This is a genomic window from Nocardioides soli (assembly GCF_014191495.1).
Lineage (GTDB): Bacteria > Actinomycetota > Actinomycetes > Propionibacteriales > Nocardioidaceae > Nocardioides > Nocardioides soli.
The window spans coordinates 278,062-734,607 of record NZ_JACHWR010000002.1 but is presented as its reverse complement, the minus strand read 5'-3'; the positions used below and the strand labels follow the sequence as shown (position 1 = coordinate 734,607).

At 71.9% G+C, this 456,546-nt stretch carries 424 protein-coding genes, 5 tRNA genes, 2 pseudogenes and 1 riboswitch (2 of these 432 cut by a window edge); of the genes and pseudogenes, 135 read left to right on the top strand and 296 right to left on the bottom strand.

What is annotated here, in order from left to right; all coding sequences use genetic code 11:
• The 21 genes from fliG to FHU40_RS13880 form a co-directional block, all read left to right on the top strand.
• Window positions 1–640, top strand: the 3' portion of a protein-coding gene (gene fliG / locus FHU40_RS13980) for a flagellar motor switch protein FliG (RefSeq protein WP_183592911.1). Its footprint begins 368 nt before the window's first position; only the last 640 of its 1,008 coding nucleotides appear in the window; its start codon lies off the left edge, out of view; the stop codon is at window positions 638–640.
• Complete coding sequence (locus tag FHU40_RS13975) at window positions 633–1,340, top strand: FliH/SctL family protein (protein ID WP_183592910.1); 708 nt, start codon at window positions 633–635, stop codon at window positions 1,338–1,340. The genes fliG and FHU40_RS13975 overlap by 8 nt, the downstream gene beginning before the upstream one ends.
• Complete coding sequence (locus FHU40_RS13970) at window positions 1,337–2,647, top strand: FliI/YscN family ATPase (RefSeq protein WP_343057860.1); 1,311 nt, start codon at window positions 1,337–1,339, stop codon at window positions 2,645–2,647. The genes FHU40_RS13975 and FHU40_RS13970 overlap by 4 nt, the downstream gene beginning before the upstream one ends.
• Window positions 2,644–3,111 (top strand): flagellar export protein FliJ, encoded by a 468-nt coding sequence (gene fliJ / locus FHU40_RS13965; RefSeq protein WP_183592909.1) that lies wholly within the window; start codon window positions 2,644–2,646, stop codon window positions 3,109–3,111. Before FHU40_RS13970 ends, fliJ begins: the two co-directional genes overlap by 4 nt.
• Complete coding sequence (locus FHU40_RS13960; RefSeq protein WP_183592908.1) at window positions 3,108–4,073, top strand: transglycosylase SLT domain-containing protein; 966 nt, start codon at window positions 3,108–3,110, stop codon at window positions 4,071–4,073. The genes fliJ and FHU40_RS13960 overlap by 4 nt, the downstream gene beginning before the upstream one ends.
• Complete coding sequence (locus FHU40_RS13955) at window positions 4,070–5,344, top strand: flagellar hook-length control protein FliK (protein ID WP_183592907.1); 1,275 nt, start codon at window positions 4,070–4,072, stop codon at window positions 5,342–5,344. Before FHU40_RS13960 ends, FHU40_RS13955 begins: the two co-directional genes overlap by 4 nt.
• 8 nt (window positions 5,345–5,352) lie before the next feature.
• Window positions 5,353–5,835, top strand: coding sequence for a flagellar hook assembly protein FlgD (locus tag FHU40_RS13950; RefSeq protein WP_183592906.1), 483 nt, complete (start codon window positions 5,353–5,355; stop codon window positions 5,833–5,835).
• Between the two features lie 30 nt (window positions 5,836–5,865).
• Window positions 5,866–6,741 carry a flagellar hook-basal body complex protein gene (locus FHU40_RS13945; protein ID WP_183592905.1) on the top strand — a complete coding sequence of 292 codons (876 nt, stop codon included), beginning with the start codon at window positions 5,866–5,868 and terminating at the stop codon, window positions 6,739–6,741.
• 154 nt (window positions 6,742–6,895) lie between these two features.
• On the top strand, window positions 6,896–7,198 hold the full coding sequence (locus tag FHU40_RS13940) for a flagellar FlbD family protein (RefSeq protein ID WP_183592904.1): 303 nt from the start codon (window positions 6,896–6,898) through the stop codon (window positions 7,196–7,198).
• On the top strand, window positions 7,198–7,965 hold the full coding sequence (locus FHU40_RS13935; protein ID WP_183592903.1) for a motility protein A: 768 nt from the start codon (window positions 7,198–7,200) through the stop codon (window positions 7,963–7,965). The genes FHU40_RS13940 and FHU40_RS13935 overlap by 1 nt, the downstream gene beginning before the upstream one ends.
• The gene (locus FHU40_RS13930) at window positions 7,962–8,963 is read left to right on the top strand and encodes an OmpA/MotB family protein (RefSeq protein ID WP_183592902.1); all 1,002 of its coding nucleotides are present in this window, start codon (window positions 7,962–7,964) and stop codon (window positions 8,961–8,963) included. Before FHU40_RS13935 ends, FHU40_RS13930 begins: the two co-directional genes overlap by 4 nt.
• A complete protein-coding gene (locus FHU40_RS13925; protein WP_183592901.1) occupies window positions 8,960–9,394 on the top strand; it encodes a flagellar basal body-associated FliL family protein in 435 nt (144 codons plus the stop codon). The genes FHU40_RS13930 and FHU40_RS13925 overlap by 4 nt, the downstream gene beginning before the upstream one ends.
• 169 nt (window positions 9,395–9,563) lie before the next feature.
• Window positions 9,564–10,466 carry a flagellar motor switch protein FliM gene (locus tag FHU40_RS13920; RefSeq protein ID WP_252275067.1) on the top strand — a complete coding sequence of 301 codons (903 nt, stop codon included), beginning with the start codon at window positions 9,564–9,566 and terminating at the stop codon, window positions 10,464–10,466.
• Complete coding sequence (gene fliN / locus FHU40_RS29530; RefSeq protein WP_343057859.1) at window positions 10,463–11,260, top strand: flagellar motor switch protein FliN; 798 nt, start codon at window positions 10,463–10,465, stop codon at window positions 11,258–11,260. Before FHU40_RS13920 ends, fliN begins: the two co-directional genes overlap by 4 nt.
• Before the next feature lie 7 nt (window positions 11,261–11,267).
• Window positions 11,268–11,723, top strand: coding sequence for a flagellar biosynthetic protein FliO (locus FHU40_RS13910; RefSeq protein WP_183592899.1), 456 nt, complete (start codon window positions 11,268–11,270; stop codon window positions 11,721–11,723).
• Window positions 11,681–12,520, top strand: a complete 840-nt coding sequence (gene fliP, locus FHU40_RS13905) for a flagellar type III secretion system pore protein FliP (protein ID WP_252275063.1) — start codon at window positions 11,681–11,683, stop codon at window positions 12,518–12,520. Before FHU40_RS13910 ends, fliP begins: the two co-directional genes overlap by 43 nt.
• A gap of 7 nt (window positions 12,521–12,527) precedes the next feature.
• Window positions 12,528–12,797: a flagellar biosynthesis protein FliQ gene (gene fliQ / locus FHU40_RS13900; RefSeq protein ID WP_183592898.1), complete on the top strand. Its 270-nt coding sequence runs from the start codon at window positions 12,528–12,530 to the stop codon at window positions 12,795–12,797.
• A 19-nt stretch (window positions 12,798–12,816) separates the two neighbouring features.
• The gene (locus FHU40_RS13895; protein WP_183592897.1) at window positions 12,817–13,578 is read left to right on the top strand and encodes a flagellar biosynthetic protein FliR; all 762 of its coding nucleotides are present in this window, start codon (window positions 12,817–12,819) and stop codon (window positions 13,576–13,578) included.
• Window positions 13,578–14,723 carry an EscU/YscU/HrcU family type III secretion system export apparatus switch protein gene (locus tag FHU40_RS13890; protein WP_183592896.1) on the top strand — a complete coding sequence of 382 codons (1,146 nt, stop codon included), beginning with the start codon at window positions 13,578–13,580 and terminating at the stop codon, window positions 14,721–14,723. The genes FHU40_RS13895 and FHU40_RS13890 overlap by 1 nt, the downstream gene beginning before the upstream one ends.
• 123 nt (window positions 14,724–14,846) lie before the next feature.
• Window positions 14,847–16,889 (top strand): flagellar biosynthesis protein FlhA, encoded by a 2,043-nt coding sequence (flhA, locus tag FHU40_RS13885; RefSeq protein WP_221199984.1) that lies wholly within the window; start codon window positions 14,847–14,849, stop codon window positions 16,887–16,889.
• Window positions 16,890–16,917: 28 nt separating this feature from the next.
• Window positions 16,918–17,223, top strand: coding sequence for a hypothetical protein (locus FHU40_RS13880; protein WP_183592894.1), 306 nt, complete (start codon window positions 16,918–16,920; stop codon window positions 17,221–17,223).
• A gap of 312 nt (window positions 17,224–17,535) precedes the next feature.
• Here the strand turns inward: FHU40_RS13880 and FHU40_RS13875 are convergent, their stop codons facing one another.
• The 4 genes from FHU40_RS13875 to pdxH all read right to left on the bottom strand — a co-directional run bounded on the left by FHU40_RS13875 (window position 17,536) and on the right by pdxH (window position 22,663).
• Window positions 17,536–19,500 (bottom strand): ABC transporter ATP-binding protein, encoded by a 1,965-nt coding sequence (locus tag FHU40_RS13875; RefSeq protein WP_183592893.1) that lies wholly within the window; start codon window positions 19,498–19,500, stop codon window positions 17,536–17,538.
• 53 nt (window positions 19,501–19,553) lie between these two features.
• Window positions 19,554–21,290 (bottom strand): ABC transporter ATP-binding protein, encoded by a 1,737-nt coding sequence (locus FHU40_RS13870; protein WP_183592892.1) that lies wholly within the window; start codon window positions 21,288–21,290, stop codon window positions 19,554–19,556.
• The gene (locus FHU40_RS13865; RefSeq protein WP_343057857.1) at window positions 21,290–21,883 is read right to left on the bottom strand and encodes a TetR/AcrR family transcriptional regulator; all 594 of its coding nucleotides are present in this window, start codon (window positions 21,881–21,883) and stop codon (window positions 21,290–21,292) included. The genes FHU40_RS13870 and FHU40_RS13865 overlap by 1 nt, the downstream gene beginning before the upstream one ends.
• 141 nt (window positions 21,884–22,024) lie before the next feature.
• On the bottom strand, window positions 22,025–22,663 hold the full coding sequence (pdxH, locus tag FHU40_RS13860) for a pyridoxamine 5'-phosphate oxidase (RefSeq protein ID WP_183592891.1): 639 nt from the start codon (window positions 22,661–22,663) through the stop codon (window positions 22,025–22,027).
• Between the two features lie 38 nt (window positions 22,664–22,701).
• Between pdxH and FHU40_RS13855 the strand changes: the two genes are divergently transcribed.
• Window positions 22,702–23,805: a citrate synthase 2 gene (locus tag FHU40_RS13855; protein WP_183592890.1), complete on the top strand. Its 1,104-nt coding sequence runs from the start codon at window positions 22,702–22,704 to the stop codon at window positions 23,803–23,805.
• Here FHU40_RS13855 and FHU40_RS13850 read toward each other — a convergent pair.
• The 4 genes from FHU40_RS13850 to FHU40_RS29525 form a co-directional block, all read right to left on the bottom strand.
• On the bottom strand, window positions 23,739–24,392 hold the full coding sequence (locus tag FHU40_RS13850) for a hypothetical protein (protein ID WP_183592889.1): 654 nt from the start codon (window positions 24,390–24,392) through the stop codon (window positions 23,739–23,741). The genes FHU40_RS13855 and FHU40_RS13850 overlap by 67 nt on opposite strands.
• 47 nt (window positions 24,393–24,439) lie before the next feature.
• Window positions 24,440–25,684 (bottom strand): HNH endonuclease signature motif containing protein, encoded by a 1,245-nt coding sequence (locus tag FHU40_RS13845; RefSeq protein WP_183592888.1) that lies wholly within the window; start codon window positions 25,682–25,684, stop codon window positions 24,440–24,442.
• An 804-nt stretch (window positions 25,685–26,488) separates the two neighbouring features.
• Complete coding sequence (locus FHU40_RS13840; RefSeq protein WP_343057855.1) at window positions 26,489–27,157, bottom strand: response regulator; 669 nt, start codon at window positions 27,155–27,157, stop codon at window positions 26,489–26,491.
• Complete coding sequence (locus FHU40_RS29525; RefSeq protein ID WP_183592887.1) at window positions 27,154–28,227, bottom strand: histidine kinase; 1,074 nt, start codon at window positions 28,225–28,227, stop codon at window positions 27,154–27,156. The genes FHU40_RS13840 and FHU40_RS29525 overlap by 4 nt, the downstream gene beginning before the upstream one ends.
• 131 nt (window positions 28,228–28,358) lie before the next feature.
• On the opposite strand from FHU40_RS29525, the gene FHU40_RS13830 reads away from it, so the two are divergent.
• The gene (locus FHU40_RS13830; RefSeq protein ID WP_183592886.1) at window positions 28,359–29,294 is read left to right on the top strand and encodes an ABC transporter ATP-binding protein; all 936 of its coding nucleotides are present in this window, start codon (window positions 28,359–28,361) and stop codon (window positions 29,292–29,294) included.
• On the top strand, window positions 29,291–30,154 hold the full coding sequence (locus tag FHU40_RS13825) for an ABC transporter permease (protein ID WP_183592885.1): 864 nt from the start codon (window positions 29,291–29,293) through the stop codon (window positions 30,152–30,154). The genes FHU40_RS13830 and FHU40_RS13825 overlap by 4 nt, the downstream gene beginning before the upstream one ends.
• Here FHU40_RS13825 and FHU40_RS13820 read toward each other — a convergent pair.
• Complete coding sequence (locus FHU40_RS13820) at window positions 30,107–30,622, bottom strand: GNAT family N-acetyltransferase (protein WP_183592884.1); 516 nt, start codon at window positions 30,620–30,622, stop codon at window positions 30,107–30,109. The two genes, FHU40_RS13825 and FHU40_RS13820, sit on opposite strands and share 48 nt — an antisense overlap.
• Before the next feature lie 51 nt (window positions 30,623–30,673).
• Here FHU40_RS13820 and serC point away from each other — a divergent pair, with 51 nt between their 5' ends.
• Window positions 30,674–31,795, top strand: a complete 1,122-nt coding sequence (serC, locus tag FHU40_RS13815; protein ID WP_183592883.1) for a phosphoserine transaminase — start codon at window positions 30,674–30,676, stop codon at window positions 31,793–31,795.
• 32 nt (window positions 31,796–31,827) lie between these two features.
• Here serC and FHU40_RS13810 read toward each other — a convergent pair whose 3' ends face one another.
• The 8 genes from FHU40_RS13810 to FHU40_RS27730 are packed head-to-tail and all read right to left on the bottom strand — an operon-like array spanning window position 31,828 to window position 39,335.
• Window positions 31,828–32,574: an SDR family NAD(P)-dependent oxidoreductase gene (locus tag FHU40_RS13810; RefSeq protein ID WP_183592882.1), complete on the bottom strand. Its 747-nt coding sequence runs from the start codon at window positions 32,572–32,574 to the stop codon at window positions 31,828–31,830.
• Window positions 32,571–33,944 (bottom strand): NAD-dependent succinate-semialdehyde dehydrogenase, encoded by a 1,374-nt coding sequence (locus tag FHU40_RS13805; RefSeq protein ID WP_183592881.1) that lies wholly within the window; start codon window positions 33,942–33,944, stop codon window positions 32,571–32,573. The genes FHU40_RS13810 and FHU40_RS13805 overlap by 4 nt, the downstream gene beginning before the upstream one ends.
• A gap of 56 nt (window positions 33,945–34,000) precedes the next feature.
• Entirely contained in the window at window positions 34,001–34,951 is a 951-nt protein-coding gene (locus tag FHU40_RS13800) for a 3-hydroxyacyl-CoA dehydrogenase NAD-binding domain-containing protein (protein WP_183592880.1), read from the bottom strand.
• Complete coding sequence (gene kce / locus FHU40_RS13795) at window positions 34,938–35,864, bottom strand: 3,5-dioxohexanoate:acetyl-CoA acetone transferase (RefSeq protein ID WP_183592879.1); 927 nt, start codon at window positions 35,862–35,864, stop codon at window positions 34,938–34,940. The genes FHU40_RS13800 and kce overlap by 14 nt, the downstream gene beginning before the upstream one ends.
• On the bottom strand, window positions 35,861–37,009 hold the full coding sequence (locus FHU40_RS13790) for an aromatic ring-hydroxylating oxygenase subunit alpha (protein ID WP_183592878.1): 1,149 nt from the start codon (window positions 37,007–37,009) through the stop codon (window positions 35,861–35,863). The genes kce and FHU40_RS13790 overlap by 4 nt, the downstream gene beginning before the upstream one ends.
• A gap of 60 nt (window positions 37,010–37,069) precedes the next feature.
• Window positions 37,070–37,645 carry a TetR/AcrR family transcriptional regulator gene (locus tag FHU40_RS29520; protein WP_215526461.1) on the bottom strand — a complete coding sequence of 192 codons (576 nt, stop codon included), beginning with the start codon at window positions 37,643–37,645 and terminating at the stop codon, window positions 37,070–37,072.
• 29 nt (window positions 37,646–37,674) lie between these two features.
• On the bottom strand, window positions 37,675–38,919 hold the full coding sequence (locus FHU40_RS13780; protein WP_343057853.1) for an RNA polymerase sigma factor: 1,245 nt from the start codon (window positions 38,917–38,919) through the stop codon (window positions 37,675–37,677).
• Window positions 38,916–39,335, bottom strand: coding sequence for a YciI family protein (locus FHU40_RS27730; RefSeq protein WP_215526459.1), 420 nt, complete (start codon window positions 39,333–39,335; stop codon window positions 38,916–38,918). Before FHU40_RS27730 ends, FHU40_RS13780 begins: the two co-directional genes overlap by 4 nt.
• A 240-nt stretch (window positions 39,336–39,575) precedes the next feature.
• Here FHU40_RS27730 and FHU40_RS13775 point away from each other — a divergent pair, with 240 nt between their 5' ends.
• The gene (locus FHU40_RS13775; RefSeq protein WP_183592876.1) at window positions 39,576–40,016 is read left to right on the top strand and encodes a VOC family protein; all 441 of its coding nucleotides are present in this window, start codon (window positions 39,576–39,578) and stop codon (window positions 40,014–40,016) included.
• A 108-nt stretch (window positions 40,017–40,124) separates the two neighbouring features.
• Entirely contained in the window at window positions 40,125–41,246 is a 1,122-nt protein-coding gene (locus FHU40_RS13770) for a hypothetical protein (RefSeq protein WP_183592875.1), read from the top strand.
• Between the two features lie 6 nt (window positions 41,247–41,252).
• On the opposite strand, the gene FHU40_RS13765 is transcribed toward FHU40_RS13770, so the two are convergent.
• Entirely contained in the window at window positions 41,253–41,747 is a 495-nt protein-coding gene (locus FHU40_RS13765) for a macro domain-containing protein (protein WP_183592874.1), read from the bottom strand.
• Between the two features lie 51 nt (window positions 41,748–41,798).
• On the opposite strand from FHU40_RS13765, the gene FHU40_RS13760 reads away from it, so the two are divergent.
• Complete coding sequence (locus FHU40_RS13760) at window positions 41,799–42,014, top strand: KTSC domain-containing protein (RefSeq protein WP_183592873.1); 216 nt, start codon at window positions 41,799–41,801, stop codon at window positions 42,012–42,014.
• 12 nt (window positions 42,015–42,026) lie between these two features.
• Here FHU40_RS13760 and FHU40_RS13755 read toward each other — a convergent pair whose 3' ends face one another.
• The 7 genes from FHU40_RS13755 to FHU40_RS13725 all read right to left on the bottom strand — a co-directional run bounded on the left by FHU40_RS13755 (window position 42,027) and on the right by FHU40_RS13725 (window position 51,153).
• Window positions 42,027–43,031 carry a DNA topoisomerase IB gene (locus FHU40_RS13755; protein WP_183592872.1) on the bottom strand — a complete coding sequence of 335 codons (1,005 nt, stop codon included), beginning with the start codon at window positions 43,029–43,031 and terminating at the stop codon, window positions 42,027–42,029.
• Window positions 43,015–43,968 carry a hypothetical protein gene (locus FHU40_RS13750; RefSeq protein WP_183592871.1) on the bottom strand — a complete coding sequence of 318 codons (954 nt, stop codon included), beginning with the start codon at window positions 43,966–43,968 and terminating at the stop codon, window positions 43,015–43,017. The genes FHU40_RS13755 and FHU40_RS13750 overlap by 17 nt, the downstream gene beginning before the upstream one ends.
• The gene (locus tag FHU40_RS13745) at window positions 43,968–45,188 is read right to left on the bottom strand and encodes a class I SAM-dependent methyltransferase (RefSeq protein ID WP_183592870.1); all 1,221 of its coding nucleotides are present in this window, start codon (window positions 45,186–45,188) and stop codon (window positions 43,968–43,970) included. The genes FHU40_RS13750 and FHU40_RS13745 overlap by 1 nt, the downstream gene beginning before the upstream one ends.
• A gap of 82 nt (window positions 45,189–45,270) precedes the next feature.
• Window positions 45,271–47,967, bottom strand: a complete 2,697-nt coding sequence (locus FHU40_RS13740) for an FAD-binding and (Fe-S)-binding domain-containing protein (RefSeq protein ID WP_183592869.1) — start codon at window positions 47,965–47,967, stop codon at window positions 45,271–45,273.
• Entirely contained in the window at window positions 47,964–48,458 is a 495-nt protein-coding gene (locus FHU40_RS13735; RefSeq protein ID WP_183592868.1) for a DUF1648 domain-containing protein, read from the bottom strand. The genes FHU40_RS13740 and FHU40_RS13735 overlap by 4 nt, the downstream gene beginning before the upstream one ends.
• Before the next feature lie 43 nt (window positions 48,459–48,501).
• Window positions 48,502–49,758: a hydroxyacid-oxoacid transhydrogenase gene (locus FHU40_RS13730; protein ID WP_183592867.1), complete on the bottom strand. Its 1,257-nt coding sequence runs from the start codon at window positions 49,756–49,758 to the stop codon at window positions 48,502–48,504.
• A 48-nt stretch (window positions 49,759–49,806) separates the two neighbouring features.
• The gene (locus FHU40_RS13725; protein WP_221199835.1) at window positions 49,807–51,153 is read right to left on the bottom strand and encodes an HNH endonuclease; all 1,347 of its coding nucleotides are present in this window, start codon (window positions 51,151–51,153) and stop codon (window positions 49,807–49,809) included.
• 875 nt (window positions 51,154–52,028) lie between these two features.
• Here FHU40_RS13725 and FHU40_RS13720 point away from each other — a divergent pair.
• The 8 genes from FHU40_RS13720 to FHU40_RS13685 all read left to right on the top strand — a co-directional run bounded on the left by FHU40_RS13720 (window position 52,029) and on the right by FHU40_RS13685 (window position 61,900).
• Entirely contained in the window at window positions 52,029–53,192 is a 1,164-nt protein-coding gene (locus FHU40_RS13720) for a glycoside hydrolase family 5 protein (RefSeq protein WP_183592866.1), read from the top strand.
• Between the two features lie 125 nt (window positions 53,193–53,317).
• Window positions 53,318–53,563, top strand: coding sequence for a hypothetical protein (locus FHU40_RS13715; protein WP_183592865.1), 246 nt, complete (start codon window positions 53,318–53,320; stop codon window positions 53,561–53,563).
• A complete protein-coding gene (locus tag FHU40_RS13710) occupies window positions 53,560–55,689 on the top strand; it encodes a glycosyltransferase (RefSeq protein WP_183592864.1) in 2,130 nt (709 codons plus the stop codon). Before FHU40_RS13715 ends, FHU40_RS13710 begins: the two co-directional genes overlap by 4 nt.
• Complete coding sequence (locus FHU40_RS13705; RefSeq protein WP_183592863.1) at window positions 55,686–57,434, top strand: hypothetical protein; 1,749 nt, start codon at window positions 55,686–55,688, stop codon at window positions 57,432–57,434. The genes FHU40_RS13710 and FHU40_RS13705 overlap by 4 nt, the downstream gene beginning before the upstream one ends.
• Window positions 57,431–58,219, top strand: a complete 789-nt coding sequence (locus FHU40_RS13700) for a hypothetical protein (RefSeq protein WP_183592862.1) — start codon at window positions 57,431–57,433, stop codon at window positions 58,217–58,219. The genes FHU40_RS13705 and FHU40_RS13700 overlap by 4 nt, the downstream gene beginning before the upstream one ends.
• Window positions 58,216–59,385: a hypothetical protein gene (locus FHU40_RS13695; protein WP_183592861.1), complete on the top strand. Its 1,170-nt coding sequence runs from the start codon at window positions 58,216–58,218 to the stop codon at window positions 59,383–59,385. The genes FHU40_RS13700 and FHU40_RS13695 overlap by 4 nt, the downstream gene beginning before the upstream one ends.
• On the top strand, window positions 59,382–60,881 hold the full coding sequence (locus tag FHU40_RS13690) for a PstS family phosphate ABC transporter substrate-binding protein (RefSeq protein ID WP_183592860.1): 1,500 nt from the start codon (window positions 59,382–59,384) through the stop codon (window positions 60,879–60,881). The genes FHU40_RS13695 and FHU40_RS13690 overlap by 4 nt, the downstream gene beginning before the upstream one ends.
• On the top strand, window positions 60,878–61,900 hold the full coding sequence (locus tag FHU40_RS13685) for a hypothetical protein (RefSeq protein ID WP_183592859.1): 1,023 nt from the start codon (window positions 60,878–60,880) through the stop codon (window positions 61,898–61,900). Before FHU40_RS13690 ends, FHU40_RS13685 begins: the two co-directional genes overlap by 4 nt.
• On the opposite strand, the gene FHU40_RS13680 is transcribed toward FHU40_RS13685, so the two are convergent.
• The 27 genes from FHU40_RS13680 to FHU40_RS13550 all read right to left on the bottom strand — a co-directional run bounded on the left by FHU40_RS13680 (window position 61,863) and on the right by FHU40_RS13550 (window position 92,615).
• Window positions 61,863–62,762, bottom strand: a complete 900-nt coding sequence (locus FHU40_RS13680; protein ID WP_183592858.1) for an NUDIX domain-containing protein — start codon at window positions 62,760–62,762, stop codon at window positions 61,863–61,865. The two genes, FHU40_RS13685 and FHU40_RS13680, sit on opposite strands and share 38 nt — an antisense overlap.
• Before the next feature lies 1 nt (window position 62,763).
• Window positions 62,764–63,999: a geranylgeranyl reductase family protein gene (locus FHU40_RS13675; protein ID WP_183592857.1), complete on the bottom strand. Its 1,236-nt coding sequence runs from the start codon at window positions 63,997–63,999 to the stop codon at window positions 62,764–62,766.
• Window positions 64,000–64,337: 338 nt separating this feature from the next.
• A complete protein-coding gene (locus tag FHU40_RS13670; protein ID WP_183592856.1) occupies window positions 64,338–68,222 on the bottom strand; it encodes a DNA-directed RNA polymerase subunit beta' in 3,885 nt (1,294 codons plus the stop codon).
• A gap of 120 nt (window positions 68,223–68,342) precedes the next feature.
• Window positions 68,343–71,846: a DNA-directed RNA polymerase subunit beta gene (gene rpoB, locus FHU40_RS13665; RefSeq protein WP_215526444.1), complete on the bottom strand. Its 3,504-nt coding sequence runs from the start codon at window positions 71,844–71,846 to the stop codon at window positions 68,343–68,345.
• A gap of 298 nt (window positions 71,847–72,144) precedes the next feature.
• On the bottom strand, window positions 72,145–72,879 hold the full coding sequence (locus FHU40_RS13660) for a DnaJ domain-containing protein (protein WP_183592854.1): 735 nt from the start codon (window positions 72,877–72,879) through the stop codon (window positions 72,145–72,147).
• Window positions 72,876–73,478: a hypothetical protein gene (locus FHU40_RS13655; protein WP_183592853.1), complete on the bottom strand. Its 603-nt coding sequence runs from the start codon at window positions 73,476–73,478 to the stop codon at window positions 72,876–72,878. Before FHU40_RS13655 ends, FHU40_RS13660 begins: the two co-directional genes overlap by 4 nt.
• Complete coding sequence (locus FHU40_RS13650) at window positions 73,475–74,761, bottom strand: MCE family protein (RefSeq protein WP_183592852.1); 1,287 nt, start codon at window positions 74,759–74,761, stop codon at window positions 73,475–73,477. The genes FHU40_RS13655 and FHU40_RS13650 overlap by 4 nt, the downstream gene beginning before the upstream one ends.
• Entirely contained in the window at window positions 74,758–76,182 is a 1,425-nt protein-coding gene (locus FHU40_RS13645) for an MCE family protein (protein ID WP_183592851.1), read from the bottom strand. Before FHU40_RS13645 ends, FHU40_RS13650 begins: the two co-directional genes overlap by 4 nt.
• Window positions 76,179–77,303 carry an MCE family protein gene (locus tag FHU40_RS13640; protein ID WP_183592850.1) on the bottom strand — a complete coding sequence of 375 codons (1,125 nt, stop codon included), beginning with the start codon at window positions 77,301–77,303 and terminating at the stop codon, window positions 76,179–76,181. Before FHU40_RS13640 ends, FHU40_RS13645 begins: the two co-directional genes overlap by 4 nt.
• Window position 77,304: 1 nt before the next feature.
• Entirely contained in the window at window positions 77,305–78,297 is a 993-nt protein-coding gene (locus FHU40_RS13635; RefSeq protein WP_183592849.1) for an MCE family protein, read from the bottom strand.
• Complete coding sequence (locus FHU40_RS13630; RefSeq protein ID WP_183592848.1) at window positions 78,294–79,334, bottom strand: MCE family protein; 1,041 nt, start codon at window positions 79,332–79,334, stop codon at window positions 78,294–78,296. Before FHU40_RS13630 ends, FHU40_RS13635 begins: the two co-directional genes overlap by 4 nt.
• On the bottom strand, window positions 79,331–80,626 hold the full coding sequence (locus FHU40_RS13625) for an MCE family protein (RefSeq protein ID WP_183592847.1): 1,296 nt from the start codon (window positions 80,624–80,626) through the stop codon (window positions 79,331–79,333). Before FHU40_RS13625 ends, FHU40_RS13630 begins: the two co-directional genes overlap by 4 nt.
• Before the next feature lie 5 nt (window positions 80,627–80,631).
• Entirely contained in the window at window positions 80,632–81,459 is an 828-nt protein-coding gene (locus FHU40_RS13620) for an MlaE family ABC transporter permease (protein ID WP_183593800.1), read from the bottom strand.
• Window positions 81,460–81,474: 15 nt separating this feature from the next.
• On the bottom strand, window positions 81,475–82,260 hold the full coding sequence (locus FHU40_RS13615) for an MlaE family ABC transporter permease (RefSeq protein WP_183592846.1): 786 nt from the start codon (window positions 82,258–82,260) through the stop codon (window positions 81,475–81,477).
• 12 nt (window positions 82,261–82,272) lie between these two features.
• Window positions 82,273–83,226, bottom strand: a complete 954-nt coding sequence (locus FHU40_RS13610) for an ABC transporter ATP-binding protein (protein ID WP_183592845.1) — start codon at window positions 83,224–83,226, stop codon at window positions 82,273–82,275.
• Window positions 83,227–83,422: 196 nt separating this feature from the next.
• Window positions 83,423–83,818, bottom strand: a complete 396-nt coding sequence (gene rplL / locus FHU40_RS13605) for a 50S ribosomal protein L7/L12 (protein WP_183592844.1) — start codon at window positions 83,816–83,818, stop codon at window positions 83,423–83,425.
• 74 nt (window positions 83,819–83,892) lie between these two features.
• Window positions 83,893–84,546 (bottom strand): 50S ribosomal protein L10, encoded by a 654-nt coding sequence (rplJ, locus tag FHU40_RS13600; protein ID WP_183592843.1) that lies wholly within the window; start codon window positions 84,544–84,546, stop codon window positions 83,893–83,895.
• Between the two features lie 221 nt (window positions 84,547–84,767).
• Window positions 84,768–85,730 carry a D-2-hydroxyacid dehydrogenase family protein gene (locus tag FHU40_RS13595; protein ID WP_183592842.1) on the bottom strand — a complete coding sequence of 321 codons (963 nt, stop codon included), beginning with the start codon at window positions 85,728–85,730 and terminating at the stop codon, window positions 84,768–84,770.
• A gap of 98 nt (window positions 85,731–85,828) precedes the next feature.
• On the bottom strand, window positions 85,829–86,548 hold the full coding sequence (rplA, locus tag FHU40_RS13590; protein ID WP_183592841.1) for a 50S ribosomal protein L1: 720 nt from the start codon (window positions 86,546–86,548) through the stop codon (window positions 85,829–85,831).
• Between the two features lie 74 nt (window positions 86,549–86,622).
• The gene (rplK, locus tag FHU40_RS13585) at window positions 86,623–87,051 is read right to left on the bottom strand and encodes a 50S ribosomal protein L11 (protein ID WP_183592840.1); all 429 of its coding nucleotides are present in this window, start codon (window positions 87,049–87,051) and stop codon (window positions 86,623–86,625) included.
• 255 nt (window positions 87,052–87,306) lie between these two features.
• Complete coding sequence (gene nusG, locus FHU40_RS13580) at window positions 87,307–88,242, bottom strand: transcription termination/antitermination protein NusG (protein WP_221199834.1); 936 nt, start codon at window positions 88,240–88,242, stop codon at window positions 87,307–87,309.
• 40 nt (window positions 88,243–88,282) lie between these two features.
• Window positions 88,283–88,522, bottom strand: coding sequence for a preprotein translocase subunit SecE (gene secE / locus FHU40_RS13575; protein ID WP_183592838.1), 240 nt, complete (start codon window positions 88,520–88,522; stop codon window positions 88,283–88,285).
• Window positions 88,523–88,597: 75 nt separating this feature from the next.
• Window positions 88,598–88,670, bottom strand: a tRNA-Trp gene (locus FHU40_RS13570).
• A 124-nt stretch (window positions 88,671–88,794) separates the two neighbouring features.
• On the bottom strand, window positions 88,795–89,415 hold the full coding sequence (locus FHU40_RS13565; RefSeq protein WP_183592837.1) for a hypothetical protein: 621 nt from the start codon (window positions 89,413–89,415) through the stop codon (window positions 88,795–88,797).
• Window positions 89,412–89,915 (bottom strand): RNA polymerase sigma factor, encoded by a 504-nt coding sequence (locus tag FHU40_RS13560; RefSeq protein WP_281374729.1) that lies wholly within the window; start codon window positions 89,913–89,915, stop codon window positions 89,412–89,414. Before FHU40_RS13560 ends, FHU40_RS13565 begins: the two co-directional genes overlap by 4 nt.
• A gap of 100 nt (window positions 89,916–90,015) precedes the next feature.
• Window positions 90,016–90,483, bottom strand: a complete 468-nt coding sequence (locus FHU40_RS13555) for a hypothetical protein (protein WP_221199833.1) — start codon at window positions 90,481–90,483, stop codon at window positions 90,016–90,018.
• A gap of 47 nt (window positions 90,484–90,530) precedes the next feature.
• A complete protein-coding gene (locus FHU40_RS13550; RefSeq protein WP_183592835.1) occupies window positions 90,531–92,615 on the bottom strand; it encodes a hypothetical protein in 2,085 nt (694 codons plus the stop codon).
• A 208-nt stretch (window positions 92,616–92,823) separates the two neighbouring features.
• On the opposite strand from FHU40_RS13550, the gene FHU40_RS27725 reads away from it, so the two are divergent.
• From FHU40_RS27725 to FHU40_RS13525, 5 genes are all read left to right on the top strand, one after another.
• A complete protein-coding gene (locus FHU40_RS27725) occupies window positions 92,824–93,786 on the top strand; it encodes a helix-turn-helix transcriptional regulator (protein ID WP_221199832.1) in 963 nt (320 codons plus the stop codon).
• Between the two features lie 64 nt (window positions 93,787–93,850).
• Window positions 93,851–95,077 carry a TolB family protein gene (locus FHU40_RS13540; RefSeq protein ID WP_183592834.1) on the top strand — a complete coding sequence of 409 codons (1,227 nt, stop codon included), beginning with the start codon at window positions 93,851–93,853 and terminating at the stop codon, window positions 95,075–95,077.
• A 68-nt stretch (window positions 95,078–95,145) separates the two neighbouring features.
• Window positions 95,146–96,366: a pyridoxal phosphate-dependent aminotransferase gene (locus tag FHU40_RS13535; RefSeq protein WP_221199831.1), complete on the top strand. Its 1,221-nt coding sequence runs from the start codon at window positions 95,146–95,148 to the stop codon at window positions 96,364–96,366.
• A gap of 19 nt (window positions 96,367–96,385) precedes the next feature.
• Window positions 96,386–97,417, top strand: a complete 1,032-nt coding sequence (locus FHU40_RS13530) for an adenosine deaminase (protein WP_183592832.1) — start codon at window positions 96,386–96,388, stop codon at window positions 97,415–97,417.
• Entirely contained in the window at window positions 97,414–97,917 is a 504-nt protein-coding gene (locus FHU40_RS13525) for a DUF4190 domain-containing protein (RefSeq protein WP_183592831.1), read from the top strand. Before FHU40_RS13530 ends, FHU40_RS13525 begins: the two co-directional genes overlap by 4 nt.
• A gap of 3 nt (window positions 97,918–97,920) precedes the next feature.
• Here the strand turns inward: FHU40_RS13525 and FHU40_RS13520 are convergent, their stop codons facing one another.
• From FHU40_RS13520 to FHU40_RS13485, 8 genes are all read right to left on the bottom strand, one after another.
• On the bottom strand, window positions 97,921–98,958 hold the full coding sequence (locus tag FHU40_RS13520) for a UDP-N-acetylmuramate dehydrogenase (RefSeq protein WP_183592830.1): 1,038 nt from the start codon (window positions 98,956–98,958) through the stop codon (window positions 97,921–97,923).
• Window positions 98,951–99,349, bottom strand: coding sequence for a MaoC/PaaZ C-terminal domain-containing protein (locus FHU40_RS13515; protein ID WP_183592829.1), 399 nt, complete (start codon window positions 99,347–99,349; stop codon window positions 98,951–98,953). Before FHU40_RS13515 ends, FHU40_RS13520 begins: the two co-directional genes overlap by 8 nt.
• Window positions 99,349–99,750: an FAS1-like dehydratase domain-containing protein gene (locus FHU40_RS13510; protein ID WP_183592828.1), complete on the bottom strand. Its 402-nt coding sequence runs from the start codon at window positions 99,748–99,750 to the stop codon at window positions 99,349–99,351. Before FHU40_RS13510 ends, FHU40_RS13515 begins: the two co-directional genes overlap by 1 nt.
• Window positions 99,751–99,845: 95 nt before the next feature.
• A complete protein-coding gene (rpmG, locus tag FHU40_RS13505) occupies window positions 99,846–100,016 on the bottom strand; it encodes a 50S ribosomal protein L33 (protein WP_017932999.1) in 171 nt (56 codons plus the stop codon).
• 39 nt (window positions 100,017–100,055) lie between these two features.
• Window positions 100,056–100,132, bottom strand: a tRNA-Met gene (locus tag FHU40_RS13500).
• Window positions 100,133–100,188: 56 nt separating this feature from the next.
• Window positions 100,189–100,261: transfer RNA gene (locus tag FHU40_RS13495), tRNA-Thr, on the bottom strand.
• A 62-nt stretch (window positions 100,262–100,323) separates the two neighbouring features.
• Entirely contained in the window at window positions 100,324–101,748 is a 1,425-nt protein-coding gene (locus tag FHU40_RS13490) for an amidase (RefSeq protein ID WP_183592827.1), read from the bottom strand.
• Between the two features lie 16 nt (window positions 101,749–101,764).
• Window positions 101,765–102,994: an ROK family protein gene (locus FHU40_RS13485; protein ID WP_183592826.1), complete on the bottom strand. Its 1,230-nt coding sequence runs from the start codon at window positions 102,992–102,994 to the stop codon at window positions 101,765–101,767.
• Between the two features lie 84 nt (window positions 102,995–103,078).
• Between FHU40_RS13485 and zwf the strand changes: the two genes are divergently transcribed.
• From zwf to eda, 3 genes are read left to right on the top strand one after another with little or no spacing between them, the layout of a single operon-like run.
• Window positions 103,079–104,575: a glucose-6-phosphate dehydrogenase gene (zwf, locus tag FHU40_RS13480; protein ID WP_183592825.1), complete on the top strand. Its 1,497-nt coding sequence runs from the start codon at window positions 103,079–103,081 to the stop codon at window positions 104,573–104,575.
• Entirely contained in the window at window positions 104,572–106,443 is a 1,872-nt protein-coding gene (edd, locus tag FHU40_RS13475) for a phosphogluconate dehydratase (RefSeq protein ID WP_183592824.1), read from the top strand. Before zwf ends, edd begins: the two co-directional genes overlap by 4 nt.
• Complete coding sequence (gene eda / locus FHU40_RS13470) at window positions 106,427–107,047, top strand: bifunctional 4-hydroxy-2-oxoglutarate aldolase/2-dehydro-3-deoxy-phosphogluconate aldolase (protein WP_246390587.1); 621 nt, start codon at window positions 106,427–106,429, stop codon at window positions 107,045–107,047. The genes edd and eda overlap by 17 nt, the downstream gene beginning before the upstream one ends.
• Here eda and FHU40_RS13465 read toward each other — a convergent pair.
• The 6 genes from FHU40_RS13465 to FHU40_RS13440 form a co-directional block, all read right to left on the bottom strand.
• The gene (locus FHU40_RS13465) at window positions 107,044–107,943 is read right to left on the bottom strand and encodes a hypothetical protein (protein WP_221199830.1); all 900 of its coding nucleotides are present in this window, start codon (window positions 107,941–107,943) and stop codon (window positions 107,044–107,046) included. The genes eda and FHU40_RS13465 overlap by 4 nt on opposite strands.
• 189 nt (window positions 107,944–108,132) lie before the next feature.
• Complete coding sequence (locus FHU40_RS13460; protein ID WP_183592822.1) at window positions 108,133–108,708, bottom strand: DNA-3-methyladenine glycosylase I; 576 nt, start codon at window positions 108,706–108,708, stop codon at window positions 108,133–108,135.
• 38 nt (window positions 108,709–108,746) lie between these two features.
• Window positions 108,747–109,673, bottom strand: coding sequence for a methyl-accepting chemotaxis protein (locus tag FHU40_RS27720; protein WP_221199829.1), 927 nt, complete (start codon window positions 109,671–109,673; stop codon window positions 108,747–108,749).
• Window positions 109,670–110,176, bottom strand: coding sequence for a PAS domain-containing protein (locus tag FHU40_RS13450; protein ID WP_343057850.1), 507 nt, complete (start codon window positions 110,174–110,176; stop codon window positions 109,670–109,672). The genes FHU40_RS27720 and FHU40_RS13450 overlap by 4 nt, the downstream gene beginning before the upstream one ends.
• Window positions 110,177–110,328: 152 nt before the next feature.
• Entirely contained in the window at window positions 110,329–111,324 is a 996-nt protein-coding gene (locus FHU40_RS13445; protein ID WP_183592820.1) for a pirin family protein, read from the bottom strand.
• 21 nt (window positions 111,325–111,345) lie between these two features.
• On the bottom strand, window positions 111,346–113,631 hold the full coding sequence (locus FHU40_RS13440; RefSeq protein ID WP_183592819.1) for an FdhF/YdeP family oxidoreductase: 2,286 nt from the start codon (window positions 113,629–113,631) through the stop codon (window positions 111,346–111,348).
• A 176-nt stretch (window positions 113,632–113,807) separates the two neighbouring features.
• On the opposite strand from FHU40_RS13440, the gene FHU40_RS13435 reads away from it, so the two are divergent.
• The gene (locus FHU40_RS13435) at window positions 113,808–114,527 is read left to right on the top strand and encodes a hypothetical protein (RefSeq protein ID WP_183592818.1); all 720 of its coding nucleotides are present in this window, start codon (window positions 113,808–113,810) and stop codon (window positions 114,525–114,527) included.
• Between the two features lie 66 nt (window positions 114,528–114,593).
• Here FHU40_RS13435 and FHU40_RS13430 read toward each other — a convergent pair whose 3' ends face one another.
• Both FHU40_RS13430 and FHU40_RS13425 read right to left on the bottom strand, forming a co-directional pair.
• On the bottom strand, window positions 114,594–114,827 hold the full coding sequence (locus FHU40_RS13430) for a hypothetical protein (RefSeq protein WP_183592817.1): 234 nt from the start codon (window positions 114,825–114,827) through the stop codon (window positions 114,594–114,596).
• Window positions 114,828–114,904: 77 nt separating this feature from the next.
• Window positions 114,905–116,140 carry a homogentisate 1,2-dioxygenase gene (locus FHU40_RS13425; RefSeq protein WP_183592816.1) on the bottom strand — a complete coding sequence of 412 codons (1,236 nt, stop codon included), beginning with the start codon at window positions 116,138–116,140 and terminating at the stop codon, window positions 114,905–114,907.
• 70 nt (window positions 116,141–116,210) lie between these two features.
• Here FHU40_RS13425 and FHU40_RS13420 point away from each other — a divergent pair, with 70 nt between their 5' ends.
• Window positions 116,211–117,062, top strand: a complete 852-nt coding sequence (locus FHU40_RS13420) for a hypothetical protein (protein WP_246390585.1) — start codon at window positions 116,211–116,213, stop codon at window positions 117,060–117,062.
• Window positions 117,059–118,249 (top strand): fumarylacetoacetase, encoded by a 1,191-nt coding sequence (gene fahA, locus FHU40_RS13415; protein ID WP_343057848.1) that lies wholly within the window; start codon window positions 117,059–117,061, stop codon window positions 118,247–118,249. The genes FHU40_RS13420 and fahA overlap by 4 nt, the downstream gene beginning before the upstream one ends.
• 320 nt (window positions 118,250–118,569) lie before the next feature.
• Here the strand turns inward: fahA and FHU40_RS13410 are convergent, their stop codons facing one another.
• Window positions 118,570–120,663 (bottom strand): acyltransferase family protein, encoded by a 2,094-nt coding sequence (locus FHU40_RS13410; protein WP_183592814.1) that lies wholly within the window; start codon window positions 120,661–120,663, stop codon window positions 118,570–118,572.
• 80 nt (window positions 120,664–120,743) lie between these two features.
• On the opposite strand from FHU40_RS13410, the gene FHU40_RS13405 reads away from it, so the two are divergent.
• A complete protein-coding gene (locus tag FHU40_RS13405) occupies window positions 120,744–122,003 on the top strand; it encodes a GNAT family N-acetyltransferase (protein WP_183592813.1) in 1,260 nt (419 codons plus the stop codon).
• Window positions 122,004–122,021: 18 nt separating this feature from the next.
• On the opposite strand, the gene FHU40_RS13400 is transcribed toward FHU40_RS13405, so the two are convergent.
• Entirely contained in the window at window positions 122,022–122,603 is a 582-nt protein-coding gene (locus tag FHU40_RS13400; RefSeq protein ID WP_183592812.1) for a pentapeptide repeat-containing protein, read from the bottom strand.
• A gap of 52 nt (window positions 122,604–122,655) precedes the next feature.
• Between FHU40_RS13400 and FHU40_RS13395 the strand changes: the two genes are divergently transcribed.
• A complete protein-coding gene (locus tag FHU40_RS13395) occupies window positions 122,656–123,588 on the top strand; it encodes a metallophosphoesterase (RefSeq protein WP_183592811.1) in 933 nt (310 codons plus the stop codon).
• A 12-nt stretch (window positions 123,589–123,600) separates the two neighbouring features.
• Here FHU40_RS13395 and FHU40_RS13390 read toward each other — a convergent pair whose 3' ends face one another.
• Window positions 123,601–124,290 carry an acyltransferase gene (locus tag FHU40_RS13390; protein ID WP_183593794.1) on the bottom strand — a complete coding sequence of 230 codons (690 nt, stop codon included), beginning with the start codon at window positions 124,288–124,290 and terminating at the stop codon, window positions 123,601–123,603.
• Window positions 124,291–124,329: 39 nt separating this feature from the next.
• Here FHU40_RS13390 and FHU40_RS13385 point away from each other — a divergent pair, with 39 nt between their 5' ends.
• The 3 genes from FHU40_RS13385 (at window position 124,330) to FHU40_RS13375 (ending at window position 129,096) form a co-directional block, all read left to right on the top strand.
• Window positions 124,330–124,680, top strand: a complete 351-nt coding sequence (locus FHU40_RS13385) for an MmcQ/YjbR family DNA-binding protein (RefSeq protein ID WP_215526407.1) — start codon at window positions 124,330–124,332, stop codon at window positions 124,678–124,680.
• Between the two features lie 25 nt (window positions 124,681–124,705).
• On the top strand, window positions 124,706–125,866 hold the full coding sequence (locus tag FHU40_RS13380) for an alpha-hydroxy-acid oxidizing protein (RefSeq protein WP_183592810.1): 1,161 nt from the start codon (window positions 124,706–124,708) through the stop codon (window positions 125,864–125,866).
• 116 nt (window positions 125,867–125,982) lie between these two features.
• Window positions 125,983–129,096 (top strand): M14 family metallopeptidase, encoded by a 3,114-nt coding sequence (locus FHU40_RS13375; protein WP_183592809.1) that lies wholly within the window; start codon window positions 125,983–125,985, stop codon window positions 129,094–129,096.
• A 144-nt stretch (window positions 129,097–129,240) separates the two neighbouring features.
• Here FHU40_RS13375 and FHU40_RS28260 read toward each other — a convergent pair whose 3' ends face one another.
• The 15 genes and pseudogenes from FHU40_RS28260 to FHU40_RS29515 form a co-directional block, all read right to left on the bottom strand.
• Window positions 129,241–129,450: a hypothetical protein gene (locus tag FHU40_RS28260; RefSeq protein ID WP_246390582.1), complete on the bottom strand. Its 210-nt coding sequence runs from the start codon at window positions 129,448–129,450 to the stop codon at window positions 129,241–129,243.
• Window positions 129,451–129,555: 105 nt separating this feature from the next.
• Window positions 129,556–129,729 (bottom strand): annotated as a pseudogene (locus FHU40_RS29850) (double zinc ribbon domain-containing protein); the annotation flags it as partial.
• 98 nt (window positions 129,730–129,827) lie between these two features.
• Window positions 129,828–131,429: a GMC family oxidoreductase gene (locus FHU40_RS13365; RefSeq protein ID WP_183592807.1), complete on the bottom strand. Its 1,602-nt coding sequence runs from the start codon at window positions 131,427–131,429 to the stop codon at window positions 129,828–129,830.
• Between the two features lie 4 nt (window positions 131,430–131,433).
• A complete protein-coding gene (locus tag FHU40_RS13360; RefSeq protein WP_183592806.1) occupies window positions 131,434–132,459 on the bottom strand; it encodes a glycerate kinase family protein in 1,026 nt (341 codons plus the stop codon).
• Window positions 132,456–133,298 (bottom strand): sugar phosphate isomerase/epimerase family protein, encoded by an 843-nt coding sequence (locus FHU40_RS13355; RefSeq protein ID WP_183592805.1) that lies wholly within the window; start codon window positions 133,296–133,298, stop codon window positions 132,456–132,458. Before FHU40_RS13355 ends, FHU40_RS13360 begins: the two co-directional genes overlap by 4 nt.
• The gene (locus tag FHU40_RS13350) at window positions 133,295–134,500 is read right to left on the bottom strand and encodes a dihydrodipicolinate synthase family protein (protein ID WP_183592804.1); all 1,206 of its coding nucleotides are present in this window, start codon (window positions 134,498–134,500) and stop codon (window positions 133,295–133,297) included. Before FHU40_RS13350 ends, FHU40_RS13355 begins: the two co-directional genes overlap by 4 nt.
• Window positions 134,497–136,119 carry an acyl CoA:acetate/3-ketoacid CoA transferase gene (locus FHU40_RS13345; RefSeq protein ID WP_183592803.1) on the bottom strand — a complete coding sequence of 541 codons (1,623 nt, stop codon included), beginning with the start codon at window positions 136,117–136,119 and terminating at the stop codon, window positions 134,497–134,499. The genes FHU40_RS13350 and FHU40_RS13345 overlap by 4 nt, the downstream gene beginning before the upstream one ends.
• 37 nt (window positions 136,120–136,156) lie before the next feature.
• Entirely contained in the window at window positions 136,157–136,912 is a 756-nt protein-coding gene (locus FHU40_RS13340) for an SDR family NAD(P)-dependent oxidoreductase (RefSeq protein WP_183592802.1), read from the bottom strand.
• Entirely contained in the window at window positions 136,909–138,453 is a 1,545-nt protein-coding gene (locus FHU40_RS13335) for an aldehyde dehydrogenase family protein (RefSeq protein WP_183592801.1), read from the bottom strand. The genes FHU40_RS13340 and FHU40_RS13335 overlap by 4 nt, the downstream gene beginning before the upstream one ends.
• Window positions 138,450–139,244, bottom strand: a complete 795-nt coding sequence (locus tag FHU40_RS13330) for an enoyl-CoA hydratase/isomerase family protein (protein WP_183592800.1) — start codon at window positions 139,242–139,244, stop codon at window positions 138,450–138,452. The genes FHU40_RS13335 and FHU40_RS13330 overlap by 4 nt, the downstream gene beginning before the upstream one ends.
• Window positions 139,245–139,293: 49 nt before the next feature.
• Window positions 139,294–140,316 (bottom strand): ABC transporter permease, encoded by a 1,023-nt coding sequence (locus FHU40_RS13325; protein ID WP_183592799.1) that lies wholly within the window; start codon window positions 140,314–140,316, stop codon window positions 139,294–139,296.
• A 55-nt stretch (window positions 140,317–140,371) separates the two neighbouring features.
• Window positions 140,372–141,859, bottom strand: a complete 1,488-nt coding sequence (locus FHU40_RS13320; protein WP_183592798.1) for a sugar ABC transporter ATP-binding protein — start codon at window positions 141,857–141,859, stop codon at window positions 140,372–140,374.
• Window positions 141,860–141,898: 39 nt separating this feature from the next.
• Window positions 141,899–142,972, bottom strand: a complete 1,074-nt coding sequence (locus tag FHU40_RS13315) for a sugar ABC transporter substrate-binding protein (protein WP_183592797.1) — start codon at window positions 142,970–142,972, stop codon at window positions 141,899–141,901.
• 103 nt (window positions 142,973–143,075) lie between these two features.
• Complete coding sequence (locus FHU40_RS13310; protein WP_183592796.1) at window positions 143,076–144,164, bottom strand: LacI family DNA-binding transcriptional regulator; 1,089 nt, start codon at window positions 144,162–144,164, stop codon at window positions 143,076–143,078.
• A 175-nt stretch (window positions 144,165–144,339) separates the two neighbouring features.
• Window positions 144,340–145,800 (bottom strand): ROK family protein, encoded by a 1,461-nt coding sequence (locus FHU40_RS29515; protein ID WP_183592795.1) that lies wholly within the window; start codon window positions 145,798–145,800, stop codon window positions 144,340–144,342.
• A gap of 610 nt (window positions 145,801–146,410) precedes the next feature.
• On the opposite strand from FHU40_RS29515, the gene FHU40_RS13300 reads away from it, so the two are divergent.
• From FHU40_RS13300 to FHU40_RS13285, 4 genes are all read left to right on the top strand, one after another.
• Window positions 146,411–147,628, top strand: a complete 1,218-nt coding sequence (locus FHU40_RS13300; protein ID WP_221199827.1) for an SDR family oxidoreductase — start codon at window positions 146,411–146,413, stop codon at window positions 147,626–147,628.
• A gap of 62 nt (window positions 147,629–147,690) precedes the next feature.
• A complete protein-coding gene (locus FHU40_RS13295; RefSeq protein ID WP_183592794.1) occupies window positions 147,691–148,350 on the top strand; it encodes a uridine kinase family protein in 660 nt (219 codons plus the stop codon).
• On the top strand, window positions 148,347–149,945 hold the full coding sequence (locus FHU40_RS13290; protein WP_183592793.1) for a nucleotidyl cyclase domain-containing protein: 1,599 nt from the start codon (window positions 148,347–148,349) through the stop codon (window positions 149,943–149,945). Before FHU40_RS13295 ends, FHU40_RS13290 begins: the two co-directional genes overlap by 4 nt.
• 4 nt (window positions 149,946–149,949) lie before the next feature.
• Window positions 149,950–150,492, top strand: coding sequence for an NUDIX hydrolase (locus FHU40_RS13285; protein WP_183592792.1), 543 nt, complete (start codon window positions 149,950–149,952; stop codon window positions 150,490–150,492).
• Between the two features lie 99 nt (window positions 150,493–150,591).
• Here the strand turns inward: FHU40_RS13285 and FHU40_RS13280 are convergent, their stop codons facing one another.
• Both FHU40_RS13280 and FHU40_RS13275 read right to left on the bottom strand, forming a co-directional pair.
• A complete protein-coding gene (locus FHU40_RS13280; protein WP_183592791.1) occupies window positions 150,592–151,629 on the bottom strand; it encodes an FUSC family protein in 1,038 nt (345 codons plus the stop codon).
• 451 nt (window positions 151,630–152,080) lie between these two features.
• A complete protein-coding gene (locus FHU40_RS13275) occupies window positions 152,081–152,803 on the bottom strand; it encodes a TetR family transcriptional regulator (RefSeq protein WP_183592790.1) in 723 nt (240 codons plus the stop codon).
• 389 nt (window positions 152,804–153,192) lie between these two features.
• Between FHU40_RS13275 and FHU40_RS13270 the strand changes: the two genes are divergently transcribed.
• Entirely contained in the window at window positions 153,193–153,963 is a 771-nt protein-coding gene (locus FHU40_RS13270) for an SDR family NAD(P)-dependent oxidoreductase (RefSeq protein WP_183592789.1), read from the top strand.
• On the opposite strand, the gene FHU40_RS13265 is transcribed toward FHU40_RS13270, so the two are convergent.
• The 3 genes from FHU40_RS13265 to FHU40_RS13255 are packed head-to-tail and all read right to left on the bottom strand — an operon-like array spanning window position 153,950 to window position 158,513.
• The gene (locus tag FHU40_RS13265) at window positions 153,950–156,544 is read right to left on the bottom strand and encodes a bifunctional FO biosynthesis protein CofGH (protein ID WP_183592788.1); all 2,595 of its coding nucleotides are present in this window, start codon (window positions 156,542–156,544) and stop codon (window positions 153,950–153,952) included. The genes FHU40_RS13270 and FHU40_RS13265 overlap by 14 nt on opposite strands.
• 2 nt (window positions 156,545–156,546) lie before the next feature.
• The gene (locus FHU40_RS13260) at window positions 156,547–157,296 is read right to left on the bottom strand and encodes an SDR family oxidoreductase (RefSeq protein ID WP_183592787.1); all 750 of its coding nucleotides are present in this window, start codon (window positions 157,294–157,296) and stop codon (window positions 156,547–156,549) included.
• A complete protein-coding gene (locus tag FHU40_RS13255; RefSeq protein WP_183592786.1) occupies window positions 157,296–158,513 on the bottom strand; it encodes an acetyl-CoA C-acetyltransferase in 1,218 nt (405 codons plus the stop codon). The genes FHU40_RS13260 and FHU40_RS13255 overlap by 1 nt, the downstream gene beginning before the upstream one ends.
• A 119-nt stretch (window positions 158,514–158,632) precedes the next feature.
• On the opposite strand from FHU40_RS13255, the gene FHU40_RS13250 reads away from it, so the two are divergent.
• From FHU40_RS13250 to FHU40_RS13235, 4 genes are read left to right on the top strand one after another with little or no spacing between them, the layout of a single operon-like run.
• Window positions 158,633–159,781 (top strand): acyl-CoA dehydrogenase family protein, encoded by a 1,149-nt coding sequence (locus FHU40_RS13250; RefSeq protein WP_183592785.1) that lies wholly within the window; start codon window positions 158,633–158,635, stop codon window positions 159,779–159,781.
• A gap of 23 nt (window positions 159,782–159,804) precedes the next feature.
• Complete coding sequence (locus FHU40_RS13245) at window positions 159,805–160,542, top strand: SDR family oxidoreductase (RefSeq protein WP_183592784.1); 738 nt, start codon at window positions 159,805–159,807, stop codon at window positions 160,540–160,542.
• Between the two features lie 13 nt (window positions 160,543–160,555).
• Entirely contained in the window at window positions 160,556–161,008 is a 453-nt protein-coding gene (locus FHU40_RS13240; protein WP_183592783.1) for a MaoC/PaaZ C-terminal domain-containing protein, read from the top strand.
• 20 nt (window positions 161,009–161,028) lie between these two features.
• Window positions 161,029–161,979 (top strand): 2-phospho-L-lactate transferase CofD family protein, encoded by a 951-nt coding sequence (locus tag FHU40_RS13235; RefSeq protein ID WP_183592782.1) that lies wholly within the window; start codon window positions 161,029–161,031, stop codon window positions 161,977–161,979.
• On the opposite strand, the gene FHU40_RS13230 is transcribed toward FHU40_RS13235, so the two are convergent.
• The 11 genes from FHU40_RS13230 to FHU40_RS13180 are packed head-to-tail and all read right to left on the bottom strand — an operon-like array spanning window position 161,976 to window position 171,513.
• The gene (locus FHU40_RS13230; RefSeq protein ID WP_183592781.1) at window positions 161,976–162,674 is read right to left on the bottom strand and encodes a TetR/AcrR family transcriptional regulator; all 699 of its coding nucleotides are present in this window, start codon (window positions 162,672–162,674) and stop codon (window positions 161,976–161,978) included. The genes FHU40_RS13235 and FHU40_RS13230 overlap by 4 nt on opposite strands.
• 31 nt (window positions 162,675–162,705) lie before the next feature.
• Window positions 162,706–163,494, bottom strand: coding sequence for a 5'/3'-nucleotidase SurE (surE, locus tag FHU40_RS13225; protein ID WP_183592780.1), 789 nt, complete (start codon window positions 163,492–163,494; stop codon window positions 162,706–162,708).
• A gap of 26 nt (window positions 163,495–163,520) precedes the next feature.
• Window positions 163,521–164,309, bottom strand: a complete 789-nt coding sequence (locus tag FHU40_RS13220) for a hypothetical protein (RefSeq protein WP_183592779.1) — start codon at window positions 164,307–164,309, stop codon at window positions 163,521–163,523.
• Complete coding sequence (locus FHU40_RS13215; protein WP_183592778.1) at window positions 164,306–164,668, bottom strand: hypothetical protein; 363 nt, start codon at window positions 164,666–164,668, stop codon at window positions 164,306–164,308. The genes FHU40_RS13220 and FHU40_RS13215 overlap by 4 nt, the downstream gene beginning before the upstream one ends.
• A 31-nt stretch (window positions 164,669–164,699) precedes the next feature.
• On the bottom strand, window positions 164,700–165,482 hold the full coding sequence (locus FHU40_RS13210) for a nitroreductase family protein (RefSeq protein WP_183592777.1): 783 nt from the start codon (window positions 165,480–165,482) through the stop codon (window positions 164,700–164,702).
• Between the two features lie 47 nt (window positions 165,483–165,529).
• Window positions 165,530–166,723, bottom strand: coding sequence for a thiolase family protein (locus FHU40_RS13205; RefSeq protein ID WP_183592776.1), 1,194 nt, complete (start codon window positions 166,721–166,723; stop codon window positions 165,530–165,532).
• Window positions 166,720–168,291, bottom strand: coding sequence for an AMP-binding protein (locus FHU40_RS13200; protein ID WP_183592775.1), 1,572 nt, complete (start codon window positions 168,289–168,291; stop codon window positions 166,720–166,722). Before FHU40_RS13200 ends, FHU40_RS13205 begins: the two co-directional genes overlap by 4 nt.
• Window positions 168,292–168,295: 4 nt before the next feature.
• Entirely contained in the window at window positions 168,296–169,186 is an 891-nt protein-coding gene (locus FHU40_RS13195) for an SDR family NAD(P)-dependent oxidoreductase (protein WP_183592774.1), read from the bottom strand.
• A gap of 26 nt (window positions 169,187–169,212) precedes the next feature.
• Window positions 169,213–169,662: a hypothetical protein gene (locus tag FHU40_RS13190; protein WP_183592773.1), complete on the bottom strand. Its 450-nt coding sequence runs from the start codon at window positions 169,660–169,662 to the stop codon at window positions 169,213–169,215.
• A gap of 10 nt (window positions 169,663–169,672) precedes the next feature.
• Window positions 169,673–170,677 carry a phosphotransferase family protein gene (locus FHU40_RS13185; protein WP_183592772.1) on the bottom strand — a complete coding sequence of 335 codons (1,005 nt, stop codon included), beginning with the start codon at window positions 170,675–170,677 and terminating at the stop codon, window positions 169,673–169,675.
• Between the two features lie 8 nt (window positions 170,678–170,685).
• Window positions 170,686–171,513 (bottom strand): SDR family NAD(P)-dependent oxidoreductase, encoded by an 828-nt coding sequence (locus FHU40_RS13180; RefSeq protein ID WP_183592771.1) that lies wholly within the window; start codon window positions 171,511–171,513, stop codon window positions 170,686–170,688.
• 145 nt (window positions 171,514–171,658) lie between these two features.
• On the opposite strand from FHU40_RS13180, the gene FHU40_RS13175 reads away from it, so the two are divergent.
• Entirely contained in the window at window positions 171,659–172,975 is a 1,317-nt protein-coding gene (locus FHU40_RS13175; RefSeq protein ID WP_183592770.1) for a dihydrolipoamide acetyltransferase family protein, read from the top strand.
• Window positions 172,976–173,028: 53 nt separating this feature from the next.
• Here FHU40_RS13175 and FHU40_RS13170 read toward each other — a convergent pair whose 3' ends face one another.
• From FHU40_RS13170 to FHU40_RS13125, 10 genes are all read right to left on the bottom strand, one after another.
• On the bottom strand, window positions 173,029–173,403 hold the full coding sequence (locus FHU40_RS13170) for a hypothetical protein (RefSeq protein ID WP_183592769.1): 375 nt from the start codon (window positions 173,401–173,403) through the stop codon (window positions 173,029–173,031).
• A gap of 28 nt (window positions 173,404–173,431) precedes the next feature.
• Entirely contained in the window at window positions 173,432–174,421 is a 990-nt protein-coding gene (locus FHU40_RS13165) for an alpha-ketoacid dehydrogenase subunit beta (protein ID WP_183592768.1), read from the bottom strand.
• Window positions 174,418–175,401: a thiamine pyrophosphate-dependent dehydrogenase E1 component subunit alpha gene (locus tag FHU40_RS13160; RefSeq protein WP_183592767.1), complete on the bottom strand. Its 984-nt coding sequence runs from the start codon at window positions 175,399–175,401 to the stop codon at window positions 174,418–174,420. The genes FHU40_RS13165 and FHU40_RS13160 overlap by 4 nt, the downstream gene beginning before the upstream one ends.
• Window positions 175,398–176,381, bottom strand: coding sequence for a zinc-dependent alcohol dehydrogenase (locus FHU40_RS13155; RefSeq protein ID WP_183592766.1), 984 nt, complete (start codon window positions 176,379–176,381; stop codon window positions 175,398–175,400). The genes FHU40_RS13160 and FHU40_RS13155 overlap by 4 nt, the downstream gene beginning before the upstream one ends.
• The gene (locus FHU40_RS13150) at window positions 176,381–177,220 is read right to left on the bottom strand and encodes an SDR family oxidoreductase (RefSeq protein ID WP_183592765.1); all 840 of its coding nucleotides are present in this window, start codon (window positions 177,218–177,220) and stop codon (window positions 176,381–176,383) included. The genes FHU40_RS13155 and FHU40_RS13150 overlap by 1 nt, the downstream gene beginning before the upstream one ends.
• Entirely contained in the window at window positions 177,217–177,849 is a 633-nt protein-coding gene (locus FHU40_RS13145) for a hypothetical protein (RefSeq protein WP_183592764.1), read from the bottom strand. Before FHU40_RS13145 ends, FHU40_RS13150 begins: the two co-directional genes overlap by 4 nt.
• A gap of 4 nt (window positions 177,850–177,853) precedes the next feature.
• Entirely contained in the window at window positions 177,854–178,852 is a 999-nt protein-coding gene (locus FHU40_RS13140; protein WP_183592763.1) for an ABC transporter permease, read from the bottom strand.
• Window positions 178,849–180,408, bottom strand: coding sequence for a sugar ABC transporter ATP-binding protein (locus tag FHU40_RS13135; RefSeq protein WP_183592762.1), 1,560 nt, complete (start codon window positions 180,406–180,408; stop codon window positions 178,849–178,851). Before FHU40_RS13135 ends, FHU40_RS13140 begins: the two co-directional genes overlap by 4 nt.
• Window positions 180,409–180,448: 40 nt before the next feature.
• A complete protein-coding gene (locus tag FHU40_RS13130; protein WP_183592761.1) occupies window positions 180,449–181,528 on the bottom strand; it encodes a sugar ABC transporter substrate-binding protein in 1,080 nt (359 codons plus the stop codon).
• A gap of 780 nt (window positions 181,529–182,308) precedes the next feature.
• Window positions 182,309–182,394: transfer RNA gene (locus tag FHU40_RS13125), tRNA-Tyr, on the bottom strand.
• A gap of 111 nt (window positions 182,395–182,505) precedes the next feature.
• Here FHU40_RS13125 and FHU40_RS13120 point away from each other — a divergent pair.
• On the top strand, window positions 182,506–182,997 hold the full coding sequence (locus FHU40_RS13120) for a YajQ family cyclic di-GMP-binding protein (protein WP_183592760.1): 492 nt from the start codon (window positions 182,506–182,508) through the stop codon (window positions 182,995–182,997).
• 55 nt (window positions 182,998–183,052) lie between these two features.
• Here FHU40_RS13120 and FHU40_RS13115 read toward each other — a convergent pair whose 3' ends face one another.
• Genes FHU40_RS13115 through FHU40_RS13100 form a run of 4 tightly spaced genes read right to left on the bottom strand, consistent with a single transcriptional unit; the run spans window position 183,053 to window position 186,797 of the window.
• The gene (locus FHU40_RS13115; protein WP_183592759.1) at window positions 183,053–184,033 is read right to left on the bottom strand and encodes a sulfate/molybdate ABC transporter ATP-binding protein; all 981 of its coding nucleotides are present in this window, start codon (window positions 184,031–184,033) and stop codon (window positions 183,053–183,055) included.
• A gap of 49 nt (window positions 184,034–184,082) precedes the next feature.
• Window positions 184,083–184,889 carry a sulfate ABC transporter permease gene (locus tag FHU40_RS13110; protein ID WP_183592758.1) on the bottom strand — a complete coding sequence of 269 codons (807 nt, stop codon included), beginning with the start codon at window positions 184,887–184,889 and terminating at the stop codon, window positions 184,083–184,085.
• Window positions 184,882–185,763, bottom strand: a complete 882-nt coding sequence (gene cysT, locus FHU40_RS13105) for a sulfate ABC transporter permease subunit CysT (protein ID WP_183592757.1) — start codon at window positions 185,761–185,763, stop codon at window positions 184,882–184,884. The genes FHU40_RS13110 and cysT overlap by 8 nt, the downstream gene beginning before the upstream one ends.
• The gene (locus tag FHU40_RS13100) at window positions 185,760–186,797 is read right to left on the bottom strand and encodes a sulfate ABC transporter substrate-binding protein (RefSeq protein WP_183592756.1); all 1,038 of its coding nucleotides are present in this window, start codon (window positions 186,795–186,797) and stop codon (window positions 185,760–185,762) included. The genes cysT and FHU40_RS13100 overlap by 4 nt, the downstream gene beginning before the upstream one ends.
• A gap of 316 nt (window positions 186,798–187,113) precedes the next feature.
• Between FHU40_RS13100 and FHU40_RS13095 the strand changes: the two genes are divergently transcribed.
• From FHU40_RS13095 to rarD, 3 genes are read left to right on the top strand one after another with little or no spacing between them, the layout of a single operon-like run.
• Window positions 187,114–189,042, top strand: a complete 1,929-nt coding sequence (locus FHU40_RS13095) for a 2-oxoacid:acceptor oxidoreductase subunit alpha (protein ID WP_343057846.1) — start codon at window positions 187,114–187,116, stop codon at window positions 189,040–189,042.
• The gene (locus FHU40_RS13090; protein ID WP_183592754.1) at window positions 189,039–190,121 is read left to right on the top strand and encodes a 2-oxoacid:ferredoxin oxidoreductase subunit beta; all 1,083 of its coding nucleotides are present in this window, start codon (window positions 189,039–189,041) and stop codon (window positions 190,119–190,121) included. The genes FHU40_RS13095 and FHU40_RS13090 overlap by 4 nt, the downstream gene beginning before the upstream one ends.
• Window positions 190,122–190,136: 15 nt before the next feature.
• Window positions 190,137–191,045, top strand: coding sequence for an EamA family transporter RarD (rarD, locus tag FHU40_RS13085; RefSeq protein WP_343057845.1), 909 nt, complete (start codon window positions 190,137–190,139; stop codon window positions 191,043–191,045).
• Window positions 191,046–191,048: 3 nt separating this feature from the next.
• On the opposite strand, the gene FHU40_RS27715 is transcribed toward rarD, so the two are convergent.
• From FHU40_RS27715 to FHU40_RS13005, 17 genes are all read right to left on the bottom strand, one after another.
• Window positions 191,049–192,053 carry a polyprenyl synthetase family protein gene (locus FHU40_RS27715; protein ID WP_215526358.1) on the bottom strand — a complete coding sequence of 335 codons (1,005 nt, stop codon included), beginning with the start codon at window positions 192,051–192,053 and terminating at the stop codon, window positions 191,049–191,051.
• Window positions 192,050–193,648, bottom strand: coding sequence for an NADH-quinone oxidoreductase subunit NuoN (gene nuoN, locus FHU40_RS13080; protein WP_183592753.1), 1,599 nt, complete (start codon window positions 193,646–193,648; stop codon window positions 192,050–192,052). Before nuoN ends, FHU40_RS27715 begins: the two co-directional genes overlap by 4 nt.
• Before the next feature lie 159 nt (window positions 193,649–193,807).
• Window positions 193,808–195,334 carry an NADH-quinone oxidoreductase subunit M gene (locus FHU40_RS13075; protein ID WP_183592752.1) on the bottom strand — a complete coding sequence of 509 codons (1,527 nt, stop codon included), beginning with the start codon at window positions 195,332–195,334 and terminating at the stop codon, window positions 193,808–193,810.
• Window positions 195,331–197,262, bottom strand: a complete 1,932-nt coding sequence (nuoL, locus tag FHU40_RS13070) for an NADH-quinone oxidoreductase subunit L (RefSeq protein WP_183592751.1) — start codon at window positions 197,260–197,262, stop codon at window positions 195,331–195,333. The genes FHU40_RS13075 and nuoL overlap by 4 nt, the downstream gene beginning before the upstream one ends.
• Window positions 197,263–197,273: 11 nt before the next feature.
• On the bottom strand, window positions 197,274–197,567 hold the full coding sequence (gene nuoK, locus FHU40_RS13065; RefSeq protein WP_183593791.1) for an NADH-quinone oxidoreductase subunit NuoK: 294 nt from the start codon (window positions 197,565–197,567) through the stop codon (window positions 197,274–197,276).
• A gap of 5 nt (window positions 197,568–197,572) precedes the next feature.
• Complete coding sequence (locus tag FHU40_RS13060) at window positions 197,573–198,400, bottom strand: NADH-quinone oxidoreductase subunit J (protein ID WP_183592750.1); 828 nt, start codon at window positions 198,398–198,400, stop codon at window positions 197,573–197,575.
• Window positions 198,400–198,978 (bottom strand): NADH-quinone oxidoreductase subunit NuoI, encoded by a 579-nt coding sequence (gene nuoI / locus FHU40_RS13055; protein ID WP_183592749.1) that lies wholly within the window; start codon window positions 198,976–198,978, stop codon window positions 198,400–198,402. Before nuoI ends, FHU40_RS13060 begins: the two co-directional genes overlap by 1 nt.
• Window positions 198,978–200,255, bottom strand: a complete 1,278-nt coding sequence (nuoH, locus tag FHU40_RS13050; RefSeq protein ID WP_183593790.1) for an NADH-quinone oxidoreductase subunit NuoH — start codon at window positions 200,253–200,255, stop codon at window positions 198,978–198,980. The genes nuoI and nuoH overlap by 1 nt, the downstream gene beginning before the upstream one ends.
• A 17-nt stretch (window positions 200,256–200,272) precedes the next feature.
• On the bottom strand, window positions 200,273–202,705 hold the full coding sequence (locus tag FHU40_RS13045) for an NADH-quinone oxidoreductase subunit G (protein ID WP_183592748.1): 2,433 nt from the start codon (window positions 202,703–202,705) through the stop codon (window positions 200,273–200,275).
• Window positions 202,702–204,012: an NADH-quinone oxidoreductase subunit NuoF gene (gene nuoF, locus FHU40_RS13040; RefSeq protein WP_183592747.1), complete on the bottom strand. Its 1,311-nt coding sequence runs from the start codon at window positions 204,010–204,012 to the stop codon at window positions 202,702–202,704. Before nuoF ends, FHU40_RS13045 begins: the two co-directional genes overlap by 4 nt.
• On the bottom strand, window positions 204,009–204,668 hold the full coding sequence (gene nuoE, locus FHU40_RS13035) for an NADH-quinone oxidoreductase subunit NuoE (RefSeq protein WP_183592746.1): 660 nt from the start codon (window positions 204,666–204,668) through the stop codon (window positions 204,009–204,011). Before nuoE ends, nuoF begins: the two co-directional genes overlap by 4 nt.
• Window positions 204,665–206,008, bottom strand: a complete 1,344-nt coding sequence (locus FHU40_RS13030) for an NADH-quinone oxidoreductase subunit D (RefSeq protein ID WP_183592745.1) — start codon at window positions 206,006–206,008, stop codon at window positions 204,665–204,667. Before FHU40_RS13030 ends, nuoE begins: the two co-directional genes overlap by 4 nt.
• Window position 206,009: 1 nt before the next feature.
• Complete coding sequence (locus FHU40_RS29845; protein ID WP_425490177.1) at window positions 206,010–206,171, bottom strand: hypothetical protein; 162 nt, start codon at window positions 206,169–206,171, stop codon at window positions 206,010–206,012.
• Window positions 206,171–206,884, bottom strand: a complete 714-nt coding sequence (locus FHU40_RS13020) for an NADH-quinone oxidoreductase subunit C (protein ID WP_183592744.1) — start codon at window positions 206,882–206,884, stop codon at window positions 206,171–206,173. The genes FHU40_RS29845 and FHU40_RS13020 overlap by 1 nt, the downstream gene beginning before the upstream one ends.
• A complete protein-coding gene (locus FHU40_RS13015) occupies window positions 206,881–207,435 on the bottom strand; it encodes a NuoB/complex I 20 kDa subunit family protein (protein WP_183592743.1) in 555 nt (184 codons plus the stop codon). Before FHU40_RS13015 ends, FHU40_RS13020 begins: the two co-directional genes overlap by 4 nt.
• A 48-nt stretch (window positions 207,436–207,483) precedes the next feature.
• Window positions 207,484–207,843 carry an NADH-quinone oxidoreductase subunit A gene (locus FHU40_RS13010; protein ID WP_183592742.1) on the bottom strand — a complete coding sequence of 120 codons (360 nt, stop codon included), beginning with the start codon at window positions 207,841–207,843 and terminating at the stop codon, window positions 207,484–207,486.
• A gap of 370 nt (window positions 207,844–208,213) precedes the next feature.
• A complete protein-coding gene (locus tag FHU40_RS13005; RefSeq protein WP_183592741.1) occupies window positions 208,214–208,903 on the bottom strand; it encodes a demethylmenaquinone methyltransferase in 690 nt (229 codons plus the stop codon).
• A 145-nt stretch (window positions 208,904–209,048) separates the two neighbouring features.
• Here FHU40_RS13005 and FHU40_RS13000 point away from each other — a divergent pair, with 145 nt between their 5' ends.
• A complete protein-coding gene (locus FHU40_RS13000; protein ID WP_183592740.1) occupies window positions 209,049–209,888 on the top strand; it encodes a L,D-transpeptidase family protein in 840 nt (279 codons plus the stop codon).
• A 14-nt stretch (window positions 209,889–209,902) separates the two neighbouring features.
• Here FHU40_RS13000 and FHU40_RS12995 read toward each other — a convergent pair whose 3' ends face one another.
• The gene (locus FHU40_RS12995; RefSeq protein ID WP_183592739.1) at window positions 209,903–210,532 is read right to left on the bottom strand and encodes a hypothetical protein; all 630 of its coding nucleotides are present in this window, start codon (window positions 210,530–210,532) and stop codon (window positions 209,903–209,905) included.
• A 64-nt stretch (window positions 210,533–210,596) separates the two neighbouring features.
• Here FHU40_RS12995 and FHU40_RS12990 point away from each other — a divergent pair, with 64 nt between their 5' ends.
• Window positions 210,597–211,823: an isochorismate synthase gene (locus FHU40_RS12990; protein ID WP_183592738.1), complete on the top strand. Its 1,227-nt coding sequence runs from the start codon at window positions 210,597–210,599 to the stop codon at window positions 211,821–211,823.
• 177 nt (window positions 211,824–212,000) lie between these two features.
• On the opposite strand, the gene FHU40_RS12985 is transcribed toward FHU40_RS12990, so the two are convergent.
• Complete coding sequence (locus FHU40_RS12985; protein WP_183592737.1) at window positions 212,001–212,636, bottom strand: MBL fold metallo-hydrolase; 636 nt, start codon at window positions 212,634–212,636, stop codon at window positions 212,001–212,003.
• A 48-nt stretch (window positions 212,637–212,684) separates the two neighbouring features.
• Between FHU40_RS12985 and FHU40_RS12980 the strand changes: the two genes are divergently transcribed.
• Window positions 212,685–213,179, top strand: coding sequence for a GNAT family N-acetyltransferase (locus FHU40_RS12980; RefSeq protein ID WP_343057844.1), 495 nt, complete (start codon window positions 212,685–212,687; stop codon window positions 213,177–213,179).
• Window positions 213,176–214,348, top strand: coding sequence for a cytochrome P450 (locus FHU40_RS12975; RefSeq protein WP_183592736.1), 1,173 nt, complete (start codon window positions 213,176–213,178; stop codon window positions 214,346–214,348). The genes FHU40_RS12980 and FHU40_RS12975 overlap by 4 nt, the downstream gene beginning before the upstream one ends.
• Here FHU40_RS12975 and FHU40_RS12970 read toward each other — a convergent pair.
• Window positions 214,338–216,203, bottom strand: coding sequence for a Na+/H+ antiporter (locus FHU40_RS12970; RefSeq protein ID WP_183592735.1), 1,866 nt, complete (start codon window positions 216,201–216,203; stop codon window positions 214,338–214,340). The genes FHU40_RS12975 and FHU40_RS12970 overlap by 11 nt on opposite strands.
• 50 nt (window positions 216,204–216,253) lie before the next feature.
• On the opposite strand from FHU40_RS12970, the gene FHU40_RS12965 reads away from it, so the two are divergent.
• Window positions 216,254–216,910, top strand: coding sequence for a hypothetical protein (locus FHU40_RS12965; protein WP_183592734.1), 657 nt, complete (start codon window positions 216,254–216,256; stop codon window positions 216,908–216,910).
• A gap of 119 nt (window positions 216,911–217,029) precedes the next feature.
• Here FHU40_RS12965 and menD read toward each other — a convergent pair whose 3' ends face one another.
• The 3 genes from menD to FHU40_RS12950 are packed head-to-tail and all read right to left on the bottom strand — an operon-like array spanning window position 217,030 to window position 220,552.
• Window positions 217,030–218,595 (bottom strand): 2-succinyl-5-enolpyruvyl-6-hydroxy-3-cyclohexene-1-carboxylic-acid synthase, encoded by a 1,566-nt coding sequence (menD, locus tag FHU40_RS12960; RefSeq protein WP_183592733.1) that lies wholly within the window; start codon window positions 218,593–218,595, stop codon window positions 217,030–217,032.
• Window positions 218,592–219,572 carry an o-succinylbenzoate synthase gene (locus FHU40_RS12955; protein ID WP_183592732.1) on the bottom strand — a complete coding sequence of 327 codons (981 nt, stop codon included), beginning with the start codon at window positions 219,570–219,572 and terminating at the stop codon, window positions 218,592–218,594. The genes menD and FHU40_RS12955 overlap by 4 nt, the downstream gene beginning before the upstream one ends.
• Window positions 219,569–220,552: an AMP-binding protein gene (locus tag FHU40_RS12950; RefSeq protein ID WP_343057843.1), complete on the bottom strand. Its 984-nt coding sequence runs from the start codon at window positions 220,550–220,552 to the stop codon at window positions 219,569–219,571. Before FHU40_RS12950 ends, FHU40_RS12955 begins: the two co-directional genes overlap by 4 nt.
• A gap of 44 nt (window positions 220,553–220,596) precedes the next feature.
• Here FHU40_RS12950 and FHU40_RS12945 point away from each other — a divergent pair, with 44 nt between their 5' ends.
• Window positions 220,597–221,472, top strand: a complete 876-nt coding sequence (locus tag FHU40_RS12945; protein WP_183592730.1) for a 1,4-dihydroxy-2-naphthoate polyprenyltransferase — start codon at window positions 220,597–220,599, stop codon at window positions 221,470–221,472.
• A 19-nt stretch (window positions 221,473–221,491) separates the two neighbouring features.
• Here the strand turns inward: FHU40_RS12945 and FHU40_RS12940 are convergent, their stop codons facing one another.
• The gene (locus tag FHU40_RS12940; protein WP_183592729.1) at window positions 221,492–221,752 is read right to left on the bottom strand and encodes a DUF4229 domain-containing protein; all 261 of its coding nucleotides are present in this window, start codon (window positions 221,750–221,752) and stop codon (window positions 221,492–221,494) included.
• Window positions 221,753–221,795: 43 nt separating this feature from the next.
• Between FHU40_RS12940 and FHU40_RS12935 the strand changes: the two genes are divergently transcribed.
• Window positions 221,796–222,005 carry a hypothetical protein gene (locus tag FHU40_RS12935; RefSeq protein WP_215526334.1) on the top strand — a complete coding sequence of 70 codons (210 nt, stop codon included), beginning with the start codon at window positions 221,796–221,798 and terminating at the stop codon, window positions 222,003–222,005.
• A 14-nt stretch (window positions 222,006–222,019) separates the two neighbouring features.
• Here FHU40_RS12935 and ccsB read toward each other — a convergent pair whose 3' ends face one another.
• Genes ccsB through hemL form a run of 6 tightly spaced genes read right to left on the bottom strand, consistent with a single transcriptional unit; the run spans window position 222,020 to window position 227,951 of the window.
• Window positions 222,020–223,030 carry a c-type cytochrome biogenesis protein CcsB gene (gene ccsB / locus FHU40_RS12930; RefSeq protein ID WP_183592728.1) on the bottom strand — a complete coding sequence of 337 codons (1,011 nt, stop codon included), beginning with the start codon at window positions 223,028–223,030 and terminating at the stop codon, window positions 222,020–222,022.
• Window positions 223,027–224,601 (bottom strand): cytochrome c biogenesis ResB family protein, encoded by a 1,575-nt coding sequence (resB, locus tag FHU40_RS12925; protein ID WP_183592727.1) that lies wholly within the window; start codon window positions 224,599–224,601, stop codon window positions 223,027–223,029. Before resB ends, ccsB begins: the two co-directional genes overlap by 4 nt.
• Window positions 224,598–225,359, bottom strand: a complete 762-nt coding sequence (locus FHU40_RS12920) for a cytochrome c biogenesis CcdA family protein (RefSeq protein WP_183592726.1) — start codon at window positions 225,357–225,359, stop codon at window positions 224,598–224,600. Before FHU40_RS12920 ends, resB begins: the two co-directional genes overlap by 4 nt.
• A complete protein-coding gene (locus FHU40_RS12915; protein ID WP_183592725.1) occupies window positions 225,352–225,933 on the bottom strand; it encodes a TlpA disulfide reductase family protein in 582 nt (193 codons plus the stop codon). Before FHU40_RS12915 ends, FHU40_RS12920 begins: the two co-directional genes overlap by 8 nt.
• Complete coding sequence (locus tag FHU40_RS12910; protein WP_183592724.1) at window positions 225,930–226,613, bottom strand: histidine phosphatase family protein; 684 nt, start codon at window positions 226,611–226,613, stop codon at window positions 225,930–225,932. The genes FHU40_RS12915 and FHU40_RS12910 overlap by 4 nt, the downstream gene beginning before the upstream one ends.
• Window positions 226,614–226,625: 12 nt before the next feature.
• A complete protein-coding gene (gene hemL, locus FHU40_RS12905; RefSeq protein WP_183593787.1) occupies window positions 226,626–227,951 on the bottom strand; it encodes a glutamate-1-semialdehyde 2,1-aminomutase in 1,326 nt (441 codons plus the stop codon).
• A gap of 293 nt (window positions 227,952–228,244) precedes the next feature.
• Here hemL and FHU40_RS12900 point away from each other — a divergent pair, with 293 nt between their 5' ends.
• Window positions 228,245–229,507, top strand: coding sequence for a lytic transglycosylase domain-containing protein (locus FHU40_RS12900; RefSeq protein ID WP_183592723.1), 1,263 nt, complete (start codon window positions 228,245–228,247; stop codon window positions 229,505–229,507).
• A gap of 329 nt (window positions 229,508–229,836) precedes the next feature.
• On the opposite strand, the gene hemB is transcribed toward FHU40_RS12900, so the two are convergent.
• From hemB to FHU40_RS12865, 7 genes are all read right to left on the bottom strand, one after another.
• On the bottom strand, window positions 229,837–230,844 hold the full coding sequence (hemB, locus tag FHU40_RS12895) for a porphobilinogen synthase (protein WP_183592722.1): 1,008 nt from the start codon (window positions 230,842–230,844) through the stop codon (window positions 229,837–229,839).
• A 123-nt stretch (window positions 230,845–230,967) separates the two neighbouring features.
• The gene (locus FHU40_RS12890) at window positions 230,968–232,617 is read right to left on the bottom strand and encodes a uroporphyrinogen-III synthase (RefSeq protein WP_183592721.1); all 1,650 of its coding nucleotides are present in this window, start codon (window positions 232,615–232,617) and stop codon (window positions 230,968–230,970) included.
• A complete protein-coding gene (gene hemC / locus FHU40_RS12885) occupies window positions 232,614–233,600 on the bottom strand; it encodes a hydroxymethylbilane synthase (protein ID WP_183592720.1) in 987 nt (328 codons plus the stop codon). Before hemC ends, FHU40_RS12890 begins: the two co-directional genes overlap by 4 nt.
• The gene (locus tag FHU40_RS12880; RefSeq protein ID WP_183592719.1) at window positions 233,597–234,886 is read right to left on the bottom strand and encodes a glutamyl-tRNA reductase; all 1,290 of its coding nucleotides are present in this window, start codon (window positions 234,884–234,886) and stop codon (window positions 233,597–233,599) included. Before FHU40_RS12880 ends, hemC begins: the two co-directional genes overlap by 4 nt.
• A 76-nt stretch (window positions 234,887–234,962) precedes the next feature.
• Window positions 234,963–235,661, bottom strand: a complete 699-nt coding sequence (locus tag FHU40_RS12875; RefSeq protein WP_183592718.1) for a redox-sensing transcriptional repressor Rex — start codon at window positions 235,659–235,661, stop codon at window positions 234,963–234,965.
• Between the two features lie 186 nt (window positions 235,662–235,847).
• Window positions 235,848–236,096 carry a glutaredoxin family protein gene (locus FHU40_RS12870; protein WP_183592717.1) on the bottom strand — a complete coding sequence of 83 codons (249 nt, stop codon included), beginning with the start codon at window positions 236,094–236,096 and terminating at the stop codon, window positions 235,848–235,850.
• Window positions 236,093–237,622, bottom strand: coding sequence for an AMP-binding protein (locus FHU40_RS12865; protein ID WP_183592716.1), 1,530 nt, complete (start codon window positions 237,620–237,622; stop codon window positions 236,093–236,095). Before FHU40_RS12865 ends, FHU40_RS12870 begins: the two co-directional genes overlap by 4 nt.
• A 55-nt stretch (window positions 237,623–237,677) precedes the next feature.
• Here FHU40_RS12865 and FHU40_RS12860 point away from each other — a divergent pair, with 55 nt between their 5' ends.
• The 3 genes from FHU40_RS12860 (at window position 237,678) to FHU40_RS12850 (ending at window position 240,773) form a co-directional block, all read left to right on the top strand.
• On the top strand, window positions 237,678–238,562 hold the full coding sequence (locus FHU40_RS12860; protein WP_343057842.1) for an HAD family hydrolase: 885 nt from the start codon (window positions 237,678–237,680) through the stop codon (window positions 238,560–238,562).
• A 107-nt stretch (window positions 238,563–238,669) separates the two neighbouring features.
• Window positions 238,670–239,434 (top strand): sigma-70 family RNA polymerase sigma factor, encoded by a 765-nt coding sequence (locus FHU40_RS12855; protein WP_183592714.1) that lies wholly within the window; start codon window positions 238,670–238,672, stop codon window positions 239,432–239,434.
• Window positions 239,435–239,513: 79 nt separating this feature from the next.
• Complete coding sequence (locus tag FHU40_RS12850) at window positions 239,514–240,773, top strand: DUF5667 domain-containing protein (RefSeq protein WP_183592713.1); 1,260 nt, start codon at window positions 239,514–239,516, stop codon at window positions 240,771–240,773.
• 143 nt (window positions 240,774–240,916) lie between these two features.
• On the opposite strand, the gene FHU40_RS28975 is transcribed toward FHU40_RS12850, so the two are convergent.
• Window positions 240,917–242,257, bottom strand: coding sequence for an HNH endonuclease signature motif containing protein (locus FHU40_RS28975; protein WP_221199825.1), 1,341 nt, complete (start codon window positions 242,255–242,257; stop codon window positions 240,917–240,919).
• Between the two features lie 639 nt (window positions 242,258–242,896).
• On the opposite strand from FHU40_RS28975, the gene istA reads away from it, so the two are divergent.
• Window positions 242,897–244,441, top strand: coding sequence for an IS21 family transposase (istA, locus tag FHU40_RS12840; protein ID WP_064075337.1), 1,545 nt, complete (start codon window positions 242,897–242,899; stop codon window positions 244,439–244,441).
• On the top strand, window positions 244,438–245,232 hold the full coding sequence (gene istB / locus FHU40_RS12835; protein ID WP_183591811.1) for an IS21-like element helper ATPase IstB: 795 nt from the start codon (window positions 244,438–244,440) through the stop codon (window positions 245,230–245,232). Before istA ends, istB begins: the two co-directional genes overlap by 4 nt.
• 408 nt (window positions 245,233–245,640) lie before the next feature.
• Here the strand turns inward: istB and FHU40_RS12830 are convergent, their stop codons facing one another.
• From FHU40_RS12830 to FHU40_RS12810, 5 genes are all read right to left on the bottom strand, one after another.
• A complete protein-coding gene (locus FHU40_RS12830) occupies window positions 245,641–246,765 on the bottom strand; it encodes a 1-acyl-sn-glycerol-3-phosphate acyltransferase (RefSeq protein WP_183592712.1) in 1,125 nt (374 codons plus the stop codon).
• Window positions 246,758–247,804: an NAD-dependent epimerase/dehydratase family protein gene (locus FHU40_RS12825; RefSeq protein ID WP_183592711.1), complete on the bottom strand. Its 1,047-nt coding sequence runs from the start codon at window positions 247,802–247,804 to the stop codon at window positions 246,758–246,760. Before FHU40_RS12825 ends, FHU40_RS12830 begins: the two co-directional genes overlap by 8 nt.
• A 15-nt stretch (window positions 247,805–247,819) precedes the next feature.
• On the bottom strand, window positions 247,820–247,921 hold the full coding sequence (locus tag FHU40_RS12820; RefSeq protein WP_008356322.1) for a 30S ribosomal protein bS22: 102 nt from the start codon (window positions 247,919–247,921) through the stop codon (window positions 247,820–247,822).
• A 131-nt stretch (window positions 247,922–248,052) separates the two neighbouring features.
• Window positions 248,053–248,256 carry a helix-turn-helix domain-containing protein gene (locus FHU40_RS12815; RefSeq protein ID WP_183592710.1) on the bottom strand — a complete coding sequence of 68 codons (204 nt, stop codon included), beginning with the start codon at window positions 248,254–248,256 and terminating at the stop codon, window positions 248,053–248,055.
• A gap of 184 nt (window positions 248,257–248,440) precedes the next feature.
• A complete protein-coding gene (locus tag FHU40_RS12810; RefSeq protein ID WP_183592709.1) occupies window positions 248,441–249,628 on the bottom strand; it encodes an acetoin utilization protein AcuC in 1,188 nt (395 codons plus the stop codon).
• Window positions 249,629–249,812: 184 nt separating this feature from the next.
• Between FHU40_RS12810 and trpS the strand changes: the two genes are divergently transcribed.
• Window positions 249,813–250,781 (top strand): tryptophan--tRNA ligase, encoded by a 969-nt coding sequence (gene trpS / locus FHU40_RS12805; protein ID WP_183592708.1) that lies wholly within the window; start codon window positions 249,813–249,815, stop codon window positions 250,779–250,781.
• Here the strand turns inward: trpS and FHU40_RS12800 are convergent.
• Genes FHU40_RS12800 through FHU40_RS12765 form a run of 8 tightly spaced genes read right to left on the bottom strand, consistent with a single transcriptional unit; the run spans window position 250,778 to window position 257,033 of the window.
• Window positions 250,778–251,326: a TerD family protein gene (locus tag FHU40_RS12800; RefSeq protein ID WP_183592707.1), complete on the bottom strand. Its 549-nt coding sequence runs from the start codon at window positions 251,324–251,326 to the stop codon at window positions 250,778–250,780. The genes trpS and FHU40_RS12800 overlap by 4 nt on opposite strands.
• Window positions 251,327–251,344: 18 nt before the next feature.
• Complete coding sequence (gene proC, locus FHU40_RS12795; protein WP_183592706.1) at window positions 251,345–252,151, bottom strand: pyrroline-5-carboxylate reductase; 807 nt, start codon at window positions 252,149–252,151, stop codon at window positions 251,345–251,347.
• A 9-nt stretch (window positions 252,152–252,160) separates the two neighbouring features.
• Window positions 252,161–253,111, bottom strand: coding sequence for a proline dehydrogenase family protein (locus FHU40_RS12790; protein ID WP_215526320.1), 951 nt, complete (start codon window positions 253,109–253,111; stop codon window positions 252,161–252,163).
• A gap of 39 nt (window positions 253,112–253,150) precedes the next feature.
• Window positions 253,151–253,882 carry an ABC transporter permease gene (locus FHU40_RS12785; protein ID WP_183592705.1) on the bottom strand — a complete coding sequence of 244 codons (732 nt, stop codon included), beginning with the start codon at window positions 253,880–253,882 and terminating at the stop codon, window positions 253,151–253,153.
• Window positions 253,879–254,592: an ABC transporter ATP-binding protein gene (locus tag FHU40_RS12780; protein ID WP_183592704.1), complete on the bottom strand. Its 714-nt coding sequence runs from the start codon at window positions 254,590–254,592 to the stop codon at window positions 253,879–253,881. The genes FHU40_RS12785 and FHU40_RS12780 overlap by 4 nt, the downstream gene beginning before the upstream one ends.
• A gap of 58 nt (window positions 254,593–254,650) precedes the next feature.
• Window positions 254,651–255,259 (bottom strand): TetR/AcrR family transcriptional regulator, encoded by a 609-nt coding sequence (locus FHU40_RS12775; protein WP_183592703.1) that lies wholly within the window; start codon window positions 255,257–255,259, stop codon window positions 254,651–254,653.
• An 11-nt stretch (window positions 255,260–255,270) separates the two neighbouring features.
• Window positions 255,271–256,566, bottom strand: coding sequence for a cytosine permease (gene codB / locus FHU40_RS12770; RefSeq protein ID WP_183592702.1), 1,296 nt, complete (start codon window positions 256,564–256,566; stop codon window positions 255,271–255,273).
• Entirely contained in the window at window positions 256,563–257,033 is a 471-nt protein-coding gene (locus FHU40_RS12765) for a nucleoside deaminase (protein WP_343057840.1), read from the bottom strand. Before FHU40_RS12765 ends, codB begins: the two co-directional genes overlap by 4 nt.
• 150 nt (window positions 257,034–257,183) lie before the next feature.
• Between FHU40_RS12765 and FHU40_RS12760 the strand changes: the two genes are divergently transcribed.
• The gene (locus tag FHU40_RS12760; protein ID WP_183592700.1) at window positions 257,184–258,731 is read left to right on the top strand and encodes a PucR family transcriptional regulator; all 1,548 of its coding nucleotides are present in this window, start codon (window positions 257,184–257,186) and stop codon (window positions 258,729–258,731) included.
• On the opposite strand, the gene FHU40_RS12755 is transcribed toward FHU40_RS12760, so the two are convergent.
• Both FHU40_RS12755 and FHU40_RS12750 read right to left on the bottom strand, forming a co-directional pair.
• The gene (locus FHU40_RS12755; protein WP_183592699.1) at window positions 258,728–259,522 is read right to left on the bottom strand and encodes a sugar phosphate isomerase/epimerase family protein; all 795 of its coding nucleotides are present in this window, start codon (window positions 259,520–259,522) and stop codon (window positions 258,728–258,730) included. The genes FHU40_RS12760 and FHU40_RS12755 overlap by 4 nt on opposite strands.
• Window positions 259,522–260,460 (bottom strand): Ppx/GppA family phosphatase, encoded by a 939-nt coding sequence (locus FHU40_RS12750; protein WP_183592698.1) that lies wholly within the window; start codon window positions 260,458–260,460, stop codon window positions 259,522–259,524. The genes FHU40_RS12755 and FHU40_RS12750 overlap by 1 nt, the downstream gene beginning before the upstream one ends.
• A 49-nt stretch (window positions 260,461–260,509) precedes the next feature.
• On the opposite strand from FHU40_RS12750, the gene FHU40_RS12745 reads away from it, so the two are divergent.
• The 3 genes from FHU40_RS12745 (at window position 260,510) to FHU40_RS12735 (ending at window position 262,723) form a co-directional block, all read left to right on the top strand.
• On the top strand, window positions 260,510–261,289 hold the full coding sequence (locus FHU40_RS12745) for a DUF3109 family protein (RefSeq protein ID WP_183592697.1): 780 nt from the start codon (window positions 260,510–260,512) through the stop codon (window positions 261,287–261,289).
• Between the two features lie 92 nt (window positions 261,290–261,381).
• Window positions 261,382–262,020, top strand: a complete 639-nt coding sequence (locus FHU40_RS12740) for a VOC family protein (RefSeq protein WP_183592696.1) — start codon at window positions 261,382–261,384, stop codon at window positions 262,018–262,020.
• Between the two features lie 115 nt (window positions 262,021–262,135).
• On the top strand, window positions 262,136–262,723 hold the full coding sequence (locus FHU40_RS12735) for a class I SAM-dependent methyltransferase (protein WP_246390573.1): 588 nt from the start codon (window positions 262,136–262,138) through the stop codon (window positions 262,721–262,723).
• A 10-nt stretch (window positions 262,724–262,733) separates the two neighbouring features.
• Here FHU40_RS12735 and FHU40_RS12730 read toward each other — a convergent pair whose 3' ends face one another.
• Entirely contained in the window at window positions 262,734–263,846 is a 1,113-nt protein-coding gene (locus FHU40_RS12730; RefSeq protein ID WP_343057839.1) for a LacI family DNA-binding transcriptional regulator, read from the bottom strand.
• 123 nt (window positions 263,847–263,969) lie between these two features.
• On the opposite strand from FHU40_RS12730, the gene radA reads away from it, so the two are divergent.
• Window positions 263,970–265,382 carry a DNA repair protein RadA gene (gene radA, locus FHU40_RS12725; protein ID WP_183592695.1) on the top strand — a complete coding sequence of 471 codons (1,413 nt, stop codon included), beginning with the start codon at window positions 263,970–263,972 and terminating at the stop codon, window positions 265,380–265,382.
• A gap of 147 nt (window positions 265,383–265,529) precedes the next feature.
• Entirely contained in the window at window positions 265,530–266,612 is a 1,083-nt protein-coding gene (gene disA / locus FHU40_RS12720; protein ID WP_215526313.1) for a DNA integrity scanning diadenylate cyclase DisA, read from the top strand.
• An 8-nt stretch (window positions 266,613–266,620) separates the two neighbouring features.
• On the opposite strand, the gene FHU40_RS12715 is transcribed toward disA, so the two are convergent.
• Window positions 266,621–267,415 (bottom strand): hypothetical protein, encoded by a 795-nt coding sequence (locus FHU40_RS12715; RefSeq protein ID WP_183592694.1) that lies wholly within the window; start codon window positions 267,413–267,415, stop codon window positions 266,621–266,623.
• Between the two features lie 64 nt (window positions 267,416–267,479).
• Between FHU40_RS12715 and FHU40_RS12710 the strand changes: the two genes are divergently transcribed.
• Window positions 267,480–268,346 carry an HhH-GPD family protein gene (locus FHU40_RS12710; protein ID WP_183592693.1) on the top strand — a complete coding sequence of 289 codons (867 nt, stop codon included), beginning with the start codon at window positions 267,480–267,482 and terminating at the stop codon, window positions 268,344–268,346.
• Window positions 268,347–268,423: 77 nt separating this feature from the next.
• On the opposite strand, the gene FHU40_RS12705 is transcribed toward FHU40_RS12710, so the two are convergent.
• From FHU40_RS12705 to FHU40_RS12650, 12 genes are all read right to left on the bottom strand, one after another.
• Window positions 268,424–271,003, bottom strand: coding sequence for an ATP-dependent Clp protease ATP-binding subunit (locus FHU40_RS12705; RefSeq protein ID WP_183592692.1), 2,580 nt, complete (start codon window positions 271,001–271,003; stop codon window positions 268,424–268,426).
• Between the two features lie 160 nt (window positions 271,004–271,163).
• On the bottom strand, window positions 271,164–271,493 hold the full coding sequence (locus tag FHU40_RS12700) for a histone-like nucleoid-structuring protein Lsr2 (RefSeq protein ID WP_183592691.1): 330 nt from the start codon (window positions 271,491–271,493) through the stop codon (window positions 271,164–271,166).
• A 666-nt stretch (window positions 271,494–272,159) separates the two neighbouring features.
• Window positions 272,160–273,719 carry a glycosyltransferase family 2 protein gene (locus FHU40_RS12695; RefSeq protein WP_183593781.1) on the bottom strand — a complete coding sequence of 520 codons (1,560 nt, stop codon included), beginning with the start codon at window positions 273,717–273,719 and terminating at the stop codon, window positions 272,160–272,162.
• Between the two features lies 1 nt (window position 273,720).
• A complete protein-coding gene (locus FHU40_RS12690; protein WP_183592690.1) occupies window positions 273,721–274,806 on the bottom strand; it encodes a class I SAM-dependent methyltransferase in 1,086 nt (361 codons plus the stop codon).
• 114 nt (window positions 274,807–274,920) lie between these two features.
• Complete coding sequence (locus FHU40_RS12685) at window positions 274,921–275,697, bottom strand: type III pantothenate kinase (RefSeq protein WP_183592689.1); 777 nt, start codon at window positions 275,695–275,697, stop codon at window positions 274,921–274,923.
• Window positions 275,697–276,572 carry a carboxylating nicotinate-nucleotide diphosphorylase gene (gene nadC, locus FHU40_RS12680; RefSeq protein ID WP_183592688.1) on the bottom strand — a complete coding sequence of 292 codons (876 nt, stop codon included), beginning with the start codon at window positions 276,570–276,572 and terminating at the stop codon, window positions 275,697–275,699. Before nadC ends, FHU40_RS12685 begins: the two co-directional genes overlap by 1 nt.
• Window positions 276,572–278,230: an L-aspartate oxidase gene (locus FHU40_RS12675; RefSeq protein WP_252275028.1), complete on the bottom strand. Its 1,659-nt coding sequence runs from the start codon at window positions 278,228–278,230 to the stop codon at window positions 276,572–276,574. Before FHU40_RS12675 ends, nadC begins: the two co-directional genes overlap by 1 nt.
• A 9-nt stretch (window positions 278,231–278,239) precedes the next feature.
• The gene (gene panD / locus FHU40_RS12670) at window positions 278,240–278,659 is read right to left on the bottom strand and encodes an aspartate 1-decarboxylase (protein ID WP_183592687.1); all 420 of its coding nucleotides are present in this window, start codon (window positions 278,657–278,659) and stop codon (window positions 278,240–278,242) included.
• Window positions 278,659–279,561, bottom strand: a complete 903-nt coding sequence (gene panC / locus FHU40_RS12665) for a pantoate--beta-alanine ligase (protein WP_183592686.1) — start codon at window positions 279,559–279,561, stop codon at window positions 278,659–278,661. The genes panD and panC overlap by 1 nt, the downstream gene beginning before the upstream one ends.
• Window positions 279,558–280,475, bottom strand: coding sequence for a Rossmann-like and DUF2520 domain-containing protein (locus FHU40_RS12660; RefSeq protein ID WP_183592685.1), 918 nt, complete (start codon window positions 280,473–280,475; stop codon window positions 279,558–279,560). The genes panC and FHU40_RS12660 overlap by 4 nt, the downstream gene beginning before the upstream one ends.
• A gap of 176 nt (window positions 280,476–280,651) precedes the next feature.
• The gene (locus FHU40_RS12655) at window positions 280,652–282,334 is read right to left on the bottom strand and encodes a class I SAM-dependent methyltransferase (protein ID WP_183592684.1); all 1,683 of its coding nucleotides are present in this window, start codon (window positions 282,332–282,334) and stop codon (window positions 280,652–280,654) included.
• Window positions 282,327–283,442 carry a hypothetical protein gene (locus tag FHU40_RS12650; RefSeq protein ID WP_183592683.1) on the bottom strand — a complete coding sequence of 372 codons (1,116 nt, stop codon included), beginning with the start codon at window positions 283,440–283,442 and terminating at the stop codon, window positions 282,327–282,329. Before FHU40_RS12650 ends, FHU40_RS12655 begins: the two co-directional genes overlap by 8 nt.
• A gap of 135 nt (window positions 283,443–283,577) precedes the next feature.
• Here FHU40_RS12650 and FHU40_RS12645 point away from each other — a divergent pair, with 135 nt between their 5' ends.
• Together FHU40_RS12645 and FHU40_RS12640 are read left to right on the top strand one after the other, a co-directional pair.
• Window positions 283,578–285,005 carry a bifunctional cytidylyltransferase/SDR family oxidoreductase gene (locus FHU40_RS12645; RefSeq protein WP_183592682.1) on the top strand — a complete coding sequence of 476 codons (1,428 nt, stop codon included), beginning with the start codon at window positions 283,578–283,580 and terminating at the stop codon, window positions 285,003–285,005.
• Window positions 285,006–285,037: 32 nt separating this feature from the next.
• On the top strand, window positions 285,038–285,958 hold the full coding sequence (locus tag FHU40_RS12640; protein ID WP_183592681.1) for a sulfotransferase family protein: 921 nt from the start codon (window positions 285,038–285,040) through the stop codon (window positions 285,956–285,958).
• Window positions 285,959–286,362: 404 nt separating this feature from the next.
• Here the strand turns inward: FHU40_RS12640 and FHU40_RS12635 are convergent, their stop codons facing one another.
• From FHU40_RS12635 to FHU40_RS28245, 6 genes are all read right to left on the bottom strand, one after another.
• Window positions 286,363–287,418 carry a sulfotransferase family protein gene (locus FHU40_RS12635; RefSeq protein ID WP_183592680.1) on the bottom strand — a complete coding sequence of 352 codons (1,056 nt, stop codon included), beginning with the start codon at window positions 287,416–287,418 and terminating at the stop codon, window positions 286,363–286,365.
• The gene (locus FHU40_RS12630) at window positions 287,415–291,002 is read right to left on the bottom strand and encodes a CDP-glycerol glycerophosphotransferase family protein (protein ID WP_183592679.1); all 3,588 of its coding nucleotides are present in this window, start codon (window positions 291,000–291,002) and stop codon (window positions 287,415–287,417) included. The genes FHU40_RS12635 and FHU40_RS12630 overlap by 4 nt, the downstream gene beginning before the upstream one ends.
• Before the next feature lie 10 nt (window positions 291,003–291,012).
• On the bottom strand, window positions 291,013–293,898 hold the full coding sequence (locus tag FHU40_RS12625; RefSeq protein ID WP_183592678.1) for a CDP-glycerol glycerophosphotransferase family protein: 2,886 nt from the start codon (window positions 293,896–293,898) through the stop codon (window positions 291,013–291,015).
• Window positions 293,899–293,945: 47 nt separating this feature from the next.
• Complete coding sequence (locus tag FHU40_RS12620) at window positions 293,946–294,905, bottom strand: ABC transporter substrate-binding protein (RefSeq protein ID WP_183592677.1); 960 nt, start codon at window positions 294,903–294,905, stop codon at window positions 293,946–293,948.
• 78 nt (window positions 294,906–294,983) lie between these two features.
• Window positions 294,984–295,748, bottom strand: coding sequence for an ABC transporter permease (locus tag FHU40_RS12615; protein WP_183592676.1), 765 nt, complete (start codon window positions 295,746–295,748; stop codon window positions 294,984–294,986).
• The gene (locus FHU40_RS28245) at window positions 295,745–296,470 is read right to left on the bottom strand and encodes an ABC transporter permease subunit (RefSeq protein WP_183592675.1); all 726 of its coding nucleotides are present in this window, start codon (window positions 296,468–296,470) and stop codon (window positions 295,745–295,747) included. Before FHU40_RS28245 ends, FHU40_RS12615 begins: the two co-directional genes overlap by 4 nt.
• 3 nt (window positions 296,471–296,473) lie before the next feature.
• Here FHU40_RS28245 and FHU40_RS12605 point away from each other — a divergent pair, with 3 nt between their 5' ends.
• Window positions 296,474–297,484, top strand: coding sequence for an ABC transporter ATP-binding protein (locus FHU40_RS12605; protein ID WP_215526295.1), 1,011 nt, complete (start codon window positions 296,474–296,476; stop codon window positions 297,482–297,484).
• 19 nt (window positions 297,485–297,503) lie between these two features.
• On the opposite strand, the gene FHU40_RS29510 is transcribed toward FHU40_RS12605, so the two are convergent.
• The 12 genes from FHU40_RS29510 to dacB form a co-directional block, all read right to left on the bottom strand.
• Window positions 297,504–298,586 (bottom strand): GNAT family N-acetyltransferase, encoded by a 1,083-nt coding sequence (locus tag FHU40_RS29510; protein WP_183592674.1) that lies wholly within the window; start codon window positions 298,584–298,586, stop codon window positions 297,504–297,506.
• 79 nt (window positions 298,587–298,665) lie between these two features.
• Entirely contained in the window at window positions 298,666–299,313 is a 648-nt protein-coding gene (locus FHU40_RS12595; protein ID WP_183592673.1) for a hypothetical protein, read from the bottom strand.
• 9 nt (window positions 299,314–299,322) lie between these two features.
• Entirely contained in the window at window positions 299,323–299,811 is a 489-nt protein-coding gene (locus FHU40_RS12590) for a DUF3180 domain-containing protein (RefSeq protein ID WP_183592672.1), read from the bottom strand.
• A 19-nt stretch (window positions 299,812–299,830) separates the two neighbouring features.
• Window positions 299,831–300,400 (bottom strand): 2-amino-4-hydroxy-6-hydroxymethyldihydropteridine diphosphokinase, encoded by a 570-nt coding sequence (folK, locus tag FHU40_RS12585; protein WP_183592671.1) that lies wholly within the window; start codon window positions 300,398–300,400, stop codon window positions 299,831–299,833.
• Window positions 300,393–300,761: a dihydroneopterin aldolase gene (folB, locus tag FHU40_RS12580; protein ID WP_183592670.1), complete on the bottom strand. Its 369-nt coding sequence runs from the start codon at window positions 300,759–300,761 to the stop codon at window positions 300,393–300,395. Before folB ends, folK begins: the two co-directional genes overlap by 8 nt.
• Window positions 300,754–301,614, bottom strand: coding sequence for a dihydropteroate synthase (gene folP / locus FHU40_RS12575; protein ID WP_183592669.1), 861 nt, complete (start codon window positions 301,612–301,614; stop codon window positions 300,754–300,756). The genes folB and folP overlap by 8 nt, the downstream gene beginning before the upstream one ends.
• 162 nt (window positions 301,615–301,776) lie before the next feature.
• Complete coding sequence (gene folE, locus FHU40_RS12570; RefSeq protein ID WP_183592668.1) at window positions 301,777–302,391, bottom strand: GTP cyclohydrolase I FolE; 615 nt, start codon at window positions 302,389–302,391, stop codon at window positions 301,777–301,779.
• Window positions 302,392–302,398: 7 nt separating this feature from the next.
• Window positions 302,399–304,453 carry an ATP-dependent zinc metalloprotease FtsH gene (ftsH, locus tag FHU40_RS12565; RefSeq protein WP_183592667.1) on the bottom strand — a complete coding sequence of 685 codons (2,055 nt, stop codon included), beginning with the start codon at window positions 304,451–304,453 and terminating at the stop codon, window positions 302,399–302,401.
• Between the two features lie 314 nt (window positions 304,454–304,767).
• A complete protein-coding gene (gene hpt / locus FHU40_RS12560; protein WP_183592666.1) occupies window positions 304,768–305,319 on the bottom strand; it encodes a hypoxanthine phosphoribosyltransferase in 552 nt (183 codons plus the stop codon).
• Window positions 305,320–305,368: 49 nt separating this feature from the next.
• A complete protein-coding gene (gene tilS, locus FHU40_RS12555) occupies window positions 305,369–306,346 on the bottom strand; it encodes a tRNA lysidine(34) synthetase TilS (RefSeq protein WP_183592665.1) in 978 nt (325 codons plus the stop codon).
• On the bottom strand, window positions 306,343–307,410 hold the full coding sequence (locus FHU40_RS12550; RefSeq protein WP_246390569.1) for a zinc-dependent metalloprotease: 1,068 nt from the start codon (window positions 307,408–307,410) through the stop codon (window positions 306,343–306,345). The genes tilS and FHU40_RS12550 overlap by 4 nt, the downstream gene beginning before the upstream one ends.
• A gap of 60 nt (window positions 307,411–307,470) precedes the next feature.
• On the bottom strand, window positions 307,471–308,880 hold the full coding sequence (gene dacB, locus FHU40_RS12545; protein WP_183592664.1) for a D-alanyl-D-alanine carboxypeptidase/D-alanyl-D-alanine endopeptidase: 1,410 nt from the start codon (window positions 308,878–308,880) through the stop codon (window positions 307,471–307,473).
• A gap of 86 nt (window positions 308,881–308,966) precedes the next feature.
• Between dacB and FHU40_RS12540 the strand changes: the two genes are divergently transcribed.
• The gene (locus FHU40_RS12540; protein ID WP_183593777.1) at window positions 308,967–309,473 is read left to right on the top strand and encodes an inorganic diphosphatase; all 507 of its coding nucleotides are present in this window, start codon (window positions 308,967–308,969) and stop codon (window positions 309,471–309,473) included.
• Window positions 309,474–309,556: 83 nt separating this feature from the next.
• Here the strand turns inward: FHU40_RS12540 and FHU40_RS12535 are convergent, their stop codons facing one another.
• From FHU40_RS12535 to FHU40_RS12500, 8 genes are all read right to left on the bottom strand, one after another.
• Window positions 309,557–311,554 carry an acyl-CoA dehydrogenase family protein gene (locus tag FHU40_RS12535; protein ID WP_183592663.1) on the bottom strand — a complete coding sequence of 666 codons (1,998 nt, stop codon included), beginning with the start codon at window positions 311,552–311,554 and terminating at the stop codon, window positions 309,557–309,559.
• Window positions 311,555–311,585: 31 nt separating this feature from the next.
• Entirely contained in the window at window positions 311,586–312,926 is a 1,341-nt protein-coding gene (locus FHU40_RS29505; RefSeq protein ID WP_183592662.1) for an NlpC/P60 family protein, read from the bottom strand.
• A 247-nt stretch (window positions 312,927–313,173) separates the two neighbouring features.
• Window positions 313,174–314,208 (bottom strand): phosphatase PAP2 family protein, encoded by a 1,035-nt coding sequence (locus FHU40_RS12525; protein ID WP_252275022.1) that lies wholly within the window; start codon window positions 314,206–314,208, stop codon window positions 313,174–313,176.
• A 46-nt stretch (window positions 314,209–314,254) separates the two neighbouring features.
• Window positions 314,255–315,262: an ABC transporter ATP-binding protein gene (locus tag FHU40_RS12520; protein ID WP_183592660.1), complete on the bottom strand. Its 1,008-nt coding sequence runs from the start codon at window positions 315,260–315,262 to the stop codon at window positions 314,255–314,257.
• The gene (locus FHU40_RS12515) at window positions 315,262–316,896 is read right to left on the bottom strand and encodes an ABC transporter permease (protein WP_183592659.1); all 1,635 of its coding nucleotides are present in this window, start codon (window positions 316,894–316,896) and stop codon (window positions 315,262–315,264) included. Before FHU40_RS12515 ends, FHU40_RS12520 begins: the two co-directional genes overlap by 1 nt.
• A 7-nt stretch (window positions 316,897–316,903) precedes the next feature.
• Window positions 316,904–317,965 (bottom strand): thiamine ABC transporter substrate-binding protein, encoded by a 1,062-nt coding sequence (locus tag FHU40_RS12510; RefSeq protein ID WP_183592658.1) that lies wholly within the window; start codon window positions 317,963–317,965, stop codon window positions 316,904–316,906.
• A riboswitch (TPP riboswitch) is annotated at window positions 317,956–318,064 on the bottom strand. (Overlaps the previous gene by 10 nt.)
• A gap of 14 nt (window positions 318,065–318,078) precedes the next feature.
• The gene (locus FHU40_RS12505; RefSeq protein ID WP_183592657.1) at window positions 318,079–318,951 is read right to left on the bottom strand and encodes an RNA polymerase sigma-70 factor; all 873 of its coding nucleotides are present in this window, start codon (window positions 318,949–318,951) and stop codon (window positions 318,079–318,081) included.
• Entirely contained in the window at window positions 318,948–319,535 is a 588-nt protein-coding gene (locus FHU40_RS12500) for a carboxymuconolactone decarboxylase family protein (RefSeq protein ID WP_183592656.1), read from the bottom strand. The genes FHU40_RS12505 and FHU40_RS12500 overlap by 4 nt, the downstream gene beginning before the upstream one ends.
• 91 nt (window positions 319,536–319,626) lie before the next feature.
• Here FHU40_RS12500 and FHU40_RS12495 point away from each other — a divergent pair, with 91 nt between their 5' ends.
• Both FHU40_RS12495 and FHU40_RS12490 read left to right on the top strand, forming a co-directional pair.
• On the top strand, window positions 319,627–320,541 hold the full coding sequence (locus FHU40_RS12495) for an alpha/beta hydrolase (RefSeq protein ID WP_183592655.1): 915 nt from the start codon (window positions 319,627–319,629) through the stop codon (window positions 320,539–320,541).
• Window positions 320,538–320,978: a GNAT family N-acetyltransferase gene (locus FHU40_RS12490; protein ID WP_183592654.1), complete on the top strand. Its 441-nt coding sequence runs from the start codon at window positions 320,538–320,540 to the stop codon at window positions 320,976–320,978. Before FHU40_RS12495 ends, FHU40_RS12490 begins: the two co-directional genes overlap by 4 nt.
• Here FHU40_RS12490 and FHU40_RS12485 read toward each other — a convergent pair.
• The 6 genes from FHU40_RS12485 to FHU40_RS12460 form a co-directional block, all read right to left on the bottom strand.
• Window positions 320,968–322,038 (bottom strand): MBL fold metallo-hydrolase, encoded by a 1,071-nt coding sequence (locus FHU40_RS12485; RefSeq protein ID WP_286674295.1) that lies wholly within the window; start codon window positions 322,036–322,038, stop codon window positions 320,968–320,970. The two genes, FHU40_RS12490 and FHU40_RS12485, sit on opposite strands and share 11 nt — an antisense overlap.
• Window positions 322,039–322,048: 10 nt before the next feature.
• Window positions 322,049–322,852 (bottom strand): SDR family oxidoreductase, encoded by an 804-nt coding sequence (locus FHU40_RS12480; protein WP_183592653.1) that lies wholly within the window; start codon window positions 322,850–322,852, stop codon window positions 322,049–322,051.
• Window positions 322,853–322,874: 22 nt separating this feature from the next.
• A complete protein-coding gene (locus tag FHU40_RS29500) occupies window positions 322,875–324,113 on the bottom strand; it encodes an oxidoreductase (protein ID WP_343057838.1) in 1,239 nt (412 codons plus the stop codon).
• A 47-nt stretch (window positions 324,114–324,160) separates the two neighbouring features.
• On the bottom strand, window positions 324,161–324,577 hold the full coding sequence (locus FHU40_RS12470) for a hypothetical protein (RefSeq protein WP_183592652.1): 417 nt from the start codon (window positions 324,575–324,577) through the stop codon (window positions 324,161–324,163).
• A gap of 78 nt (window positions 324,578–324,655) precedes the next feature.
• Window positions 324,656–325,054, bottom strand: a complete 399-nt coding sequence (locus FHU40_RS12465; RefSeq protein ID WP_183592651.1) for a hypothetical protein — start codon at window positions 325,052–325,054, stop codon at window positions 324,656–324,658.
• Window positions 325,051–325,398 (bottom strand): hypothetical protein, encoded by a 348-nt coding sequence (locus tag FHU40_RS12460; RefSeq protein ID WP_343057837.1) that lies wholly within the window; start codon window positions 325,396–325,398, stop codon window positions 325,051–325,053. The genes FHU40_RS12465 and FHU40_RS12460 overlap by 4 nt, the downstream gene beginning before the upstream one ends.
• 25 nt (window positions 325,399–325,423) lie before the next feature.
• Between FHU40_RS12460 and FHU40_RS12455 the strand changes: the two genes are divergently transcribed.
• A complete protein-coding gene (locus tag FHU40_RS12455) occupies window positions 325,424–326,197 on the top strand; it encodes a putative protein N(5)-glutamine methyltransferase (RefSeq protein ID WP_246390567.1) in 774 nt (257 codons plus the stop codon).
• The gene (locus tag FHU40_RS12450; protein ID WP_183592649.1) at window positions 326,194–326,961 is read left to right on the top strand and encodes an MBL fold metallo-hydrolase; all 768 of its coding nucleotides are present in this window, start codon (window positions 326,194–326,196) and stop codon (window positions 326,959–326,961) included. Before FHU40_RS12455 ends, FHU40_RS12450 begins: the two co-directional genes overlap by 4 nt.
• Window positions 326,962–326,979: 18 nt before the next feature.
• Here FHU40_RS12450 and FHU40_RS12445 read toward each other — a convergent pair whose 3' ends face one another.
• Window positions 326,980–328,056, bottom strand: coding sequence for an exonuclease/endonuclease/phosphatase family protein (locus FHU40_RS12445; RefSeq protein ID WP_183592648.1), 1,077 nt, complete (start codon window positions 328,054–328,056; stop codon window positions 326,980–326,982).
• A gap of 137 nt (window positions 328,057–328,193) precedes the next feature.
• Between FHU40_RS12445 and FHU40_RS12440 the strand changes: the two genes are divergently transcribed.
• Both FHU40_RS12440 and FHU40_RS12435 read left to right on the top strand, forming a co-directional pair.
• Window positions 328,194–328,694, top strand: a complete 501-nt coding sequence (locus FHU40_RS12440) for a thioesterase family protein (protein WP_183592647.1) — start codon at window positions 328,194–328,196, stop codon at window positions 328,692–328,694.
• A 9-nt stretch (window positions 328,695–328,703) separates the two neighbouring features.
• Entirely contained in the window at window positions 328,704–329,114 is a 411-nt protein-coding gene (locus FHU40_RS12435; RefSeq protein WP_183592646.1) for a DUF6314 family protein, read from the top strand.
• Window positions 329,115–329,151: 37 nt separating this feature from the next.
• On the opposite strand, the gene FHU40_RS27705 is transcribed toward FHU40_RS12435, so the two are convergent.
• From FHU40_RS27705 to FHU40_RS12410, 5 genes are all read right to left on the bottom strand, one after another.
• A complete protein-coding gene (locus FHU40_RS27705) occupies window positions 329,152–329,637 on the bottom strand; it encodes a response regulator transcription factor (RefSeq protein ID WP_221199821.1) in 486 nt (161 codons plus the stop codon).
• Window positions 329,638–329,741: 104 nt separating this feature from the next.
• The gene (locus tag FHU40_RS12425) at window positions 329,742–330,014 is read right to left on the bottom strand and encodes a DUF7218 family protein (protein WP_183592645.1); all 273 of its coding nucleotides are present in this window, start codon (window positions 330,012–330,014) and stop codon (window positions 329,742–329,744) included.
• Window positions 330,015–330,082: 68 nt separating this feature from the next.
• Window positions 330,083–330,253: a hypothetical protein gene (locus tag FHU40_RS12420; RefSeq protein WP_183592644.1), complete on the bottom strand. Its 171-nt coding sequence runs from the start codon at window positions 330,251–330,253 to the stop codon at window positions 330,083–330,085.
• A gap of 485 nt (window positions 330,254–330,738) precedes the next feature.
• On the bottom strand, window positions 330,739–332,181 hold the full coding sequence (locus tag FHU40_RS12415; RefSeq protein ID WP_183592643.1) for an aldehyde dehydrogenase family protein: 1,443 nt from the start codon (window positions 332,179–332,181) through the stop codon (window positions 330,739–330,741).
• Between the two features lie 59 nt (window positions 332,182–332,240).
• Window positions 332,241–333,044: an IclR family transcriptional regulator gene (locus FHU40_RS12410; RefSeq protein ID WP_183592642.1), complete on the bottom strand. Its 804-nt coding sequence runs from the start codon at window positions 333,042–333,044 to the stop codon at window positions 332,241–332,243.
• 146 nt (window positions 333,045–333,190) lie between these two features.
• On the opposite strand from FHU40_RS12410, the gene FHU40_RS12405 reads away from it, so the two are divergent.
• A complete protein-coding gene (locus FHU40_RS12405) occupies window positions 333,191–334,561 on the top strand; it encodes an amidase (protein WP_183592641.1) in 1,371 nt (456 codons plus the stop codon).
• A 41-nt stretch (window positions 334,562–334,602) separates the two neighbouring features.
• Complete coding sequence (locus tag FHU40_RS12400) at window positions 334,603–335,097, top strand: nuclear transport factor 2 family protein (RefSeq protein WP_183592640.1); 495 nt, start codon at window positions 334,603–334,605, stop codon at window positions 335,095–335,097.
• Between the two features lie 14 nt (window positions 335,098–335,111).
• Here FHU40_RS12400 and FHU40_RS12395 read toward each other — a convergent pair whose 3' ends face one another.
• Window positions 335,112–336,548: an MFS transporter gene (locus tag FHU40_RS12395; protein WP_183592639.1), complete on the bottom strand. Its 1,437-nt coding sequence runs from the start codon at window positions 336,546–336,548 to the stop codon at window positions 335,112–335,114.
• Between the two features lie 149 nt (window positions 336,549–336,697).
• Between FHU40_RS12395 and FHU40_RS12390 the strand changes: the two genes are divergently transcribed.
• Both FHU40_RS12390 and FHU40_RS12385 read left to right on the top strand, forming a co-directional pair.
• Window positions 336,698–337,162, top strand: coding sequence for a MarR family winged helix-turn-helix transcriptional regulator (locus FHU40_RS12390; RefSeq protein WP_183592638.1), 465 nt, complete (start codon window positions 336,698–336,700; stop codon window positions 337,160–337,162).
• Between the two features lie 79 nt (window positions 337,163–337,241).
• The gene (locus FHU40_RS12385; protein ID WP_183592637.1) at window positions 337,242–337,709 is read left to right on the top strand and encodes a PTS sugar transporter subunit IIA; all 468 of its coding nucleotides are present in this window, start codon (window positions 337,242–337,244) and stop codon (window positions 337,707–337,709) included.
• Here FHU40_RS12385 and FHU40_RS12380 read toward each other — a convergent pair.
• From FHU40_RS12380 to FHU40_RS12315, 14 genes are all read right to left on the bottom strand, one after another.
• Window positions 337,636–338,898, bottom strand: a complete 1,263-nt coding sequence (locus FHU40_RS12380) for a PucR family transcriptional regulator (protein WP_183592636.1) — start codon at window positions 338,896–338,898, stop codon at window positions 337,636–337,638. The two genes, FHU40_RS12385 and FHU40_RS12380, sit on opposite strands and share 74 nt — an antisense overlap.
• Window positions 338,899–338,923: 25 nt before the next feature.
• Window positions 338,924–339,676: an SDR family NAD(P)-dependent oxidoreductase gene (locus FHU40_RS12375; RefSeq protein WP_183592635.1), complete on the bottom strand. Its 753-nt coding sequence runs from the start codon at window positions 339,674–339,676 to the stop codon at window positions 338,924–338,926.
• 1 nt (window position 339,677) lies between these two features.
• Complete coding sequence (locus FHU40_RS12370) at window positions 339,678–340,562, bottom strand: LLM class F420-dependent oxidoreductase (protein WP_183592634.1); 885 nt, start codon at window positions 340,560–340,562, stop codon at window positions 339,678–339,680.
• Complete coding sequence (locus FHU40_RS12365) at window positions 340,559–342,130, bottom strand: class I adenylate-forming enzyme family protein (protein WP_183592633.1); 1,572 nt, start codon at window positions 342,128–342,130, stop codon at window positions 340,559–340,561. Before FHU40_RS12365 ends, FHU40_RS12370 begins: the two co-directional genes overlap by 4 nt.
• Window positions 342,127–343,095 carry an amidohydrolase family protein gene (locus tag FHU40_RS12360; RefSeq protein ID WP_183592632.1) on the bottom strand — a complete coding sequence of 323 codons (969 nt, stop codon included), beginning with the start codon at window positions 343,093–343,095 and terminating at the stop codon, window positions 342,127–342,129. The genes FHU40_RS12365 and FHU40_RS12360 overlap by 4 nt, the downstream gene beginning before the upstream one ends.
• Window positions 343,096–343,099: 4 nt before the next feature.
• A complete protein-coding gene (locus FHU40_RS28960; protein WP_183592631.1) occupies window positions 343,100–344,281 on the bottom strand; it encodes a thiolase C-terminal domain-containing protein in 1,182 nt (393 codons plus the stop codon).
• Between the two features lie 10 nt (window positions 344,282–344,291).
• Window positions 344,292–345,101, bottom strand: coding sequence for an SDR family NAD(P)-dependent oxidoreductase (locus tag FHU40_RS12350; RefSeq protein WP_183592630.1), 810 nt, complete (start codon window positions 345,099–345,101; stop codon window positions 344,292–344,294).
• 1 nt (window position 345,102) lies between these two features.
• Window positions 345,103–346,272: an acyl-CoA dehydrogenase family protein gene (locus FHU40_RS12345; RefSeq protein ID WP_183592629.1), complete on the bottom strand. Its 1,170-nt coding sequence runs from the start codon at window positions 346,270–346,272 to the stop codon at window positions 345,103–345,105.
• An 88-nt stretch (window positions 346,273–346,360) separates the two neighbouring features.
• Complete coding sequence (locus FHU40_RS12340) at window positions 346,361–347,320, bottom strand: nuclear transport factor 2 family protein (protein WP_183592628.1); 960 nt, start codon at window positions 347,318–347,320, stop codon at window positions 346,361–346,363.
• A gap of 12 nt (window positions 347,321–347,332) precedes the next feature.
• On the bottom strand, window positions 347,333–348,256 hold the full coding sequence (locus tag FHU40_RS12335; RefSeq protein ID WP_183592627.1) for an SDR family NAD(P)-dependent oxidoreductase: 924 nt from the start codon (window positions 348,254–348,256) through the stop codon (window positions 347,333–347,335).
• A 49-nt stretch (window positions 348,257–348,305) separates the two neighbouring features.
• Window positions 348,306–348,971 (bottom strand): ABC transporter ATP-binding protein, encoded by a 666-nt coding sequence (locus FHU40_RS12330; RefSeq protein WP_252275012.1) that lies wholly within the window; start codon window positions 348,969–348,971, stop codon window positions 348,306–348,308.
• A complete protein-coding gene (locus FHU40_RS12325) occupies window positions 348,955–349,815 on the bottom strand; it encodes an ABC transporter ATP-binding protein (RefSeq protein ID WP_183592625.1) in 861 nt (286 codons plus the stop codon). The genes FHU40_RS12330 and FHU40_RS12325 overlap by 17 nt, the downstream gene beginning before the upstream one ends.
• Window positions 349,812–350,735: a branched-chain amino acid ABC transporter permease gene (locus FHU40_RS12320; protein WP_183592624.1), complete on the bottom strand. Its 924-nt coding sequence runs from the start codon at window positions 350,733–350,735 to the stop codon at window positions 349,812–349,814. Before FHU40_RS12320 ends, FHU40_RS12325 begins: the two co-directional genes overlap by 4 nt.
• A 19-nt stretch (window positions 350,736–350,754) precedes the next feature.
• Entirely contained in the window at window positions 350,755–351,642 is an 888-nt protein-coding gene (locus FHU40_RS12315) for a branched-chain amino acid ABC transporter permease (RefSeq protein ID WP_183592623.1), read from the bottom strand.
• A gap of 185 nt (window positions 351,643–351,827) precedes the next feature.
• Between FHU40_RS12315 and FHU40_RS12310 the strand changes: the two genes are divergently transcribed.
• The 4 genes from FHU40_RS12310 to FHU40_RS12295 are packed head-to-tail and all read left to right on the top strand — an operon-like array spanning window position 351,828 to window position 354,970.
• A complete protein-coding gene (locus FHU40_RS12310) occupies window positions 351,828–353,108 on the top strand; it encodes an acetyl-CoA hydrolase/transferase family protein (protein ID WP_183592622.1) in 1,281 nt (426 codons plus the stop codon).
• On the top strand, window positions 353,105–353,590 hold the full coding sequence (locus tag FHU40_RS12305) for a MaoC family dehydratase (protein WP_183592621.1): 486 nt from the start codon (window positions 353,105–353,107) through the stop codon (window positions 353,588–353,590). The genes FHU40_RS12310 and FHU40_RS12305 overlap by 4 nt, the downstream gene beginning before the upstream one ends.
• 13 nt (window positions 353,591–353,603) lie before the next feature.
• Window positions 353,604–354,089: a nuclear transport factor 2 family protein gene (locus FHU40_RS12300; protein WP_183592620.1), complete on the top strand. Its 486-nt coding sequence runs from the start codon at window positions 353,604–353,606 to the stop codon at window positions 354,087–354,089.
• A complete protein-coding gene (locus FHU40_RS12295; RefSeq protein WP_221199820.1) occupies window positions 354,086–354,970 on the top strand; it encodes a TIGR03620 family F420-dependent LLM class oxidoreductase in 885 nt (294 codons plus the stop codon). The genes FHU40_RS12300 and FHU40_RS12295 overlap by 4 nt, the downstream gene beginning before the upstream one ends.
• Before the next feature lie 163 nt (window positions 354,971–355,133).
• Here FHU40_RS12295 and FHU40_RS12290 read toward each other — a convergent pair whose 3' ends face one another.
• The 16 genes from FHU40_RS12290 to FHU40_RS12215 form a co-directional block, all read right to left on the bottom strand.
• On the bottom strand, window positions 355,134–356,378 hold the full coding sequence (locus tag FHU40_RS12290) for an HNH endonuclease signature motif containing protein (protein ID WP_183592619.1): 1,245 nt from the start codon (window positions 356,376–356,378) through the stop codon (window positions 355,134–355,136).
• 643 nt (window positions 356,379–357,021) lie between these two features.
• Window positions 357,022–358,215: an ABC transporter substrate-binding protein gene (locus FHU40_RS12285; RefSeq protein WP_183592618.1), complete on the bottom strand. Its 1,194-nt coding sequence runs from the start codon at window positions 358,213–358,215 to the stop codon at window positions 357,022–357,024.
• A 29-nt stretch (window positions 358,216–358,244) separates the two neighbouring features.
• Complete coding sequence (locus FHU40_RS12280) at window positions 358,245–359,399, bottom strand: thiolase C-terminal domain-containing protein (RefSeq protein ID WP_183592617.1); 1,155 nt, start codon at window positions 359,397–359,399, stop codon at window positions 358,245–358,247.
• Window positions 359,396–359,791 (bottom strand): Zn-ribbon domain-containing OB-fold protein, encoded by a 396-nt coding sequence (locus FHU40_RS29495; protein ID WP_183592616.1) that lies wholly within the window; start codon window positions 359,789–359,791, stop codon window positions 359,396–359,398. The genes FHU40_RS12280 and FHU40_RS29495 overlap by 4 nt, the downstream gene beginning before the upstream one ends.
• Window positions 359,788–361,350, bottom strand: a complete 1,563-nt coding sequence (locus tag FHU40_RS12270) for an AMP-binding protein (RefSeq protein ID WP_183592615.1) — start codon at window positions 361,348–361,350, stop codon at window positions 359,788–359,790. Before FHU40_RS12270 ends, FHU40_RS29495 begins: the two co-directional genes overlap by 4 nt.
• Window positions 361,347–362,375: an acyl-CoA dehydrogenase family protein gene (locus FHU40_RS12265; RefSeq protein WP_183592614.1), complete on the bottom strand. Its 1,029-nt coding sequence runs from the start codon at window positions 362,373–362,375 to the stop codon at window positions 361,347–361,349. Before FHU40_RS12265 ends, FHU40_RS12270 begins: the two co-directional genes overlap by 4 nt.
• Window positions 362,375–363,574 (bottom strand): acyl-CoA dehydrogenase family protein, encoded by a 1,200-nt coding sequence (locus FHU40_RS12260; RefSeq protein ID WP_246390747.1) that lies wholly within the window; start codon window positions 363,572–363,574, stop codon window positions 362,375–362,377. Before FHU40_RS12260 ends, FHU40_RS12265 begins: the two co-directional genes overlap by 1 nt.
• Before the next feature lie 2 nt (window positions 363,575–363,576).
• On the bottom strand, window positions 363,577–364,500 hold the full coding sequence (locus FHU40_RS12255; RefSeq protein ID WP_183592612.1) for an LLM class flavin-dependent oxidoreductase: 924 nt from the start codon (window positions 364,498–364,500) through the stop codon (window positions 363,577–363,579).
• Window position 364,501: 1 nt separating this feature from the next.
• Window positions 364,502–365,314, bottom strand: coding sequence for an LLM class flavin-dependent oxidoreductase (locus FHU40_RS12250; protein ID WP_183592611.1), 813 nt, complete (start codon window positions 365,312–365,314; stop codon window positions 364,502–364,504).
• A gap of 28 nt (window positions 365,315–365,342) precedes the next feature.
• Window positions 365,343–366,470 (bottom strand): ABC transporter substrate-binding protein, encoded by a 1,128-nt coding sequence (locus tag FHU40_RS12245; protein WP_183592610.1) that lies wholly within the window; start codon window positions 366,468–366,470, stop codon window positions 365,343–365,345.
• 566 nt (window positions 366,471–367,036) lie between these two features.
• Window positions 367,037–367,888, bottom strand: a complete 852-nt coding sequence (locus FHU40_RS12240) for a MaoC/PaaZ C-terminal domain-containing protein (protein WP_183592609.1) — start codon at window positions 367,886–367,888, stop codon at window positions 367,037–367,039.
• A gap of 38 nt (window positions 367,889–367,926) precedes the next feature.
• Window positions 367,927–368,838, bottom strand: a complete 912-nt coding sequence (locus FHU40_RS12235) for a hydroxymethylglutaryl-CoA lyase (protein WP_183592608.1) — start codon at window positions 368,836–368,838, stop codon at window positions 367,927–367,929.
• Window positions 368,838–369,938 carry an acyl-CoA dehydrogenase family protein gene (locus FHU40_RS12230; protein ID WP_183592607.1) on the bottom strand — a complete coding sequence of 367 codons (1,101 nt, stop codon included), beginning with the start codon at window positions 369,936–369,938 and terminating at the stop codon, window positions 368,838–368,840. Before FHU40_RS12230 ends, FHU40_RS12235 begins: the two co-directional genes overlap by 1 nt.
• Before the next feature lie 71 nt (window positions 369,939–370,009).
• Window positions 370,010–370,618 (bottom strand): TetR/AcrR family transcriptional regulator, encoded by a 609-nt coding sequence (locus FHU40_RS12225; protein ID WP_183592606.1) that lies wholly within the window; start codon window positions 370,616–370,618, stop codon window positions 370,010–370,012.
• 63 nt (window positions 370,619–370,681) lie between these two features.
• On the bottom strand, window positions 370,682–371,869 hold the full coding sequence (locus FHU40_RS12220; protein WP_183592605.1) for an acetyl-CoA acetyltransferase: 1,188 nt from the start codon (window positions 371,867–371,869) through the stop codon (window positions 370,682–370,684).
• Window positions 371,869–373,254 (bottom strand): zinc ribbon domain-containing protein, encoded by a 1,386-nt coding sequence (locus FHU40_RS12215; protein WP_183592604.1) that lies wholly within the window; start codon window positions 373,252–373,254, stop codon window positions 371,869–371,871. The genes FHU40_RS12220 and FHU40_RS12215 overlap by 1 nt, the downstream gene beginning before the upstream one ends.
• A gap of 104 nt (window positions 373,255–373,358) precedes the next feature.
• On the opposite strand from FHU40_RS12215, the gene FHU40_RS12210 reads away from it, so the two are divergent.
• From FHU40_RS12210 to FHU40_RS12195, 4 genes are all read left to right on the top strand, one after another.
• The gene (locus FHU40_RS12210) at window positions 373,359–374,552 is read left to right on the top strand and encodes an acyl-CoA dehydrogenase family protein (RefSeq protein ID WP_183592603.1); all 1,194 of its coding nucleotides are present in this window, start codon (window positions 373,359–373,361) and stop codon (window positions 374,550–374,552) included.
• Window positions 374,549–375,610 (top strand): TIGR03617 family F420-dependent LLM class oxidoreductase, encoded by a 1,062-nt coding sequence (locus tag FHU40_RS12205; RefSeq protein WP_183592602.1) that lies wholly within the window; start codon window positions 374,549–374,551, stop codon window positions 375,608–375,610. The genes FHU40_RS12210 and FHU40_RS12205 overlap by 4 nt, the downstream gene beginning before the upstream one ends.
• Entirely contained in the window at window positions 375,591–376,064 is a 474-nt protein-coding gene (locus FHU40_RS12200) for a nuclear transport factor 2 family protein (RefSeq protein WP_183592601.1), read from the top strand. Before FHU40_RS12205 ends, FHU40_RS12200 begins: the two co-directional genes overlap by 20 nt.
• Window positions 376,065–376,197: 133 nt before the next feature.
• Entirely contained in the window at window positions 376,198–377,895 is a 1,698-nt protein-coding gene (locus tag FHU40_RS12195; RefSeq protein WP_183592600.1) for a flavin-containing monooxygenase, read from the top strand.
• 4 nt (window positions 377,896–377,899) lie between these two features.
• On the opposite strand, the gene FHU40_RS12190 is transcribed toward FHU40_RS12195, so the two are convergent.
• Window positions 377,900–378,832: a LysR family transcriptional regulator gene (locus tag FHU40_RS12190; protein ID WP_183592599.1), complete on the bottom strand. Its 933-nt coding sequence runs from the start codon at window positions 378,830–378,832 to the stop codon at window positions 377,900–377,902.
• A 113-nt stretch (window positions 378,833–378,945) separates the two neighbouring features.
• Between FHU40_RS12190 and FHU40_RS12185 the strand changes: the two genes are divergently transcribed.
• Complete coding sequence (locus FHU40_RS12185; RefSeq protein WP_183592598.1) at window positions 378,946–379,449, top strand: DapH/DapD/GlmU-related protein; 504 nt, start codon at window positions 378,946–378,948, stop codon at window positions 379,447–379,449.
• A 155-nt stretch (window positions 379,450–379,604) separates the two neighbouring features.
• Here FHU40_RS12185 and FHU40_RS12180 read toward each other — a convergent pair whose 3' ends face one another.
• From FHU40_RS12180 to FHU40_RS12170, 3 genes are all read right to left on the bottom strand, one after another.
• The gene (locus FHU40_RS12180) at window positions 379,605–379,760 is read right to left on the bottom strand and encodes a hypothetical protein (protein WP_183592597.1); all 156 of its coding nucleotides are present in this window, start codon (window positions 379,758–379,760) and stop codon (window positions 379,605–379,607) included.
• 204 nt (window positions 379,761–379,964) lie between these two features.
• Window positions 379,965–380,417 (bottom strand): hypothetical protein, encoded by a 453-nt coding sequence (locus tag FHU40_RS12175; RefSeq protein WP_183592596.1) that lies wholly within the window; start codon window positions 380,415–380,417, stop codon window positions 379,965–379,967.
• Window positions 380,418–380,905: 488 nt separating this feature from the next.
• The gene (locus FHU40_RS12170; RefSeq protein WP_183592595.1) at window positions 380,906–381,781 is read right to left on the bottom strand and encodes a LysR family transcriptional regulator; all 876 of its coding nucleotides are present in this window, start codon (window positions 381,779–381,781) and stop codon (window positions 380,906–380,908) included.
• Window positions 381,782–381,872: 91 nt separating this feature from the next.
• Between FHU40_RS12170 and gabT the strand changes: the two genes are divergently transcribed.
• Both gabT and FHU40_RS12160 read left to right on the top strand, forming a co-directional pair.
• Window positions 381,873–383,228, top strand: a complete 1,356-nt coding sequence (gene gabT, locus FHU40_RS12165) for a 4-aminobutyrate--2-oxoglutarate transaminase (RefSeq protein WP_183592594.1) — start codon at window positions 381,873–381,875, stop codon at window positions 383,226–383,228.
• A 178-nt stretch (window positions 383,229–383,406) separates the two neighbouring features.
• Window positions 383,407–384,798: an NAD-dependent succinate-semialdehyde dehydrogenase gene (locus FHU40_RS12160; RefSeq protein ID WP_183592593.1), complete on the top strand. Its 1,392-nt coding sequence runs from the start codon at window positions 383,407–383,409 to the stop codon at window positions 384,796–384,798.
• A 169-nt stretch (window positions 384,799–384,967) separates the two neighbouring features.
• Here the strand turns inward: FHU40_RS12160 and FHU40_RS12155 are convergent, their stop codons facing one another.
• The 7 genes from FHU40_RS12155 to FHU40_RS12125 all read right to left on the bottom strand — a co-directional run bounded on the left by FHU40_RS12155 (window position 384,968) and on the right by FHU40_RS12125 (window position 391,360).
• Window positions 384,968–385,747, bottom strand: coding sequence for an IclR family transcriptional regulator (locus FHU40_RS12155; protein ID WP_215526240.1), 780 nt, complete (start codon window positions 385,745–385,747; stop codon window positions 384,968–384,970).
• A 1-nt stretch (window position 385,748) separates the two neighbouring features.
• Window positions 385,749–387,062, bottom strand: coding sequence for a zinc-binding metallopeptidase family protein (locus tag FHU40_RS12150; RefSeq protein ID WP_183592591.1), 1,314 nt, complete (start codon window positions 387,060–387,062; stop codon window positions 385,749–385,751).
• A complete protein-coding gene (locus FHU40_RS12145) occupies window positions 387,059–387,958 on the bottom strand; it encodes an alpha/beta fold hydrolase (RefSeq protein WP_183592590.1) in 900 nt (299 codons plus the stop codon). Before FHU40_RS12145 ends, FHU40_RS12150 begins: the two co-directional genes overlap by 4 nt.
• A 154-nt stretch (window positions 387,959–388,112) precedes the next feature.
• Complete coding sequence (locus tag FHU40_RS12140) at window positions 388,113–388,259, bottom strand: hypothetical protein (protein ID WP_183592589.1); 147 nt, start codon at window positions 388,257–388,259, stop codon at window positions 388,113–388,115.
• Between the two features lie 36 nt (window positions 388,260–388,295).
• Window positions 388,296–389,186, bottom strand: a complete 891-nt coding sequence (locus FHU40_RS12135; RefSeq protein WP_183592588.1) for an alpha/beta fold hydrolase — start codon at window positions 389,184–389,186, stop codon at window positions 388,296–388,298.
• A complete protein-coding gene (locus FHU40_RS12130) occupies window positions 389,183–390,130 on the bottom strand; it encodes a DODA-type extradiol aromatic ring-opening family dioxygenase (protein WP_183592587.1) in 948 nt (315 codons plus the stop codon). Before FHU40_RS12130 ends, FHU40_RS12135 begins: the two co-directional genes overlap by 4 nt.
• A 12-nt stretch (window positions 390,131–390,142) precedes the next feature.
• The gene (locus FHU40_RS12125) at window positions 390,143–391,360 is read right to left on the bottom strand and encodes an aromatic ring-hydroxylating oxygenase subunit alpha (protein WP_183592586.1); all 1,218 of its coding nucleotides are present in this window, start codon (window positions 391,358–391,360) and stop codon (window positions 390,143–390,145) included.
• 256 nt (window positions 391,361–391,616) lie between these two features.
• On the opposite strand from FHU40_RS12125, the gene FHU40_RS12120 reads away from it, so the two are divergent.
• The 7 genes and pseudogenes from FHU40_RS12120 to FHU40_RS12090 all read left to right on the top strand — a co-directional run bounded on the left by FHU40_RS12120 (window position 391,617) and on the right by FHU40_RS12090 (window position 398,359).
• Complete coding sequence (locus tag FHU40_RS12120; protein WP_183592585.1) at window positions 391,617–392,606, top strand: NAD(P)/FAD-dependent oxidoreductase; 990 nt, start codon at window positions 391,617–391,619, stop codon at window positions 392,604–392,606.
• Between the two features lie 32 nt (window positions 392,607–392,638).
• Window positions 392,639–392,980: a ferredoxin gene (fdxA, locus tag FHU40_RS12115; protein WP_183592584.1), complete on the top strand. Its 342-nt coding sequence runs from the start codon at window positions 392,639–392,641 to the stop codon at window positions 392,978–392,980.
• Between the two features lie 375 nt (window positions 392,981–393,355).
• The gene (locus FHU40_RS12110; protein ID WP_343057835.1) at window positions 393,356–393,691 is read left to right on the top strand and encodes an RNHCP domain-containing protein; all 336 of its coding nucleotides are present in this window, start codon (window positions 393,356–393,358) and stop codon (window positions 393,689–393,691) included.
• Between the two features lie 9 nt (window positions 393,692–393,700).
• A complete protein-coding gene (locus FHU40_RS12105) occupies window positions 393,701–394,105 on the top strand; it encodes an RNHCP domain-containing protein (RefSeq protein WP_183592583.1) in 405 nt (134 codons plus the stop codon).
• Window positions 394,106–394,282: 177 nt separating this feature from the next.
• Complete coding sequence (ppdK, locus tag FHU40_RS12100; protein WP_183592582.1) at window positions 394,283–396,946, top strand: pyruvate, phosphate dikinase; 2,664 nt, start codon at window positions 394,283–394,285, stop codon at window positions 396,944–396,946.
• An 85-nt stretch (window positions 396,947–397,031) separates the two neighbouring features.
• Window positions 397,032–397,947, top strand: a pseudogene (locus tag FHU40_RS12095) (IS5 family transposase).
• Between the two features lie 43 nt (window positions 397,948–397,990).
• Window positions 397,991–398,359, top strand: a complete 369-nt coding sequence (locus tag FHU40_RS12090) for a metallopeptidase family protein (protein WP_183592581.1) — start codon at window positions 397,991–397,993, stop codon at window positions 398,357–398,359.
• A gap of 138 nt (window positions 398,360–398,497) precedes the next feature.
• On the opposite strand, the gene FHU40_RS12085 is transcribed toward FHU40_RS12090, so the two are convergent.
• Together FHU40_RS12085 and FHU40_RS12080 are read right to left on the bottom strand one after the other, a co-directional pair.
• Window positions 398,498–398,570: transfer RNA gene (locus FHU40_RS12085), tRNA-Thr, on the bottom strand.
• Between the two features lie 206 nt (window positions 398,571–398,776).
• Window positions 398,777–398,959 carry a hypothetical protein gene (locus FHU40_RS12080; protein WP_183592580.1) on the bottom strand — a complete coding sequence of 61 codons (183 nt, stop codon included), beginning with the start codon at window positions 398,957–398,959 and terminating at the stop codon, window positions 398,777–398,779.
• Window positions 398,960–399,091: 132 nt separating this feature from the next.
• On the opposite strand from FHU40_RS12080, the gene FHU40_RS12075 reads away from it, so the two are divergent.
• Genes FHU40_RS12075 through FHU40_RS12065 form a run of 3 tightly spaced genes read left to right on the top strand, consistent with a single transcriptional unit; the run spans window position 399,092 to window position 402,602 of the window.
• On the top strand, window positions 399,092–400,009 hold the full coding sequence (locus tag FHU40_RS12075) for a LysR family transcriptional regulator (RefSeq protein WP_183592579.1): 918 nt from the start codon (window positions 399,092–399,094) through the stop codon (window positions 400,007–400,009).
• Between the two features lie 44 nt (window positions 400,010–400,053).
• Window positions 400,054–401,253: a peptidase C69 family protein gene (locus FHU40_RS29490; protein ID WP_183592578.1), complete on the top strand. Its 1,200-nt coding sequence runs from the start codon at window positions 400,054–400,056 to the stop codon at window positions 401,251–401,253.
• Complete coding sequence (locus tag FHU40_RS12065; protein ID WP_183592577.1) at window positions 401,250–402,602, top strand: FAD-dependent oxidoreductase; 1,353 nt, start codon at window positions 401,250–401,252, stop codon at window positions 402,600–402,602. The genes FHU40_RS29490 and FHU40_RS12065 overlap by 4 nt, the downstream gene beginning before the upstream one ends.
• Window positions 402,603–402,695: 93 nt before the next feature.
• On the opposite strand, the gene FHU40_RS12060 is transcribed toward FHU40_RS12065, so the two are convergent.
• The 6 genes from FHU40_RS12060 to FHU40_RS12035 form a co-directional block, all read right to left on the bottom strand.
• Window positions 402,696–405,026, bottom strand: a complete 2,331-nt coding sequence (locus FHU40_RS12060) for an arylsulfatase (RefSeq protein ID WP_183592576.1) — start codon at window positions 405,024–405,026, stop codon at window positions 402,696–402,698.
• Between the two features lie 123 nt (window positions 405,027–405,149).
• Entirely contained in the window at window positions 405,150–406,817 is a 1,668-nt protein-coding gene (locus FHU40_RS29485; RefSeq protein ID WP_183592575.1) for a dipeptide ABC transporter ATP-binding protein, read from the bottom strand.
• 13 nt (window positions 406,818–406,830) lie between these two features.
• Window positions 406,831–407,721 carry an ABC transporter permease gene (locus tag FHU40_RS12050; protein ID WP_343057833.1) on the bottom strand — a complete coding sequence of 297 codons (891 nt, stop codon included), beginning with the start codon at window positions 407,719–407,721 and terminating at the stop codon, window positions 406,831–406,833.
• Complete coding sequence (locus FHU40_RS12045; RefSeq protein WP_183592574.1) at window positions 407,718–408,677, bottom strand: ABC transporter permease; 960 nt, start codon at window positions 408,675–408,677, stop codon at window positions 407,718–407,720. Before FHU40_RS12045 ends, FHU40_RS12050 begins: the two co-directional genes overlap by 4 nt.
• A 12-nt stretch (window positions 408,678–408,689) precedes the next feature.
• Window positions 408,690–410,267: an ABC transporter substrate-binding protein gene (locus tag FHU40_RS12040; RefSeq protein ID WP_183592573.1), complete on the bottom strand. Its 1,578-nt coding sequence runs from the start codon at window positions 410,265–410,267 to the stop codon at window positions 408,690–408,692.
• 54 nt (window positions 410,268–410,321) lie between these two features.
• Entirely contained in the window at window positions 410,322–411,533 is a 1,212-nt protein-coding gene (locus tag FHU40_RS12035; protein WP_183592572.1) for an ROK family protein, read from the bottom strand.
• Between the two features lie 187 nt (window positions 411,534–411,720).
• Here FHU40_RS12035 and FHU40_RS12030 point away from each other — a divergent pair, with 187 nt between their 5' ends.
• Window positions 411,721–412,647 (top strand): TauD/TfdA dioxygenase family protein, encoded by a 927-nt coding sequence (locus tag FHU40_RS12030; protein WP_343057832.1) that lies wholly within the window; start codon window positions 411,721–411,723, stop codon window positions 412,645–412,647.
• 99 nt (window positions 412,648–412,746) lie between these two features.
• Here the strand turns inward: FHU40_RS12030 and FHU40_RS12025 are convergent, their stop codons facing one another.
• From FHU40_RS12025 to tmk, 4 genes are all read right to left on the bottom strand, one after another.
• A complete protein-coding gene (locus FHU40_RS12025) occupies window positions 412,747–414,027 on the bottom strand; it encodes an IS110 family RNA-guided transposase (RefSeq protein ID WP_183591276.1) in 1,281 nt (426 codons plus the stop codon).
• A gap of 553 nt (window positions 414,028–414,580) precedes the next feature.
• Window positions 414,581–416,134 carry an alpha/beta fold hydrolase gene (locus tag FHU40_RS12020; RefSeq protein ID WP_183592570.1) on the bottom strand — a complete coding sequence of 518 codons (1,554 nt, stop codon included), beginning with the start codon at window positions 416,132–416,134 and terminating at the stop codon, window positions 414,581–414,583.
• 7 nt (window positions 416,135–416,141) lie between these two features.
• Window positions 416,142–417,299, bottom strand: coding sequence for a DNA polymerase III subunit delta' (locus tag FHU40_RS12015; protein ID WP_183592569.1), 1,158 nt, complete (start codon window positions 417,297–417,299; stop codon window positions 416,142–416,144).
• 160 nt (window positions 417,300–417,459) lie between these two features.
• The gene (gene tmk, locus FHU40_RS12010; RefSeq protein ID WP_183592568.1) at window positions 417,460–418,113 is read right to left on the bottom strand and encodes a dTMP kinase; all 654 of its coding nucleotides are present in this window, start codon (window positions 418,111–418,113) and stop codon (window positions 417,460–417,462) included.
• 172 nt (window positions 418,114–418,285) lie between these two features.
• On the opposite strand from tmk, the gene FHU40_RS12005 reads away from it, so the two are divergent.
• The 3 genes from FHU40_RS12005 to npdG are packed head-to-tail and all read left to right on the top strand — an operon-like array spanning window position 418,286 to window position 420,785.
• Window positions 418,286–419,089, top strand: a complete 804-nt coding sequence (locus tag FHU40_RS12005) for an electron transfer flavoprotein subunit beta/FixA family protein (RefSeq protein ID WP_183592567.1) — start codon at window positions 418,286–418,288, stop codon at window positions 419,087–419,089.
• Window positions 419,090–419,123: 34 nt separating this feature from the next.
• Window positions 419,124–420,077: an electron transfer flavoprotein subunit alpha/FixB family protein gene (locus tag FHU40_RS12000; RefSeq protein ID WP_183592566.1), complete on the top strand. Its 954-nt coding sequence runs from the start codon at window positions 419,124–419,126 to the stop codon at window positions 420,075–420,077.
• A gap of 45 nt (window positions 420,078–420,122) precedes the next feature.
• Window positions 420,123–420,785 carry an NADPH-dependent F420 reductase gene (gene npdG, locus FHU40_RS11995; RefSeq protein WP_183592565.1) on the top strand — a complete coding sequence of 221 codons (663 nt, stop codon included), beginning with the start codon at window positions 420,123–420,125 and terminating at the stop codon, window positions 420,783–420,785.
• A gap of 113 nt (window positions 420,786–420,898) precedes the next feature.
• Here npdG and FHU40_RS11990 read toward each other — a convergent pair whose 3' ends face one another.
• From FHU40_RS11990 to FHU40_RS11955, 8 genes are all read right to left on the bottom strand, one after another.
• Window positions 420,899–421,879 carry an LLM class flavin-dependent oxidoreductase gene (locus tag FHU40_RS11990; protein WP_183592564.1) on the bottom strand — a complete coding sequence of 327 codons (981 nt, stop codon included), beginning with the start codon at window positions 421,877–421,879 and terminating at the stop codon, window positions 420,899–420,901.
• Entirely contained in the window at window positions 421,879–422,820 is a 942-nt protein-coding gene (locus FHU40_RS11985; protein WP_183592563.1) for an alpha/beta fold hydrolase, read from the bottom strand. The genes FHU40_RS11990 and FHU40_RS11985 overlap by 1 nt, the downstream gene beginning before the upstream one ends.
• Entirely contained in the window at window positions 422,817–424,235 is a 1,419-nt protein-coding gene (locus tag FHU40_RS11980) for an aldehyde dehydrogenase family protein (RefSeq protein WP_183592562.1), read from the bottom strand. The genes FHU40_RS11985 and FHU40_RS11980 overlap by 4 nt, the downstream gene beginning before the upstream one ends.
• Before the next feature lie 46 nt (window positions 424,236–424,281).
• Window positions 424,282–425,631 carry an MmgE/PrpD family protein gene (locus tag FHU40_RS11975; protein ID WP_183592561.1) on the bottom strand — a complete coding sequence of 450 codons (1,350 nt, stop codon included), beginning with the start codon at window positions 425,629–425,631 and terminating at the stop codon, window positions 424,282–424,284.
• 11 nt (window positions 425,632–425,642) lie between these two features.
• A complete protein-coding gene (locus FHU40_RS29480) occupies window positions 425,643–427,268 on the bottom strand; it encodes a thiamine pyrophosphate-dependent enzyme (protein ID WP_183592560.1) in 1,626 nt (541 codons plus the stop codon).
• Window positions 427,269–427,302: 34 nt separating this feature from the next.
• Window positions 427,303–428,691, bottom strand: a complete 1,389-nt coding sequence (locus FHU40_RS11965; RefSeq protein ID WP_183592559.1) for a dihydroorotase — start codon at window positions 428,689–428,691, stop codon at window positions 427,303–427,305.
• Between the two features lie 69 nt (window positions 428,692–428,760).
• The gene (gene tcuA / locus FHU40_RS11960; protein WP_183592558.1) at window positions 428,761–430,251 is read right to left on the bottom strand and encodes an FAD-dependent tricarballylate dehydrogenase TcuA; all 1,491 of its coding nucleotides are present in this window, start codon (window positions 430,249–430,251) and stop codon (window positions 428,761–428,763) included.
• Window positions 430,252–430,532: 281 nt separating this feature from the next.
• A complete protein-coding gene (locus tag FHU40_RS11955) occupies window positions 430,533–431,498 on the bottom strand; it encodes a zinc-binding dehydrogenase (RefSeq protein ID WP_183592557.1) in 966 nt (321 codons plus the stop codon).
• On the opposite strand from FHU40_RS11955, the gene FHU40_RS11950 reads away from it, so the two are divergent.
• Window positions 431,437–432,339: a GntR family transcriptional regulator gene (locus FHU40_RS11950; RefSeq protein WP_343057831.1), complete on the top strand. Its 903-nt coding sequence runs from the start codon at window positions 431,437–431,439 to the stop codon at window positions 432,337–432,339. The two genes, FHU40_RS11955 and FHU40_RS11950, sit on opposite strands and share 62 nt — an antisense overlap.
• Before the next feature lie 30 nt (window positions 432,340–432,369).
• Here the strand turns inward: FHU40_RS11950 and FHU40_RS11945 are convergent, their stop codons facing one another.
• Window positions 432,370–433,005, bottom strand: a complete 636-nt coding sequence (locus FHU40_RS11945; protein ID WP_183592555.1) for a GntR family transcriptional regulator — start codon at window positions 433,003–433,005, stop codon at window positions 432,370–432,372.
• A gap of 183 nt (window positions 433,006–433,188) precedes the next feature.
• Between FHU40_RS11945 and FHU40_RS11940 the strand changes: the two genes are divergently transcribed.
• The gene (locus FHU40_RS11940) at window positions 433,189–433,641 is read left to right on the top strand and encodes an SRPBCC family protein (RefSeq protein WP_183592554.1); all 453 of its coding nucleotides are present in this window, start codon (window positions 433,189–433,191) and stop codon (window positions 433,639–433,641) included.
• 76 nt (window positions 433,642–433,717) lie between these two features.
• Here FHU40_RS11940 and FHU40_RS11935 read toward each other — a convergent pair whose 3' ends face one another.
• Window positions 433,718–436,564, bottom strand: a complete 2,847-nt coding sequence (locus tag FHU40_RS11935; RefSeq protein WP_183592553.1) for a molybdopterin-dependent oxidoreductase — start codon at window positions 436,562–436,564, stop codon at window positions 433,718–433,720.
• A complete protein-coding gene (locus FHU40_RS11930) occupies window positions 436,557–437,360 on the bottom strand; it encodes an FAD binding domain-containing protein (RefSeq protein ID WP_183592552.1) in 804 nt (267 codons plus the stop codon). The genes FHU40_RS11935 and FHU40_RS11930 overlap by 8 nt, the downstream gene beginning before the upstream one ends.
• Before the next feature lie 206 nt (window positions 437,361–437,566).
• On the opposite strand from FHU40_RS11930, the gene FHU40_RS11925 reads away from it, so the two are divergent.
• Window positions 437,567–438,553, top strand: a complete 987-nt coding sequence (locus FHU40_RS11925; RefSeq protein ID WP_183592551.1) for a substrate-binding domain-containing protein — start codon at window positions 437,567–437,569, stop codon at window positions 438,551–438,553.
• The gene (locus FHU40_RS11920; protein ID WP_183592550.1) at window positions 438,550–439,842 is read left to right on the top strand and encodes an MFS transporter; all 1,293 of its coding nucleotides are present in this window, start codon (window positions 438,550–438,552) and stop codon (window positions 439,840–439,842) included. The genes FHU40_RS11925 and FHU40_RS11920 overlap by 4 nt, the downstream gene beginning before the upstream one ends.
• A gap of 45 nt (window positions 439,843–439,887) precedes the next feature.
• On the opposite strand, the gene FHU40_RS11915 is transcribed toward FHU40_RS11920, so the two are convergent.
• The 3 genes from FHU40_RS11915 to FHU40_RS11905 form a co-directional block, all read right to left on the bottom strand.
• Window positions 439,888–440,991 carry an ABC transporter ATP-binding protein gene (locus tag FHU40_RS11915; protein WP_183592549.1) on the bottom strand — a complete coding sequence of 368 codons (1,104 nt, stop codon included), beginning with the start codon at window positions 440,989–440,991 and terminating at the stop codon, window positions 439,888–439,890.
• A 42-nt stretch (window positions 440,992–441,033) separates the two neighbouring features.
• Complete coding sequence (locus FHU40_RS11910) at window positions 441,034–442,782, bottom strand: ABC transporter permease (RefSeq protein WP_183592548.1); 1,749 nt, start codon at window positions 442,780–442,782, stop codon at window positions 441,034–441,036.
• A gap of 90 nt (window positions 442,783–442,872) precedes the next feature.
• Window positions 442,873–444,042, bottom strand: coding sequence for an ABC transporter substrate-binding protein (locus tag FHU40_RS11905; protein ID WP_183592547.1), 1,170 nt, complete (start codon window positions 444,040–444,042; stop codon window positions 442,873–442,875).
• Window positions 444,043–444,318: 276 nt separating this feature from the next.
• On the opposite strand from FHU40_RS11905, the gene FHU40_RS11900 reads away from it, so the two are divergent.
• Together FHU40_RS11900 and FHU40_RS11895 are read left to right on the top strand one after the other, a co-directional pair.
• Window positions 444,319–445,044 carry a cysteine hydrolase family protein gene (locus FHU40_RS11900; RefSeq protein WP_183592546.1) on the top strand — a complete coding sequence of 242 codons (726 nt, stop codon included), beginning with the start codon at window positions 444,319–444,321 and terminating at the stop codon, window positions 445,042–445,044.
• A 28-nt stretch (window positions 445,045–445,072) separates the two neighbouring features.
• Window positions 445,073–445,531 carry a MarR family winged helix-turn-helix transcriptional regulator gene (locus FHU40_RS11895; RefSeq protein WP_183592545.1) on the top strand — a complete coding sequence of 153 codons (459 nt, stop codon included), beginning with the start codon at window positions 445,073–445,075 and terminating at the stop codon, window positions 445,529–445,531.
• A gap of 50 nt (window positions 445,532–445,581) precedes the next feature.
• Here FHU40_RS11895 and FHU40_RS11890 read toward each other — a convergent pair whose 3' ends face one another.
• Window positions 445,582–446,949: an MFS transporter gene (locus FHU40_RS11890; protein WP_183592544.1), complete on the bottom strand. Its 1,368-nt coding sequence runs from the start codon at window positions 446,947–446,949 to the stop codon at window positions 445,582–445,584.
• Between the two features lie 81 nt (window positions 446,950–447,030).
• Here FHU40_RS11890 and FHU40_RS11885 point away from each other — a divergent pair, with 81 nt between their 5' ends.
• The gene (locus tag FHU40_RS11885) at window positions 447,031–447,726 is read left to right on the top strand and encodes an isochorismatase family protein (RefSeq protein WP_183592543.1); all 696 of its coding nucleotides are present in this window, start codon (window positions 447,031–447,033) and stop codon (window positions 447,724–447,726) included.
• A 17-nt stretch (window positions 447,727–447,743) separates the two neighbouring features.
• Here FHU40_RS11885 and FHU40_RS11880 read toward each other — a convergent pair whose 3' ends face one another.
• From FHU40_RS11880 to topA, 6 genes are all read right to left on the bottom strand, one after another.
• Window positions 447,744–449,318, bottom strand: a complete 1,575-nt coding sequence (locus FHU40_RS11880) for an amidohydrolase family protein (protein WP_183592542.1) — start codon at window positions 449,316–449,318, stop codon at window positions 447,744–447,746.
• On the bottom strand, window positions 449,315–450,070 hold the full coding sequence (locus tag FHU40_RS11875; protein WP_183592541.1) for an ABC transporter permease: 756 nt from the start codon (window positions 450,068–450,070) through the stop codon (window positions 449,315–449,317). The genes FHU40_RS11880 and FHU40_RS11875 overlap by 4 nt, the downstream gene beginning before the upstream one ends.
• Complete coding sequence (locus tag FHU40_RS11870; RefSeq protein WP_183592540.1) at window positions 450,067–450,846, bottom strand: ABC transporter ATP-binding protein; 780 nt, start codon at window positions 450,844–450,846, stop codon at window positions 450,067–450,069. The genes FHU40_RS11875 and FHU40_RS11870 overlap by 4 nt, the downstream gene beginning before the upstream one ends.
• Before the next feature lie 17 nt (window positions 450,847–450,863).
• Window positions 450,864–451,595, bottom strand: coding sequence for an ABC transporter permease (locus FHU40_RS11865; protein ID WP_183592539.1), 732 nt, complete (start codon window positions 451,593–451,595; stop codon window positions 450,864–450,866).
• 94 nt (window positions 451,596–451,689) lie between these two features.
• Window positions 451,690–452,673 (bottom strand): ABC transporter substrate-binding protein, encoded by a 984-nt coding sequence (locus tag FHU40_RS11860; protein ID WP_183592538.1) that lies wholly within the window; start codon window positions 452,671–452,673, stop codon window positions 451,690–451,692.
• Window positions 452,674–452,988: 315 nt separating this feature from the next.
• Entirely contained in the window at window positions 452,989–455,685 is a 2,697-nt protein-coding gene (topA, locus tag FHU40_RS11855) for a type I DNA topoisomerase (RefSeq protein WP_183592537.1), read from the bottom strand.
• A gap of 203 nt (window positions 455,686–455,888) precedes the next feature.
• On the opposite strand from topA, the gene FHU40_RS11850 reads away from it, so the two are divergent.
• Complete coding sequence (locus FHU40_RS11850; RefSeq protein ID WP_183592536.1) at window positions 455,889–456,392, top strand: sigma-70 family RNA polymerase sigma factor; 504 nt, start codon at window positions 455,889–455,891, stop codon at window positions 456,390–456,392.
• Window positions 456,393–456,410: 18 nt separating this feature from the next.
• Window positions 456,411–456,546, top strand: partial view of a hypothetical protein gene (locus FHU40_RS11845; RefSeq protein WP_183592535.1) — the 5' end (the start) only. 536 nt of this gene lie beyond the right edge of the window; 136 of the gene's 672 nt are visible here — the first part of the coding sequence; its start codon is at window positions 456,411–456,413; its stop codon lies off the right edge, out of view.

Sequence of the window (456,546 nt, the reverse complement as noted above, 5' to 3'; positions counted from 1 at the left end):
CGACGAGCATCCCCAGGTGATCGCGCTGGTGCTCGCCCACATGACGCCCGACAAGGCGTCGATGGTGATGGCCGGCCTCCCCTCGCACCTGCAGGCGGAGATCGCGCACCGCATCGCGGTCATGGACCGGACCTCCCCGGAGATCATCCGGGCGGTCGAGGCCAACCTGGAGCGCAAGCTCTCGTCGGTGCTCCAGCCCTCGGACATGTCCCGCGTGGGTGGCGTCGACCCGTTGGTCAACATCATCAACCGGTCCGACCGGGTCACCGAGCGGCAGATCGTGGAGGGCCTCGAGGCGCTCGACGCCGAGCTGGCCGACGAGGTGCGTAGCCGGATGTTCATGTTCGAGGACATCGTGCACATCGAGGACCGGTCGGTGCAGCTGGTGCTGCGCCAGGTCAACGAGGCCGAGCTGGCCCTGGCGCTCAAGGGCGTCAGCGAGTCCGTGCGCAACAAGATCACCTCCAACCTCTCGTCCCGTGCCGCCGAGACCCTCATCGAGGAGGTCGACCTGCTCGGCGCCGTCCGGCTGACCCAGGTCGAGGAGGCGCAGCAGAGCGTGATCCGCAAGATCCGCCAACTCGAGGAGCAGGGCCAGATCATGGTGCACCGCGGCAGCGAGGAGGAGCTCGTTGTCTGAGGCACTCACGCACCCCGAGACCGCCGAGCCCGCCGACACCGGCCAACCGGTCGTCTGGCCCTCCGCCGAGCGTCCCGACCTGCGTCGCGGCGTCTGGACCCGCCTGGGCGACGGGCGGGTGCTCGGCGACGGGCCGACCGAGGCGATCCTCGGCGGCCTGGCCGAGCGCACCCGGACCGCCGCGCAGGCGCAGGGGTACGCCGTCGGCTGGGCGGCGGGCCAGCAGGCCGCGCTGCGGCGGGCGGCCGAGCGCGAGGCCGCCGCGACCGCCGAGGCCGAGCGGCGCGAGGCGGCCCGCGCCCGGGAGCACGCGCTGGCCGTCGTCGCGCTCGAGGAGGCGGCCGCGGCGCTGACGGCCGCGGCCACCGAGGTCACCGCCCGCATCGGCGAACAGGCGGCCGACCTGGCGTTCGAGCTGACCCGCACGCTGGTGGGACACGAGCTGTCCGTGACCGCCGACCCCGGCGCCGACGTGGTCGCGCGGGTGCTGGCGGTGCTGCCGAGCGGACCGGCCGTGACGGTGCGGCTGCACCCGCGGACGGCGGAGGGCGTCTCGCCCGACCCGCTGGGCGCGCACGGCGTCGAGGTCGTCGCCGACCCGGCGCTCGACCCGCACGACGCCGTCGTCGAGACCGACACCACCGCGATCGACCTGCGCATCTCCGAGGCCCTGGACCGGCTCCGCGAGGCCCTGTCGTGAGCGCCGGGACCCTGACCGCCGAGCGCCGGACAGCAGCCCTCGAGGCCGTGGTGCCGCCACGGCTGGGCCGGGTCGTCGGCCTGCTCGGCCTGCGGGTCACCGTCGCCGGCGTACCGGCCGCCCTCGGCGACCTGCTCGAGGTGCGGGGCGCCTCCGGCCGGGTGCCGGTCGAGGTCGTCGCCAGCGAGCACGGCGTCCTCACCTGCCTGCCGCTGGCCGACACCTTCGGCCTGCGTGTCGGCGACCACGTCGAGGCCAGCGGCCGCGGCCTGCGCATCGCGGTCGGCGAGCAGCTCCGCGGCCGCGTGCTCGACGGCCTCGGCCGCCCGATCGACGACGGGCCGTCGCTCACCCAGCTGCCGCAGGTCGTGGTGGACAACCAGACCCCGCACGCCCTGCTGCGGCCGCGGATCGACCAGCAGCTCAGTCTGGGCGTGCGCGCGATGGACGCGCTCACCGCCTGCGGACGCGGCCAGCGACTCGGCATCATGGCCGGCTCCGGCGTCGGCAAGTCCAGCCTGCTCTCGATGATCGCCCGCGGCACCGAGGCGGAGATCTCCGTGATCGCGCTGATCGGCGAGCGGGGCCGCGAGGTCCGGGAGTTCCTCGAGAACGACCTCGGCCCCGAGGGCCTGGCCCGCTCGGTCGTCGTCGTCGCGACCTCCGACGAGCCCCCCGTCGTCCGGCTGCGCGCGGCGTTCGTCGCCACCCGGATCGCGGAGTGGTTCCGCGACACCGGGCGGCACGTCGTGCTGATGATGGACAGCCTGACCCGCGTCGCGCTGGCCCAGCGGGAGATCGGGCTGTCTGCGGGCGAGCCGCCGGCCACCCGGGGCTTCCCGCCGAGCGTCTTCGCGATGCTCCCCAAGCTGCTCGAGCGCGCCGGCACCTCGCCCGCCGGCAGCATCACCGGCCTCTACACGGTGCTGGTCGAGGGCGACGACCTGCAGGACCCGATCGGCGACGCCGCCCGATCGATCCTCGACGGACACATCGTGCTGACCCGCGAGCTGGCCACCTCGGGCCACTTCCCCAGCATCGACGTGCTCGAGTCGATCTCCCGCGTCTCGGCGATCGTCCCGCCGACCGGCAGGCAGGACGCTCGACGGCTGCGGCGGCTGCTCGCCGCGCACCGCAACGTCAAGGAGCTCGTCGAGATCGGCGCCTACGTCGCCGGCACCGACCCCGACGCCGACACCGCGCTCGCGCTGATGCCGGCCATCGAGACGTTCCTGCGCCAGGACATGGACGACGTCACCCCCGCCGCCGACACCTGGTCCGCGCTGCGTGAGCTGGTGGCCCCGTGACCGCCCGGACGAGCGCCCGGCGCGGCGAGCTGAGCGGGCTGCTCCGCCTGCGCGGCGTGCGTGAGCGCGACAGCCGCATCGGCCTCGCCACGGCGCTGGGCGAGGAGCGCGAGGCGGCGGCGCGGCTCGCCGACCTGGAGCAGGTGCTCGCCACCCTGCCCACCCCCGAGAGCTGGGACGCCGCGGCGTTCCAGGGCCGCCAGCACACGCTCGAGCTGATCCGGATCGCGATGGGCACGGCGCGCGCCGAGCTCGAGACCGCCCGGCACGTCAGCGCCGCGGCGCGCGACCGCTGGAGCAGCGACCGCAGCCGCCTCAAGGCCGTGGAGTCGCTGATCGAGCGTCGGGCCGCCGCCGCCCGCGCGGAGCGCCTGCGACGCGAGAACCGCGAGCTCGACGAGGTCGCCGAGCAGCTCTGGCGGCGCCGCACCCCGGCGCCGGCCATCGACGGAGGTACCCCATGAGCATCGCCGAGGTCACCAGCCGGATCAGCCAGATCAAGGCGCAGCTGGCCCTGCTCAGCGGCCCGGTGGCCGCCACGGGCAGCAGCGGCGCCGCCTTCGCCGGCGCGCTGCAGGACGCCACCGCGCCCCCGACCGCGCGGATCACCGCGGGCACCGGCGGCGTCGGCGACCAGGTCGTCGCGAACGCCCGGAAGTATCTCGGCGTCCCCTACGTGTGGGGCGGCACCGACCCCGCGACGGGCCTGGACTGCTCCGGCCTCGTCCAGCAGGTCTACTCCGAGCTCGGCTACGACCTGCCCCGGGTCTCCTACCAGCAGGCACAGGCCGGGCGCCCGGTCGCAAGCCTCGCCGAGGCCCAGCCCGGCGACCTCGTCGCCTTCAACTCCCCGGTGAACCACATCGGCATCTACATCGGCGACAACCAGATGATCCATGCCCCGCGCCCGGGCAAGGACGTCGAGATCTCGCCGGTCTACGCCACCCCGAGCGCGATCCGCCGGATCGTGCCGGACGCACCCGCGGCCGGAGCGCTCGGCTCGATCGGGGCCATCGGGACCACCGCGCCCGGCCGGGTGGCCGCCGGCACGCCGTACGCCTCGCTGTTCGACGGCGCCGCGGCCCGGCACGGCGTCAGCGCCGCGCTGCTCTCGGCGGTCGCCAAGCAGGAGTCCGGATACGACCCGCGGGCCACCAGCCCCGCCGGGGCGCAGGGCTTGATGCAGCTGATGCCCGGCACCGCCCAGGGGCTCGGCGTCACCAACGCCTACGACCCCGCCCAGGCCGTCGACGGCGCGGCGCGACTGCTCAAGAGCCTGCTCGACCGCTTCGGCAGCACCGATCTCGCGCTGGCCGCCTACAACGCCGGTCCGGGCGCGGTGCTCAAGTACGACGGCATCCCGCCGTACGCCGAGACCCAGAACTACGTCACGTCCGTCCTGTCGACGCTGGAGGCAGCCGCATGAACCCGACGTCCCTGCTGAGCGGGCTCGGTGCCGCGATCGGCGCGAACCCCTCCCTCGGCGGCGCGAACGGCGGCCCCGACGGGTCGGCCCCGGGTACCGGCGACCTGTTCCTCTCGCTGGTGGCCGGGCTGCTCGGCGACCAGGCCCCGGACGCGGTCGCCGTGCCGGACGGCACCGCCGACGACGGCAGCGCGGCGGGATCCGCCCCGGGGCCGACGGGCCCTCCCGGCACGGGCCTGCCCGCCCCACCCGGCCTGCCGGTCCCCGGCGACCCGGCCGACCAGACCGACCCGACCGACCCGGCCGACCCGACCACACCGGCGGCCCCCGGGACCACCGCCGCGATCTCCGGCCCGGTGCCCGTGCTCGGCGCGGCACCCGCGCCGGTCTCGACGGGCCCGGCGCCGATGGGCCCGGCCTCGACGGGACCCGCCTCGACGGGCCCGTCCGACGCCGGCCGGCCGGCTGGCGGCGTCGGCGCGCCGGGTCCGAACCCGGCGTCCGCCGGCTCCACCCCGCCGACGGACGCCGATCCGAGCCCGGCCATCACCCCGGGGGCCGGCGACGACGCCGTGCGTCCCGCCGGCACCTCTTCGAGCACCGTCGCGAACGGCACCCCGAGCCCGAGCCAGACCACGGGCCCGACCGCGGCGGCGCTCGCACCGGCCGGCGCACCCCCGACGGTCTCCGCCCCGACGGCACCGTCCGCCCCGCCGGTGGACCCGCACCGGGTCACCGGCCAGGTCTTCCCGGAGGTGGTCCGGGTCGCCGGGACCACCGCGGACGGCGGCCCGCAGCGGCTCACCGTCAAGCTGAACCCGGAGACGCTCGGCGAGGTCCGCGTGGTCCTCACCCAGCGCCGCGGGGAGCTCGAGGTGCGCCTCGCCGGCGGCGAGGACGCACGGCGGGCCCTGACCGAGGGCGCACCCGAGCTGCGACGGCTGCTGGAGTCGGTCGGCCGCGGCGACTCGCGGATCGTGATCCGCGACCTCTCGGGCGGCACCGCCCCGACCCCTGCCCCGACCCCTGCGCCGGCCCCGGCGTCGGACGGCTCGGCGCTGCGCAGCGATGTCTCGACCGACCTCGGCGGCGACGCCTGGTCGGGCGCCGGCCGCCCGGGCGGCGAGCCGGCCGCGGACCGGGGAACCGCCCGGTACCGCGCCTCAGGAAGCACCAACGCCACGGATGGCACCTCGAGCGCGGCGGACCCGTCGCGTGTCAGCACGACGAACGCGCCCGGCCGCCCCGGCGGCCTGGACGTGTCGATCTAGGAGGAGCCATGTCCGTCCCGGCAACCGAGGCCGTGACCCCGAACGGGATGTACCGGTCACCGACCACGACGACCACGGGTTCGAACTCCGACAAGGAGATGTTCCTGAACCTCATGGTCGCCCAGCTGCGCTACCAGGACCCGCTCAACCCGGCCGACTCGGGTGAGTTCCTGGCGCAGAACGCGCAGTTCACCGCCCTGGAGAAGATGCAGGACGTCGCCGACCAGACCGCCGCCCTGCTCGCCGCGCAGATCTCGTTCGGCGCGGCGGGGATGGTGGGCAGGAACGTCACCTACCTCACCGAGGACGGCGGCACCGCGTCCGGCGTCGTGAGCTCGGTGACCTACGACGCCACCGGACCCCGCCTGACGGTCGGCGACCAGAGCGTCTCGCTCGGCCAGATCTCCTCCATCAGCGCCGCCGACCCGGCGACCGACCCGGCGACCGACCCGGCCTCCGAACCGTCCACCAGCACGGCGCCCGCCGTCTGATCGATCACCACCGCCTCCCAAGGAGAACCCATGCTTCGCTCGCTCTTCGCCGGCATCAGCGGCCTGCGCGTCAACCAGGTCATGCTCGATGTCACGGGCAACAACATCGCCAACGCCAACACGATCGGCTTCAAGTCCAGCCGCACCGTCTTCTCCGACACCCTGTCGCAGATGCTCACCGCCAGCACGGCACCTGGCAACGGACGCGGCGGCACCAACCCGATCCAGGTCGGCCTCGGCGTCCAGGTCGCCGCGACCACGACCAACTTCAACCAGGGGTCCAACCAGACCACCGGCGGCCTGACCGACATGATGATCCAGGGCGACGGGTTCTTCGTCGTCCGCAAGGGCGGCCAGGACGTCTACACCCGTGCCGGCGCGTTCACCTTCGACGAGCAGCGCAACCTGGTCGCCCCCGACGGCGGCCTGGTGCTGGGCTACACCGGCGCCAGCATCGACGCCACCGGCAACGTGATCAACCCGGCCGGCGCTACGCCGACGCCGATCAGCCTGCCCGCCGACGACGGCGCGGCCCCGCCCGCCGTCCCGAGCCCGCTGAAGTCCTACGAGATCGGCGCCGACGGCAAGATCACCGCCACCTTCGACAACGACGACCGCCGGGTGATCGCGCAGCTCGCCATCGCCGACTTCAACAACCCGGCCGGCCTGGAGAAGGTCGGCGCCACCAGTTTCCGCGCGAGCGCCAACTCCGGTGCCCCCCAGACCGACATCCCCGGCGCCGGCAGCCGCGGTCAGCTGGTCATCGGCTCGGTCGAGATGTCCAACGTCGATCTGGCCGCCGAGTTCACCAACCTGATCCTGGCCCAGCGCGGGTTCCAGGCCAGCTCGCGGGTGATCACCACCTCCGACCAGGTGCTCGAGGACCTCGTCAACATCAAGCGCTGATCCGGGCTCCTGAGGCAGCGGACGCACGGGTGCCGGTCTCCGGCGCCCGTGCGTCTTCGTCGGGCGACACCCCTCAGGTTCGGGTGTCCGCCGCCGATCAACCCATCGAGCCGCCACGGATGGCTGCTTATCGCAAGGCCCAAGGACGGTGCACATGATCACGCTCACGCGACTCTCGGGAACGGCGTTCGCGCTCAACTGCGACCTCATCGAACGCGTCGACGCCACGCCTGACACGGTGGTCACCCTCGTCGACGGCAAGAAGTACGTCGTGGCGGAGTCGCTCGCCGAGGTGCTGCGCCTGGTCCGGCTCTACCGCGGCGAGGTGCTCGCGCTCAGCACCTCCCTCGAGGTCGACCCCTGGGGCCACGACGAGCCCCGTCAGCCCCGTCTGGGCACGGTCTCCGAGCACCCGGCCGCCCGGCTCCGCCGCGCCGCCACCGAGACGGAGTCCTGATGGACCCGATCACCATCATCGGCGTCATCGGCGCCCTGGCCTTCATCGTTGCCGGCAACATGATGGAGGGCGGCAACCCGATGAGCCTGATGCTGCTCCCGCCGATCCTCATCGTCGTGGGCGGCACGATCATGGTCTCGCTCGCCGGCGGCACGCTCGGCGACGCCAAGCTCGCCGTACGCGGCATGGTGCACGCGTTCACCGGCAGCGCACCGAAGGTCAGCGCCGTGGTGCCGACCCTGGTCTCCCTGGCCGACAAGGCGCGCCGCGAGGGCCTGCTGGCGCTCGAGGACGCGCTCACCGACGTCGACGACCCGTTCCTGGCCAAGGGCCTCACGCTCGCGATCGACGGCACCGACCCCGAGGAGGTCCGCGACATCCTGGAGGCGGAGGTCGCGGCGGCCAAGGCGGACACCCGGCAGGCCGCGAGGTTCTTCAACCAGGCCGGCTCCTATGCGCCGACGATCGGCATCGTCGGCACCGTGATGGGCCTGGTGCACGTGCTGGAGAACCTCGCCCAGCCCGAGGAGCTCGGCCACCTGATCGCGGGCGCGTTCGTCGCCACCCTGTGGGGCGTGATGTCGGCGAACGTGTTCTTCCTGCCCGTCGGCGCCCGGATCACCCGCCTCGGCGAGCTGCGGGCCGCCCAGATGGACATCGTCATCGAGGGCGTCGCCGCGCTCCAGGCCGGCTCCAACCCGCGCGTGGTCGCCCAGCGCCTCCAGTCGCTGCTGCCCCCGGACCAGCGTGAGCCGGAGGCGGCATGAGCCCGCCGAGGCGCCGGCGCAAGAAGCCGGAGGATCCCGAGGAGCACGTCAACCACGAGCGCTGGCTGGTCACCTACGCCGACATGCTCACGCTGCTGATGGTGCTCTTCATCGTCATGTTCGCGATGAGCCAGGTCGACCAGAAGAAGTACAACGCGCTCAAGAACGGCCTTGCCGACGGCTTCGGCGCGACCAGCTCGTTCATGAAGGGCTCCGACTCGATCCTCGAGGGCCAGCTCACCGAGGGGTCCAACCCCAGCCTCGCGGGCTCCAAGATCTTCGAGCAGCTCTCCCCTGCCGAGCAGGCGGTGGTCTCCGAGGTGATCGCGCAGGAGGAGCTGCGGCGCCAGCGGTCGTCGTACGACGCCGCCGTGCTGGAGGTGGACCGGCTGCGCGCGGCCGAGCACAAGCTCAAGGCCGCCCTGGAGAAGCGCGGCCTCGCCGACGACGTGGCGACGACCATCGACAACCGCGGGCTGGTCGTCAGCCTGGTCTCCCGGCACGTGGTGTTCCAGCCGAACATCGCCCGCCTCAGCCCGCGCGGCCGCGAGGTCGTCGACACGCTGGCGCCCGTGCTCTCCGCGCTCGGCAACGACCTGGAGATCGACGGCCACACCAACCAGGCCGCCGGCCGGCCGAAGTACTACGCCACCGACTGGGACCTCTCCGCCGCCCGGGCGGTCGAGGTGCTGCGCCGGCTCAACGAGACGGCCGGGATCCCCGGCAGCCGGCTCTCGCTGGCGGCGTTCGGGCACGAGAAGCCGCTGATGGAGCCCTCGAAGCCGGGCTCGCAGGCGGTGAACAAGCGGGTCGACATCGTGGTCCTGCCCGACGTCAGCCCGGCCTCGCAGCAGCTGCTCGACGAGGTCGCGAAGGGGCGCTTCGGCGAGCGCGCGGCCGATCCGGCCGGCACCACCGGCAGCACGAACGAGACGTCGGCCGCCGGCGGCGACCGCGCCGCCGGCGCCGGCCACAGCACCGAGGGAGGACGCGGATGAGCACGACCGCCGAGAAGGCGCCCGAGACGACCGAGTCCGACGGGAGGAGGCTCGGCTGGAAGAAGCTGGTCCTCCTCGCCGTCGCACTGCTCCTCGTCGCCGGCGCGGCGTACTGGTTCCTGCTCAGGCCGAGCGACCCCACGGCGCCCCCCGAGCCGGGCGAGATCGTCAACCTGGACGCCACCCAGATCAACCTCGCCGACGGCCACTACCTCCGGCTCGGCCTGGCCCTGCAGCTGACCTCGACCGCCAAGGAGGCCAACGGCAGCAAGGCCCTGGACGCGGCGATCCAGCTGTTCAGCGGGAAGCGTCTGGAGCAGCTCGAGGGCGGCCGGCGCGACGTCCTGAAGCAGAAGCTGGCCGCGGAGCTCGAGCACCTCTACGAGGGCGACGTGATGGACGTCTACTTCACGGAGTTCGTCACGCAGTAGCCCCGTCCGCCGGGCAGGCTCCCGGCACCCGATCCACATCACTCCGACGCAATCCCTCAGGTCGTCGGGGCCGGCGCCGATGCCTGTACTCGTGGCGCCCTCAGACTCCCCTGTCGCAACTCCCCCTGCACCGACCCCCACTCCGGCCGCTGCACCGGCCGCGGACGGCGTGACCCGTCGTTCCTCCGCGGAGCCGGTCCTCTACGACTTCCGGCGTCCGATCCAGCTCTCGCGCGAGCACTCCCGGATGCTCCAGGTCGCGCTGGACGGGTTCTGCCGGCTGGCCACGACCGTCTTCACGTCGTCGCTGCGCACGGTCTGCTCGGTGAGCCTGACCGGCATCGAGCAGAGCACCTACTCCGAGTACGTCGACTCGCTCGACGCCACGACGTACCTCACGATCTTCTCGGCGGAGCCACTGCTCGGCAAGTGCGTGCTCGAGGTCCCGCTGCGCGCGGTGATGACCACGGTCGACTACATGCTCGGCGGCCCGGGCCGCGAGGACCAGCCCGAGCGGCCCCTCACCGAGATCGAGACCAGCGTGGTCCGCGGCCTGCTCGAGCGCCTCCTCGGCGAGCTCCGGTACTCGCTCGCGCCGATCGTGAGCTGCGAGCCGATCATCACCGGGGTCGAGTACAGCCCCCAGTTCGCGCAGGTCGCCGGCGCGGCCGACGTGATGGTCGCGATGCGGCTCGAGCTGCGCATCGGCGAGCGCGCGTTCGAGATGACGATGTGCATGCCGTTCTCCGGGCTGCTCCCCCACATGATCCGGGCCGCGGCCCCGGCCCCGGTCTCGGACCGCGAGCGGGCCCAGCGCGCGCAGTCGGCGGCGAAGCTCCGCGACCAGTTCCAGCGGGTCCCGGTCGACGTCTCGGTCCGGCTGCGCCCCACCACCCTGGCCCCGCCCGACCTCGCGGCCCTCCAGCCCGGCGACGCCATCCGGCTCAACCATCCCTCGTCGGCCCCGCTCGAGGTCGTGGTCGACGGCATCAACTTCGCACATGCGACCGCCGGGACCAGTGGCTTCCGGCTGGCCGCCCTGATCGTGGACACCCCCAAGGAGACCCAGTGAGCGACCCCGTGAGCACCGAGACCACCTTCACCGAGCTCGCCGGCGGTGCCGCTGCCGCGGGCGCCGCGGTGCTGCCGGCCACCGAGCAGCTCGGCGTCGGCGCCGTCGTCGCGGGCGACCCGGACGTCGCGGGCCCGTTCGCCGGCGCCGTCGTGGCCGACCTCGACGGTACGTCGGGCCGCGTCGCGCTGCTGGTCGGCCGGCAGCTCGTCGACGCGCTGGCGAGCAGCCCGTTGGGCGGCCTCGACCTCGCCGCGGCCCTCCAGCCCACCCTCGACGCGGTGGCGACGGCCCTGCACGGCCGGGTCGGCGCCGCCCGCGAGGTCGCGACCGATCTGGTCACCCGCGAGATCGCCGGGCCGTTCACGGTGGCCTTCCTGAACACGACCCTGAACACCAACTCCGTCGCGGCGGCGGTGCTGCTGCCCGACTCGGTGCTCGCCGCCGCCCAGGACGCCGCCGCAGCACCGGCAGCGAGCCCGGCAGCGGCGGCCGCGACCGGCGCGGTGCTGAGCTCGCTCGGCTCGAGCGACCTGCGCCCCCACCACCCGGGCATCGAGATGCTGCACGGGGTGGACATGGAGGTCACGGTCGAGATCGGCCGGACCCGGATGACCGTCCGCGACCTGCTGGAGCTCACCCCCGGCGCGGTGCTCGAGCTGGACCGCGCCGCGGGCAGCCCCGCCGACCTGCTCGTCAACGGCCGGCTGATCGCCCGCGGCGAGGTCGTCGTCATCGACGAGGACTTCGGGCTGCGGATCACCGAGATCGCCGTCGACGCGGCCGCGAGCTGACCCGCCGATGCTCGAGCTCGCCATCCGGCTGGTCTTCTCGCTGGCCGTCGTGCTGGGCCTGCTGGCCCTGCTCGCCAAGCTCGGCGCGCGCCGGTTCCGTGGCGGCAAGGACGCCATGGTCCGGGTACTGCACCGTCAGTCCATCTCCCGTGGCACCGCGGTCACCGTGGTCACCGTCGGCGGTCGGGTGCTCGTCCTCGGCACCACCGAGCACCAGGTGCGCGTGCTGACCGAGCTGGACCCCGAGGAGATCGCCGACCACCTGCCCGACGACGTCCCCGGGATGCCCGGCGAGGTGCTGGCGCTGGTCCCGACCTCCGAGTCCGGCGAGTCCACCGCCGCGACCCCCGTCGAGGTCCCCGCGGCGGCCGGTAACGCCGCCGGCGGTGCCCTGTCCGGCTCGGTCCTCAGCATCGACACGTGGCGCCAGGCCTTCGCCGCCGCCACCCGGCGGATGTCGTGACCACGCTGGTACGCCGCGCGGGCATCGTCCTGGGCCTGCTGGTCGTCACGGTCGTCGTACCGGCGATCGTGCTGCCGGCGGCCGCGGCACCCACCGGCCCCGACGGCCCGTCCGGGCCCGCCGGCGGCACGTCGGACGTCACGATCGGCCTCGACGGCCTCACGCAGAGCCCCAGCACGTCGGTGACCGTGCTCATCGGCCTCACCCTGATCTCGCTGCTGCCCGCGATCCTGCTCAGCTGCACGGCGTTCACCAAGATCTTCATCGTCCTCGGACTCACCCGGAACGCACTGGGCCTCCAGCAGACCCCGCCCAACCAGGTGCTCGCCGGCCTCGCGCTCTTCCTCAGCCTGTTCGTGATGGGCCCGGTGCTCGGCGAGATCAACGACATCGCGCTGCAGCCCTACCTCAACGGCGACCTGACCGCGTCGGCCGCCCTGGACTCCGGCCTCCAGCCGCTGCGCGACTTCATGCTCGCCAACACCGACGACAACGAGCTGGAGCTGCTGACCAACGTCGCGGGCCGCGAGATGCCCGCGAACGCGGAGGAGGTCTCGACGACCACCCTGATCCCCGCGTTCATCCTCACCGAGCTCAAGCAGGCCTTCATCATCGGGTTCGTCATCTTCATCCCGTTCCTGGTCATCGACCTGGTGGTCAGCGGCGCGCTGATGGCGCTCGGCATGATGATGATGCCGCCGGTGATGGTGTCGCTGCCCTTCAAGCTGCTGCTCTTCGTGATGGTCGACGGCTGGGCCCTGGTCATCAAGTCCCTCGTCTCCAGCTACGGAACCTAGGTGCACCATGTCCGACACCACCGTCATCCACCTCGCCCTGCAGACCATGCTCGTCGCGCTCAAGCTGTCGGCGCCGATCCTGGTCACCTCGCTCGTGATCGGCTTCACGATCTCGCTCTTCCAGTCGCTGACCCAGATCCAGGAGTTCACGCTCGCCTTCGTGCCCAAGCTCGTCGGCGTCGGCGTCGCGCTGCTGCTGTGCGGCAACTGGATGATGCACACGCTCGTGGCCTTCACCAACGACATCTTCGAGGGCCTCCCGGCCATGCTCGGCTGAGGCTGCGACCACTCCCACCATGACCCTCACCGTCTCGGGCGAGCCCCTGGTCGCCTACCTCCTGGCCTCCGTGCGGATCCTCGCCTGGCTGGCCGTCGTGCCGCCGTTCTCCGGACGCACGGTGCCGACGATGGCGAAGGTCGTGCTGGGCCTCGGGCTCTCCTTCGCGGTCGTCCCCGACGGGGACCTGATCCCCCTCGACACGATCAGCCTCCTGCTGAACGTCGCGACCCAGGTGCTCGTCGGCGTGGCGATGGGGTTCGTCTGCCACCTCCTGCTCGCCGCGATCGCCGCGGCCGGCAGCCTGGTCGACGTCTTCGGCGGCTTCTCCCTCGCACAGGGCTTCGACCCGCTGTCGATGAACGGGACCACGGTCTTCGGCAAGTTCCACCAGATGCTCGCCACCGTGCTGCTCTTCGTGACCGGCGGGCACCTGATCGTCATCGGCGGCCTGCTCAAGACCTTCCAGTTCCTCCCCCTCGGCGCGACCCCCGACTGGGGCAGCTTCCCCGACGTCCTGCTCACGGCGTTCGGGCTCTTCTTCACCACCGCCGTGCAGATCGCACTGCCGCTGATCGCCGTCCTCTTCCTCGCCGACCTGGGCCTGGCGCTGCTCACCAAGGTGGCCCCGCAGATGCAGGCGATGGCGGTGATGTTCCCGGTGAAGATCGGCCTCACGCTGCTGCTGGTCGGACTCTCCTTCCCGGTGCTGCCGCACGCCATCGACCGGATGGTCGACCTCTCCACCCAGGCGATGTCCGTGCTGTCGGGAGCCGGCTGATGAGCGAGGAGAAGACCGAGCAGCCCACCGCCCGGCGCCGCAAGGAGAACCGCAAGGAGGGCAAGGTCCCGCGCACCCAGGAGCTGGGGGCGTGGTCCGCGCTGGCGCTCTTCGCGCTGGCGCTGCCCAAGCTGATCGGACACGAGCTCTCCGCGCTCCAGGACATCATGACCAGGTGCCTGAGCATGGGCGGCGAGGCCGACGTCGCGCGGGCCCTGACGCTGCTCGGCGCCGGGCTCTGGCACGTGCTGGTGTCGCTGCTGATCCTCGGCTCCGCGGTCCTGCTCGTCGGCGTCGCCGGTGCGCTCGCGCAGGGCGGGTTCTACCTCGCCAAGAGCGCGGTGAAGCCGAAGCTCTCCAAGATCAACCCGCTCCAGGGAGCCAAGCGCCTCTTCGGCCTGCACATCCTCTGGGAGGGCGCGAAGATGCTGGTGCGCAGCGCGATCGTCGTCGTCCTGGTCTGGGGGGCGGTCCAGGCGGCGATCCCGATGATCGGCGGCCTGGTGCCGATGCAGGTGGTGATCGAGCAGACCGCCGCGAGCGCGCTCGGCCTGATCCGCAACATCGCGATCATCGGCGTCGTCCTCGGCGCCGCCGACTACCTCGTGCAGCGCAAGAAGATGGGCAAGCAGACCCGGATGACCAAGGACGAGGTCAAACAGGAGCACAAGCAGTCCGAGGGCGACCCGCTGCTCAAGGGCGCGATCCGCTCCCGCCAGCTCGCGGCCGCGCGCAACCGGATGATGGCCGACGTGCCGACCGCGGACGTCGTGCTGGTGAACCCGACGCACGTCGCGGTGGCGCTGCGCTACGACCCCGCGCGGGGCGCGCCGCGCGTGGTGGCGCGGGGGGCGGGCGCGATCGCGACCGCGATCCGGGAACGGGCCGGCGAGGCCCGGGTGCCCCTGGTCCGCGACGTACCGCTCGCCCGCGCGCTCTACACCTCCACCATCGTCGGCCAGGAGATCCCCGCCGAGCTCTTCGCCGCGGTGGCCCAGGTGCTCGCGTTCGTGATCAGCCGGCGCACCCGTGGCCAGTGGGGCGGCGAGCACCGCACCCCGCGGCACGACCCCGAAGTGCCGGCCGTGCTGCCGGCCGCACGGCGCCGCCGCAATCTCTCAGGTCCGATCCCGACCGGCCGATAGGCAGCACGGACCCCAGGACGGAGTCACCCCACCGGTGCCACGGACGGCGCTCAGCATCGGCCTCGGTCGAACCTCGCTCGATCTCGTTCGGAACCCTGGAGGACCCACGTGCCCGTGAAGCGGATGACCCAGCTCGGGGTGCCCGTCGGCATCGTGCTGATCGTCGTGATGCTGGTCGTCCCGCTGCCGGCAACGGTCCTCGACCTGCTGATCGCCCTCAACATCACCACCGCGCTGCTGGTGCTGATGGTGGCCATGTTCGTGCACCGACCGCTGGACTTCGCGGCCTTCCCGGCCGTGCTGCTGGTGATGACGCTCTTCCGGCTCGCGCTCAACGTCAGCGCCACCCGGCTGGTGCTGCTCGACGGCTTCGCCGGGAAGGTGATCGACACCTTCGGCCACTTCGTGGTCGGCGGTTCGCTGATCGTCGGCCTGATCGTCTTCGCGATCCTGCTGGTCATCCAGTTCGTGGTCATCACCAACGGCGCCGGCCGGGTCGCCGAGGTCGGTGCCCGCTTCACGCTCGACGCGATGCCCGGCAAGCAGATGGCGATCGACGCCGACCTGAACTCCGGGCTGATCGACGAGGACGAGGCCCGCCGGCGCCGCGCCGAGGTGCACGCCGAGGCCGACTTCTACGGCTCGATGGACGGCGCCTCGAAGTTCGTCAAGGGCGACGCGATCGCCGCGATCATCATCACGCTGGTCAACCTGATCGGCGGCTTCGCGGTCGGCGTCGGCCAGCTGGGCATGCCGTTCGGCGAGGCGGTCACGACGTACAGCCTGCTGTCGGTCGGCGACGGCCTGGTCTCACAGATCCCCGCGCTGCTGCTCTCGGTCGCGACCGGCCTGATCGTCACCCGCTCGGTGAACGACGCCGACATGGGGTCCGACATCGTCCGCCAGGTGATGGCCAACCAGATGCCGCTGCGGGTCGCCGGGTTCGGCGCCCTCGGTCTCTGCCTGATCCCCGGCCTGCCCAAGCTGCCGTTCGTCGTCGCCGGCGGGCTGATGCTGATCGCGTCCTCTCGGGCGGGTGCGGCCGCGAAGCAGGCCGAGGCCGCCGAGCAGGCCCAGCAGGCGGCACCGGCGCTGACCGCACCCGACACCCCGGAACTGCTCGCCGCCGAGATCCAGGTCGACCCGCTCGGCCTGGAGCTGTCCGCGGACCTCATCGACCTGGTCGACGCGAGCAGCGGCGGCGACCTGCTCGAACGGGTCAAGGCGCTGCGCCGCAAGATCGCGACCGACCTGGGCATCGTCGCCCCGCCGGTGCGCACCCGCGACAACCTGCAGCTGCCCAGCCAGACCTACGCGATCCTGCTCTTCGGCATCGAGGTAGCGCGCGGCGAGGCGCCCCCGGGCACGGTCCTCGCCATCGGCGACTACCTCGGCTCGCTTCCGGGCCAGCCCACCCAGGAGCCGGTCTTCGGCCTCGAGGCGAAGTGGATCCCGGTCGAGCTACGCAGCCAGGCCGAGCTCAGCGGCGCCACCGTCGTCGACCGGGCCTCGGTGATCACCACCCACCTCGCGGAGGTCGTCACCGAGCACGCCGGCCGGCTGCTGGGCCGCGAGGACGTGCGGATGCTCACCGACGTCGTCAAGCGCACCCACCCGGTGGTCGTCGAGGAGCTCACCCCGACCCAGCTCAGCCTCGGCGAGATCCAGCAGGTGCTGCAGGAGCTGCTCGACGAGGGCGTCTCGATCCGCGACCTGGTGCGGATCTTCGAGGCGCTGTCCCTGCGCGCCGCCCGCACCAAGGAGCTCGACCCGCTCGTGGAGGCGGCCCGGCAGGCGCTGGGACCGGCCATCGCCGCGCCGTACCTCGTGGACAAGACGCTGCACGTGCTGACCCTCGATCCGCAGCTCGAGCAGCAGATCCTCGAGTCCCTGCGCCCGGGCGAGCAGGGCCAGAGCATCGCACTCGACCCCGAGACCAGCCAGGCGCTGATGGGCAGTCTCGCCCAGCTGACCCAGGACGTCGAGAACCGCAACGTGCGACCGGTGCTGGTCTGCGCCCCGCAGCTGCGGGCACCGCTGCGCCGGCTGATCAACCAGATCGTGCCGCGCCTGGCGGTGCTGTCCTACCAGGAGCTGACCGGCGCCGACCAGATCCGCTCGGAGGGCGTCGTCATCGCCGACCAGCGCCTCGCCGTCGGCGCCTGACCCATCGTTCACCCACCCGGAGGTCCCCATGAGCCCGCTGTCCTGGCCGGTCCTGATCGGCACCCTGCTGATCGGCTCGCCGGCCCTGTACGCCGCGCAGGTCAGCGGCACGCTCTCCCCCGACGTCGCGGTCGTGCGACTGCTGATCTGCCTGGGCGTCGTGTGGGTGGGCTGCTCGCTCGTCGCCTCGCTCGTCGAGGGTGCGGTCGCGGCCAACCGGCGGGCCACCGCCGAGGCGGAGGCCGCCGCGGCCCGCAACACCGAGCCGACCGCCGAGTTCTCCGCCGACCCGACCGCCGAGTTCCCCGTGATGTCGCCCGAGGGCGCCGTCTGAGGGCGGCACCCGCCGGGTCCGGACATGCAGCGACCCGCAGGCGTCGGGCCCCTGAGGGGGCCCATCCCGGTGGACGTGATGACCGGAGCGCCTGCGGGTCGGGTGACTGCTTGGGATTCACCAGCAGCCGTCCCGGGGTGGCTCCACCCCGGGTGATGCTGATGGGCTGCTAGCGGGCAGCCACCTCACGCGTCCTGTAAGAACTCATTCTTCGGACCACCTCCTTTCCCGTGTGCCCTCACGCTAGGCGGGCCCGAGGCGACGTTCAAGGGATTAACGGGAGCCCCACCGTTGGGGCAGCTCCGACGCTTCTCACGCCCCGACCGCCGCCTCGTCGGCCGGCGCCCGGAACTGCGCGTTGTAGAGCCGGGCGTAGGCACCGTCGGCGACCAGCAGCGACTCGTGCGTCCCCTGCTCGACGATCGCGCCGTCCTCCATCACGAGGATCAGGTCGGCGTCGCGGATCGTCGAGAGCCGGTGGGCGATGACGAACGACGTCCGGTCGGTGCGCAGCGCCGCCATCGCGTGCTGGAGCAGCAGCTCGGTGCGCGTGTCCACGGACGACGTCGCCTCGTCGAGGATCAGCAGCGCCGGGTCGGTGAGGAACGCCCGCGCGATCGTGACGAGCTGTCGCTCGCCGGCGGAGAGGTTCGAGCCCTCCTCGTCGATCACCGTGTCGTAGCCGTCGGGCAGCGAGTGCACGAAGCGGTCCACGAACGTCGCCCGCGCGGCCTCCAGGATCTCCTCCTCGGTCGCGTCGGGTCGCCCATAGGCGATGTTGTCGCGGATCGTGCCCTCGAAGAGCCAGGTGTCCTGCAGCACCATGCCGATCTGCCCGCGCAGCGTCGACCGGGGCATGCCGGCGACGTCGACGCCGTCGAGGGTGATCCGCCCGGCGTCCACGTCGTAGAAGCGCATCACGAGGTTCACCAGGGTGGTCTTGCCGGCGCCGGTCGGCCCGACGATCGCGACCGTCTCGCCCGGCCGGGCGACCAGCGAGAGATCGGTGATCAGCGGCCGGTCCTCGTCGTAGCGGAACGACACGTGTTCGAAGGCGACCTCGCCGCGGCGTACCGCCGGGGTGGCGAGCGCCGGCGCGTCCTCGAGCTCCTCGTCGGCGTCGAGCAGCTCGAAGACCCGCTCGGCCGAGGCGACGCCCGACTGCAGCAGGTTGGTCATCGAGGCGACCGTGGTCAGCGGCTGGGTGAACTGGCGGGAGTACTGGATGAAGGCCTGCACCTCGCCCAGCGACAGCGACCCGTTGGCGACCCGGAGTCCGCCGACGACCGCGACCAGCACGTAGTTGAGGTTCCCGATGAACATCATCGACGGCATGATCAGCCCGCTCACGAACTGCGCGCCGAAGCTCACCTTGAACAGCTCGTCGTTCTCCTCCGCGAAGGTCCGCTCGACCTCGGCCTGCCGGCCGAAGACCTTGACCAGCGCGTGGCCGGAGTAGGCCTCCTCGATCTGGGCGTTGAGCCGGCCGGTACGCCGCCACTGCGCGACGAACTGCCCCTGCGAGCGCTTCATGATCTGCGCGGTCACGATCAGCGACAGCGGCACGGTCACGAGCGCGACCAGCGCCAGCAGCGGCGAGATCCAGACCATCATCGCGAGCACGGCGAGCACGGTCATCACCGAGGTCAGCAGCTGGCTCATCGTCTGCTGCAGCGTCTGGCTCACGTTGTCGATGTCGTTGGTGACGCGGGACAGCAGCTCACCGCGGGGCGAGCGGTCGAAGTAGTTCAGCGGCAGCCGGTTGATCTTGTCCTCGACGTCGGAGCGCATCTGCCGGATGGTGTTCTGCACGACCGTGTTGAGGATGAAGCCCTGGAGCCAGGCCAGCAGTGACGCCGCGGCGTACAGCGCGAGCACGATCAGCAGCACCCGCGCGACGGCGTCGAAGTCGACGCCCTCGCCGGGCACCACGTCCATGCCCTGCACCGCCGCGGGCAGCGCCGAGTCGGGCGTGCCGGCCGGGAACTTCGAGCCGATGAAGCCGTTGAAGACGAGGTCGGTGGCGTGGCCGAGGATCCGCGGCGCGATCGACATCAGCAGCACGCTCACGACGCCGAGGAGCACGACCGCGACCGCCTTGCCGCGGTCGGGACGCATCAGCGCGACGAGCCGCTTCGCGGACGGGCCGAAGTCCATCGCCTTCTGGCCGACCATGCCGCCGCCCATCGGGCCGCGGCCGGGGCCGCCCTGCGGCGCCTCGATGCGCTCGGTGGCCTGGAACTCCTGCTTCTTCGAGCCGGTGCTGGTCTCGCTCATGCTTTTCGGGGTCCCCGCGGAATCGGGAGCTTGCGAGCGATTCCGTGGGGTGTTCATGCTGCTTCCTCCGCGCTGAGCTGGGACTCGACGATCTCCTGGTACGTCGCACATGCGGCGAGCAGCTCGTCATGCCGGCCGCGGCCGACGACCCGGCCGTCCTCGAGCACGAGGATCAGGTCGGCGTCGCGGATCGTGGAGACCCGCTGGGCCACGATGACCACCGTCGCGTCCCGGGTCTCGGGCTTCAGCGCCGCGCGCAGCCGGGCGTCGGTCGCGAGGTCGAGCGCCGAGAAGGAGTCGTCGAAGAGGTAGATGCCCGGCTTCCGCACCAGGGCCCGGGCGATCGCCAGCCGCTGCCGTTGTCCACCGGAGAAGTTGGTCCCACCCTGGGTGACCGGCGCGTCGAGCCCCTCGGGCAGCGCCGCCACGAAGTCACGTCCCTGCGCGACGTCGAGCGCCGCCCACATCTCCTCCTCGGTGGCGTCGGGCTTGCCGTACTGCAGGTTGCTGCGGATCGTGCCGCTGAACAGGTACGCCTTCTGCGGCACCAACCCGATCTGCTGCCAGAGCAGATCCGGATCGAGGCGTCGTACGTCGTGACCGGCCACCCGGACCTCGCCCTCGGACGCGTCGAAGAGCCGCGGCACCAGGTTCACCAGCGTGCTCTTGCCCGCGCCGGTGGACCCGATCACCGCCACCGTCTGACCGGGCCGGGCCTCGAAGGAGACGTCGGCCAGGACCGGCTCGTCCGCGCCGGGGTAGGCGAACGTGACGTGGTCGAGGTCGAGGTGGCCGCGGCGCGCCGGGTCGGGGGCGACGGCGTCGTCCGGCACGGGCACGGAGGTGTGCGTGTCGAGCACCTCGGCGATCCGGTCGGCGCAGACCGAGGCCCGCGGGATCATCATCAGCATGAAGGTCGCCATCATCACCGACATCAGGATCTGCATCAGGTAGGAGAGGAAGGCCGTCAGCGCACCGACCTCCATCTGGCCGTTGTCGATGCGGTGCCCGCCGAACCAGATGACGGCGACGCTCGAGACGTTCACGACCAGCATCACCAGCGGGAACATCGTCGCCATCCACCGGCCGGCCGCGACCGCGACGTCGGTCAGGTCGTCGTTCGCGCGCCCGAACCGCCGCGTCTCGTACGGCTCCCGGACGAACGCCCGCACCACCCGGATGCCGGTGATCTGCTCGCGCAGCACCCGGTTGACCTCGTCGATCCGGCCCTGCATGAGACGGAAGTTTGGCACCATCCGGCTGACGACGAAGCCGACGCACACGAAGAGCGCGGGCACCACGACGGCCAGGATCCAGCCCAGCCCCATGTCCACGCGCAGCGCCATGATCACGCCGCCGACCATCATGATCGGCGAGGACACCGCGATCGTGCACGACATCAGCACCAGCATCTGCACCTGCTGCACGTCGTTGGTCGTGCGGGTGATCAGCGACGGGGCGCCGAACTCCTGCACCTCACGGGTCGAGAACGTGCCGACCCGGTGGAAGAGCGCGGCCCGCACGTCGCGGCCGAAGCTCATCGCCGTGCGGGCGCCGAAGCGGACCGCGACGACCGAGCAGACGATCTGGCCGAGCGACACCACCAGCATCACGGCGCCGACCCGCAGGATGTAGCCGGTGTCGTCCGCGGCGATGCCGTTGTCGATGATGTCGGCGTTCAGGGTCGGCAGGTAGAGCATCGCCAGCACGCCGACGAACTGGAAGAGGACCACGACACCCAGCCAGGGGCGGTACGGCGCGAGCCGGGCGCGCAGCAGTCGGAGCAGCATCAGGACCGGTCCTCCTCGGTGAGGACGCCGTGCAGGATCACGTCGACGATCTCCTCGGGGCTCAGGGGTTGCTGGTCGGAGATGTGCGGATGGCTGCCCGAGAAGGTCAGCAGCCGCACGATGTGGACGACCCGGTCGACGGGGACCGTGAACCGGTCGGCGTCGCCGGACAGCAGGGTGGCCAGGCCGCCGTCGGCGAGCCGGCGGCGTACCTCCGGGTCACCCAGCGCCGCCGGCGGCTTGCGCAGCCCCATCGCCGCCATCAGCGTGAAGATGCCGATGAAGCGCCGCTGCAGCAGCGTCGTGTACGCCACCAGCCGGTCCCGCAGCTCGAGCGTCGGGTCGATCCGGGCGATGTCGTCGAGGAAGGGCGACGGGTCGAACTCCGCCTCCATCACCGCGTCGAAGAGCTCCTCCTTGGTGGCGAACGCCCGGAAGACGGTGCCCTCCGCGATCCCCGCCGCCTCGGCGATCAGCTTCGTCGTCGTCGCCCGCCCGTGCTCGTAGAGCAGCGGCCGGGTCGCGGCGATGATCGCCTCCCGCCGCTCCTCGGGCGCCAGCGGCTTGGCTCGCCCGCGTCTGGTGGTGTCCACGACCGTCGAGCATAAATGAGTGAGCGCTCACTCACAAACGGTTTCCGGCGCCCCTGGCGATACCCAGTGACGATGTGGTCGTTCCCGAGCCCCGGGAACGACCACACTGCCGCTGGGTATCGCTCCGTCCCGGGCCGCCGATCAGGGTGCGAGTCGCTCGGTGACCCAGCCGTCGCCGGCCCGGCGGTAACGCAGTCGGTCGTGCATCCGGCCCGGGCGGCCCTGCCAGAACTCCACCGCCTCGGGGCGCACGACGTACCCGCCCCACTCCTCCGGCACCGGCACCGGACCATCGGACTCGGGCCAGCGCGCCTCGGCATCGGCGTACGCCGCGGCGAGCTGCTCGCGGGTCGCGACCCGCGACTGGGGAGAGGCGTGCGCGCCGAGCTGGGAGCCACGGGGCCGGACGGCGAAGTACGCCGCCACCGCCTCGCGCGAGACCGGCGCCGCGACGCCGTCGACCCGCACCTGGCGCTCCAGGGGGTGCCACGGGAAGAGCAGGGCGCAGCGCGGGTTGCCGGCGAGCTCGCCGCCCTTGCGGGAGCCGGTGTTGGTGTAGAAGACGAACCCGTCGGGCGAGACGCCCTTGAGCAGCACCATCCGCGACGACGGAGCCGAATCGGCGCCGACCGTCGAGACCACCATCGCGTTGGGATCGTGCAGGCCGGCGTCGACCGCGTCGCGCATCCAACGCTCGAACATCGTCACCGGGTCGGGGGCGAGATCGGCCTCGTCGAGTCCCGCCCGGCCGTACTCCTCACGCAGCCCCGCCAGGTCCATGCCTCGACCCTAGTGGTCACTCGGTGCACAATGCGCTGGTGACTGACGTACACCACGGATTGGAAGGCGTCGTCGCCTTCGAGACCCAGATCGCCGAGCCCGACAAGGAAGGCTCCGCGCTGCGCTACCGCGGCGTGGACATCGAGGAGATCGTCGGCCGGGTCCCCTTCGAGAACGTGTGGGGCCTGCTCATCGACGGCGCCTACACCCCCGGCCTGCCGCCCGCGGAGGCCTACAACATCCCCGTCCACACCGGCGACGTGCGCGTCGACGTGCAGGCGGCGATCGCGATGCTGGCGCCGGCGTTCGGCTTTCGGCAGACCTACGACATCAGCGCCGAGCAGGCTCGCGCCGACCTCTCGCGGGTGGCGGTGATGGTGCTGTCGTACGCCGCGCAGTCGGCCCGCGGGCTGCACCAGCCGGTGGTGCCGCAGGCGGAGGTCGACCGGGGCGCCACGCTCGCGGAGAAGTTCCTGATCCGCTGGAAGGGCGAGGCCGACCCCAAGCACGTGAAGGCGATCGACGCCTACTGGAGCTCGGCGGCCGAGCACGGCATGAACGCCTCGACGTTCACCGCCCGGGTGATCACCTCGACCGGGGCCGACGTGGCCGCGGCGTTCTCGGGCGCGATCGGCGCGATGAGCGGCCCGCTGCACGGTGGCGCCCCGTCACGGGTGCTCGGGATGATCGAGGAGGTCGAGCAGCGCGGCGACGCCCGCGGCTACGTCAAGGAGCTGCTCGACAAGGGCGAGCGGCTGATGGGCTTCGGCCACCGGGTCTACCGCGCGGAGGACCCGCGGGCGCGGGTGCTCCGGCGTACGGCGCGCGAGCTGGCCGCCCCGCGCTACGAGGTCGCCGAGGCGCTGGAGCAGGCGGCGCTCGCCGAGCTGCGCGAGCGGCGGCCGGACCGGGTGCTCGAGACCAACGTGGAGTTCTGGGCCGCGATCGTGCTCGACTTCGCCGAGGTGCCGGCACACATGTTCACCTCGATGTTCACCTGCGCGCGCACCGGCGGCTGGTCGGCGCACATCCTCGAGCAGAAGACGACGGGCCGGCTGATCCGGCCCTCGGCGGTCTACACCGGCCCGGCGTCGCGCCCGGCCTCGGACGTCGACGGCTGGCGACCCGCCTGGGGCGCGTGAGCTGACCGAGTGGTCCGGGCGAGGTAGGCCAGTCCCCGCGGCGAGACCTCGTAGCCGACGTCGAAGCTGCGGGTCAGCCCGAGGTTCTTCAGCTTGCGCACGTCGATCTTGAACGGATCGCGCTCGCGACCCATCTCCGCGGCGAGGTCCGGCGCTCGCGTGTGCGGGCGGCGCCGGATCACGTCGAGGGTCGCCATCGTCCACGGCCCGTGACTGCTGGCACGGTCGAGGCGCTCCAGCTTGGCGTCGATCGCGGCGACGTCGTCGTCGCTGAGGTCGGCGTTCTCACGCAGCTCGACGCGGGGGTCCGGTCCGGCCCAGCTCAGTCGCACGCGATACGTCGTGGCGACGCCCTCGACCTTGTCCAGCTGCTTGCGCAGCCGGGCGGCGTCCACCCAGCCCGCAGCCACCGCCTCCTCGTCGGTGAGCGCGTCGGCGTCGACGACCTCGACGTCGTCGACCCGCACGACGCCGGCGACGGTGCGGAACTCCGAGCCGATCCGCACGTCCGGCTTCCGCCAGCGGCGGAACGCAAGGGTCACCGACCCGTCGGCGACGCCGAGCGCGACCTTGGGTGGCAGCAGCATGTGCTCAAGATAGGCGCTCCGGTCCGTGTCGGCGCGCCGGCTGACTGTCACGTTCTTCGGTGGAACCGGATCTTGCCGGTGGGGAGATAGGTCGTCTGGTAGGTGGGGTCGTGGATGAGGGTGTGGTGCCAGGGGCAGAGGGATGCGCTGTCGGTGAGGTTGGTGTGGCCGCCGTCGACCCAGTGCTGTTGGTGGTGGGCGTGGAGTCCGGTGGTGCGGTCGCAGCCCTCGGCGCGGCAACCGCGGTCGCGCAGGAACATGGCGATCCGCTGATGCTCGCTGTGATACCGACTCCGCCTACCCAGGTCCAGGGGAACGCTGTTGCCGCCGAGGACGGCGGGGATGATCCCCGCCTCGCACGCCAACCGCCGCGCCATGCCGGGGCTGATCCGGTCACCGGTGTCCAGGACGCCGGCCTTCTCCAGGCGGCCGGTCAGGGTGTCCTCGTCGATCACCACCAACAGCGTGGCGTTCACCCCGCCGGTGGCCGGCAGCCGGTCGGTGGGGTAGCGCTCGATCAGCTCGCACAGCGCCCGCCCCAGCGCCTCGGGACCGGGCCGCCGCTCCACGCCGGGGCCGTGAGTGGCCGCGAGGTGCTTCGGGGCGGCGAGCGCCATCAGCATCTTCCGTAGGGCGGCGGCGTGGTAAGTCGGCAGCGTGAACCGGCCCCGGGTCTTCCCGTCACCGTCGTCGACCATCGTGACCGAGCAGGCCCGCAGCGCGGCCGCCTCCTGCCGTTGCAGGATCTGCGCTTCGTGGGCGTCGGCATCGTCGGGGGCGATGACCTCCCACAGCCGCCGCCCCAGCCGACCCAGTGCCTTGGCGTCGTGATGACGCGCCTCGGCCAGCAGATGCGCCTTCGCCTTCTCCCGGGTCTCGGGGCCGAGGTCGGCCGGGAGCCGGTCGACCCACCGAACCACCACCCGCGCCCGCTCGACGTCGATGTCCCCGGCCGCGAGCGCCTCCCGCGTCATGGGGTGCTGTTCGAGGTCGTGGCCGAGCCGCACCGCGCCGTACGCGGCCGCACGGGTGGTCTTCGTCTGGTGGGCCAGCCAGTTCGCCGCACTGGACGCACCCACCTCGGCGCCCACGTGAATCGTGTCGGCGTGCGCGGCCACCCGGGCCTGCAGCTCGCTGACCTGCGCCGCCAGCCGGGTCAGCTCGACCAGCGTCGCCCCCGCCTCGGCCGCGTCCATGGACCACACCGACGCATCGGCCACCGCGTCGACGAGGTCGCGCATCTGCGCGGTCGTCGTCGACACCCGGTGTCGCGGCGTGGCCTGTGCTGTCATGCCCACTACTCAAGCACCCGCCACCGACACTCAAAGGCCTGGATCCCCTTATTTCGCGGGGGTCTGGGTCACGAACAGGTCACGATCCGGCGTGCTCCTCCACACCCGGATCGGATGTCTTGTGGAGGGGTGGTTTCGAGACAGGCGCTAGCGCGCCTTCCTCAACCACCGTGACCCCCTGACGACGGTGGTTGAGGAGGTTGCGCTAGCAACCGTCTCGAAACCACCACGACCAACGCGGCCTAGTCCCGGCCACAGCTCGACGCCCCGACGGGTGGTTTCGAGACAGGCGCTAGCGCGCCTTCCTCAACCACCGGGCCCGACGAGGACGGTGGTTGAGGAGGTTGCGCTAGCAACCGTCTCGAAACCCCGCTGTGTCGGCGGATGCGGTGGGTCGGGTGCTGGAAGGTGGTTTCGAGACAGGCGCCAGCGCGCCTTCCTCAACCACCGTGACCCCCAACGACGGTGGTTGAGGAGGTTGCGCTAGCAACCGTCTCGAAACCCCGCTGCGTCGGCGGATGCGGTGGGTCGGGTGCTGGGTGCTGGTTTCGAGACAGGCGCCAGCGCGCCTTCCTCAACCACCGTGACCCCCGACGACGGTGGTTGAGGAGGTTGCGCCAGCAACCGTCTCGAAACCCCGCTGCGTCGGCGGATGTGGTGGGTCGGGTGCTGGAAGGTGGTTTCGAGACAGGCGCCAGCGCGCCTTCCTCAACCACCGTGATCCCGAGGACGGTGGTTGAGGAGGTTGCGCTAGCAACCGTCTCGAAACCACCGTGACGGCTCGGGCCTGGCGGCCCTCACACCTCAACCACCGTGAGCGCCCAGGCCCGATTCGATCGCGAAGACGACGAGCTGGGCGCGGTCGCGGGCGTGCAGCTTGACCATCGCCCGGCTGACGTGGGTGCGCACGGTGTCGGGGCTGACGACGAGCTCCTCGGCGATCTCGGCGTTGGAGCGGCCGGTGGCGACCCAGGTGAGGATCTCGCGCTCCCGGTCGGTCAGGTCGCCGAGGCGGGGATGCGCTCGGGCTCGCGGCCCGACCTGCCCGAACTGCTCGATCACCCGACGGGTCACCGAGGGCGCGAGGAGCGAGCCGCCGTCGGCGACCACGCGGATCGCGTCGAGCAGCCGCTCGGGGTCGGTGTCCTTGAGCAGGAAGCCGCTGGCGCCGTGGCGCAGCGCCTCGAAGACGTACTCGTCGAGCTCGAACGTCGTCAGCACCACGACCCTTACCCCGCCCAGGTCGGGATCGGCGGCGACCTCGGCGAGCAGTCCGAGCCCGTCGAGGACCGGCATCCGGATGTCGCAGAGCACGACGTCGGGGCGGGTCCGCCGGATCAGCGAGAGTCCGGCACGGCCGTTGGGCGCCTCACCGACCAGCGTCAGGTCGTCCTCGGACTCGATCAGCGTGGCCAGCCCCATCAGCACCAGCGGCTGGTCGTCCACGAGAGCGACCCGGATCGGGCCGGTCACGAGGCCACCGGGATCGTGGCCCGCACCCGGAACCCGGACGCCGCCGGTCCGGCCTCGAGCGTGCCGCCGAGGGCCTCCACACGCGATCGCATGCCGGCGATCCCCATGCCCCCATCCTGCCCGACGCGAGCGACGGCGCCGGCGCCGGCGTCGACCACCGTCACCACGAGCCCCGTCGCCGTTCGCTCCAACCCCACCGTCGCCCGGGCGGCCCGGGCATGGCGCAACACGTTGGTCAGCGACTCCTGGACCACGACGTACGCCGCATGGTCGGCCGGGCCCGGCACGTCGCCCGGGTCCCCGTGACGGTCCACGACCAGGCCGCCCGCACGGATCCGCTCGATCAGCGGGTCCAGGTCGGCGAGCCCCGGGGCGGTGCGCCGAGGCGCCTCGCCACCTGCCATCCGGGCGAGCTCGTCCCGCAGCGCCTCGAGCGACTCGCGGCTGGTGTCGCGGATCGCCTCCAGGCTGCGGCGCGCCGCCGCCGGGTCCTTCTCCAGCACGTGCAGCGCGACCCCGGCCTGCATCGCGATCACGGCGAGCCCGTGACCGACGCCGTCGTGCAGGTCCTGCGCCATCCGTAGCCGCTCCTCGGTCGCCGCCCGTCCGGCCTGCTCGGCCCGCATCCGGCCCCGGTCGACCAGCCACCACCCGCCGAACGCCGCCGCCAACGACATCGCGGCCACGCCGACGGACTGCCAGAACACCTGCGGCCCCGCGTCGTCGGTCGCGGCCCGCACCGCCAGCCCGACGACGGCGAGCGCGACGGCGACGATCCCGGCGGGCAGCAGCGCCCGCGGCCGGGACCGGAGCGACGCGACCAGCAGGGCCAGCGGCAGGGCCAGGAACATCGGGCCGTTGTCGAGCCCGGCGGCGAAGTAGCCACCGACCGCGACGCCCGACAGCAGCACCGCCAACCGACCGCGGTAGCAGGCGAGCACGATGACGGCCGCCGCGGCCACCGAGAGGACGACCACGGCCGGATACGAGTCCGACCCGCGGTTGGCGCCGAGCGAGCCGACGACCAGGAGCGCGGCCGGCACCAGCCAGGGCAGCGGAGATCTGAGCACGCTCCGAGGCTAGGCCGCGCCGAGCGCCAGGACGTACGACGGAGCGAGGCATCGGCGTACGCGGATCTGCGTACGCCGGTGCCGCTGCCGAGCGGACGCGCCGGGGCCGTCGGGCGGCGACGGTGGATGCCATGACGGAACTCATGGTGCAGACCGATGGGCTGACCAAGCGGTACGGCAGCGGCGACCACCGCCGGCTCGCCGTCGACTCGGTCAGCATGACCGTGCGACGCGGCGAGGTGTACGGCTTCCTCGGCCCCAACGGGGCGGGCAAGACGACCACGCTGCGGATGATGCTGGGGCTGGTCCGGCCGACTGCCGGAAGCGTCAGCGTCCTGGGCCGACCGGCGGGCCGGCCCGAGGTGACCGCGCGGGTCGGTGCGCTGGTCGAGGGTCCGGGCTTCTACCCCTTCCTGACCGGGCGCGACAACCTCCTGGTGATGGCCCGCTATCGCGGGCTCCCGGAGCGGGTCGTCGACGCCGCGCTGGAGCGGGTCGACCTGGCCGACCGGGGCGACGACCGCTTCAAGAGCTACTCGCTGGGCATGAAGCAGCGGCTCGGGGTCGCGTCCGCACTGATGGGCGACCCGAACCTGATCGTGCTGGACGAGCCCACCAACGGGCTCGACCCGGCCGGCATGGCCGACATGCGGGCGCTGATCGTCGCGCTCGCCCGCGGCGGCCAGACCGTGCTGCTCTCCAGCCACCTGCTGGCCGAGGTGCAGGAGATCTGCGACCGGGTCGGGGTGATCGACAACGGGCGGCTGCTGCGTGAGTCGACCGTCGCCGACCTGCGCGGCAGTGCGTCACTGCGGTTGCGGGCCGAGCCCGTCGACCGGGCGCTCGCGGTCGCGATGCGGGTCGCCGGGGACGACGGCGTACGCGTGCTCGGCGACGAGCTGGTGCTGGAGCTGCCCGCCACGGCGGCGCCGGGCCTGGTACGCGACCTGGTGGCCGCGAGGGTCGACGTTCACGAGGTGGCCAGCCGCGAGCGGACGCTCGAGGAGGTCTTCTTCGAGATGACCACCACGCACCGCAACGACGAGACCGAGGAGGCACTGCGATGAACGCGATCCTGACCGCGACGATGAGGAGCACCCGGGCCGAGCTGCTGCGGATGCGGCGCTGGCCGGCGGTGTGGGTGACGCTGGGCGCGTGGGCGGCGCTCGCCCTGATGTTCGGCTACGTGTTCGGCTATCTGGCCTACAAGACCGGTGACAACAGCTTCTCCAACGAGGGCGAGTCGATGTCGTCGGTGCTGCGCGACCTGATGCCGATCTCGGTGCCGGACGTGCTGCTGCAGGGCATGCCGATGTTCGGCGGCGCGCTGATGATGGTGCTCGGCGCGATCGTCGCCGGGAGCGGCTACGGCTGGGGCACCTGGAAGACCGTCTTCACCCAGGGGCCGTCGCGGTCGGCGGCCGTCGCCGGCTCGCTGGTCGCGACCACGGTGTACGTCGTCGGGACGGTGCTGTTCACGCTGGTGCTGTACGCCGGGGTCTCGCTGGCGATCGCGGTCAGCGAGGGCCAGCACGTCGTGTGGCCCTCGGCCGGCTCGGTGCTCGAGTCGGTGCTGGCCGGTGTGCTGGTGCTGGAGATGTGGGCGCTGGCCGGGTTCGCGCTCGGCACGCTCGCCCGCGGCCCCGCCCTGTCGGTCGGGCTCGGGTTGGTGTGGGCGCTGGTCGTGGAGAACCTCCTGCGCGGCGTCGGCAGCCTGCTCGGCGCGGTCGAGGCGCTCACCCACGTGCTGCCGGGCACCGCGGCCGGGTCACTGGTGGGCTCGCTGATCGGCGTCGACGCCGGCGGCGGCACTCCGGGCGTCGTCGATGCGATCTCCGGCACCCAGGCGGCCTGGACGGTGCTGGCGTACGTCGTCGCGCTACCGCTCCTGTCGATCGCCCTGGTGCGGCGGCGCGACGTCGCCTGAGCGCAGACGGCGGGCGTAGCAGCGGGAGAGCGGCGACTCCCGGTAGTGGCCGAACGGCGGCACCGGCACGTAGCCGCTCGACTCGTAGAGCCCGATCGCCTCGGGCTGGTTGATCCCGGTCTCCAGCACCAACGCCTCGAAGCCGTGCGCGGCGGCGCTCGTCTCCAGGGCCGTGAGCATCCGCCGCGCCAGGCCCCGGCCGCGGGCGGCGGGCACGACGTACGTCCGCTTGACCTCGGCAGTGCGATCGGTGCCGAACGCCCGGACGCCCGAGCGCCGCCAGGCACCGGTCGCGACCGGCTCGCCGTCGACGTACCCGACGAAGAAGCTGCCCTCGGGCGGCTCGAACATCAGCGGATCCAGGGGCGTCTCGTCGGGACCGCCGTACCGGGCGACGTACTCCGACTGCACCTCTTCGATCAGGCGGAGCGCGTCGGCGTGGCCGTAGCCGACGCGTCGGATGTTCATGATCTGTCGTGCTCCTCGGGCTCGGTGCCGCGGCTGACAGAATAGGGAAGCGTGAGCGACGCCCTGCAGATCCCCCGTGCCCTCCTCCCCACCGACGGACGCTTCGGTGCCGGGCCCTCCAAGATCCAGAACTCCCACCTCGACGCGCTCGCCGCGACCGGCACCACGCTGATGGGCACGTCGCACCGGCAGGCGCCGGTCCGCTCGCTCGTGGGCCGGGTCCGGGAGGGATTGGCCTCGCTCTTCTCGCTGCCCGAGGGCTACGAGGTGGTGCTCGGGAACGGCGGCGCCACGGCGTTCTGGGACGTCGCCACCTTCGGGCTGATCGAGCAGCGGAGCCAGCACCTGTCCTTCGGCGAGTTCTCGTCGAAGTTCGCCAAGGCCGCCGCGGCCGCGCCCTGGCTGGCCGCACCGACGGTCATCGAGTCCGAGCCGGGCTCGCGCCCGGAGCCGGTCGCCGAGGACGGCGTCGACGTCTACGCCTGGGCACACAACGAGACCTCGACGGCCGTGATGGCGCCGATCGTGCGGCCCGCCGGCGCCGCCCCGGACTCGCTCGTGCTGATCGACGCGACGTCGGGCGCGGGCGGCTTGCCCGTCGACGTGCGCGAGACCGATGTCTACTACTTCGCCCCCCAGAAGTGCTTCGCCTCCGACGGCGGGCTCTGGATCGCACTCTTCTCCCCCACGGCCCTCGACCGCGCGGCCGCGATCGCGGCGTCCGGGCGGCACATCCCGGCGTTCTTCGACCTGCCGACCGCGATCGACAACTCGCTGAAGAACCAGACCTACAACACCCCCGCGGTCGCCACGCTCTTCCTGATGGCCGAGCAGCTCGACTGGATGCACGCCAACGGCGGACTGGCCGGCATGGTCACCCGGACGACGGAGTCGTCGGACGCCCTCTACACGTGGGCCGAGAAGTCCCCCGTCGCCTTCCCGTACGTCGCCGACCCGGCGCACCGGTCGCTGGTGATCGGCACCATCGACTTCGAGCCCTCGGTCGACGCGGCCCGCCTGGCCGAGGTGCTCCGCGCCAACGGCATCGTCGACACCGAGCCCTACCGCAAGCTCGGCCGCAACCAGCTGCGGATCGCGATGTACCCGGCCGTCGACCCCGCCGACATCGAGGCACTCACCCGGTGCATCGACTGGGTCGTCGAGCGGCTCTGATCGAGCCGAGCACCTCGAGCCTGGGCCCGGGCTCACCCGAGCCCGGGTCGCAGCGGCGACGCGGCGGTCAGGCCGCCGTCGACGGTGAGGCACTGACCGGTGACGAACGACGCGTCGTCGGAGACCAGCCAGGCGACCATGGCCGCGACGTCGGCCGGGGTGCCCAGCCGGCCGGCCGGATGCCGGGCGACGGCGTCCCGCCGGGCGGCGTGCGGGTCCCGCGCGAGGGCGAAGGCGTCGTCGGCCATCGCGGTCTCGATCCAGCCGGGGAGGATCGCGTTGCAGCGCACCTGCGGCCCGTGGTCGACGGCGATCGAGCGGGTGAGGGCGTGCACGAAGGCCTTCGAGGCGTTGTAGAGCGCCATCGACGGGTCGGCCACGACGCCCGAGACCGAGCCGATGTTGACGATCGCCCCACCGCTCGCGGTCATGCCGGGCAGTGCGGCCCGGCACAGGTTGAACACGCCGCGGCAGTTCGCGCCGACCACCAGGTCCCAGTCGTCGTCGGTGCTCTCGAGCACGGTGCGCTCGACCTGGACGCCGGCGTTGTTGACCAGCACCGACACCGGGCCGAGCTCGGTCGCCGCCGCCACGATCCGGGCGGCGGCACCCGGGTCGGCGACGTCCGCCCGCACCCAGCGCACCTCGCTCGCCAGGTCGTCGGGACGCGGTCCGCGGCCGCAGGTGACGACCTGGGCACCGTCGGCGCGCAGCCGGTCGACGACCTCGCGCCCGATGCCCCGGCCCCCGCCCGTGACGACGGCGACCCGGCCGGTCATGAGCTCTTGACGTAGAACATCCGCTTGTTGACGAACTCGTCCATGCCGAGCGGCCCGAGCTCGCGGCCGAAGCCGCTGCGCTTCACCCCGCCGAACGGGATCTCCGCGCCCTCGCCGGCAGGCGTGTTGACGTTCGCCATGCCGACGTCGAGCCGTGCGGCCACCTTGGTCGCCCGGTCCACGTCGGAGCTGAACACCGCACCGCCGAGGCCGTAGTCGGTGTCGTTGGCCAGCTCCAGCGCCTCCTCGTCGGAGGAGACCTTGTAGACGACGGCCACCGGGCCGAAGAGCTCCTCGCGGTAGGCGCGCATCTGCGGCGTGACCCCGGTGAGGACGGCGGGCGAGTAGTACGCGCCCGGGCCGTCGCCGACCACACCGCCCGCGTGCAGCGTCGCCCCCTGGGCCACGGCGTCGTCCACGACCTCCTTGAGACGGTCCAGCGCGGTCCGCGACGACAGCGGCGAGTAGTCGCCGGGGTTGAGGCCGCCGGCGAGCTCGGTGAGCCTGGCGACGAACGGCTCGTAGACGTCGTCCATGACGATCATCCGCTTGTTGGAGTTGCAGGCCTGGCCAGTGTTGTAGATCCGGGTCTCCCAGGCCTGGGTGGCGGCCGCGGCCACGTCGTCGGCGTCGAGCACGACGTACGGGTCGGAGCCGCCGAGCTCGAGGACGCACTTCTTCAGGTGCTGGCCGGCGAGCGCCGCGATCCGCGAGCCGGCGCGCTCGGAACCCGTGAGCGAGACGCCCTGCACCCGCGGGTCGGCGATGATCTGCTCGACCTGGCCGAAGGTCGCGAAGACGTTCTGGTAGACGCCGGCGGGCACGCCCGCGTCGTCGAAGAGCCGCTGGATCGCCTCCGCGCACCGCGGCACCGACTCGGCGTGCTTGAGCAGCATGGTGTTGCCGAGCACCATGTTCGGCGCCGCGAAGCGCGCCACCTGGTAGTACGGGAAGTTCCACGGCATCACGCCGAGCAGCAGGCCGATCGGCCGCTTCTCGACGACCGCCTGGTCACCGGAGAACGACGTGATCGGCTGGTCGGCCGCGAGGTCCGGGCCGTGCTCGGCGTAGTAGTCGAAGATCGCCTGGCAGAACTCGACCTCCTCGACCGCCTCGCCCAGCGGCTTGCCCATCTCCTCGACGGCGATCCGAGCGAGCTCGTCGCACCGCTCCGCGAACAGCCCGCCGATGCGCTTGGCCAGGGCGGCGCGCTCCTGGACGGTGAGCGTGCGCCAGTCGAGGAACGCGCCGTGCCCCGCGGCCAGCGCCTCGCCGATCGCCGCATCGGTCGCGAAGTCGAAGGTGGCGGCCACCTCGCCGGTGGCGGGGTTGGTCGATGCGTAGGCGGGCTGAGCCGCGGTCTCGGTCATCTGCCATGTCCTCTCGTGGGTGTCCTGGGTCCACACTGCCGCATCCGCGGTGAATGTCACCCGTGCGTCGCCGCGACGACCGCCGTGAGCAGCGCGTCGCGGCGGGCCACGAGCTCCGCGTCGACGGCGCCCGCACCGAGCCCGTCGACGAGGCGCCGCGCCGTGGCGGCGTCCAGCCTCGGGTCGCCGAGGTCGGCCCACCAGCGGTTGAAGCTGTCGGCGTACCGCTCGCAGAACGTCGCGAGTCCGCCGTCGTCGCCGCCGAGGTGGAAGAGGAGGGTCGGACCCATCACCGCCCACCGCAGACCCGGCCCGGACGCGACCGCCTTGTCGACGTCCTCGACCGTGGCCACGCCCTCGTTGACGAGGTGGATCGCCTCGCGCCACAGCGCCGCCTGGAGGCGGTTCGCGACGTGGCCCGGCACCTCCCGCCGGACCTCGATGGTGACCTTGCCGACCGACTCGTAGAAGCGCCGGGCCGTGGCGACCACTCCGGGGGCGGTGCGCTCGTTGCCCATCACCTCGACCAGCGGGATCAGGTGGGGCGGGTTGAACGGGTGCCCGAGCACCAGGCGCGACGGGTCGCCCCAGCCGCCCTGCAGCTCGCTGAGCGTCAGCCCGGACGCCGAGGAGGCGACGACGGCCTGCGCGTCGAGCACCGGCTCCACCGCGGCGTACAGCTCGTGCTTGAGCGGCAGCCGCTCCGGGATGCTCTCCTGGACGAACGTCGCGCCGTCCACCGCGGCCCGCGGGTCGCGACAGATGTCGAGATCGCCGCGCGGCTCGCTGTCGTCGGTCAGGCCGAGCTCGCGCAGCACCGGCCAGGCGCTCTCGACCGTCTCCCGGACCCGGCGCTCGGTGGCCGGGTCGGGGTCGTAGACCGCCACCGATCGGCCGGCGGCCAGGAACAGCGCCGTCCAGCTGCGGCCGATCAGCCCGCCGCCGAGCGCGGCGACCCGGCCGCTGTGGGTGGCCCTGGGCTCGGGGGCCTCGTCAGAAGGTGACACGGTCGGCTCCCTTCAGGCCGAGGCGCTCGCGCGCCTGCGCCGGGGTCGCGACCTCGAGGCCGAGCGCCTCGACGATGCCGCGGATCTTGCGCACCTGGTGGGCGTTGGAGGGCGTGAGCTCGCCGGGCCCGATGAAGAGGCTGTCCTCCATGCCGACACGGAGGTTGCCGCCGAGCATCGCCGCCTGGGTGGCGAACGACATCTGGTGGCGGCCCGCGGCCAGCACCGACCACTCGTAGCTGTCGCCGAAGAGCTTCTGCGCGATCGTGTGCAGGTGCTGCAGGTTGTCGAGGTCGGCGCCGACGCCGCCGAGCACGCCGAAGACCATCTGCACGAAGAACGGCGGCTCCAGCCAGCCCTGGTCGATCAGCCAGGCCAGGTTGTAGAGGTGGCCGAGGTCGTAGCACTCGAACTCGAACCTCGTGCCGTGCCCCTGGCCCAGCTCCTTCACGATGTACTCGAGGTCGGCGAAGGTGTTGCGGAAGATGAAGTCGCGCGTCATCTCCAGGAACTCCGGCTCCCACGGGTGCTTCCACTCGGCGTACTTCTCCAGCATCGGGAAGATGCCGAAGTTCAGCGAGCCGACGTTGAGCGAGGCCATCTCCGGCGACGTCGCCACGGCCGCGCGCAGCCGCTCCTCGCGGGTCATGCCCAGGCCGCCGCCGGTCGAGACGTTGAGCACGGCGTCGCACGAGGCGGCGATCTGCGGCATGAACTCGAGGAAGAGCTCGGGCCGCGGGTCCGGCTGACCGGTCTCCGGGTTGCGCGCGTGCAGGTGGATGATCGCGGCCCCGGCCTCCGCGGCCTCGATCGACGCGGCCGCGATCTCGTCGGGCGTGACGGGCAGGTGCGGTGACATCGTCGGCGTGTGGATGCCGCCGGTCGGGGCGCAGGTGATGATCACGGGCCTCATCGGCCACCCACCCAGGCGCGGTAGGCGTCGAGCACCAGCCCGTGGAAGTGGTGGACGCCGTGCTCGGACAGCCCGGAGCCGGAGCGGTCGGGATCGAACACGATGCGCCCCTGGTCGAACGCCGGCGTGCGCATCCCCCGCTGGACGCTCTCGACCAGTGCGATGTCCTGCTGCTGGAGCACGTCGTCGATGTAGCGGACCGACTGCTCCTCGCCCTCGGTGAGCTCGGTGGTCTCGAGGAAGAAGTCCCAGGTCTCCAGGGTGCGCTCGGGCCCGTCGGGGATCACCTGGAAGACCATGAAGTTGCCCCGGCCCGGATAACGGAGCAGGCAGGTGTTCGGCCACAGCCACCACACGGCGTGCTCGGTCACCGAGGCGCCGGAGACGTCGTACGCCGAGTTCTCGTGCTTGCCCGCCTCGGCGAAGTGGCTCGACCAGATGCCGTGGGTCCGCACCTCGTAGGTGTCCATGTCGACGAGGTCGACGAACTCCTGGTGTGCGATGTGACAGTGGTAGCACTCGAGGAAGTTGTCGATGACGTTCTTCCAGTTCGTCGCGACGTCGTAGGTCAGCCGCTTGGCGTGGGTGAGGCTCGCGACGTCGGGCGCCCAGTGCTCGATCTCGGCCAGCAGGTCCCCGGCCTGCTCGCCGAGGGGCGCGGCGGCCGGGTCGAGGTTCACGTAGACGAAGCCGCCGAACTCCTCGACCTGCACCCGGTCGAGGCAGATGTCGCCCTTGTCGAAGCTCGCCATCCGGTCGGCGCGGCGGGCCGCCTTCAGCTGCCCGTCCAGGGAGTAGGTCCAGGCGTGGTAGGGGCAGACGATGTTCCGGGTCGTGCCCGACCCCGAGAGCAGCTCGTGGGCGCGGTGCTTGCAGACGTTGTAGAACGCCCGCAGGCCGCCGTCCCGGTCGCGGACCACCGCGACCGGCATGCCGGCGACCGTCGCCGACACGTAGCTGCCGGGCGTGGCGAGCTTCTCCACGTGGCAGATCCACTGCCAGGTGCGCCCGAAGATCGCCTGGACGTCGGCGTCGGCCCAGCGTGAGTCGGTGTAGGTCTCCGCCCGCAGGGACATCGACTGCCCCGGGTCCTCGTGGAAGCCGCTGGCGACGCGGCGTACGTCCTCGGTCGTGACGTTGGTCATACCCGGAGCGTACGAAGAACTGGACGAACGTTCAATCCCTCACTGGACGATCGTTCAGTCTCAGTCGTCGCGCAGGGCGATCTCCTCGCACCGGACGACGCTCCGCTTCACCGACGCGCGGTCCAGGCCGAGCAGCGCCGTCAGCCACAGGCCGTTCTGCACCACGTCGATGTCGGCCGCCCGTCGTGCGCACTCACCCCGCGACAGCTCGGGCCGGGCCGCGCGGATCAGTGCGGCCAGCCCGGCCCGGTAGCGCTTCTGCGCCTCGGTGTTGATCTGCTCGAAGTCCTCGTGGGCCTGGGCGAGCGACCAGAGCTGGAGGCGCAGCGAGAGGTACTCGGTCGTCAGGTACTCCGGCGCGGCCACCCGGGCCAGCGCGGCCCGCAGCCGCTCCTCGGGCGACAGGTCCGGGTCGGGTGCGACGATCGCGAGGTCCTGCTCCTCGACCCGCCGCAGCGCCGCCGCGATCAGGCTCGCCTTGTCGGCGTAGTGGTAGTTCACCAGCCCCAGCGAGACGCCCGCCTCCCGCGCGACCGCCCGCATGCTCACCGACGAGATGCCGCCGTGGGACAACAGCTCGACGACGGCGTCGAGGATGCGCTCCTGACGATCCTTCCCGGGCGCGCTGGTCTCCACGTCGGCAGCCTAGAGGGAGGCCAGTCCTCCTAGCCCAGCGCGGCCAGCTTGCGCTCGAGCACCCGCCGCTCTCCGTCGTTGCGACACCGGGCGAGGGCGGTGCCGAGCTCCTCGCGTGCCTCGGCGGTGCGGCCCAGGCGGGTGAGCAGCTCGCCGCGGACCGTGGGCAGCAGGTGGGTCTCGGCGAGGGCGCCGTCGGCGACGAGCTCGTCGACCAGCGGCAGCGCCGCGGCGGGGCCGTCGGCCATGGAGACGGCGACGGCGTGGTTGAGCGAGACGATCGGCGACGGGGCCAGTCGGCTCAGGGCCTCGTAGAGCACGACGATCTTCGCCCAGTCGGTCTGCGCCACCGACGGTGCGACCGCGTGGCACTCGGCGATGGCGGCCTGGACGCCGTACGGGCCGAGCCCGCGACCGGTCCGTCCGGCCGCCGTCAGCGCCGCGCGCCCGCGGCGGACCGCGGAGCGGTCCCAGCGGCGCCGGTCCTGGTCCTCGAGCAGCACCGGCTCGCCCGACTCGTCGAGCCGCGCCGGGAAGCGGGCGGCGGTCAGCTCCAGCAGGGCGAGCAGCCCGTGGGCCTCGGCGTCGTCGGGCACCAGCCGGGTCAGCATCCGGGAGAGCCGGATCGCCTCGCGGGCCAGATCGACCCGGATCAGCGCCGAGCCGGCGGACGCGGTCGACCCCTCGGTGAAGATCAGGTAGATCACGCTGAGCACCGACGGCAGCCGATCGCGCCGCTCGTCGGCCTGCGGCACCTCGAAGGGCACCCGCGCCGCGGCGAGCGTCTTCTTGGCCCGGGTGATCCGGGCCTGCACGGTGGCCGTCGGCACCAGGAACGCCCGCGCGATCTCGTCGCTGGTGAGGCCGCCGAGCACCCGCAGCGTCAGCGCGACCTGCGCCTCGCGCGACAGCGCGGGGTGACAGGAGATGAACATCAGCGCGAGCACGTCGTCCTCGATCCGGTCCGGGTCCCAGTCGGGCTCCTCGGCCTCGGACGTCTCGTGGGCGAGCGCGGCGTACCTCTCGTCGAGGGCCGACCGCCGCCGGAACGCGTCGATCGCGCGCCGGCGGGCGGTCGTCAGCAGCCACCCGGCGGGGTTCGCGGGTACGCCGTCGCGGGGCCAGGTCACCAGCGCCTGGGCCAGCGCCTCCTGCGCGACGTCCTCCGCGAGCGTGAAGTCACCCGTGTAGCGGGCCAGGGTGCCGACGATGTGGGCGGACTCGATCCGCCACACCGCCTCGACCGCCTGGCGGGTGGCCCCCGGCGTGGTCACAGCTGACCGGTCGCCTCCCGCCACGCCCGCTCCTTCTGGATCCAGGGGTTGTCCTGCGGGAACTCGTCGATGCTCGCGACCCGGCGGATCTCGGTCTTCATGCCCGGCCCCGTCATCGGCGCCCGCTTGGCCCACTCGACGGCCTCCTCCTTCGACGCCACGTCGAGGATCCAGAAACCGCCGAAGAGCTCCTTGGTCTCGCCGTACGGCCCGTCGGTCACCACCGGCGGCTGCGCGGAGAAGTCGATCACGACTCCCTGCTCGGCGTCGTCGAGACCCTCCGCGGCGACCAGCACGCCCGCCGAGATCATCTCCTCGTTGAAGCGGCCCATCGTCTCGATGATCTCGTCGAAGTCGACGTTCGCGAACGCCTCGAACGCCTCGTCGGTGGCCCGCATGATCAGCATGTACTTCATCGTTCAGCCTTCCTCGGTGGGGTCGCCTTCCGACCCTCTCACCCGACAGACGAACGGCGCTGCCCCGGAATCGACACCGACGGGAGAATTTCTTTCGATCACCTCGTCCGCGCGGCCGCCTGGCGGAGCCCACCCACGACGTCATACAGAACGTGCAAGCGGATGCACCGTCCGCATGACGTCCTCGGACCGGCACCGTCCTGGTATCGAATCGTCGAGACACGTTGAAGGATGGAACCCATGGCACACGTGAGGCGCTTCGACCACATCGGCATCACCGTCGCGGACCTCGACGCAGCGACGGCGTTCTTCGTCGGGTTGGGCCTCGAGATCGAGGGCACCGGGTCGGTGGAGGGCGAGTTCGTGGAGACCGTCTGCGGCATCCCGGGCGCCCGCTGCGAGATCGCGATGCTCCGGCCGCCCGACGGCGGGTCCCGGCTGGAGCTCTCCAGCTTCGTCACCCCCGACCACGTGCCCGGCTCCCCCGCACCGATGGCCAATGAGATCGGCCTGCGCAACGTGTCCTTCGAGGTCGTCGATCTCGACGCGGCCGTCGCCGCGGTGGCCGCGGACGGGTACGGGCTCGTCGCCGGAATCGGCGAGTACGAGCACAGCGTGCGGATGGCCTACGTGCGTGGGCCCGAGGGGATCATCGTGTCGCTGTTCGAGCAGCTCGGCTGACCCGGACGGCGTACCCGATGTTGGGCACCCGGTCCCCGACTCGCTGACAGTGCCGAGCGCCGGCTTCGACACTGTGGAGCCGGATCGCCTCGGGACAGGAGCCCGTCCATGGCCGACAACTCGATCGCAGACGCAGCACCGCTCGACCCGCTGGGCCCCGACGGCTCGGCGAGCACCGAGGCCGCGACCGGGCTCGTCCCGACCAGCGGCGGGGTGCACACCACCCCGCTCGGGTTCGGGATGCCGTTGAGCATCCGGATCCTGAGCATGTACGCCGGGCAGGACCGTCACAAGAAGCTGCTGCTGAGCTCGGCGGTCAAGAGCCGGGCCGTCTACGACGCCGCACCGCGGGCGATGCACTACGTGTTCGACGAGGTGCCGTCCGACCGGCTGCTGAAGCCCAGCCCCGCCCAGGCCGGGTCCCGCATCGTGTACTACTCACCGGCCGTGCTCGACACGGCCCTGGACCTCGAGGTCCGGTTCTCGTTCGACGACTTCGACCTCGACCAGGCCACGAAGTGGCTCGAGGTGGCCTCCGCAGTCGCCGAGCTGCCGGTGTTCGCGGTCAGCACCACCCTCGGCGGCGCCGGCGGCGCGGCCGCGGGGAAGTCGGTGCTGTACTTCGCCAAGCAGGCGGTCCAGTTCGCGCTGAACGCGATCGACGGCTGGGTCGACAACGACAACGACTGGGCGCCCACCTGGACGCTCAGCCTCGACCGTGGCTCCTCCGGTCTCGCGGAGGCCGAGCCCGGCTACGTCCTGCTGTACGGCGACGGCGAGGCGGCCGAGGTGCTGGCGCCCGTCGACGGCGACCTCAACGACCAGCAGCTCCTGCCCCGCAGCAAGGCCTACCGGGTCGACCCGACCAACGGGACGGTCGTGTACGCCGACCAGCCCAACCAGGTCGTCCTCGATGAGCCGTACGTCCTGGCCTACGTGAACGGCGCCGAGGAGCCCGACCTCGCCGGCTGGAAGGCGGCCGCCGTGAGTGCCGCACTGACCGAGAAGTTCCTCAACGTCTCCGGCCCGACCGCCGCCGACGTCGGCGAGCTGCTGACCGGGTTCAACGACATGTACATGGCCCGCCGCTACTCCGAGACCACCGAGAAGCTGAAGAGCAAGCGCCTCAGCGAGGAGGAGCGGAAGGTGCTGACGAGGAAGCGCGACGCGTTCCTGAAGAACATCCAGGACGACGACGTCAAGGACATCGTCGATCCGCAGAACGCCTAGCCACGCCTAGCCGAGCGCCTCCCTGATCAGCTCGTACGTCGGCGCGTCGAAGGCCACCAGCCTCGCCTCCTCGACCGCAGTCATGGCGGACCGGAACACCTCCAGCGGCGCCGCGATCGCGTCGTCCTTGGGCCAGCCGTAGACGCCGGCGGAGACGAGCGGGAAGGCGACGATGCGCGCGCCGAGCTCGTCGGCGACCTCGAGCGCGCGGGAGTAGCAGGAGAGCAGCAGGCCGCGGTCGGTCTGGCCGGCGTGGCGGTTGGGGCCGACGACGTGGATCACCCAGGCCGCCGGGAGGTCGCCGGCGGTCGTCCACCCGGCGTCGCCGGTGGCGAGGCCGTCGGGGAACCGGCGGATGCAGTCGTCGAGGATCGCGCGTCCCCCGGCGCGATGGATCGCGCCGTCGACCCCGCCACCGCCCCGCATCCGGTGGTTGGCGGCGTTGACGACCGCGTCGACCTGCTGCCGGGTGATGTCGCCCTGGACGGCCGTGACCTCCATCGCCCCAGTCTTGCTCGACGCGCTGTCGGAGGCCACTGCTACAACGGAATCATGAAGCTGATCGAGCTGCACCGATCGCGGGCGGTGGCCGCAGTCGGCTATGAGACGGACACCGCGACGCTGCGCGTGCTGTTCCGCCACGGCGGTCTCTACGACTACTTCGACGTCGCTCGGGAGATCTACGACGGCCTGCTCGACGACCCTCATCCGTGGACCCGCTACGGGCGGGAGATCAAGGAGCAGCACGAGTGGCGACTCGTCGAGTGACGTCCATCCGGATCAACGCCCCCTGAGCAGACGCAGCGTCGCGCGCTCCAGTGCCGCCTGCCGCTCGTCGGCCGTGTCGTAGGTCTTCGCGGTCGCCCGCACGATCGTGCGTCCCTCCTCGTAGGCGTCGACGACGCGGGGGTCGACGTACGCCGAGCGAGCCAGCGTCGCGGTGTTGCCGAGGAAGGCGGCGACCTCCCGCATCGCGCCCGCGATCGCCCGCTTGCGCGACGCCCTCGTCTCGCCGGACTCGGGGGTCGCGGCGAGCGCCGCGGCCGCGAGCACGGTCGCGTGCCAGGTGCGGAAGTCCTTCGCGGTCGCCTCGAGGCCGGTGGTGGAGCGCACGTACTCGTTGACGAGGTCCGGCAGCACCGACCGCCACCGGCGGCCCTCGCGGTAGGCGAGGAGGCGCAGGTCGGCGCCCCGGCGGCGGCGCATCACGTCGATCGCGGCGATCACCACCTCGTCGTCGATCTCGATCCGGTGCTCCACACCGGACTTCCCGACGAAGGTGAACACCAGCCGGTCCTGGCGCCGACGCACGTGCCGTCGCTCGAGGGTCGTCAGGCCGTAGGAGCCGTGCGCATCGGCGTACACGTCGTTGCCGATCCGGAAGTAGCCCAGGTCGAGCAACCGCACGGCGGCCGCGCACGCGCGCTCGAGCGGCATCCCCTCCCGCCCGAGGTCGACGACGACCAGCTCGCGCGCCTTCGTCAGCGCCCGGCCGAAGTCGAGCACGCGGTCGAACTTCTCCGCGTCGCGCCGGGCCCGCCAGTCGGGGTGGTAGAGGTACTGCCGGCGCCCGGCGTCGTCGGTGCCGACCGCCTGCAGGTGACCGTTGTCGTACGGCGTGACCCAGACGTCGGTCCACGCCGGCGGGATGACCAGCTCGCGGACCCGGCGAGCGTCCTCGTCCGGCAGCCGGTCGCCGCGCTCGTCGAGGTAGACGAAGCCGCGGCCGGCCCGCCGACGGGTCCAGCCGGGCTGGTCGGGTGACGTCCTACGGAGCCTGGCCACGTCGCAGGAGTAGCCAGCCGCCGGCGAGCACAAACGCCGCGACCAGGCCACCGCCGAGGAACCAGGCCCACGGCGTACCCGACTCCTCGGTGATCTCGACCGGTCGCTGCGGCGGCACGTCGGCGGCCGGCGCCATCGCCCGCGCGATCTGCCGCGGGACCTCCATGCGGAGCAGGTCGGTGTACTGCCCCTCGGTGCTCAGGTAGAGCTCGTCGTCGACCCCGACCGAGATCCCCTCCCCCTGCTGCTGCGGCGGCAGCGGGAACGAGCCGACTCGCTCGTGGCCCGGGAAGGTGTAGACGGCCGCGGTCCCGTAGCCGCGCACCACGTAGTGCCGCCCGTCGGGGAAGAACGAGCCGTCGGTGGCGAACGCGAAGCCGTCCGCCACGGCGCGCAGCCGGTTGGGGTGCTCGGTCGATAGCCGCTTCGGCGCCGCGTAGACCGTGCCCCCGAAGATGTCCTTCGACACCACGAAGAGCTGACCCGTCCGCGGGTGCGCGAGCAGCGTCTCGGCGTCGTGGGCGCGGTCGGGGTAGACCAGCTCGTACGCCGTGGGCTCGGCCGTCCGATGCTCGTGCCCGTAGGGCACCCGCAGCACGCTGATCGACTCGCGTGACCTCCGGTTGTCGCCGGTGTCGCCGACCCAGACCTCGCCGGGGCCGGCCGGCGCCAATGCCTCGACGTCCAACGGGTCGGGCGACCACGACGTGGTGCCGACCGTGCGTCCGGAGCGGTCGACGACGAAGACCCGGCCGCCGTCGCCGGAGTCGTTGGTGGTGAGGAACAGCCCGTCGTCGGTGGCGACCAGCCCACTCGACTCCACGATCGCCGGGTCCTCGAAGGTGAGCGCGAGCTGCGCGGGCGGCCCGGCCGGCGCGGCCGCCGTACCCGCCGCGAAGGAGACGGCGGAGGCCAGGCCCAGCAGGCGGTCGAGCATCAGGACCCGAGGAGCTCGGCCAGCCTCGGGTGGATGCCCCAGGTCGCGACGAGCTCGTCGTACTCCTTGCGCACCGAGCCGCCCTTGACCGGCCCGCCGGTGCGCACCGCCCGGAGCATGGTGTTGCGCGGGGTGTGCTGGCTCTCGACGAACTGCACGACGTCGACCCGGTAGCCCTGCTGCCGCATCAGTGACGCCCGCAGCCCGTCGGTGAGGGTGTCGGCCAGCCGCTCGCGGAGGATGCCGTGGCGGGTGAGCACGGCGTACGGCGCGGGCGTCGGTGCCTTGCGCAGCTGAGCGGCGATGTCGTGGTGGCAGCACGGTGCGGCGAGCACGAGCTGGGCGCCCCAACCGACCGCCTGCGCGAGCGCCTCGTCGGTGGCGGTGTCGCAGGCGTGCAGGGCGAGCACGACCTCGGGCGCCGGGTCGAGCGCGACCCCGCCGATGGTGCCGACGACGAAGTTCATACTTTGGCGAGCGGCCGCCCCGAGGCCCGCGGCGACCGCGCTGTTGTGCTCGCGCGACTGCTCCTTGACGTCGACGCCGGTCAGTCGGACCGGCAGGCCGCGGACGCCGGAGAGGTAGCGCTCGGCGGCGAAGGTCAGGTAGGCGTTGCCGCAGCCCAGGTCGGCGATGCGGAGCGGCTCGTCGGCGGTCGGGCGGCGCAGGTGGCCCTTGTCGAGCGCGTCGGTGATCGAGGAGTCGAGCAGGCGCAGGAACTCCTCGACCTGGCGGTACTTCGCCTGGCGGCTCGGCTTCAGCCGGCCCTGGGCATCGGAGATGCCGAGGGCGACGAAGACCGGGTCGTCCTCGGGCAGCAGTCGCTGCTTGTCGCGGTCGTGCTCGCGCTCGGCCTCGACCGGCTCGGCGCGATCGGTGGTGTGCACGACCGCCTCGAGCTTCTTGGTCACGCGCAGCTGGTGGCTCTGGGTGGTGGTGTCGACGTTCCAGTTGGCGAAGGGCTCGTCGAGCAGCGCGTCGAGCGCGTCGCGCGCGGCGTCGCCGGAAACCGCGTGGTTGGCCGTGAACGCCTGGGTGTCGTCGTACGTCGTGACCTGGAGGTGCCGGCCCGCCTTGAGGTCGACGTACCGCAGCTCCGCGCGACGCCAGGCCGGCTGCTCGCCCTTCTGGCGCCCGGACGCGACGGCCTTGACCAGCACGTCGGGGTCGAGGATCAGCGCGCGCAGCCGGTTGAGCTCGCGCAGCAGCGGCTCGGCCATGGCTACAGGACCGCCGCGATCACGACGATCAACAGCAGCGCCACCAGCGCGATCGGGATGACGAGGCGACGCTGGCGGGGATTCACGCCTCGAGTCTAGAAGCGAAGAGCTCGGCGAGGTGCATCGCGGGGACGTCCGCGAGGTCGTCGAGCTGGACCCGGCAGGACATCCCGTCGGCGAGGACGACGGCGTCCCGGTCGGCGCGTACCGCGGGCAGCAGATGGGTCTCGGCGACGGCGACCGACACCTCGTAGTGGCCCTTCTCCATGCCGAAGTTGCCGGCGAGCCCGCAGCAGCCGGCCACCTGGGTGACGGCCGCGCCGGCGCGCTCCAGGAGCCGCTTGTCGGCCGCCCAGCCGATGATCGAGGCGTGGTGGCAGTGCGGCTGCGCGACGACCCGGACCCCGGAGAGGTCGGGCAGCGGCAGGTCGAGCCGCTCGACGAGCTCGGCGAAGCTGAGCACGTCGAGGTGCGAGCCGGTCAGCTCGGGCAGGTCGCTGCGCAGGGTGGCCAGGCACGACGGCTCCAGGCCGACGACCGGCACGCCCGACTCGACGTACGGCGCGAGGGTGCGGACCGTGCGCTCCATGATCGAGCGGGCCTTGTCGAGCTGTCCGGTCGTCACCCAGGTCAGCGCGCAGCAGGCGTCGTCGGTGATCACCCGGGCGGTGACCCCCACCGACTCCAACCAACGGATCGCCGCATGGCCGTTGCCCGGGAAGAAGTGGTCGCTGAAGGAGTCGGCCCAGATCCAGACATCGGGCACGACCTCGGGCACGCCGACGGACCTGCGCAGGGTCTTCGGCGCGAAGGTCGGGATCGAGCGGCGCTGGTCGATGCCCGCGGTCGCCTTGGCCAGGCGGGCGACGGGTCGCAGCCGCATCATCCGGTTGGCGATCGGCGCCATCGGTGCGGCCAGCGCGGCCCACCGCGGCAGCCCGCCGAGGAGGAAGTGGCTGCGCGGGCGCCGCTCGCCCAGCACGTCGTGCTTCTGGTGCAGCGCCTCGGCCTTGTACGTCGCCATGTCGACGCCGGTCGGGCAGTCCGAGGCGCAGCCCTTGCAGGCGAGGCAGAGGTCGAGCGCCTCGTGCACGGCCGGGTCGGCGAAGCCGCGCACCAGCGTGCCGTCGACCGCCTCCTGGAGCACCCGCGAGCGGCCCCGGGTGGAGTCCTTCTCGTCGCGGGTGGCGAGGTACGACGGGCACATCACGCCCGCGGTCTTCGGGGCCACGCACTTGCCGACGCCGGTGCAGCGGTGCACCTGGTCGGCGAGGGCCAGCGCGGCGCGCGGGCGGGTCGGCCGCAGATCGGCGTCCAGCGGCGCGGGGTCGACGATGTTGCCGGGGTTGAGCAGGTTCTGCGGGTCGCAGATCGCCTTGACCGCGGCGAACAGCCGCAGCGACTCCGCGTCGTACATCAGCGGCAGCAGCTCCGAGCGCGCCCGCCCGTCGCCGTGCTCGCCCGACAGCGAGCCGCCGTGCTTGCGCAGCTCGAGCGCGCAGGCGGTGAGGAAGTCGCGGAAGACCTTCGCGCCGTCCTCGCGGCGGAAGGGGAAGTCGATCCGCACGTGCACGCAGCCGTCGCCGAAGTGGCCGTAGGGCACGCCGTCGAGGTCGTGGTCGCGCAGCAGCCGATCGAAGTCGCGCAACCAGGCCCCCAGCCTCTCGGGAGGCACGGCGGCGTCCTCCCAGCCGGAGTACGCCGGGGTCGGCAGGCTCAGCGCGGCCAGCCCGGCGCCGTCCTCGCGGATCCGCCACAGCGCCGCGGCCTGCGGTGAGTCCTCCACCACCCGGTGACCCAGCGCTCCCGCGGCGGCGACGACCGGGGCCACCAGATCGGGGTCGACGACCTCGACGAAGAGCCAGCCCGCGCCCGCCGGCAGGTCGGGCACGCCGCCCCCGCGGGCGCGCACGAGGTCGACGATCCGGGCGTCGAGGCCCTCGCAGGCGATCATCCGGCCGTCGGTCGCCGCGATCAGGGCGGGTACGGCGTCGGCGGCCTCGATCATCGACGGGTAGCCGAGCACCACCAGGCGCCGGTCGACCCGGTCGTCGACCAGCCGCACGGTCGCCTGGGTGACCACGCCGAGGGTGCCCTCGGAGCCGACGAGGAAGCGCTCCAGGGACCGGCCGTTCTCGGGCAGCAGGTGCTCGAGCGAGTAGCCGCTGACCTGCCGGGAGAACCGGCCGAACGACGTCCGCACGTGGGCCAGGTGCTGGTCGACCAGGCCCGTGAGCTCGGTGCGCACGTCGCCCGCGCCCGGCGCCCAGGCGACGTCGAGGTCGACGACGTTGTCGACGGTACGGCCGTAGCCCAGCGCCCGCGAACCGCAGGCGTTGTTGCCGATCATCCCGCCGATCGTGCAGCGGGTGTGGGTCGACGGGTCGGGGCCGAACCGCAGCCCGTACGGCGCGGCCGCGCGCTGCAGGTCGGCGTGCACGACGCCGGGCTGCACCACCGCGGTGCGCGCCTCGGCGTCGATCGAGACCACCCGGTTGAGGTGCTTGAGGGTGTCGACGACGATGCCCGCGCCGACCGCGTTGCCGGCGATCGACGTACCCGCTCCCCGCATGGTGACCGGCACGCCCGTCGCCTGGGCGACGTCGAGGATCGCGTGCAGCTCGTCGGGGTGCCGCGGCCGGACCACGACCTGCGGCACGACGCGGTAGAGCGAGGCGTCGGAGGAGTACAGCGCCCGGGCGAGCGTCGAGTCGTCGACGTCGGAGACCCCCCGGCGGTGGAGCTCGGCGACGACGCCGGTGGCGACCTCGGCGGTCATGCGTCACCGTCCGGGCGGTAGCGCAGCGGCATCACGATCGCGAGCAGCAACGCCGCCGCCAGCGCGCCGACCGCCAGCCACGGTCCGGCCGACAGCCGGGGCGACTCCGAGTGGGCGGCACCGATCGTCAGCGCCAGCACGATGCAGAGCAGGGTCATCGTCCCGACGGCGATGGCCCAGAAGTCGTGGCTCAGCCGTCGCCGAGCGCGCTCCTCGCGCTCGGGGGTGGCGGTCCACCAGTCCTTGTGCGGCAGGTTGACCCACGCCGATCGCAGCGGCAGCCGTCGGGCCAGCACCGCGATGCCACCCAGCACCAGCGCCACGCCCCCGCCGAGGAGGCCGAAGACCAGCAGCGCCTCGGTGCGGGAGCCCCACCGGTCGGCGTCGCCGCCGGGCCCGAAGTGCAGCGGCACCCGGTCCGGCATCGTCACGGCGGCCACGACCACCAGGACGGCGTACGCCGCGGAGGACAGGAGGAACGCGAGGCGCACCGGCACAGTCTCCCATCCGAGCGGATCCGGGCGCGCCGGACCCTCACCAGTGGGACATCGACCGGCGGATGATCCCCGCGAGGTCCTCGTCCGTGGGAGCCTTCGGCGCCGTCGCGAGCAGTCGCTGCTGCTTGAGGGCGCCCTCGACCAGGTCGGGGACGTCGCCCTCGTCGTACCCGACCTCGGCCAGGCCGTTCGGGATGCCGACGTCGCGCATCAGCGCGACGAGGGCGGCCGGCAGCGCATCCGGCCCGGCCTCCGAGCGGGCGCCCAGCAGGCCGGCCGCGTGCAGGTGCCGCTCCGGCGCGGCGTCGAAGGTGAACCGGAACGCCGCCGGCGCCGTCAGCGCGACCGCCATCCCGTGCGGCACCAGCGGCTCGTCGGGGTAGCCCTCGGGCGAGTAGTCGCGGACCCGGCCCGCGATCGGGTAGGCGTTCGCGTGCGGGATGTGCACCCCGGCGTTGCCGAAGCCGAGCCCGGCGAACGTCGCCGCGAGCGCCATCTGCTCCCGCGCCGCCTCGTCCCGACCGTCGCGCACGGCGTCGCGGAACGAGCCGGCGAGCAGCACCATCGCCCGCTCCGACCACAGGTCGGCGATCGGGTTCGCGCCGCAGTAGGGCACCCGCTCCTCGGGCCGCTTGGCGTCGAAGTCGGCGTACCAGCGCGCGGTGTAGCTCTCCAGCGCGTGGCAGAGCACGTCCATGCCAGCCGCCGCGGTCACCATCGCCGGCTGGGTCAGCGTGAGCCGGGGGTCGACCACCGCCAGCGTGGGGCGCAGCGCGGGGTGGCTGATGCCGGTCTTCACGTGCAGCGAGAGCACGTCGAGCACGCAGATCGTGGTGCTCTCCGAGCCGGTGCCGGTCGTGGTCGGCACCGCCACGAGCGGGAGCAACGGCTGCGACGGCGCCTGCGCGCGGCCGACCGGTGCGTTGACGTAGTCCATCAGTTCGCCCGGGTTGGTGGTGAGCAGGTTGACCGCCTTCGCGGTGTCGATCGCCGACCCGCCGCCGACCGCGACGATCGCGTCGAAGGGCCCGGCCTCGCGGGCGAACTCGATCGCCGCCGCGAACGACTCGTCGGTCGGCTCGACGTGCACCCCGTCGTACATCGTGACCGTGACGCCGTACGCCGCGATCCGCTCGGCGATCCGCCCCGGATGGCCGGTCGCCACCACGCCGGCGTCGGTGACCAGCAGCGCCCGGTGCACCCCGCGCTGGGCGAGGTCGTGGCCGATCTCGTCGGACGCTCCGGGGCCGAACTTGAGCGCGGGCGCGGCATAGGTGAACACGGTCTCGCTCATCCACTCACCGTAGTGGCAGCGCAACCCGAGGATGCCGGGTCGGTCGGGTCAGGCGGCGTGCCAGTTGAGCTGGTGGTGGATGAGGTGGAGTCCGCTGTGGCCCAGGGGTACGACGCGGCTGGGGGTGGGTGCGCGGGGTGCTGCCGATCGGATGATGTGGCCGGTGGGCAGGGTGGTCTCGACGGTGTGCTGATCGGGCGGGCCGGCCAGTGGTCTGGCCCACCACCCGGGGGCTTGTTTGGTGTGGTTGCACTGCTCGCAGAGGCCTTGGCCGTTGATCGCGGAGGTGGGGCCGCCGTCGGCGTGGTCGGTGATGTGGTCGTGGTGACGCACGGGGGCGTTGCACCAGGGGGTGCGACAGGTCTGGTCGCGCAGGTCGAGGAACAGCCCGAGGGCCTTGGGGAAGGCCCGGGCGCGGGTCTCCATCGCGACGAGGGTGCCGGTCTCGGGGGCCACGTAGAGGCGCCGCAGCGCCATCTGCGCCATCTGTGCCGTCTGTGCCTGGGCGAGGGCGGTGGCGGCGAGGTGGCGGGCGTGGTCGGCAGTGAGGGGGCCGTAGCCGGTGAGCCAGGCGGGCTCGTGTCCGTCGGCGAGGAGGGTGTGGTCGGAGACGGTCAGGTTGATCGTGACCGGGACCCCCTCCGCCGTGGCCTGTCCGGTGATCAGGGTGACGAGGGTGTCGGTCATCACCTGACCCCGTGACCTCGGGTCGCCCTGGGCACGGGCGGAGTCGGCGGCCCGGGTCAGGGTGGCGTAGACGGCGACACCCTGGGCGACCGGGAGCAGTACCGAGAGCCGGGCCATCGTGTCCGGCGCGGGCCGCAGGCTCACGTGCCGGTCGGCCTCCGCCTTCGCGCGGCGGTCCACCACCGCGGCCGGGTCCAGGCCGGCGACCAGCGCCCGGGTCTGGGCGACGAGTCGTCGGTCGCCCCACCCCTCGAACCGATAGGCGCCATCGGAGTCGGGGGCGCAGAGCTCGGCGTCCACCCGGGCCCGGTGTCCGGGTGCCAGGCAGGCGGTCTCCCGGGCGATCAGGATCGCCCGCCACTCCGACACCACCCCGGCCGCCAGCGCGGCCTCGGTGTGCGGGAGCTCGGTCAGGGCGTGCGCGAACCCCAACAACCGCGTGCCGCGCGCGGGGGACTCCCGGCGGGCGTAGGCCACCAGACCGGGCACGTCCCGCCCCCGCCGCGCCGCCGGCATCCCCTGGTCGGCATGCCGGGCCCGGACCCGGGCATCCAGCACCCGGGTCAACCGCGCCTGGGCGGCACAGGCGCGGGCCTTGGCGTCCTCGAGGGCGCGGATCGCGTCCACCAGCTCCGCCTCGCTCATCCCCGACACGTCGGACATGCCGTCGACCGTGGGGTCGAGGTGGGTGTCCGAGATCAGCGCCATACCTCATTGTATCGAACGATTGTTCGATCACACAAGGGGTTGGGCGGCGAATTCCGCCCAGGTTCGTGGTGGTTTCGAGACAGGCGCTAGCGCGCCTTCCTCAACCACCGTGGGCGCCTTCCTCAACCACCGTGGCCCCGAGGACGGTGGTTGAGGAGGTTGCGCTAGCAACCGTCTCGAAACCCACGCACCCACCGCGGGTCCGACCACAGGTCGGCGTCCTCCCGATAGGCGCCGAACGGGTGCGCGGGAGGAGCCGTCAAGGGCGCGAAGCGGCGAAGCGAACCCTGGACGGCGCAGGACGCGCACCCACACTGGCGCCCCCGGAAGGACGCCAACACTCCCCCAACCCGGGACAGGTGGTTTCGAGACAGGCGCCAGCGCGCCTTCCTCAACCACCGGGCTCGGCGGGAGGCTCGGCGACGGTGGTTGAGGAGGTTGCGCTAGCAACCGTCTCGAAACCACCACGAACGCATCCCCGGTCCCGACCACAGGTCGGCGTCCTCCCGATAGGCGCCGAACGGGTGCGCGGGAGGAGCCGTCACGGGCGCGAAGCGGCGAAGCGGACCCTTGACGGCGCAGGACGCGCACCCACCCTGGCGCCCCCGGAAGGACGCCAACACTCCCCCAACCCGGGACAGGTGGTTTCGAGACAGGCGCCAGCGCGCCTTCCTCAACCACCGCGGGCGCGCCTTCCTCAACCACCGCGGGCGCGCCTTCCTCAACCACCGCGGGCGCGCCTTCCTCAACCACCGCGGGCGCGCCTTCCTCGACCACCGGGAACCCCCACCAACGGCGCGGCGGCGCCGTGGGCCGATTGTTGACGGGCCGTTGCCGAGCAGGCCGTACGCTTCGGTCCGGACGAGGGGGGCTTGATGGGGCGGCGTGCGCGCTGGGTCGTGCCGGTGGTGGCGATCGTCGTGCTGCTGACCGGCGGGGCGATCTACGCCGAGCGGCGGGCGCCGGGCGCGGAGACGGCCCGGGTGGAGACGGGAGCCCCGCAGCCGGTCGTCGACGGCAACCGCCTGGTCGACGCGCGCAGCGGCGCGACGTTCGTGCCGCGCGGGGTCAACTGGAGCAGCTTCGAGTACGCCTGCGCCCAGGGCTGGGGGATGTCGTCGCTCGACGCCCTCGCCGGCCCGGACGTGTACGCCGATGAGGCGGCCGCGATCGCCGACTGGGGTGCGAACACGGTGCGGCTGCCGCTCAACCAGGACTGCTGGCTCGGCACCCGGGGCGCGCCGGTGAGCGATCAGTTCGAGGAGCGCACCCCGATCGGCTACCGCTCCGCCGTCCGCCACTTCGTCAGCGCGCTCAACCGGCACGGCATGGTCGTGGTGCTCGACCTGCACAGCCGCAAGCGGATGGGGCAGCCGGAGTTCGGCAACCTCGCGATGCCCGACTCGGAGTCGCTGGCGTTCTGGCGCTCGGTGGCCAGCCAGTATCGCGAGAACCCCTCGGTCATGTTCGACGCGTTCAACGAGCCCTACTCGCGCTACAACGCCGTCGAGAAGCTGGTCTTCGACCTGACCTGGGAGTGCTGGCGCGACGGCGGCTGCGCGGCGCCGGTCGAGGACGACCAGACCGCCACCGCGGCCCGGATCACCTACCCCGTGCAGGGCATGGCCACCGTGGTCCGCGAGATCCGCGACGCGGGTGCCGACCAGCCCGTGCTGCTCGGCGGCCTCGACTACGCCAACGACCTTTCGCACTGGCTGGACTTCGCACCCGACGACGACCAGCTGGTCGCGTCGTTCCACAGCTACGACTTCAAGGACTGCGGCACGGAGCAGTGCTGGAACTCCGTCCTCGCCCCGCTGGCCGATCGGGTGCCGGTGCTCACCGGCGAGCTCGGCGCCACCGACCCCAGGGACGGCTACGTCACCCGCTACCTCGACTGGGCCGACCGGCACGGGATCGGCTCGCTCTTCTGGGTGTGGGCCGACCACCCGACCGACCCGATGTCGCTGGTGCGCAACGACGTCGGCGCACCCTCGGCGTACGGCGTGATCGCCCGGAGATATCTGCGCCACCCCTAGACCACCCGGGGTTGTTACCCCTTTGTGGATCGGATGTGGACCCGCCGATGAACGGCTGTGACTAGCCTGGCGAGCAGCCGGAGGTCCTCAGGGGGTGGGGACCCGGCCAGCAGGGGGGCAAGAGAATGAGCGGCATTGCAGCGCGCCCACAACGCATGTCTACGGGCGCTGCGGTCGTCAGAGTGATCGTCACGCTCGTGATGTTCCTCGTCGTCTTCATCACCTTCCTCATCGCACCGCTGGTGGCGCTGGGGATCGGATTCCTCGTCTACCTCGTCTGGCGCTCGCGTGGCACACGTCCCGCGCGACCCGCCGACCCGACGGGTTCGAGTCCGAAGTCGGCCAGCGGGTTCGGAGCAGGAGCGTCATGACCACGACCGCCACCCACACCCGGGCGCGGCTCGCCGACGGCGTGCCCACGGAGCTCGGCCGGCTGCTGCCCGAGGGCATCTGCCGCACCTTCCGGGTGCTGCCGTACGCCGTCGCCGACGGCACCGTGCTGATCGCGGTCGCCGAGGCGGACGACCCGATCACCCGCCAGGTCGTCGAGGAGCGGATCGACCGTCCGGTGCAGCTGGTGCGGCACACGGGCAACGAGATCAGCGCCGCCATCGACCTCGTCTACCCGCCCGCCGAGGGCGCGGTGGAGACCGCGGACGAACGTCGGGCCCGGGTGCAGATGGCCCGGATGCTGACCAGCAGCGGGCTGGTCGCCAACGAGCAGCTCCAGGTCGCGATGGTCGAGTACTCGCGGACCGGCGACCCGATCGGCGACATCCTCGTCGCCCACGAGGCCATCACCGAGGACGTCCTGGTGGCCGCCCTCTCGGAGCTGCACCAGATGCAGCGCGTCGGCCTGTCCGACTTCACGCCCGACCTCGAGGTCGCCCGCCGGCTGCCGGAGCCGCTCGCGCAGCGCCTCCAGGCGATCCCGGTCGCGGCCACCGACGAGCTGGTGCTGCTCGCGGTCGCCCGGCCGCTCGACGCCGAGCAGGCGATGGACGTCGAGGAGGCGCTCGGCTCACCGTTCCGTCAGCTGCTGGCCAACCGCACCGAGCTCGACCAGCTCATCCAGCACGTGCACAGCGCCCACTACGTCGAGGTCTCGACGGTCGCGCTGATGGAGTCGCGCCCGGAGGACTCGGCCAGCGTCGTGTTCACCGGCACCCAGAAGGCGCTCGGCATCTGCGTCGGCATCGCGGTGCTGCTGTGCGCCGTCGTGTGGCCGCTCGGCACCCTGATCGGCCTGGTCGCGGCGTGCTCGCTGCTCTACCTGCTGGTCTCGGTCTACAAGTTCCAGCTGACCTTCCGGGCGCTGGGCACCCACCTCGAGACCGACGTCACCGACGAGGACATCGCGGCGCTCGACGAGCGCACCCTGCCGATGTACACGATCCTGGTGCCGCTCTACAAGGAGGCCGGCATCGTGCGCCGCCTCGTGCGCGGCATCAACGAGCTCGACTACCCCCGCACCCGGCTCGACGTGAAGCTGCTGTGCGAGGAGGACGACGTCGACACGATCGAGACGATCCGGTCGCTCAACCTGCCGCCGCACTTCCACCTCGTGGTCGTGCCCGACGCGCTGCCGAAGACCAAGCCCAAGGCCTGCAACTACGGCCTGCAGCTGGCGACCGGCTCGTTCTGCGTGATCTTCGACGCCGAGGACCGCCCGGAGCCCAACCAGCTGAAGAAGGCCTACATCGCCTTCCAGCGGGTCGCCGGCAACGTGGCGTGCATCCAGGCGAAGCTCAACCACTTCAACCAGAACCAGAACCTGCTCACCGCGTGGTTCGCCAACGAGTACTCGATGCACTTCGAGCTGGTGCTCCCCGCGATGGGCGCCGCCGGCTCGCCGATCCCCCTCGGCGGCACGTCGAACCACTTCATCACCTCGGTGCTGCGCGAGCTCGGCGCCTGGGACCCCTTCAACGTGACCGAGGACGCCGACCTCGGCATCCGCCTGCACCGCGAGGGCTACCGCACCGCGATGATCGACTCCACCACCCTGGAGGAGGCGAACTCCCAGGTCCCGAACTGGATCCGCCAGCGCAGCCGCTGGATCAAGGGTTACTACCAGACCTGGCTCGTGCACATGCGCCGCCCGGGCACCCTGCTGCGCGAGACCGGCATCCGCGGCTTCACGAGCTTCAACCTCACCATGGCCAACGCCTTCGTGCTGCTGCTCAACCCGATCTTCTGGACCCTGACGACGCTCTACGTGCTGACCCAGTGGGGCCTGATCCAACAGCTCTTCCCGGGCTTCGTCTTCTACGCCGCCAGCGCGATGCTGTTCGTCGGCAACTTCGTCTTCGTCTACCTCAACGTCGCCGGCAGCCTGCAGCGCGGCGAGTTCGGCATCACCCGGACCGCCCTGCTCTCCCCGCTCTACTGGGGCCTGATGAGCTGGGCGGCCTGGAAGGGCTTCATCCAGCTCTTCACGAACCCGTTCTACTGGGAGAAGACCGAGCACGGCCTCGACGCGGGTGATCACGCGTGAGCGCCACCGCCAACCCGCCCGCCAACCCGCCCGCCGGCCCGTCCGCCGCTGAGGTCGCCGAGCCGGTCGACCCCGCCGTCGACCACGTCCGCTCCGAGCGCGAGCGCCTGGCGGGCGTGGTCCAGTCCGTCCATCAGCGGCCGCGCGACATCAAGCGGCGTCCCTGGGAGAGCGCCGCGGTCTTCGTGGTCTCGGCCGGCGCCTACGCCTGGTTCGGCTACTGGCTCGTCGTGAAGATGCACGTCGTCGGCTTCGAGACCCTCGACCGGCTCAACCGGGCGCTGATGATCTGGCACAACGACCCGGCCAAGCTGTCCGCGATCGGCTTCGACTACCCGCCGCTCGCGACCCTGCTGATCTCGCCCCTGGCGATCTTCAGGTCGATCGGCTCCTCGCTCGCCGTCGTACCGCTGACGTCCGCGCTCTTCGCCGGTCTGACGATGGTCGCGCTGAACACGCTCGGACGCCGCGCCCAGATCGTCGGCCCGGTGCGCTACGCCATCCTCGTCGCGCTCGCGCTGAACCCGCTCGTCGCGCTGTACGCCGCCGGCGGCGCCCGCCAGCTGATCGCGATGTCGTTCGTGGTGGTGGCGATGGGCGCGCTCGTCGCCTGGTACGTCACGGCCGACGTCCGGTTCGTGATGCTCTCCGGCATCGCCTTCAGCGTCGCGGCGTTGTCGGGCTACAGCAGCCTGCTGTGGTTCGTGCTGAGCGCGATCATGATCGGCGGCATCCTCGCGAAGCTGGGCGCCGACGGCCAGGAGGTCGAGGGCACCACGGTCGGCTTCGCCGCGCCCACGCTCTACGTCATCGCGCTGTGGACCGTCTTCAACCTGGTGCTGCTGATGAAGCCGTTCTACTGGATCACCAGCGCGAGCGACGCCGGCGGCGGCGACCCCGGCGCGTTCACCGGCGTGGATCTGCTGCGCAGCACCGGTGAGCTCGTGCTGTACGGCGCGCCGATCGCGATCGTGGCGCTGCCCGCGCTGATCTTCGTCGGAGCCTCGAAGAACAACCCGCTGGCGCTCTGGCTCGGCCTGATGCTCGCCGCGGCGATCGCCTGCCCCGCACTCTCGGTGCTCCTCGACCTCACCGACTCGCCGATGCAGATGCGCAACAGCCTGCCGATCCTGCTGTTCTCGGTCATCGGCGGACTCTGGCTCGCCCGGTCCTCCGAGTCCAACGGCCTGCTCGTCAGCGCCGTCCTCACGGTGCTGCTGGTGGCGAGCATCCCGTGGACCTTCCACGCGATGAAGAGCTACCGCTACCAGAACCTCGAGGCGCCGTTCGCCGCCGCGGTCTCGACCGGCGAGTCCCAGGAGGGCTCGACGACGCTGAGCGGTGCGAGCGTCGGCGTCGTCGACGAGCAGGCGATGGCCGACTACATCAAGGCCAACATCAGCGACCGGAACTCCATCCTGACCGACAACTCCCAGACGTACGCCGTGATGCTGCTGACCGGCCGCCCCGACCTCTTCTTCGACCGGGTCGACCACAGCGACGGCCCGTGGAAGACCGCGGCCCAGGCACCGGCGCAGTACGTCGACTACCTGCTGATGTCGACCGGCACGGGCAACGACCTGCTCAGCCAGTTCTACCCCGACGCGGCCGACGGCGCCGACCCGCGGCTGCCCGTGGTCTACAACACCGACCGCTACGTGCTCGTCGGGGTGCCGGCCGGGTTCGACCCCGACCAGCCCGTCGACGAGGTTCCGGGCACGACGGCCACCGGAGGTGCCGAGTGACCGGGCAGCAGGAGACACCGCAGCGAGCGGACGCGGGCGAGTCGAGGTTCGGCGCGATCCAGCCGCCACCCTCGGTCGACGACCTGCTGCAGCTCGCGTCCGACTCCCGGGTCGGCCAGGTCGACTTCGCGACCCGGCTGGTGGAGCCCGCGCCGGAGCCGGCTCCCCAGCTCGCGCCCGTCCCGCAGCCGGCGATCCGACGGGAGGCCCGCAGGGCGACCCCGCCCGAGACCGCACCGGCCGCGGAGCGGCCGGCCGAGCCCAGCAAACCCGAGCCCGCCAAGCCCGAGCCCGCCAAGCCCGAGCCCGCCAAGCCCAAGCCCGCCAAGCCCGAGCCCAGCAAGCCCGAGACCGTCAAGGCCGAGCTCCCCAAGCCGGCCCGGCCGGCGGAGCCGGCACCACCCGTGCCACCGGCGCGACCGGCGATCGACCGGGGCCAGCCGGGACTCACCGTGCAGGAGGTCGTCGACGCCGCGATCGAGCGGGTCCGCGAGGTGGAGCTGGCCACGCTGCGCCACCTCAGCGCGCTCGAGGCGGAGGCCGAGCGTCGGGCCGAGCTGCTCACGGCGCAGGCCGAGCTCGACGCGGAGCTGATCCGGATCACGGCGCGGCGCGAGGCCCACGCGATCATCAGCGCGGCCCGCGCCCCGAGGGGCGTCGGCAGCCCCCAGACCCGAGAGACGCGCGAGCTCAGCGAGATCAGCGATGCGGTCGCCCGCTTCGCCGAATCGGTGGAGGCGAGTGTCGCCCCGCTCCGCGCCGGCGCTACGGAGGACCGGCCATGACCACGCGGCGACGTACCCTCCGGGCCCTGCTGATGACCGGCACGCTGGCCGGTGCGCTGGTGCTGGCCGGTTGCTCCGGCGACGACGGCGGCCCCCGCGACCGCTCCTCGGACCTCGAGGTGGTGGTCAACCCCGAGAGCGCCTCCGAGGGCGTGCCGGTGCCCGAGCGGCGCTTCTTCGAGACGGACTCGCCGTGGAACACCCGCATCGACAACGCGGACGTCGACGAGAACTCCCACCAGATGATCCGGCAGGCCCGAGAGCGCGTCGGCGTCGTCCAGCGCGTCGGTCGCACCACGTACTACCCCGACCGCCGGATCGTGAACGAGGGCCTCTACATCAACACCGATCGCTGGACGACCCCGGTCGTCGCCGGCGGTACGCCGACCCAGCTGGTCTGCCGGCAGCTGGTCTGCGGCGACGGTGAGCGGACCCAGCTGCTCAACATCCCCTCGGACGTCGACCCGGACCCGCGCTACGACGGCTGGTTCACGGTGTTCGACGTCAGCAAGCCGGTCGCCTACGACCTGTGGCGCGCTCGCCGCGAGGACGACGGCAGCATCTCGTACAACTACATGCGCAAGTGGGACCTCAACGGCCCCGGCTACCAGGCGCCGTACCAGCCCAGTGCGCGCGGCTCCGGGCTGCCGCTCTTCGCCGGCCTGATCCGACCCAACGAGCTGCGCGCCGGACTGATCAACCATGCGCTGGCGATCAGCGTGCCCGGCCCCGCGCAGAGCGTGTTCGTGCAGCCGGCGTCGGCGACCGACGGCAACGGCCGGGTCACCTCGCTCCCCGAGGGCGCCCGGATCCGGCTCAAGAGCAACGTGACGATCCCGCCGCCGGTGGACCCGGTCACGCAGCGACCGATCCGGCTCACCTCGCAGCAGAAGCGGATGTCCGACGCGATCGTCGCCGCGCTGCGCACGTACGGCGCGATCGTGGTCGACCGGGCCGCGGTGCCGACGCTCTACGCCCAGCGCGACGTCACCCGCCAGATGATCTCCGGGAACGAGCTGCTCGGGCTGCGGCTCGAGGACTTCGAGGTGATCCAGCTCGGCCGCAAGTACCGGTTCCCGCCCGAGAGCGGCCGTCGGCTGGGGGCCCTGATCACCGACTCCACGTCGGCCCCCGCCTCCCCCACGACCGAGGAGGACGCACCGTGACGGGCCAGACCACGAGCCGAACCATGGGCCGGGCCCGTACGACGAGGCCGGGGCGGCGCGCCGCCGTGGCGACCGCGCTGGCGGGGGTGCTGGTGCTGTCGGCGTGCTCGCACGACGACGGCACCGACGCGACCGACCTGGTCGCGCAGGCCCAGTCGGACCAGTACGAGCAGGAGCAGGCCCGGCAGACGCGGATCAAGGAGGCCAACGCCGGCCTGCCCGATCGGCCGCGCGGCGAGATCGCCATCGACGGGACCAGCACGATCTCGCTCACCCCGGGTGAGGTCGACCGCTACCAGGCCACCGGCACCGACACCGTGGTCGACCTCGCCGACAACGGCGAGGAGGAGGCCTTCCAGCGGCTGTGCTCGGGCAAGGTCGACATCGTCAGCTCGCTGCGGCCGATCTCGCGCAGCGAGTGGGACGCCTGCCAGGCCGTCGGCCTCGACGTGGTGCAGTTCCAGGTGGCGTCGGACGCGATCGTGATCGCGATCAAGTCCGAGTCCGACGTGGGTGGCGACTGCCTCACGACCGACCAGGTCCAGGAGATCTGGCGGGCCGGCTCGCCGATCACCAACTGGAGCCAGGTCGGCCTCGACGACGTACCGCTGAAGGTCGGCGGCCCGCTGCTCGACTCCACGGACTTCCAGGTGTTCGGCAAGTCCGTGCTCGGCTCGCTGGCGCCGGCGCTGACCGACGTCCGGTCCGACTACTTCACCTACGACGACTTCGACGAGGCGCTGCGCTTCCTCAACGGTGGCCGGGACAAGATCCGGCACTCGTTCAGGTACCCGGAGCTGGCCCGGGCCCGCGGGCTGCGCAAGTCGGAGCTCGAGACCGAGCGCCAGGTGTTCCTCGACGCGCGGTCCGAGCTCGAGGTCGCCCTGGCCGAGCGAGCCAAGGGCATCCGCGACAAGCGGAGCGCCGCCGACCGGGCCGCCGACCAGGCCCGGGTGGACGCCGCGCGGGTCGCCGCCCAGGAGGCCCGCGCCGACCTGCTCGCCGCGCGGGCTCGCTTCCAGCGGGCCAACCAGCGCCTCGGCGGCGCGACCGAGGCCAAGCGGCTCGTCGACGGCACGCTCGGACACGTGATCTACGCCCGGTTCAGCGACTACGAGGTCTTCGAGGACCAGCTGCGGCCGTTCGAGATCACCCGCCCCGACGGTCGCCGCAACTGCGTCTTCCCGAGCCAGCAGACGATCACCGACGGGGAGTACCCCTTCGCGTCGCAGATGCTGATCACGACCACGACCCGGTCGCTGGCCCGCTCGGAGGTCAAGGAGTTCATCCGCCACTACCTCAACGAGTCGCAGGCCGCGGCCGCAGACGCCCGCCTGGTGCCACTGCCCGACGAGACCCTGCGGGCCGAGCTGGCCTGGCTCGACGGCACCCGCGAACCGGTACTCGTGGTGCCCGCGGAGGGTGGCGAGACGACGACGACCGACCCGAAGGCCTCCGAGGGCGCGTCGCAGGGCCCGGCCGAACCCGCCCGATGACCCGACGTACGCACCGCCTCCTCGCGCTCGGGACCGCAGCCGCCCTGGCCGTGGCCGGCCTCGCGGTGCCCTCGTCGTCCGCGGCGCCGGCCCGCACGTCGGTCGACCGGAAGACGCGGGTCGTCGTGAAGTGGAAGGGCGAGAAGCGCAAGCGGGTCTACCAGCGGACCGCGAACGTGCCCGGCATCGGCCGGGTCGACCTGGTCTGCCGGCCGAAGAGCACCATGGTCCGGGTCCGGCCCAACAACCGGCGCGCCGAGACCCAGATGTGGCTCGCGAAGTTCGAGCAGAAGCGTGGCCGCGACGTCGTCGCGGTCAAGAACGCACGGGTCTTCACCTATGCGACCGCGGCCGACGACGGTCGCGGCGGCACCGGCCCGCGCGCCCACGAGGGGCTCAACCAGCGCACGCCGATCGAGGACTTCTCCTCGGGCACGGCGTACGGCGTGATCAGCCAGCGCCCCGGGCGCGACCAGCCCGGCGGGGGCGCGCTGACGACCCCGGTGACGTCCTTCCAGCTGAGCTGGTGGTGGGAGCGGTTCCGCTACCCGGGCAACCAGTACTGCCGGATGGCGCTGTCGCTGCGTACCCAGACCGACGGCCAGTTCGGGCTGACCTGGCACGGCACCGACGAGGCCGCGACCCGGCGGACCAGCACCACCGTGCTCCCGGGGCTGGGCGAGGCCATCGTGACCTGCGAGCCCGGCAGCGTGGCCTACGACCAGACCGTGGCCTTCCGACCGATCGGCACGCACCCGGAGGCGTCCTACCTCGACTTCGAGTACCTCCAGGGCGAGGGCGACGTCGGCGACCACGTCGAACGCTACGAGGACCTCGGCTACGACCCCGTGACGGGGCTGCTCGGCCCGGTCGACCTGCCGCGCAACGGGATGATGCGGCTGTGGGTGTCGGTCGACGGCGTGAAGCGGGGCTACGTGCTGTCGTCGTACTACGTCGTGAACAACGACAAGGATCCGCGGCTCAATCTGTGCGAGGTCGCCGCAGCGCCGCTCCCCTGAGCGCCTCGCGCACGAGGTCGCGCACCGGCAGCGCACCCGACTCGACGTCGGCGAGCGGCACCCACGCGGCGACCTCCGTGGTGCCGTCGACCTCCGCGACCGCCGGCTCGGCGTCGTCGGCGACGGACACCTCGAAGGCCAGCGCGACGGCATGGAAGTCCTCGTAGCGTCCCGACGGTGCGGTGCCGCTGAAGTGCTCGTCGTGCACCGCGACCAGCTCGCCCACCGCGCCGTCGACGCCGCACTCCTCACGGAGCTCGCGGAGGACCGCCCCGCGCGGCGACTCCCCGTGCTCGAGGCCGCCGCCGGGCAGCGTCCACGCGCCGCTGTGGAAGCCGCGGGCCGAGATCCGCACGAGCAGCACCCGGTCGGCGTTGACGACCAGCGCGTAGGCGCCGAGCCGCTGGTGGCGGAACGGCCGGTGGTCGGCGAGCGCCTCGAGCACCATCGGCACCGCCGGCACGGTGCCGTCGAGCACGGCCTCGACCGGGTGCCAGGCCGCCGCCATCGTCGACCCGCCGACCTCGACGACGTGGGGCGGCGGCGCGTCGACCGGCACCCAGCCCTCGTAGACGATGCGCAGCGCGTGGGCGTCGACCCGACGGCCGTCGCGCCAGACACCGGGCAGGTGGGCGGAGTAGACCCGGGCGGTCTCACCGATCGCCGCGTCGAGCCCGGTCTCCTCCCGGACCTCGCGCACCACCGCGTCGCGCGGATCCTCGCCGTGGTCGAGCCCGCCGCCGGGCAGCGTCCAGAGCTCCTCGGGGGTGACGCTCTCCGAGAGTCGGCTGAGCAGGATGTTCCCGTCGCGCAGGATCACGGCGTACGCCGCGACCCGCTGTCGCTTCGGGAGGCCGCCCATCTCAGTTGAAGGGCGGGCGGTGGTCGCGGGCGATCGAGCGCCGTCCGGCCCAGCGCCACACGCGGGCCGCCCGGTCGCGGTCGTCGTCGGTGACGAGGTTGCCCATCCAGCGCAGCGCGAGCGTCATCAGCCAGTCCGAGCGCATCCCGACCGGGCCCAGGGTCGGCAGCAGCCGCGGCACCGTCACGAGGCCGGCGAGCCGGCGCGCGATCGAGAACGCCTCGCCGTAGTGGTCGCGCAGCAGCGCCGGCCAGACGGCGCTCAGGTCGTCGTGCTCGCTGAGCACCTCGGCCACCAGGCGGCCGGTCTCGAGACCGTAGTCGATGCCCTCGCCGTTGAGCGGGTTCACGCAGGCGGCGGCGTCGCCGATCAGCGCCCAGTTGGGCCCCGCGACGTTGGACACGGCGCCGCCCATCGGCAGCAGCGCGGAGGTCGGCATCCGCAGCTCGCCGGTGAGCTGGAAGTCATCGCGGCGCTCGCCGGCGTAGTGGGCCATCAGCGGCTTGATCGCCAGGTCCGCCGGCCGCTTCGCGGTGGCGAGCGTCCCGACGCCGAGGTTCACCTCGCCGGTGCCGAGCGGGAAGATCCAGCCGTAGCCGGACAGGATCTCTCCGTCCGCCCCCCGCAGCTCGAGGTGGGAGCTGATCCACGGGTCGTCGGACATGTCGCTGGCGACGTACGAACGGCCCGCGACGCCGTACACGGTGTCGCGGTGCCACTCGCGGCCGAGCACCTTGCCCAGCGGCGACCGGACGCCGTCGGCCACGATCAGGCGGCGGCAGCCGATCTCGACCGGGCCGTGGTCGGTGCGGAAGACGACCGCGGTGACCCGGCCGCCCGCACGGCGTACGTCGAACGCGCGGTGCCCGTCGATCGCGGTCGCGCCGGACTTGATCGCGGTGGTGCGCAGGTGGTCGTCGAGCTCGGTGCGGGCGACCGCCGAGCCCCAGTCGGGCAGGTTGCCCCCCGGCCACGGCAGCAGCAGCGTCTGCCCGAAGCCGTGGGCGCGCAGCCCCCGGTTGACGGTGTGGGCGCGCAGCCAGTCCTCGAGGCCGAGCCGCTGCAGCTCGCCGATCGCGCGAGGGGTGAGGCCGTCGCCGCAGGTCTTGTCGCGGGGGAAGATCGCTGCGTCCGCGAGCACCACCTCCGCGCCCGACCGGGCCGCCCAGGCGGCGGCCGCCGACCCCGCGGGTCCGGCGCCCACGACGAGGACGTCGGTCTGGGTCGGAGTGCTCACCCCCCGATTGTCTCAGGCACCCTCCGAGAACGCCGAGTCGGCGCTGATCGCCCCCGCATGGGTGGTTTCGAGGCTCAGGCGCTAGCGCGCCTTCGCACCTCAACCACCTCGCGCGACTCCGGTGGTTGAGGAGGTTGCGCTAGCAACCGTCTCGAAACCACCCGCCACCCCAAGCGGCGACCGCCGGGTCTCGAAATGCCAGAGGCCCCACCACCCTCAGGTGATGGGGCCTCTGCTCGACTGGGTTTCGAGACGCGTCACTCATCCCGCGCTGGCGCGCGGTCTGAGTCGACGCTCCTCAACCTGGCTCCTGGCATCAGAACTTCGCGCTTGCGCGCTCAGTTCTGATAGGAGCCAAAGTCGAAGTCGTCCAGCGCGACGGCCTGGCCGCCACCGAACTCGTAGTCGTAGGAGTCGTAGCCGGTGACGGAGTACGCCGCGGCGCGGGCCTCCTCGGTGGGCTCCACCCGGATGTTGCGGTACCGCTCGAGGCCGGTGCCCGCCGGGATCAGCTTGCCGATGATCACGTTCTCCTTCAGACCGCGCAGCGAGTCGGAGCGGCCGTGGATCGCCGCGTCGGTGAGGACGCGGGTGGTCTCCTGGAAGGAGGCCGCCGAGAGCCACGACTCGGTCGCCAGCGAGGCCTTGGTGATGCCCATGAGGACCGGGCGACCCGAGGCCGGCTTGCCGCCCTCGGAGACCACGCGCCGGTTCTCCTCCTCGAACCGCACCCGGTCGACCAGGTCGGACGGGAGCAGGTTGGTGTCACCGGACTCGATCACCGTGATCCGGCGCAGCATCTGCCGCACGATGATCTCGATGTGCTTGTCGTGGATCGACACACCCTGCGAGCGGTACACGGCCTGGACCTCGTCCACCAGGTGCTCCTGGGCCCGACGGACGCCGAGGATCCGCAGCACGTCCTGCGGGTCGGGCGTACCGACGGTGAGCATCTGACCGACATCGATGTGGTCGCCGTCCGCCACGAGCAGGCGGGAGCGCTTCGAGACGGGGTACTCCTGGACCTCCGAGCCGTCGTCCGGCGTGAGCAGGACCTTGCGCGCCTTGTCGGTCTCCTCGATCTCCACACGGCCGGAGGCCTCGGCGATCGGGGAGCGACCCTTCGGGGAACGCGCCTCGAAGAGCTCGACCACACGCGGGAGACCCTGCGTGATGTCGTCGGCCGACGCCACACCACCGGTGTGGAAGGTACGCATGGTCAGCTGCGTGCCGGGCTCACCGATCGACTGGGCCGCGATGATGCCGACGGCCTCGCCGATGTCGACGAGCTTGCCGGTGGCCAGCGAGCGGCCGTAGCACTTCGCGCAGGTGCCGGTCTTGGCGTCGCAGGTCAGCACGGAGCGGACCTTGACCTCCTCGATGCCGGCCGCGACCAGCTCGCCGATCTTGACGTCGCCGAGGTCCTCTCCGGCGCCGGCGAGGACCTCGCCGGTCTCCGGGTGGGTGATCTCGGTCGCCGCGGACCGGGCGTACGCCGCGGTCTCGGCGTTCTCCGCCTTGACCACAGAGCCGTCCTCACGACGCTCTCCGATCCGCTTGGGCAGACCGCGCTCGGTGCCGCAGTCGTCCTCGCGGATGATCACGTCCTGCGAGACGTCCACCAGACGACGGGTCAGGTAGCCCGAGTCGGCGGTCCGCAGCGCGGTGTCCGCCAGACCCTTGCGGGCGCCGTGCGTCGCGATGAAGTACTCGAGGACGGTCAGGCCCTCACGGAAGTTGGACTTGATCGGGCGCGGGATGATCTCGCCCTTCGGGTTGGCCACCAGGCCACGCATCGCGGCGACCTGCCGGATCTGGTTCATGTTTCCGGAGGCACCCGAGTCGACCATCATGTAGATCGGGTTGGCGCGGTCGAACGTCGTCTCCATCGCCTTGCCGACCTCGTTGGAGGCCTGGGTCCAGATCTCGATGAGCTCCTGGCGGCGCTCCTCGTCGGTGACCAGACCGCGCTCGAACTGCTTCTGGACCTTCGCGGCCTGAGCCTCGTAGCCCTCCAGGATCTGCGCCTTGTCGCCGGGGGTGGTCACGTCGTCGATGGAGACGGTGACGCCCGAGCGGGTGGCCCAGTGGAAGCCGGTGTCCTTGAGTGCGTCGAGCGAGGCGGCGACCTCGACCTTGGTGTAGCGCTCGGCCAGGTCGTTGACGATCGCGCCGAGGGCCTTCTTGCCGACCTCGTAGTTCACGTACGGGTAGTCGGCGGGCAGGGTCTCGTTGAAGATCGCCCGGCCCAGCGTGGTCTCGAGCGTGATCGGCTGCCCCGCCTCGGCCTCGTCCGCGCCCAGCTCGAGCGGCGGCACGATGTCGGTGAAGCGGATCTTGATCTTGCTCTGCAGCGAGATCTCGCCCCGGTCGAAGGCCATGATGGCCTCGGCCGGGCCGGCGAAGGCCCGCCCCTCGCCCGGCTGGTCCTCGCGGTCGGTCGTGAGGAAGAACAGGCCGATGATCATGTCCTGGGTGGGCATGGTCACCGGACGGCCGTCCGACGGCTTCAGGATGTTGTTGGTCGACAGCATCAGGATCCGCGCCTCGGCCTGGGCCTCGGCGGACAGCGGCAGGTGCACCGCCATCTGGTCACCGTCGAAGTCGGCGTTGAACGCCGAGCACACGAGCGGGTGGATCTGGATCGCCTTGCCCTCGATCAGCTGCGGCTCGAAGGCCTGGATGCCGAGACGGTGCAGCGTGGGCGCCCGGTTGAGCAGCACCGGGTGCTCGGTGATGACCTCTTCGAGGACGTCCCACACCACGGCGTACCGAGCACCGGAGTCGGCGCGCTCGACCATCCGCTTGGCGGACTTGATGTTCTGCGCGTGCGACAGGTCGACCAGGCGCTTCATCACGAACGGCTTGAAGAGCTCGAGCGCCATCTGCTTGGGCAGACCGCACTGGTGCAGCTTCAGCTGCGGGCCGGACACGATGACCGAACGGCCGGAGTAGTCGACGCGCTTGCCGAGCAGGTTCTGCCGGAAGCGACCCTGCTTGCCCTTGAGCATGTCGGAGAGCGACTTCAGCGGCCGGTTGCCCGGGCCGGTGACCGGACGGCCACGACGGCCGTTGTCGAACAGCGAGTCGACGGCCTCCTGCAGCATCCGCTTCTCGTTGTTGACGATGATCTCGGGCGCGCCGAGGTCGAGCAGTCGCTTGAGGCGGTTGTTGCGGTTGATGACCCGGCGGTACAGGTCGTTGAGGTCGGACGTCGCGAACCGGCCGCCGTCGAGCTGCACCATCGGGCGCAGGTCCGGCGGGATGACCGGGACGGCGTCGAGCACCATGCCCTGCGGCTTGTTGCCGGTCTTGCGGAACGCGTCGACGACCTTGAGGCGCTTGAGGGCCCGGACCTTGCGCTGGCCCTTGCCGTTGGCGATCGTGTCGCGCAGCGACTCGACCTCGGCGGCGATGTCGAAGCCCTCGAGGCGCTTCTGGATCGCCGTGGCGCCCATGTGGCCCTCGAAGTACTTGCCGAACCAGTTCTTCATCTCCCGGTACAGCATCTCGTCGCCCATGAGGTCCTGGACCTTGAGCGTCTTGAAGGTGTCCCAGACCTCGTTGAGGCGGTCGATCTCGCGCTGCGCCCGGTCGCGGATCTGCTTCATCTCGCGCTCGGCGCCGTCCTTGACCTTGCGGCGCTGGTCGGCCTTGGCACCCTCGGCCTCGAGGGCGGCGAGGTCCTCCTCGAGCTTCTTCGCGCGGTCCTCCACGCCGGTGTCGCGGCGCTTCTCGAGGCGCTCACGCTCCAGGCCGACCTTGCCCTCGAGCGAGGACAGGTCGCGGTGCCGCGCGTCCTCGTCGACGGAGGTGATCATGTACGCCGCGAAGTAGATGACCTTCTCGAGGTCCTTCGGCGCCAGGTCGAGCAGGTAGCCCAGGCGGCTCGGGACGCCCTTGAAGTACCAGATGTGGGTGACCGGAGCGGCCAGCTCGATGTGGCCCATCCGCTCGCGGCGCACCTTGGAGCGGGTCACCTCGACGCCGCAGCGCTCGCAGATGATGCCCTTGAAGCGCACCCGCTTGTACTTGCCGCAGTAGCACTCCCAGTCCCGGGTGGGACCGAAGATCTTCTCGCAGAAGAGGCCGTCGCGCTCGGGCTTGAGCGTGCGGTAGTTGATGGTCTCCGGCTTCTTGACCTCGCCGTGGCTCCAGGTGCGGATGTCGTCCGCGGTGGCCAGGCCGATCCGAAGCTGGTCGAAGAAGTTAACGTCGAGCACGGTGGCTGCAACCCTTCGGTAGTACTAGAAAGATGTGAAGTAGGGGGCGGAGGCAGGGCCCCGGACGGTGGTTGAGGAAGGCGTTCTGCGCCTGTCTCGAAACCCCGCCGGGGCACCAGCTCACACCTCTTCGACCGAGCTGGGCTCGCGACGGGACAGGTCGATGCCGAGCTCCTCGGCGGCGCGGAAGACGTCCTCCTCCGCGTCACGGAGCTCGATCTGCGAGCCGTCCTGGCTGAGCACCTCGACGTTCAGGCAGAGCGACTGCATCTCCTTGACGAGCACCTTGAACGACTCGGGGATGCCGGAGTCGGGGATGTTCTCGCCCTTCACGATCGCCTCGTAGACCTTGACGCGGCCGGGCACGTCGTCGGACTTGATCGTCAGCAGCTCCTGGAGGGCGTAGGCGGCGCCGTACGCCTCCATCGCCCACACCTCCATCTCACCGAACCGCTGCCCACCGAACTGGGCCTTACCGCCCAGCGGCTGCTGCGTGATCATGGAGTAGGGGCCGGTGCTGCGGGCGTGGATCTTGTCGTCCACGAGGTGGTGCAGCTTGAGGATGTACATGTAGCCGACCGAGACCGGGTCCGGGAACGGCTCGCCGGAGCGGCCGTCGAACAGGCTGGCCTTGCCGGTCTCGTCGATCATCCGCACGCCGTCGCGGTTGGGGATGGTCGCCCCGAGCAGGCCGGTGATCTCGTCCTCGCGGGCGCCGTCGAAGACCGGGGTCGCGACCCGGGTGTTCGGCTCGGCCTGGTCCGCGTGGATCTTGATCAGGCGCTGCTTCCAGTCGGCGTCCTTGGCGTCGCCGGACAGGTTGAGGTCCCAGCCCTGCTTGGCCAACCAGCCGAGGTGGAGCTCGAGGATCTGGCCGATGTTCATCCGTCGCGGGACACCCAGCGGGTTGAGGATCACGTCGACCGGGGTGCCGTCCTCCATGAACGGCATGTCCTCGACCGGCAGGATCTTCGCGATCACGCCCTTGTTGCCGTGGCGGCCGGCGAGCTTGTCACCCACCGAGATCTTGCGCTTCTGGGCCACGTAGACCCGGACCAGCTGGTTGACGCCCGGCGGGAGCTCGTCGCCCTCCTCGCGGTCGAAGACCCGGACGCCGATGACGGTGCCGGACTCGCCGTGCGGCACCTTCATCGAGGTGTCGCGGACCTCGCGCGCCTTCTCACCGAAGATCGCGCGGAGCAGCCGCTCCTCGGGGGTCAGCTCGGTCTCGCCCTTCGGGGTCACCTTGCCGACCAGCACGTCGCCGGTGTTGACCTCGGCACCGATGCGGATGATGCCGCGCTCGTCGAGGTCGGCCAGCATCTCCTCGGAGACGTTCGGGATGTCCCGGGTGATCTCCTCGGGGCCCAGTTTGGTGTCGCGGGCGTCGACCTCGTGCTCCTCGATGTGGATCGAGGTGAGGATGTCCTCCTGCACCAAGCGCTGGCTGAGGATGATCGCGTCCTCGTAGTTGTGGCCCTGCCACGGCATGAACGCCACGAGCAGGTTGGTGCCGAGCGCCATCTCCGCGTCGTCGGTGCACGGACCGTCGGCGATCGGCGTACCGACCTCGACCCGGTCGCCCTCGGAGACCAGCGGACGCTGGTTGATGCAGGTGCCCTGGTTGGAGCGGCGGAACTTCGACAGCTTGTACGTCGAGTAGGTGCCGTCGTCGTTCATCGTCTCGATGACCTCGGCGGAGACCTCCTTGACGACACCGGCCTCGCTGGCGACGACCACGTCACCGGCGTCGACCGCGGCGCGGTACTCGATGCCGGTGCCGACCAGCGGCGCGTCGCTCCGGATGAGCGGCACGGCCTGGCGCTGCATGTTGGCGCCCATGAGCGCACGGTTGGCGTCGTCGTGCTCGAGGAACGGGATCAGCGCGGTCGCGACCGACACCATCTGGCGCGGCGAGACGTCCATGTAGTCGACCTCGTCGGCCAGGACCTCGGAGACCTCGCCGTCACGCTGGCGGACGAGCACCCGCTCCTCGGCGAACCGGCCCTTGTCGTCGAGCACGGCGTTCGCCTGCGCGATGACGAAGCGGTCCTCGTCGTCGGCGGTGAGGTAGTCGACCTTGTCGGTGACCTTGCCCTTCTCGACCTTGCGGTAGGGCGTCTCGACGAAGCCGAACGGGTTGATCCGGCCGTACGACGCGAGCGAGCCGATCAGGCCGATGTTCGGGCCTTCCGGCGTCTCGATCGGGCACATCCGGCCGTAGTGCGACGGGTGGACGTCGCGGACCTCCATGCCCGCGCGGTCGCGGGACAGACCACCGGGGCCGAGCGCCGAGAGTCGGCGCTTGTGGGTCAGGCCGGCGATCGGGTTGGTCTGGTCCATGAACTGCGAGAGCTGCGAAGTGCCGAAGAACTCCTTCAGCGCAGCGACGACCGGGCGGATGTTGATCAGGGACTGCGGCGTGATCGCCTCGACGTCCTGGGTCGTCATCCGCTCGCGGACCACGCGCTCCATGCGGGCCAGGCCGGTGCGGAGCTGGTTCTGGATCAGCTCGCCCACGGTGCGCATCCGGCGGTTGCCGAAGTGGTCGATGTCGTCGGCGGTGATCTCGAGCGTGCCCTGCGGCGACTCGATCTGGGTCTGGCCGTCGTGCAGCGCCACGATGTAGCGGATCGCCGCGACCACGTCGCCGACGGTCAGCGTCTGCTGGTCGAAGGCCTCGACGAGGCCGAGCTTCTTGTTGATCTTGTAGCGGCCGACCTTCGCGAGGTCGTAGCGCTTCGGGTTGAAGTAGTAGTTGTTGAGCAGCGTCTGCGCGGCCTCACGCGTCGGCGGCTCGCCCGGGCGCAGCTTGCGGTAGATGTCGAGCAGCGCGTCGTCCTCGCCCTGGGTGTGGTCCTTCTCCAGGGTGAGCTCGATCGACTCGTAGGCGCGACCCTCGGTGCTGTTCGGGTCGGCGAACTCGCGGCGGATGTCCTCGACGGTCATGCCGAGGGCCTTGAGCAGGACCGTGACGTTCTGCTTGCGCTTGCGGTCGAGACGGACGCCGACCAGGTCGCGCTTGTCGATCTCGAACTCGAGCCAGGCACCGCGCGAGGGGATCAGCTTCGCGGTGTAGATGTCCTTGTCGGAGGTCTTGTCGGCGCTGCGCTCGAAGTAGACGCCCGGGGAGCGGACCAGCTGGGAGACGACCACGCGCTCGGTGCCGTTGATGATGAAGGTGCCCTTGTCGGTCATGAGCGGGAAGTCGCCCATGAAGACCGTCTGGCCCTTGATCTCGCCGGTGTCGTTGTTGGTGAACTCGGCCGACACGTAGAGCGGCGCGGAGTAGGTGAAGTCCTTCTCCTTGCACTCGTCGACGGAGTACTTCGGGTCGTAGAAGACCGGGTTCTCGAACGAGAGCGACATCGTCTCGGAGAAGTCCTCGATCGGGGAGATCTCCTCGAAGATCTCGGTGAGGCCGGACTTCTGGGAGACGTCCTCACCGGCCTCGAGGCGGCGCTGCACGACGGCCTGCCAGGCCTCGTTGCCGATCAGCCAGTCGAAGCTGTCGGTCTGGAGGGAGAGGAGCTGCGGGACTTCGAGAGGTTCGGTGATCTTTGCGAAAGAGATGCGGCGGGAGCCAGTGGAGTTGGCGGGGGCAGAGGAGGTGCGCGCGGCCAAGAGGTGTCCTTCGACGAAACGCTGGAAGATCGGCGTCCAGCCCACCACAGAACCAGCCACCGGGCAGGCTGGAGAGCATTTGAGGGCAGACGCAAAGAGAGAGCCTACCGTAGGCAGGCTCGCGTCACAAACCCCGATCTGAGCGCCGGGTGCTGCGTTGGCCCCGATCATGAACTCCCCCGACGACAAGGTCAAGCAGCGCGGCCGGACGCCACGCCCACGGTGGTTGAGGTGCGAGCGCAGCGAGCCTCGAAACCACCCCTTCCGGACGCTGCTTCTCGGCTCACCGGGTCTGCGGTCAGGTCTCGAGTCCGGCGACCAGCCAGTCGCCGTCGACCTTCTCCATGGTCACCGTGACCCAGTTCTTGTAGACCACCGGCCGCTTCTCGGCCTTGTTGGTGCGCTCCTGGTCGACCAGCAGGAGCACCCGGGCGCGGTCGGCGTCGACGCGGACCAGGCCGGAGCGCACCAACCTCGCCTGCACGACGGTGCCGGTCGACGGCGCGTTCTGCTCGATCACGCCGTCGAAGAGCTTGTCGTACTCCTTGCGGTAGTCGCCGGTCAGGTGCGCCTGCGCGGCGGCCCGGGACCGGTCGAGATGGGCGGCGTCGTAGGACAGCACCGGGACGATCGCCCGCTCGGCGGCCGCGCGGGCCTGCGCCGCGGCGTCCTCGACGGCGCGGTCGGAGGGCACGGTCGCCGCGACCACGGCCGCGGCACCGGCGACCAGCAGCACGACCGCGCCGACACCCGCCAGCAGCCAGCCGGGCACGAGCCGCCGGCCGGCGGCGACCGGCTCGGCGTCCCCGGCGTCGGGCACAGGCTCGGGCTCCGGTGCCCGGGCGGCGAGCTCGGCGTCGTACGCCGCGCGTCGGGCGGGGTCGAGCAGCACCTCGGCGGCGCGGCTGAGCGGCCCGAACCGCCGGTCGGTCGGGTCGAGGTCGGCGACGGCCGCGCGCCAGGCGGCGCGCACCTCGTCCGCGTGAGCGTCGGGATCGACGCCGAGGAGGTCGTACCAGCTGGGTGTGCTCATCGTCGCTCCTCGCTCACCGGGGCGTAGTCGTCGACCCGCCAGTCGCCGTCGGAGCGCACCAGGTCGACCTCCCAGCGCAGCACGTCGGGGTCGGTCTCGACACGCTGGGACCGGTCCTTCGGGTGCTGCGGGTCGGGATAGCTGCCGGTGAGCCCGGCGGCCACGATCACGGTGGCGTCGGCCGGGCCGATCGACTCGACGCCCGCCCCGTAGACCTCCGCGGTGCGGCCGTAGCGCTGCTTCACGACGATCTGCTCCGCGATCGGGAGGCCGGACCTCTCGAAGTCGGCGGCGAACTTCGGCGTGATGACCTCGCTGACCTGCTGCCGGTAGCCGGGCAGGCGACCCTGGTCGTCGAGCTGGCCGGGCCCGTAGGTGTTGAGGCGCAGCACGAACTGCTCGGCCTGGCGGAGCGCTGCGTCGCGCTCGGACTGGGCCCGGTCGGCCGCCCCGCGCCGCTCGGCGAGCAGCCACACGAGGCAGCCGGCCGAGGCGAGCAGCGCGAGCACGAGCACGCCGAGCAGCACGAGCCGGAACGTGCCCCGCGGGCGCGGCGGCCGCGTCCCCGCATCCGTGGCGGGCGGGTCCGGGGCGGTCACCTCGGGCTCCTGGTCAACGGCTGGAGAAACAACCACTTCCAACTCTCCTCTCCGAGACTCGTCGGGGTGGGGGTCCCGGGCTGCGCACCGACCGCGCCGACCCGGTCGCCCCAGCGCAGCCGCTCGGTCGCGGGGTCGTACGACGCGACGACCGGAGCCTGGTAGTCCGGGGCGGCCCGCTGGAGGTTCTGCACCCCGCGGGCGTTGCTCGTCGAGGCCGGCTCGGTGCAGCCGGCCTGCTCGTTCATCGGCCGGTTGCCGCCGTCCTGGGGCGGCCGGGTGTCGGTGCTCTCGTAGCCGCCGTGGCACACCGGGTTGGTCGTCAGGATCAGGCCGAAGTGCGCGTCGTAGAGCCCGGTGTCGGGCGACTTCGAGACGACGGTGAAGCCGCCCTCGACGACGTAGGGATAGACGACGAGGATCTGCCGGATGCCCGGCAGGTGCTCGACGATCACCTCGCCGGTGGTCACCAGGTTGTTGACGAGCTCGCCGAGGTCGACGCCGTACTGCTCGAGGAAGGTGCGCAGCTCGTTGGCCGTCGCGGAGCCGTTGTCGATGACCCGGCGCAGCGCCCGGTCGGAGCCGGCCAGGGTGCCGCTGAAGAGGCTCAGCTGCCTGGCGAAGGTGCGGATCGCGCTCGCCTTGTCGGCCTGGGTGCGCAGCACGGTGTTGCTGTCGCGGATCAGCGCCGTGGTGAGGTCGAAGTTGGCGTCGGCCTCCTGGATGAAGGAGCCGCCGGTGTCGATAATCCGCTGCAGGTCCTGACCGGTGCCGGCGAAGGCCTGACCGAGCTCGTCGACCGTCGTGGCCAGCGACTCCTGGTCGACGGACCGGACGGTGTCGGAGATGTCGGCCAGCAGCTTCTCGGTGGCGATCGGCGTCCGGGTGTCGGCCATCGCGATCTCGGAGCGGTCCCGGAGGTACGGCCGGCTGTCGCTGCGCGGCTGGAGCTCGACGTACTGCTCGCCGACGGCCGAGCGGTTGCCGACGATCGCCAGGGTGTCGGCGGGGATGTCGTCGTGGTCGTTGTCGATGTCGAGGTGGACGTCGACGCCGTCGTCGGTGAGCGTCATGTCGCCGACCCTGCCGACCTGGACGCCGCGATAGGAGACCTCGCCACCCTCGTAGATGCCGCCGGACCGCTCGAAGTGGGCGACGACGGTGTAGCTGTCGTCGAAGAAGACCCGGTCGAGGCGGGCGTAGCGGGCGCCGACGTAGCTGACGCCGAGCAGCGTGATCGCGACGAAGACGAGCAGTTGGATGCGGGTGCGCCGGGTGATCATCGCGCGCTCACCAGCCCCGGGACGAGCAGCCGGACCAGGGCCGGGTCGAAGGCCCGGCCCAGCTGCCGCATGGTCGGGCCGCGCTGCGACGCCGTCGCGGTCGGGCCGGTGGGGGCCCGGCCACGGCCCAGGAGGTCGCCGAGCACGGGGAGCGACGGGAGGTCCTCCGTGCCCGGCAGCGCGGGCAGGCCGGGCAGCTGGTTGAGGGCCGAGCACAGCGCGGTGTCCTTGTTCGCCGGCTCCAGGCAGGCCGACTTGAGCCGGTCGAGGCCCTGCACGGTGCCGATCAGCTGCTGGCAGGCCGCGCCGGTCAGCGATCCGCTGGTGAGGCACTGGGTGAGCAGCGGCACCAGCTTCGTCGGCTCGAGGTCGCCGGGGAGCAGCGTGGGCAGCCCGGTCGGCAGGCCGGTCACGCCGCCGGACAGGTCGAGGTCGAGCTCGATGGACAGGTTGGTGTAGTCGCCCATGTGCAGGTTGCGGGCCACCTGCGGATCGCGGCCGACCACCTCGTCGACGAACGGGTAGGTGAGGAACACGTTGAAGGACTTCACGAAGGCGTCCCCGGAGTCGGCGAGCCCCTCGACCACCGGGTTGAGCTGCTCGAGCGCCTCGATCGTGCCGTCCTTGGAGGCCCGGATGACCTGCACCCCGACGGCGCTCAGGTCGTCGAGCGCGCCCAGCATCTCGACCAGGTCGCCGCGCTGCTGGTCGAGGGAGCGCAGGGCGCTCGGGAGCTCGTCGAGCGCGGCGTCGATCGATCCCTGCTGCCGGCGTACCTGCCGCGCGAGCCGGTTCACGGCGTCGATCGCGGTGACGATGTCGTCCTTGTTCTCGTCGAGCTGGGACATGAACGTCCGGATCTGCCCGAGCACCGACCGGGCGGCGCCCTCACGCCCGTCGAGCGCCTGGTTGATCTCGGCCGCGATCGTCTTCAGCTGGGCGACGCCGCCGCCATTGAGCACCAGACTGAGCGCGCCGAGCACCTCCTCGACCTCCGGATTGCGGCCGGTGCGGTCGAGCGGCAGCCGCGCGCCGTCGGCGAGCGTGCCCCGGGCCGACCCGTCGGCGGGCGGCCCGAGCGACACGAACTTCTCGCCGAGCAGACTGGTCTGCCGGATCTGGGCGGTGGCGTTGGCCGGCAGGTCGACGTCCCGCCGCAGCTGCATGGTGACGACGGCGTGGCCGTCGTCGAGGTCGATGTCGGTCACCTGGCCGACGCTCACGTCGTTGACCTTCACGGTCGACTTCGGGACCAGGTCGAGCACGTCGCGGAAGTCGGCGGTGACCGTGATCGCGTCGTCGCCGACGTCGGTGCCGCCGGGCAGCGGGAGCTGGTAGACGTCGAAGTCGCAGCCGGTGAGCAGCAGCACCCCGGCCAGTGCCGCGGCGAGGCTGCGCAGGATCGCGGTCGGCCGGCTCATCGCCGCTCCCCCACGAGACCGCCGAGCGTCGGGTCGAACCGGTCCCCCGACGTACGCCCGCCCGGCGCGCTGCGGCCGAGCCCCTGCTCGACCAGGCGGCACAGGTCGCCCGACCGGTCGGCCTGCCCGACGATCCCGCACAGCAGGGTGGCGGGGTCGGAGCTGATCTGGTGGACGAGCTCGCCGAGGTTGGCGTTGGTGTCGAGCGTGCCGGCCTCCGGGTTGTAGGTCAGCGCGAGGTTGTTCAGCGCGAGCGGCGCGGAGTCGAGGATGGCGTCGAGCTCGGCGCGGCGCTTGACCAGGACCCGGGAGACCCGGTTGAGGCCGGTGATGTTCTGGCCGAGCGCGTCCCGGTTGTCGCGGACGAAGGAGGTCACCTGGCCGAGCGCCGTCGACAGGTTCTCCAGCGCGGCCGAGAGCTCCTCGCGCTCGCCGGAGAGCATCGAGGAGACCTGGGCGAGCGAGTCGTTGAACCGGCGCACGGTCCCGTCGTTCTCGGCGAGGGTGCCGATGAAGCCCTCGAGCTTGCGGGCCGAGCCGAAGAGCTCCTCCTTGTTGTCGTCGAGGGTCGTGCTGAGCCGGCCGAAGTCCTCGATGGTCCGATGCAGCTTCGCGCCCTCGCCGCCGAAGTTCCTCGCGGTGGTCTCGAGCAGGTCGGTGAGCGCCCCCTTCCGGTTGGCGCCGTCGGGGCCGAGGGCGACGGTCAGGTCGTCGAGGCTCGTGTAGATCTGGTCGAGCTCGAGCGGTACGGCGGTGCGGTCCTCGTCGAGCGTGGCGCCGTCGGCCAGCACCTGACCGCCGGTGTAGACGGGCGTGAGCTGGACGAAGCGGTCTCCCACGATCGACGGCGCGACGATCACGGCTTTCGCGTCGGCGGGCACCTGGACGTCGGCGTCGTAGTGCATGGTCACCACGACGTCGGTGCCCGCCGGGGTCACCGTGTCCACCGTGCCGACGGCCACACCGAGCACGCGGACGTCGCTGCCCTCGTAGATCGAGATCGTCCGCGGGAAGTGCGCGGTCAGGGTCTTGGTGTCGTCGCTGCGGAACATCGTCAACGCCGCCGCCACGAGCAGCAGCACCAGCACGCCGGGGACGACGACCCGCTTCAGCACGCTCATGTCAGCCACCCACCTGCGGGACCGGCGGCAGGTTCTGGATGTAGGTGTCGAACCACGGCCCGTTGCCGAGCGTGCTGGCGAAGACCCGGTAGAACGGCTTCATCAGCCGCAGGCTGCTGTCGAGGTTGTCCTCGTTCTTGTTCAGCACGGCGACGACGTTCCTCAGGTGGTCGAGGGCGGGCGCGAGGTCGGCGCGGCTCTGCTTGACCAGAGCCGTGAGCTCCCGGGAGAGGCTGGCCGTCGAGACCAGCAGGCCGTGCACGGCGTCGCGTCGGGCCACCAGCGCGCGGAACAGGACGTCGGAGTCCTTCATCAGCCCGACGATGTCGCGGTCGCGCTCGTCGAGCACGCCGGAGACCCGGTCGAGGTTCTTCAGCAGCGTGTTGATCTGCTGGTCGCGCGCGGCGATGTTCGACGACAGCGCCGAGACGCCGGCGAGCGCCTTGCGGAACTCCTGCGGAGTGTTGCGGGTCAGGTCGGCCAGCGTCGTGAGCGACGTCGCGAGCCGGTCGGTGTCGATCCGCTCCGTGGTCGAGGCCAGGCCCGAGAACGCGTCCACGACGTCGTACGGCGAGCTGGTGCGCTCGACCGGGATCTCGCCGCCCTCGGCGAGCTGACCGGGGCCGGCCGGCTCGAGGGCGAGGTACATCGCGCCGAGCAGGGTCTTGACCTTGATCGCGGCGCGGGTGTCGGGGCCGAAGCCGGAGTCGCTCTCGACCCGGAACTCGACCCGCACGTGGTCGCCGTCGAGCTCGACGGACTCGACCTTGCCGACCCGCACCCCGGCGATGCGCACCTCGTCGTTGGCCTTGAGCCCACCGGACTCGGCGAACGCGGCGTAGTAGGTGTCGCCGCCACCGATGACCGGGAGGTCCTGGGCGCGGAACGCGGCGAGCACCAGCAGGGCGACCACGGCAAGGCTCACCGCCCCGATCACGACCGGGTTGCGCTCGCGGAAGGAGGTCGGCTTGGGTCCCCTCGTCGGCCGTGTCATCCGAGATCGCACCTGTCGGAGCCGGTGTCGTAGTCGACGGGGACGGAGCCGCCGCCGGGCAGTCGGACCCGGCCCTGGAAGTGGCAGAGGTAGAAGTTGAACCACGAGCCGTACGTCGCGGTGCGGCCGACCTTCTCGAGCTTGATCGGCAGCACCTGCAGCGTCCGGTCGAGCTCGGCCTTGCCGTCGTCGAGGTTCTTCGACAGCCGGCGCAGCTGGTGGATGTCGTCGACGAACGGCTCGCGGATGCCGGACACCAGGCCGGCCGTCTCCACCGAGAGGTCGGAGATCTCGTCGAGCGAGCCGAGGAGCGCCTTGCGGTCGCCCTTGAGGCCGCCCACGAAGGAGCGGAACGTCGTGATCAGCCGGCTCAGCTGCTCGTCGCGGTCGCCGAGGTGGTCGAGCACCTGGTTGAGGTTGTCGATCAGGTCGCCGATCAGCTGGTCGCGGCCGGCCAGCGTCGAGGTGACCGACGCGGTGTGCGCGAGCAGTCCCTCGAGCGTGCCGCCCTCACCCTGGAAGACCTGGACGATCTCGTAGGAGAGCTGGTTGATGTCCGCCGGGGACAACGCCTGGAAGAGCGGCTTGAAGCCGTTGAACAGCACGGTGAGGTCGAGTGCCGGGGTGGTCTGCCCGACCGGGATCGTGTCCCCCGGTGCGAGGTCGGCGGTGTCGCCGATCTCGTCGGAGAGCGAGAGGTAGCGCTGGCCGACCAGGTTGCGGTAGCGGATCGAGGCGTGGGTGGCCCGGCTGAGCGACTCCCCGTCGTCGACGCTGAAGGTCACCAGCGCCCGGGTGCGGTCGACGATCTCGATGTCCTCGACGGTGCCCACCTTGACCCCGGCGATCCGCACGTCGTCGCCCTTCACCACGCCGGTGGCGTCGACGAACTCGGCGCGGTAGCTGCTCTTCGAGGAGAACGAGACGTTGCCGATCGTCACCACGAGGACCGAGGTGGCCAGGGTGGTGACCACCATGAAGGCGACCAGCTTGACGAGGTCGGCGCCGGTGCGGCGGTCGAGGAGCTTCGGCCTCATCGCAGCGACACCTCCGCCCCACGGGCCATCGGGCCGACCAGCAGCGGCCCGAGGTCGGGGACCTCGTCGGCACCGACGCCGAGGGCGGGCCCGAGCAGCGAGCGCAGCAGCTCGGTCTCGGCCGGGCTGCCCGGCCCGGCGTTCCGGAGCCACGCGTTGGGCACGACCCGGCTGGTGCCCTTGCCGGTCGGCTCGTCGACGCCGTCGTCGAAGTCGGGCTGGTGGCGCACCGGGTTGTCCTGGGTCCAGGGCGGGTTCGGCAGGTGCAGGCAGTTGGGCCCGCGGTCCTCGCCGAACCGCGGGACGTCCTGGGCGCCGTACGGACGCGGCTGGTGGGGCAGCGTCTCGAGGACGATGTGCAGCATGAAGCCGCGGAACGCCTCGGCCTGGCGCGCGCCGGCCTCGACGATGCCGCGGGTCAGGCAGGAGTACTCCGGCGCGTACTTGGCGAACACCCGCAGCTGGTCGGCGCCGACCTCGCTGAGCCGGATCAGGTTCTCGCCGTTCGCGTCGAGGAAGTCCTCGGCGGTGCCGGAGAACGACGACACGTCCTCGAACAGCGCGTGCAGCTTCGCCTCGCGGCCCTCCAGCGTGCCGGTCGTGAGCACGGTGTCGTCGAGGATCTGCGCGATCTGCGGCAGCACGTCGGTGTAGTCGTCGGACACCTGGGCGGTGAGTCGCAGGTCGTCGACCAGCGCGGGGATCTGCGGATTGATCCGCCTCAGGTAGCCGTCGAGGGTCTCGAGGTTCTCGCCGAGCTCGTCGCCGCGACCGTCGAGCGCGGTGGCGAGGGCGTTGAGCGTCTGGTTGAGCTGGGCGGGCTGCACGGTGCGCAGCAGCGGGTAGAGGTCGGAGAGCACCTGCTCCACCTCGGTCGACACCGTGGTCCTCGCGATGGTCGCGCCGGGCTGGAGATGCTCGGCCGCGGGGTCGTCGGGCACCACCAACGACACGTACTTCTCGCCGAACAGGGTCTTGGGGACGATCGAGCCCGTGACGTCGGCCGGGATCGCGTCGAGCCGGCTCGGGTAGATGCCGAGGGTGACATCGGCGCCCGCGCCGTTCGACTCGAAGCCGAGCACCTCGCCGACGATCACGCCGCGGACCTTCACGTCGGCGCGCGCCGGCAGCTGGAGTCCGATCGTCGACGTCTGCAGGGTCACCCGGTCGTAGTCGGTGAAATTCTTGGAGAAGATCGCGTACGTCAGGTAGACGCCGGACAGCAGCAGGCAGAGGAACACGACCCCCATCACCTTGGGGAGCGCCAGGCTGCCGAGCGTGTCGCGGGCCATCGGCGTCACCCCGCCAGCCGCACGGTCGTCGTCGTCCCCCAGATCGCCATGGACAGGAACAGGTCGATGACGTTGAGCGCGACGATGCTGGTGCGCACGGCCTTGCCGACCGCGACGCCCACGCCGGCGGGGCCGCCCGAGGCGTTGTAGCCGTGGTAGCAGTGGATCAGGATCACCGTCACCGCGAAGACCAGCACCTTGCCGAAGGACCAGAGCACGTCGCCCGGCGGCAGGAACTGGTTGAAGTAGTGGTCGTAGGTGCCGGTGCTCTGGCCGAAGAACTGGGTGACGGTGAGCCGGGTCGCGAAGTAGGACGCCAGCAGGCCCACGACGTACAGCGGGACGATCGCGATCAGGCCTCCGATGATGCGGGTGGTCACCAGGAAGGGCAGCGACGGGATCGCCATCACCTCGAGCGCGTCGACCTCCTCGGAGATCCGCATCGCGCCGAGCTGGGCGGTGAAGCCGCAGCCGACCGTCGCGGCCAGCGCGATGCCGGCGACGAGCGGGGCGATCTCGCGGGTGTTGAAGTACGCCGAGACGAAGCCCGAGAACGCCGCCGTGCCGATCTGGTTGAGCGCGGCGTACCCCTGCAGGCCGACCTCGGTGCCGGTGAAGAAGCACATCGCGACGATCACGCCGACGGTGCCGCCGATCACGGCGAGCGCCCCCGAGCCGAGCGTCACCTCGGCGAGGATCCGCAGGATCTCCTTCCGGTAGCGGTTGATCGTGCGGGGCGTCCACGCGAGCGCCCGGACGAAGAACAGGAGCTCGGTGCCGAGGTCGTCGAGGAGCCTGGCCGGCCGTTCGTAGACCGCCCGGATGCCCGCCATGCCTGTCATGGCCGCTCACCCCGTCTTCGGCGGGACGAGCTGGAAGTAGATCGCGCTCATCACGAAGTTGACGATGAAGAGGAGCATGAAGGTGACGACGACCGACTCGTTGACGGCGTCGCCGACCCCCTTCGGGCCGCCGGCGGCGTTCATGCCCTTGTAACAGGCCACGACCGCGGCGATCAGGCCGAAGACCAGCGCCTTGACCATGCCCTGCCACAGGTCTGGCAGCTGCGCGAGCGCGGTGAAGCTCGCCAGATAGGAGCCCGGGGTGCCGTCCTGGAGAACGACGTTGAAGACGTAACCGCCGGCGACACCGACCACGCTGACCAGGCCGTTGAGGAAGACCGCGACCAGCATGCAGGCCAGCACGCGGGGGACGACGAGGCGCTGGATCGGGTCGATGCCCAGCACCATCATCGCGTCGAGCTCCTCGCGGATCTTGCGGGCGCCGAGGTCGGCCGCAATGGCCGAGCCCGCGGCGCCGGCGATCAGCAGCGACGTCGCGATCGGCCCGGCCTCGCGGACCACGGCGAGCACCGCGGCCGAGCCGGTGAAGGACTGGGCGCCGAACTGCTTGATCAGGCCACCGACCTGCAGCGCGATGACCGCGCCGAACGGGATCGCGACCAGCGCGGTCGGGATGATCGTCACCGAGGCGATGAACCAGGCCTGCTGGATGAACTCCCGGACCTGGAACGGACGCCGGAACACGCTGCGCCCGACGTCGAGGCCGAAGGCGAAGAGCCGGCCCGCGGTCCCGACCGGTGCCAGGACCCGCTGCGCGGTGATCGAGGACATCAGCCGGCTCCGTCAGACGCCGACGGCCATCGACATGTTCTGCTCGAACGACCCCGGCGGCGGGACCACGCCGTGCTCGCGGCACCACTCGCCGGCGGGCCGCTGGCTGCGGCGGGACAGGCCGTTGGAGGGCTCGAGCTGGAGCGGGATCGGCGGCAGCGGCGGCAGCTCCTGGTCCTTCTCCGCCTCGAGCTCGTCGGCGTCCTTCTCCTCGGACATGCCGATCGGGCCGACCCGCTGGGCGTTGAGGAACTGGCGCACGACCGGCTCCTCCGACGACAGCAGCATCTCGCGGGGCCCGAACATCGCGAGGTGCCGGTGATAGAGCAGGCCGATGTTGTCGGGCACCGTGCGGGCGGTGTTGATGTCGTGGGTGACGATCAGGAACGTCGCGTCGATCTGGGCGTTGAGGTCCACGATCAGCTGGTTGAGGAACGCCGTACGCACCGGGTCGAGACCGGAGTCGGGCTCGTCGAAGAGCACGATCTCGGGCTCCAGCACGAGGGCGCGGGCCAGGCCGGCGCGCTTGCGCATGCCGCCGGAGATCTCGCCGGGCAGCTTGTCCTCGGCACCGAGCAGGCCGACCAGGTCCATCTTCTCCATGACGATGTCGCGGATCTCCGACTCGGACTTCTTGGTGTGCTCGCGCAACGGGAAGGCGACGTTGTCGTAGAGGTTCATCGAGCCGAACATGGCGCCGTCCTGGAACAGCACGCCGAACAGCTTGCGGATCTCGTAGAGCTCCCGCTCCGAGCAGGTCGCGATGTCGGTGCCCTCGATGACGATCGAGCCCTGGTCGGGCTTGAGCAGGCCGATCAGCGTCTTGAGGAAGACGGACTTGCCGGTGCCCGACGGCCCGAGCATCACGCAGATCTCGCCGGCCGGCACGGTCAGCGACACGTCGCCCCAGATCAGCTGCTTGCCGAACGACTTGCTGAGGTTCTCGACCTTTATCTCGACACCCATGATCCGTCCCTCCTCGTCGCTGCACGCGCCGAAGCACGCCCGAACCGCTGCTCCATCTCCCTGACCGGTACCAACGGGCGCCGGCGAGCGAAGTTACGCGCGAGTTCGATTTCTGCGGTGGCGAGGGGAAATGGCACGAGGGGCGGCCACCCCTGTCGGGTGACCGCCCCTCGTGGCGGGTGCAGCTAGGAGATCGTCACTTGACGGTGACGGTGGCGCCGGCGCCCTCGAGGGCCTCCTTGGCCTTCTCGGCGGCCTCCTTGGTGGCCTTCTCGAGGATCGCCTTGGGGGCGGACTCCACCAGGTCCTTGGCCTCCTTCAGGCCGAGGGAGGTGAGCGCGCGCACCTCCTTGATGACGTTGATCTTCTTGTCGCCGGCCGACTCCAGGATGACGTCGAACTCGTCCTGGTCCGCCGCGGCGGCGGCGTCGCCGCCGGCCGCGCCGCCCGCTGCCGGAGCCGCCGCAACGGCGACCGGGGCAGCGGCGGTGACGCCGAAGGTCTCCTCGAACTGCTTCACGAACTCGCTGAGCTCGATCAGCGTCATCTCCTTGAACGCGTCGAGGAGCTCGTCGGTGCTGAGCTTCGCCATGGTGGCGTTTCCTTCCAGTCGTTGGCCCGCCGCGATCGCGGGGGCCGGGTTTCAGGTGGTGGTGTACGCCGGGCCTAGGCCTCGGCGGTCTCCTCGTCAGAGGCGGCCTCGGCGGCGGGCTCCTCAGCGGGAGCCGCCTCCTCGGCGGGTGCCTCGTCAGCGGCGACCGGCTCGGCCGAGGCCTGGCCAGCACCACCTGCGAGGATCGAGGGGTCCTGCTCGGCCTTCGCCTGGAGCGCACCCGCGAGGCGGGCGGCCTGGGCGATCGGCGCGTTGAGCAGGTAGACGGCCTGACTGAGCGATGCGAGCATCGCGCCCGCCAGCTTGCCCAGGAGCACCTCGCGCGACTCGAGGTCCGCCAGCTTGGCGATCTCGGACGCGTCGAGGGGCTTGCCGTCGAGGATGCCACCCTTGATGACGAGGGTGGGGTTCGCCTTGGCAAAGTCACGCAGACCCTTGGCCGCCTCGACGACGTCGCCGTTGATGAAGGCGATGGCGGTCGGGCCGGTCAGCAGGTCGTCGAAGCCTTCGATGCCGGCCTCGGAGGCGGCGATCTTGGCGAGCGTGTTCTTGACCACGGCGTAGTTGGCGTTCGCACCGAGGGAGCGCCGCAGGTCCTGCAGCTGCTTCACGGTGAGACCGCGGTACTCGGTCAGCACGGCACCGGCGGACTCGTTGAACGACTCAACGATCTCCGCAACGGCCGCCTGCTTGTCTGCCCGCGCCATGGGTCTCCTTCCGGTGGTCGACCACCGGCCCCGGCCCCACAAACACGAACGCCCCGAGCGCAGGCTCAGGGCGTGGGATCATGCTTCTCGCTCTGTCACCTGCGCAGGCCGTCCACTCTCGCGGAACCTTCGGTCGGGCTGATGCACAGCACGACAACCGGCGGTCTCTGGTTTCGTAGAGAAGAGTACGGCGGCGCCGGCGGATCGCCAAAACGGCGGGGTCAGCCGACCACCCGCACCGGAGAGCCGGCCCGCCAGGCGGCGACGTCCTCGACCGCCTCGGCGAAGAACGTCCGGTAGTTGCCCTCGGTGACGTAGCCGAGGTGCGGGACGGCGAGGACGTTCGACAGCGCCAGCAGCGGGTGGTCACCGGGCAGCGGCTCCTCGTCGTACACGTCCAGGCCGGCGCCCGCGATCCGCTCCTCGGCGAGTGCGGCGACGAGGGCACCGGTGTCGACGAGGCCGGCGCGCGCGGTGTTGACCAGGTACGCCGAGGGACGCATCGCCGCGAGCTCGGGCTCGGCCACGATGCCGCGGGTGCTCGCGGCGAGCGCGAGGTGCAGCGAGACGAAGTCGGAGCCCGCGAAGAGCTCGTGCTTCGACACCGAGCGCACCCCCGCCTCCGCCGCCCGCTCCGCGGTCAGGTGCGGGCTCCAGGCGATCACGTCCATGCCGAACGCGGCGCCCACGACGGCCACCCGGGAGCCGATCCGGCCGAGCCCGACGACGCCGAGCGTCGCGCCCGCGAGGTCGGTGCCGACCGTCGACTGCCAGGGCGTGGTGGCGTCGGCGAAGAGCTCGGACTCGGCCACCAGGTGCCGGGCCAGGCCGAGGATCAGCGCCCAGGTCAGCTCGACGGTCGGGGTGGCGAGCGCCCCGGTCCCGCAGACCACGACGTCGCGCTCGCGACAGGCCTCGAGGTCGATCGCGGCATTGCGCATCCCGGTCGTCACCACCAGCCGCAGCGACGGCACGCGGGCGAGCAGCGCGCGGGTCAACGGCGTGCGCTCGCGCATCAGCACCAGCACCTCGGCGCCCTCGAGGATCTCCGCCAGCAGGTCCTCGTCGGCCACGTGGTCGCCGACCGCCGAGACCGTCACACCGTCGAGCGACGACCAGTCGGCGTACGAGAGGGCGACGCCCTGGTAGTCGTCGAGGATCACGCAGTGGATCGGCTCGGGCATGCGCACAGCCTCCCACGCCGATGGCGCCCGGAGCGGTGCCCCGAAAATGCCGCTGACCCGGCAGAGGATCTCTGCCGGGTCAGCGTGTGGAGCTCGGGTCAGGCGGTGGCCTCGTCCTCGACCGCGACGTTGCGGGTGCGGTTGGGGTCGACCTGGATGCCGGGGCCCATCGTCGTGGAGACGGTGACCTTCTTGATGTAGCGGCCCTTGGAGCTGGCCGGCTTCAGACGAAGGACCTCCTCCAGCGCGGCGCCGTAGTTCTCGGCGAGCTGGGCCTCGGAGAAGGACGCCTTGCCGATGATGAAGTGCAGGTTGGCGTGCCGGTCGACGCGGAACTCGATCTTGCCGCCCTTGATGTCGGACACGGCCTTCGCCACGTCCGGCGTCACGGTGCCGGTCTTCGGGTTCGGCATCAGGCCACGGGGGCCGAGCACGCGGCCGAGGCGGCCGACCTTGCCCATCATGTCGGGGGTCGCGACCACGGCGTCGAAGTCGAGCCAGCCACCGGCGACCTTCTCGATGAGGTCGTCGCCGCCGACGACGTCGGCGCCGGCCTCGCGGGCGGCCTCGGCCTTCTCGGCGTTCGCGAACACCAGGACCTTGGCGGTCTTGCCGGTGCCGTGCGGGAGGTTGACGGTGCCGCGGACCATCTGGTCAGCCTTGCGCGGGTCGACGCCCAGGCGCATGACGACGTCGACGGTCTCGTCGAACTTCTTCTTCGATGCGCCCTTCGCGATCTTGATCGCGGCAAGCGGGGCGTAGAGCTCGTCCTTGTCGAACTGCTCGGCCGCCGCGCGGTAGGTCTTGCTGCGCTGCATGGGCTTTCTCTTCTCTCTTCGAAAGTTGTGGTGAGCGGGCCAGCGCGGCCCTGCCACGGTGCTGCTGGAGCTTCTTACTGGGTGTCGACGCCCATCGAACGGGCGGTGCCCTCGACGATCTTCATGGCCGCCTCGATGTCGTTGGCGTTGAGGTCGGGCATCTTGGTCTGGGCGATCTCGCGCACCTGGTCCTTGGTCAGCTTGCCGACCTTCTCCTTGTGCGGGGCGCCCGAGCCCTTCTGCACGCCGGCGGCCTTCTTGATGAGCTCCGCGGCCGGCGGGGTCTTGGTGATGAACGTGAACGAGCGGTCCTCGTAGATGGTGATCTCGACCGGGATCACGTTGCCGCGCATCGACTCGGTCTGCGCGTTGTACGCCTTGCAGAACTCCATGATGTTCACGCCGTGCGGACCGAGGGCGGTACCGACCGGCGGAGCCGGCGTCGCGGCGCCGGCCTGGAGCTGCACCTTGACGAGTGCGGCGATCTTCTTCTTCGGAGGCATGGTGCTTCTCTTTCTGTCTCGTGGTCCTGACGAGGAGTACGTCGTACGCCTCTGCCACCTGCTGCTGCCCGTGTCTCCGCGGGCAACCTGTCTATTGTGCTGCGCTCACGCTCAGAGCGCGAATCCCGAGCTCACCGCTGCTTCTCGGCTCACCGGGTTTCGAGACGCGTCGCTCGTTCGCCGCTCCGCGGCGTCCGAGCCGACGCTCCTCAACCTTTTCGCCCTTCATGCCCGGAGCAAGCTCCGGGCATGGGCTCAAACCCTCTGGATCTGCGAGAAGCTCAGCTCGACGGGGGTCTCGCGGCCGAAGATCTCGACGAGGGCCTTCACGCGCTGCGACTCGGCGTTGATCTCGGTGATCGTCGCGTGCAGCGTGGCGAACGGGCCGTCGACCACCATGACCGAGTCGGAGACGTCGAAGTCGGCGACCTCGACGGGCTTCTTCGCGGTGGCGCCGCTCGTCGCGGCGGGGGTGCCGGCGGCGGCCGCCTCGGCCTCGGCGCGGGCGACCACGGCGGGCGCGAGCATGCTCTCGACCTCGGACATCGACAGCGGCACCGGCTGGTGGCTGTGGCCGACGAAGCCGGTGACCGACGGCGTGTGGCGGACCGCGGCCCACGACTCGTCGGTGAGGTCCATGCGGACCAGGACGTACCCGGGGAGCACGGTGCGCTTGACCATCTTGCGCTGACCGTTCTTGATCTCCGCGACCTCCTCGGTGGGGACCACGATCTCGTGGATGTAGTCCTCCATGTTCAGGGAGATGATGCGGTTCTCGAGGTTCGACTTCACCCGGTTCTCCATGCCGGAGTAGGTGTGCACGACGAACCAGTCGCCCGGCTTGGCCCACAGCTCGCGGCGGAACGCCTCGAGCGGGTCGTCGTCGGCGTCGTCGGAGTCCGGGCCCTCGTCGCCCTCGGCCTCGGAGAGGCCGATGCTGGTGCCGTCGGCCTCGTGGTCGTCGAGGCCGAGGGAGGCGTCGCTGGCCTCGTCGGTGCTCTCGGCGTCCAGGCGGGGGTCGTTCTCGATCTCGGGGCCGTCGTCGGCCTCGCCGTACTGGTCCTCGAGGGCGGGGTCGGGGGTCGCTTCGGCAGGCGTGTCGGCCGCGGCGTCGAACTCCGCGGCCTGCGACGTCGTGGTCTCCTCGGCGTCGACCGAGTCGTACTCCTGCTCAGACACGTACTGCTCCATCACGTTGGGTGCTGCTCTGGTTGCTCCGCGGGACGGCCCGTCAGGAGCCGGCGAAGATCTCGAAGGCGAGCTTGCCGAAGCCCAGGTCGAGCAGCGACACGATCGCCATCATCACGATCACGAACACCATCACGACGATGAAGTAGGTGACCAGCTGCTCCTGCGTCGGGTAGACGACCTTGCGGAGCTCGGCCACCACCTGGCGGTAGAACGTGGGGATGCTGGTGCGCTTGTGGGCGCTGCCGCCCCGCTCACCGCGGACTGCCTTGCTGTTCGGCACGTCCTACTCCCCTTTCCCTAGTTCGGTGCTGCGTCGTCCGGCGTGACCGGCCTGGGGGCCGGCCTGGTGGTCTTGCAGGGCACGAGGGACTTGAACCCCCAACCTTCGGTTTTGGAGACCGATGCTCTGCCAGTTGAGCTAGTGCCCTTCAGGTGACGCCATCAACCTACAAACTCCACACACATGGGCATGGCAAAGCAGCCTGATAGTTCACCGGTGGGTCAAGCATAGGGGGTCGGTGTACGCCCCGCCTAACCAACGCTCGAAGACGGTCAGCCGGCGCCAACGGGCTCGCACGATCGCACCGGTCCGGCGGTCACGTTGAAGTCCGTCCAGCCGGCGAACCCACCTCTGGTGGTGATGCCGTCGTCGTCCGGCTCGGACTGCGGCGGGATCGCCTCCCCCGAGACGCCCATCACGAACGTCTCGCCGGCGCGGACGCTGCCGGGCGGCAGGGTGACCCGCAGCAGGTCCGACCCCATGGTCACCCCCAGCCCCGGGAGCCTGCGGGCGACCGGGACGTATCGACCGGGAGCGCACGTCTGACGGTCGGGGAGGTAGGTGATGTCGGCCGTGACGCCATGCTCCGCCAGCTCGGCCTCGAGCCCCTCGGCGTCCTCGAGTCGTCGGACCTCGACGGTGATGGTGCCGGAGTTCCCCTCCTGCACCGAGTACGCCGCCGTCGTACCGAGCCCGGGAACTACGACGACCACGAGACCGGCGACGGCCACGGTCGCGGCCGCAACCAGGATCAGCCGCGCTCGCGAGCGGCGGGGCGGGACGGCCCGCCGGTCCGCCACGGTGGGGCCGGCGAGGATCGCCTCCAGCGTGCTCGCGGACCACTCCGCATCGAGCGGACGGATCTCGGGACGAAGTCGTTCGATGGAGTTCATGACAGCTCCTGTGCCGGGAGTCGGGGTTCGGGATCGGCGGCCTCGGGCGACGCGGGAGCGACCAGGGCGGCCCGCGCGCGGCTGAGTCGTCGCCGGAAGGCAGCGGGCGTGATGCCCAGGACCGTCGCCGCTTGATCGTTGGTGAGCCCGTCCCAACTCACGAGCAACAACGCCTCGCGGTGCTGTTCGCGAAGCAACGAGAGTCGTTCGAGCGCCTCCCTGCGCGTCAGCGCGGCGTCCGCCGAGTCGGCTGCGTAGGCCGCCACCCCGTCGAGCAGCGCGATCCGATCCACCAGGGCACGGCTGCGCCGATGGGCGCGCACCCGGTTCTGGATGACCTTGCGGGCGGCCACCAGGAGCCAGGCGATCGGCGGAGCGGGCAGGTCGTCCCAGCGGCGCCAGGCGATCATGAAGGTCTCCGCGACGACGTCGTGAGCAGCATCGGCTCCCACGTGGCGGCTGGCGAACGCCAGCACTCGCGGAGCCTCCGCGTGCCACATCTGCGTGAACTGCTCCTGCGAGGTGCTCATACCTCGTAATGTCCGGCATCACTCCGGCTGTGACCGGAGCGGTGCGATGCGGCGGGCGCGACGACCGGACTCACGGGGCGGTGGGCGTGCCGTACAGCAGCCGCCGGACCGCTGCCCGGGACATCAGCAGCACCACGACGAGCAACGTCACGGGCACGAAGCCGCCCAGGCTCACCGCGCCACCGAACACGATGTCGATCAGCCAGAGGACGACGAGCTTGCTGCCCGCGGCGACCGCCCAGAGCACCAGGGCGAACGCCGTCTTCGCCGGCCGCGTGGTCGCCCCGCGGAGCCGGGCCAGGACGGCGCCCTTGAGGAGCAGCACCACCTCGAGCGCCACCTTGAGCAGCGCGGCCGTGAGGAGCGAGAGCGTGAAGGTCTCGCTGATGACCTGGGGCAGGTACTGGATGGCCAGGTTGAGCACGACGACGTAGACGAAGAGGTCGACGATGTCCGCCGGATGGGCGGCGATCCACGCGCGGAGCGGTCCTCGCGCGGGCGGCTCGCCCACGGCGTCCGACTCGACTGGTTCGGTCACGACATCGAATCCTGCCGAACCCGACGCCCGGGCGCGACGCCCGGCCCTCAGCCGTGCCGGACGTCGCGGCGTCGGCAAGCGACCAGGCCCACCCCTGCGGCGATGAGGAGGACGGCGAGTGCGGGGAGCGCGCGGGCCGGACCGCCGGCGGCCGGCAGCGGACCGCCGGGGCCATCGGGGCCGCCCGTGGCGCCAGGACCGCCGGAGTCGCCGGAGCCACCGGACTCGCCGGTGGTGCTGGCGGCGACGGCGATCGTGTACTCGCGTTCGCCGGTCCCCACGGCGTTCGTCGCCGTGACGGTGAAGTCGTACGCCCCGGCCGTGGTGGGCCGGCCCGCCAGGGTGCCGTCGGGCTCGAGCGCGAGACCCTCGGGCAGGGTGCTGCCGTCGGCGAGCTCCACCCGTGGGCGCGGGGAGCCGGTGACCTCTAGCACCGTCGCGTAGTCGTGCCCGACCCGGGCGGACGGCAGCCTCCCGGTGACGAGGACCGGCGGCTCCCCCGCGTCGGGCACGGGAGGGGAGGCGTCATCGACGGGCGGCGAGGCATAGGAGAACCCGCCGGCGACGGTCGCGCTCACCCCCGCCTCAGTGACGGTGACCGGGACGGTGGTGCCCGCCTCCCCCGGCGCGGGGATCGGCACCGTCACCCGCAGGCGGGTGCCGCCGTCGCTCGCGGTGCCGGTCACCCGGTCCGCCGCACCGAACCGCACGCTGGTGGCCCCGCTCAGTCCTTCGCCGACGATGACGACCTCGTCACCGGCGGCACCCGCCTGCGGCGACATCGACAGGCTGGCGACGGTGCGCGTGAGCGCGATCGCCACGGGCGAGCTGCCGGCGGTGGCCACGCCGTACCGGTCGGACAGGAGCGTCGCCTCCTCCAGCCGACGGTCCTCGTCGTCCACCCAGGCGCCCAGCGGTGCCGCCGGGAGGGCGAAGCCTGCGGCGGCGACGGTCGGCGCGTACGCGAACTGCGACGGGCCTCCGGGGTAGTCGAGGCGGTAGGCGTGCCCCGTGACGACGCCGCCGAGTGCGGTGGTCGCGTCCGGCATCGTGATAGCGCCGGCATTGTCGATCGTGCCGAGGTTCTCGATCGTCCCGGCGTTGTGGATGGAGCCCGCGCTACGCAGCGTGTGTCCCGCGGGGACCGTCAGGCCCTGGTCGGCGGGGATCGCCAGGATCGCGTTCGGATGGACCTGCAGCGTGTCGTCGAAGTCGATGCCACCGGATACCGTCACCTCCGCCACAGCGGACCCCACTCCGGCGCCGGGGGCTCCGATCGCCACGACGGCCGGGGTCCCGCCGATACCGCCGCCGATACCGGGCGGCACGGTCGTTGCGACGTCCGGGACGGCCCGCGCGACGACCGTGCCGCCCGAGATCGTCACCACGCCCCCCGAGCCGGCGGCGCCGCCCCCGATGCCCGCACCCTCGCGGGTCCCGGTCGCGGTGACCTCGCCGCCGGTGATCGTGACGACTCCACCCGTGCTCCCGCTTCCGCCTCCGATCCCGGCACCGTAGGTGCCACCGGTCGCCGTCACCACGCCGCCGGCGATCGCCACGGTGCCCGCGTCCTTGCCCTGCGAGCCACCGATGCCCGCGCTCGTCCCGCCGCCCACCGCGGTGACGTCGCCGCCCGCGATCGTCACCGTGCCGCCGACGCCGCCCACGCCACTGCCGATCCCCGCGCCTCCACCTGCCGCGGTCACCACCCCGCCGGCGATCGTGATCGTGCCGGTAGCGCCATGTTCATCACCCCCGATCCCGGCACCTCTGGACAAGGAGCGTGCGGCCAGCGTTCCCGGCGACCTGTTCGTGTCCCGGATCGTCAGCGCCGCGCCCGCCGGCACCCGCACCGCCGCCTGGTCGTTGCCGAACACGCTCAGGTCGTGACCGTTGAGATCCAGCACCAGGGCCTCGCCCGGATCGAGCCGCAGAGACGCCGTACCGGTGATGTCCGCGCACAGGATCACTGTCGTCTCGGTCGCCGTCGCGTCCTGGAACGCCGCCACGACGCCGGCCCAGTCGCCGGCCGTGCAGTCGTCGGCGGCCGCGGCCGGCATGCCACGGGCCACACCCGCACCGAGACCGAGCGCCGCGATCGTCAGCGCCGCGGCCGAGCGCACTACTCTCATCGGATCGCCGACCTCCCGAGGTTCCCGCTGTTGGCCGGCCGTCCCCCACCGCCGCCGGCGTTCCGAGCACGCTAGTGACGTCGATGGTGACCCGCTCCGAAACCCGGAAACGTCCTAACTAGGACATGTGTGCTCCTATCCTGTCGGTGGCCGCCGCCCGTCTCCGGGCGACATCCAGCAGTCACCATCCGGCAGTGAGGAGCGCAGGTTGCCCCGCAGCGCCCAGGACGATCTGGCCGAGGCGCTGCGCCTCTACGCGCGGGTCGCGCGCACCGGCACCAGGAGCAGCTCGGTGCTCGACCGACTCACGGTCGCCTCACCCACCCGCGTCCGGCGCCTGCTCCACCTGCTGCGCCGGCTCGGCCTGCTCCAGACGCACAACGGCGTCCTCACCCTGCCGGCCCTCGGGGCCGGCGACCGACCCACGCCCCTCGACCAGCTCGATGTCGGCACCCGGGAGCGGCTGACCGCGTTCCAGGAGTACTGGCGCGACTGGCAGCCGCCCGAGGAGAACCCCGGCGCCCTGCACGGCGCACGCGGCTACTGGTGGCACTGGTGGACCGTCGTACGCGACTGGCCCACGCACGAACCGTTGCGCATGGACGCCGTGATGCCGGCGGACGATGCCTATCTCGCCCAGGACTGGCTCGAGTACATCGACCGCGACCTGCTCGCCGACCTCCTCGGCTCCGGCCGGATGACCGTGCGCCTCATCGTCTCCGAGCGCGTCGGCGGCACCCCTTACCAGGCGCTCGTCGACCTGCTGCACGCCCACGGCACCCAGGTCCGCCTCCTGGACGCACCCAGCTGGTACACCGTCTACGCCGACCGATACGTCGTCGCCCCCGAGAGCGCCGCCGACCTCTTCAACGGCGTCTCGCACCTCACCGAGGACCCGATCACCGCGCGCGCCCACGCCCAGCTCTTCACCCGCCAGTGGCAGGCCGCGGCCGCCTGGCGGAGACAGCGGCTCGACGACCGTGCCCACCTGATCGCTCTGCTGCGAGAGGGCCTCCACGACCACGAGATCGCCGACCGCCTCGGCACCACCGACCGCACCGTCCGTCGTCACGTCGCCGACCTGATGAACCGCACCGGCGCCCGCACCCGCTATCAGCTCGGCACCCGCATCGGCGGCAGCTCCTTGTCGACGCCGCTCGACGCCGGTTAGCCTGCCCGCTCGAAGCGGCTGGCGCGGTCTCGGCGCCGGCCGGGATACGGGGAGGCGTTTCGCCATGCGTAGGTCCGTCATCGCCGTGCTGGCCACGGCCGTGACCATCGGTCTCGTGGGGTGGGCGGTCCCGCCGGCTCAGTCGGCACCCACCGCACCCGCCGGACGGCTGGTCTACGTGTGCGGGCAGAACCTGTGCGCCGTCGACCCGGCCACCGGCGCACGGGCGCAGATCACCAGCGACGGCGACAGCGGGGCCGCCTACCGCGCACCGTCGATCAGCGCGGACGGCGGCACGGTGGCCGCGGCCCGCAACGGCGACGTCGTCGTCGGGGCGTACGGCGCCAACCTGACCGCCGCGTGGCTGACCGAGCAGAGCATCCTGGGCGTGGCACTGCAGCCCGACGGCTCCGCCGTGACCGAGACGCACTCGTATGTCCGCAACGAGGTGAGGCTGTGCTGGCCCGGCCCCTACACCTGTCTCCAGCTGGTCGCCCACAACGACACCAGCTACACCACGCCCGACGGGACCAGTCGTTCCTACAACGGCGGATCGGGGACGTCGTTCCTCGGCGCGAGCACCCTGCTCAGCGCCAGCTACGACATCACCCGTGACGCGCACTACGTCTGCGCCGTGGCGAACCCGGCGGCCGAGTCGCAGGACTGCGCGGAGGTCTTCGCGGTCGCGCAGACGATCTCCAGCATCGCCGGCTCGCCGACCGGCGAGTACATCGCGGCCACCCTCAGCGACGGCGACGCCCCGAGCTCGGTCCAGCTCTACTCGGCCGCCGGAGCTCCGGTGCGCGGGGTGGCCGCCGACGCCGGCTCCCCGGCGTTCTCCCCCGACGGAAGGTGGCTCGCCTACGCCGCGGACGACGGCTGGATCTACGCCCAGCCGACCGCGGGCGGTACGCCGGTGCGACTGGTCCAGGGTGCCGCACCGGCCTGGGGTGGCGGCGCCGTGGCGGGTGACCCGGGTCTGAGCAGCGGAACCGCGAAGGTCCGCGGGGTCAAGAAGAAGGGCGTGCCGGTCAGGAAGCGCACCGTGAGGTTGACCGTCGCCTGCACCGGCGGCACCCCCTGCGCGGGACAGCTGGTCCTCACCGTCAAGAAGGGCAAGAGGAAGGCGGCGATCGCCAAGCCCAAGGCCTACACCGTGCCGGCGGGCGCCCAGAGGAAGGTCGCCGTCAAGCTCACCCCCAAGGGCCTCAAGATCGTCCGGAAGAAGAAGGTCACCAAGGCCGTCGCCACCGTCGGCGGGAACCGCACCACGATCAGGATCCGCCGGTAGCGGGCCGATCGGTCCCGCACCGCAGGCGGAGGTCGGAACGCACCGGCCGCCGCCCTACGATGGTGCACATGACCTCCGTCCCGCAGTCGTCCCCTCGCACCCACCGCGTCTCCCGTCGCGTCGGCGCCATCGCCGAGTCCGCGACGCTGAAGGTCGATGCGAAGGCGAAGGCGCTGAAGGCGGAGGGCCGGCCGGTGATCGGCTTCGGCGCGGGCGAGCCCGACTTCGCGACGCCCGGCTACATCGTCGACGCCGCTGTCGAGGCGTGCCGCGACCCGAAGAACCACCGCTACACCCCCGCCGGCGGCCTGCCCGAGCTCAAGAAGGCGATCGTCGAGAAGACCGCCCGCGACAGCGGCCTGGTCGTGGAGCCGGCGCAGGTGCTGGTGACCAACGGCGGCAAGCAGGCGATCTACGAGGCGTTCGCCGCGATGCTCGACCCCGGCGACGAGGTGATCGTGCCCGCGCCGTACTGGACCACCTACCCCGAGGCCATCCAGCTCGCCGGCGGCGTGCCGGTCGAGGTGCTCGCCGACGAGACCCAGGACTACAAGGTCACCGTCGAGCAGCTCGAGGCCGCCCGCACCGACCGCACCAAGGTGCTGCTCTTCGTCTCGCCGTCCAACCCGACCGGCGCGGTCTACACCGCCGACGAGATCCGGGCGATCGGCACCTGGGTCGAGGAGCACGAGCTGTGGGTGCTCACCGACGAGATCTACGAGCACCTGGTGTATGACGACATCGCGACCGGCTCGCTGCCGGTGCTGTGCCCCGACCTGGCCGACCACACCGTCGTCGTCAACGGCGTCGCGAAGACCTACGCGATGACCGGCTGGCGCGTCGGCTGGGTGATCGGCCCGACCGACATCGTCAAGGCCGCCACCAACCTGCAGTCGCACGCGACGTCCAACGTCGCCAACGTCTCACAGCGCGCGGCGATCGCGGCGCTCGAGGGCGACCTGTCCGCGGTCCACGAGATGAAGACCGCCTTCGACCGGCGCCGACGCACGATCGTGTCGATGCTCAACGAGATCGACGGTGTGGTGTGCCCGCTGCCCGGTGGCGCGTTCTACGCCTACCCGTCCGTGAAGGGCCTGCTCGGCCGGGAGTACGACGGGCGCGTGATCGACACCTCCGCCGACCTGGCCGAATACATCCTCGACCGGGCCGAGGTCGCGGTGGTGCCCGGCGAGGCCTTCGGCTCCCCCGGCTACCTGCGGCTGTCCTACGCACTCGGAGACGACGACATCGTGGAGGGCATCACCCGCCTGCAGAAGCTCTTCGCCTGACCCCGATACGCTCCGGGGGATGCGTGATCTCCGGGAGCTGCCGAAGGCACATCTCCACCTGCACTTCACCGGGTCGATGCGGCACGGGACCCTCCTCGAGCTCGCCGAGCGGGACGGGATCGCGCTGCCCGACCAGCTGGTCGAGGACTGGCCGCCCAAGCTGTCGGCGGCCGACGAGAAGGGCTGGTTCCGCTTCCAGCGGCTCTACGACGTGGCACGGTCGGTGCTGCGCACCGAGGACGACGTACGCCGGCTGGTGCGCGAGGCCGCCGAGGACGACGTGCTCGACGGGGGCCGCTGGCTCGAGATCCAGGTCGACCCGAGCGGGTACGGCGCGCGCTTCGGCGGCATCACGGCCTTCACCGACCTGGTGCTCGACGCCGTCGCCGAAGCGTCGGCCGACACCGGCCTCGGCATCGCGGTGGTGATCGCCGCCAACCGCACCCGGCATCCGCTCGACGCGCGCACCCTGGCCCGGCTGGCCGCGCAGTACGCCGGTCGCGGGGTCGTCGGCTTCGGCCTGTCCAACGACGAGCGCCGGGGCAGCACCGCCGACTTCGCGCCGGCGTTCCGGATCGCCGAGCGGGCCGGGCTGCTGCTGGCGCCGCACGGCGGCGAGCTGCGCGGCCCCGAGCACATCCGGGTCTGCCTCGACGCGCTCGGCGCCGACCGGCTCGGCCACGGCGTCCGCTCGGCCGAGGACCCGGCGCTGCTCGACCGGATCGTCGAGGCCGGGGTGGCACTCGAGGTCTGCCCGGTCTCGAACGTCGCGCTCGGCGTCTACTCCGACCTGACCTCGGTGCCGCTGCCCACGCTGCTGGCCGCGGGCGCGACCGTGGCGCTCGGCGCCGACGACCCACTGCTCTTCGGGTCCCGGCTGGCCGGGCAGTACGCCACCATGCGCGCCGCGCACGAGCTCACCGACGAGCAGCTGGCCGACCTGGCCCGGATGTCGGTGGCGGCCTCACGGGCGCCGGAGTCGGTCCGCGCCGCGATCGGCGCGGACATCGACGCGTGGCTGGCGGCCGATCCTGCAAGGATGGAGCCATGACGACCGGCCCCGAGAACCCCTACGGCGAGCAGCAGCCGCCCCCGCCGCCGTACGGGCAGCCGCAGCAGGGGCAGCCGCCGTACGGCCAGCCGCAACCGGGCCAGCCCGCGTACGGTCAGCAGCCCTACGGCCAGGCGCCCTACGGCCAGCAGCCCTACCCGCAGCAGGGCTACGGCTACGGGCCGCAGTACGCCGGTCCCCCGGCGCCGAACCACCCGTCCGCGACCACGGCGATGGTGCTGGGCATCATCGGCCTGGTCGGCATCCTGTCCTGCGCCGGCGTGACGCTGGTGCTCTCCCCCTTCGCGTGGGCGATCGGCGGCAAGGCCGTCAAGGAGATCGACGCGGCGCCGCCGGGCACCTACTCCGGACGGGACCAGGCGAACGCGGGGCGGATCATGGGCATCGTCGGCACGATCCTGCTCGTGCTCGGCGTGGTCGCGATCGTCGCGATCATCGGCCTGGCGGTCGCGGTCGACTCCAGCTCGTCGACGTACTGACGCCTACAGCTCCGCGCCGACCAGCACCGGCTCGTTGACGAGCACGATGCCGAAGCGCGCCGCGACGCCGTCGCGCACCTCGCGGGCCAGGGCGAGCAGGTCGTCGGTCGTGGCGGCGCCGCGGTTGGTGAGGGCGAGCGTGTGCTTGCCCGACAGCGCGACCCGGTCGTTGCCGTAGCCCTTGCCGAAGCCGGCGCGGTCGATCAGCCAGGCGGCGCTGGTCTTGACCCGCCCGTCGGCCTGCGGCCAGGCCGGCGCGCCGGCGGGCACCTCGGCCGCGTCGACGACCGGGTTGGTGAAGAAGGACCCGGCGCTCCACGTGTCGTGGTCGGCCGGGTCGAGCACCATCCCCTTCCCGGCGCGCAGTGCCAGCACCGCCCGGCGTACGTCGGCGAGCGGGGCGCGCTGCCCGAGCTCGACGCCCAGGGTGGTAGCGAGCTCGGCGTAGGCGACCGGCGCGCCGAGGTCGCCCTGGGGCAGCTGGTAGCTGACGGAGAGGACGACGTGGCGAGCCGGGTCGGCCTTGAACCGGGAGGTGCGGTAGCCGAACCGGCAGTCGGCGTTGGCGAAGGTGCGGACGCCGCGCAGCATCCGGTCCCAGACCCGCACCGAGGCGATCGTCTGGGAGACCTCCTGGCCGTAGGCGCCGACGTTCTGGATCGGCGTGGCTCCTACCGAGCCCGGGATGCCGGAGAGCGCCTCGATGCCGACCCAGCCCCGGTCGACGGCGAGGGCGACCAACTCGTCCCAGGACTCGCCGGCGGCGACCCGGACCATCGCCCCGCCACAGGACGCGCCCTCGTCGGCGTCGATCTCGGCGCCGGTGGTCGCGACCTCGATCACCGTGCCCGGGAAGCCCCGGTCGGCGACGACCAGGTTGCTCCCGCCGCCGAGCACCAGCACCGGCTCACCGGCCGTGTCGGCGTCGATCAGGGCCTGGACGAGCTCGGCCTCGGTGGTCGCCCGGACCCATCGCTCGGCGGGTCCGCCGAGGCGGAGGGTGGTGTGGTCGCGGAGCAGCTCGCCGGTCAGCTCAGGCACGGCCGGCTTCTCGGAGCACCGCACGCGGCATGCCCAGGACCTTCTGGCCCTCGCAGGTGACCGTGAGCACGACCGTCGTCAGACCGTCGCCGGAGGGCTTGACCTCGCCGGCGACCTCGAGCTCGACGCCGCCCTCGGCCGGCACGACGACCGGGTTGGTGAACTTGCAGCCGAAGCTGACGACCTCGGCACCGGGGTACCAGGCCTGCACGGCCCGGGCCGCGAGCGCCATGGTGTACATCCCGTGGGCGATCACGCCGGGCAGACCGACGCTCGTGGCGACGGACTCGTCCTGGTGGATCGGGTTGTGGTCACCGCTGGCCGCGGCGTACCGCACCAGGTCGGCGCGGGTGATCGTGAACGTCTGGGTCGCGAGGGTGGGCAGCGTCATCAGGCCTCCGGCCCCCGGTGGACGAGCGTGGCCGAGGTCGTGCAGACCAGCGCGCCGGACGCGTCGATGACCTCGCTCGCGGTGCCGATGATGTCGTTGCCGGCGATCTGGCGCAGGCTCGAGACCGTCAGCGTCGCGGTGAGCACGTCGCCCGGCACGACCGGCCGCTCGTAGGCGAACCTCTGCTCGCCGTGCACGATCCGGAAGAGGTCGATGGACTCGGCCTCGAGGAAGGAGTTCATCGCGTCGAAGGCAAGCACGATCGGGTACGTCGCGGGCGCCGGGCCACCGTCGTAGGCACCCCCGGTGGCGGCGACGAACTCCGCGACCTTCTCCCGGGTGACCGCGAACGGTGCAGTCGGGGGGAAGGTGCGGCCGACGAGATCCTGGTCGACTGGCATGGCCTCAAAATAGCCGTCGACCCGGCAGCGAGTCGCTGCCGGGTCGACGAAGGGCTTCGCGAGGGGCTGCCGGGCAACCGCCTCGACCACCGGGCCTATCGGGTCTCGCGGTGCGCCTGGTGCTTGCGGCAGCGCGGGCAGAACTTCGCCAGCTCGAGCCGGTCGGGGTCGTTGCGGCGGTTCTTCTTGGTGATGTAGTTCCGCTCCTTGCACTCCACGCAGGCGAGAGTGATCTTCGGGCGAACGTCGCTGCTCTTGCTGGCCACGGGAAGTCCTTCGGTAGGTACTGGTGTCGCTGGTCTGTCTGGTAGCGGGAGCGGGACTCGAACCCGCGACACCACGATTATGAGTCGTGTGCTCTAACCGCCTGAGCTACCCCGCCATCCGGGCTCGGCAGCGCGATCCAGGCTAGCCGGAACGCGCAAACACCTCTCCCAGAGCCCCTTTACGGAATCGAACCGTAGACCTTCTCCTTACCATGGAGACGCTCTGCCGACTGAGCTAAAGGGGCAACGTCGGAGAACGATACACAGGGAGTGCGGTGATCGAGAAATCGACCGCCGGAGTGGTCTTCTAGGACTCCACCGGACCCCTCGGAGCCTCGCCCAGACGCGGCCAGGGCGCCGCCTCCTCGAGCTCGTAGGCCAGTTCCAGCAGCGTGGCCTCCTGGCCCGCTCCGGCCGAGAACATCATCCCCTGCGGCAGCCCGGCACCGGTGGTCGCGAGCGGCAGAGAGATCGCCGGATCGCCGGTGGCGTTCTGCCACGGCGTGAACGCGACCCACTCCAGGATCCGCTCCATCACGACCTCGAAGTCGGCGGTCGGGTCGAGGTGGCCGACCAGCGGCGTCTGGAGCGCGAGCGTCGGCGACAGCGCGACGTCGTAGCGCCGGTGGAACTCCGCCGAGACCCGCGACAGCCGGCGCAGGCGCGCGATCGCGCCGGGGAGCCGGTGCAGGCGGCGTCGACAGTGGCGGTCCAGGCCGAGCGTGAGGTGGTCGAGGCGGGTGCGGTCCCAGGTCGGACCGAAGCCGCGGCGGCCGGTGCGCACGACCATCGTCGCGAGCATTCCCCAGTAGAGCAGGAAGTCGTCGGGCACGGTCGGGGGCGCCGGCGAAGCCACCTCCTCGACCTGGTGGCCGAGCTCCTCGAGCAGGTGCGCGGTCTTGAGGGTCAGCTCGGCGACCTCGGGCGAGGCCGACCGCCCGATGCCGGCGGTGTGGACGCCGATCCGGAGCCGCTTGCGCCCGGGCCGGGTGATGTCGCCGATCGGCGGCAGCCGGAGCTCGCGGTAGACGTGCTCGGCCTCGCGCAGGAACGCCGCAGTATCGCGGACCGACCGGGTGATCACGCCGTCGGCGACGATCCGTACCGGCAGCTGGCGGTTGAGCCGGTCCTGGGCGAGCCGGTCGCGGGTGGGCTTGAGCCCGACCAGGCCGTTGACGGAGGCCGGGATCCGGATCGAGCCGCCGCCGTCGTTGCCGTGCGCGAGCGGGACGGCGCCGGCCGCCACGAGCGCGGCCGCGCCGGCGGAGGAGGCGCCCGCGGTGCGGTCGGTGTCCCACGGGGATCGCACCGGACCGAGCCGCGGGTGCTCCGCCGACGGGCTGAACCCGAACTCCGAGAGCTGGGTCTTGCCGAGCGGCACCAGGCCGGTCGCGAGGAACATCCGGGCGAAGTCGCCGTCCGCCCGCAGCGGCGTCGCCCGATAGGCGTCGCAGCCCTGTTGGGTGGGCATCCCGGCGACGTCGACGTTGTCCTTGACGAAGGTGGGGACGCCGGCGAAGAACCCGCCGCGCGGATCGCGCGCCTCGGCGCGGGCGCGCTCGTAGGCGACGTACGACACGGCGTTCAGGTCGGGTCGGAGTCGCTCGGTGCGGGCGACGGCGGCCTCGATCACCTCGGAGATCGAGACCTCGCCCTCCTGGATCGCGGCGACGAGCCCGACCGCGTCGCGGTCACCGAGGGCGTCGTCACCGAAGGCGTGGACTCGGGGCACCCGTGGAGCGTATTGCTCAGGACTGGGCCGCGGCGAGCCTCGCGTCGACGGCGACGGGGGCGAGCACGTGGTCGAGGGCGAGCGCCGCGCAGCCGACGACGCCGGCCCGGTCGCCGTGGACGGCGGCGAGGAACTGCAGATCGCGCGTGGCCAGCGGGGCGGCGAGGGCGTAGACGCTCTCGCGGACGCCGGCGACGTGGAAGTCGAACGCCGCAGCCAGGTCGCCGCCGATCACCACGGCGGCGGGGTTGAGCAGGTTGATCGCGGTCGCGAGCACCTCCCCGAGGGCGCGGCCGCCGTCACGCAGCAGGCCGCGCGCCGTCGGGTCGCCCTGGAGGGCGAGCGCGACCAGGTCGCGCACGTGCTCGACCTCGTGACCGGCCTCCTGGGCGCGGGCGACCAGCGCCCAGCCGCCGGCGAGGGTCTCGAGGCAGCCGGTCGACCCGCACCGGCAGGGCAGATCGGCAGCGGCCTCGATCTTGGTGTGCCCGATCTCGCCCGCGGCGCCGAGGTGGCCGCTGAGCACCCGCCCGTCGGCGATGATCCCGAGGCCCAGGCCGGTCGAGGCCTTGACGACCAGCACGTCGCGCAGGCTCGCCGAGCGGCCGAGCAACTCGGCGCGGGCGAGCACGTCGGCGTCGTTGCCGGCGAAGAGCGGGGCGGTGGTGACCCCCGCGAGGTACGGCGCGAGCTCGACGCCGTCCCAACCGGACACGTCGGGCGAGCCGATGCTGACCCCGCGCGTCGGGTCGAGGGTGCCCGGCAGGCTCAGGCCGACGCCGAGCACCGGCAGCTCCCCGAACTCGGACCGGGCGTCGTCGAGCAGGCCCGCGAGGCGCCCGGCGATCTGGGGCATCAGCTCGTCGGGCCCGACGCCGACCTCGTGGTCCCGGGAGTCGGAGGAGATCTCCTCGCCGTCGAGGTCGAGGACCGCGAGCTGGCTGCGCGAGCGGCCGATCGCGACGGCGAGGACCACACCGGCGTGCTGGTTGAACACCAGCGCGCCCGGCGGCCGGCCACCGGTGGAGGCCAGCTCCTCGCCGAGCAGCAGCAGGCCGGCGGAGGTCAGCGAGCTCACCCGGGTGGTGATCGCGGTGCGGGAGAGGCCGGTCAGCGCCCGCAGCTGCGATCGGGTGCTGGCCCGGCCGGTGCGCACGAGCTCGAGGAGCTCACCGGCGGTCGCCGGGGCCGCACTCTCGCGGCCGTCGACACGCGACGATGCGGGGCGGGTCGTGGTCTGCGTCACGGCGGGAGCATAACGCCGTGTTCTTTGGTCTTAAGAAGGCATTAGTCATGCTCGCTTGAGTCCTAATGGGCTACGGTGGCGGCCATGGAGTCGACGACCAGTCCGCACGTGCTCCCCGCCGCGTGCGACTTCACCGTGTTCGGCGGCACCGGCGACCTCGCGCTGCGCAAGCTGCTCCCCGCGCTCTACCACCGCGACCTGGAGGGCCAGCTGCCCGCCGACCACCGGGTGCTCGGCGTCTCCACGTCCGACCTCGACGACGCGGGCTGGCGCGACGCGGTGCGCGCGGCGCTCACGACGTACGTCGCCGCCGAGCAACTGCTGACGCCGGTCGTCGACCGGTTCCTCGCCCGGCTCCGCCACCTCCGGCTGGACGCCGAGGACCCCGAGGACTGGGACCGCCTGCACGCCCTGCTCAAGGACCGCGCGCACCCGGAGGACGCCGTCCGGGTCTTCTACCTGGCGGTGGCACCGCGGCTCTTCGGCTCGATCTGCCAGCGCCTCGACGAGATCGGCGTGGTGGACGAGCGCGCCCGGGTGGTGCTCGAGAAGCCGATCGGCCACGACCTCGCCTCGGCCCGCGAGGTCAACGACGCGGTCGGCCGGGTCTTCGGCGAGGCGCAGATCTTCCGCATCGACCACTACCTCGGCAAGGAGAGCGTGCAGAACCTGCTGGTCACCCGGTTCGCCAACACCTTCCTCGAGCCACTGTGGAACTCGCAGTGGGTCGACCACGTGCAGATCACCGTCTCCGAGACCGTCGGCGTCGGCGGGCGCGGCGCCTACTACGACCACGCCGGCGCGCTGCGCGACATGGTGCAGAACCACCTGCTCCAGCTGCTCTGCCTCGTGGCGATGGAGCCCCCGACGTACGTCGGCCGCGAGACCGTGCGCGACGAGAAGGTCAAGGTGCTGCGGGCCCTCCGGCCGATGACGCCCGCGGACGTCGACCGCGACACCGTGCGGGGGCGCTACGACGTGGGGCTCGTCGACGGCGCGCCGGTGCCGTCGTACGCCGAGGACCTGGGTCACGGGGGGTCTCGGACCGAGACCTTCGTGGCCCTCAAGACCGAGGTGCAGAACTGGCGCTGGGCCGGGGTCCCGTTCTACCTGCGCACCGGCAAGCGGATGGACCGACGGGTCAGCGAGATCGTGGTCGTCTTCAAGGAGCCGCCGCACTCGATGTTCCCCGGGGCGGAGGGCGCGACCGCGCCCAACCGGCTGCACATCCTGGTCCAGCCCGACGAGGGCATGCGCCTGCACCTCACGGCCAAGGAGCCCGGGCCCGGGGGCTACCGCCTCCGGCCGGTCTCGTTGGACCTCAGCTACGCCGCCGCGTTCGACGCGCGGCTGCCCGACGCCTACGAGCGGCTGCTCATGGACGTGATCAAGGGCAATCCCACGCTCTTCATGCGCCGCGACGAGGTCGAGGCCGCGTGGACGTGGACCGAGCCGATCCTGCGCCGCTGGGCGAGCTCCCCCGCGCGACCCAGGCGCTACCCCGCCGGCACCACCGGACCCACCGCCGCCGCGATGCTCCTCGAGCGGGACGGCCGTACCTGGCAGGAGCCCGACCAGTGACCCATCCCGTTGTCTCCGAGGTGACGGCGCGCGTCGTCGAGCGCAGCGCCGAGACCCGCGCCGAGTACCTGCGCCGCATCCGCGCGACTGCCCGCCACCAGATCGAGCAGGGCGGCCCAGCTCGCGGCCGGCTCGCCTGCGCCAACCTGGCGCACGGCTTCGCCGCCGCCGAGCCCGAGGACAAGCGCGCGCTGATCGGCCGCGCGAAGCCGAACGTCGCGATCGTCTCGTCGTACAACGACCTGCTGTCGGCGCACCAGCCCTACCGCGACTACCCGCAGGCGCTCAAGCACGCGATCGTCCGCGCCGGCGGCATCGCCCAGTTCGCGGGAGGCGTCCCGGCCATGTGCGACGGCATCACCCAGGGCCGCGACGGCATGCAGCTCTCGCTCTACAGCCGCGACGTGATCGCGATGTCGGCGGCGATCGCGCTCTCCCACGACCTGTTCGACGGCGCGCTGATGCTCGGCGTCTGCGACAAGATCACGCCCGGGCTGCTGATCGGGGCGCTGTCCTTCGGTCACCTGCCGACGGTGTTCGTGCCCGCCGGGCCGATGACGTCGGGGCTGCCGAACTCCGAGAAGGCCCGGGTCCGCCAGCGGTACGCCGAGGGGAAGGTGGGCCGCGCGGAGCTGTTGGAGGCCGAGGCCGCGTCGTACCACTCGGCCGGGACGTGCACGTTCTACGGCACCGCGAACTCCAACCAGCTGCTGATGGAGGTGCTCGGGCTGCACCTGCCGGGCTCGTCGTTCGTGAACCCCGGCACGCCGCTGCGCGACGCGCTCACCGCCGCGGCCGGCCGCCGGATCGTCGAGCTCACCCGCGCCGACCCCACGCCGATCGGGGAGATCGTCGACGAGAAGGCGATCGTCAACGCCTGCGTCGCACTGCTCGCCAGCGGCGGCTCGACCAACCACACGATGCACCTGGTCGCGATCGCGCGGGCCGCCGGGATCGCGCTGACCTGGGACGACCTGTCCGACCTGTCGGCGGTGGTGCCGCTGATCAGCCGGATGTACCCCAACGGCGAGGCCGACGTGAACCACTTCCATGCCGCCGGCGGCATCGCGTTCCTGGTGCGCACGCTGCTCGAGGCCGGGCTGCTCCACGACGACGTGCGGACGGTCGCCGGCCGCGGGCTGTCCGGCTACACCCGGGAGCCGGTGCTGCGCGGCGACGACCTCAGCTGGCAGGAGGGGCCGGCCACGTCGCTCGACCTCGACGTGCTCCGCCCCGCCTCGGCCCCCTTCACCCCTGACGGCGGCCTGCAGCTGCTCAGCGGACCGCTGGGGCGCGCGGTGATCAAGACCTCGGCGGTCAAGCCCGAGCACCGCGTGGTATCCGCACCCGCGGTCGTCTTCGACGACCAGCACGACTTCCTCGCGGCGTTCTCCGCAGGCACCCTCGACGGTCGCGACTTCGTCGCGGTGATCCGCTACCAAGGCCCGGCCGCCAATGGGATGCCCGAGCTGCACAAGCTGATGCCCGCGCTCGGCGTGCTGCAGGACCGCGGCCAGCGGGTCGCGGTCGTCACCGACGGCCGGATGTCCGGCGCGTCGGGCAAGGTGCCGGCCGCCATCCACGTCACCCCCGAGGCGGCGCTCGGCGGGCCGCTGGCGCGGGTCGTCGACGGCGACCCGATCACCGTCGACGCGGACGGTGGGCTACTCGACCTGCACGTCGACCACGACGCGTTCGTGCGGCGCCCGAGCACCGGTCGCGCGCCACGGGGACCGGAGTGGGCGGGCACCGGCCGCGAGCTCTTCGCGGCGTTCCGGGCCACCGTCGGGTCGGCCGACACCGGCGCCAGCGTCTTCCCGGGCATCATCGCGCCGGGCCAGGAGGTGCGTGTTGTCCAGTCTGCTTGATGCGGTCCCCGTGCTGCCGGTCGTCGTCGTCGACGACGTGTCCCACGCCGTTCCGGTCGCCCGGGCGCTCGTCGCCGGCGGGCTGCCCGCGATCGAGCTGACCCTGCGCACGCCGGTCGCGCTCGACGCCATCCGCGCCATCGCCGCCGAGGTGCCCGAGATCCTGGTCGGCGCCGGCACGGTCACCACCCCCGACCAGGCGAAGCTCGCCGCCGAGGCCGGCGCGCGGTTCCTGGTCTCGCCCGGCCTCACGCCGTCGCTGCTCTCGTCGATGCGGGACACGGGACTGCCCTTCCTCCCCGGCACGGCCACGGTCTCCGAGGTGCTCACCGCACTCGAGGCCGGCTGCACCGAGCTGAAGTTCTTCCCGGCCGCGGCGTCCGGCGGCACGGCGTACCTCACGGCGATCGGCTCCCCGCTCCCCTCCGCCCGCTTCTGCCCGACCGGCGGCATCACGCCCACGTCGGCGCCGGCGTACCTCGCACTGCCGAACGTCGGCTGCGTCGGCGGCTCCTGGCTCACCCCCGCCGATGCGCTCGCGACCGGCGACTGGGACCGGGTGACGACGCTCGCCAGGGAGGCCGCCGCGCTGCGCGTGTCCTAGGACGGGGCGCTGGGACGCTCGAACATCTGGAGCACGCCGCCCACGGCGAAGCAGACCGCGCCGGCGAACGTCCCCCAGTTGACCAGGCCGGCGTTCAGCGCGTCGGACGTGGCCGGCCGCGTGAAGGCGGCGATGCCGGCCAGGATGAAGAGGATCGAGCCCGCCTGGTTGATCCCGACGATCCACCAGCCGAGGTCGTTGACGACCCGCCAGATGCGCCCGTGACCGACCTCCACGAGCGCGAGGTGTCCCGAGACCAGGAAGCAGACGCAGCCGACCATGTCGGGGATCCAGATCCAGCCGTCGGTCTGCCGGGGCGTGAGGTCCTGCGCGAACGCCGCCACCAGGCTGACCCCGAAGAAGAGCGTCCCGACGAACAGTACGGCGGCGCTGAGCCAGCCGATGTCGCGCGGCTCGAGGCCGAACCAGCGCCAGCGGGGCGACGTCAGTGACCCGTTCTCGTCGAGGACGGTGGGCGCGTTGGTCGCCTGGAGCACCGACACGCAGCCGCCCAGGCTGAAGAAGACCCCACCGACGAGGTAGACGACGTCGACCTCGCCCAGGCCGCCGACGTCCAGCTGCGCGAGGAGCGCACCGAGCGCGAAGAGCGTGCCGCCGATGACGAAGGAGGTCGCGGCGACCAGGTTGGCGCGGGCCAGCCGGCGCGCGGTCGACGGCGCCGCGTCGACGTAGGAGACCCGTGAGCCGGCCGGATCGAGCAGCTCCACCCGGCCGCGTCGGCGCGCCAGGCGCGACGCCCACCGCACCGAGTGCCCGCCGGGGACGGCCCAGGTCACGCGCGTGGTGAACCAGGCGCTGCGCTCGACCCGGTCGAGGACCCAGTGGTCGTGCTCGGCCCTCGGAACCCGCGAGGACTGCGCCACTCGCTCGCCCATGTGCGAACTCTAGTGACGACTCCAGTGTCGTGGTGAGGTGTCCTCGTGCACCTTCGCAGGCATCGGGTCCAGCCCCGCTGCTCGCCGACTCGGGACTCCGGGTCGCCGCGCCCTTCCGGCCTCGCCGAGCGGCGCTTCGAGCGGCTGGCGCGGACGCTGTGGCGGTGGCCGCCGCGGTGCTCGGCTTCGTCAGCTGAGCCCGCGCCGGAAGCAGCCGACCAGGTGCGGGTCGAAGATCCCGATCGCCTCCATCAGCGCGTACATGGTGGTCGGCCCGACGAACGCGAAGCCGCGCTTCTTCAGGGCCTTCGACAGCGCGACCGACTCGGCCGACGTGGTCGCCATCTCGGCGGTGTCGTGCCAGGCCGGCGGGTCGGCGGGGGCGAAGGAGAGCACGAACGCCTCCAGCCCCTGCTGCTCGCGCAACGCGACCGTGGCCCGGGCGTTGACGAGGGTCGCGTCGATCTTCATCCGGTTGCGCACGATCCGGGAGTCCTGCATCAGGCGCGCGACGTCGTCGTCGCCGAAGGCCGCGATCGCCTCGGCGTCGAACCCGTGGAAGAGCTCGCGGAACGCCTCCCGCTTGTTGAGGATCGTCGACCACGACAGGCCGGACTGGAAGGCCTCCAGCGTGAGCCGCTCGAGGTACGCCGACTCGCCGCTGACCGGCCGCCCCCACTCCCGGTCGTGGTAGTCGCGCATCACACCCGGCCCGCCCGACCACGGACAGCGGGCGACTCCGTCGTCACCGTTCTGGGGTCCCATGTGCCTCATCCTGTCCGACGGCGCCGACAGGGCCTCGGCTACTCCCGGACGGCGAGGTCCTGCAGCTCGCGTCGCAGCCGACCGGCCAGCTCCGAGAGCCCGCTGGAGTGGTCCGCCTCGTTCGACCCGGCGGCGACGTCGATCTCACGGATCCGGACGCCCATCTCGGCGATGACGTCGACGATCCGGCCGAAGACCGTGACCGCCTCCGCGGTCGCAGTCTGACTGTCGGTCACCTGCCGCCTGATGTGCTCGGAGGCGACGGCGCTCTCCCGCGCCAGCTGCTTCACCTCCTCGGCGACGACCGCGAAGCCCCGCCCGGCCTCGCCGGCCCGATGGGCCTCGATCGTGGCGTTGAGGGCCAGCAGGTTGGTCTGGGCGGCCACCGAGGTGATCAGCGTGACGGCCTGCTGGATCTGCGCCGCCGCGGCCTCCAGCCGGCGCACGATCCCGAGGGCGTGCTCGACCTCCGCGTCGGCGGTCCGCGCCGACTCGCTGAGGAAGCCCGCGGAGGTACTGAGCGCGTCGGACGCCGACGCGACCTGGCTCGAGACCTCGTAGACGGTGTCGGCGACCTGGGCGCGCCGGTCCTGCTCGCTCCGCACGGCGGCCGCGCCGGCGGACATCTCGTCTCGCGCGTCGTTGATCGTGGTGGCCCCGTGGGCGAAGGAGCCCGGCATGCCGCGCACGAGGAACTGGCGGTGGTAGCGCCCTTCCCCGGCCGCCGCCAGCGAGGCACCGGCCTCGCGCACGAACGCATCGGTGATGTCGATGAGACTGTTGAGTCCCTCCCGCACCTCGGCGAGGTCCGCGGGACCGCCGAGCTCGGGCACCCGCGCCTCGAGGTTGCCCGACGAGGCCTCGCGACACACCTGGCCGACGGCGACGACCGCCTCACGGTAGGCCCGCAGCTCGAGCACCTCGAGGGACGGCTGCGCCGGGCGCCGGCGGAGGAGGCGGCTCATCGGGCGACACCGGTCGGGGCGGCCGGCGTACCGGCCTCCTGGCCGATGCTCCAGACGAACTCGTCGTAGGTCTGGCCGCGCGCCGCCAGGACCTCGCGCAGCTTCGCGGTGCCCGCGTCGACGGCTGCCGTCGCCGCGGTGTGACGCCGCTCCTCGGCGAGGATCGCGGCGTAGATCGACGCGATCTGGTCGACCGCACGCCGGTCCGGCAGCCGCCGGTTCGAGTGGTAGCCCACGATCTCGCCACCGGGGCCGAAGGACGGCGTCACGTGCGCCAGCACCCAGTAGTGCGCCCCGTCGGCGGCGAGGTTGACGATGTAGGCGAAGATCTCCTGCCCCGACTCGAGCGTCTCCCAGAGCAGCCGGAAGACGCAGCGCGGCATGTCGGGGTGCCGGATCAGGTTGTGGGGGCGTCCGAGGACGTCCTCCTCGACGTAGTCGGAGATCCGCAGGAACACGCTGTTGGCGTAGCGGATGATGCCCTTGGGGTCGGTCTTGGACACGATGAGCTCGTCTGCCCCGAACCTTCTCTCCACGCCTGTCGGGGTGATCTGGGTATGTCGCACGGATCAACGATCGGCTGCGACGGTGTGACCTGAGCAACAGCGGCCACGAACCGATCCCTGCCTAGACCGGTCCACACCAGCCGCAGCGGTCAGCGGCGCTCCTTCAGGCGCGCGTTCGGCAGCGGCGGGGCGGGGATGGGCGGCAGGTGGTCGCCGACCACGATCCCGAACCGGCCGTCGGCGACGTCCTGCGAGTCGCCGACCACCGCGCCGTCGCGGGTGATCTGGTCCTGCCACTCGGTGCGCCAGGCGACGACCTCCTCGTGGGTGCGCGCCACGATGTTCCACCACATCACGATCGACTCGCCGAACGGCGGGCCGCCGAGCAGCAGCAGGCGCACCGGCTGGTCGCGGGCGACCAGCGTCAGCGTCGAGGAGCCCGGCGGCACGAAGGCGAGGTCGGCGGGCTTGGCGTCGGTGCCCGCCACCGACACCACGCCGACGTCGACGAGCACGCCGAGCTCGAAGGACGGGTCGACGTCGAGGGCGAGGGAGGCTCCGGGGTCGAGGAGGATCTCGGCGCCGAGGAGCGGGGTGTACGTCGCGACCGGCGAGGTGTCGCCGAGCAGCGAGCCGAGGAAGACCCGGACCTCGTGGCCGGGCCCGGTCACGAGCGCCGGAGCGTGGTGGGCGAAGCCGGGATCGGTGTGGCGGTCGGAGTCCGGCAGCGCCACCCAGAGCTGCGCCCCGTGCAGGGTCGTGGTGACAGGCGTCGAGACCTCCGAGTGGCTGATGCCGCGGCCGGCCGTCATCAGGTTCACCTCGCCCGGACGCACCATCGCGTGGTTGCCGGCACTGTCGCGGTGCTCGACCTCACCGGTGAAGAGCCAGCTGACCGTCTGCAGCCCGGTATGCGGGTGCGGCGCGACCTTCATCCCACCGCTGTCGGCGACGAGGTCGGGCCCGTAGTGGTCGACGAAGCACCAGGCGCCGATCAGCGACCGGTGCCGCTGCGGGAGGGTACGGCGTACCCGCATCGCCCGCGGACCGCCGAGCGGGACCTCGCGCGGAGTCATGATCTCGACCCCCGCCGCGGGTGCCGCCTCGCACTCGAGCTCGTCCGGCCTGTCCTCGAGGTTGCTCATGAGGACATTGTCGCCCACCGGCTATTCCGGCTGTCCCGGCTCGAGACGGACGATCACCGACTTCGAGGTCGGGCAGTTGCTGCCCTCGGCGACCGAGTCGAGCGGCACCAGCGGGTTGGTCTCGGGGTAGTACGCCGCCGCGCAGCCGCGCGGCTGGTCGTAGGGCACCACCCGGAACGCCGGAGCCCGCCGCTCCACGCCGTCCTCCCACTCGCTGACGAGGTCGACGACCTGGTCGACCCGCAGGCCGAGCGCCGCGATGTCGTCCGGGTGCACGAACACCACCCGGCGCCCCTGGTGGATGCCGCGGTAGCGGTCGTCGAGGCCGTAGATCGTGGTGTTGAACTGATCGTGCGAGCGCAGCGTCTGCAGCAGCAGCCGGCCCTCGGGCACCTGCAGCACCTCGGTCGGGCTGACCGCGAAGACCGCGCGCTCCTCCTTCGTCGGGAACGTGCGGCTGTCCCGCGGCGGGTGCGGGAGCACGAAGCCGCCCGGGCGGTCGACCTTCTCGTCGTACGCCTCGCAGCCGGGGACCACTCGCGAGATCCGGCGCCGGATCTCGGTGTAGTCGGCGCGGAAGTCCGACCAGGGCAGGCCGTAGCGGTCGCCGATCGTCGCCTCGGCGATCGAGCAGACGATGTCGACCTCGGACCTGAGGTGCGGCGAGGCCGGCTCGAGCGGTCCGTGGGACGCGTGCACCGCCGACATCGAGTCCTCGACCGTCACCCGCTGCAGCCGGCCGCCGGTGCGGTCGCGCTCGCTGCGGCCCAGCGCCGGGAGGATCAGCGCCTCGCGGCCGTGCACGACGTGCGAGCGGTTCAGCTTCGTCGAGACGTGCACGGTCAGGTCGGCGTTGCGCATCGCCTGCTCGGTGACCTCGGTGTCGGGCGCGGCGGACACGAAGTTGCCGCCCATCCCGATGAAGACCTGGGCGTGCCCGTCGCGCAGCGCCCGGATGGCGGCGACCGTGTCGAGCCCGTGCTCGCGCGGCGGCTCGAACCCGAACTCGTCGCGCAGCCGGTCGAGGAAGACGGCCGGGGGCCGCTCCCAGATGCCCATGGTGCGGTCCCCCTGGACGTTCGAGTGGCCGCGCACCGGGCACAGACCGGCTCCCGGCTTACCGATGTTGCCCTGCAGGAACGCGACGTTGCAGATCTCCTTCACGGTCGCGACCGCGTTGCGGTGCTGGGTGATGCCCATCGCCCAGCAGGTGACGGTCGCCGAGGAGTCGCGGAACATCGCCGCCGCCGCCTCGATCTGCTCGCGGCTGAGCCCGGTGGCGCGGCGTACGACGTCCCAGTCGACCGCCTTGACGTGCGTGGCCCAGTCCTCGAAGCCGACGGTGTGCCGATCCACGAAGTCACGGTCGACGCAGCCCCACTCGAGCAGGAGCGACCCGATCGCCTGGAAGAGCGCGAGGTCGCCGTTGATCCGCACCGGCAGGTGCAGGTCGGCCAGGGCGGTGCCCCGGCCGGCCAGTCCGCGTGCCTTCTGCGGGTTCCGGAAGCGCACCAGGCCGGCCTCGCGCAGCGGGTTGATCGCGAGGATCTTCGCGCCGTTGCGCTTGGCGGTCTCCAGGGCGCTGAGCATCCGCGGGTGGTTGGTGCCGGGGTTCTGGCCCGCGACGACGATCAGCTCGGCGTCGTGGATGTCCTCCAGCGACACCGACCCCTTGCCGATGCCGATCGACTCCGCGAGCCCGACCGACGTCGACTCGTGGCACATGTTGGAGCAGTCGGGCAGGTTGTTGGTGCCGAACGCGCGTACGAAGAGCTGGTAGGCGAACGCCGCCTCGTTGGACGTCTTGCCCGACGTGTAGAAGGCCGCCTGGTCCGGCGAGTCGAGGCCGCCGAGGTGGCGGCCGATGGTCGCGAACGCCTCGTCCCACGACACCGGCTCGTAGTGGGTGCCGCCGGCACGGACGATCATCGGCTCGGTGATCCGGCCCTGCTGGCCCAGCCAGTAGTCGGTGCGATCGGACAGGTCCGCGAGCGAGTGGGCCTCGAAGAAGGCACGCCCGACCCGGCGCAGCGTCGCCTCCTCGGTGACCGCCTTGGCGCCGTTCTCGCAGAACTCGGCCGTGTGCCGGTGGCTCGGGTCGGGGTCCGGCCAGGCGCAGCCCTGGCAGTCGAAGCCGTCGGCCTGGTTGAGCTTGAGCAGCGTCGCGGCGGTCCGGCGTACCCCCATCTGCTCGACGGCGAGCTTCATCGTGATGGCCACCGCCTTCGGCCCGGCCGCGGCCTCGGCGGGGGCGCCGACCTCGAGATGTGCTTCGTCGATGTCCTGCTGCGGCGCTCTCCGACTCATGCCCCCATCCTGCCGTGCCTGGGCGCTCGCCGGGCCGGGTCTCGGCCCGGCGAGCGACGCGCCATCCGCAATAGCCCGTTCGCACCCTGTGCGACACCGGCCCCACACCGCTAGGTTGCTGCCCAGCCGGCGCCGCGTGCGCCGACCCATGAGCTGACCCACGAGGAGCGACCCGAATGTCGACGTACGAGCCCCCTCTGCCGCCCGAGCAGCAGCCGCCCAGTGACGGGTACGGCGCTCCGCCGCCGCCCCCGCCGCCGGCCCCGCCCCAGGGCGGCGGTGGCTACAGCGCCGGGACCGCGTGGTCCTTCGGCTGGAACAAGTTCACCGGCAACCTCGGCTCCATCGTGATCGCGGTGCTGGTGCTGGTCGCCGTGCAGGTGGTCGTGCAGGTGGTGTCGTACTTCGTCGGCGACAGCCTGATCCTGCGGTGGGTCATCAGCCTGGCCGGCTGGGTGCTCTCGATGATCATCGGCGCCGGCCTGGTGCGCGCCGCGCTGGATATCACCGAGGGCCGCGAGCTGGACCCCAAGACGCTGCTGACGCCGAACAAGCTCGGCGAGGTCATCGTGGCCTCCCTGCTGATCAGCGTCGCCACCTTCGTCGGCCTCATCCTGTGCGTGATCCCGGGCCTGCTGGTGGCGTTCTTCACCTCGTTCACGCTCTACTTCCTGATGGACCGTCAGGAGCTGGGCGCGATCGACGCGATCAAGGCGAGCTTCGAGTTCACCAAGAACAACGCCGGCAACGTGATCGTCTGGTTCCTGCTCTGCCTGGCGACCTACATCGTCGGCTTCCTGCTGTGCGGCGTGGGCCTGATCGCGGCGATCCCGGTGATCCTGATCGGCACGGCGTACACGTACAAGACGCTGAACGGCCAGGCGGTCGCGGCCTGACGGCTGCGCGCGCATTGCCGGCCTGACGCCGCGCGGAATCCCGATGTCGAGGGACTCCGCGCGGCGTCAGGGCTCGTCGGGAAAGACCCGGCGGGCGATCGCCGAGATGTCCTTGTCGAGCAGTCGGATCCCAGCCGTCACCTCGGCTCCCAGACTGTTGATCTCACCGAGCAGCTCGCCACGTAGACCGTCGATCTCGGCGCGCAGGACGCGGAGGAAGGTCGTGGACGCGAGACCGACCATGGCGAAGGTGCTCGCGGCGAACACGCCGATCAGGGTCCAGACCTGCGGATCGGTCACGACGGGCACCTCCTTCGACCTCGAGTCTGACACGGTCGATCGGGCCGGTCGACCGAGACCGAGGAGGCTGTGGACGGTCAGCTGTTGGAGAAGACCGCGGGGTCGTCGGGACCTCGGCCGGACCAGGTCCAGGCGTACGCCGCGTCCTCGACGGCCAGCCCGCCCTCGCCGAGCTCGAGCGGCGCGAAGGTGTCGACCATGACGGCCGACTCCTCGAAGAACTCCACGCCGAGCGAGGCCTCGACGGCCGACGGCTGCGGCCCGTGGGCGTAGCCGCCCGGGTGCAGCGAGATCGAGCCGAGGCCGATGCCGGAGCCCCTGCGGGCCTCGTAGTCCCCGCCGACGTAGAACATCACCTCGTCGCTGTCGACGTTGGAGTGGTAGTAGGGAACCGGGATCGACAGCGGGTGGTAGTCGACCTTGCGCGGCAGGAAGTTGCAGACCACGAAGTTGTGGCCCTCGAAGACCTGGTGCACCGGCGGTGGCTGGTGCACCTTGCCGGTGATCGGCATGAAGTCCTCGACGTTGAAGGTGTACGGGTAGAGGCAGCCGTCCCAGCCCACGACGTCGAACGGATGGGTCGCGTAGGTCATCCGGGAACCGACGATCCCGGCCGAGGTGCGGTGCTTGACCAGCACCTCGACGTCCGCGCCGGTCATCGTGAACGGCTGCTCGGGGCCGTAGAGGTCGCGCTCGCAGTACGGCGCGTGCTCCAGCAGCTGGCCGTAGCGGGAGAGGTAGCGCTTCGGCGGCGCGACGTGGCTGTTGGCCTCGATCGCGTAGAGCTGGCTGGGCTGGGCGGGCACCCAGCGGTGCGTGGTCGCGCGCGGCACGATCACGTAGTCGCCGGCGCGATAGCCGATGACACCGAAGACGGTCTCGACCACGCCGGTGCCGGACTCGACGTACACGCACTCGTCGCCGATCGCGTTGCGGTAGTACGGCGACGGATCGGTGCCGGTCACGACGTACGAGATCCGCACGTCGTTGTTGCCGAGCACGAGCCGGCGATCGGTCACCGCGTCCGGGTTTCGAGACGGGCGCTGCGCGCCCTCCTCAACCACCGGAAACAAGGAGTGCAGCTTGAGGTGACGCGGCTTCAGCGGATGGTTGGGCGTGCGCGACTGGTCGGGCAGCTCCCAGACCTCACTCGCGACGATCGCCGACGGCACCCCGCGGTGGTAGAGCAGCGAGGAGTCCGAGGAGAAGCCCTCCTCCCCCATCAGCTCCTCGTAGTAGAGCCGACCCTCGGGGTCACGGTGCTGGGTGTGCCGCTTCGGGGGCACCTCGCCGATCCGACGGTAGTGGGCCATCGCTCTCTCTCCATCGTCCGATAATCGAACTGGTTCGTCCGCTATCTGATCCATGGCTAGAGTAGCCAGCGTGTCAACGGAACCCCTTCCGCCCACCTGGCGCGGCCTCGTCGACGACGCCGCCGTCTTCCCCCCGGGCGACGCCCCGCTGCACGAGGCGTCGGCCGCGCACGCCGAGCGCCGCCAGGCGGCGTACGCCGACCTGGTCGGCCCGTTCGTCGTCCGCGACACCGACGTGCCGCTGCTGCGCGGCACCCCGCTCGCGCTCGCGGTCGTCGTGACCGGTGGCGCCGGCCAGGTCGCCGGCGCCGCCGGGCTGGGCCAGCGGCTGGGCATCGACGTCGCGGGGCTCGAGATCGCGCTGCGCGACCCCGCGGATCCGGTCGGCGCCGCCCGACGGGTGGTTGCGGCCGTCGACGACGCCCGCAACCAGGGCCTGCTCGACGACGACGTGCCGGTCTTCGTCGAGATCCCGGCGTCGTGCCCCGAGCCGCTCTGGCTCGCGGCCGCCGACGAGATCACGGCCGCCGAGCACCGGCTGAAGTTCCGCACCGGTGGGCTCGAGGCGACGGCGTACCCGAGCGCCACGACCCTCGCCGGTTGGATCGACGCCGCGCTGGACCGCGAGACGCCGTTCAAGTGCACCGCCGGCCTGCACCGCGCGGTGCGGCACACCGGCGACGACGGCTTCGAGCACCACGGCTTCCTCAACCTGCTGATCGCCACCCGCCAGGCCTTCGACGGCAGCTCCCGCGGCGAGGTCGAGGCGATCCTCGAGCAGCGCGAGCCTGCCGTGCTCGTCGAGACCGCGGCCGGGCTCGACCTGGCCGGCGCGCGACGCTGGTTCACCTCGTTCGGATCCTGCTCGATCTCCGAGCCGCTCGACGACCTGCTCGCACTCGGCCTGCTGGAGGAGCCGTGAGCGCCTCGACCTGGGTGCCCGGTGCGGCCGGGTCCCTCTTCGACGTCGACAACCTGCCGTACGGCGTGTTCTCCCGACCGGGCGAGGAGCCCCGCGTCGGCGTCCGCATCGGCGACCACGTCGTCGACCTCGCCCCGATCGCGGCGGCGGAGATGCTCGACGTCCACCACGTCTTCGAGGAGCCCTCCCTCAATCCGCTGATGGCCGCCGGCCGCCAGGTCCGCGAGTCGGTGCGCACCTGGGTCACCGGCCTGCTCGTCGACGAGACCGAGCGCGACCTGGTCGAGCCGTCCCTGCTGCCGCTCGCCGAGCTCACGCTGCACCTGCCCGTCGACGTGGCCGACTACGTCGACTTCTACGCCTCCGAGCACCACGCGACCAACGTCGGCCGGATCTTCCGTCCCGACGGCGAGCCGCTGCTGCCCAACTGGAGGCACCTGCCGGTCGGCTACCACGGCCGCGCCGGCACCGTCGTCGCGTCCGGCACCCCCGTCGTGCGTCCGACCGGACAGCGTCGCGGCGGCTCACCCACCGCGACGCCGACCTTCGGGCCGTCCGCGCGACTGGACATCGAGGCCGAGCTGGGCTTCGTGGTCGGCGTCGGCTCCGAGCTCGGCTCTCCCGTGTCGTACGACGCGTTCGCCGACCACGTGTTCGGCGTCGTCGGGCTCAACGACTGGTCCGCTCGCGACATCCAGGCCTGGGAGTACGTGCCCCTCGGCCCGTTCCTCGGCAAGTCCTTCGCCACCTCGGTCTCCCACTGGGTCACCCCGGTCGAGGCGCTCGACGCGGCGTGGGTCGACCTGCCCGGACAGCTCCCCGAGCCCCTGCCCTACCTGGGCCCTGGCGCCACCCGGGGCCTGGACATCGACGTCGAGGTGATGGTCAACGGCGAGGTGGTCAGCCGCCCGCCGTACCGCACCATGTACTGGTCCCCGGCCCAGATGCTCGCCCACCTCACGGTCAACGGCGCCTCGCTGCGCACCGGTGACCTGTTCGCCTCCGGCACCATCAGCGGACCCGAGCCCGACCAGCGCGGATCGCTGCTGGAGCTCGGCTGGGGCGACGAGTCGGCGTTCCTGGCCGACGGCGACGACGTGGTGCTCCGCTACACCGCACCCGGCGTCCGCGGCGGCCGGATCGCGCTCGGCGAGGTGGCCGGCCGGGTCGAGCCGACCCGGGGCTAGGGACGACCGGCCGCCCGGTGGACCCCGTCCCGGCGCTGGTTGAGGTGCGAAGGCGCGCTGACGCCTGAGCCTCGAAACCACCCGGAGGGGTGCGAGCGTGCCTCGGTGGTTGGCCGGCGCGGCCCGGCTCTCCCCGAGAACCGTCACACCGTGTGGAGTCGCACCCGAGGACGCCTCAGGTGTCACACCAGCACCCCGCCTCCCACCTGACAGCCGAAGCCCGCACGACACGCCGTGCTGCCCCGGCGCGTCCCGCGGGTTCCGGCTGCCAGCAGCCGAAACCCCGCGCGACTGCCGAGACCGCGGGTCCGGGCGCCGAGCTAGCCGAGATCCAGCCCGTCGAAGGCGCCCGAGTCCTGCATCTGCGCCCAGATCTGCCGGCGGATCGAGAGCACCAGGCCCCGGGACAGATGGTCGGCGTCGTGCCAGGTGACCTCGCCGTCGACGATCGGCGCGCACAGCACCCGCCCGGGGCAGTAGGCGTCGCGCAGCTCGGCGCTGAAGACGTCCGGATAGATGGTGGTGAAGTACTCGTAGAAGCTGTCGACCGGCGGCCGGGTGGTCGGCGGCACGACGGCGCAGTCGGCCTGCGTCTTCGCGACCCCGAGGCAGTCCAGCGGGTCCGGCCCGCCGATGTCGTAGCCACCGGTGCCGAAGACGCTGTGCATCAGCAGCACCCGCGCGCCGGTGTCGCGGAGCTTGTCGACCGACTCCTGCGACTTGCGCAGCAGCATCTGACGGAAGGTCTCGTCCGGGTGCTCCGCGGCGTCGTCGGCCTCGGTGTCGCGGGCCCAGTGGCCGTCGCTGCGCGCCTTGCCGACGGTCACGACCAGGTCGGCGTCCATCTCGGGGAGGATCTCGTCGTAGAAGCGCGACCGCATCTGCGCGCACTCGTCCTGACGCGCCTGACCGACCCGGGTGACGTTGATGCCGTCCTGCCACGGGCAGTTGTTGAGGATGTTGGTCGAGAGCCGGAAGCCCCGCTCGTCGGCGAGCCGGTGCAGCGCGGTCGCGAGCATCGCCGCGTGGCTATCGCCGATCAGCACCACCAGCGGTCCGTCGTTGTCGCCGACCACGACGCACGACTCGGGGGTGCCGTCGGCACACTGCGGACCGACCTCGCCCTCGTCGTCGGCCAGCTCCCGGAAGTCGATGTCCTTCGGCACCGGCTTGTCGAGGTCGGCCAGCGCCGCGGCGACCTCGCCGTCCTGCGCCCGGTCGGGTACGCCGACCGCCGGGCCGCCCCCGGGACCGGACGCCACCACGACCGGCTGCCGGTCGCTCTCGAGCACCACCGGCACGACGACCGCCGCCACCAGGACGCTCACGGCCAGGCCGGAGAGCACCACCGGCCACGGCGTACGGGCCAGGCTGCGACTGCGCCGGATCGGGGTCTCGAAGACCTGGAAGGACAGCGCGGCCAGGCCGGTCGCGACCGCGGTGGCCATCAGCGCGAGCACGATCGGGCGGACGTCGAAGAGCTGGGCGATCACCAGGATGACCGGCCAGTGCCAGAGGTAGGTGCCGTAGGAGATCTGACCCAGGTAGCGCGGCACCGACCAGGACAGCGCCCGGCTCACCGGGGTCGTGGGCGCCAGGCACAGGCCACCGACCGCGGCCAGCGCGGCGACCGTGCAGAGCAGGCCGCGGACGCTCTCGCTGAGGTCGAGCCATCCCGACGCGAGCACCACGACGCCGACCACGCCGAGGGTGCCGAGCAGGCCCCCGGCACCGCCGCTCTCGGTGGTCCCGCGGCGGCCCAGCTCGCGCAGCGCGATCGCGAGCACGCAGCCCGCGAGCGGCTGGTAGATCCGGGTCTGGGTGGCGTAGTAGGCGAAGTTCACGTCGTTCGCCGCCGCGTGCACCTGGAGCGCGACCGAGACCGCGGTCAGCACCGCGAGCAGCAGCCCGACCCGCCGCTCGGACTGCCGCGCCTTGATCAGCACCAGGAAGATCAGCAGCGGGTAGACGATGTAGTACTGCTCCTCGATCGACAGCGACCAGTAGTGCAGGAACGGCGAGGCCGAGATGCCGTCACCGAAGTAGTCGTTGGCGTCCGCGATGAACTGCCAGTTCGCGAAGTAGAGCAGCGCGGCGCGGGCGTCGGAGACCATCGACAGCCGGCTGGCCTCCGGCGTGACCAGCACCGCCAGCACACACGTCGCGGTGATCGCGAGCACCGCGGCGGGCAGCAGCCGGCGCACCCGGCGGCCGTAGAAGGCACCGACCGAGAACGACCCTTGCCGGTCGACCTCGTCGAGGATCACGTTGGTGACCAGGAAGCCCGACAGCACGAAGAACAGGTCGACGCCGATGAAGCCGCCGCTCATCGAGACCATGCCCGCATGGAAGGCGAGCACCAGCATGACGGCGACGAACCTCAGTCCGTCGAGCTGCGGCCGGTACTCCCACACGGGCAGCAACCGTAGCGGCGCGCCCGGCACGGCACCTAAACCGGTTGAGACGCGCGCCCCGACGGCGGTTGGCTGTCGGCATGAGCGAGATCCGGGTAGGCATCGCCACCGACGCCGACCGCTACCGCGCGACCGACGACACCGTCTGGTTCAACGAGGCGCTGCCGTATCCGAGCGAGCTGATGCTGACCGGGCTGCGGCCCGACCAGCGGTTCGCCGCCGAGACCGACGACGCGGACGGGACGACGTACGCCGGCATCTACGGGGTGTTCCCGCTCGAGCTCGCCGTACCGGGGCCGGGCGGCGATCCGCGGCTGGTGCCCTGCGCCGGGCTGACCTGGGTGGCGGTGCATCCCGACCACCGCCGCCGGGGCGTGCTGACCGCGATGCTGCGCCACCACTTCGAGCAGGTGCGGGCCGAGCCGGGCACGCATGTCTCGGCGCTGCACGCGAGCGAGCCGGCGATCTACGGGCGGCACGGCTACGGCCTGGCATCGCTCGACCTGGAAGTCAGCCTCGCGCGGGGTGCGCGGCTCGTCGCGCCCGGACTGGACGAGGGCGCCGCGGAGGTCCGGGTCCGGATGGCCTCGGTCACCGACGCCGACGTGCCGCGGCGGATGCGCGAGTGCCAGCGCGCCACGTCCGCGCTCGGGACCGTGGTGGGCGCCGTGGAGTACTACGAGCGGGTCTGCCTGGAGGTCCCGGAGCACCTGCGCGACAAGGAGCCCTGGCGGGTGCTGTTCGCGCAGCGGGATGGACGCGACGTCGGGTTCGCGATGTTCCAGCGGACGGCGAAGTGGGACCGGGCCCGGCCCTCCGGCGACCTCCAGGTCTGGGCGGTCGTCGGCGACCCGGCGGCCCGCCTGGCGCTGCTGCGCCGGCTGGTCGACTTCGACCTCGTCGGCACCGTCAAGGTGGGCACGGTCGGCAGTGAGGACCCGCTGCTGACCTGGGCCGGCGGCCCGCGCGGCACCTCGGCGGTCGAGACCTACGACAGCCTGTGGGTGCGACTGGTCGACCTTCCCGAGGCACTCGCCGACCGCAACTGGAGCGCCCCTTGCGACGTCGTCGTGGAGGTGGCGGACCGGTCGGCTCCCTGGAACGAGGGCCGGTGGCGGATCCACGCCGACGCCTCCGGGGCCGCGTCGGTGGAGCGGAGCACCGCCGAGGCCGACCTGCGGCTCCCGGTCGAGGCGCTCGGCGCGGCATACCTCGGCGGCACGAACCTGCTCGGCCTGGCCCGGGCCGGCCTGGTCACCGAGGCGCGGTCGGGCGCCGCCCGCGAGCTGTGGCACGCGATGCGCACCGATGTCGCCCCGACGGCGGCCGTCGGCTTCTGAGCGACCTGCCTCCGGACCTCAGTCCTCCACCAGGATGCCGAGCGCCTCGGCGAGCAGCGGCGCCATCAGCGTGAGCTGGCCGGAGCTGACCGTGACGCCGCGCAGGTGCCGCACGCCGTCGATCGACTCGAGCTCGGCTCCCCTCAGGTCGACGTCGCGGAGCTCGCCCTCGCGCAGGCTCAGGTGTCCGACGCGGGTGTCCTCGAGCCGGACCCGACGGGCGCGCGCGTCGAGCAGGTCGAGCTCCTCGACCACACAGCCGGTGAAGGCGACGTCGAGCAGCTCCGCCCCGCGGAGGTTGACGAAGCTGAGCTTGCAGCCGACGAAGTGCACCGATCGCCACTGCGCGTCGTAGGCCTCGACGGAGCCGAGCCGTCCGCTCACCCGCACGTCGCGCCACTGGCCGCGGGCCGCTCGGACGACGGGCAGGTTGACCTGGTCGAGCTCGACCTCCCGCAGTCGCGCGCTCCGCAGATCGAGCTCGTCGACGCTGAGCCCGGCGAACCGCACGGTCTCCAGCTCGGCATTCCGGGTCAGCTCGGCGGGGTCCGCGTCGTCGAGGTCGGCGGGCAGGGCGTCGATCCGGGGGGCGGCGGTCATACCGGCACCGTACGGCGGCGCACCGACAGCCACGGCCCGGTAGCGTGACGCCGTGCAGTTCGGCCAGTACCCGGCTCCGGGCCACGTCGTCGCCCACCTCAGCGACCCGCACCTGCTGGCCGCCGGCGCGCGACAGTACGACGTGGTCGACCCCGACGCCGGACTCCGGCTCGCGCTGGCCCGGCTCGACCGGCTCGACCCGGCCCCGCAGGCACTGGTGTTCACCGACGACCTGGCCGACCGGGCCGAGCCCGAGGCCTACGCCCGGCTGCGCGCGACGGTCGAGCCTGCCGCAGCGCGGCTCGGCGCCGAGGTGGTCTGGGTGATGGGCAACCACGACGAGCGCGCGGCGTACTCGCTCGGCCTGTTCGGCGTCGCGAGCGAGGCCACCCAGGATCGCGTGCACGACGTCGACGGGCTACGGATCGTCTCGCTCGACACCAGCGTGCCGGGCTACCACCACGGCGAGCTCACCGACGCGCAGCTGGCCTGGCTGGCCGACGTCCTCGCCACGCCGGCGCCGCACGGCACGCTGCTCGCGCTGCACCATCCGCCGATCCCGATCCCGATGATGCCGGCGGCCGAGGTGATCGAGCTCCTCGACCAGCATCGGCTCGCGCAGGTCGTGCGCGGCACCGATGTGCGGTGCATCCTCGGCGGACACCTCCACTACTCGACGCACTCCACCTTCGCCGGCATCCCGGTCTCCGTCGCGTCCGCGACCTGCTACACCTCCGACCCGGCGCCGCTCGAGAGGTTCGTCTCCGGGGTCGACGGGCACCAGGCGATGACCATGCTGCACGTCTACGCCGACCGCATCGTGCACACGGTCGTGCCGGCCGACCAGGCTCCGGAGGTCAGCGGCTTCCCGTCCGACGTACGGGCCCAGGTCGAACGGCTCACTCCGGAGGAACGACGCGAGCTGCTGTCGCGCAAGGACTCGCCGATCTACACCGGAGAGATCCAGCTGCCCGGACAGGTCTGACGCGGCCGCCCGTCAGGCGCTCACGAACCCGCTCTCGTCGGCCTCGCCGAAGTGGCCGCGCAGCACGGGGCGTACGTCGCCGCGGGGTCCGACCCAGCCGACGCCCGGCTCGAGCCGGCGCAGCAGCCGGGCGGGCGCACCGCCCACCACCGTGTGGTCGGCCACCTCGCCCCGGACGACCGAGCCGGCGGCGACCACGACGTTCCGGCCGATGGTGGCGCCGGGCAGGATGATCGCGCCGTGGCCGATCCACGAGCCCGACCCGATCCGCACCGGCAGATGGCCGCCGAACTGCTCGCCGATCGGCAGGTCCGGGTCCTGGTAGCCGTGGCTGGCGTCGCAGACGAAGACGTCCTGGCCGAACCACACGTCGTCGCCGAGCTCGATCGAGGCATGGGCGACCAGGCTGCACCGGGCGCCGATCACGCAGCGGTCGCCGATCACCAGCCCTCGCTCGGGGATCCCGGCGTCGTCGGGGCCGTAGCCGACCGAGAGCGTCACCTGGCGACCGATGAGGATGCCCGACCCCAGGTGGATCGACCGGGTGCCCATCAGCGTCGCCACCGGGAAGCCGATGCTGGTGCCGGACCCGAAGCTGCCGAAGCCGTCCGCGGCCCGGGTGCCGGGCGTGATCTCCCCGGCCCGGTCGAGCCAGCGCCAGCCGGCCAGCACGCCCCGGTTCAGCAGCCGCTTGATGCCCATGTCCACGGTCGGAGGGTAGCCGCCTGGGAGGATCCGGGGGTGCCCTCCCGGATCCCCGACTTCCTCGAGCTCGTCGCTCAGCTGCCCGCCGTCGGCCGGCACGACACCGACCGGTGGAGCCGCTTCGAGGTCGCTGGCCGCGCCTTCGGCTACCTCTGGCCGGCCACCGCCACGGTGGGGCTGAAGCAGACCATCGCGGAGCAGCTCGGCCTGGTCGCCGAGCGACCCGACGTCTTCGAGATCCAGTTCACGGCCGGCGCCTTCGGGTGGGTGGTGGTCCACCTCGACGGCGTCGCGCGCGACGAGCTCGCGGAGCTCACCTTCGAGGCCTGGCGGCTGAGCGCACCGGACGCCCTGGTCGACGAGCGCGGCGACGTACTGCCCGCCTGACCTGCCGACGCGGCAGGATGCCGCCATGGCGAACTACGCGGACTTCCAGATCGGCCTCTACCTCGCGGGCCTGGGCGGAGAGCTGCCGGCGTACCCGCTCACCTTCGCCGGGCTTGAGGCAGCGGCCCAGGCGAAGATGGAGCATCGGCTGTGGGACTACGTCGCGGGCGGCGCCGGCGACGAGCACACCCAGCGGGCGAACGTCGCGGCGTTCGAGCGCTGGGGCATCCTGCCGCGGATGCTGTCGGGGGCCGCCGAGCGCGACCTCTCGGTCGAGCTCTTCGGCCACCGACTGCCGGCGCCGGTCCTGATGGCGCCGATCGGTGTGCTCGGGGTGATGACCGACGACGGGCACGGCGACCTCGCGGCCGCCGCGGCGTCGGCCTCGTCCGGCATCCCGATGATCGCCTCGACGCTGATGCAGGACCCGCTGGAGGAGGTCGCCGCTGCCCTCGGCGACACCCCGGGGTTCTTCCAGCTCTACACGCCCAACGATCGCGAGGTGGCGGAGAGCCTGGTCCGCCGCGCCGAGGCGGCGGGCTTCCGCGGCATCGTGGTCACCCTCGACACCTGGACGCTCGGCTTCCGGCCCCGCGACCTCCAGCACGCGACGTTCCCGCAGCTGCGCGGCGCCTGCCTGGCCAACTACTTCTCCGACCCGGTCTTCCGGTCCCGGCTCGCGGCGTCGCCCGAGGACGACCCGGGCGCCGCGACCCTGCACTGGGCGATGACGTTCGGCAACCCGACCCTGACGTGGGACGACCTCGCCTGGCTGCGCGATCTCACCGACCTGCCGCTGTTGCTCAAGGGCATCGGCCACCCCGACGACGTGCGCCGGGCCAAGGACGAGGGCGTCGACGGCATCTACTGCTCCAACCACGGCGGCCGCCAGGCGGCCAGCGCCCCCGCCCTCGAGCTGCTGCCCGCGGTGGTCGACGCCGCCGACGGCCTTCCGGTGCTGTTCGACTCCGGCGTGCGCTCCGGCGCCGACGTGATCAAGGCCCTCGCCCTGGGCGCCACCGCCGTCGGGATCGGCCGCCCCTACGGCTACGGCGCGGTGCTCGGCGGCACGGCGGGCATCGAGTTCGTGCTCTCGTGCCTGCTCGCCGAGGCCGACCTGACCATGGGCCTCAACGGCTACGCCGGCATCGCCGAGCTCACCCGCGAGGTGCTCCTGCGCTGCTGACCCCGGTCCCAGCGGGACCGGCGACGGCACAGCATGACCATTGCGGGCCAGGTGTGACCAATGTCACAGTGAGAGGTCATGTCTGCCTGGCGGGAGGTCGGATCATGCGACGGTCCATGGTTGTCGCTCTCATCTTCGCCGTCATCGCCGCGCTCTGCGCGGGGCTCACCACGGCCACGGCGGCACCGACGGGCAACGCCGGCAGAGAACCGGACCGGCTGAACGCGTACACCGCGACGGTGACGCCGGACCAGCTCTCCGTGCTGACCCAGGCGGGCGTCGACGTGAGCGGTCAGCGACGGGCCGCGTCGGGGGTCGAGCTCGACCTGGTCCTCGACAAGGCCCAGGCCGACGGGCTGCGGGCCCGCGGCATCGACCTGAGGCTCACGCGGGTCAAGGGTGGCCAGACCGTCCGGCAGTTCGCTGCGGCGCAGGCCGCCAACGGATTCAACGTCTGGCGGTCGTACGACGAGCCGGGCGGCATCCGCGACCAGCTCTACGCCGCGGCGCGCAACAACCCCCAGCTCGTGAAGCTCGAGGTCCTCGGCCACACCGGCCAGGGCCGCGAGATCATCGCGGTCAAGCTGACCCAGGGCGCCCGAGGCGTGCAGGACGGTCGGCGACCCGCCGTGCTGTTCAGCGCCACCCAGCACGCGCGGGAGTGGATCTCGACCGAGGTCGACCGGCGCCTGATGAACTACTACATCGACCGCTGGCGGGCCAACGACCGTGCGGTCCGCAAGCTGCTGCAGTCGACCGAGCTCTGGTTCATCCTCGTCGCCAACCCCGACGGCTACCAGTACACGTTCGATCACGAGCGGCTGTGGCGGAAGAACCTGCGCGACAACAACGGCGACGGCGTGACCCAGGTCGGCGACGGCGTCGACCCGAACCGCAACTTCCCCAACCACTGGGGCTGGGACGAGGAGGGCTCGTCCTCCATCCAGTCCAGCGAGACCTACCGCGGGCCCGGCCCGGCGTCCGAACCGGAGACCCGGGCCATGGTCAGGCTGCTCGACCGGATCAGGTTCGCGTTCCAGGTCAACTACCACTCCAACGGCCAGTGGCTGCTGTACGCCGAGGGCTGGCAGACCAGCACGCCGACCGCGGACGACCCCATCTACTACGCGATGTCCGGCAACCTCGACGCCCCGGCCATCGAGGACTTCCACCCGGGCCTGAGCTCGGACGTCCTCTATGTCACGAACGGCGAGACCACCGACTACGCGCACGCTGCGACGGGCGCCCTGGCCTGGACGCCGGAGCTGTCGGAGGGCTGTGACGGCTGCGGATTCGTGTTCCCCGACGACGAGGCGCTGGTGCAGGCGGAGTTCGAGCGCAACCTGCCGTTCGCGCAGTCCGTGGCGAACTCGGCCGGCGACCCCGACGACCCGAAGACCGTCACCGGGATCAGGACCAAGCCGTTCTACATCGACAGCCAGGACCCCTACAAACGCAGCAATCCCGGCACGCAGCTGAGCTTCACGGAGTCCTACGGCGACCCGCAGCCGGTCGCCGTGATCGCCAAGCGCAGCCTGGGACGGGTGACCCTGAACTACCGCATCAACGACGGGCGCGTGCGCACCGCGCGGACCTCGGAGTGGAGGGGAGGGTCGAGGTACGACCCCGCGGCCGTCTACTACCACCAGATGCGCGGCGTGGTCAGGGGTACCGATCCCGGCGACTCGGTCGAGGTGTGGTTCACCGGCGGCGGGAAGCGGAGCGAGTCGTTCACCTACCAGGCCGTCTCCGAGACCGACCACCGCGTGCTCGTCGTGGCGGCCGAGGACTACACGGGCGCCTCGCCGGCGCAGGATCCGAACGGTCCGCACTTCGCCGACACGTACGTCGACGCCCTGGCCGCCAACGGTGAGGACGCGGACGTCTACGACGTCGACGCCGCCGGGCGCCTCGCGCCGGACGCGCTCGGGGTGCTCAGCCACTACGACGCGGTGGTCTGGGAGACGGGCAACGACCTGGTGACCCGGACGGCCGGCCGGGGCGCCGGCAACGCGGACGTGCTGGCCCTCGACGAGATCCTGCAGTTCCGCTCGTACCTGAACGAGGGCGGACGGGTGCTGTTCGCGGGCGACTCCGCGGGCCAGCAGTACACCAACAACGTCGGCAACCAGATGTACGACCCGAAGGGCGAGGTCGCGTGCAACCCGCCGCCGGCCGACATCGACCCGCGGCGATGCCTGCCGCTCTGGGGCTCGTTCGGCGGTGGTGACCAGACCCATGACGTGCTGCAGTACTACTTCGGGGCGTACCTCGCCGTGGCCGGTGACGGCCTCGACGACACCGGCGCCGCGTTCGACGCGAGCGGCGTCGCCGACCCGTTCACCGGCCTGTCCTGGGGCCTCGACGATCCCGTCCTCGCGGGGAACACCACGCGGCGTTCGTCGTTCCTGTCGACCAGCGGCATCCTGCCGCCCGACCGGTTCCCGCAGTTCGAGAGCTGGCCGGCCGCGCGGTACGACAAGCCGGGCGGGCCGTTCGACCCACACACGGGAGCGCACTACGTCTACTCCCAGATCGCCGACGTGTCCTACAAGAGGCTGACCCGCGAGATCGCGGTCCCGGCCTCCGGTGGGTCGATGACGTTCTGGACGTCGTACGACACCGAGGCCGACTGGGATCACCTGTTCGTGGAGGCGAGGACCCCGGGCCAGGACGACTGGACGACGCTCCCGGACGCCAACGGCCACACCACGCAGAACACGGGCGAGAGCTGCAAGCAGGAGAACTCGGGCGGCTGGCGCACCTTGCACCCGCAGCTCGACCACTACCAGACGCAGACGGGCGCCTCGGCCTGCGACCCGACCGGGACCACGGGCGCGTGGAACGCCGCCAGCGGCAACTCGGGCGGCTGGCAGGAGTGGAGCGTCGACCTGGACGGGTACGCCGGCCAGACCGTCGAGATCTCCATCGCCTACGCCAGCGACTGGGCCACGCAGGGCATCGGTGTCTTCCTCGACGACATCACGCTGCCCGACGGCACGAGCACGTCGTTCGAGACGGGACTCGACGGATGGACGGTCTCCGGACCGCCCCCGGGCAGCGCGTCGAACTCGAACGACTTCGAGCGCACCGACGCATCCGGGTTCCCGGTCGGCAACGTCATCGCCACGCCGCACTCGCTGCTGATGGGCTTCGGCCTCGAGGGCGTGTCCACCTCGGCGGAGCGCGCCGCGGTGATGGGGCGGGCGCTCGATCACCTGCTCGACTGACGGGGGCGAGACGGCGAGGGCCCCGCACAGTGATCTGTGCGGGGCCCTCGTCCGGGTCGCTAGTGGTCGTCGCTGGAAGTTCCTCGGGGGTGGCCCGTGCCCGGGGTGCGGGCCACCCGAAGAACTTCCGGTGATGGCCACTAGTCAGCGGGTCAAGAACACCGGGTCGACCGGCCGGGTCGTGACCGGTGCGTGCTCGCAGATGAACGAGCAGATCCAGTCACACGCCGGCCCGCTGCAGTACAGCATGCAGCGGTTGTAGCACTCGCCCCCGACGCCGTACCGCTCACGGAACGCGGGCTGGAACGACGCGGCCGCCGGTCCGGGCATGGCGTACTGCGGGAGCATGCCCATCGACTGGCAGCCGCCGCAACCACCGCCGCAACCACCGCCGCAACCGCAGTCGCCGCCGCTGCTCCGCGTCGCGGCCGGCGTGAGGTCGGAGCGGCAGTGCTTGCAGCGCGTGGCCTCCGGGTGGATGGTCTCCTTGCAGAAGGGGCAGACCCCACCATGGTCGGCACCATGAGGTTTGAGACGCGACCCGCAGTGCCGGCAGACGGTGGCCTCGGCCTGGATGTCTTCCTTGCAGAAGGGGCATTGCGTGACTGTCGATTGCGTCGTTTGCTCCGTCATGAGTCACCTCTCGGGACGGACCCTCGATCGAACGTAACGCATTTCCCCGGCCATCTCGTCCCGACATCTGGGTAGGCGCAGGAGCAGCGCCCGCCCCGTCAGAGCTCGGCGCCGAGCACCAGCGCGGCGCCCTTCTCACCGATCATCATCGACGGCGCCTGGGTGTTGCCGCTGATGATCGTCGGCATGATCGAGGAGTCGATGACGCGTAGCCCGTCGAGGCCGCGCACCCGCAGCTCGGGGTCGACCACGGCGAGGTCGTCGACGCCCATCTTGCAGCTGCCCACCGGGTGGTAGTCGGTCTTGCCCCACTTGCGGATGTAGTCGCGGATCTCGTCGTCGGTCTGCACCGACGGGCCGGGCAGCTGCTCCTGCTTCAGGATGCCCCGGAACGCGGGAGCGTCGAACACCGTGCGCATCAGCTTGAACCCCGCGACGGAGACCTCCAGGTCGCGCTCGTCGGCGAGGTAGTTGGGGTCGACGACGGGGGTGTCCGCGGGGTTCGCCGAGGTGAGCGTCACCGACCCGCTGCTGAGCGGGCGGACGTTGCAGGCCAGCAGCGTGACGCCGTGGCCCGGGATCCGTTCGGCGTTGCGGGCCTCGTCCTTCCACACGACGTACGCGGGCAGGAAGTGCAGCTGCAGGTCGGGTGATCGGACGGCGTCCGAGCTGCTCACGAACGCACCGCCCTCGGTGATCGTCGCGGTGGCCGGACCGGTGCGGAACAGGCCGTACTCGACCGCGTGCCTGAGGGCCCGGTGCCAACGGTCCTCACCGCTGTAGGTGATCGGCTCGGCGGCCTCGCGGGTGATGTAGACCTCGAGCTGGTCGCGCAGGTTCTTGCCCACGCCGGGCAGGTCGTGGACGGGGTCGACGCCGACCGCACGCAGCTCGTCGGCCGGCCCGATGCCCGAGAGCAGCAGCAGCCGGGGCGAGTTGATGGCGCCGGCGCTGAGCACGACCTCGCGGTCGGCCCGCACGACCTGGCGCTCCCCCTTGAGGGTGTACTCGACACCGGTGGCGCGGCCGTCCTCGACCACGATCCTGGTGACCTCGGCACCGGTGCGGACGGTGAGGTTGGAGCGGCCGAGGACGGGGTGGAGGAACGCCGTCGAGGCGCTCTCGCGACGGGCGTTGCGCTGGGTGACCTGGTGGAAGAACACGCCGTCCTGGCTCGCGCCGTTCGGGTCGTCGGTGCGCCGGATGCCGACCTCCTGCGCCGCCCGCATGAAGGCCCGGGTGGTCGGGTTGGTCTGGATCTGGTCGGCGACGTTGAGCTCGCCGTCGATGCCGTGGTACTCGTCGGCGAGGCGCTCGTTGCGCTCGTGCACCTTGAAGTAGGGCAGCACCTCGTCGTACGACCAGCCCTTGCACCCGAGGTCGGCCCACTCGTCGTAGTCGAGCCGGTTGCCGCGCACGTAGAGCATGGCGTTGATCGACGTGCTGCCGCCGAGCACCTTGCCCTGCGGGAGGAACATCCGCCTGTTCTCCATGTGCCGCTGCGGGGCGGTGTCGAAGATCCAGTTCGCGGAGGTGCCCATCAGCTTGGCGAAGCCCGCGGGGATCTTGAGCAGCGGGTGCCGGTCCCTGGCGCCGGCCTCGAGCAGCAGGACCTGGTTGCCCGGGTCGGCGCTCAGGCGGTTCGCGAGGACGCAGCCGGCGGCGCCGGCACCGATGATGACGTAGGTGTAGCGGTTCATGAGCTCACTTCCTCGTTCTGCTGCCGGACACGGCGATGTGCTGGCGGGTGATGTCGCGGGCTGCTGCGCGCAGCTGTTCGGGGGTCCCGGCCTCGCGGACGTCGGCGATGCCGAGCCCGGCCAGGACGGCGGGCTCCGCGCGGTGCTGGCCCACGGCGGCGTACACGGGCACGGCCGCGGCCCGCGCCCACCGGGTGACGCCGTCGATGACCTTGCCCTGGGCGGTCTGGGAGTCCAGGCGACCCTCGCCGGTGAGGACCAGGTCGGCGCGGGCCAGGCGGTCCTCGAACCCGACCCGGCGCAGGACCTCGTCGATACCGGAGACCAGCTCGGCGTCGTGGCCCGCCCACAGGGCGCCGGCGAGGCCGCCGGCGGCTCCCGTTCGCGCGACCTCGCGAGGATCGCGGGGGAACGACGACGCGACGGTGTCCAGTCGCTCGGTGAGACGCTCGACGGACTCGGGGTCGGCGCCCTTCTGCGGCCCGTACACGCGCGCGGCGTCCTGGTAGGTGGTGACCACGTCGCACAGCACGACGAGGCGGGTCCGGCCGAGTCCCCCGCCCGCCTCGATCGCGGCCAGTGCCCCGAGGCCCCCGTCGGAGAAGCCGCTGCCTCCGACCCCGAGGACGATCTCCGCCACACCGGACGACGCCGCCGCGGTGAGGAGCTGGCCGGTGCCGGCACTGGTCGCGGCGTAGGCGTCGACGGTCTCGGGGTCGATCAGGTGCAGGCCGCTGGCCGACGCGGTCTCGACCACCGCGGTGCGGCCGTCCTCGGAGAGCAGGTAGCTCGCCCAGACCTGGCGGCCGTCGGGGGCGATGACGGCGTGCTCGACATCCGTCCCGGGGACGCTCGCCCGCAGCGCCTCCAGTGTCCCCTCGCCACCGTCGGCGACCGGGCACACGTCGGTCTCGCCACCCGCCTCGCGCACCCCCGCCGCCAAGGCGTCGGCGACGACGGCCGCGGACATCGTGCCCTTGAAGGAGTCCGGGGCGACCAGCACCCGCGGACCTGGATCGGTTGTGCTCATGCGACCACCTCGAGACCGTCCAGCAGGCCGGCCATCCGGGTCCGGATGTCGCCGACCAGGGCACCGACCGGAGTCGCCCACACGTCCTCGTTCAGCACCTCCACCTCGATGCTGCCCTCGTACCCGTCCCGGAGCAATCCACCGACGATGCCGGCGAGGTCGGCGACGCCGTCGCCCGGCAGGCCGCGCCCGGTCAGCACGCTCGGCGTGGGGACGAGCCAGTCGGCGACATGCACGCTGACGGTCCGGGCAGCGGCCCGCTCGAGCGCCTGCGGCAGCCGCGGATCCCACCAGACGTGGTAGGTGTCCACGGCGATGCCCAGGTGCGGATGGTCGATGCGCTCAACCAGGTCGACCGCCTGGTCGAGCGTCACGATGGCCGAGCGCTCGGCGAGGAACATGGGGTGGAACGGCTCCACGGCGAGCACCACGTCGTGGTCGGCAGCGAACGGCAGCAGGTCCTCGATCCCGGCCCGGATCAGGTCCACCGCCGCGACCGGTCGCCCGTCATGGACCGGCCCGCACACCAGCACCAGGACCGGAGCCCCGAGCTCGGCGGCCTCCTCGACCGCGGCCCGGTTGTCGCGCCGCGCCTCGGCCGGGCTGCGGGTCCCGGTGAAGAACCCGCCACGGCACAGGCTGCTCGCCCGCAGCCCCCGCCCGTCGAGTGCTCGACGGGTCCGTCGCACGTCGCCGCCGACGTACTTGTGCCGCCACGGTGCGACCGCGGGCACGCCGGCGGCCACGCACGCATCCAGGAGCTCCTCGGTGCCGCTGGTCTCGGCCGTGGCCTGGTTGATGCTCAGCCGGGCCCGCCAGGCATCGGCCGGGCCGGTCATGGCGACACGCCCGCCACCGCCAGGAACTGGCGCATCCGGAACGTCGCCAGCTCGGGGTCGGCCAGCGCGCCGCCCTCGTCGGCCAGGGCGAAGACCCGGGCCAGGTGCGGCACCGAGCGCTGCAGCTCGGCGCCGGCGACCATCCGGAAGTGGTCCTGGTGGCCGTTGAGCCAGGCGAGGAACACCACGCCGGTCTTGTACGCCGAGGTCGGCGCGGCGAACAGGTGTCGCGCCAGGGGCACGGTGGGCTCGAGGATCGCGCTGAAGCCGTCGGCGTCGCCGGCGTCGAGCCGGTCGAGCGCCGCTCGGGCGGGTGCGGCGATGGCGTCGAAGATCCCGAGCAGGGCATGGCTGTGCCCGTGCTCGTCGCCGCGGATGAGCTCGAGGTAGTTGAAGTCGTCGCCGGTGTGCATCAGCACGCTCTCGGGCAGCCGGCGTCGCAGGTCGATCTCGCGCTCCGCGTCGAGCAGGGAGATCTTGATGCCCGCGACCTTCGGCTCGTGGTCGCGGATCAGCCCCAGGACCACCTCGGCCGCGACGTCGAGGTCGGCGCTGCCCCAGTAGCCGCGCAGCGCGGGGTCGAACGCCTCGCCCAGCCAGTGCAGGAAGACCGGGCCGTCGCTCTGGCGCAGCACCTCGTCGTAGACGGCGACGTAGTCGTCGACACCGGTCGCCGAGGCCGCGAGGTGCCGGCTGGCCATCACGACCGGCTCGGCCCGGCTGTCGCGGATCCAGGCAATCTGCTCCAGGTAGGCGTCGACGAGCCGGTCGACCGGGTAGGTGCCGGCCGGGTCGAGCTGGTCGGTCATCGCCCCGGCGACGACGCGACCGCCCCGGGCGGCGGCCTCGGTGCCGGAGGTGCGGATCAGCCGGCGGGCCAGCGCCCAGTCCAGGCCGTTGCCCCGCTGGGCGGTGTCCATGGCTTCGGCCAGCCCGAGGCCGAGGTCCCACAGGTGGCGGCGGAAGGCCAGGGTGGCGTCCCAGTCGATCGCTGCGGCCGTGCCGTGGTCGGCCGGGTCCGCCAGCGGGTCGGCCACGACGTGCCCGGCGGCGTAGACGGACCGGCTGGTGACGCCGGCCCCGCCGTACGCCGCGTCGAAGACGGCGCTGCGCGGGCCGACCCGGTGCAGACGCGTCTCGCCGTCGGCACCGGGGAGGTGCAGCTCCGTCGGCGTCCGCGTCGTGGCCTGGGCGGTGCTCATCGGGCCGCCTCGCTGCCGGCGATCATCCGGTCCCGCCAGGCGGCGCCGAGTGCGACGTCGGTGAAGAGAGCGGCGTCCATCTCGCGCAGGTCGGCGGCGACCTCGATCGGGCCGGGCAGCTGCTCGAGGACGTCGCGGTCGACGTCGACGCCCGGGGCGGTCTCGACGAGCACCAGCCCGGCCGCGCCGAGCTCGAAGACCGCCCGCTCGGTGACGTAGAGGACTCGCTGGCCCCGCAGCCGCGCCTGCTCGGCGCTGAACGTGACCTGCTCCACCTGGTCGACGAACTTGCGGTGCCGGCCCTCGGACTCGATGGCGAGCGTCCCGGCGCCCGGCACTGCGCGCAGCCCGCCGGCGTTGAACGTGCCGCAGAAGACGACCGTCGACGCGTTCTGGGAGATGTTGACGAACCCCCCGGTGCCGACGACCCGCTTGTTGAACTTGGAGACGTTGACGTTGCCGGCGGTGTCGATCTGGGCGAAGCCGAGGAAGGTGATGTCGAGGCCGCCGCCGTCGTAGAAGTCGAACTGGTAGGGCTGGTCGAGTACGGCGACCGGGTTGGTGGCGACGCCGAAGATGACGCCGCGCGCGGGCACGCCGCCGACCAGGCCCTGCTCGATCGTCAGCGTGAAGTGGTCCGACCAGCCCTCCTCGGCGGCGACCGCCGCGACGCCGTCGGCGATGCCGACGCCGAGGTTGACGACGTCGCCGTCGCGGATCTCGGCGAGCGCGCGCCGGGCGACGACCTTGCGCTGGTCGAGCGGGAACGGCTCCAGGTGGCTCAGCGCCGCTTTCACCGCGCCTGAGAACGCCGGGTTGAAGTCGTGGGTGACCAGCTGGCGCTGGTCCTTGTGCACCACGACCACGTCGACGCAGATCCCGGGGACGACCACCGACCGCGGGTCGAGCGAGCCACCCTCCGCGACCTGCTTGACCTGGGCGATGACCAGGCCGCCGCTGTTGCGGGTGGCCTGGGCGATGGAGAGCATCTCCAGCCGGGCGCCCTCCTGCTCCAGCGAGATGTTGCCGCGCTCGTCGGCGGTGGTGCCCCGGATGAGGCACACGTCGATGTCGATGGCCGGGTAGAACAGCCACTCCTTGCCACCGAGCTCGACCACCTCGACGAGCTCCTCGGTGGTGACGTCGTTGAGCCTGCCACCCTCCAGCCGCGGGTCGCAGAACGTGCCCAGCCCGACGTGGGTGACCAGGCCGGGACGGCCGCCGGCGATCTCGCGGAACAGCTGGGCCATCACGCCCTGCGGGAAGTTGTAGGCCTCGAACTGGTTCTCGATGACCATCTCGCTCATCCGGGGCGCCATCCCCCAGTTGCCGGCGATGATCCGCTTGGCGAGGCCGGGCTGGGCGAGGTGGTCCATGCCGCCGCCCTCGCGGTCACCGATGCCGGTGGTGTGCACGAGCGTGAGTCCGGCCGGTGCGCCGTTCTCGCGGTAGGCGTCGCCCAGGGTCCGCAGCAGGAGGTCGGGCTCGACCAGCCCGCCACCGGAGCCGCCGATGGCCACCGTGTCGCCGGGACGGACGAGGGCGATGGCGTCGGCGGCGTCGAGGAAGCGCGGGCCGCTGCGCACCCGTCGGGACGGGCGGGGCGTCGGGTCGGTCATGGGGTGGTCCTCCGAGCTGGGGTGGTGCGGGGGTCGGTCATGAGAGGACGCCGCCGCCGTTCACGTGGATCGTCTGGCCGTGGATGTACGACGCCGCCTCGCTGGCCAGGAAGACGACGCTCGGCGCGACCTCGTGCGCGAGGCCCATCCGGCCCGCGACCAGCGAGGCGGTCCGGGCGCGGGTGAGCTCCTCGTCGAAGCTCGCGTCGGTCATCGGGGTGGTGATCGGGCCCGGTGCGATCGCGTTGACCCGCACCTGGGGGCCGACCTCACGCGCCATCGCGCGGGTCAGCCCGAGCACGCCGGCCTTGGCCGCGCAGTAGCTGGCGAAGTCCTCGGCGCCCTTGTAAGCCAGCTGCGACGAGACGTTGACGATCGCGCCGCTGCCGCGCTCGAGCATGCCGACCAGGACGTGCCGGGACACGACGAAGACGCCGGTCAGGTCCACGTCGATCGTGCGGCTCCACTGCTCGAGCGTCATCTCGGTGATCCGGCCGGCGGTCATGTAGCCGGCGTTGTTGACCAGCACATCGATCGGGCCCAGGGCGTCCTCGGTCGCGGCCACGAACGCCGCGGCCTCGTCCCAGCTGGTCACGTCGCCCTCGACGACCGCGACCTCGGCGCCGTCGCCGCGCAGCTTCTCGGCGAGCTCGCGGGCCTCGTCCTGCTGGCCGAGGTGGTGGATCGCGACGCGCGCGCCCGCGGCGGCGAGGGCCGCGACCATCTCGCGGCCGAGGCCGCCGGCGCCGCCGGTGACGAGCGCGGTGCGGCCGGTAAGGTCGAAGGCGCTCATCGGTCGCCGCCGTACCACGGGGCGCGGGTGCCGCGACGGATCTGGACAGTCTTGTTCTCGGTGAAGAACTCCATGCCCTCGCGGCCGAACTCGGCGCCGTAGCCGCTGTCGCGCCGGCCGCCGAGGGGCACCTCGGGGAACGCATCGGTCGAGCCGTTGACCCACACGGTCCCGGTGTTGAGGGCGAAGGTCAGGTCGAGCGCCTCGTCGATGTCGTGGGTCCACACCGAGGCGGCGAGCCCGAACTGCTGGGCGTTGGCCCGGGTGGTGACGTCGGCGAGGTCGGCGTACGGCTGGATGGTGGTGACCGGGCCGAACAGCTCCTCGCGGACCGAGTAGTTGTCGTCGGCCTCGGTGAACAGCACGGTCGGGGCGAGGAACGGCGCCGCGGCGGTGCCCTCGACCGTGGCCTGGGTGCCGCCGGCGACCAGCGTCGCACCCTCCGCGGTGGCCTTGTCGACCGCGGCGAGCACGCCGTCGAAGTGCTGCCGGGAGACCAGCGGGCCCATCTCCGTGCCCGCGTCGGCGGGGTCGCCCAGCCGGATCTGCGCGGTCCGCTCGGCCAGTCGCCCGGCCAGCTCGTCGGTGATCGCCGCGTCCGCCAGGATGCGCGACCCGGCGACGCACACCTGGCCCTGATTGAAGAACGACGCGAACAGCAGCCCCTCGACCGTCAGGTCGAGGTCGGCGTTGCGGGTGACGATGACCGGGGTCTTGCCACCGGCCTCGAGCGCGACGCGCTTGAGCCGGTTGCGGCCCGCGCCGGCGGCGATGTGCCGTCCGGTGGTGGTGGAGCCGGTGAAGCTGATGACGTCGGTGTGCAGGTGGCTGACCAGGCTCGCGCCGGCCGCGCCCTCGGCGACCAGGACGGAGAGTGCGTCGGGCTCCAGGCCGGCCTCGAGGAGGATCTGCGCCACCGCGAGGGAGGTCAGCGGGGTCAGCGGGCTGGGCTTCATGACGACCGAGCAGCCCGCGGCGAGCGCCGGCGGGAGCTTCTGGCCCAGGATGCCGAGCGGGAAGTTCCACGGCACGATCAGGCCGGCGACGCCGGCCGGCTCGCGCAGGGTGAACGCGAAGACGTCGGTGCCGATGTCACGGACGGTGCGCCCGTTGATGTCGCGGGCCAAACCGGAGAAGTACTCGAACGCGTTCACGGTCGCGGCGACCTCGCCGCGGGCCTCGCGGATCGGCTTGCCGGTCTCGCTCAGCAACAGCCAGGCGAGCTCCTCGGTGCGCTCCTCGATGAGTCGGGCGGCGGTGGCCAGCACCCGGGCCCGGTCGCGGCCGGTGGTACGGCCCCAGGCGCCGGTGTCGAACGCGCGCCGGGCAGCGGCCACGGCCCGGTCGACGGGCGCGTCGGTGGCGTCGCCACCGGTGAACAACGTCGACCCGCTGGCCGGGCCGACCCGGGCCGGCATCTCCTGCTCGGCCCCGACTCCCGCACCGGAGATCAGCGAGCCGATCACGGGTACGTCGTCGCGGACGTCGAGCACGGCGGGCCCGAACAGGCGGGCGATGTCGGCGGCGGCAGGGGTGCTCATGATGCGGTTCCTTCGGTCGGGGAGGTGGAGGCGGCCTTCGCCGCGCGGGCGGCGGCCTTGCGGTCCAGGAAGTCCTGCTTGCGGCGGCGTGAGGAGTCCAGGCACGCCGTGTAGCCGGCCAGCGCGTCCTCCCCGGTCAGGGTGGTCCGCGCACCGGCCAGGAACTCCTTGGCGAGACGCACGGCGGTGGGCTCGGCGCCCAGCAGCCGCGTGGTCGTCTCCTTCACGGCGACGTCGAGCTCGGCCGCCGGGTGCGCGGAGGTGACCACGAGGAGCTCGGCGGCGCGCGCGCCACTGATCAGCTCGCCGGAGAGCAGCAGGTGCCGGGCGACGCCGAGGCCGGCGACGTCGACCAGCCGCGAGGTGCCACCCCAGGAGGGCAGGTTGCCCAGCCCGAGCTCGGGCAGTCCCAGGGTCGCGTCGGCCGCGGCGATCCGCAGGTCGCAGGCGAGGGCGAGCTCGAGGCCACCGCCGTACGCACCCCCCTCGATGATCGCGACGCTCGGCACCGGCAGCGCGGCCAGCGCGCCGAACGCGTCCTGACCGAGGCGGGAGTTCCGCTCGGCCACGTCGTGGGAGGGGCTCACCCAGTCGGCGATGTCGGCCCCGGCACAGAAGGTGCCGCCGGCGCCCCGCACCAGCACGACGCGGACGTCGTCACGGACGGCGATCTGAGCGACGGCGTCGCGCAGGGACTCGACCATGGCGATGTCGAGGGCATTGCGCTTCGCGGCGCGGTCGAGCAGCAGCAGGGCGACGCCGTCGGGGTCGACGGACACGGTCACCGGCATGGGGAGTTCACTCCTTGGGCGTGGCTGATGGTGGAGATCTGGGGCGGCGTCAGGCCTTGCGGGCTCTCGCCGCCTGGTCGACCAGGAGGGCCAGGATGATCGCGGCGCCGACCGCGACCTGCTGGTAGAAGGCCTGGACGTTGAGCGAGGTCAGCCCGGCGGTCAGGGTCGCGATCAGCACGGCGCCGAACGCCGCCCCGACCATGGAGCCCTCGCCGCCCGCGAGCTTCGTGCCGCCCATGACGGTCGCGGCGATCGCGGTCAGCAGCAGGTCGGCACCGAGGGTCGGGTCGGCGGCGCCCAGCCGGGCGGTGAGGATCGCGCCCGCGAGTCCGGCGCCAGCGCCGGCGACGACGTAGGCCGACGCGGTGTGCCGGCCGACGCGGATGCCGGCGAGGCGGGCCACCTCCGAGTTGCCGCCGATGGCGATCAGGTACTCGCCGAACAGCGTGTACTTGAGCACCAGCGCGGAGACGATGGTGAGGACGACGAACAGGAACACCGGGATCGGGATGCCGGCGATGCCCCCGGCCAGCGCGTCCTGGAAGCCGGTCGGGATGCCGTAGACGGCCTGGCCGCCGGCGATGATCAGGGCGAGCCCGGCGTAGATGCTCATCGTTCCCAGGGTGACGATGAACGGGGTGATCTTGGTGACCGTGATCAGCAACCCGTTGACCAGGCCGCACAGGGCACCGACGACCAGCGCGCCGAGGATGGCCAGCGCTGGGGGCATCGAGTGGGAGAACAGGCCCGCGCACACGGCGGTGACCGCCACCGTCGAGCCGATCGAGAGGTCGATGCCGCCGGTGATCAGGACGTAGGTCTGGCCGAGCGCGAGGATGCCGACGACCGCCGACTGCAGCAGCACGTTCATCAGGTTGCTGGAGTCGAGGAAGAACGGCTTGGCAATGCCGAAGCCGATCACCATCACGACGATGACGGCGAGCAGACCGCCCTGGCGGGCCATCCGGCCGGCCAGGGTACCGAGGCCGACGGTCCGGCCCGGCTCGTTCGGCGTCGGCTTCCCGGCCGCGTCGCCCTGGGCCGGCGCGGTGAGCGTGGTGTTGGACATGACGGGTTCTCCTGCAGTGGCGGTGTTCGATGCGGGCTCGGGAGTCGGGGGGTTCTCACTCAGCGGCGGCATGACGGACCACCACCTCCTCGTTGGCTTCGCTGCGGTCCAGCTCGGCGACCACCCGGCCGCGGCGCATCACGAGGACGCGGTCGCTCATGGCGAGGACCTCGGGCAGGTCGGAGGAGATCATCAGTACCGCCTTCCCGGCGTCCGCCAGGCGGCGCATGATCGCGTGGATCTCGCCCTTGGCTCCGACGTCGATGCCGCGGGTCGGCTCGTCGAAGATGAACACGTCGCTGTCCGAGCGCAGCCAGCGGGCGAGGACGACCTTCTGCTGGTTGCCGCCGGACAGGGTCCGCACCGGCCGGTCGATCTGCATCTTGGTGTTCAGCGGCTCGAGCGCTTCGGTGGCCACCTCGCGCTGGCGGCGCCGGTTGAGGACGCCGAGCCGCGAGGGCGGCGCCATCAGCGTGACGTTGGACGCGGTGGTCATGTCCAGGGCGAGCCCCTGGTGCTTGCGGTCCTCGGTGAGCAGGGCGATGCCGTGGGCGATCGCGTCGGCCGGGCGCCGGATGGTGACCTTGCGGCCCCGGACGTAGACGCTGCCGTGGCTGGCCTTGTCGGCGCCGATGACCGCCCGGGCGAGCTCGGTGCGCCCGGCACCGACCATGCCGGCCAGCCCGACGACCTCGCCGGCCCGGACCGACAGCGAGACGCCCTCGACGACACCGGGGACGGTGAGGTCCTCGACGCGGAGCAACTCGTCGCCGACGTTCTCGACGTTGGACGTCACGCCGATCGCGGCGAGGTTGCGACCGACCATCATCTGCACGAGGTCGTCCTCGCCGCTGATCTCCTCGCGGGTCTTGGTGCCGACCAGGCGCCCGTCGCGCAGCGCGGTGACCCGGTCGGAGAGCTCCAGGACCTCCTTGAGCCGGTGGGAGACGTAGATGATCGCCTTCCCGTCGGCGCGGAGCTCGTCGATGATCGCGAAGAGCCGCTCGCTCTCCGCGGTCGTCAGGGATGCGGTGGGCTCGTCCATGATGATGATGTGCGCGTCGGTGGACAGCGCCCGGGCCAGCTCGACGATCTGCTGCTGCGCGACGCTGAGCCGGGAGACTGGGACGTTCACCGGCGCATCGAAGCGCAGCTGCGCGAGCGCCGCGGCCGCGCGGCGCCGCGCCTCCTTCCAGTCGATCACTCCACCGGTGCTGTTCTCACGCCCCAGGACGAGGTTCTGGACCGCGGTCATCTGGGGCACCAGGCTGAGCTCCTGGTGCACCATCGCGATGCCCGACCTCATGGCATCCGACGGGCGCGCGAACTCGACCGGACGGCCGCCGACCCGGATCTCACCGGAGTCGGGGCGCTGCACCCCGAAGACCGTCTTGAGGAGGGTCGACTTCCCGGCGCCGTTCTCCCCCAGGAGGGTGTGCACCTCGCCGGGGTAGGCCTTGAATCCCACCCCGACGAGGGCGTTCACCCCCGGGAAGGTCTTGGTCAGGTCAGTGACCTCGAGCGCTGCTTCCCGAACAGTCATCGGTCTTCCGTTTCTCCGGCGTGTGCAGGTTCGTGCGGATCAGTTGAAGAGGTCGGTGAGGACCTGTCCGTCCTTGTCGTAGAAGTCGTCGACGTTCTTCTTCGTGATCAGCTGGGCCGGCGCGACGATCCAGGGGGCCAGCTCCTGGCCCTCGAGCAGCCGCACGACCGACTCCACCGCCCAGTACCCCTCCCAGTAGGGAAGCGGGCTCACAGTGGCGAACATGGTGCCCTTGCGGACCGCGTCGACCGCCTCCGGGACGCCGTCGGTGCCGACGACCTCGATGTCCTTGCCGGAGGCCTGGACGGCCTTGGCGACTCCGATGGCCATCGTGTCGTTGTTCGCGTAGATGCCCTTGACGTCCGGGTGCTGCTGGATGATCTGCTGAGCGGCCGCGAACGCCTTGTCGGCGTCCCAGTCACCGGGCACGCTGGCCACCAGGTCGAGGTTGCCGGCCTTCTTCACGCCCTCCTTGAACCCCTTGATCCGCAGGATCGCGGCGCTGGAGCCGGCCTGGCCCTCCACCTGGGCCACCTTCGCGCCGTTCGGGAAGTCCTGAGCGAACTCCGCCGCGGCCTGCGAGCCGTCGAGCTCGTGGTCCGGCCCGACGTAGACCGTCGCCGGCACCCGAGCGTCGTCGACGTTCACGATCGGGGCGCCCTGGGCCTGCATCTGCTTGAGGGCCGGCGACAGGTTCGAGGTGCTCTCCGGAGCCACGACGTACCCGTCGAAGTTCTGGCCGAGCAGGGTCTGCGCGATCGTGAGCTGCTCGGTCTGCGCCGACTCGCTGCTGGCCGCCTGGATGGTGACGTCGACGCCGAGGTCGTCGGCCGCGGCCTGCGCGCCCTTCTGGATGCCCTGCCAGTACTGGTTGGTCAGCGCCTTCAGCACGACCGCGATCCGGTAGTCGTCGCTGGCCTCGACAGCGCCGAGCTCGGAGCTCATCTTGGCGCCCTCCATCTCGGTGACGCCGTCCTGGTCGCTGGTGTAGGTGTAGTTCGACTCGCCGTCCGAGCCGCCGCTGGCGACCTCGTCCGCGGAGCTGCACGCGGTGACGGCGAACAGCGAGAGGCTGGCCGCCGCGACGGCGAACATGCGCTTGTGTCGGGTCATGCTGGTCTTGCCTTTCCGGGAGGGTGCCAGGGACTGGCTCCACTGGTGGGATCCGAGAGACGGATAGGAAAACGTTTTCCCATCCGTGCCGCGCAAGAGGCGCTCAGTTGCTGCTTCCTGTGAGGGGATCGGGGGGCTCCGGGGTGCACCCGCAGGTGCCGCGCCGCACGAGTCGCGTGGGGAGCATCCGGAGCTCGACGGGGTGCGGGTGGCCACCGTCGTTCCACCTGGCCTCGATGCGGTCGAGGAGGCGATGGGCGGCGTTGCGCCCGATCTCCCGCGCCCGGCTGTCGACGGTGGTGAGCTGGACGCCGTGCAGGTGCGCGACCCAGATGTTGTCGAAGCCGACGATCGCGACGTCGTCGGGGATCCGGACGCCGCGTGCGGCGCACGCCTCGATCGCGCCGATGGCCAGGCTGTCGTTGGCCACGAACACCGCGGTCGGGGGCTCGTCGGCGCCGAGCAGCTCCGCCATGGCCGGCGCGCCGGACTCCTGACGGGTGCTCTCGGCGACCGAGATCAGGCCGTTGACGGGAAGGCCCGCCTGACGCATGACGCGCTCGAAGACCTCACGCCGGATCTCGAAGGGGTAGACGTTCTGGGGGCCCGCCAAGTGGCCGATTCGCTTGTGTCCATGGGCGATCAGGTGCTCGACGGCCTGTCGCGCGCCGTCCTCGTTGTCGACGATGACGGCGTCGACGAGGTCGGAGCGCCGCATGTGGCGACTGGCCAGGACGACGTCGAGCCCGGCGTCGACGAGCTGGCTGACCTCGGCGTCCTGGAGCGTCACCGAGGCCATCACGATGCCGTCGACCTGGCGCTGCTGCATGCTGCGGATGACGTCGGCCTCCTTCACCGAGGAGCCCTCGGTGCTGCCGAAGATCAGCGTGTAGCCCCGCTCGCCGAGCACCTCGTCGATGCCCGTGATCATCTCGGGGTAGAGAGGGTTCAACACGCTCGCGACGACGACGCCGACGGTCTGGCTGCGCCGCCGGACCAGGCCCCGCGCGAGGGCGTTCGGCTGGAAGTCGAGCTCGGCGATGGCCGCCGCGATCCGACCCCGGGTGGCCTCGGCGATGTAGTAGTCGCCGTCACCGAGGAACTTGGAGACCGTCCCCTTGGACACGCCGGCCAGCGCCGCCACGTCGGCGATCGTGACCCGCTTCGTCTCGGTAGGAAAACGGTTTCCCATACCGGAGATAGTGCACGTGACGACCGGCACACGTCAAGGGGGACGTCGGAAATGCTGTTCGCGACCCATGCTAGGTGGGGACATCGGCCCGCCAACCGGCGTCGGGGGCTCGCGTGCCGCCGGCGCCACTCGGTAGCCGGTCGACCTCCCACGGGGACGACGGGCGGGTTCCGACCTAGGACCACGCCTTCGCGCGCATCTGCTGCACGTAGGGGAGGCTCACGTCGAGCGACGGAAGGAGCATCGCCAGCTGTCCGTTCCCGATCTGCCGTAGCTTGCGGTGACGGTGCTGGCGCATCAGCGCCAGTCCCGCGCCGCGCGGAATCATCCACGCCGAGTCGGGGCCGGGGTCGACCAGCTCGACACCGGCGCCGGTGTAGAACGCCTTCCCCCAGTCGTCTCTCGCACCACCGAGTCCCTGCACCAAAGCCGGTCTCGCCAGAGCCCCGATCACCGAGATCGCCTTCAGGTCGAGAGCGAGCACCGGCCCGACCAACGCCTTGCCCAGGAGCTGTCCGGCGTCGTCGAGCGCCCGGGCCGCTGCCTTGTCGGTCGTCGTCGAGCCCGGCCGCAGAAAGCCCTCCAGCTGAACCGTGATCGGCGCCTCGCTCGTGTGTGTCGCGACGCCGAGCCGCCTCGCCAGGGCCGCGCCGCCGATCAGAGCCTGGAGGTGGTTGAGCCGACCGCACGCGCACTTCGCGTCGTACCGGATCGGGCTGAGACCGGGGACGTCGCTCGACTTCTCGTTCAAGAGCTCCACCGCGGACTCGGAGATCGGCATGTGCCCGATCTCACCGGCGAGAGCATGCGTCCCCACCATCACCCGCGACTTCAAGAACCTGGAGACGTAGATCTCGTCCTGGTCCGCCGCGACCTCGATGATCCCGCAGCCGACCGCGCCACCCACCCGCACCACCATGATGGTGCTTCGTTGGCGGAAGCTCACGGGTGCGAGCGTCCGCCGGGGCTTCTCGACGGTGCGGACTCGATCGAAGGCAAGAGCGATCGAGGCCGCATTGCAGTCGTTCATCACCTGCGCGGTCTCGCTGGTGAAGGCAGGCCCGAGGATGGCCGCGAAGGCATGGTTCAGGGTCGGGTAGGGGGAGCGATCCTCCCAGCTCTTGTGCGACAGCGCACCGTTGACCTGCCGGTGGTCGCGGTCGATGGGCGTGGGCAGCGCCATGGCGGCTGCGAAGACAGGGAGGGTGCCGTCGGCACGCACCAGGGTCGCGTCTCCCAGGGCTTTCTCGAGGACCTCTGCCGCCAACCGAGCCACGTGCTGCAGGAGCTCGCGCTGGGAGAGTGCCAGCTGACCTCGGAGGGGTGGAGTCGTCGTCCGGCAGTGGAGGCTTCCGTTCGCGTCGACCAGCCCCGCGCGGATGCGTTCGGCACCGACACTGACGGCAAGGACGAGGCCCATCTCGGAGGTGAACCGAACGGGACCCGAGGAGAGCAGCGGACCGAAGTTCCCGACCGCCTTCTTGGCGCGGGTCACGTTCCCCTCGACCACACCGGCGCAGTCCGCGATCTGCTTCTGGTTGAGGTCCTCAGCACCGAAGGTGAGCACAGCGTCGAGCACCTTCCCGATCGCCGAGTGCTTGGTCTTCGGCTCGGGCGCGTGAGGGTTGCTTGCCACGGCTGAAGACTTTCACCCAGGGCCGATTCTTGCAGTCGGAACTCACCAAGACATGTCGCCGTGAATCTCCCGGACGCACCTTCAAACGCCGGCAGGAACGCGGTGCGGACGGTGCAACGAGGGACCCATCTGAGCAACACGAGACGTTCCGGCGACGCGATCCGGTCCGCGACCATGTGTCGGAACCAGTCCGTACAGTGCAAGGACCCGAACCGTGACGACTGCCTTCGAAGACCGCCCCGACGACGAGTTGTGCCTGGGCGACGCGCCGCTGGAGATCGTGCCCGACGAACGTCCGACCGGATCGCCGGACGCCATGACGCGGAGCGCTTCTCCGCACCATCGGCGCCGGGTGCGGATGCGTCGCTCCCGGGCGGGTGCCACTGCGCCCCGCCCGGAGCCCGGAGACGACGGAGCCGGTACCACCGTCCGGTCAGGATCGACGCGGGACCCGAAACCGATCGCCGCAGCCCGACCGGCTGCATCGGGCAGGGACCAGTACGCGTTTCCCTTCGCTGCCGGGCAGGACGACCCCTACGAGTCCGAGCGCCCGAGGCGACGCAGCGCAGGGCGACCCTCCGAGCGCGATCTGGAGCTGCTCGCTGCGACGGTGACCGGCAGCCCCTCCCGGGTCGATGACGCGACGGAGCCGTTCGCCGGGCCGCCCGAGTACCTCGGGTCGCTCCAGTTCCCGCGCAGCTGCTACGTCTGCAAGTCGCGATACCGCAGGGTCTACTCGTTCTACCACGCGCTCTGTCCGACCTGTGCCGCCGAGAACTGGGTGCGGCGCCATGCGCGGGCGGACCTCGGCGGACGCCGGGCCCTGATGACGGGCGGGCGCGCCAAGATCGGTCAAGAAGTCGTGCTGCGGCTCCTGAGGGACGGGGCCGACGTCACCCTCACCACGCGGTTTCCGAGCGACGCCGCCGACAGGTTCACCGCGATCGAGGACTACGACGACTGGTCGGATCGCCTGCACGTGGTGGGCATCGACCTGCGTCAGCTCGATCAGGTCATGAGGCTCGCACACGAGATCGCCGACGCGGGCCCTCTGGACATCCTCATCAACAACGCGGCCCAGACCGTCCGTCGCACCGCCGAGGCGTACGGCCCGCTCCTGGCGCGCGAACAGGCCGGGGAGCTCCCCGGCGTCCACGACACCCGCCGGATGCTGACCGCACGGGTCGACCCCAGCGCCGACGACATGCCGCATCTCGCGACCGGCCGCCGAGGCGACGGCGACCCCGTGGCATTGGACTCGAGCCGGCGACAAGGAGACGTTCTCATCCCCAGCGCCACGACCGCGCCGGACCTGGATGCCGGCGGGCTCATCCCCGACCGCGTGCCCGCCAACAGCTGGTCCAAGAAGGTAGACGAGATCGACCCCGTGGAGATGCTGGAGGTCCAGCTGATCAACGTCACCGTGCCCTTCCTCCTCGTCTCGAACCTCCGTGCAGCCATGGCCGCTGCTCGTTCCGCGCGTCGATACGTCGTCAACGTGAGCGCCGTCGAGGGACAGTTCGGACGGCACTACAAGAACCCGACGCACCCGCACACGAACATGGCCAAGGCGGCTCTCAACATGCTGACCAGGACCAGCTCCCCGGACCTGCGACGCGACGGCATCTACATGAACAGCGTCGACACCGGTTGGATCACCGACGAACGGCCCTACGCCCAGCGTGCGCATGAGGCGTCCGCGGGGTTCCGCGCGCCGCTCGACCTCGCCGACGGCGCGGCCCGCGTCTACGACCCCATCGTCCGCGGAGAGCTCGGTGAGGAGATCTTCGGCTGCTTCCTCAAGGACTACGGCCCCGCGCCCTGGTGAGAGCGCGCCCGACTCGAGCATCACTCACGACGGCAACCGCCGCAGGACCGAGGTGACACCACATGACACTCCACCCGGCACTCCACGCTCGCTCACTGGTCGTGGCGATCACCGGCGGCAGCGGCGCGGGCAAGACCGCCCTGGCCGGCGCGCTCGTCGATCACTACGGCGAATCGTGCGGGCTTCTGGAGATGGACAGCTACTACAGACACTTCGACGGCCTGACGGCGCGGGAACGGGAAGCCCTCGACTGGGACTCGATCGAGACCGTCGACGTCGGGCTGCTCACGGAGCACCTCGTCGCCCTCGGGGAGGGGCGCCGAGTCGACGTCCCCGAGTTCGACTTCACCGTGCGGCTGCGCAGCCCCCGCACCACCACGTTCCTGCCCCCTCGCATCCTGGTCCTCGAAGGGATGTTCGCCCTCGCCATCGATCACGTGATCACCACCGCAGACCTCAAGGTCTTCCTCGACGCACCCGAGCACGTCCGTTACCAGCGACGACACGACCGAGATGTCGCGACCCGAGGACGTAGCTCCGACTCCATCCGCGATCAATGGCGGACCACGGTCCTCCCGGGGCACCGCACGATCGTCGAGCCACAGCGGCGCCGCGCCTCGCTCGTCGTCGACGGAGGACAACCCATCGACGGCTGCCTCGGCGACATCATCGAGCACCTCGACGCGCTGCTCCTCCAGTGCCCCGTCAGCGAGGCCGGATGACCCCGCTGCGGCAACACGAGCTCGTCTACCTGCTCTCCAGTCCCGATCCGGCCCTGAACAAGCGAGGACTACAGCGCATCTGTGACGCCATCGAGGCCGGCTACAAGGTCGACCTTCGCCGCGACCCGCAGGTGCTGACGCTCATCGGCTTCCTCAAGTCCTCCGAGGACCCCGCTGTTCGACTCTGGTTGTCCAAGCTGATCGGACTTCTCCGAGACCCCGCATGGTGGCCGTGGTTGGCGGCCCGGCTCGGCAAGGAGACCCGCCCCGAGAACGTGACCTGGAGCTACGGCGCGCTCTCGGCCATCAGCGGGACCTTCTCGGCACGCGAAGCCCTCGAAGCGGTGGGCCACGACTCGGCACGACCTGTGTTCGAGCTCGCCTCCGACTACTTCCGGACCACCCGGCCGGTCGATCCCACCCTCCTGAAGGTCGCCATGGATGCGGACGAGCCCCTCACCCACCAGTGGCTCGGCATGCGCCATGGTCGGACACCAGCCGCCGTCCCGCTGGCCGTGATGCGCGAACTGACCACCAGCGACGACGAGCTGGTCGTGGAGTACAGCCTGTGGGCCGCACATCGAGACCCCCACGCAAACCTCACCCACGTTCGGATCGACCCGACCGACTTCGAGATGCTCCCCCCGAACGTCCGGCGCTGGTACACGCGGCTGCTCGTCCGTGACCCCGGCAACCACCTGCCCTATCTCGACATCGTCAAGTCCGCCATGAACGACGCGAATCCCCTGGTACGCGAGGGTGTCGCCCTGGGCTTCGCCAACACGCCGATGCCGAGGCTCCTCGCCGACGACGTCGCCGCATGGATCGACCGCGAACCCGACGACGTCGTTCGTCTGGCCCTGGAACGCGTCGTGCTGCGACACCGTCGCTGGAAGCCGTTCAGGCAGCACGCCGCACTCGTCGACCGGGCCTGGGTCGCGCGCTCCGAGTCATCGACCCGCAGCCCGGCCAAGATCCTCCAAACGCCGCGCACGCGGCTCACCAGGAAGGGACCCACGTTGGACGCCATCCCGATCATCGACTCCGACTCGACAGAGCACGTCTACGCCCTCGGCGTGGACACCGTCGGATTCAGCAAACGAACCGACGCGGAGCAGTACACGATCTTCCGCGACCTGCTCGACGCCCTGCACCACGACGAGAACGTCTCCAGTCAGTTCGCCACCGACCTGTGCGTGCTGCCCACCGGTGACGGCTTCTTCGTGTGCCTGCGCCAGCCCGCCAACCGGCTGACCCCGCTGCTTCTTGCCCTCTCCCTCGCTCGAACGTTCGAGTCGCTGCGCACCTACCAGCTGCGATTCGGCGTACACGCCGGCCCCGCCATGTGGATCACCATGCGCGGCGGATCGGTGCAGGTCATCTCCAGCGCTCTCAACTGGACCGCTCGCGTCATGGGGGCCGCCGGCGAGGGGCAGGTCATGATCAGCGACTCCTTCTACCGCGACATCGCTTATCCGGCCAGGGACAGGCTCGCCGGGGTCACGTTCGCGAGAGAGGACGGGCACGCCACGAAGCACGGTGAGCCTCTCGGGGTCTGGAGTGTCCGCGCGGCGCAGGTCCAACAGGATGACTGAGCCGATGACCTCCCCGGCGCCGCAGCGCGACGGCCCTGAGCTCGTCGACATCCTGGATGTCCGGGGCAACCCGGTCTATGCCTGCGACAAGCTCCGTGCTCACGCCGCGGGTCTCCTGCACCGCACGGTGGTATCCGAGGTGTTCGACTCCCGAGGGCGCTGGCTCCTCGTCCGTCAGGCCGACGACCGCCAGGATGCCGGTCGTTGGGTCTCGCCGGTGGGAGGTCATGTCCAGGCGGGTGAGACGCCGGCCGCAGCCTTGCGACGCGAGACACGCGAGGAACTCGGCTTCGACCTCTCCGACGCGCGCGAAGTCGGCACCTACGTCTACCGACGCGACCTGGCGACCGGCACGATCGAGAATCACCTCTTCATCGCCTACGAGCAGGAGACCGACGAGGTCCCGGTGCTGAACCACGAGTCGGTCGAGTTCCGCTACTTCGAGGAAGCCGAGCTGCGCGCCCTCCTGGCGGCGGAGCCCGACCGGTTCGGCGAGGCGTTCCATGTCATCAGTCGCGAGGTGTACGCGTCCCGTCTGATCCCCTGACGACCTGCCCTGTCCGCGGTGCCCCGCCCCATCGCGGACACCACCGGACCCGGGCACCGAGGCTTCCGGTGAGATCGGCCGGCGGGGAGCTGGAGGCGGCTAGAAGTCGAGCACGCTGTCCAGGTCGTCGTACGGCGTGCCGGCCGCGAGCATCATGTCCGCGACGATCGCCCGGATCTGGGAGGCCAGCGCGGCGGTGTTGATCGTCAAGGACCCCGAGGCCGCGCGAATCGCCGACCTGGCGACCTCGATCAGTGCCGGCACGTTCTCCGCGTCGGTACGCGCCAACCGGGCCAGCTCGGCCACCGACTCCGCGAGTCCGACAGGCACCCGCTCGTCGTGACGCAGCATCGCCGCCGTCCGCCGGGTCAGGACGCGCGTGTTGCGCACCGCATGGTCCAGCTCGATGAGAGCGCTGACCCGTCGTGCCATCTCGGTGCGCTGCCGCCATCGGAACGGCGAGAGCCGAGCCATCTCGCTCCCGCTGTCGGCCAGCGCCGAAACCGTGTCGATCATCGACTGCGTCGAGCGAGCCTGCGATAGCGCCTCGGCCGCCTTGCCGGAGTCCTGCTCCCGCAGCGCTCGCGCCACCTTGTCCAGGATGGCCGCCAGCTCCTCGCGCAGGTCCTGGATGCCACGCTCCATCTCCCGGACCGGGTTGGCCGGCAGCACGATGATCATGCCCAGCGCGGTCAGGCCGCCGATCAGCGCATCCGCGAACCGGGTCAGCGCGGGATCGGTCATGCCCGGCAGTGGGACCACCGCGACCAGCAGGACACCGGAGATCACCGCCTGCGTCACCGCCAGGCCGGGCAGCCCCACGAAGCGAGCACTGATCACCGCCAGCGCGACGACCAGCATCAGCTGCCAGGTCCCGCGCCCGATCGACAGCACCAGCAACTCCCCGACCAGGATGCCGAAGGCGGCGCCGATGACGATCTCGACGACGATCGAGAGTCGCTCGCCGGTACCGATCGTCAGGGTCAGGACGGCAGCGATGGGGGCGAAGAAGGCCTGGTTGTGCTCGAAGATCTGCATCGAGACCCACCACGCCAGCGCCGGAGCCACGCTGAGACGGACCACCACCCGCCAACTCCCGGTCACCGCCCTGGCCCGGTCGCCGAGAGTCTGGATCACCTGGTCCCCTTCCATGCTCGGACGCCTGAGTGAACCACGAGTCTGCCGTCAACCCTGCCCGGCGACACCCGGCTGGTAGGTCGGGAGTGCACGGCTCCATAGAGCTTCTGACCGGTCCGGGCCGCCGACCCCGACGCATGGCCCGGCCCCGCGACGTACGTCCGTGTCGGGCGGCCGAGCACCACGTTCGGGCGAGGCCCGGGAGGGACGCCCGAAACCCAACGGGGCGACCTACCCGTCGGGCGGAAGACGAAGACCCCGACCCGCGTCTCCGCAGGCCAGGGGCGCTGTCCCGACCGGTGGCAGATGCAGGACTCGAATCTGCGAGGGCGCAAGCCGACGGATCACCCAGGTGTGCCTCATGGTCACAGTCGCATGCCCGCGCCACCGACCTCGGCCGGTGGCAGAGCGACAGTCGGGTCCAGCCTGGGGTGGCAACGCGCCGCGTCGATCAATCGGCCGGGTGGTTGCTCGGAACGGCGAGCGCGTTGGTCCACAGCCGCGACAGGGTGGCGAGCGCCTTCTCTTCCTCGAACGGCTCACCGAGCACGAACCAGAGATAGCTGAAGTTGTCGATCATGCTGACGAGGGCGTGCGCCGCGACCACGGGGTCGATGGCGGGGTCGAACCAACCGTCCTCCGACCAGCGCTGGAAGTTCGCCACGTTACGGTCCACGAACACGTCGCGGATGCGGCGGCGGAGGCCACGGAACTCCGGATAGAGCGCGGCGGCCTGGTCGATGATCGCCAGGATCCCGGCGTGCTCCCGATAGGAGAGCAGAAACTGCCGCAGCCCGGAGTCGATGCGCGCGACGAGGTCGGCACCACGGGCTCGGGACGCGTTCTCGCGGTACATCTCGTTGGCGACGTCGACGGCGAGCTCGTAGAAGAGCTGCTCCTTGGTATCAAAGTACGTGTAGAAGGTGCCGTACGCGCAGCCGGTCTCCTTCACGATGTCGTTGATCCTCGTGTCGGCATAGGAGCCGGACTTCTCGAAGGCGCGCCGAGCACCATCCAGCAGGCGCTGGCGGGTTCGCAGGCCCTTCGGCGACAGCGCCGAGAGGGCATCCTCCGAGCGCGCAGGTGGCAGCCCAGGGTCGGTGAGCAGCGCGGACGGCGGCTGGTCGCCCTCGGCGGAGTCGGGCTCCGCGCCCTTGGCGCGTGACTTCGGCACTGCGATCCGCTCCTTCGCGCATCTCGGGTTGGCCGACGGAGGGCTAGCGTAGTGCGTCCCCGATCCGCCGCGCCCTTCGTGGCGGCGAGTGTCTGGAGTGGGCCGGGGTGTGACGACGGGCCGACGAGCGTCGTTCGGCAGTAAGCCGGCCGCCCTTCCCCCGGCATGAAGCACGCGCCTCGCACGGCGCCCCGCCCAGTACCCGTGGTCGATCCGCCAGGACCGAAGGCATGGGCAGACCGCACGGACGTGGTCCACTCCGACCGACTCTGGGGCGTCGTATATTGACCTCGATGTCAGAATCATGTCAGTTCGATCGCATGGCGGACCGTTCTCGACTTGCTCACCACCGCCCGCCTGCCGATCCCGCTCCCGTCGAAAGAGGTCCCATGTCCCGTCTCACCGGCAGGGTCGCACTGGTCACCGGAGCCGCCGGCGTCCTCGGCGCCGCGGTCTCTCGACGGCTGGTCGCGGACGGAGCCACCGTCGTCCTCGGCGACGTCGACCTCGACGCGGCGCAGGCGGTCGCCGCCGAGATCGGGAACGACGCCTCCTCCGTCCGCATGGACGTCACCCGTGGCGAGGACGTCCGGTCCGCCTTGACCGCCACTGCGCAGCGGTTCGGCGGCCTGGACATCCTGGTCAACAACGCCGGCACCGAAGGCGGCTTCGCCGCGACGAGCGAGTACGACGACGAGGTGTTCGACCGGACGTTCGCCATCAACGTGCGCGGTGCCTACCTCGGCATGAAGCACGCCGTGCCGCTTCTGCGGGCCCGCGGTGGCGGTGCCATCGTCAACGTCGCCTCCGTGGCCGGCCTCCAGGGCACGCCCGGGATGATCGCCTACGGCATGAGCAAGCACGCACTGCTCGGCATGACCAAGACGGTCGCCGCCGAGGAGTCCGTCGCCGGCATCCGCGTCACCGCCGTCTGCCCGGCCCCGATCGAGGGCCGGATGATGCGCTCCATCGAGACCGGGTTGAGCGACAACGACGGCAGCATCGTGCGCTCGCAGTTCCGGGACGCGATCCCGCTCGCGCGCTACGCCGCACCCGAGGAGGTCGCCGCACTGGTGTGCTTCCTGGCCACCGACGAGGCCTCCTTCATCACCGGCTCCTGGCACCGCGTCGACGGCGGCCTCGGCATCAACTCCGCTTGAGGACCCCACGACCGTAGGTCGTGGTGCGTTCGCGGACGGGTCGGTTGATGCCGGCGCCGATCTCGACGAGTTCGGCCACGGTCTTGGCGGAGCCGTGTTCGGAGCCGGCCATCCGGGAGATGGTCTCCTCCATGAGGGTGCCGCCGAGGTCGTTGGCGCCGGCTTGGAGCATGGCTTGGGTGCCGTCGATGCCGAGCTTGACCCAGGAGGTCTGGATGTTGTGGATCCGGCCGTGGAGCATGATCCGGGCCATGGCGTGGACGGCGAGGTTGTCGCGCATGGTGGGGCCGGGGCGGGCGACGCCGGCGAGGTAGATCGGTGCGCTGGTGTGCACGAAGGGGAGTGGCACGAACTCGGTGAAGCCGGTGCTCCCGGCTTCCAGTGCGGAGTCCTGGATGCGGGCCAGGACGCGGAGGTGGCCGACCCAGTGGCGGGGGTGGTCGACGTGGCCGTACATCATCGTCGAGGTGGTCGGGATGCCGACGCGGTGGGCGGTGGAGACGATCTCGATCCAGGTGCGGGTGGGCAGCTTGCCCTTGGTGAGGACCCAGCGGACCTCGTCGTCGAGGATCTCCGCGGCGGTGCCCGGCAGCGAGCCGAGGCCGGCCTCGCGGGCCTTGATCAGGAAGTCCTCGATCGACAGGCCGGTGCGGGCGGTGCCGTTGACGATCTCCATCGGGGAGAACGCGTGCACGTGCATCTGCGGCACCCGCTGCTTGACCGCGGTGACCAGGTCGAAGTACGCCGTGGCGGGCAGCTCGGGGTCGATCCCGCCCTGCATGCAGACCTCGGTCGCGCCGAGGTCCCAGGCCTCCTGGGCGCGGTCGGCGACCTCGTCGAGGGAGAGTGAGTAGGCATCGGCATCGGTGCGCCGCTGGGCGAACGCGCAGAACCGGCAGCCGACGTAGCAGACGTTGGTGAAGTTGATGTTGCGGTTGACGACGTAGGTCACGTCATCGCCGACGGTCTCGCGGCGCAGGTCGTCGGCCAGCCGGCACACCTGCCGCAGCAGGTCGCCCTCCGCGGTCATCAGGGTCAGGGCGTGCTCGTCGGAGAGGTTGCCCGGGTCGGCCTCGGCGGCCCTGAGGGCTGCGAGCGCCCCCGACGGTGGTTTCGAGACAGGCGCTAGCGCGCCTTCCCCGACCACCGTGTGCTCGCTGGCAACCGTCTCGAAACCACCGGTGCGTGACGCCGCGGCCTTCACCGAGTCCCAGTCGCCGTACACGTTCGCGAAGTCCGAGCGCCGGTCCTCGGACCGTCCCTCGCTGTCGACGGCCTCGAAGAGGTCGGTGCGGCCCACCGAGGCGAAGCCGCCGTCGGGCTCCTGCCAGGACATCCCGACGGGCCGTACGCCGGGGCGCGCGAGGCCGTCGTCGGCGGCGAGCGCGGCGACGTGGCCGGAGACGCGGGGGTCCAGCCACGGCTCGCCGGCGCGGACGTACTCGGGGTGCACGGTCAGCCGAGCCGCGAGCTCGAAGCCGCACTCAGCGGTGATCGACCGCAGCCGCTCCAGCGAGGGCCAGGGCCGCTCGGGGTTCACGTGGTCGGGCGTCAGCGGGCTGACGCCGCCCCAGTCGTCGACGCCCGCGTCCAGCAGGGCCCGGCACTCGGCCAGATCCACCAGGTTGGGCGGCGCCTGGATCCGGGCCTTGGGGCCGAGCACGATCCGGGTGACCGCGATCGCGGCACGGTACTCGTCGAGACCGAGGTCGTCGGCGTGCCGCATCGCGGTGTCGGGCTTGGCCCGGAAGTTCTGGACGATGACCTCCTGCACCGACCCGTACGCCCGTGAGACCTGACGCAGCGCGAAGATCGTCTCGGCCCGTTCCTCGAGCGTCTCCCCGATCCCGACCAGCAGCCCGGTGGTGAACGGGATCGACAGCCGGCCCGCGTCCTCGAGGACCCGCATCCGGACCTCGGGATCCTTGTCGGGAGAGCCATAGTGGGCCTCTCCCTTGGTCTCGAACAGGCGCCGCGAGGTGGTCTCCAGCATCATCCCCATCGACGGGGACACCGGCTTGAGCCGGTTCAGCTCCTCCCACGACATCACCCCGGGATTCAGGTGCGGCAGCAGCCCGGTCTCCTCCAGCACCCGCACCGCCATCGCGCGCACGTAGGCGAGCGTGGAGTCGTAGCCCTGCTCGTCGAGCCACGCCCGCGCCTCGGGCCACCGCTCCTCGGGCCGGTCGCCCAGGGTGAACAGCGCCTCGAGACACCCCATCGCCGCGCCCTGCGAGGCGATCTCCAGGATCTCGTCGGGCGACAGGTACGGCGCACGACCCTCGCGCGCGGCCTGACCAGGCGTCTCCACGAACGTGCAGTAGTGACATCGGTCCCGACACAACTTCGTGACCGGGATGAACACCTTCGGCGAATACGTCACCACCCCGCGCCCACCCACCACACGGCCGGCCGCGACCAGGCCCGCGTCGCGGACCTTCGCGGCCGCCGCACTCAACCGGTCGAGCTCCACACCGGACACGGCCAACAGCGCGGTGGCCTCCGCGACATCCAAGGCCGCACCGCGCTCCGCACGGGCCAACGCACGACGTACCTGCTGGGGGGTGGGCCGCTCGCTCACGGTCAGACGCCTCCTTGCAGAGTCAGACCGCCGTCGGCGACGACCACCTGTCCGGTGATCCAGGACGACTCGTCCGCCGCCAGGTAGGCGACCGCCGCGGCGATGTCCTCCGGCTCACCGAGGCGACCCAGGGGGTACGTCGCTGTCACCTCGTCCTCGTGCCCTTCGAAGAGCGGCGCGCCGAACCGCGTCCGTACGACTGCGGGAGCGACCGCGTTGACCCGGATCGCCGGCGCGAGCTCCATGGCAAGGCTCTGCGTCAGGTAGTTGAGCATCGCCTTGCTCGCGCCGTACAGCGCGATGTCGCGTGCCGGCCGGAGCCCGGCGACCGACGAGACGTTCACGACGACACCACCGTGTTCCCGCATCCAGGCACGGTACGCGGCCTGCACCCAGGCCAGGGTGCCGAAGCAGTTCACGCCGACGATCTTGCGGCCGGCGTCGAGGTCCGCCTCCACAAGCGGCCCGACCACGGGGTTGATGCCGGTGTTGTTGACGAGGACGTCGAGGCGGCCGAACCGCTCGATGGCATGTCGGACCGTCGTCCGCTGGTGCTCGGCGTCGTCGGCCCTACCCGCGACGGCACATGCTCGCTCGCGACCTAGCTTGTCCACGGCTTGCGTCAATGCCTCGGCGTTGCGCGCCGTGATGCAGACGGAGGCACCCTCCGCGATCAGACGCTCGGCGATCGCGAACCCGATCCCTCGGCTCGCTCCGGTGACGATGGCCGCCCGTCCCTCGAGCCGACGCATCAGCGGAGCCGCTCGATGACCATGGCCATGCCCTGACCGCCACCGACGCACATCGTCTCGAGCCCGATCGACTTGTCGTGGAACTGGAGCGAGTGGACGAGGGTGCTGGTGATGCGCGCCCCGGTCATCCCGAACGGGTGGCCGACCGCGATCGCCCCGCCGTTGACGTTCAAGCGGTCGATGTCGATGCCGAGCTCGCGGTACGACGGGACCACTTGGGCCGCGAATGCCTCGTTGATCTCGACCAGGTCGACGTCGTCGATGCTCATGCCCGCCCGTCGGAGCGCCTGGCGCGACGCCTCCACGGGGCCCATGCCCATGATCTCGGGCGACAGCCCACTCACGCCGGTGGCGACGACCCTGGCGAGCGGGGTGATGCCTAGCTCAGCGGCCTTCGTGTCCGACATGACGACCACAGCTGCCGCCCCGTCATTGAGAGCGCAGCAGTTGCCGGCGGTCACCGTGCCGTGGGGCCGGAACACCGGCTTCAGCTGGGAGACGCTCTCGTAGGTGACTCCCGCACGCGGGCCGTCGTCCGTCGCGACGACAGTGCCGTCGGGCAGCGTGACCGGCACGATGTCGGTCGCCCAGAAGCCGTTGGCGAGCGCCGCCTGCGCCAGCTGCTGCGAGCGGACGCCGAACTCATCCTGGTCGCGCCGGCTGACGCCCAGACTGTCGGCGACGTTCTCGGCCGTCTGCCCCATGGCGATGTAGAGGTCCGGGAGCTCGCCGACGTCGCGCGGATCGCGCCAGGGCCGCTCATCGAGCGCGCGGTCGCGCGTGAGCTCGACGGCCCGGCGGAAGCGCGGATTCTCGGTGTCCGGCAGGCCGTCCGCCATCCCCTTGTGGAACCGGCTCACCGTCTCGACGCCCACCGAGAGGAAGACGTCCCCCTCACCGGCTCGGATGGCATGCAACGCCATCCGCGTGGTCTGGAGGCTCGAGGAGCAGTAGCGGTTCACCGTCACGCCAGGGACCCGGTCGAGCCCGGCCAGGACGGCGACGGCCCGGGCCAGGTTGTTCCCACCTTCCCCCGCGGGCTGTGCCGTGCCGAGCATCAGGTCGTCGATCTGCGCCGGATCGAGCTCGGGGACCTGCGCGAGCGTGGCCTCCACCATCTGTAGCGCAAGGTCATCGGGCCTCAGGTCGACCAGCGAGCCCTTGGTGGCTCGCCCGATGGGCGACCTGGCCACCGCCGCGATCACGGCCTCCGGCATGTGTTCCTCCTGTCACCGGATCGACCTCCGTGGTCGATCACACCTGGACCCTCGCTTTAATTGACTCTGATGTCAAGATCATCTAACCTGCACCTCGCGCTACATCAAGGAGGTGCGCCATGGAGCGACGGCTGCTCGACTCCGAGCAACACGCGTTCCGGGACACCGTGCGCGAGTTCATCCGCCGCGAGGTGACCCCTCGCCTCGACGAGTGGATCGACGCCGGGACCACGCCGCGCGACTTCTGGCGCCGGGCCGGCGAGACTGGGCTGCTCGGCATCTCCGTGCCCGAGGAGTACGGCGGCATCGGGGCCGGGGACTTCCGCTACAACGCGCTGCTCGTGGAGGAGCTCTGCCGCGCCGGCTCTCTCGGACTCGGCTCGACCGTCGGGATCCACACGAACATCGTGGCGCCGTACCTCACCGGGCTCGCCACACCCGAGCAGTGCCGGCGCTGGCTCCCCGGCTTCGTGAGCGGCGAGATCATCACGGCATTGGCGATGACGGAGCCCGATGCGGGCAGCGACCTCAAGGCGATCCGCTGCCAGGCGACTCCGGTCGACGGCGGGTGGGTTCTCAAAGGACAGAAGACCTTCATCACCAACGGGTGGAACTCCGATCTGGTGATCGTCGCCGCGAAGACCGACCCCGCCGCCGGTCATCGAGGAATGACCCTCTTCGCCGTGCCCAGCGACTCCCCCGGCTTCACCCGCGGCCGACCGCTCCACAAGGTCGGCCAGCACGAGTCCGACACCGCCGAGATGTTCTTCGACGATGTCTGGATCCCGCGCGACAACCTGCTCGGCGAGGTCGACCGCGGCTTCTACCACCTCATGGAGGGGCTGGCGCAGGAGCGCCTCAGCGTCAGCGTGATGGCGGTGGCCTGTTGCGAGTCGATGATCGCCGCCACCACGACCTACGTGCGCGAGCGCCAGGCGTTCGGCGCTCGGCTCGCCGACCTCCAGCACATCCGGATGACCCTCGCGACGCTGGCCACCGAGACCGACGTCGCACGGGTGTACGTCGACCGCTGCATCGAAGAGCACAACACCGGTGCCCTGTCCGCCTTCGACGCCGCGAAGGCGAAGTGGTGGACGACGGAACTCCAACGCCGCGTGGCCGACGAGTGCCTACAGCTTCACGGCGGCTACGGCTACATGGCCGAGACCGCGATCTCCCGCGCCTGGCGCGACGGGCGGATCCAGACGGTCTACGCGGGCTCGACCGAGACACTCAAGGACTACATCGGCCGCCAGCTGACCAGCTGACGCCATCCGCAGGAGGACGGAACATGTCGAACATCCGCTGGGACTTCACCGGGCGGTCCGTGATCGTCACGGGCGCGGCCCAAGGCATCGGCCTCGAGATCGCGAGCTTCTTCTCGTCGGCAGGCGCCGCCGTGGTCGCGGTCGACCTCGATGAGGCCGCGCTCGCCGAGGCCGCGGGCCTGAGCGACGCGACCCCGGTCGCCGGCGACGTCAGTACGACCGAGACGGCAGAGCGAGCGGTGGCAGCGGCGCTGGCGGCGTCCGGACGGATCGACGTCCTGGTGAACAATGCCGGAGTACTGCGCGACGGCGTCGTGTGGAAGCTGAGCGACGCCGACTGGGAGCAGGTCCTCGCCGTGCACACGGGCGGCACCTTCCGGATGACGCGGGCCTGCGTGCCCACGTTCCGCGAGCAGGGCGCTGGCCGGATCGTGAACGTGACCTCCTACACCGGCCTTCACGGCAACGTCGGTCAGGCGAACTACGCCGCAGCCAAGGCCGGGATCATCGGCCTCACGAAGACCGTCGCCAAGGAGGTCGGCCGGTTCGGCGTGACCGTCAACGCGATCTCCCCCAACGCGAGCACCCGGATGGTGGCCAGCATTCCCGAGGACAAGCTCGCCGAGCTGACCCGCCAGATCCCGCTCGGCCGGTTCGCCGAACCGTCGGAGATGTGCGCGACCGTCGCCTTCCTCGCCTCCGACGAGGCCGCCTACGTCACGGGCGTCGTGCTGCCCGTCGACGGCGGCCTGTCGATGTGAGGGCGGTGCCATCGTGCTGATCGCCACCGACCCCACCGCGCTGCCCGGCCTGGCCGGCGAACCCCTGGGCAGCACGGACTGGATCGAGATCGACCAGGCCCGCGTCGACGCCTTCGCCGAGCACACCGAGGACCGGCAGTGGATCCACGTCGACCCGCTGCGTGCGGCCACGTCGCCGTTCGGCGGGCCCATCGCGCACGGCTTCCTCAGCCTGTCGCTCCTGTCCTACTTCCTCGGGCAGCTGCTGGAGGTCCGCGGCAGCCGGATGCTCGTCAACTACGGGCTGGACCGGGTGCGCTTCCCCGCACCGGTCCCGGTGGGCAGCCGACTCCGAGGCGTCGGCGGCATCGCCTCCGTGACCGAGGTGCCAGGTGGTCATCAACTGGTCCTCGACATCACCGTCGAGATCGAGGATGCCGCCAAACCGGCCTGCGTGGCGGCGTTCGTCGTCCGCGTGCTGTCGTGACGGAGGGAGGCCAGGCTCGCGTGAGGATCACGGCACTCTGCGGAGGGCTCGGTGGTGCCCGTTTCGCACTGGCGCTCGCCCAGCGGGGCCTCGAGGACCGCGCCACGCTGATCACGAACGTCGCCGACGACTGGATCGTCGACGGGTTGCTGGTGTGCCCGGACACCGATGCCGTCCTGTACGCCCTGGGCGGGCGGCTGGACGAGGAGCGCGGGTGGGGAATCCGCGGCGACGAGTTCCTCCCGTCACCGGCCGGAGCGACCGGCTGGTTCAACCTCGGCGTGCAGGACCGGGCGCACCACGTCCGGCGGACCAAGCTCCTCGCGGACGGCGCGGACCTCGCCGGGGTGACCGCTGTCCTGGCACGCGAGGCCGGCACCGATGCCCGAGTCCTCCCCGCGAGCCTGAGCCCGCGCGGCTCTGTGATCGTGACCGACGCGGGGATCTCGGCGTTCCAGGAATGGCTCGTACGCGACCACGCTGCGCCGGCCGTCCGCGACGTGCGCTGGCCTGGACCGAGGACTCCCTCGCCCGGTGTCCTCGCCGCCATCGCCGAGGCAGACATCGTCGTCCTGACGTCGTCGAGCCCGGTCGCGTCGCTCGAGCCCACCCTCGAGCTCGACGGCGTCCGCGAGGCCCTCGCGGCACGGAGGGGGGCCGGGCGGCCGGTCGCGCTGATCAGTCCCGTCGTGACCACACCACCCGAGCTCCAGCGCGACCGCCGCCGGCACCACGCGCGAGCCGCCCTGCTGGCCTGTCGCGGCGTCGCCCACGAGCCGATCGCCGTGGCCGAGCACTTCGCGGACCTCCTCACCCATGTCGTGCTCGACCCCGCCGACGCCGACCTCGCGCCCGCCCTTCCCTCTCACGTGGTGGGGTCGGTCGCGCCGATCGTCGCGCAGGACGCCCCCAGCCGGGCAGCGCTGGTCCAGGCGTGCATCGCTACTGCGCGCGCGAACGGTGCGGTCTAGGACCGGCGCAGGCCCAGCGAGTTCCCCCAGAGCTGGGTGAGGGTCGTCAGCGCCTTCTCGTCGTCGAACGACTCCCCGAGGACGAACCACAGGTAGCCGAAGTTGTCGGTCATCGAGACCAGCGCGTGCGCCGCGATGACCGGGTCGATGGAGGTGTCCATCCGACGGGCACTCGAGAGCCGCTCGAAGTTGGCCGCGATGCGGTCGACGAACCCCTGACGGAGGCGGCGGCGCAGAGCACGAAACTCGGGGTAGAGCGCCGCGGCCTGCTCGATGATCGTCATCATCGCCGCATGCCGGCGATAGGAGTCGAGGAACTGCCGGTTCGAGGCGTCGATGCGCTCGAGGGGATTGTCACCGCGGTAGCGCGAGGTGCCCTCGACGTACATCTCGTGAACGACTTCGACGGCCAGCTCGTAGAACAGCGCCTCCTTGGACTCGAAGTACGTGTAGAAGCTGCCGTACGCGACGCCGCTCTCCTTGACGATGTCCGAGATACGCGTCTCAACATAGGAGCCCTTCTTCTCGAAGGCGCTCCGCGCTCCTTCCAGCAGCCGCTTGCGAGTGCGCAGCCCCTTGGCCGACAGACCGGCCAGGGCGTCGGCGTTCATCAGCGCCGAGTCGGGGGGCTCGGCATCGGGCGCCGAGGCAGCCTCGAGCCCCGACGGCGTCCCGGTACGCGTCGACTTGGCCATCGTGACCTCTCTATCTGTTGCGAGCTCCGGATCAGACGAGCGACGTCGGGCGCCCCTCGCGCCAGGCGCCTCGGGGTGCCTCGTCCGCGCTGATCGACGTGAGCCAGCTCAGGCTCGCCCACCCGGAGCGCACGGCCGCCACGTCGCCGTCCGCGTCGAGCCGGCGCTCGACCGGCTCGTAGACGAACGACACGAGCCGGCCACCGGAGGCGAGGGGCTCGACCGTCCGGACACCAGCGGCACGGAAACCCGGGGTCGCGTCCAGCCCGGTCGCCCGCACGCCCTTCACCTCCGAAGCCGGGAGGCCCGGGACGTTCAGGCTCATCGCCCGCGGTGGGCCGCCGAGGTCGGTGTTGTCGAGCACGAACAGTGCCCACGAGGCGGCGCTGTCGAAGATCTCGTCGGGAGCGTGCTCCTCGGCGTCCATCGACACCGCGAGCCCGGGTACGCCGAAGTTGGCCGCGGTGACGACGGCACCGACCGTGCCGGAGTGAAGGACGCTCGGTCCCATGTTCGTGCCCGGGTTGATTCCCGACATCACGAGGTCGACCGGCCCGCCGAACGCGCCGCGGACGGCGAGGAGCGCGCACACAGCCGGCGTCGACGAGACTCGGTGGGCGTCGAGACCGGCGACGGTGGTCGGCTCGATCGCGATTCCTTTGATCTTCCGCAGGTCGGCACCCGTCGACGCGCCGGCGCCGCTCAGATTGCCATCAGGCGCGCACACGACCACCTCGTGCCCTGCATCGCGGAGGTGGGCCGCGAGGCGGGCGATGCCGGGCGCGTGTACGCCATCGTCGTTCGTGACCGCGATCCGCATATCAGTCCTTTCGCGTCGCCTGGCGATCAGGCGGTGATGTCGATGTCGGGGGTCGTGCCGATGAAGAGCTGCTGGTAGTCGGTCCAGACGCCCGCGGGATAGCGCTCGTCCATCCGCCATCGAGGGCCGTGACTGTGCGTCGCGCGATGCCAGGCTTCGAACGACTCGAAGCAGAGCTCGGTGTAGCGGGCGAAGCCGTTGAGCCGGCCGGTCGTGTCGGCATCGAGCAGGTCGGTGCGGCGCCGTCGCCAGGTCACGTAGCGGCGCAGGCCCGGAAGTTGGCGCCCCTCACGCGTGTGGTGACCGAGGTACCAGTCCTCGCCGTCCGCCCACGCGACGTCGTCGCGATAGCGGAAGAAGTAGACGTATCGCCAGAGGTCGTCGTCGGACGGCGCATCCGCCGGCGGCCGCGTGCCCTTCCAGCTGATGGTCTCGGTGAGGTACGGATGCTGCTGCGCCGGTACGTCGCGCCGCAGGTCGTACTCCTCCCGGATGGTCGACAGGAGCCCGCGCAGGTCCGTGAACCGGCCGCCCAGGTGCTCCCTCACCCGGGCGGCCAGCACGGACGCCAGGAAGTCGGGCTCCCGGAGGTGCACCTCGACCAGCCCGGCCCAGGCGTTGAGCGGACGGGATACGTCCTCCGGCTGCGGCGCTTCCCGAGTCCGATGCGCCACCACTCGGTCGACTCCGTCGAGCTTCGCCAGGCCGGGGAGCCACTCGTCCCGGTGCCACGCCTCGGCCGACGGGTCGTCGGCGAGCGCGTAGATGTAGGTCCACTTCACGGGCTCGGGGACGAGCAGGCTTCCGGTGCTCACAGCGACGGGCGTCCCTGCATCTGCACGCCGTTATGGATGAAGAAGCTCCGCAGGACGTTGCCGGCGGTGATGTTCTGGTGCAGTGTCACCCCGAGGTCGTCACCCCAGGCGTCGATCGCGGCATCGAGTTCGCGCCTACCCTTGATCGCAATCTCGTACTGCCCGTCCTCCTCGCCGCCGCGCAGCACCCGGGCGATCATGTCGGTGGGGCTCTCGCCCCGAGCGTTGCAGAAGTCCGCGAGGAGCCGCACTCGGGAGGTCTGCTCGATCTCGGGCTGGTTGTCGAGTTTGGCGCTGGCGAGCCAGCGCTGCACCTCCGCGGTCGGCATCAGGGAGTCGACGGTGAAGTCGTTGCTCATGAGATGTTGTCTCTCTTCGTCGGGTCGTCGGTCAGTCGGGGAGGCCGAACTCGCGGTTGAAGAGACGGATCTCCTCGAACCGGTGCGGCGTGGGGCTCGGGGTCTGCAGCAGCTTGGCCTCGGTCAGCCTGGCCACGACGGCCGGGTCGGACTCGAACGGCGTGTCGGCATCGCCCCAGTAGAAGTTCTCGCCCAGAGGGCGACGCGGGCGCTGTCCCCCGTCCTCGACACCCATGGCGGGGTAGCCGACCAGCATGATCCAGGCCCGACGCCAGTGGTCCGGGACGTTGAGCGCCTCTCGGATCTTGGTGTCGCTGAAGTTGTGCAGGCACGCGCCGAGGCCTTCGTCGTACGCCGCCAACAGGGCCTGCGCGATCGCCTGACCCGCCTCGATCGCACCCATCCAGTTGAGGCGGAAGTCGTCCCCGGCGATCTTGTCGATCACGGTCTTCTGGATGACTCCGTCCACGTACGCGTGCGACCACCCGTGGCTCGGCGTGTTCACGCCATGGTCGATGAGCTGCTTGAGCCGCTCCTTGGTGCCTTCGGGGTACTTCAGATTGATGAACCACATGACGTACGTCGGCGCCATGTCCAGGTCCAACGTCGTCGTCGGGTTGCGCAGCGAGTCGCGCAGCTCCTCACTGAGTTCGTCGCGGTTGACGACGATCGCCTTGACGTAGTCCGCGTTCATGGACCGGGACGACCGGTTGGCCGCCTCCAGCATGACCTGGATCTTCTCTCGCTCGACCTGCTTGTAGGGCAGGAAGTGCCGGACGGAGCGTCGGTTGCCGACGACCTCTTTGAACTCCACGACCGATCCTTTCGGTGCTTGCTTCGATGGATGACTCGGATGCCGCGTCAGCGCGACAGGATGGTGACGACGGCGGCCGCAGAGTCCGAGCCGATGTAGCCGCCGCCGTTCTCCGCGAGGGCCAACCGGACGTCGGGCACCTGTCGGTCACCCGCGCGCCCCCACATCTGCTCGGCGATCTCCGTGATCTGTGCGCACCCCGTCGCACCGACCGGGTGTCCCTTGCCCAGGAGCCCGCCGCTGGTGTTGACCGGCAGCCGACCCCCCAGAGTGGTCGCGCCCGAGGCGAGCAGCTTGGCGCCGTCGCCGCGCGGGCACAGACCGAGCTCCTCGTAGAGCACGAGCTCGGCAGGAGCCGCGGCGTCGTGCAGCTCCACGAGCTGCAGGTCCTCCGGGCCGACACCGGCAAGGTCGTAGGCGCGCGCGGCCGCCCGGACGACGGCGGAGTCCTCGAACGCCGTCTCCTGCCGGGCATAGCCGGACGTGACGACGCTCGCGAGGACCTCGATCCGGTCGCGGTCGGTCTGCAGCCGGTCCTCGGCGCAGAGCACGACCGCGGCCGCGCCGTCGCCGATCGCGGAGCACATCAGCAGGGTCAGCGGGTCGACGATCGTGCGGCTCGCCAGCACCTCCTCGACGGTCGTCGTCTTCCGGAACTGCGCATGCGGGTTGAGCGAGCTGTGGAGGTGGTTCTTCACCGAGACCTGGGCGAAGTCCGCGGCCGTCGCACCGGTGCGCTCGAGGTAGCCGCGCGCCGTGCCGGCGTAGAGGTCCATGAAGAACGACCGGTCGCCATCGGCCCGCTCGCCGAGCCGGGACTTCAGCACGTCAACCTCCTCGAGGTCGACGGCGGACTCCAACGCCTGCATCGCACGCAACCCGCTGGGCTCGGTCATCTTCTCGGCCCCGACGACGAGGACGACGTCGGCCTGGCCGGACGCGACCGTCTGCCACGCCAGGTTGAACGCGGAGGAGGAGGACGAGCACGCGTTCTCCACGTTGAACACCGGGCCACCGAGCACGCCGGTGTTGCGGAGCGCGGACTGTCCTCGGACCATCTCCTGTCCGGTGATGACACCGCTGATCGCGTTGCCGAAGTACGTCGCACCGACCTGATCGGGCCCGACCCCTGCGTCAGCCAGGGCCCCTGCGACAACAGCCTCGGCCATCGTGCGCACCGTCTCCTCCGGCATCTTCGCGAACCGGGTCATGTGCACCCCGGCGACGAACACCTTCCTCATGAGCGTGCCCCCTCGATCGTCTGTCGGTCCCAGGCCAGGTCGGGCTGCCAGTCCTGCTTCAGCGCCTCGTACTGGATCTTCTGCGTGCCGGTCTTCGGGAGCTCGTCGAGCACGGTCACGAAGCGCGGCAGTGCGTACTGCGCCAGCGCGCCCTGGCAGAACTCGATGACGCCCTCGGGACGGACCGTCGCGCCGGCGACCGGCACGATCGCGACGGCCACCTCGTCCTCCCCCATCTCGGACGGCACGCCGTAGGCGGCGCACTCCTCGATGTCCGGGTGCTGGATGAGGACGGTCTCGATCTCCCAGGCCGAGATGTTCTCCCCGCGCCGGCGCATCGACTGCTTCTTGCGGCCGCGGTAGTAGAACCACCCATCCTCATCCATCGAAGCGAGGTCGCCGGAGTGGAACCAACCGCCCCGGTACGCCTGGCGAGTGGCCTCGTCGTCGTTGTGGTAGCGGGAGAGCTGCCCGAGTGGGTGCCGGAAGACCAGCTCCCCCACCTGACCGGTGGCCAGTGGCTGGTCCGCGTCGTCGACCACGCGGAACTCGACGCCACCGACCGGACGGCCCATGCTGCCCGGGCGACCGGAGGTGTTGAGCAGCGTGCCCGGTGAGTCGACCATGCCGAACCACTCGACGAGGCGTACGCCGAAGCGCCGCTGGAACAGCTCCCACCGCTCATCGTCCGGGGCACCGGCGGAGAGCACGACTCGCACCGGGTTCTCGTGGTCGTCGGGCCGCCGCGGCTGCTTGAGCAGGATCGGGATGATGCCGCCGAGCGCGTTGAACTCCACCGCGTCGTACCGCCGGATGTCGTCCCAGAACCGCGAGGCACTGAACTTGGGACTCAACGCGAGCCGGCCGCCCGCCACCATGGACCCGAGCGCGGACACGACGAGCGCGTTGCCGTGGTAGAGCGGCAGCGGCGTGTACATCGTCTCGCCGGGTCGGACGCCGGCCTCTGCGATCAGCGCCTCGAGGCTGGCGAGGTCGTAGGCCTTGGTCACCACACCCTTGGGCGGACCGGTCGTACCCGAGGTGTACATCAGACCGACGCCACCAGTCGCGTGGTCCTCGAGGTCGAGGTCGCCGGCGGGCGCAGCCATCAGGTCCTCGAACGTGTGCTGGACGACCGAGTCGTGGCTGCCGTCGACGGTCACGAGGGAGCGCAGGTTCGGGCAGCCGACAGTCGCGTTCACCACGACGTCGCGGAGGTCCTGGGCGAAGATCGCGGCCACGGCGCCGGAGTCGCGGAGGATGTACTCGAGCGTCGCCCCACGCTGCGAGATGTTGATCGGGACGGAGAGCGCGCCGGCGAAGACGATGCCGAAGTGCGCCCACAGGAACTCCGGGCGGTTCGGCAGCATCAGGGCCACGCGCTCGCCCGGGCGGACGCCGCGCTCGACCAGCCCGGTGGAGACCCGCCTCGCGGCGTCCAGCACCTCACGCCACGAGTACTGCTCGTCCAGCCACTTGAGCCAGACGTCGTCGGGACGCTCCGTCGCGTGCCGGCGAATCAGCTCCTCGACGTCGGAGCGACCGGCGGTCCGTCCAGATTCCGGCACCGGCTCAGGCCTCCGGGAGGATCGGGCGGTTGGCCTCGTCCCAGCTGTCGAACGGCGGGGTCTGCTGCGCATAGCCCGCGCTCGCGCTCCAGCCACCGTCGACGGGGATGACCGCACCGGTGACGTACGAGGAGGCGTCACTGGCCAGGAAGAGCAGCGGACCGACGAGGTCCTCGTTGCTGCCCGCCCGGCGCATCGGGGTCCGGCTGCGGACCCACTCGTCCATGCCGCTCTGCTCGAACATCCAGCGGGTCGACTCGGACAGGAAGTAGTTGGGGGCGAGCGCGTTGACGCGCACGCCACGGTCCGCCCACTCGCAGCCGAGCGACCGGGTCAGCATGTTGACGCCGGCCTTCGCGGCGACGTACCCGGGCGTGCGGTGCTCGTGCCCACCCATACCGAGGATCGACGAGATGTTGATGATGCTGCCGCTGCCTTGACGCAGCATGTGCGGCGCCGCGGCCCGCATGCCGTACCAGGTGCCGACCAGGTCGGTCTCGATCTCCTCCTTGGGCTTCTCCGGCTCGAGGATCTCCGAGTGGAGGCCGCGCGGGTCGCCGATGCCGGCGTTGTTGACCATCACGTCGATGCCGCCGAACTCGTCGACCGCCGCCTGGGTGACCGCCTCGAGCTGCTCGTAGACGCGCACGTCGGCGGTGACGGTCCTCGCCCGGGCACCGCGCGCCTCGACGAGCTTCTTGGTCTCCTCGAGCTTGTCGGCCGAGCGAGCGGTCAGCACGAGGTCGGCGCCCGCGGCGGCGAGGGTCTGGGCGAACAGCTGGCCGAGACCGTAGGACGCGCCGGTGACGACGGCGACCTTTCCGGCGACGGAGAAGCGGGAGGCCGCGCCGTCGAGCACGCGATCGAGCACCCGGTCGAGGACGTCCTCGGTCATGGTGGAGCCTTTCAGTGTGGGGGTTGTCAGACGAGCGGGAGGTCGGCCGGCGCGTCGCCGAAGACCGGCAGCGCGGTCAGCTCGAGTTCCCGGTCCAGCTGGCGCCGGAGGTAGGCGTTGATGGCATCGTCGCCGCGGGACCGCTCGGCTTCGGGCAGGGCGTCGAGCCCGTCGATGGCCGCAACCAGTGCGGCCTTCAGCACGTCGTTGCGCTCGGCCAGACTGTCGACGCTGACGTACGCCGGCTCCCCGCCGGGATCGGACTGGCCGGCCAGCCGCGCCAGCAGCGCGACCAGGTCGGCGTTGTCCGCGGCGAGGACCTCGCCCTGCAGACGGACCCGATTGTGCACGGCCCGGATGATCTGGCTGGCGACGTTCATCCGTGCTTTGACGTGCTCGTCCGGGAGCAGCGGCACGATCTGCGTCTCGAGGACGTGGTCGAGCTCCTCGAGCAACTCGAGAGTGGTCGGGCGCATCCTGTTCTCCTCAGATGCCGATGCGGGAGGCCTGCTCCTGGAACAAGGGCGGCAGGTAGAGGTGGGCGATCGAGAAGTTGATCTCGTCGGTCTTGCGTTCGACGGCGGTGCGCGTTCCGGTGAGGCCGATGACGCTGTGCTTGAACTCGGCGAAGACCTCCCAGAAGCGCAGGGCCTCGCGGTCGACGGTGATGCCGGAGCACTCCTCGTAGATCGCCACGAACTCGTCGGGCTCGAAGAAGCCGCAGATCCTTCCGTCGAGGCGCCAGATGTCCTTGAACACCCAGCCGAGGTCCTCGATCGGGTCGCCGAAGCGCGCCAGCTCCCAGTCCACGACGCCGGTGATGTGCTCGCCGGAGAAGAGGAAGTTCCCGGTCCGGTAGTCGTTGTGCAGGACCGAGACCCGCGGCGCCTCCGGCATGTTGCGGCGCAGCCAGCGCGCGACCTGGGTCAGGAACGGCTGCGGCTCCAGCTGCTGCTCCGCCATCGTCCGCTCCCAGTGCTCGAGGGACAGGACGCCGGCAGTGGCGGTCGTGGGCACCGGGCCCAGGAACGAGAGGTCACGGCCTTCGATCTCGGTCGTGTGCAGCGTCGCGAGATGCCGGATGAAGTCGTGACCGATGCTCCGCCGGATCTCGGCATTCTCCGGCGCGTAGAGCACAGCGGGCGACGAGGTGCCGGGCAGCCGCTCCATGATCATGAAGGGCGAGCCGAGCGCTGCTCCGTCGACCTCGAGGAACCACACCGCCGGCACCGGGATCGAGGTGTCCGCGAGAGCGCGGATGATGCCCGCTTCCACCATCCGGTCCGTGTAGACGAGGCTGCCCGCCGGGTCCTTGCGGAGGATCAGGTCACGGCTCTGCTCCCCGCCACCCTCCTTCCAGGTCAGCGTGAACATGAAGCACTCGCGCGACCAGCCCTCCGGCATCCGCCGGAACGAGCTGATCTCCTGGTCGGCCGCGTCGGTCATGTTCGTGACCAAGTAGTCGAGGAGCGCCTGCTGCAGATCGGTCATGGCGGTGCTCAGACCAGCGCCGGCTCGGCGGTCAGGGCCGCGCGGAGGGCCTGCATGTCGGCCGAACGGACGATGCGGCCGGTGATGCCTCCGGCCTGAGGTGACATCAGGAAGCCGACGACCTTCGCCCAGTCCTCGGGTCGCTCCCAGTGCGACTTGTCGATCGACGGGAACCAAGCGTCAAGACCCTCGGTCTCGGTCCACCTCGGGGCGATGCAGTTGACCCGGATCCCGTACGACGCCAGGTCCGCGGCGGCCCCCAGCGTGAGCCGCTCGATGGCGGCCTTGGTCACGCCGTACGGCGTGATTCCCGGACCAGAGGCCTCGGTCGACGCGGTCGAGATCGGGTCGCCGTCGGTGCGGTCCGGGACCTGCTGGCCGAGATACGAGCCCATGTTGACGATGGCGCCGCCGCCGCGTGACCTCATCACCGGGCCGGCGATCTTGATCGCAAGGAACTGCGAGGTCAGATTGACCGCGAGGATGTTGTTCCAATCCTCGACCAGGGTCTCGCAGATGTCGCCGCCCGTGCCCATGCCCGCGTTGTTCATCAGCAGGTCGATGCCGCCGAAGTGGTCGATGGTCGTCTCGACCATCGCGACGACCTGGGCCTGGTCGGACAGATCGGTCGGCACGATCAGGGCCCTGCGGCCCAGCGCCTCGACCTGCGCGGCCGTCTCCTGAAGCGTGCCGGGCGCGAAGGCGCCGTCCACCGGGGCGGCGGTGCGCGCCGCCAGCGCCACGTCGGCGCCACGAGCCGCGAGCTCGAGCGCGATGTGCTTGCCGAAGCCACGACTGGCCCCGGTGACGAGGGCAATCCTGCCAATGAGGTCCATCTCGACTCCTCCATGAGCGATGCTGCAGGTGATCGGCGCCACAGGCTGAGGGGACCGTAGCCAAAGGTTGACTCTGATGTCAATATCGATTTAGGTTTCCGGCGTCCGCATTCCCAGACGCCCCGTTCTCTCCTGAGGAGCCGGCATGCCCGACGTCCATCTCCCCCCGCTCGGTGACACCATCGACGAAGCCAGGGTGACCACCTGGCTGAAGCAGGTGGGCGACGCCGTGGCCTTCGACGAGCCGCTCGTGAGCGTCGAGACCGACAAGGTCGAGACCGAGATCCCGTCGCCCCTGGCGGGCGTGCTGACCGCGCAGCTCGTACGGGAGGGCGAGACGGTGGACATCGGCACCGTCCTCGCGATCGTCGGCGACGGGGAGGCCGTCGCCGAGCCGGTGCCCGCTCCGTCGGTGACCGAGTACGGCGGGGCCGACGCCCCGACCTCGTTCGTCGGGGTCGCGGACGTGGCCACATTCCCGGCACACGGCGGCGTCGCCACGATCGCTCCGCGCGACAACCGGGTCCGCACCCCCCTGGTCCGCCGCCTGCTGGCCGAGCACGGACTCGACCCGGTCGCCATCACCGGCAGCGGCGCCGATGGTCGGATCACCCGCGACGACGTTCTCGCCGCCGCCCGTCGGATCGAGCCCGCGGCCACACCCGCGCCGGCACCCGTCTCCGTGCCGGTAGCTTCCCCCGCTGTCGTAGATCCGCCATCGACGGACCCGAACGGGCCCGACCCGATCGAGGACCCGCACTGGCAGCCGTTCAACCGAGTCCGCAAGGTGACCGGCCAACGGATGCTGCTCTCCGCCCGGACGATCCCGCAGGTGACGACGGTGATGCGGGTCAACTACGAGCAGGTGTACCGCGCCCGCCAGGAGCACGGCGCGGCCTTCCGCGAGCGGACCGGCCAGTCCCTGACCTACCTGCCGTTCGTCTCGATGGCGGCGATCCGTGCCATCGAGGAGTTCCCCCACCTCAATGCGTCCGTCGTCGGCAGCGGCCTGCGGGTGCACCCCGCGGTCCACCTCGGCATCGCGGTCGACCTGGACTTCCAGGGCCTGATGGTGCCGGTCGTCCGGGACGCGCAGGACCTGCGGATCGAGGCGCTGGCGACCCGGACGGCCGACCTGGCGAACCGTGCCCGCGAGCGCCGACTCGGGCACGACGACCTGAGCGGGAGCACGTTCACCATCACCAATCCTGGCGGCTTCGGCACGCTGGCAGGCACTCCGCTGGTCAATCCGCCCGAGGTCGCGATCCTCTGCGTCGAGGGCATCGCCGAGGAGCCGGTGGTCGTCACGACCTTCGACGGCAGCAAGTCGATCGCGATCCACCACATCGGGCACCTGTCGCTCTCCTGGGACCACCGGGCGATCGACGGCGCCTACGCGGCGGCCTTCCTCGCCCGGATCCGTCGCGAGATCGAGACGCGCGACTGGAGCGCGGTCCTCTGAGACGAGAGCGGGGCGGGTACGGCGACGCCGTACCCGCCCCGCTGCCGTGTGGATCAGGGAAGCTCGGGGACCTCGCGCAGGAGGTCATACTCCGGCGCCTCGTCGCCGAGGAAGACGGTCGTGTACTCGAACCCCTTCTCCCCGTAGGGCGCACCGCTGTACTCGATCGGGGCGTCGATGACCGAGGCCCGGTAGGCGTCCCAGTCACGGAAGACCAGCTCGGTGACCCTCACCCACTGGTTGAGGAACTCGGCCGACCGGCTCTTGGTGCCGACCGGTGCGGTCAGCGCGCGCCAAGTCTTGTAGGAGACGAGGCCGTGCTCGGCCATCTGCTTCGCCTCCTGGGTGTGGGTGCCGAGGTACCAGCGCTCGCCGTCCTCGATCGACACACCCTCCGGGTACTTGATCAGGTAGACCCAGCGGATCACCGCGTCAGCTCCTTCGTCACTCGGCGACTCACCACTTGGCGAGGTCACGGACCGCCGAGACGATCTCGTCGGTCTGGGGGAAGCAGAACGGCTCCAGCGCCATGTTCTGCGGGATAGGGATGTCGGCCCCGGCGAGTCGCTTCACGGGCGCGTCGAGCAGCTCGAACAGCTCGTCCGCGGCGCGCGCGGCGATCTCGGCTCCCGGCCCGGCCGTGAGCGAAGCCTCGTGAAGGACCAGCAGGCGCGAGGTCTTGCGGACCGATGCGGCGACGGTCTCCATGTCGAAGGGCACCAGCGTGCGTGGGTCGATGATCTCGACGCTGATCTCCTCGCGCTCGAGGACCTCGGCGGCCTCGAGGGCGGCCGGGACCATCGCCGACCAGGCGACGACGGTGACGTCGCTGCCCGGGCGCGCGACGGTGCCGCGGCCGAACGGCACCAGTAGGTCAGGGTCCGGGCTGACGACGCCCTTGTTGCGGTAGAGGCGGCGGTTCTCGAAGTAGATCACCGGGTTGTCGTCCCGGATCGCCGACTTCAGCAGGCCCTTGGCGTCTGCGGGGTTCGACGGCACGGCGATCTTCACGCCGGGTGTGTGCCAGTAGTGGCCCTCGGGCGACTGGGAGTGCTCGGCGCCGACGCCGCCCTGGATACCACAGGGGGCCCGGACCACCATCGGGACGCTGAGCCGGCCGCCGTGCATGTAGCGCCACTTGGCCATCTTGTGGAAGCTCTCGTCACCGGCGAGCAGCAGGAAGTCCGCGAACTGGACCTCGGCGATCGGGCGCAGTCCACCCATCGCCGCACCGACGGCTCCGCCGACGACCAGGTGCTCGACGATCGAGACGTCGCGTACCCGCTCGGCGCCGTACTTGTCGAAGAGACCGCGGGTCAGGCCGAAGACGCCGCCCATCCGACCGACGTCCTGGCCCATCAGGAAGACGGCCGGGTCGCGCTCCATCTCCTCGTCGATGGCGTGGTTGATCGCCCAGGCATAGGTGATCGGCTTCGTCTCGGTCATGCCCACAACCCTTCATGGATGCGCGAGCCGTCCGGGAACGGCGACTGTCGGGCGGCGGCGTCCGCCGCGGCCATCTCGGCCTCGGCCTCCGCGCGGATCTGCGCGAGGGCGGCGGGGTCCTCCCCGAGCGCGACGAGGCGCCCCCCAGCGAGGTCGAGCGGGTCCCGAGCCTTGGCAACGGCGACCTCGTCGCGGTCGCGGTAGGGCTGCATGTCGCCGGTGTAGTGGCCGTCGATCCGCTCCGTCTTGGCCTCGATGAACGCGGGCACACCGCTGCGTGCCTGAGCGACGGCTTCGAGAGCCGCCTCGTGGACCGCCAGGGCGTCCTGGCCGTCGACCACCTGCGTGTGGAACCCGAGCGCCTCGGCCCGGGGTGCGATGTCGTTGGTGCCCTGGACGTCCTGGACGCGCGCCGACACGGCCCAGCCGTTGTTCTCGCAGACCCACACGACCGGAAGCCCCCAGGCTTTGGCGGTCACACCGGCCTCGAGGAAGGTTCCGCGCGCCGATGCCCCGTCGCCGAAGAAGGCGCAGGCGACCTTGCTCTCCCCGAGCGCCTTGCTCGCGAGCGCGAGACCGGCTGACAGGGTGAAGCTGCTGCCGAGCGTGCCACCCTGGCCCATGACCCCGCGCTCCGGGTCGACGCAGTGCACGGTGCCGGCGCCGAGGCCGCGGGTGCTGCCGACAACCCGGCCGTGGAAGTCGCCGAGGACCTCCACGGGGTCCATGCCCTTGGCGGTGAGGTAGGTCAGGCCACGGTGGGCGTAGAGCAGGTAGTCGTCGGAGTCGAGCGCCGCGCACACGCCGGCCTGGAGCCCCTCCTGACCGCGGCCCGGGTGGAAGAAGCCCCGGAACGACCGCTCCTGCACGAGTCGGTGGACCACGTCCTCGAGCGCTCGCCCACGCGCGATCTCCCGGTAGAGACGCAGCAACGTCCCCCGTTCGTCGGTGCCCCGGGTGTCCGGGCTGACCGCTGTCATGGCCTGATGACCACCTTTCCTGCTCGCGGATCGGACGCGGCGACGGTCATCGCCTCGTCGAAGGAAGTGAGGGGGAACTCGTGGGTGACCGCGCGCCCCAGGCGGGCACGGCCGGTTGCGACGAGCTCGGCGGCGGCCGCGAAGTCGCCCTCCTGGTAGCCGAACGAGCCACGGACCCAGCGGCCCTCCGGCAGCGCGACATCGCGGTGCGTGACGCCCACGAGGACGACCGACGAGCCGGGGAAGGTCGCCCCGATCGCGCCTTCCACCGCAGCAGGGACTCCGGTCGAGTCGAGGACGGCGTCGACACTCCCCGCCGCCAGCTCGCCGGCATCGGCGAGGACGGCGTCGGCGCCGAGCGCGACGGCGAGGTCGCGGCGCACGGCACGCGGCTCCACGACCACGGTGGTCGCCCCCGACAGGCGGGCGGCGGTGAGCAGGCACAGGCCGATGGAGCCGGCACCGACGACGAGCACCCGGCGCCCGGCGACCGGTCCGGCGAGCCGCACGGCGTGCAGCGCGACCGCGAGGGGCTCGACCCAGATCGCGTCACGGACATCGACCGCCGCGGACAGTACGAACACGTCGACACCCGGGCGCGGGTCGGGGACGAGCACGTGCGCGGCGTACCCGCCCGGCAGGCCGAAACTGAGACTCAGCTCGGCGGTACCGGAACAGAGGTGGATGTCTCCACGCCGGCAGTACCAGCAACGCTCGCACGACCGCATCGGGCGCACGACGAGCCGGTCCCCGACGGCGACCCGGCACTCCTCTCCCGTCGCGACGACCGCGCCGACGAACTCATGCCCCATCACCTGGCCCGGCGACACGTAGGCGCCGTCCCGGTAGCTGGTGAGGTCGGACCCGCAGACGCCGCAGCCCTCGACCGCGATGACGGCGTCGGAGGGGCCGGGCTCGGGCACTGGTCGCTCAGCGAGGTCGACCCACCCCGGACCCTGGAAGACCACGGATGCGCTCATCAGTGCATCTCCTGTCCGCCGGTGACGTTGATGGCGGCGCCGGTCACGAAGGAGGCGTCCTCGGACGCGAGCCAGGAGGCGCATGAGGCGATCTCGTCCGGCTGCCCGAACCGCCCGAGCGGGATCGCCCTGGTGACGCGACTGCGGTAGCGCTCCTTCTCCATGCCGAACCGCTGGGCGTAGACCTCCATGAGACCGCCCGGAAGGTCGAGCAGCGGTGTGTCGATGGTGCCCGGGCAGATCGCGTTCACGGTGATCCCGTGCGGGCCGAGCTCGTGCGCGAGCGACTGCGTGAAGCCGATCGCGGCGAACTTCGCGGCCGAGTAGGCGGCCAGGAGCGGCATCCCACTCTTGCCGGCCTGTGAGGCGATCGTGATGATCCGGCCGCCCTCGCCGCGCCCGACCAGGTGGCGCGCCGCCGCACGGGAGCAGAGGAACACGCCAGTGGCCATCACGTCGAGGTTGCGCTGCCACTCGGCGAGCGGCAGGTCGACGACTTCACCGAGGCCGCCGCCGATACCGGCGTTGTTGACCAGGATGTCGAGGCGGCCGTGGTCGGCGACGACCGAGGCGACCATCGCCTCGACCTCGGCCTCGTCGCGGACGTCACAGCGGACGCCGGTCACCGGGCCGAGCTCGCTCAACTCCTTCACCGTGCGGTCGAGCTCGCACTCGGAGGGCACGTGGTAGTCCGGGCTGTCCGGCATGCGTGCGCCCAGGTCGCTCACCGCGACCGCGCAGCCGTCGGTCAGCAGGCGCTCCGCGATCGCCCGGCCGATGCCACCGGCTCGGCCGGCGCCGGTCACCAGAGCGACCCGGCGCCCCTGCGACGCGCTCACGCGGCCACCTGCTCCCGGGCCCGTCGCGCCAGCTCGGCCAGGAGCGGCGACTCGGCGGCCCGGGTCGCCACGTCGAGCGTGGGGACGACGGTCAGCTCACGTTGGACCAGCGCGGTCATCGGGATCGGCACTCGCACCGGAACGGGACTCACCACCGCACCCCCACGGCGCACCAGGAGGCCTGCGAGCCGCAGATCGCCGTCGAGTGTGACCACGACGTCGCTCGGACGGCCGGACGGGCCGGTCCGCAGAGCGGTCGACAGGCGACGCACCTCGTCGCGACCGCGATCGTCGCCGTGCGGCTCGACGACCGAGACGTCGGGCAGGCCCGCCAGGCAGGCGGCGACCACGTCACGCACGGCTCCGGTGCCGACCACGCCGATCCGCGGCCCGGCGCTCGTCCGGGCGAGGGCCTCCACCGTGCAGATCGCGGCGGCACACGCCTCCAGGTCGGGACGCTCCTCCGGGTGACCCGACCACCGGGCGACCACGGTGGCCGGACCGGGAGCGACGCAGTGGTCCGCGTGGCCGCGCCGGCAGGGCAGGCATACACCACAGGAGCCGCTGAGCAGCTCGAGGACGCCGCCGTCCAGGCGGAGGCTGACCGAGGCCGACAGGGCCAGCGTCATCCGGTCACACCCCCTGCCGGCGCAGGGAGACGGTGCCGGAGAGGAAGACCGCGACGATGAGGATCGCGCCCTTGACGATGTATTGCCAGAACGTCTCGGCGCCCATGATCGACAGGCCGTTGTTGATCACGCCGAGCAGCAGCACGCCGACGAGCGTGCCGAGAATGTGGAAGCGTCCCGGTCGCAGGGTCGCAGCACCGATGAAGGCCGCCGCGAAGGCGTCGAGCAGGTAGACCGAGCCGACGCCGTAGGGACGGCCCGCCCCGATGATCGCATCCGCGACGGTGCCGCCGAGCACGGCACACACGGCGGAGATGGAGAGCGCCAGGATCGCGTAGTACTTGATGCGCACGCCGGCCAGACGCGCGGCAGTCGGATTGCCGCCAATCGCGTACATGTGGCGACCCATCTGCGTGCGCTCGAGGAAGAACCAGAGCACGAGCATGACCACGGCCATGATCACGACCGGTGACGGGATCGGGCCGAACTTGGCCTGGCCCAGATCCAGGATCTGGAACGGAATGCCCACCTGCACCGTGGCGGTGTCGGAGTAGCCGAGCGCGATGCCGTCCAGGATCGAGGCGGTCGCGAGGGTCGCGATGAACGCGGACACCCCGAGATAGCTGACGATCACGCCGTTGGCGACGCCGATGACGACCGCGGCGAGAAGCACGATCAGCAGCACGCCGTACGGACCGAGACCGAACTTGTCCTCGGCTCCCCATCTCAGCGCCAGGTAGCCACCGAGGGTCGCGATCGAGCCGATGCTCAGGTCGAACAGGCCCATCGTGAGGCAGACGGTCAGGCCCGCCGCCAGGATCGCCAGGATCGAGACCTGGTTCAGGATGTTGATGAAGTTCCGACTGTTGGCGAACGCGTCGTCCTCCTTCAGCGAGAAGAACACCACCAGGAGGACGAGACTGGCGATCGTCCCCCACCTGCTGAGCAACCCGACCACGTCGAGGCGGGACTTCGGCGCCGCCGCTGCCACCGATGCACTCATGAGACCGCTTCCTTCTGGTTGAGGGTGTGCTGAGCGGGCGGCTCGAGCGAAGAGCGGACGATCGCGTTTTCCTCGATCTCCGGGCCGACGAGCTCGGCGACCATGCGGCCCTGGTGGAACACCAGGACCCGGTCACACACGCGCTGGTACTCTTCGGGCTCGGACGAGGTGAAGACGACGGCCGCGCCCGCACGTGCACGCGCGCGGATGATGTTGTAGATCTCGGCCTTCGCGCCGATGTCGACGCCCGCGCAGGGGTCGATGAAGACGTAGCCCGCGAAGTCCTCGAGGAGCCAGCGGGCGATCACGACCTTCTGCTGGTTACCACCGCTGAGTGTCGAGACGCTCTGCTGCGGGCCGGTGGCCTTCACCCGGAGCGACTGCATGGCCTCGGTCACCGCACGCCGCTCCCGGTCCGGGCGGACCGTACGGGAGACGGGGTCGGTGAGAAACCGTCCCGACGAGGCGAGGCTGATGTTCTCCCTGATGCTGAAGCCCGGCAACAGGGCCTCGCGATGGCGGTCCTTGGGGATCGTCGCGATGCCCGCCCGGATTGCCCGGCGAGGCAGGCCCAGCCGGACCTCCTCGCCCCGCACCAGCACGGCGCCGCTCGCGGGACGCACCGCTCCCGAGAGCACGCTCGCGACCTCCTCCGCACCAGAGCCGGTGAGGCCGGCCAGGCCGACGACCTCGCGCTCGTGCGCGACGAACGCGACGTCGGCACACGGCTCGACCGCGAGGTTGCGGACCTCGATGAGGGGCCGCCCGCGGTCGGGACCGTTGGACTGCTCTGCCCGCTGGGGAACCTTGTCACCCACGATTGCGTCGAGGATCGCCGGCTGGTTCTCGGCCGGTGCGTCCCACGTGCCGATCCTGCGACCCGAGCGCAGGACGGTCACGCGGTCGACGAGGCGGAAAACCTCGCCGAGTCGGTGCGACACGTACACGAACGCCGTGCCACGGCTCGCGAGTGAGCGGATCTGGCCGAACAGGATGTCGGTCTCCTCCGCGGACAACGCGGTGGTCGGCTCGTCCAGGATCACCAGCTTCGCGTGCGAGTGCAGCGCCTTCGCAACCGCCACCATCGCGCTCTCGTGCGGCCGGAGGGAAGCAACGAGGACGCGTGGGTCGAGGTCGAGGCCGACCTCGTCGAGCATCTCCCTCACGCGGCGTCGTTCCGCGCGCGGGTGCACCAGCAACGACGAGGAGTCGCCGACCGCCAGGTTGTCGGCGATCGACAGGGACCCCACGAGGTTCGACTGCTGGTGGATGATGCTGATGCCCAGCGCGTGGGCGTCCTTGGCCGAGCGGAGGGTCACCTCCTGGCCCACCACCCGGATCTCTCCGGAGGTGGGACGGACGACCCCACCGACGCACTTGATCAACGTCGACTTGCCGGCGCCGTTCTCGCCGAGGAGGCCGTGGATCTCCCCCTGTCGCACCTCGAACGCGGCGCCGTCGAGCGCGCGCTGCCCCGGATAGTCCTTGACCAGGTCACGTACGTCGAGAACCGGCACCGCAGCTGCGGCGTCGAGGTCACCCACCGTGTCATCCATCGTCGGTCCGTCTCCTTCGGCCCCGGGGCAGCTCTCCGCGTCAGCTCAGGTCGGCGAGGAGGTCGAGCGGCTCCTCGTAGCACCTGGTCCAGAACTCAACGGAGTCACGGCCGCCCTGGTCCGGGATGTTGTCCTGGGTCGCGAGGCAGTTCGGGACGTACGACATCGCCGGGACGTCCTGGCCGGAGGCCTCTGCCTCGATCAGCGCGATGGACTTGGAGGCCATGGCCGGGATGTTGAGCGCGTTGGTCATCACGAACGGACCACCCTTGCGAAGCAGGTCCGCCGCGGAGTCGTCGAGATCGAAGCCACCGATGATGACGTCGTCCTGGCCCGACTCCTCGACGGCGCGGGACACATCGACGGCGAAGTCGTCCCACGGCATCCAGATGGCGTCGACGTCGTCATGGGTCTGCAGGTAGTTGGTGACCTGCTTGTAGGAGTCCTCGGCCCACCCCGGCACCTTGAGCTCGATGGTCTTGACGACCTTCACGTTCTCGCGAGTGGCGGTGATCGCGTCGAGAGCAGCGGAGCGCTCGCGAATCGACTGGAGGCCGCTCCAGGTCAGGCGGAGGATGTTGCCCTCGCCGCCCATCGCGTCGACCATGGCCAGCGCGAGCTGGGCCCCGCTCTGGTATTCGTTGGCTTCGACCTCGTTGGTCACGCCCTCGACACCACCACCCGACGACACGGAGAACCACGGGACGTCGGCGTCGTTGGCGGCCTTGATGCCGTCGGTCATCAGGTCGTTCGGCACGGTGTCGTTGACGATCACGTCGACACCTTCGTCGACCCACTGCTTGGTCTGGTTGACCGCAGCGACGACGTCACCGGACGTGTCGACGCTCTTGACGGTCCACCCGCGGGCCTCCGCGAGCTCGGTGAAGACGTCGCGGTAGAGCTTGATGCCCGGCGATGCGATGTTGTGGGAGATGAGGCCGATGGTCAGGTCGTCGACCTCGCCGCTGGCCTCGTTCGCGTCGCCGTTCGACGTCGCCTGATCCGCGGACTCGTCCGGGCTCTTGTCGGCCGAGCTGGAGCAGGCAGTGAGCGATCCACCGGCGAGCACTGCTCCGGCGACGAGCAGGGCCGCCTTGCGACCCGGTCCGATCTTGCGCATCTGGAATGCCTTTCGCTGAGAGAGAATCCCGAGCTTGTGTCCTCCGCCACATCGCGGTCGCCGCACACTCGCACAAATCCGACTTCGATGTCAATATCAGATTATGGCGTCGCTCCCACCTCCCCCGACCTCGTACCGACCGCACTCACCGGGCGCCGAGCCCTGGCGCTCCGTGGCGCGTCATGCCGGCTGGCGAGTCGGCCTCGGGGTCGTCGAACGCGTGCCCAACGGGGTCCTCCACGCCAAACGGATCGGGAACGCGTCGACCGCGTGCGGCGAGACGTCCGCCTCCTGGCAAGTGTTCTGGTCGATCACGTTCCCCGATGGGTCTGCGGACGCGGCCAACTGCCCCGCCTGCCTAGCCGCGGTGCGCTCAGGGGGCCCCGCGCCGATCCGTTGACCGGCGCCGCGCCGCGAGACGGCGCACCGGTGGGCACTTTCGAGCGCCGACGGCTCTCCCTGTCCAGCCAGCTCGTCAGCCAGGCTGGAGGAGCGAGGCGCAGGTCCCGCACTGCATTCCGCTCACCGTCGGTCTGCAGCGCTTTCCCTCGAAGGGCCCTACTCCGCCTCCGCCGGGACGCTCGGAGACGGTCGCGTATCGGTCGCGATGGGCGTCGCCGCACACGCCACGCGCATCAGCGCCGCCTTCGGAGACACCTGCGCGACTGCCTGCGACCACGCGTGGCTCCTGCGCACCGACAGCAGGTCGGCCCACGCAAGACGGACAGAAGACGAAGGCCCCCGACCCGCGTCTCCGCAGGCCAGGGGCACTATCCCGACTGGTGGCAGGTGCAGGATTCGAACCTGCGAAGGCGTAAGCCGACGGATTTACAGTCCGCTCCCATTGGCCGCTCGGGCAACCTGCCTCGGCGCTTCCGAGCGGGCCCCGTTTGGCCCACTGGCAGCAAGGCGAAACAATAGCGCAGGCACATCAGCGGGACGAAACTGCCGACCCGCCGGCTCGAGAGGGAGAAACCATGGCCGACTCGTCGTTCGACATCGTCAGCAAGATCGACCGCCAGGAGGTCGACAACGCGCTCGGCCAGACCGCGCGCGAGATCGCCACCCGGTTCGACTTCAAGGGCACCGGGGCCACGATCGAGTGGCAGGGCGAGCAGGCGATCGAGATCTCGGCGTCCGCGGACGACCGGGCGAGCGCCGTGCTCGACGTGTTCAAGGGCAAGCTGGTCAAGCGCGACGTGAGCCTCAAGGTCCTCGACGCCTCCGAGCCCCGCCAGTCGGGCCAGCAGAGCAAGATCGCGATCGCGCTCAAGGAGGGCATCTCCTCCGAGAACGCCAAGAAGATCTCCAAGCTGATCCGCGACGAGGGCCCCAAGGGCGTCAAGGCCCAGATCCAGGGCGACGAGCTGCGGGTCTCCTCGAAGAAGCGCGACGACCTGCAGGCCGTGATCGCGCTGGTCAAGGCCCAGGACTACGACTTCGCGGTGCAGTTCACGAACTACCGCTGAGGTCGAGTCGGCGCCGTCTCGCCTACCCCCCGGGGCGAGACAGCGCCGACTCGGCTCAGCCGACGGCCGCCTTCATGCTCGGGACCGTGAGCGCACCCGAGGCGGGGGTCACCCAGACACGGACGCCGGGCTCGATGCCGAGCTGGCGGGCGTGGGTCCGGGTGAGCACGAGCAGCACGTCCTCGCCGTCGTCGGTGAGCACGTTGACCCGGACCTCGAAGCCGACCCGCAGCACCCGCGAGACCGTGCCCTCGGCGGCGCCGGCGAGCTGGGGCGTCGTCGAGATGTGTACGTCGTGCGGCCGCAGCAGTACGCCGCCCAGGGTGGTGACCTCGCCGAGGAAGCTCATCACGAAGTCGTTGGCGGGCTCGTCGTAGAGCTGGTCCGGTGTGCCGACCTGCTCGACGCGGCCGTCGTTGATCACCACGATCTCGTCGGCGACCTCCATCGCCTCCTCCTGATCATGGGTGACGAAGACCGTGGTCACGTGCACCTCGTCGTGCAGCCGGCGGAGCCAGTCGCGCAGCTCCTTGCGCACCTTGGCGTCGAGCGCGCCGAACGGCTCGTCGAGCAGCAGCACCTTGGGCTCGACGGCGAGCGCGCGGGCCAGCGCCATCCGCTGTCGCTGGCCGCCGGAGAGCTGCGAGGGGAGCCGGTGCGAGAACTGCGAGAGGTGCACCAGTCGCAGCAGCTCGTCGACCCGCGCCGCGATCTCGGCCTTCGGCCGCTTGCGGATCTCGAGGCCGAACGCGACGTTCTTGGCGACCGTCATGTGCTTGAACACCGCGTAGTGCTGGAACACGAAGCCGACGTTGCGCTTCTGGGGCGGCAGCCTCGTCGCGTCCACGCCCTCGATCGTGACCCGACCGGTGTCGGCGGTCTCGAGGCCCGCGATGACGCGCAGCAGCGTGGACTTCCCACCGCCCGACGGACCGAGCAGCGCGGTCAGCTGGCCGGTGGGCAGGGAGACGGAGACGTCGTCGAGCGCGACGAAGTCCCCGAAGGTCTTGGTGACACCTGAGACATCGATGCTCATGGCTGATTCGGTTCCTTGCTGTGAGGTCCTGGCGAGCAGGGCGGGGCGGTCACGGGTGCTTGGGCCGCAGCACGGCGACGACGACGAGGCAGGCGATGCTGACCAGGATCAGCAGGAACGACGTCGCGTACGCCGTGCCCTGCTGGAAGTTCTGGTACTTCGCCTCCACCATCAGCGTCGCGGTCTGGGTGCGGCCGGTGACGTTGCCCGAGACGATCTTGACCGCGCCGAACTCGCCGAGGGATCGGGCCAGGCTGAGCACCACGCCGTAGATCACGGCCCACTTGATGCTGGGCAGCGTGATCCGCCAGAAGGTCTGGCGTGCGTTCGCGCCCAGGCTGCGGGCCGCCTGCTCCTGGTCGTCGCCGACCTCCGTGAGTGTCGGCACGACCTCGCGGATGACCAGCGGGAGTGCGACGAAGCAGGTGGCCATGATCATGCCGGGCGTGTCGAAGATGACCTGGAGGCCGTTGGCCTCCAACGTGGGCCCGAACCAGCCGTCCCGGCCGTTGTAGACCAGCAGCAGCGCCAGGCCGACGACGACCGGCGACACCGACAGCGGCACGTCGATCAGGGCCGAGAGCAGCCGCTTGCCCGGGAACTCGTAGCGGACCAGCAGGATCGAGATGGTCACGCCGAAGAGCGTGTTGATCACGACCGCCCAGAAGGCGACCATCAGGGTCAGCTCGAGCGCGTTGACGACGTGCGGGTCCTGGAAGGCCTCGATGAGGTTGTCGAGCCCGTTCGAGAACGTCTGCCGGACGACCAGCGCCACCGGCCACGCGACCAGGAAGAACACGTACGCGACCGCCGCGAGACGGAGCGCCCAGCGGACGGGAGTGGAGACCTCAACCACGGCGCGACACCCGCCTCTGCACGATGTCCAGCACGACGATGACCAGCAGCGCCACCGCCAGCATGATCGTCGCGAGCGCGGCCGCGGAGGCGGTGTTCCCGTTCTCGATGAACGACAGCACCCGCACCGACACCACCTCGGTGCGGAACGGCAGGTTGCCGCTCAGCAGCACCAGCGAGCCGTACTCCGAGATGGCGCGGGCGAAGGACAGCGCCGCGCCGGCGGCGATGGCCGGGGTCAGGCTCGGCAGCACGATGCGCCGGATGATCGTCGTCCGGCTGGCCCCCAGCGAGGCCGCGGCTTCCTCGACGTCGGACTCGAGCTCCTCGAGCACGGGCTGCACGGTGCGCACGATGAACGGCAGCGTCACGAAGGCGAGCGCGAGGAAGACGGCGCGCTCGGTGTTGGCCCAGTGCACCCCGATCGGACTGTTGGGTCCGTAGAGCGCGAGCAGCACCAGCCCCGCGACGATCGTGGGCAGCGCGAACGGCACGTCGATGATGACATCGAGGATCGCCTTGCCCGGGAACCGGTCACGGACCAGCACCCAGGCGATCACCGTGCCCATCACGATGTTGATCACCGTGACGAGCAGCGCCTGGCCGACCGTCAGCTTGATCGCGGCCCAGGTCTGCGGGTTCTGCAGGGTGGCGACGTACTGGCTCCAGCCGTTCTCGCTCGCGGTCGCGACGATGGCGGCCAGCGGGATCAGCACGAGGATGCTGAACCAGACCATGGTGACGCCGAGGCCCAGGGCGGCTCCCTTGGTGAGCGTGTTCCTCGGGGTCGCACGACGAGAGCGCCGAGGCCGGCGTCCCTCGCGGGACGCCGGCTCGGCTGCCGCGCCCGTGACCCCGGCGAGGGCTGACGTCACTCCTCACCCACCTTGCCGGTCTGCTGCTGGAGCTCGGTGATGATGCCCAGCGGGTTGCCGTCCTCGCCGTCGCCGAAGAACTTGTCCGCCGCTTCGGACCAGCCGCCGAAGTCGTCGTCGATGGTGAAGAGCTCGTCCGGAGCCGGGAACGGGTCGCTCGGGTCGTTGGCGCCCTCGACCTCGGGGATGTCGACGCCGTCGACGACCGGGCGGAAGCCGGAGGTGGCGTAGTCGGCCTGGGCCTCGGGGGAGGTCATGAAGTCGAGGAACGCCTGGGCGGTGTCGTCCGCGTCGGTCGTAACCGCGGCGGGGTTCTGGATCAGCAGCGTGTCCGGCGGTACGACGTAGTCGACGTCCTGGCCGTTCTGCTTGGCGAGGATCGCCTCGTTCTCGTAGGAGAGGAGCACGTCGCCGTTCCCCTGGGTGAACGCCGTGGTGGCGTCGCGACCGCTGCTCGGAAGCGCGATGGTGTTGCCGAGGAGCTTGGTCATGAACGCCTTGGCGTCGGCCTCGGAGCCACCGTTGCCGGTGATGTGGGCCCACGCGGCGAGTATGTTCCAGCGGGCCGAGCCGGACGAGCCCGGGTTCGGGGTGATGATCTCGACCCCGGGCTTCACGAGGTCGTCCCAGGTCTGGATGTCGTCGGGGTTTCCCTTCCGGACCACGAACACCACCACCGACGACGTGGCGATGCCGTCGGTCGCGTTGTCCTTCCAGTCCTTCGCGACCAACCCCTCGTCCACCAGGCGGGTCACGTCGGTCTCCAGCGAGTAGTGGACGACGTCGGCGTCGGCACCCGCGACGACGGCGCGGCTCTGGTCACCGGACGCGCCGTACGACGTCTGGAACTCGACGCCGTCGCCCGCGTCGGTCTTCTGGAAGTCGGCGAACACCGGCTCGTTGGCGGCCTCCATGACGGAGAACGCGTTGATGTCCAGGGTCTCCCCGCTGTCACTGCCGTCCGCAGTCGAGCAGCCGGTCAAGGCCAGCACCCCGGCGACCGCGACCGCCGCAACCTTGATCGAAGTCTTCATCTCTCCTCTTTCCCGCCGCCCACGCTCGGGCGGTTTCTAGTGAATAACGAGGAGATTACTCGACTTTAGGCGGTTAGTGTCCAATGCCCACCTCCTGGGCGGGGCGTGTCCTGCGTCACACGCGGGCGGGCGCTCACCTGAAGAGACACCCGCGGGAGACCGGGGCGGCGGTCTATCGTGGAGAAGTCGGGAGGCGGTCAGGATGAACGGCGCTTCTGTTCCGCCGTACCGCCAGTACGATCGAGGGGGTCGTCCGCCCGCCATGGGGCGCGGGCCGACGACGGAAGCACGCAACTGAGGGAAGTGGGCGCGGCCGGTGTCTAACAAGCAGGTCAAGCAGCTCGATCGGGTGATCATCCGGTTTGCTGGTGATTCCGGTGATGGGATGCAGCTGACGGGTGATCGGTTCACTCAGGAGTCGGCGGTGTTCGGCAATGATCTGGTGACGTTGCCGAACTTCCCGGCCGAGATCCGGGCCCCGCAGGGCACGTTGCCGGGCGTGTCGTCGTTCCAGGTGCACTTCGCCGATCACGACATCCTGACCGCGGGGGATGCGCCGGATGTGTTGGTGGCGATGAATCCGGCGGCGTTGCGGGCGAACCTGGGTGATCTGCCCCAGGGCGCGACGATCATCGTGGACACCCACGACTTCACCGCCCGGAACCTGACCAAGGCCGGGTATGAGTCGAACCCGCTGGACCTGCTGGGTGATGCGAACGACCCGCTGGGGGCGTTCGCGGTGCAGCCGGTGGACCTGACCGGGATGACGGTCGAGGCGGTCAAGGAGTTCGGCCTGTCCCGCAAGGACGCCGCCCGGGCGAAGAACATGTTCGCCCTCGGGCTGCTCTCGTGGATGTACGGCCGCCCGACCGAGCCCACCATCGCGTTCCTGGAGAAGCGGTTCGCGAAGGTCGAGGCGATCCGCGACGCGAACATCACCGCGTTCAAGGCCGGCTGGAACTTCGGGGAGACCACCGAGGCGTTCGTGGTCTCCTACGAGATCAAGCCCGCCCCGATGGCCCCGGGGGTCTACCGCAACATCACCGGCAACCTCGCCCTGGCCTACGGCCTGGTCGCCGGCGGCGTCCAGTCCGGGCTCCCGGTGTTCCTGGGCTCCTACCCGATCACCCCGGCCTCCGACATCCTCCACGAGCTGTCCAAGCACAAGGCCTTCGGCGTCACCACCTTGCAGGCCGAGGACGAGATCGCCGGCATCGGCTCCGCGATCGGCGCCTCCTTCGCCGGCTCCCTGGGCGTGACCACCACCTCCGGACCCGGGATCGCGCTGAAGTCCGAGGCCATCGGCCTGGCCGTGATGACCGAGCTCCCCCTAGTCGTCATCGACGTCCAACGCGGCGGCCCCTCCACGGGCCTGCCCACCAAGACCGAACAGGCCGACCTCCTCCAGGCCATGTACGGCCGCAACGGCGAGGCGCCGGTCCCGATCGTCGCGCCGCAGTCACCGGGCGACTGCTTCGACGCCGCCCTCGAGGCCGCCCGCATCGCCATCACCTACCGCACGCCCGTGATGCTGCTCTCCGACGGCTACCTCGCCAACGGCTCCGAACCCTGGCGGATCCCCGAGATCGTCGACCTGCCGAAGATCGACCCGGCGTTCGCGACTGCCGAGGACCTGACCGAGGACGGGAAGTTCCAGCCGTACGCCCGCGACGCCGAGACGCTGGCGCGTCCCTGGGCGCCCCCGGGCATCGCCGGCCTCGAGCACCGCATCGGCGGCATCGAGAAGGCCGACATCACCGGCAACATCTCCTACGACCCCGCCAACCACGACCTCATGGTCCGCACCCGCCAGGCCAAGATCGACCGGATCGCCGACTCCCTCCCCCCACTCGAGGTCGACGACCCCTCCGGCCCCCCAGGACACGGCAAGGCCAAGGTCCTCGTGATCGGCTGGGGCTCCACCTACGGCCCCATCGGCGCCGGCGTACGCCGCGTCCGCAAGGCCGGCCACCACGTCGCGCAGGTCCACCTGCGCCACCTCAACCCCTTCCCCCACGACCTCGGCGACATCCTCCACCGCTACGACAAGGTCCTCGTCCCCGAGATGAACCTCGGCCAGCTGTCGCTGCTGCTGCGCGGCAGATACCTCGTCGACGCCATCGGCTACAACCAGATCAACGGCATGCCCCTCAAGGCCGCGGCACTCGCCGAGGCGATCGGCGGCCTCGTGGCCGACGCCGAGGGAGTCACCGTCGACCTCACTCCTCAGGAGGCAGGCAAGTGAGCACCACCGGGCTTCCGTTCCCCGGACTCCGTTCGGGTGTCGAGCTGGTCCCCACCACCGACCAGCCCCAGACCGGCAAGGACTTCACCTCCGACCAAGAGGTCCGCTGGTGCCCCGGCTGCGGCGACTACGCCGTCCTCAAGGCCGTCCAAGGCTTCCTACCCGACCTCGGCCTACGCCGCGAGAACATCGTCTTCGTCTCCGGCATCGGCTGCTCCAGCCGGTTCCCCTACTACCTCGACACCTACGGCATGCACTCCATCCACGGCCGTGCACCCTCCATCGCCACCGGCATCGCCACCGCCCGCGAAGACCTCTCCGTCTGGGTCGTCACCGGCGACGGCGACGCCCTCTCCATCGGCGGCAACCACCTCATCCACGCCCTGCGCCGCAACGTCAACATGACGATCCTGCTGTTCAACAACCGCATCTACGGCCTCACCAAGGGCCAGTACTCCCCCACCTCCGAGGCCGGCAAGATCACCAAATCGACCCCCATGGGCTCCCTCGACCACCCCTTCAACCCCGTCTCCCTCGCGCTGGGCGCCGAAGCCACCTTCGTCGCCCGCACCATCGACTCCGACCGCAAACACCTCACCACCGTGCTCTCCGCGGCCGCCGCCCACCGCGGCACGTCACTGGTCGAGATCTACCAGAACTGCCCCATCTTCAACGACGGCGCCTTCGACGCGATCAAGGACAACGACACCAAGGCCGACGCGATCATCCCGCTCGTCCACGGCGAGCCGATCGTCTTCGGCAACGGTACGAAAGGGCTGGTCCGCGACAGCCAGACCGGCGGGGTGAAGATCGTCGCGGTCGCAGACGTCGGTGACGATGCGATCCTCGTCCACGACGCGCACAACCCCGACCCCACCACCGCGTTCGCGATCTCGCGACTCACCGACGCCGGCTACCTCAACCAGTCCCCCATCGGCATCTTCCGCCAGGTCGAACGCCCCACCTACGACGACCAGGCCCGCGGCCAGATCACCACCGCCCAGCAGGCCACGCCCGGCGACCCCACCGACCGCCTCGCCGCCCTCATCGGAGGCGGCGACACCTGGACGGTCGTCTGACCCTATCCTGGGTCGGTGCCAGACCAGCGCCGCGGCTTCCTCCTGGGCGTCGCGGCGTACGGTCTGTGGGGCCTGTTCCCGCTCTACTGGCCGCTCCTCGAGCCGGCCGGGGCGTTCGAGATCCTCGCCCATCGGGTGCTGTGGTCGTGCCTGACGATGCTCGCGCTGATCGTGCTGGTGCGGCGTACGCCGCAGCTGCGGGCGATCGCGCGGGACCGCCGGGTCCGGGTCGTGCTGACCATCGCCGCCGTTGTGATCAGCGTGAACTGGGTGACCTACATCTGGGGCGTCAACAACGGCCGGGTGGTCGAGACGTCGCTCGGCTACTTCATCAACCCGCTGGTGACCGTGCTCATGGGTGTGCTGATCCTGCACGAGCGCCTGCGGCCGGCGCAGTGGGTCGCCATCGGCATCGCGATCGCGGCCGTCGTCGTGCTCACGCTCGACTACGGGCGCCTGCCGTACGTCGCACTGGTCCTCGCGCTGTCGTTCGGCAGCTACGGACTCTGCAAGAAGACCGCGAACGTCGGCGCGACCGAGAGCCTGACCTTCGAGACGGCGGTCATCGGGCCGTTCGCACTCGTCTACGTGCTGTGGCTGGGCGCCACCGGGTCGTCCAACTTCGGCAACCACGGCGCCGGACACGCGCTGCTCTTCCTCACCACCGGCATCATCACGGCCGTGCCGTTGATCTGCTTCGGCGGCGCCGCCACCCGCGTCTCGATGGTGACCCTGGGCCTGCTGCAGTACCTCACCCCGATCCTGCAGTTCGGCCTCGGCGTGTTCTGGTTCCACGAGGAGATGCCCGCCGGCCGCTGGATCGGCTTCGTGCTGGTCTGGGTCGCGCTCGTCATCTTCACGGTCGAGGCGATCAGCCACCGGCGACGGCAACTGCGCCTGACCGTCGAGGCCTCCGCCGTCTGAGGACTACGCGGAACGGGTGGCGACGATGTCGGCGAAGGCCTCGAGCGCGGCGCGCACCGGGCCCTCGGGGACGGGGACGAGCCGGGCCTTGGCCCGCTCGGCCTCGGCGACGACGTACGCCCGAGCCTCCTCGATGGCGGGGTGCTTGCGCAGCAGGTCGAGCGCCTCCGCATGGCGCTCGTCGTCGCTCAGGTCGCCGTCGAGCAGCTCGCGAAGGCGGGCGTCGGCGGGGTCGGTGGAGGCCAGTGCCATCAGCACGGGCAGCGTCCGGACGCCCTCACGCAGATCGGTGCCGGGGGTCTTGCCCGACTCGCCCTGGTCGGAGGCGATGTCGAGGATGTCGTCGGAGAGCTGGAACGCCGACCCGACGATCTCGCCGTACGCCGTGAGCGCCTCCTCGACCTCACGGCTGGCACCGCCGAAGCGGGCGCCGTAGCGCGCCGAAGTGGCGATCAGCGAGCCGGTCTTGCCGGCGACGACCTCGAGGTAGTGCTGGAGCGGGTCCTCGTCGGGTCCGGCCGCGATCGTCTCGAGGATCTGCCCCTCGACCAGGCGGGTGAAGGTCTGCGCCTGGATGCGCACCGCATCGGCGCCGAGCTCGGCGGTGAGCTCGGAGGACTTCGAGAACAGGAAGTCGCCGGTGAGGATCGCGACGTGGTTGCCCCAGCGCGAGTGCGCGGTGTCGGCGCCGCGGCGCAGGTCGGCCTCGTCCATGACGTCGTCGTGGTAGAGCGACGCCAGGTGGGTCAGCTCGACCACGCAGGCCGCGGTGATCACCTCGTCGGCGTCGGGCCGGTCCCCCGCCTCGGCGGCGAGCAGCACCAGCAGCGGCCGGAACCGCTTGCCGCCCGCCTCCATGAGGTGGCTCGCCATCTCCGTCACGAACTCGGCGCGGCTGCGGACGTGACCTGCCAGCGCGTCCTCGACGAGGCCCAGGCGCTCACGAAGCCTCGTGGCCAGGGCCTCGTCACCGACGGGGAGAGCGAGAGCGGCAGATCCTGTCGTCACCTGAGGAATTGTCCAGCATGGTCGGCCAGCGTGAGAACCGGCCCAGGTACGACGCCGAGCACGAGCGTCGCGGCGAGCCCGACGGCGATGGTCAGCGAGGTGAGCACCGAGGGCCGGGTGACACTCGCGACCTCGCCCTGCTCGGGGCCGGCGTCGACGAAGAACATCAGCACGATCACGCGGACGTAGAAGAACACCGCGATGATGCTGCACACGATCGCCGCGAGCACGACCGGCCAGGCGCCGGCGGCGAGCGCGACGGTGAAGACCGCCCACTTGCCGACGAAGCCCGCGGTCAGCGGAATGCCGGCCATCGAGAGCAGGAAGAACGCGAACAGGCCGGCGACGAGCGGCGAACGGCGGCCGAGGCCGCGCCAGCGGGTGAACGCCGAGGCCTCGCCCGAGGAGTCGCGCACCAGGGTCACGACGGCGAAGGCGCCGATGATCGAGAAGGCGTAGGTCACCAGGTAGAAGAGCACCGCCTGGGTCGAGGTGATCTCGCCGTCGGAGAGCTCCGAGGCCTGCTGCACGCCGAGCACGCCGGTCAGCAGGAAGCCGGTGTGCGCGACCGACGAGTAGGCGAGCATCCGCTTCATGTCGGTCTGCACGATCGCGAGCACCGCGCCGACGAGCATCGTGAGGATCGCGACCACCCAGAGCATCGGCTGCCAGCTCCACCGGTCGGCGCCGAGCGCGACGTAGAAGAGCCGCAGGATCGCGCCGAACGCCGCGATCTTCGTGCCGGCCGCCATGAACGCCGTCACCGGCGTGGGTGCCCCCTGGTAGACGTCGGGCGTCCAGTTGTGGAACGGCGCCGCGCCGACCTTGAAGAGCAGGCCGACCGACAGCATGCCGACGCCGATCAGCAGCAGCGTCTGGTTGCCCAGGTCGTTGCGGACCGCCTCGTTGATGTTCGCGAACTCCATCGAGCCGGCGAAGCCGTACATCAGTGCGGCGCCGTAGATGAAGAAGCCGGAGGAGAAGGCGCCGAGCAGGAAGTACTTCAGCGCCGCCTCCTGGCTGAGCAGCCGGCGCCGGCGGGCGAGGCCGCAGAGCAGGTACAGCGGCAGCGAGAGCACCTCGAGCGCGACGAACAGCGTGAGCAGGTCGTTGGCCGTCGGGAAGAGCAGCATGCCGAAGACCGCGAACATCAGCAGCGGGTAGACCTCGGTGTGCTCCAGCCCGCGGGTGGACGCCTGGCGCTCGGCCTCGGTGCCCGGGAGCGCGGCGGCCTGGCCGGCGAACGCGGACACGCCGCCCTCGATCCGGCGCTCGGCGAAGAGCAGGACGCCGGCGAGCGCGCAGACCAGGATGACGCCCCAGAGGAAGACCGCCGGACCGTCGACGACCAGCGTGCCCTCGACGTCGATGGCACCGCGGGCGGCACCGTCGCCGTGTTCCGCCAGGCCGCGCCAGACGAGGACGGTCCCGACCAGCGCGGCCACGAGGCCGCCGCCGGTGAGCACGGTCTGGACGAGGAAGCGCCGCTCGCGCGGCAGGAACGCCTCGACGATGACACCGGCACAGGCCACGGCGAAGACCAGGATCAGCGGCCAGATGTCGCCGTACTCGATGGTGGGCTTGGTGAAGTCCATAGCGTTGTCTCCTTACCGCTGACCGTCGCGAGCGGCGGCCTGCGGGATGCCTGGCAAGGCGGACGAGGGAGGCGTGGCGGAGCCACGACGACCGAGGACAACGCCGTCCAGGCGCCCACAGGTCGTCGCGCAGCAGGTCGTGCGGTGAGGAGACATCGCTTAGTGAGCACCTTCCTCGGCCACCGGCACGGTCGGCGGGTCGTCGGTCACGCCGACGTGCTGGAGCAGCGAGTCGACGGTCGGGTTGACGGCGTCGAGCATCGGCATCGGCCAGAAGCCGAAGACCACGAGCGCCGCGATGAGCGGCACGACGGCGACCAGCTCGCGCCGGCCGAGATCGCGGATCGCCTCGTCACCGGGCACCGACGGTCCGGTCATCGTGCGCTGGTAGAGCCAGAGCACGTAGATCGCCGCGAGCACGATGCCGGTGACGGCCACCGCTCCGACCCACCAGTGGTAGTCGAAGGCGGCGATCAGCACCAGGATCTCGGAGACGAACTGGCTCAGCCCAGGCAGGCCGAGGGTGGCCAGGCCGGCGATCAGGAACAGCCCGGCCAGCACCGGCGCCCGACGCTCGACGCCGGTGATCTCGCTGATGAGGGACGTGCCCTTGCGCTGGATCAGGTAGCCGGCGAGCAGGAACAGCGCCGCGGTGCCGATGCCGTGGTTGACCATGTAGAGGATCGAGCCGGAGCCGCCCTGGCTGGTCAGCGCGAAGATGCCCAGCGTGATGAAGCCGAAGTGGCTCAGCGAAGTCAGACCGATCAGACGCAGGATGTCGTCCTGGCCGATCGCGAGGAACGCGCCGTAGACGATGGAGATCAGCGCCAGCGTGACCACCACGGGGGTCGCCCACTCCGAGGCGCCCGGGAAGAGCCCGAGGCAGAAGCGCAGCATCCCGAAGGTGCCGATCTTGTCGAGGATGCAGACCAGCAGCACGCTCGTGCCGGGGGTGGCCTTCTCGGTGGTGTCGGCCAGCCAGGTGTGCAGCGGGAACAGCGGCGCCTTGACCGCGAACGCGATCATGAAGCCTGCGAAGAGCCAGCGCTCCCAGGCGGTGCTCATGTCGAGCTGCTGCAGGTCGGAGAGCAGGTACGACGGCGAGCCGGCGTCGGCCGAGACGACGTAGAGCCCGATCACCGCGGCGAGCAGCACCAGGCCGCCGCCGAGCTGGTACATCAGGAACTTCAGCGCCGCGTAGCCGCGACCCTCACGCCCGAAGCCGCCGATCAGGAAGTACGCCGGGATCAGCGTGGCCTCGAAGACGACGTAGAAGAGGAACACGTCGGTCGCGAGGAACACGCACAGGGAGAACGCCTCGAGTGCGAGCGCCCAGGCGAAGAACGCCGTCGGGTTGCGGTCACCCTCGTGCCACGCGGCGACGAACACGATCGGCACCAGGCCGACGGTCAGCAGGATCATCATCAGGCCGAGCCCGTCGACACCGAGGGCGTAGTGGACGCCGAAGGCCTCGATCCAGGTGTGGGTCTCGGTCAGCTGCATGCCCGCGCCCGCGTCGTACTGCGCCGCGATCACGATGCCGACCACCGCGGTCAGCAGCGCGAACGCCAGCGCGACCTGCTTGGGCAGCGGGGTGTGGCGGCTCGCCTTGGGCAGGAACGCCGTGACCAGCGCGCCGACGAGCGGCACGAGGATCAGGACGGTGAGCCAGGGGAAGTCGTTCACGCGAGATTCACCGCCAGGAGGGCCAGGGCGACCAGGAGCGCGCCACCGAGGATGGACAGGGCGTAGGTGCGGACGAAGCCGTTCTGGACGCGGCGGGCGAACCCGGCGAACCCGCCGAGCGCGACCGGGCCACCCGTGAACACGCCGTCGACGACGTACTTGTCGGTGATCAGCAGTGCCGTCGTGAGCTCCCGACCCGGGTTGACCACGAGCGTGTCGTTGATCTGGTTGCCGTAGACCTCTTCACGGCCGGCCTTGGTCACCCAGGAGACGTCCTGCGGAGCCTCGCGCGGCACCTCGCGCTTGCCGATCAGGAACCAGGCGAGTGCCACGCCGACGGCCACCACGCAGACCGCGATCACCGTGATGGCGAGCGCCGGGAGCGGTGGGTCCTCGTGTGGCGCGACACCGGTCACCGGCGCGAGGAAGTCGACGATCCAGTCACCGGCGATCATCACGCCACCGAGCACCGACAGCGCGGCCAGCACGATCAGCGGCACCGTCATCACGGAGGGCGACTCGTGCGGGTGCACGTCCTTCTCCCAGCGCTTGTCGGTGAAGAAGGTCATCAGCATCATCCGCGTCATGTAGAAGCCCGTGATGCCCGCGCCGAGCAGCGCGCACAGCCCCACGAGCCAGTTCTCGGCGAGCGCGGTCTCGATGATCTTGTCCTTGGACCAGAAGCCGGAGAACCCGGGGAAGCCGATGATCGCGAGGTAGCCCATCGCGAACGTCAGGAACGTCACCGGCATCATCTTGCGCAGCGCGCCGTAGTGCCGCATGTCGACGTCGTCGTCCATGCCATGCATCACCGAGCCGGCCCCGAGGAACATGTTGGCCTTGAAGAAGCCGTGGGTCAGCAGGTGGAAGATCGCGAACGCGTAGCCGGCGGTGCCGAGACCGGCGCCGAGCATCATGTAGCCGATCTGGCTCATGGTGGAGCCGGCCAGCGCCTTCTTGATGTCGTCCTTGGCGCAGCCGATCCACGCGCCCCAGAGCAGCGAGATCACCGCGACGATCACGACGACGGTCTGCGCGTCGGGGGCGAGGTCGAAGACGAAGTTGGAGCGGACGATCAGGTAGACGCCCGCGGTCACCATGGTCGCGGCGTGGATGAGCGCCGAGACCGGGGTCGGGCCCTCCATCGCGTCGAGCAGCCAGGCCTGGAGCGGGAACTGCGCCGACTTGCCGCAGGCGCCGAGCAGCAGCAGCAGGCCGAGGATCGTCATCGTGGTCTGCGACGCCTCGCCGGCCCCGGCGCTGATCACCGTGAAGCTGGTCGAGCCGAAGGTGATGAAGAACAGCATGATCGAGAGCGAGAGGCCCATGTCGCCGACGCGGTTGATCACGAAGGCCTTCTTGGCCGCCGCGGCCGCGGACGGCTTGTGCTGCCAGAAGCCGATCAGCAGGTACGACGCGAGGCCGACGCCCTCCCAGCCCAGGAACAGTCCGAGGTAGTTCTCGGACAGCACGAGCATCAGCATCGCCGCGACGAAGAGGTTCAGGTAGGCGAAGAACCGGCGCCGCCGCGGGTCGTGTGCCATGTAGCCGATCGAGTAGACGTGGATCAGCGAGCCCACACCCGTGATCAGCAGCAGGAACAGCGCCGACAGCGGGTCGTAGAGCAGGTCCATGCCGACGTCGAGGTGGCCGGTCTGGAACCAGGTGTAGAGCTCCTGGACCACCTGGCGGTCGTTGTCGTCGCGGCCGAGCAGCGAGATGAACATCGCCAGCGAGATCGCGAACGAGCCGATCGGCAGCGCGGTGCCGAGCAGGTGGCCCCACCGGTCGGTGTACTTCCCACCGATCAGCAGCACCGCCGCGCCGGCGAGCGGGAGCGCGATCACCAGCCAGAGCAGCGAGAACACGCCGTCCGCGGAGGTCGGGTCGACGACCGGGATGCCGCCGCCTTCGTGGAACGCATACATCTACGCGACTCCTAGTACTTCAGCAGGCTGGCGTCGTCGACCGAGGCCGAGCGACGGGTCCGGAAGATGGTCATGATGATCGCGAGCCCGATCACGACCTCGGCCGCGGCGACGACCATCACGAAGAACGCCGCGATCTGGCCGTCGAGGTTGCCGTGCTGCTTGGCGAACGCGACCAGCGCGAGGTTGGAGGCGTTGAGCATCAGCTCGACGCACATGAACACCACGATCGCGTTGCGGCGGGTCAGCACGCCGACGCAGCCGATGGTGAACAGGATCCCGGACAGGACGACGAAGGGGGTCACGTCGCTCACTCGTGCTCACCTCCGGTCGCGGGGGCCTCCTCGGTCGTCGACGCCGGCGGTGCCGCGTCGCGACCGGCGTGTGGCGCCCAGCCGATCTGGTTCTCGATCTCCTCGATGTCGTCGGCCATCGCCGGGGCGGAGCGCACGGTGCCGCGGGCCGCGAGCACCCGCGAGACCGAGGACTCCGCGGCGGTGCCGTCCGGCAGCAGCGCCGGGGTGTCGACCGCGTTGTGACGGGCGTACACACCCGGAGGGGGCAGCGGGCCGAGGTGCGCGCCCTTGTCGGCGTACTCCTGGAGCCGCTGCGCGGCCCGCTCGGCCTGGCCGACCCGCGGGGTCAGCCGCTCGCGGTGGGCGAGCACCATCGCACCCACGGCGGCGGTGATCAGCAGGGCGCTGGTGGCCTCGAACGCGAACACGTAGCGGGAGAACAGGATGTTGGCGAGCGCCTGGACGTTGCCGGGCGCGTTCGCCTCGTCGAGCCCCACCGCGGTGCCGAGCGAGACCTGGCCGAGACCGGTGACGAGCAGGACGCCGAGGGCGACGCCGCCCACGATCGCGAACGCCCGCTGGCCGCGGATGGTCTCGACGACCGAGTCGGACGCGTCGACGCCGACCAGCATCAGCACGAACAGGAAGAGCATCAGGATCGCGCCCGTGTAGACGATGATCTGCACCGCGAAGAGGAACGGCGCCTCCAGCACGAGATAGAGCACCGCGAGCGAGATCATCACGACCGCCAGCAGCAGGGCCGCGTGCACGGCCTTGCGGACGAAGAGCAGGCCGAGGGCGGCGATCACCATGATCGGCGCGAGGATCCAGAAGGCCACCATCAGGCATCGCCTCCCTGGGCCGGCGCGGGCGCGGAGAACTCGCCGCGGTAGTAGGCGCCCTCGTCGTCGCCGAGCCGCATCGGGTGCGGCGGCTGCTCCATGCCGGGCAGCAGCGGGGCGAGGAGGTCGGACTTCTCGTAGATCAGGTCGGCGCGATTGTCGTCGGCCAACTCGTACTCGTTGGTCATCGTCAGCGCCCGGGTCGGGCACGCCTCGATGCACAGGCCGCAGAGGATGCAGCGCAGGTAGTTGATCTGGTAGACGCGGCCGTAGCGCTCACCGGGGCTGAACCGGCCCTCGCCGTCGGGGTCGTCGCTGTTCGATGCGCCCTCGACGTAGATCGCGTCGGCGGGGCAGGCCCAGGCGCACAGCTCGCAGCCGATGCACTTCTCGAGGCCGTCGGGCCAGCGGTTGAGCTGGTGTCGTCCGTGGAAGCGCGGAGCCGTGGGCTGCTTGTCGAACGGGTACTGCTCGGTGACGACCTTCTTGAACATGGTCCGGAAGGTCACCCCGAACCCGGCGACCGGGTCCCAGAACTGCTCCTTCATGGACTTGGACTCTGACTTCGGCTGGGCCATCAGCCCTCACCTCCGGTGACGGTGGAGCTCGAGGTGCGGAACGCGAGCGGCTGGGCGGCGCCGCGGACGGCGCCCCCGGCGGGCATCGGCGGCACCGGGTACCCGGTCGGGGCGGCCTCGGCCTCGGCGTCGGCCTCCCCCTGGTCTCCCTCGCCGACGAAGAACAGGACGAGGAACACGACGGCGAGGATGCCGATGCCGATCAGGATCCAGCGCCGGTCGACGCCACCCTCGAGGGAGATCGCGCGGATGGTCGAGACGGCGACGATCCAGAGCAGGGCGACCGGGATCAGCCGCTTCCAGCCGAACGCCATGAACTGGTCGTAGCGCAGGCGGGGCAGCGTGCCGCGCAGCCAGATGAAGATGAAGACGAAGAACATGACCTTGCCGAAGAACCACAGCAGCGGCCAGTAGCCCTCGTTGGCGCCCGCCCACACGTGGTCGATCCAGAACGGCGCGTGCCAGCCACCGAGGAACAGCGTGGTCGCGAGCGCGGAGACCGTGGCCATGTTGATGTACTCGGCCAGGAAGAACAGCGCGAACTTCAGCGAGCTGTACTCGGTGTGGAAGCCGCCGACCAGCTCGCCCTCGGCCTCCGGGAGGTCGAACGGCGCGCGGTTGGTCTCGCCGACCATCGCGATGCAGTAGATCACGAACGACGGGGCGAGGATCAGCCCGAACCACAGGTCGTCCTGGGCGGCGACGATCTCCGAGGTCGACATCGAGCCGGCGTACAGGAAGACCGCGACCAGGGCCAGGCCCATCGCGACCTCGTAGGAGATCATCTGCGCGCTCGAGCGCAGACCACCGAGCAGGGAGTACGTCGAGCCGCTGGACCAGCCGCCGAGCACGATGCCGTAGATGCCGATCGACGCGATCGCCAACACGAACAGCACGGCCACCGGCATGTCGGTCAGCTGCAGCGGCGTCTCCTGACCGAAGAAGTTCACGGTCGGGCCGAACGGGATCACGGCGAACGCGACGAACGCCGGCACGACGGCCATGATCGGCGCCAGGATGAAGACCAGCCGGTCGGCGGCCTTCGGGGTGACGTCCTCCTTGAGCGCCAGCTTCACGCCGTCGGCCAGCGACTGGAGCAGGCCGAAGGGTCCGTTGACGTTCGGGCCGATGCGGTGCTGCATCCGCGCGACGACCCGGCGCTCCCACCAGATGTTGAACAGGGTGAGCAGCACCAGGACCACGAAGATCAGCAGCGTCTTGAGGCCGATGACCCACCAGACGTCGTTGCCGAACGCGTCCAGCGAGTCGGCGGCCATCGGGAGTACGGAGGTGCTCACCGGTCTGCTCCCTTCGCGATCGTCACCCGGCTGCCGGGCGAGGCCAGGTCGGCCAGCACACCCCTGCCGAACGAGTTGGCCGGCACCCAGACGACGTCGTCGTCGAGATCCGCCGGCTCCGCCGGCAGCGTCACCGAGCCGCGGTCGCCGGTGAGCGTGACGGTGCTCCCGTAGGCGTCGTACGCCGCGCGCGAGAGGCGGGCCACGGGGGCTCGCCCGGTGGCGCGGTAGGCCTTGTCGCCGTCCTGCATCGAGCCGTTGTCGATCATCAGCTTCCAGGTCGCCAGCGCGTACCCGTCGGTGGTTGAGGAAGGCGCGCTAGCGCCTGTCTCGAAACCACCGAGCGTGGCCCGCGCGCCGTCCCAGGGACCCATCTCCGCCATCTCGGCCCGCGCCTCGGCGACGGTGCGGAAGCCGAGCGGCCGGCCCATGCCCAGCGAGCTCAGCTCCTCGGCGATGCCGGAGAGGATGCGCAGGTCGGGCAGCGACGAGGGGCTGGAGAAGACCGCCTCGAACGGCCGCGGGCGCCCCTCCCAGGTGACGAACGTGCCGGCCTTGTCGGCGGTCGGTGCGACCGGGAACACCACGTCGGCGGCCCGGGTCACATCGGTCTCGCGCAGCTCGAGTGCGACCACGAACGACGCGGCCTCGATCGCGGCGCGGGTGGCGGCCGGGTCGGCGGTGTCGTCGGGGTCGACGCCACCGATCACGAGTCCACCGAGCTCGCCGGAGCGCAGCCCGGCGACGATGCCGTCGGCGTCGCGGCCGGGGGTCTCGGGCAGGTCGGTACCCCAGTCGGCACCGGCGTCGACGCGGGCGGCGGCGTCGGCGACCGGGCGGCCACCGGGCAGCAGGTTCGGCAGGCAGCCGGTCTCGACGGCCCCGCGATCACCGGCCCGGCGCGGCACCCAGGCCAGCCGGGCGCCGGTCTTCGCGGCCACGCTCGCCGCGGCGCTCAGCGCACCGGGCACCGCCGCGAGGCGCTCGCCCACCAGGATCACCGCGGTGCTGTCGATGCCGAAGTCGGCGTGGCCGACCAGAGCCTCGAGCGCGGCGGCCTCGCCGCCGGGGGCGGTGCGGACCAGGTGGCCGTGCATCTTGGCCAGGCCGCGGGAGGCGTAGGGCGCGATCGACACGACGCGGGTGCCTCCCCCAGACCCGGCATGGCCCGCGGCCTTGCGCAGCCGCAGGAAGATCATCCCGGCCTCGTCCTCGGGCTCGAGGCCCGCGAGCACGACGGTCGCGGCCGACTCGAGGTCGGCGTACTCCACCGGCGTGCGCAGCGCCACCTCGGCGGCCAGGAACGCCGCCTCCTCGGCGGAGTGCGGCCGGGCCCGGAAGTCGATGTCGTTGGTGCCGAGCGTGACCCGGGCGAACTTGCTGTAGGCGTAGCCGTCCTCGGCGGTGATCCGGCCACCGGTCAGCACGCCGGTGGCGCCGGCGTTGCGGAGCCCGCGGGCCGCGACCGCGAAGGCCTCGGCCCAGGAGGCCGGCCGCAGCTCACCCCTTCCCCCGTCCGGCAGGGTCTCGCGGACCTGCGGGTAGGTGAGCCGGTCGGGCTCGGTCGCGTAGTGGAAGCCGAAGCGGTCCTTGTCGGTGATCCACTCCTCGTTGACCTCGGGGTCGTTGCCGGCCAGGCGGCGCATCACCTTGCCGCGGCGGTGGTCGATGCGGATCGCGGAGCCGCAGGCGTCATGCTCGGCGACACCGGGCGTCGAGACCAGGTCGAAGGGGCGCGACCGGAAGCGGTAGTCGGCGCTGGTCAGCGCGCCGACCGGGCAGATCTGGATGGTGTTGCCGGAGAAGTAGGACTCGAACGGCTCGCGCTCGTAGATGCCGACCTGCTGGAGGGCACCGCGCTCGACCAGCGCGATGAACGGGTCACCGGCGATCTGCTCGGAGAAGCGGGTGCAGCGCGCACAGAGCACGCAGCGCTCGCGGTCGAGCAGCACCTGGGCCGAGATGTTGATCGGCTTGGGGTAGGTGCGCTTGACCCCACCCCGCGCCGAGAAGCGCGAGTCCGCACGGCCGTTGCTCATGGCCTGGTTCTGCAGGGGGCACTCGCCGCCCTTGTCGCAGACCGGGCAGTCCAGCGGGTGGTTGATCAGCAAGAACTCCATGATCCCCTGCTGCGCCTTGTCGGCGACCGGGCTGGTGGCCTGGGTGTGGACGACCATGCCCTCGGCGACCGGCAGCGTGCAGGAGGCCTGCGGCTTCGGGAACCCGCGGCCGTTGCCGGCGTCGGGCACCTCGACGAGGCACTGGCGGCAGGCGCCGACCGGGGCGAGCAGCGGGTGGTCGCAGAAGCGCGGGATCTGGACGCCGACCTGCTCGGCGGCGCGGATCACCAGCGTGTCCTTCGGGACGCTGACCTGGACGCCGTCGATGGTGAGCGTGACGAGGTCCGTCGTGGCGGGGGTCTGCGTCATGCCGTCACCTCCTGTCCTGCCCAAGCGGTCGAACGGGCCGGGTCGAAGGGACACCCGCCCTGGGTGAGGTGCGCGATGTACTCGTCCCGGAAGTACTGGATCGAGCTGGCGACCGGGCTGACCGCGCCGTCGGCGAGCGCACAGAACGAACGGCCCAGGATGTTGTCGCACTGGTCGAGCAGCAGGTCGAGGTCCTCCTCGGTGCCCTCGCCCTTCTCCAGCGCGGCCAGCACCTGCACCAGCCACCACGTGCCCTCGCGGCACGGGGTGCACTTGCCGCAGGACTCGTGCTTGTAGAACTCCGTCCAGCGCAGCACGGCGCGCACCACGCAGGTGCTGTCGTCGAAGATCTGCAGCGCCCGGGTGCCGAGCATCGAGCCCGCGGCGCCGACGCCCTCGAAGTCCAGCGGGACGTCGAGGTGCTCGGCGGTCAGCAGCGGGGTGCTGGAGCCGCCGGGCGTCCAGAACTTCAGCTCGTGGCCCTCACGGATGCCACCGGCCAGGTCGATCAGCGTGCGCAGCGTGATGCCGAGCGGCGCTTCGTACTGCCCGGGCTTCTGCACGTGCCCCGAGAGCGAGAAGATGCCGTAGCCCTTGGACTTCTCGGTGCCCATCGACGAGAACCAGCCGCGACCGTTGGCGATGATGCTCGGCACCGACGCGATCGACTCGACGTTGTTGATCACCGTCGGGCTCGCGTAGAGGCCGGCGACCGCCGGGAACGGCGGGCGCAGCCGAGGCTGGCCACGCCGGCCCTCGAGGCCTTCGAGCAGCGCGGTCTCCTCGCCACAGATGTAGGCGCCCGCGCCCGCGTGCACGACGATGTCGAGGTCGTAGCCGGAGCCGTGGATGTTCGTGCCGAGGTGGCCGGCCAGGTAGGCCTCCTGCACCGCGCGCTGGACGCGGCGGATCACGTGCAGCACCTCGCCGCGGATGTAGATGAACGCCTTGTTGGCGCGGATCGCGTAGCTGCTGATGATCACGCCCTCGACCAGCGTGTGCGGGCTGGCCATCATCAGCGGGATGTCCTTGCAGGTGCCCGGCTCGGACTCGTCGGCGTTGACGACGAGGTACTTCGGCTTCGGGTTGTCCTGCGGGATGAAGCCCCACTTCATGCCGGTCGGGAAGCCGGCGCCGCCGCGGCCGCGCAGGCCGGACTCCTTGACCTCCTCGATGACCGCGTCGGGCGCCATCGCGAACGCCTTGTCGAGGGCCCGGTAGCCGCCGCGGGCTTCGTACGCCGCGAGCGTCCAGGCGCGCTCGTCGCCCCAGTTGTCGGTGAGGACCGGGGTGAGTGTGTCGGTCACTTGCTCTCCTCCTGACCGGCCTCGGGCGCGGTCCAGCCGTTCTCGCGCGCGATCTCGAGGCCGACGAGCGAAGCCGGGCCGGCGGCCGGGCCCTCGTCGGCGAGGTCGTCGGGGAAGCCGGCGAGCACGCGCTCGGCCTCGCGCCAGGTGACGATCCGCGGGCCGCGGGTGGAGCGGACCTCCTTGCCCTCGCGGAGGTCGTCGACCAGCTCGACGGCCGACTCCGGGGTCATGTTGTCCATGAACTCCCAGTTGACCATCATCACCGGGGCGTAGTCGCAGGCCGCGTTGCACTCGACGTGCTCGAGGGTGATCTTGCCGTCCTCGGTGGTCTCGTCGTTGCCCACGTCGAGGTGGCACTTGAGCTTGTCGAAGATGGCGTCGCCGCCCATCACCGCGCACAGCGTGTTCGTGCAGACGCCGACGTGGTAGTCGCCGACCGGGCGGCGCTTGTACATCGTGTAGAACGTCGCGACGCCGCTGACCTCGGCGGCGGAGATGTCGAGGATCTCGGCGCAGACCTCGATCCCCTCGGGCGTGATCCGGCCCTCGATCGACTGCACCAGGTGCAGCATCGGGAGCAGGCCGGAGCGGGCCTCGGGGTAGCGGGCCGCGATCTCCCGCAGCTCGCTGAGGTTCTCCTGGGTGAGTGTCATCGGTCGACGCCTCCCATGACCGGGTCGATGGATGCGATCGCGACGATCACGTCGGCGACCATGCCACCCTCGGCCATCACGCTGGTGGCCTGGAGGTTGGTGAACGACGGGTCGCGGAAGTGGGCGCGGAAGGGCCGGGTGCCGCCGTCGGAGACGACGTGCGCGCCGAGCTCGCCGCGGGGCGACTCGACCGGCACGTACACCTGGCCGGCCGGCACCCGGAAGCCCTCGGTCACCAGCTTGAAGTGGTGGATCAGCGCCTCCATCGACTCGCCCATGATGTGGCGGATGTGGTCGAGGCTGTTGCCCATGCCGTCGCTGCCGATGGCGAGCTGGCTCGGCCACGCGATCTTCTTGTCCGCGACCATGACCGGGGCGCCATCGAGCTTTGCGAGCCGGTCGGCGGCCTGCTCGACGATCCGCAGCGACTCCCACATCTCGTTGAGCCGGATCCGGAACCGCCCGTAGGAGTCGGAGGTGTCCCAGGTCTGGACGTCGAAGTCGTAGGTCTCGTAGCCGGAGTAGGGCTCCGTCTTGCGCAGGTCCCAGGGGTAGCCGGTGCTGCGCAGCACCGGGCCCGACATGCCGAGCGCCAGGCAGCCGGCCAGGTCGAGGTGGCCGACGCCCTCGAGGCGGGCCTTGAAGATCGGGTTGGCGTTGCAGAGGTCGGCGTACTCGGGGAGCCGCTTCTTCATCAGCGCGATGAAGCTGCGGATCTCGTCGAGCGCACCCGGGGGCAGGTCCTGGGCCACGCCGCCGGGGCGGATGAACGCGTGGTTCATGCGCAGGCCGGTGATCAGCTCGAAGAGGTCGAGCACGAGCTCGCGCTCGCGGAAGCCGATCGTCATCACGGTCAGCGCGCCGATCTCCATGCCGCCGGTCGCGATCGCGACGAGGTGGGAGGAGATGCGGTTCAGTTCCATGAGCAGGACCCGCATGACCTGGGCCTTCTCGGGGATGTCTTCCTCGATGTCGAGCAGCCGCTCGACGCCGAGCACGTAGCTCATCTCGTTGTAGAACGGCGAGAGGTAGTCCATCCGGGTGCAGAACGTTACGCCCTGCGTCCAGGAGCGGTACTCCATGTTCTTCTCGATGCCGGTGTGCAGGTAGCCGATGCCGCAGCGGGCCTCGGTCACCGTCTCGCCCTCGAGCTCGAGGATCAGGCGGAGCACGCCGTGCGTGGACGGGTGCTGCGGACCCATGTTGACGACGATCCGCTCCAGCACCTCGTCCTCGGCGAGGCCCTCGGCGATCGAGTCCCAGTCCTGGCCGGTGACGGTGAAGACGCGACCCTCGGTGGTCTCGCTGGAGCCGGCGTAGAGGTCTTCGGTGGTGCTCATGTCAGTTGTAGCTCCGTCGCTGGTCGGGCGGCGGCACGCTGCCGCCCTTGTACTCCACGGGAATGCCGCCCAGCGGGTAGTCCTTGCGCTGGCCAGGGTGATAGAGCGCCCGGCCAGTCGTCCCGACTACTGGCCGCACGGCGCTGAGCTGCAGCTTCTTCATCAGTTGTAGCTCCGTCGCTGGTCGGGCGGCGGCACGCTGCCGCCCTTGTACTCCACGGGAATGCCGCCCAGCGGGTAGTCCTTGCGCTGGGGGTGGCCCGGCCAGTCGTCGGGCATCAGGATCCGGGTGAGCGCGGGGTGGCCGTCGAAGACGATGCCGAACATGTCGAAGGTCTCGCGCTCGTGCCAGTCGTTGGTTGGGTAGACCGAGACGATCGACGGGATGTGCGGGTCGCTGTCCGGCGCGCTGACCTCGAGCCGGATCCGGCGGTTGTGGGTCATCGAGAGCAGGTGGTAGACCGCGTGCAGCTCCGCGCCGGTGTCGTCGGGATAGTGCACCCCGCTGACGCCGGAGCAGAACTCGAAGCGCAGCCGCTCGTCGTCGCGGAGCACCTGCGCCACGGTCAGCAGGTCCTCGCGGCGGACGTGGAAGGTGATCTCGCCCCGGTGGATCACGACCCGCGGGGTCGCCACCTCGAGACCCGCCGCCCGGCCGGCCTGCTCGAGCGCGTCGGCGACCTCGTCGTGCCAGCCGCCGAAGGGGCGCTGCGCGTCACCCGGGAAGAGGATCGGCTTGACGAGCCCGCCGTACCCGCTGGTGTCGCCGGAGCCGCGGACGCCGAACATCCCGTGGCGTACGCCGACCTCGTGCACCTCCCCCGTCTGGGCGGGGACGTTCTCGGGGGTCTGGTCGGTGTGGTCGTTCTCGCTCACCGCAGCAGTCCCTTCATCTCCGAGGTCGGGAGCGCGCGCAGCGCCTGCGTCTCGAGCTCCTCGACCTCACGCGCCCGGTTGGCGCCCAGCTTGGTGTTCTGCACCTGGTCGTGGAGCTTGAGGATCGCGTCGATGAGCATCTCGGGACGCGGCGGGCAGCCGGGCAGGTACATGTCGACGGGCACGACGTGGTCGACACCCTGGACGATGGCGTAGTTGTTGAACATGCCACCGCTGCTCGCGCAGACGCCCATCGCCAGCACCCACTTGGGGTTCGGCATCTGGTCGTAGATCTGGCGCAGCACCGGGGCCATCTTCTGGCTCACCCGGCCGGCCACGATCATCAGGTCCGCCTGGCGCGGGCTGGCCCGGAAGACCTCCATGCCGAAGCGGGCGAGGTCGTACTTCGGGCCGCCGGTCGTCATCATCTCGATGGCGCAGCAGGCCAGACCGAAGGTCGCCGGCCAGAACGACGCCTTGCGCATGTAGCCGGCGACGCCCTCGACGGTCGTCAGCAGGACGCCGCTCGGGAGCTTCTCCTCAATTCCCATGAACATCTCCTCCGGGAGAACGCAGGCAGGGTGCGGACATCGCGGGCCTCAGTTCCAGTCCAGGCCGCCGCGACGCCATACGTAGGCGTAGGCGATGAAGACCGTGGCGATGAAGAGGACCATCTCGGCGAGCCCGAAGAGCAGCAGCTGGTCGAACTGCACGGCCCAGGGGTAGAGGAAGATGATCTCGATGTCGAAGACGATGAAGAGCATCGCGGTGATGAAGTACTTCACCGGGAAGCGGCCGCCGCCGAGCGGCTGCGGCGTGGGCTCGATGCCGCACTCGTAGGAGTCCAGGCGGACCCGGTTGTAGCGCTTGGGCCCCACCACCGCGCTCATGATCACGGAGAAGACCGCGAACGCGCCCGCGAGGACGGCCAGTGCCAGGACCGGCGTGTAGAGCTCCATGCTTCGCCTCTCTTCCGGGCCGTCTTTCCCGGGCCGTCTTGTGACCTTGTGAATGGAATCACTAAGTGGTCCGAGGGCCATCTAACCACTTCGAAAAGGCCGCTGCACCCCCGGGGGACCCGGGTGCCCGGGTTGCTGCCATCGGCCCCGGATTCGGCGCCTGACCTGCGCATTTAGCGCATGGGAGCGTGCCCTAATTCGGAGGATGGGGGTGGTTGAGGCGCGAGCGCAGCGAGCCTCGAGACCACCACCGCCCGCACGGCACCGACGCGGACACCGCCGCTTCCCGGCTCACCGGGTTTCGAGGCTCGGGCCTGGCGGCCCTCACACCTCAACCAGCGCGTCGCCGGCGTGGAGGTGCGAGCGTGGCTCAGCGGGTGGCGCGATGCAGGGCGACGATGCCGCCCGACAGGTCCCGCCACTGCGGCCGCTGCCAGCCGGCCGCGCCGATCAGGTCGGCCAGACCGCGCTGGTCGGGCCACGCGCGGATCGACTCGGCCAGGTACACGTACGCGTCGGGCGCGGAGGAGACCGCGCGGGCGATCGGCGGGAGCGCCCGCATCAGGTACTCCAGGTAGACCGTGCGCCACGGCGCCCAGGCCGGATGGCTGAACTCGCAGACGACGAGGCGACCGCCCGGCCTCGTGACCCGGCGCAGCTCCCGCAGCCCGGCCTCGGGGTCGACGATGTTGCGCAGCCCGAAGGAGATCGTGACCGCGTCGAAGCTCTCGTCGGCGAACGGCAGCTGGGTGCCGTCGCCGGCCGTGAACGGCAGGTGCGGCAGGGCCTGCTTGCCCACCCGCAGCATGCCGAGCGAGAAGTCGCACGGGACGACGGTGGCGCCCGCGTCGGCGAAGGGCTGGCTCGACGTACCGGTGCCGGCGGCGAGGTCGAGCACCCGCTCGCCCGGCCGCGGGTCGACCGCGGCGATCACGGCCCGGCGCCACCGGCGGTCCTGGCCCATCGACAGCACGTCGTTGGTGACGTCGTAGCGGCGCGCGACCGCGTCGAACATGCGACGGACGTCGGACGGCTGCTTGTCGAGCTCTGCGCGGACCACGCGGAGAGACTACGGGCCGGGCGTGGGGCTCCCGGCATCGGTCACAGGTTGGTCACGACGCGGGCGACGCGCCGCCGGAATGCAACCGAAGCGCCCGTCGGGGCGTCACCCTCGTGTCCGCCTCCCACTTCCCCAGGAGTGCCCCATGCTGTTCGTGCGTCGCCTGCTGCTCGGCCTCGCGGTCGCCGCCCTGCTCTGCGCGGCGGCGGTCGTCACGGGCGACGCGCTCCACGACGGCCCGACCGGCCGTCCGGCCGCGGTCGGCCCCGCCGGCCCCGCCGGCCCCGAGGAGGCGGTGGCACCAGGCACGACGTACCCGCCGGCCACCGCCCGGGTGCCCCGCATCGAGTCCGGCCCGCGGCTGCTCGGCCCCGACGACCGCGGCCGGCCGGTCCGCGACCTCCAGGCGCGGCTGCGGCAGATCGACTGGTTCCAGTCCGACGTGACCGGCTTCTACGGCCGGCTCACCACCACGGCCGTGCGAGGCTTCCAGGCCAAGCGCGGCATCCCGGTCACCGGAGTCGTCGACCGGCGCACGCACGCGCGGCTGCACGCGATGACCGCGAAGCCGACCCGAGCAGAGCTGCACAACCGCGCCAACGCCCCGGGCTCGCTCGACCCGCGCTGCCGGGTGGGCCGGGTGCTGTGCATCGACAAGACCAGCTCCACGCTCCGGTGGGTGGTCGACGGGCGGGTCCGACAGACGCTCGACGCCCGCTTCGGCGCGGCCGCCACCCCCACCCGCGAGGGCGTCTTCCACGTCTACGTCAAGAGCGCCGACCACGTGTCGCGGCTCTACGGATCCGCGATGCCGTTCGCGATGTTCTTCTCCGGCGGGCAGGCCGTCCACTACTCCTCGGACTTCGCCGCGGTCGGGTACGCCGGGGCGTCCCACGGCTGTGTGAACATCCGCGACTACGCCGGCATCGAGCGCCTCTTCGGGCAGGTGCGCCTCGGCGACGCCGTCGTCGTGTACTGGTCCTGACCGGTCGGCCCGGCTCAGCCCTCCTGGAGGCTGTCGAGCAGCTCGTCGGCGATGCCGACGAGATCCTCGGCCGGGACCGCGCCGGAGCCGACCTGCGCGGTCAGCCCGTCGTGGGTGACCTGGCACTGGCTGAACACCGGCTCGCCGGCGTCGCCGCCCATCGCCTGGCCGAAGCTGAGGATGCAGACCCCGTCGCCGACCTGGGTCATCTCGGTCGGCGCCTGGCCGCCGGTGTTCTCCGGGTCCGGCAGGTTGTTCGGGGCGAACGCGCCGCCCTCGGACTGGAAGACCTGCACGAAGATCGCCTGGGCGCCCTCCGCGACGTACGTGCGGGTGGCGGCCGCCCGGCCGAGCACCTCGGGCAGCACCTGGTTGCCGTACTCGGCGTTGGCCTTCTCCTGCTTGACGATTTCGTCGGCCTGCTCCGCGAGCTCGCCGCCCTCGAACGCCTTCGGGTCGTCGGACGCGATGTACCCGCCCGGCAGGGTGTCGGGCAGCGTCAGCGTCATGTCGCTCTGGGCCGACTCCTCACCCTGCGCCTTCGGCAGGCCGATCGCGAACGCGGCGACCAGGCCGAGGATCACGATGCCGAGGAGGATGCCGACCAGGGTCGACGTGCGGCTGGTAGACGTGGGGGTGCTCACGTCCCGCGACGCTACCCGCCCCGTCGAGGCGGGTTTCGAGCGGGTGCGTGAGTAGTCTCGGCCCGTGACGCTCACCGTCCGCACGGTCCACCTCGACTCGGCCCAGGCCACGCGGCTCCTCGACCTGGTCCCGGCCGACCGTCCGGTGACCTGGCTGCGCCGCGCCGACGGCCTCGTCGGCTGGGGTGTCGCCGCCGAGGTCCGCACCAGCGGGGCGACCCGGTTCGCCGACGCCGACAAGTGGTGGCGCGAGACCACCGCCCGCGCGGTCGTGCACGACGAGGTCGGGGAGCCGGGCACCGGCCCGGTGGCCTTCGGCACGTTCGCGTTCGCCGACGAGCCCGGCGAGTCCGTGCTCGTCCTGCCGCGCGTCGTCGTGGGACGCCGCGGCGACGTGGCCTGGCTGACGGTCGTCGGCGACGAGCCGGTCCCCGACCTCGCGCCCGCCGACCCGCCGGCCCCGCCCTCGGGGGCGAGCTTCGCCGACGGCGCCCTCAACGGCGAGCAGTGGATGTCGGCGGTGGCCGATGCCGTCGCGCGGATCGGACGCGGCGACCTGGAGAAGGTCGTACTGGCGCGCGACCTCGTCGTCACCGCGGACGAGCCGATCGACGTGCGCTGGCCGTTGCGCCGGCTCACCGAGCAGTACCCGATGTGCTGGACCTTCCACGTCGACGGGATGTTCGGCGCCACCCCCGAGATGCTGGTGCGCCGCGAGCGCGGCCTGGTCACCTCGCGGGTGCTGGCCGGCACCATCCGGCGTACCGGCGACGACGAGCGCGACCTGGCCCTTGCCGCCACCCTCGCCCGCTCGTCGAAGGACCTCGAGGAGCACGAGTACGCCGTGCGCTCGGTCGCCGACTCCCTGGAGCCGCACTGCTCGTCGATGAACGTGCCCGAGGCTCCGTTCGTGCTGCACCTGCCGAACGTCATGCACCTCGCGACCGACGTCGCGGGCGTGGTGCACGACGCGGCGACGGTCTCCTCGCTGCAGCTCGCCGAGGCGCTGCACCCCTCCGCCGCCGTCGGCGGCACCCCGACCCCGGCGGCCACCGCCCTGATCGCCGAGATCGAGGGCATGGACCGCGGTCGCTACGCCGGGCCGGTGGGCTGGATGGACGCCACCGGCGACGGCGAGTGGGGCATCGCGCTCCGCTCGGCCGTCATCGCCGGGTCGACCGTCCGCCTCTTCGCCGGCTGCGGCATCGTCGCGGACTCCGACCCCCAGGCCGAGCTGGCCGAGGCGCAGGCGAAGTTCGTGCCGGTGCGGGACGCGCTGACCGCTGGTTGAGCGGGCGCAGGAACAACCCTAGGAGCCTCCTGAACAATCCGCGCGGCTACGCGACGGCCGGTGGAGCGTTGGCTGCGTTCGCCTCGGTCGAAGTGACCCGCCACGCCTTCCCTCGGCCGCCTTGCCACCGCACGCACCGGCCGCCGCTCGCGCTCGCCCGTCTTGTTCAGCAGACTCCTAGAGGTCCTCGCCGTCGGCGCGGCGGACGTACTCCAGGCCCTCGTTCGGCAGGAACGCGTTCATGTGCTGCTCGAGGATGCCGTGGGCGACCTCGGTGTAGATCCGGTCGTGGATGGCGAGGTTGCGCGGCGCCTTGACCGCCCGGGCGAACTCGACCGCCTCCGAGGCCTTGAGCCAGGGCGCCGACGACGGCACGAGCAGGACGTCGACCGCCTCGCCGGGCTCCGTGAGCGCGTCGCCCGGATGGTAGACCTTCGTGCCGCCGGCGTCGACGACGTAGCCGCTGTTGGTGATCCGCGGGAACTCCGGGTGGATCACCGCGTGCAGCTCACCGACGGCGCGCACGGGCAGGCCCACGTCGAAGGTGTCCCCCGGCGCGACGACCGTGATCCGGTCGGCCAGCCCGGGGGCGTCCTCACGGATCTTCGCGGCGACCGCCGCGATCGTGAAGATCGGCGCGTCCGCGGCGACCAGGTGGTCGGGCAGGTAGTGGTCGAAGTGCTCGTGGGTGATCAGCACGGCGTCGGCGCCGTCGACCGCGGCCGGGTCGGTGAAGGCGCCCGGGTCGACGACCACGGTCGTGCCGTCGTGCTGGATCCGGACGCAGGCGTGGCCGAACTTGGTGATCCGCATGCGTGCCACGCTAGCGCCCGCGGCGCATCCGCTCCTTACGATGCTCACGTGGACCTCACCCAGGCGCCGGTGCTGCGCGCGGCCGGCCCCGACGACGCGGCGGCCGGTGCCACCATGCACGCGGCCTGCTGGCGCGAGGCCTACGGCCCGTACGTCGACGCCGGGCTGCTCGAGGCGCGCCTGGCCGACACCGACCGCTGGGTGGAGGCCTGGACCCGTCAGCTGGCCGGTGGGCCGCCGCGGGTCCTGGCCGAGGTCGACGGCGAGCTGGTGGGCTTCGCGGTCGCCGGGCCCAGCCGCGACGAGGACCACGCCACGCCGGCGGAGCTCTACGCGATCTACACCCGCTCGGCGTGGTGGGGCAGCGGGCTCGGGCAGCGCCTCTGGGACGCCGTCCGGCCCGACGAGCCGTGCTCGCTGTGGGTGCTGGAGGCCAACCAGCGGGCCCGGGCCTTCTACCGCCGCAACGGGTTCGAACCCGACGGATCCCGCGAGCTGTACGCCGGGCTGGACGCCTGGGAGATCAGGATGGTGACGCCATGACCTACTTCGACCTCTCCGACCCGGCGTTCGACGTCACCTCGCCGACCGTGCACGAGGCGCGCGACGAGAGCTGGTACGTCGAGACCAACTGGGGCTGGGCGGTGCTGCGGCACGCCGAGGTGAGCGCGCTGCTGCGCGATCGCCGGTTCCGCCAGGGCAACGCGCGGTGGCCGGCTCAGAACGGCATCCACTCGGGCATGTTCTCCGACTGGTGGCAGGAGACCCTGCTCAGCCTCGAGGGCGACGACCACGCCCGGATCCGACGGCTGCTGATGCCGGCCTTCCGCAACAAGACGATCGCGGCGATGCGGCCGCGCTTCCAGGCGCTGGCCGACGAGCTCATCGACGGATTCGCGGAGCGCGGCACGGTGGAGTTCGTCAGCGAGTTCGCCGAGCCGTACGCCGCGCGGATCATCTGCGTGCTGCTCGGCCTGCCCGAAGACAACTGGCACCAGGTCGCCCAGTGGGCCGACGATCTCGGCGCCTCGTTCTCCATCGACGTCGGCAACCAGGTGCCGCGCATCGAGGCCGCGCTGACCGGCCTCTACTCCTACGTCGAGGAGGTCGTCGCCGACCGGCGCGCGCACCCCCGCGACGACCTGGTCACGACGCTGGTGCAGGCCACCGACGACGGCGACCGGCTCAGCGAGCACGAGCTCGGCGTGGCGCTGGTCTTCCTGGCCTTCGCCGGCATGGAGACCACCCGCAACCAGCTCGGGCTGGCGCTGCAGACGCTGCTCGCCCACCCCGACCAGTGGCGGCTGCTCGGCGAGCGGCCGGAGCTCGGCGAGAACGCCGTCGAGGAGGTCATGCGCGTCAACCCGACCGTCACCTGGGTGACCCGGGAGGCGTTGGAGGACGTGGACTTCCAGGGCCTGCACATCCCGAAGGGCGGCATCGTGCAGACGCTCTCGCACAGCGCCGGGACCGACCCGGCGGCGATGCCCGACCCGGCGTTCGACATCACCCAGCAGCGGCCGCCGCACCACGGCTTCGGCGCCGGCGTGCACCACTGCCTGGGCCACTTCGTCGCGCGCACCGACATGGCGGTCGCGCTGCCGCTGCTCGCGCGGCGGATGCCGGACGCCGTGCCCGACGGCCCGGGCGAGTGGCTGCCGGTGTCGGGCAACACCGGAGCGCTGCGCTTCCCGATCCGGTTCACGCCGTGAGGTGGTGCACGTAGCACCACCGCCAGTCCTCGCCGGGCTCGGCCGACTGCATGACGGCGTGCTGGGCCTCGCGGAAGTGGCGGGTGGCGTGCTGGTTCGGCGAGGAGTCGCAGCAGGCGACGTTGCCGCACTCCAGGCAGCGCCGCAGGGCCACCCACCGGGTGCCCTCGTCGAGGCAGGCCTGGCAGTACGTCGCGGGCGGGGCGTCGACCGCCGGGAAGCGCTCGAGGTCGGCGCAGCTGTCGCCGGTCGACCAGCGGCGCTGGGCGTAGGCCGCCGCCTCGTCGCGCTCCTGCTCCGCGCTGTCGAGCATCGACTCCTCGACGTCGAGCATCGCGAGCACGTCGGCGATCACCTCGGAGGCGATGTTGCCGGACCTGCGGATCTCGAGGATCCGGCGCCGCTCCGCCTCGATCATCTGGGTCCGGATCCGGTAGTAGAGCGCGGCCGGTGACTCCTCGTCGGCGGTGGTGCCGAGCCGCTCCCAGGCGGCGAAGTTGCGCTGGTCCAGCCGCTGCCGGATCAGGTCGCAGACGCCGGCCTGGTCGTCGTACTCGATGCGCTCGAGCTCCTCGAGCGCGGCCTTGCCCGCCTGCTGGAGCAGGGTCGCCCGGGCGAGCGCGTCGTCGAGCGGGTCGGGGGCGGGCACCTTGAGCCTCCGCGCGAGCCACGGCAGCGACAGTCCCTGGATGAGCAGCGTCCCGGCCACGACGGCGAACGCGATGATCAGCAGCACCTCGCGGTGATCGGTGTCCTCGGGGATCAGGAACGCCGCCGCCAGCGTCACGACGCCGCGCATGCCGGCCCAGCCGAGCAGGAACGTGAACGACCACGACGGCACCTGGCCGGTCACCGGGTCGCGCCCCGGGCGCACCAGGGCGTAGCGCGCGACGAACACCCACACCAGCCGCAGCACGATCACAGCCACCACCGTCGCGACGCACACGGCCACGATCCGGGCGCCGGAGAGCGAGCTGTCGGCGAGGTCCTGGAGCAGCCACTGGGCCTGGAGCCCGATCAGCGCGAAGACGGTGTTCTCGAGCAGGAACGCGATCGTGCGCCAGTTGATCCGCTCCGCGATCCGCGACTGCGCGGTCTGCAGGATCGGGGCCTTGTGGCCGAGCAGCAGGCCCGCGACCACGACGGACACGACACCCGAGGCGTGGATCCGCTCGGCGGCGAGGAAGCACGCGAACGGGATCACGAACGACAGCCCCACGTCGAGCACCGGCTCGGTGATCCGCTTGCGCAGCCAGCCGACGACGACGAACCCGACCAGCCCGACCAGCACGCCACCGCCCGCCGCGACCACGAAGTCCCAGCCGACGTGCCAGGCCTCCACCCCCACGGCCGCCGCGGCCAGCGCCGTACGCAGCGAGACGAGCGCGGTCGCGTCGTTGAAGAGCGACTCCCCCTCGAGGATCGTCACGATCCGCCGGGGCAGCCCGATGTTGCGGCCGATCGCCGTTGCGGCGACCGCGTCCGGTGGCGCGACGACCGCACCGAGGGCCAGGGCGATCGGCCACGAGATGCCGGGCACCATCGCGTGGACGAGCCAGCCGACGCCCGCGGTCGTGAACAGCACCAGCCCGACGGAGAGCAGCAGGATCGACCGCCGGTTGGCGTTGAAGTCCCCCAGCGACGACGTGATCGCCGCGGAGTAGAGCAGCGGCGGCAGCAGCCCGAACAGCACGACCTCGGGCTCGAGATGGAGCTGCGGCACGAACGGCAGGAACGACGCGGCCACCCCCGCCACCACCAGCAGCAGCGGAGCGGGCACCTTCACCCGATCGGCGACGACGACCCCCGCGAGCACGCAGACGGCCAGTGCGACCAGCAGGAAGGCGACGTCCACGGCGCCATTGTTCCCGGCGGCCGCCGGGCCCGCTACGTAGCGTTCTCCTCGTGGTCGATCTCCTGCTGCCCAGCCCGCTGCTCGGCCCGGTGACCTGGACGCCGGTGGCCCGGCTGCTGGGCGCGCGCGTGGCGGACCCCTCCGGCGCGACCCGGCCGGAACGGGTGCTCGCGGCGTACGAGCGGGCGGCCGAGGGCCTCGACGACGTCGTGCTGGTGCCCCACAGCAACGCCGGGCTCTACGCGCCGCTGCTCGCCGAGCGGCTCGGTGCCGTCGCGACCGTGTACGTCGACGCCGCGCTCCCGGGCTCCGGGGGCTCCGTGCCGCTCGCGCCCCCGGCGTTCCTGGAGTTCGTGAGCGGTCTGGTGCGCGACGACGGGCTCCTCCCGCCGTGGACAGGGTGGTGGGACGCCGCGGACCTCGACGGCCTGTTCCCCGACGCGGCGACGCGAGCGGCGGTCGAGGCGGAGCAGCCGCGGCTGCCGCTGTCGTACTTCACCGCCCGGCTGCCGGTGCCCGCCGGCTGGGCCGAGCGGCCGAGTGCCTACCTCGCCTTCGGCGACACCTACGCCGAGGAGGTCGCCGCCGCGACCGGGCGCGGCTGGCCGGTCACCGCGATCCCCGGCCGGCACCTGCACCAACTGGTCGCGCCCGGCGAGGTGGCCGCGACGATCACGTCGCTGGTCGAGCGGGCAGGCGGGCGGTGAGCTGGCAACCTTCTGCCCCGGGCGAATGGTTGCTGGGTCACCGCAGCCCCGGCCAGCGGTGAGCAGGCAACCTTCTGCCCCGGGCGAATGGTTGCCCACTCACCGCCGGCCGGACAGCCTCAGGGTCGCAGCGCCCGGATCCGCTCGTCGAGGGAGCGCCGGTTGTCGCGGCGCACCACGACCTCCACGACCTCGATGCCGCCGTTGGGCGAGGCCAGCGCCTGCTCGAGCTCGGGCAGCGACCCCACGCGCAGGTGCGGGGTCCGGGTCGCCGCGCACAGCGCGCCGAGGTCGACGCCGTGCGGGGTGCCGAAGAGCCGCTCGTACTGTGCGGCGTACCGCTCCGCGCCCTGCTCGAGCATCGTGAAGATCGAGCCCCCGTCGTCGTTGACCACCACGATCGTCAGGTCGGGCACCGGCTCTCCCGGGCCGATGACCAGGCCGTTGGCGTCGTGCAGGAAGGTCACGTCACCGACCAGCGCGAGCGCCCGGGTGCTCTCCGGCCGGGCGAGGCTCGCGCCGATCGCCGTCGAGACGACCCCGTCGATGCCGGACAGGCCGCGGTTGGCGATCACCTTGCGGCGTACGCCGACCTCGTAGCGCGGCACCATCAGGTCGAGGTCGCGGATCGGGCTGGAGGCGCCGACGGTGAGCAGCCCACCGGGTGGCAGCGCGCGGGCGACCGCGCCGGCCACCTCGTGCGGCGTGAGGTCGGGCTCGGCGGCGAGCAGCGCGTCGAGCCGGCGCGCGACCGAGCGGTCGGCCGCGAGCCACTCGTCCAGCCAGCCGGTGCTGTCGGCGGCCGCCGCCGACGGGACCACCGGCAGCCGCTCGGAGACCGGGAACGGCCGCTCCGGCCACACTCCCCGGGTCGGGGTGTCGATCACCTGTACGTCGGCACGGCCCAGCAGCCGGCTCACCGGCCGCGACAGGGTCGGGTGGCCGCAGACGACGACCCGCTCGATCCGCTCGCCCAGCGAGGATCCGAGCAGCAGCCGGTACGTGCGGATCGCGTGGTCGCCGGTGCGGGAGCCGCTGGAGGGCTCGGCGAGCAGCGGCCAGCCGCCGTCCTGGGCGAGCATCCGCGCGGGCGGCCCGGCGTCGTCGCCGGCCACCACGACCGTGCGCGGGCCGGGCTCGAGCGCGACGTGCACGGCCGGCCGGACGCGCCGGGCCGGTGACCCCGCCGTGACCGACGGCGTCCACCGGTCGTCGGGCACGAGCGGCTCGTCGAGGGGCACGTTGAGGTGCACGGGGCCGGTCGTGCCCAGGTCGATCGAGACCGACGCGTCCTGGGTCGGCACCAGGGGTCCGAAGATCCCGACCTGGTCGGTGGTCTGGTTGGCGTTGGTGCCGCGCAACCGGGCCGGCCGGTCGGCCGTCACGACGACCAGGTCGACGTCGGCGTGCGCGGCCTCGAGGACGGCCGGGTGCAGGTTGGCGACGCCGGTGCCGGACGTGCAGACGACGGCGGCCCGGTGGTGGTTCTTGCTGAGCCCGAGCGCGAGGAAGCCGGCGCTGCGCTCGTCGATGCGGGTGTGCAGCCGCACCAGCCCGGCGGCCGCCGCGTCGTACGCCGCGAACGACAGCGGCGCGTTGCGCGAGCCGGGAGCGACCACGATCTCGGTGACCCCGGCCTCGATCAGGGCGGTCAGCACCGTGCGGGCCAGGTCGGTGGAGGTCACGAACGACGATCCTGCCGCACTCGGTCGTCCCTCAGGGCCAGCACCTCGGCCAGGCGGGCCTCCCAGTGCGCGACCCGGTCGGGCGCGGCGGCGTACGTCGTGAGCAGCGACTCGTCGACGACCGGCGTCCGCACGGGCAGCTCGCCGTCGACGGGCAGCAGCGGCTCGGCGGCGAGGTCATGACTCAGCAATTGAACGGTTGCGAGCCCGCACGCGTACGGCAGCTCCGGCAGCGCCGCGGCCAGCGCGACCCCGGCGGCGATGCCCACACTGGTCTCCAGCGCCGAGGAGACGACGACGGGAAGGCCGATGTCCTCGGCGATCCGCAGGCAGGCGCGCACCCCGCCGAGCGGCTGCACCTTGAGCACGGCGACGTCGGCGGCGTCGAGGTCGCGCACCCGGTAGGGGTCGTCGGCCCGGCGGATGGACTCGTCGGCGGCGATCGGCACGTCGACCGCGCGGCGCACCCGGGCGAGGTCCTCGACGGTGGCGACCGGCTGCTCGACGTACTCCAGGCCGCCGGCGGCCCGGTCCAGCACCGCGATCGACGCGACCGCGGTATCGACGTCCCAGAGCCCGTTGACGTCGATGCGCACCCGGCCGTCCGGGCCGATGGCGTCGCGGACGGCCTCCAGGCGGGCCTGGTCGTCGGCGAGCGTCTGGCCCGGCTCGGCCACCTTCACCTTGGCGGTGCGGCAGCCGCCACGGGCGACGACGGCGTGCGCCTGCTCGGCGCCGACGGCGGGCACGGTGACGTTGACCGGCACCGAGTCGCGGACCGGCGCCGGCCAGTCCCCCGCGGCCGCCTCCTCCGCGCAGCGCAGCCACGGCTCGGCGACGGCTGCGTCGTACTCCAGGAACGGGCTCCACTCGCCCCAGCCGTGCCCACCGGAGTCCCCGGAGCCGCGGAGGAGGACGCCCTCGCGCACCGTGATCCCGCGGAAGCGCGTGCGCATCGGCAGCGACCAGACCCTCACACCAGGCCCCGTAGCGTCAGCCGGTCGGGCTTGCCGTTGGGCAACAGGGGGACCGCGTCGAGGGTGACGAGCTGGCGCGGCGCCCACGACCGCGGGTGCGCCTCGGCCACCCAGGCGCGGAGCTCCGCGAGCGACACCCCGCCCACCACGAAGGCCACCAGCCGGTTGCCCCACTCCTCGTCGGGCACGCCGAGCACCTCGGCCGCGCGGACGCCCGGGTGCTCGCGCAGCCGGGCGGCGACCGCCGGGGCGGGCACGTTGACGCCCCCGCTGACCACGACGTCGTCGACCCGTCCGAGCACCTGCAGCCGGCCGTCGTCGTCGAGTCGACCGGCGTCGGAGGTCAGGAACCAACCGCCGACGAGCACCTCGGCGGTGAGGTCCGGGTCGCCGTCGTAGCCGTCGAAGAGCGTCGGGCCGGCGATCCGGATCCGCCCGTCGGGACCGAGCGCGACGGCGACGCCGTCGAGCGGGTGGCCGTCGTAGACGCAGCCGCCGGCCGTCTCCGCGGAGCCGTACGTCGCGACCACGCGGACCCCGGACTCCGCCGCCCGGGCCCGCAGCCCGGCGTCGATCGGGCCGCCGCCGAGCAGCACGGTGTGGAAGCTGCGCAGCGACGACAGGTCGGTCTCCAGCAGCCGGTGCAGCTGGGTCGGCACGAGCGAGACGAACCGCGGCCCCGCCCCGAGCGCGGCCGTCGCGTCGGCGAACGACGGGTGGTCGTCGAGCAGCACCGGCGGGTGGCCGGCGACCAGCGACCGGCAGGCGACCTGCAGGCCGGCGACGTACGCCACGGGCAGCGCGAGCAGCCAGCGCCCCGACTCGCCGACCCGGCGCGCGCTCGCGGCCACCGACGCGAGCACGGCGCCGCGGGACAGCACGACTCGCTTCGGCCGGCCGGTCGAGCCCGAGGTCTCGACGATCCACGGCGCGGGGTCGTCGGCCTCGAGCCAGGCCGCGATCCGGTGCACGTCCTCCACCCGGTCGAGGCTAGTGCCCGGCCGGACTGCTTGAATCTCCGGTCGTGGCATCTCCTGCTCAATGGCTCGCCGGCGCTCGTCCCCGCACACTGCCCGCAGCCGTCTCCCCCGTCCTGGCCGGCACGGGTGTCGCGGCCTACGTCGACAGCGTCGTGTGGTGGAAGGCGCTGCTAGCCCTCGTCGTGGCGCTGGCGCTCCAGGTGGCGGTCAACTACGCCAACGACTACTCCGACGGCATCCGCGGCACCGACGCCGACCGGGTCGGACCGATGCGACTGGTCGGCTCCGGGGTTGCGTCACCGGCGGCGGTCAAGCGGGCCGCGTTCCTGGCCTTCGGCGTCGCCGCGGTCGCCGGGCTGGCCCTGGCCGCGACCACGGCGTGGTGGCTGGTGGCGGTCGGCCTGGTGTCGGTGCTGGCCGCATGGTTCTACACGGGCGGATCCAGGCCGTACGGCTACCTCGGCCTCGGCGAGGTCATGGTCTTCGTGTTCTTCGGGCTGGTCGCGGTCATCGGCACGACGTACGTGCAGACCGAGACCTGGGAGTGGGCCGCGCTCGCCGCGGCCGTCGGGGTGGGCGCACTCGCCTGCGCCATCCTGGTCGCCAACAACCTGCGCGACATCCCCACCGACACGGTGACCGGCAAGCGGACGCTCGCGGTCGTGCTCGGCGATCGCCGGACCCGACGGCTGTACGCCGCGCTCGTGGCCGCTGCTGCCGCCGCCGTGGTGGGCGTCGCCGCGCTCACCTCGTGGTGCGCGCTGATCGGCCTCGGCTTCCTGCTGCTCGCCCTCCCGGCGACGCGCACCGTGCTCGGCGGCGCGACCGGCCCGGGCCTGATCCGCGTGCTGCAGCAGACCGGCCAGGCCGAGCTGCTCTGGGCCGTCCTGGTCGCCGCGGCGCTGTTCGCCTGCTCGTGACCACCAGAGGGCGACCGGCTCAGTCCGCGTCCTCCTTGGAGCGCATCTCGTCGATCCGGGCGGTCATCCGGTCGGCGCGGTCCTGCACCCGGCGGGCCAGCGCCTCGCGGGGGCGGTTCAGCAGGAAGTAGGAGCCGACCCCGCTGAGCAGGAACGCGATGACGACCGCCCACAGCACCGGCACCTGGCCGTCGATGAGGAACCACACACCGACGACGACGCCGAACGAGCTCGCGAACAGCACGAGACGCAGCAGGGTGTAGATCCAGAACTCCTTCACGGGTTCAGGGTAGGCGTGACCAGGGAGGTCCTACGCTGGAGGGGTGCTGAAGTTCCTGCTCGTCGTGATCCTGGTCGCGATCGCCGTCTACCTGACGACCCGGTCGCTCCAGGGCCGTGGCGGCGCGCCGCTGCCGCGACCCCGGCCGCGCCGGCCGCAGCCGCCCCGCGTCATCGGGCCCGACGACGACCCGGACTTCCTGCGCGACCTCGACCGCAGGCGCCGGCACCCCGAGGATCCCGAGGCCGGCTGAGGGGTCGGGCCCGCTCAGCGTTGCGGGACGACCTCGATCTGCGCCGCGCCCCCGGCGTACGAGTGCTGCGAGGTGCTCGAGAAGTAGTTGATCCCGATGAAGTTGAACCACAGCGTGGCCATCCCGACGAGCGCGAGGATCGCGGCGTTGCGGCCCTTCCAGCCGGCGGTGGTGCGGGCGTGGAGGTACGCCGCGTAGACCACCCAGGTGATGAACGCCCACACCTCCTTGGGGTCCCAGTTCCAGTACGACGACCAGGCCTGGTGCGCCCAGATCGGGCCGGTGATCAGCACCGCAAAGGTCCACACCGGGAAGCCGAACGCGTGCAGCCGGTAGGACACCCGGTCCAGCGCCTCGGGCTGCGGCAGCCGGGCGACGTAGCCCGCCTGCTGGGGGCCCTTCTTCGCGAGCGAGCGGGCCTTGACCAGGTAGAGCGCGGAGGTGATGCCGCCGAGCGTGAACGCGCCGGTGGCGACGATCGCCGAGACGACGTGGATGACCAGCCAGTACGACGACAGCGCCTCGGTCAGCGGAGCGACCGGCGAGTAGAGCCAGATCACCGCGACCATCAGCACGCTGAGCACGAAGGCGAGCACGATCGGCGCCATCCAGGCGAGCCGCAGCTTGCGGTAGAGCACGACGTAGAGCGCCGCGACCACGAACGTGCCGGCCAGCGTGAACTCGTACATGTTGCCCCAGGGCACCCGGTTGGGGTCCGCGGCCATGCCCCGGGCGACCAGCGCCACGAGGTGGACGACGACGGCCATCCAGGTGATCAGGTAGCCGAGGCGGCCGAACAGCGCCGTACGCCGGACCCGGCCCTCGACGGCGGCGTCCTCGGGACCGGTGGCGACCGCGACGCCGCCCGGGATGTCGACGGAGTCGCGGGCGACCGCCCCCGCCGCCACCGGGACCTTGCGCAGCGACGCCCACTCGACCAGATGCGCCAGGAGCGCCAGGAAGTAGAGCAGTCCGGCGGCGGCGACCGCCTGGTTGCTGAGGCTCTCCCACGCTGCGTCGGTCACGACCGGTCCTCTCGTTGCAGGGCTTCGACGAGCTCGTCGACGACGGCCGCGACGTCTCCGCTGCCGGAGCGGTCGAGGGCGGCCACCTCGACCAGTGTGCCGTCCCCGTCTCGCCGGGCACGAACCCAGACCCGCCGAGGACGGATGAACAGCGAGCCCAGCAGGCCGATCAGGGACAGCACGACACCGGCCAGCGCGATCCACTTGCCGGGGGTCTGGCTGATCTGGATCTTGTTCCAGCGCTCGAGACCGTCGAAGCTCACCGTGCCCAGTCCGTCGGGCAGCTCGACGCTCTCACCCTCGCGCAGGTCGATGCGGTACGGCGTGCCGTCCTTCTTCGTCAGCATCGTCGTCCGGGACTTGTCGAGGGAGTAGACCGACTGGGGGGTCCCGTCGTTCATGCCCAGGTCGCCGGTGTAGACGAGCATCGAGACCATCGGGTCGAGCGGCTTGCCGAGCAGCGAGTAGTAGCTGCCGGTCTGCTTGGAGAACGCCACCGTCGGGTAGAACTCGCCCTCGAGCCCGATCTGGGTCGGGTTGGCGTCCGGCGCCTTGACGACGCCGATCGACTGCAGGCTCTGGCTGGTGGGCAGGAAGATCGTCGGCCCGTCGGTGACCACGTCGCCGTTGCCGTCCCGGATCGTGATGACCGGCGCGTAGCCGTGACCGATCAGGAAGATGTCGGTGTCGCCGATGGACAGCGGGTGGTTGACCCGCAGGTTGTAGGACTTCTCGGGTGCGTCGGGCGAGGTCTGGTAGGTCACGTGGGACTCGAAGCCGCGCGCCAGGCCGGCCCGCGGGCCCGTGGTGAGCCAGTCGACGTCGAAGTCGTCGATCTTGAACGAGAAGGGCTCCATCTCGTCGGCACGGAAGAGGCTGCCCGGGTTGAACTCGTCGTACTGGGTCAGGTTGTTGGCGAACCCGTAGTCGTTGCCGATCAGCAGGATCACGCCGCCCTTGTAGCCGAACAGCCCACCCAGCGCGAAGCCCACCAGCACCACCAGCACGGACAGGTGGAAGACCAGGTTGCCGGCCTCGCGCAGGTAGCCGCGCTCCGCCGAGATCGAGTCGTCGCCGTCGATCAGCCGGTAACGGCGCCGCTTGAGGGCGGCACGCGCGCGCTCGAGGATCTCGTCGGGGGCGTCCGTCGTCGTGTACGCCGCGTGGTCCGGCAACCGGGTCAGGTTGCGGGGCGCCTTCGGCGGCTGGGCGCGCAGGCCGCGCCAGTAGTGCACGGTGCGGGGCACGATGCAGCCGACCAGCGAGATCATCAGCAGGATGTAGATCGCCGAGAACCACGGGGAGTCGTAGACCGAGAACAGCCCGAGCCGCTCGTAGATCGGCGTCAGCTTGGGGTGGTCGTCCTGCCAGTTGGAGGTCTTGAGGGCGTCGACGCCCTCCTGCGGGATCACCGAGCCCGGGATCGCCGCGAGCGCCAGCAGGAGCAGCAGCACGAGCGCGGTGCGCATCGACGTGACCTGGCGCCAGATCCAGCGCAGCAGCTCGCGGAAGGTCAGGTCACCGGGCCGGCGGTCGTCCTCGGGGGGACGGGTGGAGAGGGCGGTGTTCACAGGGCGGTCTCCGTCGTGCCGACGAGCTGGATCTGCGTCCACGTCACGGCCTGGCTCCACCAGCCGGTCAGCAGCAGCACGCCGACGGCGATCAGCATCAGGCCGCCGGCCCGCATCACCCAGGCCTGGTGGCGGCGGATCCACCCGATGGCGGACAGCGCCTTCTCGTAGGCGAGGGCGGCGATCACGAACGGGATGCCGAGGCCGAGGGCGTAGAACGCGAGCAGGAACGCCCCCCGGCCGGCCGTGCCCTCGGTGATCGCGAGCGTGCTGATGACGGCCAGCGTCGGGCCGGTGCACGGCAGCCAGCCGAGGCCGAAGAGGAAGCCGAGGAGCGGAGCGGCCCCGAGGCCGACGGCCGGCACCTTGTGCACGCGCCACTCACGGCTGAGGAAGGGCAGCCAGCCCGCGAAGACGAGGCCGAGCACGATCGCCAGCAGCCCGAGCACGATGGTCAGCTGGCGCTCCCACTCGATGAGCCAGGAGCCGACCGCGCCGCTGAGCGTCCCGAGCAGGACGAAGACGGTCGCGAAGCCGAGCACGAAGAGCACCGAGCCCAGGAACATCCGGCCGCGCCGGGTGCCGGCGACGCCGTTGGCGAGGTCGGCGCCCGAGAGGCCGGTGGCGTAGGACAGGTAGCCGGGCAGCAGCGGGATCACGCACGGCGAGAAGAACGAGACCAGCCCGGCGATGATCGCGACCGGGACGGCCAGCGCGAGGGAACCGGAGAGCGCGGTTTCCCGGAACCAATCAACCATCGGCCGACCGCGGGGCGGGGGCGTCCAGGTCGCTCACGAGGTCGACGAGCGTCCGCTTCGAGGGCAGCTTGCCGATGATGCTCGCGGCGATCCGACCCTCCTCGTCGAGGATCACGAAGGCCGGGATGGTGCGCGGCCCGAGCGTGCCCTGGAACTGCAGCATCGCCTTGCCGTCCGGAGAGTAGAACGACGGGTAGGTGATGCCGTAGGTCCGCACGTAGGCCTGGGCCTCGGCGGTCGAGGAGTTGCGCAGGTTGATGCCGACGAACTGGGCGTCGGCGCCGATCTCCTCCGCGGCGTCCACGACATCCGGCGCCTCGACCCGGCAGGGCGTGCACCACGACCCCCACACGACGACGACGACCGGCTTGCCGCGGAAGTCGGCGATGTCGAGCGGGTTGCCGTCGAGGTCCTCGCCGGTGAGCTCCACGGCGTCCGCGCGATCGGCCGCCGCGACGGTGCGGATCGTGCCGTCGCCGGTGACGAAGCCCTTGTCTCCCGCACCCTGCAGCGAGGTGCAGCCGGTCACGGCCAGCAGCAACGGCACGGCCAGGCCGGCCAGGAGTCGCTTCACGGGCGCCGCTCCTCGGGTGCTCCGCCGGCCGAGAACGGCGCCTTGCGGTCCTTGGTCGGGATCAGATCGCCGGCGGGCTCGGAGTAGCTGACCTGGGTGATCCGGTCGCCGACGAAGTGGAACGAGGTGAGCGAGCAGAGCGTGCACTGGCGGCTGCGCGGGTCGTGGAGGAAGGAGCGCTTCTCGGCGTGCAGCCGGGTGATCCAGATCGGCAGCTGGTGGGAGACGATCACGGCCTCGTGCCCGTCCGCGTCGCGTCGGGCGTCCTCGACGGCCGCCATCATCCGCGCCACGACCTGCTTGTAGGGCTCGCCCCACGAGGGCGTGAGCGGGTTCCACAGGTGCCGCCAGAGCCGGGGGCGCTTGAGGATCGTCATCGCGCCCTCGCCGAAGCTGACGCCCTCGAACCGGTTGGTCGACTCGATGACCCGCTCGTCGGTCACGATCTCCAGGCCGCGCGCCTCGGCCAGCGGCCGCGCCGTCTCCTGGGCCCGCTCCAGCGGCGAGACCCGCAGGTGCACGATGTCGCGCCCGCCGATCGCCTCCGCGACCCGTCGGGCCATCTGGTTGCCGAGGTCGGAGAGGTGGAAGCCGTCGCGGCGGCCGTAGAGCACGCCCTCGGGGTTGTGGACCTCGCCGTGCCGGAGCAGGTGCACGACGGTGTCGGGGGTCTGGGTCACGGGATCGATCTCCTACGCCTGCGCGGCGGCCGCGGCGCGGGCCGCCCCGGGCAGGGCGTCGAGCACCGTCGAGACGGCGCGGTCGTCGTGGGCGGCGGACAGGAACCACGCCTCGTAGGCCGACGGCGGCAAATAGACCCCGGCGTCGAGCATGGCGTGGAAGAACGCGGCGTACGCCGCCGAGTCGGTCGTCGAGGCGTCGTCGAAGTCGCGGACGCGCCCGTCGACACCCGGGGTGAAGAAGATCGAGAACATCGTGCCGGTCGACTGCACGACGTGAGCGACCCCGGCCCGGGTGAGCGCGTCGGACGCGGCGACCTTGATCGTGTCGGCAGCCCGGTCGAGGTGGGCGTAGACCTCGTCGGTCGCGAGCCGCAGCGTGGCCAGGCCGGCCGTGGTGGCGATCGGATTGCCCGACAGCGTGCCGGCCTGGTAGACCGGCCCCTCCGGCGCGAGCCGGGACATCACGTCGGCGCGGCCGCCGAAGGCGGCCGCCGGGAAGCCGCCGCCCATCACCTTGCCGAAGGTCATCAGGTCCGGCCGCCAGCCCTCCACGGCGCCGTCGAGGCCCCACTGGCCCTGTCGACTGGCCCGGAAGCCGGTCATCACCTCGTCGCTCACGAACAGCGCGCCGTGCCGCGCGCAGGTCTCCGCCAGGAACCGGTTGAAGCCGGCCTCGGGCGGGACGACGCCCATGTTGCCGGGGGCGGCCTCGGTGATCAGGCACGCGATCCGGTCGGCGTACTCCGCGAACACCCGCTCGACCGCGGCCCGGTCGTTGTACGGCAGCACGAGCGTGAGCTCGGTCGAGGACGCCGGTACGCCGGGCGTGCCGGGCACCGCGAACGTGGCGAGGCCGGAGCCCGCGGAGGCGAGCAGGGCGTCGACATGGCCGTGGTAGCAGCCGGCGAACTTCACGACCACGTCGCGGCCGGTGAAGCCGCGGGCCAGCCGGATCGCCGACATCGTCGCCTCGGTGCCCGAGGAGACGAACCGGACCCGCTCGACCGGCGCACGCGCCGCGATCTCCTCGGCGAGCTCGACCTCCGGCTCGGTCGGCGCGCCGTACGACGTGCCGCGGGCGATCGCCTCGGCGACCCGAGCCTGGACCTCGGGGTGGGCGTGCCCGAGCAGCATCGGCCCCCAGGAGCAGATCAGGTCGACGTACTCGTTGCCGTCGACGTCGGTGAGCCACGCGCCCGAGGCGGACCGGATGAACCGGGGCGTGCCGCCGACCGCGTTGAACGCTCGGACCGGGGAGTTCACCCCGCCCGGGGTCACCGCTCTGGCCCTCTCGAAGAGGGCTGCGCTCGCGGTGGTGCCCGCCGTGGTTCGCACCGCGGTATCAGGGCTCGGTCGGCCGGTCACCGGGCCATTGTCCCCGAGCGGGCCAACCCGCCCCAGTCCAGGGCGGGGGACGGGCTCGGCAGCGTGGGCCAGGCCACGTGCGGGCGCACGGACGAGAACGTGTTTCACCGCCGCGACCTGCGGGAATGGTGGTCCTACCGACGAACGGCTGCACGTCCGGCCCAAGCGACGTACCGTAACCGGTGCAGGGTCCGGTCGTTTGATGTGCGTCACGCCGTGCAGAGGGAGCACGCCGGGTCCGAGGGAGCAGGAGACAGCCGGAGATGTCCAAGAGTGGGTCGACCAGCCGCTTCGGGCGCGGTCAGAAGGCGATCGCCCTGGTGCCGCTCGCCCTGCTCTCCGCAGCCTGGACCGCCAGCCTCGCGACGACCGGCACGGGCACCGCGCTCGCCGATGCGACCACCGACCCCGCCCTGCCCGACGGCACCAGCCTGCCCGCCGAGGCGATCGAGGAGCCGGCGAGCGTCTCGGCCGCCTCCGGTGGCGTGGCCCCCGGGGTGGTCGGCAACGCCGCGCGCGTGGTCGCGACCGCCTCCACCTCCGGCATCCCGGCCGCGGCCCTCGCGGCGTACCAGCGGGCCGAGACCGTGATCAACTCCGCCGACCCCGGCTGCCACCTCACCTGGCAGCTGGTCGCGGCGATCGGTCGGGTGGAGTCCAACCACGGCCGCCACGGCGGCAACACGCTCGACGCCCAGGGCGTCGCCAGGCCGGGCATCTTCGGGCCGCCCCTCAACGGCGGTGACGGCACCAGCCGGATCTCCGACACCGACGCCGGCCAGTTCGACTCCGACGCGGTCTGGGACCGCGCGGTCGGTCCGATGCAGTTCATCCCGTCGACCTGGTCGGTCGTGGGCGTCGACGCCGACGGCGACGGCCAGCGCAACCCGCAGGACATCGACGACGCGGCGCTCGCCACCGCCGTCTACCTCTGCTCCGGCGACGACGACCTCGGCACCACCGCCGGCCAGCAGGCCGCGGTCTACCGCTACAACCACAGCCAGCCCTACGTCGACCTCGTGCTGTCGATCATGGAGGCCTACCTCGACGGCGAGTTCACCTCGGTGCCCAACGGCGTGACCTCGGCCGGCTACGTCGTGCCGCCGCTGCCCGACCGGCCCGATCGCGGCGACAAGCCCGACCAGGGGCACCAGGGCAAGGGCGACAACGGCAAGGGCAAGGGCAAGGACGGCCGCGACGACGACCAGGGCTCGTCCGAGCCCACGGACCCGGCGCAGACCCCGACGAAGTCGCCCACGCAGCAGCCCACGCAGCAGCCCACGCAGCCGACGACGCCCCAGCAGCCCCCGAGCTCCACCCCGGCCAAGCCGGCCGACCCGCCGAAGGCGCCGGTGCCGCTGCCGACCCTGACGCTGCCCCCGCTCCCGTCGACCTCGGTCGCGCCGGTCGACCAGCTGCTGTCACACGCGCAAGCTCTCATCCAGTGCGGACCCCGACCGCTCGGTGACGGCTACCTGCCGGGCACCTCGGCCTTCAGCGAATGCGTGTACGCCTACACGCACTGACGGGTAGTTCCTGAGCCCCGACCACCAGCCCCGGTAGTTGAGGTGCGACGGCCGCCAGGCCTGAGCCCCGAAACCACCGCAGCCCTCAGCGCCCAAGCAGCCGCGCGATCCGGGGTGCCGGGACGACGAAGCTCCGTCGTCCCAGCAGGAGTTTCGTCGGCCGGCCGACGAAACTCGCGTCCGCGCGCCGCCCCACCTGCCCGGATGTCACCACCAGTCGCAGGTTCATCAAGGGATGAAGGTGGAGCCCCGGTTCCCCCGCCGAGTTCGGCTCGGGATGCGAAGCTTCGCCAGCATCCCTTGATGAAGCGTCGGCCAAGCGCGCCGGCTCAGCGCCGCAGCAGCCGCGCGACCTCACTCGCCCAGTAGGTCAGCACCACGTCGGCACCGGCCCGCCGGATCGAGGTGAGCGTCTCGAGGATGGCCGGCTCGCGGTCGATCCAGCCGTTCGCGGCGGCGGCCTCGAGCATGGCGTACTCCCCCGAGATGTTGTACGCCGCGACCGGCACGTCGACCGCGTCGCGCACCCGGCGCAGCACGTCGAGGTAGGCCAGGGCGGGCTTCACCATCACCACGTCGGCGCCCTCCGCCACGTCGAGCAGCGCCTCACGGACGCCCTCGCGGGCGTTGCCGGGGTCCTGCTGGTAGGTCCGGCGGTCGCCCTGCAGCGAGGAGTCGACGGCCTCGCGGAACGGGCCGAAGAACGCGGAGGCGTACTTGGCGGAGTAGGCCAGGATCGAGACGTCGGAGTGCTCGGCGGCGTCCAGCGCGGTGCGGATCACCGCCACCTGGCCGTCCATCATCCCGCTGGGGCCGACCATGTCGACGCCGGCGTGGGCCTGGGCGCGGGCCATCTCGGCGTACGCCGCGAGCGTGCGGTCGTTGTCGACACGACCGTCGGGTGTCAGCACGCCGCAGTGACCGTGGTCGGTGAACTCGTCGAGGCACAGGTCGCTCATCACCGTCAGGGCGTCCCCCACCTCGGCCACCACGTCGGTGATGGCGAGGTTGAGGATGCCCGCCGGGTCGATCGCGCCGGTGCCCTCGGCGTCCTTGTGCTCGGGGATGCCGAAGAGCATCACCCCGCCGAGCCCGAGCTCGGCCGCCTCGGCGACCGCCTTCAGCAGCGTCGACCGGGTGTGCTGCACCACGCCGGGCATCGAGGAGATCGGCCGCGGCTCGTCGAGGCCCTCGCGCACGAAGAGCGGGAGCACCAGCTGCCGCGGCTCCAGCGACGTCTCCCCCACCATCCGGCGCAGCGCCGGCGTGGTGCGCAGGCGCCGGGGCCGGACCACGGGTCCGGCCACCGGAGAGGTGCTGGACAGTTGATCGGTCATCGCTCGATCCTCCTCCTGCTCACTCGGTTTCGACCCGCCGTCGCTCGTTCGTACCTCACGAGCGGGCTCGCTCAACCTCCTCGCGTCGAGGAGGTCCGCTGACGCGGACCTCCACGGCTCGGATCACTCCGCGGCGCGAGCCTTCCGCCGCGCGGAGGTCTTGCGCTCCGACGGCTTGGTGACGGGCTGACCCGCCTCGATCAACGACACCCGGCGGGCGGCGCCGAAGTCGGCGAGCGCGTCGACGAGCTCCTCGACGTCCGGCCGGCTCGCGAGGACGTCGACGCGCAGGCCGTGCTCCTCGGCGGTCTTCGCCGTGGCGGGGCCGATCACCGCGATCACCGTCGAGGCATGCGGCTTGCCGGCGATGCCGACCAGGTTGCGCACGGTCGAGGACGAGGTGAACACGACCGCGTCGAACTTGCCGGTCTTGATCGCGTCGCGGGTCTCCGGCGGCGGCGGCGCGGCCCGCACGGTGCGGTACGCCGTGACGTCGTCGCACTCCCAGCCGAGGTCGATCAGGCCGGCGACGAGGTTCTCGGTCGCGATGTCGGCGCGCGGCAGGAACACCCGGTTGATCGGGTCGAGCAGCTCGTCGTACTCCGGCCAGTCGGCCAGCAGGCCGGCGGCCGACTGCTCGCCCGACGGCACCAGGTCGGCGCGCAGGCCCCAGTCGGCGATGGCCTGCGCGGTCTTGTCGCCGACCGCCGCGATCTTGAGGCCGGAGAAGGCGCGGGCGTCGAGGCCGTACTCCTCGAACTTCTCGCGCACCGCCTTGACGGCGTTGACCGAGGTGAACGCGATCCACTCGTAGCGACCCTCGACCAGGCCGCGCACGGCCTTGTCCATCTGCTGCGGGTTGCGCGGCGGCTCGACGGAGATGGTGGGCACCTCGTCGGGCACCGCGCCGTAGCCGCGGAGCCGCTCGGACAGCGAGCCCGCCTGCTCCTTGGTGCGCGGCACCAGCACCCGCCAGCCGAAGAGCGGCTTGGTCTCGAACCACGACAGCGTCTCGCGCAGGTCGACCACGTTGCCGACGACGGTGACCGCCGGCGGGGCCATCCGGGCGGCGCGGGCGTCGGCCGCGATCCGGTCGAGGGTGGAGGACACGGTGGCCTGCTCGGTCGTGGTGCCGACCCGGGTCATCGCGATCGGGGTCTGCGGATCGCGGCCCGCGGCGACCAGCGCCTTCGCGATCTCGCCGACCTGGCCGACGGCCGAGAGCAGCACGAGCGTGCGCTTGTCGGCGTACTGCTTCCAGTCGACCTTGTCGCCGCAGGTGACGACCGCGACCTCGCGGTGGTCCTTGGTGGTCAGCGGGATGCCGGCGTACGCCGGGACCGCGTTGACCGAGGAGACACCGGGCACGATCTCGAACGCCAGGCCCGCCTTGACGCAGGCCTGCGCCTCCTCGGGGCCGGACGCGTAGAGGAACGGGTCGCCGGCCATCAGGCGGACCACGCGCTGGCCCTTCTTGGCGTGCCTGACGACCACCTTGCCGCGCGCGGCGTGGGTCAGCGGCTGGCCGTCCTCGCCGAAGCCGCCGTCGACGACCTCGGGGCCGATCGGCTCGGCGCCCTCGACCGGCTCCGGGAGGCCGAGGACCTGGCGGATCAGGCCGGCGTGCTCCGGTACCTCGGTGACGACGACGTCGGCGCGGCTGAGCAGCTCGACGGCGCGGACCGTCAGCAGGCCCGGGTCACCGGGGCCACTGCCGACGAACGACACCCAGCCGCGCGGCTGGTCCTTCGGGGTGGACTTGGCTCGGGTCATGGGTTCTGCACCTTGTCTAGCGAGTGGTCGAGCGGGTCATGCTCCGACCCGTCCAGGTCTGCGGCGCCGTCGGCGAGCATCTCCTGGGCGAGTCGGTCGCCGACGCCGGCGGCGTCGGCGGGGTCACCGGTGGCGGACCTGCGCACCGAGAGCCCCCCGTCGGGCGAGAGGGCGATCGCCCGCACCCACAGCTCCTCGCCGTCCTCGCCCTCGACCACCTCGGCCAGGGCTCCGATCGGCGCGGAGCATCCTCCTTCGAGCGTCGCGAGCACCGCCCGCTCCGCCTCGACCGCCGCGCGGGCGCGGGGGTCGTCGAGCGCCTCGCGCAACTGCGCCGCGAGATCGTCGTCGTCGCGGCACTCGACGGCCAGCGCACCCTGTCCCGGAGCGGGGAGCATCTGGAGCGGGTCGAGCACCTCGGTGGCCTCGTCGAGCCGACCGATCCGGGCCAGCCCGGCGCGCGCGAGCACGATCGCGTCGTACTCTCCCGTGCGCACCTTGCGGATCCGGGTGTCCACGTTGCCGCGGAGGCCGGCGACCTCGACCCCGAGGCCGAGGGCGTGCAGCTGGGCGGCGCGGCGCGGCGAGCCGGTGCCGACGCGGCTGCCCACGGGCAGCTCGCCGAGGGTGAGGCCGTCGCGGGCCACCACCACGTCGCGCGGGTCCTCCCGACCCGGGATCGCGACCAGCGCGATGCCCTCGGCGGGGTAGGTCGGAAGGTCCTTGAGCGAGTGCACGGCGACGTCCACGCGCCCGTCGAGGAGCGCGTCGCGCAGCGCGCTGACGAACACCCCGGTCGATGAGCCTCCGGCCAACGGGGTGCCGGCCGCCTGGCTGCGGTCGCCCTCGGTGCTGATCTCGACCAGCCGGACCGGGCGGCCCAGCCGCTCGGCGATCTGGTCGGCGACCAGCTGGGACTGGGTGGTCGCGAGCACCGAGGCGCGGGTGCCGACCCGGATCGGCGCGCTGACGGCCTGACTCATGACAGGCCCTCCGCCCGGGTCACGGCGTCGACGGCCTCGGGGTCGAGCGCGAAGAGCTCGGCCAGGGCGGCCGCGTAGGAGACCGCGCCGGTCTCGTTGGCGAGCTCCTTCACGCGCACGGTCGGCTCGTGGAGCAGCTTGTCGGCGACCCGGCGCACGGTGTGCAGCACCTCGGCGCGGGCGGCCTCGTCGAGGTCGGGCAGCCGATGCGAGAGGCGGTCCATCTCGGCGTCGACGACCGCGGTCGCCATCGAGCGCAGGGCCACCACGGTCGGCGTGACGCTGGCCTGGCGGCGGGCGGCGAGGAACGCCGCGACCTCCTGGGTCACGATGCGGCGGACGGCGGCCACCTCCTGCCCGGCTTCCGACTCGCGCAGCCCCTCGGCGAGGTCGGTGAGGTTGACCAGCGTGACGCCGGGAAGGTCGCCGACCTCCGGCTGGACGTCATGGGGCAGCGCGAGATCGATGAACGTCAGCGCCCGGCCGTCGGCGGTCGCGGCCGCGACCAGGTCGCGGGTCACCACCACGCTGGTCGCACCGGTGCACGAGATGACCACGTCGGCGTGCGCGAGCTCGGCCTCGAGGTCGGCCAGCGCCGCGGAGCGCGCGCCGTACTCGTCCGCGAGGCGCTCGGCCTTGCCGGCGGTGCGGTTGACGACGGTGATGCCGGCGGCGCCCCGGCGAGCCACGGTGGCGGTGACCAGGCCGGCCATCGACCCGGCACCGATCACCAGCACTCGCTTGTCGGACAGGTCGCCCGCGGCATTGCTGTGGTCGAGGGCGGCCGAGACCAGCGACGGCGCTGCCTGGTCGATGTCGGTCTCGGAGCGGGCCCGCTTGCCGACCCGCAGCGCCTGCTGGAACAGCACGTTGAGCGCCGGCCCGACGGTGCCGATCTCCTGGCCCGCGCTGAGCGCGTCGCGGGCCTGGCCGAGGATCTGGCCCTCACCGAGCGCCATCGAGTCGAGACCGGCCGCGACCTGGAAGAGATGCGAGACCGCGCCGTCGTCGTAGTGCACGTAGAGGTGCGGGAGCAGCTCCTCGGGGGCGCCGCCGGCGCGGTCGACCAGCAGCCCGGAGAGCTCCTCGACGCTGCCGTGGAAGCGGTCGACCTCGGCGTAGATCTCCAGCCGGTTGCAGGTCGCGATGACCGTGGCTTCGGTGACGTGCTCGCCGGCGGCGACGTCGTCGATCAGCTTGTGCACGCCGTCGTTGTCGAGCGCCACCCGCTCCAGCAGCGAGACCGGCGCCGACTTGTGGGAGATGCCCACGACCAAGACGCTCATGCGCGTACTCGCTTCGCTCCGTGCGCGCATGAGGCACAGGACGCACTGCCTTGGATGATTCGCTCGCTTCGCTCGCTCATGCGGTCACCTCCTCGGTGACGGCCCCCTGCATCTTGCGCTGCTCGTGGTAGGCCAGGATCTGCAGCTCGATCGAGAGGTCCACCTTGCGGACGTCGACCAGGTCGGGCACCGAGAGCACGATCGGCGCGAAGTTGAGGATGCTGGTGATCCCGCAGGCGACCATCCGGTCGGCGACGTCCTGGGCGGCGACGGCCGGGGTCGCGATGACCCCGATGGCCACGCCGTGGTCGTGGACGATCTGCTCGAGGTCGGCGAACGGCCGCACCTCCAGGCCGGCGACCGCCTCGGCCCGGCGGGCCGGGTCGGCGTCGAGGAGCGCGACGACCCGGAAGCCGCGGCTGCGGAACCCGGAGTAGTTGGCGAGGGCCTGGCCCAGGTTGCCGATGCCGACGATGACGACGGGCCAGTCCTGGGTGACGCCGATCTCACGGGCGATCTGGTAGCGCAGGTACTCCACGTCGTACCCGACCCCGCGGGTGCCGTAGCTGCCCAGGTAGGAGAGGTCCTTGCGGAGCTTGGCGCTGTTGACGCCCGCCGCCACCGCGAGCTCTTCGCTCGAGCAGGTGGTGGTGCCCTGGTCGGACAGGGTCGTCAGGGCCCGGAGGTAGACGGGCAGCCGCGCGACGGTCGCTTCGGGGATGTCCCGAGCGGCGTCGGGTGAGTTCCGTGCGGTCACAGCTCTTGTCTTCTCCATAGCCAGGGGGCTGCTGGGCCGTCGTCGGGCACGCGAGGACGAACCCGTCCTCGGGGCCTGATGGCTTGTTCACTGTAGGAGTTTGTGAACGGGAGAACAAAACGGAGCGACCCTCGCCCGCTGGCCGGTGCTACCACATGTGATGTGACCCACGCTCGCGGGGCCGGTCGGCGCGATCCCGCGACCTCAGTCGCGGGCGAGCGCGGCCCGCAGGCGACGCTCGTCGACCCGCCAGAAGTCGTGCTGGCGACCGTCGACGAAGGTCACCGGGATCTCCTCGCCGAAGCGCTCGCGCAGGGCCGGGTCGTCGTCGATGGACACCTCGGCGTACGACTCGCCCACCTCGGCGCAGACCCGCTCGATGACCGCCCGCGCGTCGTCGCACAGGTGGCAGCCGGGGCGGGAGTAGAGGGTGATGCGGGGCTCGGTGCTCATTCCAACAGTCCCAGCGTGCGCCGCCGCTCGATCCCGCGCAACCGGCCCTTCTGCACCTTGCCCGTGATCGTGCGAGGCAGCTCGTCGACCACCTCGATGCGCGAGGGCTGCTTGAAGCGCGCGAGCCGGAGCGCGCAGTGCGCGCGCACCGCCGCCGCGATCGCGTCCGGCTGTTCGCCGGGAGCGCGCACGTATGCCACCACGGCCTCGCCGCTCCGCTCGTCGGTCACGCCGATCACCGCGACCTCGACGACGCCGGGGACCTCCTCGATGACGTCCTCGACCTCGACCGGGTAGACGTTGAAGCCCGAGACGATCACGACCTCCTTGAGGCGGTCGACCAGGAACAGGTCGCCGCTCTCGTCGAGGAAGCCGACATCGCCGGTCGGCCACCAGCCGTCGCCGTCGGGCCCCTCCGCGCCGTCGGGCCAGTAGCCGCTGAACAGGTTGACGCCACGGATCGAGATCTCGCCCGGGTCGCCACCCTCCGGCGGAAGCCCGTCCTCGTCGATCAGCCGCAGCTCGATGCCGGGCAGCGCGGCGCCGACCGAGCCCGCCTGGGGCGTCCGGCTGCACAGGGTGCTGGTGACGACCGGCGAGGCCTCGGTGAGGCCGTAGCCCTGGTGGACCGCGACACCGGTGCGCTCGTCGAACTCCTCCACGACCTCGGGACTGAGCGGTGCGGACCCCGACAGGATCAGCCGGACCGGGCCGAGTCGCTCCCGCAGGTCCGGCTCGGAGCGCCAGTGGGCGAAGACCGGTGGCGCGACCGGCACCACGCTGCACGCCTCGTCGTCGATGATGGCCAGCGTCTCCTGCGGGTCGAAGCGCTCGACGAGCACCAGCTTCGCCCGGCGCCGGAGCACGCTGCCGAGCACCGCGTTGAGGCCGTAGACGTGGAAGAGCGGAAGCACGCCGAGCACGACGTCGTCCCCGTGGATCATCGGCGGCTCGACCTGCGCGCACTGCTCGATGTTCGCGAGCAGGGCGCGGTGGGTGAGCATCGCGGCCCGTGGGAGACCGGAGGTGCCGCTGGTGTAGAGCAGGGCCGCGAGCTTCTCCGGATCCTGCAGCGGCGGGATCGGCCGGGCCGGCTCGGAGCGCAGTTCGTCGTACGACGCCTCGCCGACGACGACCAGGCGGGGTGGCGACTCGAGCGAGTCGACGGCCTCACGGACGGCCGCGGCCGTGGTCGGATCGGCGATCGCCATCCGGGCGCCGGAGTCGTCGAGCATCCGGGCCAGCTCGCCGACCGCCGAGCCCGGGTTCACCGGCACGGCCACGGCCTGCGCGCGCAGCACCCCGAGGTAGGACGTCACGAACTCGAGACGGTTGCCGACCGCGATCAGCACCCGGTGCCCGCCCACGACACCGGCGCCCGCCAGACCGGTGGCGACGCGGCCCACCTCGTCGTCGAGCTGGGCCCAGGTCAGGCTGCGCCCGCCGGCCTCGACGAGTGCCAGTCGGTCGGGGCTCTCGGAGGCCGCGCTGGTCACCAGCTCGGCCACGTCGCGGATCCCGGACATGGTGCGGATACTTCCACACCACCGCGTGCTGTGCCGGTGGGTCTACCCTGCCGGTGTGACGCCCTCGGACCGCCGACCGCGACCGCTGAACCTCCAGCTGCGGTCGACGCTGGCCGGGGAGGCCGCCGCCGCATCCGCCGAGGTCGAGTCGGCGCTGACGCCACCGCTCGATCCTGAGGCCGCGGCCTTCTTCGACGTCGACAACACCGTCATGCAAGGCGCGAGCATCTTCCATCTCGCCCGCGGCCTGCACCGGCGCAAGTTCTTCACCACCCGCGAGATCCTCGGCGCGGCCTGGAAGCAGGCGTACTTCCGGATCGTCGGCGTCGAGGACCCCGACCACGTGGCCGATGCACGCGCCTCGGCGCTCGGCTTCATCGCCGGTCACACCGTCTCCGAGCTCCAGGAGCTGGGCGCAGAGATCTTCGAGGAGGGCATGGCGCACCGGATCTGGCCGGGCACCCGTGCCCTCGCCCAGCTCCACCTCGACGAGGGCCAGCGGGTGTGGCTGGTGACCGCGGCACCGATCGAGATCGCCCAGATCATCGCGCGCCGACTCGGGCTGACCGGCGCCCTCGGCACGGTCGCCGAGCACGTCGACGGGGTCTACACCGGTCAGCTGGTCGGCGACCTGCTGCACGGGCCGGCCAAGGCGGAGGCCGTCAAGGCGTTGGCCGCGCGCGAAGGTCTAGACCTGCGCCGCTGCTCGGCGTACTCCGACTCCTACAACGATCTACCGATGCTCTCGCTGGTCGGCGACCCCTGCGCGATCAACCCGGACGTCAAGCTGCGTCACCACGCCCGCGAGCAGGGCTGGCGGATCCGCGACTACCGCACCGGGCGCAAGGCACTGCGCGCCGGCCTCGTCGTCAGCGCGGTCGCGGGTGCCGCCACCGGTGCCGTCGCGGCGGGGCTGGCCGTGCGCAGCAAGCGGACCTGAACGCCGTAGTTACCGACCGGTTCACATTCGAATAACTCCCGTTTACGATGGCGGAGGTTTTCGAGGGGCCGGCATCGGGGAGACCGCATTCGGGAGGGCTTGTTCGCATGGCACCAGGCATCCACGACCAGGAGCGGGGCCTCACCGTCCTGCGCCGACTCGTCGCCGAGGTGCTGCTCGCCGAGCGCCTGGCACCAAGGCCCACGCCGGCCTTCGCCGGCAGCATCCTCGCCACCGAGGCGGCGACCAGCCGCGGCAGCGGCGGGCCCGATGGTTACGGGGACGCCGGGCTCGCGGCATCCTCCGAGGACGACGAGTCCGAGCGCACCCGGCTGATCGCCCTCGTCGAGCTGGCCCGGCAGGGCGACGCCGACGCGTTCGGGCTGCTCTATGACCACTACCAGGGGTCGGTCTACCGGTTCCTCTTCTACCGGACCCGCTCGAGGACGCTCGCCGAGGACCTCACCTCCGAGACGTTCTTCCGGGCGCTGCGCAGCATGAACGGGTTCCGGTGGCAGGGCAAGGACTTCGGCGCCTGGCTGATGACCATCGCGCGCAACCTCGCGACCGACCACTTCAAGGCCGGCCGCACCCGTCTCGAGCTAACGACCGAGGACATGAGCCTCCACGACGACGCGACCGACGGGCCCGAGAGCGCGGTGCTCGCCGGGATCACCAACGAGATCCTGATGCGCGCGCTCACCGAGCTGCCCGCCGAGCAGCGCGACTGCCTGGTGATGCGCTTCCTCCAGGGCATGAGCATCGCCGAGACCGCCGCCGTCCTGGGCCGCAGCGACGGCGCCGTCAAGCAGCTCCAGCTGCGCGGGGTGCGCAACCTCGCCAAGCTGATGCCGGAAGGGCTGCGGGACTGATGGCGCGACCGGTCGAAATCGTTCAGTTCCTCGGCGGATCTCGCGTAACTCCGCCGCACTTCTCGTCGTTGAGATCGACATGACATGGGGGATCCGGGCGCGGGGGCGCGCCCACCGGTTCGCCACCCTGGTCGAGCAGTCGTCGACGGGTGAGCGGATCGACGTTGCAGATCGACGTGACCGCGAGCTGGTGGAGCTCGTCGGGGCGCTGCGGGCGGTCCCCGACCCGCAGCCGCGCCCCGAGTTCGTGGCCGACCTGCGCGCCCGGCTCGTGTCCGAGGCCGAGACGGCGCTGGCGCCCGACGACCTCTCGAAGCTCCGGCTCCCCGCTCGCCGCACCACCCGGGAGCGCCGACTCGCGGCCGTCGTCGGCGGCCTGGTGATCGTGGGGGCGAGCGCCTCGGTCGCCGTCGCCTCGCAGTCCGCACTCCCCGGTGAGTCGCTCTACCCGATCAAGCGGGCCATCGAGTCCGCCCACGTCGGGCTGTCGCTCGGCGAGGCCGACAAGGGCAGCATCCAGCTGGCGAACGCCACCGACCGGCTCGAGGAAGCCAGCGCACTGGCCGGCTCGGACGACCCGGGCGATCAGGCGCGGGTCGCACCGACCCTCGCCACCTTCAGCGACCAGGCCACCCAGGGCGCCGACCTGCTGTTCGCCGACTACGCCCACAGCGACCGAGCCTCGTCCATCGCGAAGCTGCGCGACTTCGCCTCGAGCAGCCTGACGCAGCTCGAGGAGCTCGAGCCGTCGGTGCCCGCCGACGCCCGCGACGAGCTCGTCGCCGCCGCCAACGTGGTCGCCCAGATCGACGCCGAGGCGGCGCAGCAGTGCCCCGACTGCGGGGGTACCCCGATCGAGGCGTTCCCGCCGTCGCTGGTCGCCGCCCCGCCGATCGAGCTGCCGACCCTGCCCGCCACTCCACAGCAGGCCGGGCCGGACGCGCGCGGCCAGGACAAGAACGGCACCAAGGGCGACCGCGGCGGCAAGGACGGTGGCCGAGGCGATCGGGGTGACCAGGGCGTCGCGCCCGGACTGCCGCCGGTCGACGGCGACCTGCCCCCGGGCAGCGTGCTCGAGCCGACCACGGACCCGACCCTGCTCCCCAGCCCCGGCGCCTCGCCGTCCCGCGGCACCAACCCGCTCAAGACGCTGACCGACGGCCTGACCGGCGCCCTCACCGGTGGCGCCGCACCCTCCGCGAGCGCACCCTCCAGCTCCGGCGGCAGTGGAGCCACGTCACCCACCGCTCCCCTGACCGAGGTGGTCACCGGCGTCACCGAGATCCTCCAGGGCGTGCTCGACCCGATCACGGGCGCCCTGTTGCCGCCCCGGCAGTAGCGACCTCAGCGGCCCGGTTCGCGGCGGCCGCGGCCGGTGACGCGCTTACCGGGTTTGTGTGGTCGCCGTAGGTGGGGTTACGGGGGGTGGTGACGGCTGCTGGGCGGCTTGCGGTCTGCTCGGGTCGACCGGGTCGGCCCGGGTCAGACGGCGGCGTATTCGATGACGAAGTCGGGGTAGTGGAGTTCGCGTCGGATCCGAGGTACGACGCGGCTGGGTGTGGGTGCGCGTGGTGCTGTTGATCGGATCGTGTGGCCGGTGGGCAGGGTGGTCTCGACGACGTGCTGATCGGGTGGCCCGGCCAGTGGTCTGGCCCGCCAGCCGGGGGCTTGTTTGGTGTGGTTGCACTGCTCGCACAGGCCTTGGCCGTTGATCGCGGAGGTGGGGCCACCGTCGGCGTGGTCGGTGATGTGGTCGTGGTGGCGGACCGGGGCGTTGCACCAGGGGGTGCGACAGGTCTGGTCGCGGAGCTCGAGGAACAGGCCGAGGGCCTTGGGGAACGCCCGGGCCTTCGATTCCATCGCGACGAGGGTGCCGGTCTCGGGGCGGGCGTAGAGCCGCCGCAGCGCCACCCGCGCCACCCGCGCCGCCTGCGCGTGGGCGAGGGCGGTGGCGGTGAGGTGACGGGCGTGGTCGGCGGTCAGGGGGCCGTAGCCGGTGAGCCAGGCGGGCTGGTGTCCGCCGGCGAGGAGGGTGTGGTCGGAGACGGTCAGGTTGATCGTGACCGGGACCGCCTCCGCGGTGGCTTGTCCGGTGATCAGGGTGACGAGGGTGTCGGTCATCACCTGCCGGCGTGATCTCGGGTCGCCTTGGGCACGGGCGGAGTCGGCGGCCCGGGTCAGGGTGGCGTAGACGGCGACGCCCTGGGCGACCGGGAGCAGTACCGAGAGCCGGGCCATCGTGTCCGGCGCGGGCCGCAGGCTCACGTGCCGGTCGGCCTCCGCCTTCGCGCGGCGGTCCACCACCGCGGCCGGATCCAGACCGGCGACCAGCGCCCGGGTCTGCGCGACGAGTCGTCGGTCGCCCCACCCCTCGAACCGATAGGCGCCCTGGTTGTCGGGGGCGCACAGCTCGGCGTCCACCCGGGCCCGGTGCCCGGGGGCCAGGCAGGCGGTCTCGCGGGCGATCAGGATCGCCCGCCACTCCGACACCACCCCGGCCGCCAGCGCGGCCTCCGTCGAGGGGAGCTCGGTCAGGGCGTGCGCGAACCCCAACAACCGCGACCCGCGCGCGGGGGACTCCCGGCGGGCGTAGGCCACCAGACCGGGCACGTCCCGCCCCCGCCGCGCGGCCGGCACGCCCTGGTCGGCGTGCCGGGCCCTCACGCGGGCATCCAGTGCCCGGGTCAATTGCGCCTGGGCCGCGCAGGCCTTCGCTTTGGTGTCCTCGAGGGCGCGGATCGCGTCCACCAGCTCCGCCTCGCTCATCCCCGACACATCGGACACGTCACCGGCCCGGAGGTCGGTGACGGGAGCGCTGGCCATGCCCCATTCTATCGAACGATTGTTCGATCACACAAGGGGTTGGGCGGACCAGTTCGACCGAGCGGCAGGCCGCCCAGGTTCGGGGTGGTTTCGAGACAGGCGCTAGCGCGCCTTCCTCAACCACCGTGCCCCCGACGCGACCAGTCCCGACGACGGTGGTTGAGGAGGTTGCGCTAGCAACCGTCTCGAAACCACCACGCACCCACCGCGGATGCCGCGGGACTGGTGGTTTCGAGACAGGCGCCAGCGCGCCTTCCTCAACCACCGGGCTCGGCGGGAGGCTCGGCGACGGTGGTTGAGGAGGTTGCGCTAGCAACCGTCTCGAAACCACCCCCAACGCGACCCAGTCCCGACCACAGGTCGGCGTCGTCCCGATAGGCGCCGAACGGGTCCGCGGGAGCACGCCGACACTCCCCCGACACCGGCGGGTGGTTTCGAGACAGGCGCTTGTCGGCGGCCATGAAATTCTGCCCGGAGACGGCCACGAAACTGCCCGCTGGCGGACATGAAACCTGCCCGGTGGCGGTCATGGGATCTGCCCGACACGACGTCGTCTGCCTCACCGGCTCCGACGGTTGAGGCCCCTCCTCAGGTGCGATCGGCGGTGCTGAAGCGCCCGTCGCCCTGAGGAGGGACAACTTGAAGTCTGCCGAGGAGATCATGGAAATCCTGGATGCCTACGACCTGACAGGGTCGTTGCGTGATGCCGGCGAGCTGGCCGGATGCTCGCACCACACGGTCAAGCACTACGTGGACCGCCGTGCTGCCGGGGGTGAGCTGGACAAGGCCGTGACTCGGCCGCAGTTGATCGATGAGTACCTGCCCAAGGTCGAGGAGTGGGTCGAGCGGTCCAAGGGCAAGGTCCGTGCCGACAGAGCGCACGAGAAGCTGCTCGCGATGGGCTACAAGGGTTCGGAGCGCACCACCCGTCGTGCGGTCGCATCGGTGAAGAAGTCATACCGGTCAGGACATGTGCGGGTCCACCGGCCCTGGGTCACCGAGCCGGGGATGTGGCTGCAGTACGACTACGGCGACGGACCTGTCGTCGACGGCGTCAAGACGGTTCTGTTCGTGGCGTGGCTGGCGTGGTCGCGGTTCCGGGTCGTGATCGCGCTGCGCGATAAGACCATGCCGTCCGTGTTCGCCGCGCTGGACCAGACCTTCCGCCGGTTGGGTGGGGTGCCGACCTACGTGCTGACCGACAACGAGAAGACCGTCACGACCGAGCACATCGCCGGGATCCCGGTCCGCAACGGACAGCTCGTCACCTTCGCCGAGCACTACTCGGTCGTGGTCCACACCTGTGTGCCGGCGGATCCGGCGTCCAAGGGCGGCACCGAGTCGTCGGTGAAGATCAGCAAGGCCGACCTGGTGCCCAAGGACACCAACCTGCGTGAGGAGTACGCGTCGTTTAGCGAGCTCGAGGAGGCGTGTGAGGCGTTCTGTCAGAAGGTCAACACCCGGGCTCACCGGACCACGAAGCGGCCACCGGTCGAGATGTTGGCCGAAGAGCGGACACGGCTACACCCGGTCCCGACACAGCCGCACACAGTCGCGTTCGGCACCACCCGGGTAGTGCCGGGCAACACGCCGATGGTGATGTTCGAGTCCGGCCAGTACTCGGTGCCACACACCCTGCTCGGCGCCACGGTGTGGGTTCGTGCCCAAGGACTCGGCGACGGCGAGGAGGTCGTCATCGTTCACGTCGGCGAGGACGGACCCGCCGAGGTCGCCCGCCACGCGCGCGCGACGCCGGGCACGCCGAGGATCAACGACGAGCACTTCCCACCGCAGCCGGAAGGTCCGTTGAACCGGCAGCCGCGAGCGAAGAACCCAGCGGAAGCCGAGTTCCTCGACCTGGGCGAGGGCGCCCGCCTGTGGCTGGTCGAGGCCGCTGCGGCGGGCACGCCGCGGATGAGGGTCAAGATGGCCGAAGCCCTCAGCCTGGCCAAGCTGTTCGACCCCGTCGAGGTCGACTGGGCACTCGGCCACGCCGCCGTCCACGGCCGGTTCGCCGAGGCCGATCTGTCCTCGATCCTCGACCACCACGCCCGGCAACCCGCTGTTGGCGAGCACCGTGCCGGCGAAGAACGGTCGCTGACCCAGGGCACCGCCGGATGGGCACGTCTCGGCCAGCACGACAGCCAGCACGACAGCCGCGAGGGGAACGAGGTGACCCGATGACGACCAAGACCACCACACCATCGATGGCGTCCGCGCCGCCGTTGCCGGCCGAGTTGGAGGACCTCTTGCGGCGGCTTCGGCTGCCCCACATCCGTCGCCACGCACCGGAGGTCGTCGCGACCGCGAAGGCCCAACGCTGGGAGCCCGCCGAGGTGCTCAAGGCTCTGTTCGCCGAGGAGGTCGCCGGAAGGGAACGCTCCGCACTGGCCACCCGCAGGGCGGCTGCGGGGTTCCCGACCGGGAAGACGTTCGATGCGTGGCAGCCCGAGGCATCCTCGATCCCGGCACCGACCCAGCAGGCACTCCGCACCCTGGAATGGGTCCACCGTCGGGAAAACCTCGTCGTGTGCGGGCCGTCGGGGACCGGGAAGACGTTCCTACTGGAGGCACTCGGTCACCAAGCCGTCGAGGCCGGGTTGAAGGTCGCCTGGTTCACCCTGGAAGACCTCGGGGTCCTGCTGCGCCGCCATCGTGCCGACGACACGGTGTCCAAGGCCATCGCCCGTGTGCTGCGCGCCGATCTCGTTGTCGTCGACGACATCGGCCTGTTGCCGGTCGCCCAGGATGCCGCCGAGGGGCTCTACCGGCTCGTCGACGCCGCCTACGAGAAGCGGTCGGTCGCGATCAGCTCGAACCTGCACCCGTCCGGGTTCGACGAGCTGATGCCCAAGACGCTGGCGACCGCCACCGTCGACCGGCTACTGCACCACGCCCACGTGTGCCAGACCAGCGGAGACTCCGTGCGACTTACCCAGGCACTCGCCGGCCGAGGGGTGAGTCCCTTGAGCTGAGTGCTCTGGTCGGTGGTGGCCGCAAGCCCACTGGGCAGATCCCATGGCCACCACCGGGCAGTTCTCGTGACCGTCAGCGGGCAGGTCTCACGACCGCCCCTGGGCAGTTCCTACTGTCCCTTGACATTCCTCAACCACCGGGAGCGCGCCTTCCTCAACCACCGTGCCCCCGAGGACGGTGGTTGAGGAGGTTGCGCTAGCAACCGTCTCGAAACCACCACGAACGCGACCCAGTCCCGACCACAGGTCGGCGTCCTCCCGATAGGCGCCGAACGGGTCCGCGGGAGCACGCCGACACTCCCCCGACACCGGCGGGTGGTTTCGAGACAGGCGCTAGCGCGCCTTCCTCAACCACCGCGGGCGCGCCTTCCTCAACCACCGGGAGCGCGCCTTCCTCGACCGTCGCGACTAGCGGAAGACGGACTGGCGCTGCATCAGCAGCGTGTAGAGCGTCTGCTGGATGGTCTCGCGGACCTGGTCGGTGATGTTGAAGACCAGCATCGGGTCGTCGGCGGCGCCGGCGTCGAACTCGTCGGTGCGGATCGGCTCGCCGAACTCCAGCAGCCACTTCGACGGCAGCGGCACCAGGCCGAGCGGGCCGAGGAGGGGGAAGAACGGCGTGATCGGGATGTACGGGACGCCGAGGAGGCGGGCGAGCGAGGGGAGGTTGCCGACGAGCGGGTAGATCTCCTCGGCGCCGACGACCGAGAGCGGGACGATCGGGACTCCGGTGCGGACCGCGGCGGAGACGAAGCCGCCCCGGCCGAAGCGCTGCAGCTTGTAGCGCTCGGCGTACGGCTTGCCGATGCCCTTGAAGCCCTCGGGCCAGACGCCGACGAGCTCGCCGTTGCGCAGCATCCGTTCGGCATCCTCGCTGCAGGCCAGGGTGGCACCGCTGCGGCGCGCCATCGAGCCGACGAACGGCAGCCGGAAGACCAGGTCGGCACCGAGCGGGCGCAGGAACCGACCGGTCTCGTCGTGGATCGAGACCATCGTCATCAGTCCGTCGACCGGGATGGTGCCCGAGTGGTTGGAGACGACCAGGGCGCCGCCGTCGGCCGGGATGTTCTCGACGCCACGCACCTCGATGCGGAACCACTTCTGGGCGATCGGACGCAGCGCGGCCATCAGGAAGCGCTCGGTGACCTCCGCGTCGAAGCCGTACTCGTCGACGACGTAGTCACCGGTGACCCGGCGCCGCAGGAACGCCAGGAACCTCGCCAGCTGCGGCTCCCACTCCTCGCCGAAGACCTCGGCCGCGGCCTGTTGGAACGCCGCCAGCCACTCGGCGGCAGGGATCCCGCCCGCGGGGGTGGGCTCGTCGGTGGTGACCGGCTCGCGGACCACCGCCTCCTCGACCGGCTTCGGCCGGGGCGCGGCCGACTGCTTCTTGGGCGCCTGCTTCTTCGCCGGCTTCGGCGCCGGCCTGGCGCCGTTCGCGGCGAGGCCGCGCGCCGCCGAGGAGGGTGCGGTGCCGGTGCCGCGCCCCGGGCGGCCCCGGGTGCCGATCGGGATCACCTCGGCGTCAGCCACGGTCGCTCCCGGCCGGGGTCGGGTCCGCGGCGGGCAGCCGGTCGGCGAGCCCGGCCAGCAGCCGCTCGGCGGGGCGCCCGCTCGCCGCGAGGGGTGCGGAGAAGTCGGCGAAGGCACCGTCGGTGGTGAACGCCGGCTCGAAGCCGAGGTCGGTGCGCATCCGGGTGGTGTCGACGCCGCGGCCGTAGGTGAGGAACGCCGTCTGCTCCGGGGAGAAGTCGGCGACCCGCGCCGAGCGCAGGATCGAGCCGACGTTGCCGACCGCGAACGGCGGCAGCGGCACCGTCGGCCGCCCGAGACGGCGCAACGCCTGCGAGAGCATCAGCAGGCCGTCACCGGCGACGTTGAAGGTGCCGGGGACCTCGGAACGGATGGCGTGCAGCAGCAGCTCGAGCAGGTCCTGCTCGTGCAGGAACTGCATCCGCGCGTCGTGGCCGAGCACCGTCGGGATCACCGGCAGCCGGAAGTACGACGTGATCGGACTGGTGACGTGCGGCCCGATGACGTTGGCCGCGCGCAGCAGCGTGACGCACACGTCGGGTCGCCGCCGGGCGAAGCCGCGGACGTAGCCCTCGATCTCGGCGACGTCCTTGGCGTAGCCGGAGCGGGGCGCCCGCCGCGGCTCCATGTCCTCGGTGAACATGGCGGGGTCGCGGCTGCTCGCGCCGTACACCGTCGTCGTCGACTTCACGACGAGCGTGCGCAGCCCCGGTGCCTTCTGGCACGCGGCCAGGAGCTGCATCGTCCCGATGACGTTGAGCTCCTTCATCGTGTTGCGGCCGCCGGCGCTGCCGGGGGTCGCGATCACGCTCATGTGGACGACGGTGTCGACGTCCTCCTTGACGATGACCTTCGCGATGACGGGGTTGCGGATGTCGGCGCGGACGAACGAGACGTCGCCGATGTCGCCGCGGGGCGGTACGACATCGACGCCGATCACCCTCGCGACGTCCGGGTCTGCCGCGGCAGCGCGCGCGAACCGCCGGCCGAGGTCACGCGAGACCCCGGTGACGAGGACGACCCTGCCGGCGCTGCCCATGCGGCGAGCGGTGGCCTACTTGCCGAGCTTGCGACGCTGGACGCGCGTCTTCTTCAGCAGCTTGCGGTGCTTCTTCTTGGCCATGCGCTTGCGCCGCTTCTTGATGACAGAACCCACGGGATACCTTTCGACAGCTGTACAGCCGTCCGCCGGACGGACCCGGTGGACCGGCCAAGCCTATCCGGGTGAGCCCACCCGGCAGAATCGACCGGTCCAGCCGAGACCCAGAGGGTCCTGCGCGGTCCGGCTCAGCCGGCGCTGTAGAAGCTCTTGCGCAGGTACTCGTCCACGTCCGACTCGAGGACGCGGAACGAGCGGCCGACGCGAACGGCCGGCAGCTCGCCACCGTGGACGAGCCGGTAGACGGTCATCTTGGAGACCCGCATCATCGCCGCCACCTCGGCGACGGTGAGGAACTTCGAGTCGTTGATGTCTCCGGAACTGGTAGCCATCGTGCACCGATTCTTTCTGTCTGGCGCGCCACCGGCTTCCCCACCGGCGATCGCACGCGCCACGCATCCGTGAGAATAGGGCCTGATGTGACTCATGGGGAAGGGCTTCACCAAAGATGCACCCGGGACACGGCGTGTCCGCTTGCATCAGCCGCCAGAACTTCTCCGGTGTAGTTCGTCCCGGTCAGGGCAGCGGGTCGAGCCCGTGCAGCGGGAACGCCTCCATGCGGGTCGCGTGGATGGCCCGGTCGAGCCAGGCCTCGGGGTCGTAGCCGTCGCGCCAGTCCCGGTACGCCGGACTCCGGCCGTCGGTGAGCCGCATCGGAGCCACCCGCCCCAGCCGCTCGCGGACGTGCTCGCGCCAGCCCGCCGGCGTCTCGGAGTCGGGGTCGAGCGGCACGCCGCTCACGATGGCGAGCAGGTGGCTCCAGGCGCGCGGCACGACGTCGACGACCGCGTAGCCGCCACCGCCGGTCGCGACCCAGCGGCCCTCGCACAGCTCGTGGGCGAGGTCGTGGAGCGCGAGGTACGCCGCGCGCTGGCCGTCGACGGTCAGCATCAGGTGGGCGAGCGGGTCCTCGGCGTGGGAGTCGCAGCCGTGCTGGGTGACCAGCACCTGCGGCTTGAACTCGCGCAGCAGCGGGGGCACGACCGCGTGGAAGGCCCGCAGCCAGCCGGCATCGGCGGTGCCGGGCGGCAGCGCGACGTTGACCGCGGAGCCGAGCGCCCGGGGACCACCGAGGTCGCGCGGGAAGCCGGTGCCGGGGAAGAGCATCTGCCCCGTCTCGTGCAGGGAGATCGTGAGCACCCGCGGGTCGTCCCAGAACACCCGCTCGACGCCGTCCCCGTGGTGGACGTCCACGTCGACGTACGCGATCCGCTCGGCGCCCTGGTCGAGCAGGCTCTGGATGCCGATCGCGACGTCGTTGTAGATGCAGAAGCCACTGGCCCGGTCGGGCATCGCGTGGTGCAGGCCGCCGGTGATGTTGGCGGCGTGCAGCGACTCCCCGCTCCACACCTGGCGGAACGCCTCCACGCTGGCGCCGACGATGTGCGCGGTCGCGTGGTGCATGCCGCGGAAGACCGGGTTGTCGTCGGTGCCGAGCCCGTGCACGCCGTCGACGGCCATCGGGTCGCGCCCGGCGCGCATCACGGCCTCGATCAGCTCGGGGCGGTGCACGGTCGCGATCACGTCCTCGCTCGCGATCGGGGCCGGTACGACGCGCAGCCGGTCGCCCACGACACCCAGCTCGGTCGCGAGCCGCATCGTGAGGTCCACGCGGAGCGGCGACATCGGATGCTCAGGTCCGAAGTCGTACTCCGTCAGGCTCTGGTCGAAGACGACCGTCGCCGGTCCGGGACAGGCAGGCATGTGACGGACGCTACCGCTAGGCTGGATGCGTGCTGACGCTGCGTTCCACGTTCCGTACCACCGCGTGGTGGCCCGCCTGACGGCGGCCCACCGACCTGCGCTGACTCCAGCACACCTTCCAACGGCCGCCCACGGGCGGCCGTTCGCACGTCCCGACCCGTGGGCACTCATCCCAGGAGATCCCATGAACCACCCCGATCGACGCAACCTCTCGCTGCTCACCCCGAGCGGGCACCTCACCCTCGGCAACCTGCTCGGCGCACTGCGCCCGATGGCCCGCGGGCAGCACGAAGCAGACTGCTTCTACGGCATCTCCGACCTGCACGCGCTGACCACGCCGCACGAGCCGACCCGACTCAGGGACACCGTCCGCGAGATGGCGACCCTGCTGCTGGCCGCGGGCCTCGACGAGTCGACGCTGTTCCTGCAGAGCCGGGTGCCGGCCCACGCCCAGCTGGCCTACCTGCTCGAGTGCACGGCGTACACCGGCGAGCTCAACCGGATGATCCAGTTCAAGGAGAAGGGGCGCGGGGTCGACTCGACCCGGGTCTCGCTCTACACCTATCCCGCGCTGATGGCGGCCGACATCCTGCTCTACCGCCCGCAGCAGGTGCCGGTCGGCGCCGACCAGCGCCAGCACGTCGAGCTGACCCGCGACCTGGCGATCCGCTTCAACAACGCGTACGGGCCGGTGTTCACGGTCCCCGAGGTCGCGGTGCCGGCGGCCGGCGCGCGGGTGATGCGACTCGACGACGCCACCCGGAAGATGGGCAAGTCCGACGCGTCCGCGGCCGGCGTCATCGCGCTGCTCGACCCGCCGGACGTCGTACGCCGCAAGGTGGCGCGCGCGGTGACCGACTCCGACACCGGCCCCGACGCCGTCCGGTCCGACCCGGCGAAGCCCGGCGTCACCAACCTCCTGGAGATCCTCACCGCGTGCGGCGGCAGCGCCGAGGGCATCACGACGTACGGCGCCCTGAAGCGGGCCGTCACCGACGCGGTCGTCGCCGAGCTCGAGCCGCTCCAGAAGCGGTACGCCGAGCTCGCGGCCGACCCGGCGCACGTCGACGGGGTGTTCCGCGCCGGCGCCGAGCGCTGCCGGGCGGTGACCGCGCCGGTGCTCGCCGCGGCCGAGGCGGCGATCGGGCTCTAGAGGAGCCGCTTCAGGGCCCGCTCGGACTCGGTCGGCAGCTTGACCGGCACCGGCTCGGCCAGGGCGCGGAGCCGCCAGCCGTCGCCGCTGCGACCGATCCGGGCCAGCACGACGCCGGTCTCGGGAACGCCCAGGGTGAGCGTGACGCGGGCCAGCTCGACGTCCCGCTCGTCCACCACGCGGCAGTAGGCGTTGGCGATCCACTCGAGCGTCTGACCCTGGTAGCTGGTCACCAGCAGGAAGACGGTGTCGATCTGCGGGTGCACCCGGTCGAGGTCCACGAGGATCTGCTCGTCGTCCCCCTCGCCGCTCCCGCTGGTGTTGTCGCCGAGGTGCTCGACGGACCCGTCCCGGGTGGTGTGGTTGTTGTAGAAGGCGATGTCGAAGAGCCGGCCGCCACCGAACTGCACGGCCGACGCGTCCAGGTCGGCGGCCCGCGCTCCGCCCGAGCTCAGCGCGCCGGCGCCCGGCGCCTGGTCCCAGCCCAGGCCCATCCGCAGCTTGCCGGCCAGCTCGATCTCCTGGCCGCTCGTCAACTCGATCACGATGTCGACGTTAGCGCGTCAGCCGTTGCCCTCGGCCAGCGCGCGCGAACGGTCGCGGGCGGCCTCCATCGCCGCCAGGAACGCCGCGCGGACCTTGTGGACCTCGAGCTCGCGCAGGGCGGCCGCGGTCGTGCCGGCGGGCGAGGTCACCTGCTCGCGCAGCACGGTGGGATGGGTGCCGGTCTCGCGCAGCATCTTCCCGGAGCCCACCAGCGTCTGGATGACGAGCTCGCTGGCCGTGCTGCGGGGCAGACCGAGGTGTACGCCGGCCTCGATCATCGACTCGACGACGTAGAAGATGTAGGCCGGGCCGGAGCCGGAGATCGCGGTGACCGCGTCCTGCTGGCGCTCCGGGATCCGCAGCACCTTGCCGACGGACGCCATCAGCGCCTCGGCCTCGGCGAGGTGGTCCTCGCTGCAGTGGGAGCCCGGGGAGATCGCGGCCATGCCCTCGTCGACCAGGGCCGGGGTGTTGGGCATCACGCGGACGACGGCGACGCCCTCGGGCACCCGGGCCTCGATGAACGCCGTGGTGATGCCGGCCGCCAGCGAGACGACGAGCTGGCCCGGTCGCAGCGCGGACGCGATCTCGTCGAGCAGGTCGCCCATGTCCTGGGGCTTGACGACCAACGCGAGGGTGTCGGCCTTGCGGGCCGCCTCGACGTTGGAGACCACGGCGACGCCGTACCGCTCCTCCAGCTCGCTGGCGCGCTCGGCGCGCTTCTCGCCGACGAGCAGGTGGTCGACGCGGCGGCCGGCCCGGACCAGGCCGGAGAGCAGGGTCTCGCCCATGACTCCGGCGCCCAGAATGGCAGTTTGAGCCATGGCTACTACCTATTTCTTCGAGATCAGGGACCGCAGGAAGAATGACAGGTTCTGCGGACGCTCGGCGAGCCTTCTCATCAGGTAGCCGTACCACTCGGTGCCGTAGGGCACGTAGACGCGCATCCGCTCGCCCTTGGCGGCCAACCGGCGCTGCTCCTCGGGACGGGTGCCGTAGAGCATCTGGAACTCGTAGCTGCCCGGCGCGCGGCCGTAGCGGCTGGCCAGCGACGAGGCGATCTCGACCATGCGCGGGTCGTGGCTCGCGATCATCGGGTAGCCCTCACCGGCCAGCAGCACCTTGAGACAGCGGACGTAGGACCTGTCGATGTCGAGGCGGTCCTGGAAGGCGACGTCCTCGGGCTCGAGGTAGGCGCCCTTGCAGAGCCGGACCCGGGAGCCCTCGTAGGCCAGCGCCCGGCAGTCGGCCTCGGTGCGGTGCAGCATCGCCTGGAGGACGGCTCCGGTCTCGGGGAAGTCCTTGCGCAGCTCGCGCAGGATCATCAGCGTCGAGTCGGTGGTGGTGTGGTCCTCCATGTCGAGGGTGACCGTGGTGCCGGCGTTGCGGGCGGCCCGGCAGATGGTGCGGGCGTTCTCGAGAGCGATCTTGTGGCCCCCGCCGGCCGCGACCGTGTCGGGCAGGAACTGACCGATGGCGCTGAGCTTCACCGACACTTCGGCGCCGCGGGTCAGGCCGCGCGCGGCGAGCTGGCGCAGCAGGTCGAGGTAGGCCTGCACGGTGGCCTCGGCCTGGTCGGCGTCGAGAGTGTCCTCGCCGAGGAAGTCCAGCGTCACCAGGAGCTTCTCGTCGGCCAGCCCGGCGGCCGCGTCGACGGCGGACTCCGTGGTCTCCCCGGGCACGTAGCTGCGGACGATGCCGGCCGAGACCGGCATGGTGCTCACCATCTTCTTGACCGCGGCGCTGCGGGCCAGGAGGAGGAGCGGCTGACGGAGGATCGGCATGTCTCTCAGGCTACGTCCGCGGTGCCGCCGCGGCCGATTTCAGGGGGTACGCCGCCGCAGCGTGGCCGCGCCCAGCACCAGCCCGGCCACGGCGAAGCCGGCCACCACGGCGAGGTCCTGCCACACGTCGGCCGTCTCGGCCGTCTGCGTCAGGGTCTGCATCGCGTCGACCGCGTAGCTGAGCGGCAGCACGTCGCTCACCCACCCGAGCACCGTCGGCAGCTGGTCGCGTGGGACGAACAGGCCGCACAGCAGGATCTGCGGGATCACCACCGCCGGCATGAACTGCACCGCCTGGAACTCGGTCTGCGCGAACGCGCTGACGAACAGGCCGAGCGCGGTGCCGAGCACGGCGTCGACCACGGCGACGACCACGAGGAGCCAGACCGGGCCCTGCACCTGCAGGTCGAGGACGCCGACGCTGAGCGCCACCGCCAGCACCGACTGCACCGCCGCGACCAGACCGAACGCCACCCCGTACCCGAGCAGGAAGTCGAGCTTGCCCATCGGCATCGTGAGCAGCCGCTCCAGGGTGCCGCCGCTGCGCTCGCGGAGGGTGGTGACGCTGGTGACCAGGAACATCACGATGAAGGGGAACATCGCGAGCAGCGCCGGACCGACCTCGTCGAAGACCGGGGTGTCCTGGAACATCCACCACAGCAGGGTGATCAGCAGGCAGGGCAGCACCAGCAGCAGGGCGAGCGTGCGGTGGTCGCGGCGCAGCTGGGTGAGCACCCGCGCGGCGACGGCGACGGTGATCCTCGAGGTCATCCGGCGTCCTCCCTCACGATCGCCAGGAACGCGTGCTCGACGCTGTCGGCGCCGGCCTTCTCCTTGATCTCGGCGGGCGTGCCGTCGGCGATGATCCGGCCCTCGCGCATCAGCAGCAGCCGGTCGCAGCGTTCGGCCTCGTCCATGACGTGACTGGAGACGAAGACGGCGGTGCCCCGGTCGGCGAGGCGGTGGAAGAGCCCCCAGAGGTCCTCGCGGAGCACCGGGTCGAGGCCGACCGTGGGCTCGTCGAGCACGAGCAGCACCGGCTCGCCCAGCAGCGCGACCGCCAGGCTGGCTCGGCTGCGCTGGCCGCCGCTGAGCCGACCCACGATCTGGTCGCGGTGGCTGCCGAGGTCGACGGCGTCGACCACCCGGTCGATCTCCTCCCTACCGACCCCGAGGACCCGGCAGAAGAACCGGAGGTTCTCGACGACGGTGAGGTCGTCGTACACGCTCGCGGCCTGGGTGACGTAGCCGACCGTCTCGCGCAGCGACCGGCTGCCGGCCGGCTCGCCGAAGACGGTCACGGTCCCCGCCCGGACCTGCTGCACGCCGACCAGGCACCGCATCAGCGTCGACTTGCCGCAGCCGGACGGGCCGAGCAGACCGGTCACGCCGTCGCCGATGGTGACGTCGAGGCGCTCGAGCACCGTGCGCTTCCCGCGGACGACGTGCAGGCCGCGGATCTCGACCGCGTTATTCACCATGCGGTGAATTATGCGCTGGTGGGCGGTTCGGGGCAAGGACGATCGCAGGGATACCCGCCTACGGCAGCGGCATCTCGAAGTACCGCTGGATGGTGGGGGCGACGGCGGCGACGACGTCCTCGGCCGGCAGGGAGGCGAGCGGCTCGAGCTCGAGGACGTAGCGGCCGACGATCAGCCCGAAGATCTGGCTCGCGACGAACGGCATCCGGCGCTCGGGCTGGTCGAGGCCGAGGGCGTCGGCGATCGGCAGGATGATCGCGGGGAGGAAGCCCTCCCGGATCAGCGCGGACCCCTCGGGCTCGAGGATGCCGCGGACCACGCCGAGCAGGGAGGGCTGGAGCTCGGGGTCGTCCCAGACGCCGAGGAACGCCGTGAGCAGCCGCTCGGCCGCGCCGTCGATGCCGCCGGCCACGGCCGGGACGATCACGCCGGTCGGGTCGATCGGCAGCTCGAGAGCGGCGACGAAGAGGTCGTGCTTGGTGCCGAAGTAGTGGTGCACGAGCGCGGCGTCGACGCCGGCGTCGGCGGCGATGGACCGCACCGACGTGCGGGCGTAGCCGTGCTCGGCGAAGCGGGCGCGGGCGGCGCCGAGGATCGCCGCGCGCGTGTCGGGTGCCCCGGGACGACGACCCCGTCGTCCCGGCGCACCCGACCTGGCCTGGCTCATGGTCGCTCAGGCTACGACGTGGCGACCCGTTCGGTCCGGGTGCGGTCGAGGGCCACCGCGACCACGACGGCCACGACGATCCCGAACAGCGGCGGGATGCCGACCTCGGCCTCCTTCGACCAGTAGGCGACCCCGCTGGCCACGGCGTACGTCGCGATGTTGCGCCAGTCGAGCGCCACCGGCGCGTGGTCGGCCGGGATGCCGCGCCGCCAGCGCAGGAAGAAGTCCGCGATGATCACGCCGCCGAGCGGCGGGATGAACGTGCCGAGCAGGCCGAGGTAGTCGATCAGGTGGTTCTGGACCCCGGTCAGCGCCAGCACCGTGCCGATCACCGAGCCGCCGATGACGAACGGCGTCTTGGTCGGCCGCTCGAACAGCTCCGCGCCGGCCACGCCGAAGGCGTACGCCGTGTCGGCGTTCGACTTCCACAGGTTGCCGAAGAGCAGGAAGACGCCCCAGCCGACCAGGCCGAGGTTGTACAGCACCAGCACGAAGTCGCCCTCGCCGAAGGTGATCGCACCGATGGCGCCGAAGAGGATCATCAGCCCGTTGCCGACCAGGAAGCCGATCAGGCAGGCCCAGACCGCCTGCGAGCCGGACCGGCCGAAGCGGGTCCAGTTGGGCGCCTGGGTGCCGGCCGAGACGAACGTGCCGACGACGGTGGTGATCGCGACGGACAGCGCCATGGTGGCGCTCGGCTCGACGTCGAACAGGCCGCCCAGGCCGCCGACCTCCTCGAGCGAGCGGACCACGACCCACACCGCCAGGATCAGGATGAGCGGCGTGGACACCAGGGAGACCCAGTACATCCCGCGGTAGCCGTAGCAGGCGGTCACGCACATCAGCACGCTGGTGAGCACCATGATCGACGCCTTCGCGGCGTACGACTCCCAGCCGGCCGCCTCGGCGGTCAGGTCGCCGATCGTGCCGACGACCACGCCGTACCACCCGATCTGGGTGCCGCCCAGCAGGATCGAGGCCAGCTTCGAGCCGCGGTTGCCGAAGCTGTAGCGGGCCATCACGACGGTCGTCAGCCCGGTGCGCGCGCCGACGTAGCCCATCAGCGCGACGTAGGTGCCGAGGATCGCGGAGCCGGCCAGGATCACCAGCAGCAGCTCGCCGAACCCGAACGCCGGCCCGAGCTGCGCGCCGGCGAGCATCGTCGGCGTGAAGATCGTGAAGCCGAGCAGCACGACCGCCAGCGAGAGGAACGACTTGCGGGCGCTCAGCGGGACGGGCGTGACGGGGTAGTCCGGGTCGACGGGGTCGACGTCGACCCCGTCGCGGCCGTCGACGTTCGTGGTCACGCCTCCTCCCCGATGTCCTCGGCCCAGATCTCCGCGCGCTCGTCGAGCATCCGGTCCATCAGCTGCTTGCAGGTCGGGTCGTCGAGGACGTCGACGACCACGCCCCGGCTGCGCAGCCAGCTCTCGGAGGCCTCGAACGTGCGGTTCTCGCCCACGACGATCCGCGGGATGTCGTAGAGGACCGCGGTGCCCGCGCACATGAAGCACGGCGAGAGCGTCGTGTAGAGCACGCTGGCCCGGTAGACCGACGCGGGGAGCCGGCCGGCCCGCTCGATGCAGTCGGTCTCACCGTGCCGGATCGCGCTGCCGAGCTGGACCCGGCGGTTGCGGCCCACCGCGAGGACCTCGCCGTCGTTGGTGACCAGCGCGGCCCCGATCGGGACGCCGCCCTCCTCCCAGCCGATCCGCGCCTGGTCGATGGCGAGTCCGAGGAAGTGCTTGTCGTCGAGGTGTTCTGCGGTGGTCACGGAGGGCCTCCCTTTGCCGTCGGGTGCGGACGCGACTGCGCTGCACGCCGACACGATGGCCAGTGCCAGGATCCGACCACAAGGGACACTGTGTCCGGTCCCCACACCATCTTGAGAGACAGACTGCTCGCCTGACGGCAGCATGGGGCCATGATGCCGACGCTGCGGGACGTCCTCGCCATGCCGTCCTTCCGGTCCGCCTCGGTCGAGGTCGTGACCGGCGACCTCGACGCGGTCGTGCGCTGGGTGCACTCCTCCGAGGTCTACGAGATGGGCGGGCTGCTCGCCGGCGGCGAGGTGCTGCTCACCTCCGGCCTCGGCCTGCACGGCCGCACCGCCGAGCAGCTGGTGGCCTACGTCGACCAGCTCGCCGACGCCGGCTGCGTGGCGCTCGCGATGGAGATCGGCCGTTCCTTCTTCGACGTGCCGCCGGAGCTGATCGACACCGCGCGGCGCCGCGACGTGGCCTTCCTCGCCCTGCACTCGGTGGTGCCCTTCGAGCGGATGGTCGAGGACTTCCACGACCTGCTCGTACGCCGCAAGCTCGGGTCGACGCGGTCGAGCGAGGCGATCTGGCAGGAGCTGCTGTCGCCGGTGATGTTCGGCCAGGGCATGGCCGTGCTCCTCGACGCGGTCGCGCGCCTGGCCGGCTGCGCCGCCGAGCTGGTCGACACCGACGGCCGCGTCGTCGAGCGGAGCCGGATCGCGGTCCCGTCGTCGGAGACCGACCGGGTCGTGACCGAGGTGCGCGTCCAGGCCGGGGTCGCCGGACGGGTGGTGCTGCTCGGGCGCGGCACGGCACGGCGTACCGCCGTGGCCCACCGAGCGGCGGCGGCGGTGGCGCTCGAGCTCGGCCGCCATCCCGGCGTGGGGCAGCGCCCCTCGCTCGCGCAGGCGATCGTCACCGACCTCGTGACCGGGGCGTTGGCGTCCGCCGGCGACCTGCGCAAGCGGCTGACGGACATCGGCTGGACGCCGGGCGAGAGCCAGCACGTGCTGGTCGCGGCCGTCGACGTCGACCACAAGGTGCCGGTGCAGGAGCTGCTCCCCCCGGTGCGGGAGGCGGTGCACGAGGTGCTGGGGCCCTGTGTCTCGGGAGTCGCCGGCAGCCAGGTGGTCGTGCTCGCGCACGGGTGGCAGCGCGCGGAGCCGCAGCGGCTGCGCGCGGCGTTCGTCGAGGTGTACGACGCCGTGCTGGCCGGGGCGGGCGACCTCGCCGTCGCCGTCCGCACCCTGGCGGTGGCCGCGCCCGTCGTCGACCTCGCCGAGGTGGGCGCCGCCGTCGCCCAGGCCCGCGAGGTGGTGCAGATCGCCCGTCGGTTCGGCACCCGGACCGGCGTCCTGCTGACCCGCGACGTCGGCGTGCAGCGGCTGCTGGCCGCCGGACCGGCCGCGGCCCTGGCGGCGTTCGTCTCCGAGCAGCTCGGGCCGCTGATCGACCACGACCGCGAGACCTCCGGCGACCTGGTCCGCACGCTCGACGCGTTCGTCAGCCACGGCGCCAGCAAGGCCCGGACGGCCACGGCGCTCGGCATCCGGCGCCAGTCCCTCTACGCCCGGCTGGCCCGGGTCGAGCGGCTGCTGGGCATCTCGCTCGACGACGCCGCGCAGGTGAGCTGCCTCTCCGTCGCCCTGGTGGCCTGGCGGATGCGCACCGGCCTGGACCTGCAGGCGGCGTTCGACCGGAAGCCCGCCTAGGGACCGGTGGCGACGGGGAAGTGCTCGCGCGCGAACTCCAGCGACTCGCGCAGGTCGCGCTCCCGCTCGGCGCGGTCGACGCACTTGCGGGTGTTGATCTCCAGCACGATGTCGCCGCCGAAGCCGGTCGCCGCGAGGTGGTGGAGGAACGCGTCGGCACCCATCGTCCCCCGGCCCGGGACGAGGTGCTCGTCCTTCGCCGACCCGGTGCCGTCGGTGAGGTGGATGTGCCGCAGCCGGTCACCGAGCCGGTTCGCCATCTCGATCACGTCGTCGTGGGCGATCGCCGCGTGCGACAGGTCGATCGTGGTGTTGGTGTAGGGCTGGTCGGAGGGGTCCCATCCAGGCAGGTACATCTCCAACGACCGGCCGGAGGCCCGCCACGGGTACATGTTCTCGACCGCGAACGCCAGCCCGGTCGATGCCTCCAGGGCGGCGATGCCGTCGACGAAGTCACGCGCGTAGGTCTTCTGCCAGCGGAACGGCGGATGCACCACGACCACGTCCGCGCCGACGGCGTGCGCCATCTCCGCGGACCGTTCGAGCTTGCTCCACGGCTCGGTCCCCCAGACCCGCTGGGTGAACAGCAGACAGGGCGCGTGCACGGCCGAGACCGGCACGCCGTGGTGCTCGGAGAGCTGCTTGATCGCCGACGTCTGCTGGCTCAGCGCGTCGATGCCGACCATCACCTCGACCGAGTCGTAGCCCACCGAGGCGGCGTACGTGAAGGCGTGCGCCGACGACTCGGGGTAGACCGAGACGGTCGAGAGGCCGATGCGTGAGCCGCTCATCAGAACGCGAGGTCGCTGATCTGGTCGAGGCGCTCGAGGATCACGCCCTCGCGCAGCGCCCACGGGCAGACCTCCAGCGCCGGGAGCTCGAAGATGTCCATGACCGCCTCCGCGACCAGGGCGCCGGGCAGGATCTGGTGGGCGCGACTCGGCGAGACCCCCGGCAGCTGCGCGAGCTCGTCGTGCCCCATCGCCGCCAGCTTGGGGATCCACTCCGCGAGCACGTCGAAGGCCAGCGACCGCGGCACCAGCGGGCCCTCCGCCGACGGCGCCGCACCGCAGATGCGAGCCAGGGACCGGAACGTCTTCGAGGTGCCTGCCGCATGGTCGGGCGAGCCCGGGCGCAGTAGCCGGCCGGCGTCGCGGGCGATGTCGGCGCGGATCTGCCGGCGCAACTGCCGGATCGCCTCGTCCGCGACCGGACCGGCGGCGAGGTGCTGCCGGGCCAGCCGCGCGGCCCCGAGGGGCAGCGACCAGGCCACCTCCGGCTCCTCGTCGGCCCCGCCGGCGATCTCCAGCGAACCTCCGCCGATGTCGAAGACCCAGAGCCGGCCTGCCGACCAGCCGAGCCAGCGGCGTACGGCCAGGAAGGTCAGCCGCGCCTCGTCCTCGCCCGCCAGCACCACGATCGACCGGCCGGTGCGCTCGCGCACCTCGTCGAGCACCGCGTCGGAGTTGATCGCGTCGCGGACCGCCGAGGTCGCGAAGGCCAGCATGTCCTCGCAGCCCTTCTCCTCCGCGACCCGCTGCGCACCGATCGTGAACTCCGCCAGGGCGTCGATCCCCTGCCGGGACACCGAGCCGGTGGCGTCGAGGTGCTCGGCCAGGCGCAGCGGCTCCTTGTGGGAGTACGCCGGCAGCGGGGCCGCGCCACGGTGCGCGTCGACGACCAGCAGGTGCCCGGTGTTGGAACCGATGTCGAGGACGCCCAAGCGCATGTATCCCACGCTACTAGGACGACCCGGCGCGCGACGTAGGGTTGGGGTCGTGCCCGAAGTCGACCTGGCCTTCCCTCGCGCGTACGTCGAGTTCGTGAACCCGGACGACGAGTCCGAGGTGATGCGCTGCGACCTCACCTGGCTGACGTCGAGCTACCGGTGCATCTTCGGGGAGGGCTGCCCGGGCATCTACGCGGACGCACCCGACGTCGGCTGCTGCACGCTGGGCGCCCACTTCGCCGACAAGACCGACGAGAAGCGGGTCGCGGCGTACGTCGACATGCTCGACGAGAACCTGTGGCAGCAGAAGCCGCAGGGCCGCGCCGTCCGGAAGAAGGACTGGATCGAGGTCGACGAGGACGGCGAGCGCAAGACGCGCACCACCACCGTCGACGGCCAGCAGGCGTGCGTGTTCCACAACCGCAAGGACTTCGCCCCGCCGACGGGCGGGGGCGGCGCGGGCTGCGCCCTGCACGCACTGGCCTACGTGCTCGGGAAGAACCCCGTCGAGACCAAGCCGGACGTGTGCTGGCAGCTGCCGATCCGGCGCACCTTCCGCTCCGTGGAGCGGCAGGACGGCACGACGTACACCGAGGTCTCGATCGGCGAGTACGACCGCCGCGGCTGGGGTCCGGGCGGGCACGACCTCGACTGGTACTGCTCGGGCAACACCGAGGCGCACGTCGCACCCGAGCCCGTCTACGTCACCCACGAGGCCGAGCTGACCGAGCTGATGGGCCGGGCGGCGTACGCCGAGCTGGTCCGTCACTGCGACGCGCACGTGCGGTCGCGCTCGGCGCTGGCGCTGCATCCCGCCGACCCGCACTGACGCGCCGCGCACCCCTGAGAGCTGACCTCTCGACGTCAAGAAACAACGACCCCGGTGTCCGACGACTCCGGACGAGCACACACAATCTCTGCATGCGCCTGGACCATCTTTCTTTCGCCGCAGGACCTGATGGCCTCGCCAGCACTGCCCAGCGACTCGGGGGACTGCTCGGCAAGGAGTTCGTCGACGGCGGCGTCCACCCTCGCTTCGGCACCCGCAACATGATCCTGCCGCTCGCCGGCGACACCTACCTCGAGATCGTCGAGGCCCTGGACCACCCCGCATCCGACAAGGCCCCCTTCGGCCAGGCCGTCAAGGCCCGCTCCGCCCTCGGTGGCGGATGGCTCGGCTGGGTGGTCGCCGTCGACGACATCTCGGTCGTGGAGTCCCGGCTCGGCCGCGAGGCCGCGAACGGCAACCGGCACCTGCCCGACGGTGTCGAGCTGCTCTGGAAGCAGATCGGCGTCAACGGCCTGATCGCCGACCCCCAGCTGCCCTTCTTCATCGAGTGGGAGAGCCCCCGCGAGATGCACCCCAGCAACGGCGCCGACCCGGCGTTCTCCCTGGCCTGCCTGGAGATCGCGGGCGATCCGCTGCGCGTCAGCGAGTGGCTCGGCCAGACCGTCGAGGCGCCGCTGGAGGACGTCAAGGTCGAGTGGGTCGCGCCCAACGGCACCCCCGGCATCCTGGCCGCGCAGGTCCAGACGCCGAACGGCCTCGTGCGGCTCTAGTCCGACCCTGAACATCTCCCCCGGGGCCCGCCCGAGCCCCAACATCTGGCACCACACCGCGACGTACGAGGCCGAGAACCGCGCCGTCGACCCCGACGGTGCGATCGAGGCCGCGATGCGGTCGGTGGCGACCTGGGACGGCCGGGCCGTCCTCGACATCGGGTGCGGCAGCGGCTTCCATCTCCCGTGGCTCGCCTCGACGGCGGCGTCGGTGGTCGGCGTGGAGCCGCACGGCGACCTGATCGCGCTGGCCCGGCGACGCACCCGTCGGCTCCCCCACGTCACCGTCCTGCAGGGCACGGCCCAGCAGCTGCCGGTCCCCGACGCGTCCGTGGACGTCGTGCACGCCCGGTGGGCCTACTTCTTCGGGCCCGGCTGCGAGCCCGGCCTGGCCGAGCTCGACCGCGTCGTACGACGCGGCGGCACGGCGTACGTCGTCGACAACGACCCGACCCGGTCCACCTTCGGCTCGTGGTTCCGGCGCGGGTACCCCGAGGTCGACCCCGCGGCCGTCGAGCGCTTCTGGTCGACCCGCGGCTGGACCCGGATCCCGGTCGACATGCGCTGGTCGTTCGGCTCGCGCGCCGACCTGGAGAGCGTGGTGCGGATCGAGTTCGCCGCCCAGGTCGCCGACAGCGTGCTGGCCGAGCACACCGGCACCGAGGTCGACTACGCCGTCAACGTGTGGTGGCGCGACTACTAGCCCGTGTCGATCAGCCGGTCCCGCGCACCGAGAGCGTCGGGGCGAGCATCACCCCGGGGCCGACGACCGGTGGGTGGGCCAGCAGGCCCGCCAGCGCGGCCACGACCGCGACGGCGACGTCCTCGAGCGGCTGCCGGACCGAGGTGAGGCCGGGCGGGACGACCTGGGCGACCTGCGAATCGTCGAAGCCGACGACCGCCACCTGCTCACCCGGCCGCAGGTCGCGGTCGCGGAGCGTGTGCAGCACGCCCATCGCCAGCGTGTCGGAGGCGCACACGAACGCCGAGGGCCGGGCGCTGTCGAGCAGGTGGGCGCTCGCCTCGCGCCCGGAGGCGACGGTGTCCTCGACCCGCGACGCGAGGCCGGACGTCGACAGGCCGCGGCCGTGCATCGCGCGCGACCATCCCGACCGGCGGTCCTCGCCGATCCGGGAGTCCTGGCGCCAGCCGATCCAGGCGATCCGCTCGTGGCCGCGGTCCAGCAGGTGCGTCGTCGCCAGCTCGGTGCCGGCCGCACCGTCGACGTCGACCCACGGGTGCCGGGCCTGGCCCACGTGTCCGGACTGCAGGGTGTCCCAGGGCCGGCCGAAGGCGACGAACGGCGCGCGCCGCTCGTCGAGCCAGGCGGCCTGCGGGTTCCCGAGATAGGTGTCGGTGACGACGAACGCGTCCACGGCCGTGGACCGGAGCAGGTCGTCGTACCCCGCGATCGGGTCCGCACCGTCGCCGGCGAAGAGCAGCACGTGGTAGCCCGCCTCGCGCGAGGTGTCGACGAGGGAGTGCACGAAGCGGTCCATGGTGGCGTTCGCCGTGCCCTCCTGGGCCGGGCCGATGCGCATCCCGATCAGGTGCGAGGCGCGGGTGCGCAGGTTGCGCGCGGCACGGTTCGGCGAGTAGCCGAGTGCGGCGATCGCCTGCTGCACGCGGGCCAGGGTGTCCGGCCGCAGCAGGTCGGGGTTGTTGATGGCGTTGGAGACCGTCTGACGCGAGACCCCGGCCCGCTCGGCGACGTCGGTCAGCGTCGGCGGCGGGGTCGGCGGCGGGGTCGGCGGCGGGGTCGGCGGCGGGGTCGGCGTCGCCAGCCGCGCGACGCCGCGCCGGACCACGGGCTCGCTCCCGGACACCCCCACCTCCTCGGTCGCCGCAGGGTCTTGATCGATCCAATGACACCACAGGTGGTCGCTCGTCCACAGGCGGTGCGGCGGGCCGGGGACGCGGTGTCGGCGCCGCCCCCTAGCGTGTGCGGCATGTCGAAGACTCCCAGGCCCGCCTACCGCTGCTCCGAGTGCGGTTGGGAGACCGGGAAGTGGGTGGGCCGGTGCGGCGAGTGCCAGGCCTGGGGCTCGGTGGCCGAGGCCGCCGCGGTCCCGACCGGCCGCACGGCCGCCACGCCCGTGTCCACCCCGGCCGTCCCGATCGGCGAGGTGTCGGTGGAGGAGTCGGCGTTCCGCACCAGCGGCGTGCCCGAGCTCGACCGGGTGCTCGGCGGCGGCCTGGTGCCGGGCGCCGCGATCCTGCTGGCCGGCGAGCCCGGCGTCGGCAAGAGCACCCTGCTGCTCGAGGTCGCCGCGCAGACCGCGCGCTACCAGCGCCGCACGCTCTACGTCACCGGCGAGGAGTCCGCCTCGCAGGTCCGGTTGCGCGCCGACCGCACCGGCGGCGTCCACGACGAGCTGTTCCTCGCGGCCGAGACCGACCTGGGCGCGGTGCTGACGCACATCGAGCAGGTCCGCCCGGCCCTGCTGGTCGTCGACTCGGTGCAGACCATCGGCGCGTCCGGCATCGACGGGGTCCCGGGTGGCGTCACCCAGGTCAAGGAGGTCGCGGCGGCCCTGATCCGGGTCGCCAAGACCCGCAACATCACCACGGTCCTGGTCGGCCACGTCACCAAGGACGGCTCGATCGCCGGGCCTCGGGTCCTCGAGCACCTGGTCGACGTGGTGCTGCACTTCGAGGGCGACCGCAACTCGCGGTTCCGGATGGTGCGCGCGATGAAGAACCGCTTCGGCCCGGTCGACGAGGTGGGCTGCTTCGACCTCGGCGCCGAGGGCATCAGCGCGGTCACCGACCCGACCGGGCTGTTCGTCGAGAACCACCACACCCAGGTCCCCGGCACCTGCGTCGCCGTGTCCATGGAGGGACGGCGGCCGATGCTGGCCGAGGTCCAGGCCCTGGTCACCCACAGCGCGGCCGAGCGTCCCCGGCGCACGACGTCGGGCCTCGACTCCTCCCGCGTCGCGATGGTGATGGCGGTGCTGCACCAGCACTGCGGCATCCGGCTGCAGGCCATGGACGTGTTCGCCTCGACGGTCGGTGGCGCCCGCGTGGTCGAGCCGGCCAGCGACCTCGCGGTCGCGGTCGCGCTCGCCTCGGCGTTCGAGGGCACGCCCGCGCCACGCGGCATGGTCGCGATGGGCGAGATCGGCCTGGCCGGCGAGCTGCGTCGGGTCCGCGACCTCCCGCAGCGGCTCGCGGAGGCGGCGCGGCTCGGCTTCCAGCTCGCGGTGGTGCCGACCGAGCCCGGCCGCCAGCGACCACGCTCGCCCGAGTCGTGGACCGTCGACGGCATGCGGGTGATCGACGTGCCCGACGTACGCTCCGCGCTGCGGCTGGTCGACCTGGTGGCCGAGGGCGGCCCCAGCCGACCCCACGCGCTCTGACGGGCCCCCGGCCAGCCCCACGAGGGGCGCGCGGCCCCAGGCTGTGAGCGATCTGTGACCTTCCCGACGGGCGACACGCCCTAGACTGACCGCGCGGGGCCGATCGGACGCCGCCGCAGCCTCAGTCCAACGGGGAGGAACCTCGAGGTGGCCACCGACCGCTCTGACGAGCAGCTGCGCCTGCGCGCGACACTCGCCACGATCGCGCCGGGCACCTCCCTGCGCGACGGCCTGGAGCGCATCCTGCGGGGCCGCACCGGCGCCCTGATCGTGCTCGGCCACGACAAGGTGGTCGAGTCGATCTCGACCGGCGGCTTCACGCTCGACGTGCCGTTCACCGCCACCGGGCTGCGCGAGCTGGCGAAGATGGACGGCGCGATCATCGTCGACAAGGACGTCACCCGGATCCTGCGGGCCGCCGTGCACCTGATGCCCGACCACACGATCCCGTCGGAGGAGACCGGCACCCGGCACCGCACCGCCGACCGGGTGGCGCGCCAGGCCGGCTTCCCGGTCATCTCGGTGTCGCAGTCGATGCAGATCATCGCGGCGTACGTCGGCGCGACCCGCCACGTGCTCGAGGACTCCGGCCAGATCCTCTCCCGGGCGAACCAGGCGCTGGCGACGCTCGAGCGCTACAAGCTCCGCCTCGACGAGGTCTCCAGCACGCTGTCCGCCCTCGAGATCGAGGACCTGGTGACCGTGCGCGACGTCGCGGTCGTCGCGCAGCGGCTCGAGATGGTCACCCGGATCGCCCGCGAGATCGAGGACTACGTGCTCGAGCTGGGCACCGACGGCCGGCTGCTGTCGCTGCAGCTGGAGGAGCTCGTCACCGGCGTCGACACCGAGCGCGAGCTGGTGATCCGCGACTACCTGCCCGTCGGCCGCCGCTCGCGCACGCCGGAGTCCGTACTCGCCCGCCTGGAGTCGCTGTCGTCGACCGAGCTCGTCGACCCGGCGGCCGCCGCCCGGGCGCTCGGCCTCGGCACCGGCGAGCACCTCGACGGCGCGGTCGCCCCCCGCGGCTACCGGCTGCTCGCCAAGGTGCCCCGCCTGCCCAGCGCGGTGGTCGACCGGCTCGTCGACCACTTCGGCACGCTGCAGAAGCTGCTCTCCGCCGGCATCGACGACCTGCAGGCGGTCGACGGCGTCGGCGAGCTGCGCGCCCGCAGCGTCCGCGAGGGGCTCTCCCGGCTGGCCGAGTCCACCATCCTCGAGCGCTACGTCTGACGCAGCCCTCAGTCCGGCTCGACCGCGCCCGACGGAGACTGACCCGGCTTCTTCTTGGGCTGGTTCTTCGGCTGGTTCTTCGGCTGGTTCTTCGGGGTCGCCGTCACGGTCACGGTCGCGGCCGCCGGGGTCTTCAGCTCGAACTGCACGTCCGACGGCTCACCCCCGAGGGCTGCCGCCGTGACGTGGTACCAGCCGGGCATCGCCCAGGCGGTGCCCACCATGCACGTGCTGCCGGAGCGCTTGGCCTGCTTCCACACGAGTCCGACGTTCGTGGTGACGGCCTTGCGGACGACGACGTCACGACGCGGGACGGCCTGTGGGCACTGGCGGCTGCTCCAGATCGGGTCCTTGCCCGAGGTGATGTTCACGGTCAGCGCACGGGGAGTGACCCGCCAGGTGCAGGCCTCCGCGGTGATCGTGCGCAGCTGCAGCACGATCATCACGTCACGGCCGCCCACGGCGTTGCCGACCTTGGGCGTGACGGCGATGTCGGAGCCGACACACGGGCCGGTCGGCGCCGCGAGCACGGGGGCCGTGCTGGTCTGTTTGCCCTTGCCGGGCCGCTTCTTCTTGGTGCGGGTCTCCCCCGGTGTGACCGGACCGGTGCCGCCGGTCACGGCCGGGGCGGAGGACGTGTCGGCGGAGAGCTCCGCCGCGTCGTCGGCGCCGTCCTTGGCGTCGCTGCCGCCGCCGAGCAGCCGGGCGATCGCCACCACGAGCAGGACGGCGGTGCCGAGCACCAGGATCCGGCGTACCCAGTAGACCCGGGCCGGCAGCGGACCACGGGTCAGGGCAGGCATGCCCCAACGCTAGTGAGCGGCCCGCCCGCGGTGGCGGTGCCACACCGGGGACAATGGCGGCGACATGAGTGAGCTGCACGAACCGATCCTGCGGTGGTACGACGAGCATGCCCGCGAGTTGCCCTGGCGCGGGCCCGACGCCTCGCCGTGGTCGGTGATGGTCTCCGAGTTCATGCTCCAGCAGACCCCGGTCAGCCGGGTGCTGCCCGTGCACCAGGAGTGGCTGCGCCGCTGGCCGGCGCCGGCCGACCTGGCCGCGGAGCCGACCGGCGAGGCGGTGCGCGCCTGGGGCCGGCTCGGCTACCCGCGGCGCGCGCTGCGCCTGCACGCCGCGGCCACCGCGATCGTCGAGCAGCACGGCGGCGAGGTGCCCGCGGCGTACGACGAACTGCGGGCACTGCCCGGCATCGGCGACTACACCGCGGCCGCGATCGCCAGCTTCGCGCACGGTCGGCGCCACGTGGTGCTGGACACCAACGTGCGGCGGGTGTTCGCCCGGGTCATCCAGGGCGTGGAGTTCCCGTCGCCGTCGGTGACGAAGGCCGAGCGGGAGGTCGCGCTCGAGGTGCTTCCCGACGAGGACGCCACCGCCGCAACCTGGTCGGTCGCCGTGATGGAGCTCGGCGCGCTGGTGTGCACGGCCGCCGGCCCGCGCTGCCACGACTGCCCGGTCGCCGACCGGTGCGCCTGGCGGTCGGCCGGCCACCCGGCGTACGACGGCCCGCCCCGCAAGGTGCAGACCTGGGCCGGCACGGACCGCCAGTGCCGGGGCCGGCTGCTCGCGGTGCTGCGCGACACCGACGGCCCGGTGCACCGCTCCCGGCTCGACGCCGCCTGGTCGGAGGATGGCCAGCGGATCCGCTGCCTGGCCTCACTCATCGAGGACGGCCTGGTCGCCCACGTCGGCCCCGACACCTACGCCCTGCCCTGAAATGCCGAGTCGGCGCCAGATCGCATCCGTCAGGTGCAATCTGGCGCCGACTCGCGGGTGATTTGGCGCCGACTCGGCTACTCGGCGCTGCGCGGGACGTCGCTGCCGCTGTCGGAGTCGTCCGGGCCCTCGAGGGAGGGCTCGGTCGCGGAGACCTCGGCGGTCTCGAACGGCGGCAGGTCGGGCAGCTCGCCGACCTTCTGGCCGTGGAAGGTGAACGACGCGGCCGGACCCTCGCCCTCCACGTCGACCAGCACGATCTGGCCGGGGCCGACCTCGCCGTACAGCATCTTCTCGGCGAGCACGTCCTCGATCTCGCGCTGGACGGTACGACGCAGCGGGCGGGCGCCCAGGACCGGGTCGAAGCCCCGCTCGGCGAGCAGGTTCTTCGCGGCCTGGGTGAGCTCGATCCGCATGTCGCGGTCCTTCAGGCGGACCTCGACCGACGCGATCATGTTGTCGACCATGTGGACGATCTGCTCCTGCGACAGCGGCGGGAACACGATGATCTCGTCGACGCGGTTGAGGAACTCCGGGCGGAAGTGCTGCTTGAGCTCGTCCTGCACCTTGTTCTTCATCCGGTCGTAGTCGCCGGGGCCACCAGCACCGCCGGCGAAGCCGAGGTTGACGCCCTTGGCGATGTCCTTGGTGCCGAGGTTGGTGGTCATGATGATGACGGTGTTCTTGAAGTCGACCACCCGGCCCTGCGAGTCGGTCAGGCGACCCTCCTCGAGGATCTGCAGCAGGCTGTTGAAGATGTCGGGGTGCGCCTTCTCGACCTCGTCGAAGAGCACGACCGAGAACGGCTTGCGGCGCACCTTCTCGGTGAGCTGGCCGCCCTCCTCGTAGCCGACGTAGCCCGGAGGCGAGCCGAAGAGCCGCGAGACGGTGTGCTTCTCGCCGAACTCCGACATGTCGAGCTGGATCAGCGCGTCCTCGTCGCCGAAGAGGAACTCCGCGAGCGTCTTGGACAGCCAGGTCTTACCGACACCGGACGGGCCGGCGAAGATGAACGAGCCGCCGGGCCGCTTCGGGTCCTTCAGGCCGGCGCGGGTACGCCGGATCGCGCGCGACAGCGCCTTGACCGCCTCGTCCTGGCCGATGACCCGCTTGTGGAGCTCGTCCTCCATCTTGAGCAGCCGGGTCGACTCCTCCTCGGAGAGCTTCACGATCGGGATGCCGGTCGCCACGGCGAGCACCTCGGCGATCAGCTCCTCGTCGACCTCCGCGACCTCGTCCATGTCGCCCGCGCGCCACTGCTTCTCGCGCTCGGACTTCTTCAGGATGAGCTGCTTCTCCTCGTCGCGCAGGCGCGCGGCGGCCTCGAAGTCCTGGCCGTCGATCGCGGCCTCCTTGCGCTGACGGACCTCGCCGATCTTGTCGTCGTACTCGCGCAGGTCGGCGGGCGCCGTCATCCGGCGGATCCGCAGCCGCGAGCCGGCCTCGTCGATCAGGTCGATCGCCTTGTCGGGCAGGAAGCGGTCGGAGATGTAGCGGTCGGCCAGCGTCGCCGCCGAGACCAGCGCCTCGTCGGTGATGGTGACGCGGTGGTGCGCCTCGTAGCGGTCGCGCAGGCCCTTGAGCATCTCGATCGTGTGCGCGATCGAGGGCTCGGCGACCTGGATCGGCTGGAAGCGGCGCTCCAGCGCGGCGTCCTTCTCGAGGTACTTGCGGTACTCGTCGAGGGTGGTCGCGCCGATGGTCTGCAGCTCGCCGCGGGCCAGCATCGGCTTGAGGATGCTGGCCGCGTCGATCGCGCCCTCGGCCGCACCGGCCCCGACGAGGGTGTGGATCTCGTCGATGAACAGCACGATGTCGCCGCGGGTGCGGATCTCCTTGAGCACCTTCTTCAGGCGCTCCTCGAAGTCACCGCGGTAGCGCGAGCCGGCCACCAGGGCGCCCAGGTCGAGCGTGTAGATCTGCTTGTCCTTGAGCGTCTCGGGCACGTTGCCCTTGACGATGTCCTGGGCCAGGCCCTCGACGATCGTCGTCTTGCCGACGCCGGGCTCGCCGATGAGGACCGGGTTGTTCTTCGTACGCCGCGAGAGGATCTGCATGACCCGCTCGATCTCCTGCTCGCGGCCGATCACCGGATCCAGCTTGCCCTCGCGGGCGTCCTGGGTGAGGTTGCGGCCGAACTGGTCGAGCACGAGCGAGGACGACGGGGCGTCGCTCTGCGAGCCACCCGTGGTGGCGCCGGCGCCGGCCGCCTCCTTGCCCTGGAAGCCCGAGAGCAGCTGGATGACCTGCTGGCGGACCCGGTTGAGGTCGGCGCCGAGCTTCTGCAGCACCTGGGCGGCGACACCCTCACCCTCGCGGATCAGGCCGAGCAGGATGTGCTCGGTGCCGATGTAGGAGTGGCCGAGCTGCAGCGCCTCGCGCAGGGACAGCTCGAGCACCTTCTTGGCGCGCGGGGTGAACGGGATGTGGCCGCTGGGCGCCTGCTGGCCCTGGCCGATGATCTCCTCGACCTGCGCGCGCACCGCCTCGAGCGAGATGTCCAGGCTTTCGAGCGCCTTCGCGGCGACACCCTCACCCTCGTGGATGAGGCCGAGCAGGATGTGCTCGGTGCCGATGTAGTTGTGGGAGAGCATGCGGGCCTCTTCCTGGGCCAGCACGACCACCCGGCGGGCTCGGTCAGTGAACCGCTCGAACATGCGTATCTCTCCTACAGGCTTTCGGTGGGGCTACGTAGGTCATCAACCCCGCACACAGCCTACGCGTTCCCCGGTGGGGGCCTATTCAGTCCGCTCAGAGCGAACAGCACTCGGCGGCGGCCCCGCCCAGGCGCGGGCCGCCGCCGAGATCAGGCCAAACTCAGTGGGCTGCGTCGTAGGCTGAACGGACCTCGGCCGACACGCGACCCCGGTCGGGGACGTCGTGGCCGTTGGCCCGCGCCCACTCACGGATCTCCTTCGCGCTGGGGCCGCCGCTGCTCGCGGCGGACCGGCGCCCGCCCCGGCGCGGAGCGGCACCGACCTTGCGGCCATGGCCGACGTACGGCGCGAGCAGGCCGCGCAGCTTGTCGGCGTTCTTGTCGTTGAGGTCGATCTCGTACGAGGTGCCGTCGAGGCCGAACGAGATCGTCTGCGTCGCCTCGCTGCCGTCGAGGTCGTCTTCGAGAACAATGTGGATCTTCTGCGCCATTCGTCACACTCGCTTCTGTGAATGAGGATTCGTCGGTACCGCCGAGCAGCATCTTCGACCAGCTGCCCGGCCGGAGATTTCTCATTAAACGGAAGCGAATTCAGGCACAATTCTTGCACGCCTGCGCCGCAATTCCCACATGCGTCGACCAATACTTCGCAACCGAGGTCCCGACCCGCCCGCCGTCTCACGTTGATCACACCCCGCCGAACCGGGCCGAGAGGGAAGCGGACGTTCCACCATGCGAGCAAGGCGAAGGACACGCTGCGGATGATCCATATGCTTTTTCGGGGTCAACGGCCAACCCGTCGACCTTCCACCACTCAGCCCCCTCGCTGAGGGCGTCACCCCGGCGCGTCGATTCCGGTCACATATCGTCAAATCCGAGTCTCCGGAGCGACGGCCTAGGCGATCGGGCAGCCCGCACTGTGTGTTCCCGTCTGAACTCGGTTCACCGGGATTCTTCAGGTCCCTCATTCACGGAAGAGACCCCCCGCCAGCACCAGGATCCGACTGCACATATCGCGGCTGGAACCGCCGGCCGACGGCCGCGTCGGCCGTGCTCAGCGGACAGCTCGGATAGGCGGACGCGGCCAGACCGGATGCGAAGACCTCCGTGGCAGGGCGCTTCCGGGAAGGGGCCGCCCTCTCAGGTCTCGGGATCGGTCACGACACGCCCGGCAGGTACGGGTCGTTGCGGGGGATGTCCCACCGACGGAGCAAGCGGTCCCGCTCCCAGGGCTCCACCTTCGCCACCCGGGTCTGCGACTCGAAGTGGAAGGCCCTCGCGGTCGACACCCACACGATGCGCAGCCCCAGATGGGCGATCTTGAGGGAGAAGTCGACGTCATTGAAGTTGACCGGCAGCGTCTCCGTCATGCCTCCGGCACGCTCGTAGGTCTCCCTGGTGACGGCGATGCAGGCACCCGTGACTCCCGAGACCTCCCGATTGATCACGAGGGCGGCGAAGTGGCCCGGGTCGTCGAGAGCCGTCCGTGGGAACGCATGGATCACGTGGCAGTTCTTGAACACCAGGCCGACATGCTGCGCCGTCGTGTCGGCGAACCGGAGGTTCGCCCCGGTCAGCCCGACGCCCGGCTCGAGGATCGGACCGACGAGGTCCGGAAGGAAGTTGTCGGTGATCAGCTCGATGTCGTCGTTGAGGATGACGAGCAGGTCGCCCGACGCAGCGAGCACGCCCAGGTTGCACTTCTCGCTGAAGTTGAACGGGGCGTCGTACGGCACGAGCTTGAGACGGTCGCCTGCCACCTCGCGCAGCTCGGCGAGGACGCCGTCAGGCGTCGACTCGTCGTGGACGACGACCAGCTCGACGTTCTCGTGGCCGCCCTTCTCGAGGACCGACCGGACGGCCTCGACCACCAGGACGCGGGTGCGCCCCCACACCCGACGGCTGGTGCCCCTCGTCGGGATAACGATGCTGACGAGCGAGTCAGGATCGAGCTCGCGGCGCAGCAGCACGGACCCGGTGCGCGGCTCGAGGTACGTCGTGGCCTTGATCCCGGTCCGCTCGAGGTGGTCACGGACGGCGCGGACGCGCGCGTCGACGGCGTACGGCTTGGCCTCCGCCGACGCCGCGGTCGAGGACGCGATCGCCCGCCAGTGGTAGAGCACCTCGGGGACGTGCACGACGCGGCGGGCCCGCTCGGTGACCCGCAGCACGAGGTCGTGATCCTGCGAGCCGTCGAAGCCGAGCCGGAAGGCACCGACCTCCCGGACCAAGGAAGCCCGCAGCACGGAGAGATGGCAGGTGTACATCTGTGCGCGGAACCGCTCCGGCGACCACGGCGGCTTACGGAACAGCGAGAAGCGGTTGCCGTCCTCGTCGATCTTGTCCTCGTCGGAGTAGAGGTAGTCGACCTCGGGCTCACGCTGGATGGCAGCGTGCATCTGCTTCAACGCGTCCGCCGTGAGCAGGTCGTCGTGGTCGAGCAGGGCCAGGAATTCACCGCGCGCGACGTCGACCGCGTCGTTGGACGCGGCGCATATCCCGCCGTTGGTCTCGCGCTCCACGACCCGGATCCGGCTGTCGGCGGCCGCCGCCGCGCGCAGGACGTCGCGCACCCCTGCATCGGGCGACAGGTCGTCGACGAGGACCAGCTCCCAGTCGGTGAACGACTGCGCGGTGACGGAGTCGATCATCTCCTGCAGCACGCCGACCCCCGGGTTGTAGACCGGAGTCAGGATCGAGAAGTACGGCGCGGCCATCTCAGGCACCGCGGCGGAAGATCCGGCCGGGGCTCGTCACCGCGCGGCCCACCCGCCAGGAGCGGGAGGCGCGCAGGTCACGCTCCGCCCGCTCGGCCAGCCGTAGCTTGCGCCGCAGCGCCCGGATCCGCCGCCGGGTCTTCGCCAGCCGCTTGGTGCGGGCCTGGAGCCTGCGCTGGGACGCCTCGAGCTCGCGCTTGAGCCGGGCGGCGCGCTGGCGGCCGCTGGCGGCCTCGGCCTCCAGGCCGAGGATGTGATCCCGCACGATCAGCAGCTCGTGGCGCAGCGCGGTGGTCTGTGCCGCCCCGATGTCGGCGAGGTTCTGGACGTGCTGCCGCGTCGAGACCTCCTCTTGGTAGCGACGCGCGTACTCGTCGGACTCGCGGATCTCCTGAACCGGGATCACCGGCACCAGCTCGGGCAGCTCCGCGGTGTCCTCGGGCTGGGTCGGGTGGGCGCTCGCCACGAACTGGTAGACGAACGAGTCCGGCTGGTCGCGCACCCACTCGATGAAGCCGGGCGGCAGCTCGTCGGGGCGGACGTCGACCTCGCTCGACAGCGGGTCGATGGTCACGCCCCGGAGGTGCTCGATGGTCAGGCCGGCGCTGGCGAAGAGCTTGGCGACGCCGGCGCGGTCGAAGAAGCGCACGTGCGTCTCGTCGAGGAGGCCGACCTGGGTGTAGGTCCACTGCCCACGGAGCAGCGCCAGCCGCAGCGAGCCGTGGGTGACGTTGGGGATCGAGACGACGATGCGACCGCCCTCGGCCAGGAGGGACACGGCGTCACGCAGCGCCCGGACCGGGTCGACCAGGTGCTCGAGGACGTCGCCGAAGACGACGGCGTCGAAACTGCCCTTGTCGAAGTGGTCGGTGAGGGGCTCGGTCTCGAGGTCGGCGATGACCAGCTCCTCGAGGAGCGGCCGCGCCTGCTCAGCGGCCTCCGCGTCGATGTCGACGCCCCAGACCTTGCAGTTGCGCGCCGCGAGACCGCTCGCGACGTAGCCGGTGGCGCAGCCGACATCGAGCACGCGCTTGTGGGTGCCGACGAGTTCGACGATCTGGGTATGGCTCACGTTCCGGTTGGCCATATCCACATGGGTGTCGTATCGCGCCACGCCGTCTCCGCTTCGTCTTCTTCTCGGGGCGCTCCACGATGATCCCCCCGGCCGATCGCGCGGCAGTCTACCGGAGCCACCGGCGGGTCACCGGTTGCGGGCGAAGACCAGCTCGAGCCCGCGCAGGGTCAGCCAGGGATCGTGCGCGGTGAAGCACCGGCAGTCGTCGACGACCAGGGGCGCGAGATAGCCGGTCGCGATCACGGTGACGTCCTCGACGGGCGCGCCGAGCTCCTCGATCATCCGGCCGACGATGCCCTCGACCTGGCTGGCCACGCCGAAGACCATCCCCGACTGCAGCGCCTCGACGGTGTTCCTGGCGATCACCGACCGGGGCCGGGCGAGCTCGACCTTGCGCAGCTGCGCGCCCCGGCGGCCCAGTGCCTCCAGGGAGATCTCGATGCCCGGCGCGATCGCGCCGCCGACGTACTGGTCCTGCTCGTTGACGACCTCGAACGTCGTCGCCGTGCCGCGGAAGTCGACCACGATCGCGGGGCCGCCGTAGTCGCGGGCGGCCGCGAGGGCGTTCATGATGCGGTCGCTGCCGACCTCGCGCGGGTTGTCCATCAGCACGGGGATGCCGGTGCGGACGCCGGGCTCGACCACGACCGTGGGCACCCCGGCGAAGTGTCGGGCCAGCATCTCCCGCCACTCGTGCAGCACCGCGGGCACCGTCGCGCAGACCGCGATGCCGTCGACGTCGCCGGCAGGGGCGTCCGCCAGCAGCCCGCGCAGCAGCACCGCCCACTCGTCGGAGGTACGCCGCTCCTCCGTGGCGACCCGCCAGTCGGCGCGGACCTGCCCGTCGTCGACCAGCCCCAGCACCGTGTGGCTGTTGCCGATGTCGGCCGCGAGCAGCGCCATCAACCCTCCGACAGGTCGAGCCCGAGGTCGAAGACCTTGACCGAGTGGGTGAGCGCGCCGACCGAGATGAAGTCGACGCCGGTCTCGGCGACCTCCCGGGCCCGCTCGATCGTCAGGCCCCCGGAGGCCTCGAGCGTCGCCCGGCCCCCGGCGATGCGCACCGCCTCGGCCATCGTCGCGGAGTCCATGTTGTCGAGCAGGATCTCGGTGCAGCCCGCCTCGAGCAGCTCGCGCAGCTCGTCGAGGTCGGTGACCTCGACCTCGACCCGCAGGTCCGGGTACGCCGCCCGCACCGCGTCGTACGCCGGCACCACGCCGCCGGCCGCGACCACGTGGTTGTCCTTCACCATCGCCCGGTCGCTGAGGCTGAACCGGTGGTTGACGCCGCCGCCGCAGCGCACGGCGTACTTCTGCAGCGCGCGGAAGGTCGGCAGTGTCTTGCGGGTGTCGAGCACCCGGGCGCGGGTGCCGGCGAGCGCGTCGACCCAGTGCGAGGTGGCGGTCGCGACGCCCGAGAGGTGGCTGGCGTAGTTGAGCGCGGTGCGCTCGGCGGTGAGCAGCCCGCGGGTCGGGCCGGACACGCGCATGACGACGTCGCCCGGCACCACCCGGGTGCCGTCGGCGACCCGGTCGGTGACCTCGACGGCGTCGCCCATGACCTCGTGGAAGACCAGCGCGGCGACGCCCAGGCCCGCGACCACACCGGCCTCGCGGGCGGCGAAGACGCCGCTCCCCCGGGCCTCGGTCGAGATCGTGGCGACGCTCGTGACGTCGTCCCCGGGCAGGTCCTCGGCCAGTGCGGCGCGGATCTGGGCGAGCACCGCGTCGGGGTCGAGTCCGGCGGCGCGCAGCTCGTCGTCGTACGGGGTGGGCATCAGGCTCCGTCCGTGGCTGGGGCCGGGGTGAAGGCCAGCGTGCTCGCGCCGTCGCGCATCACGACGTCGAGGTGGCCGGCGAAACGGGCGTCGTCGCGCTCGGGGAAGTCCTCCCGCCAGTGCGACCCGCGGGTCTCCTCGCGCAGCGCGGCGGCGTCGGCGAGCGCGGTGCTGATCGTGAGCAGGTTGGTGGTCTCCCAGGACTCCTGGTCGACGCTCTCGGCCGCGACGCCGGCGAGCTTGTCGAGGTGGCCGAGCCCGTCGGCGAGCCCGTCGGCGCTGCGCAGCACCCCGGCGCGCGCGGTCATCACCTCCTGGAGCTCCCGGCGCACCTCGCCCGGCACCAGGCCGGCCGTGCGGGTGTCGGGCGCGGGCGGCCGCAGCGGGCGCAGCTCCTCGGGCAGCACGGTCGCGATCCGCCGCGAGAAGACCAGCCCCTCGAGCAGGGAGTTGGAGGCGAGCCGGTTGGCGCCGTGGACGCCGGAGCAGGCGACCTCGCCGGTGGCGTAGAGGCCCGGGACGTTGCTGCGTCCCCACAGGTCGGTGCGCACCCCGCCGGAGGCGTAGTGGCAGGCCGGGGCGACCGGGATCAGGTCGGTGACCGGGTCGACGCCGTGGCGGCGGCAGGTCGCGAGGATCGTCGGGAACCGCCGCTCCCAGAAGGCGCGGCCCAGGTGCCGGGCGTCGAGCCACAGGTGCGGCTTGCCGGTCTCGTCCATGCGGCGGGTGATCGCCTTCGCGACGACGTCGCGCGGGGCCAGGTCGCCGAGCTCGTGGACGCCCTGCATGAGGCGGTCGCCGTCCCAGTCGACGAGGAAGCCGCCCTCGCCGCGCACCGCCTCGGAGATCAGCGGCTGCTGGCCGCGCGAGTCGGCGCCGAGGTACATCACCGTCGGGTGGAACTGCACGAACTCCAGGTCGCGCAGCACCGCGCCGGCGCGCAGCGCCACCGCCATGCCGTCGCCGGTCGAGACCGACGGGTTGGTCGTCTGGGCGAAGACCTGGCCGAGGCCGCCGCTGGCGAGCACGACCGCGCGGCACAGCACGGCCCCGACGCCGTCGCGCTGGCCCTCGCCCATCACGTGCAGCGTGAGGCCCGCGACCCCGCCGTCGTCGGCGAGCAGGAGGTCGACGGCGAGCGCGTGCTGGATGACCTCGATCTCCGGAGTCTGCGCGATCGCGGCGATCAGCGCCCGCTGGATCTCGGCGCCCGTGGCGTCGCCGCCGGCGTGGGCGATCCGGTCGCGGTGGTGGCCGCCCTCGCGGGTCAGCGAGAGCTCGCCGTTCGGGTCGTGGTCGAAGTTGGTGCCCAGGGCGATCAGCTCGCGTACGGCGTCCGGCCCCTCGGTCACCAGCACCTCGACCGCGTCGCGGTCGCAGGCGCCGGCCCCGGCGACCAGGGTGTCGACGAGGTGCTCGGCGGGCGTGTCCCCCGGGCCGAGCGCCGCGGCGATGCCACCCTGGGCCCACTGGGTCGAGCCGGCCGCGAGCACGTCCTTGGTGACGACCAGGATCTTCCCGACCTGTCCCCGCAGTCGCAGTGCGGCCGTCAGCCCCGCGATACCGGAGCCGACGACGACGACGTCGGCGGTGGTGGTCCAGCCGGGTGCCGGGGCGAGCAGGCGCCCGGGCACACGTCGGACGGGGGCGGTGGGCACTGGCGAAGGCTACCGGTTGGCGAGTCGGTCGCCGCGCGTCAGGCCCGAGCCGTCGACCGCCTCGGCCGGGTCGAAGCCGGTCGCCAGGATCCGGTTGTCGGCGTCGACGAAGACCACGTGCGGCTGGTGCTCCCTGGCCTCGGCGGTCTCCATCTGGCCGTAGCCGATCAGGATGACCAGGTCGCCGGGGTGCACGAGGCGGGCCGCCGCGCCGTTGATGCCGATCACCCCGGAGCCGCGCTCCCCCGCGATCGTGTAGGTCTCGAGCCGGGCGCCGTTGGTGATGTCGACGATATGCACGAGCTCACCGGGCAGCAGGTCGGCCGCGTCGAGCAGGTCCTCGTCGACGGTGACCGAGCCGACGTAGTGCAGGTCGGCCTGGGTCACCGTGGCGCGGTGGATCTTGCTCTTCATCATCGTGCGGAGCATCAGGACTCCTCCTCGGTTGCGGCCACCCGTCCGATCACGAGCGGCAGGTTGTCGATCAGCCGGGTGGTGCCGACGCGGGCGGCCACCAGGATCCGGGCCTCGGTCCCGGGAGGTACGTGGGGCGGCAGCTCGCCCAGGTCGGGGTCGGTGACCACCAGGTAGTCGAGGTCCACCCCCTGGGCGGCGCGCAGCTCGGCGCGGGCGGCGGCCAGGGCGCTGGCCGGGCCGTACTCCGCGGCGTGCTGCGCGACCCGGAGCAGCCGGCTGAGCGCGGTCGCGGCGTCCCGCTGCTCGGCGTCGAGGTAGCGGTTGCGGCTGGACAGCGCGAGCCCGTCGGCCTCGCGGACGGTCGGGGCACCGACGACCTCGACGCCCATGTTCAGGTCGAGCACCATCCGGCGCACCAGCACCAGCTGCTGGTAGTCCTTCTGGCCGAAGACGGCGACGTCGGGGCGCACCAGCCCGAACAGCTTCGCGACGACGGTGAGCACGCCGCGGAAGTGGCCGGGCCGGGTCCGCCCCTCGAGCAGGTCGGCCACCGGGCCGGGCTCGACGACGACCTGCGGGGCGCCGCCGGGGTAGACCTCCTCGACGCTCGGCGCGAAGACGATGTCGACGCCCTCGCGGGCGCACACCTCGAGGTCGGCGGCGAGCGTGCGGGGATAGCGGTCGAGGTCCTCGCCGGCCCCGAACTGGAGCGGGTTCACGAAGATCGAGACGACGACCGGCCCCCTCTCGCCATCTCGGGCCACCCGCTCCCGCGCGGCTCGGATCAGGCTGGCGTGGCCCTCGTGCAGCGCGCCCATGGTCGGCACGAGGCCGACGGGCCGACCGCCCGCGCGGGAGTCCGCGAGCAGGCTCGCGAGCTCGGCGCGTGTGGACGCGAGGGTGGGAGTCGTCATCGGTGGGTCGGCGTGCGCGCGGCAGCGCGCTCCGCCTCGTCGAGCACCCGGGTGATCGCGGCGGCGCGGATCGGCAGCACCCGGCCGTCGGTCACGGCCCGGCCCAGGGTGGCGCGGGCCAGCGCGACGTACGAGGTCAGCGTGAGCGGCGCGTTGGCGCGGATCTCGGCGAGATGGGCGCGCACGGTGTTGACGTCGCCGCGGACGATCGGCCCGGTCAGCGCGGCGTCGCCCTGCTCGAGGGCGTTGTCGAGCGCGGCGGTCAGCAGCGGGCGGAGCGTGCCGGCGGGGTCGTCGGAGCCGGCGGCGGCAAGCAGCTCCATCGCCTGGGTGACGAGCGTGACGAGGTGGTTGGCGCCGTGTGCGAGGCCGGCGTGGTACAGCGTGCGCATCTCCTCGGGCACCCAGGTGGGGCGTCCGAGGAGGTCGGCCACCAGCGCCTCGACGAACAGGCGCTCGTCGGGGCCGGCGGTGAGGCCGAAGACGGTTCCGGACAGGCGGTCGAGGTCGACGGCGGTGCCGGTGAACGTCATCGCGGGGTGCATCGCGGCGACCCGCGCGCCGACGGCGGCCGCAGGCGCCAGCACGTCGAGGCCGTGCCGGCCGGAGGTGTGCACGACGTACTGTCCGAGCCGGATGGCGCCAGCGTCGCTGAGCGTGGTGACGACGTTGCCGAGCATGTCGTCGGGGACCGTCAGCAGCAGCAGGTCGCAGTCGCGCGCCACGGCGGTCGGCTTCCGCGTTGCGACCCCCGGCAACAGATCGGCGATGCGGGCGCGGGAGGCGTCGGACTCACCGGCGGCGGCCACGATGTGGTGGCCCGCGGCGCCCAGCGCGGCCGCGAGCACGGCGCCGACCCGACCCGCGCCGACCACGCCCACGCGCAGCGCGGTCTCCCCGGAGTGGTGCGTCATGAGAGAACCTTTCGTTCCAGTCCCGCCGACCACCCGCCGGACCGAGGTCCGTGCGGGCCGGGGTGGGTACCGGACGTTGTTCAATGATCCAGGTGGATGCTGACGCTGTGAGCGTACGCCGCGGCTCACGACCCGGAAACCGGCGTGACCCGTGGGGTGGGTCACACGGACCGGGGTCAGACGCGGCGGGCGATCACGCGGCAGAGCACCGGGTCCTCGGTGCCCCACGGGGCGAGTCCGTCGGACTCGACCTCGTGGACGATCTCCCAGCCGCGCCGGCGCAGGTCGGCCAGGAACTCCTCGGCGCTCTGGTAACGGCGGTAGTGCTTGGGGTGCGCCTTCTGGAGCTTGGCGTCCTTGTCGGTGCGGAACTCCGCCGCGAGCACGTCGCCGGGCGCGGCCTTGGCGCCGAGGACGTCGAGCAGGGTCTGCTGCACGTCCTCGGTGATCGCGTGCAGCACGAAGCGGGTGTAGTAGAGCACCGGGCCGTCGACCCGGTCGAGGACCTCGCCGAGACCGGCCGCGTCGCCGAGGTCGCAGACCTCGAAGGTCATCCGGTCACCGAGCCCGGCGCCGAGAGCGCGGTCGCGGGCATGGGCGACGCCGACGTCGGAGCGGTCCAGCGCGACGACCGTGCGGCCGACCGAGCCGAAGTAGAAGGAGTCGCGGCCGTCGCCGCAGCCGATGTCGACGACCGTGCCGGGGGTGTCGGGGCGGTCCTGCACGAACTGCGCGAACGACGAGCCCTCGGTGTGGCCGTTGTGCGCGTAGTAGTCGGCCCAGTAGACGGTGGTGCGCTGGGCGGGGGTGAGCTGTCCGGCCTCGTCCTCGCCGCGCCGCTCGATCTTCCAGTCGAAGCCGGTCTTGGGCCGACGCCAGTCGTCGCCGTACAGCGCGGCGAGCAGCTCCTCGGCGCGCACGGGCACCAGGGCGCGGCCGCCGGAGAAGTCGATCTCGCGGGTGCCCTGCCACTCGCGCTCGGTGACCGGGGTGGTGCCGGCGTACCCGAACGGGTGTCGCAGCTCGCCGTCGGCGTCGAGGTAGGTGTGGAAGATGTCGATGCGGTACTTGGACCGCTCCGCGTCGACGATGTGGAGGCACGAGCTCATCGCCTCGACGCGGTAGCCGCGGTCGAGCAGGGTGCGTCCGAGAGCCACCAGCTCCGCGGCCGCCTCCGGGCCGGTGCGCGCCCGCGAGACGTAAGCGACGTCGAAGTCGTTGTCGTGCCCGATGTAGCCGCCCTCGCGGACCGCGCCGAGGAGGGTGCCGAACGTGAGGAACAGGTCGTAGCCGTGCTCCTCCCGCACGATCGTGCGGACCGCGGTGTAGAGGTCCATGACGGCCGCCTGCCACTCGGTGTTGAGCTGCTTGGACAGCTGCACCATGCCGGTGCGCGCCAGCACCCAGCCCGACCCGAGCCGCTCCTCCAGCAGCTTCGGGTCGTGCTCGCCGCTGTGAGGCGCCTTCACGAACATGCCGTGCCCGTGGATCGGCAGCGGCCGGCCGTCCACCTCGACCCGGAGGCGCGAGCCGCGCTTGGCGTAGGTCCAGAGGCTGTGGATCTTGAACGAGAACGTGCGGATCTGGGCCCGGCTGTTGCGGCGGTCGCCGCGCGGCGGGCGCAGCGACGGCGTCTTGGTGCGCTTCTTCGCCGACGCCTGCGACATCGCGCCGTCGGCCGTGGCGTACGTCGAGCTCACCTTGAGCGGTCCGAGGAAGAGGTCGACCCGGGTCGGCGCCGCCGCGGCGGGCACGGAGACCCAGCCGAGCACCTGCTCGTGGGAGAACTCCTCGACCATCCCGACGGCGGCCGGTGCCTCGGGCCCGCGAGCCCGGCCACGCCGGAGCAGGTCACGCATCTCGATGCTCCTCGTGGTTCGGCGTGGTGTCGTCCTTGAGCAGGTCGGGGAGTCGCTCGACGGTCGCCCGCACCAGCGCCTGCACGGCGACGGCGACGGCGGCCTGCGGCAGCGCGGGCGGTACGTCGACCGGGCCGACCGGCAGCGGCTCGCGCGCCAGCAGGGCGTCGGGCGACCCGATCACCCGGACCGCGGACTCGCGCACCGCTCGGGCCCGCTCGGCGCCGATCTCGCGCACCTGCTCGGCCGCCCACTCCGGGAACGGCGGGGTCGTCGGCGTGGCCCGCGGCAGATCGACACCCTGGAGGTGGCGGACCAGGGCGGCGGCGGTCCACGGGTCGCGCTCGCGGCGGTCGACCCCGAGCTCCTCGAAGGCGCGGTGGGCCGCCCGCACCAGCTCGACCTCGGCCCACGACAGGCTCGGGTTCGACTGCGACGGGTCGGGGGCGAGCAGCCCCTCGGGCAGTCCGAGCAGACGCTCGAAGGTGCGGGGCAGCAGGGTGCGGTCCGCGCCGTCGTTGACGATCAGGGTGATCCGCTCCGGCCCGACGACCTCGCTCCAGTTGCGCAGCAGGCGGCCGACGTCGTGGGCGCGCCAGACGTTCATGCGCTCGTAGTGGCGCTCGTCGGCGTCGCGGTCGAGGACGATCCGCAGCCACTCCTCCCAGGAGAGCGTCACGCCGGCCTTCACCCGCTCCTGCCACTGCGAGGGCAGATAGGAGTCGAGGCGCCGGGCGACGGCCACCACGTGCACGCGGTCACCGCCGAGCTCGTCGACGATCCGCTGTCGCTGCTCCTTGGTGGCCCGCCCGAAGTCCTCGTTGGAGATGCAGACCCGCTGGTCGCCGGCCGCCTCGACCTCGGCGACCAAACCCTCCCAGTGCTGGATCGGGGGGCGCGCCACGCCGTACTTCTTGCCGGCCAGGCCGATCGACCAGCCGGCGAGCCGCGGCCGACGTCCGGCGCCGGCGTAGTGGACGCCGTGGGCGGACAGCTGCTCGCGGGCCTCGTGGAAGGCCACCTGCACCGCGGTGCTGCCGGTCTTGTGCGGCCCGATGTGGACGAGACGGGTGCCTGCGGGCAGGAGCAGGTCCACGCCATCGCTCACGTGCCACACCTCCCGGGCGTCGTCCGACGGTGCCACGCGCCCCGTTCAGTCCGGGTGGCACTGTAACGGAGGTGGGCGCTGCGGCCCGCACGGGCACCACGGGCCCGCCACGGCCCGTCTGCGACACTATCCGGCATGGATTCGAGCCGTCAGCGTCGCGTCGCGGTCCTGCTCGCCGGAGGCGTCGGGGCCCGGATCGGACTCGAGATCCCCAAGCAGCTGCTCAAGGTCGCGGGCCGCACGATCCTCGAGCACTCACTGATCGCGCTGCACGAGCACCCGATGGTCGACGAGATCGTGATCATGATGACGCCGGGCCACCTCGACGCGGTCCGCGCGATCGTCGCGAAGGGCGGCTACGACAAGGTCGGCCAGATCCTCGAGGGCGGCGAGACCCGCAACGACACGACGCTGCGCGCGCTGGACGCCCTCGGCGACGACGACTGCTACGTACTTCTCCACGACGCCGTGCGACCGTTCGTCTCGGCCCGGATCATCCAGGAGTGCTTCGAGGCGCTCGACTCCTACCCCGCGGTCGACGTCGCCATCCCCTCGGCCGACACGATCATCGAGGTCGGCGACGAGAACACCATCCGCGAGATCCCGCCGCGCGCGGCGCTGCGCCGCGGCCAGACCCCGCAGGCATTCCGGTCGGGGGTGATCAAGGCGGCGTACGTCGAGGCCGGCCGCGACCCGAACTTCGTCGCCACCGACGACTGCACGGTGGTGCTCCGCTACCTGCCCGACCACCCGATCTGGGTGGTCAACGGCGACGACCGCAACATGAAGGTCACCGAGCCGATCGACGTCTACCTCGCCGACAAGCTCTTCCAGCTGACCAGCAACGACCTGCCCTCGCCGGGCGACGAAGGCGCCTACCGCGACGCGCTGGCGGGCCGGACGATGGTCGTCTTCGGCGGCAGCTACGGCATCGGCGCCGACATCGCGGAGCTCGCGACCAGGCTGGGCGCCGACGTGTTCACGTTCAGCCGGTCCAGCACCGGCACCCACGTCGAGCGCCGGACCGACATCGCCGAGGCGGCGCGTCAGGTGCTCGAGAAGACCGGCCGCGTCGACTACGTCGTCAACACCGCCGGCGTGCTGCCGCGCGGCGAGCTGGTCGACACGACCGAGGAGACGATCTACAACGCCACCGAGGTCAACTACCTCGCGCCGGTGTTCATCGCCCAGGTCTTCTTCCCGCTGCTGCGCGAGACCAAGGGCTCGCTGCTGCTGTTCACGTCGAGCTCCTACACCCGCGGCCGCAGTGGCTACAGCCTCTACTCCTCGGCCAAGGCCGCCACCGTGAACCTCACCCAGGCGCTCTCCGACGAGTGGGCCGCCGACGGGGTGCGCGCCAACTGCATCAACCCCGAGCGGACCGCCACCCCGATGCGCACGAAGGCCTTCGGCCAGGAGCCGCCCGGCTCGCTGCTCGACTCCTTCACCGTCGCCCGGACCTCGCTCGACGTGCTGCTCAGCCCGCAGACCGGGCACATCTACGACGTCCGCAAGGACGACCCCCTCGCCGCCGCGGCCGCCGACATCACCGGCGTCGGCTGAGCCGGCACGAACCACTCCTGCAAGAAGGACTGATGAGCTCCGAACGTCTCCACCCCAACGCCGTACAGAACCGCCGTCTCCGACGGCTGGCGGCCCTGGAGAAGGCGCCCCACCGGGTGCCGGTCAACTTCTCGATCGTCGGCGTGCAGAAGGCCGCGACCAGCACGATCTACATGATGCTGGCCGCCCACCCGCTGATCGCGCGCGGACCCGAGAAGGAGATGCGCCTGTTCATGATGGAGCATCTCGACTGGGAGCAGCCGGACTACTCCGACTACGTGCGCCCGGCCCGCAGCGCCGAGCCGACGATGGCCGGCGACGCGACGCCGGAGTACCTCTTCTGGCCGCACGCCCTGGAGCGGATGCGGCGCTACGACGCCGACCTGCCGCTGATCGCCACCTTCCGCGACCCGGTGGAGCGCGCCTTCTCCCAGTGGTCGATGCAGCGCTCGCGCGACCCGGAGTTCCCGGACGTGCCCGAGACCATCGAGCGGTGGGCCGACCCCCGACTCCCCCTGGACATCCCCGCCGGCGTCAGCCCCTACGAGCTGCGCCGCCGCTCGCTCTACACCCGCGGGCTCTACGGCCAGCAGCTCGAGCGCGGCCTCGACCTCTTCCCGCGCGAGCAGTGGCTGCTGCTCGACCTGCGCGAGATCGCGACCGACCCCGAGGGCGTGCTCGACCGGCTCACCGACCACCTCTCGCTGCCGCGCTTCGAGAAGTACCCCGAGCGCCTGCACCGCAACCAGACCCCGACCAGCAACGATGGCGCGGCGCCGACCGTCGAGCACATCCAGCGGCTCGTCGACGTGTACGCCGACGACCTGGCCCGCTTCGCCGAGCTCTCCGGCCTCGACCTCAGCGGCTGGTCGACGGTGAAGGTGCTCGACGGCAGGCTGTCGGTCTCCGACTTCCGCGACAAGCTGGTGGGCAAGCTCGGACTGGAGGGCTGAGGCGGGCCTCGCCGTTACCGCCTGGCCGCTGTCGGGCGCGGTGTCATAGCGGTGCAGCGCCGAAAATGGTCGCCGCGGCCGCCGCGGCCGCGGGCGGCCGCCCCTCCCGCCCCCCCATGTCACCGCTCGCCGCAGCTTCATCAAGGGATGACGGCCAAACCACGCTCCCCTGGGCGAACTCGGCCAGGGAAGCGCGAGGTCGACCTCATCCCTTGATGAAGCACCGGCCGGAGCGACCAGGATCCAGACCACAGGTCGGCGTCCTTCCGACAGGCGCCGAACGGGCGCGCGGGAGGAGTCGTCAAGGGGCGCGAAGCGGCGAAGCGAACCCCTTGACGACGGAGGACGCGCGCCCATCCTGGCGCCGCCGGAAGGGCGCCGAGAATCGCCCAACCGGGGCCGGCTCAGCCTCGGCGCAGCTTCGAGCGCACCCGACCGGCCACGACCCGGAGCAGGTCCTTGCTGCCGGTCTCACCCACCCGGCGGTCGGCGACGGTCGCGGGCGCGGTGGCGCCGGCCTCCTTGCGGGCCTCGCGAGCACCGGCGGCACGGGCCTCGCGGCGCACCTCCTCGATCGCGTCGTGGCTGACGGCGGTGGCGTCGGCGAGCAGCCGGTCGTAGCGGGCCGACAGGACGTCGAGGTCGGCGGACGCGCTGGCGTCGACGCCGTGGCTGTTCGCGAGCACGTCGAGGTCGTCCCAGATCCGCTGCGCGACGTCCTGGAGGTCGGCGGGCACCTCGAGGTCGTCCCAGGTGACCCGGTGCCGGCGCAGGTCCGGATCGATGAACTCGTCGACCGGGCTGGGAGCGTCGGTGGTGACGTCGACGTCATAGGTCAGGCCCAGGTCGGTACCGAGCCCGGCGAGCACCGGCCGCCAGTCGGTGAGCAGGTCGGTGTAGCGCACGAACGCCCGCGGCAGCGCCCGGGTCTCGCGCTCGTTGACGATCGAGTTGTTGACCCAGCGGGCGACGTTGAACGTCTCGTAGCGCCGGCGGGCCACCTCGTCGTCGGGGTTGGCGTAGTACGTCGAGCGGCTGCCGACCACCTCGGCCGGGTGCCGCAGCATCGAGATGCAGCGCAGCTCGAGCCCGGCCTCCGCGGCGGCCCAGCGCCACAGCTCCTGGGTCCACACCGTGCGCGGGTCCTTCACCACGACCTGGTCGCTCTGCTCGGCCTGCTCGGCGAGGAAGGCGACCAGGCGCCGGCGCTGGTCGTCGGTGATCGCTTCCTGCACCCGGCCGAACGCCGTCGGTCGGCTGTCGAACTCGTGGATGCCGGCCGCATCGGTGACCTGCTTGTGGAAGCGCACCGCCCACTTCGACTCGAAGAAGCCCTTCGGGTTCGACTCGTTGGCGCCGAGGTAGGGCCCCGGCACGAACAGGCCGAGGTGGTGCAGCGTGCCCGACATCGTGCTGGTGCCGCTCCGGCCGGTCCCGGTGATCAGGATCAGCAGCTTCATCGGGTCTCCTTCTCGGGGCCGGGGTCCGGCGGCGCGTCGCCGCGCGGCACCATCACCGCGTCGACGAAGCGGGCGCCGGCGCGACCGTCCTCGAGGTCGAGGAAGTCGGCGCGGAACTTCTCGTACGCCGTGGCGTGCTCGGCGCGCAGCCGGTCGAGGTCGCGCAGCTGGTCGGTGACCTCGTCGGTCGTCGCGACCAGCGGGCCGGGCGCGGTCGGCTCGAAGTCGAACAGCCAGCCGCGGGTGTCCTGGTACCGCTGCAGGTCGGGCACCTGGAAGACCATCGGCTTGCCGGTGACGCCGAAGTCGAAGCGCAGCGAGGAGTAGTCCACGACGCCGGCGTCGGCCGCCAGGTAGAGGTCGGAGATCTCCGGGTAGTCGGTGACGTCGATGCAGCCGCGCAGCGAGCCGAGCCGGTGCTCGGAGCGCGCGTTGAACGCGTGGCCGCGGATCAGGATCACGTAGTCGGGACCGAGCGCGGCGGCGGCCCGCTCGAAGTCGAGGAAGTCCGGCCACCACGCGCTGTTGTCGTCGACCGACAGGTAGTCGCGGAACGTCGGGGCGTAGAGGACCGCCTTCTGGTGCGGCTCGATGCCGAGTGCCGCCCGGGTCGCCTCGCGGATCGGCTCAGCGAGCGACGACCGGAGGACGTCGTTGCGCGGGTAGCCGATCTCGAGGACCTCGCCGTCGTAGGCGAAGTCGCGCCGCAGCAGCGGGGTGGCGTAGCGCGCCGGCGAGATCAGGTAGTCCCACTGCCGGGCGCGCTCGTCGTAGGAGTCGATGCGCGCCTGGGAGAACTGCACGTTGCGCCAGTGGGTGTGCCCCATCTGCTTGAACGGGTAGCCGTGGAAGGTCTGCACGAGCACCTGGCCGTCGGGCTTGCGGTGCCACTCCGGCTGGTACATGTTGTCGACGTAGTAGGTCGCCGACTGCACCAGCTCGTACCACTGCGGGCTGTTCACGACGACCGGGATGCTGCCCTCGGGGATCACCACCGAGTGGTCGTGCACGGCCCAGTAGACGGGCAGGTCGGAGCCGCGGCGCCGCAGCTCGCGCTGGATCGAGAGGCCGTTGTCGGTGGCCAGCTCGCCGAAGTACGACCGCAGCAGCAGGCCGCGGGCGAGCCGGGTGCGCGGCGGCGCGGAGCGCAGCCGGTTCTGCCGGTAGGTGCCGCGGCCGTCGCCGATCGGGCGCAGGATCGAGACCCGTACGACCGAGTCGGGGCCGCGCACGACCCGGCCCTCGATCTGCTCGGTGCGCACCGGTGCCGGGAGCACGTCGTTGAGCCGGCGCGACACCTGCATCGGCACCCGCACGACGTCGCCGTTGGCGACGGTCAGGTCGGCGGCCAGGTCGTGGTCGCCCAGCGGCAACGGCCACCGGCCGAAGCGGTAGACCTGGTGACGCAGCTCCAGCTCCGCGGTGAACCGGCCCGCGGTCACCGGGAAGAACTCGCCGACGGCGCGGCTCCGCTTGCTGCGGGCCCGGATCCGCAGGCTGCTGGCCGACCGGCCCACGACGCGGCCGGAGACGCGCAACACCCCGTCGGCCCCGAGCTCGGCGGTGTCGACGCGCACGCCCGCGCCGAACTCGCGGACGATCAGCGCGGCGTCGCGGCGTACGTCGACCGCCAGCGCGACCCCGGCCGGGTAGGCGTAGGTGTCGTCGGTCGGTACGACGTCGCTGCGACCGGCGTCCTCGCCGGACTGCGCGGAGCGCTGGGCGACCAGTCGCCACTCGACCGCGGCGCCGGGCTTGGGAGCCGGCACGCGCGGGAGCGTGACCTGGAAGCCGCCGTCGGCCGCCAGCGGGGCGACCGCCCGGTCGTTGCCGTCGTTGAGGACGATCGCGGTGACCCCGGAGGTGTCGACGACGGTGCCGCGCAGGGTCCGCCCGTCGAGCTCGACGTCGCGCACGACGGCGGCGGTCCGGTCGACGGTGAGCCGCAGCACCCGGTTGACCTGCCACTCCGGGAGCAGCCGGCCACCGCCGGTCAGCAGCACCGCGGGCACCAGGCCGGCCGCGCCGCTGCGCAGCAGCCGCTGCACGGGCCGGGTGACGCTGAGGCCGCCGACCTCGACGCGCAGCTGCACGGTCCACGAGGAGCCGTGCCTCGCGGCGGTCGCGAGCCGGCCGATCGGCACCCGCACGCCGAAGAGGCCGGGGTTGTAGTCACACCAGGCGTCTTCCATCGGCGGCTCGAACGACGACTCCGGCGTCTCGGTCGACCAGCTGACGTGCTCCTCACCGGTCTGGTCGTCGCGGAGCACGACGGCGACGCGCTGCTCGTGGCTCGAGAGGTCGACCTTGCCCAGGTAGGCGCGGCCGGTGATCCGCGCGACGACCTGGCCGTCGGCGTCGGTCTCCCAGTGGAAGTTCTCGACGTGGTGCCAGAGCTGGAGCTGGTCGGGGTGGATCACGAAGAGCTCGTCCGGCAGTGTGGGGTCGCCGAGCAGCGGCAGCTCGAGCAGGACGCCGTCGTCACGCAGCCGCGACGGCCACGGCGGGAGGTTCTGCACCTTGCGGCGGACCAGCTCCTGGAGGTCCGCGCGACGGTCCTGGATCGCGAGCTCGACCAGCAGGCGGCGGTTGGGGAGGGTCTGGTCCCACACCCACTCGGGCGCGCCCTCGGCGAGCTCGCGGATCGCGGCGACCAGCTCGCTCCAGTAGTCGTCGTCGACGGTGCCGGGGCTGGTGAGGTACCAGTGGAAGTGGACCTGGAAGAGGGTGAGCCGCCATTCGTCGTAGAGCTCGGGGGTGAGCTCCCGGGTCAGCACGTCGCGGCTGGTCCGCCAGGCGGCGATCCGGTCGCGGAGGTCCTTGATGCTGGCGGTCTGCTGGCTGATCGAACTCAGGTCGTCGCGGGCGCGGTAGCGGTAGACGTGGTCGGGGATCACGTCGATGGCCGCCGCACGGGCCAGCAGCTGGGTGACGATCGGCTGGTCCTCGTAGGCGACGCCCTCGCGGAACCACAGGTCCTGGGCGTCCCAGAAGTCGCGCCGAAACAGCTTGTTCCAGGTGTAGAGGTTGCGCAGCAGCGCGGGGTACTGCTCGATCGTGACCCGCTCGCGGACGTCGTCGTGGACCTCGGGCACCCAGGTGGGCCACCAGTCCTTCGCGACGTTGAAGCGGTCCACGGCACCGGCGACGATGTCCGATCCGGTTCGTACGGCGCTGTCGTGGAGCCGGCGCAGCGCCCCCGGGGTGAGCTTGTCGTCGGAGTCGACGAAGGTGAGGAAGCGGCCGCGCGCAGCGCGTACGCCGGTGTTGCGGGCCGCGCCGAGGCCGCCGTTCTCGCGGGTGACGATGCGGAACCGGGCATCGCGGGCGGCGTATCGCTCCGCGATCGCCCGGGAGCCGTCGGGCGAGCCGTCATCGACGAGCAGCACCTCGAAGTCGGTGAACTCCTGGGCCACGATGCTGTCGAGGCACTCCGCGATGTAGCTCTCGACGTTGTAGAACGGCACGATCACGCTCACCCGAGGGGGACGGATGCGGCGGCCGAGGCGGGTGCGGGCGGCCCGGCGCGCGACCCGGCGGGCGAGCACGGTCGCCTGGTGGCGACGGGCAGCGAGGCGGCTCACGGCGACCAACCTAACGGCTGGGTCCACGCCGTCCCGCATCCGCCTCCCTGGCCAGCACCTCCGCCAGCGCGTCGACGACCCGCACCGACGAGCGCCCGTCCTGGAACGGGTTCCAGCGGGCGTTGAACTCCGCGATCGGGCCCGCCCAGCGCTCGGCGAGGCTCGGGTCGAGGAGCTGCTCGACGACGCCCCCGGTGTCGACGACCAGCGGCCCGGGCGCCGACTCCTCGAAGGGGAAGAGGAAGCGGCGGCTGCCGCGGGCGTAGTCGTCGAGGTCCGGCACCAGGAAGACCATCGGCCGACCGGTGAGCGCCACGTCGAAGCGCATCGAGGAGTAGTCGAGGACGCTGGCGTCGGCCGCCAGGATCAGGTCGTTGACCTCGGGGTACGCCGTCACGTCGACCACCCGGGCCCCGCCGACCTCGACCGGGGCGGGCGTGTGGAAACGGTGCCCGCGCAGCAGCAGCACGAAGCGGTCGCCGAGCGCGGCGGCCGCCCGGGCGAGATCGAGGTGCTCGGTCATCCGTGCGCCGCGCGGCCGGAAGGCCAGGTGCTCGCGCCAGGTGGGCGCGTAGAGGACCGCGGTCTGGTCGGCGCGGATGCCGAGCAGGTGCCGGGCCGCGGCGCGCCGGTCGGCGGCGTCGGGCCCGACCAGGGCGTCGTCGCGGGGGTAGCCGTGCTCGAGCGCCGGGCCGGCGTAGGAGTACTGCTCGCGGTAGAGGCGGGTCATCTCCGGGGTCGGGGTGAGGATCGCGCTCCAGGTGTCGACACCCCGGGCCCGCAGCTCGCGGACCTTCGCCGGCGGGTAGTGCTGGGCCTGCCACTGGCTGGCGCCCATCGCCTTCGACGGGTAGCCGTGGAAGGTCTGCAGGAGGTATTGGTCCGGCCGCCGGCGGAACCACGCGTCCGTGTCGGTGTTGACCACGAGCGCCCGCGCCCGGGCGAGCACGTCGTACCACTGCCGGCTGCGCAGCAGCACCTGCTCGGCGCCGTCGGGCGCCCGCTGCCCGGCGTCCGCGACCCCCCAGACCAGGCGCAGATCGCGACGTCGGCCGCGCAACTCCTCGAAGATCGCCCGCGGACTGTCGGTGGCGGTGCGGCCGGCGTAGCTCTCGAAGTAGACGAGGCCGGGGTCGAGCGGGCGGTCGTCGAGGCGGTACGCCGCCTGGAGCCGCTCCTGGGCACGGCGACCGGCCTCGTCGTCGGCGAGCGGTGGGCCGAGCTCGACCACGAGGCCGCCACGCGGCCCGAGGTGCGCGCGCACCCGGTGGCTGGCAGTGCGGTGCTCGGCCGGGAGCCGCGCGCGCAGGTCGCCGGTCACGGCGACGTTCGCCTCGCCGGCGACGATCCGGTAGCTGCCCGGCGGCAGCGCGGTCGCGCGGCCGAGGACGTCGGTCTCCAGCGCGACGGCCACCCGGTCACCGTCACGGCGCACCGGCACCGGGATCGGCACGTCGCCGCGGCGGAGCACCCGGAGGTCGTCGACGCGTCCGGTCGCGGTGAGCAGGAGCCCGTCGTCGACGACGTCGAGGCCGGCGACGGTGACCGGGCCGGGGCTCGGAGCGACGGCCGCGGGGACGTCGACCCGGGCGGTGCGGGTCAGCTCGCCGGCCCGCACCGTCACCTCGAGCCCGGCCGGACCGGACACCTCCGCCCGCACCGCGACCGCCGCCTGGAACCGACGGTCCCACCAACGGGTCGCCTCGCCGGGGTCGAGCACGGTCACCGGGAGCGCGGCGCCGCGGGCGTCGCGGACCTCGACGACGGTCGCGGGGTCGGCCAGGTCCACGCCGGGGACGCCGAGCCACAGCTCGGTGCGCCCGGCACCGGTGCGGGCCACCCGCGCGATCGGTGCCGTCTCGCTCTCGTCGAGCCGGCGCACCTCGTCGGCCAGTCCCGCGACGGGCCAGACGGCGAGCACCTCGCCGCCGCGGCGCTCGGTGCGCAGGTCGTCGCCGAGCCCGAGCAGCTCGGCCGCGACGGCCTCGAGATCGGTGCGCCGGCCGGCGGCGGCGAGCGCGACCAGGGCCCGCGCCGCGGCACCGACGCCGGCGGTCCAGCCCGCGTCGGCGGTGGCCCGCTCGGCCACGCGCCGCAGCTCGGACCACTGCGTCTCGGCGGCGCGCTCGGCGTCCTGGAGCAGCCGCGGCAGCTCGAACCCCACGACCGTGCGGCGCCACCGCTCGGCCAGTCGCGGGTCCCCGCCGAGCCGGCCCTCGACCCGGGACCACTGCTCCAGCCGCTGCCCGAGACCGGGCAGCAGGCTGGGCGTGGCGCCGTAGGCGCGGGTGCCGTGGTCGGGGTACCAGGTCACGCCCGGAGCCGGCAGCGCGACGGGCGCTCCGTGCTCGGCGACGAGGCCGGCGAGTGTGGGCGAGCACAGCCAGTCGTCGTGCTCGGTCAGCGTCCGGCCGCCCCAGGCGGCGCGCCGCACCACCGCGCCGGCCAGCCGTACCTCGAGGGTCTCGTCGGCGTGCTGGAGACGGCGCAGCCAGGGCTCCGGCTCGCCCGCCTGCTCCAGTCGGGGAAGCGCGGCCGGCTCACCGGCGCCACCGAGCCGGTCGGCGGCCGACCGCACCGCGTCGGGGGCCAGCGTGTCGCAGCCGCGCAGCAACAGCACCAGGTCGGCGGCGGACGCCGTCAGCGCGGCGGACGCCGCCCGCTGCCAGGTCGGCTGCTCGTCGAGCAGCCGGCCCAGCCCCGCGTGGACGGCGGCGCCGGCGACCGGAGCGAGCAGCACGCCGGGTGTCGGTCCGTGCTGCGCGCCGACCGAGCGGAGCGCCTCGCCGAGTCGCGGCAGGTCGATCGGCTCGACCACGACGACGACGTCGACCGACGGGCGGCCCGCCGACCGGAGCGCCGAGCCGAGCGCCCGGCGGACCCGGCCCGGCAGCACCGCGCGCGCGACCGACCGGACGCCGGGACGCCGCGACCGGCCCGGGGTCAGAGCAGCCCCGCCTCGGTGAGGAAGTCGTGGGCGACGTCCGCGGCCTTCTCGCGATCGACGGCCATCCGGCCGTTGAGCTCGGTGAGCTTCTCGGTGGTCAGCGCCGCCATCAGCGGGTTGAGCACGTCGGCGATGTCGGGGTGGGCGTCGAGGAACTCGGTGCTGACCGCCGGCACGAGGTTCTGCGCCGGCTGGATCTGCTTGTCGTCGTCGAGCACCACGAGGCCCTGGGACTCGAGCGTGCCGTCGGTGGTGCTGGTCTCACCGAGCTGCGACTCGCCCTTCAGCACCGACTGGTAGGTCTGGTCGCTGGCGTAGCCCAGCGGCAGCACCTTGGTGATGTCGATGCCGTACTCGTCGGAGAGCCCGCCCTCGCAGTCGAGGCGGCCCTTGCAGTCGGGCGCGGCGGCCAGCACGACGGACTTGCCCTCGAGGTCGGAGAGCTGGGTGACGCCCTCGGAGTCGGAGTAGTCCTTCGTCACGAAGAACGCGTTGGTGTCGGTCGCGGGCGAGAGGTCCAGCAGCGTGATGCCGGCCTCGTCGAGCAGGTCCTTGCCCTGGTCGGCCAGCTCGGCGCCGTCACCCGCGGTGAACGGCTCCGCGTCGGCGCCGTTGGCCCGGCCGTTGAGGAAGTTGACGATGCCGCCGACGTACTCCGGCACCACGTCGACGTCGCCGGGGAACGTGGGCATGTAGGCGTCGCGGGCGTCGACGAGCTTGACGTCGGGCTGGTAGCCGGCGTTGGTCAGCAGCTCCTCGTACATGGCCGCCACCAGCTGGGCCTCGGGGAAGTTCTGCCCCGCGATGTGGACCGGCCCCTGGTCGGCGCTGCCGGAGGCGGCCGGGGTGCTCTCGTCGTCGCTGGCGTTGTTGTCCAGGTCGTCGCCGGCACAGGCCGTGACCAGGAGCAGGGACCCGACCGCGAGGACCGCAGCCAGGGATCGTCGGACGTTCATGTGCTTCACCTTCTGTGTCCCGCGGGCGCACCGCGCGTGTCCGGATCGAGCTGTCGACGTACCCACGTGCACAGGCCGTCAGGGGCCGACGGCGTCGGCCTTCTCGGCAACGATAGGGGCGGCCTCCGACATTCCTCGACGCCGTTTCCGAACCGTTGTCCGCGGCACCGGGTCGAGCATCCGCTGGGCGAACGCACCGACGGCCTCCAGCACCAGTGCGACCACCGCGATCACGATCGCCCCGGCGATGCCCTTGCCGTAGTTGGTGCGGAGGAAGCCGTCGGTGACCACCTCGCCGAGCCCGGGTCCCGCGACCAGGGCGGCGATCGTCGCGGTCGCCCAGACCTGCACGAGCGCGAGGCGGACGCCGGAGAGCACCAGGCCCGCCGACAGCGGGAGCTCGACCCGCCAGAACTTCTGCCCGCCGGTCATGCCCATGCCGTCGGCCGCCTGGCGCACCGCGGGCGAGACCTCCCGCACCGCGATGTTGGCGTTGGTGATGATCGGCGGCAGCGCGAAGAGGGTGAGCGCGATGATCGTGGCCAGGCCGGCGCGGCCGTACGGCCCGAACTCCCGCGTGCCGGGCCAGTCGGCGACCACGAGCAGCGCGAGCAGCGCGAACGTCGGCACCGCGCGCCCGACGTTCGAGACGTTGATCGCCAGCAGCGAGCCGCGACCGAGGTGACCCAGCCACAGCGCGAGCGGCAGCCCGATCACCATCGCCACCAGCAGCGCGGTGCCGGTGAGCAGCAGCTGCTGCGCCATCAGCTGCAGCATGCCGTCCTCACCGGTCCAGCTCGACGCCGTGGTGAGGTAGTCCCAGGCGTCGGAGAGGACCGTCATGCCGCGGCCGCCTTCCCGTGCGTCCACGGCGTCAGCAGCCACTGGGAGCCCACGATCAGCAGGTCGAGCACGACCGCCAGCACGACGCACAGGATCGAGGCGGTCATCAGCTCGGCCCGGAAGTTGGTGAGCACCCCGTCGCTGATCATGTTGCCCAGGCCGCCGAAGGACACGATGGTGCCGACGGTCGTGAGCGCGACCGTCGAGACGGTCGCCACCCGCAGGCCGCCCATCATCACCGGCAGCGCCAACGGCAGCTCGACGCGCAGCAGCCGCCGGGTCGCGCCGTACCCGAGCCCGGTCGCCGACTCGCGCACCTCGTCGGGCACCGACCGCAGTCCCTCGAGCATGCTGCGCACCAGGATCGTGAGCGCGTAGATCGCGAGGCCGATGACGACCGTGGTCGCGGTGAGGCCGGTGAACGGGACCAGCAGCGGGAACAGCGCGAGGGACGGCACCGTGTAGAGGGCGGTCGAGACGCCGAGGATGCTGCTCTCCAGGCGCGGCAGTCGCCGCGCGACCAGCGCGAGCGGGAACGCGATCAGCACGGCCAGCACGACCGCGGCGATCGTGATCTGGATGTGCTCGACGGTCGCGTCCACAATCTCGGACCGGTAGTCCTGGAGGTACTGGCGGCAGAACCACTCGTTCGTGAGCCGGCTGTAGCAACTGGGGTCGTCCGCCGATGACGCTGCTGCCGTGGCCGCCGCGAGTAGGGTCACCGCATGGACGCTACCCCCTCGACGGGCGCCCACCCCATGATCCGGCTCTCCGGCGTCGGCAAGACCTACGATGACGGCACGGTCGCGGTCCAGGAGCTCGACCTCGAGGTGGCCCGGGGCGAGCTGGTCTGCCTGGTGGGGCCGTCGGGCTGCGGCAAGTCCACGACGCTGAAGATGATCAACCGCCTCATCGAGCCGAGCACCGGGCGGATCGAGATCGACGGCGAGGACGTCACGGCGAAGGATCCCGTGCAGCTGCGGCGCAGCATCGGCTACGTGATCCAGCAGGTCGGGCTCTTCCCGCACCAGCGGATCCTGGCCAACGTGATGACGGTCCCGCTGCTGTACGGCGAGTCGAAGGCGATCGCCCGCGAACGCGGCCGGGAGCTGCTCGACCTGGTCGGGCTCGACCCCGCGACGTACGCCGACCGCTATCCGCACCAGCTCTCCGGCGGCCAGCAGCAGCGCGTCGGCGTGGCGCGCGCCCTGGCGGCGCACCCGCCGGTGCTGCTGATGGACGAGCCGTTCGGCGCGGTCGACCCGGTGGTGCGGACCCGGCTGCAGGACGAGTTCCTGCGGCTGCACGACGAGCTCGGCGTGACGGTCGTCTTCGTCACCCACGACATCGATGAGGCGGTGCGGCTCGGCGACCGGGTGGCGGTCTTCGCGGCCGGCGGCCGGCTCGCCCAGTTCGACACCCCGGCCCGGCTGCTCGGCCGGCCGGCCGACGACTTCGTCGCGGAGTTCGTCGGCTCCACGTCGGGCCTGCGGCGCCTCACCGTCACCCCGCTCGACCCCGCGCACCTGGAGCCCCTCGACGGGGTGCGGGGCGGCGACCTCGGCGACGCGGTCGGCCTCGACATCTCGCTCGGCGACGCCCTCGCGGTGCTGCTGCGCGACGACCGCGGCATGATCGGCGTCCGCGACGGCGCGCGCTTCGTGGGTGTGCTCACCCCCAACGGCGTGCACCAGGCCCTGCGGGCCGCGTTGGCGGAGATGGACGCGTCGGCGTAGGTCAGCATTCGCCGAGAAGTCAGGCCACCGGCACGTCCCGGTGCCAGGACTCGGTGACGTACTTCGTCGCCCAGCCCATCGACGTGTAGAGGCCGGCGGCACCGGTGGGCGAGTCGGCGTCGACCTCGAGCCCGACGCGGTCCCGCTCGCGCAGCGCGGCGTCGGCGACGATCGTGCGCAGCAGGCCCTTGGCCACCCCGCGACCGCGGGCGGCGGAGAGCACGCCGAGGTAGGAGACGTAGGAGCCGTCGGGACCGCCCCGGGTCTCGGAGACGGTGCCCACCAGCGCGCCGACCGGCACCGGCTCCGGGCCGTCGACGAGCTCGGCGAGCCACCAGTGGTCCCAGCGGTGTCCAGGGTCCTCCCGCAGCCGGTGCAGGAACTCCTCGAAGGTCTCCTCGCTGGAGTTGAAGTGGTCGACGAAGGCGCCCTCGAGCACGTCGTGCATCCGGCGCAGGTCGTCCTCGTCGGGCAGGCCGCCGTCGCCGTGGCGGACCAGCCGGATCACGACGCCGTCCTTCTCCCAGTGCGCGGGGTCGGGCACCAGCCCCAGCTCGGCGGGTACGACGGGCCGGCTCATCTGCCACCAGGTGCGGACCCGCTCGAAGCCCGACTCGCGCAGCCAGCGCGCCTGCCGCTCGTCGCCCTGGAACGCGCCCGTGTCGATCTGCTGGGTCGTAAGCCCGCGGGCGGCACCCACCGCGCGGGCCTGCGCCCGGGCCCACTCGACGAGCAGCTCGGCGCACCGATCTGCGATGTCGTCGGGGAGGTCGCGCGCGACGACGTGTACGAACAGCATCCGGCCGACCGAGCGGTCGTGCACGCTCCCCCATGCCTGGATCTCCCCGTCGGCGTCGCGCACGACGACGTTCTCGCGCATCCGCAGCCCGTGCTCGGACACCTCGACGAGCACGTCGTCGACCCCGGCTCCCGCCCAGCCGCGGCCGTGTCGCTCGTGGTCACGCAGCAGGCGCGCGAGCCGCGCCACGTCGAAGCGATCCGCGGCGTCCGGGCTCCCGACGGACCAGCCGGGTGGCAGCCCGACCACCGGCCCCAGGGCCGCGTCGGGGTCGCTCTCGAACCGGTTCTGATCGGGAATCACGTTCGATCGTATGCCCCGGTCGGGGCGGGCTGACGCGAACTCCGCAGAAGTTTCCGGCCCGCTCGGCGTGACCTGGGACTCAGGCGTGCCGGCGCTGGCCGGCCTCGGCCGCGCGCCAGGCCTCGGTGACCGTGAGCAGCTCGGCGCGGGCCACGTCGAGCTCCTGCTCGAGCTCCACGACGCGGACGACGGCCTCCGCGGCGCGCTCCTCCGCCTCGGCGAGGCGCTCCTCCAGCCGATCGGCGGTCTCGCGGCCCTGCCGCTCGGCGGCCTCGGCCCGGCGGGCCTCCACGTTGAGCTTGCGGGTGGCGTCGGCGGCCCGCTGCTGGGCCGTCGTGAGCGCCTCCTCGAGCTCGTGGGCGAGCGCCTCCTGGCGGCGTAGGCGGCCCTCCATGGAGTCGACGAACGCGGCGTTCTCGGCGGCCCGCTCGTCGGTGAGGCGCCGGTAGGCCTGGGCCTGCTCGGCGCGGTCGCGGGCGGCGGCGCGCCGGGTCGCGGCCAGCTCGCTGTGGGTGATCCGGGTGGCGGCGGCGCCGAGGAGGACGCCGAGCACGGCGGCGAGCGTGACGAGGAGCCACGAGCCGCTGAGGATGGCGCCGGCCACCACGAGGGCGGCGAGCACGAGAAGGGCGACGGCGACGGTCAGCCGGGTGCTGCGCTGCCGACGCCGGCTGGAGCGAGTGGCCGCCGCGGCGGGGTGCTCCGGTCGAGCCTGGGGGGAAGCCATACCAGCAGGTTAGGACTCTTCGTCGTCGGATCTGACGCGACACGCGCGCTCGAGCAGGAGCGCGGTGCCGACGATCGCCGCGCCGGCGAGCCCGGCGACGAGCGAGCGCAGCACCCGCTGGTCGGCGAGCTCCGTGCCGACGCCGACCCAGCTCACGGCGTACCCGAGGTAGCCGCCGGCCACCAACGCGCCCACGAGCGCGCACGCGCGCGCGAGCACCAGCCGGTTGACGGCCTGGTGCGGCTGGAGCAGCTCGTGGTGGACGTGCACGGTCCGCCAGGTGAGGTACGCCGTGGTGCCCAGGATCGCCGCGACCAGCACGAGCGCCAGCGGCTGGGCCCAGGTGACGATCGGCGGGGTGCCACCCGACCGGACGACGAGCGTGCGGAGCAACCAGCCGCCGACGAGCCCCACGACGGCCCAGGCGGTGAGCGTGGCCGCCGAGGTCGGCCGCAGCCTGCCGGGGCGGTCCTCGGGACCGCTGGGACCGTCGTTCACCGCCCCACCCGCAGCAGCGTCACTGCAACTCGAGGACCAGGTCGTCGCGCAGCTTGATGCCACTCCGGTCGGTCTGGTCCAGGAGGTCGGCGACCGGACCCCGGTCGGGGAACTCCGCGCCGGGGTCGACGTCGAGCCACGGCTGCAGCACGAAGGCGCGCAGGTGGGCCCGCGGGTGCGGCAGTCGCAGCGACTCCTCGTCGCTGCGCCGGTCGCCGACGACGATCAGGTCGACATCGAGCGTGCGGGGGGCGTTCTGCACCTCGCTCCGCTCGCGCTCGAAGGCGTCCTCGATCGCGAGCGCGCGGTCCATCAGCCGCGGGGCGGCCAGCGTCGTGTCGATGAGCACAACGGCGTTCAGGTAGGTCTTCGCCTCGGGCGGGCAGTCGACCGGGTCGGTCTCGTAGACCGGGGACACGCCGGTGATCCACACGTCGGGAGTGTCGGCGATCGCGTTGAGGGCGCCCTGCAGGCTGGCCATCCGCTCACCCAGGTTCGAGCCGAGGGCGAGCACCGCTCGACGGATCGGACGCATCTCCCCGGTCAGCGTGTCGGCGTCGACGATGTGGGGGTTCGGGGTCTCAGTCACGGTGGCCCTTCCGGGTGATCGTCAGCGCGACGTCCGAGAACGTCGCGTCGATGGGTGCGTTCGGCTTGTGGACCGTCACCCGAGCCCATTCAACACGATCGTCCAAGAGGCAGACGTCCGCGATCCGCTGGGCCAGGGTCTCTATCAGGTCGACCGGATCCTTCTCCACGGCGGCTTTCACATGCGCCACGAGGCTCCCGTAGTCCACGGTGTCTCGCAAGTCGTCGCTGGCCGCCGCCGGGGTGCTGTCGACGCCGAGCACGAGGTCGATCACGAAGACCTGACCCTCACGCTTCTCGAACTCGAAGACCCCGTGGTGTCCGTAGCACTCGATGCCGAGTACGGCGAGCTCGTCAACCATCGGTAGCTCCTTCGCGATCCGTCTCCAACCTGGCCAGCTCCAACCTGGCCAGCACCAGCAGGGCGTCCTTCGCGACTCGTACGTCGTGCACGCGCAGGCCCCACACGCCCTGCTGGGCGAGCAGCACGGTGAGCGCGGAGCTGGCGTGCTCGCGCTCGTCGACCGGGCGCGGGATCCCGCCGGAGGCAAGGAGCCTACCGAGGAAGGATTTCCGGCTCGCACCCACCAACAGCGGATAGCCCAGCGCGTGCAACGGCCCGAGGTCGCGCAGCAGCTCCCAGTTGTGCTCGGCCCGCTTGGCGAAGCCCAGGCCCGGGTCGAGCACGATCCGGTCGCGTTCGATGCCGGCCGCCCGCATCGCGTCGACGCGGCCCGCGAGCTCGTCGCGCACCGCGGCCACCACCCCGCCGGGGCCGTCGTAGACCGCGAAGTCGCGCATATGGTCGGCGTGGGCGCGCCAGTGCATCGCGACGTACGTCGCACCGAGGTCGGCCACGGCGTCGAGCATCCGCGGGTCCGCGAGGCCGCCCGAGACGTCGTTGACGATCGCCGCCCCGGCGGCCACCGCCGCCTCGGCGACCTCGGCGCGCATCGTGTCGACCGAGACCCGGGCGCCGTCGGCCGCGAGCGCCGTGATCACCGGGATGACCCGGCCCAGCTCCTCCTCGACCAGCGGCCGGGTCGCGCCGGGACGCGTGGACTCGCCGCCGATGTCGAGGATGTCGGCGCCGTCGGCGAGCAGTGCCCGACCGTGCTCGATCGCGGCGTCCGGCTCGAGCCACCGGCCCCCGTCGGAGAAGGAGTCGGGGGTCACGTTGACCACGCCCATCAGCAACGGGATGGTCGTCGGCATGCCCACGAGGCTAGTGCCGACCGCTCCGGGCGGGTCCAGCGGCCTCCGTGCCGGCGGGCGGGGTTCCGGCTGTCAGCAGCCGAAACCCACGCGACACGCCGGTGGGGTACGGCGTGTCGTGCGGGGTTCGGCGGTCAGCAGCCGAAACCCGCACCACACACCTCACCGGCGATGGATCAGCGCCATCGCCTCCGCGCGGGTGGTGGCGTTCGAGAGCATCGTGCCGCGGACGGCGGAGGTGATGGTGCGGGCGCCGGCCTTCTTCACCCCGCGCATCGTCATGCAGAGGTGCTCGGCCTCGATCACCACGATCACGCCGCGCGCCTCGAGGATGTCCATGAGCGCGTCGGCGACCTGCGTGGTGAGCCGCTCCTGCACCTGGGGGCGCTTCGCGTACACGTCGACCAGCCGGGCCAGCTTGGACAGCCCGGTGATCTTGCCGCTCTCGGCGGGGATGTAGCCGACGTGGGCGACGCCGGTGAAGGGCACCAGGTGGTGCTCGCACATCGACCAGAGCTCGATGTCGCGGACCATCACCATCTCGTCGTGGCCGATGTCGAACGTCGTGGTCAGCACGTCCTCGGGGGCCATCCGCAGGCCCGCGGTGAGCTCGGCGTACGCGCGCGCCACCCGGGCCGGCGTCTCGAGCAGGCCCTCGCGGTCGGGGTCCTCCCCGATGGCGATCAGGAGCTCGCGTACGGCGGCCTCGGCACGGGAGTGGTCGAACTGCGGGATCTCGTCGAGACGGCGGACGTCGGGGCGGATCGAGTCGGTCATCGGCGGCTCAGGCCCCCGGGATCGGCGGCTCGGGGCGGGTGCCGGGCCCGCCGGTGACACCCGGGTCGCCGTGCACGTCGCCGCCGGACCCCGGCGGGGTCAGCACGGCGCCGGTGTCGGACGCCTCCGGCGTCTGTCCGTTGGCGGCCGCCCGGTCCTTGATCCACTGCGGGATCTCGACCGGCGGGACCGTCGACGGCACGCGCTGGTCGGAGCCGGTCCAGGCCGGCCGTGTCGGGCGGCGGCGCAGCGGCTCGAAGATCCGGGCCACCTGCTCCTTGTCGAGCGTCTCCTTGTCGAACAGCTCGAGCACCAGCGCGTCGAGGACGTCGCGGTTCTCGTCGAGGATCTCGAAGGCCTCCTGGTGGGCGGTCGCCAGCAGCTTCTTGGTCTCCTCGTCGACGATCGCGGCGACGTCCTCGGAGTAGTTGCGCGAGTGGCCGAGGTCGCGGCCGAGGAACGGCTCGGAGTTGGACTCGCCGAGCTTGATCGCGCCGAGCCGCTCGGTCATGCCGTACTGCGTCACCATCGCCCGGGCCAGGTTCGTGGCCTTCTCGATGTCGTTGCCCGCCCCCGTCGTCGGATCGTGGAAGATCAGCTCCTCCGCCGCCCGGCCGCCCAGCATGTAGGCGAGCGAGTCGAGCATCTGCGAGCGGGTCTGGGAGTACTTGTCCTCGTCGGGCAGCACCATCGTGTAGCCCAGCGCGCGGCCGCGCGGCAGGATCGTGATCTTGTGCACCGGGTCGGTCCCGGGCAGCGCCGCGGCGACGAGGGCGTGGCCGCCCTCGTGGTAGGCGGTGATCAGCTTCTCCTTCTCGCTCATCAGGCGGGTACGCCGCTGCGGGCCCGCGATGACCCGGTCGATCGCCTCGTCGAGCGCGGACTTGGTGATCAGCTTCTGGTTGCCGCGCGCGGTGAGCAGGGCCGCCTCGTTGAGCACGTTCGCGAGGTCGGCACCGCTGAAGCCGGGGGTACGCCGCGCGACGTTCATCAGATCGACGTCCTGCGCGAGCGGCTTGCCGCGCGCGTGGACCTGCAGGATCTTCTCGCGGCCGGCGAGGTCGGGCGCGTCGACCTGGATCTGACGGTCGAAGCGGCCCGGTCGCAGCAGTGCGGGGTCGAGCACGTCGGGGCGGTTGGTCGCGGCGATCAGGATGACGCCGCCGCGGACGTCGAAGCCGTCCATCTCGACGAGCAGCTGGTTGAGCGTCTGCTCGCGCTCGTCGTGGCCGCCGCCCATGCCGGCGCCGCGGTGCCGGCCGACGGCGTCGATCTCGTCGATGAAGACGATCGCCGGCGCGTTCTCCTTCGCCTGCTCGAACAGGTCGCGGACCCGGGAGGCGCCGACGCCGACGAACATCTCGACGAAGTCGGAGCCGGAGATCGAGTAGAACGGCACGCCCGCCTCGCCGGCGACGGCGCGGGCCAGCAGGGTCTTGCCGGTGCCGGGCTGGCCGTAGAGGAGCACGCCCTTCGGGATCTTGGCGCCGACCGCCTGGAACTTCGCGGGCTCCTGGAGGAACTCCTTGATCTCGCCGAGCTCCTCGATGGCCTCGTCGCAGCCGGCGACGTCGGCGAACGTCGTCTTCGGCATGTCCTTGGTGATCAGCTTGGCGCGGGACTTGGCGAACTGCATGACGCCGCGGCCGCCACCGCCCTGGACCTGGTTCATCAGGAAGAGGAACAGCAGGATGATCAGCGCGAAGGGCAGCAGCGTGGCGAGGATCGAGCCGAGCAGGCTCGGCTTGGGGACCTCGACGTTGTACTTCTCGATCGAGCCGTCGTCGGCCTGCTTCTGGATCTCGTCCTTCAGCTGGGCCTGGGTGCCGTCGAGCCAGAACGACGTGACCTTGTCACCGTTGTCGAGGGTGGCCTTGATCTGCTGGTCGCCCCCGTCGACGAAGGTGACCTCCTTGATCTCGCCGCCGGTGATGTAGCTCTCCATCTTGGAGGACTCGATCTCGTCGTACCCGCCGTTGGGGGCGAGGTACTGCAGGGCGAGCAGCACGCCCACCACGGCGAGTACGATCCACAGCCACGGACCCTTGAATATGCGCTTCACAGGCTTCTCTCGACACGACCTGGCCGCCCGGCGGCACGGTAGCCGCGTGGACGCTCAACTGAACTGACGACGGTACACACCTTCGTCAATCAGCATTGTCGCAGGAATCGGCCGGCCGGACGCATCCGGAGGCGAGCCGAATGAGACGGGCGCTGTTTACGAGTACACGTGCGGCGCGAGCGTCCCGATGTCACGCAGGTTGCGGTAGCGCTCCCGGTAGTCGAGGCCGTAGCCGACCACGAACTCGTTGCCCGGCAGGTGCTCAGCGTCCCAGCCGACGTACCTGACGCCCGCTGTCCGTCTGACGCCTCGGCCTACGAGTACACGTGCGGCGCGAGCGTCCCGATGTCACGCAGGTTGCGGTAGCGCTCCCGGTAGTCGAGGCCGTAGCCGACCACGAACTCGTTGGGGATGTCCCAGCCGACGTACTTGACGTCGACGGGCATGGTCAGCGCCTCGGGCTTGCGCAGCAGCGTGCAGATCTCGACGCTCGCGGGGCTGCGCGAGGCGAGGTTCGAGGTCAGCCAGGAGAGCGTGAGGCCGGTGTCGATGATCTCGTCGACGATGACGACGTGCCGCCCGGAGATGTCGGTGTCGAGGTCCTTGAGGATCCGCACGACGCCGCTGGACTTGGTGCCGGAGCCGTACGACGTGACCGCCATCCAGTCCATCTCCAGGTGCCGGCCGAAGCTGCGGGCCAGGTCGGCCATGACCATCACCGCGCCGCGCAGGACGCCGACGATCAGCAGGTCCTGGCCCTCGTAGTCGGCCTCGATCTGGGCGGCCAGCTCCTTCAGCCGAGCGTGGATCTGCTCCTCGGTGAAGAGAACGTTGACCAGGTCGTCCTGCACGTCGGCTGCGTCCATGGGCCAGAGACTAAGTGATCGAGATGACGCCCGCGCCAGGGGTCGGCACTCAGCGGCCCGGCTCGAACCGGAGCACCCCGTCGGCCCGGGAGCAGCGGACCGGCCCGGGGAGGTCGACCCAGCGCTGGCCGTGCCAGTCGGTGAGCAGGGCGTCCATCGCGAGGACGTGCTCGTGGAAGAGCTCCGAGCCCGGTGAGCCGGCGGCGAGCGCGGCCAGCCGGAGCACCCGCCGGCGGACCGCATCGGGGAGGGCGGCGGTCGCCGGGACCGGCAGGCTGCCGTCGGCGCCGCGCAGCCCGGCGTACGCCGTCTCGGCGAGGTCGTCGAGGTAATCCATGTCGGTGCGGAGCTGGTCGGCGGTGCGGGCGAGGGTCTCCGCGACGCCGGGACCGAGCTGCTCCTCGAGCATCGGGAGCACCGTGCGCCGCACCCGTACGCGGGCGTAGGCGGGGTCACGGTTGTGCGGGTCGTCCCAGGTGTCGTGGCCCTCGACGAGGCAGGCGGTGACAGTGTCGGCGCGCCCGACATCGAGCAGCGGCCGCACGAAGCGGTCGTAGCGGCGGCGCATGCCCGCCAGCGACCGGCCCCCGGACCCCCGGGCCAGCCCGAGCAGCACGGTCTCGGCCTGGTCGTCGCGGGTGTGGCCGAGCAGCACGGCGGCCGCATCGAAGCGGGTGCCGACCTCCTCCAGCACGGCGTACCGAGCCCGTCGGGCGGCGGCCTCCGGCCCGAGTCCGGCGCCCTCGACGACCACCCGCGCGGTGACGGTCTCGGCGGCGCCGATCCCGGCCATCCGGGCGACGACGGCGGCGGCCCGCTCGGCGGACCCCTCCTGCAGGGCGTGGTCGACGGTGACGCCGACGACGTGCCAGCCCGCCTTGCGCCCCTCGAAGACCGTGGCGGCCAGCAGCGCGGTGGAGTCGGGCCCGCCCGAGCAGGCGACCACGACGGTGCGCCCGGGCTCGACGTCGCCGAGCGCCCGGCGTACGCCGCGGCGGACGGCGGCGACGGCGGGATGGAGGGTCACAGCACGCGCGAGATCCAGGCGGTCGGGTCGCCGATCTCGGCCTTGGAGGGCAGGTTCTCGGGGCGCTCCCAGATCGCGTTGAACTCGGCCATGCCGGCCTTGTCGACGATGGTGCGGACGAACTTCGCGCCGTCGCGGTACTGCGCCATCTTGGCGTCGAGCCCGAGCACCCGGCGCAGCGTCCGGTCGAGGACGCCGACGCCCTGGCGCCGCTTGTTGAAGCGCTTGCGGATGTCCCTGACGGTCGGGATCACCCGGGGCCCGACGCCGTCCATGACGACGTCGGCGTGGCCCTCGAGCAACGACATCACGCCGGTGACGCGGTCGATGATCTCCCGCTGCTCGGGCGTGCTGACCGCCTCGATCAGGTTGCCGCCACGGGAGCCGTCCTTGAGCGACTCGATCACCCGCTGGAAGCCGTCGTCGAGGAGGCCGGAGGGCTCGAGCGAGTCGGCGATGGCGTGCATCTGGGCGAGCAGGTGGTCGCCCAGCCACGGCACCGCGGTGAACTGCACCCGGTGGGTCTCCTCGTGCAGACAGACCCAGAGCCGGAAGTCGTGCGGCGCGACGCCGAGCTCGCGCTCCACGTGCACGATGTTCGGCGCCACCAGCAGCAGCCGCCCCGCGGGTGGATAGAAGGGGTCGAACTGGCCGAGCACCTTGCCGGCCAGGAAGCCGAGCAGGCCGCCGACCTCGACGCCGGTCACCCGTGAGCCGACGGCGTGGGCGATCTTCGACTGCCCGGAGTTGCCGGGCTTGCCGGACTTACCGGTCGACTTGCTGGCCATCTTCTCGACCACGGGCGCGAGCACGGTCGCGAAGCCGTCGGCGTTGGCCCGCACCCAACCGGTCCGGTCGACGACCACCACCGGCGCGGTGTTCTCGGGCGCCGCGAGCCCGGTGAAGTCGCGCACGAGTCCGGTCGACCGGGCCGCACCGGCGCGCAGCTCGGCGACCACCGCCGCGGCGTCCTGGGGACTCATCGACGGGCTCTTGCCGGCCAGCCGGCTGCCGACCGTGACCGCGAGGTCCCAGTCGACCATGCTCGGGGGCCGCTCTGTCATGTGCCGAAGGTACCCGTGCCGGCCAACGGACGCCGCCGGTCGCCGGGACTCACGAGCCGGTCACGAGCACCGGCAACCGGCCAGCGCGGAGGTGATCTGGTCGAGGGCGGCGCGGGCGTCGAGGGTGTCGACCGGGTCGATCCGGTCGGAGAGGAACGCGAAGACCATCGGCGTGCCCGTGCGGTCGGTGACGGTGCCGGCCAGCCCGCTCACTCCGGTGAGCGTGCCGGTCTTGGCGCGCACGGCACCGCGCCCGGCGGCGTCGGCGTCCTGGGTGAACCGCTGGGTCAGCGACCCGTTGAACCCGGCGACCGGCAGCCCGGTGAGCACCGTGCGCAGCTCGGGATGCTCCGGCGCGGCGGCGACGTCCAGCAGCCCGGTGAGCGTCTCGGGGTCGAGCAGGTTGTCGCGCGAGAGCCCGCTGCCGTCGTACACCTCGGCGCCCTCGGTGGGTACGCCGAGCGCGGCGACCGTGTCGAGCACGGCGCCCGCCCCGCCGGCGAAGGTCGCGGGCGCCCCGGTCGCGAGGGCGGTCTGGCGGGCCAGCACTTCGGCGGCCTCGTTGTCGCTGGTCGCCACGGTGTGCTCGACGATCTGCCCGAGCGGCGGGCTGCTGACCCGGGCGAGCTCCTCGTCGCCGACCCCGGCCTCCCGGGGCTCGGGGACGCCGACGACCTCGACCCCGGCGCGGGCGAGCGCCGCGCCGAACGCAGTGGCGGCGGTCTGGGCGGGGTCCTCGACCCGGCCGTAGCCGCTCGCGGGGCGCCCCTCGTCGACCCACAGCGACTGGATCGGCGCGACCACCTGGTCGGGCACGTAGGAGTCGGGCCAGTGCGGGCTGACGTCCGGCCCGGTGAACAGGGTCGCGTCGTACCCGACCCGCACCCGCGTCGTACCGCGGGCGAGGAGCCGGGCGGCGGTGTCCTTGGCGAGGGTGACGACGTCGGCGACCCGGGGGTAGGCGTCCTTGCCGGGCCGCTTCGAGGCCAGCAGCGGGTCACCGCCGCCGACCAGCACGATCCGGCGCCGGCTCGGGGCGACCACCGTCGTCGCGAACGTCTGCTCCGGCCCCATCGTCTCGAGCGCGGCCGCCGAGGTGAGCAGCTTGAGCGTCGAGGCCGGGATCGCGGTGCCGCGCCCCTTGGCGAAGAGGGGCATGCCGTCGAGGCCCGCGACGGCGGCGAGCACGTGCGGTCCGAGGTCGTCGTCGCGCAGCAGCCGTGCGACGGCCCGGCGTACCTTGCGGGGATCGGCGACGCCGGCGGCGGGCGCCGCGACCGGGCTCGGGTCGGCCAGCGGCGGCAGCTCCAGCCCGCTGGGCGGCGCCACCGCGGCGGGCTCCTCGTGGGGGTCCGGCCGGTCGCGGTCGAGCCAGTACGCCGTACCGGCGCCGGCAAGCAGCGCGACGACGAGCAGCACGGGAAGCCAGAACCCGAGCCGGGAGCCGTGGCGTGCGTCACTTCTCCCCACGGTCCGCCCCTTCCCGACTCCACGTTTGCGGACATTGTGCGCGAGACTGACCCCGACCCCATGCAGGGGTGGCCCGGACGCAGCTGATGGCGGAGGAAGACGTGCTCGAGTTCGACGTGCTGGTGGAGATCCCCAAGGGGCAGCGGAACAAGTACGAGGTCGACCACGAGTCCGGCCGGATCCGCCTCGACCGGACGCTCTTCACCTCGACGCAGTACCCCGCCGACTACGGCTACATCGAGAACACCCTGGGCCTGGACGGCGACCCGCTCGACGCGCTCGTGATCCTCCAGGAGCCCACCTTCCCCGGCTGCCTGATCCGCTGCCGCGCGATCGGCATGTTCCGGATGACCGACGAGGCCGGCGGCGACGACAAGGTCCTCTGCGTCCCCGCGACCGACCCGCGCCTGGAGCACCTGCGCGACATCTCCCACGTGTCGAAGTTCGACCGCCTCGAGATCCAGCACTTCTTCGAGGTCTACAAGGACCTCGAGCCCGGCAAGTCCGTCGAGGGCGCCGAGTGGGTCGGCCGCACCGAGGCCGAGACCGAGGTCAACGCCTCGTTCGAGCGGTTCAAGACCGAGGGTCACTGACCCGCCCGCCGAGTCGGCGCCAGATTTCACCCGAGTCGGCGCCAGATCTCAGCTCAGGCTGCAATCTGGCGCCGACTCGGCTTTCAGATCAGGTCCGGGGCGCGCAGCATCTGCGCCGGTATGCCCCAGGCGTCGACCAGGTCGACGGCGACCGGTCGCAGCAGTCGGCAGTGCCGGTTGACCTCGCGGGTGATCGCCTTCGACCGCTGCACCGACAGGCGGCCGTGCTCCATGAACCACGCGCGGTCGGCCTCGATCGTCGACAGCGCGAAGAGGTCGCACAGGAGGCCCAGGGCGACCCGGTTGCCCTCGGGGGTGTCGTCGGGCAGCGCCCGCATCCGGTCGACGAACGCCTCCAGCACGAGCCGCTCCACGTGCGCGCGAGCGGCGCCGACGACGTGGTCCTGCGCCTCGGAGAACACGGCACCCGGGTCGAGTCCCTGGTCGACGCCGCGCTTGAGGCGGCGGGCGACCCCGGCCAGCATGTGCTCCTCGCGGAAGCGCAGCATCGCGAGCTGGTACTCCGAGTCGAGCAGCCCCGCCTCCTGGTCCCACTCGTCGCCGCCGGGCAGCAGGTCGCGCACCCGCTCCAGCAGCTTGTGCACCGATGTCTTCTCGATGACGGTCTCGACCGCGAGGCCGGCGACGAAGCGGACCATCCCCAGCTGGTCGAGGTCCTCGAACTCGCTGGCGTAGTCGGTCAGCAGCCCCTTCGCCACGAGCTGCAGCAGCACGTGGTTGTCGCCCTCGAACGTCGTGAAGACGTCGGTGTCGGCCTTCAGGGCCGCGAACCGGTTCACCGCCAGGTAGCCGGCGCCGCCGCACGCCTCGCGGCACTCCTGGATGGTCCGGGTCGTGTGCCAGGTGCCGATGGCCTTGGTGCCGGCTGCGCGGGCCTCGAGCTCGCGGCGGGCCGCCTCACCCGACCCGGCTTCCGGAGCGGCCGAGAAGACCTCGTGCAGCTGCGTGCGTACGACGTCCTGGGCGAAGTGCAGCGCGTAGGTACGGGCGACCAGCGGCAGCAACCGGCGCTGGTGCAGGCCGTAGTCGAGCAGTAGCTGCTCCTCGGCCCCGGGCGTCGCCTCGAACTGGCGGCGGCGCACGGCGTACCTCACCGCGATCGCGAGGGCCACCTTGGCGGCGTTGATGCCGGCGCCGCCCACGCTCACGCGGCCCTGCACGAGGGTGCCGAGCATGGTGAAGAAGCGCCGATCGGGGTTCTCGATCGGGCTCTCGTAGGCGCCGTCGGGCGTCACGTCGGCGAAGCGGTTGAGCAGTGCCTCGCGCGGCACCCGCACGTCGTCGAACCAGATCCGGCCGTTGTCGACGCCGTTGAGGCCCATCTTGCGGCCGTCGTCCTCGATACGGACGCCCGGAGCGACCTCGCCGCCGACCCGGATCGGCACGACGAACGCGTGCACACCCTCCCGGCGGCCACCGACCTCGAGCTGGGCGAACACGACCGCCAGCTCGCCGTGCCTCGCCGCGTTGCCGATGTAGTCCTTGCGCGCCTGGTCGCCACCGGTGGTGATCACGAACTCCCGGGCGTCGGCGTCGTACGTCGCGACCGTCCCGAGCGCCTGCACGTTGGAGCCGTGGCCGGTCTCGGTCATCGCGAAGCAGCCCATCAGCCGGCCGCTCGCGATGTCGCGGAGGTAGGCCTCGTGATGGCGCTCGGTGCCGAGCTGGAGGATCGCGCCGCCGAACAGCCCGAACTGCACGCCGACCTTCACGAGCACCGACAGGTCGCCGAAGGCGAGCGTCTCGAACGCCGCGACGGAGGCGCCGAGATCCCCGCCCCCGCCGTACTCCTCCGGGAGGCCGAGGGCGGTCTGGCCGGTCGCCGCCAGCTCCAGGACGACCTCGCGCACCCGGTCGCGGAAGTCGTCGATGCCGAGCTCGTCGGCCTCCTCCAGCACGGAGGCGTACGTCGCGAGGTTGTCGCGCACCAGGTCGCGGACGTCGGCGTACGCGCCGTCGAGCAGCCGCGTCAGCGCGGGCACGTCGACCTCGGGCGGATTCGCCGTGTCGACGGCGGCGGTCGGGGCGGTGTCGGTCGGGGCGGCGGTGTCGGAGGCCATGCCCCGAGCCTCCCCCATGCCCGTCACCGGGTCAGGGACGGGCGAAGAGTGTCGGCGCGGTCCAGGCGTACATCGACTCCTCGGTCACGGGCCGGCCGGTGCGCGGGGCGTGGATGATCCGGCCGTCGCCGACGTAGAGCGCGACGTGGTAGATCGACGACGGGCTGCCGCCGGAGCCCCAGAACACCAGGTCGCCCGGCTGGAGCTCGCTCGCCTCGATCGGCGTCGACTGCTCGTACTGGGCCACCGAGTAGTGCGGCAGCGAGACCCCGCCGGCGGCCCAGGCTCCGGCAGTCAGGCCCGAGCAGTCCCAGGCGTTCGGGCCCGCCGCGCCCCAGCGGTAGGGGTCGCCGAGCTGCGCCCGAGCGAACGCGATCGCCGCCTGCGCGCCCGCGCCGGGCGCCGGCGGGGCGGGCTGGGCCTCGGGCTCGGGAGTGGGCTCGGGAGTGGGCTCGACGGCGGGGGTGGGCTCGGGCGTGCTCTCCGCCGTCGGCTGAGGCTCCGGGGTGGGCGTGGGCGTCGGCGTGGGCGTCGGCGTGGGGGTCGGCGTGGGCGTCGGGGTCGGGGTCGGGGCGGGAGCCGGGGCGGGAGCCGGCGTCGCGGCCTGGTCCTGCCGGGCCGCGCGGGCGGCCCGTCGGGCGGCGCGCACCTCGAGCACCGCCTGCCGGCGCTGCGCCAGCCGGACGCTCACGTGCTGGAGGCCGGCGAGCTCGGCGATCAGGTCCGCCTTCTCGGCGGCGATCGACTGGGTCTCGGCCGCGGCCAGGTCGGCGGCCCGCCGAGCCGCGCGCTTCGCCTCCCGAGCCCGGTCCATGGCTCGCACGGCCTCGGCACGCGCCTCCTCGGCCCGCTGTCGGGCCGCGTCGGCCGCCGTCGCGGCCGTGCGGAGCCGGTCGTAGTTGGCGTCGAGGGCGTCGGTGGCGCTGGCCATCGTGGCGGAGCGCTGCAGCACGGCGTCGATGCCGTCGCTGCGCGCGACGGCCGCGAGGGCGGTCACCTCGGGGGCGAGCTCGTACGACGTGACGACCGCGTCGCGGACGACCGCGCGCTGCTGGTCGGCCTCGGCCTGCGCGGCGGCGGCCTCCGCCCGGGCGTCCGCGGCCGCGCTGCGGGCCTCCCGGGCCCGCCAGCGGGCACCGTTGAACTCCTCCGCGGCGCGGGCGGCGGCGATCGAGGACCGGTCCATGCGCTCGCCGGCGGCCGCCAGGCGGGCCCGGACCGCGTCGACGTCGCCGGCCCGGTCACGCACCGTCGCACGCGCCTCGCGGACCTCCTGCCGGCTCGGTGCGGTCTCGTCGGCGACGGCGACCCCGGCGGTGACCCCGAGCACCACCGTGACCACCGTCGTCGCCGCCACTCCGCGCGCTCGCACCTCGTCCAGCCCCTTCCACGACACCGCTCCGGAATGGCGGCACTCGGGGCACGCTAGACAACTTTCGTCACAATAGAAACAGTTTCCCCAATTTTCTCACCAGTCACCGGCGTGTCGCCTTGACGAACCACACGGATGTAATTCGCGCGATGAAGGGATAGTCCGTCACGTTTCGGCTGTTCCCAGGGCCTCGGGTCAACCGAAACGTGACGGACTATCCCGACGACCCACACCGCCGGAGCCCGCGTCAGCGGTCGACGGGGACGTGCGAGGTCGTGGTGGTGGGGTGGGAGGCGAGGCCGTGCCGGTCGAACTTCTGGCCGCTGGCGATGCCGCCGACGTAGAAGGAGATCAGGGCGATCATCACGCCACCGATGTCGTCGGCGATGTAGTGCCAGCCGAAGTAGAGGGTGGCGACGACGGTGAGGCCGAAGTTGACCCAGAAGACGATCCGGATGATCCGGTTGCGGACGGTGAACTGGACCATCAGCGCCCACAGCAGCGAGATCGCCGTGTGCAGGCTGGCGAAGCCGGCCACGGTCTGGGCCTGGCCGTCGCCCCACAGGACGCCTTGGCGCGCATTGACCAGGGAGTTCATCAGGTCGGTGGTGCCGGTGTGCGCGAGGTCGTAGAGGTAGGGGTACTCGAGGCCGGGGCCGAGCGTCGGCAGGGCGTAGTAGGACACGGTGCCGAGCGTCCACGCGATGCCCTGGGCGGTGACGAACCACCAGCCGTAGGAGAGGTTGCGCGACCAGACCAGCCAGACCGTGACCATGATGGCCACCATCGGGATGAAGAGCAGGTAGAAGCTCGACAGCACGTGCGCGACGACCGTGGTGCCGAGCACCTCGTGGATGACCGTGCCCGGGTTGTGGCCGAAGAAGAGGATCTTGTCCAGGCTGTGCAGCTCGCGGTCGTACATCCGGCCGCTCACCAGCGGCAGAAACGACTTGAGGTTCCGGTAGCAGACGTAGATCACGTAGAAGCAGGCGATGCCCAGCACGACCAGGAGCAGCCGCTCCCGGGACCAGTGCCCCTCCCAGCGCTCGCGGACCAGCTCCGGCATCCGGCGGACCCGGCCGCGCGAGAGCCACACCGCGCGCGGCACCAGGTCGAGGAAGAGCGCGCCCACGCAGAGGATCGGCAGCCGCAGCCAGGACGGCCCGAGGAAGCTGCCCTCGGGGTCGATCAGCGGCTTGCCGACGTACCACGCCGTGATCGCCGCCCACACGCCCATGACGATGGCGTTGACCACGAGCAGGGTCCAGGCGCGGCGATACACGCCCGACAGTGTAGGGAGGTTTCGAGGCGCCCCGCGCCTCGGCTCCTCAACCGCCGGGTCTGACGGGACCCGCCGGGATCGCGGCCGTACGGGAGGCATCGACCGCGATCGCGACCCGGTCGCCCGGCGCCGGATGGGCGTCCAGCCGGGCCACGGCGTCGAGCTCTCCGACGCCGTCGACGGCCACGATGAGCCTGATCTGCTCGGGTGTCACGCGGGCGGAGACCACCGTGCCGGAGAGCGCGCCGGCGTCGGCGACGACCAGCGCGGACCGGCGTACGGCGACCGCGTCGTCGCCCGGGGAGCGGCCCGCGGCCCGCAGCAGCACGTGGGCAGGATCACCCTCGAGCACCCGGGCGTAGCCGAGGAAGAGCGCGGTCTCGGCGTCGACGGGCCCGCGCCAGACCGCGGCGATGTCGCCCTGTTGCACGATCCGGCCGTCGCGCATCACCGCGAGCCGGTCGGCCACGGTGAACGCCTCGTCCTGGTCGTGGGTGACCATCAGCGCGGTGGTGCCGGCGGCGCGCAGGATGTCGCGCAGCTCGGTGGCGAGCCGCTCGCGCAGCCCGGCGTCGAGCGCCGACAGCGGCTCGTCGAGCAGCAGCAGCCGCGGCTGCACGGCGAGCGACCTCGCGAGCGCCACCCGCTGCCGCTCGCCGCCGGAGAGCGTGGCCGGCAGCCGGTGCTCGTAGCCCTCGAGCCCGACCAGCGCCAGCAGCTCGCGGACCCGGGCCGCGGCGTCGGGGGTACGCCGCAGCCGGAGCGCGTAGCCGACGTTGCGGGCCACGGTGAGGTGTCCGAAGAGCTGGCCGTCCTGGAACATCAGCGCGAAGCCGCGCCGGTGCGTCGGCACCCCGCGCAGGTCGGTGCCGTCCCACGCGACCCGGCCGGACGCGACCGGCTCGAGCCCGGCGATCGCCCGCAGCAGTGTCGACTTGCCCGACCCGCTCGGGCCGAGCACGGCGAGCACCTGGCCGTCGGCGAGGTCGAGCGAGGCGTCGACGACGGCGGGCGTGCCGTCGTACGAGACGGAGACGTCGTGCAACGACAGCATCAGAAGCTCCCCAGGGACGGGACCCGCAACCGCTCGACCGCGAGCATCACCAGCGCGGTCGTGGTCGCGAGGACGACGGAGGCGGCGAGGGCCATGCCGTAGTTCATCGCCCCCGGGTGCCCGATCAGGTGGAAGATCACGATCGGCATGGTCGGGTTCTCGTCGCGGGCGAGGAACGACGTGGCGCCGAACTCGCCGAGCGACACCGCGAACGCGAAGCCGGCGCCGGCCAGCAGCGGCTTCCACAGCACCGGCAGGTCGACGGTCGCGAACGTGCGCAGCGGCCCGGCGCCGAGCGACGCGGCGGCCTGCCGCTGCCGGTCGTCGATGCCACCGAGCGCGGGCGCCAGCGTGCGGACGACGAGCGGGAGGGCCACCAGCGCCTGGGCGATCGGCACCAGCAGGGCCGAGTCGCGCAGGTCGAGCGGCGGCTCGTCGAGCGTGATCAGGAAGCCGAAGCCGAGCGTCACCGCGGACACCCCGAGCGGCAGCATGAAGAGCCCGTCGAGCAGCCCGCGGACCCGGCGCTCGGTGCGGCTGTGCGAGCGCCGGCTCACCACGATGGCGACCAGCACGCCGAGCGTCAGCGACATCCAGGTGGCGTCGACCGCGACCCGCAGCGACGTGACCAGCGCGTGGGTGACCGGCACCAGCAGCGCCTGCCGGGAGCCCTCGGTGGTCAGCGCCCGGTAGTTGCCCAGCCCCCAGCCGTCGCCGACCTGCAGCGACCCGGCGACGAGCGCGGCGATCGGCAGGCCGACGAGGACGACGACCAGGCCGGTCGCGAGCAGGCCCGGCCAGTCGCCGCGCGAGGGCCGCGGCGCCCGGACGGTCGAGCGCGCCACGGTCGGGTCGGGCACCGCTCGCAGCCGGCTCGTGATCGCCAGCAGCGCGGTGATGGCCAGCAGCTGCACGATCGAGAGCGCGGCCGCCGCCTGCAGGTCGAGCAGGTTGGTGGTGAGCAGGTAGATCTCGGTCTCGACCGAGGAGTAGCGCAGCCCGCCGAGGGTGAGCACGACGCCGAACGCCGTCGCACAGAAGAGGAAGACCACGCTCGCGGCCGAGACGATCGCCGGGCGCAGCGCGGGCAGCGTGACCGTGCGGAAGACCTGCGCCGGGCTCGCGCCCAGGGCGGCGGCCGCCTCGGCCGGGCGCGGGTCGAGCGACTCCCACGCCGCGCCCACGGCCCGGATCACCACGGCGACGTTGAAGAACGCCAGGCCCGCCACGATGGCGCCGGCCGAGCCGTCGAAGCCCAGGAAGCCGAGCGGTCCCGCCTCCCCGATCAGCTCGCGGAAGGCGACGCCCACCACCACGGTCGGCAGCACGAACGGCACCAGCAGCGCGGCCCGCAGCGCACCCCGACCGGGGAACGTGCGGCGGTGCAGCAGGTGCGCCGCGGGCACCCCGAGCAGCACCGCCACCGCCGTGCCGGCCGAGGCCGACCAGACCGTGAACCAGACGACCCGGATCGTCCGCGGCCTGGTCAGTACCTCGGCGACCGCCCCGGGGTCGAAGCGTCCGTCGACCCACAGGCCCTCGGCGAGCATGCCGCTGACCGGGAGCACGAAGAACACGCCGAGCACGGCCAGCGGCAGCGCCGCGAGGCCGACCAGGGCGAGGGACCGGCGCATCGGACGGTCACCGCGAGGTGACGTCGCTCCATTCACGCAGCCATTCGTCGCGATGCTCGGCGATGTCGGCCGGGTCGACCTGCAGCGGGTCGGTCGGCTGCTTCGCGTACGTCGCCCACTCCTGCGGCAGCTCGACCGTCGAGTCGACCGGGAAGACGTACATGCTGTCCGGCAGCGCCGCCTGCACCTGCGGCGAGAGCAGGAAGTCGACCACCGCCTCGGCACCGTCGGGGTTGTCGGCCCCGGCGAGCACGCCGGCGTACTCGACCTGGCGGAAGCAGGTGTCGAGGAGCGCGCTGGTCGTGGACGATCCGTCGTCGCCGATCGTGAACGCCGGCGAGGAGTCGTAGGACAGCACGATCGGACGGTCGCCCTTGCCGCCGCCCTGGGTGAAGTCCACCTGGTAGGCGTCGGACCAGCCGTCGGTGAGCAGGGCGCCGTTGTCCATCAGCCGCTGCCAGTAGTCCGGCCAGTCGTCGCCGTACTCCGCGACGGTGGCCAGCAGGAACGCCATGCCCGGCGAGCTGGTCGCCGCGCCCGGGAGCACGAACAGCTTCGCGTACTCGGGCCGGGCCAGGTCGTCGAGCGACGTCGGCGGCGGCACGTCGTGGCCGGCGAACCAGCCGTCGTCGATGTTCACGCACACGCTCGCGTTGTCGACCGGGCTGAGGGCGTGGTCGTCGTCGCCCGCGAGGCGGTACTGGTCCGCGCCCTCGGGCAGCTTCGCGTCGTACGCCGCGAAGACACCCTCGCCCAGCGCCCGCGACGCGAAGGTGTTGTCGACGCCGAACGCCGCGTCGCCCAGGGGCTTGTCCTTGGTCAGCACCAGCTTGTTGGTCAGGGTGCCGGCATCGCCCGCGGCCCGGACGACGAGGTCGTAGCCGGTCTCCTGCTCGAACTGTCGCTGCAGCTTCTTCGGCAGCGCGAACGACTCGTGGGTGACGAGCACCACCGTGTCCGAGCCCTGCTCGGATGCGCTGTCGTCGCCGCCCCCGACGGTCGAGCAGGCGGTGAGGGCCAGGGCCCCCGCCGCCAGGAGGGCAGGCGTGATCGTACGGAAATATCTCAACTCCGACTCCCTTCGCCGGTGCTAACCGGAGCAGGTTCGAGGGTCTGCGGCTGGTCCGCACTCTCAGCACGCCGGTCGCGTGCTCCCCTGTCTGTGAGATCGACTCTAGCCCGTCACCTGGTCAGGGCGACCACCGCGTCCAGGCGAGCGAGCTTGGCCGGGTTGCGTACGGCGTAGAGACCCGTGACACGGCCGTCCTCGACCACCATCGACACCACGGTGTCGAGCACCCCGTCGAGCAGGATCCGCAGCGCGGGCGCGCCGTTGACGACCACCACGTCGGCCTCGGCCGGGCCCTCGGAGACTCCCTCGAGGAAGCGGACCACCTTGTCGCGGCCGAGGATCGGGCGCAGCGCGGCCTTCTTCACCCCGCCGCCGTCGGTGACCAGCACGACGTCGGGAGCGAGCACGTCCATCAGGCTCTGGATGTCGCCGGTGGCCGCCGCCCGCACGAACTGCTCGAGCACCCGGTCGCGCTCGACCTGCGTCGCCTCGGCGCGCGGGCGCCGCTCGGCGACGTGCGCCCGGGCCCGGTGGGCGACCTGGCGGACGGCGGCCGGGGTCTTGTCGACGGCGGCCGCGATCTCGTCGTAGCCGAAGTCGAAGACCTCGCGCAGCACGAAGACCGCGCGCTCGGTCGGCCCGAGGGTCTCCAGCAGGGTCAGCATCGCCAGCGACACCGAGTCGGCGAGCTCGACGTCCTCGGCGACGTCGGGGGTGGTCAGCAGCGGCTCGGGCAGCCACGGCCCGACGTACGACTCGCGGCGGCGGGCGTTGGCGCGCATCCGGTTCAGCGCGAGCCGGGTGGTGATCCGCACCAGGTAGGCGCGCTCGTCGCGCACCTCGGCCACGTCGACGTCGACCCAGCGCAGCCAGGTCTCCTGGAGCACGTCCTCGGCGTCCGCGGCGGAGCCGAGCATCTCGTAGGCGACCGTGAACAGCAGGTTGCGGTGCCGCACGAAGACGTCGGTCGACCGGACCGTCATGGCTGCCTCACACTGCCCGACGGTACGGCGAGCGGCAGCTCGCACACATCCGAGTATCCCTGCGCCTGCAGGCCGGCGGCGGAGTTGAACCGCGAGCGCATGTTCTCCAGCGCGACCATCTGGGTCAGCTCGACGACGGCCGGCGTGCCGAGCTGCTCCAGCAGGCTCGCGGTCATCTCGTCGGTGACGGTCGGCGGCGTCGTCGACATCGCCTCGGCGTACGCCAGCACCTCCCGCTCCAGCGGGGTGAAGACGTCGGACTCGCGCCAGCGCGGCACCTCGCGCACCTTGGCGAGGTCGAGACCGTCGTGGTGGGCCAGGTAGTAGCCGAAGTCGAGGCACCAGCTGCAGCCGATCACGGCGGCACTGGCGAGCTGGGCGTAGGACTTGAGCGTCGGGTCGAGGGCGTCCCACTTCGCGACCTTGCCCTCGAAGCCGAGCACCGCCTTGAGCACGGGCTTGTGGTGGAAGTAGACGTAGGCGTTGTCGGGGATCTCGCCGAAGGTGCGGCGGGCGTAGATCGACATCAGCCGCCCGTAGAGGCCGGTGATCGGCGCCTTCGGGATGCGGAACGTGCTGGGCATCTCTCCTCCTCGGATCGGTCGGTCTGGCATGAAGACACCGCTCGGCCCGCTCGTGTGACATCCCTGCTGCCGCGATCTCTACGCTGGGCCCATGCCGAGCCGCCGCCACGACCTCCTCGCCTGGGCGATCCCGCGGATGCGCCGGTCGCGGGAGCTCGTCTCACCCGACGAGGAGCGGGCCCGCATCGAGGCCTGGCACCGCACGCTCGAGCCGAGACTGCCCACCCAGGCGGTGCGCCGCTTCGACCGGCGCTTCTCGGTGGTCACCGAGATGGTGCCCGGGCCGGCCGGCACGTTCCCGTCGTACGTCGTGACTCCGCGACACAGCGATCCGCGGACCACCGTCGTCTACCTGCACGGCGGTGGGTACGTCGCCGGCATCGACCCCTTCCACGTGCGCTACCTGGCCCGGCTGGCCGATGCCCTCGACGCGCGGATCGTGGTCCCCGACTACCCGCTCGCGCCCGAGCACACCTGGCGCGACTCCCACGAGGAGCTCGCCGACCTGGCCGGCCGGTGGGCCAAGGACTCCGAGCGGCTGGTGCTCGCGGGCGACTCGGCCGGCGGCGGCTACGCGCTGGCCCTGGCGCTGACGCTGCGCGACCGGGGCGGCCCGCAGCCCGACCGGCTGCTGCTGATCTCGCCGTGGGTCGACCTGACGACGAGTACCCCGGAGACCGAGGAGTTCTCCGGCCGGGACCCGTGGCTGTTCCTCGGCAAGCTGCGGGAGTACGCCGCGTGGTGGGCCGGCTCGCCCGACGACCTCGGCCGGCCGGAGGTCTCCCCCGCGCTCGGCGACCTGGCCGGGCTGCCGCCGGCGCTGATGTTCTGCGGCACCCGCGACACGCTCGCCCCGGGCTGCCGGCTGCTCGACCGCCGCGCGGCCGACACCGACTGGGACCTCGCCTACGTCGAGGTGGCCGACCTCGTGCACGTCTACCCGCTGCTGCCGCTGGTCCCCGAGGCCGAGGACGCCTGGTCCCGGACCTTGGAGTTCCTGCGATGAAGGTCGTCGCCGTCGCGTTCGGGCAGCTCGACCCGTACGCCGTCTACGGCGTCTGCAAGCTGCGCCAGGACGTGTTCGTCGTCGAGCAGCGGTGCCCCTACCCCGACCTCGACGCGCGCGACGTGGAGCCGGAGACCCGGCACGTGCTGCTGCTTCACGACGACGCTCTACTGGGCTACGCACGCGTCGTCGACGACGCCGTCGACGGCCGGGCCGTCTGGCGGATCGGCCGGGTCCTGCTGGCGCCCGACGCGCGCGGGCAGGGGCTGGCCGACCCCGTCATGGAGACCGCGCTGTCGGTGGCGAAGGAGCGCGACGTCGTACTCGACGCCCAGTCGCCGCTGGCGCGGTGGTACACGACGTTCGGGTTCGTGGTGGACGGGCCGGAGTTCCTGGAGGACGGGATCCCGCACACGCCGATGCGGCTCAGCCGGTGACGGCCGTGAACACCACGCCATCGGGGGTCTCCGTGCGGGTGACCCGGCCGCGGGCGGCGAGCAGCTCGAGGTGGGCCTTGGTCTCCATCGCGGCCATGCCGCGGGAGAACTCGTCGAGCTCGTCGTAGGCCTTCTCGTGCCGGGTCCAGCCGAGCCGCCGGGCGACCTCCTGCGACGTGGACGGGCCGGAGTCGAGGGCGGCCAGGCTCTGGTCGAGCCGGTGGTCGTGGTGGGCGAGCAGCTCGTCGACCCGCGCATGCGACGACGGGGCGACCGGGCCGTGCGCGGGCAGGATCGTCAGGTCGGGCAGTCCGCGCACCTTGGTCAGCGACGCGAGGAAGTCGCCGAGCGGCTGCGGCACCGGCGGCGTGGTGAACCCGATCGACGGGGTGATCGTCGGGAGCACGTGGTCACCGGCGAACAGCAGGCCCGCCGCCTGGTCGGCGAAGACGTAGTGGCCCGGGGTGTGCCCGGGCGTGTGCACGGCGTCGAGGGTGCGCGGGCCGACCGAGATCTGCAGGTCGCCCTCGAGCCAGGTGTCGGGGTAGGCCCACCACGCCGGGTCCGGCAGGTCGAACTCGTCGGGCCCCTGGTTCCAGAGCTCGGCGAGGTCGCGCGCCCCGGCCGAGACGAGCGGCTGGGTGAAGGGGCTCTCGGTCAGCGACTCGAGGTCGTTGAGCAGGTCGAGGCCGGGCTTCTCGTCGGCGCCGAGCGCCACCTCGGCGCCGTACTCCTTCCCGAGCACGGCGGCCATCGTGTAGTGGTCGCGGTGGATGTGGGTGACCAGGAACCGCTTGATGTCGCCGAAGCCGTAGCCCACGTCGCGCAGGCACCGCTCGAGCAGGTCGCGGGCCACCTCGATCGCCCAGCCACCGTCGATGAGGGTGAGACCGTCGGCGGTCTCGAGGACGTAGACGTTGACCGCCTTCAGCCCGTCCATCGGCAGCGGCAGCGGGATCCGGTGGATGCCTTCGGCGACCCGCCAGGCACCCTCCTTCGACCAGTGCTCGCCGGAGTCGGGCGAGATGGCGTGGGCGGTCGACGTCGAGGAGGTGCTCACGGTCCGGACCCTACGGGGCCACGTCGGGGAACCCGAGGTCCAGGGTCGGCTGCTGGATGCCGCCGTCGATCTCCAGCAGCTTGCCGGTGACGTACTGCCCGGCCCGCGAGGCGAGGTAGACGACCCCGGCGGCGATGTCCTCCGGCTCACCGACCCGGCGCAGCGGCGTCTTGGTCTCCAGCTGGCCCATCAGCTCCGGCTGGCCCGCGACGTACTCGAGCGCGCTGGTCATGATCGAGCCGACGTAGATGCCGTTGACCCGGATCCGCGGTGCGAGGTCCTGGGCCGCCATCTTGGTCCAGTGCGCGAGCGCGGCCTTGGCCGTGCCGTAGGCGAGGAAGCCGCGGTCGGCGGTGCGGCCCATCATCGAGCTGATCGTGACGACGCTCTTCTGCTGGTCCGCATCCTTCAGCATCAACGGCACCGCGGCCCTGGTCAGGGCGTGCGCGGTGGTGACGTTGAAGCTGAACGCCTCGTTGAGGAACTCGCTGCTGGTGTCGAGGAACGCACTGGGGAACGTGCCACCGACGTTGTTGACGACCGTGTCGAGCCGCCCGAGCTCGTCGTACGCCGCCTGTGCCAGGCCGGCCACCGCGTCGAGGTCGCTGAGGTCGGCCGGGACGACGACGCAGCGCCGCCCGGTGGCCCGCACCCGCTCGGCGACCACGTCGAGCTGCCGCTCGGTGCGCGCGGAGATCAGCACGTCGGCGCCGGCCTCGGCGAGCGCGACCGCGGTGGCCGCACCCAGCCCGCGGCCGGCGCCGGTGACGATCGCGACCTGCCCGTCGACGGAGAAGCGCTCCAGGATGCTCATGCAGGGCAATCTAGAACACGTTCTACTGCATCGGGAAGGGCGGGTCGATCACCACGCACCGCGTGCCGGAGTAGATCGTCGGCATGCACCGGTTGCAGTGGATGCAGACCCCCTCGGCGGCGCGGCCGGCGGCGAGCCGGGCGACCAGGTCCGGCTCGCGGAGCAGGGCGCGGCCCATGGCGACGAAGTCGAAGCCGTCGGCCATCGCCTGCTCCATCGTGTCGGCGCGGTTGATGCCGCCGAGCAGCATCAGCGGCATCGACAGCGCCTCGCGGAAGCGCAGCGCCTTCGCGCGGAAGTAGGCCTCCTCGAAGGGGTAGGTCTTGAGGAAGCCGCGACCGATCGGCGTGCGCATCCCCCACCGCACCGGGAACGGCATCGACTCGGCGAACTCGCGCACAGGGGTCTCGCCGCGGAAGAGGTACATCGGGTTCATCAGCGAGGAGCCGCCGCTGAGCTGGAGCGCGTCGAGGGCCCCGTCGGACTCGAGCATCGCGGCGTACTCGATGCCCTCGTCGGTCGTCACGCCGCCCTTGAATCCGTCGGAGACCGAGATCTTCGCGGTCACGGCGCAGGAGTCGCCGACCTCGTCGCGGACCGCCCGGGCGACCTGGCGGCCGAGTCGGGCCCGGCGCTCCAGCGGGCCGCCCCAGTCGTCCTTGCGGCGATTGAGGCCGGGCGCGAGGAACGACGAGATCAGGTAGCTGTGCGCCATGTGCAGCTCGAGCACGTCGAAGCCCGCGTCGACCAGCGTGCGCGCGGCGGCGACGTAGTCGCGGGTGATCCGCGTCAGGTCGGCGTCGCTGGCCGACCGGACCATCTGCATCGACAGCGGGCTCGGCATCCGGCTGGCGGCCAGCGCGTGGACGCCGTTGGAGCGGCCGTTGGCGACCGGGCCGGCGTGCCCGACCTGGCCGGCGATCGCGGCGCCGGCCTCGTGGATCGCGTCGGCCATCCGGGCCAGACCCCCGCGGGTCTGCGGCCCCACCACGATCTGCTCGCGATGGGTGCGGCCCTCGGGCGCCACCGCGAGGTAGGCGACCGTCGTCAGGCCGACGCCGCCGCGGGCCACCGCGAGGTGGTAGTCGATGAGCGCGTCGGTCACCCGGCCCTGCGGCGCCCGCCCCTCGAACGTCGCGGCCTTGACGGTCCGGTTGCGCAGCCGGACCGGACCCAGCCGGGCGGGCGCGAAGACGTCGGGCGCAGGCACGTCGGGCGCGGGCACGTCGGCCGCGGGGCGCTGCGATGCATCGGATGCCACCCCCCGAATCTAGAACACGTTTCAGTATCGGGCCAGGCCGGTCCGGATCACGCGGCGGCGAGCTGGAACAGCTCGGGCTCACTCAGCTCGGCGAGCAGCCGGGCCTCGCTGTCGTCGTAGGGCCGCTCGTCGCGCAGGATCCGCAGCAGGCCGGCGTAGCCGTGGCCGGCAGCCAGGGCGAGCACCAGCGCCTCGGCGCCGAGCCGGTCGAGCCAGGTCCACAGCGTCACGGCGTCGACGCGGTGCCGGACCACCCGGGACATCACGAAGTCCGCGTGGGCGGCGGGCAGCTCGGCATCGAGGCGCCGGTGGACGTCGCCGAGGTTGGCGAGCGCCGGGTGGCGGGTGACTCGGCGGGCGCGACGGGCCGCCTCACGGCGGCGGGAGCGGGGGGTCGCGCTCGCGGTGGCGACGTACGCGATCAGCACGACGGTCGGCACGACGATGGCGATCAGGGTGTTCACGGTGGTTCCTTGCTGGTGGGGGACGGACGACCCCACGCTCCCGCGCACCACTTGGCCCCCACTGGGGACGCACTGGGATCAGGCTGGGGACCGGCGCTGCCGGCGCAGCCAGACCAGGCCCGCCACGGGCAGCGCCGCGGGCACGAAGCCGTAGCCGATGCCGTAGTCGGACCACACCGACGCGTCCGGGAACCAGTCCGGGACCAGCAGCGACACCGTGCCCACCGTGAGCACGCCGGCCAGCTCGATCCAGAGCATCACGCTGGCGAAGCCGGTGTGCCCGGACGACGCCTGGCGGATCGCCCACCAGCCGAGCGCGTAGGTGGCGGCGGCCGCGAGCGAGAGCCAGTACGCCACCGGCGCCTCGTCGTAGCGCGTCGTCAGCTGCACCAGCGACCGGGCGCCGGCCGCGAGGGCGAACAGCGCGTAGAGCGCGAGCAGCACCTGGTGCGGCCCGGAGCGCGGGGCCTCGCTCATCCGGTCATCTCGAGCCGGACGGCGATCACGCCGACCGCCAGCGCGGCGACCGCGAGCACGGCCGAGGACCACGGGGCGCGGTCGCCCTCGACGGACCTGATCGCGATCGGCAGCACGCACACCGAGGCGAGCAGGTAGCCGACGTACGTCGAGACCGAGTCGGGTCCGTCCCCGCGGAACGCCGACAGGCCGACCAGCGCGCGGACCACGAGCAGCAGCTCCAGCATCCAGGCCATCTGGTCCAGCCATGCGGGCCGCTCGCCCCTGCGCACCGCGACCATGACGGCGAGGACGACGACCAGGGCGGCGTACCCGACCACGATCCAGGTGATCTGGGTGGACACGCTCGGCATGGGAGCATCATCGACCATGGACCTGGACGACCTGGTGGCCGCCCTCCGCGCGGCCGGCTGCGTCTTCGCCGAGGACGAGGCTCGCGTGCTGCTCGCGGCCGCCGACGGCGACCACGCCGCGCTGGCCCGGATGCTCGCCGAGCGGGTGGCGGGGGCGCCGCTGGAGCTCGTCGTGGGGTACGCCGACTTCTGCGGGCTGCGGATCGCCGTCGCGCCGGGCGTCTTCGTGCCCCGGCAGCGCTCGGCGCTGCTGGCCCGCACGGCGGCCGCGGAGCTGCGGCCGGGCGACGTCGCGGTCGACCTGTGCTGCGGCACCGGGGCGCTCGGCGCCGTGCTGCTCGCGGGCCTGCCCGGCCTCGAGGTGTACGCCGCCGACGTCGACCCCGCCGCGGTCGCGTGCGCCCGCCGCAACCTGCCCGCCGACCGGGTCGTCGAGGGCGATCTGTATGCCGCGCTGCCGGAAGAGCTGCGCGGACGGGTGCGGGCACTGGTCGCGAACGCGCCGTACGTGCCGACCGACGAGATCGCGCTGATGCCGCCCGAGGCCCGCGACCACGAGCACCGGGTCGCACTCGACGGCGGCGCCGACGGGCTGGATGTGCAGCGCGGCGTGATCGCCGGGGCGCCGGCCTGGCTCGCCCCGCAGGGGCGGCTGCTGATCGAGACCGGCCGCGACCAGGCCGACCGGACCGCGGGACTGCTGGCCGCGGCCGGGCTCGAGCCCACGATCGTGACCGACGAGGAGATCGGCGCCACGGTGGCCGTCGGACGCCTTACAGTGCGAGCATGACCGGCCTCGCGGTGACCTGGTGGGGTCACGCGTCGGCGACCGTCGAGATCGGCGGCGCCCGGGTGGCGGTCGATCCGCTGCTCTCCGACCGGCTCTTCCACCTGCGGCGCTACGCGCCGAGCCCGAGCGGCGCGGCGTACGACGTGGACGTGGTGGTCGTCTCGCACCTGCACCACGACCACCTGCACCTGCCGTCCCTGCGCCGGGTGTCCCGCGACGTGCCGATCCTGGTGCCCCGCGGCGGGGAGGGCCTGCTGCGCTCGCTCGACCACGGGCGGGTCCGCCCGGTCGTGCCCGGCGAGGTCGTCGAGGTGGCCGGGGTGACGATCCGGGTGCTGCCCGCCACGCACGACGGCGGCCGCGGGCCGCACACCCGGATCACGGGGCCGCCGCTCGGCTTCCGCATCGACGCCGGTCCGCGGTCGTTCTGGTTCCCGGGCGACACCGAGCTGCGCGAGGACATGGACGAGGTCGGCCACGTCGACCTGGCGCTGATCCCCATCGGGGGCTGGGGCCCGACGCTGGAGGACGGACACATGGACCCGGTCGCCGGGGCCGCCGCCGTCGCCCGGGTCGGCGCGGACGTCGCGGTGCCCGTGCACTGGGGCACGTTCTGGCCGCTCGGCCTGCGCCAGGTGGCCCGGGCCAACCACCAGCGGCTGTTCGTCACGCCCGGCGACCGGTTCGTGGCGGCGCTGGGCGACGCGGCACCGGGCACCACGGCGACGCTGGCCCGGCCCGGCGAGCGGGTCGTGATCGAGTAGCCGGCTCAGCCTCGAGGCTCAGGTCAGCCGCAGCCGGACCACGATCGGCCGGTGGTCGCTGTTGAAGTCCGGCAGCACCCAGTGCCGCAGGAACTCCATCCGCCCCTCGCGCCGCGCGGCCCGGTCGACCCAGACGTAGTCGATGCGCCGCTGGAGCTCGGGGTACGTCGGAGGCGTCCGCGCGCCGAGTGCCTGGTACGACGAGATCGCGACCCGGCCGAGCATCCGGATCGGGCCGCCGGGCGAGCGCTGCCGAGCATCGGCGCGGGCGTCGAAGTTGAGGTCGCCGGTGCCGACCACCCACCGGCTGCCGACCCGGCTCCAGGCCCGGGCGATCCGCGCGAGGTGCTGGCGGGCCCGCGAGGCGTTCAGGGTGGCGGCCCAGCGGCCGGGCACCCCCTCGTCCTCGATCATCGTCGGCAGGTGGGCGTCGAGCACGGTGAGCCGCCGCCCGCTCTCGCGGTGCTCGAGGGTGACGATCGCGATCCGGCGGCCGGCGAAGGGGTAGCGCCCCTCGTCGGGGCGGACGCCGGGGATGCCGTAGACGAGCTTCGAGCGCACCAGCCGGAACCTGTCGGCCCGCCACGAGACCGCCAGCTCGGAGATGTCGCCGCGGCGCTCGAAGGTCGCCGTGCGCCAGCCCGGCAGCGAGCGCAGCACGGAGCGGAAGTGCTGGGCCTCCTGCCAGCCGACGACGTCGACGGCCGGGTCGGCGGTGAGCCGGCGCGCGTCGGCGCGCGCCTGCTCGGGGGTGAGCAGCCGGAGCATGTTCATGCTGGCGACGCCGATGTCGACGGCCGGCTGGAGCGGTGCCACGTCGGCTCCGGTCGCGGCCCGTCCGCCGCGACTCGACGTCTCGACCCGGCGGACCAGGCGCGGCTCGATCGAGCGGGGCGTGGCGGCGGCGCTCGTCGGTGGGTCGACATGAACTGCCGACGGGTCGGCCGGCGGATCGGTCGGCCGGTCGTCGGCGACCGCCGGCGCGACCAGCACGCCCAGCACGGTGACGAGCAGCAGCAGCGGCGGCGGGCCCGCCCAGGCGGCACGCCGTCGCCGTACGTCGTCACGGCGCCCGCGACGGACCCGTCGGACCACGCGGCTTCCCCTCCGGCTCGGTCGATCGACGTCGATCACGCTAGCCCCGAGAGCCCCTCCCGCCCCGGAGGCCACGCCGATGTCCGGCCCGGGGGCCGCTGTCCGGCGCGGGCACGCGAGCCAGTAGCGTCCCAGGGGTGACCACCGCGCATCCGACGTACGACCAGCTCGCCGCCCTGCCCTCCTACACCGCCCAGGCCGTGCCGGCGGCGTTCGAGGACATCAACGGCCACCTCAACATCCGGCACTACGTCGGCATCGCGAGCGAGGGCCTCGACGAGTCGCTGGTCGACGTGGGCATCCCGCAGAACTGGCCGACCGTGGCCGGGCAGGGCGTGTTCACCGCGGAGCACCACATGACCTACCTGTCCGAGCTGCGCACCGGCGACCGGATCTCGGCCCGGGTGCGGCTCGTCGGCCGCTCGGCCCGCGCCGCCCACGCGGTCGTCTACCTGCTCGACGACACCCACCAGCGGCTCAGCTACGCGATGGAGGAGATCTTCCTGCACATCGACATGGCGAGCCGGCGCACCGCCGAGTGGCCCGAGGACGTCGCGGCCGCGCTCGACAAGCGGATCGCCGCCGAGGCCGCGCTGCCCTGGCAGCCCGCCCTGTCGGGCTCGATGGCCCTGCGCTGACCCCGGCCGGTGGACCTGGCGGCGCTCCTCGGCACCTGGTCGCTGACCCGCGTGGTCCACGACCGGAGCACGGGTGAGCGCCGCGACGTCACCGGGACCCTCACACTGACGGCCGAGTCACCACACCGGATCCGGTGGGTCGAGGCGGGCACGATGAGCTGGCCCGGGCACGAGGTGCCGGTCGAGCGGACGCTGTACGCCGACCTCGAGGACGGCGGCTGGATCGTGCGGTTCGCCGACGGGCGCGTCTTCCATCCCTGGACGGTCGGCGCCCGGGTCGACCACGCGTGCGCGCCCGACCACTACCGGGGCCTGGTCGAGGTGACCGGCGACCCGGTCGAGGCGTGGACGGTCACCTGGGACGCCACGGGACCGCAGAAGGACTACCGGATGGTCACCGTGCACGACCGACGGCGCTGACCGCGTCTCGTCGTACGACGCCCGCCGCCGGGGCCGGTCACTCGGAGGGCGGGATCACGCCGTTGCGCAACCCCCAGGCGACGGCCTGACTACGGCTGCCGACGCCGATCTTGCGGTACGCCGAGCGGATGTAGGTCTTCACGGAGTTGATGCTGACGAAGACCCGGTCGGCGATCTCCTGGTTGGTCAGGCCCTGGGCGATCAGCGCGAGCACCTGCTTCTCGCGGTCGCTGAGCCCGACGTGTCCGTGCTCGGACCGCCCGACCCCGGCCGCGGCCTCGACCATCGCCAGGATCTGGTCCACCCCGCCCCGCAGCGGCACCCAGCCGACCGCGCCGGTGCGCCGCAACAGTTCGTCGATGTCCTCGGCTCCCGGGTGGTCCGCGTCGTGGAGGACCACGTCGGCCTCCCCGCTCGCGACCACCACGACCCGGTCGGAGCGTGCGGTCAGCATCGTCCGCAGTCCCTCCTCGACGGTCTGGTCGGGGCTGGCGATCGCCAGCCGGAGGGGACGCCCGGGCATGCCCGAATCCTTTCGGGACAAGGCCCGTCCGAGCCACCCGGACTCACCACCCGAAGGGGTGAAAGTGCAGGTGAGACAGGTCTCTCGCGCCCGTCGCGGCGCCGTCAGTGGTCGCGCAGGGCGCGGATCAGCTCGGCCTTGGTCATCGACGAGCGGCCGTCGATGTCCAGCTCCGCGGCGCGACCGCGGAGGTCGTCGACCGTCCACTCGTCGTACGACGGGGAGCGTCCGCCCCGCTTGCCGACCTCCTGTCGAGAGGAGTTGGCGGCGGCGTTCGCGATCGCGGCGGACTTCTGCTTGCTGTTGCCCTCGCCGCGGAGCTTCTCGTACAGCTCGTCGTCCTTGACGCTGGGGCCGGGCTTCTCGCCACCGGGCATCGCGATCACCTCCGTTGCGGTCGGACCGTCTCCGTACCCGCGGTCGCCCGCGGCATGCGGGCCGGCACTCACGCCGCCCGGGTGAACTCGCATGGCGGGACGGCGGGCGTCTCGGCCGGAGCGGGGGCGGCACGGAGCTCGCGGACGGCGATGACGAGCCCGGCGACGGCGGCGACGATCGCGACCGCGGCGACAGCGAGGAAGGCGTAGCCGAGAGCGACCAGGGTGGTGTCGATCATGAGGTCCTCCTGGGTTGCCGGGTCCGCGGTGGCGGGCCCGGATCGGTGCGTCGGGGTTCCGACTGATCCACCGTGCCCCTGGCCCCTTGAGGTCCGCTGGGAGTCGACTGGGAGCCTCGCCGACGTCGCCCGGCGGCGGGGGTGGCGGGCTCCTGACGCAGGCGCGGGTCAGGTGTGCCCGGGGTGTTGATGTGCCCCAGGGTGTTGACGTGCCCGGGTGTTGGTAGGCCCCGGGTGCCGCCCGCGCCGCCGCTGACGCGGCCACTCCATCGATCCCGTTGGGTCGCGCCGGGGCCGGTTCAGGGGTCACACCAGCACCCCGCCTCCCACCTGGCAGCCGAGACCCGCACGACACGCCGGGCCGGCACGGCGGGTCGTGCGGGTTTCGGCTGCTGACCGCCGAAACCCGGGACACCTGGGAGGGACGGGGCTCGAGGCTCAACCACCGCCACCGCCCGTGTCACGACCCACCGCGGCGGATCGGGTCAGAATGGGAACGGGCGCGGGGCGTCGCGCGTCGTCACCCACTGCAGCTCGGTGAACTCGTCGACGGCGAAGCCGACGCCGAAGCTGCCCCACCCGCTGTCCTTGGTGCCGCCGAAGGGCATCTGCGGCTCGTCGTTGACCGTCTGGTCGTTGACGTGCACGATGCCGGCGTCGAGTCGCCGGGCGACCTCCATGCCCTGGGCCGCGTCGGCGGCGAGCACCGCGGCGTTCATGCCGAAGGCGGAGGCGTTCGCCCGGCGCACCGCCTCGTCGCGGTCCTCGACCGCGTCGATGACCACGACCGGCCCGAAGGTCTCGTCGAAGGCCAGCTCGACGTCGGGCGGCACGTCGACGAGCACGGTCGCCGGGTAGCACGGTGGTCGCGCCTCGCCTCCCGCGAGCACCCGGGCGCCGTGCGCGACGGCCTCCTCGACCCGGCGGGCGATGGTGGACAGCGCCCAGCGGCTGATCACCGGGCCGATCACCGTCTCCGGGTCGGCGGGGTCGCCGACCGGCAGGCTGGCGGCCCGGGCGGCGAAGCGCTCGGAGAACTCCTCGGCGATGGGGCGCTCGACGTAGATCCGGCGCGCGCACATGCACACCTGCCCTTGATGCACGAACGAGCCGAAGACGGCGGCGTCGACCGCGTAGTCGAGGTCGACCCCGTCGAGCACGATCAGCGGGTTGTGGCCGCCGAGCTGCAGCAGCATCCGCTTCAGGTGCCGGCCGGCGGCCTCGGCCAGGCGCCGGCCGGTCGTGGTGGACCCGGTGAAGTTGATCCGGCGCACCAGCGGGTTGGCGATCAGCTCCTCGCCGACGAACGCCGCCTCACCCGGCCCATGGGTGACCAGGTTGAGGACGCCCGGGGGCAGCCCGGCCGCCACGAAGACCTCGGCCAGCAGCGCCCCGCAGGCGGGGGCGTGCTCCGACGGCTTGAGGACCACGGTGTTGCCCAGCGCGATCGGCCCGGCGACGGCGCGCGAGGAGAGCGTCAGCGCGGCGTTCCAGGGTGCGATCGCGCCCACCACCCCGACCGGCCGGCGTACGGCCATGGCCCGGGTCCCGGGCAGGTCCGAGGGCAGCAGCTGGCCCTGGGACGCGTACGGCAGCGCGGCGGACTGGCGCAGCAGCGAGAGGGCGAACTCGAGCTGGATGTCGGCGAAGTGCCGGGTGCAGCCGGTCTCGTGGGCGAGCAGGGCGATGACCTCGTCCCCGCGGCGCTCGAGCTCGTCGGCCGCCCTCAGGAAGATGCCCTGCCGCTCGTGCGGCAACGACTCCGACCACGGGCCGAACGCCTGCTGGGCGGCCTCGATGGCCGCCCGGGTGTCGTCCTGGTCACCGGCCGCGACGGTGGCGACGACCTCGCCCGACCACGGGCTGACGCTGTCGAAGACGCGCCCGTTGCGGGAGTCGATCCACTCCCCGCCGATGAGCTGGCGCACGTGCTTGACCGCCGCCGGTGGTTCCGATGGACGGCCCCGCGTCCCGCAATCCGGAACGCTCACCCGAGGTACCCCATCCGCTGGGAGATCTCCTGCGCCGTGCGCCGCAGCGGGGTCTGCAGGCGGGCCACGACCGCCTCGACGGTCGCGTTCCAGGCGCTCAGGTGCACCGCGATCCCCACGGCCGCCACCACCGTGCCGCCGTGATCGCGCACCGGCACCGCCAGCGAGCGCAGGCCGGAGGCCAGCTCCTCGTCGTTGACGGCGAGCCCGGTGCGGCGTACCTCGGCCAGCTCGGCGGTGAGCTGCTCGCGGGCGGTGATCGTCTTCGGGCCCCGGCGGGCCAGGTCGATCCGGTCGACCGCGGCCCGCACCGCGGCGGGGTCGCGGTAGGCGAGGAGCGCCTTGCCCATCGACGTGCAGTACGCCGGCAGCCGCGTGCCGACCTGCACGTTCAGCTCGATCCGGAACCCCGCGCGGGTGGGCCGCCGGCGGTCGACGTACACGATGTCGGCACCGTCGAGGATGGCCATGCTGACGGTGTGGTTGGTCTCGTCGGCGAGCGTCTGGAGGGCGCGGCCGGCCACCTTCGTGAGCTCGAGCGAGCTCACCGCCGCGACGCCGAGACCGATCGCCGCGGGACCGAGCTCGTACTTGCGGGTCTCGGGGTCCTGCTCGAGGTAGCCGAGCGCGACGAGGCTGGCGACGTAGCGGTGGCAGGTGCTCTTGCTCAGCTCGGTGGCGCGGGCGATCTCGACCAGCCCGAGCGGGCGCCGGTGCTCCGCAAGGGCGGTCAGCACGGACAGCCCGCGCTCCAGCCCCGCGGCGCTCGCCCCCGCCGGCTCGGCGACCCTCGCGACCATGCCCGGGACAGTACTGGAACCGGGTTCGCTGTCATGGAACACCCGTTTGACGGGGCACCCGGCGCCCCGGAGCATCTGCGGCTCAGGCATCCGCCGCCCACGATCCCGCGCACCCGCCGACCCGCACTCACGGAGGAGTCCCCCGCATGACCGACCTCGACGCACTCACCCTGGTCGGCGCGGCACACGCGATCCGCACCGGCGAGCGCACCTCGACCGAGCTCACCGAGCACTTCCTCGCCCGCATCGAGGAGACCGAGCCGGCGGTGCACGCCTGGACCACCGTCGACGCCGACGGCGCCCGGGCGGCGGCGCGCGCGGCCGACGCGGCCGTGGCCGCCGGCGCCCCGCTCGGGGCACTGCACGGCGTGCCGCTCGGGGTGAAGGACATCGTCGACACCGCGGGCCTGCGCACGACGTACGGCTCACCGCGCTGGCTCGACCACGTCCCGGACCGCGACGCGACCGCCGTGGCCCGGCTGCGGGCGGCCGGCGCGGTCGTACTCGGCAAGCACGCCACCCACGAGCTGGCCTGGGGCGGGCGGACGGACAGCGCCCGCCTCGGGCCGACCCACAACCCGCATCGCCGCGACCACATCCCGGGCGGCTCGTCCGGCGGGTCGGCCGCCGCGGTGGCGGTCGGCAGCTGCCTGGGCGCGATCGGCACCGACACCGCCGGCAGCGTCCGGATCCCGGCCGCGCTGAGCGGCTGCGTCGGCTACAAGCCCGGCCGGGGCCGGGTCAGCCTCGCCGGGGTGATGCCGCTCGCGCCGTCCCTCGACCACGTCGGCGCCCTGGCCCGCACGGTCGAGGACGCCGCCGCGATCGTGGCCGCCATCGCGGGCCCCGACCCGGCCGACGCCCGCACCGAGGCGCTCGCGCCGGAGGACGACCCGGAGCTCGACGTCCGCGGTCTGGACGTCGCGTTCCTCACCGGCTGGCCGACGCACCCGCTCGACGCCGGCGTCGCCGCGGCGTACGCCGAGACCCGCCGCCGGGCCGTGGACGCGGGCCTGCGGGTGGGCGATCGCGAGGTCGCCGGCGAGGCCGGCGCGGCCGAGGCGCTGCTCACCCGGATCCTCGCCGAGGCGGGCGCCCGCCACCGACCGACGTACGCCGAGCGGCCGGACCTCTTCGGCGCGGACCTGGCCGAGCTGCTGGCACTGCCGGCGCCGACGCCGCGCGAGCTGGCCGCCGCCGAGGCGACCATCGCCCGCACCAGCGCGCAGCTGTTCGGCCTGTTCGCCGACCACGACGTGCTGGTGCTGCCGACCGTCGCGGTGCCGGCCCCGCCCATCGGCGCGACGACGGTGGCCGTCGGCGGCGAGCACCAGCCGGTCGAGATCGCGCTCACCCGGCTCACCAGCCCGTTCAACGCCGCCGGCCTGCCGGTGGTGAGCATCCCGGCCGGCACGGTCGACGGCCTGCCGGTCGGCGTCCAGGTCGTCGCCGGCCCGGGCGCCGACCGCCGAGCGCTCGCGGTCGCCGCCGCGATCGAGGCCGGAGCACTCGACTAGAACGTGTTCCTATTTCGGTCGCGGCCGCCTACAGTCCCGGCATGACGCAGTTCTCCCGCGCGGAGCTCGAGACCGCCTTCCAGGACTACCAGGACGAGGTCGACCGGATCGCCGGCAGCGGCGACTGGGCCCGGTTCGCCGACCTGTTCACCGAGGACGCGACGTACCGCGAGCACGCGTACGGCGACTTCACCGGCCGCGAGGAGATCCGGCGCTGGATCACCCGCACCATGTCGGCCTTCCCCGGCAGCGCGATGCCGCACTTCCCGATCGCGTGGTACGTCGTCGACGAGGAGCGCAGCCGGATCGTCTGCGAGGTCTACAACGAGATGCACGATCCCGGGGACGGGCAGCCGCACGGCGCCAGCAACCTCACGATCCTGACCTACGCCGGCGACGGCCTGTGGTCGGGCGAGGAGGACGTCTACAACCCCGCGACGTTCCTGCGGGCCACGCAGCAATGGTGCCGGGCGGCCCGGGAGCACGACCGGATGACGCCTGCCGCCGAGGCCTGGATGGCGGCCTTCGGCGGCTGACGCCCACGCGCCGCTCAGGCGCTCCGCTCGCTCCTCGGGATGGTCAGCGCCAGCACGCCGCCGAGGACCGCGGCCGCGGTGGCGACCAGGAAGCAGACCTTGAAGGCGTCCTCGGACGGCAGCCCGGTGCCGCTGATCGTCAGCCCGGTGAGCACGGCGGCCATGACGGCCGCGGCGATCGTGGTGCCGACCGAGCGCATCAGGGCGTTGATGCCGACCGCCGAGGCGGCCTCGTTCATCGGGACGGCGTCCATGACGAGCGTCGGCATCGCGGCGTACCCGATGCCGACACCCGCGGAGCAGACGACGGACGCGACCAGGATCTCCCAGGGCGCGTCCATCAGGAAGAACGACAGCAGGTAACCCCCGCCGAGCACGAAGGCTCCCAGCGCGAGCGCGTACTTGGCGCCGAAGGTGCGCATGATCCAGCTCGAGACGGGCGCGAGCGCCAGCATCATCAGGCCGCCCGGCGCCATCCAGAGTCCGGCGGCGAGGATCGACTGCTCGAGCCCGTAGCCCGTGGACTCCGGCAGCTGCAGCAGCTGCGGGAAGACGATCGCCTGGGCCATCATCCCGAAGCCGATCACGATCGCGGCGATGTTGGTGAGCAGCACGGGACGGCGAGCGGTCACCCGCAGGTCGCAGAGCGGGTCGCGGCGACGCAGCTCGTACCAGCCCCAGACCAGCAGCACGACCACGCCCGCCGCGATGCAGCCGACGGTGCGGCCCGAGGTCCAGCCCCAGTCGTTGCCCTTCGAGACGCCGACCAGCGTGGCGACCAGGCCGACGGCGAGGCCGATCGCGCCGCCGACGTCGAAGCTGCCCTCGTGGGCGTCGTGGACGTGCGGGACCAGGAGCCAGGTGCCGAGGCCGACGACCAGCGCCAGGCCGGTCGCCACCCAGAAGAGCCCGTGCCAGTCGCCGCTCTCGGCGATCCAGGCGGACAGCGGCAGGCCGATCGCGCCGCCGACGCCGAGCGTCGCGCTCATCGCCGCGACGGCGGTCGTCGCCATCGCGGGCGGCACCACCTCGCGCATCAGGCTGATGCCCACCGGAATGAACCCCATCGCCAGGCCCTGCAGGGTCCGGCCGGCGAGCACCGGCGCGAGGCTGGAGGAGAGCGCGCAGATCAGCGAGCCGGCGAACAGCAGCACCGAGCTGCCGACCAGCACCCGCTGCTTGCCGAAGAGGTCGGCGAGGCGGCCGGCGATCGGCATCGCGACCGCGCCGCCGAGCAGGGTCGCGGTCACCACCCATGACGCGTTGGCCGGGGTGGTGTGCAGCAGGCCCGGCAGGTCGGGCTGGATCGGGATGACCAGCGTCTGCATGAGGGCGACGCTCATGCCACTGAAGCAGAGGACGACGACGGTCAGTGCCGCCGCGCGTCGTCCCTGGTCGACCAGCGGCTCGACCTCCTCCGCAGTCGCGGTCGTCTTGATCGTGTCCGTCACTCGCCCTCCGTCCGTGCTGCGGCGCGGCTCCGGGTCCGGAGCCGATGTGCATCATACATATGTACTCTGCACATCGGCGGTACCATCCATCACGTAGAGGCCCCGCGGAGCACAGGCACGCCTGATCCGCAGGACACGCAAGGAGGACCATGGCCGGGAAGGCCGCCCCCGACCGGGCGCAGGCATCGCTGCTCGACGACCTCGCCGACGAGCTGCTGCGCTTCAGCAAGCGCCGGCACGCCGGCATCGAGGGCACCGAGCTCGACACCTCGGCGTTCAAGCTGCTCTGGGTGCTGGCCGACGAGCGCCCGCGCACGCTGCGCGAGCTGGCCGAGGAGCTCGACCTCGAGCTCTCGACGATCAACCGTCAGGTCAACGCCGCCGTGCGCGCGGGGCTGCTGGAGCGGTTCTCGGTGCCGGACAGCCCGAGCAAGCCGGTGCGCCGTACGCCGGCGGGTCGGAGGTCCTACGAGCACGACTCCGCCGTGCACGCCGACCTGCTCCGCTCGGTGCTCGCCGAGATGGGCGCGACGTCCGCGCGCGAGCTGATCAGCGGACTGCGCGCGTTCAACGACGCGTACGAGCGGCGGCCGCCGCGGCGTCGCCGGGACTGACCCCGGCCCCGTGGCCGTCCCACCACGAGGACCGGCGGCTTGCCGGGCACCCCGCGGCGCACCGTAGGGTCGGGGCGTCATGGATGCCACGCCCCCGCCGGTCACCGCGCCGGAGCTCGCCACCCTCGACCAGGAGATCGGCTCCGACAGCGCAGCGGTCATCCACTCGCTGGCCTCTCGCCTCGAGGACGCCGGGCGGGTCAGCGACCTCGACGTCTTCGTCGAGGCGGTGCTGGCCCGGGAGGCACTCGGCTCGACGGTGCTGCCGGGCGGCATCGCGATGCCGCACGCCCGCAGCCATGCCGTGACCGCGCCGTCGGTGGCGGCCGGCCGCCTGCCCGATCCGGTCTCGTTCGCCTCCGACTCCGACCCGGTCCGGCTGGTGCTGCTGATCGCGGCGCCGGGCGACGACTCCCCCGGCTACCTCGAGCTGCTGCAGAGGCTCGCGACCGCGTGCGTGCTGCCGGCGTTCGTCACCGACCTGGCCGAGGCGGAGACGCCCGGGGCGCTGGCCGACCTGGTCGGCTCGGCGGTCGCGCAGCACTGACCCGACCGCCCGGCACCGGCCGCACGGGCATCCCCAGCGCGACGGTCATCGCGAGCACCTCGTCGGGGTCGTCCAGGCGGTCGCCGTAGAGGTCGCGCAGCTGGGCCATCCGGTACCGGACGGTCTGCGGATGGACGACCAGCTCCGCCGCGACACCCTCGCGTCGTCCCTGGTGACGGAGCCAGGCCCGCAGCGTCTCGACCAGCTTCTCCGCGGTGGCCGGCCGGACCTCGGCGAGCGGCGCGAGCACCCGGACCCGGAGGTCCTCGCGGGCCCGGGCGTCCGAGGTCAGCACCAGCTCGGTGAGGTGGAGGTCGGTGTCCGGCCCGAGGCCGAGTCGCCGGGCGCGCGACGCGCGCTCGTAGGACCGGCGTACGTCGAGCCAGGCCACAGCCTGCCCGGCCGTCGCGTCGTGGCCGCCGAGCGCGCGGAGCAGCACCGCGCGCCGGCGGTCGTGCATGTCGGGGACGAGCAGCAGCGTCGTACCGTCGGCGAGCTCGGCGGCCTCGTCCAGCTGCAGGGTGCCGCCGGGCAGCAGGCCCAGCACCGACCGGGCGTGCGCCTCGGGCACCAGCACGGCGGTCAGGGTCGTCGGGATCGCCCAGCCGGCCTCCTCGGCGGCGGCTCCGACCACCTGCTCGCCGGTGCCGAGGAGCAGCTCACGACCGAGCCGCTCCATGCGCCGCCGCCGGATCCGGCCCAGCGTGGCGCGCTCGTCCGCGTGCCCGGCGACGGCGGCGGCCGAGAGCTCGTCGATGTAGGCGAACACGAGCTCGGCGAAGTCGACGAGGACGGCGGGCTCGACCCGGTTGGCCACCGCCGCCGTCGACAGCTCGCGCCAGGCGACCCGGGCACCGATCCGGAACGCCGCCAGCAGCGCCTCGGTGGACCGGCCGCTCCGCGCCTCGCCCCGGCCGAGCTGGTAGGAGCCGGTGGCCGCAGTCGCTCCCGGCGCTCCCGGATCCGTGCTCCGCCGGCCGCTCGCGAGCGACAGGAACCCGCCGAGCGCGAGCTCCACGGCGTTGCGGATCGTCTCGGCCATCCGGCTGTCGAAGGCGTTCGTGTAGCTCGGGACCTCGCTGATCACGGCGCTCATGACCCGCTCGGAGACGTGCGGCAGCTGGGCGCGCATGGCCCCGATCGCTCCCGCCGGGAGCCGCAGGCCGTGGTCGGCGGCGCGCCGTGCCATCTCGCTCAGCTCCGGCTGGCGACCACTAGATCGACCAGTGCATGCCGCCGTCGACGCTGACGGTGTCGCCGGTGACGTACGACGCGGGTCCGGACGCCAGGAAGGCCACCAGGGCCGCGGCCTCCTCGGGGGTCCCGAACCGGCCGGCGGGGATCCGCCGGCGGATGAACTCCTCGCGGCCCTCCGCGGTCGGGAAGGCGCGCTGGACCTGCTCACTGTCGACGCGCCCCGGCGCCACGCAGTTGACCGTCACCCCGGCCGCCGCGACCGTGCGCGCCAGCGCCTTCGACCACAGGATGCAGGCGGCGACGGCGGCCTGGGCCGCGGACACGACGGCGGGCTCCAGGAGCCCGACGAAGTTGACCACTCGGCCCTGGCCGCTCGCCTCCAGCATCGGGAGCACCGCCTGGGTGAGCCGACGCTTGGCGTGGAAGTTCAGCTCGAACTGCCGGTACCAGAGCTCCTCGGTCAGCACGTCGCCCGCCTGTTCCGCCGCACCGGCGGCGTTGACCAGGACGTCGAGCCGACCGTGGCGCTCGGCCACCGCGGCGGCGACCCGGTCGGCACTCTCCGCCGCAACGAGGTCCGCCTCCAGGACGTCCGGGCGTGCCCGGCCCGACCCCGCGATCTCGTCGGCCAGCTCCTCGAGCTGGGTGCGGCGCCGGGCGACGAGCAGGACGTGCGCACCCTCGTCGGCGAGCGCCCGGGCGGTCGCCCGGCCGATACCGGCGCTCGCGCCGGTCACCAGGGCCACCCGGCCGTCCAGCTGCAGGTCCATGTCAGAGGCCGACGATCTCGGCGTAGCGGCGCATCTTCTTCTCGTAGTCGTCGTCGCCGATCCGGGGCGAGACCACGACCTCGTCGATGCCGAGGCGGAAGGCCTCCTCGATGTAGGCGCGGTCGTCCTCCCAGTCCTTCTCCGTGGTGCCCTTGCTGCGCCGGCCGACCTTGAGCGAGAGCTCGGACATGTCGCGACCGGCTGCCTCCATGGCGACCGAGAGCTTCTCGGTGAAGACCTCGATGTCCTCGTGGGTGCGGCTGTACCCGGCCCACCCGTCGCCGTACTTCACGATCCGCTCGAGGGTGGCGCGGCTGTTGCCGCCGACGATGATCGGCAGCCGCGGCTGGGCCGGCTTCGGGAAGCAGTAGAGCGGCTCGAACTCGACGAACTCGCCGGAGAACGACGTCAGCTCCTCCTCGGCCCACAGCTCGCGGATCGCCGCGAGGTACTCGTTCATGCGCTCGCCACGCCGCTCGAAGGGCACGTCGAGCGCGGTGTACTCCTCCTCGGACCAGCCGACGCCGACGCCGAACTCGAAGCGGCCCCCGCTGAGCTGGTCGACGCTGGCGACCTGGCGGGCGGTGACGATCGGGTTGCGCTGCGGCACCACGAAGACGTAGGTCCCGATCCGCAGGGTCGTCGTCGTGGCCGCGATGGCCGAGGCGAGCACCAGCGGGTCGTGCACGCCGAGCATCCGGTGCACCTCCTGGGCGCCGCCGGACTCGTAGGGGTACTGGGAGCGGTAGCTGGGGAAGAAGACGACGTGCTCGGGGAGCCACACGGAGTGGTAGCCGATCTCCTCGATCAGCTGCGCGGCGTCCATCGACCACCGGCCGTCGCGCGGTCCGGCGCCCGGGAAGAGCTCACTGATGCCCAGCTTCATGCCATCACCTCTGTCGTGTCCGTGCCGACCGCACCGGCCAGCTGCTCCTTGAGCACGTGCTTCATCACCTTCATGCCGGAGTTGCGGGGCAGCTCGGCGAGGAAGAAGACGTGCACCGGCTTCTTGTAGCCGGCCAGCTGGGTGCGGGCGAAGGCGCGGACGTCGTCCGCGCTCACCTCGGCGCCGGTCCGCAGCACCACGGCGGCGGAGACCGCCTCGCCCCACCGCTCGTCGGGCAGGCCGAAGACGGAGGCGTCGACGATCTCGTCCATCTGCACCAGGACCCGCTCGACCTCGGCCGGATAGACGTTGGCGCCGCCGCTGATGATGAGGTCCTGGGCACGGCCGGTCAGGTAGAAGTAGCCGGCCTCGTCGCGGAAGCCGAGGTCGCCGGTGAAGTACTCGTCGCCGCGGAGCGCGGCCGCGGTCTTCTCCGGCTGGTTGTGGTAGCCGGAGAACATCGTGTCGGCCTCGATCACGAGCTCGCCGACCTCGCCGTCCGGAACCGTCTCCCCGTCCGGGTTCGCTACTCGCATCGTCGAGGTCGGCAGCGGCCGGCCCACCGAGGCGAAGATGTCCCGCGCACCACCGAGGCCGCGCCAGTCGCTCCGGTTGGTGATCGTGATCGGACCGACGACCTCGGTCATGCCGTAGGTCTCCACCAGCCGGTCGTCGATGAGCTCGACCAGGTCCGAGGCGAGCTCGGGCGGCAGTGGTCCACCGGAGTGCAGCACCGACTGCAGCGTGTCGAGCGCCCCGGGGTGCAGGCGCAGGGCCTCCATCAGGCCGGGGATGAGCGGAGTGAGCCCGAGCGTGAACGTCGAGCGGTTCTCGACCATGTGCCGGCCCCACTCGTCGGGGGTCGCGCCGGGGATGAACGAGACGGTCCCGCCGGTGTAGAAGTGCGGGAAGATCACGCCCCACAGGCCGGAGACGAAGGACCAGCCGCCGGGGAACGCCGCGTGGCCCTGGAGCGGGAAGCGGTAGGCGTAGGGCACGAGCTTGATGCAGTTCGTGACCGCCCGGTGGCTGACCAGGACGCCCTTGGGGAAACCGGTGGTCCCGCTCGTGTAGCCGACGAGCGCGATGTCCTCGGGCCGGACGTCGGCCTCGATCGGGTCGGCGGCCGCGGCGCCGAGGGCGGCGTCGAACGACTCGGCGCCGGCGGGCGGCGCGTCGTCGATCGCGAGCCACGCGGCGAGCGCCGCGGTGGTCGTGAGCGCGGCCGCGACCGGCGACGCGCCGTCGGTGTGCACGAGCGCCACCGCACCGGAGTCCGACAGCACGTAGTCGACCTCGGCGGCGGTGAGCCGGTCGTTGACGTGGACCGCGGTGAAGCCGCCCAGGGCGAGGCCGACGTACACCTCCAGGGACTCGACCCGGTTGCCGAGCATCGCGGCCACGGACTGGCCGGGGCGGACCCCACGGTCGCGGAGTGCATGGGCGAGCCGCCACCCGCGGTCCACCACCTCGCCGAAGGTCCGCTGACGGCCCTGCGAGACGATCGCGACGTTCCCGTGGAACCGGCGACCGGCGTTGGCGAACAGTGCTCCGAGCGAGTCGGTCATGAGTGCTCCTTGAGGTCGAACAACCGAACTGCGTTGCCAGCAAGGAGGAGCCCGAGCTCCTCGGCCGAGAGGACCGGCGCGTCGCCGTCGTACGGCGCCGCGAGGTCTCGCACCATGCTGATCCACCGCACCAACTCGTCGCCCTCGGGGTCCTCCCGGGGACCCCGGATGATGTCGGAGCCGAAGACCAGACGATGCGCCCCGATCTGCTCCTTCATCAGGCGCACCCGGCGCCGGAACTCCGGGTAGTCCCGCTGCGCCAGCCGCTGCCACAGGGACAGCTCCAGGTAGGCGTGCTGCCAGCCGGTCGCGCAGTCGAGCGCCTCCGCCCACCACGCCTCGATGCCGGCGTGCGCGAAGGAGACCCGCAGCGTGGGGTACGCCGCCAGCAGCGCGCCGATCTCGGCGGGGCGGCTGCGGATCGTCTGGAGGGGGTCGCCGCCGAGCGGGCTGCAGTGCACGACGACCGGCAGGTCGCGCTCGCGGAGCGCCTCGAACAGCCAGGCGTGGTCGGGGTCGCGCAGGTCCCAGCCCGCGGCCGGGTAGAGCTTGACGCCGCGGCAGTGCGGATGGGCGACCGCGGCCTCGAAGAGCGCGCGGGCGTCCGCGTGCCGCGGGTCGAGGCCCGCCGCGAAGTAGAGCCGGCCCTCGTGCTCGTCGCAGAGCTGCTCGTACCGGGCGTTCAGGCTCGCGATCGGCAGGTGCTCGCCGGCCGGGGCCCCCACGACGGTCCAGTCGACGACCGGCACCACGCCCGCCTTGACGCCGGCCCGGTCGAAGGCCGCTATCGTCAGCCGGGCCTCGGGGTCGCTCTGGCCGCGGGAGACGTGGGCGAGGATCTCCTGCGGGTCGCGCTCGGGCAGCCGCCGGCCCGCGCCCTGCCGCGCCCAGGCGAGGCGCAGCCCCTCCGGGAGCCAGGAGGCGTCCCAGACGTGCAGGTGCGCGTCGATGACGAGGTCCGACACCCGGTCAGCCCCTCGCCAGCACGTGCACGCTCGACGCGGCGGTCAGCCAGTCGACGACCCCGCCACCGATCTGCACGACGGCCCGCCGCGGATCGAGCAGCTGGAGCTCGCCGGCCTCGCCGCGCAGCTGCTGCACCACGTCGTGGATCTGGGCGAGCCCGCTGGCGCCGAGGGCGTGGCCACGACCGACCAGACCTCCGGAGCGGTTGACGGGCATCGCGCCGTCGGCCTCGGTGACGCCCTCCATCGCCCACTTCTGCTCGTCGCCGGGCCGGCACAGGCCGACGTCGGTCCACGCCATCAGCTCGTAGGCCACCGACGCGTCGTGCACCTCGGCGAGGTCCATGTCCTCCGGCCCGAGCCCGGCCTGCTCGAACGCCGCGTGCGCCGAGGCCTCGACGGCGTTCGGCGCGTCCGGCTGGTCCTGGGGCGGCCGGGTCGCCATCCGCGAAGCGAGGATCTCGACCGCGCGCGGCGAGGCGACGGCCTCGGGGCGGCTGGTGACGACCACGGCGGCCCCGCCGTCGCTGACCGGGGAGCTCATCAGCACCGTCAGCGGCTCGACCACGACGCGCGAGGCCAGGACGTCCTCGACGGAGGCACCGAACCGGCGGTGGGCGAAGGGGTTGAGGCGTGCGCTCTCCAACGACCGGGAGGCGATCCGGGCCAGACCCTCCATCGTCACGCCGCGCTCGTCGAAGAGCATCCCGGCCAGTCGGGCCTGGCGGTCGACGAACGGGCTGCGCTCCTGGCCGGCTCCGTCGCCGGTGGCGAAGCCGGCCTCGACGTCCATGCCGGCGGCGTACGCGCTGAACGTGCGCTGGCGGTCCTCGTGGTTGGCCTTCTCGACGCCGAGGGCGAGGACGGTGTCGTACATGCCCGACGCCACCGCCATCCAGGCGAGGTGCAGGGCGTTGCCACCCGAGGCGCAGGCGTTCTCGACGTTGTGGATCGGGATGCCGGCCAGTCCGAGCGGGTAGCCCACAACCTCGCCGCGGATGCACTCCTGACCGGTGATCAGCCCGGCCAGGGCGTTGGAGAAGAACATCGCCTGCACGTCGCGGACGCCGATGCCCGCATCGGCCAGCGCGGCGTCGACCGCGACCCGGCCGAGCTCCTTCATCGAGGTGTCGAGGAACTTCCCGAACGGGCTCATCCCGACACCGCTGACGACGACCTTGCTCACGAACAGCTCCTCACTGCGAAACGATCGGTGGGATCGGCCAGGCGGCGCTCACGCCGCCGTCGACCAGCAGGCTCTGGCCGGTCACGTAGCCGGCGTCGTCGCTCACCAGGAAGGCCACGGCACCGGCGGCCTCCTCGGGGCGACCCTCTCGGCGCATCGGCACGACCGCCGCCCGGGCGTCGCCGTTGCCGTCGCCGAACTCGCGCCGCACCAGGGCGGAGTCGATGTTGCCGAGCACGACGGCGTTGGAGCGGATCCCCCGGTCGGCGTACCGGACGGCGACGTGACGCATCACGGCCAGCTGCGCGGCCTTGGTGGCCTCGTAGGACAGCGACCGGCGGCTGCTGAACACGCCGGCGGTCGAGCCGACGAACGCGAAGCACCCGCGCCCCTGCTCGAGCATCGGCACCAGCGCGGCCTGGGCCGTCAGCCAGTGCGAGCGCACGTTGACGTCCGAGGCGAGCTCCCAGTCGTCGAGCGACTGCACCTTGACCGGCTCGCGGCCGGAGACGCCCACGTTGCACACGACCACGTCGAGCCGGTCGCCGAACTCGACCGCGGCGCGGACGGCCGCGACACACGACTCCGGGTCGGCCGCGTCCACCTCGACCGCGAGCCCGGCCCCGTCGAGGTGGTCGACGGTCGCCTGGGCCCGTCCGAGGTCCTTGTCACCCACCACGACGAGCGCGCCCTCGGCCGCCAGGCGCAGCGCGATCGCCCGTCCGTTGCCCATCGGCAGCGCCTCACCTGGGCGCGCCGGGCCGTCGCTGCCGCCGCCGAGCACGTACGCCACCCGGCCCTCCAGCCGCTTGCCGTCCATGTCAGTAGCTCCTCGGCAGGCCCAGCACCTGCTGGGCGATGAAGTTGAGCGACATCTCCTGGCTGATCGGCGCCAGCCGCATCACGCGGGCCTCCCGCCAGTAGCGCTCCACGTGGTACTCGAGCGCGTACCCGAGTCCGCCGTGGGTCTGCATCGCCCGGTCGGCGGCGTCGTAGCCGGCGTCCGCGGCGAGGTACTTCGCGATGTTCGCCTCGGCCCCGCAGGACAGGCCGGCGTCGCAACGCCCCGCCGCGATCAGCGTCATCTCCCAGGCCGCCTCCAGCCGGGCGTGGGAGTCGGCGAGCGGGTGGCTGAGCGCCTGGTTGCTGCCGATCGGGCGGTCGAAGACCCGCCGCACCTTGGCGTACTCCGTGGCCCGCCGCAGCGCGGCGTACCCGATCCCCGTGGCCTCGGCCGCGATCAGGATGCGCTCGGCGTTGAGCCCGGCGAGGATGTGCTTGAAGCCCTTGCCCTCCTCGCCGACGAGCCGCCAGCCCTCGACCGGCAGGTCGTCGTAGAAGGTCTCGCACGTCGCGACCGCGTTGCGCCCGGTCTTGGGGATCGGCCGGATGTCGACGTGCTCGGGGTCGAGGTCGATCAGGAAGAGGCTGAGCCCCTCGAACCGGCGGGCCTCGTCGTCGGGCGCGGGCGCCGTCCGGGCCAGCATCAGCGCCACCGAGGACTCGAGCGCCTTGCTGGTCCAGATCTTCTGACCGCTGATCCGCCACCCGTCGCCGTCGCGGACCGCGCGGGTCTTGATCTTCGAGGTGTCCGTGCCGGCGTCGGGCTCGGTCACCGCGAACGCGACGTGCAGGTCGCCCGCCGCGGCCGCCGGGAGGAAGGTCTCCTTGAGCCGCTCGTTGCCGTACTTGATCACCGGCTGCAGGCCGAAGACGTTCATGTGCAGCGCGGTACAGCCGTTCATCGCCGCACCGGAGGCGGCCACCTCGCGGAGCAGGATCGCGGCCTCGGTCACCCCGCGCCCACCGCCGCCGTACTGCTCCGGGATCGCGACGCCGACCCAGCCGTCCTTCGCCATCGCGTCGAAGAACTCCCAGGGGAACCGGTGCTCCCGGTCGCACGCCGACCAGTAGTCGTCGTCGAACTCCGAGACCCGAGCCCGGATCGCCTTGGCGATCAGCTCGTGGTCCGGATCGCGCAGCTCACGCACCTGCCACCTCCTGTTGCACTCACTGAGAGTAAAGCAAGTGCTTGATTCTTATCAAGCACTTGCTTGCGATGGATCGGCCCGGCCGCCATCAGCGGTCGATGCCGTAGACGTCGAAGGCGTGCCGGGTGTCGCAGTACTCGCGGATCTCGGCGAGCCGGCCGCCCTCGGCACGGAGCACGAAGACATAGCGGTTCTGGTAGGTGCCGCCGTCGCGGTGCCCGCCCTGGCCTCGCACCTCGACGGCGACCAGGCCGCTCTCGTCGTACGCGTCGTCGACGACCACGCGGTACGCCCGCAGCGCGAGGCCGTCCGGGAAGGTCGTGCGCAGTCCGCCGATCCGCGGCGCCCGCGCCGTCACCGGCACCCGCCCGACGACCACGAGGTCGGCGTCGGGGTCGGCCGGCGCCTCGGGGCCCGCCGTGCGCAGCCGGCCGCCGTCGGCCCACCAGGTGGCCTCCGGCGTGCACACCGCGAGGAGGCGGTCGCCGTCGGCGGCCTCCAGGCTGGCCAGGAACTCCGCCGCCAGCCGCTCCGCGGGATGGCTCGACGGGCCGAGGTCGCGCAGCACGTCACGGTCGGGCGGCGGCGCGACCGACCGGCGGTCGAGGTTGCGGCCGTCGAAGACCGCAGCACTGTGCGCCGTGTCGAGGTACTCCCGCAGGCCGGTCACCAGCCCGTCGGCGACCGACATCACGAAGCAGTAGCGGTTCCGGTAGGGCCGCTCCCCCAGGAACAGCCCGTCCCCCTCCACCTCGAGCACCGCGACATCGCGACCCGCGAAGGAGCGGCGGACCAGCTGGCGTACGCCGCCGGGGAAGCGCTCGGGGACCGACGCCAGCAGATCGCACTTCTCCTGCGCCGGCATCAGGCCGTGCAGCGGCCACGGCCGGTCCGGTCCGGGATCGACGTCCGGGTCTCCGGCCGCGCGATCGGTCCCGGTGTCGACCCACCACGTCCCGTCGGGCGCGAACCAGCGCCGTACGCCGGCCGCGTCGTTGCGGTCGAGCTCGGCCATCAGGCCGAGGGCCGCGTCGAGCGTCGTCGTCATGACTGGCTCCGGTCAGCTCGCGTCCGCGCCCGCCCGGTCGCCGTCCGAGAGCATCTGCACCAGCACCGCCAGCTCCTGCTGGAACGACGTCATCACCTCGGCCCGGGCCGGGTCGTTGATCTCGTCCCAGCCGTCGCGCAGGCTCTCGGGGGAGAGGTCGCGCGCGAACAGGCCGGGGGTCTGCGCCACCACGACCCGGGCGACCCGGCCACCGCCGACGTTGTAGACCTCGCCCGTCGTCGGGCACTCCTCCGCCGCCAGCCACGCCACCAGCGGCGCCACCAGGACGGGGTCGAGCTGGTCGGCGAGGTCGCCGAGCAGGTCCTCGGTCATCCGGGTGCGAGCACCGGGCTCGATCGCGTTGACCTGGATCCCGTGCCGGGCGCCCTCCAGGGCGAGCGTCTTGGTCGCACCCCAGATGCCGGCCTTGGCCGCGGCGTAGTTGGTCTGGCCGAAGTTGCCGAAGATGCCGGCCGCGGACGTCGTGTTCACGATCCGGCCGTATCCCTGCTCGACCATCACCGGCCAGGCGGCCTTGGTCATCCACAGCGTCCCGTGCAGGTGGACGTCGAGCACGGCGTCGACGTCCTCGCGGGTCAGCTTGGCCATCGTCCGGTCCCGCAGGATGCCCGCGTTGTTGACCAGGATGTCGAGGCGGCCGAAGGTCTCGGTCGCGAGCCGGACGATCTCGGTCGCGCCGTCGAGCGTGCGCACGTCGGTCGTGTCGACGATCGCGGTGCCGCCGGCGGCGCGGATCTCCTCGACCACCTGCTCCGCCGGGGTGGCCTCGGCGCCGCCGCCGTCGAGCGACCCGCCGACGTCGTTCACCACCACGGCCGCGCCTCGCGCGCCGAGCAGCAGCGCGTGCGCCCGTCCGAGCCCGCGTCCGGCACCGGTCACGACGGCCACCCGTCCGTCCAGCCTGATCTCGCTCATCGTGTTGGAAGCTCCTTCTCGTGGTCGATCGTGGTCGGCCGACGCGTGGTCAGCCGAAGAGAGCGGACATGACCTCCGGCCGGCCGCGGACTGCCTCCGCGGTCCCGTCGGAGACGATCTGGCCCCGCTGCATCACGTAGACGCGGTCGCTGACCGCGAGCGCGAGCTCGGCGTTCTGCTCGACGAGCAGGATCGTGGCGCCGGCCAGGTGCAGGGTCTCGATGGTCTCGAACAGCACGTCGACGATCGACGGCGCCAGGCCCATCGACGGCTCGTCGAGGAGCAGGACGTCGGGGCGGGTCATCAGCGCCCGGCCGAAGGCCAGCATCTGCTGCTCGCCGCCGCTCATCGACGCCGCCAGCTGGTTGCGCCGCTCGGCCAGCCTCGGAAAGAGGTCGAACACCCGGGCCAGCTCCTCACGCTGCTGGGCCTTGGTGCTGCGGCCGCTGTACGCCGCGAGCTCGAGGTTCTCCTCGACGGTCAGCGGCGGGGCGATCCGCCGGCCCTCCGCGACCAGCGCGACGCCCGACCGGACCACCTTGTGGCAGGACCAGCCGGTGATGTCGCGACCGCCGACGTGGACCGACCCGCCGGACGGCTTGTGCAGCCCGGCGATGCTGTTGAGCGTCGTCGTCTTGCCGGCGCCGTTCGAGCCGATCAGGGCGACCAGGGTGCCCTGCGCGACCTCGATGTCGACGTCACGTACCGCTTTCACCGCGCCGTGCGCGGCGGAGAGTCGCGATACGCGCAGCATCGGATCGTTTCCCAAAGTAGGCCTCCTTCACGTCGTCCTGTTCCAGGCACCACGTGGGTGCGCCTTCGGCCAGCAGCGCGCCGGAGTTCATCACCGAGACCGACTCGCAGAACTCCTCGACCAGCCGCATGTTGTGCTCGATGAGGATGAGGGTCAGCCCGAGGTCCCGGAGGTCGAGCAGCAGGCGGCCGACCTCCTCCGACTCCGCGTCGTTCATGCCCGCGGTCGGCTCGTCGAGCAGCAGCACCCGCGGGTTCGTCGCCAGGGCGCGGGCGATCTCGACCCGGCGCTGGTCGCCGTACGACAGGGTCTCGGCGAGCGCGGACGAGCCCGCCCGGACGCCGACCTTGTCCAGCAGCTCGGTGGCCCGCTCGCGCATCTCGCGGCGCTCCCGGCGCTCGCCGGGACTGAACAGGATCGCCCCGGCGATCGTCGAGCTGCGCTGCATGTAGGCGCCGGCCACGACGGTCTCGAGCACGGTCAGACCCGGGAACAACCGGATGTTCTGGTAGGTCCGGCCCACACCCTGCCGGGCGATCCGGAAGGGCTGCATCCGGGTGACGTCCGCACCGAACACCTCGATGCGACCGGCGTCGGCCTGGATGAACCCGCTGACCATGTTGAGCACGGTGGTCTTGCCGGCGCCGTTCGGGCCGAGGATGCCGTGGATGCGGCCGCGCGGGACCCGGATGGTGACGTCGTCGACGGCCCGCAGACCACCGAATGCCTTGGTCAGCCCGACGATGTCGACCGCCAGCTCGGTGCCCGGCTCGACGGTGTCGCGGTCGGGGAGCAGCTGGGTCATGAGGCCGCCTCGGCTCGCGCCGGCCCGGCCACGTCGGTGGGCTCGGGCCCGTCGTCCGACGGCGAGCTCGCTCGCGAGCGCCACCATCGCGCCTTGAGCAGCCGGAGCCGGCGTACGTCGACGAGTCCGCGCGGCATGTAGATGATGATCAGCACGAGCAACACGCCCGTGACGACCCGGTCGTACTCGCCCATCGGCTCGCGCAGCAGCTCGGGGAGGATCGTGAACACGACGGCTCCGACGATCGGGCCGAGCCAGTAGAACGCGCCGCCAAGCACGACCGCCGCCAGGCTGACGAAGCCGAGGTGGGTGTAGAAGGTGTCGGGGCCGATGTACTGCAGGAAGCTCGCCTGGAAGACGCCGGCGGCACCGCCGAGCGCTCCCGACAGCATGAAGCCCACGAACTGGATCCGGCGCGGCGAGATCGCCAGCGTCTGGGCCACCGCCGGGTCCTCGCGGACGGCGTCGGCCGCCAGCCCGAAGCGCGACCCGGCGAGGCGCGACATCACGTAGCCCGCCACCACGAGCGTGCCGATCAGCCACGCCCAGGTCCCCAGGTCTCCGGGGACGAGCGTGCCGGTGGCGCCGCCGGTGTACTCGGGCAGGTTGAGGATGACCACCCGCCCGATCAGCACCATCGCGATCGTCGCCATGGCCAGGTAGTGACTCTCGAGCCGGACCAGCAGGCCGGCGGTGACGGCACCGAGGCCGGCACCGAGGGCGACGCCGATGATCAGGCAGAGCACGGGCGAGAGACCCGTGACTCCGGCCAGGTAGCCGAACGTGAACGCGCTGACGGCACCGAAGAAGATCGGCGCGAGGCTCAGCACTCCGGTCCAGAGCGAGGCGTAGATGGCGAGGGCGAACAAGGCGTTGACCCCTGCGAACTGCAGGGTCGTCAGCCAGGCCGTTGTGCTCACGAGGTTTCCTCTCCGGGGGTCAAGCCCTGACGAGCTGTCGCTCGCCGAACAGGCCCTGGGGCCGGACGACGAGGACCAGCAGCAGGACACCGAACGTGATGGCGTCGCGGAAGCCCGAGGAGATGTACTGGGCGCTCAGCACCTCGAGCACGCCGATGGCGACACCGACGAGCGCGGCGCCGCGGATGTCGCCGTAGCCACCGACGACGACCGCGGCGAAGCCCTTCAGGAGGAGCGCTTCACCGAGACTGGACGAGACGTTGTTGTCGGACAGCGCGGCGAGGATGCCCGCCAGGCCGGCGATCGCCGCCGCGAGGAAGGCGACCGTGACGAGGGTGCGCCGCGCGTTGACGCCGACGATGGTGGCCGAGCGCGGGTCGACCGCCACGGCCCGCACCGCGGCACCGAACCGGGTGTGGGTGAGCAGCACATGGATCGCCGTCACCACGAGCACCAGCGTGATGACGCTGATCACCTGGGCCGGGAGCATCAGCAGGCCGAAGAGCCGGATCGGCTCGGTCGGCACCGACTCCGTGGGGTAGCTCGTGGCCGCCGGGCCACTGAAGGCCTCGGCGAGGGTGAGCAGGACGATCCAGATCCCGATGCTCGCGATGATCGGGGCGAACACCCCGGCGTTGCGCCGCCGTAGCGGCTCGAACGCCAGCAGGTCCGACAGCACGCCGAGCAGACCGGCGAACGCGACGCCGGCCACCAGCGCGAGCCAGAAGTTCATGCCGTGCTCGGACACCAGCCAGTACGACGACAGCGCACCCCACGTGGCGAACGTCCCGTGCGCCACGTTGAGGATGCCCATCTTCGCCAGGATCAGCGAGAATCCGATCGCGAACAGGGCATAGATCGACCCGAGCGCGATCCCATTGACGAGCTGCTGGGCAAGCAGTTGCACGTTCGGTCCTCCGTCCCCACGAGCAGCGTTCTGGGCTGAATCAAGCGCTCGCTTGACGAGAAGTAAGCCACGTCACATGGCCCCTGTCAAGACATGAATCAAGCACTTGCTTAAAATCTCGGGCAAGGCTAGCGTCACGCCGACGAATCGGCCAGGTCGGGTCGATCCGACCGCCACCGAGGGAGGTGCTCGACGCCGTGCTGGGCCACCTCTCCACGCAGCGCGCCGCTGACGCCGTACGCCGCATCGCGCCGGGAGCGAGCATCGTCGCGGCGCCGGGCTGCGGGACGCCCGAGACCCTGCTCACCGCGCTCGGCGAGCACGCCGATGGGCTCGGCCGGCCGACGCTCTACTCCGGGCTCCAGCTCGGCGCCTACCCGTTCCTGCCCGCGGCCGCCTCCGGCCATCTCCGCTACCGCACCTGGCACCCCTACGGGCCGGCCCGCGCGGCGCTCGAGCCCGGGAAGGTCGACTACGTGCCGGCCCGCGGGTCCGCCGTGCCCGCGCTGCTCGACGAGTGGGCGACGTCGGTCGCGCTGGTCCGGGTGTCGCCGCCCGACCGCAACGGCTGGTGCAGCCTCGGCCCGTCGGCCAGCTACGTCTGCCACGCCGTCGCCCGGGCCGGCCTCGTGCTCGCCGAGGTCGACGAGCAGACGCCGCGCACGACCGGCGACTCGATGGTGCACGTGTCGCAGCTCGACGTACTCGTCGACGCGGACACGCCGGCGTGCTACTTCCCCGCTGCACCCCGGGACGCCACGAGCGACCGGGTCGCCGAGCACGTCCTCGGCCTGCTGCCCGAGGCGCCCACCCTCCAGCTCGGCATCGGCGCCGTACCCGAGGCGCTCACGGCTTTCCTGGCCGGCAGCGACCTCGGCGCGGTGCGGTTCGTCGGGATGGCCAACGACGCGATGGTGCCGCTCTTCGAGCGCGGCATCCTGCGCTGGAGCGACATCGGCGACCGCCCGGCGATCTCGGCGGCCGAGCTGATGGGCACCCGGACGCTGATGGACTTCGCCGACGGCAACCCGTCGATCGTGATGCGCGACAGCCGGATCTCGCACGCGCCCCGGGCGCTGGCCGCGATCCCCCGGCTCGTCGCGATCAACTCGGCCGTCGAGGTCGACCTCGCCGGCCAGGTGGGCTCCGAGCTCGTGGGCCGGCGCCAGGTGTCGGGCATCGGCGGCAGCGCGGACTTCGTCGAGGCCGGCTTCGGTTCCGACGGCGGCCTCTCCGTGATCGCCCTGTCGTCGACCACGCCCGACGGCCGGCACAGCAGGATCGTCCGGCGCCTCGGCGCCGACGTGGTGAGCCTGGCCCGGCACACCCCCGACGTCGTCGTCACGGAGCACGGCGTGGCCTGGCTCCGCGGCCGCACCGAGGCCGAGCGCACCGAGGCGCTCGTCTCCGTCGCCCATCCCGATCACCGAGCCGAGCTGCTCGCCGACCCCCAGGAGGACCGATGACCGTCCACACCCGACGCGGCCGCTACTACGAGGAGATGGTGCCGGGTGACGTCTACCGGCACGAGCCCGGCCGGACCATCACCGAGGCCGACAACGTGCTGTTCTGCAGCATCACGCTCAACACCCAGACGCTGCACCTCGACGCCGTGAAGTCCGCCGAGTCGGAGTTCGGGCAGCGCCTGGTCAACAGCCTGCTGACGATGGGCATCGTGTGCAGCATCGGCGTCCCCGACCTGACCCAGAAGACGACCATCGCCAACCTCGGCTTCCAGGAGATCGCGTTCCCCGCTCCGGTCTTCATCGGCGACACGCTCTACTGCGAGACCGAGATCAAGGACAAGCGGCCGTCGGCGTCGCGGCCGGGGCAGGGCATCGTCACCCTCGAGCACCGGGGCCTGAACCAGGACGGCGTCCTGGTCTGCCGGGCGGTGCGCTCGGCCCTGGTCAGGTTCCTGCCCGAGGGCGAGCCGGCCCAGGCCTGACGGAGGAGCATCCATGACGACGTTCGAGGAGCGGCTCGACTCCCTCGAGTCCCGGCTCGCCGAACTGGAGGACGTCCGCGCCATCGAGGCCCTGGCCGCGCGGTACCACTCGCTGTGCGACGGCGGCTGGGCCGGGCCGAGCCACGCCGACCCGGACGCCCTCGCCGAGCTGTGGGTCGCCGACGGCGTCTACTGCATCAACGCCGCGCGACCGCCGTGCCGCGGTCGTGGCGAGATCCGCGAGCAGTTCGTCCGGCTGCAGACGTCGATGCCCTGGATCCTGCACACCTTCACCAACAGCGTCGTCGAGGTCGACGGCGACCGGGCGTCGGGACGGTTCAAGGGGACCGCCTACTACCGCCGCAGCGGCGGCAGCCACGTCGTCGTCGGTGAGTACGTCGGCGAGTTCGTCCGCACCGAGGACGGCTGGCGCTTCGCCTCGTGGGTCGCCGACCTCGCGCACGGCTCGGTGCTCTCCGTCGACGCGGACGCCTCGTGAGCCTGCCGACCGGCCCGTGGGGCGCCTGGTCGAGCGGGCTGCGCCTGCGCGAGCGCGCCGCCGCCGTCGAGGCCGCGGCCGCACTCGAGGAGGCCGGCTGCTCGGCGCTCTGGATGACCGGCGGGCTGTCCGACCCGTTCGAGCGGGTGGCGGACCTGCTCGGCGCGACCTCCCGAGTGACCGTGGCCACCGGCATCCTGAGCATCTGGACCATGTCTCCCGACGAGGTGGCGACCGGCGTACAGTCGCTCCCCGACGCCGACCGGCACCGCTTCCTCCTCGGCCTCGGCGTGAGCCACGCCCAGCTCGTCGACCGGGGCGCCGCCGGACGCTACCGGCGACCGCTCACCCAGTTGCGCACCTACCTCGACGGCCTCGACGCGACGGGCCCGGTGACCGTCGGGCGGCACAGCCGCGTCCTCGCCGCGCTCGGACCGAAGATGCTCGAGCTCGCGGCCACCCGCGCCGCCGGCGCGCACCCCTATCTGACCACCGTCGACCACACCGCCGACGCACGACGGATCCTCGGCCCCGACCCCTTCCTAGCCCCGACCCAGATGGTCGTGCTCGACGCCAACCCCGACACCGCCCGGACCGTGGCCCGGCGCCACCTCGCGATGTACCTCGGCCAGCCGAACTACGTGAACAGCTGGCTGCGCCTGGGCTTCACCGAGGACGACGCCGCCGACGGCGGCTCGGACCGACTGGTTGACGCACTCGTGATGTGGGGCGACCCGGAGCGGGTCGCGGCCCGGCTCCGGGAGCACCTGGCGGCCGGGGCCGACCACGTCGCCGTGCAGATGCTCGACCGGGAGGCGGGCTGGCAGGAGCAGCCGCTGCCGGTCGCGGACTGGCAGCGGCTCTTCGCGGCGCTGCACTGATCTGCCGGATCGGCCGAGGTTGATCGTGATCTTGCCGGAAGGTGTCGCGCGCCAGGTGATCGCAGCGATCTCTCGCAGGCCAGCCAGCACCGTGGTGGCGAAGAAGCTGTCGCCGTGGTCGACCGAGCGAGCTCGGGGAGCCAGGCCGAATCTGAGCCTGACCTCACGTTCGCCGGTGGAACTGGATCTTCCCGTTGGGGAGGTACCTCGTCACGTAGGCCGGGTCGTGGATGAGGGTGTGGTGCCAGGCGCACAGGGACGCGCTGTCGGTGAGGTTGGTGTGGCCTCCATCGGCCCATCTGGTCTGGTGGTGGGCGTGGAGGCCGGCCGTGCGGTCGCAGCCCTCGGCGCGGCAACCGCGGTCGCGCAGGAACATCGCGATCCGCTGATGCTCGCTGTGATACCGACTCCGCCTACCCAGGTCCAGCGGGACCGAGGCACCGCCCAGGACGGCGGGAATGATGCCGGCCTCGCAGGCGAGTCGCCGCGCCATCGCGGGTGAGATCCGGTCGCCGGTGTCCAAGATCCCGGCCTTCTCCAGCCGGCCCGTGAGGGTGTCCTCGTCGATCACCACCACGACGGTGGCGTTCACACCGCCGGTGGCCGGCAGCCGGTCGACCGGGTAGCGCTCGATCAGCTCGCACAGCGCCCGACCCAGCGCCTCGGGACCGGGCCGCCGCTCCACGCCGGGGCCCTGGGTCGCCGCCACGTGCTTCGGGGCGGCCAGGGCCATCAGGATCTTCTTGAGGGCGGCGGCGTGATAGGTCGGCAGCGTGAACCGACCGCGGGTCTTGCCGTCCCCGTCGTCGACCATCGTCAGCGAGCAGGCCCGCAGCGCGGCCGCCTCCTGCCGTTGGAGGATGTCGGCTTCGTGGGCGTCGGCCTCGGCTGGGGCGATGACCTCCCACAGCCGCCGCCCCAGCCGGCCCAACGCCTTCGCGTCGTGATGACGCGCCTCGGCGAGTAGGTGCGCCTCGGCCTTCTCCCGGGTGTCGGTGTCGAGGTCGGTGGGGAGTCGGTCGACCCACCGGAGCACCACCCGCGCCCGCTCGACGTCGATCTCCCCGGCCGCGAGCGCCTCCCGCGTCATGGGGTGCTGTTCGAGGTCGTGGCCGAGCCGCACCGCGCCGTACGGCGCCGCCCGGGTCGCCTTCGTCTGGTGGGCCAGCCAGTTCGCCGCACTGGAGGCACCCACCTCTTCGCCGACGTGGATGGTGTCGGCGTGCGCGGCGACCCGGGCCTGCAGCTCGCTGACCTGCGCCGCCAACCGGGTCAACTCGACCAGCGTCGCGCCGGCCTCGGCAGGGTCCATGGACCACACCGACGCATCGGCCACCGCGTCGGCGAGCTCGCGCATCTGCGCGGTCGTCGTCGACACCCGGTGTCGCGGCGTGGCCTGTGCTGTCATGACCCCTACTCAAGCACCCGCCACCGACACTCAAGGCCCTGAATCCCCTTATTCCACAGGGTTCTGGGTCACGAACAGGTCACGATCCGGGGCGCTCCTCCACACCCGGATCGGATGTCTTGTGGAGGGGTGGTTTCGAGACAGGCGCTAGCGCGCCTTCCTCAACCACCGTGCCCCCGACGACGGTGGTTGAGGAGGTTGCGCTAGCAACCGTCTCGAAACCCTGCTGCGTCGGCGGATGCGGTCGGTCGGGCGCTGGGTGGTGGTTTCGAGACAGGCGCCAGCGCGCCTTCCTCAACCACCGTGGTCCCGGCGACGGTGGTTGAGGAGGTTGCGCTAGCAACCGTCTCGAAACCCACCCAGCCAACGCGCGTCCCGACCGCAGGTCGGCGTCGTCCCGATAGGCGCCAAACGGGTGCGCGGGAGGAGCCGTCAAGGGCGCGAAGCGGCGAAGCGGACCCTTGACGGCGGAGGATGCGCACCCACACTGGCGCCTCCGGGAGGACGCCGACACCAGCCGCACGCGCGGACCAGGTGGTTTCGAGACAGGCGCTAGCGCGCCTTCCTCAACCACCGTGACCCCCCCAGGCGCTAGCGCGCCTTCCTCAACCACCGTCACGCCCCAGGCGCTAGCGCGCCTTCCTCAACCACCGTGGGAGCTGGCCCACTCGGTGAGGGTGCCGTTGTCGCCCCAGACCAGGTGGCGTGCCGGGTCGGCGACCTCGGCCTGGCCGTCGTGGTAGCTGATGTCGCCGTAGACGCTCTCCTGCTGCTCGATCGCGGTCAGGGCGGCGCCGACGTCCTCGGGGTCGCCGCTGCCCGCGTCGCGGATCGCGGTCGCGAGGAGCCAGGTGGCGGTGTAGCCCTGGGCGGCGAACATGTCGGGGGCGCTGCCGTACTCCTCGCTGTACGCCGCGGCGAACTCCTCGCCGAGGTCGTTGACCGGGAAGTCCGCGTGGTACGGCGTGGGGAAGATCGTGCCGGCCATCGCGCCCGCCGAGGCGTCGTACGCCGCGCGGCTGTCCGCGCCGACGTTGGAGACGATCGGCCTGTCGTAGCCGCGCTCGCGCAGCGCCTTGGCCAGGTTGGCCGTCGCGGAGCCGATGGTGCTGGCGACCACGACGGCGGGGTCGGCGGCGGCGATCTGGGTCGCGACGCCGGTGTAGGAGGTCTCCGCCGTGCCGACCTTGATCGTCTCGAGCAGCTCGACGTCGTGGCGCGCCAGACCGGCGGCGTACACCTTGCCGTCCTGGACCATCGCGTCGTTGTCGTCGTTGACGACCATCACCGCGTCGGCGTAGCCGCCGTCGCCGAGGACGTCGTCGAGGAACTGGTCGTAGGTGCCGCCCGACTCCGAGGGCACCTCGAAGGGCCGGAACAGGTGGGGTGGGCTGGCCAGTCCCTCGAGGATCGACACGGTCACGACGGCGGCCGTCGATCCCGCGGCCAGCTGCGGGGCGAGCGCCCCGGCCTCGCCTCCGAGCGTGCAGCACAGCAGGCCGGCGGCACCGTCGGCCTCGAGCTGCTTGTAGGCCGCGATCGCCTTCGCCGGGTCGCCGGCGGTGTCGACGATCTCCAGCTCGAGCCGCGCATCGTCGCCGAGGAATCCGCTCTCGTTGATCTCGGAGACCGCGAGCTCGATGCCCTGAGCCACCGGTACGCCGGCGAACGCGCCCGGTCCGGACTGCACGATCGGCGCGCCGACGAGGTAGACCTCGCCACCGTCGCCACTGTCGTCGCCGCCACCGCAGCCGGCCAGCGCGAGGGTCAGCGCGAGGGCCAGCGCGGCCGCGCCGAGGACCATGGTGCGGCGCCGGGCCGCGGAACTGCCGTACATCGACGACTCCTGTCGCTCGAGTGAGTGGGTCAGACGGTCGCGGGACTGCCCAGGACCAGGGTTCCGGAGCTCATGAACATGCCGCCGACACCGGTGACGACGCTGATGTCCACGCCCGCGACCTGCGCCGGCGCCGTGCCGCGCACCTGGCGAACGCCCTCCTGGATCGCGAACATCCCGTACATGCCGGTGTGCGTGTAGGCCAGGCCGCCGCCGTTGGTGTTCAGCGGCAACCGCCCGCCGGGCGCCGTGTTGCCGTCGGCGATGAACGCCGGCGCCTCGCCGCGCCCCACGAACCCGAGGTCCTCGAGGCCGTAGATCGGGACGTGCGCGAACGCGTCGTAGATCATCAGGTGGTCGACCTCGTCGTGCCGCAGCCCGGCCTGCTCGAAGGCCCGCTGCCCGCCGATGCGGATCGCCCGCGACGACGTGAGGCTCTCCAGGCCGGAGACCACGGAGGACTCGCTGGACTCGCCGGCGCCGAGCACGTAGACGGGCGGCGTCGACAGGTCCATCGCCCGGGCCCGCTCGGCCGAGGTGAGCACGAGGGCGCCGCCTCCGTCGGTGACCAGGCAGCAGTGCAGGAGGTGCACCGGGTCGGCGATGACCGGCGACGACAGCACGTCGTCGACCGTGATCGGGTCACGGAGCTTCGCCCGCGGGTTCATCGCCGCCCATTGCCGCTGCACCACCGGGACCATGGCGAGCTGCTCGCGCGTCATGCCGTACTCCGCCATGTAGCGGCGCACCCCGATCGGGAAGAGCGAGGGCGCGCCCACCGGGCCGTGCGGCACCTCGAGCTGCGCCATCAGCGACTGCGGCGCCGGGGCCCACGGGACCATGCCGATCCGCGACCGGCCCGACTCGCCGTGGGTGACGAGCACGGTCTCGCACAGGCCGGCCGAGATCGCGGCCATCGCGTGACGCACGTGCAGCATGTACGACGACCCGCCGACGTTCGTGCCGTCGAGGTACTCCGGCACGATGCCGAGGTAGTCGGCGACGTCGACCGGCATCTCGCCGGCCGAGGCCACGCCGTCGACGTCCGCCGGCGTGAGCCCGCAGTCCGCGAGCGCGTTGAGCGCCGCGTCGACGTGCAGCTCCAGGGCGGACTTGTCGGGGATCTTGCCCAGGTCGGTGCTCTCGGCCGCTCCGATGATCGCGACCGCTCCGCGCAGCGTCATCCGCGCTCGTCCTCCAGCTCGAAACACACCACACGGCGGTCGCCGCGCTGCTCGAACGCCACGCGCACCGGCGCGTCGACCTCGACGAGGGCCGGCTGGTCGGTGACCAGCGTCCCCGTCAGGTGCGGCCCCTCGGCCAGCCTGACGACGGCCAGCACGTACGGCGGGTCGAACCCGGACGGCCCACGGTGGTTGACCACGAAGGACATCAGGGTCCCGGTGCCGGCCGCCTCGACCAGCTCCACCGAGCGCGCGCCGCAGCGCGGGCAGACGCTGCGCGGGTACAGGAAGTACGACGCGCAGGCTCGGCAGCGCGGCACGGTGAGCGAGCCCGCGTCGATGCGGTCGAACCACTCCTGGGTGTCGGGTGTCGGACTGGGGACGGGCTTCACGTGGTCTCCCTGACGAGATCGGGCAGCAGATGCTTGCGGAGCTTGCCGTTGGCTCCGCGCGGGAGCTCGGCGACGACCTGGAACCGGCGCGGCAGCTTGTAGCGCGCGACCCGGTCGCCCAGGAACGCCGTCAGCTCGGCGGCCGCCGAGCTGACGTCCTCGGTCAACGGCGAGCCGGACGACACCTGGACGACCGCGCACACCGACTCGCCCCACTCCGGGTCGGGCAGTCCGATGACGCCGGCATCCTGCACGTCGGGATGCTCGAGCAGCGCCGCCTCGACCTCCGCGGGGTAGATGTTGACGCCGCCGCTGACGATCACCTCGGCGGTGCGGCCGAGCAGGAACAGGTAGCCCGCCTCGTCGAGGTGGCCGAGGTCGCCGACGGTGACGAAGTCACCGTGCCGCGTCGACCTGGTCTTGTCCTCGTCGCCGCGGTACTCGAACGCGTGGGCACCCATCCGCAGGTACACCACGCCAGACACCCCCGCCGGCACCTCGGCGCCGTCGGCGTCCAGGACGCGCACCTCGGCGCCCGGCTGCGGCCGGCCCACGCTGCCGGGCCGCTCGAGCCACTCCGCGGAGGCGATCACGGTGCCGGCCGCCTCGGTGGCGCCGTAGTACTCCCAGACCACCGGGCCGAACCAGTCGATCATCGCCCGCTTGACCGACGCGGGGCACGGGCCGGCGCCGTGCACGAGGTTGCGCATGCTGCTCACGTCGTACGCCGCGCGCACGTCGTCGGGCAGGCGCAGCAGCCGGTGCAGCTGCGTCGGGACCATGTGGGTCGTCGTCACCGCGTGCTCCTGCACCAGCTCCAGCATCCGCTCCGCGTCGAAGCGCGCCATCAGCACGATCGCGTGCCCGTAGTGCAGCGACGTCACGGCGAGGCCGCTCACCGCGGTGTGGCTGAGCGGCGAGGTCACCAGGTGCACGCCGTCGTCGAGGGGCTGGATGCCGAACATGCCCAGCTGCCAGGCCGCTCCGGCGGCGAAGACGTCGTCGGGGTCACCCTCGGCGAGCCGGCGCAGCACGCCCTTCGGGCGGCCGGTCGTGCCCGACGTGTAGCCGAGGTAGGAGCCCGGCGACCGGTCCTCCAGCGGGCCCGTGGCCACACCCCAGAGCTCCGCGGTCAGGTCGCGCAGCCCCGGCTCGGCGCCGAACGCGAACCGGCGCTCGGCCGGGAAGCCGGCCCCGTCGGCGGCCGACCGGAGCGTGTCGGCGTATGCCGCCGAGGCGACCACCGCGACCGGGTCGGCGTCACCGATGATGTAGGAGACCTCGGCCGTGGTGAGCGAGGTGTTGACGGGGACGAAGTAGCTGCCTACCTGCTGGCAGGCGAGCACCAGCGCCAGGGCCCAGGACTCGTTGGCCAGCACGCCGACGACCCGGTCGCCGCGCTGCAGGCCGCACTCGCGGAGCACCCGGCCGATGGCGTTCGCCCGGCCGACCAGCTCGCCGCGGGTCAGCTCGCTGCCGTCGGGATCGACGACCGCGAGCGCCTCCGGGTCGGCCGCGGCGAGCCGCCAGAACCCCAACCCGATTCCCGGGTCGCTCATCCGCGCCGCACCTCCTCGACCGACGCGAGCAGCTCGCGCGCGAGCGTGCGCCGCAGCGTCGCCGTGGTGCCGTACGACGCGGCCAGGCCCATCACCCGCTTCAGCCAGATGTGCAGGTGGTACTCCCAGGTGAAGCCGATCCCGCCGTGCAGCTGCAGCGCCTCGACGTTGGCGAGGTGGGCCGCGTCGCCGGCGTAGGCCTTGGCGGCCGCCGCGCGCCGGAAGGCGTCCGGCTCGTCGACGGCGTCGAACGCCGAGAGTGCGGCGGCGGTGGCCATGTCGACCATCACCGCCATGTCGGCCGCCTTGTGCTTGACGGCCTGGAAGGAGCCGACCGGCCGGCCGAACTGCTGGCGCATCGCGACGTACTCGACGGTGAGGTCGAGCAGCCGCCGCGAGGCGCCGGCGAGCAGGCAGGCGGTGCCGGCGACCGCGAGCGTCCGGGCCCGGGCCACCACCTCGGCGGACCTGCCGAGCAGCACGCCCCCGCCGCGCAGACCCACCCGGGCGAGCGGGCGCAGCGGGTCGAGGGCCGCGACCGGCTCGACGTCGAGGTCGGCGGGTGCGTAGCCGCGGATCGCGCCGTCGTCGGCGAGGTCGAGCAGCAGGTCGGCGTCGGCGGCGTGCGCGACGTACGGCGTCAGGTCGCCGATCCGGACGGCGACGAGCGCCTCTCCGGCGGCGATCCGCTGGAGCCACGTCGCGGCCTCGGCGCCGGGCAGGGCGCCGAGCACCGCGGTCGCGACCACGGCGGTCTCGAGGTACGGCTCCGGCACCGCGTGCCGGCCGAGGCTGTGCAGCACCCCGGAGAGGTACGCCGGGGCGAGACCCGCGCCGCCGTGCTCCTCCGGCACGAGTGCCGAGACCAGGCCGGTCTCGGTGAGTCGGGCCCAGAGTTGCGGCGTGTGCGCGGTGCCCTCGTCGAGCCGGGCTCGGAGGTGGTCGAGATCGCAGTGGCGACCGAGCAGGTCGTCGGTCAGCTCGACGAGCGCCTGCCGCTCCTGGTCGAGGATGTCGTTGGTCATCAGCGTCGAGGCTCCATCGGCAGTCCGAGCACGCGTTCACTCACGATGTTGCGCTGGATCTCGTTCGTCCCTCCGAAGATCATCGCGGCCCGGGCGTACCAGTAGCGGTGGTGCCACTCGGACCACGCCCGGAGGGTCGGGTCGTCGGCGCCGGGCAGGGCTCCCGGGTCGCCGACGACGGCACCGTCCTCCTGCATCAGGCGCAGGCCGGTGTCGAAGATGTCGTGCTGCATCTGGGTCCAGAAGATCTTGTTGATGCTCGCGGTGCTGTCCAGATTGCCGCCCGCCTCGGCGAGCGCCGCGAGCCGGTAGACGTTCGCGCGGTAGACCTCGGTCTGCACCAGCACCCGCCCGAGCTCGTCGAGCGCGGCCTCGTCGTCGGCCAGGCCGCGCGCGGAGACCAGTGCCGCGAGCGACGCGACGTCGTTGGAGAACTTGGCGTGGTCGCCGAACACCGCGCCCCGCTCGAAGCCGAGCGTGGACATCGCGACCGCCCAGCCCCGGTCGACCTCGCCCACGACGTTCTCGACCGGCACCCGGACGTCGGTGAAGAAGACCTCCGCGAAGCCCCTCGTGCCGTCGACCATCGTGAGCGGCCGCACCTCGACCCCGGGCGAGCGCAGGTCGATGCAGAGGAACGTGATGCCGTCGTGCTTGCGCCTGCGCCCCGCCTCGGGGTCGGTGCGCACCAGCGCGAAGATCCAGTCGGCGAAGCCGCCCATCGACGTCCAGATCTTCTGGCCGTTGACGACGAAGTGGTCGCCGTCGCGCTCGGCGCGGGTCCGCAGCGACGCGAGGTCCGAGCCGGAGCCGGGCTCGGAGAAGCCCTGGCACCAGATGGTCCGGCAGGCCAGCAGGTCCGGGATCCAGCGCGCGCACTGCTCGGGGGTGCCGTACTGCATGAGCACCGGTCCGAGCAGGTAGAGCCCGCCCATGTTGATCCGCTCCGGCGCCCCCGCGCGGTAGTACTCCTCAGCGAAGGCGATCGAACGGCGTAGGCCGGCGTCCCGGCCGCCGTACTCGGCCGGCCAGTCGACGGCGGCGTACCCACCCTCGAACAGGGTCCGCTCCCAGTCTCGGTGCAGGTCGAACCCCGCGCGCTCGGTCCACGACGGCAGCGGCTCGGCGGGCACGTGCTCGGCCAGCCAGGCCCGCACCTCCGCGCGGAACTCCTCGACCTCGACGTCGGTCACGCTCATGCTCACGCCGCCAGCTCCAGGGCGTCGGCGACCGCGGCCATGGTGTCGGCGTAGCTGTCGACCTCCATCCGCAGCGAGATGTTCACGCCGTCGGCGCCGATCTCGGCGTACCGGGCGACGATGTCGGGCAGCGCGGCGAAGTCGCCGGTGAACCGGAGCCCGGCCACCACGTGCTGGTCGGCGCGGTCGCGGCCGGCCGCGTCGAGCAGCTCGCCGTATGTCGCGTGGTGTTCGGCGAACTGCGGCATCGTGAGGTTCCACGGGTACCAGCCGGTCGCCACCTCGGCCGCCCGCCGCAGCGCCGCGGCGGAGTGACCGCCGACCAGCATCCGCGGCAGCGCCGGGGGCCGCTCGGGGTAGATCTCGGCGGCGTCCTCCCAGAGCCGACCGAGCTCGGCCAGGTCGTCGCCGCAGCGCCGGCCGCGGGTCTTGAAGTCGGTCTCGCAGGCGGCGAACTCCTCGGCCGACCAGCCCACGCCGACACCGAGGTCGAAGCGGCCGTCGGTCAGCTCGCCGAGCGTCATCAGCTCACGCGCGAGCATCCGCGGGTTGCGCAGCGGCAGCAGCAGCACGGAGCTGCCGATCCGCAGCCGGGTCGTGGCGTGGCACACCTCGGCGGCCGCCTGCAGCACGTCGAGCAGGCCCTGGTCCGCGGCCGCCTCGACCCGCGGCTTGCCGTCGACGGTCTTGTTGTGCCGCTCCACGCGGTCGGGGTCGTCGGCCGACGGCGCCTCCGGATACGGGTACGCCGAGGTGTACTCGTCGAAGAACATGATGTGCTCGGGCAGCCAGATGCCCGAGAAGCCGAGCCGCTCGGCGGTCCGACCGAAGGCCGCCATGAATCCCGTGTCCCGCTCGACGGAGCCGTCGAACAGGTCGACCAGACCGATCTCCACCGGCACTCCCTGCTTGCTCGTCACGGTCATGTCAGGCCACCAGCCCCGCGAGCCCGGCCAGCTCGGTCAGCTCGGTGGGCGTGGGCACGTGGTCGACGTAGGCCACGACCTCGTCGACCCGCACCTGCAGGCCGGCCACGGCGTCGCGCGAGGCGGCCAGGTCGGCGGCGCGGACGAACCAGGTGCGACGTACGTCGTCGGCCGCCTCGCCGAGCACCTGGGTGAGCGCCTCGACGCCGGCCACCAGCTCGCCCGGCGTCTCGAGCCAGGCCAGCCACCCGTGCGGGGCGCCGCAGGCCGCGACGTACCGCTCCAGCACGTCGGGCGTCGTCGCGCGCAGATGGGTCGCCGGCACCCGGTCCCCGACCGGCTTGGGGAGCGCGATCGCTCCGGCGAAGGAGACGTGCTCCCCCTCGTGCGTGGCCCGGCGCTGGGTCCAGAGCTGACGCATCGCGGCGAGCCGGTCCACGGCCAGTCCGACGTGGTCGTCGACCGGGCGGAACGGGTCGGCCAGCGCCGCGGGCGGGCGGGCCAGGTCGAGACCCAGCTCCACCCGTCCGCGACCGAACCAGTCGAGGCTGGCGATCCGCTTCGCGCGGACCGCCGCCACCTCGGTGGAGAGGAGGTCTCCGGAGTAGCCGAGCCGGATCACCGTCGTCTCCCGGGCCACGCACTGCAGCCCGAGAGTCGGGTCGTGGGACCGGTCCGCCGCGACCTCGCGGTCGCCAGCGGCCCACCAGGACGCGAAGCCCAGATCCTCGGCGGCCCGCCCGGCCTGCGCGAGCGCAGGGCCGAGTCGGTCACCGCCGGTGGTCCGGAAGCTGCACGCGAGTCCGAGGTCCATCGACATCCTCTCCGTCACGAGATCGGCGTCAGCCGGCCCACTCGACCAGCTGGCCGTCGTCGCCCCACTCGAGGTAGCTACCCGGCGCGTTCAGGCTCGCCTGGCCGCCCTCGTAGGTCAGCTCGCCGTAGACCGAGTCCTGCGAGGTGATCGCCTCGAGCGCCTTCGCGACGTCCTCGGCGTCCTTGCTGCCGGCGTCCTTGATGCCCTGGGCCAGCAGCCACATGGCGGTGTAGCCCTGCGCGCCGTACATGTCCGGCTCCTTGCCGTACTCCTTCTCGTACGCCGCGGTGAACTTCGTCGCCATCTCGTTGTCGGTGAACCCCGCCTGGAACGGAACAGCGAACAGCGTGCCCCTCAGGCCGCCGCCGGAGGTCTTGTAGAGCTCGGCGCTGTCGACGCCGTAGCTGGTGAGGATGCGCTTCTCGTAGTCGCGCTCGCGCAGCGACTTCGCGAGCAGCGCGGCCGGCGTGCCCAGCATGCTGGCCACCACGGCGTCGGGGTCGAGCGACTGGATCTCGGTCGCCGCCTGCGTGTAGTTGGTGTCGGTCGACGCGGTCTGGATCGTCTTCACGACCTCGACGCCGTTGCGCTCGAGCGCCGCCTGCCACACCTCGGCGTCGCCGACCATGCCGTCGTTGTCGGAGGTGACGACCATGACCACGGTCTTGATCTTCTCGGCCGGGACGACCGTGTCGACGAACTGGTCGTAGATCCCGCCCGACTCGGCCGGCAGGACCACCGGACGGTAGACGTAGGGCGGCTTCGCGAGGCCGGCCAGGATCGCCGAGGTGACGATCGCCGGCGTCTTGCTCTGCTCGATGATCGGCGCCAGCGCACCCGCCTCGGAGGACAGACCGCAGCACAGCACGCCGGACGCTCCGTCGGCGACGTACTGCCGGTAGAGGGCGATCGCCTGCGCCGGGTCGCTCTTGATGTCGTCGATCTTCAGCTCGACGGTGGCGTCCTCCCCGAGGAAGCCGGTGTCGTTGATCTCCTTCGCCGCGAGCTTCGCGCCTTCGGTGATCGGAACGCCGGCGAACGCCGCCGGTCCGGACGTGAGGGCCGGGAACCCGACCAGGTACTCCGTGGCACCGTCGCTCCCCTCGTCCGAGGAGCCGCATCCCGAGAGAACGACGATGGCCGCCGTGGTCATGGCGACGAGGGCGTGGAGCCGCCGCCGACTGGTGATGGATCGAGACACAAGCGTCCCTTTCATGAGCAGGTAATCAAGCAAGTGCTTGATTAAAGTGAAGCAAGCACTTGATATTTGCACAGTGACGGCCGTCACGCAATGGCCATCGATGACGGAAATCGAGCGTTTCCGCAGGCACGGGGTCGCGGCACGGCCACGCTGGCCGAGGCGCGAAGGCGCTGGAGCGTTCGCGACGACGGTGGTTGAGGAGGTTGCGCTAGCAACCGTCTCGAAACCACCGGCCCGCCGGCGACGTCGTGGTTTCGAGGCTCGGGCCTGGCGGCCCTCACACCTCAACCACCGACCTCCCGAACACGGTGGTTGAGGAGGTTGCGCTAGCAACCGTCTCGAAACCGCCGACCCCGCCGGCGACGTCGTGGTTTCGAGGCTCGGGCCTGGCGGCCCTCACACCGCAACCACCGCGACCGGCTCGGGCCTGGCGGCCCTCACACCTCACCCACCGACCTCCCGAACACGGTGGTTGAGGAGGTTGCGCTAGCAACCGTCTCGAAACCACCGGACCGGACTCAACCACCGCTCAGGACGACGCGGCCCCGGTCGAGCACGGGGTCGCCGGTGGCGGCGAGGACGCGGAAGTCGGCGCCGTCCGGATCGCGCCAGGCCAGGAGGCGGAGGGTGTCGCCGGGGAGGACAGGCCGGGTGAAGCGGCCCGACATCGTGCGCAGGCGCGAGGCGTCCCCGCCGCACAGCTCGTTGACGAGCAGCCGCGCGGCGTAGCCGTAGGTGCACATGCCGTGCAGGATCGGCCGCTCGAAGCCCCCGCGCGCGGCGAAGGCGGGGTCGGAGTGGAGCGGGTTGCGGTCGCCGGTCAGTCGGTAGAGCAGCGCCTGGTCGGGCCGGGTCGCGAACTCCACCTCCACGTCGGGCACGCGCTCCGGGGCGGACCACGCCGCGGTCGGTCCGCGCTCCCCGCCGAACCCGCCCGCGCCGCCGAGGAACGCGCCGGTCCGGCTACTGGCCAGCAGCCGCTCGCTCCCTGGCTCCCGCAGCTCGGTCTCCGTCCACACCATGGCGTGCGGGTCCTTGTCCCACATCTGCGTCACCGTCGTGGTGACGACGGCCTCCCCCGCCGGCGGCAACGGGCCGGCCACCTCGACCTGCTGCTCGGCATGCACCGCTCGCGTCGGGTCGTAGTCGCCGATCTCCGGCATGCCGTCGCCGAACCCCAGCACCACCGCGAAGGTGGGGATCACCTGCTGCTCGGTGCCGGCGGTGTTCTCGGTCGTGAAGGCCAGCTCGGCCAGTGGATCGGCCTGGCCCGCGCCGACGGCGAGCGCGTAGAGCAGCGACTCCTTCGTGGTCCAGCGGACCGTGCGCGGCTCGCTCGCGCTGCCGATGAAGGTGGGGTCGAGCGGCATGGAACCTCCTGGACGGGAAGGGAGATGGGGCCGGGTCGTCAGACGGCGAGGCGGGTGCGCGGGCCGGCCTTGAGCACCCGCGACGGGAGCTCGCGACCCACCAGGCGCTGGGCGAGGTCGGCGACCTCGAGGAGCCGGTCGAGGTCGACGCCGGTCTCGACGCCGAGCTCGTCGAGGAGGTAGACCGCCTCCTCGGTGGCGATGTTGCCACTGGCGCCGGGGGCGTACGGGCAGCCGCCGAGTCCGCCCACGCTCGCGTCGAAGCGCTCGACGCCCAGCTCGAGCGCGGCGACCAGGTTGGCCATGCCGGTGCCCCGGGTGTCGTGGAAGTGCAGCGCGAGCGTGGCCTCCGGCGCCTGCTCCCGGAACCGGCCGACCAGCCGCCGGACCCGGGGCGGCGAGCCCATCCCCGTGGTGTCGCCGAAGCAGATGCTGTCGGCGCCGTCGCGATGGGCGCGGGCGGCGTACGACGCGACCAGGTCCTCGGGCACCTCGCCCTCGTAGGGGCAGCCGAACGCCGTCGCGACGATCACCTGACAGCTCGCCCCGGCCGCGTGGGCGACCTCGATGACCTCGGCGATCGCGTCGAGCGACTCCTCGGACGAGCGGTTGATGTTGCGCAGGTTGTGGGTCGCCGACGCCGAGACCACGACCTCGATGTCGGTGAAGCCGGCGTCGAGGGCCCGGTGCGCTCCGACCAGGTTGGGGACCAGCGCCGAGTAGCGGATCTCCGGCCGCCGGTCGACGGCGCCCCAGACCTCGGCCGCGTCGGCCATCTGCGGGATCGCTCGCGGGTGCACGTAGGAGACCGCCTCGATCTCGGTCAGTCCGGTGGTCCCCAGGGCGTCGATGAGCCGGACCTTGCCGTCGGTCGCGACCGGCGGCTCGTTCTGGAGCCCGTCGCGGGGGCCGACGTCGCGGAGGACGACGCGTGCCGGGACGTCGCTCATCAGAACCCGACCTCGATGGCCACCAGGGCGCGGTGCCGCGCTGGCGTGCCGTAGAGCGCCCGCTCGGCCGTCACGCGACGGAAGTGGTGGGAGACCTCGTGCTCCCACGTGAAGCCGATCCCGCCGTGCACCTGCACCGACTCGCGGAGCACGGCCATCGTCGCGTCGCCGCCCCGCGCCGCCGCGGCGGACGCCGCGAAGCGCCAGTCGGCGCTGCCCTCGGCGGCCGCCCCCAGGGCGGCTGCGATCGCGGCGGACGCCGTCTGCAGCTCGGCGTACATGTCGACGAGCTTGTGCTTGACGCTCTGGAACGACGCGACCGGGCGGCCGAACTGCTGGCGCTGCACGGAGTAGTCCCGCGCGAGCGCGAACGCCCGGCCCGCGGCACCGAGCGCGTCGACCGCCACCAGGAGCGCCCCGGTGAGCCACGCGTCGTGGAGGGCTGCCGGGACGTCGGAGCCGCCCGCGACGACCTCGACCTCGGCATCCCGCAGCTCGACGACCGCCAGCCCGCGACCGGGGTCGACGGCGCTCATCTCCTCGACGACGACACCGGGCGCGGCGGCGTCCACCCTGGCCAGCACGGGTCGACCGTCGGCGTCGACAGCCGGCAGGAGCAGCACGTCGGCGTGCGTGCCGCTGTCGACGAAGGTCTTGCGCCCGCGCGCCGTCGTCCGGCCGTCGACGACGCGGACCACGGTGGCGGCGTCGAGGGAGGAGCCGGCGTCGTCCTCGTGCAGCGCGGCCACGACGACCCGGCCGTCCTCGGCGATGCCGCGACGCAGGCCGCTGGCGTCATCGGGGTCGACCCGCCCGAGCAGGACGACGGCGACCCCCGCGGTCGCGACGAGCGGGCCGGACCACCCGCAGCGTCCCGCCTCGGAGACGGCCGCGGCGAGCTCGACGAGTGTCGCCCCCTGACCGCCGTGCTCCTCCTCGACGAGCAGCCCGGCGGCGCCGACCTCGGAGACCAGCGCGTCCCACAGCTCGGGGCGCACGGCGCCGCCGAGCCGGCTGACGTCGACCGGACTCCGGTGGTCCATGAAGCGCGCGAAGACCGGACTCAGCTCCGGGCTCAGGTCGGGTACGAGACCTGGCACGAGATCCTCCTCTGTAGAGCAAGCGCTTGCTATGTCGGCGCGGACCGGACGGACCGGCGGACCGGGTTCACTCAGGCCGCGGCGCGGATCCCGTCGACCAGGATCGCGGTCTGGATGGTGATGACCTGGTCGATGCTCACCCGTCCACGCGGGTTGAACCACCGGATCACGGCCTGGATGGCGCCCATGATCGTGCGGTACATCATCCGGGCGTCGATGTCGGACCGGATGACCCCGGCGTCGATGCCCTTCTGGATCGTGTCGAGCCAGACCTTCTCGATCTGGTGCTGGCGGTCGACGATGCCCTTCATCAGCCTGACGTAGTGCCAGTCGTTCTGCAGGATGGTGACGTGCTCGCGGTTGTCGACGAGGCCGCGCAGCGCCTGGGCGATCAGCCGCTCGAGGCCGTCCGTGGAGCCCTTCGCGTCCGCCACGGCGATGCCGTAGGCGCGGACCATCCGGTCGAGGTACTCGACCAGCACCTCCTCGACCATCGCCTCCTTGGAGTCGAAGTAGTAGTAGAGGCTCCCCGACAGCATGTCGGCCTCGTCGGCGATGTCACGCACGGTGGCGCTGGAGAAGCCCTTCTCGGCGAACACCTTCGCCGCGGAGCGCAGGATCAGCTCCTTGCGGGCCACCCCAGTCGGAGATCCGGTGGAACGCCGTCGGGTCGTGCTCACGCTGACCAGCCTTTCTGGCGCCTGTGGAGTTGCTCGGTCACCCTACTGGAAACCTGATCTCGTTCACGGCCTCTGGCCCGACACGATGGTGACGGCGCTGACGAGATCACCGGGACTGCCGCCCTGGTTCTGCACGAGCCCGAACTGCGGATCGGCCACCTGTCGGTCGCCGGCCTCACCGCGGAACTGCAGCCACATCTCGAAGAGCATCCGCAGTCCGCTCGCCCCGATCGGGTGACCGAAGCTCTTGAGGCCACCGTCGATGTTCACCGGCAGCGCGCCGTCGCGGTCGTAGCGGCCGTCCAGCACGTCGCGCCATGCCTTGCCGCGCTCGGAGAAGCCGAGCTCCTCCATCAGCACCATCTCGGTCGGCGTGAAGCAGTCGTGCACCTCGGCGAGCGAGATCTGGGTCGCGGGGTCGGTGATCCCGGCCTGCTCGTACGCCGCGCGCGCCGAGGCCGCCGACTCGGCCAGGTCAGAGTAGTCGTAGTCGCTGTCGTTGCGCCCGGTGCCGGAGCCGGCGTCGAGGGCGAGCGCGTGGACGTAGAGCGGCCGGTCGGTGTAGCGATGCGCGTCCTCGGCGCGGACGATGACGGCGGCCGCCGCACCGTCGGCGACACCCGAGCAGTCGAAGACGCTCAGCCGGCCGGCCAGCGTCGGCGCAGCGGCGATCGTCTCCTTCGGCGTCTCCTTGCGGAACTGCGCCCGCGGATTCAGCGCACCGTTGCTGTGGTTCTTCCAGGCGATGTGGGTCATCGCCTCCTTGATCTGCTCCTCCGGCACGCCGTAGCGGCGCGCGTAGGCCGGCACGATCATCGAGTACATCGCGGGCGCGCTGAGCACCGGCGGGGTCCCGTCGTTCGGCACGCTCGGCATCTCGAGGCCCGAGTAGCCGGCGTCCTTCAGCTTCTCCCCGCCGACGGCCATCACCACGTCGTACGCCCCGGAGGACACGGCGTAGCAGGCGTTGCGGAAGGCCTCGGACCCGGTGGCGCACATGTTCTCGACCCGGGTGACCGGCTTGTGGCTGATGTTGAGCGGCCGGGTCAGGGTGAGTCCGGAGACCCCCGAGATCATCGAGCCGAGCCAGAACGCGTCGACGTCCTGGACGTCGAGGCCGCCGGCCGAGACCAGGGCACCGTGCGTCGCCTCGACCAGGAGGTCGTCGACGTTGCGGTCCCACAGCTCCCCGAACTGGGTGCAGGCCATCCCCACGACGGCCACCGGGTTTGCGAGCGCGTGGCTCCCCATCAGTCCTCCTCCTCGTGCGGGCGCACCTTCCAGACATAGTTGCGCACCCCGTTGCCGGCGACGCTCGCCAGCCGGAACGTCGGGCGCACGCGGTCGCCGATCGCGAGCTCGACGCCGACGGCGTCGGTCATCTCGCACTCGAACCGGCCGCCGCCGTCGAAGTCGACCGCGACCACCCGAGCCGGAAGCTGCACCGACTCCGAGAGCCAGTCGTCAGTGAACGTCGCGATCCGACCGGTCACGTCGACCATCGACACCGACTCGAAGCCGTCGGTGGCCGAGCAGCGCAGGCAGACCCGTCGCGGCGGCAGGTTGCGGTAGCCGCAGGCGGTGCACTGGGCCGCGACGAACCCGAACTTCCACGCCGCGGTCCGGCGCGACGCCGGCGGCACCGGAGGCTTCACGTCCGGACGGCGCGCGGGCTCGCGCGGCAGCAGGCCGCGCCAGTTCAGGTAGTCGCCGTAGCCCACCGGCTGGCCACCCGCCAGGTCCGCGGCCAGCCCGCTTCGCGCGCCGCCGGCGTGCCGGTCGGTGACGACGAAGACGAAGGCGTCGGCGCCGTCGACTGCGGAGACCACCAGGATGTGGTCGCCCGGCACCGCGGCGTCGAGGGCGCCGGCGAGGCCGACGCCGAGGTCGGCGGCACCCGCGAAGCCCAGGCCGTACGCCTCGGCGCCGGCCAGCTGGGCCTCGTCGAAGCCGCGCCGGACGGTGGCCCGCGCTCGTGCGTGCGGGGTACTGAGGACGACGTGCTGGATCTGCTCGCGCTTGAGCTCGCAGCGGCCGAGCACGGTGTCGACGGCGCGCTCGACCAGGGGCACGTACTCCTCGACGCCGAAGCGCTCCTCCCAGGTGCGGGTGCGGACCTCGCCGGGCTCGCGCCAGCGGTCGAGGAACTCGCTCGTCAGGGAAGCGGTGCCGACCAGCTCGGCGACCGGCTCGGCGCCGACCACGAACGCCGCGGCGGCGTCCGCGCCGGCGGACTCGTCGGCCGACCCGGGCAGGCCGAGGCGCAGGTCGCTGGCGACGACGACCGCGGCGCCCGCGGCCAGGCCGGCGCGCAGGGCGCCCGCGCCGCCGCGCACGGCCCCGGAGACGTCGTACGCCGCGACCTCGACGGGCAGGCCGGCCGCGGCGGCGACCGTGGCCGCGTTGGACTTCTCCAGGTAGGCCGGTCGGCTGGTCGCGAACCACACCGACTCGACGGGGTGCGCCCCGCGCAGCGCCCGCCGGGTGGCCTCGACCGCCATCGTGGTCGAGTCCTCGTCATAGGAGGCGACCGGCCGGACACCCTTCCCTCGCCCGGCTGCCAGCACCCGGGCGATGTCGGCGCGATCAAGTCGCGGCGACGGCACATAGGCGGCGTACGACTCGATGCCGACCACGGGACCTCCGATCCTCTTTCAATCAAGCACTTGCTTTGCTATCTTAGGCGCGCCGTCAGGTCGGCGCAACCACGCACCGGCTCCCGCACCGCGATCGGAGGACGATGTCGAGCCTGAGCGAGGACGAGTTCCGCGACGAGGTGACGGAGGCGCTCAGCGCCTTCTCCAGCCGCCGGACGGCGTCCGGCTCCGGGTGGGGGGAGGGCGACGACCGGGTGTCGGTCGTCGCCGAGCGCTCCGAGGGCGAGGCCGAAGAGCTGGCCGAGCTGCGCCGCTACCGCTCCTTCCTCGCCGAGCGCGGACTGGCCTGGGTGGACGGGCCGCCCGAGCACGGCGGCCGCGGACTCCCGGCGTCGTACGTCGACCTGCTGCGCGAGCTCGAGGCCGAGTTCGACCTGCCCGACGACGCCTATCTCCGGTTCAGCGCCTCGACCCTGTGCCCGACGCTGCTCGCACATGGCACCGAGGCGCAGCAGCGCGAGCTGCTGCCACGGCTGCGCTCGGCCGAGCTGATCGCCTGCCAGCTCTACAGCGAGCCCGGCGCCGGGTCCGACCTCGCCGGCCTCTCGACCCGCGCCACCCGCGACGGTGACGGGTGGCGGATCACCGGACAGAAGGTCTGGAGCTCCGGCGCCCACTACAGCGACCTGGGGCTCTGCATCGCCCGCACCGACGCCGACAAGCCCAAGCACGCCGGCCTCACCACGTTCCTGGTCGACCTGGGCTCGCCCGGCATCGAGGTGCGCCCGATCCGCCAGCTCACCGGCGGTGCGTCGTTCGACGAGGTCTTCCTCTCCGACGTCTACGTGCCCGACGACCAGCGGGTCGGCGAGGTCGACGGCGGCTGGTCCGTCGTGGTCACCTCGCTGCTCAACGAGCGGTCCGCGATCGGCCGCGAGGTCGGCGTGGACGCGGCGCTCGTCGACCGGCTCGTCGACCTGGCCCGACACGTCCGCCAGCCGCTCGACGACCGGACCCGCGACCAGCTCGCCGACGTCGTCGTCCGGGCATGGGCGACCCGGCTCACGACCGCCCGCTTCCTCGAGGGCGGCGGGACCCCCGGGCCGGAGCTGGCCCTCACCAAGCTGCTCACCACCGACCTGCTCCGGCAGATGAGCGACGTCGCGGCCGACGTCCTCGAGGCCGCCCACGTCGCCGACAACGGCACCTGGGGCAGCTACGCCTGGTCGGAGCTGACCCTGGGCCTGCCCGGACTGCGCGTCGGCGGCGGCACCGACGAGATCCTCAAGAACGCCGTGGGAGAGCGGGTTCTCCAACTACCGAAGGATGCGCGATGAAGATCGACATGGGCATGATCGGCTCCTCCGCCGCGGCGTGCGGCCCGATCGCCGCGGACGCCGAGGAGCACGGCTTCGACGGCGTCTGGGCGAGCGAGAGCGTCACCGACGCCTTCCTCCAGTCGCAGGCCGCGCTGCTCTCGACCTCGCGGGTCTCCGTCGGCACGGCGATCGCGGTCGCCTTCGCCCGCAACCCGATGTCGGTCGCCTACCTCGCCTGGGACCTGGCGGCGATGTCGGGCGGCCGGTTCGTCCTCGGGCTCGGCAGCCAGATCCAGGCGCACGTCGAGCGGCGGTTCTCCATGGAGTGGAGCCCGCCGGTCGACCGGATGCGCGACTTCCTGCTGGCCCTCGACGCGATCTTCACGGCCTGGCGCGACGGCACCCGGCTCGACTACCAGGGCGAGCACTACCGGCACACGCTGATGACCCCGGTCTTCACCCCACACCACCACGAGCTGCCGATCCCGACGATGATCGCCGCGGTCGGCGCCCGGATGACCGAGCTCGGCGGCGAGCTGTGCGACGGGCTGCTGCTGCACGGCATGACCACCACGGCGTACCTCGACCAGGTCACGCTGCCCGCGGTCGAGCGCGGCCTCGCGACCTCCGGCCGCGGCCGCGATGAGCTGGAGCTGTACGTCCCGCTCTTCCTGGTGATGGGCGACACCGACGAGCAGTTCGAGGAGACGGCCCGCAAGACGCGCGAGCAGATCGCGTTCTACGCCTCCACGCCCGCCTACGTGAAGGTGCTGGAGAGCGTGGGCTACGAGAACCTCCAGCCCGAGCTCCAGTCGCTGTCGCGCGAGGGCCGCTGGAGCGAGATGGGCGACCTCATCGACCAGCGCCTGTACGACGAGATCGCCCTCACCGGCACGCCCGAGCAGATGCCGGCGCTGTGCCGGGAGCGCTTCGACGGCCGGGTCGACCGCATCTCGTCGTACTACGGCTGGCCGAGCGACGACCCCGACCGCCTGCGCGCGATCCTGGCCGGCTTCACCGACGAGTCCGCCCGCCCCGCCACCGAGGAGAACTCTCATGAGCCGATTGACGCCTGACGAGCTCGTCGCGAGGTCCGAGATCTGCGACACCCTGCACGCCTACAGCCGGGGCGTGGACCGGTGCGACATCGACCTGCTCGCCGACCTCTTCACGCTCGACGCCACCTTCGACTACGGCCACGGCAACGTGACCGCCGGCCGGGAGAGCCTGCGCGCTCTCTTCCGCCAGGCCACCGGCAAGTACACGGCGACCAGCCACCACGTGTCGACGGTCAGCTTCCTGCGGCTCGACGACGGGACGGCGAGCACGATCTCCTACGTCTACGCCTTCCACGAGAACTCCGACCAGGACCTCCACCTGCACGTGTGGGGCTGCTACGAGGACGAGCTCGTCGACGAGGGCGACCGCTGGCGGATCGCGGCCCGGCGGGTGCGGGTGGCCGGCACCAAGGCGACGGCGTCCGACGCGCTGCCCGAGCGGTTCGAGCGGTACCCGCGCCAGCGCGGCTGACGCCCCGGGCCCGGCCCTCCGGGTCGCCGGCGGAGCGTGACGCTCCCCTCGCCGCTGCGGTGTTCCCGATGCGCCCGTCCTGCGATACCGTACGATGTGTAGCAAGCGCTTGATTCACAGGAGGCCCGAAGACATGACCAGCACCGCCCCGAGCGAGACGCCCGACCTCGACTACCTGATCATCGGCGCCGGCGTGTGCGGCCTCTACCAGCTGCACCAGCTCCTCGAGGTCGGCGTCTCGGTGCGCGTCGTCGACTCCAACGCCGGGCTGGGCGGCACCTGGTACAACAACCGCTACCCGGGCTGCCGGTTCGACTCGGAGTCGTACACCTACCAGTACTCCTTCTCCGACGAGCTGCTCGCCGAGTGGGACTGGAAGGAGCGCTTCGCCTCGCAGGCCGAGACCCTCGCCTACCTCGAGTACGTCGCCGACAAGTTCGACCTCCGCCGGCACATCACGTTCAACGCGCGCGTGGCGCGGGCGGAGTGGGTCGAGGACGGCTGGTTCTGGCGCGTGACGCTGGCCGAGGGCGAGCAGATCCGGGCCCGGTTCGTGCTCTGCGCGATGGGCCTGCTGTCGGTGCCGACGTACCCGCGGGTCCCCGGCGTGGGCACGTTCGGCGGGGTCGAGACGCACACGTTCGACTGGCCGGAGGACCTCGACGTCACCGGCAAGCGGGTGATCGTGATCGGCACCGGCGCCAGCGGCGTCCAGGTGATCACCGACATCGCCGACCAGGTCGAGCAGCTGATCGTCCTGCAGCGGGACGCCAACTGGTGCGCACCGCTGGGCAACGGCCCGATCACGGCCGAGGAGATGGCGAAGCTGCGCGCGTCGTACGACGAGATCTTCGACTGGTGTCGCTCGACGCCGGCGGGGTTCATCCACCGGCCCGATCGCACGCTGTCGACCGACGTCACCCGCGAGGAGCGGCTGCGGCACTGGAACGACCTCTACGACAACGGTCAGGGCGCGTCGCTCTACATGGGCAACTACCGCGACACGATGATGGAGGCCGCGCCGAACCGCGAGCTGTCGGAGTTCGTCGCCGACCGGATCCGTCAGCGGGTGCACGACCCCGAGGTCGCGGAGCTGCTGATCCCGAAGGACCACGGCTTCGGCAACAAGCGGGTCGCCGGCGAGTCCGGCTTCTACGAGGTGTTCAACCAGCCGAACGTCGAGCTGGTCGACCTGATGGCCTACCCGATCAAGGAGGTCACCGAGACCGGGATCCGCCTCGACCTCGGCGACGGACGGGTGCGCGACCTGGAGGTGGACGTGATCGTCTACGCGACCGGGTTCGACGCCGTGACCGGCCCGTTCGACCGGATCGACTTCCGCGGCGTCGACGGCGTCCGGCTCAAGGACCAGTGGCGGGACGGGCCCGAGACCACGGTCGGCGTCCAGGCCACGAACTTCCCCAACCTGTTCATGCTCGTCGGGCCGCAGTCGGGGTCCGCGACGGCGAACTTCCCGCGCGGCATCGAGGACGTCGTGAACTGGATGACCGCGACCGTGCGCTACCTCGAGGAGCACGACATCGCGCGCTTCGAGGGCCGGCGCGAGGCCGAGATCGCGTGGGTCGACCACGTGCGCGAGATCAACAGCCTGCTGCTGCTCGCGCACTCGAAGTCCTGGTTCAACGGCCACAACATCAACCTCGACCGCGACGAGCGGCCGCGGGTGATGGTCTACCTCGGCGGCGCGCCGCGCTACCGCCGGCGGCTCCAGGAGGAGATCGACAACGGGTACCCGAGCTTCGAGCTGCGCAGCCGCGCCGACGCGGGCCGCGAGGCCGAGCTGCTTCGGGCCCGGCCCGGCACTCGCTGACCGGTCAGCGCGCCCACGCGGGCTCCCAGGTGCGCCCCTGGGGTGGGCGTCGATGGGCCATCAGGTGGTCGAGGAACGCCGCGAGCACCGGATGCGCGTTGTCCTCGCGCCAGACGATCGAGTGCGGGTAGACGGGCGTGGGGTCGACGATCGGGATCCGGCGCAGGTCGTACGCCTCGGGCCACAGGTAGCGAGTGCCCTCCCCGACGAAGGTGGCGAGCTCGGCGGACTCCGCCAGCTCGTCGAGGAGGACCTCGACGCCGAAGCTCGGTCCCATGGTGTCGATCCGGAGCCCGAAGGCCCGGCCGAGCTCGTCGTAGTACGCACCCCACTCCGTGTCGGCCTGCATCCCCGGCATCCAGATCCGGTGCCCGGCGAGGTCGGCCGGCCTCAGGCCGGTGGCGCCGGCGAGCGGGTGGCGCGGCCCGACCAGCAGCTGGTGCCGGTCGTCGATCACCCGCGTGGCCCGCACCGGGGACGGGACCTCGCCGCCCGGCACGGAGATCGCCCGGAAGGTCGCGTCGACGCTGCCGCCCACGACCGCGGCCACCGCGGCGTCGAGGTGGGCGTCGGGCAGAGTGACGACGTCGAGCTCGACGTCGGGGTGGCTCCGGTGGAACGCGTGCAGCGCGGTCGCCGGCGCCGTACGCCGGTTGAGGACGTCGACGCGCAGCGCTCGTCGTCCCGGTCGCACCGAGCCGACGGCTCGAGCGGCCACCCGGATCAGCTCGCGGGCGTGCGGCAGGAACGCCTGCCCGTCGACGCTCGGCTGCGTGCCCCTGCCCGAGCGCACGAGGAGCGAGACCCCAAGGGTGCGCTCCAGGGTCGCGACGCGCTTGGAGACGGCCTGCTGGCTGATGCCCAGGTCGTCCGCAGCCGCCTGGAACTGCCCCGCCTCGGCGACCGCCACGAACGTACGGACGCCCTCCAGATCCACGGCAGCACCCTAGTGAACAACCGGCGGTTGTGACGCTCCGCGATCGCGGTTGTTGGACCGGGAGGAGCGTCCCCTGGTCTCCTCTTCTCTCCGATAGTCCACGAAAGGAAGACATGAGCTTCGTCGAGAAGGTCCAGCGCGCGATCCGCCTGACCGAGGAGATCAACCAGCTCCGGTACGCCGATCAGGAGGCGATCCAGCGCGGCTGGAGCGAGCTGACCGGTCAGGAGGTCGACGAGACGCTCCACCTGATCCCGCCGGTCTACTCCGACCACGGCATCAACATCCGGATCGGCCGCAACGTGTTCGTCAACCAGGGCTGCCGCTTCAACGACATCGGTGGCATCGAGATCGGCGACGACGTGATGATAGGCCCGAACGTCAGCCTGATCACCTCGGGCCACCCGCTCGACCCCGAGCAGCGCCGCCGCGCGGTCACCTCGGCGCCGATCCGCATCGAGCGCAACGTCTGGCTCGGGGCGTCGTCCTTGGTGATGCAGGGCGTGACCGTCGGTGAGAACGCCGTCGTCGCGGCCGGCGCCGTCGTCACCCGAGACGTCCCGCCGAACACCCTGGTCGGCGGCGTACCGGCGTCTGTCATCCGCGAGATCGCGTAGGCGGCGGCTACCTCCTCGGCACGTACCGCGCAGGCGCGCTGCGAGGGTTCCCGCCGTCCGTGGGCGACTCACGCACCTGACGTTTCTGCTCCCGATCCGCAAATCCACGACACTGAGGTCAGGTACGACGAAACCCGGCAGGCGTCGCGCACAGGTCAGTTCGTCGCGTAGGCGAGCCAGGTGATGAACAGGAAGAGCGCGACGATCCCCGCCCCCAGTAGCACTGCGCACACGAACGCGATGACCTCGGCGCCCCTCTCGTCGTAGGCCCGTGCGGACTCGTGGTGGTACTCCGGCATCTGGTCAGCCATCTCTCGTCCCTCCATCGCGCGAGCGAGCGGCCCGCTGTCTCATTGGTACTCCCCCAACGGCGCGGCTGCCAGGCCCGAAAGGGGCCAACCGGGTCTCCCCCCTTCGGGTGGTCGCGCGAACACGCCCGCTGGTGCGATCCGCTTCCTGCGCGGCTGTGTCGAGTTGCCGACCACAGACAAGCAGATCTCGGCAGGAGCGGACGCTCAGGCGAACCGGACGTCCGGCCCGTAGATGTGGTCGCGGACGACCTCGTCATTGACGAGGACGTGATCGACCAGGCTCCAGAAGTCAGGAAGCAAGGGATGGCTCAGGGCTTGCTCGCGCGACAGCTTGCGTCCGAAGAGCGGCCCGTCGGCGAAGGCTTCGGCACCTGTCATCAACGACGCGCCGGGGTGTTCCTGGCCTTCGATCGGGCCGACCCGACAGCCGAAGGTGACGTGATCATCCGCGCCGTCCTCCCATGTCGGGCTGAACACGACATCGATGAAGACCTCGTGGCAGCCATGGTGATAACACGACGCGAAGTAGGCCGCGTGCGCATCTCCACCGCGATACACGTAGCCGGTCACCCGCTGGAACGCCTGCTCACAGTGGTCGCAGGCGTGGTGCGTGACGGTGGGATCCGCCTCTATCTCGAGCAACGACTCGTCGGACACGGGCCGACCGTACCCGCGACGAGGCGCGATCCCACTCCCGTTCGTCGGCAGAAGCGGCGCACGCGGGCAGATTCGAGCCGGCCTACAGGTCGACGATGCACGCGTCTCGGAAGCGGTTCGCCTAGGACCGGCGCGAGTGCCGGCCCGGCGCCTGTGGTCCGTGCTTCAGCCGATGAACAAGCTCTGTCCCGATCACGAGGACGGCCACTGGCGCGAGGAAGACGAGCACGACCACCCACAGAGTGCGCCGGGCCGGCTCGACACCGAGCGGGCCGGTGGCGATCGCGGCCGCAGCCAGCCACCAGGCGAGGCATCCGACGACACCGCCCACGCTCACGAGACCATGCCGAAGCCGACTCCACATCAGAGCGAAGTATGGCGCGAGCCTGCTCGGACGTCAGTCGATCGGCGTCCGGAGGCAACGCGCGCCGCGACGACACCACGGGCGTCGTGACGCGGCGCCGGCGACCTCACCGGGTCCCCCCGGCTCAGCCGGGGTAGCGGTGCGCGATCCACGTCCGGAGGCGCTCGGCGAGCCCGGCCAGGGCCGCGGCGGAGTCGCCGCGGGGGTCCCAGGCCGCGACCAGGCGGATCGTGAGGGGCTCGCCCCCGAGGTCGATCGCCAGCGGCACCAGGTCGAAGCGGGGGTCGTCGGAGACCACCGCGACGCCGCGCCCGGCCGCGGCGAGCGCCTGGGCGATGGTGCCGTTGGCTGCCTCGACCAGCGCGGTGTACGACGACCCGTGCGCGACGGCCGCGGCGTCGAGCGCCTCGCGGGCGGTGAACGTGGAGGGCAGCCCCACGAGCGGGCGCTCCAGCAGCTCGGCGAGTGGCACCCGGCCGCGCTCGGCCCAGGGGTCGCTCGCGGGCACGTAGGCCCAAACCGGGAGCACCGCCAGCTCGCGCGCGGCGTACGGCGGCGGAGGGCGCTGGGTGCCGATCGCGAGGTCGGCGCCGCCGCGCAGCATCTCGGCCGGGTCGAGGCCGTCGCCGGCGCGGGCGTCGACGACCGGGTCGTCGGTCGACATGGTGGCCACGAACGGGGAGACGACATCGGTCAGGGTCACCGTCGGCGCGGCGATCGTCAGCCGCTCCAGCCGGCCACTGCCGTGGAAGGCCGCCGAGGCCTGGAGCGCATCCGCTGCGTCGAGCAGCCGGCGCGCGCCGGGGAGCAGGGCCCGGCCCGTGCGGTTGAGGGCCAGCCGGCCCGCGCTGCGATCGAAGAGAGTGACGCCGAGGTCTTGCTCGAGCTGGCGCAGCTGGCGCGAGAGCGCGGGCTGGGTGACGTGCACGCGGGCCGCGGCACCACTGACGCTGCCGGCGTCGGCGGTCGCGACGAAGTACCGGACGTGCCGGAGCTGCAACGGTGCCCTCCCGGGATCATGCCTAAGAGGCATGGTGATGGATCAGAACAAGTATTGGACAGCATAGTCTCGCGGTTCCGACACTCGACGGGTGACGACCCTCGACGTACCCACCACCATCGAGCAGCGGCGGCTGCTCGTGACCCCGCTCCCCGGCCCGCGCTCGCGCGAGCTGATGTCCCGCAAGCAGGCCGCGGTCGCCGCCGGGGTCGGCACCACGATGCCGGTCTTCGCCGCCCGAGCGGCCGGCGGAATCGTCGTCGACGTCGACGGCAACCACCTCGTCGACCTCGGCTCCGGCATCGCAGTCACCACGGTCGGCAACAGCGCCCCGCGCGTGGTCGAGGCCGTGCAGGAGCAGGTCGCGGCGTTCACCCACACCTGCTTCATGATCACGCCCTACGAGGGGTACGTCGCGGTCGCCGAGGCGCTCAACCGGCTCACGCCCGGCGACCACGAGAAGCGCACGGCGCTCTTCAACTCCGGCGCCGAGGCCGTTGAGAACGCCGTGAAGATCGCCCGCGCCCACGCCGGCCGCCAGGCCGTCGTCGTCTTCGACCACGCCTACCACGGGCGCACCAACCTGACGATGGCGATGACCGCCAAGAGCATGCCGTACAAGCACGGCTTCGGGCCGTTCGCCAGCGAGGTCTACCGCGCCCCGCTCTCCTACCCCTTCCGCGACGGCGGCCTCGACGGCGAGACCGCCGCCGTGCGCGCGATCGACGTGATCGAGAAGCAGGTCGGCGCCGACAACCTCGCCGCCGTGGTGATCGAGCCGATCCAGGGCGAGGGCGGCTTCATCGAGCCGGCGCCGGGCTTCCTGCCCCGGCTCGCCGCGTGGTGCCGCGACCACGGTGTGGTCTTCGTCGCCGACGAGGTGCAGACCGGCTTCGCCCGCACCGGCGACCTCTTCGCCTGCGACCGCGAGGGCGTCGTGCCCGACCTGATCGTCACCGCCAAGGGCATCGCCGGCGGCCTCCCGCTGTCCGCGGTCACCGGCCGCGCCGAGATCATGGACGCCGCGCACGCCGGCGGCCTCGGCGGCACGTACGGCGGCAACCCGCTCGCCTGCGCGGCCGCCCTGGCCGCGATCGAGACCATCGAGGCCGAGGGCCTGGTCGACCGCGCCCGCGAGATCGAGGCGCTGATGCTCGACCGGCTGCGGGCACTCCAGGCGCGTGACCCACGGGTCGGCGAGGTGCGCGGTCGCGGCGCGATGATCGCCGTCGAGCTGGTCGAGACGGGCACCGACGTGCCGGACCCGGCGCTCGCGAAGGCGGTCGCGGCCGCCGCCCACCAGCAGGGCGTGATCGTGCTGACCTGCGGCACGCACGGCAACGTGCTGCGCTTCCTGCCGCCGCTGAGCATCTCCGACGAGCTGCTGCGCGACGGGCTGGACGTGCTGGACGCGGCGTTCTCGGCGACCACGGCGGGTGCCCGATGAGCGCGCGGCTGCTGCGGGCCGGCGGTGAGCCAGCAACCGGTCTGCGACAGCAGATGGTTGCTCACACACCGCTGACGGACTGCCGTGCGGTTCCGCGGTGCGTGAGCAACCATGATGGCTCGGCAGATGGTTGCTCACACACCGCCGCTCGGACCACGCGTCACCAGGAGGCGGTCCGATGAGAAGCGTCCGCACCTTCGCCGTCGAGGACCCGGCGACCCTCGAGGTCGTCGCCCACGTGCCCGACCTGGGCGTCGACGACGCGCTCGCGGCGGTCGACCGCGCCGCCGCAGCGTACCCCTCCTGGTCGCGCACCTCGCCGCGGCACCGCTCCGACGTGCTGCGCCGGGCGCACGAGCTGATGCTGCGCGACAAGGACGAGCTCGCCGCCCTCATCGCCCGCGAGAACGGCAAGTCGCTGACCGACGCCGCGGGCGAGGTCGGCTACGCCGCGGAGTTCTTCCGCTGGTACTCCGAGGAGGCCGTGCGGCCCGGCGGCGAGTACGGCGAGGCGCCGGCGGGCGGTGCGCGCACGCTGGTGTCCCACCGCCCGGTCGGCGTGGCGGCGCTCGTCACGCCGTGGAACTTCCCCGCCGCGATGGCGACCCGCAAGATCGGCCCGGCCCTGGCGGCCGGCTGCACGGTGGTGCTGAAGCCGGCGGCCGAGACCCCGCTGACCGCCCTCGCGGTCGCGCGGATCCTCAGCGAGGCCGGCGTGCCCGACGGCGCGGTCGAGGTCGTCACGACCACCGATGCCGCCGGGGTGGTGGCCGCCTGGCTGGCCGACGACCGCGTCCGGAAGGTCTCCTTCACCGGCTCGACCGGCGTCGGCCGCACCCTGCTGCGCCAGGCAGCCGACCGGGTGCTCAACGCCTCGATGGAGCTCGGCGGCAACGCGCCTGTCGTGGTCACCGAGGACGCCGACCTCGACGCGGCCGTTGCGGGCACGATGGTCGCGAAGTTCCGCAACGGCGGGCAGGCCTGCACGGCCGCCAACCGGATCTACGTGCACCGCGACGTCGCCTTCGACTTCCTCGCCCGGTTCGGCGCGGCGGTCGAGAAGCTCACGGTCGGCCCCGCCGCCGACGGCGCCGCGATCGGCCCGCTGATCACCGCGGCCGCCGTGGACCGCGTCCGCCGTACTGTCGAGCACGCGGTCGCCGAGGGCGCCCGGATCTCTCACCGCGCCCAGCTGCCCGACGCACCCGGGCACTTCTACCCGCCGACCGTGCTCGCCGACGTCGCCCCCGACGCCACGATCCTCCGCGACGAGATCTTCGGCCCGGTCGCCCCGGTCGTCGTGTGGGACGACGAGGACGAGCTGATCCGCCTGGTCAACGACACCGAGTACGGCCTCGCGGCGTACGTCTTCGCCGGCGAGCTCGGCCGCGCCGTCCGGCTCGGCGAGCGCATCGAGGCCGGCATGGTCGGCATCAACCGGGGCCTGGTCTCCGACCCCTCCGCGCCGTTCGGCGGCGTGAAGCAGAGTGGCCTCGGCCGCGAGGGTGCGCGCGAGGGGCTGCGGGAGTTCCAGGAGACGCAGTACCTCAGCGTCGACTGGCCCGAGTAGCAGCCGCACTAGATGACTAGTTCCAAGGCCTCGCACGCTGCGCGACGCTCATCATCCGCTCCGGCGGCGTTGCCGACGCTTGAAAGACGTCCAGTCTGCCGACGCATCGGCGCCTTGCCGGAGCGGCGCTGAGCGCCGCTCGCTTGCACGATCCCTTGGAATTACTCATCTAGTTGATCTGCTGGCTCGCGGCGATCTTGCGGGTGACCGCCGTGAGCGCCGCGGCGAACGCGGCGGTGTCGGCCCGGAAGGTCGGCGCGGTGAGCGAGAGCGCGGCCAGCACCATGCCGCTGCTCCCGAACAGCGGCACGGCGACCGAGGTGTAGCCGGCCGTGGTCTCCTCCTGCTCCACGGCGTACTGCCTCTCGCGGACCCCGCGCAGCTGCTCGGCCAGCACCCCGGGCAACACGATCGTCACCGGGGTCACCCGCTCCAGCCCCCGGTCGACGACCTCGTCGAGCAGCGACGGCGGGCCGTAGGCCAGCAGCACCTTCCCGGTGGCGGTGCTGTGCAGCGGCATCCGGCCGGCGATCCGGGAGGGTCGGGTCGCCTGGCGGGCGCCGGTCACCTTCTCCAGGTAGAGCACGTCGAGCCCGTCGAGTACGGCGAGATGCACGGTCTCCTTGGTGCTGAAGTGGAGGCCCTCCATGAGCGGACGGACCGCATCGCGGAGCACCCGGAAGCGGGGCACCCGGCTGCCCAGCTCGAAGGCCCGCATGCCGAGCCGGTACTCCAGCCCGGACCGCTCGAGCATGCCCCACTCGAGCAGCTCCTGGGCGAGCCGGTGCACCGAGGCCTTCGAGATGCCCGTCTGGCGGGCGAGCTCGGAGAGCGACAGGTCGACGTCGTCGAGCTGGAAGGCCTCGAGGATCAGCCGGGCCTTGCCGAGCACGCTGTTGGCGCCGGCCCCCTGCCCCTCGCCGTAGCGCCGCGGTTGGACCGTCGTCACCTCAGCCCGCCTCCCTCGCATCGTGGCCGTCCAGCACCAGCACCGTCCGGACCAGGACCTCGACCAGCCGGCGTGCCTCGCGGACGTCCACGAGGTTCATGCCGAGCGTGAAGTCGACACTCTCACCATCCGACCCCGCGGGGACCTTCGGCATGCCGACCCGGGCCGTCGGGATGCCGCGCATCCGGAGGATGTTGGCGTCGGTGGCTCCGCTGTTCTCACGGATCGGCTGGTGCGGTACGCCGGCGACCGCCTCCCACGCCGCGACGGCGGCTCGGATGACCGGCGCGCCCGGATCGGTGCGGGACGCGGGGATGCCCGCGATCTGGTCGACCCGCAGCTCCGCCTCGAGCTCGCGGCCCAGGGCGGTCACGAACTCGCGGACCTCGCGCGTCACGGTCGCCGGGGTCTGCCGGGTCGTCAACCGCACGTCGGCCCGCAGCCGCACGGTCGCGGGCGTCGAGGCGGCCAGGTGGCCGAGCCCGCCCTCGACCGAGGACACCACGCCCTGCGGGCGCATGGTGTCGTGCTCGTGGCGTACGGCGTACTCCGCGAACCAGTCCTCCAACCGGTTCGCGACGACGCCGGCGAGCGCGACGGCGTTGCGGTAGGGCATCCGGTGTCGGCTGCCGACGTAGGTGTGCTCGCCGGGCACCACGATGTCGAGCCAGACCAGGCCGACCTCCTCGTGGGAGACGCTCCAGCCCGGCTTGGCGATCACCGCGTGGTCGGTCGTGAACCCACGCTCGGCCAGGAAGCCGGCGCCGACGCCGTGACCGGTGTTGGCCCGGCCGGGCGTGCCGATCCCCTCGGGCACGAACGTCGGCATGCCGCCGGCGCCGAACCCGGCGACCACGTCGCCGGCCAGCTCGACGCCCGAGGCCGCCAGCGCCTCGAAGGCGACGAGCACGCAGGCCGCATGTCCCTTCGGGTTGCCTGCACCCAGCCCCTGGACGAGGTCGCCGCGGACCACCGCGCGGGGCAGCATGTCGGGCCGCATCCGGCGGGCGGCGCCCGGGACGTCCCGGGTGGGATCACCGGTCGTGAAGGTGTCCAGCGGCGCGTAGAGCAGGGTCGACGCGCCGGTGCCGGAGCCGCGGAGCACGGCGACCGCGTTGGCCTGGAGCCCGTCGATCCACTGGACCTTCGACTCGATCCGGTCGCCGGAGAGACGGGCGGCGATCCAGGACGCGAGCTCGCCCTCCGCGCCGGTCGGGCTCGCGACGTCGACGAGGCCGGTGATGGCGGCGAGCAGATCCTCGTCGGCCACTCGCCGCATCACTCGGCCGACGGCCGCGTCGAGCGGCGCGGTCATCCCGGCGCCCCCTCGACGGGCACCTCCGCCGGGTGCTTGCCGAGGAAGCCGAGGCTCAGCTCGTTGTACCGGTCGGCCTGCTCGTGCTGGGGCCAGTGGCCGCAGTCGTCGAGGAGGACCAGCTCCGAGCCCGGGATCGCGTCGTGCATGGCGGTCGCCTCGGGTACGTCGCCGAAGGGGTTGTCGCGGCCCCACACGATCAGCGTCGGGACGGTGATCCGCGCGAGGTCCCCCGGCTCGAGGATGTTCCGCAGCCGGGTCTCGATCTCCTGCAGGCACAGCAGGTTGTCGATGTTCGCGACGAAGTCGGGGCGGTGGTAGATCTCGTGCCGCACGGTCACGAGCTCCTCGGTGGCGTTGCCCGGGTCCGCCATCAGCAGCTGCATCCGGCGGCGGGTCAGCTCGACGTCGTCGGTCTCGACCGCGCGCCGGGTGCTGGTCCGGATCCGCTCCATCACCTCGGGGTTGGCGACCGTGCCGCCCGCGCACAGCAGCTGCAGCGACGCGATCCGATCGGGGTCGTCGATGGCGGTCCGACCGCCGACCCAGCCGCCGAGGGACTCCCCGACGATGTGGGCCCGGTCGACGCCGACGGCGTCCATGTAGGCCAGCAGGTGGTCGCGGTAGCGCGGGATCTCGTACGGGTGGTCCGGCTTGCCGGTGTAGCCGTGGCCGAGCATGTCGATCGCGTGGCAGCTGTACCGCTCGGCGTGCGGGCGGAGGTTGCGGACGAACGCCTCCAGGTGACCGGAGGTGCCGTGCAGGAAGATCACCGCCTCGGCACCGTCGCCGGCGCGCAGCGAGCGGGTCGGGACGCCGGCCGCGTCGACGGTCGACAGGCTGAAGTCCAGGTCGGCCAGCTCGGCCCAGATGGTGCGGGCCAGGTCGTTGCTCATGTCTGCTCTCCCTCGAGGTAGGTCACGATGATTGAGGTGCGAGTGCCGCCCCGGTGGTTGAGGTGCGAAGGCCCCCAGGCCCTGGCCGCCCCGGTGGTTGAGGTGCGAAGGCGCCCTGGCGCCTGAGCCTCGAAACCACCGCTGCGGCACTCGCTCAGTGCTGGTTGATACGGGTCACCCGGGTGTTGACCCGGCCGGCGAGCCCGGGCGGCACGGCCTGGTGGCTCGCCAGGCGCCGGCTCGCCAGGCCGAGCCCGGCCAGGACCACGGCGATCAGCCCGGGGCCGAGGATCTTCTTCATGCGCTTGCTCCTTGGACGTCGAGGAGATGGACGGGCTCACGGGTGGTCGACGGAGCTCAGGAAGCCGTCGACGATCGCGTGGTAGGCGGCGGGACGCTCCTCCTGGAGGTGGTGGGAGACGTGGTCCATCACGTGCAGGTTCCCGTTCCGCACCATGCGCGCGAGCATCATCGGGTAGTCCGGGGTCAGGAACGCGTCCTCGCGGCCCCACATGAACAGGGCGGGTGCCTCGACGCGGCCGAGCTCCTCGGTCAGGTCCTGCCACTCCCCGCGCGGGGAGTCGGACATCGCGGCGAGCTCGCGCTCCTCGGGGTCGAGGCTCTGCTGCCAGCGCATCTCCAGCGTCTCGTCGGGGAGCCGGTCGGCGTCGTACCACTCCAGCCGGGTGATCAGGGACCGCATCTTCTCCCGGGTCGGCCCCTCGCCGCCGTAGTAGACGTCGCGGGCGTTCCGGCCCCGGTGACCGTTCTCGGGCAGCGGTGCGAGGGGGCCGTAGAAGACCGGCATGCTCCCGGTGATCACCAGCGAGCGCACCCGGTCCGGGTAGTTGGCCGCGAGGCAGAGCGCGATCGTGCCGCCCCACGAGTTGCAGACGAAGTCGGCCCTCTCGACGCCGAGCTCGTCCATCAGGGCGACCGTCTTGGCGGCGTGGAAGTCCCACATCGGCCCGCTGATCCGGCACTTCTCGGACCCGCCGTACTGGAGGATGTCGACGATCAGGCAGCGCCGGTCGATCGCGAACAGCGGGGCGACCGGGCCGAAGTCGCTCCAGCCCGTGCAGCCGGGGCCGCCGCCGTGCAGGAAGATCGTGTCCGGGCCCTGCCCGATGTCGAGGTAGTGGTACCTCACGCCACCGGCGTCGGCGTACCGGCTCTCGGGCATCGGTCCGGCCACGGAAGACGTGAGCCGATCGGTCGTCGTGGTCATGGTGTGCTCTCTCCTCGTTCGATCACTGCGGCGCCCATGCCGGTCAGCCATTCGGGCATCGGCGAGTAGGCAAGGGCCTGTCCAGGTGCGAAGCCGAGCGCGGAGGCCATCACCATCCAGGTGCGCAGCTCCTGCCCGCCGTTGCCGGCCCGGGCCTCGATCTCCTCGGTCGTCAGCTCCGCGTACGAGCGCAGGTCGCCCCTCTCCAGGTCCGCAAGGAACTCCTCGTCGAACTCGGAGAAGATCGTCGGCCGGGCGCCGACGATGATCTCCCGGCGCCGCTTGTCGTAGCGGCTCCACTGGCCACGGCCGTTGAGCCAGGCCTCGACCAGGAACTCCTCGTCCTCGCCCTCGGGGGCGGTCCAGTCCGACGGCCAGGGCAGCTGGTGCGACAGGCCGCCCGAGGAGACCACCACGACGCGCTTGTCGTCGGGCATCCCGGCGACCGCGGCCGCGAGGTTCGCGCCGAGCTCGACGCACCGGCTCATCCGGGGCAGCGGGGCGGCGAACACGTTCACCACCAGCGGCACAACGGGTACGTCGATGCCGTCGAGCAGCCACTGGATGGCGTGCGTCTGGCCGTGGTCGATGGTCAGCCTCGCGGAGATCGCCACCTCGGTGCCGGCGTCGACGAGCGCGGCGGCGAGCGCCCGGGCGAACTCGGGATCGGTGCGCTGCGGGCCCTGCGGCGTTCCGCCGTCGCCGGCCGCGACCACCTCGCCGACCCCGAGCGTGAACGACGGGATCAGGTCCAGCCAGAAGCCGCGGAAGTGGTTGGATCCGACCACCACGACGACGTCCGGCCGGGCCTCGGCGATCCTGGCGCGGGCGGCGGCCAGGCCGTCGCGGAACGCCTCGGCCCGCTCGGTGTGGACGACCTGGTCCCAGTGGGTGTTCATCAGCGTCGAGTGCGAGGCACCGACGCCGAGCACGATGGCTGCCATCGGTCGGTCCCCTCAGGCCGTCGGGTCGGCCGGGTCGAGTCCCTGCTCGCGTAGCCGGTCGAGCCGGTCCTCCGTCGTGTCCTCGGCGAGCTTGCGCCACTGCAGCAGCGAGTCGTCGGGGCGGTAGAGCTTCTCCGGCGGCGCGTCGGTGACCTCGACCATCCACTTGTCCTGCCCGGAGAACTGGCCGTGGAAGAGCCACCGCACCGCGCCGAGGTACTTGGCGTAGAACGGCAGCGTCCGGGCGCCCTGCCGGAAGTCCGCCAGCACGCCGACGTAGAGGTGCTGGTCGGCGTCCACCGGCACGTAGAACTCGTAGTGGATGAACGTCGGGTAGGCGATCCGCAGCACGCCGGGCATGCTCACGCTCGCGAAGCCGGGGAACTCCTGGGCCGCGATCACTGGATTCACCTCGCGGTGCGAGGAGGTGTTCCCGATGTTCTTGGTCTCCTTCGGCGGCCTGGCCTTCCACCACCCCAGCCCGCTCCACCGACCCAGGCCCGGGAAGTCCGCCTCCCAGAACTGCTGCTCCTGGACGCGGTAGATCCACCGCCCGCGCTTGACGATCTTCGTCTTGTTCCACACCGGCATCGGCTTGAACAGCCGCCACAGGGCCGTCCGGTGCAGGTACTTGGCGTGGCCCTCGTCGTAGCCGTTCTCGCAGGCGAACCGCCAGTTGCCCTCGCGCGGCTGGATGCGCTGGCCGAGCACGGCGGCGTTGCCCACGAGCTCCTCGGGCAGCTGCTCGTCGATCGGGTCCGGCTCCTCGCCGTCGCCGACGTAGACCCACACCATGCCGAGCCGCTCCTCGACGTCGTACGTCGGCTGGGTGACCTTGCCGCAGATCGGCGACTCCGGGCCGTCGGTGATCGCGGCGGCGAGGTCGCCGGTCTCGAGGTCGAAGGTCCACCCGTGGTAGACGCACGAGACCGTGCCAGGGAACTGCTTGTTGCCGTAGCTGAGGGGAACGCCGCGGTGCGGGCACCGGTCCTTCATCCCGAAGATCCGGCCCCGGTCGCGGATCACGAACAGCTCCTCGCCGAGCAGCCGCACCTTGCGCGGCTTCTCGCCGACCTGGTTCGAGAAGCAGACCGGGTACCAGTAGCCGCGGAACCCGGCGTCGGCCGCCTGGTAGTGCGGCCAGCTCGACCAGTCCTGGCGCCCGGGCAGCCTGCCCTCGCGGTGGCGGGCCGCCTGCGTCGGCGACGGGGGGTTCGCTGTCTCGGTCATGGTCTGCTCCACGTTCCTACTGGCACGGCATCGCGCTCGATCTCGGTGGGTCTCGGTGGGCTGCCGTCGCGTGGCGGCGTCTCCGACCGGGAGGACACCAGCGGCCGCGACCCCGCGACAAGGCGCGTGGTCCGCCTGGCGGACCGGGGCACCGGATTCGTCGTCCGGTCCGGTCAGCGGTCCACGGCAGAGGCCGAGTGGCCGCCGGCCTTCCTACATTCGCCGCCGAGGGAATCGAGTCGCCTGGAGGCACGACATGTCCGCACCACCCGTCCGCACCGACGTGCTCGTCGTCGGGGCCGGCCCGACCGGCCTGTACGGCGCCTACTACGCCGGCTTCCGCGGCCTGTCCACGGTGGTGGTCGACGTGCTCCCCGCGCTCGGCGGCCAGGTCACGGCGCTCTACCCGGAGAAGGAGATCCGCGACGTCGCCGCGATCCCCTCGATCCGCGGCCGCGACTTCGTGAGCGCGCTGGAGGCGCAGGCGGCGGCGTTCGACCCCACCTACCTGCTCGGGCGACAGGCCAGGCGGCTGGAGTACGCCGACGGCGAGCCGTTCGTCACGCTCGACGACGGCACCGTCGTCCACGCGCGCGCCGTCGTGCTCACGGCCGGCATCGGCACGCCCACGCCCCGCCCACTGCCCTGCGGCGACGAGTGGGCCGGCACCGCCCTGTCCTACTTCGTGGTCGACCCCACCGCCCACGCCGACCGCGACGTCGTTATCGTCGGGGGCGGCGACTCCGCGCTGGACTGGGCGGACACCCTGGAGCCGATCGCCCGCAGCGTCACCCTCGTGCACCGGCGGGCGGTGTTCCGGGGCCACGCGGCGACCCTGGCCCGGGTGCGCGCCGGCTCGAGCGCCATCCACGTCGACACCGAGGTCGTCGGCCTCCACGGCGACCTCGGGTCCGGGACCCTCGCCAAGGTCACCCTCCGCGGCAAGGGCGGCGACGAGACCGTCGTGGCGGCCGACCACGTGATCGCGGCGCTCGGCTTCATCAGCGACCTCGGGCCGCTGCGCGACTGGGGCCTGGCGCTCGAGGGCAGGTCCGTCGCGGTCGACCGGAGCCTGCGCACCAACCTCCCCCGCGTGTACGCGGCCGGGGACCTGACCGACTACGACGGCAAGGTCAGGCTGATGTCGGTCGGCTTCGGCGAGGTGGCGACGGCGATGAACCACGTCGCCGTCGACCTCGACCCCGACCTCACCCTGTTCCCGGGTCACTCGACCGACAGCGCCTGAGCCACCCACCGACGCCCCACGAGAGGACCACCATGAGCTACGTCATCGGCTCGGACTGCATCGACGTCCTGGACCGTTCCTGTGTCGACGTGTGTCCGGTCGACTGCATCTACGAAGGCGACCGCAAGAGCTACATCCAGCCCGACGAGTGCATCGACTGCGGCGCCTGCGAGGTCGAGTGCCCGGTCACCGCCATCGTCGTCGACCGGAAGGCACGCAAGGACCCGGATCTGACGGCGCACCTCGACGACTCGCGCACCTTCTTCGACGAGCCCCTGCCGGGACGCGCCGAGCCGATCGGCAGCCCGGGCGGCGCCCAGGCGTACGGCGTGATCGGCGCGGACACCCCGCTGGTCGCGGACTGGTCCGCCTGAGAACCCGATCCGGAGCGCTCCTCGGCAGCGACGGCGGTGGCTCGGGGCGGCGCTGCTTCATCAAGGGATGAAGGTGAGGCCGCGCTTCCCCGGCCGAGCTCGGCTGGGGAAGCGCAGGGCGATCCTCATCCCTTGATGAACCCGCCGCCACAGTCCGACGGCCGGCCCCGGCGTCACGCCGGCCCACCCGGGATATCCCGTGGCGCCGGCTCCGGCGCCCGGGCTACGGTCACGCCATGACCCGGCCCGCGCCGAGGACGCCTCGTGGCGTGGCTCGGAACCCCGACCACGCCGGTAGCGCCTGACGCTGCCCGATACCGAGGCGCACTCGGCCTGCTCCTGCTTTGTCATCACCGAGGAGCAAGGAGAAACCGGGTGTCCGACACCTTCACCTGCGTGCGATGCGGACTCGTCGTCATCACGCTCACGCCCGACGACGTACGCCGTAACCACTGCCCGAGCTGCCTGAGCTCGCTGCACACGCTCGACCACGCCGCTGACGGCGCTTCCGACTGCCGGGGACGGATGGCCCCGCTGTCGATCGCCGTCCGGCGCGACGGCTCGTGGGCACTGGTCCACCGCTGCACGCGCTGCCGAGAGCTCGACCTGCATCCGACCGCTGCCGACGACAACCAGCTGATCCTGATGCGGCTGGCCGTCCGGCCGCTCGCGGAGCCGCCGTTCCCACTCGACGTCTTCGGCACCCTCTAGAGCCAGAAGATGCCGAGGAGGAAGTCGACGTCGAGGCGCACCCAGCGCCCCAAGGACGTCCTGCATCGCACCGGCGCCGCCGACACCTTCCGGTGCGTCGGCTGCCGGCTCCACGTGCCGGTCGTCGCGCCCGGCACGGCGCACCGCAACCACTGCCCGAGTTGCCTGACCAGCCGCCACGTCGACGGCCGGGTCCCCGGGGACCGTGCGTCGCCGTGCGGCGGCCGGATGGTCGCGGTCAGCCTGTCGGTGCGCGCGGACGGCGAGTGGCTGCTGGTGCACGAGTGCACCGGCTGCGGCGCGCTGAAGCTGAACCGGATCGCCGGCGACGACAACGCGCTCGCCCTGGTCCGGATCGCGGTGCGGCCGCTGGCCGATCCGGGGCTGGGACGTCGGGCGATGCTCTCGCTCTGAGGTCCCGAGGCGCCCGCGATGGACGCGGCGTCGACCCGGCCCGGCGGGGTGGGACAATTCGGCGGGCTGGGCGGGCGCGTCTTCCACCGATGCGCGCGCACAGGCGCTCAGCCTTGCGCACACGTCGAACAACGGCGGTCGATCTCGATCGAGCGTGACACCAACCAGGGGGCAGGCATGGACTACGTCTACGACTTCTCGCACGGCAGCAAGGACCAACGAGACCTCCTCGGCGGCAAGGGCGCCAACCTCGCCGAGATGACCAATCTCGGACTTCCGGTCCCCCCGGGATTCACGATCACCACCGAGGCCTGCCGGGCCTACCTCCGGCACGGCGGGGAGCCCGAGGGCCTCGCCGAGCAGGTGTCCGCGCACCTGGCCACGCTCGAGGGCACAATGGGCCGCCGGCTCGGCCAGGCCGACGACCCGCTGCTGGTCAGCGTGCGGTCCGGCGCGAAGTTCTCGATGCCGGGGATGATGGAGACCGTCCTCAACATCGGGCTCAACGACGAGTCCGTCGTCGGGCTGGCCCGGCAGAGCCAGGACGAGCGGTTCGCCCAGGACTCCTACCGCCGGCTGCTGCAGATGTTCGGCGCCACCGTCCTCCACATCGACGGCGAGCACTTCTCCGAGGCGCTCGACGCGGCCAAGAAGGCCCGCGGCACCGAGAGCGACCTCGACCTCGACGCCGACGACCTCCGCGGGCTGGTCGAGACGTTCAAGGCGATCGTCCGCGAGCGGGCCGGCCGGGAGTTCCCGCAGGACCCGCGCGAGCAGCTGGATCTCGCCGTACGCGCGGTCTTCGACTCGTGGAACACCGACCGGGCGCGGCTGTACCGCCGGCAGGAGCGGATCCCCGAGGACCTCGGCACCGCCGTCAACATCCAGGCCATGGTGTTCGGCAACTTCGGCATGGACTCCGGCTCCGGCGTGGCGTTCACCCGCGACCCCGCCAGCGGCGCCCAGGGCGAGTACGGCGACTACCTGCAGAACGCCCAGGGCGAGGACGTCGTCGCCGGCATCCGCAACACGGTCAGCCTGGCCGACTTCGCCGAGGTCGACCGGGCCTCCCACGACGAGCTGATGGCGATCATGGCCCGGCTCGAGCGGCACTACCGCGACATGTGCGACATCGAGTTCACCGTCGAGCGCGGCAAGCTCTGGATGCTGCAGACCCGCGTCGGCAAGCGCACGCCCGAGGCGGCGTTCCGGATCGCGATCCACATGGTCGACGAGGGCCTGATCCAGATGGACGAGGCCGTGACCCGGGTGACCGGCGAGCAGCTGGCGCAGCTGATGTTCCCGCGCTTCGACGAGTCGGCCGAGCGCACCCTCCTCGCGACCGGCATGAACGCCTCCCCCGGCGCGGCCGTCGGCCGGGCGGTCTTCGACTCCGACACCGCGGTGGAGTGGGCCGAGCGGGGCGAGGACGTGATCCTGGTCCGCAAGGAGACCAACCCCGACGACCTGCGGGGCATGGTCGCGGCCCGGGGCATCCTCACCAGCCGCGGCGGCAAGACCTCCCACGCGGCCGTGGTCGCGCGCGGCATGGGCCGGACCTGTGTGTGCGGCGCCGAGGCGCTGGACGTCGACGCGAAGGCGCGCGAGTTCCGGGTCCGCGGCGGCGGCACGGTGCGCGAGGGCGACCTGATCTCGATCGACGGCTCCACCGGCGAGGTGTTCGCCGGCGAGGTCCCGGTCTCGGCCGCGCTGGTGGTCCGGCACTTCGAGGGCGAGAAGGTCGACGACGACCTCGTCAGCGCCGTCGCCCGGATCATGGCCCACGCCGACGGCGCCCGCCGGCTGCGGGTGCGCGCCAACGCCGACACCCCCGAGGACGCCGCCCGCGCCCGCCGGTTCGGCGCCCAGGGCATCGGGCTGTGCCGCACCGAGCACATGTTCCTCGGCGACCGGCGCGAGCTGGTGGAGACGCTGATCGTGGCCGAGAACGAGGACGACCAGCGCGTCGCCCTCGACGCGCTGCTGCCGCTGCAGCGCCAGGACTTCACCGAGATCTTCGAGGCGATGGACGGGCTGCCGGTCACGATCCGGCTGATCGACCCGCCGCTCCACGAGTTCCTGCCCGACCTGACCGAGCTCTCGGTGAAGGTCGCCCTCGCCGAGGAGCGCGGCGAGCCCGACGAGCACGACCTGGTGCTGCTCCGGCACGTCCGGCGACTGCACGAGCAGAACCCGATGCTCGGCCTGCGCGGCGTCCGGCTGGGCATCCAGATCCCCGGCCTGTTCCAGATGCAGGCCCGCGCGATCCTCGAGGCGGCGGCCGACCGGGCCGCCCTCGGCATGCGGCCGCTGCCGGAGATTATGATCCCGCTCGTCGCCAGCGTGCGCGAGCTCGAGATCGTCAAGGCCGACATCCTCGCGGTCGCGGCCGAGGTCGAGCGGAGCCGTGGCGTGACGCTCGAGTACTCGGTCGGCACCATGATCGAGCTGCCGCGTGCCGCCTTCCTGGCCGACCGGATCGCCGCCGAGGCCGAGTTCTTCTCGTTCGGCACCAACGATCTGACCCAGATGGCGTGGGGCTTCTCCCGCGACGACGTCGAGGCGGCGTTCTTCTCCCGCTACTTCGAGCACGGCATCTTCGACGTCTCCCCGTTCGAGTCGCTCGACACCCGCGGGGTCGGCGGCATGGTCGAGATGGGGACCCGGAAGGGCCGCGAGGTCCGACCCGACCTCAAGGTCGGCGTCTGCGGCGAGCACGGCGGCGACCCGCGCTCGATCCACTTCTTCGACGAGGTCGGGCTCAACTACGTCTCCTGCTCCCCCTTCCGCGTGCCGGTGGCCCGGCTGGAGGCGGGCCGCTCGGTGCTGAAGCGCCGGTAGTGGTCATCGCCGGGAGGTTCCTCGGGCGATGACCACTAGGGCGTGGCTCCTAAATCGAGGCATGTTGGGCTGATTTGCTGCTGGTATGTCTCGTGAACGTGTGCTGACGGACGCTCAGTGGGAGCGGATCGCGCCGTTGATGCCGTCTTCGGAAGGTCAGCGGGGGCGGCCATTTCGGGATCATCGTCAGGTGGTCGAGGGGATCATCTATCGGTTCCGGACCGGGATCGCGTGGCGCGATCTGCCGGCTTCGTTCGGACCGCATCAGACGGTCGCGAAGCGGCATCGTCGGTTCAGCGCCGATGGCACCTGGGACAAGATCCACGCCCGGCTGGTCGCTGAGGCCGATGCCACGGGCAGGGTCGATTGGACGGTATCGGTGGACTCCACGGTCAACCGCGCCCACCAGCACGCGACGAACATGGGCCGCGTCGAGCGCCCTGCCGGGGTCCACACAGGGGGCTGAGGCGAACTACATGAATCGGGCCGCGCAGCCCGGTTCGGAGCCGTTGGACCATGCGATCGGTCGCTCTCGTGGCGGCTTGTCGACCAAGGTCCACCAGTTGGTGGACGGTACGAAGCGGCCCCTGGTCGTGGCGGTCACCGGTGGCCAAGCCGGTGACTCGCCGATGCTGCGCTGGTTGCTCGCCGATCTGGCCGTCGCGCGGACGGCCAGAGGGCGTCCACGAACCCGACCAGACCGAGTGCTCGCGGACAAGGCGTACTCGTCACGGGCGAACCGGGCTCTGCTGCGCGCCAAACGGGTCCAAGCCGTGATCCCGCAACGCGCCGATGAGATCGGACACCGACTGCGTCGCGGGTCCGCCGGCGGGCGACCGCCATCCTTCGACACCACCACCTACAAACGACGCAACGTCGTCGAACGCTCCTTCAACGACCACAAGCAGTGGCGCGGCATCGCCACCCGCTACGACAAGCTCGCCTACGTCTACCGAGGAGCCGTCGTCCTTCGTGCCATCACGATCTGGCTACGCGAATAAGGAGCCACGCCCTAGCCGCCGGCCGGGTCTGCATACTCGTTGCATGGACCCGGCCGCGGTAGCGCCCGACGCCTTCGAGGCGATGGTCGTCGACGCGCTCGACTCGCTGCCTGACTGGGTGCTGCCCGTGGTCGACGAGATCGCCGTCCTCGTCGACGACGAGCAGCCCGAGGCCGAGCGCCGGCCCGGCGTCCTGCTCCTCGGCCTCTACCGCGGTGTCCCGCGCACCACCCACTACGGCCGCGCCCCCGGCACCCTGCCGGACACGATCACGCTCTACCGGATCCCGATCGTGGCGGCCTGCGCCCGGGTCGAGGACGTGTCCGACCGGGTGCGCACCGTGCTGGTCCACGAGGTCGGCCACGCGATGGGCCTGTCCGAGGCGCGGCTGCGCGAGCTCGGCTGGGCCTGACCAGCGACGGGCTGTCGTCGCACCCGACCTGAGTGTCGCGGATCCGCCGAATGGGGAGCCGCCAGGTCAGGTGCGTGAGTCGATGAACGGCGAAAGGGCCTCCGACCAGCGCTTCCGCTGGCCAGAGGCCCTTCTCGGAGCCGCCTGTCGGAATCGAACCGACGACCTTCTCATTACGAGTGAGACGCTCTACCGACTGAGCTAAGGCGGCGTGCTGCCCGGCACGGGCAACCCGAGGAAGTATAGGGAGCGGGGCGCCGGGCCGCGAAAACGGGGCCGCTGCCCGGAGGGCGGGTGCCGCGGGACCGGACAGCGCCGGGCCGGCGGAAATGCGAACTGCCCGGATCCTGGGATCCGGGCAGTCGACAGCCCTCCGTGCGCCGAACGCGACAACGCCGCCCGGAGGGTGGTCCGGGGTCAGGCCGCGAGCGTGACCTTCGAGGTCGAGACGGCCTTCTTGCCGGTCACCAGGGCCTGCTCGGCCCCGCACCAGCAGGTGAACGAGACGACGATGCCATGGTCGGTGTTGGTCATCCCGGTGATCTGGCTCGAGAAGATGAGCTGACGCTTCTCGCACTGGGTGCACAGGTGATCGAACATGGATGGCCTCCCTCTCATGGTCCTCGGTCGCCCTCACGGCGAACGTCTCCACCACCATGGTCCAACATCCGTATCCATAGGGGTAGCCTTACTTTCCTTTAGAAAGAACAGGCTCGACCTAGAGTTGTGATCATGCTCTCACTCCACCAGCTCACCTGCTTCCTCGCGACGTACGAGCGCGGGTCGCTCACCGCGGCGGCCGAGCAGCTGGGCTACGCCCAGCCTTCGGTGTCGGAGCAGATCCGGGCGCTGGAGAAGTCGCTCGGGGTCCAGCTCTTCCGGAGGGTCGGACGCGGCGTCGTGCCGACCACCGTCGCCGACACCCTGCGCCCGCACGCCGAGCGGGTGCTGGCCGCGGTCGACGAGGCCCAGCAGTCGGTGCAGCGGGTGAAGAGCTTCGAGACCGGGACGATCCGGTTCGGCATGTTCGGCACCGCGCGGCTGTACGCCGGGGCGGGGCTGGTCGCCGACGTGCTGTCCCGCTACCCGGGGGTGCGGGTGGAGCTGATCGGCCAGAACTCCATGGACGTCCAGGAGGACCTGCGCCGCGGCCGGATCGAGGCCGCGATGATCGCGGTGCCGCAGGTCGACAGCGAGGGGTTCGAGGTGACGCCGGTGGCCCGCGACGAGCTCGTCTACATCAGCACCGACCCGGCCCGGCTGGAGAGCCCGGTCACCGCGCACCGGCTCGCGCGGGCCTCCCTGGTGATGCCCGAGACCACCTGGCGCGCCGACGACTCCACCCGCCGGGTGCTGCGGCGGATGCTGCACGAGACCGGCCGCAACCCGCAGACCCGGATCGAGGTCGAGGACGTCGAGACCGCGGTCGAGCTCGTGGGCATGGGGTACGCCGACTCGGTGATCCCGAAGGGCGCGGCGCTCCAGCTGCTGCCGCGCCTGGCGCCCGACGCGGGCTGGGTGTCGTTGCGGCCGCGCCAGTACGACACGTTCGCGATCGTCCACCGCACCGACGCGCTGCTCTCCCCCGCCGCCCGGCTGATGATCGAGCTCGCGACCAAGCGCATCCAGGCGATCGCCGACCCGATCTGACGATCCACCGTGCCGGAGCGGCCGGGAGCCCTACGATCGGTGGCGTGTGCGACACCTTCGTGATGCGGGGGATCGGCGGCTACCTGCTCGCCAAGAACTCCGATCGCGATCCCAACGAGGCGCAGCTGTGGGAGTGGACGCCGGCCGCCGACCACGCGCCCGACGCGCCGGCGCGCACGACGTACGTCGAGCTGCCACAGGTCGCCCGCACGCACGCCACCGTCGTCTCGCGGCCGTGGTGGATGTGGGGCGCCGAGATGGGCGCCAACGAGCACGGTGTCGCGATCGGCAACGAGGCGGTCTTCACCAAGGAGAAGGCCGGCCTGGAGCCCGGGCTGCTCGGCATGGACCTGCTTCGGCTCGCGCTGGAGCGGTCGACCGACGCACGCGAGGCCGTCGAGGTGATCGTCGGGCTGCTCGAGGAGCACGGCCAGAGCGGGCGGTGCAGTGCCGAGCGGCGCCGGTTCACCTATCACAACAGCTTCCTGGTCGCCGACCGCGAGCGGGCGATCGTGCTCGAGACCGCCGGGCGCCAGTGGGCGACCGAGGACGTGAAGGGTCACGTCCGCAGCATCAGCAACGGGCTGACCATCCCCGGCTTCGCCGAGAGGTACGCCGACCGACTGCGCGGCCGGGTCGCGGCGTGCGACGTACGCCGTGGCCTGACCCAGCGTCGGGCGAGCGAGAGCGGCGGGGTCCTCGGCGCGATCGGGATCCTGCGCGACACCGGCACCGGCGGCGGGCCGCGGTGGTCGCCGCTGAACGGGTCGATGGCCGGCCCCAACATGCACGCCGGCGGACTGCTCGCGTCGAGCCAGACCGTGTCGTCGTGGGTCAGCGACCTGACGAACGGCGCGCACTGGGCGACCGGCACCAGCGACCCGGCGTTCTCGCTGTTCGTGCCGCTGCGGGTCGGCGAGCCGGCCGCGGACGCGACGTACCCGACCAAGGACGTCGACAACCACCGCGACGAGCACTCCCTGTGGTGGCAGCAGGCCGCACTGCACCGCCGCGCCCTGCGCGACTGGGTGCGGGCCGAGCGCGTCATCGCCGCCGACCGTGACCGGCTGCAGCGGCGCTGGCTCGGCGACCCGCCCAGCACGGACGAGGCGCTGGAGCAGGCGGCCGAGGCCCGGCGGCGGTGGCGCACGGGGATCGACCCGGTCACCGTCCGCGACAGCCGGCCGCTGTGGGTGCAGCGACGGTGGGCCGGCTTCGAGCACGCGGCGAGGGCACACTCGTGACCCGCACCGACGTCGTGGTCGTCGGCGCCGGGCTCGCCGGCCTGTCGGCGGCGCGCGCGGTGCAGGCGGCGGGCCGCTCGGTCGTCGTGGTCGAGGCGCGCGACCGGGTGGGTGGTCGCACCGAGGCCGGCCTGCTCTCCGACGGCCAGTGGATCGAGCTCGGCGGCCAGTGGCTGGGTCCGACCCAGGACCGGATGTACGCGCTGGTGGCCGAGCTCGGCCTGGAGACGATCCCGACGTACAACGACGGCGACATCGTCTTCGGGCTCTGCGGGCGCATCGGACGACTGGTCGGCCGGAAGGGGGCGGTGCCGCGGCTGAGCCCGTTCGCGGTCGCCGACCTCGCGCAGGGCACGCTGCGGTTCGCGCGGCTCGCGAAGCGGGTCGACCTCGAGCGGCCGTGGGCCACGCCGCACGCGGCCGAGCTCGACGGGCAGACCTTCCGCACCTGGGTGCGCCGCAACCTGCGCACGCCGCAGGGCCGGGCCTACTTCGAGCTCTTCTGCGAGGCCGTGTTCTCCGCCGGGCTCGCGGACGTGTCGCTGCTGCACGCGCTCTTCTACACCCACTCCGGCACCGACATGGACACGCTGATGGCCGTCGACCGCGGCGCCCAGCAGGACCGGGTCGCCGGCGGCTCGTGGCTGGTCAGCGAGCGGCTGGCCGCCGGCCTCGACGTACGCCTCTCCTCGCCGGTGCGGTCCGTCGCACACGGCGAGGGTGGCGTGCGGGTGACGACCCGCGACGGCACGGCGTACGACGCGGAGCGGGCGATCGTCACGCTGCCGCCGACGCTGGCCGGGCGGCTGGAGTACGACCCCGTGCTGCCGTCGTGGCGCGACCAGCTGACCCAGAAGCTGCCGGCGGGCAGCGTGTTCAAGGTGTACGCCGTCTATCCAACGCCGTTCTGGCGCTCCGCGGGGCTCAACGGGCAGGCGGGATCTGATCGCGGGCCGGTCAAGGTCACCTTCGACAACACGCCGCCGGGCTATGAGCGCGGCATCCTGATGGGCTTCATCGAGGCCGACGACGGCCGCCGCTGGGCCCGGCGCACTCCCGAGGAGCGGCGGGCCGCCGTGGTCGACTGCTTCGTCCGCTACTTCGGCCCGCGGGCCGCCGAGCCGCTGGAGTACGTCGAGCGCGACTGGATGGCCGAGGAGTTCAGCCGCGGCTGCTACGGCGCACACGCCGCGCCCGGCGTCTGGACGTCGTACGGCGCGGCGCTGCGTGCCCCGATCGACCGGCTGCACTGGGCGGGCGCCGAGTGCAGTCCGGTGTGGAACGGCTACATGGAGGGCGCGGTCCGCTCCGGCGAGTCGACCGCCGCCGAGGTGCTGCGCCTCCTGTAGCCGGTTGCGCGGGATCCCCGGTGCACCGGGGATCCCGTCACTTCTCGGGGGTTGCAACGCCTGAGAAGTGACGGGAGTCCCTGAGAAGTCGCGTCAGTGGGCGACCAGCGTGGCCTCGAGCAGCCGCTCGTCGGGCGGGGTGAGGGCGTCGTCTCCGGCCTCGATCACGACCTCGCGCAAGGCTCCGGTGAAGGGGAAGCCGCGGCCGGGGTCGTAGTCGGAGGTGACCGGGGTGCCGCGGTCGAGGCCGACGTCGAGGGTCTGGTCCATCGAGTAGAAGAACGGCAGCGTCCGCTCGATGCGGCCCTCGCCCACCTTCTCGCCGTCGACCAGCAGGCGTACGTCGCCGCCGCGGCCGAGCCCGCCGCCGTCGTAGCCGAACCGCACCTCGACGACGTGGTCGCCGGCGAGCAGCGGCGTGGTGGCGCGCACGTGGGTGACCGTGACGGCGCCGAAGCTGTAGGCGTAGGTGAGCAGCCCGTCCTTGACGTAGAGCGACCAGCCACCGAAGCCGCCGCCCTGCGCGACGATCACGCCCTCGGTGCCGGTGCCCGCGGCGAAGGCCGCGCGGATGACGAACGACGTGTTCTTCAGGCTCGGTACGGCGTCCTCGCGCAGCCGGCCGGCGCCGGGGAGCAGCCGCAGCGACCGCGGCGGCGCGGGCCGGCCGGCCGCGCGCGCGTCGAAGCGACCGGACAGCTGGTCGTCCATGGGCAGCACGTGGTTGCGCCGCGCCTCGGCGAGGAACAGCTCCTGCAGCGCGGCGAGCCGCTCCGGGTGCTCGGCCGCGACGTCGCGCGCCTGGGTCCAGTCGGTGCGGGTGTCGTAGAGCTCCCAGCGGTCCTCGGCGAGGCTGGGCGTCTCGGTCCGTGCCGTCTCCCAGGGCGTCTTGTGCTGGGCGACCGCGGTCCAGCCCTCGTGGTAGATGCCGCGGTTGCCGAACATCTCGAAGTACTGCGTGCCGTGCCGCTCCGGCGCCCCCGCGTCGTCGAAGGAGTAGCGGAACGACACGCCGTCCAGCGGCTGCTGCGCGATGCCGTCGACCGTCTCGGGCACGGGTAGGCCGGCCGCCTCGAGCAGCGTCGGCAGCACGTCGACCACGTGGTGCCACTGGTGCCGGACCTCACCCGGCGTCGAGATCCCGGAGGGCCAGTGCACGACCAGGCCGTTGCGGGTGCCGCCGTAGTGGGACGCGACCTGCTTGGTCCACTGGTACGGCGTGTCCATCGCCACCGCCCAGCCGGTCGGGTAGTGCGCGTAGCTCTCCGGCGTGCCGAGCCGGTCGAGCTGGCTCGCGATCCGGGCGGTGTCGTCCTCGATGCCGTTGAGCCGCAGCGTCTCGTTGAGCGTGCCCTCGATGCCACCCTCGGCGGAGGCGCCGTTGTCGCCCAGGATGTAGAGCACGAGCGTGTTCTCGAGCTCGCCGGACTCGCGCAGCGACTCGACGAGCCGGCCGACCTGGGCGTCGGCGTGCTCGGCGAACGCGGCGTACAGCTCCATCAGACGCTCCGCCACCAGCCGCTCGGGGTCGGAGAGCTCGTCCCAGTGCGGCACGCCGGGCGTCCACGGCGCGAGCTCGGCGTCCGCCGGCACCACGCCGAGCGCCTTCTGGCGCTCCAGCGTGAGCTCGCGCTGCCGGTCCCAGCCGTGGGCGAACTCGCCGCGGTAGCGATCCGCCCAGCCCTCGGGTACCTGGAACGGAGCGTGCGTGGCACCGAACGGCAGGTAGCAGAACCACGGCTTGTCCGGGGCGTGGGTGCGTACGTCGCGCACCCAGTCGACGGCCCGGTCGACCAGGTCCTCCGAGAGGTGGTAGCCCTCCGCCGCGGTGCGCGGCGGGTCGACGAACGTCGTGCCCTCGACCAGCGTCGGCTCGAACTGCGACGCCTCGCCGCCGAGGAACCCGTAGAACCGGTCGAAGCCCTCCCGGGTGGGCCACCGGTCGAACGGGCCAGCGGCGGTCTGCTCCCACGACGGCGTCTGGTGCCACTTGCCGAAGGCGCCGGTCGCGTAGCCGTTGTAGGACAGGGTCTGCGCGAGCGTGCCGGCGCTGAGCGGCCGGGTCGCGTCGTACCCCGGCAGCCCGGTCGAGATCTCCACGACCGTGCCCATGCCGACCGCGTGGTGGTTGCGGCCGGTCATCAGCGCCGCGCGGGTCGGCGAGCACAGCGCCGTGGTGTGGAAGCGGCTGTAGCGCAGGCCCCCGTCGGCGAGCCGCTCGGCCACCGGCATCCGGCACGGTCCGCCGAAAGCCGACGAGGCCCCGAACCCCATGTCGTCGAGCAGGATCAGCAGCACGTTCGGGGCGCCGTCGGGCGCGGCGGCCAGCGGCCGGGTGGGCAGGGGGTCGAGCTGGTCGCGGACGTCGACCGCGGCGTCGTACGCCGGTCGGGTGCCGTCGAAGGGCAGGTGGGTGCGGTCCATGGTCTCTCCTCGTGGTGGGGTGGTGGTTTCGAGGCTCGCTTCGCTCGCACCTCAACCACCGATGGCGATGGTTGAGGCGTGAGGGCTGCCCGGCCCGAAACCCCGCGATGGTCGGTGTGCTGGTCAGGACGCGATGTGCTCGCGCAGGGCGGGGCCCGTCGCGTCGCGCACGGTCGGGTCGGGGACGGGTACGGCGTCGAGCAGCCGCCGGGTGTACTCGTGTGCGGGATCGCCGAACACCCGGGCGGCCGGGCCGGACTCGACGACCCTGCCGGCGCGCAGCACCGCCACCCGGTCGGCGACGGCGTTGACGACCGCGAGGTCGTGGCTGATGACGATGCACGCGAACCCCAGGCGCCGCTGAAGGTCCGCGAACAGCTCGAGCACCTCCGCCTGCACCGACACGTCGAGGGCGCTGGTCGGCTCGTCGGCGATGAGCAGCCGCGGCTCGAGCGTGAGCGCGCGGGCCAGCGCGACGCGCTGGCGCTGGCCGCCCGAGAGCTCGCGCGGCCGCCGCCGGGCGAACGACGCGGGCAGGCGTACCGCGTCGAGCAGCTCGACCACCCGCTGATCGCGGGCGCGACGGGTGCCGACGCCGTGCACGTCGAGCGGCTCCCGGATCGCCTCGCCGACCGTGAAGCGCGGGTCGAGCGAGGCCTCCGGATCCTGGTGCACGAAGGCCAGCCGCCGGCACAGCGCGGCACGTCGCCGACCGCGGGCCTGGGTGATGTCGGTGCCCGCGACCCGGACCCGGCCGCCCGCGAGCGGCACCAGCCCGGCGGCGAGCCGGCCCAGCGTGGTCTTGCCGGAGCCGGACTCCCCCACCAGGCCGAGGACCTGACCGGTCTCGAGGCGCAGCGTGACGCCGTCGACGGCAGGCAGCACCCGGCCACGCGTCCGGGAGCCGAAGTGGACGTGCACGTCGTCGTACTCCAGGGCCGGAGTCGCCATCTCGTGGGCGACGCCTTCGGGCTCGGGCTCGGCGAGCAGCTCGAGCACCCGGTCGTCGACCTCGGGCAGCCGCGGCACGGCGGCGAGCAGCTGGCGGGTGTAGGGGTGTCGGGGCCGGGCGAACAGCGCGCGGGTGTCGGCCTCCTCGACCACCTCGCCCTGGCGCAGCACGACCACCCGGTCCGCGAGGTGGGCGACCACGCCCATGTTGTGGGTGATGATCACGATGCTGGTGCCGGTGCGGTCGCGGATCCGCCGCAGCAGCGCCAGGATCTCGGCCTGCACGGTCACGTCGAGCGCAGTGGTGGGCTCGTCGGCGAGCAGCAGCTCGGGTTCGTTCGCCAGCGCCAGCGCGAGCACGACCCGCTGCTTCTGGCCGCCGGAGAGCTGGTGCGGGTAGAAGTCGAGCCGCTCCTCGGGGTCGGGGATCTCGACCTCGCGGAGCAGCTCGACCGCCCGCTCCCGCGCCGCCCTGCCCCGAGCGCCCCCATGCGCGCGCAGGGCCTCGGCGAGCTGCCAGCCGACGGTCCGCACCGGGTTGAGGGCGGTCTGCGGCTCCTGGAAGACCATCGCGACCCGGCGGCCGCGGTAACGGAGGATCTCCTCCTCGGGAAGACCGAGCACCTCCTCGCCGCGCAGCCGCACCGAGCCGGTCGCGACGGCGCCGTCGGGCAGCAGGCCGATCACCGCGCGGGCGGTCATCGACTTGCCGGAGCCGGACTCGCCGACGAGGGCGACGACCTCCCCCTCGTCGACGGTCACGCTCACCGACCGGACCGCCGGCCGCGGATGGGCGAAGGAGATGGCGAGGTCGCGGACCTCGAGCACGGGATGGGACACGGGTACCTCCACGTCAGGATCGGCGGGCCTCGGCCAGCGCCTGGGACACGAGCAACAGGCCGAGGACCAGCGCCACGACGAGCGCGAGCGGTCCGACGGCGAAGAACGGCGCGTCGTACATATTGCGGACGCCGTCGCGGATCAGGGAGCCGAGCGAGGGGTGCGGCGGGCGGACGCCGAGTCCGAGGAAGCTCATCGCGCCCTCGATGAACACGGCGACCGACATCGAGACCGCGAGCTGGACCAGCAGCGGCTCCCAGGAGTTCGGCAGCACGTGCCGGCGCAGCTGCCACCACGATCCGGCGCCGACGACATGGGCGGCCTCGACGTACGGCATCTCGCGCACGGTGCGCACCGAGGTGCGCGTGAGCCGCCCGAACACCGGCAGCTCGACGGCGATGATGACGAAGAAGACGGTGCGCAGCCCGGGCCCGACGAACGCCGTGAGCGCGATCGCCAGGATCAGCGTCGGGAACGCCAGCACCAGGTCGAAGACCCGCTGGGCGATCACGTCGGTGAACGTCCACCAGCTCGACACCAGCCCGACCAGGATCCCGATCACCGCACCGATCGGGACCGCCAGGAACACCACGACCAGGTCGGTCCGGATGCCGTAGAGGGTGCGGGAGTAGACGTCGCGGTTGACCTCGTCGGTGCCGAGCCAGTGCGCTCCCGACGGCCCGACCAGGTTGGCGCCGGGGATCTGCTCGGTCGGGCCGTACGGCGCGAGCAGCGGCGCCAGCAGGCCGAGCGCCACCACGACCCCGATCAGCAGTACGCCGGCCAGGCCCTTGCCCCGGCGCAGCGCCGACCGGGCGCCCGGCCGCCGCCGCTGGTCGGGCTCGTCGTCGGGCCGGGGCGCGGCGCCCTCCGGCGCCGCCACGTCGATCAGGGACTCGCTCACGAGGCACCTCCGATCCGCACGCGCGGGTCGAGCCACGCGTGCACGATGTCGGTCAGCAGCTGGACGGCGACGAAGACGGCGACCGACAGCAGGAGCAGCACCTGCACCAGCGGGTAGTCGCGCCCCGAGATCGCCTCCTCGATCAGTCCGCCGAGACCCGGCCAGGTGAAGATCGCCTCGACCAGCACCGCGCCGCCGAGCAGCGTGCCGAACTGGATGCCGAGCACGGTCACGGTCGAGGGCAGCGCGTTGCGCAGCGCCTGGGTCAGCACGATCCGGCGGCGGGAGATCCCGAGCGCCCGGGCGGTGGTGACGTAGGGCTGGCGCAGCTCGGTGCGCAGCGCCTCGGTGAGGAACCGGGTGAGGGCGGCACCGGCACCGAGCGCCAGACAGACGGCCGGCAGCAGCAGGTACTGCGCGGCGATGTCGGGCCGGGCGATGAAGCCGTCCGGCGGCGTACCGCCGGCCGGGAGCACCGGGAGCACGACGGCGAACAGCAGGATCAGCACGAGGCCGGTGACGAAGGTCGGCAGCGCGATCGCCAGGGTGTTCCCGAAGGACAGCGCCGCGTTCACCCAACGGTTGTCGAGCACGACCGCGAGCACGCTGGAGACCAGCGCGACCACGACCGCGAGCAGCAGCGCGGTCACGGTCAGCACGATCGTGTTGACCGCGCCGTCGGCGACCAGGTCCTTGACCTGGCCGCCGATCCGGTACGACGTGCCGAGGTCGAGGCGGGCCAGCTGGCCGAGCCACGTGAGGTACTGCCCGAGCAGCGGCTGGTCGAGCCCGAGGTCGGCCCGGATCGCGGCCCGGGCCTCGGGGCTCGCGTCCGGCCCGGCCAGGGTGCTGACCGGGTCGCCCGGGACCAGGCGCACCAGGGCGAAGATCCCGAACGACGCGACGGCCAGCACGACCAGCGCCGACGGCAGCCGGCGGAGCAGGTAGCGGGTCATCTCGGCCCCCGCTCAGTCGGCGAGGTAGGCGCGACCGAGGTCGAGCTCGTTGCGCTTGGAGAGCCCGATGTCGTGCACCTTCGCGGTCGTGGCGACCCGCGGCGGCGTGACCGCGATCTCGATCAGGAACAGGTTGTCGAGCAGGTCCTGGTTGAGCTGCCGGTAGATCCGGACCGCCCCCCGGTCGGTGCCGCTGTCGCGCTGCCACGCGCCGTCGGCGTGCTTCTGGTAGGCCGGCGAGGAGAAGTGCGAGGCGTTCTTGTCGGCGTTGAACGGATAGGCGCTGACCGTCAGCGTCGACGGCGTGTACTGCGCGTAGCTGTGCTCCAGGATCCAGAGCCCGCCGAAGGTGCCGCCGATCAGCTGCTTGATGAACTGGCTGTACTCCTGCGGCTCGAGCTTGGTCTCGATGCCCACCGCCTCCAGGTTGGCCTGGACGACCTGGGCGACCGCCTCGAAGTTGCCGTTGCCGGCCGGGTAGGCCAGCGGGAGCGTCGGCTGGTCGCCGAGCTGGGAGACCAGCTCCTCGGCCTTCGCCGCGTCGTAGGCGTAGGTCTGGTTGGCCCGGGCGTCGTACGCCGGTGACGACTCCGGCCACGGCAGGTTGGCCGGAGTGCCCGCGCCGCGGAAGACCTCGTCGACGATGCGCTGCCGGTCGAGCGCGTAGGCGATCGCCTGGCGCAGCTTCACCTCGCGCAGGTCGGGGTTGGCGAGGTCGGCGCCGAGATAGATGGCGTTCTCGGCACCCTTGAACTCGGTGACCGAGTAGGCGTCGTCCTTCTCGAACGACTCGCGGTCGCGGTCGGTCAGGCCGAGCGCGACGTCGAGCTGTCCCGAGCGCAGCTGGGACGCCTGCGCCTGGGGGTCGGTGACCACGTCGATCTCGACGCCGTCGAGCAGGGGTTGCTCGCCCCAGTAGTCCTCGTTGCGCGTCAGGACCACCTTGGAGCTCGGCGTCCACGACTCGAAGACGAACGGACCGGTGCCGACGTACGCCGTGCCCTCCCGGAGCTGGTCGATGCTCTCGCTGTCGATGATCGGGAGCATGTCGAGCAGATCGAAGACGTTGCTGAGCGGATGGGCGAAGGTCAGCGTGATCGCGTGCGGGTCGCTGGTGTCGAAGCCGGTGATCGCCGCGGCGGTGCGCTGGAGCTGGACCGTCCAGGCCGGGTCGGCCCAGGTCCTGATGCTGAACTCGACATCCTCGGAGGTGAGGTCGCGGCCGCTGTGGAAGGTCACGTCGTCGCGGAGCTGGAGGGTGAGTGACAGCCCGTCGTCGGACTGCTGCCACGAGGTGGCCAGCCGCGGCTGCGGCTCGAGGCTGTCGGTCGGGTAGTCGACCAGGCTCTCGTAGACGGTGCCGACGAGGGTGTTCGCGACGTCGGAGGAGTTGGTGAACACCGACGCCGGGATCAGGTCGGAGCCGGCGCCGACCCGGAGGACGCCGCCCTCGCTCGGGCCGGAAGCGCTGCCGCCGCCGTTGGCTTCGCCCACGGCCGACGAGCACGCCGACACGACGGCGACGACGAGCAGGCCGGCCAGGGTCAGGGCCAGGCCGCGGAGCAGATGGGGACGTCGTTCTCGGCGCACGGGTGCGTCCTTTCGCAGGGTGCTTCTCGGGAGTGGAGGAGGTGGTGGGGCCGGTCAGGCGGTCACGTGCTCGGCCGCCGGCGCGGCGCCCTGACATCGGTCGGGCGCGGGAGTGCGACGGGGCACGGCCGCGAGCGGGTCGTCGTAGACGGGGCCGAGCGCGATCGTCCCGGCGGCGACGGCCTGGATGCCGGCGCCGAACCGGGTGAACGTCGGAACCAGGTCCGGCAGCCGCGTGGTCTCGCCGAAGCCGGCGAGCACCTCGTCGAGCAGCGGCGGGTAGTCGGTGAACGCCTGCCCGACCAGGATCAGCCGGTCCGGGTCGACCATGTCGCGGACGGTCGCCGCCACCCGGCCCAGCAGCCGGGCCCGCCGCTGGAGCAGGGCGTGCGCCGGCTCGGAGCCCGAGGACGCGGCGAGGTAGACCTCCTCGATGCGCGGCCGCTCGACCAGCCCGGCGTCGTACGCCTCCTGGGCCAGCGCCTGGTCGCCGGCGCTCGCGGCCAGGCAGCCGGAGTGGCCGCAGTGGCAGGCCACCCCGGTGCCGGCCGGGAAGTGCGTGAGGCTGGCGACCCGGGACACCTCCGTCTGGACGCCGCGGTCGACGGCCATCACGAAGCCGGCCGAATTGCGGGCGTAGAGGTAGGTGGTGACGCCGCCGAGTCGGTGCCGGCGGTGGATGTACTCCGCCGCCGCGACCGCGGCGATGTGGTCGGCGGCGACGACGTCGAGTCCGAGCTCCTCCTGGAGCGCCGCGGCCGTCACGGTCGGGTCCAGCCCGAGGTCGCGCCACGGCGCGACCAGCCCGGCGCCGAGCGGCACCCGCGTCGGGGCCTCGGCGAGCAGGCCGGCCGCGAGCCGGGCGATCGGAGCGAGGTCGAGCGGCGCGCCGCGCCGGTGCGGCCTCGACCGGCTGACGATCACCCGGCCGGCGAGGTCGCACAGCGCCACCGTGGTCTCGAGGACGCCCTGGTGCACGCCGACCACGACGTACGTCGTGGGGTCGATCTCGACCGGGGTGCCGGGCCGCCCGACGGCGCCGGCGGGCGTCAGGTCGCGGCGCTCGCGGACCAACCCCGCGGTGCCGAGGGAGGTGACGGCGCGTGCGATCGTGGCCCCACTCAGTCCGGTGGCCCGGACGAGCTGGTCACGGGCCAGGGGGCCGGAGCCGCGCAGCTCCTCCAGCACGCGCGTCGCCGCCGAGGCGAGCCTGCCCCGCGAGACGACGACCATCGGCGAGCGCTGCACTCCGTACCCCTCATCCATGCCGAGTAAAGTCTAGTGATTTGATTGACTATAGAGATTGATAGCGGACGACGAGGCCGATCTCCAAGCGCGCCGCGGGGTTTCGGTCGCGGTGAGAGAAACCCTTGGCCGGGCGGCGCGGGCTCCGGACAGTGGCAGACAGACCGATCCCGGAGAAAGGACCCCCATGACCATCAGCCTCGACCGCGTGTCCACCACGAGCCCCGCCGTCACCGTCACCAAGCTGGGCGGGCGCATCGGCGCCCGCATCGACGGCGTACGACTCGGCCCGGACCTCGGCGAGGAGACCGTGGCCGCGATCCGGGCCGCGCTCCTCGAGCACAAGGTGATCTTCTTCCGCAACCAGCGCCACCTCGGCGACGAGGGTCAGCTCGCCTTCGCCCAGCAGCTCGGCCAGCTGACGACCGCCCACCCGACGGTGAACACCGGCAGCGCCCGGGTGCTCTCCCTCGCCGCCAGCAAGGGCATGGCGGCCAACAGCTGGCACACCGACGTCACGTTCGTGGACCGGATCCCGGCCATCAGCGTGCTGCGCGGAGTCGCGATCCCGGCGTACGGTGGCACAACTAATTGGGCCAACACGGTCACGGCATACGCGGCGCTGCCGGCGCCGCTGAAGGCGCTGGTCGACAACCTGTGGGCGGTGCACACCAACGACTACGACTACGCGGCGACCTCGGAGAAGGCCGAGCTGGCGGGCGACCGGGAGAGCGTCTTCACGCGCCAGCAGTTCACCCGGATCCCCTTCCGGACCGAGCACCCGGTGGTCCGCGTGCACCCCGAGACCGGCGAGCGCGCCCTGGTGCTCGGCCACTTCGTGAAGAGCTTCGTCGGCCTCAACACCGCCGAGTCGCACGCGCTCTTCCAGCTGCTGCAGAACCGGGTCACCAAGCTCGAGAACACGATCCGCTGGACCTGGGCCGAGGGCGACGTGGCGGTGTGGGACAACCGCGCGACCCAGCACTACGCCGTCGCGGACTTCGACGAGCAGTACCGCGAGGTCCGCCGGATCACCGTGGCCGGCGACGTGCCGGTCAGCATCGGCGGCGAGCGGAGCCGGGTGCTCCAGGGCGACGCCTCGGCGTTCTCCAGCCTGGACGAGCTGATCAGCTGACGCGCTCGGTGGTTTCGAGGCTCAGGCGCCTAGTCCGAGAATGGCGGTGACCAGGCAGGCGGCTGTTCCCGGCGGAGCCGGGAAGGGTTGTTGCGGTGGTTAGGCGGCGGGTTCGAGGGTGACGTGGTAGCCGAGGGCTTCGAGGCCCCGGACGTGGCTGCGCTTCTTGGCGGTGGTTGAGACGCGCTGGTCGTAGTGGTCGGGGCCGAGGTCTTGGTAGCGAGCGTTGGGGTCGGCGAGGAGGTGCCAGATGATGGTCAGGATCGAACGGCCGACCGCGACCATGGCCTTCTTCTTGCCGCGGCGGCGCGCGAGCCGTCGGTAGCGGGCGCCGAGGAAGGTCTCGGTGCGGCCGGCACCGACGGCGGCCTCGCCGAGGACCCGGGCCAGGTAGCGGTTGCCGTGTCCGGTGGAGCCGTTGCCCTTGTTCTTCCCCGCCGATGACTTGATCCCGGGTGAGAACTTCGCCCACGACGCGAGGTGTCCCGGGGTGGGGAACCGGGTCATGTCGAGGCCGATCTCGGCGATGATGACCGCGGCCGCCCGCGGGCCGATCCCGGGGATCTCCTCGAGCCGGGCGACCGCGTCAGCGAAAGGGGCGAGATGCTCCTCGATCTCGTCCTCGAGGGCGGCGATGTCGGTGTTGGCCTGATCGATGCGCGCCAGCATCCGTGACAGGAGGAACCGATGGTGCTCACCGAAAGTCCCGACCTTGAGTCCGGCGAAGGCCTCCTCCAGCAGGCTGATCTTGGGACGCATCCGTGAGCGTGCCAGGTCCGCGAGTCGCTTGGGATCGCGTTCCCCGGCGATCATCGCGGCCAGCATCTCGCGCCCGGAGACCCCGAAGATGTCCGAGGCGACCACCGAAAGCTTGATGCAGGCGTCCTCCAGCAGCTTCTCGACCCGGTTCTTCTCCGCGGTGCGGACCCCGACCAGGTCGGCCCGGTAGCGGGTCAGGTCCCGCAGCCGGCGGATCTCGGTGGGGGGCACGAAACTGGGTCGGAGCATCTGCCGCTCGGCGACCTTGCACAACCACACCGCGTCCAGCACGTCGGTCTTCGGCCGTCCGGGCAGGTGCCGGACGTCTTTGGCATTGACCAGCCACGGATCCAGGCCGTGAGCCTCAAACAGGTAGAACGGTGGCCGCCAGTAGTCGCTGGTGGCCTCCATCACGACCCGCTCGATGCGTAGATCGACCAGATGGTTGGCCAGGTCGCTCAACGACCCCACCATGGTCGAGTGCGTGGTCACCTCCTGGACCCGGCGCTTCTTGCCCACCGCCGCGGGCAGCCGGACACAGCACACGACCTCGGCCTTGCCGATGTCCAACGCTGCGACCCGTTCGATGATCTGCTCATCGTCTTCAGAGTCTGCGAACACCCCACTCCTCCTTGGGATCGGTCGTTCTGATGGCAACGACCGCCCGGGGGAACCACCAGGGCAAAGAAGCGAATCTAGTCCTCGCGCTCACACCGACTCACCTCCTGGTGACCCGGATCGGCAGCACTGAAGGGCCCACCACGCGGTTCCCGCGCCCGGCTAGACGACGGCCTCGCAGGACCATAGGAACAACGGCGTCACCGGGCAGCCGCAGCACCATTCTCAGCCCGGAACGGGCGCCCCGACAGGGGCACCTTGGCTAGATGAGTAATTCCAAGGGATCGTGCAAGCGAGCGGCGCTCAGCGCCGCTCCGGCAAGGCGCCGATGCGTCGGCAGACTGGACGTCTTTCAAGCGTCGGCAACGCCGCCGGAGCGGATGATGAGCGTCGCGCAGCGTGCGAGGCCTTGGAATTAGTCATCTAGGGCGCCTTCGCACCTCAACCACCGTGCGGTGGTTGAGGTGTGAGGGCCGCCAGGCCCGAGCCTCGAAACCACCCCACCATGAGCCGAGGCCCCGGGGAACCGCACCCTCCCCGGGGCCTCGTCACGTGCTCAGCAGGACAGCCCGTCGTCGGGCACGACGCCTGCGAGCAGGTAGCCCTCGACCGCCTCGTCGACGCAGTTGTTGCCGGAGTTGTAGCCGGTGTGGCCGTCGCCGTCGCGGCTGACCAGCACCCCGGACTCGAGCTGGTCGGCGAGCGCGACGGCCCATTGGTACGGCGTGGCCGGGTCGCGCGTCGTGCCGACCACGACGATCGGGTCGGCGCCGGCGGCCCGCACCTCGCGGGGCGGCTCGGCGGGCTCGACCCGCATCCCGCCGCACGTGGTGAGCCCCCAGGCGAAGACCGAGCCGAAGGTGGGCGAGGCCTGCTCGAAGTCGGCGAGCTGGTCGGGCACCTCGGCCGCGGGGATCGCCCAGGGGTCGTCGAGACAGTTGATCGCGTAGATCGCCTCGGCGCTGTTGTCGGTGTAGCCGCTCGATCCGCGCGAGACGTAGAGGTCGGAGAACCACAGCAGCTCGGTGCCGTCGCCGTCCAGCGCCGCGCGCAGCGCGTCGTTCAGCGCACCCCAGAAGTCGCGGCTGTAGAGCGGCAGCACGATGCCGTAGAAGGCGTTGCCCACCTCCAGGTCGCGGTCGGAGTCGGTGGGCAGCGGCTCGGCGTCGACGTCGTCGAGGAGCGCACGGATCCGGGCCACGCCGGCGTCGACCGTGTCGCCGAGGAAGCAGTCGCCCTCGTCGACGCAGTCCTGCACGTAGGCGCGCAGCGCGGTCTCGAACCCCTGCGCCTGCTGCCGGCTCAGCTCGCGCGAGCCCAGCGAGAGGTCGACGGCGCCGTCGAGCACCAGGCGGCCGGCGCGGTCGGGGAAGAGGTCGGCGTACGTCGCACCGAGCTTGGTGCCGTAGGAGGCGCCGAAGTAGGCCATCGACGACTCCCCGAGCGCGGCGCGCAGCACGTCCATGTCGCGGGCCGCCTCGACGGTGCTGACGTGCGCGGCCAGCGCGCCGGACCGGTCGGCGCAGCCGCGGCCGATCCGGTCGACCCAGCCGGCGTAGGTCGAGGCCTCGGCGGCCGTGTCGGGGTCGGGGTCCTGGGCGACGTACGCGTCGAGGTCGTCGTCGCCCAGGCAGTCGACCGGGTCGCTGTCACCGGTGCCGCGCGGGTCGAAGCCGACGATGTCGTAGGCGTCGCGGACGGGCTGGCGGAAGACCGCGGCGGCGCTCGCGGCGTAGTCGGTGCCGGGGGCTCCCGGCCCGCCGGGGTTGACGACCAGCGAGCCGAGCCGGCGGCCGGGGTCGGCGGCGGGCACCTTGAGCAGCGCGAGCCCGACGGTCTCGCCGCGCGGATGCCGGTAGTCGAGCGGCACCTCGAGCGTCGCGCACAGGCCGACGCCGCGGCAGGGCTCCCAGGTCAGCCGCTGGCCGTAGAACCGAGCCAGGTCGGGGCTCGGGGGCACGGTCGCGCCGGGGGCCGGCGTGGTGGTGGGGGCGTCCCTCGGATCGCTCGTGGCGGTGTCGCCGTCGAGCAGCACGAGCGCGACGGTGCCGGCGGAGCCGAGCGCGAGCGCCAGCACGAGGAGCAGCACCACCGCCCGCTGGGCGGTCACGGGTGGATCACCGGCCGCGCACCTCGGGGGCGACCAACGCGAGCATCATCGACTCCAGGGCCAGCGCCGGCTGGACGTTGAACTCCAGCATCTGCTCACGGGCCTCGAAGATCGCGGCGATCCGGCGCAGCTGCCCCTCGGGGGTGCCGGTATCGGCGAGCCGCTGGATGTCGCCGCGGATCTCCTCGTTGACCAGCGGCCCGGGCGCACCGGCCGAGACCGCGATCGCGTCGCGGTAGACCGAGACCAGGTCCATCAGGCCGCGGTCGACCACGTCGAGGTGGCGGCGCTTGGCGCGGGACTTCTGCTCCTTCTCGAGCTCGCGCAGGGCGGGGGCGTACTCGCGCGGGCGGCGGCCGCGCTCGACCACGCCGTACGCCGTGTCGAGGTCGGACTTCTCGCGGGCGTCGAGCTCGGAGGTGATCGCGTCGGCCTCCTCCTTGGTCACCTCGGCGAGCCGGGCGGCCTTGCTCATGCACGCGCCCAGCGAGGTCAGCGAGACCGGGATCGCGACGACCTCGCGGCGCCGGTCGCGGGTCGCCTCGTCGCGGGCGAGCGCCCGGGCCCGGCCGATGTGGCCCTGGCTGGCGCGGGCGGCGTACGACGCGAGCGCCTCGCTCGCCCCGTCGGTGCGCCGGAGGAAGTCGGCGACGTCGGCGGTGCTCGGGGTCGTCAGCGTGACGAGGCGGCAGCGCGAGCGGATCGTCGGGAGCACGTCCTCGACGGTCGGCGTGCAGAGCATCCACACCGTCCGCTCGGCGGGCTCCTCGATCGCCTTGAGGAGGGCGTTGACGCCCTGCTCGGTGAGCCGGTCGGCGTCCTCGACGATCACGATCTGCCAGCCGCGGCCGACCGGGGCGAGCGCGGAGCGGCGGACCAGGTCGCGCACCTCCTTGACGCCGATCGAGAGGCCCTGGGTGCGCACGACGGCCACGTCGGCGTGGCTGCCGGCCAGCACGGTGTGGCAGGCGTGGCAGGTGCCGCAACCGGGCGGCTGCTCCTGGCACTGCAGCGCCGCGGCGAACGCGACCGCAGCGTTGGACCGGCCCGATCCGGGCGGCCCGGTGAAGAGGAAGGCGTGGCTCATGCCGCGGCCCTCGGCCGCGGCCGAGAGGGCCTCGATCGCACGGTGCTGGCCGACCAGGGAGTCCCAGACGGTGGTCATCGCCGCACCTCCTGCCGCCGGGCGGCGGTGAGCAGGCAACCGTCTGGGACGGCGGAACGGTTGCTGACGCACCGCTGCCCGCGTGCCGCGCCGGGCGGCGGTGAGCAGGCAACCGTCCGGGACGGCGGAACGGTTGCTGACGCACCGCCCCACGGCCGGCTCATCGACGCACCGCCTGCCGCAGCAACGGGGCGATCGCCGCCCGCACCTGCCCGGTGATCTCGTCGACGTCGGCGCGCGCGTCGAGCACCAGGTAGTGGTCGGGGTCGGCCGCGGCCATCCGCAGGTACCCGGCGCGCACCCGCTGGTGGAACTCCAGCGACTCACCCTCGATCCGGTCGCGCTCCTCGAACCGGCCCAGGCCGTGCTCGGGCTCGAGGTCGAGCACGACCGTCAGGTGCGGCCGCAGGTCGTGGGTCGCCCAGCGCGCGACCTCCTCGACCTCGCCGAGATCGAGCGCCCGGCCGGCGCCCTGGTAGGCCAGCATCGAGTCGACGTAGCGGTCGGTGATCACCACCGCGCCGCGATCCAGCGCCGGCTGCACGACCGTGTCGACGTGCTCGGCCTTGTCGGCGGCATAGAGCAGCGCCTCGGTGCGGTCGGAGATCTCCCCGGTCTCGGGGCTGAGCACGATCTCGCGGAGCTTGCGGCCGACCTCGGTGTCGCCCGGCTCGAACGTCGAGATCGCGACGTAGCCCGACTCCACCAGCCAGGCCGCCAGCCGCCGCGACTGCGTGGACTTGCCCGAGCCCTCGCCACCCTCGAAGCACACGAACACGCCCGCCTCGGCGTACACCCCGGGTCGACTGCTCATCCGGAGACCCCCGCGCAGGCGTGGGCCAAGCGAGGGGCTCCGTCGGGTGGGGTCACGGCGTACACCCTAATGGCCCGCACCCACCGGCCTCCCGGCCGGAAGGGTGGTCGATGGCGGCGTATTGTGTGCATATGTATCCTGTTGCGCACATTCTATCGGAAGGGCGCCTGCCATGAACATCGTCGTGCTCGTGAAGCATGTCCCGGACGCGACCGCCGACCGGCGGTTCGAGCCGGACCTCACCGTCGACCGGGTCGGGGTCGACGGCCTGCTCTCGGAGCTGGACGAGTACGCCGTGGAGCAGGCGCTCCAGATCAAGGAGAAGCGCGCGGACGGCGAGGAGGTCGTGGTGACCGCACTGACGGTCGGCCCGGAGCAGGCGGCGGAGGCGGCCCGCAAGGCGCTGCAGATGGGCGCCGACCGGGCCGTCCACGTGAGCGACGACGCGATCGCGGGCTCGGACGCGCTGGCGACCTCGCTGGTGCTGGCCCGGGCCACCGAGAGGCTCGGTGAGGGCGCGCCGGTCGACGTGGTGATGTGTGGGATGGCGTCCACCGACGCCGGCCTGTCGGTCGTGCCCGCGATGCTGGCCGAGCGCCTCGGCCTGCCGCAGGTCACGCTCGCCTCCGTCGTCGAGAGCCAGGGCGACCAGGTCCGGATCAAGCGCGACACCGACGCCGCGACCGAGGTGATCGGCGGCACGATGCCGCTGGTGCTCTCGGTGACCGACCAGTCCGGCGAGGCCCGCTACCCCTCGTTCAAGGGGATCATGGCCGCGAAGAAGAAGCCGCTGGAGACCTGGTCGCTGGCCGACATCGGACTCGACGCGAGCGCCGTCGGCCTGGCCGCGGCGTACACGACCGTCGAGGAGGCGGCCGCACGCCCCCCGCGCGCCGCCGGCGAGATGGTCACCGACCAGGACGGCTCGAGCGCCGCGGCGCTCGCGGACTTCCTGGCGTCGAAGAAGTTCATCTGAGCTAGCACGGCTCGAGAGGTAGGGAGAAGCAAGGATGTCCGAGGTACTCGTCCTGGTCGACCACGTCGATGGCGCGGTCAAGAGGTCCACGTTCGAGCTGCTCACGCTCGCGGCCCGGCTCGGCACGCCCGCGGCGGTGTTCATCGGCGCCGCCGACGCCGGTGCGCGGGTGGCCGAGGCGGTGCGGGCGTACGGCGCGCAGCGGGTCCACGTCGTCGACGACGCCCCGATCAAGGGCTACCTGGTAGCCCCCACGGCGGAGGCGCTCGCGCAGCTGGCCCGACAGGTCGAGCCGGCCGCGATCCTGATCCCGTCCGGCGCGGAGGGCAAGGAGGTGGCCGGGCGACTGTCGGTCAAGCTCGACTCGGGCCTGATCACCGACGCGATCGACGTCACCGAGGACGGCGCGGCGGTCCAGAGCGCGTTCGCGGGCAACTACACGCTGACCGGCAGGGTCACGAAGGGCACACCGATCATCACGGTCAAGCCCAACTCGGTCGCCCCCGTCGAGGCCGCGGGCGCCGGCACGGTCGTGCCGTTCGCGGCGCACATCTCGGACGCCGCCAGGACCGCGCAGATCGTCGCGACCCAGCCGCGCCAGGCGACCGGCCGGCCCGAGCTCACCGAGGCCGCGATCATCGTCTCCGGCGGCCGGGGCACCGGGGGTGACTTCACCGCGGTCGAAGCACTGGCCGACGAGCTCGGCGCCGCCGTCGGGGCCTCGCGGGCCGCGGTCGACTCCGGCTGGAAGCCGCACACCTTCCAGGTCGGCCAGACCGGCAAGGTCGTCTCCCCCCAGCTCTACGTCGCCAACGGCATCTCCGGCGCGATCCAGCACCGGGCCGGCATGCAGACCTCGAAGACGATCGTCGCCGTCAACAAGGACGAGGAGGCCCCCATCTTCGAGCTGACCGACTTCGGCGTCGTGGGCGACCTGCACACGGTGCTGCCCGCCGTGACCGAGGAGATCCGGCGCCGCCGGGCCTGAGGCCTCTCGCCGCCGACACCGACACCGACACCGAAGGAGCTCGACATGGACAGACGCAGGATCGCCATCGTGGGTGGCACGGGCCCGCAGGGACGAGGCCTGGCCTACCGGTTCGCGACCGCCGGCCACGACGTCACGCTCGGCTCCCGCGACGCCGGGCGCGCGGCGTCCGCCGCGGCCGACCTCGGCACCCTGGCCGGCACCGGGCTCCGGGGTGACTCGAACCCCGGAGCCGCCGCGGTGGCCGACGTCGTCGTGCTCGCGATCCCCTTCGACGGCCACGACGAGCTGGTCGCCTCCCTCGCCGACGAGCTGGCGGGGAAGGTGGTGGTCAGCTGCGTGAACCCGCTCGGCTTCGACAAGCACGGACCGTTCGGGCTCGACCTCGGCGGCGAGAGCGCCGCCGAGCGGGCCGCCGCCCTGGTGCCGGACGCGCAGGTCGTCGGCTCCTTCCACCACCTGTCCGCGGTCTCGCTGATCGACCCGGACGCCGACCTGTCGACCCAGGACGTCCTCGTCGTGGGGGACGACGCCGAGGCGAAGACCGTCGTGATGGACCTGGCGATCGCCGTCACGGGCCGGCCGGGCGTCGACGCCGGCAGCCTGCGGCTCGCCCGCCAGCTCGAGCCCCTGACCGCCGTCCTGATCTCGATCAACAAGAAGTACCGGACCCACTCGGGGGTCGCGATCGCCGGCCTCGGCCACTGATCCCGGCGGCCCGGTCGGTGCACCCGGCCACGACGTAGCGACCGCCCAACGAGCAGACAGCCGGAGTGGACGCCCTTGTCCACTCCGGCTGTCTGCTTTGCTCAGGCGTGCGCTCAGGCGTCGGCGAGACGCGGCAGGACCTCCTCGCCGAGCATCTGCATCTGCTCCTCCCACTCCGGGAAGGACAGCCTGAAGTCGAAGGCCAGGTGGTCGAGGCCGGCCTCCTTGAGCTCCAGTGCCTGCTCGACGATGTCGTCGGGCGTGCCGTAGATCAGCACGCCGGCCAGGTCCTCGACGGTCTCGAACCGGCCGGACGCGGGCTTGACCCAGAACGGCGCGTTGTTGGCCCACTGCAGCAGGCCGGGCACGTTGATCCGGGCCAGGGCCTTCTCGCGCGAGGCGGCCACCGACGTCGTCGGGATGATGCCGACCGTCGACATCGGCCGCTGGTGCAGCTCGGCCTGCTCGCGCAGCAGCGCGATGCGCTTGCGCAGTGTGTCGATGCCGATCCGGCCCGGCAGGAAGCCGTTGCCGAACTCGGCGGCGAGGCGCGCCGACTTCGGGGTCGTGCCGCAGTACCACAGGGGAACGGCATCGGCTCCGGGCTTGGGCGACTGCGAGGCGTCGGCGAAGGAGAAGGGCGCCTCGTCCCAGCCGACGCCGTCCTTCTCCCACATCTCGCGCAGGATCTTGAAGTTGTCGATCACCAGCTCGGGGCGCGGAACGCCGCCGAGGCCGACCGCCTCGAACTCGTGGTCGAAGTTGCCCGACCCCATGCCGAGGATGACCCGCGGCCCGAAGAGCTTCACCATGGTGGCGACCTGCTGCGCCAGCACCAGCGGGTGGCGGAACGGGATCAGCGCACCCGTGCCCAGGGTCAGCCTGCTCGTGGAGGCGCCGATCGCCGTCAGCGTCGTCAGCGCCTCGTAGAAGGTGGTGTCGGGGTTCTCGAACTCGCCGTGCGGCTCGAAGAGCAGGTGGTCGCGGACCCAGACGGAGTCGAAGCCGAGCCGCTCCGCGAGCTGGGACCCCTTGACGATCTTCTCGGGGTCGGCGTGCTCGCCGAAGTGAGGGAGCAGAAGTCCGGTGCGCATTACTCTCCTAGGTTCCTGAACGGGGACGAGGCGGTGCTCTCGTCCTTGACGATGACGCCGCCGAGCGGCCGGACGTAGGCGTCGAGCCAGCTCACGATCTCGGGGATCACGACGTCGGCGTACTTGGCGTAGGCCGTGTAGTGGCCGGTGTCGCGCTGCACCAGCAGCCGCTTCGGGCCGGCGGCCGCCTCGAAGATCGCGGTGGCATGGTCGGTCGGGGTGGTCGCGTCGTCCTGGACGGTGACCACCATGAGCGGGGTCTCGAGTCCGCGGGCGGCGTCGATCGGGCGGTAGCGGAGCAGCGGGTCGACCATCGACGCCGGCACCGACATCTGGATCTTCTTGTCGACGTCGCTCTTGAAGTCCGAGCCGAGCCGCTCCGGCGTCTGCACCATGATCTCGTTGCGCGGGTGGATCATCCGGCTCTGACCGGTGAGCACGCGCTGTCGCCGGTCCTCCTCGAGCATCTTCTTGTACTCGACCCAGTCCCACTCGTTGCGCATGCGGTGCAGCCAGTCCGCACCGTCGGCGACCGGGAACTGGCTGACGACGGCGCGGACCCGCTCGTCGTACGCCGCCAGCATCACGACGTTGCCGCCGCCGGTGCCGCCCGTCGCGAACGCGCCGATCGCCCCGACCACGACGTCCTCACGCGTGGTCAGGTAGGTGACCGCGTTGATGAGGTCCTCGAGCTGGTGGGTCGGGTTCACGATCCCCCGCTCCCCCTCGGAGTCGCCGAAGCCGCGGTAGTCGATCGAGAGGACGCCGAAGCCGGCGTCGGTGAAGCCCTCGTGGTAGCGGAGGTAGTCCTTGGCGTCCTTCAGGCCGAGCCAGCCCGGGCCCTGCACGATCGCCCGGAACGGGCCGGGGCCCTCCGGGGTCCGCCAGATGGCGCGGACCCGGTCGGGGCCGCTGTAGAACTCGATGCTCTCGGTCTTCACGGTCGTCCCATCGTCACGAGTCGCTGCTCGGTCATCTCCTCGATCGCGTAGCGGGGTCCTTCGACTCCCGCGCCGCTCTCCTTCACGCCGCCGTAGGGCATCAGGTCGACTCGACTGCTCGACGTCTCGTTGATGTGGACCGAGCCCATCCGAAGAGTTTCGGCGGCCTGCAGCGCCCGCCCGATGTCACGGGTGAAGATCCCCGCGGCGAGGCCGTACGGCGTGTCGTTGACGTCGTCGAGCGTCGTATCGAAGTCGTCGAAGGGCACCAGGTTGACCACCGGGCCGAACACCTCCTGGGAGAACACGTCGTCGGCGGGGTCGACGTTCGCGAGGACGGTCGGCGCGATCACCTGTCCGTCGCGGGTGCCGCCGGCGACCACGTCGGCGCCCTTCTGCTGCGCCTGCTGGATCCAGGACTCGATGCGGTCCGCGTCCCTGGCACTGATGACGGGGCCGACGAAGCCACCCTGCTGACGCGGATCGCCGACGACGCGACCCCCGAGCTCGGCGGCCAGCCTGCCCGCGAAGTCGTCGAGGGCGCCGCGCTCGACGTACAGCCGCTGGATCGAGGTGCAGACCTGGCCGGCCTTCCGGAAGGCCGCACCCACGCAGGCCGTGGCCGCGCGGTCGAGGTCGGCGTCGGCGCAGACGATGGTGCTCGCCAGGCTGCCGAGCTCCAGCTGCGTCTTGCGCAGCCCCACGGCGGCGCGGATATGCCGGCCGACCTCGGTGCTGCCGGTGAAGGCGTAGAACGCCGGCACCGGGCTCTGCAGCAGCCACTCGCCCACCGTGGAGCCGCTGCCGTTGAGGACCGCCAGCAGCTCGGGCGGGAGCCCCGCCTCCAACAGCACCTCGACGAGGATGCCGGCGCTCAGCGGCGTGTACGCCGCGGGCTTGAGCACCACGCCGTTGCCGGCAGCGAGCGCCGGCGCGACCTTGTGCGCGACGGTGTTCAGGGGCGAGTTGAACGGCGTGATGGCGGCGACCACGCCGACGGGGTGCCGCACCGTGAAGGCCAACCGGCCGTCGGCGCCCGGGGCGCCGTGGAGCGGGACCATCTCACCGTGGATGCGCTTGGCCTCCTCGCCGGAGATCGTCAGCGTCTGCACGGCGCGGCCGACCTCGCGCTCCGCGTCGGCCACCGTGAAGCCCGTGTCGTCGACGATCGCGGCGACCACGTCGCCGCGCTGCTGCAGCAGCGCGGCCGCCCGGGTCAGCACCTCGTAGCGCCGGTAGTGGGGGAAGTCGACCGTCGCCTGTGCCTCGGCGACGGCGGCCAGGGCCCTCTCGACCTGCTCCCGGTCGGCCTCGTGCACCTCGGCGACCACCGAGCCGTCGTACTTGTCGCGGAGCTCGCTGGTCGACGCGCCGTCGACCCATGCTCCGTCGATCAGCAGCCGTGCCTGTCTCATCTGCCCGTCCTTCGTCGTTGCCACATCTGGTCCGGTCGCCGCCTCGTCACCGTGGGGCAGCTCCCTGCAGTGCCGGGCCCACGTCGGCCGCCGCCTCGATCGACCAGAGGGTCCTGCCGAGGGCGGTCGCGGCCTCGGCGCCCAGCACGTGGGCGACCAGCTCCGTGAACTTGTCGTCGAGCTCGGCGTCGGTGAGCGGGTCGTCGGGGTCGCCGTGCCGGGTGTGGCGCACCCGCTCCTCGCTGGTCCCGTCCTTGAGGGTGACCCGCACGCGGGCGGCCCGCTGCTGAGGGAACAGCCGGTCGAAGTCCTCCGAGACCGCGGCGTCGACCCGGCCGACGAGTTCGCGCAGGCCCTCGTCCTCCAGCCAGCGCGGGGTGAAGGACGCCAGCCGGACCGAGCCGACCTCGAACGCGGCGGCGACCGTGTAGGCGAGGCTGAACTTCGCCTCGAACTCGGTCGTCGGCTTGTCGTTGCCGGCGACCTCGAGAGCCGTGCGGTAGGTCTCCACGAGCACCCGGTCGATCTGGTCGGCGCGCACCCCGGCCGCGCGCAGCTCGAGGGCGGCGTCGACCGCCGCGAAGGTGTGCCCGCAACAGGAGTGGTTCTTCACCGTCTGCTGGGTGACGGCCCAGGTGGTGCCCAGGGCGGCGACGGCCGCCTGCCAGTCGGGCTGGTCCGACATCGCCGCGCCGAACCCGGCCGGCCCCTCGAGGATGTCCCATGCGCCGGTGAAGCCCTCGCGCGCCGCGAAGGCCGCGACCATGCCGGCGTCGGCGGCGTGGCCGGCGTGCAGCGGCTTGCCCATCGCCTCGGAGCGGAAGGCCTGCTGGAGACCGGCCGCCGTGGTGGTGGCGTTGGCCAGCGCGTGCGCGAAGCGGTCGGCGTCCAGGCCGAGCAGCTCGGCGGTGGCGGCCGCGGCACCCAGGGTGCCGACCGTGCCGGTCGTGTGCCAGTAGGCGTAGTGCGCCGGCTGGATGGCGGCGGCGGTCCGGCAGGAGATCTCGTAGCCGATCGCGATCGCCCGCAGCAGCGCCTCACCGGAGGCGTTGACGTGCTCGGCGGTCGCGAGCGCAGCCGCGACCGTCGGCGAGCCGGGGTGGTAGATCCCGTCCCGGAAGATGTCGTCCATCTCCACCACGTGGGAGGCGGTGCCGTTCACCAGCGCCGCGGTGCGCGGGTCGGTCCACGCGCCGTCGGGGACCAGGCGGGCGGTCCCGCCGGTGGTCCCGAAGTCGAGCCCGGCCCGGATCCGCCGCCCGGCCTCGGTGGCGCTGCCGGCCACGGTGGCGCCGAACCAGTCGACCAGGGCCCGCTTCGCGCCGTGCATCACCTCGGGCGGGAGCGCACGGGCACGGCGAGCGACCGCGAACTCCGCGAAGTCGTGGACGATCACGCTGCCTCCTCTCAGAACTGCGACTCGTACTGGCTCGGGTCGATCCGCGCCTCGACGACCAGCGGCCGGCTGAGGTCGCGGGCGTCGGCGAGCACCTTCTCCAGCTCCGGCACCGAGTCGGCGCGCACGCCGTCGCACGCCATCGAGGACGCCAGCTGCACCAGGTCGGTGTCCTCGATGCGGGTCGCGGTGCTCGGGTAGTCCTTCACCATCTGCTTGAGCTCGATGCGGTTGAGGCTGCCGTCGACGAAGACGACGACCACGAGCCCGAGCCCGAGCGCCGCCGCGAGCCGGAGCTCGGTCGCGGTCATCGCGAACCCGCCGTCACCGACCATCGCGACGACCTGCCGGTCCGGGAAGGCGTACTGCGCCGCGATCGCGGCCGGGAGCCCGAAGCCCATCGACGACAGGCCGTTGGTCATCAGCAGCTCCCGCGGGGCGTACGTCGTCCAGCCCTGCCCGACCAGGAGCTTGTGCGATCCCACGTCGGTGCTGGCGATGGTGCCTCGCGGGAAGGAGCTCCGGACGACGTCGACGACGTCCGTCGGGTTCATCCGGCCGGAGACGCGTCCCGCGTAGTACGACTCGCGCAGCGTCGTGCGGTGGGCCGCGACCTCGGCCGCCGACCAGCGGGGCTCGCCGCGCCACTCCTCGGCGAACCAGGAGTAGATCGCGGCGATGTCGCCGACGCACTCGGTCGCGGCCTGGTAGATCTGGTCGGAGTTGCTCAGCGAGTCGACGTGCAGCACCGGGGTGCTCAGCGACCACGGCTTGATCAGCTCGACCGCGTCGAACCCGGCGGTGACGATCAGGTCGGCGTCGCCCAGCAGCTGCCAGAGCACCTGGTTGCAGGCCATGTCGAGGACGCCCGCGAAGAGGTCGTGGTCCTCGGGGAAGACGCCCTTGGCCATCGGGGCGACCACGACGGGGATGCTCGCCCGCTCGGTGAACGCCACCAGCGCGTCCGTCGCGCCGGCCCGGGCGGCACCGATCCCGGCGAGGATGACGGGCCGGCGGGCGGCCTCGACGGTCCGCACCGGGTCGTCGCCGCCACGGACCCCGAAGGTCCGCACCACTGCGTCCACGGGCGGCGGCACGAAGTCGGCGTCCGTGGCCGGCTGCGCGCTCACGTCGCCCGCGATCGTCAGGTGTACGGCGCCCGGCCGCTCGGCCGTGGCGGTGGCGAGCGCCTTGCGGAGGGTGGTGGCCGCCGACCCGGGCTCGATGCGGCCCGCCCACTTGGTGATGGGCGAGAACATGAGCTTGTGGTCGATCACCTGGTGGGTGAAGAACTGCTCCCGTGACGACTCGATCTGGCCGGACAGCGCCAGCATCGGCACCCGGTCGACCGTGGCGGCGGCGACACCGTTGACCAGCGCGCTCGAGCCGGGCCCGAGGGTCGACAGGCAGACGCCGACTCGGCCCGTCGCCTGCGCGAGGCCCTCGGCCATGAAGGCGGCGGTGCCCTCGCGCCGGGCGAGGACCACGTCGATCTCGTGGACCCGGGCCCGCTCCATCAGCTCGATGATCGGGTCGCCCGGGTAGGCGAAGATCTGCTTGACGCCCGAGGCCGCGAGGCCCAGCGCCACGACGTCGGCGGTCGATACCGGCCCGGATGCGGGCGTCGGCTCAGTCACGGGAGCAGTTCCTTTCTGAGGAGGTGGGAGACGATCAGCGCTGGGGACGCAGCAGCCGGCCGGAGCCCTTCTCGGCCGTGACGTTGCCGTCCTCCATGATCACCCGGCCGCGCAGGACCGTCATCTGCGGGCGGCCCTTCGAGGGCAGGTCCTCGGCCGACATCCACCCGCACATGTAGTGCGAGTGCTCGGCGTGCAGCACCTCCTCGTGGTCCATGTCGAGGACCACGAGGTCGGCGTCGGCGCCGGGAACGATGGCGCCCTTCCGGCCGTAGTAGCCGGTCAGCTTCGCCGGGCTGTAGCAGCACAGCTCGACGACGCGCTCGAGCGTGAGGCGTCCGCTGTTGACCTCGGTGAGCAGCAGTCGCAGGTACTGCTCGATCATCGGGCTGCCGCCCGGAGCGGTGTACATGTCCGTCCAGCCGACCTCCTTCTCCTCACGCGTGTGTGGGCCGTGGTCGGAGCCGACGACGTCGATCGTGCCGTCCTGGACGGCCTTCCACATGTAGGGGTTGTCCTCCTCGGGCACCCAGAAGCCCAGCGTGAAGGGACCGTGGCGCTCGATCTTGTCCCAGTCGTTGGTCACGAACATCGCGAACGGGTTGGCCTCGGCGGTGACGTCGCGGCCCTCCGCCTTGGCCTCGGCGACCATCTTGATGCCGGCCTCGGTCGACAGGTGCAGCACGTGGAGCTTGGTGCCCACCGAGCGCTGCATCTCCAGGATGGTGGCGATCGCGGTGTTCAGGACCACGCCGCGGCCGCCGCGCAGGGCGCGCGCATAGGAGCGGAAGTCCATGCCCCACTGCTGCTGCGACCGCTGGACGAACAGCTCGTAGAGGTCGTGGTTGTGCGGGTGGATGTAGAGCGGCAGGCCGGTCTCGGCGACCTCCTCGAACACGCGGTAGAGGACCGCGTCGTTGGTCAGCGAGGTGCCCGGAGGGTGCGGGTAGTCGCGGCCGATGTCCTTCATCATCCAGACCTTGAACGCCGTCGCGCCCGCGTCGGCGAGCGCCTTGATGTTCTCGGGGACGACGCCGGAGGCGTTGTGGCCGAAGTCGACGACGGCCTTCGACTGGGCGTTCTCGAGGTGCGCCTTCAGCCGGTCGGCGGTCGTGGTCGGCGGGTCGACGTTCGGCATGTCGAAGACCGTGGTCACGCCACCGGCGGCAGCGGCGATCGTGCCGTGGTAGTAGTCCTCCTTGTGGGTGTAGCCCGGGTCACGGAAGTGGGCGTGGGTGTCGATCAGGCCGGGGATCACCGGCTTGTCGCCCGCGTCGATCACCTTGGTCGCGGCCACCGGCTCGTCGGCGCCCAGGATCGCGACGATCCTCTCGTCCTTGACGGCGATCTGGCCGTTCACGCGGCCCTCGGGGGTGAGGATGACCGACGACTTCAGGACCAGGTCGTACTCATTAGCTACCACGGTGATGCTCTCCTAGGTTGGAAGATGGCCCGCTCACGTACGGACCGGAGGGACAGGAAGGACGCCGGGTCAGGCGTGCTGCTTGACGAAGTCCCCGGCCGAGGCGCCGGCGATCCGCCCGAAGACCGAGCCGTTCGTCAGGCCGGAGCCGCCCGGGTAGTTGAAGTAGAAGATGCCGCCGACCAGCTCGCCGCAGGCGAACAGGCCGGGGATCGGCTCACCGCTGGTCGAGACGACCTCTGCCTCGGGGGTGATCCGCAGGCCACCGAAGGTGAAGGTGACGCCGCAGGTGATCGCGTAGGCCTCGAACGGGCCCTCGTCGAGGGTGTTGGCCCAGTTGGTCTTGTCGATGTCCAGCCCGACCGTACGACGCCCGTCCTTCACGTTGGGGTTGAACGGGACGTCGGTGGCGACGGCATCGTTGTACTTGCGGAGGGTCTTCAGCAGGTTCTCGGCGTTGACGCCCTCGAGCTTCGCGGCCAGCTCCTCGAGGGTGTTCGCGGCGACCTTGGTGACCTGCTTGATGCGGTACTCGTCACGGAGCAGGTGGATCACCTTCTGGTCGAAGATCTGCCAGGCGAACTGCTGCGGCTGGGCCAGGATCTTGTGGCCGTACTTCGCGTAGGTGTAGTTGCGGAAGTCGGCACCCTCGTCGACGAACCGCTCACCGTTGGCGTTGACCATGATGCCGAACGGGTAGCTGTGCTTCTGGAACCCGTCGCCGACGGCGAGGTCGCCGAACGGCGGCGCGTTGAGCTCCCAGCCGACCGCGTGGGCCCCGGACCAATGACCCCACGGGAGCGCCCCGAGGTCCAGCGCCATCTTGATGCCGTCGCCCATGTTGAAGCGCGAGCCGCGCACCTTGGCGAGGTCGTAGCCCTGGCCGAGGTAGCGGGTGCGCCACTCCGGGTTCGCCTCGAAGCCGCCCGCGCCGAGGATCACGGCGCTGGCCTCGACCTCGCTGACGACGCCACCCTTGCGCACCTTCACGCCGACGACGGTGCCGTCGCGCTCCAGCAGCTCGATCGCCCGGGTCTCGTACCGGATCTCGATGCCGGCGGCGGCCGCGGCGGCGGAGAGGGAGTCGACCAGGCCGGGGCCGCCGCCCCAGGTCTCGATGGTCAGGCCGCCCCAGAACTTGAACTTGCCGTCGATCTTGAAGGCCTGGCGCCCGTAGATCGGGTTGAACTTGACCCCCTTGGTGCGCATCCACTTGAGGGTCTCGAACGAGTTGCGCACGATGATGTCGGCGAGCTCGGGGTCGGTCCGGTACTCCGTGACCCGGCAGAGGTCGTCGTAGAACTGGTCGGCGTCGTAGGTGCCGAAGTTGGTGGTCTCGATCTGCTCCGGGGTGAGGTCGGGGCACAGCTCGAGGATGTCCTCCACGCCGCGGTACGCGACTCGCATCGCACCGGCGGTGAACGCCGTGTTGCCGCCACGCTCTCGCTCGGGCGCGACCTCAAGAACAAGGACCCGCGCACCGTGGTCGTGCGCCGAGAGCGCCGCGCAGAGGGCGGCGTTGCCGGCCCCGACGACGACGACGTCGTACTTCTCGTTCATGCATCAAAACCCTTCTGGGACAGCCGTGACAGCTCGGGAAGCGCGAGGGCCGAGACCGATCCGTTCCGGCAGACAAGATAGCTAGATTCCGCTCTGGATACAAGAGCATACATCGGTCCGCAATCGACGACCGCCCCGATGTGTCGGCGACTCCTCGGGCCGGGGCACCGGCCCGAGGCGAGGACGCGGCGACCGCTCGGGCCCGGGTCCGAGCAGGCATCCGCAGCGGACCCTCCGGACCGCGGCACCCGTGCCCGCACCGCCGGCCGGGCCCACGCCGCTCAGGACAGGTCGAGCACGACCTTGAGCCGGCCGCTGGCCGGCCGGGCCGCCGTCTCGTAGGCCCGCTGGAGGTCGGCGCGCCCGAAGCGGTGGGTGACCAGGGCGGACGGGAGCGCCGCGTGCTCGTGGAGATAGTCGTCGGCCGACGTGAGTGCCCGGGCGTGGAAGCGGGTGACCCCGCCGATCAGGGTCAGGCTCTTGCGCATCAGCCGTTCGACGTCCACGGGGTAGACGTCCTGGTCGGGGATGCCGAAGCACAGCACGGTGCCGCCGACGGCGACCGCCCGGAGGGCATGGTCCACCGTCGCCGTCTGGTGCCCGACCGCCTCGACGACCAGGTCCGGCGGGCGGTCGGCCGCGGACTCGGCCCAGGCCCCGCTGTCCGCGTGGACGCATTCGTCGAGACCGAACGGGACCCGCGCGTCGGCGCGATCGACGAGGTCGACGCCGACGACGTGGCGCGCACCCCGGGCACGCGCCACGTGGGCGAAGAGCAGCCCGATCGGCCCCAGGCCGATGATCGCGACGTCACGACCCGCGATCGGCACCCGCCCCAGGGCCTCGATGACGCAGGCCAGGGACTGGATCACCACCGCGTCGCCGGGTGCCAGCGACGGTCGATAGGGCCGGAGCCGGTCACCATCGCTGATCACCCGCTCCGCCAGGCCGTCCGAGCGGCTCGCCCAGCCGACGACCCGGTCGCCGACCCGCAGCTCCGGATGGCGCGTGATCTCGACCACGCCCACGACCTCGTGGAGCGGCGCACCCAGGCGGCCGGGGAGGTTCTCGCCGTACTCGCCGGCCCCGAGGTCCTTGGTCCCCGCGAACTTCGGGAGGTCGCTGCCGCAGATCCCGCCGGCGAGCATCCGGAGCACGACCTCACCCTCGCCGACCGAGGCCTCCATGGGCTCGTCCGCCACCTCCTCCGCGAGCCGGCCGGGGGCGACGACGCGGTACGCCCACACGCTGCCACTCCTCCCGACTCCGCTGCTGTCGATCCTTTTGCATGCTAGAGCATGCGACGGTGCACGAAAGCAATCGGTCGGATATTCTCGGACACACGTGATACATCAGAGGTGTCTCGCGCCGGATAGGGTGCGTCGAGACGTCTCGACGACGTGGCCACCTCCGCCGAGCGCGGAGCCCGGCGGACGGAAAGGGGTGCCCATGGCCGCTGGTGTCTATGAGCAACTGCGCCAGAGGATCGTGAGCGGCGACATCCCGCCCGGTGAGCGCCTCACCGAGATCGCACTCGCCGAGGACTTCGGGATCAGCCGGACCCCCGTCCGCGAGGCCCTGCGCCGCCTGGAGCAGGACGGCCTGGTGGAGCGCGCCGCGCGCGGCATGCGGGTGCGCGAGCGCAGTCCCAACGAGATCCTGGAGATCTACGAGGTCCGCATCCTCCTCGAGACCGCCGCCGCCCGCGCCGCCGCGACCCGGCGCACGCCGCTCGACGTCGCACGCCTGGAGCAGCTGCACGAGAACATGGTCAAGACCGAGCCCGGCGACGCGCAGACCATGGAGGCGATCAACCGGCGGTTCCACGAGATGCTCTGGGCCACCAGCCACAACTCGACCCTCATCGACGTGCTGACCCGGTTGAACTCCTACCTCCTGCGCTATCGCGGCACCACGCTGACCCACGGCGACCGTTGGAAGACGGCGCTCGAGGAGCACGCCGCGCTCCTCGACGCCATCCGGGAGGGCGACGCCGACCGCGCCGCCGAGATCGCCGAGGCGCACATGACCGCGGCGCGCAACGTCCGACTGCTGATGTACGCCGAGATGAGCGACGACACGGTCTAGCCCCACCGGCCGGCCCCCGCCGGCCCCGCCTCAGATGTCGGCACGCTCGGCGTAGATCTGCAGGCGCTTGTTCCGCACGCCTGCCATGTGCCGCTCCGCCAGGGTGGCCGCCTCCCCGCTCCGACCGCGGCGGATCGCCGCCAGGATGCCGTCGTGGTCGGCGAGCACCACCCGCCACTGATCGCCGCCGTGGGCGAGCGTGGCGCCGCGATAGGGCCGCAGGCGGGCGTTGAGCTGCCGCAGCATCCGGTCCAGCGACGGGTTGTGGCTCGCACTCCAGACGTACTCGTGGAACCTCAGGTTCAGCTCCGCGAGTCGGATCGAGTCGCCGACGTCCGAGGTGACCATCGCCTCGTGCAGCCGCTGGAGACGCAGCAGGTCGAACTCCGTACGCCGCTCGGCGGCGGCTCGGCCCGCGGCCGCCTCGAGCGCGATCCGGACCTCGTAGATCTCGAGGAGCTCCTCCGGCCTCACCAGGCGCACCCGCATCTCGCGCGGACCGCGCTCGGCCCAGCCGTCCTGCTCCAGTCGGCGCAGGGCCTCGCGGATCGGCGTCCGGCTGGTGCCGAACCGGTCCGCGAGCGCCCGCTCCCGCAGCGCGCTCCCGGCGGGGATCTCCCCACCGACGATCTCGTCGCGCAGAGCCTCGTAGATCGACCACGACATCTTCGGCGCCTCCGACCCGGTGAGCCTCGCTCCGCCTCCGCCGCGAGCCCGCGGGCGTCGCGACGGCCGTGCGGATGGAGGCCGGTTGCATGACTGCATACCATCGCATACTTTACTCCCGAGCCACGCCGGCCGCCCCGAAGGGGCGCGAGTCGACGGCACCCGACGACAGGAGATGGACCCATGGCCGAGTTCGACTTCGAGCAGACCGTCCAGGTGAACGGCACTCCCGACGAGGTGTGGTCGCTCATCACCGATGTGCCGCGGCTGGTCGGCTGGATCAGCGTGCTGCACGACGCCACGACGGTCGAGGAGCTGGCGCACTACCGGGCGGTCATGCAGGACAAGGTGGGCATGTTCAAGCTCAAGGCGGATCTCGACATCCGCGTGACCGAGAAGACCGAGGGCCAACGGATCGTCGTCCACGCCGAGGGCGAGGACCGGCAGGTCGGGTCCCGGATCGTCATCGACGCCACGGTGACGATGAGCCCGGGCGAGAGCGCCACCGGCGTCACCGTCGCGGGCCGGTACGGCATCAGCGGGTCGGCGGCCACGCTCGGCTCGAGCACCATCCGCAGGAAGGGCGACAAGATCGTCCAGGAGTTCTTCACGAACCTGGGCAAGGACGCCGCCTAGGGAGGGGGAGAGCCCCCGACCGGAGTCCGGTCGGGGGCTCTCCCATGCGCCGTCGGGCCGGACCGGCCGGGTGCGGTCAGTCCGCCTCGGGAGCGGAGCCGCCGGCCGCCTCCGCCCGGGCCGCCTCGCCCTCCTGGATCAGGCGCCACACCCGCTCCGGCGTGAGTGGCAGCTCCGTGGGCCAGACCCCGGTCGCCCGCGCGACCGCCGAGGCGATCGCACCGCCCATGGGGATCCGGGCGCCCTCGCCACCGCCCTTCGCACCGTAGGGCCCGGTGCCGTCGCGGCGCTCGACGATCACGGAGTCCCAGCGACGGGGAGCATCGCCGATGTGCGGCACCCGGTACTCGACGAGGTTCGGATTGCGCAGCTGGGCGCCCTCGTAGACGAGCTCCTCGCTCAGCCCGCCGCCGATGCCTTGGAGTGCCGCGCCGACGTCCTGGCCCTCGACCCCCATCGGGTTGATGGCGAAGCCGACGTCGGCCATGGTGACGAGCTGGTCGACCTTGGTCACGCCGGTCTCGGGGTCGATGTCCACCGCGACGGCGACCATCCCGATCTCCCAGAAGGACGGCTGCACCTGCAGCTCGCCCTCACGCCGCACCGTGCCGCGTCCGGTGATCTCGCCGCCGCCACCGCCGTACCACTTCTTGATCAGGGGGCCGAACTCCTCGCTGCGGCCGTCGGCGTGGACGATGCGGTCGCCGACGTGCCGCACGTCGTCGACCGGACACTCCCAGACGGTGGCCGCCATGGCGAGCAGCTGCTGGACGATGTCGCGACAGGCGCGCTGGACCGACAGGCCGGTCATCGTGGTGGTCCGGCTGCCGCCGGTGGTCCGCTCGAAGGAGGTCCCGGCGGAGTCGGACTGGAAGACCCGGACCTTCGCGATGTCGAGCCCGAGCTCCTCGGCGGCGATCTGGGTGAGGATCGAGCGACTGCCCTGACCCATCTCCGTCGAGCCGCTCAGGACCAGCGCCGAGCCGTCGGGCGACATCTTCACCTGGGCCGTGGAGGTCGGGTACGCACCGCCTTCGTTGGCGCCCACGCCGAAGCCGACGGCCTGCAGCACCCCCTCGCGCGGCTCGACGCGCACCCGCGCCATCATCTGGTCGAAGTCGTCGACCAGGTCGGTGTCCATCGGCCGCTTGCCCTCGATGAAGCGCTCACCGCGGGGCACCAGGTTGATCCGACGCAGGTCCGCGGCGTCGATCCCGAGCTGCTCGGCCGCCTGGTCCATGTTGGTCTCCGCGGCCAGGTTGACCTGGAAGGCCCCGAGCGCCCGGTACGACGACGCCGGCACCGTGTTGGTGTAGACGAGCCGCCCACGGACCCGCAGGCTCGGGATCGAGTACGGACCGAAGCAGCGCGCGACGGCCTTGGAGAGCACCGTCGCGCTGTTGTCGACGTAGGCGCCGGTGTCCATGACGATGTCGACGTCGCGGGCGAGCAGCCTGCCGTCCTTCCGGAAGGCGCTGCGCACCCTGGTCCGCGCCGCGTCGGCGCGGGTCGTGTAGATCGACTCCTCGATGCTGAGGTCGAGCTTCACCGCACGCTGCGTCACCCAGGCGGCGACCGCGGTCAGCGGCTCGATCTTGGTGTAGGACTTCGATCCGTAGCCACCGCCGATGTAGGGCACCGAGACGCGGACCTTGCTGTGCGGGAGGTCGAAGACGCGCGCGAGGTCCTTGATCACCATGAACGGATGCTGGGCCGTGCTCGTGACCTCCAGATAGCCGTCGGCGAACCGGGCGCTGGAGTTGTAGGGCTCCATCGCATAGGCGTAGAGCGCGGGATGGAACGTCTCGGTCTCGACGACGAGGTCGGCCTCCGCGAAGGCGGCATCGACGTCGCCCCAGCCGAGGTGCATCGTGTTGGCGACGTTGGGCTCGTCCTCGGTGCGCGTGATCGCGACCTGGTTCACCGCCTCGCCGCTGTAGGCGTCCTCGTGGATGACCGGGGCCGCGGGCGCGAGAGCCGCCTCGGCGTCCATCGCGGCCGGCAGGTCCTCGTAGCGGACCTCCACCAGCCGGGCCGCGTCGCGAGCGATGTGGCGGGTCTCGGCCACCACGAGGGCGACCGGCTCGCCGTAGTAGCGCACCTTCCCCGCGGCGATGATGGCGTGGTCGGGGACCATGTGCCCGAAGCGCGGATAGAGGCCGTCGAGGTCCTCGGCGGTGACGACGGCCACGACGCCGGGCACGTCGAGGGCAACCTTCACGTCGATGCCGAGGATCGTCGCGTGGGCCCGGTCGGAGCGCACCGCGACGGCGTGCGTCGTGTCGGGGAACGGCGTGTCGATGGCGTAGCGTGCCCGGCCGGTCACCTTCACCCCGGCATCCACCCGCTCGATCGACCGCCCGACGTAGCGGAACGGCTCGCCGTCCTCCTTGAGGTGGCCGGCGTACGGGCGGTGCGCGGCGTCCGGGTCGTAGGTCCCGGCCAGCCGCGCGGCGGCCTGCTCGACGGCCTCGATGATGGGCAGGTACCCGGTGCAGCGACACAGGTTGCCCTCGAGCTCGTGCTCGATCTCCTCCCGGGTCGGGCTCGGGTTCGTGGCCAGGAGCGCCTTCGTCGACATGATGAAGCCGGGGGTGCAGTAGCCGCACTGCAGCGCCGTGCAGTCCGCGAACGCCGCCTGGACCGGGTCCAGCCCCGCCTCGGTCTCCAGGCCCTCGATCGTGGTCACCTCGGCCTCGTCCGCCTCGACGGCCAGGACCGTGCAGGAGCTGACCGGGCGGTCGTCGACCAGCACGGTGCACGCACCGCAGACCTGGGACTCGCAGCTCACCTTGGTGCCGCGCAGGCCCTCCTTCTCGCGGAGGAACTCGGCCAGCGTCAGGCGGTTCTCGACGCGCTTCTTGATCCGGCGGCCGTTGACGGTCGTGGAGACGACCGTCTCGTCGTAGGTCTCCTCAGGCATCGTTCGACTCCTTCAGCTCGGCAGCGGCGCGACGGACGAACACACCCACCAGGTGGCGCTTGTAGGACTCCGAGCCGTTGAGGTCCTCGATGACCTCCAGCTCGGGGAGGATCGCCTCGACGTCCAGCTCGTCGAGCGACGGGGCGGCGAAGCGCTGCGGGATCTCCCCGACCGCGCCGACCGTGACCCGCAGGCCCTCCGGGTCGGAGACCAACGCAACCGCGATCGTGGGGTACTCGGTCGGCTGGTGCCGCAGGTAGACCTGGGGCGCGACGGTCACCGGGACGAGCACCGAGTCGAGCAGCTCTCCCTCGTCGAGGTCCACGTCCATCGCACCGAGGACGAACTCGTCGATCGGCAGCACCCGCTCGCCGTCGGCGGAGCGGAGCCGCACCCGCGCACCGAGCGCGAAGAGGGCGGTGGCCACGTCGGAGCGCGGGTCGGCGAAGCACAGATTGCCGCCGACGGTGCCCGTCGCGCGCACGCGGGCGTTGCCCAGCTCCGCGCAGGCCCGAGCGAGGATCGGGGCCGAGCGACGTACGAGCTCGGAGTCCGCAACCTCGACATGCCGGACCGCAGAACCGATGACCAGCACCTCTCCCTCGAGCCGGATCCCGCCGAGCGCGGGGATCCGCTTCAGGTCCACGAGGTGGGCCGGCGAGACCAGCCCCAGCTGCATGGCGGCCACGAGCTCGGTGCCGCCGACGTAGGCGATGCCGTCGTCGGCGAGCAGGTCGAAGGCCTCGGGGAGCGTGGCCGGCCGCGAGAGTCGGAACGTCGGGAGCAGCGGAATCACCTCGCGGGTCGATCAGACATGAATGTATGCGAGCGTACACCAAGGTCGGCCGCCGAATCATCGGTCGGCGACGCCCTGTATCCCATCGTGTACATTCTGCCTCGACGGCGTTAGTTAGCCAGGACAATCATCTGCCCGGACGGGCCCGGGGAGCCACCGGGACCGGCAGGGAGTGAGCGAGAAGGAAGCAAGGAGTGAGCTCTGCCATGGGAAAGTCACTGCTGAGCCTGAGCCTCGCGCTGGGCGACTCGGACCTGAACCGGGGGCTGCTCACCGGTGCGGTCGGCATCCAGGGCGTCGAGACCCGCGCCCTGACGTTCTCCTCCCCGGAGCGGCACTGGCGGATGTTCCGGCGGCGAGAGTTCGACGTGTCCGAGGTGTCCTTCGGGGCCCTCCTGTCGATCCAGGCCCGGCAGCCCGGTGAGTTCGTGGCCGTCCCGGCCTTCCCGCACCGCCGCTTCCGGCACTCGTTCGTCTTCGTGCCCGAGGGCTCCCCGATCGCGGCGCCGAGCGAGCTCAACGGCAAGCGGATCGGCCTGCGCACCTGGACGAACTCCGCCGGCGTGTGGACCCGGGGCATCCTCCAGGACCACTACGGACTGGACCTGGGCAGCGTGGAGTGGGTCATCCAGGACGCCGACACCGCGGGCATGGAGAACCTGCCCGCGGCGTACCGCATCCACCAGGTCGCCCCGGGAACCTCGATCGTCGACCTGGCCTGCCGGGGCGAGATCGACGCCCTGATCTATCCCGAGACCCCCGCCGTACTGGGCACACCGGGCGGCCTGCGTCGGCTCTTCACCGACGCGCGCGCCGCCGAGGTGGAGTACTTCACCAACACCGGGATCTTCCCGGTCATGCACACGGTGGCCGTGCGCCGCGACATCGTCGACCAGAACGCCTGGCTGCCCTACGAGGTGCTGCGCGCGTTCCGCGCCTCCAAGGACCTGGCGCTGGACGCCATCAAGGACCCCCGCAAGATCTGCCTGGCCTGGGCGCAGGACGCCTACGAGCAGCAGGTGGCGCTGATGGGGGAGGATCCGTTCGGCTACGACGCGGAAGGGTCCCGGACGGCGGTCGAGACGCTGATCCGCTACTCGGTCGAGCAGGGCATCCTGCCGGAGCCGCTCACGCTCGAGGAGATCTTCCACCCGACCACGATGCAAGAGCCGCCGCGCTACGTGCGCCGGTGAGCGAGACCACCGATGCGGACCGGCGACCCCGAGGCGCCGTGACGGCACCGGGCCTGGCGGGCCGGCTGCTCGACTCCGCCGGGCTGCGGTCGCGGTGGGCCTGGGTCTCCTTCGGCACGCTGATCTACTGGCTGGCGCCACAGTCGGTCCGGCTCTTCTACCCCCTGCGGATGGGGGATCTCGGCGCCTCCGACCTCGTCATCGGCATCGCCGTCGCCGGCTCCTCGGTCGCCGGGCTCGTGCTGGCGGTGCCCAGCGGCTACCTGCTCGACCGGTTCGACTCCCGACGGGTGCTGATCGTGTCGATGGTCGGGCTCGCCATCACCATCGGCGGCTTCGTGGTCACCACCTCGGTCCTCGCGATGGCGGCGCTGATGTTCGTCCAGGGCCTGTTCCAGATGTGGGTCTGGCTGGTGCTGCAGGAGATGATCACGCGGGTCGGCGACGGCCGGCACGCCGAGCGCCAGCTCTCGCTCTTCTCGCTCTCCTGGGGCGTCGGCCTGGCCGCCGGCCCGGTCGCGGTCGCGTGGCTGTACGCCGCGATCGGGTTCCAGCTGCTCAACGTCGTCTGCTTCGTCATGATCCTCACCGCGGCCGCCGCGGGCTTCCTGGTGCCGGCCAGCCTGCGCGAGGTCGAGCCCCGCCCGCCGGCCGACCACGACGCGACGCGGAAGGTCGGCATGCTCACCGCGTTGCGCGGATCGCTCTCCAACGCCGTCGTCATCGGCGTGATGGCCTCGAGCTTCGTCAACATCTTCGTCCAGTCGTTGCGCACCTCCTTCTACCCCCTCTACCTCGAGGGGCACGGGGTCGGCATCGCGCTGATCGGCGTGCTGCTCTCCTGCATCGGCGTCTCGTCCCTGGCCGTCCGGATGGTGCTCGGCGGGCTGGTCCGCCGGTTCGGCGTCGTCCGGCCGCTGATCTGGAGCACCTGGATGGCGGTGCTCGGGATCGCCGTCACCCCGATCACCACCAGCCCGGCCTTCCTGGTGGCCGCCGCGCTGATGATCGGCGTCGGCCTGGGAGCGAACCCGCCGATCACCGTCCAGCTCCTCGCCGGCCGCGAGACGACCAACCGCGGCACGGCCGTCGGCCTGCGGATGCTCGCCAACCGGTCCGCCCAGGTCGTCCAGCCGCTGGTCTTCGGTGCCCTCTCCGTCACGATCGGCCTGGCGGCCGCGTTCCCCGTGGCGGGCGTGCTGCTCGGGGCCGCCACGATCTGGACGGGCCGGCGGCTGGCCGGGTTCCGGGACCAGGGTCGCGTACGGGCCGCGGCGTCGGACACCTGAGGCGGCGGTCGCGGAGCCACCGATGCGGGATCCGGACGGGCCGGGTCAGTCCCCCACGAGGACGCAGCGCTGGTCCGTCACCCGCACCGCCACCTCCGTGCCGGGGGTGACGTACAGGTCGGGGCCGCTCTTGATCCGCAGCAGCGCGCCACGGACCTCGATGTCGTAGTCGATGACGTCGCCCTGGTAGACCGCGTTGCGGACCACACCCTGCTGACCGGCGCTCCCGGCTTCCAGCGAGACCCGGATCCGCTCCGGCCGCACCATGACGTTGACCTTCGCGTCGGACGCCGCGTCGACGCCGTTCCCGGTCGCCGCCAGCCGGCCCAGCGGCGTCTCGACCACGACCTCGTCGGCCGCCTCGCCCCGGCCGACGATGCCGCCTTCCATGAAGTTGGCGGAGCCGATGAAGTCCGCGACGAACCAGTTCGTCGGCTTCTCGTAGATCTCCCGGGGCGTGCCGAGCTGCTCCACGCGACCCTCGCTCATGACCGCGACGACGCTGGACATCGCCAGGGCCTCGTCCTGGTCGTGCGTCACGTAGAGGACCGTGAGCCCGAGCTCGCGCTGCAGCCGGATCAGCTCCTTGCGCATGCTCTCCCGCAGCTTGGCGTCCAGGTTCGACAGCGGCTCGTCCAGCAGCAGCAGCGGCGGCCGGTAGACGAGGGCCCGGGCCAGCGCGAGTCGCTGCTGCTGGCCGCCGGAGAGGTCGGTCGCGCCGCGGCTGGCCAGATCGCCCAGCCCCATGATCTCCAGCGTCTCCCCGACCCGCTCCTTGACCTCGGCGGCGGGCGTCTTGCGACGTCCCGAGATCAGCGGGTAGGCGACGTTCTGGAACACGGACATGTGCGGCCAGATGGCGTAGGACTGGAAGACCATGCCCAGGTGCCGCTTGTTGGCGGGCACGTCCACGCCCTGGTCGGAGCAGAACAGCGTCCGGTCGTCGACGACGATGGTCCCCTCGGTCGGCGACTCGAGGCCGCCGACGCTGCGCAGCATCGTGGTCTTCCCGCAGCCGGACGGCCCCAGCAGCGTGAAGAACTCGCCCTGGCCGACGGTCAGGCTGACCCTGTCGACGGCACGCTCCCGGCCGAACCGCTGCTTCTGCTTCGAGGCGTACACCTTCGTCAGCCCAGTGATCTCAAGCATGGTCTTCTTCCTTCGTTGTCACACGGTCTGGGTGGGGTCCGGTCACATGGCGTCGAGGCTGATCCCCCGGCGGGAGCGCCGCCCGACGAGCAGCAGCAGCATCACCAGCGTGACCAGGACCGCGATCATCAAGGTGCCGATGGCGGCCAGCGCCCCGAACTGCCCGTCGGAGTACTGCGCCCAGATCACCACCGGGAGCACCTCGTTGCCCGGCGAGTAGACCAGGAGCGACGTCGAGAGCTGCCTCATCGCGGAGACGACGATGAAGATCCATCCCCCGAGCAGTCCCGGTGCTAGCAGCGGCAGGTCGATCCGGCGCAGCGTCTCGAACAGGCCGGCGCCCGAGATCGCCGAGGCCTCCTCCAGCTCCCCGCCGATCTGGTACATCGCGCTCGACGCGTAGCGCATGCCGTAGGGGATGTAGAGCGTGATGTAGGCCAGCAGCAGGATCCAGATCGTCCCGTAGACCGGGATCGGCGAGCGCAGGTAGACGAAGATCAGGGCCACACCGAGCACGACGCCGGGCAGAGCGAGCGGCACGAACGCCAACCCGTCGAGGGCCCAGCGGCCCGGGAGCCGGGTCCGGATCACGACCCACGCGGCCACGGCCATCAGGAGCATCACGATCGTCGCGGCCGCACCACTGAGCCACAGGGAGTTGAAGAGCGCTCGCGGGACGACGGGGTTCTCGAAGATCCGCCGGTAGTGGTCCAGGCTGAAGTCGGCCAGGTGCTCGACGCGCGGGCGCCGGAAGTACGGCTGCGTCGAGACCCAGAGCAGGATCGCGGTGGGAGCGACCACGGCCAGGAAGAAGTACACCGCGACGAACGCGCCCCCGAGCCACTTCCACGGACCCAGGGAGATGGTGCGCGGGCGGTACCCCTTGCCGGTCACCGTCTGGTACTTGCGGCCGCTCTTCGACAGGCGCGTGTAGAGATAGCTGCCGACCAGGGTCAGCAGGATGAGCAGGGTGGAGTACGAGCCCGCGGCCCCGTAGTTCGCCGGGAACTTCGACAGCTCGAACCAGATCTTCGTCGACAGCACCTGGATGCCCTCGGGCGCGCCCAGCAGAAGGGGCACCTCGAAGCCCTCGATGCAGTTGACGACCGTCACGAGCAGCGCCGCCCAGAGGGCCGGCCGCAGCATCGGGAGGGTGACCCGTCGCAGCGACTCCAGCACTCCCGAGCCCGAGATCGCCGCCGCCTCCTCGAGCGTGGGGTCCATCGCCTTGAAGGCGGGCAGCATCAGCAGGAAGACCAGCGGGACGGCGTGCAGGCCCTGCACGAAGATCATCCCGCCCATCGAGCTGATGTCGAGCGAGCCGAGGCCGACCCACTTCAGGTAGGGGTTCATCGCGCCGATGTTGGGGCTGACCAGCATCAGCCAGGCCACCGTGTGCAGGATGCCCGGGATGATCAGGGGCACGAGCGAGGCCGCGGTGACGAAGCTCTTGAACGGGATGTCGGTGCGCGCGACCAGGAACGCCAGCGTCGCGCCGATGAGGGTCGCGAAGATCGCCGATCCGGCTCCGAACACCACGGTGTCGCGCAGCATCCGGATCGTGCCGGGCTGACCGAAGGCGTCGACCAGGTAGCCCAGCGTCAGGCCGTCGGGCCCGAGGAAGGTGCCCCGCAGCAGGTAGACGACCGGGTTGGCGACCAGGTAACCGATGACCAGGACGAGGACGACGGCCAGGGCGAGGTGCGCGCGGTTGATCCGCGTACGACGCCCTCGGGCTCGCGACGGAGCGGGCTCCGCGGGCCGGGCGCTCACCGATTGGGACAAGCTCATGAGCTTCGCTTTCTCATCGATACGGGCTGGCGGCCGGGTCAGGGGCGCCCCGTCGAGGCACCCCTGACCCGTCGATGGGAACTGGTCGCGTCACTCCCGCACGGGTCGGCCGGACGACTGCATCATCTCGGCGTAGAGGTCGTCCCACTTCTGGAGCTCGGCGTAGAGCGCATCGTCGTCGAGGATGTAGAGGTCGAAGCCCTGGCCGAGGATGCCGCCCTGGTAGTTCTCGTTGGTGGGGGTGCGGCCGGCCTCCACCCAGTACTCCTGCTCGCCGGTCAGCTGGAACTCGACGAACAGCAGGGCCGAGGCGGGCCGACTCGTCGTCGCGGCGATGCCGGTGCCGGACACCGTGGTGATGACCGGGCCGGGCTGGGGCTCCCAGGCGACGGGGGCACCGTCCTCCACCTGACGTGCCGACCGGTAGTGATAGGTGGTCGCGGCGGCGACGTACTGTCCGGACGCCAGCAGCTCGGAGAGCAGCGTGTGGCCGACCACCGGAACGCCGCGGCGCGCGGCGTCGGCCACCATGTCGATGGCCTCCTGCTCACTCACGCCCTCCTGCTCCTGCAGCAGCTGGACCACGCCGAAGAGCCAGTTGGAGTCGGTGGCCTCGAACGCCAGCTCGCCGTCGCCGAACGCCGTCAGCACGTCCTTGAACGTCTCGGGCGACTTCCCCTGGTAGCGCTCGGTGTTCCAGGCGACGATGAACGGGTACAGCTGGTCGGCGATCCAGTCGTCGTGGACCGTGCCCTCCACCATCTGGTCGGCCAGCGGCGTCTCCAGGTCGGCGTACAGGCTCTCGTTGGACGCGATCGTCGGGTCGAGCCCGGAGAAGTTGAGGACGTCACCGCGGATGCGGCCGGCCTTGGCCTCCTCCATCGTCTTGGCGAGGACCGTCGCGGACGATGCCCGATAGACCTGGACGTCGATACCGGTCTCCTCCTTGAACTTCTTGATCAGCGGCGCGGTGTCGTCGTCGGCGGCGGCCGTGTACCAGACGATCGGGCCGTCCTCCTCCTTCGCCAGCTCGATCAGCTCGGCCTTCCGCTCGCTCTCGCCGAGGCCGTCGAGCTGGTCGTAGATGTCGGCCAGCTGGTCCGAGGTCTTGGTCGCGGCCTCCTCGAACGACGTCGACCCCGAGGCGTCCGTGGAGTTGGGACCGGCCCCGCAGGCCGACGCGACGAGAGACAGCAGACAGGCACCCGCGATCACGCTGGACACCTTCAGACGTCGGGAGAACCGCGACGTAGTGAACATGGTTCCTCCATGGGCCCAGGCCCGTCAGGACACCCCGCAGCGAGTCACTCAGTCCCGGAACCGACGGCCGTCCGGCCGCGTGACTGCGGATTGTCTACGTTAGTACACAATGGAATACTGAGTGATACAGTTCACGTTGTCAACCACGAGTTCGACGTCGAGCCACCCGGGTTCCTCGCCTGCGGACGAGCCCCCTCGCCGCGCTGCGCGGCCTCTCGGGGCGACCACAGAGCGGTGCTCGGGCGGCGTCGTCACCGGAACGGAGAAGCGAGAGCCATGAGCACGGCGCCGACCAACGAGAGCACCGACGACACCCGAGCAGCCGATACCCGGATCTGGGACCGGTTCCTGACTCCCCAGGACCAGGAGGTAGCCCGCCGCCAGAGCAAGACCCAGCACGGGATCGGGCCGCGGCCGGCGGTCGTGGTGATCGACGTCTACCGCCGAGTGTTCGGCGAGCGGCCGCTGCCGCTCCTCGAGGCGATCGTCGAGACGCCGAGCAGCTGCGGCCTCAACGCCTGGGAGGCGCTCGGGCCGATCCAGGACCTGCTCCGGGAGGCGCGCCGCCTCGGCCTCCCGGTCATCCACGTGACCGGCGATCCTCAGATCCCGGGCTGGCGCAACCCGCGCGGCGGCGCCACCAGCCGGGCCGACGCCGAGGCCGGCTACCGGATCATGGACGAGGTGGCCCCCCTCCCGGACGAGGTGGTCATCCGCAAGTCGGCCCCGAGCGCCTTCTTCGGCACCCCGCTCGTCGCGCTGCTGCGGCAGTGGGACGTCGACTCCCTGATCGTCGCCGGCGAGTCCACCAGCGGCTGCGTGCGCGCGACGGTCGTCGATGCCCGCTCGCACCGGTTCGCCGTCACCGTGGTCGAGGAGTGCGTGTTCGACCGGACCGAGTCGACGCACGCCATCAACCTGTTCGACATGGATCAGAAGTACGCCGACGTGCGTCCGCTGGCCGACGTCCTCACGACCCTGGGGTCACGAGCCCAGGCGTGAGACGATCGCCCGCCCTACCATCGTCGGCATGGCGCTACCGTCCGAGGTGTCGACCTCCGAGCCTCTTCCCGCGCGGCTGGACACGCTCCGGCTCGCCATCGTCCGCATCGAGCGCAAGCTGCGGAAGAGCGCCGGCGCCGAGGTCACGCCCTCCCAGCTGTCGGCGCTCTCCGTGCTGCACCGCACGGGCCCGATGCGACTGAGCGAGCTCGCCGAGCGGGAGCAGGTCAGCAAGCCGACCGTCACCCGGCTCGTGGGCCGGCTGGAGGAGAAGGACCTGGTCGAGCGGATCCCGGACGACACCGACGCACGCAGCCAGACGGTCCGGCTCACGCCCACCGGTCTGCGCCTGGTGGAGAGCGCCGCGGAGCGGTCCAACGACTACCTGCGCCAGCGCGTCGGCGAGCTCGAGGAGCGCGAGCTGGAGCGCCTGCTCGACGCCGTCGAGATCCTCCAGCGCCTGGCCGGCCCGCGCCCCCGGGCCTGACCGGGCGACTCACGTCCGGCACTCGCGGGACGGCGCCGGCGCGATCGCCGTCAGCCGGCGGCCGGCGAGCTGGTGCGCCAGGCCAGCGCCGCCCCGGCAGCCACCAGGCAGCCCAGCACCATGACCACCACCAGGTCGGCGAGACCGCTCGGCCCCAGCCCCGCGGAGAAGACCAGGCTGAGCACGATCGTCGCCACGGCTCCCCCGGCATGCCGGCAGGTCTGCAGCATCCCCGTCGCCACGCCGATCTTGGCCGCGGGCGCCTCGTCGTACATCGCCTTGGCGTAGCCGAGCGTCGAGATGCAGTAGGGGACGCCCAGGACCCCGCACACGACGAGCACCAGCGCCGGATGGCTGAACCCGGTGAGCAGCAGCGCCAGGCAGGAGCCGGCGGCCATCCAGACGGCGCCCACGATCAGGACCACCTTCGTGCCGACCCGCGTCAGCACCCTCGCCACCACCGGGTTGGCGACCAGCGAGACGCCCGCCAGCGGCACCATCAGCGCTCCGACCTGCCCGGTCCCGAACCCGAGCGCACCCTCCAGGTACTGGGGCATCCCGTAGAACACGCAGTAGTAGACGACCGTCATCACCCAGAACCCGACGAAGGTCGGGAGCACGCTGGCGCTCGTGACCAGCGAGAGGTCGACGAAGGGGCGCTCGACCCGGCGCGAGCGCCGTACCAGCAGGAGCGCGGAGGCGAGACCGACCGCGACCAGCGGCAGCGACCACCCCCGGCTCGGCCGGGAGAGGAAGACGAGGATCGAGATGATCGTCGTCCCGAACAGCGCGACGCTGGGCAGGTCCAGGGCGGCGATCAGGGATCGCCCCCGGCCCGCCGGCGGCGGCCCGTCCGGCTCGATCAGGAGCAGGACGGCGGCCAGCGCGCACAGGGCGATCGGAGCACTCAGCCAGAAGAGCACGCTCCAGTGCCACAGGCTGACCACGAGCCCGCCCACCGCCGGCCCCAGCACGACACCCATGGAGTTGCCCAGCTGCACGCGCGCGATCGCCGGCATCGGCGCGATGCCGACGCGGTCCGCACTCCGGCGGATGATCGACAGCGCGGCAGGGAAGGCCGCGGAGCTCCCGAAGCCGATCGCCACCCGCATCGCGCACAGCGCCGCGAAGCCGGGCGCGAGCGGGGCTACGGTGCTCATCACCGCCACCACCACCATGCCGGCGGCGAGCACGCGCCGCGGCCCGACCACGTCGGCGAGCCGGCCCATCAACGGCTGCGCCACCACGGAGGTGAGGTAGAAGACCGTCACGATCCAGGTGACCTCGGCGACCGAGATCCCGAAGTCGTCGCGCAGCGCCACCAGGCCGACGGCGAGCATCGAGGAGCTGAGCGGGTTGAGCATCGTGCCGAGCCCCATCGCGGCGACGGCCAGCCGCCACCTTCTCGTGGGGTTCACGTCGCTCCCGCCATCGACCGCTATTGTATGCATAAGCATACCGAAGGCAGCGCCGCACCGCATCGAGGGCAGGAGACAGACATGACGTGGACCCAGGACGCCGACCGGCTCCTGACGGATCTCGACCGCGAGGTCGTCCGGTTGAGCGGATTCGGCCAGCGCGGCACGACCGGCGAGCGCCCGGCACTGCTGGTCATCGACGTGACCGAGGCGTTCTGCGGCGACCGGCCCGAGCCGATCCTCGAGTCCGTCAAGCGGTTCCGCAACAGCAGCGGCGAGGCCGCCTGGGACGCCGTCGAGGTGATCGGCTCCCTCGGCGAGACGGCCCGCGCGAACGACGTGCCCGTCGTCTACACCCGCGGCATGTCGCCCGCGTCCGGGCTCGGACCGGGCAGGTGGGCGACGAAGAACAGCCGGGTCGCGGAGGACCGCGACAGCCAGCACCGGATCGTCGAGCCCCTGGCGCCCCAGGACGGGGACGTCGTGCTGGACAAGGCGAAGCCGAGCGGCTTCTTCGGCACGCCGTTGCTCAGCCTGCTCATCGACCGCGGCATCGACTCGCTCATCGTCTGTGGCTGCACCACGAGCGGCTGCGTGCGCGCGACCGTCGTCGACGCCTTCTCCAACAACCTTCCCGTCAGCGTCGTGGCCGACGGATGCTTCGACCGGGTCGCGGTGTCGCACACGGTCGGGCTCTTCGACATGAACCTCAAGTACGGCAACGTCGTCGACTCCAGCGAGGCGCTCGCGATGCTGGCGGGCCGCGCTCGGGACTAGGTCGCCTCCGCGGCTGGTCAGACGGCGCGGCCGCCGACCAGGGTGAGCCGCACCCCCGGCCGCAGCGTCGCCGTCGGGTCGGCGTCCAGGCCGACCAGGTCGGCGCTCGCTCCCGGGGCGATCACGCCCAGGTCGCCGCGACCGAGCATGAGCGCGGCCGTGCGCGTGTGCAGGTGGAGCGCGGCCGACACCGGCAGGCTCTCCTCGACATCGAAGTCCTGACCCCACAGCGAGCGCCGCTCGACCGACAGCGCCACGCTCTCCAGCGGCTGGAACGGCCGGCCCCGCCTGCCCGGCGTACCGTTCCAGTCGCTGCCGAGGACGCAGCCGACGCCCAGGCGCAGCGCGGTCCGCAGCGGCACGAGACGGTGCCGGCGCAACGCCGTCGCGGCGGCGTTGAGCTCCACCCCCACCACGGCCGGCTGGGTGGACCACCAGATGTCGTGGGCCGCCATCCGCGTCAGCTGGGCGTCCGAGACGTCGAACCCGTGCTCGATGCTCAGCCGCGTCGTACTCGTGCGCCGGACCCGCTCGAAGACATCGAGGACCGCGTCCACCCCGAGCCGGGTCGCGGCGTGGCAGGTGACCGCCCAGCCGAGACCGGCGGCACGGGCCACCAGCGCGAGGAGCTCCTCGCGCTCCATCAGCAGCGTCGGCTCACCGCCGTCGACGATCGTCTCGATGCCGTGGTCGACGAATATCTTCACCGCGTCGTGGGCCAGCCACTCGCCACCGAAGCCCGTGGCCGCCGGCCAGCTCGCGATCGTGGCCAGCCGGTCCGCAAGCGTGGCGGTCGGGTCCAGGCGCGGCCCGCCGAACACCCGCGTGGCCAGTCGGCCGTCGGCCGCCAGCACGCCCTGGAAGGCGGCCAGCTCGCCCTCCCGGAAGCCGGTGACCCGCACGGTGGTGATCCCGGTGCGGGCATAGTCGCGCTGGGTGGCGCGGATCGCGTCCGACAGGTCGCCGGCGACCGCTCTGGGGTCGAAGCACCGGAGCACCAGCCCGATCGCGCCGTACTCCCGGATGATCCCGGTGGGGCGTCCGCTCGGGTCGCGCTCGATCATCCCGCCCGGCGGGTCGCCCCGGTGGTCGGCGATGCCGGCCAGGGCCATCGCCCGACCGTTGAGGACCATGGCGTGAGCGCCCAGCCGGACCGCGATGGGGTTGTCGCCGGGGACCCGGTCCAGCACCTCAGCGGACGGCGGATCGCCGATCGGGAACTGCTGGAGCGAGAGAGCGTGCTCCGTGACCACCCACTGGTCCGCAGGCAGTCCGGCCACGGCGGCCGCGAGCGCGGCCACCAGGTCGTCGTTGGAGAGCACGTGCGCGGTCGGGACGGCGAAGGAGTCGAGGACGGCCGACGGGAGATGGTTGTGGGCGTCGATGAACCCGGGCACCAGCACCGTGTCGCCGAGGTCCTCGACCGCGACGCCGAGGTCCCGGCGGGCCGCTCGGTCGTCGGGATCGAAGAGGGCCAGAATGCGCCCGGCGCCGATCACGACGCCGCGGGGCAGGACCGTCTCCGCCGGCTCGTGGAAGCTGAGCACCTTGCCCGCGACCAGGGCGCGCTCCGGGCGGGGCCACCGGATCACGCGTCGGTCCTGTATCGCTCCTTGCCGAAGTGGTTGATGGCGTACTGCACGATCGCCACGAAGACCAGCAGGATCAGGATGAGCGCGAACGCCTCCGCGACCTGGAGGGTCTGCGACGCCCGGGCCAGCTCGTAGCCGAGGCCCCGGGTCGAGGCGAGCATCTCCGCCAGGATGACGGTGATCATGCACAGGGCCGCACCGATCCGGACGCCGGAGAGCACCATCGGGAGCGCGGCCGGCATCTTCACCTGCCAGTCGGTCTGGCTGCCGCTGGCCCCGAAGGCCCGGGCCACCTTCAGGTAGCGCTGGTCGATCGCCCGGAAGCCGCGCAGCGAGTTGAACGCGATCGGGAAGAACCCGGACAGCGCGCCGTAGGCGATCTTCGACTGCATCCCGACGCCGAACCACAGGATGAACAGCGGGTAGAAGAGCACCAGCGGCACCAGGTAGCCCCAGGCGATCAACGGCTCGGCGACCTCCGCCCGGAAGGGCGTGCGCCCGCAGATGAAGCCCACGACGACGCCGGCGACCAACGCGATGGCGAACGCCGCGAGGAGCTCGACGGCGGTGATGCCGGCGCTGCTCCAGGTGTGACTGGAGGTCACCAGCAGCTTGAACTGCTCCCAGACCACCGACATCTTCGGCACCAGGATCGGTGAGACCCCGCCGGGCCCGGTGGCATAGGCCCAGGCGCCGAAGAGTCCGATCAGGCCGAGGATGCGCAGGCACCACACGGCGATCTTGTGCTTCACGGTGCGACGACCTCCTCGGGCGCGCCCTCCAGCAGGCCGAACAGCTCGGCCCGCAGCGTGTCGAAGGAGGCGGTGGTCATGAAGTCGAGCCGGCGCGGCCGGGGCGCGTCGACGACGAACTCGCGGACGATCCGGCCCGGGCCCTTGCCCATCACCAGCACCCGGTCGGCCCAGAAGATCGCCTCATCGAGGCTGTGGGTCACCATCACGACGGTCTTCTCCGCCTCGGTCAGCACGTTCGACATCTCGATGCCGATCCGCCGCCGCGACTGCTCGTCCAGCGCACCGAACGGCTCGTCCATCAGCATGATCTGCGGGTCCATCGCGAGCGCGCGCGCCACCGCCACCCGCTGCTGCATCCCGCCCGACAGCTCCGCGGGATAGGACTCGGCGACGTGATCGAGGCCGACCAGCTCGAGCTGCTTCATCGCGACCGCGCGCCGCTCGGCCTTCCGCACCCCGGCGAACCGCAGTCCGGTCGCCGCGTTGTCGACGACCGAGCGCCACGGGAAGAGGCTGTAGTCCTGGAAGACGAACGCCGCCCGCGACGGCTTCGGGCCGGTGATCGGCTCGCCGTCCACCGTGATCCTGCCCGAGCTCGGGCGCAGCATCCCGCCCATGCAGTGCAGCAGCGTCGACTTGCCACATCCGCTCGGGCCGATCAGCGAGACGAACTCACCCCGGCGGACCTCCAGGTCGATGTCACGGATCGCCGTGACCGGGTCACCCTTGGCCCGCTCGTAGGTGAGCGTGACCGATTCGATGTTCATAGTCATGTCTGGGCATCCAAGTTCTAGATTGTTGCGACCGTTGCGGCGCCGGTGGAGCGCCACCTGTTCATCCGGGTCTCGGCGCGCGTCCAGAGCGCGCCGGCGACGACCGCGACGATGGTGATCAGCAAGACGATGGCGAGGACGTAGTCGGTCTTCAGGGCGGCGGAGTAGGTGCGGATCAGCGGCCCGATGCCGCCGTCCGACGCCCAGAGCTGGGCGATCATCACGCCCAGGAAGGCGTGCTTGATGCCGTACCAGAACGCCGCGAAGATCCCCGGCAGCGCGGCCGGGAGGATCACGTCGGCGTAGCGGTGCACGGTCCGTGCGCCGAAGGCGTCGGCGACCTTGAGGTGCCGCTGCTCGACGAGCCCGAGGCCGCCGATCACGTTCACGACGACGTAGAAGAAGCTCTCGAACGCCCCGAACGCGGCGGCGGACATCCCGCCCAGACCGAAGATGAGGGTGAAGATCGGAAGGAAGATCGACTTCGGGGTCGAGAGCACGAAGGCGATCGGGCCGAGGAACGCCTCCCGGAGCAGCCTCGAGGCGCCGAGGGCGAGGGCGACGAAGAGCCCGGCGGAGGTGCCCATCACGAAGGCGAGCAGGATCGAGGACCCGGTACGCCGGAAGGCCTCCTGGGCGTCGGGGTCGCCGAGCAGGTCGGCCATCGCCCGGACCACCTCGGTCGGCGCGCTCAGGAAGTCGCCGTCGATGACGCCGATCCGGACCAGGATCTCCCAGAGGAGGATCACACCGATGACGATCGCGCTCCGCAGCAGCGACGCGCTGTGAGCGCGTCGCTGCCGAGGAGCACCACGTTGTGCGGAAGGCTGCCGCATGAGTACCTCAGAGGTCCTTCCAGTAGCTGTAGATCGAGGTGATGTCGAAGTCACCGATGCCCTCGACCGTCGTGTGGACGGCGTCGGCCAGCCCCTCGAGGTTCTCCTGCGGGATCTCCCCGTCGGTGGACAGGATCGGCAGCAGCAGGTCGACGGCCTCGTCGGCGACCTCCGGGTCCTTCTTCCACTCGTCCACGACGAACTTCTTCACCCAGTCCGGGTCGGCCTGCAGCTTCTCGACCGCCTCGAAGTAGCCCTCGAAGAAGGCCTTGACGTTCTCCGGGTGCTCCTTGGCGTACTTGTTGCTCACCAGGAACGCCTCGAAGGCGTTCGGACCGACCAGGTCGGCGACCGAGCCGAGGTTCTCGCCGAAGCCCTCGTTCTCGGCGGTCAGCACCGTCTCGATGCTCCAGATGAAGGCGTCGATGGTGCCCGACCGCAGCGCCCCCAGGAGGCCTTCGAGGTTGCCGAGCGGAACGACCTCGTAGTCGGACTCGGACCAGCCGAGGTTCTTCGCGACGGTCAGCGTGGCGAAGTGGCCCGCCGAGCCGAAGCTGGAGATCCCGAACTTCTTGCCCTTGAGGTCCTCGGGCTTGGACGCACCGGCGTCGGGCGACGCGATCACGTACTGGTCCCAGGGGAGCACGTCGCCGGCCGTCAGCGTGGCGTCCAGCCCGGCGATGATGTCGGAGGCCGCCTTGACGCCGGTACCGAGACCGATCTCCGCGTTGCCGCTGGCGATCGACGGCCCGACCGTCGAGGAGGTGCCGTCGATGATCTTGACGTTGATGCCCTTGTCGTCCCACACCCCGAGCGCCGCGCCGGCCTCGGCGCCGATGAACGGCAGGGAGTCGCCCTCGCTCACGATCAGCCGCACCGTCGGAGTGCCGTCCGACGACTCGCCCCCGTCGTCGCCACCGCCGCATGCCGCCACCAGCAGCATGGCAAGGCCGAGACTCCCTGCGATGGCCGCCTTCCGCCGCGCACCCATATGAACCATGCCACAACCCCTCATACTGAGCCCGAACGACTCCACGTTCGGTACACGAATGTATGCATCGAAATACCAAACGCGACGGATGTCAACCCCCGTGAGCGGTTTTTGAGCACTCCCGGGCCGGGTCCGAGGGCGTCCGGAGCGGCCCGCGGAGCACGCCGATCCCCGCGATGACCTGCGAGAACACGCGGGCACGCGCCCTTCGCGGGGCGGGCCGGCGGACACCACCGGATCCGGCCATCGGACGGCCGGCCGGAGTGCCTCACCACCGGCGCCGAACGACGCCGGACCCATCGCCGGACCGGGTGGTCACGCCTTCTTGGCGGGAGCCTTCTTGGCGGTCTTCTTCGCCGCGGTCTTCTTCGCCGGGGCCTTCTTGGCCGCCTTCTTCGCGGTCTTCTTGGCGGCCTTCTTCGCCGGGCCCTTGGCGCGGCGCTCGGCGAGCAGCTCGGCGGCCCGCTCGATCGTGATCGACTCGACCGAGTCGTCCTTGCGGAGGGTGGCGTTGTACTCGCCGTCGGTGACGTACTCGCCGAAGCGGCCCGCCTTCACGACCACCGGCTGACCCGACACGGGGTCGTTGCCGAGCTCCTTGAGCGGGGCCGCGGCGGCGGCCCGGCCGCGCTGCTTGGGCTGGGCGTAGATGCGCAGCGCCTCGTCGAGGCCGATCGTGAGCAGCTGGTCCTCGCTGGCGAGCGAGCGCGAGTCGGTGCCCTTCTTCAGGTACGGACCGTAGCGACCGTTCTGCGCGGTGATCTCGTCGCCGGACTCGGGGTCGACGCCGACCACGCGGGGCAGCGACAACAGCTTGAGGGCGTCGTCGAGGGTGATCGTGTCGAGCGACATCGACTTGAAGAGCGAGCCGGTGCGCGGCTTGGTGCCCTTCTTCACATCCTCGGGCAGCACCTCGGTGACGTAGGGGCCGAACCGGCCGTTCTTCGCCACGACCTGCAGGCCGCTCTCCGGGTGCACCCCGAGCTGGATCTCCTCGCCCGCCGGGTTGGCGAGCAGCTCCTTGGCCTTCTCGAGGGTCAGCTCGTCGGGCGGCAGGTCGTCGGGCACGTTCGCGCGGCGGGCGTACGGCGTGCCCTCGTCGTCGGGGCCCTCCAGGTAGGGGCCGTAGCGACCCACGCGCAGGTGGACGCCCGAGTCGGGTCCCGCGATCGGGAAGGTGGCCAGCTCGCGCGCGTCGATGTCGCCGAGCCCGTCAACGAGCGGCTTGAGCCCGGCCACCGTGTCGGAGCCGTAGTAGAACTCCGAGAGCTCGGTGTTGCGGTCCTTGCGGCCGCCGGCGATCTCGTCGAGCACGTCCTCCATGCCGGCGGTGAACTCGTAGGAGACCTGCCGCGGGAAGTGCTCCTCCAGCAGCCGGATCACCGAGAACGCCAGCCAGGCCGGCACCAGCGCCGTGCCCTTCTTGTAGACGTAGCCGCGGTTGAGGATCGTCCCGATGATCGAGGCGTACGTCGACGGCCGGCCGATCTCCCGCTCCTCGAGCTCCTTGATCAGCGTGGCCTCGGTGTAGCGGGCCGGCGGCTTGGTCTCGTGGCCGTTCGCGGCCAGCGACGCGGCGGTGACGGCGTCGCCCTCGTGCAGGTCGGGCAGCGGCACCTGGTCGTCGTCGCTGCGCTTGCCGGCGTCGGTGCCCTCGACGTACGCCTTGAGGAAGCCGTGGAAGGTGATCACCCGGCCGGACGCGCCGAACACCACATCCCGGCCGTCGGCGGCCGCGCCGCCGATCCGCACGGACACCGTCTGGCCGACCGCGTCCTTCATCTGCGAGGCGACCGTGCGCATCCAGATCAGCTCGTAGAGGCGGAACTGGTCGCCGGTCAGGCCGGTCTGCGCAGGGGTGCGGAAGAAGTCGCCGGCGGGCCGGATCGCCTCGTGCGCCTCCTGCGCGTTCTTCACCTTGCTGGCGTAGGTGCGCGGCGCGTCGGGGAGGTACTCCGCGCCGTACAGCTCCTGCACCTGCGCGCGGGCCGCGCCGATGGCGGCGCCCGACAGCGTGGTGGAGTCGGTACGCATGTAGGTGATGAAGCCGTTCTCGTACAGGCGCTGCGCGACCGACATGGTCACCGACGCGCTCATGCCGAGCTTGCGGCTCGCCTCCTGCTGGAGGGTGGTGGTGCGGAACGGCGCGTACGGCGAGCGTCGGTAGGGCTTGGCCTCGACCGAGCGGACGTCGTACGTCGTGTCCGCGAGCGCCGCGACCAGGGCCTCGGCGGCGGCCCGGTCGAGATGGACGCGCTCGTCCTTGCGGGACTTCAGCAGCCCGTCCGGACCGAAGTCGGACCCGCTGGCCACCCGGCCGCCGTCGATCGAGTGGAGCTTGGCCGGGAACATCCGGGGCTCCTTGCTCGCCCCGGCGTCGAAGGTGCCCTCGAGGTCCCAGTACGACGCGACCCGGAACGCCATCCGCTCGCGCTCGCGGTCGACGACCAGGCGGGTGGCCACCGACTGCACGCGGCCGGCCGACAGGCCGGACATGACCTTCTTCCAGAGCACCGGGCTGACCTCGTAGCCGTAGAGGCGGTCGAGGATGCGGCGGGTCTCCTGGGCCTCGACGAGGTCCATGGCCAGCTCGCGCGGGTTCTCGGCGGCGGCGAGGATCGCCGGCTTGGTGATCTCGTGGAAGACCATCCGGTGCACCGGGATGCCCTTGGGCTTCAGCTCGTCGAGCAGGTGCCAGGCGATCGCCTCGCCCTCGCGGTCCTCATCGGTGGCGAGGTAGAGCTCGTCGGCGTCCTTGATGAGCGTCTTCAGCTTGGAGATGTGCGACTTCTTGTCGCGCGGCACGACGTAGTAGGGCTCGAAGCCGTTGTCGACGTCGACGGCGAGCCGGCCCCACGGCTTGTCCTTGATCTTCGCCGGGGTGTCGGCGGCGCTCTGCGGGAGGTCGCGGATGTGGCCGATGGAGGACTCGACGACGTACCCCTGGCCGAGGTACTCGCCGATCTTGCGAGCCTTGGCCGGGGACTCGACGATCACCAACTTGTGGGCCACGGGTTCTTGTCTCCTGCAGTGGGATGGTGCCCGGTTCGCTCTGCCGGGTGAAGCGGTACTACGGCCGACACGGTAGCGCGTGGAGCACGCCGGGCATTCCCGGGCGTCCGCGAAGAAGACACCCCGGGCCCTCAACGTTCCGCGCCGTGTCCCCGTCAAGGAAGAGTAGGCGAGGGGACGACCGGGTGACTCGGAGGCGGACGGTGGAGGGTGATCTGACGGGGGACTTCGCGGACTTCGTCGCGGTGCAGAGCAGGTCGCTGCTCGGGTTCGCACACGCGCTGACGGCCGACCCCCACGACGCCTGGGACCTGACCCAGGAGACGTTCGCCCGGATGGGCGAACGCTGGGGCCGGACCCGGCTCGACGAGCCCGCGGCGTACGCACGCACCGTGATGGTGCGGCTCAACATCGACCGGATCCGGCGGCTGCGCCGCGAGCTCCCGCTCCTGGTCGGCACCCGCGAGGCGGCGCCGGTCGAGCTCGTCGGCGAGGTCGACGCCTGGCTCGTCGAGGCGCTCGCGACCCTCTCGCCGCGGCAGCGCACCGCGCTGGCGCTCCGGTACGTCGAGGACCTCGACGTGCGCGGCATCGCCGAGCGGATGGGCTGCTCGGAGGGCACGGTCAAGAGCCAGCTCTCCCGCGGGACCGAGCGGCTGCGCGAGCACGCCCGCCAGCACGGCGTGCTGCGCGTCGGCCAGGCATGACACGAGAGGACTGAGCACATGACCGAGCAGCAGATCAACGACGGGTACGCGCGCCTGGACGCCGCGCTGGCGCCGCCGGTGGACACCGTGCAGCGCGTCGAGCGGCGGGCCGCGGTGCGCCGCCGCCGTCGGCGTACGGTGCTGGTCGGAGGCA

Bases quoted from the DNA above. Each gene is read 5' to 3' on its own strand.
- FHU40_RS13960 (WP_183592908.1), top strand. From the start codon at position 3,108: ATGAGCATCGCCGAGGTCACCAGCCGGATCAGCCAGATCAAGGCGCAG.
- FHU40_RS13955 (WP_183592907.1), top strand. From the start codon at position 4,070: ATGAACCCGACGTCCCTGCTGAGCGGGCTCGGTGCCGCGATCGGCGCG.
- FHU40_RS13950 (WP_183592906.1), top strand. From the start codon at position 5,353: ATGTCCGTCCCGGCAACCGAGGCCGTGACCCCGAACGGGATGTACCGG.
- FHU40_RS13945 (WP_183592905.1), top strand. From the start codon at position 5,866: ATGCTTCGCTCGCTCTTCGCCGGCATCAGCGGCCTGCGCGTCAACCAG.
- FHU40_RS13940 (WP_183592904.1), top strand. From the start codon at position 6,896: ATGATCACGCTCACGCGACTCTCGGGAACGGCGTTCGCGCTCAACTGC.
- FHU40_RS13935 (WP_183592903.1), top strand. From the start codon at position 7,198: ATGGACCCGATCACCATCATCGGCGTCATCGGCGCCCTGGCCTTCATC.
- FHU40_RS13930 (WP_183592902.1), top strand. From the start codon at position 7,962: ATGAGCCCGCCGAGGCGCCGGCGCAAGAAGCCGGAGGATCCCGAGGAG.
- FHU40_RS13925 (WP_183592901.1), top strand. From the start codon at position 8,960: ATGAGCACGACCGCCGAGAAGGCGCCCGAGACGACCGAGTCCGACGGG.
- FHU40_RS13910 (WP_183592899.1), top strand. From the start codon at position 11,268: ATGCTCGAGCTCGCCATCCGGCTGGTCTTCTCGCTGGCCGTCGTGCTG.
- fliQ (WP_183592898.1), top strand. From the start codon at position 12,528: ATGTCCGACACCACCGTCATCCACCTCGCCCTGCAGACCATGCTCGTC.
- FHU40_RS13895 (WP_183592897.1), top strand. From the start codon at position 12,817: ATGACCCTCACCGTCTCGGGCGAGCCCCTGGTCGCCTACCTCCTGGCC.
- FHU40_RS13890 (WP_183592896.1), top strand. From the start codon at position 13,578: ATGAGCGAGGAGAAGACCGAGCAGCCCACCGCCCGGCGCCGCAAGGAG.
- flhA (WP_221199984.1), top strand. From the start codon at position 14,847: ATGACCCAGCTCGGGGTGCCCGTCGGCATCGTGCTGATCGTCGTGATG.
- FHU40_RS13880 (WP_183592894.1), top strand. From the start codon at position 16,918: ATGAGCCCGCTGTCCTGGCCGGTCCTGATCGGCACCCTGCTGATCGGC.
- FHU40_RS13875 (WP_183592893.1), bottom strand. From the start codon at position 19,500: ATGAGCGAGACCAGCACCGGCTCGAAGAAGCAGGAGTTCCAGGCCACC.
- FHU40_RS13870 (WP_183592892.1), bottom strand. From the start codon at position 21,290: ATGCTGCTCCGACTGCTGCGCGCCCGGCTCGCGCCGTACCGCCCCTGG.
- pdxH (WP_183592891.1), bottom strand. From the start codon at position 22,663: ATGGACCTGGCGGGGCTGCGTGAGGAGTACGGCCGGGCGGGACTCGAC.
- FHU40_RS13850 (WP_183592889.1), bottom strand. From the start codon at position 24,392: ATGCTGCTGCCACCCAAGGTCGCGCTCGGCGTCGCCGACGGGTCGGTG.
- FHU40_RS13845 (WP_183592888.1), bottom strand. From the start codon at position 25,684: ATGACAGCACAGGCCACGCCGCGACACCGGGTGTCGACGACGACCGCG.
- FHU40_RS13830 (WP_183592886.1), top strand. From the start codon at position 28,359: ATGACGGAACTCATGGTGCAGACCGATGGGCTGACCAAGCGGTACGGC.
- FHU40_RS13825 (WP_183592885.1), top strand. From the start codon at position 29,291: ATGAACGCGATCCTGACCGCGACGATGAGGAGCACCCGGGCCGAGCTG.
- FHU40_RS13820 (WP_183592884.1), bottom strand. From the start codon at position 30,622: ATGAACATCCGACGCGTCGGCTACGGCCACGCCGACGCGCTCCGCCTG.
- FHU40_RS13810 (WP_183592882.1), bottom strand. From the start codon at position 32,574: ATGACCGGCCGGGTCGCCGTCGTCACGGGCGGGGGCCGGGGCATCGGG.
- FHU40_RS13805 (WP_183592881.1), bottom strand. From the start codon at position 33,944: ATGACCGAGACCGCGGCTCAGCCCGCCTACGCATCGACCAACCCCGCC.
- kce (WP_183592879.1), bottom strand. From the start codon at position 35,864: ATGAGGCCCGTGATCATCACCTGCGCCCCGACCGGCGGCATCCACACG.
- FHU40_RS13790 (WP_183592878.1), bottom strand. From the start codon at position 37,009: ATGACCAACGTCACGACCGAGGACGTACGCCGCGTCGCCAGCGGCTTC.
- FHU40_RS27730 (WP_215526459.1), bottom strand. From the start codon at position 39,335: ATGAAGTACATGCTGATCATGCGGGCCACCGACGAGGCGTTCGAGGCG.
- FHU40_RS13775 (WP_183592876.1), top strand. From the start codon at position 39,576: ATGGCACACGTGAGGCGCTTCGACCACATCGGCATCACCGTCGCGGAC.
- FHU40_RS13770 (WP_183592875.1), top strand. From the start codon at position 40,125: ATGGCCGACAACTCGATCGCAGACGCAGCACCGCTCGACCCGCTGGGC.
- FHU40_RS13765 (WP_183592874.1), bottom strand. From the start codon at position 41,747: ATGGAGGTCACGGCCGTCCAGGGCGACATCACCCGGCAGCAGGTCGAC.
- FHU40_RS13760 (WP_183592873.1), top strand. From the start codon at position 41,799: ATGAAGCTGATCGAGCTGCACCGATCGCGGGCGGTGGCCGCAGTCGGC.
- FHU40_RS13750 (WP_183592871.1), bottom strand. From the start codon at position 43,968: ATGCTCGACCGCCTGCTGGGCCTGGCCTCCGCCGTCTCCTTCGCGGCG.
- FHU40_RS13745 (WP_183592870.1), bottom strand. From the start codon at position 45,188: ATGGCCGAGCCGCTGCTGCGCGAGCTCAACCGGCTGCGCGCGCTGATC.
- FHU40_RS13740 (WP_183592869.1), bottom strand. From the start codon at position 47,967: ATGACCGCCGAGGTCGCCACCGGCGTCGTCGCCGAGCTCCACCGCCGG.
- FHU40_RS13730 (WP_183592867.1), bottom strand. From the start codon at position 49,758: ATGAGCGAGACCGTGTTCACCTATGCCGCGCCCGCGCTCAAGTTCGGC.
- FHU40_RS13725 (WP_221199835.1), bottom strand. From the start codon at position 51,153: ATGGCGCTGATCTCGGACACCCACCTCGACCCCACGGTCGACGGCATG.
- FHU40_RS13720 (WP_183592866.1), top strand. From the start codon at position 52,029: ATGGGGCGGCGTGCGCGCTGGGTCGTGCCGGTGGTGGCGATCGTCGTG.
- FHU40_RS13715 (WP_183592865.1), top strand. From the start codon at position 53,318: ATGAGCGGCATTGCAGCGCGCCCACAACGCATGTCTACGGGCGCTGCG.
- FHU40_RS13710 (WP_183592864.1), top strand. From the start codon at position 53,560: ATGACCACGACCGCCACCCACACCCGGGCGCGGCTCGCCGACGGCGTG.
- FHU40_RS13695 (WP_183592861.1), top strand. From the start codon at position 58,216: ATGACCACGCGGCGACGTACCCTCCGGGCCCTGCTGATGACCGGCACG.
- FHU40_RS13685 (WP_183592859.1), top strand. From the start codon at position 60,878: ATGACCCGACGTACGCACCGCCTCCTCGCGCTCGGGACCGCAGCCGCC.
- FHU40_RS13680 (WP_183592858.1), bottom strand. From the start codon at position 62,762: ATGGGCGGCCTCCCGAAGCGACAGCGGGTCGCGGCGTACGCCGTGATC.
- FHU40_RS13660 (WP_183592854.1), bottom strand. From the start codon at position 72,879: ATGAGCACACCCAGCTGGTACGACCTCCTCGGCGTCGATCCCGACGCT.
- FHU40_RS13650 (WP_183592852.1), bottom strand. From the start codon at position 74,761: ATGATCACCCGGCGCACCCGCATCCAACTGCTCGTCTTCGTCGCGATC.
- FHU40_RS13645 (WP_183592851.1), bottom strand. From the start codon at position 76,182: ATGAGCCGGCCGACCGCGATCCTGCGCAGCCTCGCCGCGGCACTGGCC.
- FHU40_RS13640 (WP_183592850.1), bottom strand. From the start codon at position 77,303: ATGAGCGTGCTGAAGCGGGTCGTCGTCCCCGGCGTGCTGGTGCTGCTG.
- FHU40_RS13635 (WP_183592849.1), bottom strand. From the start codon at position 78,297: ATGACACGGCCGACGAGGGGACCCAAGCCGACCTCCTTCCGCGAGCGC.
- FHU40_RS13630 (WP_183592848.1), bottom strand. From the start codon at position 79,334: ATGAGGCCGAAGCTCCTCGACCGCCGCACCGGCGCCGACCTCGTCAAG.
- FHU40_RS13625 (WP_183592847.1), bottom strand. From the start codon at position 80,626: ATGGCCCGCGACACGCTCGGCAGCCTGGCGCTCCCCAAGGTGATGGGG.
- FHU40_RS13620 (WP_183593800.1), bottom strand. From the start codon at position 81,459: ATGGCGGGCATCCGGGCGGTCTACGAACGGCCGGCCAGGCTCCTCGAC.
- FHU40_RS13615 (WP_183592846.1), bottom strand. From the start codon at position 82,260: ATGTCCTCGATCACCGCGCAGCGGGTCCTGGCACCGGTCGGGACCGCG.
- FHU40_RS13610 (WP_183592845.1), bottom strand. From the start codon at position 83,226: ATGGGTGTCGAGATAAAGGTCGAGAACCTCAGCAAGTCGTTCGGCAAG.
- rplL (WP_183592844.1), bottom strand. From the start codon at position 83,818: ATGGCGAAGCTCAGCACCGACGAGCTCCTCGACGCGTTCAAGGAGATG.
- rplJ (WP_183592843.1), bottom strand. From the start codon at position 84,546: ATGGCGCGGGCAGACAAGCAGGCGGCCGTTGCGGAGATCGTTGAGTCG.
- FHU40_RS13595 (WP_183592842.1), bottom strand. From the start codon at position 85,730: ATGCCCGAGCCGATCCACTGCGTGATCCTCGACGACTACCAGGGCGTC.
- rplA (WP_183592841.1), bottom strand. From the start codon at position 86,548: ATGCAGCGCAGCAAGACCTACCGCGCGGCGGCCGAGCAGTTCGACAAG.
- rplK (WP_183592840.1), bottom strand. From the start codon at position 87,051: ATGCCTCCGAAGAAGAAGATCGCCGCACTCGTCAAGGTGCAGCTCCAG.
- nusG (WP_221199834.1), bottom strand. From the start codon at position 88,242: ATGGAGCAGTACGTGTCTGAGCAGGAGTACGACTCGGTCGACGCCGAG.
- FHU40_RS13565 (WP_183592837.1), bottom strand. From the start codon at position 89,415: ATGAACTCCATCGAACGACTTCGTCCCGAGATCCGTCCGCTCGATGCG.
- FHU40_RS13560 (WP_281374729.1), bottom strand. From the start codon at position 89,915: ATGTGGCACGCGGAGGCTCCGCGAGTGCTGGCGTTCGCCAGCCGCCAC.
- FHU40_RS13550 (WP_183592835.1), bottom strand. From the start codon at position 92,615: ATGAGAGTAGTGCGCTCGGCCGCGGCGCTGACGATCGCGGCGCTCGGT.
- FHU40_RS13540 (WP_183592834.1), top strand. From the start codon at position 93,851: ATGCGTAGGTCCGTCATCGCCGTGCTGGCCACGGCCGTGACCATCGGT.
- FHU40_RS13535 (WP_221199831.1), top strand. From the start codon at position 95,146: ATGACCTCCGTCCCGCAGTCGTCCCCTCGCACCCACCGCGTCTCCCGT.
- FHU40_RS13530 (WP_183592832.1), top strand. From the start codon at position 96,386: ATGCGTGATCTCCGGGAGCTGCCGAAGGCACATCTCCACCTGCACTTC.
- FHU40_RS13525 (WP_183592831.1), top strand. From the start codon at position 97,414: ATGACGACCGGCCCCGAGAACCCCTACGGCGAGCAGCAGCCGCCCCCG.
- FHU40_RS13515 (WP_183592829.1), bottom strand. From the start codon at position 99,349: ATGACGCTGCCCACCCTCGCGACCCAGACGTTCACGATCACCCGCGCC.
- FHU40_RS13510 (WP_183592828.1), bottom strand. From the start codon at position 99,750: ATGCCAGTCGACCAGGATCTCGTCGGCCGCACCTTCCCCCCGACTGCA.
- zwf (WP_183592825.1), top strand. From the start codon at position 103,079: ATGGAGTCGACGACCAGTCCGCACGTGCTCCCCGCCGCGTGCGACTTC.
- FHU40_RS13465 (WP_221199830.1), bottom strand. From the start codon at position 107,943: ATGGGCGAGCGAGTGGCGCAGTCCTCGCGGGTTCCGAGGGCCGAGCAC.
- FHU40_RS13460 (WP_183592822.1), bottom strand. From the start codon at position 108,708: ATGGGACCCCAGAACGGTGACGACGGAGTCGCCCGCTGTCCGTGGTCG.
- FHU40_RS27720 (WP_221199829.1), bottom strand. From the start codon at position 109,673: ATGAGCCGCCTCCTCCGCCGGCGCCCGGCGCAGCCGTCCCTCGAGGTG.
- FHU40_RS13445 (WP_183592820.1), bottom strand. From the start codon at position 111,324: ATGAGCAACCTCGAGGACAGGCCGGACGAGCTCGAGTGCGAGGCGGCA.
- FHU40_RS13440 (WP_183592819.1), bottom strand. From the start codon at position 113,631: ATGAGTCGGAGAGCGCCGCAGCAGGACATCGACGAAGCACATCTCGAG.
- FHU40_RS13435 (WP_183592818.1), top strand. From the start codon at position 113,808: ATGTCGACGTACGAGCCCCCTCTGCCGCCCGAGCAGCAGCCGCCCAGT.
- FHU40_RS13425 (WP_183592816.1), bottom strand. From the start codon at position 116,140: ATGGCCCACTACCGTCGGATCGGCGAGGTGCCCCCGAAGCGGCACACC.
- FHU40_RS13405 (WP_183592813.1), top strand. From the start codon at position 120,744: ATGAGCGAGATCCGGGTAGGCATCGCCACCGACGCCGACCGCTACCGC.
- FHU40_RS13400 (WP_183592812.1), bottom strand. From the start codon at position 122,603: ATGACCGCCGCCCCCCGGATCGACGCCCTGCCCGCCGACCTCGACGAC.
- FHU40_RS13390 (WP_183593794.1), bottom strand. From the start codon at position 124,290: ATGGGCATCAAGCGGCTGCTGAACCGGGGCGTGCTGGCCGGCTGGCGC.
- FHU40_RS13380 (WP_183592810.1), top strand. From the start codon at position 124,706: ATGGCGAACTACGCGGACTTCCAGATCGGCCTCTACCTCGCGGGCCTG.
- FHU40_RS13375 (WP_183592809.1), top strand. From the start codon at position 125,983: ATGGTTGTCGCTCTCATCTTCGCCGTCATCGCCGCGCTCTGCGCGGGG.
- FHU40_RS28260 (WP_246390582.1), bottom strand. From the start codon at position 129,450: ATGGGCATGCTCCCGCAGTACGCCATGCCCGGACCGGCGGCCGCGTCG.
- FHU40_RS13365 (WP_183592807.1), bottom strand. From the start codon at position 131,429: ATGAACCGCTACACCTACGTCATCATCGGTGCCGGCGCCGCCGGCTGC.
- FHU40_RS13360 (WP_183592806.1), bottom strand. From the start codon at position 132,459: ATGAGCACAACCGATCCAGGTCCGCGGGTGCTGGTCGCCCCGGACTCC.
- FHU40_RS13355 (WP_183592805.1), bottom strand. From the start codon at position 133,298: ATGACCGGCCCGGCCGATGCCTGGCGGGCCCGGCTGAGCATCAACCAG.
- FHU40_RS13350 (WP_183592804.1), bottom strand. From the start codon at position 134,500: ATGAGCACCGCCCAGGCCACGACGCGGACGCCGACGGAGCTGCACCTC.
- FHU40_RS13345 (WP_183592803.1), bottom strand. From the start codon at position 136,119: ATGACCGACCCGACGCCCCGCCCGTCCCGACGGGTGCGCAGCGGCCCG.
- FHU40_RS13340 (WP_183592802.1), bottom strand. From the start codon at position 136,912: ATGAGCGCCTTCGACCTTACCGGCCGCACCGCGCTCGTCACCGGCGGC.
- FHU40_RS13335 (WP_183592801.1), bottom strand. From the start codon at position 138,453: ATGAGCACCCCTGCCGCCGCCGACATCGCCCGCCTGTTCGGGCCCGCC.
- FHU40_RS13330 (WP_183592800.1), bottom strand. From the start codon at position 139,244: ATGCCGGTGACCGTGTCCGTCGACCCCGACGGCGTCGCCCTGCTGCTG.
- FHU40_RS13325 (WP_183592799.1), bottom strand. From the start codon at position 140,316: ATGTCCAACACCACGCTCACCGCGCCGGCCCAGGGCGACGCGGCCGGG.
- FHU40_RS13320 (WP_183592798.1), bottom strand. From the start codon at position 141,859: ATGACTGTTCGGGAAGCAGCGCTCGAGGTCACTGACCTGACCAAGACC.
- FHU40_RS13315 (WP_183592797.1), bottom strand. From the start codon at position 142,972: ATGACCCGACACAAGCGCATGTTCGCCGTCGCGGCGGCCAGCCTCTCG.
- FHU40_RS13310 (WP_183592796.1), bottom strand. From the start codon at position 144,164: ATGGGAAACCGTTTTCCTACCGAGACGAAGCGGGTCACGATCGCCGAC.
- FHU40_RS13295 (WP_183592794.1), top strand. From the start codon at position 147,691: ATGACACTCCACCCGGCACTCCACGCTCGCTCACTGGTCGTGGCGATC.
- FHU40_RS13290 (WP_183592793.1), top strand. From the start codon at position 148,347: ATGACCCCGCTGCGGCAACACGAGCTCGTCTACCTGCTCTCCAGTCCC.
- FHU40_RS13285 (WP_183592792.1), top strand. From the start codon at position 149,950: ATGACCTCCCCGGCGCCGCAGCGCGACGGCCCTGAGCTCGTCGACATC.
- FHU40_RS13270 (WP_183592789.1), top strand. From the start codon at position 153,193: ATGTCCCGTCTCACCGGCAGGGTCGCACTGGTCACCGGAGCCGCCGGC.
- FHU40_RS13260 (WP_183592787.1), bottom strand. From the start codon at position 157,296: ATGCGTCGGCTCGAGGGACGGGCGGCCATCGTCACCGGAGCGAGCCGA.
- FHU40_RS13255 (WP_183592786.1), bottom strand. From the start codon at position 158,513: ATGCCGGAGGCCGTGATCGCGGCGGTGGCCAGGTCGCCCATCGGGCGA.
- FHU40_RS13250 (WP_183592785.1), top strand. From the start codon at position 158,633: ATGGAGCGACGGCTGCTCGACTCCGAGCAACACGCGTTCCGGGACACC.
- FHU40_RS13245 (WP_183592784.1), top strand. From the start codon at position 159,805: ATGTCGAACATCCGCTGGGACTTCACCGGGCGGTCCGTGATCGTCACG.
- FHU40_RS13230 (WP_183592781.1), bottom strand. From the start codon at position 162,674: ATGGCCAAGTCGACGCGTACCGGGACGCCGTCGGGGCTCGAGGCTGCC.
- surE (WP_183592780.1), bottom strand. From the start codon at position 163,494: ATGCGGATCGCGGTCACGAACGACGATGGCGTACACGCGCCCGGCATC.
- FHU40_RS13215 (WP_183592778.1), bottom strand. From the start codon at position 164,668: ATGAGCAACGACTTCACCGTCGACTCCCTGATGCCGACCGCGGAGGTG.
- FHU40_RS13205 (WP_183592776.1), bottom strand. From the start codon at position 166,723: ATGAGGAAGGTGTTCGTCGCCGGGGTGCACATGACCCGGTTCGCGAAG.
- FHU40_RS13195 (WP_183592774.1), bottom strand. From the start codon at position 169,186: ATGACCGAGGACGTCCTCGACCGGGTGCTCGATCGCGTGCTCGACGGC.
- FHU40_RS13190 (WP_183592773.1), bottom strand. From the start codon at position 169,662: ATGCGCCCGACCACTCTCGAGTTGCTCGAGGAGCTCGACCACGTCCTC.
- FHU40_RS13185 (WP_183592772.1), bottom strand. From the start codon at position 170,677: ATGACCGATCTGCAGCAGGCGCTCCTCGACTACTTGGTCACGAACATG.
- FHU40_RS13180 (WP_183592771.1), bottom strand. From the start codon at position 171,513: ATGGACCTCATTGGCAGGATTGCCCTCGTCACCGGGGCCAGTCGTGGC.
- FHU40_RS13175 (WP_183592770.1), top strand. From the start codon at position 171,659: ATGCCCGACGTCCATCTCCCCCCGCTCGGTGACACCATCGACGAAGCC.
- FHU40_RS13165 (WP_183592768.1), bottom strand. From the start codon at position 174,421: ATGACCGAGACGAAGCCGATCACCTATGCCTGGGCGATCAACCACGCC.
- FHU40_RS13160 (WP_183592767.1), bottom strand. From the start codon at position 175,401: ATGACAGCGGTCAGCCCGGACACCCGGGGCACCGACGAACGGGGGACG.
- FHU40_RS13155 (WP_183592766.1), bottom strand. From the start codon at position 176,381: ATGAGCGCATCCGTGGTCTTCCAGGGTCCGGGGTGGGTCGACCTCGCT.
- FHU40_RS13145 (WP_183592764.1), bottom strand. From the start codon at position 177,849: ATGACGCTGGCCCTGTCGGCCTCGGTCAGCCTCCGCCTGGACGGCGGC.
- FHU40_RS13140 (WP_183592763.1), bottom strand. From the start codon at position 178,852: ATGAGTGCATCGGTGGCAGCGGCGGCGCCGAAGTCCCGCCTCGACGTG.
- FHU40_RS13135 (WP_183592762.1), bottom strand. From the start codon at position 180,408: ATGGATGACACGGTGGGTGACCTCGACGCCGCAGCTGCGGTGCCGGTT.
- FHU40_RS13130 (WP_183592761.1), bottom strand. From the start codon at position 181,528: ATGCGCAAGATCGGACCGGGTCGCAAGGCGGCCCTGCTCGTCGCCGGA.
- FHU40_RS13120 (WP_183592760.1), top strand. From the start codon at position 182,506: ATGGCCGACTCGTCGTTCGACATCGTCAGCAAGATCGACCGCCAGGAG.
- FHU40_RS13115 (WP_183592759.1), bottom strand. From the start codon at position 184,033: ATGAGCATCGATGTCTCAGGTGTCACCAAGACCTTCGGGGACTTCGTC.
- FHU40_RS13100 (WP_183592756.1), bottom strand. From the start codon at position 186,797: ATGAAGACTTCGATCAAGGTTGCGGCGGTCGCGGTCGCCGGGGTGCTG.
- nuoN (WP_183592753.1), bottom strand. From the start codon at position 193,648: ATGGACTTCACCAAGCCCACCATCGAGTACGGCGACATCTGGCCGCTG.
- nuoL (WP_183592751.1), bottom strand. From the start codon at position 197,262: ATGTATGCGTTCCACGAAGGCGGCGGCATCCCGGTCGTCGACCCGACC.
- FHU40_RS13060 (WP_183592750.1), bottom strand. From the start codon at position 198,400: ATGGTGGCCTTCTGGATCCTCGCGCCGATCATGGTGATCGCCGCCCTC.
- nuoI (WP_183592749.1), bottom strand. From the start codon at position 198,978: ATGGCCCAGCCGAAGTCAGAGTCCAAGTCCATGAAGGAGCAGTTCTGG.
- nuoH (WP_183593790.1), bottom strand. From the start codon at position 200,255: ATGGCCGCCGACTCGCTGGACGCGTTCGGCAACGACGTCTGGTGGGTC.
- FHU40_RS13045 (WP_183592748.1), bottom strand. From the start codon at position 202,705: ATGACGCAGACCCCCGCCACGACGGACCTCGTCACGCTCACCATCGAC.
- nuoE (WP_183592746.1), bottom strand. From the start codon at position 204,668: ATGACACTCACCCAGGAGAACCTCAGCGAGCTGCGGGAGATCGCGGCC.
- FHU40_RS13030 (WP_183592745.1), bottom strand. From the start codon at position 206,008: ATGAGCACCACCGAAGACCTCTACGCCGGCTCCAGCGAGACCACCGAG.
- FHU40_RS29845 (WP_425490177.1), bottom strand. From the start codon at position 206,171: ATGAAGAAGCTGCAGCTCAGCGCCGTGCGGCCAGTAGTCGGGACGACT.
- FHU40_RS13015 (WP_183592743.1), bottom strand. From the start codon at position 207,435: ATGGGAATTGAGGAGAAGCTCCCGAGCGGCGTCCTGCTGACGACCGTC.
- FHU40_RS13010 (WP_183592742.1), bottom strand. From the start codon at position 207,843: ATGGAGCTCTACACGCCGGTCCTGGCACTGGCCGTCCTCGCGGGCGCG.
- FHU40_RS13000 (WP_183592740.1), top strand. From the start codon at position 209,049: ATGCTGTTCGTGCGTCGCCTGCTGCTCGGCCTCGCGGTCGCCGCCCTG.
- FHU40_RS12985 (WP_183592737.1), bottom strand. From the start codon at position 212,636: ATGCGGATCACCAAGTTCGGCCACGCCTGCGTCCGGATCCAGCACGAC.
- FHU40_RS12975 (WP_183592736.1), top strand. From the start codon at position 213,176: ATGACCTACTTCGACCTCTCCGACCCGGCGTTCGACGTCACCTCGCCG.
- FHU40_RS12920 (WP_183592726.1), bottom strand. From the start codon at position 225,359: ATGGTTGATTGGTTCCGGGAAACCGCGCTCTCCGGTTCCCTCGCGCTG.
- FHU40_RS12900 (WP_183592723.1), top strand. From the start codon at position 228,245: ATGTCCAAGAGTGGGTCGACCAGCCGCTTCGGGCGCGGTCAGAAGGCG.
- hemB (WP_183592722.1), bottom strand. From the start codon at position 230,844: ATGACCGATCAACTGTCCAGCACCTCTCCGGTGGCCGGACCCGTGGTC.
- FHU40_RS12890 (WP_183592721.1), bottom strand. From the start codon at position 232,617: ATGACCCGAGCCAAGTCCACCCCGAAGGACCAGCCGCGCGGCTGGGTG.
- hemC (WP_183592720.1), bottom strand. From the start codon at position 233,600: ATGAGTCAGGCCGTCAGCGCGCCGATCCGGGTCGGCACCCGCGCCTCG.
- FHU40_RS12880 (WP_183592719.1), bottom strand. From the start codon at position 234,886: ATGAGCGTCTTGGTCGTGGGCATCTCCCACAAGTCGGCGCCGGTCTCG.
- FHU40_RS12875 (WP_183592718.1), bottom strand. From the start codon at position 235,661: ATGGAGAAGACAAGAGCTGTGACCGCACGGAACTCACCCGACGCCGCT.
- FHU40_RS12870 (WP_183592717.1), bottom strand. From the start codon at position 236,096: ATGAGCACCGAGCCCCGCATCACCCTCTACTCCCGCCCCGGCTGCCAC.
- FHU40_RS12865 (WP_183592716.1), bottom strand. From the start codon at position 237,622: ATGTCCGGGATCCGCGACGTGGCCGAGCTGGTGACCAGCGCGGCCTCC.
- FHU40_RS12855 (WP_183592714.1), top strand. From the start codon at position 238,670: ATGGCACCAGGCATCCACGACCAGGAGCGGGGCCTCACCGTCCTGCGC.
- FHU40_RS12850 (WP_183592713.1), top strand. From the start codon at position 239,514: ATGACATGGGGGATCCGGGCGCGGGGGCGCGCCCACCGGTTCGCCACC.
- FHU40_RS28975 (WP_221199825.1), bottom strand. From the start codon at position 242,257: ATGGCCAGCGCTCCCGTCACCGACCTCCGGGCCGGTGACGTGTCCGAT.
- istB (WP_183591811.1), top strand. From the start codon at position 244,438: ATGACGACCAAGACCACCACACCATCGATGGCGTCCGCGCCGCCGTTG.
- FHU40_RS12825 (WP_183592711.1), bottom strand. From the start codon at position 247,804: ATGGGCAGCGCCGGCAGGGTCGTCCTCGTCACCGGGGTCTCGCGTGAC.
- FHU40_RS12815 (WP_183592710.1), bottom strand. From the start codon at position 248,256: ATGGCTACCAGTTCCGGAGACATCAACGACTCGAAGTTCCTCACCGTC.
- FHU40_RS12810 (WP_183592709.1), bottom strand. From the start codon at position 249,628: ATGCCTGCCTGTCCCGGACCGGCGACGGTCGTCTTCGACCAGAGCCTG.
- trpS (WP_183592708.1), top strand. From the start codon at position 249,813: ATGAACCACCCCGATCGACGCAACCTCTCGCTGCTCACCCCGAGCGGG.
- proC (WP_183592706.1), bottom strand. From the start codon at position 252,151: ATGGCTCAAACTGCCATTCTGGGCGCCGGAGTCATGGGCGAGACCCTG.
- FHU40_RS12790 (WP_215526320.1), bottom strand. From the start codon at position 253,111: ATGCCGATCCTCCGTCAGCCGCTCCTCCTCCTGGCCCGCAGCGCCGCG.
- FHU40_RS12785 (WP_183592705.1), bottom strand. From the start codon at position 253,882: ATGACCTCGAGGATCACCGTCGCCGTCGCCGCGCGGGTGCTCACCCAG.
- FHU40_RS12780 (WP_183592704.1), bottom strand. From the start codon at position 254,592: ATGGTGAATAACGCGGTCGAGATCCGCGGCCTGCACGTCGTCCGCGGG.
- FHU40_RS12775 (WP_183592703.1), bottom strand. From the start codon at position 255,259: ATGAGCCAGGCCAGGTCGGGTGCGCCGGGACGACGGGGTCGTCGTCCC.
- FHU40_RS12760 (WP_183592700.1), top strand. From the start codon at position 257,184: ATGATGCCGACGCTGCGGGACGTCCTCGCCATGCCGTCCTTCCGGTCC.
- FHU40_RS12755 (WP_183592699.1), bottom strand. From the start codon at position 259,522: ATGAGCGGCTCACGCATCGGCCTCTCGACCGTCTCGGTCTACCCCGAG.
- FHU40_RS12750 (WP_183592698.1), bottom strand. From the start codon at position 260,460: ATGCGCTTGGGCGTCCTCGACATCGGTTCCAACACCGGGCACCTGCTG.
- FHU40_RS12740 (WP_183592696.1), top strand. From the start codon at position 261,382: ATGCGCCTGGACCATCTTTCTTTCGCCGCAGGACCTGATGGCCTCGCC.
- FHU40_RS12735 (WP_246390573.1), top strand. From the start codon at position 262,136: ATGCGGTCGGTGGCGACCTGGGACGGCCGGGCCGTCCTCGACATCGGG.
- radA (WP_183592695.1), top strand. From the start codon at position 263,970: ATGTCGAAGACTCCCAGGCCCGCCTACCGCTGCTCCGAGTGCGGTTGG.
- FHU40_RS12715 (WP_183592694.1), bottom strand. From the start codon at position 267,415: ATGCCTGCCCTGACCCGTGGTCCGCTGCCGGCCCGGGTCTACTGGGTA.
- FHU40_RS12710 (WP_183592693.1), top strand. From the start codon at position 267,480: ATGAGTGAGCTGCACGAACCGATCCTGCGGTGGTACGACGAGCATGCC.
- FHU40_RS12705 (WP_183592692.1), bottom strand. From the start codon at position 271,003: ATGTTCGAGCGGTTCACTGACCGAGCCCGCCGGGTGGTCGTGCTGGCC.
- FHU40_RS12700 (WP_183592691.1), bottom strand. From the start codon at position 271,493: ATGGCGCAGAAGATCCACATTGTTCTCGAAGACGACCTCGACGGCAGC.
- FHU40_RS12695 (WP_183593781.1), bottom strand. From the start codon at position 273,719: ATGGCCGCGCCGTACTTCTCGATCCTGACTCCGGTCTACAACCCGGGG.
- FHU40_RS12690 (WP_183592690.1), bottom strand. From the start codon at position 274,806: ATGGCCAACCGGAACGTGAGCCATACCCAGATCGTCGAACTCGTCGGC.
- FHU40_RS12685 (WP_183592689.1), bottom strand. From the start codon at position 275,697: ATGGCGCTGCTCGCGGCCGACATCGGCAACAGCCACACGGTGCTGGGG.
- nadC (WP_183592688.1), bottom strand. From the start codon at position 276,572: ATGCCCACCCCGTACGACGACGAGCTGCGCGCCGCCGGACTCGACCCC.
- panD (WP_183592687.1), bottom strand. From the start codon at position 278,659: ATGCTCCGCACGATGATGAAGAGCAAGATCCACCGCGCCACGGTGACC.
- panC (WP_183592686.1), bottom strand. From the start codon at position 279,561: ATGACGACTCCCACCCTCGCGTCCACACGCGCCGAGCTCGCGAGCCTG.
- FHU40_RS12660 (WP_183592685.1), bottom strand. From the start codon at position 280,475: ATGACGCACCACTCCGGGGAGACCGCGCTGCGCGTGGGCGTGGTCGGC.
- FHU40_RS12655 (WP_183592684.1), bottom strand. From the start codon at position 282,334: ATGCGTGACCTGCTCCGGCGTGGCCGGGCTCGCGGGCCCGAGGCACCG.
- FHU40_RS12645 (WP_183592682.1), top strand. From the start codon at position 283,578: ATGGATTCGAGCCGTCAGCGTCGCGTCGCGGTCCTGCTCGCCGGAGGC.
- FHU40_RS12640 (WP_183592681.1), top strand. From the start codon at position 285,038: ATGAGCTCCGAACGTCTCCACCCCAACGCCGTACAGAACCGCCGTCTC.
- FHU40_RS12635 (WP_183592680.1), bottom strand. From the start codon at position 287,418: ATGAAGCTGCTGATCCTGATCACCGGGACCGGCCGGAGCGGCACCAGC.
- FHU40_RS12620 (WP_183592677.1), bottom strand. From the start codon at position 294,905: ATGAACGTCCGACGATCCCTGGCTGCGGTCCTCGCGGTCGGGTCCCTG.
- FHU40_RS12615 (WP_183592676.1), bottom strand. From the start codon at position 295,748: ATGACGGTCCTCTCCGACGCCTGGGACTACCTCACCACGGCGTCGAGC.
- FHU40_RS12605 (WP_215526295.1), top strand. From the start codon at position 296,474: ATGGACGCTACCCCCTCGACGGGCGCCCACCCCATGATCCGGCTCTCC.
- FHU40_RS12595 (WP_183592673.1), bottom strand. From the start codon at position 299,313: ATGGCTTCCCCCCAGGCTCGACCGGAGCACCCCGCCGCGGCGGCCACT.
- folB (WP_183592670.1), bottom strand. From the start codon at position 300,761: ATGGTTGACGAGCTCGCCGTACTCGGCATCGAGTGCTACGGACACCAC.
- folP (WP_183592669.1), bottom strand. From the start codon at position 301,614: ATGCCGACGACCATCCCGTTGCTGATGGGCGTGGTCAACGTGACCCCC.
- folE (WP_183592668.1), bottom strand. From the start codon at position 302,391: ATGACCGACTCGATCCGCCCCGACGTCCGCCGTCTCGACGAGATCCCG.
- hpt (WP_183592666.1), bottom strand. From the start codon at position 305,319: ATGGACGCAGCCGACGTGCAGGACGACCTGGTCAACGTTCTCTTCACC.
- FHU40_RS12550 (WP_246390569.1), bottom strand. From the start codon at position 307,410: ATGACAGAGCGGCCCCCGAGCATGGTCGACTGGGACCTCGCGGTCACG.
- FHU40_RS12540 (WP_183593777.1), top strand. From the start codon at position 308,967: ATGGCGGAGGAAGACGTGCTCGAGTTCGACGTGCTGGTGGAGATCCCC.
- FHU40_RS12535 (WP_183592663.1), bottom strand. From the start codon at position 311,554: ATGGCCTCCGACACCGCCGCCCCGACCGACACCGCCCCGACCGCCGCC.
- FHU40_RS12520 (WP_183592660.1), bottom strand. From the start codon at position 315,262: ATGCTGTCGTTGCACGACGTCTCCGTCTCGTACGACGGCACGCCCGCC.
- FHU40_RS12515 (WP_183592659.1), bottom strand. From the start codon at position 316,896: ATGCGCCGGTCCCTCGCCCTGGTCGGCCTCGCGGCGCTGCCGCTGGCC.
- FHU40_RS12505 (WP_183592657.1), bottom strand. From the start codon at position 318,951: ATGACGGTCCGGTCGACCGACGTCTTCGTGCGGCACCGCAACCTGCTG.
- FHU40_RS12500 (WP_183592656.1), bottom strand. From the start codon at position 319,535: ATGCCCAGCACGTTCCGCATCCCGAAGGCGCCGATCACCGGCCTCTAC.
- FHU40_RS12495 (WP_183592655.1), top strand. From the start codon at position 319,627: ATGCCGAGCCGCCGCCACGACCTCCTCGCCTGGGCGATCCCGCGGATG.
- FHU40_RS12490 (WP_183592654.1), top strand. From the start codon at position 320,538: ATGAAGGTCGTCGCCGTCGCGTTCGGGCAGCTCGACCCGTACGCCGTC.
- FHU40_RS12480 (WP_183592653.1), bottom strand. From the start codon at position 322,852: ATGAGCATCCTGGAGCGCTTCTCCGTCGACGGGCAGGTCGCGATCGTC.
- FHU40_RS12465 (WP_183592651.1), bottom strand. From the start codon at position 325,054: ATGAGCGAGGCCCCGCGCTCCGGGCCGCACCAGGTGCTGCTCGCGCTC.
- FHU40_RS12455 (WP_246390567.1), top strand. From the start codon at position 325,424: ATGGACCTGGACGACCTGGTGGCCGCCCTCCGCGCGGCCGGCTGCGTC.
- FHU40_RS12450 (WP_183592649.1), top strand. From the start codon at position 326,194: ATGACCGGCCTCGCGGTGACCTGGTGGGGTCACGCGTCGGCGACCGTC.
- FHU40_RS27705 (WP_221199821.1), bottom strand. From the start codon at position 329,637: ATGCCCGGGCGTCCCCTCCGGCTGGCGATCGCCAGCCCCGACCAGACC.
- FHU40_RS12425 (WP_183592645.1), bottom strand. From the start codon at position 330,014: ATGCCCGGTGGCGAGAAGCCCGGCCCCAGCGTCAAGGACGACGAGCTG.
- FHU40_RS12420 (WP_183592644.1), bottom strand. From the start codon at position 330,253: ATGATCGACACCACCCTGGTCGCTCTCGGCTACGCCTTCCTCGCTGTC.
- FHU40_RS12410 (WP_183592642.1), bottom strand. From the start codon at position 333,044: ATGGTCGCGAGGGTCGCCGAGCCGGCGGGGGCGAGCGCCGCGGGGCTG.
- FHU40_RS12405 (WP_183592641.1), top strand. From the start codon at position 333,191: ATGACCGACCTCGACGCACTCACCCTGGTCGGCGCGGCACACGCGATC.
- FHU40_RS12400 (WP_183592640.1), top strand. From the start codon at position 334,603: ATGACGCAGTTCTCCCGCGCGGAGCTCGAGACCGCCTTCCAGGACTAC.
- FHU40_RS12390 (WP_183592638.1), top strand. From the start codon at position 336,698: ATGGCCGGGAAGGCCGCCCCCGACCGGGCGCAGGCATCGCTGCTCGAC.
- FHU40_RS12385 (WP_183592637.1), top strand. From the start codon at position 337,242: ATGGATGCCACGCCCCCGCCGGTCACCGCGCCGGAGCTCGCCACCCTC.
- FHU40_RS12380 (WP_183592636.1), bottom strand. From the start codon at position 338,898: ATGGCACGGCGCGCCGCCGACCACGGCCTGCGGCTCCCGGCGGGAGCG.
- FHU40_RS12375 (WP_183592635.1), bottom strand. From the start codon at position 339,676: ATGGACCTGCAGCTGGACGGCCGGGTGGCCCTGGTGACCGGCGCGAGC.
- FHU40_RS12370 (WP_183592634.1), bottom strand. From the start codon at position 340,562: ATGAAGCTGGGCATCAGTGAGCTCTTCCCGGGCGCCGGACCGCGCGAC.
- FHU40_RS12365 (WP_183592633.1), bottom strand. From the start codon at position 342,130: ATGACCGACTCGCTCGGAGCACTGTTCGCCAACGCCGGTCGCCGGTTC.
- FHU40_RS12350 (WP_183592630.1), bottom strand. From the start codon at position 345,101: ATGGACGGCAAGCGGCTGGAGGGCCGGGTGGCGTACGTGCTCGGCGGC.
- FHU40_RS12340 (WP_183592628.1), bottom strand. From the start codon at position 347,320: ATGACGACGACGCTCGACGCGGCCCTCGGCCTGATGGCCGAGCTCGAC.
- FHU40_RS12335 (WP_183592627.1), bottom strand. From the start codon at position 348,256: ATGAGCGAGATCAGGCTGGACGGACGGGTGGCCGTCGTGACCGGTGCC.
- FHU40_RS12325 (WP_183592625.1), bottom strand. From the start codon at position 349,815: ATGACCCAGCTGCTCCCCGACCGCGACACCGTCGAGCCGGGCACCGAG.
- FHU40_RS12305 (WP_183592621.1), top strand. From the start codon at position 353,105: ATGACCGTCCACACCCGACGCGGCCGCTACTACGAGGAGATGGTGCCG.
- FHU40_RS12300 (WP_183592620.1), top strand. From the start codon at position 353,604: ATGACGACGTTCGAGGAGCGGCTCGACTCCCTCGAGTCCCGGCTCGCC.
- FHU40_RS12290 (WP_183592619.1), bottom strand. From the start codon at position 356,378: ATGACAGCACAGGCCACGCCGCGACACCGGGTGTCGACGACGACCGCG.
- FHU40_RS12285 (WP_183592618.1), bottom strand. From the start codon at position 358,215: ATGTACGGCAGTTCCGCGGCCCGGCGCCGCACCATGGTCCTCGGCGCG.
- FHU40_RS12280 (WP_183592617.1), bottom strand. From the start codon at position 359,399: ATGACGCTGCGCGGAGCGGTCGCGATCATCGGAGCGGCCGAGAGCACC.
- FHU40_RS12270 (WP_183592615.1), bottom strand. From the start codon at position 361,350: ATGAGCGACCCGGGAATCGGGTTGGGGTTCTGGCGGCTCGCCGCGGCC.
- FHU40_RS12265 (WP_183592614.1), bottom strand. From the start codon at position 362,375: ATGACCAACGACATCCTCGACCAGGAGCGGCAGGCGCTCGTCGAGCTG.
- FHU40_RS12260 (WP_246390747.1), bottom strand. From the start codon at position 363,574: ATGAGCGTGACCGACGTCGAGGTCGAGGAGTTCCGCGCGGAGGTGCGG.
- FHU40_RS12255 (WP_183592612.1), bottom strand. From the start codon at position 364,500: ATGACCGTGACGAGCAAGCAGGGAGTGCCGGTGGAGATCGGTCTGGTC.
- FHU40_RS12250 (WP_183592611.1), bottom strand. From the start codon at position 365,314: ATGGACCTCGGACTCGCGTGCAGCTTCCGGACCACCGGCGGTGACCGA.
- FHU40_RS12245 (WP_183592610.1), bottom strand. From the start codon at position 366,470: ATGACCACGGCGGCCATCGTCGTTCTCTCGGGATGCGGCTCCTCGGAC.
- FHU40_RS12240 (WP_183592609.1), bottom strand. From the start codon at position 367,888: ATGCCGCTCGACCCCACCTTCATCGGCAGCGCGAGCGAGCCGCGCACG.
- FHU40_RS12235 (WP_183592608.1), bottom strand. From the start codon at position 368,838: ATGAGCGACGTCCCGGCACGCGTCGTCCTCCGCGACGTCGGCCCCCGC.
- FHU40_RS12220 (WP_183592605.1), bottom strand. From the start codon at position 371,869: ATGGGGAGCCACGCGCTCGCAAACCCGGTGGCCGTCGTGGGGATGGCC.
- FHU40_RS12210 (WP_183592603.1), top strand. From the start codon at position 373,359: ATGTCGAGCCTGAGCGAGGACGAGTTCCGCGACGAGGTGACGGAGGCG.
- FHU40_RS12205 (WP_183592602.1), top strand. From the start codon at position 374,549: ATGAAGATCGACATGGGCATGATCGGCTCCTCCGCCGCGGCGTGCGGC.
- FHU40_RS12200 (WP_183592601.1), top strand. From the start codon at position 375,591: ATGAGCCGATTGACGCCTGACGAGCTCGTCGCGAGGTCCGAGATCTGC.
- FHU40_RS12195 (WP_183592600.1), top strand. From the start codon at position 376,198: ATGACCAGCACCGCCCCGAGCGAGACGCCCGACCTCGACTACCTGATC.
- FHU40_RS12185 (WP_183592598.1), top strand. From the start codon at position 378,946: ATGAGCTTCGTCGAGAAGGTCCAGCGCGCGATCCGCCTGACCGAGGAG.
- FHU40_RS12180 (WP_183592597.1), bottom strand. From the start codon at position 379,760: ATGGCTGACCAGATGCCGGAGTACCACCACGAGTCCGCACGGGCCTAC.
- FHU40_RS12160 (WP_183592593.1), top strand. From the start codon at position 383,407: ATGAGAAGCGTCCGCACCTTCGCCGTCGAGGACCCGGCGACCCTCGAG.
- FHU40_RS12150 (WP_183592591.1), bottom strand. From the start codon at position 387,062: ATGACCGCGCCGCTCGACGCGGCCGTCGGCCGAGTGATGCGGCGAGTG.
- FHU40_RS12145 (WP_183592590.1), bottom strand. From the start codon at position 387,958: ATGAGCAACGACCTGGCCCGCACCATCTGGGCCGAGCTGGCCGACCTG.
- FHU40_RS12140 (WP_183592589.1), bottom strand. From the start codon at position 388,259: ATGAAGAAGATCCTCGGCCCCGGGCTGATCGCCGTGGTCCTGGCCGGG.
- FHU40_RS12135 (WP_183592588.1), bottom strand. From the start codon at position 389,186: ATGACCACGACGACCGATCGGCTCACGTCTTCCGTGGCCGGACCGATG.
- FHU40_RS12130 (WP_183592587.1), bottom strand. From the start codon at position 390,130: ATGGCAGCCATCGTGCTCGGCGTCGGTGCCTCGCACTCGACGCTGATG.
- FHU40_RS12125 (WP_183592586.1), bottom strand. From the start codon at position 391,360: ATGACCGAGACAGCGAACCCCCCGTCGCCGACGCAGGCGGCCCGCCAC.
- FHU40_RS12120 (WP_183592585.1), top strand. From the start codon at position 391,617: ATGTCCGCACCACCCGTCCGCACCGACGTGCTCGTCGTCGGGGCCGGC.
- fdxA (WP_183592584.1), top strand. From the start codon at position 392,639: ATGAGCTACGTCATCGGCTCGGACTGCATCGACGTCCTGGACCGTTCC.
- FHU40_RS12105 (WP_183592583.1), top strand. From the start codon at position 393,701: ATGCCGAGGAGGAAGTCGACGTCGAGGCGCACCCAGCGCCCCAAGGAC.
- ppdK (WP_183592582.1), top strand. From the start codon at position 394,283: ATGGACTACGTCTACGACTTCTCGCACGGCAGCAAGGACCAACGAGAC.
- FHU40_RS12090 (WP_183592581.1), top strand. From the start codon at position 397,991: ATGGACCCGGCCGCGGTAGCGCCCGACGCCTTCGAGGCGATGGTCGTC.
- FHU40_RS12080 (WP_183592580.1), bottom strand. From the start codon at position 398,959: ATGTTCGATCACCTGTGCACCCAGTGCGAGAAGCGTCAGCTCATCTTC.
- FHU40_RS12075 (WP_183592579.1), top strand. From the start codon at position 399,092: ATGCTCTCACTCCACCAGCTCACCTGCTTCCTCGCGACGTACGAGCGC.
- FHU40_RS12060 (WP_183592576.1), bottom strand. From the start codon at position 405,026: ATGGACCGCACCCACCTGCCCTTCGACGGCACCCGACCGGCGTACGAC.
- FHU40_RS12045 (WP_183592574.1), bottom strand. From the start codon at position 408,677: ATGACCCGCTACCTGCTCCGCCGGCTGCCGTCGGCGCTGGTCGTGCTG.
- FHU40_RS12035 (WP_183592572.1), bottom strand. From the start codon at position 411,533: ATGGATGAGGGGTACGGAGTGCAGCGCTCGCCGATGGTCGTCGTCTCG.
- FHU40_RS12015 (WP_183592569.1), bottom strand. From the start codon at position 417,299: ATGACCACCGTCTGGGACTCCCTGGTCGGCCAGCACCGTGCGATCGAG.
- tmk (WP_183592568.1), bottom strand. From the start codon at position 418,113: ATGAGCAGTCGACCCGGGGTGTACGCCGAGGCGGGCGTGTTCGTGTGC.
- FHU40_RS12005 (WP_183592567.1), top strand. From the start codon at position 418,286: ATGAACATCGTCGTGCTCGTGAAGCATGTCCCGGACGCGACCGCCGAC.
- FHU40_RS12000 (WP_183592566.1), top strand. From the start codon at position 419,124: ATGTCCGAGGTACTCGTCCTGGTCGACCACGTCGATGGCGCGGTCAAG.
- npdG (WP_183592565.1), top strand. From the start codon at position 420,123: ATGGACAGACGCAGGATCGCCATCGTGGGTGGCACGGGCCCGCAGGGA.
- FHU40_RS11990 (WP_183592564.1), bottom strand. From the start codon at position 421,879: ATGCGCACCGGACTTCTGCTCCCTCACTTCGGCGAGCACGCCGACCCC.
- FHU40_RS11980 (WP_183592562.1), bottom strand. From the start codon at position 424,235: ATGAGACAGGCACGGCTGCTGATCGACGGAGCATGGGTCGACGGCGCG.
- tcuA (WP_183592558.1), bottom strand. From the start codon at position 430,251: ATGAACGAGAAGTACGACGTCGTCGTCGTCGGGGCCGGCAACGCCGCC.
- FHU40_RS11950 (WP_343057831.1), top strand. From the start codon at position 431,437: ATGGGCTCGTCCGCCACCTCCTCCGCGAGCCGGCCGGGGGCGACGACG.
- FHU40_RS11945 (WP_183592555.1), bottom strand. From the start codon at position 433,005: ATGTCGTGGTCGATCTACGAGGCTCTGCGCGACGAGATCGTCGGTGGG.
- FHU40_RS11940 (WP_183592554.1), top strand. From the start codon at position 433,189: ATGGCCGAGTTCGACTTCGAGCAGACCGTCCAGGTGAACGGCACTCCC.
- FHU40_RS11935 (WP_183592553.1), bottom strand. From the start codon at position 436,564: ATGCCTGAGGAGACCTACGACGAGACGGTCGTCTCCACGACCGTCAAC.
- FHU40_RS11925 (WP_183592551.1), top strand. From the start codon at position 437,567: ATGGGAAAGTCACTGCTGAGCCTGAGCCTCGCGCTGGGCGACTCGGAC.
- FHU40_RS11915 (WP_183592549.1), bottom strand. From the start codon at position 440,991: ATGCTTGAGATCACTGGGCTGACGAAGGTGTACGCCTCGAAGCAGAAG.
- FHU40_RS11910 (WP_183592548.1), bottom strand. From the start codon at position 442,782: ATGAGCTTGTCCCAATCGGTGAGCGCCCGGCCCGCGGAGCCCGCTCCG.
- FHU40_RS11905 (WP_183592547.1), bottom strand. From the start codon at position 444,042: ATGTTCACTACGTCGCGGTTCTCCCGACGTCTGAAGGTGTCCAGCGTG.
- FHU40_RS11900 (WP_183592546.1), top strand. From the start codon at position 444,319: ATGAGCACGGCGCCGACCAACGAGAGCACCGACGACACCCGAGCAGCC.
- FHU40_RS11895 (WP_183592545.1), top strand. From the start codon at position 445,073: ATGGCGCTACCGTCCGAGGTGTCGACCTCCGAGCCTCTTCCCGCGCGG.
- FHU40_RS11885 (WP_183592543.1), top strand. From the start codon at position 447,031: ATGACGTGGACCCAGGACGCCGACCGGCTCCTGACGGATCTCGACCGC.
- FHU40_RS11870 (WP_183592540.1), bottom strand. From the start codon at position 450,846: ATGACTATGAACATCGAATCGGTCACGCTCACCTACGAGCGGGCCAAG.
- FHU40_RS11860 (WP_183592538.1), bottom strand. From the start codon at position 452,673: ATGGGTGCGCGGCGGAAGGCGGCCATCGCAGGGAGTCTCGGCCTTGCC.